At 63.2% G+C, this 449,926-nt stretch carries 429 protein-coding genes and 9 pseudogenes (2 of these 438 only partly in view); 164 read left to right on the forward strand and 274 right to left on the reverse strand.

What is annotated here, in order from left to right; translation table 11 throughout:
* Positions 1-353, reverse strand: partial view of a caspase family protein gene (locus ACVWY5_RS22620; protein WP_028337119.1) — the 5' portion only. The gene continues 1,090 nt to the left of window position 1, outside the view; 353 of the gene's 1,443 nt are visible here — the first part of the coding sequence; the start codon lies at positions 351-353; its stop codon lies beyond the left edge, outside the window.
* Between the two features lie 129 nt (positions 354-482).
* Positions 483-710, reverse strand: a complete 228-nt coding sequence (locus ACVWY5_RS22625; protein WP_028337120.1) for a hypothetical protein — start codon at positions 708-710, stop codon at positions 483-485.
* 160 nt (positions 711-870) lie between these two features.
* On the opposite strand from ACVWY5_RS22625, the gene ACVWY5_RS22630 reads away from it, so the two are divergent.
* Positions 871-1,323 (forward strand): hypothetical protein, encoded by a 453-nt coding sequence (locus tag ACVWY5_RS22630; RefSeq protein ID WP_028337121.1) that lies wholly within the window; start codon positions 871-873, stop codon positions 1,321-1,323.
* A gap of 163 nt (positions 1,324-1,486) precedes the next feature.
* Positions 1,487-2,671 carry a GNAT family N-acetyltransferase gene (locus ACVWY5_RS22635; protein WP_028337122.1) on the forward strand — a complete coding sequence of 395 codons (1,185 nt, stop codon included), beginning with the start codon at positions 1,487-1,489 and terminating at the stop codon, positions 2,669-2,671.
* Positions 2,672-2,948: 277 nt separating this feature from the next.
* Here the strand turns inward: ACVWY5_RS22635 and ACVWY5_RS22640 are convergent, their stop codons facing one another.
* The 3 genes from ACVWY5_RS22640 to ACVWY5_RS22650 all read right to left on the reverse strand — a co-directional run bounded on the left by ACVWY5_RS22640 (position 2,949) and on the right by ACVWY5_RS22650 (position 5,227).
* Positions 2,949-3,587 (reverse strand): NIPSNAP family protein, encoded by a 639-nt coding sequence (locus tag ACVWY5_RS22640; protein ID WP_028337123.1) that lies wholly within the window; start codon positions 3,585-3,587, stop codon positions 2,949-2,951.
* Positions 3,588-3,673: 86 nt separating this feature from the next.
* Positions 3,674-4,339: a DsbA family oxidoreductase gene (locus ACVWY5_RS22645; RefSeq protein WP_028337124.1), complete on the reverse strand. Its 666-nt coding sequence runs from the start codon at positions 4,337-4,339 to the stop codon at positions 3,674-3,676.
* A gap of 63 nt (positions 4,340-4,402) precedes the next feature.
* The gene (locus ACVWY5_RS22650) at positions 4,403-5,227 is read right to left on the reverse strand and encodes a helix-turn-helix domain-containing protein (RefSeq protein ID WP_028337125.1); all 825 of its coding nucleotides are present in this window, start codon (positions 5,225-5,227) and stop codon (positions 4,403-4,405) included.
* 94 nt (positions 5,228-5,321) lie between these two features.
* Between ACVWY5_RS22650 and ACVWY5_RS22655 the strand changes: the two genes are divergently transcribed.
* Both ACVWY5_RS22655 and ACVWY5_RS22660 read left to right on the forward strand, forming a co-directional pair.
* Entirely contained in the window at positions 5,322-5,546 is a 225-nt protein-coding gene (locus ACVWY5_RS22655; RefSeq protein ID WP_028337126.1) for a hypothetical protein, read from the forward strand.
* A 32-nt stretch (positions 5,547-5,578) separates the two neighbouring features.
* On the forward strand, positions 5,579-5,977 hold the full coding sequence (locus ACVWY5_RS22660) for a hypothetical protein (protein ID WP_028337127.1): 399 nt from the start codon (positions 5,579-5,581) through the stop codon (positions 5,975-5,977).
* A gap of 55 nt (positions 5,978-6,032) precedes the next feature.
* On the opposite strand, the gene ACVWY5_RS22665 is transcribed toward ACVWY5_RS22660, so the two are convergent.
* Together ACVWY5_RS22665 and ACVWY5_RS22670 are read right to left on the reverse strand one after the other, a co-directional pair.
* Positions 6,033-6,191 (reverse strand): hypothetical protein, encoded by a 159-nt coding sequence (locus ACVWY5_RS22665; protein ID WP_167350463.1) that lies wholly within the window; start codon positions 6,189-6,191, stop codon positions 6,033-6,035.
* Positions 6,188-6,649: a group III truncated hemoglobin gene (locus tag ACVWY5_RS22670; RefSeq protein ID WP_028337128.1), complete on the reverse strand. Its 462-nt coding sequence runs from the start codon at positions 6,647-6,649 to the stop codon at positions 6,188-6,190. Before ACVWY5_RS22670 ends, ACVWY5_RS22665 begins: the two co-directional genes overlap by 4 nt.
* 83 nt (positions 6,650-6,732) lie before the next feature.
* Here ACVWY5_RS22670 and ACVWY5_RS22675 point away from each other — a divergent pair, with 83 nt between their 5' ends.
* Both ACVWY5_RS22675 and ACVWY5_RS22680 read left to right on the forward strand, forming a co-directional pair.
* A complete protein-coding gene (locus tag ACVWY5_RS22675; protein ID WP_028337129.1) occupies positions 6,733-7,167 on the forward strand; it encodes an RrF2 family transcriptional regulator in 435 nt (144 codons plus the stop codon).
* Positions 7,164-7,454: a DUF6522 family protein gene (locus tag ACVWY5_RS22680; RefSeq protein WP_028337130.1), complete on the forward strand. Its 291-nt coding sequence runs from the start codon at positions 7,164-7,166 to the stop codon at positions 7,452-7,454. The genes ACVWY5_RS22675 and ACVWY5_RS22680 overlap by 4 nt, the downstream gene beginning before the upstream one ends.
* Before the next feature lie 23 nt (positions 7,455-7,477).
* On the opposite strand, the gene ACVWY5_RS22685 is transcribed toward ACVWY5_RS22680, so the two are convergent.
* Positions 7,478-8,149 (reverse strand): SET domain-containing protein, encoded by a 672-nt coding sequence (locus tag ACVWY5_RS22685; protein WP_028337131.1) that lies wholly within the window; start codon positions 8,147-8,149, stop codon positions 7,478-7,480.
* 165 nt (positions 8,150-8,314) lie between these two features.
* Here ACVWY5_RS22685 and ACVWY5_RS22690 point away from each other — a divergent pair, with 165 nt between their 5' ends.
* Complete coding sequence (locus ACVWY5_RS22690; RefSeq protein WP_028337132.1) at positions 8,315-8,917, forward strand: hypothetical protein; 603 nt, start codon at positions 8,315-8,317, stop codon at positions 8,915-8,917.
* A 196-nt stretch (positions 8,918-9,113) separates the two neighbouring features.
* Here ACVWY5_RS22690 and ACVWY5_RS22695 read toward each other — a convergent pair whose 3' ends face one another.
* The gene (locus tag ACVWY5_RS22695) at positions 9,114-9,608 is read right to left on the reverse strand and encodes a DUF6321 domain-containing protein (RefSeq protein ID WP_321177072.1); all 495 of its coding nucleotides are present in this window, start codon (positions 9,606-9,608) and stop codon (positions 9,114-9,116) included.
* 187 nt (positions 9,609-9,795) lie between these two features.
* On the reverse strand, positions 9,796-10,521 hold the full coding sequence (locus tag ACVWY5_RS22700; protein WP_028337134.1) for a TetR/AcrR family transcriptional regulator: 726 nt from the start codon (positions 10,519-10,521) through the stop codon (positions 9,796-9,798).
* Between the two features lie 113 nt (positions 10,522-10,634).
* Between ACVWY5_RS22700 and ACVWY5_RS22705 the strand changes: the two genes are divergently transcribed.
* From ACVWY5_RS22705 to ACVWY5_RS22725, 5 genes are all read left to right on the forward strand, one after another.
* Positions 10,635-12,038, forward strand: coding sequence for a carotenoid oxygenase family protein (locus ACVWY5_RS22705; RefSeq protein WP_028337135.1), 1,404 nt, complete (start codon positions 10,635-10,637; stop codon positions 12,036-12,038).
* 310 nt (positions 12,039-12,348) lie between these two features.
* Complete coding sequence (locus ACVWY5_RS22710; protein ID WP_431014803.1) at positions 12,349-12,936, forward strand: hypothetical protein; 588 nt, start codon at positions 12,349-12,351, stop codon at positions 12,934-12,936.
* A gap of 49 nt (positions 12,937-12,985) precedes the next feature.
* Positions 12,986-13,540: an inner membrane-spanning protein YciB gene (locus ACVWY5_RS22715; protein WP_028337137.1), complete on the forward strand. Its 555-nt coding sequence runs from the start codon at positions 12,986-12,988 to the stop codon at positions 13,538-13,540.
* A gap of 118 nt (positions 13,541-13,658) precedes the next feature.
* Positions 13,659-13,955, forward strand: coding sequence for a hypothetical protein (locus tag ACVWY5_RS22720; RefSeq protein WP_028337138.1), 297 nt, complete (start codon positions 13,659-13,661; stop codon positions 13,953-13,955).
* Positions 13,956-13,975: 20 nt separating this feature from the next.
* Complete coding sequence (locus tag ACVWY5_RS22725; RefSeq protein WP_028337139.1) at positions 13,976-14,920, forward strand: hypothetical protein; 945 nt, start codon at positions 13,976-13,978, stop codon at positions 14,918-14,920.
* Here ACVWY5_RS22725 and ACVWY5_RS22730 read toward each other — a convergent pair.
* Together ACVWY5_RS22730 and ACVWY5_RS22735 are read right to left on the reverse strand one after the other, a co-directional pair.
* Complete coding sequence (locus tag ACVWY5_RS22730; RefSeq protein WP_028337140.1) at positions 14,917-15,588, reverse strand: DUF429 domain-containing protein; 672 nt, start codon at positions 15,586-15,588, stop codon at positions 14,917-14,919. The two genes, ACVWY5_RS22725 and ACVWY5_RS22730, sit on opposite strands and share 4 nt — an antisense overlap.
* 9 nt (positions 15,589-15,597) lie before the next feature.
* Positions 15,598-17,253, reverse strand: a complete 1,656-nt coding sequence (locus ACVWY5_RS22735; protein ID WP_028337141.1) for a fumarate hydratase — start codon at positions 17,251-17,253, stop codon at positions 15,598-15,600.
* Between the two features lie 231 nt (positions 17,254-17,484).
* On the opposite strand from ACVWY5_RS22735, the gene ACVWY5_RS22740 reads away from it, so the two are divergent.
* Positions 17,485-17,802, forward strand: coding sequence for a Kazal-type serine protease inhibitor family protein (locus ACVWY5_RS22740; RefSeq protein ID WP_028337142.1), 318 nt, complete (start codon positions 17,485-17,487; stop codon positions 17,800-17,802).
* A gap of 103 nt (positions 17,803-17,905) precedes the next feature.
* Positions 17,906-18,367, forward strand: coding sequence for a hypothetical protein (locus tag ACVWY5_RS22745; RefSeq protein ID WP_050387631.1), 462 nt, complete (start codon positions 17,906-17,908; stop codon positions 18,365-18,367).
* Here ACVWY5_RS22745 and ACVWY5_RS22750 read toward each other — a convergent pair whose 3' ends face one another.
* Together ACVWY5_RS22750 and ACVWY5_RS22755 are read right to left on the reverse strand one after the other, a co-directional pair.
* Positions 18,368-18,808: an SRPBCC family protein gene (locus tag ACVWY5_RS22750; RefSeq protein ID WP_028337144.1), complete on the reverse strand. Its 441-nt coding sequence runs from the start codon at positions 18,806-18,808 to the stop codon at positions 18,368-18,370.
* Positions 18,805-19,134 (reverse strand): metalloregulator ArsR/SmtB family transcription factor, encoded by a 330-nt coding sequence (locus ACVWY5_RS22755; RefSeq protein WP_028337145.1) that lies wholly within the window; start codon positions 19,132-19,134, stop codon positions 18,805-18,807. Before ACVWY5_RS22755 ends, ACVWY5_RS22750 begins: the two co-directional genes overlap by 4 nt.
* Positions 19,135-19,280: 146 nt before the next feature.
* Between ACVWY5_RS22755 and ACVWY5_RS22760 the strand changes: the two genes are divergently transcribed.
* Both ACVWY5_RS22760 and ACVWY5_RS22765 read left to right on the forward strand, forming a co-directional pair.
* On the forward strand, positions 19,281-19,955 hold the full coding sequence (locus tag ACVWY5_RS22760) for a methyltransferase family protein (RefSeq protein ID WP_028337146.1): 675 nt from the start codon (positions 19,281-19,283) through the stop codon (positions 19,953-19,955).
* Between the two features lie 9 nt (positions 19,956-19,964).
* The gene (locus ACVWY5_RS22765) at positions 19,965-20,324 is read left to right on the forward strand and encodes a GFA family protein (protein WP_016844775.1); all 360 of its coding nucleotides are present in this window, start codon (positions 19,965-19,967) and stop codon (positions 20,322-20,324) included.
* A 111-nt stretch (positions 20,325-20,435) separates the two neighbouring features.
* Here the strand turns inward: ACVWY5_RS22765 and ACVWY5_RS22770 are convergent, their stop codons facing one another.
* Positions 20,436-21,143, reverse strand: coding sequence for a glutathione S-transferase (locus tag ACVWY5_RS22770; RefSeq protein ID WP_028337147.1), 708 nt, complete (start codon positions 21,141-21,143; stop codon positions 20,436-20,438).
* A gap of 152 nt (positions 21,144-21,295) precedes the next feature.
* Here ACVWY5_RS22770 and ACVWY5_RS22775 point away from each other — a divergent pair, with 152 nt between their 5' ends.
* The gene (locus tag ACVWY5_RS22775) at positions 21,296-21,724 is read left to right on the forward strand and encodes a DUF3606 domain-containing protein (protein ID WP_028337148.1); all 429 of its coding nucleotides are present in this window, start codon (positions 21,296-21,298) and stop codon (positions 21,722-21,724) included.
* A gap of 94 nt (positions 21,725-21,818) precedes the next feature.
* On the opposite strand, the gene ACVWY5_RS22780 is transcribed toward ACVWY5_RS22775, so the two are convergent.
* The 9 genes from ACVWY5_RS22780 to flgB form a co-directional block, all read right to left on the reverse strand.
* Positions 21,819-22,496: a hypothetical protein gene (locus ACVWY5_RS22780; RefSeq protein WP_028337149.1), complete on the reverse strand. Its 678-nt coding sequence runs from the start codon at positions 22,494-22,496 to the stop codon at positions 21,819-21,821.
* A gap of 150 nt (positions 22,497-22,646) precedes the next feature.
* Complete coding sequence (locus ACVWY5_RS22785; protein ID WP_028337150.1) at positions 22,647-23,609, reverse strand: Tim44 domain-containing protein; 963 nt, start codon at positions 23,607-23,609, stop codon at positions 22,647-22,649.
* 242 nt (positions 23,610-23,851) lie between these two features.
* The gene (gene cckA, locus ACVWY5_RS22790; protein WP_028337151.1) at positions 23,852-26,422 is read right to left on the reverse strand and encodes a cell cycle histidine kinase CckA; all 2,571 of its coding nucleotides are present in this window, start codon (positions 26,420-26,422) and stop codon (positions 23,852-23,854) included.
* Positions 26,423-26,564: 142 nt separating this feature from the next.
* The gene (gene flhB, locus ACVWY5_RS22795; protein ID WP_028337152.1) at positions 26,565-27,638 is read right to left on the reverse strand and encodes a flagellar biosynthesis protein FlhB; all 1,074 of its coding nucleotides are present in this window, start codon (positions 27,636-27,638) and stop codon (positions 26,565-26,567) included.
* 11 nt (positions 27,639-27,649) lie between these two features.
* Positions 27,650-28,420, reverse strand: coding sequence for a flagellar biosynthetic protein FliR (gene fliR, locus ACVWY5_RS22800; RefSeq protein ID WP_016844767.1), 771 nt, complete (start codon positions 28,418-28,420; stop codon positions 27,650-27,652).
* Positions 28,421-28,438: 18 nt separating this feature from the next.
* Positions 28,439-28,702, reverse strand: a complete 264-nt coding sequence (fliQ, locus tag ACVWY5_RS22805) for a flagellar biosynthesis protein FliQ (protein ID WP_016844766.1) — start codon at positions 28,700-28,702, stop codon at positions 28,439-28,441.
* Between the two features lie 124 nt (positions 28,703-28,826).
* Positions 28,827-29,138: a flagellar hook-basal body complex protein FliE gene (fliE, locus tag ACVWY5_RS22810; RefSeq protein WP_016844765.1), complete on the reverse strand. Its 312-nt coding sequence runs from the start codon at positions 29,136-29,138 to the stop codon at positions 28,827-28,829.
* Positions 29,139-29,164: 26 nt separating this feature from the next.
* Complete coding sequence (gene flgC, locus ACVWY5_RS22815; RefSeq protein ID WP_018272466.1) at positions 29,165-29,590, reverse strand: flagellar basal body rod protein FlgC; 426 nt, start codon at positions 29,588-29,590, stop codon at positions 29,165-29,167.
* A 39-nt stretch (positions 29,591-29,629) separates the two neighbouring features.
* Positions 29,630-30,040: a flagellar basal body rod protein FlgB gene (gene flgB / locus ACVWY5_RS22820; RefSeq protein WP_028337153.1), complete on the reverse strand. Its 411-nt coding sequence runs from the start codon at positions 30,038-30,040 to the stop codon at positions 29,630-29,632.
* A gap of 359 nt (positions 30,041-30,399) precedes the next feature.
* On the opposite strand from flgB, the gene ACVWY5_RS22825 reads away from it, so the two are divergent.
* From ACVWY5_RS22825 to ACVWY5_RS22840, 4 genes are all read left to right on the forward strand, one after another.
* Complete coding sequence (locus ACVWY5_RS22825) at positions 30,400-31,341, forward strand: flagellar biosynthetic protein FliO (protein ID WP_028337154.1); 942 nt, start codon at positions 30,400-30,402, stop codon at positions 31,339-31,341.
* The gene (gene fliP, locus ACVWY5_RS22830) at positions 31,338-32,090 is read left to right on the forward strand and encodes a flagellar type III secretion system pore protein FliP (RefSeq protein ID WP_028337155.1); all 753 of its coding nucleotides are present in this window, start codon (positions 31,338-31,340) and stop codon (positions 32,088-32,090) included. The genes ACVWY5_RS22825 and fliP overlap by 4 nt, the downstream gene beginning before the upstream one ends.
* An 87-nt stretch (positions 32,091-32,177) precedes the next feature.
* On the forward strand, positions 32,178-33,065 hold the full coding sequence (locus ACVWY5_RS22835) for a hypothetical protein (RefSeq protein ID WP_028337156.1): 888 nt from the start codon (positions 32,178-32,180) through the stop codon (positions 33,063-33,065).
* Positions 33,066-33,119: 54 nt separating this feature from the next.
* A complete protein-coding gene (locus tag ACVWY5_RS22840; protein ID WP_028337157.1) occupies positions 33,120-34,271 on the forward strand; it encodes an aminotransferase class V-fold PLP-dependent enzyme in 1,152 nt (383 codons plus the stop codon).
* On the opposite strand, the gene ACVWY5_RS22845 is transcribed toward ACVWY5_RS22840, so the two are convergent.
* From ACVWY5_RS22845 to ACVWY5_RS22865, 5 genes are all read right to left on the reverse strand, one after another.
* Complete coding sequence (locus ACVWY5_RS22845) at positions 34,268-35,509, reverse strand: YbfB/YjiJ family MFS transporter (protein ID WP_244978496.1); 1,242 nt, start codon at positions 35,507-35,509, stop codon at positions 34,268-34,270. The two genes, ACVWY5_RS22840 and ACVWY5_RS22845, sit on opposite strands and share 4 nt — an antisense overlap.
* Positions 35,510-35,631: 122 nt before the next feature.
* Positions 35,632-35,883, reverse strand: a complete 252-nt coding sequence (locus ACVWY5_RS22850) for a tautomerase family protein (protein ID WP_028337158.1) — start codon at positions 35,881-35,883, stop codon at positions 35,632-35,634.
* A gap of 22 nt (positions 35,884-35,905) precedes the next feature.
* On the reverse strand, positions 35,906-36,616 hold the full coding sequence (locus ACVWY5_RS22855) for an SDR family NAD(P)-dependent oxidoreductase (RefSeq protein WP_028337159.1): 711 nt from the start codon (positions 36,614-36,616) through the stop codon (positions 35,906-35,908).
* 87 nt (positions 36,617-36,703) lie between these two features.
* Complete coding sequence (locus ACVWY5_RS22860; protein WP_028337160.1) at positions 36,704-37,669, reverse strand: LysR family transcriptional regulator; 966 nt, start codon at positions 37,667-37,669, stop codon at positions 36,704-36,706.
* A 25-nt stretch (positions 37,670-37,694) separates the two neighbouring features.
* Positions 37,695-37,931: a hypothetical protein gene (locus tag ACVWY5_RS22865; protein WP_028337161.1), complete on the reverse strand. Its 237-nt coding sequence runs from the start codon at positions 37,929-37,931 to the stop codon at positions 37,695-37,697.
* A 301-nt stretch (positions 37,932-38,232) separates the two neighbouring features.
* Here ACVWY5_RS22865 and ACVWY5_RS22870 point away from each other — a divergent pair, with 301 nt between their 5' ends.
* Positions 38,233-39,042: a glyoxalase superfamily protein gene (locus tag ACVWY5_RS22870; protein ID WP_430648910.1), complete on the forward strand. Its 810-nt coding sequence runs from the start codon at positions 38,233-38,235 to the stop codon at positions 39,040-39,042.
* A gap of 11 nt (positions 39,043-39,053) precedes the next feature.
* Here the strand turns inward: ACVWY5_RS22870 and ACVWY5_RS22875 are convergent, their stop codons facing one another.
* A complete protein-coding gene (locus ACVWY5_RS22875) occupies positions 39,054-42,896 on the reverse strand; it encodes a hypothetical protein (protein WP_028337163.1) in 3,843 nt (1,280 codons plus the stop codon).
* A 280-nt stretch (positions 42,897-43,176) separates the two neighbouring features.
* Positions 43,177-44,019 carry a c-type cytochrome gene (locus ACVWY5_RS22880; RefSeq protein WP_028337164.1) on the reverse strand — a complete coding sequence of 281 codons (843 nt, stop codon included), beginning with the start codon at positions 44,017-44,019 and terminating at the stop codon, positions 43,177-43,179.
* Between the two features lie 522 nt (positions 44,020-44,541).
* Here ACVWY5_RS22880 and ACVWY5_RS22885 point away from each other — a divergent pair.
* Positions 44,542-44,988 (forward strand): SgcJ/EcaC family oxidoreductase, encoded by a 447-nt coding sequence (locus tag ACVWY5_RS22885; RefSeq protein ID WP_080667255.1) that lies wholly within the window; start codon positions 44,542-44,544, stop codon positions 44,986-44,988.
* A gap of 12 nt (positions 44,989-45,000) precedes the next feature.
* On the opposite strand, the gene ACVWY5_RS22890 is transcribed toward ACVWY5_RS22885, so the two are convergent.
* Positions 45,001-45,150: a hypothetical protein gene (locus ACVWY5_RS22890; RefSeq protein WP_157343156.1), complete on the reverse strand. Its 150-nt coding sequence runs from the start codon at positions 45,148-45,150 to the stop codon at positions 45,001-45,003.
* Positions 45,151-45,190: 40 nt separating this feature from the next.
* The gene (locus ACVWY5_RS22895) at positions 45,191-46,408 is read right to left on the reverse strand and encodes a glycosyltransferase family 87 protein (protein ID WP_028337166.1); all 1,218 of its coding nucleotides are present in this window, start codon (positions 46,406-46,408) and stop codon (positions 45,191-45,193) included.
* Positions 46,409-46,661: 253 nt separating this feature from the next.
* Here ACVWY5_RS22895 and ACVWY5_RS22900 point away from each other — a divergent pair, with 253 nt between their 5' ends.
* Positions 46,662-47,969, forward strand: a complete 1,308-nt coding sequence (locus ACVWY5_RS22900) for a glycosyltransferase family 87 protein (protein WP_321177070.1) — start codon at positions 46,662-46,664, stop codon at positions 47,967-47,969.
* Positions 47,970-48,009: 40 nt separating this feature from the next.
* Here the strand turns inward: ACVWY5_RS22900 and ACVWY5_RS22905 are convergent, their stop codons facing one another.
* Genes ACVWY5_RS22905 through fliL form a run of 4 tightly spaced genes read right to left on the reverse strand, consistent with a single transcriptional unit; the run spans position 48,010 to position 51,001 of the window.
* A complete protein-coding gene (locus ACVWY5_RS22905; protein ID WP_028337168.1) occupies positions 48,010-48,834 on the reverse strand; it encodes a MotE family protein in 825 nt (274 codons plus the stop codon).
* Positions 48,831-49,295, reverse strand: a complete 465-nt coding sequence (locus ACVWY5_RS22910; protein WP_028337169.1) for a DUF6468 domain-containing protein — start codon at positions 49,293-49,295, stop codon at positions 48,831-48,833. The genes ACVWY5_RS22905 and ACVWY5_RS22910 overlap by 4 nt, the downstream gene beginning before the upstream one ends.
* Complete coding sequence (gene fliM, locus ACVWY5_RS22915) at positions 49,292-50,494, reverse strand: flagellar motor switch protein FliM (RefSeq protein ID WP_028337170.1); 1,203 nt, start codon at positions 50,492-50,494, stop codon at positions 49,292-49,294. The genes ACVWY5_RS22910 and fliM overlap by 4 nt, the downstream gene beginning before the upstream one ends.
* An 18-nt stretch (positions 50,495-50,512) precedes the next feature.
* On the reverse strand, positions 50,513-51,001 hold the full coding sequence (gene fliL, locus ACVWY5_RS22920; RefSeq protein WP_028337171.1) for a flagellar basal body-associated protein FliL: 489 nt from the start codon (positions 50,999-51,001) through the stop codon (positions 50,513-50,515).
* 382 nt (positions 51,002-51,383) lie between these two features.
* Here fliL and flgF point away from each other — a divergent pair, with 382 nt between their 5' ends.
* The 7 genes from flgF to ACVWY5_RS22955 all read left to right on the forward strand — a co-directional run bounded on the left by flgF (position 51,384) and on the right by ACVWY5_RS22955 (position 56,393).
* On the forward strand, positions 51,384-52,148 hold the full coding sequence (gene flgF, locus ACVWY5_RS22925) for a flagellar basal-body rod protein FlgF (RefSeq protein WP_028337172.1): 765 nt from the start codon (positions 51,384-51,386) through the stop codon (positions 52,146-52,148).
* 16 nt (positions 52,149-52,164) lie between these two features.
* A complete protein-coding gene (gene flgG / locus ACVWY5_RS22930) occupies positions 52,165-52,953 on the forward strand; it encodes a flagellar basal-body rod protein FlgG (RefSeq protein ID WP_028337173.1) in 789 nt (262 codons plus the stop codon).
* Between the two features lie 2 nt (positions 52,954-52,955).
* Positions 52,956-54,011 (forward strand): flagellar basal body P-ring formation chaperone FlgA, encoded by a 1,056-nt coding sequence (gene flgA / locus ACVWY5_RS22935; protein WP_028337174.1) that lies wholly within the window; start codon positions 52,956-52,958, stop codon positions 54,009-54,011.
* Between the two features lie 5 nt (positions 54,012-54,016).
* On the forward strand, positions 54,017-54,769 hold the full coding sequence (gene flgH, locus ACVWY5_RS22940) for a flagellar basal body L-ring protein FlgH (RefSeq protein WP_028337175.1): 753 nt from the start codon (positions 54,017-54,019) through the stop codon (positions 54,767-54,769).
* A gap of 429 nt (positions 54,770-55,198) precedes the next feature.
* Positions 55,199-55,531: a hypothetical protein gene (locus ACVWY5_RS22945; protein ID WP_410712080.1), complete on the forward strand. Its 333-nt coding sequence runs from the start codon at positions 55,199-55,201 to the stop codon at positions 55,529-55,531.
* A gap of 96 nt (positions 55,532-55,627) precedes the next feature.
* A complete protein-coding gene (locus ACVWY5_RS22950) occupies positions 55,628-55,921 on the forward strand; it encodes a hypothetical protein (RefSeq protein WP_028337177.1) in 294 nt (97 codons plus the stop codon).
* A 151-nt stretch (positions 55,922-56,072) separates the two neighbouring features.
* Positions 56,073-56,393, forward strand: a complete 321-nt coding sequence (locus tag ACVWY5_RS22955) for a hypothetical protein (RefSeq protein ID WP_050387610.1) — start codon at positions 56,073-56,075, stop codon at positions 56,391-56,393.
* A gap of 227 nt (positions 56,394-56,620) precedes the next feature.
* Here the strand turns inward: ACVWY5_RS22955 and ACVWY5_RS22960 are convergent, their stop codons facing one another.
* From ACVWY5_RS22960 to ACVWY5_RS22985, 6 genes are all read right to left on the reverse strand, one after another.
* A complete protein-coding gene (locus tag ACVWY5_RS22960; RefSeq protein ID WP_028337178.1) occupies positions 56,621-57,535 on the reverse strand; it encodes a phosphatase PAP2 family protein in 915 nt (304 codons plus the stop codon).
* Between the two features lie 319 nt (positions 57,536-57,854).
* Positions 57,855-58,358, reverse strand: a complete 504-nt coding sequence (locus ACVWY5_RS22965) for a GNAT family N-acetyltransferase (RefSeq protein ID WP_028337179.1) — start codon at positions 58,356-58,358, stop codon at positions 57,855-57,857.
* A 34-nt stretch (positions 58,359-58,392) separates the two neighbouring features.
* Positions 58,393-58,836, reverse strand: coding sequence for a DUF1801 domain-containing protein (locus ACVWY5_RS22970; RefSeq protein ID WP_028337180.1), 444 nt, complete (start codon positions 58,834-58,836; stop codon positions 58,393-58,395).
* A 46-nt stretch (positions 58,837-58,882) separates the two neighbouring features.
* Entirely contained in the window at positions 58,883-59,116 is a 234-nt protein-coding gene (locus ACVWY5_RS22975) for a hypothetical protein (protein ID WP_028337181.1), read from the reverse strand.
* 44 nt (positions 59,117-59,160) lie between these two features.
* Positions 59,161-59,592 carry an SRPBCC family protein gene (locus ACVWY5_RS22980; protein WP_028337182.1) on the reverse strand — a complete coding sequence of 144 codons (432 nt, stop codon included), beginning with the start codon at positions 59,590-59,592 and terminating at the stop codon, positions 59,161-59,163.
* A complete protein-coding gene (locus ACVWY5_RS22985) occupies positions 59,589-59,912 on the reverse strand; it encodes an ArsR/SmtB family transcription factor (RefSeq protein ID WP_016846748.1) in 324 nt (107 codons plus the stop codon). The genes ACVWY5_RS22980 and ACVWY5_RS22985 overlap by 4 nt, the downstream gene beginning before the upstream one ends.
* Positions 59,913-60,437: 525 nt before the next feature.
* Between ACVWY5_RS22985 and ACVWY5_RS22990 the strand changes: the two genes are divergently transcribed.
* From ACVWY5_RS22990 to ACVWY5_RS23000, 3 genes and pseudogenes are all read left to right on the forward strand, one after another.
* Positions 60,438-61,379, forward strand: a complete 942-nt coding sequence (locus ACVWY5_RS22990) for an IS110 family RNA-guided transposase (protein WP_431014807.1) — start codon at positions 60,438-60,440, stop codon at positions 61,377-61,379.
* Positions 61,380-61,635: 256 nt separating this feature from the next.
* Positions 61,636-62,351 (forward strand): annotated as a pseudogene (locus ACVWY5_RS22995) (IS5 family transposase).
* A 239-nt stretch (positions 62,352-62,590) separates the two neighbouring features.
* Entirely contained in the window at positions 62,591-63,355 is a 765-nt protein-coding gene (locus tag ACVWY5_RS23000) for a carbonic anhydrase (RefSeq protein WP_028337687.1), read from the forward strand.
* 165 nt (positions 63,356-63,520) lie between these two features.
* Here the strand turns inward: ACVWY5_RS23000 and ACVWY5_RS23005 are convergent, their stop codons facing one another.
* The gene (locus ACVWY5_RS23005) at positions 63,521-64,306 is read right to left on the reverse strand and encodes a 2-keto-4-pentenoate hydratase (protein ID WP_028337688.1); all 786 of its coding nucleotides are present in this window, start codon (positions 64,304-64,306) and stop codon (positions 63,521-63,523) included.
* A gap of 108 nt (positions 64,307-64,414) precedes the next feature.
* Complete coding sequence (locus ACVWY5_RS23010) at positions 64,415-65,443, reverse strand: SDR family oxidoreductase (protein WP_028337689.1); 1,029 nt, start codon at positions 65,441-65,443, stop codon at positions 64,415-64,417.
* Between the two features lie 97 nt (positions 65,444-65,540).
* On the opposite strand from ACVWY5_RS23010, the gene ACVWY5_RS23015 reads away from it, so the two are divergent.
* Positions 65,541-65,969 carry a winged helix-turn-helix transcriptional regulator gene (locus ACVWY5_RS23015; RefSeq protein ID WP_028337690.1) on the forward strand — a complete coding sequence of 143 codons (429 nt, stop codon included), beginning with the start codon at positions 65,541-65,543 and terminating at the stop codon, positions 65,967-65,969.
* A gap of 107 nt (positions 65,970-66,076) precedes the next feature.
* Here the strand turns inward: ACVWY5_RS23015 and ACVWY5_RS23020 are convergent, their stop codons facing one another.
* The 3 genes from ACVWY5_RS23020 to ACVWY5_RS23030 form a co-directional block, all read right to left on the reverse strand.
* Positions 66,077-66,883: a phytanoyl-CoA dioxygenase family protein gene (locus ACVWY5_RS23020; RefSeq protein WP_028337691.1), complete on the reverse strand. Its 807-nt coding sequence runs from the start codon at positions 66,881-66,883 to the stop codon at positions 66,077-66,079.
* Between the two features lie 238 nt (positions 66,884-67,121).
* Positions 67,122-67,487: an RNA polymerase-binding protein DksA gene (dksA, locus tag ACVWY5_RS23025; protein ID WP_170991616.1), complete on the reverse strand. Its 366-nt coding sequence runs from the start codon at positions 67,485-67,487 to the stop codon at positions 67,122-67,124.
* A 210-nt stretch (positions 67,488-67,697) separates the two neighbouring features.
* Entirely contained in the window at positions 67,698-68,309 is a 612-nt protein-coding gene (locus ACVWY5_RS23030; RefSeq protein WP_028337692.1) for an NAD(P)-dependent oxidoreductase, read from the reverse strand.
* Positions 68,310-68,413: 104 nt separating this feature from the next.
* Between ACVWY5_RS23030 and ACVWY5_RS23035 the strand changes: the two genes are divergently transcribed.
* Positions 68,414-68,800, forward strand: a complete 387-nt coding sequence (locus tag ACVWY5_RS23035) for a winged helix-turn-helix transcriptional regulator (RefSeq protein WP_028337693.1) — start codon at positions 68,414-68,416, stop codon at positions 68,798-68,800.
* A 57-nt stretch (positions 68,801-68,857) separates the two neighbouring features.
* On the opposite strand, the gene ACVWY5_RS23040 is transcribed toward ACVWY5_RS23035, so the two are convergent.
* The gene (locus tag ACVWY5_RS23040) at positions 68,858-69,271 is read right to left on the reverse strand and encodes a flagellar assembly protein FliX (RefSeq protein ID WP_028337694.1); all 414 of its coding nucleotides are present in this window, start codon (positions 69,269-69,271) and stop codon (positions 68,858-68,860) included.
* 265 nt (positions 69,272-69,536) lie between these two features.
* On the opposite strand from ACVWY5_RS23040, the gene ACVWY5_RS23045 reads away from it, so the two are divergent.
* The 4 genes from ACVWY5_RS23045 to ACVWY5_RS23060 all read left to right on the forward strand — a co-directional run bounded on the left by ACVWY5_RS23045 (position 69,537) and on the right by ACVWY5_RS23060 (position 72,087).
* Positions 69,537-70,661, forward strand: coding sequence for a flagellar basal body P-ring protein FlgI (locus ACVWY5_RS23045; RefSeq protein ID WP_028337695.1), 1,125 nt, complete (start codon positions 69,537-69,539; stop codon positions 70,659-70,661).
* Positions 70,661-71,017 carry a flagellar assembly peptidoglycan hydrolase FlgJ gene (gene flgJ / locus ACVWY5_RS23050; RefSeq protein WP_028337696.1) on the forward strand — a complete coding sequence of 119 codons (357 nt, stop codon included), beginning with the start codon at positions 70,661-70,663 and terminating at the stop codon, positions 71,015-71,017. Before ACVWY5_RS23045 ends, flgJ begins: the two co-directional genes overlap by 1 nt.
* A gap of 19 nt (positions 71,018-71,036) precedes the next feature.
* The gene (locus ACVWY5_RS23055; protein WP_028337697.1) at positions 71,037-71,540 is read left to right on the forward strand and encodes a hypothetical protein; all 504 of its coding nucleotides are present in this window, start codon (positions 71,037-71,039) and stop codon (positions 71,538-71,540) included.
* A gap of 160 nt (positions 71,541-71,700) precedes the next feature.
* A complete protein-coding gene (locus tag ACVWY5_RS23060) occupies positions 71,701-72,087 on the forward strand; it encodes a hypothetical protein (protein ID WP_028337698.1) in 387 nt (128 codons plus the stop codon).
* A 118-nt stretch (positions 72,088-72,205) separates the two neighbouring features.
* On the opposite strand, the gene ACVWY5_RS23065 is transcribed toward ACVWY5_RS23060, so the two are convergent.
* The 3 genes from ACVWY5_RS23065 to ACVWY5_RS23075 form a co-directional block, all read right to left on the reverse strand.
* Positions 72,206-72,571, reverse strand: coding sequence for a hypothetical protein (locus ACVWY5_RS23065; RefSeq protein WP_016846761.1), 366 nt, complete (start codon positions 72,569-72,571; stop codon positions 72,206-72,208).
* 28 nt (positions 72,572-72,599) lie between these two features.
* Positions 72,600-72,965 (reverse strand): flagellar biosynthesis regulator FlaF, encoded by a 366-nt coding sequence (gene flaF, locus ACVWY5_RS23070; RefSeq protein WP_016846762.1) that lies wholly within the window; start codon positions 72,963-72,965, stop codon positions 72,600-72,602.
* A gap of 207 nt (positions 72,966-73,172) precedes the next feature.
* Positions 73,173-74,342 (reverse strand): flagellin N-terminal helical domain-containing protein, encoded by a 1,170-nt coding sequence (locus tag ACVWY5_RS23075; RefSeq protein WP_028337699.1) that lies wholly within the window; start codon positions 74,340-74,342, stop codon positions 73,173-73,175.
* A 366-nt stretch (positions 74,343-74,708) separates the two neighbouring features.
* Here ACVWY5_RS23075 and flbT point away from each other — a divergent pair, with 366 nt between their 5' ends.
* Positions 74,709-75,140 (forward strand): flagellar biosynthesis repressor FlbT, encoded by a 432-nt coding sequence (gene flbT, locus ACVWY5_RS23080; protein WP_028337700.1) that lies wholly within the window; start codon positions 74,709-74,711, stop codon positions 75,138-75,140.
* Between the two features lie 136 nt (positions 75,141-75,276).
* On the opposite strand, the gene ACVWY5_RS23085 is transcribed toward flbT, so the two are convergent.
* The 5 genes from ACVWY5_RS23085 to ACVWY5_RS23105 form a co-directional block, all read right to left on the reverse strand.
* Complete coding sequence (locus tag ACVWY5_RS23085; RefSeq protein WP_028337701.1) at positions 75,277-77,160, reverse strand: flagellar protein; 1,884 nt, start codon at positions 77,158-77,160, stop codon at positions 75,277-75,279.
* Positions 77,161-77,167: 7 nt separating this feature from the next.
* The gene (gene flgK / locus ACVWY5_RS23090; protein ID WP_028337702.1) at positions 77,168-79,045 is read right to left on the reverse strand and encodes a flagellar hook-associated protein FlgK; all 1,878 of its coding nucleotides are present in this window, start codon (positions 79,043-79,045) and stop codon (positions 77,168-77,170) included.
* Between the two features lie 46 nt (positions 79,046-79,091).
* Entirely contained in the window at positions 79,092-80,924 is a 1,833-nt protein-coding gene (locus ACVWY5_RS23095) for a flagellar hook protein FlgE (protein WP_028337703.1), read from the reverse strand.
* 183 nt (positions 80,925-81,107) lie between these two features.
* Entirely contained in the window at positions 81,108-81,608 is a 501-nt protein-coding gene (gene msrB, locus ACVWY5_RS23100; protein ID WP_028337704.1) for a peptide-methionine (R)-S-oxide reductase MsrB, read from the reverse strand.
* A 75-nt stretch (positions 81,609-81,683) separates the two neighbouring features.
* A complete protein-coding gene (locus ACVWY5_RS23105) occupies positions 81,684-83,180 on the reverse strand; it encodes an NAD(P)/FAD-dependent oxidoreductase (RefSeq protein WP_028337705.1) in 1,497 nt (498 codons plus the stop codon).
* 95 nt (positions 83,181-83,275) lie between these two features.
* Here ACVWY5_RS23105 and ACVWY5_RS23110 point away from each other — a divergent pair, with 95 nt between their 5' ends.
* Positions 83,276-83,818, forward strand: a complete 543-nt coding sequence (locus tag ACVWY5_RS23110; RefSeq protein ID WP_028337706.1) for a SixA phosphatase family protein — start codon at positions 83,276-83,278, stop codon at positions 83,816-83,818.
* A gap of 157 nt (positions 83,819-83,975) precedes the next feature.
* Entirely contained in the window at positions 83,976-84,401 is a 426-nt protein-coding gene (locus tag ACVWY5_RS23115; RefSeq protein ID WP_016840840.1) for a universal stress protein, read from the forward strand.
* A gap of 147 nt (positions 84,402-84,548) precedes the next feature.
* On the opposite strand, the pseudogene ACVWY5_RS23120 reads toward ACVWY5_RS23115, so the two are convergent.
* Positions 84,549-84,665, reverse strand: a pseudogene (locus tag ACVWY5_RS23120) (transposase); the annotation flags it as partial.
* Between the two features lie 365 nt (positions 84,666-85,030).
* On the opposite strand from ACVWY5_RS23120, the gene ACVWY5_RS23125 reads away from it, so the two are divergent.
* Complete coding sequence (locus ACVWY5_RS23125) at positions 85,031-88,285, forward strand: AMP-binding protein (protein WP_080667316.1); 3,255 nt, start codon at positions 85,031-85,033, stop codon at positions 88,283-88,285.
* A 212-nt stretch (positions 88,286-88,497) separates the two neighbouring features.
* Positions 88,498-88,668: a hypothetical protein gene (locus ACVWY5_RS23130; protein WP_193395257.1), complete on the forward strand. Its 171-nt coding sequence runs from the start codon at positions 88,498-88,500 to the stop codon at positions 88,666-88,668.
* A gap of 183 nt (positions 88,669-88,851) precedes the next feature.
* On the opposite strand, the gene ACVWY5_RS23135 is transcribed toward ACVWY5_RS23130, so the two are convergent.
* Complete coding sequence (locus tag ACVWY5_RS23135; RefSeq protein ID WP_080667317.1) at positions 88,852-89,706, reverse strand: Bug family tripartite tricarboxylate transporter substrate binding protein; 855 nt, start codon at positions 89,704-89,706, stop codon at positions 88,852-88,854.
* A gap of 314 nt (positions 89,707-90,020) precedes the next feature.
* Here ACVWY5_RS23135 and ACVWY5_RS23140 point away from each other — a divergent pair, with 314 nt between their 5' ends.
* Positions 90,021-91,781 (forward strand): adenylate/guanylate cyclase domain-containing protein, encoded by a 1,761-nt coding sequence (locus tag ACVWY5_RS23140; RefSeq protein WP_028337709.1) that lies wholly within the window; start codon positions 90,021-90,023, stop codon positions 91,779-91,781.
* Positions 91,782-92,125: 344 nt separating this feature from the next.
* Here ACVWY5_RS23140 and ACVWY5_RS23145 read toward each other — a convergent pair whose 3' ends face one another.
* Together ACVWY5_RS23145 and ACVWY5_RS23150 are read right to left on the reverse strand one after the other, a co-directional pair.
* Positions 92,126-94,453, reverse strand: a complete 2,328-nt coding sequence (locus ACVWY5_RS23145; RefSeq protein ID WP_321177143.1) for an EAL domain-containing protein — start codon at positions 94,451-94,453, stop codon at positions 92,126-92,128.
* A gap of 379 nt (positions 94,454-94,832) precedes the next feature.
* Positions 94,833-94,994 carry a DUF1127 domain-containing protein gene (locus tag ACVWY5_RS23150; protein ID WP_080583391.1) on the reverse strand — a complete coding sequence of 54 codons (162 nt, stop codon included), beginning with the start codon at positions 94,992-94,994 and terminating at the stop codon, positions 94,833-94,835.
* Between the two features lie 255 nt (positions 94,995-95,249).
* Here ACVWY5_RS23150 and ACVWY5_RS23155 point away from each other — a divergent pair, with 255 nt between their 5' ends.
* Positions 95,250-96,593 carry an aminotransferase-like domain-containing protein gene (locus tag ACVWY5_RS23155; protein ID WP_028337711.1) on the forward strand — a complete coding sequence of 448 codons (1,344 nt, stop codon included), beginning with the start codon at positions 95,250-95,252 and terminating at the stop codon, positions 96,591-96,593.
* 18 nt (positions 96,594-96,611) lie between these two features.
* On the opposite strand, the gene ACVWY5_RS23160 is transcribed toward ACVWY5_RS23155, so the two are convergent.
* A complete protein-coding gene (locus tag ACVWY5_RS23160; protein WP_028337712.1) occupies positions 96,612-97,226 on the reverse strand; it encodes a hypothetical protein in 615 nt (204 codons plus the stop codon).
* 83 nt (positions 97,227-97,309) lie between these two features.
* On the opposite strand from ACVWY5_RS23160, the gene ACVWY5_RS23165 reads away from it, so the two are divergent.
* Complete coding sequence (locus ACVWY5_RS23165; RefSeq protein ID WP_028337713.1) at positions 97,310-97,744, forward strand: hypothetical protein; 435 nt, start codon at positions 97,310-97,312, stop codon at positions 97,742-97,744.
* 77 nt (positions 97,745-97,821) lie between these two features.
* Here ACVWY5_RS23165 and ACVWY5_RS23170 read toward each other — a convergent pair whose 3' ends face one another.
* Positions 97,822-100,224: an EAL domain-containing protein gene (locus ACVWY5_RS23170; protein ID WP_028337714.1), complete on the reverse strand. Its 2,403-nt coding sequence runs from the start codon at positions 100,222-100,224 to the stop codon at positions 97,822-97,824.
* A 146-nt stretch (positions 100,225-100,370) separates the two neighbouring features.
* Positions 100,371-101,759, reverse strand: coding sequence for an MFS transporter (locus ACVWY5_RS23175; protein ID WP_051376377.1), 1,389 nt, complete (start codon positions 101,757-101,759; stop codon positions 100,371-100,373).
* Positions 101,760-102,377: 618 nt separating this feature from the next.
* Here ACVWY5_RS23175 and ACVWY5_RS23180 point away from each other — a divergent pair.
* Together ACVWY5_RS23180 and ACVWY5_RS23185 are read left to right on the forward strand one after the other, a co-directional pair.
* Positions 102,378-103,454 carry a lysylphosphatidylglycerol synthase transmembrane domain-containing protein gene (locus tag ACVWY5_RS23180; RefSeq protein ID WP_028337716.1) on the forward strand — a complete coding sequence of 359 codons (1,077 nt, stop codon included), beginning with the start codon at positions 102,378-102,380 and terminating at the stop codon, positions 103,452-103,454.
* Between the two features lie 103 nt (positions 103,455-103,557).
* Positions 103,558-105,525: an SGNH/GDSL hydrolase family protein gene (locus tag ACVWY5_RS23185; RefSeq protein WP_051376376.1), complete on the forward strand. Its 1,968-nt coding sequence runs from the start codon at positions 103,558-103,560 to the stop codon at positions 105,523-105,525.
* 69 nt (positions 105,526-105,594) lie between these two features.
* On the opposite strand, the gene ACVWY5_RS23190 is transcribed toward ACVWY5_RS23185, so the two are convergent.
* Together ACVWY5_RS23190 and ACVWY5_RS23195 are read right to left on the reverse strand one after the other, a co-directional pair.
* Positions 105,595-106,161, reverse strand: a complete 567-nt coding sequence (locus tag ACVWY5_RS23190; RefSeq protein ID WP_026193022.1) for a DUF2147 domain-containing protein — start codon at positions 106,159-106,161, stop codon at positions 105,595-105,597.
* 130 nt (positions 106,162-106,291) lie between these two features.
* A complete protein-coding gene (locus ACVWY5_RS23195; protein ID WP_028337717.1) occupies positions 106,292-107,320 on the reverse strand; it encodes an NAD(P)/FAD-dependent oxidoreductase in 1,029 nt (342 codons plus the stop codon).
* A 163-nt stretch (positions 107,321-107,483) separates the two neighbouring features.
* On the opposite strand from ACVWY5_RS23195, the gene ACVWY5_RS23200 reads away from it, so the two are divergent.
* Positions 107,484-107,945 carry an acyl-CoA thioesterase gene (locus tag ACVWY5_RS23200; RefSeq protein ID WP_028337718.1) on the forward strand — a complete coding sequence of 154 codons (462 nt, stop codon included), beginning with the start codon at positions 107,484-107,486 and terminating at the stop codon, positions 107,943-107,945.
* A 6-nt stretch (positions 107,946-107,951) separates the two neighbouring features.
* On the opposite strand, the gene ACVWY5_RS23205 is transcribed toward ACVWY5_RS23200, so the two are convergent.
* The 3 genes from ACVWY5_RS23205 to ACVWY5_RS23215 all read right to left on the reverse strand — a co-directional run bounded on the left by ACVWY5_RS23205 (position 107,952) and on the right by ACVWY5_RS23215 (position 109,834).
* On the reverse strand, positions 107,952-108,917 hold the full coding sequence (locus ACVWY5_RS23205) for an IS481 family transposase (RefSeq protein WP_431014454.1): 966 nt from the start codon (positions 108,915-108,917) through the stop codon (positions 107,952-107,954).
* A 57-nt stretch (positions 108,918-108,974) separates the two neighbouring features.
* A complete protein-coding gene (locus ACVWY5_RS23210) occupies positions 108,975-109,295 on the reverse strand; it encodes a 2Fe-2S iron-sulfur cluster-binding protein (protein ID WP_016841525.1) in 321 nt (106 codons plus the stop codon).
* A 161-nt stretch (positions 109,296-109,456) separates the two neighbouring features.
* Positions 109,457-109,834, reverse strand: coding sequence for an Hpt domain-containing protein (locus tag ACVWY5_RS23215; RefSeq protein WP_028338273.1), 378 nt, complete (start codon positions 109,832-109,834; stop codon positions 109,457-109,459).
* Between the two features lie 382 nt (positions 109,835-110,216).
* Here ACVWY5_RS23215 and ACVWY5_RS23220 point away from each other — a divergent pair, with 382 nt between their 5' ends.
* Both ACVWY5_RS23220 and ACVWY5_RS23225 read left to right on the forward strand, forming a co-directional pair.
* On the forward strand, positions 110,217-110,405 hold the full coding sequence (locus ACVWY5_RS23220) for a hypothetical protein (RefSeq protein ID WP_456671697.1): 189 nt from the start codon (positions 110,217-110,219) through the stop codon (positions 110,403-110,405).
* A gap of 85 nt (positions 110,406-110,490) precedes the next feature.
* Positions 110,491-116,238: an apolipoprotein A-IV repeat region-like domain-containing protein gene (locus ACVWY5_RS23225; protein ID WP_456671698.1), complete on the forward strand. Its 5,748-nt coding sequence runs from the start codon at positions 110,491-110,493 to the stop codon at positions 116,236-116,238.
* A 228-nt stretch (positions 116,239-116,466) separates the two neighbouring features.
* On the opposite strand, the gene ACVWY5_RS23230 is transcribed toward ACVWY5_RS23225, so the two are convergent.
* The 3 genes from ACVWY5_RS23230 to ACVWY5_RS23240 form a co-directional block, all read right to left on the reverse strand.
* Positions 116,467-117,333, reverse strand: coding sequence for an MlaD family protein (locus tag ACVWY5_RS23230; protein ID WP_028338274.1), 867 nt, complete (start codon positions 117,331-117,333; stop codon positions 116,467-116,469).
* Between the two features lie 118 nt (positions 117,334-117,451).
* Complete coding sequence (locus ACVWY5_RS23235; RefSeq protein ID WP_028338275.1) at positions 117,452-118,222, reverse strand: ABC transporter ATP-binding protein; 771 nt, start codon at positions 118,220-118,222, stop codon at positions 117,452-117,454.
* Positions 118,223-118,224: 2 nt separating this feature from the next.
* Positions 118,225-119,358, reverse strand: a complete 1,134-nt coding sequence (locus ACVWY5_RS23240) for an MlaE family ABC transporter permease (protein WP_028338276.1) — start codon at positions 119,356-119,358, stop codon at positions 118,225-118,227.
* Positions 119,359-119,499: 141 nt separating this feature from the next.
* Here ACVWY5_RS23240 and dgcA point away from each other — a divergent pair, with 141 nt between their 5' ends.
* Complete coding sequence (gene dgcA / locus ACVWY5_RS23245) at positions 119,500-120,501, forward strand: N-acetyl-D-Glu racemase DgcA (RefSeq protein ID WP_028338277.1); 1,002 nt, start codon at positions 119,500-119,502, stop codon at positions 120,499-120,501.
* Here dgcA and ACVWY5_RS23250 read toward each other — a convergent pair.
* Positions 120,498-121,670: an MFS transporter gene (locus ACVWY5_RS23250; RefSeq protein WP_028338278.1), complete on the reverse strand. Its 1,173-nt coding sequence runs from the start codon at positions 121,668-121,670 to the stop codon at positions 120,498-120,500. The two genes, dgcA and ACVWY5_RS23250, sit on opposite strands and share 4 nt — an antisense overlap.
* A gap of 75 nt (positions 121,671-121,745) precedes the next feature.
* Here ACVWY5_RS23250 and ACVWY5_RS23255 point away from each other — a divergent pair, with 75 nt between their 5' ends.
* Entirely contained in the window at positions 121,746-123,023 is a 1,278-nt protein-coding gene (locus ACVWY5_RS23255; RefSeq protein WP_028338279.1) for a hypothetical protein, read from the forward strand.
* Positions 123,024-123,312: 289 nt separating this feature from the next.
* Here the strand turns inward: ACVWY5_RS23255 and ACVWY5_RS23260 are convergent, their stop codons facing one another.
* From ACVWY5_RS23260 to thiD, 4 genes are all read right to left on the reverse strand, one after another.
* Positions 123,313-124,302 (reverse strand): threonine/serine dehydratase, encoded by a 990-nt coding sequence (locus ACVWY5_RS23260; protein WP_028338280.1) that lies wholly within the window; start codon positions 124,300-124,302, stop codon positions 123,313-123,315.
* Between the two features lie 56 nt (positions 124,303-124,358).
* Positions 124,359-125,450: a glycosyltransferase family 4 protein gene (locus tag ACVWY5_RS23265; RefSeq protein WP_028338281.1), complete on the reverse strand. Its 1,092-nt coding sequence runs from the start codon at positions 125,448-125,450 to the stop codon at positions 124,359-124,361.
* Positions 125,447-126,259 (reverse strand): UDP-2,3-diacylglucosamine diphosphatase, encoded by an 813-nt coding sequence (locus ACVWY5_RS23270; protein WP_028338282.1) that lies wholly within the window; start codon positions 126,257-126,259, stop codon positions 125,447-125,449. The genes ACVWY5_RS23265 and ACVWY5_RS23270 overlap by 4 nt, the downstream gene beginning before the upstream one ends.
* Positions 126,260-126,662: 403 nt before the next feature.
* Entirely contained in the window at positions 126,663-127,460 is a 798-nt protein-coding gene (gene thiD / locus ACVWY5_RS23275) for a bifunctional hydroxymethylpyrimidine kinase/phosphomethylpyrimidine kinase (protein WP_028338283.1), read from the reverse strand.
* A gap of 195 nt (positions 127,461-127,655) precedes the next feature.
* Here thiD and ACVWY5_RS23280 point away from each other — a divergent pair, with 195 nt between their 5' ends.
* The gene (locus tag ACVWY5_RS23280) at positions 127,656-127,901 is read left to right on the forward strand and encodes an Lrp/AsnC ligand binding domain-containing protein (RefSeq protein ID WP_016845986.1); all 246 of its coding nucleotides are present in this window, start codon (positions 127,656-127,658) and stop codon (positions 127,899-127,901) included.
* A gap of 122 nt (positions 127,902-128,023) precedes the next feature.
* On the opposite strand, the gene ACVWY5_RS23285 is transcribed toward ACVWY5_RS23280, so the two are convergent.
* Positions 128,024-128,953, reverse strand: coding sequence for a c-type cytochrome (locus ACVWY5_RS23285; protein ID WP_028338284.1), 930 nt, complete (start codon positions 128,951-128,953; stop codon positions 128,024-128,026).
* Between the two features lie 165 nt (positions 128,954-129,118).
* On the opposite strand from ACVWY5_RS23285, the gene ACVWY5_RS23290 reads away from it, so the two are divergent.
* Positions 129,119-129,541 carry a CHRD domain-containing protein gene (locus ACVWY5_RS23290; protein ID WP_028338285.1) on the forward strand — a complete coding sequence of 141 codons (423 nt, stop codon included), beginning with the start codon at positions 129,119-129,121 and terminating at the stop codon, positions 129,539-129,541.
* Positions 129,542-129,690: 149 nt separating this feature from the next.
* On the opposite strand, the gene ACVWY5_RS23295 is transcribed toward ACVWY5_RS23290, so the two are convergent.
* The 6 genes from ACVWY5_RS23295 to ACVWY5_RS23320 all read right to left on the reverse strand — a co-directional run bounded on the left by ACVWY5_RS23295 (position 129,691) and on the right by ACVWY5_RS23320 (position 138,116).
* On the reverse strand, positions 129,691-130,137 hold the full coding sequence (locus tag ACVWY5_RS23295) for a c-type cytochrome (RefSeq protein ID WP_028338286.1): 447 nt from the start codon (positions 130,135-130,137) through the stop codon (positions 129,691-129,693).
* Positions 130,138-130,241: 104 nt separating this feature from the next.
* Positions 130,242-132,551: a xanthine dehydrogenase family protein molybdopterin-binding subunit gene (locus ACVWY5_RS23300; protein ID WP_028338287.1), complete on the reverse strand. Its 2,310-nt coding sequence runs from the start codon at positions 132,549-132,551 to the stop codon at positions 130,242-130,244.
* 128 nt (positions 132,552-132,679) lie between these two features.
* Entirely contained in the window at positions 132,680-134,209 is a 1,530-nt protein-coding gene (gene murJ, locus ACVWY5_RS23305) for a murein biosynthesis integral membrane protein MurJ (RefSeq protein ID WP_028338288.1), read from the reverse strand.
* A 43-nt stretch (positions 134,210-134,252) separates the two neighbouring features.
* Positions 134,253-135,404, reverse strand: a complete 1,152-nt coding sequence (locus tag ACVWY5_RS23310) for a DegT/DnrJ/EryC1/StrS family aminotransferase (protein ID WP_028338289.1) — start codon at positions 135,402-135,404, stop codon at positions 134,253-134,255.
* A gap of 31 nt (positions 135,405-135,435) precedes the next feature.
* The gene (locus ACVWY5_RS23315) at positions 135,436-136,452 is read right to left on the reverse strand and encodes a Gfo/Idh/MocA family oxidoreductase (protein ID WP_028338290.1); all 1,017 of its coding nucleotides are present in this window, start codon (positions 136,450-136,452) and stop codon (positions 135,436-135,438) included.
* A gap of 251 nt (positions 136,453-136,703) precedes the next feature.
* Positions 136,704-138,116: a mannose-1-phosphate guanylyltransferase/mannose-6-phosphate isomerase gene (locus ACVWY5_RS23320; RefSeq protein ID WP_028338291.1), complete on the reverse strand. Its 1,413-nt coding sequence runs from the start codon at positions 138,114-138,116 to the stop codon at positions 136,704-136,706.
* Between the two features lie 352 nt (positions 138,117-138,468).
* Here ACVWY5_RS23320 and ACVWY5_RS23325 point away from each other — a divergent pair, with 352 nt between their 5' ends.
* Both ACVWY5_RS23325 and ACVWY5_RS23330 read left to right on the forward strand, forming a co-directional pair.
* A complete protein-coding gene (locus ACVWY5_RS23325; protein ID WP_028338292.1) occupies positions 138,469-139,455 on the forward strand; it encodes a lysylphosphatidylglycerol synthase transmembrane domain-containing protein in 987 nt (328 codons plus the stop codon).
* A 10-nt stretch (positions 139,456-139,465) separates the two neighbouring features.
* On the forward strand, positions 139,466-140,476 hold the full coding sequence (locus tag ACVWY5_RS23330) for an MraY family glycosyltransferase (protein ID WP_028338293.1): 1,011 nt from the start codon (positions 139,466-139,468) through the stop codon (positions 140,474-140,476).
* Positions 140,477-140,481: 5 nt separating this feature from the next.
* On the opposite strand, the pseudogene ACVWY5_RS23335 reads toward ACVWY5_RS23330, so the two are convergent.
* The 6 genes and pseudogenes from ACVWY5_RS23335 to rfaD all read right to left on the reverse strand — a co-directional run bounded on the left by ACVWY5_RS23335 (position 140,482) and on the right by rfaD (position 148,442).
* Positions 140,482-141,424: pseudogene (locus tag ACVWY5_RS23335) on the reverse strand (NAD-dependent epimerase/dehydratase family protein).
* The gene (locus ACVWY5_RS23340; protein ID WP_028338295.1) at positions 141,421-142,635 is read right to left on the reverse strand and encodes a glycosyltransferase family 4 protein; all 1,215 of its coding nucleotides are present in this window, start codon (positions 142,633-142,635) and stop codon (positions 141,421-141,423) included. Before ACVWY5_RS23340 ends, ACVWY5_RS23335 begins: the two are co-directional and overlap by 4 nt.
* Positions 142,636-142,683: 48 nt before the next feature.
* A complete protein-coding gene (locus ACVWY5_RS23345) occupies positions 142,684-144,597 on the reverse strand; it encodes a nucleoside-diphosphate sugar epimerase/dehydratase (RefSeq protein WP_028338296.1) in 1,914 nt (637 codons plus the stop codon).
* An 85-nt stretch (positions 144,598-144,682) separates the two neighbouring features.
* Positions 144,683-145,963 carry an O-antigen ligase family protein gene (locus ACVWY5_RS23350; RefSeq protein ID WP_028338297.1) on the reverse strand — a complete coding sequence of 427 codons (1,281 nt, stop codon included), beginning with the start codon at positions 145,961-145,963 and terminating at the stop codon, positions 144,683-144,685.
* Positions 145,964-145,971: 8 nt separating this feature from the next.
* A complete protein-coding gene (gene rfaE1, locus ACVWY5_RS23355; RefSeq protein WP_028338298.1) occupies positions 145,972-147,444 on the reverse strand; it encodes a D-glycero-beta-D-manno-heptose-7-phosphate kinase in 1,473 nt (490 codons plus the stop codon).
* Positions 147,445-147,461: 17 nt separating this feature from the next.
* On the reverse strand, positions 147,462-148,442 hold the full coding sequence (gene rfaD, locus ACVWY5_RS23360) for an ADP-glyceromanno-heptose 6-epimerase (protein ID WP_028338299.1): 981 nt from the start codon (positions 148,440-148,442) through the stop codon (positions 147,462-147,464).
* A 135-nt stretch (positions 148,443-148,577) separates the two neighbouring features.
* On the opposite strand from rfaD, the gene waaF reads away from it, so the two are divergent.
* Complete coding sequence (gene waaF / locus ACVWY5_RS23365; protein ID WP_028338300.1) at positions 148,578-149,642, forward strand: lipopolysaccharide heptosyltransferase II; 1,065 nt, start codon at positions 148,578-148,580, stop codon at positions 149,640-149,642.
* Here waaF and ACVWY5_RS23370 read toward each other — a convergent pair.
* Positions 149,624-150,664: a glycosyltransferase family 4 protein gene (locus ACVWY5_RS23370; protein WP_028338301.1), complete on the reverse strand. Its 1,041-nt coding sequence runs from the start codon at positions 150,662-150,664 to the stop codon at positions 149,624-149,626. The genes waaF and ACVWY5_RS23370 overlap by 19 nt on opposite strands.
* A gap of 138 nt (positions 150,665-150,802) precedes the next feature.
* Between ACVWY5_RS23370 and galE the strand changes: the two genes are divergently transcribed.
* Both galE and ACVWY5_RS23380 read left to right on the forward strand, forming a co-directional pair.
* The gene (galE, locus tag ACVWY5_RS23375) at positions 150,803-151,816 is read left to right on the forward strand and encodes a UDP-glucose 4-epimerase GalE (RefSeq protein WP_028338302.1); all 1,014 of its coding nucleotides are present in this window, start codon (positions 150,803-150,805) and stop codon (positions 151,814-151,816) included.
* Between the two features lie 109 nt (positions 151,817-151,925).
* Positions 151,926-153,737, forward strand: a complete 1,812-nt coding sequence (locus tag ACVWY5_RS23380; RefSeq protein WP_028338303.1) for an ABC transporter ATP-binding protein — start codon at positions 151,926-151,928, stop codon at positions 153,735-153,737.
* Positions 153,738-153,743: 6 nt separating this feature from the next.
* On the opposite strand, the gene ACVWY5_RS23385 is transcribed toward ACVWY5_RS23380, so the two are convergent.
* Complete coding sequence (locus ACVWY5_RS23385; RefSeq protein ID WP_028338304.1) at positions 153,744-154,922, reverse strand: dipeptidase; 1,179 nt, start codon at positions 154,920-154,922, stop codon at positions 153,744-153,746.
* A 153-nt stretch (positions 154,923-155,075) separates the two neighbouring features.
* On the opposite strand from ACVWY5_RS23385, the gene ACVWY5_RS23390 reads away from it, so the two are divergent.
* Entirely contained in the window at positions 155,076-155,777 is a 702-nt protein-coding gene (locus ACVWY5_RS23390) for a fumarylacetoacetate hydrolase family protein (RefSeq protein WP_028338305.1), read from the forward strand.
* A gap of 68 nt (positions 155,778-155,845) precedes the next feature.
* On the opposite strand, the gene ACVWY5_RS23395 is transcribed toward ACVWY5_RS23390, so the two are convergent.
* The gene (locus ACVWY5_RS23395; protein ID WP_028338306.1) at positions 155,846-156,070 is read right to left on the reverse strand and encodes a hypothetical protein; all 225 of its coding nucleotides are present in this window, start codon (positions 156,068-156,070) and stop codon (positions 155,846-155,848) included.
* Positions 156,071-156,278: 208 nt separating this feature from the next.
* Between ACVWY5_RS23395 and ACVWY5_RS23400 the strand changes: the two genes are divergently transcribed.
* Positions 156,279-156,551: a hypothetical protein gene (locus ACVWY5_RS23400; protein WP_321176984.1), complete on the forward strand. Its 273-nt coding sequence runs from the start codon at positions 156,279-156,281 to the stop codon at positions 156,549-156,551.
* Between the two features lie 89 nt (positions 156,552-156,640).
* On the opposite strand, the gene ACVWY5_RS23405 is transcribed toward ACVWY5_RS23400, so the two are convergent.
* The 4 genes from ACVWY5_RS23405 to ACVWY5_RS23420 all read right to left on the reverse strand — a co-directional run bounded on the left by ACVWY5_RS23405 (position 156,641) and on the right by ACVWY5_RS23420 (position 162,305).
* Entirely contained in the window at positions 156,641-157,018 is a 378-nt protein-coding gene (locus ACVWY5_RS23405; protein ID WP_321176985.1) for an SPW repeat protein, read from the reverse strand.
* Positions 157,019-157,037: 19 nt separating this feature from the next.
* Positions 157,038-158,402, reverse strand: a complete 1,365-nt coding sequence (locus ACVWY5_RS23410; protein WP_028338309.1) for an MFS transporter — start codon at positions 158,400-158,402, stop codon at positions 157,038-157,040.
* Between the two features lie 269 nt (positions 158,403-158,671).
* The gene (gene ggt, locus ACVWY5_RS23415) at positions 158,672-160,354 is read right to left on the reverse strand and encodes a gamma-glutamyltransferase (protein WP_028338310.1); all 1,683 of its coding nucleotides are present in this window, start codon (positions 160,352-160,354) and stop codon (positions 158,672-158,674) included.
* A gap of 253 nt (positions 160,355-160,607) precedes the next feature.
* Positions 160,608-162,305: an NAD-dependent malic enzyme gene (locus tag ACVWY5_RS23420; RefSeq protein ID WP_028338311.1), complete on the reverse strand. Its 1,698-nt coding sequence runs from the start codon at positions 162,303-162,305 to the stop codon at positions 160,608-160,610.
* A 325-nt stretch (positions 162,306-162,630) separates the two neighbouring features.
* Here ACVWY5_RS23420 and ACVWY5_RS23425 point away from each other — a divergent pair, with 325 nt between their 5' ends.
* Positions 162,631-162,786: a hypothetical protein gene (locus tag ACVWY5_RS23425; protein WP_016843659.1), complete on the forward strand. Its 156-nt coding sequence runs from the start codon at positions 162,631-162,633 to the stop codon at positions 162,784-162,786.
* Positions 162,787-162,876: 90 nt separating this feature from the next.
* Here ACVWY5_RS23425 and ACVWY5_RS23430 read toward each other — a convergent pair whose 3' ends face one another.
* Positions 162,877-163,806 (reverse strand): aspartyl/asparaginyl beta-hydroxylase domain-containing protein, encoded by a 930-nt coding sequence (locus ACVWY5_RS23430; RefSeq protein ID WP_028338312.1) that lies wholly within the window; start codon positions 163,804-163,806, stop codon positions 162,877-162,879.
* A gap of 355 nt (positions 163,807-164,161) precedes the next feature.
* Between ACVWY5_RS23430 and ACVWY5_RS23435 the strand changes: the two genes are divergently transcribed.
* The 4 genes from ACVWY5_RS23435 to ACVWY5_RS23450 are packed head-to-tail and all read left to right on the forward strand — an operon-like array spanning position 164,162 to position 168,682.
* The gene (locus ACVWY5_RS23435; protein ID WP_431014813.1) at positions 164,162-165,364 is read left to right on the forward strand and encodes an ABC transporter substrate-binding protein; all 1,203 of its coding nucleotides are present in this window, start codon (positions 164,162-164,164) and stop codon (positions 165,362-165,364) included.
* 10 nt (positions 165,365-165,374) lie between these two features.
* Entirely contained in the window at positions 165,375-167,093 is a 1,719-nt protein-coding gene (locus ACVWY5_RS23440; protein ID WP_028338314.1) for an FAD-dependent oxidoreductase, read from the forward strand.
* Positions 167,090-167,854 (forward strand): SDR family NAD(P)-dependent oxidoreductase, encoded by a 765-nt coding sequence (locus ACVWY5_RS23445; RefSeq protein WP_028338315.1) that lies wholly within the window; start codon positions 167,090-167,092, stop codon positions 167,852-167,854. The genes ACVWY5_RS23440 and ACVWY5_RS23445 overlap by 4 nt, the downstream gene beginning before the upstream one ends.
* 27 nt (positions 167,855-167,881) lie before the next feature.
* Positions 167,882-168,682 (forward strand): IclR family transcriptional regulator, encoded by an 801-nt coding sequence (locus ACVWY5_RS23450; protein ID WP_028338316.1) that lies wholly within the window; start codon positions 167,882-167,884, stop codon positions 168,680-168,682.
* A gap of 585 nt (positions 168,683-169,267) precedes the next feature.
* On the opposite strand, the gene ACVWY5_RS23455 is transcribed toward ACVWY5_RS23450, so the two are convergent.
* The 4 genes from ACVWY5_RS23455 to ACVWY5_RS23470 form a co-directional block, all read right to left on the reverse strand.
* Positions 169,268-170,329, reverse strand: a complete 1,062-nt coding sequence (locus tag ACVWY5_RS23455) for a methyltransferase domain-containing protein (RefSeq protein ID WP_051376449.1) — start codon at positions 170,327-170,329, stop codon at positions 169,268-169,270.
* A gap of 323 nt (positions 170,330-170,652) precedes the next feature.
* Positions 170,653-172,080 (reverse strand): adenosylhomocysteinase, encoded by a 1,428-nt coding sequence (gene ahcY, locus ACVWY5_RS23460; protein ID WP_028338317.1) that lies wholly within the window; start codon positions 172,078-172,080, stop codon positions 170,653-170,655.
* A gap of 126 nt (positions 172,081-172,206) precedes the next feature.
* A complete protein-coding gene (metK, locus tag ACVWY5_RS23465) occupies positions 172,207-173,403 on the reverse strand; it encodes a methionine adenosyltransferase (RefSeq protein ID WP_028338318.1) in 1,197 nt (398 codons plus the stop codon).
* Positions 173,404-173,463: 60 nt separating this feature from the next.
* Entirely contained in the window at positions 173,464-174,819 is a 1,356-nt protein-coding gene (locus ACVWY5_RS23470; protein WP_016843649.1) for a hypothetical protein, read from the reverse strand.
* A gap of 348 nt (positions 174,820-175,167) precedes the next feature.
* Between ACVWY5_RS23470 and ACVWY5_RS23475 the strand changes: the two genes are divergently transcribed.
* The 5 genes from ACVWY5_RS23475 to ACVWY5_RS23495 all read left to right on the forward strand — a co-directional run bounded on the left by ACVWY5_RS23475 (position 175,168) and on the right by ACVWY5_RS23495 (position 182,831).
* Positions 175,168-176,010: an FkbM family methyltransferase gene (locus tag ACVWY5_RS23475; protein ID WP_028338319.1), complete on the forward strand. Its 843-nt coding sequence runs from the start codon at positions 175,168-175,170 to the stop codon at positions 176,008-176,010.
* Between the two features lie 20 nt (positions 176,011-176,030).
* On the forward strand, positions 176,031-177,518 hold the full coding sequence (locus ACVWY5_RS23480; protein ID WP_051376450.1) for a glycosyltransferase: 1,488 nt from the start codon (positions 176,031-176,033) through the stop codon (positions 177,516-177,518).
* A gap of 10 nt (positions 177,519-177,528) precedes the next feature.
* Positions 177,529-178,278, forward strand: a complete 750-nt coding sequence (locus ACVWY5_RS23485; protein ID WP_028338321.1) for a class I SAM-dependent methyltransferase — start codon at positions 177,529-177,531, stop codon at positions 178,276-178,278.
* A 1-nt stretch (position 178,279) separates the two neighbouring features.
* The gene (locus tag ACVWY5_RS23490) at positions 178,280-180,880 is read left to right on the forward strand and encodes a hypothetical protein (RefSeq protein WP_028338322.1); all 2,601 of its coding nucleotides are present in this window, start codon (positions 178,280-178,282) and stop codon (positions 180,878-180,880) included.
* Between the two features lie 223 nt (positions 180,881-181,103).
* Positions 181,104-182,831 (forward strand): caspase family protein, encoded by a 1,728-nt coding sequence (locus tag ACVWY5_RS23495; protein ID WP_028338323.1) that lies wholly within the window; start codon positions 181,104-181,106, stop codon positions 182,829-182,831.
* 13 nt (positions 182,832-182,844) lie between these two features.
* Here the strand turns inward: ACVWY5_RS23495 and ACVWY5_RS23500 are convergent, their stop codons facing one another.
* The 6 genes from ACVWY5_RS23500 to ACVWY5_RS23525 form a co-directional block, all read right to left on the reverse strand.
* Positions 182,845-183,963: a cobalamin-independent methionine synthase II family protein gene (locus tag ACVWY5_RS23500; RefSeq protein ID WP_028338324.1), complete on the reverse strand. Its 1,119-nt coding sequence runs from the start codon at positions 183,961-183,963 to the stop codon at positions 182,845-182,847.
* Between the two features lie 31 nt (positions 183,964-183,994).
* Positions 183,995-184,711: an ABC transporter ATP-binding protein gene (locus tag ACVWY5_RS23505; RefSeq protein WP_028338325.1), complete on the reverse strand. Its 717-nt coding sequence runs from the start codon at positions 184,709-184,711 to the stop codon at positions 183,995-183,997.
* A complete protein-coding gene (locus ACVWY5_RS23510) occupies positions 184,704-185,456 on the reverse strand; it encodes an ABC transporter ATP-binding protein (RefSeq protein ID WP_028338326.1) in 753 nt (250 codons plus the stop codon). The genes ACVWY5_RS23505 and ACVWY5_RS23510 overlap by 8 nt, the downstream gene beginning before the upstream one ends.
* Positions 185,453-186,484 (reverse strand): branched-chain amino acid ABC transporter permease, encoded by a 1,032-nt coding sequence (locus tag ACVWY5_RS23515; protein ID WP_028338327.1) that lies wholly within the window; start codon positions 186,482-186,484, stop codon positions 185,453-185,455. Before ACVWY5_RS23515 ends, ACVWY5_RS23510 begins: the two co-directional genes overlap by 4 nt.
* 7 nt (positions 186,485-186,491) lie before the next feature.
* On the reverse strand, positions 186,492-187,361 hold the full coding sequence (locus ACVWY5_RS23520; protein WP_028338328.1) for a branched-chain amino acid ABC transporter permease: 870 nt from the start codon (positions 187,359-187,361) through the stop codon (positions 186,492-186,494).
* A 158-nt stretch (positions 187,362-187,519) separates the two neighbouring features.
* Positions 187,520-188,701: an ABC transporter substrate-binding protein gene (locus ACVWY5_RS23525; protein ID WP_028338329.1), complete on the reverse strand. Its 1,182-nt coding sequence runs from the start codon at positions 188,699-188,701 to the stop codon at positions 187,520-187,522.
* Between the two features lie 376 nt (positions 188,702-189,077).
* Here ACVWY5_RS23525 and ACVWY5_RS23530 point away from each other — a divergent pair, with 376 nt between their 5' ends.
* Positions 189,078-189,356: a hypothetical protein gene (locus ACVWY5_RS23530; RefSeq protein WP_028338330.1), complete on the forward strand. Its 279-nt coding sequence runs from the start codon at positions 189,078-189,080 to the stop codon at positions 189,354-189,356.
* A 386-nt stretch (positions 189,357-189,742) separates the two neighbouring features.
* Here ACVWY5_RS23530 and ACVWY5_RS23535 read toward each other — a convergent pair whose 3' ends face one another.
* Both ACVWY5_RS23535 and purU read right to left on the reverse strand, forming a co-directional pair.
* A complete protein-coding gene (locus ACVWY5_RS23535) occupies positions 189,743-189,937 on the reverse strand; it encodes a hypothetical protein (protein WP_028338331.1) in 195 nt (64 codons plus the stop codon).
* A 315-nt stretch (positions 189,938-190,252) separates the two neighbouring features.
* Positions 190,253-191,116, reverse strand: a complete 864-nt coding sequence (gene purU / locus ACVWY5_RS23540) for a formyltetrahydrofolate deformylase (protein ID WP_028338332.1) — start codon at positions 191,114-191,116, stop codon at positions 190,253-190,255.
* A 136-nt stretch (positions 191,117-191,252) separates the two neighbouring features.
* Here purU and ACVWY5_RS23545 point away from each other — a divergent pair, with 136 nt between their 5' ends.
* A complete protein-coding gene (locus tag ACVWY5_RS23545) occupies positions 191,253-192,098 on the forward strand; it encodes a uroporphyrinogen-III synthase (protein WP_028338333.1) in 846 nt (281 codons plus the stop codon).
* A gap of 98 nt (positions 192,099-192,196) precedes the next feature.
* On the opposite strand, the gene ACVWY5_RS23550 is transcribed toward ACVWY5_RS23545, so the two are convergent.
* From ACVWY5_RS23550 to ACVWY5_RS23565, 4 genes are all read right to left on the reverse strand, one after another.
* Positions 192,197-193,174 carry a tripartite tricarboxylate transporter substrate binding protein gene (locus ACVWY5_RS23550; protein ID WP_028338334.1) on the reverse strand — a complete coding sequence of 326 codons (978 nt, stop codon included), beginning with the start codon at positions 193,172-193,174 and terminating at the stop codon, positions 192,197-192,199.
* A 117-nt stretch (positions 193,175-193,291) separates the two neighbouring features.
* Positions 193,292-194,236: a GDP-L-fucose synthase gene (fcl, locus tag ACVWY5_RS23555; RefSeq protein WP_028338335.1), complete on the reverse strand. Its 945-nt coding sequence runs from the start codon at positions 194,234-194,236 to the stop codon at positions 193,292-193,294.
* Positions 194,217-195,317: a GDP-mannose 4,6-dehydratase gene (gene gmd / locus ACVWY5_RS23560; protein ID WP_431014815.1), complete on the reverse strand. Its 1,101-nt coding sequence runs from the start codon at positions 195,315-195,317 to the stop codon at positions 194,217-194,219. The genes fcl and gmd overlap by 20 nt, the downstream gene beginning before the upstream one ends.
* A 137-nt stretch (positions 195,318-195,454) precedes the next feature.
* Positions 195,455-196,129 carry a Crp/Fnr family transcriptional regulator gene (locus ACVWY5_RS23565; protein WP_028338337.1) on the reverse strand — a complete coding sequence of 225 codons (675 nt, stop codon included), beginning with the start codon at positions 196,127-196,129 and terminating at the stop codon, positions 195,455-195,457.
* Positions 196,130-196,516: 387 nt separating this feature from the next.
* On the opposite strand from ACVWY5_RS23565, the gene ACVWY5_RS23570 reads away from it, so the two are divergent.
* The 6 genes from ACVWY5_RS23570 to ACVWY5_RS23595 all read left to right on the forward strand — a co-directional run bounded on the left by ACVWY5_RS23570 (position 196,517) and on the right by ACVWY5_RS23595 (position 203,766).
* A complete protein-coding gene (locus tag ACVWY5_RS23570; protein WP_028338338.1) occupies positions 196,517-197,338 on the forward strand; it encodes an ABC transporter ATP-binding protein in 822 nt (273 codons plus the stop codon).
* Positions 197,335-199,263, forward strand: coding sequence for a long-chain fatty acid--CoA ligase (locus tag ACVWY5_RS23575; protein ID WP_028338339.1), 1,929 nt, complete (start codon positions 197,335-197,337; stop codon positions 199,261-199,263). The genes ACVWY5_RS23570 and ACVWY5_RS23575 overlap by 4 nt, the downstream gene beginning before the upstream one ends.
* A 217-nt stretch (positions 199,264-199,480) precedes the next feature.
* The gene (locus ACVWY5_RS23580; RefSeq protein ID WP_028338340.1) at positions 199,481-200,374 is read left to right on the forward strand and encodes a branched-chain amino acid ABC transporter permease; all 894 of its coding nucleotides are present in this window, start codon (positions 199,481-199,483) and stop codon (positions 200,372-200,374) included.
* Positions 200,375-200,377: 3 nt separating this feature from the next.
* Positions 200,378-201,451, forward strand: coding sequence for a branched-chain amino acid ABC transporter permease (locus ACVWY5_RS23585; RefSeq protein WP_028338341.1), 1,074 nt, complete (start codon positions 200,378-200,380; stop codon positions 201,449-201,451).
* 61 nt (positions 201,452-201,512) lie between these two features.
* A complete protein-coding gene (locus ACVWY5_RS23590; protein ID WP_028338342.1) occupies positions 201,513-202,796 on the forward strand; it encodes an ABC transporter substrate-binding protein in 1,284 nt (427 codons plus the stop codon).
* 130 nt (positions 202,797-202,926) lie between these two features.
* The gene (locus tag ACVWY5_RS23595; RefSeq protein WP_028338343.1) at positions 202,927-203,766 is read left to right on the forward strand and encodes an ABC transporter ATP-binding protein; all 840 of its coding nucleotides are present in this window, start codon (positions 202,927-202,929) and stop codon (positions 203,764-203,766) included.
* Positions 203,767-203,830: 64 nt separating this feature from the next.
* On the opposite strand, the gene ACVWY5_RS23600 is transcribed toward ACVWY5_RS23595, so the two are convergent.
* Positions 203,831-204,982 (reverse strand): AGE family epimerase/isomerase, encoded by a 1,152-nt coding sequence (locus ACVWY5_RS23600; RefSeq protein WP_028338344.1) that lies wholly within the window; start codon positions 204,980-204,982, stop codon positions 203,831-203,833.
* 95 nt (positions 204,983-205,077) lie between these two features.
* Between ACVWY5_RS23600 and ACVWY5_RS23605 the strand changes: the two genes are divergently transcribed.
* Positions 205,078-206,301 (forward strand): phenylacetate--CoA ligase family protein, encoded by a 1,224-nt coding sequence (locus ACVWY5_RS23605; protein WP_028338345.1) that lies wholly within the window; start codon positions 205,078-205,080, stop codon positions 206,299-206,301.
* Between the two features lie 104 nt (positions 206,302-206,405).
* A complete protein-coding gene (locus tag ACVWY5_RS23610; protein ID WP_028338346.1) occupies positions 206,406-206,936 on the forward strand; it encodes an HAD family hydrolase in 531 nt (176 codons plus the stop codon).
* A 37-nt stretch (positions 206,937-206,973) separates the two neighbouring features.
* Here ACVWY5_RS23610 and ACVWY5_RS23615 read toward each other — a convergent pair whose 3' ends face one another.
* From ACVWY5_RS23615 to ACVWY5_RS23635, 5 genes are all read right to left on the reverse strand, one after another.
* Positions 206,974-208,071, reverse strand: coding sequence for a DegT/DnrJ/EryC1/StrS family aminotransferase (locus ACVWY5_RS23615; RefSeq protein ID WP_028338347.1), 1,098 nt, complete (start codon positions 208,069-208,071; stop codon positions 206,974-206,976).
* An 18-nt stretch (positions 208,072-208,089) separates the two neighbouring features.
* Complete coding sequence (locus ACVWY5_RS23620) at positions 208,090-208,557, reverse strand: acyltransferase (RefSeq protein ID WP_028338348.1); 468 nt, start codon at positions 208,555-208,557, stop codon at positions 208,090-208,092.
* Positions 208,554-209,615: a Gfo/Idh/MocA family protein gene (locus ACVWY5_RS23625; RefSeq protein WP_028338349.1), complete on the reverse strand. Its 1,062-nt coding sequence runs from the start codon at positions 209,613-209,615 to the stop codon at positions 208,554-208,556. The genes ACVWY5_RS23620 and ACVWY5_RS23625 overlap by 4 nt, the downstream gene beginning before the upstream one ends.
* A 229-nt stretch (positions 209,616-209,844) precedes the next feature.
* Positions 209,845-210,861, reverse strand: a complete 1,017-nt coding sequence (locus ACVWY5_RS23630; protein ID WP_028338350.1) for an NAD-dependent epimerase — start codon at positions 210,859-210,861, stop codon at positions 209,845-209,847.
* 19 nt (positions 210,862-210,880) lie between these two features.
* On the reverse strand, positions 210,881-212,170 hold the full coding sequence (locus ACVWY5_RS23635) for a nucleotide sugar dehydrogenase (protein WP_028338351.1): 1,290 nt from the start codon (positions 212,168-212,170) through the stop codon (positions 210,881-210,883).
* A gap of 442 nt (positions 212,171-212,612) precedes the next feature.
* Between ACVWY5_RS23635 and asnB (ACVWY5_RS23640) the strand changes: the two genes are divergently transcribed.
* Positions 212,613-214,547 (forward strand): asparagine synthase (glutamine-hydrolyzing), encoded by a 1,935-nt coding sequence (gene asnB / locus ACVWY5_RS23640; protein WP_028338352.1) that lies wholly within the window; start codon positions 212,613-212,615, stop codon positions 214,545-214,547.
* A gap of 1 nt (position 214,548) precedes the next feature.
* On the opposite strand, the gene ACVWY5_RS23645 is transcribed toward asnB (ACVWY5_RS23640), so the two are convergent.
* From ACVWY5_RS23645 to ACVWY5_RS23685, 9 genes are all read right to left on the reverse strand, one after another.
* Entirely contained in the window at positions 214,549-215,724 is a 1,176-nt protein-coding gene (locus ACVWY5_RS23645; protein WP_321176986.1) for a glycosyltransferase, read from the reverse strand.
* Positions 215,725-215,831: 107 nt separating this feature from the next.
* Positions 215,832-216,641, reverse strand: a complete 810-nt coding sequence (locus ACVWY5_RS23650; protein WP_016847978.1) for a class I SAM-dependent methyltransferase — start codon at positions 216,639-216,641, stop codon at positions 215,832-215,834.
* Positions 216,642-216,663: 22 nt separating this feature from the next.
* Positions 216,664-218,334 (reverse strand): glycosyltransferase, encoded by a 1,671-nt coding sequence (locus ACVWY5_RS23655; RefSeq protein ID WP_321176987.1) that lies wholly within the window; start codon positions 218,332-218,334, stop codon positions 216,664-216,666.
* Between the two features lie 122 nt (positions 218,335-218,456).
* Entirely contained in the window at positions 218,457-220,622 is a 2,166-nt protein-coding gene (locus tag ACVWY5_RS23660; protein ID WP_028338355.1) for a methyltransferase domain-containing protein, read from the reverse strand.
* 43 nt (positions 220,623-220,665) lie between these two features.
* Positions 220,666-221,529 (reverse strand): TylF/MycF/NovP-related O-methyltransferase, encoded by an 864-nt coding sequence (locus ACVWY5_RS23665; RefSeq protein WP_321176988.1) that lies wholly within the window; start codon positions 221,527-221,529, stop codon positions 220,666-220,668.
* Between the two features lie 8 nt (positions 221,530-221,537).
* Positions 221,538-222,881 (reverse strand): ABC transporter ATP-binding protein, encoded by a 1,344-nt coding sequence (locus ACVWY5_RS23670; RefSeq protein WP_051376455.1) that lies wholly within the window; start codon positions 222,879-222,881, stop codon positions 221,538-221,540.
* Positions 222,878-223,678, reverse strand: coding sequence for an ABC transporter permease (locus ACVWY5_RS23675; RefSeq protein ID WP_028338356.1), 801 nt, complete (start codon positions 223,676-223,678; stop codon positions 222,878-222,880). Before ACVWY5_RS23675 ends, ACVWY5_RS23670 begins: the two co-directional genes overlap by 4 nt.
* Positions 223,675-225,618, reverse strand: a complete 1,944-nt coding sequence (gene asnB / locus ACVWY5_RS23680) for an asparagine synthase (glutamine-hydrolyzing) (protein WP_028338357.1) — start codon at positions 225,616-225,618, stop codon at positions 223,675-223,677. The genes ACVWY5_RS23675 and asnB (ACVWY5_RS23680) overlap by 4 nt, the downstream gene beginning before the upstream one ends.
* Positions 225,619-225,702: 84 nt before the next feature.
* A complete protein-coding gene (locus ACVWY5_RS23685) occupies positions 225,703-226,344 on the reverse strand; it encodes a winged helix-turn-helix transcriptional regulator (RefSeq protein WP_028338358.1) in 642 nt (213 codons plus the stop codon).
* A 718-nt stretch (positions 226,345-227,062) separates the two neighbouring features.
* Here ACVWY5_RS23685 and ACVWY5_RS23690 point away from each other — a divergent pair.
* A complete protein-coding gene (locus ACVWY5_RS23690) occupies positions 227,063-228,247 on the forward strand; it encodes a glycosyltransferase family 4 protein (protein WP_051376456.1) in 1,185 nt (394 codons plus the stop codon).
* 704 nt (positions 228,248-228,951) lie between these two features.
* Positions 228,952-230,283: a hypothetical protein gene (locus tag ACVWY5_RS23695; protein ID WP_063616630.1), complete on the forward strand. Its 1,332-nt coding sequence runs from the start codon at positions 228,952-228,954 to the stop codon at positions 230,281-230,283.
* A gap of 484 nt (positions 230,284-230,767) precedes the next feature.
* Here the strand turns inward: ACVWY5_RS23695 and ACVWY5_RS23700 are convergent, their stop codons facing one another.
* The 11 genes and pseudogenes from ACVWY5_RS23700 to ACVWY5_RS23750 form a co-directional block, all read right to left on the reverse strand.
* Positions 230,768-231,757, reverse strand: a complete 990-nt coding sequence (locus ACVWY5_RS23700; protein ID WP_028338360.1) for a hypothetical protein — start codon at positions 231,755-231,757, stop codon at positions 230,768-230,770.
* A 433-nt stretch (positions 231,758-232,190) separates the two neighbouring features.
* Complete coding sequence (locus ACVWY5_RS23705) at positions 232,191-233,411, reverse strand: glycosyltransferase family 4 protein (protein ID WP_321176990.1); 1,221 nt, start codon at positions 233,409-233,411, stop codon at positions 232,191-232,193.
* The gene (locus tag ACVWY5_RS23710) at positions 233,348-234,277 is read right to left on the reverse strand and encodes an NAD-dependent epimerase/dehydratase family protein (RefSeq protein ID WP_028338362.1); all 930 of its coding nucleotides are present in this window, start codon (positions 234,275-234,277) and stop codon (positions 233,348-233,350) included. Before ACVWY5_RS23710 ends, ACVWY5_RS23705 begins: the two co-directional genes overlap by 64 nt.
* A gap of 18 nt (positions 234,278-234,295) precedes the next feature.
* Positions 234,296-234,859 carry an acyltransferase gene (locus tag ACVWY5_RS23715; RefSeq protein ID WP_028338363.1) on the reverse strand — a complete coding sequence of 188 codons (564 nt, stop codon included), beginning with the start codon at positions 234,857-234,859 and terminating at the stop codon, positions 234,296-234,298.
* Positions 234,856-235,710, reverse strand: a complete 855-nt coding sequence (locus ACVWY5_RS23720; RefSeq protein WP_051376458.1) for a methyltransferase domain-containing protein — start codon at positions 235,708-235,710, stop codon at positions 234,856-234,858. Before ACVWY5_RS23720 ends, ACVWY5_RS23715 begins: the two co-directional genes overlap by 4 nt.
* Before the next feature lie 8 nt (positions 235,711-235,718).
* A complete protein-coding gene (locus ACVWY5_RS23725; RefSeq protein WP_028338364.1) occupies positions 235,719-236,807 on the reverse strand; it encodes a glycosyltransferase family protein in 1,089 nt (362 codons plus the stop codon).
* A gap of 3 nt (positions 236,808-236,810) precedes the next feature.
* A complete protein-coding gene (gene asnB / locus ACVWY5_RS23730) occupies positions 236,811-238,649 on the reverse strand; it encodes an asparagine synthase (glutamine-hydrolyzing) (protein ID WP_028338365.1) in 1,839 nt (612 codons plus the stop codon).
* 2 nt (positions 238,650-238,651) lie between these two features.
* A complete protein-coding gene (locus ACVWY5_RS23735) occupies positions 238,652-240,205 on the reverse strand; it encodes a lipopolysaccharide biosynthesis protein (RefSeq protein WP_028338366.1) in 1,554 nt (517 codons plus the stop codon).
* 935 nt (positions 240,206-241,140) lie between these two features.
* Entirely contained in the window at positions 241,141-242,106 is a 966-nt protein-coding gene (locus tag ACVWY5_RS23740; protein ID WP_431014816.1) for an IS481 family transposase, read from the reverse strand.
* 57 nt (positions 242,107-242,163) lie between these two features.
* The gene (locus ACVWY5_RS23745) at positions 242,164-242,877 is read right to left on the reverse strand and encodes a hypothetical protein (RefSeq protein ID WP_456671777.1); all 714 of its coding nucleotides are present in this window, start codon (positions 242,875-242,877) and stop codon (positions 242,164-242,166) included.
* Positions 242,854-245,577: pseudogene (locus tag ACVWY5_RS23750) on the reverse strand (M10 family metallopeptidase C-terminal domain-containing protein); the annotation flags it as partial. The gene ACVWY5_RS23745 and the pseudogene ACVWY5_RS23750, both read right to left, overlap by 24 nt.
* 201 nt (positions 245,578-245,778) lie before the next feature.
* On the opposite strand from ACVWY5_RS23750, the gene ACVWY5_RS23755 reads away from it, so the two are divergent.
* The 5 genes from ACVWY5_RS23755 (at position 245,779) to ACVWY5_RS23775 (ending at position 250,070) form a co-directional block, all read left to right on the forward strand.
* Positions 245,779-246,081 carry a hypothetical protein gene (locus ACVWY5_RS23755; RefSeq protein WP_028337720.1) on the forward strand — a complete coding sequence of 101 codons (303 nt, stop codon included), beginning with the start codon at positions 245,779-245,781 and terminating at the stop codon, positions 246,079-246,081.
* A 131-nt stretch (positions 246,082-246,212) separates the two neighbouring features.
* Positions 246,213-247,406 (forward strand): CaiB/BaiF CoA transferase family protein, encoded by a 1,194-nt coding sequence (locus tag ACVWY5_RS23760; protein ID WP_028337721.1) that lies wholly within the window; start codon positions 246,213-246,215, stop codon positions 247,404-247,406.
* Between the two features lie 904 nt (positions 247,407-248,310).
* A complete protein-coding gene (locus ACVWY5_RS23765) occupies positions 248,311-248,712 on the forward strand; it encodes a hypothetical protein (RefSeq protein WP_028337722.1) in 402 nt (133 codons plus the stop codon).
* A gap of 350 nt (positions 248,713-249,062) precedes the next feature.
* Positions 249,063-249,446, forward strand: a complete 384-nt coding sequence (locus ACVWY5_RS23770) for a hypothetical protein (RefSeq protein WP_028337724.1) — start codon at positions 249,063-249,065, stop codon at positions 249,444-249,446.
* Positions 249,447-249,563: 117 nt separating this feature from the next.
* Positions 249,564-250,070 carry a hypothetical protein gene (locus tag ACVWY5_RS23775; protein ID WP_321177150.1) on the forward strand — a complete coding sequence of 169 codons (507 nt, stop codon included), beginning with the start codon at positions 249,564-249,566 and terminating at the stop codon, positions 250,068-250,070.
* Between the two features lie 106 nt (positions 250,071-250,176).
* On the opposite strand, the gene ACVWY5_RS23780 is transcribed toward ACVWY5_RS23775, so the two are convergent.
* Genes ACVWY5_RS23780 through ACVWY5_RS23790 form a run of 3 tightly spaced genes read right to left on the reverse strand, consistent with a single transcriptional unit; the run spans position 250,177 to position 250,830 of the window.
* The gene (locus tag ACVWY5_RS23780) at positions 250,177-250,389 is read right to left on the reverse strand and encodes a hypothetical protein (RefSeq protein WP_028337725.1); all 213 of its coding nucleotides are present in this window, start codon (positions 250,387-250,389) and stop codon (positions 250,177-250,179) included.
* Positions 250,386-250,562, reverse strand: a complete 177-nt coding sequence (locus ACVWY5_RS23785; protein WP_321177151.1) for a hypothetical protein — start codon at positions 250,560-250,562, stop codon at positions 250,386-250,388. Before ACVWY5_RS23785 ends, ACVWY5_RS23780 begins: the two co-directional genes overlap by 4 nt.
* Positions 250,563-250,584: 22 nt before the next feature.
* Positions 250,585-250,830, reverse strand: a complete 246-nt coding sequence (locus ACVWY5_RS23790; RefSeq protein ID WP_028337726.1) for a DUF6471 domain-containing protein — start codon at positions 250,828-250,830, stop codon at positions 250,585-250,587.
* Between the two features lie 172 nt (positions 250,831-251,002).
* Here ACVWY5_RS23790 and ACVWY5_RS23795 point away from each other — a divergent pair, with 172 nt between their 5' ends.
* Positions 251,003-252,976, forward strand: coding sequence for an acyltransferase family protein (locus ACVWY5_RS23795; protein WP_051376378.1), 1,974 nt, complete (start codon positions 251,003-251,005; stop codon positions 252,974-252,976).
* Positions 252,977-253,772: 796 nt separating this feature from the next.
* Here the strand turns inward: ACVWY5_RS23795 and ACVWY5_RS23800 are convergent.
* The 9 genes from ACVWY5_RS23800 to ACVWY5_RS23840 all read right to left on the reverse strand — a co-directional run bounded on the left by ACVWY5_RS23800 (position 253,773) and on the right by ACVWY5_RS23840 (position 264,129).
* Positions 253,773-255,290 carry a tripartite tricarboxylate transporter permease gene (locus tag ACVWY5_RS23800; RefSeq protein ID WP_028337727.1) on the reverse strand — a complete coding sequence of 506 codons (1,518 nt, stop codon included), beginning with the start codon at positions 255,288-255,290 and terminating at the stop codon, positions 253,773-253,775.
* Between the two features lie 22 nt (positions 255,291-255,312).
* Complete coding sequence (locus ACVWY5_RS23805) at positions 255,313-255,855, reverse strand: tripartite tricarboxylate transporter TctB family protein (protein ID WP_028337728.1); 543 nt, start codon at positions 255,853-255,855, stop codon at positions 255,313-255,315.
* Between the two features lie 76 nt (positions 255,856-255,931).
* Complete coding sequence (mtnA, locus tag ACVWY5_RS23810; RefSeq protein ID WP_028337729.1) at positions 255,932-257,032, reverse strand: S-methyl-5-thioribose-1-phosphate isomerase; 1,101 nt, start codon at positions 257,030-257,032, stop codon at positions 255,932-255,934.
* 41 nt (positions 257,033-257,073) lie between these two features.
* The gene (locus ACVWY5_RS23815; RefSeq protein ID WP_028337730.1) at positions 257,074-257,949 is read right to left on the reverse strand and encodes an S-methyl-5'-thioadenosine phosphorylase; all 876 of its coding nucleotides are present in this window, start codon (positions 257,947-257,949) and stop codon (positions 257,074-257,076) included.
* Between the two features lie 249 nt (positions 257,950-258,198).
* Positions 258,199-259,176 carry a Bug family tripartite tricarboxylate transporter substrate binding protein gene (locus tag ACVWY5_RS23820; RefSeq protein ID WP_431017532.1) on the reverse strand — a complete coding sequence of 326 codons (978 nt, stop codon included), beginning with the start codon at positions 259,174-259,176 and terminating at the stop codon, positions 258,199-258,201.
* 253 nt (positions 259,177-259,429) lie between these two features.
* Entirely contained in the window at positions 259,430-260,227 is a 798-nt protein-coding gene (locus ACVWY5_RS23825; protein ID WP_028337732.1) for an enoyl-CoA hydratase/isomerase family protein, read from the reverse strand.
* A gap of 47 nt (positions 260,228-260,274) precedes the next feature.
* On the reverse strand, positions 260,275-261,468 hold the full coding sequence (locus ACVWY5_RS23830; protein ID WP_028337733.1) for a pyridoxal-phosphate-dependent aminotransferase family protein: 1,194 nt from the start codon (positions 261,466-261,468) through the stop codon (positions 260,275-260,277).
* 128 nt (positions 261,469-261,596) lie between these two features.
* Positions 261,597-262,880, reverse strand: coding sequence for an MFS transporter (locus ACVWY5_RS23835; protein WP_028337734.1), 1,284 nt, complete (start codon positions 262,878-262,880; stop codon positions 261,597-261,599).
* Positions 262,881-262,926: 46 nt separating this feature from the next.
* A complete protein-coding gene (locus ACVWY5_RS23840; protein ID WP_028337735.1) occupies positions 262,927-264,129 on the reverse strand; it encodes a pyridoxal-phosphate-dependent aminotransferase family protein in 1,203 nt (400 codons plus the stop codon).
* Between the two features lie 135 nt (positions 264,130-264,264).
* Here ACVWY5_RS23840 and ACVWY5_RS23845 point away from each other — a divergent pair, with 135 nt between their 5' ends.
* The 3 genes from ACVWY5_RS23845 (at position 264,265) to ACVWY5_RS23855 (ending at position 268,551) form a co-directional block, all read left to right on the forward strand.
* Positions 264,265-265,017 carry a GntR family transcriptional regulator gene (locus tag ACVWY5_RS23845; protein ID WP_028337736.1) on the forward strand — a complete coding sequence of 251 codons (753 nt, stop codon included), beginning with the start codon at positions 264,265-264,267 and terminating at the stop codon, positions 265,015-265,017.
* Between the two features lie 134 nt (positions 265,018-265,151).
* Positions 265,152-268,130 (forward strand): FAD-binding and (Fe-S)-binding domain-containing protein, encoded by a 2,979-nt coding sequence (locus tag ACVWY5_RS23850; protein WP_038378019.1) that lies wholly within the window; start codon positions 265,152-265,154, stop codon positions 268,128-268,130.
* The gene (locus ACVWY5_RS23855) at positions 268,123-268,551 is read left to right on the forward strand and encodes a GlcG/HbpS family heme-binding protein (RefSeq protein ID WP_028337737.1); all 429 of its coding nucleotides are present in this window, start codon (positions 268,123-268,125) and stop codon (positions 268,549-268,551) included. Before ACVWY5_RS23850 ends, ACVWY5_RS23855 begins: the two co-directional genes overlap by 8 nt.
* A 305-nt stretch (positions 268,552-268,856) precedes the next feature.
* On the opposite strand, the gene ACVWY5_RS23860 is transcribed toward ACVWY5_RS23855, so the two are convergent.
* Positions 268,857-269,120, reverse strand: coding sequence for a hypothetical protein (locus ACVWY5_RS23860; RefSeq protein ID WP_028337738.1), 264 nt, complete (start codon positions 269,118-269,120; stop codon positions 268,857-268,859).
* A 406-nt stretch (positions 269,121-269,526) separates the two neighbouring features.
* Between ACVWY5_RS23860 and ACVWY5_RS23865 the strand changes: the two genes are divergently transcribed.
* Positions 269,527-270,000, forward strand: coding sequence for a helix-turn-helix domain-containing protein (locus ACVWY5_RS23865; RefSeq protein WP_028337739.1), 474 nt, complete (start codon positions 269,527-269,529; stop codon positions 269,998-270,000).
* Between the two features lie 818 nt (positions 270,001-270,818).
* Here ACVWY5_RS23865 and ACVWY5_RS23870 read toward each other — a convergent pair.
* From ACVWY5_RS23870 to ACVWY5_RS23905, 8 genes are all read right to left on the reverse strand, one after another.
* A complete protein-coding gene (locus ACVWY5_RS23870; RefSeq protein WP_321177152.1) occupies positions 270,819-271,397 on the reverse strand; it encodes an NADPH-dependent FMN reductase in 579 nt (192 codons plus the stop codon).
* A gap of 695 nt (positions 271,398-272,092) precedes the next feature.
* A complete protein-coding gene (locus tag ACVWY5_RS23875) occupies positions 272,093-273,325 on the reverse strand; it encodes an ABC transporter substrate-binding protein (RefSeq protein ID WP_038378021.1) in 1,233 nt (410 codons plus the stop codon).
* A gap of 96 nt (positions 273,326-273,421) precedes the next feature.
* Complete coding sequence (locus tag ACVWY5_RS23880) at positions 273,422-273,910, reverse strand: flavin reductase family protein (protein WP_028337742.1); 489 nt, start codon at positions 273,908-273,910, stop codon at positions 273,422-273,424.
* On the reverse strand, positions 273,898-274,689 hold the full coding sequence (locus ACVWY5_RS23885; RefSeq protein WP_028337743.1) for a creatininase family protein: 792 nt from the start codon (positions 274,687-274,689) through the stop codon (positions 273,898-273,900). The genes ACVWY5_RS23880 and ACVWY5_RS23885 overlap by 13 nt, the downstream gene beginning before the upstream one ends.
* Positions 274,690-274,703: 14 nt before the next feature.
* Positions 274,704-276,599, reverse strand: a complete 1,896-nt coding sequence (locus ACVWY5_RS23890; protein WP_038378024.1) for an AMP-dependent synthetase/ligase — start codon at positions 276,597-276,599, stop codon at positions 274,704-274,706.
* Positions 276,600-276,601: 2 nt separating this feature from the next.
* The gene (locus tag ACVWY5_RS23895) at positions 276,602-277,471 is read right to left on the reverse strand and encodes an enoyl-CoA hydratase/isomerase family protein (RefSeq protein ID WP_028337745.1); all 870 of its coding nucleotides are present in this window, start codon (positions 277,469-277,471) and stop codon (positions 276,602-276,604) included.
* A 167-nt stretch (positions 277,472-277,638) separates the two neighbouring features.
* Positions 277,639-278,427, reverse strand: a complete 789-nt coding sequence (locus ACVWY5_RS23900) for an enoyl-CoA hydratase/isomerase family protein (protein ID WP_028337746.1) — start codon at positions 278,425-278,427, stop codon at positions 277,639-277,641.
* Between the two features lie 33 nt (positions 278,428-278,460).
* Complete coding sequence (locus tag ACVWY5_RS23905; RefSeq protein WP_028337747.1) at positions 278,461-279,657, reverse strand: LLM class flavin-dependent oxidoreductase; 1,197 nt, start codon at positions 279,655-279,657, stop codon at positions 278,461-278,463.
* 330 nt (positions 279,658-279,987) lie between these two features.
* Here ACVWY5_RS23905 and ACVWY5_RS23910 point away from each other — a divergent pair, with 330 nt between their 5' ends.
* The 4 genes from ACVWY5_RS23910 (at position 279,988) to ACVWY5_RS23925 (ending at position 283,349) form a co-directional block, all read left to right on the forward strand.
* Complete coding sequence (locus ACVWY5_RS23910; RefSeq protein WP_018272733.1) at positions 279,988-280,587, forward strand: TetR/AcrR family transcriptional regulator; 600 nt, start codon at positions 279,988-279,990, stop codon at positions 280,585-280,587.
* Between the two features lie 293 nt (positions 280,588-280,880).
* A complete protein-coding gene (locus ACVWY5_RS23915; RefSeq protein ID WP_080667322.1) occupies positions 280,881-281,609 on the forward strand; it encodes a LuxR family transcriptional regulator in 729 nt (242 codons plus the stop codon).
* A gap of 85 nt (positions 281,610-281,694) precedes the next feature.
* Positions 281,695-282,327: an acyl-homoserine-lactone synthase gene (locus ACVWY5_RS23920; protein ID WP_028337748.1), complete on the forward strand. Its 633-nt coding sequence runs from the start codon at positions 281,695-281,697 to the stop codon at positions 282,325-282,327.
* A gap of 62 nt (positions 282,328-282,389) precedes the next feature.
* The gene (locus tag ACVWY5_RS23925) at positions 282,390-283,349 is read left to right on the forward strand and encodes a LysR family transcriptional regulator (RefSeq protein ID WP_028337749.1); all 960 of its coding nucleotides are present in this window, start codon (positions 282,390-282,392) and stop codon (positions 283,347-283,349) included.
* On the opposite strand, the gene ACVWY5_RS23930 is transcribed toward ACVWY5_RS23925, so the two are convergent.
* The 18 genes and pseudogenes from ACVWY5_RS23930 to ACVWY5_RS24015 form a co-directional block, all read right to left on the reverse strand.
* Positions 283,316-283,561: a DUF2274 domain-containing protein gene (locus tag ACVWY5_RS23930; RefSeq protein WP_080667323.1), complete on the reverse strand. Its 246-nt coding sequence runs from the start codon at positions 283,559-283,561 to the stop codon at positions 283,316-283,318. The two genes, ACVWY5_RS23925 and ACVWY5_RS23930, sit on opposite strands and share 34 nt — an antisense overlap.
* Positions 283,562-283,565: 4 nt before the next feature.
* Positions 283,566-284,066 (reverse strand): annotated as a pseudogene (locus ACVWY5_RS23935) (TrbI/VirB10 family protein); the annotation flags it as partial.
* Positions 284,062-286,005 (reverse strand): annotated as a pseudogene (trbE, locus tag ACVWY5_RS23940) (conjugal transfer protein TrbE); the annotation flags it as partial. The pseudogenes trbE and ACVWY5_RS23935, both read right to left, overlap by 5 nt.
* Positions 286,006-286,015: 10 nt before the next feature.
* Positions 286,016-286,279: a VirB3 family type IV secretion system protein gene (locus ACVWY5_RS23945; RefSeq protein ID WP_431014824.1), complete on the reverse strand. Its 264-nt coding sequence runs from the start codon at positions 286,277-286,279 to the stop codon at positions 286,016-286,018.
* Positions 286,279-286,605, reverse strand: a complete 327-nt coding sequence (locus tag ACVWY5_RS23950) for a TrbC/VirB2 family protein (protein WP_411780833.1) — start codon at positions 286,603-286,605, stop codon at positions 286,279-286,281. Before ACVWY5_RS23950 ends, ACVWY5_RS23945 begins: the two co-directional genes overlap by 1 nt.
* 1 nt (position 286,606) lies before the next feature.
* Positions 286,607-287,521, reverse strand: coding sequence for a P-type conjugative transfer ATPase TrbB (gene trbB, locus ACVWY5_RS23955; RefSeq protein ID WP_411780851.1), 915 nt, complete (start codon positions 287,519-287,521; stop codon positions 286,607-286,609).
* 219 nt (positions 287,522-287,740) lie between these two features.
* Positions 287,741-289,060, reverse strand: a complete 1,320-nt coding sequence (locus tag ACVWY5_RS23960) for an MFS transporter (protein ID WP_431014825.1) — start codon at positions 289,058-289,060, stop codon at positions 287,741-287,743.
* Positions 289,061-289,195: 135 nt separating this feature from the next.
* Positions 289,196-289,621 (reverse strand): ribbon-helix-helix domain-containing protein, encoded by a 426-nt coding sequence (locus tag ACVWY5_RS23965; RefSeq protein WP_370986088.1) that lies wholly within the window; start codon positions 289,619-289,621, stop codon positions 289,196-289,198.
* 6 nt (positions 289,622-289,627) lie between these two features.
* Entirely contained in the window at positions 289,628-291,616 is a 1,989-nt protein-coding gene (locus ACVWY5_RS23970) for a conjugal transfer protein TraG (RefSeq protein ID WP_431014826.1), read from the reverse strand.
* Between the two features lie 36 nt (positions 291,617-291,652).
* Entirely contained in the window at positions 291,653-293,416 is a 1,764-nt protein-coding gene (locus tag ACVWY5_RS23975) for a relaxase/mobilization nuclease domain-containing protein (protein WP_038381699.1), read from the reverse strand.
* A 546-nt stretch (positions 293,417-293,962) separates the two neighbouring features.
* Complete coding sequence (locus tag ACVWY5_RS23980; protein ID WP_028352145.1) at positions 293,963-295,027, reverse strand: IS110 family RNA-guided transposase; 1,065 nt, start codon at positions 295,025-295,027, stop codon at positions 293,963-293,965.
* 199 nt (positions 295,028-295,226) lie between these two features.
* Positions 295,227-295,916 carry a lytic transglycosylase domain-containing protein gene (locus ACVWY5_RS23985; RefSeq protein ID WP_456671699.1) on the reverse strand — a complete coding sequence of 230 codons (690 nt, stop codon included), beginning with the start codon at positions 295,914-295,916 and terminating at the stop codon, positions 295,227-295,229.
* 203 nt (positions 295,917-296,119) lie between these two features.
* A complete protein-coding gene (locus tag ACVWY5_RS23990; RefSeq protein WP_028336832.1) occupies positions 296,120-296,632 on the reverse strand; it encodes a S26 family signal peptidase in 513 nt (170 codons plus the stop codon).
* Positions 296,629-297,093, reverse strand: a complete 465-nt coding sequence (locus tag ACVWY5_RS23995) for a DUF2840 domain-containing protein (protein ID WP_028336833.1) — start codon at positions 297,091-297,093, stop codon at positions 296,629-296,631. The genes ACVWY5_RS23990 and ACVWY5_RS23995 overlap by 4 nt, the downstream gene beginning before the upstream one ends.
* Positions 297,094-297,303: 210 nt before the next feature.
* Complete coding sequence (locus ACVWY5_RS24000) at positions 297,304-297,585, reverse strand: helix-turn-helix transcriptional regulator (protein WP_080667221.1); 282 nt, start codon at positions 297,583-297,585, stop codon at positions 297,304-297,306.
* 129 nt (positions 297,586-297,714) lie between these two features.
* Positions 297,715-298,290: a DUF2285 domain-containing protein gene (locus ACVWY5_RS24005; RefSeq protein ID WP_321176839.1), complete on the reverse strand. Its 576-nt coding sequence runs from the start codon at positions 298,288-298,290 to the stop codon at positions 297,715-297,717.
* A 4-nt stretch (positions 298,291-298,294) separates the two neighbouring features.
* Positions 298,295-298,489 carry a transcriptional regulator domain-containing protein gene (locus ACVWY5_RS24010; protein WP_028336835.1) on the reverse strand — a complete coding sequence of 65 codons (195 nt, stop codon included), beginning with the start codon at positions 298,487-298,489 and terminating at the stop codon, positions 298,295-298,297.
* Between the two features lie 164 nt (positions 298,490-298,653).
* On the reverse strand, positions 298,654-298,926 hold the full coding sequence (locus ACVWY5_RS24015) for a DUF2285 domain-containing protein (RefSeq protein ID WP_080667225.1): 273 nt from the start codon (positions 298,924-298,926) through the stop codon (positions 298,654-298,656).
* 189 nt (positions 298,927-299,115) lie between these two features.
* Between ACVWY5_RS24015 and ACVWY5_RS24020 the strand changes: the two genes are divergently transcribed.
* The gene (locus tag ACVWY5_RS24020) at positions 299,116-299,358 is read left to right on the forward strand and encodes a helix-turn-helix domain-containing protein (RefSeq protein ID WP_028336838.1); all 243 of its coding nucleotides are present in this window, start codon (positions 299,116-299,118) and stop codon (positions 299,356-299,358) included.
* A gap of 387 nt (positions 299,359-299,745) precedes the next feature.
* On the opposite strand, the gene ACVWY5_RS24025 is transcribed toward ACVWY5_RS24020, so the two are convergent.
* Positions 299,746-300,057, reverse strand: coding sequence for a DUF736 domain-containing protein (locus ACVWY5_RS24025; protein WP_028336839.1), 312 nt, complete (start codon positions 300,055-300,057; stop codon positions 299,746-299,748).
* A 265-nt stretch (positions 300,058-300,322) separates the two neighbouring features.
* On the opposite strand from ACVWY5_RS24025, the gene ACVWY5_RS24030 reads away from it, so the two are divergent.
* Positions 300,323-300,574, forward strand: a complete 252-nt coding sequence (locus ACVWY5_RS24030; RefSeq protein WP_321176840.1) for a hypothetical protein — start codon at positions 300,323-300,325, stop codon at positions 300,572-300,574.
* A gap of 393 nt (positions 300,575-300,967) precedes the next feature.
* On the forward strand, positions 300,968-302,539 hold the full coding sequence (locus ACVWY5_RS24035; RefSeq protein ID WP_321176875.1) for a Fic family protein: 1,572 nt from the start codon (positions 300,968-300,970) through the stop codon (positions 302,537-302,539).
* 392 nt (positions 302,540-302,931) lie between these two features.
* Here the strand turns inward: ACVWY5_RS24035 and ACVWY5_RS24040 are convergent, their stop codons facing one another.
* The 3 genes from ACVWY5_RS24040 to ACVWY5_RS24050 all read right to left on the reverse strand — a co-directional run bounded on the left by ACVWY5_RS24040 (position 302,932) and on the right by ACVWY5_RS24050 (position 306,355).
* Positions 302,932-303,870 carry a DUF2493 domain-containing protein gene (locus ACVWY5_RS24040; protein WP_028336842.1) on the reverse strand — a complete coding sequence of 313 codons (939 nt, stop codon included), beginning with the start codon at positions 303,868-303,870 and terminating at the stop codon, positions 302,932-302,934.
* Positions 303,871-304,186: 316 nt separating this feature from the next.
* The gene (locus ACVWY5_RS24045; protein ID WP_456671700.1) at positions 304,187-305,083 is read right to left on the reverse strand and encodes a DUF7146 domain-containing protein; all 897 of its coding nucleotides are present in this window, start codon (positions 305,081-305,083) and stop codon (positions 304,187-304,189) included.
* 309 nt (positions 305,084-305,392) lie between these two features.
* A complete protein-coding gene (locus ACVWY5_RS24050) occupies positions 305,393-306,355 on the reverse strand; it encodes an ArdC family protein (RefSeq protein WP_028336844.1) in 963 nt (320 codons plus the stop codon).
* 1,153 nt (positions 306,356-307,508) lie between these two features.
* On the opposite strand from ACVWY5_RS24050, the gene ACVWY5_RS24055 reads away from it, so the two are divergent.
* Positions 307,509-308,807: a hypothetical protein gene (locus ACVWY5_RS24055; RefSeq protein ID WP_321176841.1), complete on the forward strand. Its 1,299-nt coding sequence runs from the start codon at positions 307,509-307,511 to the stop codon at positions 308,805-308,807.
* 58 nt (positions 308,808-308,865) lie between these two features.
* Here the strand turns inward: ACVWY5_RS24055 and ACVWY5_RS24060 are convergent, their stop codons facing one another.
* From ACVWY5_RS24060 to ACVWY5_RS24070, 3 genes are all read right to left on the reverse strand, one after another.
* Positions 308,866-309,645 (reverse strand): enoyl-CoA hydratase/isomerase family protein, encoded by a 780-nt coding sequence (locus ACVWY5_RS24060; protein ID WP_028336845.1) that lies wholly within the window; start codon positions 309,643-309,645, stop codon positions 308,866-308,868.
* A gap of 80 nt (positions 309,646-309,725) precedes the next feature.
* Positions 309,726-311,825 (reverse strand): molybdopterin oxidoreductase family protein, encoded by a 2,100-nt coding sequence (locus tag ACVWY5_RS24065; RefSeq protein ID WP_028336846.1) that lies wholly within the window; start codon positions 311,823-311,825, stop codon positions 309,726-309,728.
* A gap of 128 nt (positions 311,826-311,953) precedes the next feature.
* Positions 311,954-313,024 carry an extracellular solute-binding protein gene (locus ACVWY5_RS24070; RefSeq protein WP_028336847.1) on the reverse strand — a complete coding sequence of 357 codons (1,071 nt, stop codon included), beginning with the start codon at positions 313,022-313,024 and terminating at the stop codon, positions 311,954-311,956.
* Positions 313,025-313,230: 206 nt separating this feature from the next.
* Between ACVWY5_RS24070 and ACVWY5_RS24075 the strand changes: the two genes are divergently transcribed.
* Entirely contained in the window at positions 313,231-314,151 is a 921-nt protein-coding gene (locus ACVWY5_RS24075) for a tripartite tricarboxylate transporter substrate binding protein (protein WP_431017533.1), read from the forward strand.
* A 38-nt stretch (positions 314,152-314,189) separates the two neighbouring features.
* Positions 314,190-314,900 carry a molybdate ABC transporter substrate-binding protein gene (locus ACVWY5_RS24080; RefSeq protein ID WP_028336849.1) on the forward strand — a complete coding sequence of 237 codons (711 nt, stop codon included), beginning with the start codon at positions 314,190-314,192 and terminating at the stop codon, positions 314,898-314,900.
* Positions 314,901-315,141: 241 nt separating this feature from the next.
* Here ACVWY5_RS24080 and ACVWY5_RS24085 read toward each other — a convergent pair whose 3' ends face one another.
* The gene (locus ACVWY5_RS24085) at positions 315,142-315,948 is read right to left on the reverse strand and encodes an SDR family NAD(P)-dependent oxidoreductase (protein ID WP_028336850.1); all 807 of its coding nucleotides are present in this window, start codon (positions 315,946-315,948) and stop codon (positions 315,142-315,144) included.
* Between the two features lie 90 nt (positions 315,949-316,038).
* Between ACVWY5_RS24085 and ACVWY5_RS24090 the strand changes: the two genes are divergently transcribed.
* Positions 316,039-316,305, forward strand: coding sequence for a cyclase family protein (locus ACVWY5_RS24090; protein WP_028336851.1), 267 nt, complete (start codon positions 316,039-316,041; stop codon positions 316,303-316,305).
* A gap of 159 nt (positions 316,306-316,464) precedes the next feature.
* Here ACVWY5_RS24090 and ACVWY5_RS24095 read toward each other — a convergent pair whose 3' ends face one another.
* Positions 316,465-316,668 carry a hypothetical protein gene (locus ACVWY5_RS24095; protein WP_028336852.1) on the reverse strand — a complete coding sequence of 68 codons (204 nt, stop codon included), beginning with the start codon at positions 316,666-316,668 and terminating at the stop codon, positions 316,465-316,467.
* A 253-nt stretch (positions 316,669-316,921) separates the two neighbouring features.
* Between ACVWY5_RS24095 and ACVWY5_RS24100 the strand changes: the two genes are divergently transcribed.
* The gene (locus tag ACVWY5_RS24100; protein WP_321176842.1) at positions 316,922-318,217 is read left to right on the forward strand and encodes an amidohydrolase family protein; all 1,296 of its coding nucleotides are present in this window, start codon (positions 316,922-316,924) and stop codon (positions 318,215-318,217) included.
* A 64-nt stretch (positions 318,218-318,281) separates the two neighbouring features.
* Here the strand turns inward: ACVWY5_RS24100 and ACVWY5_RS24105 are convergent, their stop codons facing one another.
* Positions 318,282-318,551 carry a hypothetical protein gene (locus tag ACVWY5_RS24105; protein ID WP_028352146.1) on the reverse strand — a complete coding sequence of 90 codons (270 nt, stop codon included), beginning with the start codon at positions 318,549-318,551 and terminating at the stop codon, positions 318,282-318,284.
* Positions 318,552-318,683: 132 nt separating this feature from the next.
* A complete protein-coding gene (locus tag ACVWY5_RS24110) occupies positions 318,684-319,355 on the reverse strand; it encodes a Crp/Fnr family transcriptional regulator (RefSeq protein ID WP_229188843.1) in 672 nt (223 codons plus the stop codon).
* Here ACVWY5_RS24110 and ACVWY5_RS24115 point away from each other — a divergent pair.
* Positions 319,345-319,497 carry a hypothetical protein gene (locus tag ACVWY5_RS24115; RefSeq protein WP_321176843.1) on the forward strand — a complete coding sequence of 51 codons (153 nt, stop codon included), beginning with the start codon at positions 319,345-319,347 and terminating at the stop codon, positions 319,495-319,497. The two genes, ACVWY5_RS24110 and ACVWY5_RS24115, sit on opposite strands and share 11 nt — an antisense overlap.
* Before the next feature lie 218 nt (positions 319,498-319,715).
* Here ACVWY5_RS24115 and ACVWY5_RS24120 read toward each other — a convergent pair whose 3' ends face one another.
* Genes ACVWY5_RS24120 through ACVWY5_RS24140 form a run of 5 tightly spaced genes read right to left on the reverse strand, consistent with a single transcriptional unit; the run spans position 319,716 to position 324,271 of the window.
* Positions 319,716-320,555, reverse strand: a complete 840-nt coding sequence (locus ACVWY5_RS24120; protein ID WP_028336856.1) for a phosphodiesterase — start codon at positions 320,553-320,555, stop codon at positions 319,716-319,718.
* A 3-nt stretch (positions 320,556-320,558) separates the two neighbouring features.
* Positions 320,559-321,623, reverse strand: a complete 1,065-nt coding sequence (locus ACVWY5_RS24125) for an ABC transporter ATP-binding protein (protein WP_028336857.1) — start codon at positions 321,621-321,623, stop codon at positions 320,559-320,561.
* Positions 321,620-322,405, reverse strand: a complete 786-nt coding sequence (locus tag ACVWY5_RS24130) for an ABC transporter permease (protein ID WP_028336858.1) — start codon at positions 322,403-322,405, stop codon at positions 321,620-321,622. The genes ACVWY5_RS24125 and ACVWY5_RS24130 overlap by 4 nt, the downstream gene beginning before the upstream one ends.
* Positions 322,406-322,409: 4 nt before the next feature.
* Positions 322,410-323,225 (reverse strand): ABC transporter permease, encoded by an 816-nt coding sequence (locus ACVWY5_RS24135; RefSeq protein ID WP_028336859.1) that lies wholly within the window; start codon positions 323,223-323,225, stop codon positions 322,410-322,412.
* Between the two features lie 38 nt (positions 323,226-323,263).
* Positions 323,264-324,271: an ABC transporter substrate-binding protein gene (locus tag ACVWY5_RS24140; RefSeq protein WP_028336860.1), complete on the reverse strand. Its 1,008-nt coding sequence runs from the start codon at positions 324,269-324,271 to the stop codon at positions 323,264-323,266.
* A 194-nt stretch (positions 324,272-324,465) separates the two neighbouring features.
* Here ACVWY5_RS24140 and ACVWY5_RS24145 point away from each other — a divergent pair, with 194 nt between their 5' ends.
* Positions 324,466-325,617, forward strand: coding sequence for a zinc-dependent alcohol dehydrogenase (locus ACVWY5_RS24145; RefSeq protein WP_028336861.1), 1,152 nt, complete (start codon positions 324,466-324,468; stop codon positions 325,615-325,617).
* A 36-nt stretch (positions 325,618-325,653) separates the two neighbouring features.
* On the opposite strand, the gene ACVWY5_RS24150 is transcribed toward ACVWY5_RS24145, so the two are convergent.
* The 8 genes from ACVWY5_RS24150 to ACVWY5_RS24185 form a co-directional block, all read right to left on the reverse strand.
* Positions 325,654-326,358, reverse strand: coding sequence for an ABC transporter ATP-binding protein (locus ACVWY5_RS24150; RefSeq protein WP_028336862.1), 705 nt, complete (start codon positions 326,356-326,358; stop codon positions 325,654-325,656).
* Between the two features lie 3 nt (positions 326,359-326,361).
* Complete coding sequence (locus ACVWY5_RS24155; protein WP_028336863.1) at positions 326,362-327,132, reverse strand: ABC transporter ATP-binding protein; 771 nt, start codon at positions 327,130-327,132, stop codon at positions 326,362-326,364.
* A complete protein-coding gene (locus tag ACVWY5_RS24160) occupies positions 327,129-328,115 on the reverse strand; it encodes a branched-chain amino acid ABC transporter permease (RefSeq protein ID WP_028336864.1) in 987 nt (328 codons plus the stop codon). Before ACVWY5_RS24160 ends, ACVWY5_RS24155 begins: the two co-directional genes overlap by 4 nt.
* 9 nt (positions 328,116-328,124) lie before the next feature.
* Positions 328,125-329,009 (reverse strand): branched-chain amino acid ABC transporter permease, encoded by an 885-nt coding sequence (locus ACVWY5_RS24165; protein WP_038377831.1) that lies wholly within the window; start codon positions 329,007-329,009, stop codon positions 328,125-328,127.
* Between the two features lie 53 nt (positions 329,010-329,062).
* Entirely contained in the window at positions 329,063-330,316 is a 1,254-nt protein-coding gene (locus tag ACVWY5_RS24170; RefSeq protein ID WP_028336866.1) for an ABC transporter substrate-binding protein, read from the reverse strand.
* A 67-nt stretch (positions 330,317-330,383) separates the two neighbouring features.
* Positions 330,384-332,774, reverse strand: a complete 2,391-nt coding sequence (locus ACVWY5_RS24175) for a xanthine dehydrogenase family protein molybdopterin-binding subunit (protein WP_028336867.1) — start codon at positions 332,772-332,774, stop codon at positions 330,384-330,386.
* Complete coding sequence (locus ACVWY5_RS24180) at positions 332,771-333,256, reverse strand: (2Fe-2S)-binding protein (RefSeq protein ID WP_028336868.1); 486 nt, start codon at positions 333,254-333,256, stop codon at positions 332,771-332,773. Before ACVWY5_RS24180 ends, ACVWY5_RS24175 begins: the two co-directional genes overlap by 4 nt.
* Entirely contained in the window at positions 333,253-334,134 is an 882-nt protein-coding gene (locus ACVWY5_RS24185) for an FAD binding domain-containing protein (protein WP_028336869.1), read from the reverse strand. The genes ACVWY5_RS24180 and ACVWY5_RS24185 overlap by 4 nt, the downstream gene beginning before the upstream one ends.
* Before the next feature lie 169 nt (positions 334,135-334,303).
* Between ACVWY5_RS24185 and ACVWY5_RS24190 the strand changes: the two genes are divergently transcribed.
* Complete coding sequence (locus ACVWY5_RS24190) at positions 334,304-335,401, forward strand: LLM class flavin-dependent oxidoreductase (RefSeq protein ID WP_028336870.1); 1,098 nt, start codon at positions 334,304-334,306, stop codon at positions 335,399-335,401.
* A gap of 12 nt (positions 335,402-335,413) precedes the next feature.
* Positions 335,414-336,289, forward strand: a complete 876-nt coding sequence (locus tag ACVWY5_RS24195; protein WP_028336871.1) for a polysaccharide deacetylase family protein — start codon at positions 335,414-335,416, stop codon at positions 336,287-336,289.
* Positions 336,290-336,294: 5 nt separating this feature from the next.
* Here ACVWY5_RS24195 and ACVWY5_RS24200 read toward each other — a convergent pair whose 3' ends face one another.
* The 5 genes and pseudogenes from ACVWY5_RS24200 to ACVWY5_RS24220 all read right to left on the reverse strand — a co-directional run bounded on the left by ACVWY5_RS24200 (position 336,295) and on the right by ACVWY5_RS24220 (position 339,474).
* Entirely contained in the window at positions 336,295-336,981 is a 687-nt protein-coding gene (locus tag ACVWY5_RS24200; protein WP_028336872.1) for a TetR/AcrR family transcriptional regulator, read from the reverse strand.
* The gene (locus tag ACVWY5_RS24205) at positions 336,978-337,532 is read right to left on the reverse strand and encodes a flavin reductase family protein (RefSeq protein WP_028336873.1); all 555 of its coding nucleotides are present in this window, start codon (positions 337,530-337,532) and stop codon (positions 336,978-336,980) included. The genes ACVWY5_RS24200 and ACVWY5_RS24205 overlap by 4 nt, the downstream gene beginning before the upstream one ends.
* A gap of 10 nt (positions 337,533-337,542) precedes the next feature.
* Positions 337,543-338,763, reverse strand: a complete 1,221-nt coding sequence (locus ACVWY5_RS24210) for an acyl-CoA dehydrogenase family protein (protein ID WP_028336874.1) — start codon at positions 338,761-338,763, stop codon at positions 337,543-337,545.
* A gap of 355 nt (positions 338,764-339,118) precedes the next feature.
* Positions 339,119-339,217 (reverse strand): annotated as a pseudogene (locus tag ACVWY5_RS24215) (GNAT family N-acetyltransferase); the annotation flags it as partial.
* A 134-nt stretch (positions 339,218-339,351) separates the two neighbouring features.
* A complete protein-coding gene (locus tag ACVWY5_RS24220) occupies positions 339,352-339,474 on the reverse strand; it encodes a hypothetical protein (RefSeq protein WP_321176844.1) in 123 nt (40 codons plus the stop codon).
* A gap of 366 nt (positions 339,475-339,840) precedes the next feature.
* Between ACVWY5_RS24220 and ACVWY5_RS24225 the strand changes: the two genes are divergently transcribed.
* Positions 339,841-340,233, forward strand: a complete 393-nt coding sequence (locus ACVWY5_RS24225) for a hypothetical protein (protein WP_456671701.1) — start codon at positions 339,841-339,843, stop codon at positions 340,231-340,233.
* A 103-nt stretch (positions 340,234-340,336) separates the two neighbouring features.
* Here ACVWY5_RS24225 and ACVWY5_RS24230 read toward each other — a convergent pair whose 3' ends face one another.
* Positions 340,337-340,639, reverse strand: coding sequence for a hypothetical protein (locus ACVWY5_RS24230; RefSeq protein ID WP_051376303.1), 303 nt, complete (start codon positions 340,637-340,639; stop codon positions 340,337-340,339).
* Between the two features lie 201 nt (positions 340,640-340,840).
* On the opposite strand from ACVWY5_RS24230, the gene ACVWY5_RS24235 reads away from it, so the two are divergent.
* Positions 340,841-341,101, forward strand: coding sequence for a hypothetical protein (locus tag ACVWY5_RS24235; protein WP_028336878.1), 261 nt, complete (start codon positions 340,841-340,843; stop codon positions 341,099-341,101).
* A gap of 27 nt (positions 341,102-341,128) precedes the next feature.
* Here the strand turns inward: ACVWY5_RS24235 and ACVWY5_RS24240 are convergent, their stop codons facing one another.
* Positions 341,129-341,482, reverse strand: a complete 354-nt coding sequence (locus tag ACVWY5_RS24240; protein WP_016847366.1) for a phasin — start codon at positions 341,480-341,482, stop codon at positions 341,129-341,131.
* Between the two features lie 219 nt (positions 341,483-341,701).
* Here ACVWY5_RS24240 and ACVWY5_RS24245 point away from each other — a divergent pair, with 219 nt between their 5' ends.
* Positions 341,702-341,887 (forward strand): hypothetical protein, encoded by a 186-nt coding sequence (locus ACVWY5_RS24245; protein WP_018272817.1) that lies wholly within the window; start codon positions 341,702-341,704, stop codon positions 341,885-341,887.
* A gap of 13 nt (positions 341,888-341,900) precedes the next feature.
* Here ACVWY5_RS24245 and ACVWY5_RS24250 read toward each other — a convergent pair whose 3' ends face one another.
* The 3 genes from ACVWY5_RS24250 to ACVWY5_RS24260 all read right to left on the reverse strand — a co-directional run bounded on the left by ACVWY5_RS24250 (position 341,901) and on the right by ACVWY5_RS24260 (position 344,555).
* Positions 341,901-342,104 (reverse strand): hypothetical protein, encoded by a 204-nt coding sequence (locus tag ACVWY5_RS24250; RefSeq protein ID WP_028336879.1) that lies wholly within the window; start codon positions 342,102-342,104, stop codon positions 341,901-341,903.
* Between the two features lie 143 nt (positions 342,105-342,247).
* Complete coding sequence (locus ACVWY5_RS24255) at positions 342,248-343,381, reverse strand: alpha-hydroxy acid oxidase (RefSeq protein WP_028336880.1); 1,134 nt, start codon at positions 343,379-343,381, stop codon at positions 342,248-342,250.
* 154 nt (positions 343,382-343,535) lie between these two features.
* Positions 343,536-344,555, reverse strand: coding sequence for a GlxA family transcriptional regulator (locus ACVWY5_RS24260; RefSeq protein ID WP_018272820.1), 1,020 nt, complete (start codon positions 344,553-344,555; stop codon positions 343,536-343,538).
* A gap of 63 nt (positions 344,556-344,618) precedes the next feature.
* On the opposite strand from ACVWY5_RS24260, the gene ACVWY5_RS24265 reads away from it, so the two are divergent.
* The 4 genes from ACVWY5_RS24265 to ACVWY5_RS24280 are packed head-to-tail and all read left to right on the forward strand — an operon-like array spanning position 344,619 to position 347,722.
* Entirely contained in the window at positions 344,619-345,332 is a 714-nt protein-coding gene (locus tag ACVWY5_RS24265; protein WP_028336881.1) for a hypothetical protein, read from the forward strand.
* Positions 345,332-346,624 (forward strand): MFS transporter, encoded by a 1,293-nt coding sequence (locus ACVWY5_RS24270; protein ID WP_028336882.1) that lies wholly within the window; start codon positions 345,332-345,334, stop codon positions 346,622-346,624. Before ACVWY5_RS24265 ends, ACVWY5_RS24270 begins: the two co-directional genes overlap by 1 nt.
* A gap of 40 nt (positions 346,625-346,664) precedes the next feature.
* Positions 346,665-347,405 (forward strand): YqcI/YcgG family protein, encoded by a 741-nt coding sequence (locus tag ACVWY5_RS24275; protein ID WP_321176845.1) that lies wholly within the window; start codon positions 346,665-346,667, stop codon positions 347,403-347,405.
* Entirely contained in the window at positions 347,402-347,722 is a 321-nt protein-coding gene (locus ACVWY5_RS24280; protein ID WP_028336884.1) for a cupin domain-containing protein, read from the forward strand. Before ACVWY5_RS24275 ends, ACVWY5_RS24280 begins: the two co-directional genes overlap by 4 nt.
* Before the next feature lie 24 nt (positions 347,723-347,746).
* Here ACVWY5_RS24280 and ACVWY5_RS24285 read toward each other — a convergent pair whose 3' ends face one another.
* Positions 347,747-347,929, reverse strand: a complete 183-nt coding sequence (locus ACVWY5_RS24285; RefSeq protein WP_016847357.1) for a hypothetical protein — start codon at positions 347,927-347,929, stop codon at positions 347,747-347,749.
* A 52-nt stretch (positions 347,930-347,981) separates the two neighbouring features.
* On the opposite strand from ACVWY5_RS24285, the gene ACVWY5_RS24290 reads away from it, so the two are divergent.
* On the forward strand, positions 347,982-348,140 hold the full coding sequence (locus ACVWY5_RS24290) for a hypothetical protein (RefSeq protein ID WP_225645895.1): 159 nt from the start codon (positions 347,982-347,984) through the stop codon (positions 348,138-348,140).
* Positions 348,141-348,389: 249 nt separating this feature from the next.
* On the opposite strand, the gene ACVWY5_RS24295 is transcribed toward ACVWY5_RS24290, so the two are convergent.
* Both ACVWY5_RS24295 and ACVWY5_RS24300 read right to left on the reverse strand, forming a co-directional pair.
* Positions 348,390-349,652: a CaiB/BaiF CoA transferase family protein gene (locus tag ACVWY5_RS24295; RefSeq protein ID WP_028336885.1), complete on the reverse strand. Its 1,263-nt coding sequence runs from the start codon at positions 349,650-349,652 to the stop codon at positions 348,390-348,392.
* Positions 349,653-349,946: 294 nt separating this feature from the next.
* Positions 349,947-350,369, reverse strand: a complete 423-nt coding sequence (locus ACVWY5_RS24300; protein ID WP_028336886.1) for a GFA family protein — start codon at positions 350,367-350,369, stop codon at positions 349,947-349,949.
* Positions 350,370-350,562: 193 nt separating this feature from the next.
* Here ACVWY5_RS24300 and ACVWY5_RS24305 point away from each other — a divergent pair, with 193 nt between their 5' ends.
* From ACVWY5_RS24305 to ACVWY5_RS24320, 4 genes are all read left to right on the forward strand, one after another.
* Entirely contained in the window at positions 350,563-351,078 is a 516-nt protein-coding gene (locus ACVWY5_RS24305) for a hypothetical protein (protein ID WP_028352147.1), read from the forward strand.
* A gap of 394 nt (positions 351,079-351,472) precedes the next feature.
* Positions 351,473-351,751 carry an excalibur calcium-binding domain-containing protein gene (locus tag ACVWY5_RS24310; protein WP_321176876.1) on the forward strand — a complete coding sequence of 93 codons (279 nt, stop codon included), beginning with the start codon at positions 351,473-351,475 and terminating at the stop codon, positions 351,749-351,751.
* A gap of 144 nt (positions 351,752-351,895) precedes the next feature.
* The gene (locus ACVWY5_RS24315) at positions 351,896-352,315 is read left to right on the forward strand and encodes a hypothetical protein (protein WP_028336888.1); all 420 of its coding nucleotides are present in this window, start codon (positions 351,896-351,898) and stop codon (positions 352,313-352,315) included.
* A gap of 441 nt (positions 352,316-352,756) precedes the next feature.
* Positions 352,757-353,044, forward strand: a complete 288-nt coding sequence (locus ACVWY5_RS24320) for a hypothetical protein (protein ID WP_321176846.1) — start codon at positions 352,757-352,759, stop codon at positions 353,042-353,044.
* 118 nt (positions 353,045-353,162) lie between these two features.
* Here ACVWY5_RS24320 and ACVWY5_RS24325 read toward each other — a convergent pair whose 3' ends face one another.
* The 3 genes from ACVWY5_RS24325 to ACVWY5_RS24335 all read right to left on the reverse strand — a co-directional run bounded on the left by ACVWY5_RS24325 (position 353,163) and on the right by ACVWY5_RS24335 (position 356,762).
* Complete coding sequence (locus tag ACVWY5_RS24325) at positions 353,163-353,642, reverse strand: pilus assembly protein N-terminal domain-containing protein (RefSeq protein ID WP_028336890.1); 480 nt, start codon at positions 353,640-353,642, stop codon at positions 353,163-353,165.
* Positions 353,643-354,494: 852 nt separating this feature from the next.
* The gene (locus ACVWY5_RS24330; protein WP_028336891.1) at positions 354,495-356,057 is read right to left on the reverse strand and encodes a recombinase family protein; all 1,563 of its coding nucleotides are present in this window, start codon (positions 356,055-356,057) and stop codon (positions 354,495-354,497) included.
* A gap of 396 nt (positions 356,058-356,453) precedes the next feature.
* A complete protein-coding gene (locus ACVWY5_RS24335) occupies positions 356,454-356,762 on the reverse strand; it encodes a GcrA family cell cycle regulator (RefSeq protein WP_051376302.1) in 309 nt (102 codons plus the stop codon).
* Positions 356,763-356,889: 127 nt separating this feature from the next.
* Here ACVWY5_RS24335 and ACVWY5_RS24340 point away from each other — a divergent pair, with 127 nt between their 5' ends.
* From ACVWY5_RS24340 to ACVWY5_RS24350, 3 genes are all read left to right on the forward strand, one after another.
* Positions 356,890-357,528 carry a LexA family transcriptional regulator gene (locus ACVWY5_RS24340; RefSeq protein ID WP_028336892.1) on the forward strand — a complete coding sequence of 213 codons (639 nt, stop codon included), beginning with the start codon at positions 356,890-356,892 and terminating at the stop codon, positions 357,526-357,528.
* 158 nt (positions 357,529-357,686) lie between these two features.
* Positions 357,687-357,962: a hypothetical protein gene (locus tag ACVWY5_RS24345; RefSeq protein WP_028336893.1), complete on the forward strand. Its 276-nt coding sequence runs from the start codon at positions 357,687-357,689 to the stop codon at positions 357,960-357,962.
* 164 nt (positions 357,963-358,126) lie between these two features.
* Positions 358,127-359,278: an OpgC domain-containing protein gene (locus ACVWY5_RS24350; RefSeq protein ID WP_028336894.1), complete on the forward strand. Its 1,152-nt coding sequence runs from the start codon at positions 358,127-358,129 to the stop codon at positions 359,276-359,278.
* An 85-nt stretch (positions 359,279-359,363) separates the two neighbouring features.
* Here the strand turns inward: ACVWY5_RS24350 and ACVWY5_RS24355 are convergent, their stop codons facing one another.
* From ACVWY5_RS24355 to ACVWY5_RS24400, 10 genes are all read right to left on the reverse strand, one after another.
* A complete protein-coding gene (locus ACVWY5_RS24355; RefSeq protein ID WP_028336895.1) occupies positions 359,364-360,218 on the reverse strand; it encodes an HpcH/HpaI aldolase/citrate lyase family protein in 855 nt (284 codons plus the stop codon).
* A gap of 3 nt (positions 360,219-360,221) precedes the next feature.
* Positions 360,222-360,677 (reverse strand): MaoC family dehydratase, encoded by a 456-nt coding sequence (locus ACVWY5_RS24360; RefSeq protein ID WP_028336896.1) that lies wholly within the window; start codon positions 360,675-360,677, stop codon positions 360,222-360,224.
* The gene (locus ACVWY5_RS24365) at positions 360,678-361,454 is read right to left on the reverse strand and encodes an enoyl-CoA hydratase/isomerase family protein (protein WP_028336897.1); all 777 of its coding nucleotides are present in this window, start codon (positions 361,452-361,454) and stop codon (positions 360,678-360,680) included.
* Positions 361,455-361,470: 16 nt separating this feature from the next.
* The gene (locus ACVWY5_RS24370) at positions 361,471-362,670 is read right to left on the reverse strand and encodes a CoA transferase (protein WP_038377832.1); all 1,200 of its coding nucleotides are present in this window, start codon (positions 362,668-362,670) and stop codon (positions 361,471-361,473) included.
* 110 nt (positions 362,671-362,780) lie between these two features.
* Positions 362,781-363,497, reverse strand: a complete 717-nt coding sequence (locus ACVWY5_RS24375) for an ABC transporter ATP-binding protein (protein ID WP_028336899.1) — start codon at positions 363,495-363,497, stop codon at positions 362,781-362,783.
* Positions 363,494-364,252, reverse strand: coding sequence for an ABC transporter ATP-binding protein (locus ACVWY5_RS24380; RefSeq protein WP_028336900.1), 759 nt, complete (start codon positions 364,250-364,252; stop codon positions 363,494-363,496). The genes ACVWY5_RS24375 and ACVWY5_RS24380 overlap by 4 nt, the downstream gene beginning before the upstream one ends.
* Positions 364,253-364,254: 2 nt before the next feature.
* Positions 364,255-365,034, reverse strand: a complete 780-nt coding sequence (locus tag ACVWY5_RS24385) for an SDR family NAD(P)-dependent oxidoreductase (RefSeq protein ID WP_028336901.1) — start codon at positions 365,032-365,034, stop codon at positions 364,255-364,257.
* The gene (locus ACVWY5_RS24390; RefSeq protein WP_028336902.1) at positions 365,031-366,059 is read right to left on the reverse strand and encodes a branched-chain amino acid ABC transporter permease; all 1,029 of its coding nucleotides are present in this window, start codon (positions 366,057-366,059) and stop codon (positions 365,031-365,033) included. The genes ACVWY5_RS24385 and ACVWY5_RS24390 overlap by 4 nt, the downstream gene beginning before the upstream one ends.
* Complete coding sequence (locus ACVWY5_RS24395) at positions 366,056-366,958, reverse strand: branched-chain amino acid ABC transporter permease (protein WP_028336903.1); 903 nt, start codon at positions 366,956-366,958, stop codon at positions 366,056-366,058. The genes ACVWY5_RS24390 and ACVWY5_RS24395 overlap by 4 nt, the downstream gene beginning before the upstream one ends.
* 98 nt (positions 366,959-367,056) lie before the next feature.
* Positions 367,057-368,316 (reverse strand): ABC transporter substrate-binding protein, encoded by a 1,260-nt coding sequence (locus tag ACVWY5_RS24400; protein ID WP_028336904.1) that lies wholly within the window; start codon positions 368,314-368,316, stop codon positions 367,057-367,059.
* A 171-nt stretch (positions 368,317-368,487) separates the two neighbouring features.
* On the opposite strand from ACVWY5_RS24400, the gene ACVWY5_RS24405 reads away from it, so the two are divergent.
* The 5 genes from ACVWY5_RS24405 to ACVWY5_RS24425 all read left to right on the forward strand — a co-directional run bounded on the left by ACVWY5_RS24405 (position 368,488) and on the right by ACVWY5_RS24425 (position 374,464).
* Positions 368,488-369,984 (forward strand): AMP-binding protein, encoded by a 1,497-nt coding sequence (locus ACVWY5_RS24405; RefSeq protein ID WP_028336905.1) that lies wholly within the window; start codon positions 368,488-368,490, stop codon positions 369,982-369,984.
* A complete protein-coding gene (locus ACVWY5_RS24410; protein WP_028336906.1) occupies positions 369,981-370,625 on the forward strand; it encodes a TetR/AcrR family transcriptional regulator in 645 nt (214 codons plus the stop codon). The genes ACVWY5_RS24405 and ACVWY5_RS24410 overlap by 4 nt, the downstream gene beginning before the upstream one ends.
* Complete coding sequence (locus tag ACVWY5_RS24415; protein WP_028336907.1) at positions 370,622-371,395, forward strand: SDR family NAD(P)-dependent oxidoreductase; 774 nt, start codon at positions 370,622-370,624, stop codon at positions 371,393-371,395. The genes ACVWY5_RS24410 and ACVWY5_RS24415 overlap by 4 nt, the downstream gene beginning before the upstream one ends.
* Positions 371,396-371,404: 9 nt before the next feature.
* Entirely contained in the window at positions 371,405-373,327 is a 1,923-nt protein-coding gene (locus ACVWY5_RS24420; protein ID WP_028336908.1) for a flavin-containing monooxygenase, read from the forward strand.
* Positions 373,328-373,834: 507 nt separating this feature from the next.
* Positions 373,835-374,464 carry a 2-hydroxychromene-2-carboxylate isomerase gene (locus ACVWY5_RS24425; RefSeq protein WP_028336909.1) on the forward strand — a complete coding sequence of 210 codons (630 nt, stop codon included), beginning with the start codon at positions 373,835-373,837 and terminating at the stop codon, positions 374,462-374,464.
* Positions 374,465-374,503: 39 nt separating this feature from the next.
* Here ACVWY5_RS24425 and ACVWY5_RS24430 read toward each other — a convergent pair whose 3' ends face one another.
* Both ACVWY5_RS24430 and ACVWY5_RS24435 read right to left on the reverse strand, forming a co-directional pair.
* On the reverse strand, positions 374,504-375,514 hold the full coding sequence (locus ACVWY5_RS24430; protein WP_028336910.1) for a glutathione S-transferase N-terminal domain-containing protein: 1,011 nt from the start codon (positions 375,512-375,514) through the stop codon (positions 374,504-374,506).
* On the reverse strand, positions 375,511-377,007 hold the full coding sequence (locus ACVWY5_RS24435) for a M81 family metallopeptidase (RefSeq protein WP_028336911.1): 1,497 nt from the start codon (positions 377,005-377,007) through the stop codon (positions 375,511-375,513). The genes ACVWY5_RS24430 and ACVWY5_RS24435 overlap by 4 nt, the downstream gene beginning before the upstream one ends.
* A 187-nt stretch (positions 377,008-377,194) precedes the next feature.
* Between ACVWY5_RS24435 and ACVWY5_RS24440 the strand changes: the two genes are divergently transcribed.
* Complete coding sequence (locus ACVWY5_RS24440; RefSeq protein WP_016847330.1) at positions 377,195-377,989, forward strand: class II aldolase/adducin family protein; 795 nt, start codon at positions 377,195-377,197, stop codon at positions 377,987-377,989.
* A 693-nt stretch (positions 377,990-378,682) separates the two neighbouring features.
* Here ACVWY5_RS24440 and ACVWY5_RS24445 read toward each other — a convergent pair.
* Complete coding sequence (locus ACVWY5_RS24445; protein WP_051376304.1) at positions 378,683-379,150, reverse strand: invasion associated locus B family protein; 468 nt, start codon at positions 379,148-379,150, stop codon at positions 378,683-378,685.
* An 85-nt stretch (positions 379,151-379,235) separates the two neighbouring features.
* On the opposite strand from ACVWY5_RS24445, the gene ACVWY5_RS24450 reads away from it, so the two are divergent.
* The 3 genes from ACVWY5_RS24450 (at position 379,236) to ACVWY5_RS24460 (ending at position 381,199) form a co-directional block, all read left to right on the forward strand.
* Positions 379,236-379,550 carry a hypothetical protein gene (locus ACVWY5_RS24450; protein ID WP_321176847.1) on the forward strand — a complete coding sequence of 105 codons (315 nt, stop codon included), beginning with the start codon at positions 379,236-379,238 and terminating at the stop codon, positions 379,548-379,550.
* Positions 379,551-379,614: 64 nt separating this feature from the next.
* On the forward strand, positions 379,615-380,079 hold the full coding sequence (locus ACVWY5_RS24455) for a GNAT family N-acetyltransferase (RefSeq protein WP_028336913.1): 465 nt from the start codon (positions 379,615-379,617) through the stop codon (positions 380,077-380,079).
* Positions 380,080-380,164: 85 nt separating this feature from the next.
* The gene (locus ACVWY5_RS24460; protein ID WP_028336914.1) at positions 380,165-381,199 is read left to right on the forward strand and encodes an AI-2E family transporter; all 1,035 of its coding nucleotides are present in this window, start codon (positions 380,165-380,167) and stop codon (positions 381,197-381,199) included.
* Here ACVWY5_RS24460 and ACVWY5_RS24465 read toward each other — a convergent pair.
* The 8 genes from ACVWY5_RS24465 to xoxF5 form a co-directional block, all read right to left on the reverse strand.
* Positions 381,196-382,914 carry a metallophosphoesterase family protein gene (locus ACVWY5_RS24465; RefSeq protein WP_321176848.1) on the reverse strand — a complete coding sequence of 573 codons (1,719 nt, stop codon included), beginning with the start codon at positions 382,912-382,914 and terminating at the stop codon, positions 381,196-381,198. The two genes, ACVWY5_RS24460 and ACVWY5_RS24465, sit on opposite strands and share 4 nt — an antisense overlap.
* Positions 382,915-382,980: 66 nt before the next feature.
* On the reverse strand, positions 382,981-384,120 hold the full coding sequence (locus ACVWY5_RS24470) for an epoxide hydrolase family protein (RefSeq protein ID WP_028336916.1): 1,140 nt from the start codon (positions 384,118-384,120) through the stop codon (positions 382,981-382,983).
* Positions 384,121-384,804: 684 nt separating this feature from the next.
* Complete coding sequence (locus ACVWY5_RS24475) at positions 384,805-385,464, reverse strand: hypothetical protein (RefSeq protein WP_321176849.1); 660 nt, start codon at positions 385,462-385,464, stop codon at positions 384,805-384,807.
* A 101-nt stretch (positions 385,465-385,565) separates the two neighbouring features.
* Positions 385,566-385,757, reverse strand: a complete 192-nt coding sequence (locus ACVWY5_RS24480) for a hypothetical protein (protein WP_028336919.1) — start codon at positions 385,755-385,757, stop codon at positions 385,566-385,568.
* 137 nt (positions 385,758-385,894) lie between these two features.
* Entirely contained in the window at positions 385,895-386,458 is a 564-nt protein-coding gene (gfa, locus tag ACVWY5_RS24485) for an S-(hydroxymethyl)glutathione synthase (RefSeq protein ID WP_016847312.1), read from the reverse strand.
* 33 nt (positions 386,459-386,491) lie between these two features.
* On the reverse strand, positions 386,492-387,601 hold the full coding sequence (locus tag ACVWY5_RS24490) for an S-(hydroxymethyl)glutathione dehydrogenase/class III alcohol dehydrogenase (protein WP_024580243.1): 1,110 nt from the start codon (positions 387,599-387,601) through the stop codon (positions 386,492-386,494).
* 50 nt (positions 387,602-387,651) lie between these two features.
* Positions 387,652-388,134: a c-type cytochrome, methanol metabolism-related gene (locus ACVWY5_RS24495; protein WP_038376554.1), complete on the reverse strand. Its 483-nt coding sequence runs from the start codon at positions 388,132-388,134 to the stop codon at positions 387,652-387,654.
* Between the two features lie 123 nt (positions 388,135-388,257).
* Entirely contained in the window at positions 388,258-390,063 is a 1,806-nt protein-coding gene (gene xoxF5, locus ACVWY5_RS24500) for a lanthanide-dependent methanol dehydrogenase XoxF5 (protein ID WP_028336921.1), read from the reverse strand.
* Between the two features lie 420 nt (positions 390,064-390,483).
* Here xoxF5 and ACVWY5_RS24505 point away from each other — a divergent pair, with 420 nt between their 5' ends.
* Positions 390,484-391,458 carry a helix-turn-helix domain-containing protein gene (locus ACVWY5_RS24505; protein ID WP_016847804.1) on the forward strand — a complete coding sequence of 325 codons (975 nt, stop codon included), beginning with the start codon at positions 390,484-390,486 and terminating at the stop codon, positions 391,456-391,458.
* A 30-nt stretch (positions 391,459-391,488) separates the two neighbouring features.
* Positions 391,489-391,923 carry a YkvA family protein gene (locus tag ACVWY5_RS24510; RefSeq protein WP_051376305.1) on the forward strand — a complete coding sequence of 145 codons (435 nt, stop codon included), beginning with the start codon at positions 391,489-391,491 and terminating at the stop codon, positions 391,921-391,923.
* On the opposite strand, the gene ACVWY5_RS24515 is transcribed toward ACVWY5_RS24510, so the two are convergent.
* A complete protein-coding gene (locus ACVWY5_RS24515; protein WP_028336923.1) occupies positions 391,920-393,284 on the reverse strand; it encodes a histidine kinase in 1,365 nt (454 codons plus the stop codon). The two genes, ACVWY5_RS24510 and ACVWY5_RS24515, sit on opposite strands and share 4 nt — an antisense overlap.
* A gap of 181 nt (positions 393,285-393,465) precedes the next feature.
* On the opposite strand from ACVWY5_RS24515, the gene ACVWY5_RS24520 reads away from it, so the two are divergent.
* Positions 393,466-394,086: a response regulator transcription factor gene (locus tag ACVWY5_RS24520; RefSeq protein ID WP_016847801.1), complete on the forward strand. Its 621-nt coding sequence runs from the start codon at positions 393,466-393,468 to the stop codon at positions 394,084-394,086.
* A 30-nt stretch (positions 394,087-394,116) separates the two neighbouring features.
* Positions 394,117-394,956: an S-formylglutathione hydrolase gene (fghA, locus tag ACVWY5_RS24525; RefSeq protein WP_028336924.1), complete on the forward strand. Its 840-nt coding sequence runs from the start codon at positions 394,117-394,119 to the stop codon at positions 394,954-394,956.
* Between the two features lie 188 nt (positions 394,957-395,144).
* On the opposite strand, the gene ACVWY5_RS24530 is transcribed toward fghA, so the two are convergent.
* Positions 395,145-395,663 (reverse strand): DUF3280 domain-containing protein, encoded by a 519-nt coding sequence (locus ACVWY5_RS24530; protein ID WP_321176850.1) that lies wholly within the window; start codon positions 395,661-395,663, stop codon positions 395,145-395,147.
* Positions 395,664-395,809: 146 nt separating this feature from the next.
* On the opposite strand from ACVWY5_RS24530, the gene ACVWY5_RS24535 reads away from it, so the two are divergent.
* The 6 genes from ACVWY5_RS24535 (at position 395,810) to ACVWY5_RS24560 (ending at position 400,690) form a co-directional block, all read left to right on the forward strand.
* Entirely contained in the window at positions 395,810-396,991 is a 1,182-nt protein-coding gene (locus ACVWY5_RS24535) for an ABC transporter substrate-binding protein (RefSeq protein ID WP_028336926.1), read from the forward strand.
* A gap of 5 nt (positions 396,992-396,996) precedes the next feature.
* Complete coding sequence (locus ACVWY5_RS24540) at positions 396,997-397,974, forward strand: YVTN family beta-propeller repeat protein (protein WP_028336927.1); 978 nt, start codon at positions 396,997-396,999, stop codon at positions 397,972-397,974.
* A complete protein-coding gene (locus ACVWY5_RS24545; protein ID WP_028336928.1) occupies positions 397,971-398,792 on the forward strand; it encodes an ABC transporter ATP-binding protein in 822 nt (273 codons plus the stop codon). The genes ACVWY5_RS24540 and ACVWY5_RS24545 overlap by 4 nt, the downstream gene beginning before the upstream one ends.
* Positions 398,789-399,637 carry an ABC transporter permease gene (locus ACVWY5_RS24550; protein WP_028336929.1) on the forward strand — a complete coding sequence of 283 codons (849 nt, stop codon included), beginning with the start codon at positions 398,789-398,791 and terminating at the stop codon, positions 399,635-399,637. Before ACVWY5_RS24545 ends, ACVWY5_RS24550 begins: the two co-directional genes overlap by 4 nt.
* Positions 399,634-400,251, forward strand: coding sequence for a hypothetical protein (locus ACVWY5_RS24555; protein WP_038377839.1), 618 nt, complete (start codon positions 399,634-399,636; stop codon positions 400,249-400,251). The genes ACVWY5_RS24550 and ACVWY5_RS24555 overlap by 4 nt, the downstream gene beginning before the upstream one ends.
* A 142-nt stretch (positions 400,252-400,393) precedes the next feature.
* Positions 400,394-400,690 carry a copper-binding protein gene (locus tag ACVWY5_RS24560; RefSeq protein ID WP_028336931.1) on the forward strand — a complete coding sequence of 99 codons (297 nt, stop codon included), beginning with the start codon at positions 400,394-400,396 and terminating at the stop codon, positions 400,688-400,690.
* A gap of 27 nt (positions 400,691-400,717) precedes the next feature.
* On the opposite strand, the gene ACVWY5_RS24565 is transcribed toward ACVWY5_RS24560, so the two are convergent.
* Both ACVWY5_RS24565 and ACVWY5_RS24570 read right to left on the reverse strand, forming a co-directional pair.
* On the reverse strand, positions 400,718-401,272 hold the full coding sequence (locus ACVWY5_RS24565) for a PQQ-dependent catabolism-associated CXXCW motif protein (protein ID WP_028336932.1): 555 nt from the start codon (positions 401,270-401,272) through the stop codon (positions 400,718-400,720).
* Positions 401,269-402,150, reverse strand: coding sequence for a substrate-binding domain-containing protein (locus ACVWY5_RS24570; protein WP_028336933.1), 882 nt, complete (start codon positions 402,148-402,150; stop codon positions 401,269-401,271). The genes ACVWY5_RS24565 and ACVWY5_RS24570 overlap by 4 nt, the downstream gene beginning before the upstream one ends.
* A gap of 203 nt (positions 402,151-402,353) precedes the next feature.
* Between ACVWY5_RS24570 and ACVWY5_RS24575 the strand changes: the two genes are divergently transcribed.
* Together ACVWY5_RS24575 and ACVWY5_RS24580 are read left to right on the forward strand one after the other, a co-directional pair.
* Positions 402,354-403,244 (forward strand): quinoprotein relay system zinc metallohydrolase 2, encoded by an 891-nt coding sequence (locus ACVWY5_RS24575; RefSeq protein ID WP_456671778.1) that lies wholly within the window; start codon positions 402,354-402,356, stop codon positions 403,242-403,244.
* 43 nt (positions 403,245-403,287) lie between these two features.
* A complete protein-coding gene (locus ACVWY5_RS24580) occupies positions 403,288-404,112 on the forward strand; it encodes a quinoprotein dehydrogenase-associated SoxYZ-like carrier (protein WP_028336935.1) in 825 nt (274 codons plus the stop codon).
* A 125-nt stretch (positions 404,113-404,237) separates the two neighbouring features.
* On the opposite strand, the gene ACVWY5_RS24585 is transcribed toward ACVWY5_RS24580, so the two are convergent.
* On the reverse strand, positions 404,238-404,579 hold the full coding sequence (locus ACVWY5_RS24585) for a hypothetical protein (protein ID WP_428841078.1): 342 nt from the start codon (positions 404,577-404,579) through the stop codon (positions 404,238-404,240).
* A 149-nt stretch (positions 404,580-404,728) separates the two neighbouring features.
* On the opposite strand from ACVWY5_RS24585, the gene ACVWY5_RS24590 reads away from it, so the two are divergent.
* From ACVWY5_RS24590 to ACVWY5_RS24605, 4 genes are read left to right on the forward strand one after another with little or no spacing between them, the layout of a single operon-like run.
* Positions 404,729-405,661, forward strand: a complete 933-nt coding sequence (locus tag ACVWY5_RS24590; protein WP_167350388.1) for an ABC transporter substrate-binding protein — start codon at positions 404,729-404,731, stop codon at positions 405,659-405,661.
* Between the two features lie 2 nt (positions 405,662-405,663).
* The gene (locus ACVWY5_RS24595; protein ID WP_028336938.1) at positions 405,664-406,401 is read left to right on the forward strand and encodes an ABC transporter permease; all 738 of its coding nucleotides are present in this window, start codon (positions 405,664-405,666) and stop codon (positions 406,399-406,401) included.
* Positions 406,391-407,101 (forward strand): ABC transporter ATP-binding protein, encoded by a 711-nt coding sequence (locus ACVWY5_RS24600; RefSeq protein WP_028336939.1) that lies wholly within the window; start codon positions 406,391-406,393, stop codon positions 407,099-407,101. Before ACVWY5_RS24595 ends, ACVWY5_RS24600 begins: the two co-directional genes overlap by 11 nt.
* 40 nt (positions 407,102-407,141) lie before the next feature.
* Positions 407,142-407,495 carry a hypothetical protein gene (locus tag ACVWY5_RS24605; RefSeq protein ID WP_028336940.1) on the forward strand — a complete coding sequence of 118 codons (354 nt, stop codon included), beginning with the start codon at positions 407,142-407,144 and terminating at the stop codon, positions 407,493-407,495.
* A gap of 5 nt (positions 407,496-407,500) precedes the next feature.
* Here the strand turns inward: ACVWY5_RS24605 and ACVWY5_RS24610 are convergent, their stop codons facing one another.
* The 4 genes from ACVWY5_RS24610 to ACVWY5_RS24625 form a co-directional block, all read right to left on the reverse strand.
* Positions 407,501-407,737 (reverse strand): hypothetical protein, encoded by a 237-nt coding sequence (locus ACVWY5_RS24610; RefSeq protein WP_028336941.1) that lies wholly within the window; start codon positions 407,735-407,737, stop codon positions 407,501-407,503.
* A gap of 117 nt (positions 407,738-407,854) precedes the next feature.
* Positions 407,855-408,739 (reverse strand): hypothetical protein, encoded by an 885-nt coding sequence (locus tag ACVWY5_RS24615; protein WP_050383931.1) that lies wholly within the window; start codon positions 408,737-408,739, stop codon positions 407,855-407,857.
* A 226-nt stretch (positions 408,740-408,965) separates the two neighbouring features.
* Positions 408,966-409,046 (reverse strand): pyrroloquinoline quinone precursor peptide PqqA, encoded by an 81-nt coding sequence (pqqA, locus tag ACVWY5_RS24620; RefSeq protein ID WP_009031067.1) that lies wholly within the window; start codon positions 409,044-409,046, stop codon positions 408,966-408,968.
* 332 nt (positions 409,047-409,378) lie between these two features.
* The gene (locus ACVWY5_RS24625) at positions 409,379-409,777 is read right to left on the reverse strand and encodes an EF-hand domain-containing protein (protein ID WP_028336943.1); all 399 of its coding nucleotides are present in this window, start codon (positions 409,775-409,777) and stop codon (positions 409,379-409,381) included.
* A gap of 661 nt (positions 409,778-410,438) precedes the next feature.
* Between ACVWY5_RS24625 and ACVWY5_RS24630 the strand changes: the two genes are divergently transcribed.
* The 3 genes from ACVWY5_RS24630 to ACVWY5_RS24640 all read left to right on the forward strand — a co-directional run bounded on the left by ACVWY5_RS24630 (position 410,439) and on the right by ACVWY5_RS24640 (position 413,402).
* Positions 410,439-412,103, forward strand: a complete 1,665-nt coding sequence (locus ACVWY5_RS24630) for a methanol/ethanol family PQQ-dependent dehydrogenase (protein ID WP_018272901.1) — start codon at positions 410,439-410,441, stop codon at positions 412,101-412,103.
* 76 nt (positions 412,104-412,179) lie between these two features.
* Positions 412,180-412,467 (forward strand): c-type cytochrome, encoded by a 288-nt coding sequence (locus tag ACVWY5_RS24635; protein WP_167350389.1) that lies wholly within the window; start codon positions 412,180-412,182, stop codon positions 412,465-412,467.
* Entirely contained in the window at positions 412,464-413,402 is a 939-nt protein-coding gene (locus ACVWY5_RS24640; RefSeq protein WP_028336945.1) for a transporter substrate-binding domain-containing protein, read from the forward strand. Before ACVWY5_RS24635 ends, ACVWY5_RS24640 begins: the two co-directional genes overlap by 4 nt.
* A gap of 12 nt (positions 413,403-413,414) precedes the next feature.
* Here the strand turns inward: ACVWY5_RS24640 and ACVWY5_RS24645 are convergent, their stop codons facing one another.
* The 11 genes from ACVWY5_RS24645 to ACVWY5_RS24695 form a co-directional block, all read right to left on the reverse strand.
* Complete coding sequence (locus ACVWY5_RS24645; protein WP_028336946.1) at positions 413,415-414,323, reverse strand: flagellin; 909 nt, start codon at positions 414,321-414,323, stop codon at positions 413,415-413,417.
* A 16-nt stretch (positions 414,324-414,339) separates the two neighbouring features.
* Entirely contained in the window at positions 414,340-416,115 is a 1,776-nt protein-coding gene (gene flgK / locus ACVWY5_RS24650) for a flagellar hook-associated protein FlgK (RefSeq protein ID WP_028336947.1), read from the reverse strand.
* Positions 416,116-416,142: 27 nt separating this feature from the next.
* On the reverse strand, positions 416,143-416,598 hold the full coding sequence (locus tag ACVWY5_RS24655; RefSeq protein ID WP_028336948.1) for a hypothetical protein: 456 nt from the start codon (positions 416,596-416,598) through the stop codon (positions 416,143-416,145).
* A gap of 19 nt (positions 416,599-416,617) precedes the next feature.
* Positions 416,618-416,869, reverse strand: a complete 252-nt coding sequence (locus ACVWY5_RS24660; RefSeq protein WP_038377841.1) for a hypothetical protein — start codon at positions 416,867-416,869, stop codon at positions 416,618-416,620.
* Positions 416,869-418,140, reverse strand: a complete 1,272-nt coding sequence (gene flgE, locus ACVWY5_RS24665; RefSeq protein WP_028336950.1) for a flagellar hook protein FlgE — start codon at positions 418,138-418,140, stop codon at positions 416,869-416,871. Before flgE ends, ACVWY5_RS24660 begins: the two co-directional genes overlap by 1 nt.
* A gap of 19 nt (positions 418,141-418,159) precedes the next feature.
* Positions 418,160-418,819, reverse strand: coding sequence for a flagellar hook assembly protein FlgD (locus ACVWY5_RS24670; protein ID WP_028336951.1), 660 nt, complete (start codon positions 418,817-418,819; stop codon positions 418,160-418,162).
* 237 nt (positions 418,820-419,056) lie between these two features.
* Complete coding sequence (locus ACVWY5_RS24675) at positions 419,057-419,557, reverse strand: hypothetical protein (protein ID WP_321176851.1); 501 nt, start codon at positions 419,555-419,557, stop codon at positions 419,057-419,059.
* Between the two features lie 103 nt (positions 419,558-419,660).
* A complete protein-coding gene (locus ACVWY5_RS24680) occupies positions 419,661-420,104 on the reverse strand; it encodes a flagellar export chaperone FliS (protein ID WP_028336952.1) in 444 nt (147 codons plus the stop codon).
* Positions 420,104-421,801 carry a flagellar filament capping protein FliD gene (gene fliD, locus ACVWY5_RS24685; protein WP_028336953.1) on the reverse strand — a complete coding sequence of 566 codons (1,698 nt, stop codon included), beginning with the start codon at positions 421,799-421,801 and terminating at the stop codon, positions 420,104-420,106. The genes ACVWY5_RS24680 and fliD overlap by 1 nt, the downstream gene beginning before the upstream one ends.
* A gap of 63 nt (positions 421,802-421,864) precedes the next feature.
* The gene (locus ACVWY5_RS24690) at positions 421,865-422,689 is read right to left on the reverse strand and encodes a flagellin (RefSeq protein WP_028336954.1); all 825 of its coding nucleotides are present in this window, start codon (positions 422,687-422,689) and stop codon (positions 421,865-421,867) included.
* A 140-nt stretch (positions 422,690-422,829) separates the two neighbouring features.
* Complete coding sequence (locus ACVWY5_RS24695; protein ID WP_028336955.1) at positions 422,830-423,531, reverse strand: RNA polymerase sigma factor; 702 nt, start codon at positions 423,529-423,531, stop codon at positions 422,830-422,832.
* Between the two features lie 667 nt (positions 423,532-424,198).
* Between ACVWY5_RS24695 and ACVWY5_RS24700 the strand changes: the two genes are divergently transcribed.
* The 3 genes from ACVWY5_RS24700 to ACVWY5_RS24710 are packed head-to-tail and all read left to right on the forward strand — an operon-like array spanning position 424,199 to position 428,727.
* Positions 424,199-426,547, forward strand: coding sequence for a hypothetical protein (locus ACVWY5_RS24700; protein ID WP_321176852.1), 2,349 nt, complete (start codon positions 424,199-424,201; stop codon positions 426,545-426,547).
* A 58-nt stretch (positions 426,548-426,605) separates the two neighbouring features.
* Positions 426,606-427,964 carry a hypothetical protein gene (locus tag ACVWY5_RS24705; RefSeq protein ID WP_028336957.1) on the forward strand — a complete coding sequence of 453 codons (1,359 nt, stop codon included), beginning with the start codon at positions 426,606-426,608 and terminating at the stop codon, positions 427,962-427,964.
* Positions 427,965-428,001: 37 nt separating this feature from the next.
* Entirely contained in the window at positions 428,002-428,727 is a 726-nt protein-coding gene (locus tag ACVWY5_RS24710) for a formyltransferase family protein (RefSeq protein ID WP_038377842.1), read from the forward strand.
* A 9-nt stretch (positions 428,728-428,736) separates the two neighbouring features.
* Here the strand turns inward: ACVWY5_RS24710 and ACVWY5_RS24715 are convergent, their stop codons facing one another.
* The 3 genes from ACVWY5_RS24715 to ACVWY5_RS24725 form a co-directional block, all read right to left on the reverse strand.
* Positions 428,737-428,958, reverse strand: coding sequence for a hypothetical protein (locus tag ACVWY5_RS24715; protein ID WP_028336959.1), 222 nt, complete (start codon positions 428,956-428,958; stop codon positions 428,737-428,739).
* Between the two features lie 358 nt (positions 428,959-429,316).
* A complete protein-coding gene (locus tag ACVWY5_RS24720; protein ID WP_051376306.1) occupies positions 429,317-430,771 on the reverse strand; it encodes a short-chain fatty acid transporter in 1,455 nt (484 codons plus the stop codon).
* Between the two features lie 53 nt (positions 430,772-430,824).
* A complete protein-coding gene (locus ACVWY5_RS24725; protein WP_321176853.1) occupies positions 430,825-434,226 on the reverse strand; it encodes a molybdopterin-dependent oxidoreductase in 3,402 nt (1,133 codons plus the stop codon).
* Between the two features lie 143 nt (positions 434,227-434,369).
* Here ACVWY5_RS24725 and ACVWY5_RS24730 point away from each other — a divergent pair, with 143 nt between their 5' ends.
* Entirely contained in the window at positions 434,370-435,047 is a 678-nt protein-coding gene (locus tag ACVWY5_RS24730) for a GntR family transcriptional regulator (RefSeq protein WP_018272919.1), read from the forward strand.
* Positions 435,048-435,084: 37 nt separating this feature from the next.
* Here the strand turns inward: ACVWY5_RS24730 and ACVWY5_RS24735 are convergent, their stop codons facing one another.
* The 6 genes and pseudogenes from ACVWY5_RS24735 to ACVWY5_RS24760 all read right to left on the reverse strand — a co-directional run bounded on the left by ACVWY5_RS24735 (position 435,085) and on the right by ACVWY5_RS24760 (position 440,114).
* Positions 435,085-436,245 (reverse strand): acyl-CoA dehydrogenase family protein, encoded by a 1,161-nt coding sequence (locus ACVWY5_RS24735; protein ID WP_028336962.1) that lies wholly within the window; start codon positions 436,243-436,245, stop codon positions 435,085-435,087.
* Positions 436,246-436,367: 122 nt separating this feature from the next.
* Entirely contained in the window at positions 436,368-437,135 is a 768-nt protein-coding gene (locus tag ACVWY5_RS24740; RefSeq protein ID WP_028336963.1) for a crotonase/enoyl-CoA hydratase family protein, read from the reverse strand.
* Positions 437,136-437,165: 30 nt separating this feature from the next.
* Positions 437,166-437,948 (reverse strand): SDR family NAD(P)-dependent oxidoreductase, encoded by a 783-nt coding sequence (locus tag ACVWY5_RS24745; protein ID WP_028336964.1) that lies wholly within the window; start codon positions 437,946-437,948, stop codon positions 437,166-437,168.
* Between the two features lie 18 nt (positions 437,949-437,966).
* A complete protein-coding gene (locus ACVWY5_RS24750; RefSeq protein WP_028336965.1) occupies positions 437,967-439,217 on the reverse strand; it encodes an acetyl-CoA C-acetyltransferase in 1,251 nt (416 codons plus the stop codon).
* 216 nt (positions 439,218-439,433) lie between these two features.
* A pseudogene (locus ACVWY5_RS24755) lies at positions 439,434-439,697 on the reverse strand (helix-turn-helix domain-containing protein); the annotation flags it as partial.
* 3 nt (positions 439,698-439,700) lie between these two features.
* Positions 439,701-440,114 (reverse strand): hypothetical protein, encoded by a 414-nt coding sequence (locus ACVWY5_RS24760; protein ID WP_321176854.1) that lies wholly within the window; start codon positions 440,112-440,114, stop codon positions 439,701-439,703.
* A gap of 791 nt (positions 440,115-440,905) precedes the next feature.
* On the opposite strand from ACVWY5_RS24760, the pseudogene ACVWY5_RS24765 reads away from it, so the two are divergent.
* Positions 440,906-441,330 (forward strand): annotated as a pseudogene (locus tag ACVWY5_RS24765) (transposase domain-containing protein); the annotation flags it as partial.
* Between the two features lie 1,221 nt (positions 441,331-442,551).
* Entirely contained in the window at positions 442,552-442,755 is a 204-nt protein-coding gene (locus ACVWY5_RS24770) for a hypothetical protein (RefSeq protein WP_321176855.1), read from the forward strand.
* A 491-nt stretch (positions 442,756-443,246) separates the two neighbouring features.
* Here the strand turns inward: ACVWY5_RS24770 and ACVWY5_RS24775 are convergent, their stop codons facing one another.
* Positions 443,247-443,507, reverse strand: coding sequence for a DUF1488 family protein (locus tag ACVWY5_RS24775; protein ID WP_080667227.1), 261 nt, complete (start codon positions 443,505-443,507; stop codon positions 443,247-443,249).
* 846 nt (positions 443,508-444,353) lie between these two features.
* Here ACVWY5_RS24775 and ACVWY5_RS24780 point away from each other — a divergent pair.
* Both ACVWY5_RS24780 and ACVWY5_RS24785 read left to right on the forward strand, forming a co-directional pair.
* Complete coding sequence (locus ACVWY5_RS24780; protein ID WP_028336970.1) at positions 444,354-444,737, forward strand: response regulator; 384 nt, start codon at positions 444,354-444,356, stop codon at positions 444,735-444,737.
* 103 nt (positions 444,738-444,840) lie between these two features.
* Positions 444,841-445,620 (forward strand): sensor histidine kinase, encoded by a 780-nt coding sequence (locus tag ACVWY5_RS24785; protein WP_028336971.1) that lies wholly within the window; start codon positions 444,841-444,843, stop codon positions 445,618-445,620.
* Between the two features lie 392 nt (positions 445,621-446,012).
* On the opposite strand, the gene ACVWY5_RS24790 is transcribed toward ACVWY5_RS24785, so the two are convergent.
* The 4 genes in view from ACVWY5_RS24790 to ACVWY5_RS24805 are tightly spaced (at most 57 nt apart) and all read right to left on the reverse strand, a layout consistent with a single transcriptional unit that may run on beyond the window.
* The gene (locus ACVWY5_RS24790) at positions 446,013-446,255 is read right to left on the reverse strand and encodes a hypothetical protein (RefSeq protein WP_028336972.1); all 243 of its coding nucleotides are present in this window, start codon (positions 446,253-446,255) and stop codon (positions 446,013-446,015) included.
* Positions 446,256-446,312: 57 nt separating this feature from the next.
* Positions 446,313-447,605, reverse strand: a complete 1,293-nt coding sequence (locus ACVWY5_RS24795; RefSeq protein WP_028336973.1) for a glycoside hydrolase family 130 protein — start codon at positions 447,603-447,605, stop codon at positions 446,313-446,315.
* A 33-nt stretch (positions 447,606-447,638) separates the two neighbouring features.
* Positions 447,639-449,924 carry a glycosyltransferase family 4 protein gene (locus tag ACVWY5_RS24800; RefSeq protein WP_028336974.1) on the reverse strand — a complete coding sequence of 762 codons (2,286 nt, stop codon included), beginning with the start codon at positions 449,922-449,924 and terminating at the stop codon, positions 447,639-447,641.
* On the reverse strand, positions 449,921-449,926 hold the 3' portion of the coding sequence (locus ACVWY5_RS24805) for a class I mannose-6-phosphate isomerase (protein ID WP_028336975.1). Its footprint extends 930 nt past the window's final position; only the last 6 of its 936 coding nucleotides appear in the window; its start codon lies off the right edge, out of view — the gene reads right to left on this strand; the stop codon is at positions 449,921-449,923. Before ACVWY5_RS24805 ends, ACVWY5_RS24800 begins: the two co-directional genes overlap by 4 nt.

The following is a 449,926-nucleotide window of genomic DNA, read 5'->3' on the forward strand; positions in this document are numbered from 1 at the left end:
TCGACATCCACCGGCACCAGATAGTTCTCGCCGTCGATCTGCAGACCGTGCCCGGCATAGAACACCAGCGCCACGGTGTCGGCGCCCTTCGCCGCCACCTGGCTGGCGAAATCGCTGAGCCGTGCGCGCATCTCGTCCTGCGACAGGTCCGATGCGGCCGTCACCGCAAATCCGGCATCGGTCAGCATCTGCGACACCGCCCTGGCGTCGTTGGCCGGATTCGGCAGCGCGGGCACCGACTTGTAGGCCGACTGCCCGATCACCAGCGCCAGCCGGTTTTCCGCCGACGCCGGCACGGCGCCGAGCAGGATCGCTGCCGGAACGATCAGGCTGAGGAGCGAACGGCGAAGCATGACGGCCTCCGACAATGACATCGAAGATGGGTCGGAGGCCGTCAGGCCAAGGTTCATGCCGTGCGGCAATGTGCTGCCGACCGACGCCGGTTCGGATGTCGAATGGCCGCAGAGATCTCGCGAGCCCGGCTATTTCGGTTTCTTGGCCGGATCCGCGGCCGGCTTGGTGACGCCCCAGGGATCGTATTTCTCCTTGGGCTCGGGGATCCGATCGAGCGCGGCCTTGTAGGCCTTCTCGTCGACCTTGGGCTTCTGCTCCGCCTTGGTATCGCCTCCACCGCCCCCTCGCCGGCCCTGGGCCAGGGTGGGTGTCGCGAGCAGCGCCAGAATGACGGCAGCAACCGTGAAGCGTTTCATGTCAATCTGTCTCCCCCGCCGCCGCAGCAACATCCGGTAATACCTCTACCCCAACGATAACTTGTCGCTCGACATTTGTTGATCGACAAAGCGCCGTCTGATGCGAATTCAGCGCCACCAGGGGGGCGCAATCCTGACGGCAGCACATTAAATGCGCTCAATGGGACAGGGACAAGTACATCTGGCGGCGCTGCTGGCCGGCGCCGCCTTCATATTGAGTGGCTGCGGGCTGGCGGACAGCCACGCGGTGTGGCCGGAGGCCTTGAAGGTCAAGGCTACAGAGCCGGCGCCGCTCGAGACGCCTCCGGACGTCAAACGGCTGGTCGCGGGCAAGCTGGATTCGGTGTTCACGGCCGGTTCACAGCCGACCCATGTGCGGGTCTCCGCCCCGCTGCACGACCCGCGCGGCACCGGCTGGACGGCCTGCGTGCGCGCCGAGCTGACATCGGTGATCGGCAAGCCGCTGGGGACGCAGACCTATCGCGTGTTCATCAATGAAGGCTCGATCTTCGATCGCCGGCAGGTCGGGGCCGACGATAATTGCGTGACGGAGATGTACGAACCGGTCGAGAGCACCGTTGCGGCGGAAGCGCAACGGAGCGTCAAACCCTAGCGCTTGAGCCGGTAGGCCGCCGCGCACCGGTATGCTGAACGGCCCGTTAACGCGACCGCTCAAATTGCGCGGTGGCCTCAACGGCATTTTCCATTTCTTTCCGCTAGCGTTGCCCTGACGAACGCAAGGCCCAATCAGCCTCGCGGAGTGGGGAAACAGGAACGTGGCCGATATTGCTGACCAGGCAATGATCCACCGTGCATCGCGCAAGGATGCCACGGACGATCGCACCTTGCCGCCGCTGTCGGCCGCGCCGCTCAATGCATGGCGTGCGCTTGCCGCGCGCGCGATCGAGGCCAATGGCTACTACCAGCCCGACTGGGAATTGGCGGTCGATGCCTCCGCGCGCGGCCGCACCGGCGCGGCGCTGCTCAGCGCCGCCGGCGATGCCGGGCAATTGATCGGCCTGTTGCCGGTCGTTCCGATGCGGCGGATCTACAGCATCGCCCTGCCCGCTTTGGTCGGTGCCGAACCCTATGGCACGCTGTGCACGCCGCTGCTCGACCGCGACGCCGCCGAGGAAGCGGCGGGCAAGATACTGCGGCAGGCACGCAATGCGGGCGCGCATGCGCTGATCCTGCGCACCATGTCGCTCGAGGGCCCGGCCATGGCGGCGATCCGCGCGGTGCTGGCGCGAGACGGATTGCAGCCTCGCATACTGAGCGCCTACCAGCGCGCTCAGCTGGATGCGACGCGCGATGCCGACGAATTGTTGCGCGATGCGCTCGGGCCTAAGAAGCTGAAGGAGCTGCGCCGCCAGCATCATCGCCTGTCCGACCACGGCGCGGTGCGCTTTGATGTCGCCCGCACGCCGCGCGAGGTTGCAACGGCGCTCGAGACTTTCCTTGTCCTCGAAGCCGGTGGCTGGAAGGGAAAGCGCGGCACGGCGCTGAGCCAGCATGCCGGCGATGCGGCCTTCATCCGCCGCGCGACGTCGGCAATGGCCGAAGCCGGCCGCTGCGAGATCGTCATGCTGTATGCGGGCGGCACGCCGGTCGCGGGCGGCATCGTGGTGCGCCACCAGGACCGCGCCTTCTTCTTCAAGATCGGCGTCGACGAGCGCTTTGCGAAACATTCGCCCGGCACGCAGTTGACGCTCGAGCTGACGCGCCATCTATGCGCCGATCCCGCGATCAATTCGGCCGATTCCACTGCGGCGCCGGGTCACCCCATGATCGACCCGATCTGGCGCGGCCGCTTCGCGATCGGCGACGTCGTGCTGCCGCTGCGGCGCCGCGATCCGCTGGTGCCGGCCATTCACGCCGCGCTGACCTTGAACAAATTCGCCTACGAAGCCGCGCGCGGCGCCGTCCGCTTCATCCGCAGCCGGCGCGGCAAGCCCGGATGATGCGGTTTACCCTTTCGTAGGCATGCAGACACATCGGGAAACAACGGGCTGCTGCCGTCAGGTTGGTGTCAGCTGGCCCGACTAGCGTTGCGGCGCGCTGGTTCTCAGACGGCGCGCGCCCTTGCTTCGAAAGCCTCATCTGATGGAAACATCGGATGGGGCTTTTTGCCGGCGCTCGCGACGTCCTGACGGCAAACGAAAGGCCGCCTCAACCGGCGGCCTCTCTGCCTTGCGCTCGGCGCATCATTGGGAAACGCGGCGGGGCCAGCGCCTCCCCTTACTGCAACGGCGAATGCGGTGCCGGCAGCATGATGGTCGAGTGCATCTCCTCGAGCACCTGCGTACCCTTGCTCAAAAATTCCAGCCAGGCCGGATCCTTCATCGCGTTGCCGCGTGCGGTGGCACGGGCGTTGAGATCGGGATAGGCCCAGATGTGGCAGACCTCATTGGGCTGCCCGGCTTCGGTGGTCCAGAGGCCGACGATCTTGGAGTATTTCTCGCGCTCCGGCATCACGCCGGTGATCAGATCGAGCCATTGCTTGGCGCCGCCGACCGGCTTGGCGCGATAGTTGCGGAATTCGTAGATGTTGCCTGATGTCGCCGGCGCCACCGGCGGGATGATTGCATTGAGCAGCCGCACCTCCTGGCGCACCAGCAGCGGACGGATCACCGGAATATACTCGCCGGTCCAGCGCGGATTCTTGGCGAGCTCGGCGCGCAACCGGGTCCGCTCGTTGAGATCGGCATAGCTCCACATGTGCATGACCTGATTGAGCGGACCAATCTCGGTGATCCAGTAGCCTTCCAGCTTGCCGAAATTGTCGGCGCGGATATCGCGCGAGATCGTGCTCGCCGCCTTCACCATCTCGCCGACGGCGCCTGGACGGACCGTATAGGTGCGCAGCTCATAGATCATGGTGGTCTCCCCTGATTGTTTCCGATGGATGATGTGGGCAAACGAAAAAGCCCGGCATCAGCCGGGCTTTCGATAGGGATTGCGGACTACTCCGCAGCCTCTGCGTTGATCTCGGCCGAGACCTGGCGGATGGCGCGGGCGAGCTGCTCGGCCGGCTGGGCGCCGGACACCGCGTATTTCTGCGCGAACACGAAGGTCGGCACGCCGGAAATACCCTTCTCGGCGGCCTCCTGGGCCTGCGCCGAGACCAGGGCGACATCCTCGTCGGTGGCAAGACGCTTGCGCACGTCGTCGGCATCGAGCCCGACATCGCCCGCTGCCTGCACCAGCACGTTGCTGTCGGTGAGGTCGCCGCCGTCGCGGAAATACAGCTCCATCAGCCGCTGCTTCATCTCGGCCGCCTTGCCCCTGGCCTCGGCCCAGTGGATCAGGCGATGGCAGTCGATCGTGTTGGGCTGCCGCTTGACGAGCTCGGGATGGTAGGTGAGCCCCTCCTCATTGGCAGCGGCGACCACGCGGCCGGCGATCCCCTTGTAGGCCTCGACCGAGCCGAACTTGGCGGTGAGATATTCCTCGCGGCTAATGCCCTCGCGCGGCACCCAGTTGTTGAGGAAGAACGGCCGCCAATGCACCTCGACCGGCACATCGGGCACCAGCTTGAGCGCATCCTCGATGCGATGCTTGCCGATATAGCACCAGGGGCAAACGACGTCGGAGACGATGTCGAGGCGAAGCGGCTTCAGATCGCTCATGGCGGGGTTCCCGGCGGAAAATGGAACCCCAAAGGTAGGCCGAACGTGCCCCAAGACAAGCCGCTATTTCATACTGGCTGCCATCTGCCGCATCCGCTCGGCGGTCAGCTCATCGGCCGGGAAGAAGGTCTCCAGCGCCAGTTCCTGCAGCGTGATGTCGACCGGCGTGCCGAACACCATGGTGGTCGAGATGAAGCTCAGGATCTCGCCGTTGAGGCGGAGCTTGAAGGGAAGCGCGACGTTGTTGTCGGTGGTGATCGGGGCCGACCGCGCCGGAATCGGATAGGACTTCAGGTCCTGATAGAGCTTGAGCAGCTCCGGATCGGCCGTTGCCTCGCATTGCCGATGCAGCCGCTCCAGAAGATGCGCGGCCCATTCCGCGAGGTTCACGGTGCGCGGGGCGAGGCCCTCGGGGTGGAAGGCAAGCCGCAGGATGTTGAAGGGCTGGCCGAGCAGTCGCTGCGGCACGCCCTCGAGCAGCGGCGCCACCATGCGGTTGGCCGAGACCAGATTCCAGTGCCGGTCATAGGCCAGCGCCGGATTGGGCTCATGCGCCTTCAGCACGAGGTTGATCGCCTCGCGCGCCGATCTCAGTGCGGGATCGTCCAGCGAGCGTTGCGGGAATGCGGGTGCGAAACCCGCGGCGACCAGCAGCACGTTGCGTTCGCGTAGGGGCACGTCGAGGCGCTCCGCGAGTTTGAGGACCATGTCGCGCGACGGCGCCGAGCGGCCGGTCTCGACGAAGCTCAGATGCCGCGCCGAGATCTCGGCATCGACCGCAAGGTCGAGCTGGCTGAGATGACGGCGCTGCCGCCATTCGCGCAGGTGCTCGCCGATCAGGACGGGTTTTGCGGGCTCGGCCCGCGCCAGGGATGCATGTGCGTTCATGGTGCAAAACCTACCATGCGGAATTCGCCCGTTCCATTACGCCTGAGGTAATCGAATTGGCGCGCCGGCCGGCTCATCTTCCACGGCACAGGAGATGACCATGCTGATGCTGTCCCTTGTCCGCGCCCTCGCCGTCCTGCTCCCGTGGCTGATCCATCTGGTCACCTGGCTGCTGGCGCGCTCGCTCAACATGCCGCAGCCGCTCGTGCACGCGACCGGCGTGTTCGTGTTCGCTCAGGTTTATGCGGTCGAAATGAGGGTCGGCAAGGCGCTGTGTCCGCTCCGGCTGTGGCGTCAGCTGCAGTCCCTATTCCGCTGACCATCCCCATCCCAACCAGAGGAGACACTGCCATGATCCATTCGTCCCAGCTGCTGCGCCGCGCTCTGCTTGCCGACGCCGTCTTCAGCGGCATATCGGCCATAGCTATGGTGCTCGACGCCGGCGCGCTGGCATCGCTGCTCGGCCTGCCGGAAGCGCTGCTGCGCGAGACCGGCCTGTTCCTGATCGCCTATACCGCGCTGGTCGGCTGGCTCGGCACGCGCATGTCGGTGCCGAAGCCGCTGGTGATGCTGGTGGTCGTCGGCAACGCGGCCTGGACGCTCGCCAGCATCGCGCTGCTGCTGTCGGGCGCGGTGTCGCCGAATCTTTTCGGGACCATCGTGATCCTCGCCCAGGCGATCGCCACCGGCGTGTTCGCCGAGCTGCAATATGTCGGGCTGCGCCGCAGCGGTGAGGCGGTCGCGGCGTAAACTGAATGCCGGACGTGACGAGCGGCCGTCGCGGCAAACGCGGCGGCCGTTTCCGTCAGCTCAGCACCACCGCGACGATCATGCCGGCGAAGGTCAGCGCCAGGCCGATGATCAACATCGGCACCAGGCTGCTGCCGGAAAACGGATCGGCCTGATTCTGATGAAACCACGCGCCGTCGATGGCGCGCGCAATTGCCTTCGCCCTGTTCCTCATTGCACTGCTCCTGCTTCGCTTCGCCTGTAACGCTCGCCGACCGCCAGCATCACGCCCTGTCCGCTGGCGACGCCCATCTCGAGGCTCGAGGCGATGCGCCGCGCACGATCGATGAAATGCGCCGCCGCGTCAGGCGGGCACAGCTCGGCCGCGGTCGCCTCGAACAGTTCGAGCCAGCGGTCGAAATGCGCGGCGTCGATCGGCAGCGGCATATGCTTGACCATCGGTGTGCCGTGATAGCGCCCGGTCATCAGCGCGACCGAGGACCAGAACGCGCACATCTGGGCCAGATGCGGCTCCCAATTGCTGATCCTGGTCTCGAACACCGGTCCGATCATCGGGTCCTTGCGGACCTTGGCGTAGAAGGCGTGCACCAGCTGCTCGATCATGGCCTCGGTGATCCCAGTCCGCGCGACAATCCCGGCGGTGATCTGCTCGCGGCGCTCTGCTGCTGTCATGACTCACATCCTAAATAGGTATTTCAAATGCCTATTTAGCCTGCTATAGCTGATCCGCCAAGTGCTGATTTCGAAGGGCTTCCATGCGCCTGACATCATTCACGGATTTTGCGCTCCGCGCCCTGATGCGGCTGGCCGGCGAGCCGGACCGGTCGTTTGCGACCAGCGAGATCGCGGCCGAGTTCGACATTTCCCGCAATCACCTTGCCAAGGTGGTGCGCGACCTGGCCGACGCCGGCTTCATTGCCACCCAGCGCGGCGCCGGCGGCGGGTTCTCGCTGGCGCGGCCGGCGGAGACCATCACCCTCGGCCAGGTGGTCCGTGCGCTGGAAGGCGGCAGCGCGCTGGTCGAATGTTTCAGGGATGATGGCGGAGATTGCCTGCTGCTGCCGCGCTGCCGGCTGAAGGCGAAGCTTGCCGCCGCACGCGAGGCCTTCATGCGCGAGCTCGACGGTACGACGCTCGCCGAATGCGCCTACCTGCCGCGTTCCGTCCGCCACCCCGCGAGGGCATCATGACGACGATCGCATTCGCGAACGGCGCGTTCGAGGTCGACGCTAGTATCGTCGCCGAAGGCCTCGGCATCGCGGTCCCGCTGCTGCAGGCCGGGATGCGCTCGGGCGCGATCACGACGCGCTCGGAGCGCGGGTTCGACGCCGATCAGGGGCGCCATCGCCTCACATTCTTCTCGGAGAGCAAGCGTTTCCGTCTCGTCATCGACGAGCACGGCACGATCATCCAGCGTTCGACGCTGGATTTCGGCAATTCCCCGTTGCCACGCGCGGCGCACCGGCCGGGCGGCTAGAGCGTTTTCGATCGACGTTGGTATCAGGCCTGCAGCGCCCGGGCGGTGCCACGCTTCGACGATGCGGCCTTCTTGCCCGCCGTATTGATCAGGCTGTGGCCATTGAGGTGCTTGCCGTTCAGCGCCGTGCCGTTGGCGAGCTTGCCGTTGGCTTTGGCAGCCTTCTTCGCCTTCCTCTGCCGGGCCCGCTCCTCGGCGAGTTTCTCGGCCTTGCGCTGTGCCTTCCGCTCGGCCCTTTCCTTCAGCCGCACCCGCTCCGCCCTCGCCTCCGCACGCTTCTTCTTGCGCTTCTTCTCGCAGGCATCGCACTTGCAGCCGATCGGCTTCAGATAGGCTTTGAAATAGTCGGTTCCGTAGTCGTAATTGATTTCGTCGCCCGGCTCGATGTCCTTGATGGCGCGGATGAACACCTTGCGCTTACGCGGCTTGACGTCGGATTCCGCGTTCGGCCTGCAGGCGTGGTTGATGTAGCGCGCGACGTTCTCGCGGATCGAGCCGTCGATGGTCCAGCGGTTGGTGAGCTCGAACAGATATTTGTTCTCGATCGCGTCCTCATCCTTCTTCTTCGAGTCGAGCAACGGCCCGAAATAGCGGATGATCTTGGTGCCTTTCTTGATCGGCTTGGTGGCGAAAAGGCCAAGACCGGTACGGGAACGGCCGACGCGATAGGGCTTGTTGGATGATATCGTGGGCATGACGATCGAGGTTACGGCACGCTGGGTGCACGCGACAGAAGTTGCGAAGCCGCCCTTCTAGGACGATTCCGCGCGCCTGTCAGGTGTTTCCCGCGTGTCTATTGAACCTTCCCCAGATTGCATATGTCAGACACAAAGTAACGTCCGGATCGCAGGTTTCCCCCGATGAAATACCTTGCTTTTGCAACAGTCGTTATGGCGGTTGCCGGCGCAAATCCCGGTCATGCCGGCTCTGAGACGATCAGCAGCAGCTACACATCGACAGCGCCGAAGGCCTGCCGCATGATCGGCAAGCCCAGCGAGGAGGACGGCGACACCACCAGGGTCTGTCCGGGAAAATCCGGACTTGTGGTGCTGATCAACGAGGGCGACCTGCGCGAAGTGGTCTCGGTCGGCCGAAACCGCGAGGCGGCAGCCAGGGAACCGGCGGCGCAGGCCTGGTTCGGCCCGTTCAGCTCGACCGGCGATAGGGTCGAATGGCGTGCAGCCGGCGGCAAGCCGTTTGCGATCATCCAGCGTTGGCAGATCGCCGACAACAGCGAGCAGGACAAGCGCGGCGGCCCGGTCTCGCGGGCAATGCTCGCCGTGACCCGGCTGCCGCCGGGCGATGTCTGTCATGTCGCCTATGTCGACGTCGCGGCCAATCCCAACGCCAACGAGCTGGCGCGGCAGGCTGCCGATGATTTCGCCCGCGATTTCAAATGCGGCACGGATACGGTGAAGACGATCGGACAGAGCGGCCGGACCACGTCGCTGACCAAACGCTAAAGCGCGATGAGATTAGGTTGAATCGTCATCGCGCCCTAGCTCTTTGTTTGAGCATGATCTTTTCGGAAAACCGCTTCGCACTTTTCCGGATCATGCTTTAGCGCGCACGGCGTTACGCTCCCTCTCCCCTCACGCGGAACGCATCTAGCGATGCATTCCGACCTCTCCCCGCAGGCGGGGCGAGGTGAAGAGAACCTCAGCCCTTCTGCCTCGCGCGCTTGTAGCGTTGCAGCAGCCGTTCGCCCTTGGCCGCGATGCGGCGCGCGGCGGCCACTGTCTTGGGAACGGGTTCACCCCATGCATGAGCCGACAGCGCATGCCGCGTCGGCCGTCCCCGGTCGTCGACCAGCGGCGGCAGCTTCTTGCGGCCATAGAAACGCACCGCCCAGCTGCCCTTGCGGCGCATGTCCTGCGACGTCATCTCGGACTCTTTCTTCATGACGCCGGGCTTCAGATGCGCCCCCTGCTTCTCGGCGAATGCCTTGCGTCCCGCCGCAGTGAGCCCGCCGCGCGGATCCTTTTCGCGTGCACGGCCGGCGCGCTTCCGCGTCGAGGTTGTTGTTGTTGTCGCCTTGGCTTTAGCCGCCTTGCGCTTTTTCGCTGTGCTCTTCTTCGCGGCCGGGCGCTTGTACGCCGCCCGCTTGCGTCCGGACGTCTTCGTCCTGCGCTTCGTCTTTGCTGCCATGCGCATGTTGTCCACGAGGTTGGGATAACGCCGTCCAGCACGCCGCGCGGCGGCCTTGGCGGCCGCCTTCTTCCGCGACGACAAATGCTCGGACGCCTTGCCCGCCCGCTTGCGCGGGTTCGGACGTTTCCAGGGAACGCGCGGTGATCGTGCCATGCCGCGTCAACGCGCCGGCACGACAAGGGTTGCTTCGTTACGGCCGCGCCGAGCGGCCCGCGGACAATCGCAGCATCGCGGTCAACAGCGTTTCCGCGGACGTGCCCTCGGGTGACCGATCCAGAATCGTCTTGAGGCGTCCGTCGAGCAGCAGCATGGTGAAACCATGCACCAGCGACCAGGCGGACGCGATCGCGGCGGCCTGATCCAGCGTAAGCTGCTCCTTGGAAATCTGCTCGTGCCGGCTGGCGCCGACGCCGCGGGTCAGCCCTGCGAACGAAGCCTCGGACGCCTCGTGCAGCGACGGCCGCGAATGATCGAGCCGCTCACTGCGGAACATCAGCCCGTACATGCCGGGATGTGCCTGCGCATAGGCAACATAAGCCTTGGCGCTGGCCACACCCTTCTCGGGCGTCGTGGCCGCCGAAGCGTCCGCAGCCGCCATCGCGAGGCCAAATTGCCGGAAACCGATCGCCGCAAGTTCGCTGAGCAAACCGGTGAGATCGCCGAAATGATGCGTCGGCGCGGCGTGCGACACGCCGGCCTCGCGCGCCACCGCACGCAATGTCAGCCCCGCCAATCCATCACGCTCGAGCACGCGCTCGGCGGCCTTCAATAGCGCCTCATGCAGATCGCCGTGATGATACGGCGTGTCGTTGGCGCGACGCCGTTGGACCGGACGAGCTGGCGCAGTCCGTGCAACCCGGCGGGTCGGAGCCCGTGCCGGGCGAGTCGCCTTGTTTTCTTTGGAGATTCTTGCCATGCGGCCCTTATAGGTCGCAATTTTTACACTGTAAAGATTTTGCTTGACGATCGGCGGCGTCATCCCTACTGATATCTTTACGATGTAAAGATCATAATGCAGGGAGATGCGGAATGCTCGACCAGGTCACATCCAATGCGGCGCGAACCAATCTGGCGCCGATCCCCTTCGAAGCCGACACCCCCTTCCTGAAGATCTCGGGAGAATTGCCGCGAGAGCTGAACGGCACGCTCTACCGGAACGGTCCCAACCCGCAATTCGAGGCGCCGGGTGCGCACTGGTTCGTCGGCGACGGCATGCTGCACGCCTTCCATCTCGAGAACGGCCGCGCCAGCTACCGCAACCGCTGGGTCCGTACGCCGAAATGGCAGGCCGAGCACGATGCCGGCCGCGCCCTGTTCGGCGGCTTCGGCCGCAAGATGCCGGATACGCCGGCCACCACGACGACGGACGGCGGCGTCGCCAACACCAACATCATCTTCCATGGCGGCCGCCTGCTCGCGCTGGAGGAAGGCCATCTGCCGACCGAGATCGAACCCGGCACGCTCAATCGCCTCGGCTATTGCGACTACAAGGGCGCAATCACGGGCCCCTTCACGGCGCATCCCAAGATCGATCCGGCGACCGGCGAGATGGTGTTCTTCGGTTACAACGCCGCGGGCCCGCTGACGCCGGCGCTGTCGTTCGGCGCGGTGAGTTCGTCAGGCGTGGTGACGCGGTTCGAACGCTTCGAGGCGCCCTATGCCAGCATGGTGCACGACTTCATCGTCACCGAGAATCATGTGCTGTTTCCGATCCTGCCGATCACCGGCAGCATGCAGCGCGCGATGCGCGGACAGGCGCCCTATGCCTGGGAGCCGGAGAAAGGCGCCTATGTCGGCGTCATGAAGCGCAGCGGCGCGTCAAAGGACATCGTCTGGTTCCGCGCCGAGACCTGCTACGTTTTCCACGTGATGAACGCGTGGGAAGACGGCAACCGCATCATCGCCGACGTGATGCAGTTCGAGGAAGCGCCGCTGTTCAATCATCCCGACGGCTCGCCGACGGACCCGCGGAAGAACCGCGCGCGCTATTGCCGCTGGACCTTCGACCTCTCCGGCAACACCGCCCGCTTCACGCAAACCTATCTCGACGACCTCACCGGCGAATTTCCCCGCGTCGACGATCGCCGTGCCGGATTTGCCAGCAATCACGGCTGGTACGCCTGCGCCAACCCCGATCTGCCGATGTTCGGTGCACTGTCTGGCATCGTGCATGTCGACGGCCGTGGCAAGCGGCTCGGCCACTATCTGCTGCCCGCCGGCGATACGATCTCCGAGCCTGTGTTCGTCGAGCGCAGCGCTGACGCCGCGGAAGGCGACGGCTGGCTGCTCGCGGTGGTCTGGCGCGCCCGCGAAAACCGCAGCGACCTCGCCGTGTTCAACGCGCAAGATGTCGAAGCGGGCCCGACCGCGCTGGTCCATCTCGGCCACCGCGTGCCCGATGGATTCCACGGCAATTGGGTAGGGGCGGAGTAATCGCCGATCTTCCCACGCGTCAGAGCAGCAATTCCTCCGCTCGTCATGCCCGGCCTCGTGCCGGGCATCCACGTCTTTATCGCCAGTTGCGGGAAAGACGTGGATGGCCCGGACATCGGCGAGCAGAAGCGACGCCGTCCTTCAGACCGGCCATGACAATGCGGGACGGCGGACGCCAAGCGCGAGACGCTTATGTCCTTGCCGAAACTTGATTTTTTTCCATCACTTAACGATTTTGACACTGTAAAGATTTCGCTTGACGCTTCCGTTGCTCACCGTTAGTGTATCTTTACACTGTAAAGATAAGCCGATGAGGCTCACCATGACGATCTTCCTGATCCTCGCTCCCTACGGCGCCTTCGCCATGCTGATGCTGGTGACCTCGGCCACGGTGAGCCTGCTCTGTGCCGCACTGATCTGCCTTGCCGTCATCGCATTCGACATCGCACGCGGCCGCAGCATCAAGATCCTCGGCGTCGGTTCGGTCGTCATATTCGCCGCGATCGGCTCCTACCTGACCTTCGTCGATGCGACGCTGAGCAACACCGCGGTGAAGATCGCGGTCGATGCCGGCATCCTGCTGGTGTCGCTCGGCTCGATCATGATCGGCCACCCCTTCACGCGGCAATATGCGCTGGAGCAGGTCGATGCCGAGACCGCGAAGCTGCCCGGCTTCCTCCATGCCAACTACCTGATCACCGGCGCCTGGATCGTCGCGATGCTGCTCATGCTGATCGGCAACATTGCGGTGCTTTACGTGCCGGCGCTGCCGCTGTGGACTGGCCTGTTGATCGCCTTCGCCGCACGCAATGCCGCGGTCGGCTTTACCCACTGGTATCCGCACTATCGCGCGGCCAAGGACGCGACGCCGCCGGCCGGCGCGCTGCCCTTACGCTAGACGCTGCCACCATCACAACCATTATCCCGAGGAAACGGAAACCACGACGATGAAGAGCGTATTTGCCAGGCTTGCGAGCGACTTCCTCTCCACCATCGTCTTCCTGGTGGTCTATTTCGCCACCGACAATGTCCTGATCGCCACTGGCGTTGCGATCGCGGGCGCGATTGCGCAAGTGGTCTATGCGCGCGTCAAGGGACAGTCGCTCGGCTACATGACCTGGGCGAGCCTTGGGCTGGTGATCGTGCTCGGCGGCGCGACGCTTTTCACCAACGATCCGCGCTTCGTGCTGGCGAAGCCCGCGATCGGCCACATCGCGATCGGCGCGATCATGCTCAAGCGCGGCTGGATGCTGCGCTATCTGCCGCCGATCGTGACCGAGACGATTCCGGAATACGCCACCCTCGCCGGCTACGCCTGGGCCGGGCTGATGTTCATCCTCGCCGCCGGCACCATTGCGATCGCGGCGACCGGCGACATGAAGCTGTGGGCGTTCTACGTGTCGGTGGTGCTGGTCGGCGCCAAGATCGCCGCCTTCGCGATCCAGTATGTCGCCTTCCGCGTCCTGGTCGGAAGCCGGCTGCGCGCCGCCGCCCGCGCCTGATCGCCGCAGCCGCGAACTAGGCGCGCGCAGCAAGATGGGCTATACCCGCGCACGCGTTTTCTTCGCGCGAACGGTAGCCATTTCGCTTGAAAGCGCCTTACCTGGAGGGGAGATATCAATGGCGGTGGACGGAAACTGGAATCTCACGATGACGACGCCGATGGGCGAGCGCAAGGCGACGCTGTCGCTGGCAAGCTCGGGCGGCACGCTCACCGGCACGCAGGGCGCCGAGGGCAACTCCACCGAAATCTTCGACGGCACCGTGAACGGCGACGACGTCGCCTGGAAGGTTTCCATCACCAATCCGATGCCGCTGACGCTCGAATTCACCGGCAAGGTCTCGGGCGACGGCATCTCCGGCGAGATGGGCATCGGCCCGATGGGCAGCTTCCCCTTCACCGGCACGCGAGCGTAACCGCAGCACGCGCACTACGCATGCGCATCCTGGCATCCGTTGCCGTCATGGCGTTATCAGCCACGACGGCTTCCGCACAGCAGGCAAGCGAAGCCGAACCGGCGTGGCGCGCGAGCGCGGTCGCGCTGGTGCCGGCCGGATATGTTGCGGGCACCTCTTCCAGCACGGATGCCGCCGGCACCACCGGCTACCTCGCGGTCTATGCCGCGAGCGCAGACGACCCGAAGACGCCGGCAAGCGTCTTCGCGCCGCGTCAGATGATGGTCGTGACGCTAAGCAAGGATGGCACGCGCGCGCTGTCGGCCGAACTGAAGCCGCGCGGTCCGAGCGACATCGCTGCCGGAAACGCGGACGGGGCGGACAATGACTTTGCCGCGCGCCAGGCTGAACTTGACGCGAACCGAAACGCATTGCCCGCTGGCACCGAGCCATGCGACCTCGGCGCCTGGTCGGAGGATAAGGACCTCGCGGGCCTCAACGTGCGCGCTGAGCCGTCGGTGAAGGCACGCGTGCTCGGCAAGCTGCCGCCACCCTACCATCTCAAGATGGGCGGGGCCGAGAACACGCCGGAGAGCGGCTGGCTCACCGAGTTTCGTATCATCGGCTTCAAGGACGGCTGGTTTCTGATCGAGGGCGCGATGCCGCCGGGCAAAGCCTACGAGGATGACAAGCGCTATCCGCGCAACGCGCCAAAGCCTTATGCCGGGCGCGGATGGGTTGCCGCCAACAAGGTCGGCGCGAGCTACGCCAACGGCTACACCCGCATGGGCGGGCTGTTCCAGGCGCCCTTCGTCGATGCCAAGTGGACGCCGGCGCTGCGCAAGCTTGGCGGTGAGTTCGATACCGACGATGGTCCGAAACGCATCCTCGCCTGCAGCGGGCACTGGGCGCTGGTGGAGAGCCATGACGGCGTGCGCGGCTGGTGGCGCAGCCTGTGCTCCAACCAGGTGACGAACTGCAGTTAGAACCAGATCTGCATCGGCAGATCGTGCGCGTCACGCGGCGGCGCTTCGGGAACGCTTCCGCTTGGTTCGCGCGCAGCCAGCGCCACTGCACACGCATCCAGCACATCGTCGCGCTTCGCGCCGGTGCCGATGCGCACCTCGGTGAGCCAGCGATCGATCTCGCGGAAGCCTGATCGCTTCAGCAGCCTGCAGCGCAGCGCATCGCCCTCCTCCGACTTCTTGCGCGGCAACGGCTCGCCGCCGTTCAGCTGCAAGAACACCAGTTCGGGATGCACCTCGCGGATATCGCGCGCGGCGTTCGCGCGCACGAACGCGTCGACCTCCATGATCTTCTTGCCGAGATGCCAGAGCTGGCGCGACACGCGGGTCTGGCCGCGGCGCAGTGCTTCCGCATTCGCGAGATCGGGATCGTCAAACTGCTGCCACAGCCAGCGCCGCGCGCCGGTGAAGACGCGCGAGGTGTGCGGGCGCAATCTCACGCGCGCGAGAAGGTCGCAATCGCGCTCGCCGTCATCGGTCAGACCGATCGGGATATCGATCCCGGCGCGATCGAACGGACGCGAAAGCGCGTCCGCAATGTCGGTGTGAAAGGAAATCGTACGCCGGTCGCCGTCGATGGTAACGGCGACCCAGCCTTTGGAAAATCCGTCGAGGCCGACCGCAATCAACCCCGATCCTCAACCGAGATTCAATTCCTTGAAGAAGTCGTTGCCCTTGTCGTCGATGATGATGAAGGCCGGGAAATCGACCACCTCGATGCGCCAGATCGCTTCCATGCCGAGCTCGGGATACTCGACCACCTCGACCTTCTTGATGCAGTGCTCGGCGAGGTTCGCCGCGGCGCCGCCGATCGAGCCGAGATAGAAGCCGCCATGCTTCTTGCAGGCCTCGCGCACCGCGACCGCGCGGTTGCCCTTGGCGACCATCACCATCGATCCGCCCGCGGCCTGGAACTGGTCGACGAAGGAATCCATGCGTCCCGCCGTGGTCGGGCCGAACGCACCGGAGGCGTAGCCATCGGGCGTCTTGGCCGGACCCGCGTAGTAGACCGGATGGTTCTTGAAATAGTCGGGGAGCGGCTCGCCCTTCTCCAGCCGCTCGCGCAGCTTGGCATGCGCGGAGTCGCGTGCGACGATCATGGTGCCGGTCATCGAGACGCGGGTCTTGATCGGATATTGCGACAGCGTCGCGAGGATCTCCTTCATCGGCTTGTTGAGGTCGATCTTGACGACCTCGCCGCCAAGCGACTGCTCCACCGCGGGCAGATACTGCGCCGGATTGTGCTCGAGCTCCTCGAGATAGACGCCATCCCTGGTGATCTTGCCGAGCACCTGGCGGTCCGCCGAGCATGACACGCCGAGCCCGATCGGCAGCGAGGCGCCGTGGCGCGGCATGCGGATCACGCGTACGTCGTGGCAGAAATATTTGCCGCCGAACTGCGCGCCCACCCCCAAGCTTTGCGTCATCTTGAGGATTTCCTGCTCCATCTCGAGATCGCGGAATGCATTGCCGTCGGCCGAGCCGTGGGTCGGCAGCGCGTCGAGATAGCGCGCGGAGGCAAGCTTCACGGTCTTCATGCAGAGCTCGGCCGAGGTGCCGCCGATCACGATCGCAAGGTGATACGGGGGACATGCCGCGGTGCCCAGCGTCAGCACCTTCTCCTTCAGGAAGGCGAGCAGGCGATCCCTGGTCAGCACCGAGGGCGTCGCCTGGAACAGGAAGCTCTTGTTGGCGGAACCGCCGCCCTTGGCCATGAACATGAACTTGTAGGCGTCGTCGCCCTCGGCGTAGATCTCGCACTGCGCCGGCATGTTGTTGGCGGTGTTCTTTTCCTCATACATCGACAAGGGAGCTACCTGCGAGTATCGCAGATTGCGGCGCAGATAGGCATCGCGCGCGCCTTCGGACAGTGCGGCCTCGTCGTCGCCGTCGGTGATGACGTTGCATCCCTTCTTGCCCATGATGATCGCGGTGCCGGTGTCCTGGCACATCGGCAGCACGCCGCCGGCCGCGATGTTGGCGTTCTTCAGGAAGTCGAAGGCGACGAACTTGTCGTTATCGCTGGCTTCCTTGTCCTCGAGAATCGAACGGAGCTGCTTCAGATGGCCCGGCCGCAGATAGTGGTTGATGTCGCCGAAGGCGGCCTCGGAGAGCGCGCGCAGCGCCTCCCGCGACACCACGAGCATGTCCTTGCCCAGCACCTTCTCGACCCGGACGCCCTCGCTCGTCACCTTCTTGTAGGGCGTGGTGTCGGCACCAAGCGGGAACAAGGGTGTGTGCTTGTAGGGCGGAACGGGCTTCTGCTGGTCGGGAAAGGCTGAGGGGGCGTTCATGAGCTGCTCGTCGGTTTCGAAAGGCCGGTGCCGGCCGCGGCGCCGCCGGCAATGTAGAGCCGTTCTAAGCCTTTTTCCGACAAAGGAAAGGGAAGCGGGCCGCCTTCCAGCCATGCGCGGGACTGGCAATCCACGTGCTATGTTTCATGCCATCGTAATCCCAGGTTGCCACAACGCCGGCAAGCCGCGGAACGGCCAGGGAAACCATCAGGAAGCCATCAGGAGACCTTCATGAAGACAGCGCTTTTCGTCTGGCTCGCGGCGCTGGCCATGTTGATCGCGATCCCGACCGGCGCCGATGCCGCCCGCCTCGGCAAGCCGTGCGGCGGCCTTGCTGGACTGCAATGCAGCGGTCGCGGCCAGTTCTGCCAGTTCAAGCCCGGGACCTGCGGCCGCTTCGACCAGACCGGCACCTGCGCGTTCCGCCCGACGATTTGCAACAAGATCTTCAAGCCGGTATGCGGCTGCGACGGCAAGACGTATGGCAACGATTGCGAACGCCGGGCCGCCGGGGCTTCCAAAGCGCCGGACGGCAGGTGCGCGTCCTGACGTCGCCGTATTGACGCGCTCCGCGGGAGCCTGCATGTAACTTCGCGTACTTTCATACCGCGGGGGGTATTTCGTGACAGCATCGTTGCGCCGACGCTTGCCTTTGAGCATCCGCTCCACTCTGCCGGCCGCGCTGTTCGCGCTGGCGGCGGTTTTCGTCGCAGCGCCTGCGCATGCCGATCCCTGCGTGGACATCGCCAAGCAGCTCGCCGGCCAGATCGACGGGCTGAAGGTCAATTTCAGCGCCGCCAACATCACCTACCTCACGCACCCGGCGGCGAAGGAATTGTCGCTCGGCTGCCGCGGCAAGGATTATTCGATCGAGCTCTACGCCAAGACCGATCGCAAGATGAAGCCGGAGTTCTTCAACCTGGTGGGCTCCGCCACGGCGCTGATCTTCACCGTGCCGAAGGACGACGCCGTCACCGGCACCTCGCGCTGCCTGAAGCGCATGGGCATCTTGCGCGGCAACACCATCACGATGCGCTATCGCCGCCTCAACCTCGAATGCACCCGCAACAAGACCGACGCCTCGATCACGGTTCGCCGCGGCAACAACGAGTGATCAGGCTTCGCCGGTGATGCGCGCGATGGCGTCGAGCACCCGGCCCCATCCCGGGCTCATCATGTCGAAGGCGAAGCGGTTGCCCGGCAGCACGAAGCCGTCATGCACCATCCGCAGATGGGTACCGCCTTCGACCGGCGTCAGCGTCCAGGTGACGATCGTGTCGAGCTTCGAGCCGTATTCCGGATTGGTATCAGCGCCGCCCTTCCAGGAGTAGCGCAACAGGCGCGGCGGATCGCAATCCAGCACCTCGCAATGCACGACACCATCCCAGTCGCCCATCGGCCTGGTGTGGAAGTTGAAGCGATGGCCAACGGCCGGCACGAAATCGTTCGGCATCAGCCACTTCGCGATCCGATCGCTCGTCGTCAGCGTCCGCCAGATCTTCTCGGCCGCGTAGGGCAGCACCTTCTCGACCGTGATCGCGTGCGTCTCACCTATCGCTCACTCTCCTTCAACAGCCGTTCCAGATTTGCGAAGCGCTCGGCCCAGAACGTCTCGTAGTGGCCAAGCCAGTCGATCAGCGGACCGAGCCCCTTCGGCGCGATGCGATAATGGATATGTCGGCCCTCGCGCCGCTCGGCGACCAGCCCGGCATCACGCAGCGCGCGCAGATGTTGCGACACCGCTGGCTGCGACACCTTTGAACCCTGCACCAGACCGGTCGCGGCGATCTCGCCTTCCCGCGCAATCCGCTCGAACACCGCCCGCCGCGTCGGGTCCGCGAGGGTCTTCAACACATCGGTCAGCTGCGTGGCGGCAGGCATGAAAATATATAAGCAATTGCTTATATGATTGTCAATACAGTCGCGACGCAGGAACGCCTCGCCTGCTCCGAAAGTTGATCGCTGCGGTCGCATGTTTGCCGGGAAAACGGTGCGATAATATCGACTGGAATCGCGCGGAGCCGCTCATGATCGCAAAGCTCCTTCTGCAGAATACCTTCTTCGTCATCGCCATGGCCGTGCTGCTGTTTGCCTGCGCCGGTACGCTGCACTGGACCGGCGCATGGGCCTATCTGATCGCCTCGGCCGTGATCGGGCCGGCCTGCGGGCTGTGGCTCGCCAAGGTCGATCCCGGGCTGCTGGCCGAGCGCATGCGCCTCACCGCGCGCGAGGGCCAGCCCACCGAGGACAAGCGGTTCATGCTGGTGTTCCTGGTCGTTGCCGTGCTGTGGTTCGTCGCGATGGGGCTCGACCGGCGCTTTGGCGGCGTCAATGACGGCGTGCCGCTGATCGTGCTCGGCCTTGTGCTGTACCTGTTATCGACCGTGCTGATCCTCTGGGTGTTCCGCACCAACTCGTTCGCCGCCCCGGTCGTGAAGGTACAGACCGAGCGCGACCATCACGTCATCTCGACCGGTCCCTACGCGCTGGTCCGCCATCCGATGTATACGAGCGTGATGCTGTTCTTCATCGGCGTGCCGCTGACGCTCGGCTCCTGGTGGGGCCTCGCCTTCGTGCCGGTGTTCTTCGTGATGTTTGCGATCCGCACAGGGATCGAGGAGCGCACGCTGGTGACGGGATTGTCAGGCTACGCCGATTATGCGGCACGGGTGCGCTACCGCCTCGTGCCCGGGCTGTGGTGAGGGATCATCATGGCGGAGAGCAAGACCTACACCGGCGGTTGCCATTGCGGACAGGTCCGCTTCGAATGCACCACCGATATGGCCATGGTGACGGCCTGCAACTGCTCGATCTGCACCAAGAAGGGCCTGCACTTCGTGTTCATGCCGCCGTCGAGCTTCCAGCTTCGCGCCGGCGCCGAGAACCTCAAGGAATATCTCTTCAACCGCCATGCGATCCGCCATCAACTCTGCGTCGATTGCGGCGTCGACGTGTTCGCGCGCGGCAAAAAGCCCGACGGCACCGACATCGTGGCGCTGAATGTCAGCTGCATCGATGGCATCGACCTGTCGAAGATCGCGATGACGCCGGTGGATGGGCGGAGCCGGTGACGACAGTCATTCCGGGGCGGTCCGCAGGACCGAACCCGGAATCTCGAGATTCCCCGATGCGCAATTGCGCATCATCTGAGGTTCACGCTTTGCGCCCCGGAATGACGGTGCCTACAAATCCAGCGCCTTGTAGCGCCGGAAAATGCCCTCTTCGTTGAAGGGAATCCGCCGCTCGCTGGCCAGATACGCCTTGATGTTCGGCCGCTCGGCGACGCGACCGCGCAGCGCGATCAGCCGCGGGATCTTTTTCTCGAACGCCGCCATCCGCTTCGGAAACGCGTAGCGCAGGCCGTCCACGATCTGGAACAGCGACAGGTCGGCGTAGGTCAGCCGGCGGCCGGTGACGAACGCACCGCGGTTGGCTTGCACGAGGTCCTCGAAATAGCCGAGATATTTCGGCACCCGCGAATCCCAGAACTCCCCGGTGCGCTTCTTCGCCGGAGCCCTCTGGTCCTCGTAATACAGCGATGGCCCGAGCGGATGATGGGTATCGTGGATCTCCACCACGAAGTCCGCGATCGTCAGCTGCAGCTGGTGCACCCAGAGCTTTCCGCCCTCAGCCTTCGGCGCCAGACCGTGGCGCGCGCCGAGATAGAGCAGGACGTTGGCGGTCTGTCCGATCACGAGACTGCCGGCCTTGAGGAACGGCGGCGCAAAGGGCGGCGTGCCCTTGTGTGCCTCCATCATCTTCGTCATGGCACCCATGCCGCCCTTGGCGCGCGCGACATCGGTGTAGCCGGCGCCCGCATCCTCGAGCGCGAGGCGGACATATTCGCCGCGGCCCTGGATCATCGGCCAGTAGTAGAGCTGATAGTGCATGCACTTACCTCCGAAAACTTCGCCGCATCGGTTCGCTTCACCTCGATCGTAGCCACGCCGCGATCAGATCGTCCATCGCGCACCGCTGCCTGTGCGAACCGCACAGAGGCTGCTAAGGTTCCAACGTCGAATCTTCGATGAAGGATCATCTTATGGCGGACAGCAAGAAGAAGCGGGGCGCGGCGGATCGCGCTCTGATCGCGTTGAGCGAGTCCTACGAAGTTGCGTACTGGTCCAAGAAGTTCAAGGTCACGCCGGCGAAGCTGAAAGCCGCCGTCAAGAAGGTCGGGCACTCCGCCAAGAAGGTGGAAGCCCATTTCAAGGAGCAGCGCCACAAGGCCGCCGACCGCGCGCGGATCGCGATCAGCGAGCCCTACGAGGTCCGCTACTGGTCGAAGAAGTTCAAGGTGACCCCTGCCCGGCTCAAGACCGCGGTCGCAGCCGTCGGACATTCCTCGAAGAAGGTCGAGGCCTATTTCACGGCCAAGAAGAAAACCGCGAAGAAAAGGAAGGCTGCCAAGAAGACCGCAAAGAAGACCGTCAAGCGCAGGAAGAGCGCGATCGCACTATCCCGTCATTGAGAGGAGCGAAGCGACGAAGCAATCCATCGCTCCGCACCTACGTGCAGGATGGATTGCTTTGCTGCGCTTGCAATGACGAAGCAGATGGGCTCCCTCAGTTCGCCGCGAAGCAGTACAGCAGGCCGTCGCCGCCGGTGCTCTTCAGGTCGGCCTGCGAGCAGCCGCCGTCGGAACCGCGCGAGGGATGCGACGTGTTCCAGGATTTTGACGGCTCGTCGTCGCGCAGGCCCTTGCGGTCGAAATGCCCGAGCATCGCGGCGCCTTGCGTGCTGCTTGTCCAGTTCTTGCAGGTGCGGTCCTCGCCGGCCGCAAACGCCGTACCGTCTGCTTGCGATCCCGTCAGCACGTCGTGGCGGTTCGGCGTGTCGCCGGCACCGTTGACGACCTCGCCCTTCTCGGACAGGGCGGTCTGCTTGGTGAGATTGTTGCCGGCGCTGTGCAGGTCGGCGACGTCCTTGGCGACCACGACGCCCTTTACATTCTTCCACGGTCCCTTGCCGATACGATCGCGCGCATTCTCTGCTGCCTTGCCGTCGGCCGCCTGGGTCGAGAGATAGGCGCGCCAGGTCTTCGGCGCCCCGAAGCCGGCGGCCTGCGCCAGCGTCTGGCAGTGATTGTCGGCGCCGGCGAGCCCGCCGAGATTGCCGCCGTTGCCGATGCCGTTGCTGGTCAGGAAGAAGCTGGTGTCGGCGGTCTGCGCCGCCGCCGGCGGCGCCGCCACGACGACGAACGCAAGACAGGCCGGAACCGCAATATGCGCAACGATCTTCATCTCAATCCTCCCGATGGTTGTTATGGTCCGCTGAGATCAACCCGCAGGCCCTCCGGATATTCCGGCGCCGCGACATGTGACTGAATGCACAAAACAAAGGCGCCGCGGACCAGGCCGCGGCGCCTTGTATCTGTCATCTCCGGCAACCGATCAGTTGGTCTGCTGGATCGCCGAAAGCTCCCAATTGCCGCCGCGCTGGCGCACGAAGGTCCAAACCTCCGTGACCTCCTCCGGCTGCGTGCCGCCGCCGACCTGACGGCCGGTGCCGCGCTCGAGCACGGTGTCGACCAGCGAGTAGCGCATCGCGACCGTCGCATACTCGCTGTCGCCTTCGCGCCAGGCTTCCGCCAGATCGCCCTGCAGCAGCTTCACATTGGTCACCTTGTTGGTGACGTTGCGCGCCTTGTTCTCCTCGAGATCCTTCGAGAAGTACGACACCATCTCCGGAGTCGCGAGCGTGTGCAGCTTCGCGATGTCCTCGTTCGACCACGCGGTCTGGATGTCGCCGAGCAGCCGTTCGAACGTCTCATAGTCGCCCGGCGCGATCTCGACCGGCGCATTCGATCCGCCGCCGAGGCCGAAGCCGAAGCCCGAGCGGGCGTTCGCCTGCGGACCGGGGCCGACGTCGGGGCCACCCGCATAGGCGGCGGCCGGCGTGTTGCGGCGCTGCCACCACGACATAGCAAGGCGAACCACGAGCACGATCAGACCGATCTGCAGCAAGAGGCCGAGCATCGACGACAGGCCGCCGAGACCCGAGAACAGCCCGCCGCCGAACAGCATGCCGAACAGGCCGGCGCCAAGGAAGCCCGCGGCCAGGCCGCCGAGCAGGCCGCGGCCCATTCCGCCGCGACCGAACAGGCCGCCGGAATTCGCCGCCGCCGGCGAGCCCATGTTCGGGCTACCAGGCTGGCTGAAGGTGCGGTTCATCGGCGCAACCGAGCCCGGCGCCGTGTTGGTCGAGGGCGGCGCGGAGAATGTCCGCGAGCCGCGCGAGCCGCCGCCGCCAACGCGGGCGTCGGCCGCCGAAACGGTCATCATCACGGGCAGCGCCAGCGCCATCGCGACGGCGATCGCCCGAACAATTCCACGCGTGCGTTGCGAGAAATTCATGTTGGTTTCCTCAAAGGATTCCCCGGCATGGGGAAACGCCCCTAAGATGGGCAGGGCCGGTTAAAAGTGAAGCGGGAAACGGGAACCACGGCTGCGGCCCTCGGTCGCGGAGATGTGACACTATGGTCCTTGTGGATGCGACGCCGCGTCCTACCTCGAGATGCCGTCGAGATTCAACCGGAACAGCACCCGCCCGCCACCTCCCTGGAACAGGTGAATCCGCAACCCGCTTCGCCGCGCGGCTAATTCGCCGTCATGGTTTCCTTCACCGCGGCGACCAGCTGCGTCAGCGTGAAGGGCTTGGGCAGGAACGCGAACTGCTGGTTCTCCGGCAGGCTCTTCTCGAACGCGTCCTCGGCATAGCCTGAGACGAAGATGATCTTCAGCTCCGCGTTGCGGCTGCGCATTTCCTTCAGCAGTGTTGGGCCGTCCATCTCCGGCATCACGACGTCGGAGACGACGAGATCGACGGCGCCGTTCTTCTCCTCGAACGCCTCCAGCGCCTCGACGCCGTTCGCCGCCTCGATCACACTGTAGCCGCGCGAACGCAGGCCGCGCGCATTGAGCGAGCGCAGGCCGTCCTCGTCCTCCACCAGCAGGATGGTGCCCTGCCCGGTCAGATCCGGCTTCGGCTTGGCGGCCTCCGTGGCGGCGGCGGTTTCCTTGGCCGCACCGTTGCCGACCTGGGCCTCCGGTGCGACCTCCTGCTCCTGGCGATGCCGCGGCAGGTAGATCCGGAACGTGGTGCCGCCGCCCGGCACGGAATCGACATAGACGAAGCCGCCGGTCTGCTTGACGATGCCGTAGACCGTGGACAGGCCGAGGCCGGTCCCCTTGCCGACTTCCTTGGTCGAGAAGAACGGCTCGAAGATCTTGTCGATGATCTCGGCCGGAATGCCGGTGCCGGTGTCGGCGATCTCGATCTTCACATAGTCCGCCGCCGGCATGCCCTTGTTGGCGAGCTGGGCGGCCTCCTCGGTCGGCACGTTGGCGGTGCGGATGATCAGCTTGCCGCCATCGGGCATCGCGTCGCGCGCGTTGACCGCGAGATTGACCACCACCTGCTCGAACTGCGAGACGTCGACCTTCACCGGCCACAGGTCGCGGCCATGCACGAGGTCGAGCTTGACCTTCTCGCCGATCAGCCGGCGCAGCAGCATGGTGAGGTCGCTCAATGCATCGCCGAGATCGAGCACCTGCGGCCGCAGCGTCTGGCGGCGCGAGAATGCAAGCAGCTGCCGCACCAGCGTCGCGGCGCGGGTGGCGTTCTGCTTGATCTGCATGATGTCCTGGAACGACGGGTCAGTCGGCTTGTGCGCGTTCAGCAGGAAGTCGTTGGCCATCATGATGGCCGACAGCACGTTGTTGAAGTCGTGCGCGATGCCGCCGGCGAGCTGGCCGACCATCTCCATCTTCTGCGACTGGTTGATCTGGTTTTCCAGCGCGCGCCGCTCGGTGGTCTCGAGCATGTAGACGATCGCGGTCTCGGCGTCGCGCTCGTCCTTCTCGACGGTGGTAACGAAGAACTGGGCAAAGCGCTCCTTGGGCCCGTCGAGCATGACCTCGACCGGCGCGATGTCGCCCTGGCCCTCGGCCGCCTGGTTGATCGCGGCGATCAGCAGGCCGCGGTCGCGCGGATTGACCGCGCGGAAGATCGACTTGGCGGCGCCGCCGTCGCCGTTCAGGCCCTGCGCCAGCTTGGCATAGCGCGCATTGGCGCCGACCACATTGCCGCCGCGATCGACGGTCGCGATCGCCATCGGCGTATGGTCGAAGAAGCGCATGAAGCGCACCTCGGCGGCGCGCTCCGGATCGGAATGCTCGTCGCGGGCGCGGCTGATCACCAGCGTGCGCGAGGCGCCCGCCGCGCCGTCGGCGCCGAAGGCAAGCTTGTGATAGAGCCGCACCGGCACGGTCTTGCCGCCCCGCATCCGCAGGTCGATGTCGAACACCTCGGTCTTGACCTCGCCCGGCACCGCCGCAATCGAGGTCAACAGCGCCGCACCGTCGCCCGAGACGATGTCGGTCAGTTTCAGGCCGCCCGAGCCGATCTCGGCCAGATCGTAGTCCAGCCAGTTGGCCAGCGTGGCGTTGACATAGGCGATCTCGCCGGCCGGATTGACCGAGAAGAAGCCGCACGGCGCGTGATCGAGATATTCGATCGCGTGCCGCAGCTCCTGGAACACGTCTTCCTGGCGCTCGCGGTCGCGGGTGACGTCGGCGATCGACCAAACCGCGTATTTCGCATCGCGCTTGCCCTCGCCGAGCGGGCGTACCCTCAGCCGCAGCCAGCGGCCCTGGCCGGCCTCGTGGCCGGCGACGCGGACCTCCTCCTGCTGCCGCTTGCCCTCGCGGGCAGCCTTCAAAAGGCGGAACACGGCCTCGGAGACATCGGGGTTGCCGATGAAGACGCGCTCGACCGGACGGACGTCCTGCGGCCCGGCCGCGCCGGTCAGCGTGAGATAGGCGGCGTTGGAATAGACCACGTGGCCGCGGGAGTCGGTGACGACGAGCCCTTCCTGGGCCTGGTCGGCGATCCGCGCCATCACCGGATCATCGGTGGCACGGTCGGAGAAGCGGATGATGCCGGCGGCAAGGGCGAACAGGTTGAACAGCCCGACGGTGGCGAGCAGCGCCAGCACGCCGAGGATATAGGGCTGCGCCTCGGTGCGGCCGATGGTCATCAGCCAGACCGCCACCGCGACGATGCCGGCGGCGATCAGGACCACCAGCAGGATGCTGCCATTCCGCCGCGCTGGCCCGTGGGCCACGAACGGCTCGGTCACGGAAGGATCGTTGCTATCGGCGGTCATCTGGAGAGACATGGCTCGTCTGCATCACGAAGGCGACCGGCCGGCCACCTCGCCCCTGAGTGCCTGAATCGGACCCGAAAACGCAAGTCCATCAGGCGTCAATTTCGCAAGTTACGCGCATTTCAAGCGGGTTTTCCGCCCCTTACTGCCGCAGGCCGGACAGGCCGCGCCTCAGCCGCATCACGTAGCCGATGATTTCGGCAACCGCGTGATAGTGCTCGACCGGGATCTCCCGGTCGAGCTCGACCGTCGCATAGAGCGCCCGGGCCAGCGGCACGTTCTCCACGATCGGAATGTCGTGCTCCTTGGCGATCTCCCGGATCTTGAAGGCAAGATTGTCGACGCCCTTGGCGACGCAGATCGGCGCCGACATGCTGCGGTCGTAGGCCAGCGCCACCGAGTAGTGGGTCGGGTTGGTGATGATCACCGAGGCCTTCGGAACCTGGGCCATCATGCGCTTCTTGGCGCGCTGGACCCGCAATTGCTTGATCCTGCCCTTGACGTGCGGGTCGCCTTCCGACTGCTTGAACTCCTCCTTCATCTCCTGCAGCGACATCTTGTGACGCTCGTACCAGGTCCGGTACTGGAAGAAGTAATCGGCGATCGCGACCGCAGCGAGGATGGCCACCACCGCCGCCAGCAGGTGCACCGTCATGCCGGTGATGGCGGGCAGCAGCTCGGCCGGATCGACCCGCAGGAAGGATTCCATCCGCATCCGGTCGGGCCACAGCACCGCGACCATCACGGCGCCGAGCGCGATCAGCTTGAACAGGCCCTTCAGGAAATTCGCCACCGCCTGCTTGCCGAACAACCGCTTGAAGCCGGCGGCCGGCGAGATCTTGGAGAATTTCGGCTTCAGCTGCTCGCCCGACCACACCAGCTGGTGCTGCACCATGTTGCCCGCGATCGCGGCCAGCGCCAGCATCAGGAACGGCACGCCGATCGCGGCAACCACCGCGTAACCGAGCGACTGGGTCAGCGCCAGCAGGCCGGCGCCGTCGGTGCGGATCATCCATGAATTGGCGATCAGGTTGCGCAGCGGCATCAAGATGCCGCTGCCGATCGAGCCCGAAAAGGTCGACAGCACCAAGGTGCCGCCGGCGATCACGAACCAGGTGTTGACCTCCTGGCTCTTGACGACGTCACCTTTCTCGAGGGCTTCATCGAGACGTTTTTGCGTAGGGTCTTCTGTTTTGTCTTCGGTATCGTCCGCCACTTCTTCTCCTCCTAATTCATCGGAGCGAGCTGGCGCATGACGCCGAGGAAATAGTCGAGATAGGTGTTCATCATCGCGGCGAGCACGACGCCGAAGATCAGGAACCCGACCATGATCGAGAGCGGCACGCCGACGAAATAGACCTGCATCTGCGGCATCAGCCGCGCCAGCACGCCAAGCCCGATGTTGAAGACGAGGCCGAACACCAGGAACGGCGCGGACAGCTGCAGGCCGATCTTGAAGGCAGCGGAGAAGGCCGACGTCGCAAGCGCGGCGACATCGCCGGTCGGCATGATCTCGCCCGGCGAGAAGATGCGGTAGCTCTCGCTCAGCGCCGCAATGACGAGATAGTGGCTGTCGGTCGCAAACAGCAGCGTGAGGCCGAGGATGGTGAGGAAGTTGCCGATGATCTGGCCCTGCTGCCCCTGGGTCGGATCGACAGCGGTGACGAAGCCGAGGCCGAGCTGCTGCGCGATCACGGAACCCGCGACGTTGAGCGCCGACAGCGTCACCCGCGCGGTCGCGCCGAGCACGATGCCGATGATGAGCTCATGCACCATCAGGACGCCGAGCGAGGAGATCGACGTCAGATCGACATGATAGGCGTTGCGATGCAGGGGAAGGATGATCAGCGTCAGCAATAGCGCGATCGACAGCTTGACCCGCGCCGGGATGTTGCTCTCGCCGAAACCGGGCAGCAGCATCACCATCGCGCCCACACGCGCGAAGACCAGCACGAAGATCGCGGCCAGCGCCGGCAGCAGGGAGACATCGATGCGCATGACCGCGGCATTAGTGCATCAACCGCCGATGATTCGCGATGAAATCCGCATCATGTGGCTGGAGAGCGAGTCCGCCATGAACGGCAGCGCCAGCAGCAATGTGACGAAGATCGCGAGGATCTTCGGCACGAAGATCAGGGTCTGTTCCTGGATCTGCGTCAGCGCCTGGAATAGCGACACCACGACGCCGACCACGAGGCCGACCACCATAAGGGGCGACGACACCACCACGATGGTCCAGATCGCATCGCGCGCCACGTCGAGGGTTTCGGGGCCGGTCATTGTTGAGTTCTCGCTGTCAGTTGTTTGCACCGTCGTTCCCGGGGCGATGCAAAGCATCGAACCCGGAACCTCGAGATCCCGACTCGATGCTGCGCATCGCCCCGGGATGGCGTCGCAAGTGACGTCAGATCGGCATCTTCATGATGTCTTCATAGGCCTGGATCACGCGGTCGCGCACCGAGACCAGAGTCGACACCGCAACGTCGGTGTCGGCGACCGCCGTCACCACGTCCATCACGTTCGCCTTGCCCGAGGCCATCGCCATGGTCTGCGCGTCGGACTTCTTGCCCGCCTCCAGGACGCTGCCGACGGAGTCCTTCAGCAGCGCGCTGAAGGATGGGCCGGCGACGGCCTGCCCGGCCTTCTCGGCGCCGCCGCGCTCCATCATCTTGGCGAGGTTGGCGTAGGCGTTGGCGGCGACTGTCGGTGAAGCCATGATTTACGTTCCCTGTTCTTGTTGCGTCAGGACTTGAGGATGTCGAGCGTGCGCTGGATCATCCGCCGCGTCGCGCTGATGATGTTGAGGTTGGCCTCGTAGGAGCGCTGGGCGTCGCGCATGTCGGTCATTTCGACCATCGCATTGACGTTCGGATATTTGACGTTGCCCGAGGCGTCCGCCGCCGGATTGCCCGGCTCGTGCTTGACACGGAACGAAGACTGGTCGGGGCGGATCCGGCCCAGCGCCACGACCTGGGCGTCGAGCGTGCGATCGAGCGTGGATGAGAAGGTCGGCACCTTCCGACGGTAAGGATCGCCGCCCGCGGTCTGCGCCGTCGAATCGGCATTGGCGATATTTTCCGAGATCACCCGCATGCGTCCCGCCTGCGCGCGCAGGCCTGAGGTTGCGATGCTCATCGAGCGGGCGAAATCGCTTGTTCCATCTGCCATGGGATCCTCCTGCCGCCGTCAGGCGGGCTAACCCTTGCTCTAGCCCTTGCCGATCGCAGTCTTCAGCAGATGCAGGCTACGGCTGTAGAGCGAGGTGACGGCCGCATAGTCCATCTGGTTGGCCGACACTTTCAGCATCTGCTCCTCGAGATTGACCGCGTTGCCGGCCGGGCGGGTCTGGAACCCGCTCTTGCCGCGATCGTTGTCGAAGCTGTCGGGCGCCCCGGACGCCGCCATGTGGGTGGCGCTGGTCTGCATCATCGGCAGCGTCCCCACGCCGCCGCCGACCGTGGCGCCGGCCCGGTCGAACTTCGGCTCGACCAGGTCGCGCGGCCGGAAGTTCGGGGTGTCGGAATTGGAAATGTTCTCGGCGAGCACCCGCTGGCGCTCCTGGTGCCACTGCATCTTGGTGCGCAACGCCGACAGGATCGGGAGATCGTTCATGGCCATCGCCGCGGCTCCGTTAACCTCTGGGCTCTTCCGAGGTAGGCAGAATTTGCCCGGTGTATGGTTAACGGGTGGTTAAAATGCCGGACGGATCCGTGGAGAACGCCGCAACTGCAGCCTGCGAGCGCATTTTCGCCACGAATGCTGCGTTAACCAGCACAAACCAAGACAGTGTGGGGCACTGAGAAGTCGTTTTGGGACAAGCGATTCTTGGTTTATTAATAGAACAGTGGGCTGCAAGCCGCTGGGAATTAAGAAATAAGGCGAATCTCGGGCGCGATTCGCTGGGCAAACCGCACCTATCAATCCGCGCTCGTTGATGGCGAAAGCTGAGGAAGGCCAAGATGGCCGGGGACTCCAATATGCAGGTCATTACATTCGTCTTGGCATTCGTTGTCGTGCTGGCGCTGATCGGCGTGACCGCATGGCTCGTCCGCCGCTTCGCCGGAAACCGCCTCGGGGCCAACGCCAACCGCGGGCGCATGCCGCGCCTGGCGGTGATTGACGCTGCCGCCGTCGACGGACGGCGCCGCCTGGTGCTGGTCCGCCGCGACAACATCGAGCATCTCCTGATGATCGGCGGTCCCACCGATATCGTCGTCGAGCCGAATATCGTCCGCGCGATGCCCGCGCGCGATCAAATGTCGACCCGGCCCGCGGTCGCAGCCGATGCCGCGCCGCCGCGCGTGGCGCCGCTTCCGGATGCAGCCTGGAACGAGAGCGAAGCCGCCCGCTCCGACAATTTCGACCTTCCCGAGCCGGAGCTGCCGCCGCGTCAGACGCGGCCCTCCTTCGCCGACGAGTTGCGCCGGCCCCCGCCGCCGATCGCCGAGCGTCGCAGCGATCCGCTCGCGGGCTTCACGCCCGAACGCGGCGAGCCGCGGCCCGATCCGATGCCGCCACGTCTGCCGCCGCGCTCCGAGCCGGTCGTCCCGCGTCCGCCGCGCGCCGCCGAGCCGCCGAAGGCGCCGCCGCCGCTGCGCACAACCGAGCGCGCCGTGACGCCGCCGCCACCGCCTCCCCAGGCACCGCCGCCGGCTGCAACGCAGGGGCCTCCAGCTCCGCCGCCTCCATCGAACGCCGACGCCAATCTCGCCGAGATGGCGCAACGGCTCGAAGCGGCGCTGCGCCGCCCGACCGGCGCCGGCGAGACCGTCGCGCCGCCGGTTGCGCCCGAGGCGCCGCCGGCGCGCCCGCAGCGCAGCGAGCCGCCCGCCCCGCCCGCCGGCGGACAGAAGAGCGGGTTCGAAAATCTCGAGGACGAGATGGCCTCGCTGCTCGGCCGACCGAAGAATCCTTCGTGAGGCCAGGGGCAGTCCCGCGTAGAGTTTTTTTCATCGCTGTCCTGATCGCCGCCGGATCCCTCGCTGATCCGGCGATCGCGCAGGATATCAGCATCAATCTCGGCGGCGGCAATGGCGGCGTGACCGAGCGCGCGATCCAGCTGATTGCGCTGCTCACGGTGCTGTCGATCGCGCCGTCGATCCTGATCATGATGACGTCGTTCACGCGCATCGTGGTCGTGCTCTCGCTGCTGCGCACCGCACTCGGCACCGCCACCGCGCCGCCGAACTCGGTGATGATCGCGCTTGCGATGTTCCTCACCGCCTTCGTGATGGGGCCGGTACTGCAGAAATCCTATGACGACGGCATCAAGCCGCTGGTCGCCAACCAGATCGGCGTCGAGGACGCGTTGCAGCGCGCCTCGGTCCCCTTGCGCGGCTTCATGCAGAAGAACGTCCGCGAGAAGGATTTGAAGCTGTTCATGGACCTCTCCGGCGAGCCGCCGCCGGCGACGCCGGAGGAGATGTCGCTGCGCATCCTGGTGCCGGCCTTCATGATCTCCGAGCTGAAACGCGCCTTCGAGATCGGCTTCCTGCTGTTCCTGCCGTTCTTGATCATCGACCTCGTGGTCGCCTCGGTCCTGATGTCGATGGGCATGATGATGCTGCCGCCGGTGGTGGTCTCGCTGCCGTTCAAGCTGATCTTCTTCGTGCTGGTCGACGGCTGGGCCCTGGTCGCCGGCAGCCTGGTGCAGAGTTACGGGGGGTAGCGCCCTGCGAAACATTCATGGCCGGTCAGCTGGATCGGCCACACCGTTGCACTATCATGCGCGGCACCGCATCCAGGGAGCCGCGCCGTGCAGCAGCCATTCGACCGCGCCGCAGAAGATCTCGGCAACGCCATCCATCTCGAACATGTCAACGTGCAGGTGCCGGACCAGCGCCTCGCCACGCTGTTCTACGTCGCCGGCATCGGGCTAACCCGCGATCCCTATCTGATGGTCTCCGACAGCAACATGTGGGTGAATGTCGGCCGCAGCCAGTTTCATCTGCCGAGCGGCCGCCAGCAGGTGCTGCGCGGCCACACCGGCATCGTGATCGCCGGGCGGCAGGCCCTGCTGCAGCGGCTCGCCGCCGTCGCGCCCAAGCTCGAGGGCACCGCGTTCAGCTATCGCGAGCGCAATGATCACGTCGAGGCCATCTGCCCCTGGGGCAACCGGCTACGCTGCTTTGAACCGGACGCCGAACGGTTCGGTCGCATCGCGCTCGGCATGCCCTATGTCGAGTTCGAGGTGCCGCGCGGCACGGCCGAGGCGATCAGCAGGTTCTATCCTGAGATCATGGGCATCCCTGCCAGCATTCTGAACGGCGACGACGTCGTCGCGCGCGCAAAAGTCGGCAAGGATCAGTATCTGCATTTCCGTGAGAGCGACGCGGCGCAGGGCGAATTCGACGGCCATCACATCCAGATCTACATCACGGACTTCTCGGGCCCCTACCAGCGACTGCGCGAACGCAATCTGGTCTCCCGCGAGGACAACCAGTACCAGTACCGCTTCTGCGACATCGTCGATCCGGCCGACGGCCGGCATCTGTTCACCGTCGAGCACGAGGTGCGCAGCGCTACCCACCCGATGTATCTGCGGCCGCTGGTCAATCGCAACCCGGCGCAGACCAACCGCACCTTCGCCAACGGCTACGACCAGGCGCCTTGGGCGATGGGGCCGGACCAGTACGACGGCTGAGCGCGCGCTCTTCCGCGTCACGTCATGATCCGCAAATTCCAGCCGCGAGACGACATGCTTCCCTCCCAGCGCCATCTGTTCGAGATTCCACACGAGGTCTGCTACCTGAATTCGGCGTCCTACAGCCCGCTGCCGCTGAAGACGCTCGAGGCCGGCCGCGCAGCGGTCGGACGCAAGGGCCAGCCCTGGACCATCGATCCCGGCTTCGCCGGCCGCCAGCATGAGCGCGCCCGTAGCGCGGCGGCCCGCCTGATCAACGCCGCACCTGACGATGTCGCGCTGATCCCCGCGATCAGCTACGGCGTCGCGACGGTAGCAAAGGCGCTGAGCATTCCGCGCGGCTCACGAGTCATCGTGCTTGAGAATGACCATTCCTCGCCGGTCCTCGAATGGCACGCCCGCGCCGAGGCGCAGGGCTTCGTCGTCGACACCGTGCGCCAGCCCGCCGATGGCGACTGGACATCGGCAATGCTTGCAACGATCGAGCGGCCAGGCGCGCCGCCGGTCGGCGTCGCCTCAATCTCCTCGGTGCACTGGTCGGACGGCGGCATGATCGACGTCGACAAGGTGCAGGCCGCGCTGCGGCGGCACGGCGCAATGTTCGTGATCGACGCGACGCAGAGCGCCGGTGTCGTGGCGATGGACGTGACAAGGCTCGACCCCGACGCCGTGATGTTTCCGACCTACAAATGGCTGATCGGCCCCTACGGCCGCGCCTTCCTCTACATTGCAAAACGCCACCAGAACGGCGTGCCGCTGGAGCAGACCTCCAGCGGCCGCCGCAACGTGAATTCCGAGAACCCGGTCTATTTCGGCGATCTCGCCTATGTCGACAACGCCACGCGTTACGACATGGGCGAGCGCGATCATTTCATCACGCTGGAGATGGCCTCGATCGGCATGGAGATGATGGCGGAATGGGGCGCCGCTGCCGTCAGCGCGCGGCTCGCGATGCTCAACGAGCGGATCGCGGGCGGCGTGCGTGACCTCGGGCTCAATGTGCCGGCGCGCAGCGTGCGTGCGCCGCACATCCTGAGCCTCGGCATGGCGGGCGGCATCCCGAAAGAACTGATCGCGCGCCTCGCCGCCGAGAACATCCATGTCGCGCTGCGGCTCGGCCGGATGCGGATCTCGCCGCACGTTTTCAACGACGAGGCCGATGTCGATCGCCTCGTGGCTGTCTTGACCAAAACGTTGCGCGGTTAGCTGGACTTGTGCCGCAGTCCGACGACGCCGAACAGTTCGATCGCTAACGCGACGGCCACTCCGGCCGCGCCGATCACGAACAGCAGCGCATAGTCGCCGCCGCCGCGCGCGAACAGCCAGGACAGGCCGTAGGCGCCCGCCGCCTGGAACAGCGCGAAGGTCGTGGTGGCCTGCGCCCAGGCTGAACGCTGGCTCGCCGCGGAATGCGGGATCAGTTCGTGGATGCGGCCGATCACCAGCGGCACGATGCCGGGCGTGAAGCCGCCGACGATCAGGCTCGACACAATCAGTGCGGCGGGCGAATTCGTCACGGCAGGCAGCGCAACCGCAACGGCCTCGATCAGGAACGCCGCGCGCAGTGCTGCGGCGAAGCCGGCGCGATCGGCGAGGTGTCCCGTGAGCAACGGTCCGACCACGGCGCCGATGCCGTACAGCACCCAGTAATGCGATCCCGCCGCGATCCCCTGCCCGAGCCCACGCGCGACGAAATCGACCAGGAACACCATGTGCGGCACCAGCGCCAGCGCGTTGAGGCCATATTCCAGGCACAGCGCGATCACCAGCGGCGAGCGCACGCCGTGCGACGCGACGGACTGTTCCGCAACGCCTCGCGCGGCGGGAGCTTCGGCGGGCCACGCCTTCCAGCTGATCAGTGTCAGCACCGCCGACAGCACGCCAAGGCCGTACCAGGCCTGCTTGACGCCCTGTTGCAGCAACAGCGGCACCAGCGTGCCGGACGCGGCGACGCCGAGGCCAACGCCGGCGAAGATCACGCCGCCGATCAGGCCGCGCTTGCTCGGCGCGGTATGCGGCAGGATCGCCGTTGCCGCCAGCACCATGATCACGCCGCCACTGACGCCGGCGAGAAAGCGGAAGCCGAAGAACCAGACGAAGGAGATCGGCACCGCGCAGGCAAAGCAGGTGATCGCGGCGAGCACCATCATGCCGCGCAGCGCCCACACCGAGCCGATCCGCGCGCCGAGATCGCGGGCGATCAGCGCGCCGGCGAGATAGCCGGCAAGGTTGGCGGCACCGAGATAGACTGCTTCCGCCGGCGTGAACCACTTTGCGGCGATCAATGCCGGGATCAACGGCGTGTAGGCGAAGCGCGCCAGTCCGAGCCCGACCAGCGAGGCGCACAGCCCCGCGGCCGCGGACAGCCACAGCGGCCCGCCGGCATCGCGGCGCGGCTCGGCGTGATGGCGCCGGTGGTGATCGACATTGGCTGACATGGACATCGCAGTAGGCCCTCCGGCCGTTCATGAAAAATGATTAGTTGCGATCGCAGCAATCGCTCGCAGCGATCACGGCTCACCTCTCCCGATCGGGGAGAGGTGCACATTCGGTTTGGGGAAAGCCTTCAGCGGGAAGATTTGGACGCCGCAGCTGCAGCGAGCTTCTTGCGATAGTCCAGCGCGGGCAACCCGCCCCAACCCCAATTGTCGGTGTCGACTTCCTCGATGACGACGAACGTCGACTCCATGGGCTTGCCGAGCACATCGCGCAGCAGCTCGCTGGCGCCCTTGATCAGTGCCGCTTTCTGCTCCGGCGTGGTGGACGAGGCACCCGGCGCCGTCCCCTCACGCGTGACCTGGATGGTGACGATAGGCATGGCACTCTCCGGACCGTGCTCGTTAATGACCGGCGCTCTGGCCGCCGTCGACATGCAGGATCTCGCCGGTGACGAAGCCCGCGCCTTCCAGGAACAGCACGGCGTCGACGATGTCCTTGGCTTCGCCCATGCGTCCGACCGGATGCTGCTTGGCGAGGAAGTCGTGCGTTGCCGGCGCGTGCATCGGTGTCCTGATCACACCGGGCGAGACCGCGTTCACGCGGATGCCCTTGGCGGCATATTCGATCGCGAGTGACTTGGTGGCGGCGTTCAGGCCGCCCTTGGTCAGCGAGGCCAGCACCGAGGGAACGTTGCTGTTGGCGTGATCGACGAGGCTGGTCGTGATCTGCACGATGTGTCCGGATCCCTGCTTCACCATCTCCCTGGCGGCGCGGCGGGTGATGTAGAAGAAGCCGTTGAGATTGGTCGCCAGCACCTGCGCGTAGTCCTGGTCGGTGTAGTCGGTGAACGGCTTGGCCAGGAAGATGCCGGCATTGTTGACCAGCGTGTCGATGCGGCCGAAGCGCCCGAGCGCCTGCTTGACGATGCGGTCGGCAATTTCGGGATCGCCGATGTCGCCTGCGACGGTCAGAACGTCGCTGTCGGTCGACGGCTTGATGCTGCGGGAATTGGCGACGACGCGCCAGTTGCGGTCGCGATAGCCCTTGACGATGGCCTCGCCGAGGCCCTGCGACGCACCGGTGATGATGGCAACCTTCTGCTCTGCACCCATGATCTCTCTCCATCTGTTGCTGAAGCGACCCAGTGCCGCTTCGATGGAGAGCAAGCTAGATACATCCGCTTTCCGCGCGAATGCCCGCTATTCGGCAGACACTCTTCCGCGGCGCGAACGAATGGCGCCAGCCTTGCTGGCCTCGCGCGACAGCCGCTCGAAATAGCGTTTCAGCCGCGGCGTCGCGAAATCGACGAAGGCGCGCACCTTGGGCACGTCGAAGCGGCCCTGCGGCGCCAAAAGATGCACCGGCAGCGGAGGATGCTCGTCGCCGGCGAGCAGGATCTGCAACCGCCCGTCACGGATTTCCTCGGCGATGTGATACGAGAACAGCCGGGTGACGCCGTGTCCTTCGCTGGCCGAGGCCACCGCCGCGCGCACCGTGTTGACGACCAGCCGCGGCGTGAACTGGACCGCGCGCGCGATCTTCGACTTCGCGGCCGGCGGGAAGCTCCAGGAGTCGAGCCCGAAATGCGTCATGGCGATGATCTGGTGCTTCGCCAGATCAGCCGGCTCGCTGATCAGCGGATGCTGCGCGAGATAGCCGGGCGATGCCGCGACCACGCGGCGCACCTCGCCGAGCTTGATCGCGATGAAACTGGAATCGGCGAGATGGGCGATGCGCAGCGCGACGTCGATCCCCTCGTCGATCAGATTGACGGTGCGATCGAGCATCACGAGCCGTACCGACACCGCCGGATAGTCCGTCATGAAGGCATCGAGCACCGGCCGCAGCACGTCCTCGCCGACCACGACGGGCGCGGTGACGGTCAGCGTGCCGCGCGGCACCGACCGCTCGCCGCCCGCCGAGATATCGGCTTCCTCGAGCTCGCTGAGGATACGACGGCATGCGGCTGCATAGCGCTGGCCGGCATCGCTCAGCTTCAGCGAGCGCGTCGTGCGATGTAACAGCTCGGCGCCGACATGATGCTCAAGGAAAGCGATCGCCCGGCTGACCGCTGCCGGCGAGCGCCGCAACTTCCGCCCGGCACCGGCGAGGCTGCCCTCGTCGACCGCCGCAACGAAGACCTTCATGGCGTCGATGCGGTCCATCGATCCCCCCGCTTCGCGGTCGCCGTTACTCCTTCACGTCATATTGCTTGCTGAGGTGGTCGCCGATCTGCACCAGCATCGCGACGCATTCGGGATAGCCGGGCCTCGCCGCCGTGGCGTCATTGGCGCTGGCGCGAAACTCCCAGCTGTCGCCGTCGCGCAGCACGGAGATATCGATTCCGTCGGGGCAGTCGGCATGGGCCCTCAGCTCGGCCCGCGCCATCGCGATGAGTTCGGCTTCGGTCTTGGTCGGCTTGCTCATGTAACGACGTCCTCCCGGCGCTGTGCAACGGACGCCATGGTTGCCGATTTGACGGCAGGATGTCGAGAGCACGCGTGCGATCACAACCAGTTGCAATTGACAAAAAGCTCGTCCCCGGCGAACATTTGGCAGGGTCGATACCACCCGCCGCTTGCACCCCGCCCCGGGGACGGTGAAGGTATCAAGCCATGTTTCAGGCTTCCTTTGCCCGCACGAACGGGTCAGCAACGCAAGCCCCTGACGCTTTCCGTTCGTCGATGCAAAGGTTGATCCCATGCGCGACTTTCGTGATGCCAAGACCATGGCGCAGACGCTACGCGATGCGCTCGGCGCCAAATCGATCCCCCTCACCCACAGCGACAGCCTGGAGCTGATCGCCAAACTGTTCGGCCAGCGCGACTGGAACACGCTGGCGGCGCGGATACAGGCCGCCGGCGGATCTGCCGATGTGCCGGCTTCCGCTCCGAGATCGCCGCCGGCCGCGGTGCGGCAAGAGATCGCAGTCGCTGCGGCGGTGCTCGACCGCTATGCGGGCTTCTACCAGCTCAGCGAGCAGGCCGTCCTCAGTGTGATGCGCGAGGATCACCACTTGGCTGTACAGCTCACCGGGCAGCGTGCCGTACCGTTCTTTGCGGAGAGCCAGACCGAGTTTTTAGCCAGGGAGGTCGACGCGCAGATCAGCTTCGTCATCGCGGCTGACGGTCAGGCGACGTCACTGATCCTGCATCAAAATGGCGACAAGCCGATGCCTCGCATTAGCGCTGCAATCGCGAAGCAGATTGCGAATCGCACCGCGGAGCGTGTGAAGAACCAGTCGCCGGCTCCCGGAACCGAGGCCGCGCTCCGCCGCCTGATCGAGGGGGTCGCCTCGGGACAGCCCGACTATGCGGACATGGCCCCCGCGCTCGCCGCGGCGACCCGCGAGCAATTGCCACACCTGCAGCCTTTCCTCGCCGACCTCGGCGCGATCGAATCGACCCGCTTTCTCGGCGTCGGCGCGCAGGGCGAGGATGTCTACAGTGTGCGGCACGCCGACGGTGCCTCGCATTGGCGGATCGCGCTCGACGCGAATGGGATCATCTCGACCGCGTGGGTGTCTGCCGGGCCGTGAGCCCTGCGTTGCTACGGCGCCGCGCTGGCGCGGCGCTCGCCCTTGATGACCGGCAGCGCGCTCACCGGCGCGACCTTTGGCTTGTCAGCCACCGATCCGGTGGCGACCGGATCGGGCAACGGCGCGCGGGCGGTGGCGTCGGGGAAGCGGGTCTTCATCTCGCGGATGAAGCCGTCGAGCGTGTCGACGCTGGCGGCCATTCGCGCGATCTGGGCGAATTCGGCGCTGGACGTCGCGACCGGCTTGCTGGCCGAGTCGAAGGCGAGCTTGTCGGCATCGCCGGACATCAGCGGCGCGTATTTCTCGCGGAACCGGGACAGCCCGATGGCGTCCTCGGCAAGCGCGTAGCCGACCACGGCGCGGATGATGTCGGCCTTCTCGCCCGGGTTGAGCGGGGTGAAATCGCGCCAGCGGTCACCATAATAGAGCTCGATCTGCTCGGACGCCTCGCGCCAATGCCGCGACGCCCAATAGATGTCGGCGCGCAGCCGGATTGCCTCGCGGCCGGTGATGTTCGAGATGATGTCGAGCGCGAGATCGTGCCGGCCGACGTCGCTCTGCGCGCGCGCCTCGAGCAGCAGCCGCTGCTGGCGCAGTTCGCCGGAGAGATCCGCGATCCGGGTCGAGCGCAGCGCGGCAATGGCGCGGTCGGGCTTGCGGTTCATCAGATAGACCATCGCGAGGCGCGCCGCGACCTGGGCGCGGGCCGCGCCTTCGAGCCGCTTGTCGACCTGGTATTGCAGGAGGTCGGCGGCCTGGTCGAGCAGATCGACACCGACCAGGCGGTCGGCGAGACGGCGGATCATCTCGTCACCGCGGCGGCCGATCGGCGTCAGTTCGCGATATTCGTAGAAGGTGCCGAGCGCATCGATCGGCGACATCTCGTCGCCCCTGGGGCCGAGGTAGAGATGCACGAACAAGGCCGAGGCGGCATCCTGCGCCTGGCGCGATTCCGGCGCATTCGGCTGCAGCCGGGTCGCGGCACGCGTCACCGCGAAGGCGTCGGCATAGCGCGTCGTCTCGGCGTAGATCTTCGACAGCACATACAGCGTCTTCAGCTCGATATTGTCGCCGCGCCACAGCATCGACAACAGCTCGAGTTCCTTCAGCACATCGTCGCGGCCGATCTCGCCGCGCTTCTGCTTGAGCAGCGTCTCCAGCAACCTGCCTTCGGCGGCGGCCTGGCGATCGGCCGAATTGGCGGCGAAGCGATAGGCGTCGAGCGCATCCTTCTCCTGGCCGAGGGCCTCAGCGAGCCGGCCGCGCAGCACCGCAACCGCGGGCTTGAGCTCACCGGGAACGCCGACCACGTCGAGATCGCTCTTGCGCCGCGCGGCACCGGCATAGTCCTTGACCTCGAGCGAGGCCTTCATCGAGTCCATGGTGACGATGCGCTGCAAATCGGGCGGCAGCGTCGCCACCGCGAATTCGGCGTTCTTGAACTTCTCGCGCGCCTCGGCCCATTTTCCCTCGCGGGCGAAGGCGAGCCCCTTCCACAATTGCGAATCGTAGCCGTTGCCGATGACGGGATTGGCGAGATCCTTCAGGCCCTGTGCCGGGTGCCCGATCAGGATACTGGCGACCGCGTGCACCATCACCACCGACGCCGTCTCGCTGCCGCGCTTGCTCTCGGACAGGATCAGATTGGCGACACCATGGGCTTCCTGGTACATGCCGCGCGCCATGTAGAAATCGGCGAGATCGAGCCGTGCCTGCGGCAGCTGCTCCGCATTGGCCGTCGAAGCCGCCGCAATCAGGCCGTCGAGCTGCTTGAGGAACGTGTCCGACTGGTTCTTGCGCCACTCGTCCGGGTCGAACAGCGGCTTCACCGCCGCGGTGGCGCGCTCGGCGGCGACGTCGGCCGACGACAGCGTCAGGCCGCCGGGCCGGCCCAGCATCACCTTGTCGGCGCCGACCTCCGCCTTGACGTCGTCGGCGTTGGGATGAACCACGACGCCGTGGATCGATTCCAGCAGCGAAAGCTCGACGAAATCCTGCCGCTTGATGATGCCGCGGGTCGGCGGCGGTGCGGTCACCACCCAGAGCGTATCGCCGGCGTCGGGATCGACCAGTCTGTGCAGCTGGCCTGGATTGGCGAGCGGTACGCTGACATTGGCGAGTGAGGGCTCCGAGATGTTGCGCACCACGGTGAGCGGCAGCGGCGGCTTCTGCACGCGGTCGGCAAAGGTCAGCGTCCAGCTCACTCCGCGCGAGCGGTCATCGCTTTCGAGCGACGGCATCTGCGGCCGGTTGAGGCGGAAGCGCACCGCCTGGCCCTTTTCCAGCGCGATCCGGCTGACATCCGATATCAACGAGCCGGCCTTGGCGCGGACCGGATCGACGTCGATTGCCTCAGCCGCGTCGAACACCATCCACACCGTGTCGGCGCGGCGGAACAGCGCCGCCGGCGTCGCGCCGGGGAATGAGAACGTCACGCGCAAGCCGTCGCTGTCGCGCTGGGCTTCGACCGCAGGTTTGCCGCCGGTACGGGCGTCCGCAGCAGGCGGCGATGGCGCCGCAGCCGCCTTCGGCGCTTCCATCGCCGGCGCGGCGGCGACAGCGGGCACCGGCTTCGGCGCGTCGGTCACCGGCGCCGTGCTCTGTTCCGCCGCAGAGCCGGCGCCACCCTCGTGCGGCGGGGTCGGCACAGCAGCGTTCTCGGCGTTGACCGCAGGTGCGGCCGCGATTTTCGGCAGCTCCGGATCGGACAGTTCCGATCGGGGCTGCTCCGTTTTGACGGGCGCGGCCGCCGGTTGCTCGCTCGTGGCTTGTTCGGGTTTGAGCGGTTCGGAGCGCTGCGGTTCGGACTTGGCAGGTTCGGACCTGGCAGGTTCCGACTTGGCAGGCTCGGACTTCGCCGGTTCGGATTTGGACTGTTCAGGCTTGATCTCGATCTTGGCCTGCTGGGCGATGCTTTCCGATGTCACCGGCGCGATCGCCGCGGCGCCTTTCGGTTTGGCGCGCGGCGTCGGCAACAATGAGCTCAGCGAGGGCTTTGCCGCCTGCTGCTCGTTCTGCTGGAAGGCGACGTCGACGATGTAATTCTTCTCGTCGCGGAACGAATGCACGTCGACATCGCCAATCAGCGATACATCGACTGCCGAGGTATCCGTGTCGGCGCGCGCGCTGATCGACGCGACATTCGGCGGGGCGGCGACTTTGGCATCGGCAAGGTCGAAGGTCAGGACCGAATTGAAGGACAACGTCAACTTCTGCTCGTTCAGCACCGAGGAGACGCTGACCCCGTCGGGCACCTCGAACACGAAGCGGACGAAGGTGGGTTGCACCAGCGCCCGAACGCGCACCGGCGGCTTCTTCTTGGCGGCGTCGGCCGCACGCTGCATGCGCAGCAGGCGCTCGGCGGCGCGGGCGCGCTCGGCAAGCTCGCGGATCACCTCCTGCGGCAGCGATGGCGGTGGGCCGGTCCAGCTGTCGGGCAGGAAGTCGATGAAGATGCGCTCGCCGGCGGTCATGGTGTTGATGGAGACGCGGCGCGCCAGCGACAGACGGATCGCCGAGCCGTCGGGATCGCGCCGCGCGGCGCCGACATAATCGGGCACGGCATCCTGCAGTTTCTCGACGGGGATATCGACCGGACGTTTGAAGCGGATCACGATGATCGAGCCGGCGGTCGTGACCTCGGACTCGACATCCTCCTTCAGCCTCAGCACCAGCCGGGCATAGCCGTTCGCGGCAGAGAATGTCGCTTCACCGGGTACCGGGTCTTCGGCATGCGCCGCGGTCGAAAATGTAAGGGTTGTGAGCGCGAGGCCGCTGGCAAGCAGGCACAGACGCGCGGTCCGCGCCCAGGCGCGGCCTAGCGACCATGTTCCAGCGGCAGCCGTTCGCGCCATCTCGAAACGTTTTCTCGGGACCCCAGCCATACCAAGCGCGAAGCGCCCTCGCCCACGCCTCCCGATCTTGGATCGGGCGGCGTTAAGGACCTGTTAACGTCAACGGATTGTTTCGGACTGGCCACTGCCACGGAATGGCGACCAAAACGCTCGGTTTGGAGCTGAAGCTTGTTCCGAGCGCCGCCGAGCGCCACAGCTGGCGGGGCGCGCTATCCTTTGGAGTCAGCCGGGAGCCCGCTGCGCGGCTGTGACCGGACAGGATTTGTCCTTGCAACGAGGCTTACTCCGCGCTGCCGGGTACCGTGCGCAAATACGCCACGATGGCATCAAGGTCATCGGGACTGATCCGGGCGTAGTAGTGGTATCCCATCGGTCGACCGAGACGGCTGCCGTCGCGGCTGACACCGTCGGTGATCGCACGCTTGATCTCGTCGTCGCTCCATTCGCCGATCCCATTGGTCTTGTTCTGCGTGATGTTGCGTGAAACCGAGATTCCCCACGGCCCGGAAAATTTGACGCCACCCGCACCAAGACTGCTCTTGTATTCTCGTCCCCTCGGTCCAATCGGCGTATGGCACGCCATGCAATGCGCGATCGTGACGAGATAGAATCCCTTCTGCACCTTGTCGCTCATCATCGGTTCGGCGAATGGGTTCTCGCCGCCCGGCGGAACGTTCTCGACCTGAGGCACCTTGTAGATCGGATCGGGCACCTTGTTGTGGACCGGCGTGATCGTACGCAAATATGCGACGACCGCATCGAGATCATTTTCCGTCAGGATGTGATAGAAGCTGGTCGGCATGACCATCGCGGTATGCACTCCCTTTGGGGTCTGCCCGGTCCGCAGCAGTTTCTTGATATCGGCATCGCTCCAGCTTCCGATGCCTGTTTCCTTGTCTTGTGTAATGTTGGCGGCATGCACTGTGAACGGCGGCTCGTCCCAGTAACCTCCGCCCGAGAATGCCTTCTCCAAAACATCGCCGTTCGGTCCCTTGGGCGTGTGGCAATTGCCGCAAGCCAGAATGCCGTTGACAAGGTAATCGCCCCGTTTGACCAGTTCGGATTGGGCCCATGCCAGATTGGTGGTGGCGATGACGACAAGCATCATGAACAGGTTACGCATATCGGTTTCCTTGAAATTTCTTGGTGATCAAAAATTCAATTTCTGATCGGGCGCAGCTTCGCGTCCGGCACAAGAGCAATTCAATCAATCAACTCAAGCGGCGGTCCATGCGACCGCAATCACGGAAGGCCAAAAGTAGCGAAATCGCGCTCGCCTTCCTCGCGCCGATGCTAGACTCGCATCAAGCACTTTGGCAATGTCTGCGATGGCTCTGTTGCAACGGTCTTGGCGCCGTTCGGCGCGGATCTGCGCCGAGGCGCCACAAGAGGGGGTCACAAGCCGCCCTGCTCCGCTTATGCCGGCGAAGGATCGTGACCATCAGGCCGGCGATTTGCGGAAGGCTTGTGGCCTGCTTGTCCATTGCACCGGATCGGGGCGACTTGGCGAACTCGGCCGGACGGACATCGAAGCGGTCAAGCCGCCCTGTTGATTGGTAATGATGATTTATCGCAACGCGGAAGCAGCACTGCTGCCTCACTCGATTTCCGATTGTTCGGCAATAATTTCTTTTGAGGATCACCCATGCGAAAGCCACTATCAATTCTTGCTCTTTTAATGAGTGTCCCGATTGCCCAAGCCGGTCCGAAGGAGGACGCAGCGCAGCTCGTTGAGCGCTGGAGCAAAGCCTTCGCTGACGCCGACCTTGACGGTATCGTCAGTTTCTATGCCCCGGAAGCGACCATGATCGGGACGTTCGGCAAGGTCGTCATGACGAAGCCGGAGCAAATCCGCAAATACTTCGAAGCGACAATCCTCAATTCGCCCCCCAACACCGTGGCGCTGCAGAGCGCAGAGACTCTCCTGATCGACGAGAGGACGGTGGTGCTTTCCGGGTTCGACACCATCTCCGGCGTCATGAAGGATGGCCAGCCTTATAGCAGCCTCGGCAGCGTCACATTCGTGATCGCGAAGCAAGGCTCGGATTGGAAGATTGTCCATCTGCACCGGTCTCCACTCCCGAAAACCTGACGACAGCCCCCGTCAGTTCGTCTTCGGCGTGAGCATCTTGCCTTCGATCTTGGGAAGATCGTCGATCGAGGCCGATTTGTCGCCGCCGGCACGGCAATTGGCGACCGAGCGGTTCTGCTCCTTTGCTCCCGCGCCGATGGCAAAACCCGAGAAACTGGACACTCCCGCGATATTACGGAGGTTCGAGTGAGGTGCTCCGAACTCAGACCGTCGCGACCTCTCGCTCGCTATGCGCCGCTTGCCGCGTCTGCGTGCTCTCCCGGACCAGCAACCAGCAGAACAGGATGATAACCGGAGAACCAAAAGGCAGCGGCTTCACGACCGACAGTTGATAGAGGACAGGTAGGTAGAAGACCATCGGCGCGAGAAACGTCACGCCAAGCACCATTTTCGACCAGGCCGGAAAGCCGACCCTCAACCATTCGCGGAGCATCCAGGCCAGCGGCAGCGCCATGATGAGCATGTCGTAGAACAGGCAGAACGGCGTAACCAGAAGGCAGGTGAGCACGATGATCGAGCGTTCAGTCGCAGCAGTGATCTTCTGACGCAACATCCAGATCAGCACACACGTCATGCCCAGCGCCACGAGGCCGTGAATGATAAAGGCCGTGTTGACGCCGGCGCCGAGCAGGCGCGCTGTCGCGTACACGCTCTGCAGCAACGAAAACTCGACGTCGCCGTTCTCGAGAGCCTGACGGGCCGAGTGAGAGACGTCGAGGAAGTTGAGCCATGTATCCAGGCCGAACAGCAGCGCGGACAGCACGACGAGCGAGATCGACGACATGCCTGCCCAGATCAGCGTGCGCCAGCGACCTGTGACGATCAGGGCGATCGGCACGGCCAGCGCCAGGTGCGGCTTGATCACCATCAGCCCGAGGATCGCGCCCGCGAGCTTCGGCCTCCGGTCCATGATGTTGAGACCGCACCCAAGGATCGATGCCGTCAGAAAGGCGTTCTGCCCTGCCACGGCATTAAGATAGACCGGCGCATAGGCGAGGATCGCGACCAGGCACCAAGGCGTTCGCAAGATACGCCAGATCACCGCGGCGAACGACGCCGCCGTCATACCAATGAACACGAACAGCGAGACGAAATACGGCGCGAGCGCGAGCGGCAGGCACACGAGCAGCATCGTCGGCGGATAGAAGAACGCCTCGTAGCCCTCTCGCAGGTATGGAGCTTCCGCGAGCAGATGCAATTCGGGCACATAAACCTCGGCGGGATGGCCGGCCAGAACCTGAAGCGAGGCCGCCCAGAACGTCAGAAAGTCCGAGCCGAGCAGAAAATTATTCGCGCCATAGCCGCCATCGCGGTAAAATAGCAAAAGCGACCTCGCGAGAGTCAGCACCAGCACAATTGCGACGCCACTCACGTACAATCGGGCGCGCGGCGCGGTGAGCCATGGCATGTCTTTCAGCATTGGCAATTCCTAAAGCACCACCTTGAGACATAGCGACTTCAATTCCAGAATGACAAATCGGTTGCAGCTTAACGCTACCGTTTAAGGCTACCATAACCGGCGTACACTTCTCGGCGTCGATAGGCGTTTGGCTTCGCGGAGACCCCGTCGAGCCCACACCATCGGAGGCGGCGAACATCCGCGTCTGCATCGAGAGGATTACCCCCGGTCCACCGGACATGCGCGGAACTCTCAGCGATTAACCGAACGCCCAATGGAGATCGGCCACTCGCTTGCGCCACCGCCAGTTGCGGTATACAACCGCTTACATTTCAAGCAATTCTTAGTTTCTGGCAGTTTCATGAACGGATTTGGAATGGTGCGCGCCCGTGCGGAGCGCAGCGGATACGACCGTGCATTGGCCATTGCCTGCCTCATCGTGTTGGGCTTTACCCTTTACTGCGTGGTACCGAAAGTCGTTGACGGTACCGGCGCGACCGGGCTCGACTTTTCATGCTTTTGGAGCGCGGGGAAGATGGCGCTCGATGGCCATGCCGCCACCGCCTACGATTGGCCGCAGTTGCGGCAAGCGATCATTCAAATACATCCCAGCTTGAACGATGCTCCGTTCCCCGTTTACGAGGTGCCGATACCGTTTTTCTACCCGCCGTTTTTTTTCTTTGCGGCGGCACTGCTGGCACTGCTGCCGTTTCCGAGCGCGTTCTGGGTCTGGAGCACCGCAAAGCTGCTGTGCTGGGCGCTCGTTGTTTCCGCCATCCGGCCACGCTTCGCCGTACTGCTGCTGGCGTTCGCCGTGCCGGCCGTCCTGTACGATTTCATCGTCGGCCAAAGCTCCCTGCTCGCGGCATCGCTGCTCGGCGCCATTCTGCTGACGCTGGACCGGCGCCCGATCGTCAGCGGCTTCCTGATCGCGCTGCTGATCTTCAAGCCGCAATATGGCGTCCTGCTTCCGCTCATTCTGATCGCTACTGGACGCTGGACCGTCTTCATCACGGCCAGTTTGGTGACACCTGTGCTCTTGCTGCTCACCGGGCTTACCTTCGGCTGGGATACTTTTGAGGGGTTCCGTGAGGCAGCCGTCTTCGCGACGACGCAGTTCCATCTCACCGGCACGCTGGCCTGGTACAAACTGCAGAGCGTCTACGGAGCGCTTCGGTTTGCCGGTTTTGGCTATGGATCGGCCATGGCACTGCACGTCGCGGTCGCTGCGGCCGCCGCGACGTGGACGCTGATCATATGGCGCCGCAACGTCAACTTCGCCGTCAAGGCCGCGAGCCTGCTCGTCGCGACATTGCTCGTATCTCCCTACTTCGCGATCTACGATACGGCGCTACTGGCTCTCGCACTCGTCTTTCTCATGAACGCGCCCATGGCCGAACATGGCTCGCTTCTTTCGAATCGCTCCGAACTCCGGATCGGGTTCGGCGTGCTTGTCCTGGCGGGGTTCACCTACCCGGTCGCACTCGTGCCGGTCGGTCCGTTCATGTGCGCGACCCTCATCGCGATGATCTGGATGCGATGCAGGCAACCCGGCGTTAAGTCGGATCTAGCTTACGGCTGAGGAGTCCACCGCCAGTTGGCGGACTTCCCGATAGCCCCCGTCAGTTCGTCTTCGGCGTGAGCATCTTGCCTTCGATCTTGGGAAGATCGTCGGTCGAGGCCGACTTGTCGCCGCCGGCGCGGCGGGCGAGTTCGACCGTGAGCCGTTCGGCGGCTTCCGGCTGCATCAGGCCGAGGATGTCGGACATCTTGCGCGGCTGGATCTGCGAGGCGATCTGGTAGAGCACGTTCATTTCCAGACGATCGAACACTTTTGCGGCGTCCTTCGGCTTCATGTTCTCGTACATGGTGACGATGCCCTTGAAGCGCGCTGCATCGGCTTCCGCCTTTGCCGCGGCATCGGCATTCGCCTTGGCGTCATTGGCCTTGGCCTCCTCGACCTTGGCCTCGATGCGCTTCTCGGCAGCCTTCAACAGGCTTTCGCGGATCTCGACCTCGCGCGCGCGCGTCTCGAGCTCCTGGCGGCGCGACTGCAACCGTTCCAGGATCGCGCGCTCCGACGCCGATACCGGCGCGGGTGCATCCAGATTGACGACAACGCCATCGGGCTTGGACGGCTCCGCGGCCGGTGCGGCCGGCTTCGGCGCCTCGTCCTTCTTCTCGTCCTTCTTGGCGTCCTTGTGCTCGACCGATCCCGTGATGTCGCCGGGATCGGCCTTGATCTTGCTGTCAACCACCGCCTTGCCGGCGCCGGGGAAGTTGAAGTTCTGCTGCGCCCAAGACGGACCGGCCGGGCCGGCCGGCGGCGTATCGTCGGCAAACACGTAACCGCCATCGAGCACGAGGCCCGCGACCTTCAGCACCATCAGGCCGAAGATCGCGACCAGCACCACGGGCATCACTCTGATGTCACGAAGCAACTTCATGCAGCGAGGCCGCCGGCCCTCCTGCGCTCGGTGAAGGCTTCAGCCGCCGCGGCGACCGCGTGCGCGGCCGAGACCCTGGGCGCCGGCGCCACTGGCGCGGCTGCTTGTGCCGGTGCCTGCACGGGCTCGGACGGCCGCGCGGCCAGCGCGATCTTGGACAGGCGGCGCACCACGTGGTCGCCTTCCGCCAGCTGGTCCTTGAGCAGCGCCGACATCTGCGTCGCCGCATCGAGCTGGTTGCCGAGATTCTCGTTGACGTCGCGCACCGCGTGCTTCAACCCGCCGATCGCCCGCTCCGCGATCTCGGTCGCGGTGATCAATTCGGCGATCGTCGCCTTCAGCGAATGCTCGTCGGCCTTCAGTCGCTGCAGGCGCTTGTTGAGCAGCCAGCAATAGCCGATCGTCAGCATCAGCAGCACGGCTACCAGACTCTCGATCGCTAATCCAAGCACATGACTCATGGTGCCTCCATCATCTTGGTCCGCTCGTCCGCCTTCTCGAACATCGCGAAGGTGGTTTGGGGTTTACGCAAATTCTTGGTGACGCGGATCGCGACACGGTCGCCGACCCGGCCCATGCGCCCTTCCGTCAGGGTGACGTTGCCGCAGCGCACCGATACCAGCGCGTCGGAGCGGATATCCAGCGGCAGCGTGTCTCCGACCTTGAGCTTCATCAGCTCCTTCAGCGGGATATCGGCTTCATAGAGCACCGCGTCGACCGAGATCTCGGCCTGCGCCACTTCGGTGGCGAAATGGCCTTCCCAGATCGGGTCGCGGCCGAATTTCTCGCCCATGAACATCTGCAACAGCACGTTGCGGATCGGTTCGATGGTGGCGTAGGGCAGCAGCAATTCGACATTGCCGCCGCGGTCTTCCATGTCGATGCGCAGGCGCACCAGGATCGCGGCGTTGGCCGGGCGGCTGATCGCGGCAAAGCGCGGGTTGGTCTCGAGCCGGTCGATCGTGAAGGTTACCGGCGACAGCGGCCGGAACGCCTGCTCGGCATCCGACAGCACCACCTCGACCAGGCGCTTGACGAGATTGGTCTCGATCGTGGTGTAGGGCCGGCCCTCGATGCGCAGCTGGGTCTGGCCGCGGCGGCCGCCGAGCAGCACGTCGATCATCGAATAGATCAGGCTGGAATCGACCGTGGCGAGACCGAAGTTCTCCCACTCCTCCGCCTTGAACACCGAGAGCACCGCCGGCAGCGGGATCGAGTTCATGTAGTCGCCGAAGCGCACCGAGGTGATGCGGTCGAGCGAGACCTCGACGTTGTCGGAGGTGAAATTGCGCAAGCTGGTCGTCATCAACCGCACCAGGCGGTCGAACACGATTTCGAGCATCGGCAGACGCTCGTAGGACACCATCGCGGAATCGATGATGGCGCGAATGCCGGAATGGTCGTCGAGGCTGACGTCGCCGACCGTGAAGCCGAGGAGATTGTCGATCTCCTCCTGCGACAGCACGCGCTCGCCATTGGTGTTCTTGCTACCGAAGTCGCGGCTGCCGTCCTCGACCATGGCGGCCCATTGCAGCGCCATGTTCTCGGTGAGCTCGTTCTTGGCGGCTTCCGCCGCGGCCGCCGCGGGATCCTCGGAATCGAGTGAGGCTTCCCACTGCGCCGCAATGGCGTCCTGGTCCATCTGGTCGTTGCCGGCCATGGCTTTACATCCACCCCGTCACTGGATCACGACTTCCTTGAACAGCACCGCGTTGACCTGGTTGGGTGCCAGCGCGAGGTTGACGCGCTTGGTCAGTTCTTCCTTGAGGCGGAACAGGCCGGCCGAGCCGTTGAGGTCGCTCGGGCGCAGCTCGCGCATGTAGGTCTGGAACAGGTCGGTGACGCGCGGCAGCGCCGGCTTGATCGCCTCGACCTGCTTCTCTTCCTTGACCTCGAGCACGAGCTTCAGCTTGAGATATTGCACGCGCTCGCCCGGCGCGCCGACCAGATTGACCAGCATGTCCGGCACGTCGACGAAGCTCGGCGGCTTCGGCGGCGGCGCTTCGGCGTGCTGCTCCTCACCGTGGCCGCGCATGAAGAAGGACCAGCCGCCGGCGCCCGCGCCGAGCACGACGAGGAAGCCGACGACGGCAATGATCAGCTTGAGCTTGCCCTTCTTCGGAGCGGCCGCGCCCTCGCCGGTCTCCGTCTTTTCCTCGTCCGCCATCGTCCGCTCGCTTCAACCCGAAGGATGCGAACGCGATTTGCCCCAGCTTTGGCCTGAAGACGCGATACAAATGCCGCCGGCGCACACGCGCCCCAATGCCGGCAACACTGGGGTCATAATGGTTAACGGAAGCTTAGGATTTACCTTCCACTAGGAAAAAACTGCCGGGCAAACATGGTCAACAAGACCTTTCTGCCGCCCCGGGCCGCACCCGGTAAAACAACTAAGCCATTCAAATAACACACCATTTTAAGTTGGCACGGCTTTCGCTGAGAGGACGGCGTAACCCGCGGGTTTGGGAGAACCCAATGGTTACCGACGGATCCGGCGTGAAGGTTTGGGAGAACCTGCATTCGGATCGCCTCACAGGGGAGAACCACCGATGCAGAATACGCTTCTGGTCGGCCTATCGAAGCAGATGGTGCTGGAACGGCAGATGGATGTCGTCTCCAACAACATCGCGAACATGAACACCAACGGCTACAAGGCCGACCGGTCGCTGTTCCAGGAATATCTGTCCTCGAACGCGCATGAGGACAATTTCGCCTCCTCCGACCGCCGCGTCTCCTTCGTGCAGGACCGCGCGACCTTCCACGATTTCTCGCAGGGCCCGACCGAAGAGACCAAGAACCCGCTCGACGTCGCGATCGACGGCAACGCCTTCCTGGTGGTGCAGACGCCGGGCGGCGAGCGCTACACCCGCGAAGGCAGCCTGCAGATCAACAATCGCGGCCAGCTGGTCACCGCCTCCGGCTACCAGGTGCTCGGCACCGCCGGCCCGATCACCTTCCAGCAGACCGATCACGACGTCTCGATCGCCGCCGACGGCAACATCACCGTGCTCGAGGGCACCTCCCGCCTCGACTCGATCCGCGGCAAGCTGCGCCTCGTCTCGTTCGCGCAGGCCCAGCGCCTGCTGAAGGAAGGCTCCAACCTCTACGCGCCGGGCGAAGGCACGCAGGCGCTGCCGGACACCAAGGCCCAGATCCGCCAGGGCTTCATCGAGAAGTCGAACGTCAATTCCGTCGTCGAGATGAGCCGCATGATCGAGATCACGCGGACCTACACCCAAATCGCCTCGCTGCTGCAGCAGGAGAGCGACCTGCACAAATCGGCGATCGAAAAGCTCGCCGACGTGCCGAACTGATCCGGGGGATTGACCGATGCGCGCACTTTATACAGCTGCGACCGGAATGGCGGCACAGGAACTCAGCGTTCAGGTGATCTCCAACAACATCGCGAACCTGCGCACCACCGGCTACAAGAAGCAGCGCGCCGCGTTCCAGGACCTGATCTACGACCATGTGCGCCGGGTCGGCGCGCAGGCCTCCGACCAGAACACCATCATGCCGATGGGCATCGACCTCGGCGGCGGCGTGAAGACCGTCGGCACGCCGCGCATGATGACCCAGGGCACGCTGTCGCCGACCGGCAACGATCTCGACATCGCGATCCGCGGCGAAGGCTTCTTCAAGATCCTGATGCCGGATGGCACCTTCACCTACACCCGCGACGGCTCGTTCCAGATGGACAATCAGGGCCGCATCGTCAATGCGCAAGGCAATTTGCTGCAGCCGACGATCACGATCCCGCAGAACGCATCCGGCCTCACCATCAATGCGCAGGGCCAGGTCTCGGTGACGCTGCCGGGACAGACCGCATCGACCAACATCGGCCAGATCGGCCTGACCCGCTTCATCAACAAGGCCGGCCTGATGCCGATCGGCGACAATCTGTTCCAGGAAACGCCGGCCTCCGGCCAGCCGCAGGACGGCACCGCCAACACCGACGGCTATGGCGACATGCAGCAGAGCAACCTCGAACAGGCCAATGTCGAGGTGGTCTCGGAAATCTCCGACCTGATCGCCGCGCAGCGCGCCTATGAGATGAACTCGAAGGTGGTTTCCGCCGCCGACCAGATGATGCAGTCGACCTCCAACCTGTTCCGCTGAGGATGATGTCGATGATCGCCCGCTCACTCCTGATCGCAGCCGCGCTCCTCGCCGTCGCCGTGGCGCCGTCCGCCGCGCAAAGCCGCCGCGAGGCCATCGCGGTGCCGACGCTGCGCGCCAGCATCACGGTCGCCGACGACATCGTGCGGGTCGGCGACCTCATCGACAATGCCGGCAGCGCCGGCAGCGTCGCGGTCTACCGCGCGCCGGACCTCGGCACGACAGGCACGCTGCCGGTCGCGCAAGTGCTCAACGTGTTGCGCTCGCACCAGGTGATCGGCGTCGATACCCGCGAGCTGAAGGAGATCACCGTCACCCGGCTGGCGCGCACCATCGACAGCAAGGAGATCGAGCAGCAGGTGTCGCGCGCGCTGGAGGGCCGCCACGGGCTCGGCAGGGCCGGCAACATCGCGCTGACCTTCGACCGCGATCCCGGCGACATCCGCCTCGAGGCGACGAATACCGGCGTGATGCAGCCGGTCGCCGTGCGCTACGACCCGCGCTCGACGCGTTTCGACCTGACCTTCGAGATCGGCAACGATGCCGGCGCCGCGCCATCGAAGCTGCGCTTCACCGGAACCGCGATCGAAACCATCGAGGCCGCCGTGCTGACGCGCAATGTCGAGCGCGGCGACGTGCTGAAGGCCTCCGACGTGATCGTCGAACGCCGTCCGAAAGCCGAAATCGGCAACGACGCGGCGGTGCGCGACAGCGCCGTCGGCATGCAGGTCCGCCGCCAGCTCCGCCCCGGCCAGGCGCTTCGCGTCGCCGACCTCGCGAAGCCCGATCTCGTCACCCGCGACCAGAACGTCACGCTGATCTACCGCACCGCCGGCCTCTACCTGACGATCCGCGGCAAGGCGATGGATGGCGGTGCCGAGGGCGACACCGTCAGCGTGATGAATCTGCAGTCCAAGCGCGCCGTTTCCGGCGTCGTCACCGGCCGCGGCGAGGTCTCGATCTCAGTCGCGACCCCGCGCCCGGCGCCGACCGCCGACGCCACCGAATCCAATTCCGCTTCCGTCAAGCTGAGTTCAGTCGCACCAAACGCCGAGTAAAGTTCATGTCCCAGTACCGCATCAACCGCCTCGTCCTGACCGGTGCGCTGCTCGCGCTCGGAACGATCGCCAGCGGTTGCTCGTCGATCGACCGTCTCTCCCAGATCGGCGAGCAACCGAAGCTGTCGTCGATCGACAATCCGACCACCCAGCCCGGCTACAAGCCGGTGCAGATGCCGATGCCGAAGCCCGAGGTCGCCTCCTACAGCCCGAACTCGCTGTGGCGGAGCGGCTCCCGCGCTTTCTTCAAGGACCAGCGCGCCGCGCGCGTCGGCGACATCCTGACCATCACGGTGAACTTCACCGACAAGGCCGCGATCGCCAACGAAACCCAGCGCAGCCGCACCAATTCGGAAGACTCGGGCGTCACCAACTTCCTCGGCTCGCAGACCATCACGCAGCCGAACAAGATCCTGCCCGGCCGCATCCTGACCGCCGACTCCACGGCGTCGAGCGACGGCAAGGGCTCGGTGAACCGCCAGGAAGCGTTGCAGACCAACGTCGCCGCGGTCGTCACCCAGGTGCTGCCGAACGGCAATCTCGTGGTCGAAGGTAAGCAGGAGATCCGCGTCAACTTCGAAATCCGCGAGCTGATCGTGGCCGGCATCGTGCGCCCGGAGGACATCCAGAGCGACAACACCATCGATTCCTCGAAGATCGCCCAGGCCCGCATCGCCTATGGCGGCCGCGGCCAGATCACCGACGTGCAACAGCCGCGCTACGGCCAGCAGGTTCTCGACGTGCTGCTGCCCTTCTAACGGCATGATCCCGCAAAGCGGAAACCGGTTTACGGAAACGGATCATGCCTGAGTAGGACTTTTACGAGCTCCCACATCTCGTCGCGAACCTAGGCGCGGCGCGGTGTACCAACACGGCCCTCGCTAGCTCCCCTGGCGAGGGTCGTGGCTTTTTGTGACCGGTGGCGTGCGCCGGCACGATCGCCGCGCATCAGTCCGATACCGCTTCACGAAAGTCGCGCCATCGCCTTGTCGGTTCGTTAACCCTCGCAGCAGCGCACAGTAGAAGTCCCGGCGCTTGCAACGTAGGGAGACGACAACGCAGGGTTTTCTGTTTGTATGACGGTCATGCAAAGAGACGGACGATATGCGGCGTGGTTCCGGACGCCGCGGGGCGAAGGCACCGGAATAGTCCAGCTCGCAAATGGCAGGATCTCGGGCGGCGACGCCATGTTCATTTATGGCGGCACCTATCAGCTCGATGAGGACCGCTTCACGGCGACGCTGACGACGCACCGCTATGCCGACGGTCCGTTCACCACCGTGTTCGGATGCGACGAGGTCGAGGCGCAGCTGACGGGCTCGTTCAACGGCAACCGGGCGGTGTGCTCGGGCACGGCCAAGCAGGCCCCCGGCGTGCTGTTCGAAGCCACGCTGTTTCTGCAGCAGCAGGAGCCGGAGCCCGCCCCCGGCCCAAGGACCACGACAACGCGCGCGGGTGTGGCGAGGCTGCCGAAGCTCCCCGGCCGGCGCACGACGGTCGTGAGCAGGCGTTTCAGCTAAACCGTCCGCAATCCCGATGGCGTCGCCACCCGGTCCGGCGTACGATCGCGCATGCGCGAAGCGCAGCCCGATCGATGCAGCCGGAAGGAGGAACGAATGTATGCCGCCATCCGTCACGCCAAGGCGAAGACTGGTAGCGCCGAGGAACTCGCGCGCCGGATCAAGGAAGGCGCGATCCCGATCATCAGCGACGTCGAAGGCTTCATGGCCTATTACGTGGTCTATGCCGGCGACGATACGGTCACCGCGATCAGCGTCTTCAACAACCATGCCGGCGCCGAAGAGGCCAATCGCCGCGCGCTGGCCTGGATCGACGACAATCTCGGCCCATTGCTGGTCGGCCAGGCCACCGCAGTCGCAGGTCCCGTGATCGTCCATACGAAGGCCTGACGGCCGCGCCCGGCAAACTTCGCCCGGCAGAAGCTGCCCGCTGCCCGTCGTGCGCGCGCGGCGGCATCGCGATCCCCTTGAAATCACGGCTGCAACGGATGGCACGCCATTTGCTCCACGATTGCAACATTGCAATGGGGACTGCGCGCAGATGACGTCGATCTCGGCCCTTGGATCGGTCACCGCCAGCATGACGACTGGCACATTGAAGAAACCGCTGACCGCCGACGCCACCGGCGGCAGCTCGCTCGGCGATACCGTCGAGCAGAAGTTTCTCAAATACGCGCAGATGAGCCCGATGGACCGGATGCGCGCGAACATCCTCAAAAGCATGGGCATGTCGGAAGAAGACCTCAAGAACATGACGCCGGATCAGCGCGCCGCGGTCGAGCAGAAGATCAAGGAGCTGATCGAGCAGGCGTTCCAGAAGAACGCCGGCAAGGCCGGCCAGGCGGTCGACATCTCGGCCTAGCACGCCGACCATCGACGATGGCATCGCCGAGCTGATCGCCAGATCGGACACCGCGAGCGCGAGCCCCTAGTGTCCCGAATCCGAAGTTCGCATCATTTGCCGCACCTTCGGAGCGAACTTCGGATTCGATAAGGACACTAGCAAACTTATGATTCTAGTGTGCTTTATGAATGCGAAGTTCGTGAAAGTGGCTGCCGCGAAATCGCACGAACTTCGCATTCAGCACACTAGGCGGACGCTGCCTCCGGCACCGGCATTCCGCGCATGGTGGCGTACGATCTGCCGAGGATCGCCTCGATCGCCATCGCAGCCAGCCATAGCAGTCCACCGCAGGACAGATCGATGACGTAATGCCCGCCGATCGGAACGGTCGCGATCAGCACAAGCGCATTCCAGATCAACGTAACGGCGAGCAGCCATCTCGTCCCTGTCGTCGCACAAATCGTCATCAGGACGAGGCAGGTGTGAAACGACGGGAATGTCACCACGCCTTGCAGATTTTCGAATGACACGTTCGGAGACAGAGCATTGCGAAAATACTCGAACTTGGCGAGATGATAGATTCCTGCGCCGTCGGGAAGCTGCTCAAGCACCTCTATCGGATGGTGGAAATAGGCAAAAGCTCCCCTGGCGGGCCAGAACACTGAAAACGTTGCAGCGACAACCACGGTCAGGCTGAACACGAATACCAGCTGCCAGAGCTTGTCGAAGCGTCCCATCATGGCCAGGAACGGCAGCAGTGCGGCAAGCTGGAGCAACCAGCTGTCGTAAGCCACGGATAGCAGATGGGACAGCAAGGGATGATCCGCAAACCACCGGATCATGGACGGCAAATCGACCCCGACCGCACGATCGGCGTTGCCGAGAACGTCATCGATCAAGGGGAACTTGTACCGCAAACCGACCAGGCTGATGACCGCGGCCGCCACGATCGACCAGCAAGTCGCAGCGACGGCGCCACCCAAATGAGAGAGTGTCGGCGCGGTGCGCCATCTGCCGTAGACGACATGGACGATGATGAGGAACGCCATCATGCCGGAAAACAGCGCCAGATCCCTGGCGTCGATCGCGATCCGAAATCTCCAAAGCAGGAAGCCGGTGAAACCGCTCGCCGCGAGGGCAACAAGCCATGAGCCGAGCATGCTCCATTTGTAGGGGTGGGTTCCCTGAAGTGTCTCTGCCGCAGCTTTCGCCTCTGGAGAGACCCTTCGCGGGGCAGGGAGATCCGCCGACGACGCGATCCGTGACGGACCAAGCAACTGACTGAGCATTCCGACTGCCATTCCAGCGGGCGGCTCGACACGAGACCCGCTCATTCCACAGCCACAGGTTTAGCAGTCACTCGTTAAGTTGCGTCGGTACACAGCTACAACCGGACAACCTTCATGTCCAATGGTGAACGGTTTATTTCGCTATATCTCTGAAAGGGGGAGTTGGGTTCCCAAATGCCCGAAGAGCCGGCTACTGACGGAGATCCGGCCTGTCGCTCAGGACAATGAAGACCTTGCCGCCGAAGTCGTATCGCGCGACCTCGCGCATGCCGAGCCGCAGATGCGCCTTCAGCGAGCGCGGATTGTCTTCCCTGATGAACAGGATTGCCTCGCGGCCGCGGAACGTCGCTTGAAGCTTCGCGTACAACGCCTCCAGCACGCCAAGGCCGCGCGCGTTTCGGGAGACGCACACCGGGCCGTAGACATATGCATCGGGACTGCCTGGCCAGGCCGTCAGCATGGCCTGCACCGGCGGCGCCTCGCCATATCCCTTCTCCGACGTCAGGAGCGCGCCGAGCAGCCTGCCCTCATCATCGGTCGCGATAACGATCGGCTGCCCGTTTGCAATGCGCGTCTCGATCACCTCGCGCGGCCATCGCCCGAGCAACATGCCGCCGTGCTCCCCGCTCTCGGCCGTCAACAGCGCGGAGATGGCGTCCGCATCGGACCATGTGGCGAGCCTGGTCTTGATCATCGCGGATGGATCGCGAGCACCATGCCGGCGCAGCTCACGCCTTCTTCTTTGCGGTCGCGCGGGTACCCGCGGCCTTCGTCACTGGCTTGTTCGCCGGCTTCCTTGACGGCTTCTTTGACTTGGCCTGGTTGAGTTCGATCGCGGCACGAATAAGCGCTTTGAGGGCGCGATCGTTGATCTTGTCGCCCTCGAACAGATCGATCGCACGCCGCACATTGCCCTCGAAGCCGGTGTTGAACAGTCTGTCGGGGTCCGGCAGCTGCGCGCCATACATGAAGGTCAGCTTGACCTTGCCCTTGTGGGCATTGCCGACCGCAATGATGCCGTCGCGCGACCACACCGGGCTGCCCATCCACTTCCACTCCTCGATGATCTCAGGATCGGCGGCGAGGATGCTCTTGCGCAGATCGGCGAGCGTCTTGCCGCGCCAGTCGGTGAGGTCCTCGATCATCCGGTCGATACGTTCCGATGCCGTCATTGCTGTCTCTCGCGCCTCATCCGCCCCAAGCCGTCACGTCATGCAATCACACTTGGGACGCGGACGTCGATCCCCCATGCTGACGCCGCGGCGACAGATAAGGCAACGCGAACAGATAGAGGCCGCTGAGCAGCATGAAGATCAGCGGGAACAGCGCCAGCAGGCCGATCCAGACCGCCTGTTGCTGCAGGATCATGGCGACGATGTTGATGATGACGGCAACCGTGAAGGCGATCGAGAGCCAGCGGTGCGATTGCCGGATCCAGTTGTTCCAGTTCAATGTGACCTCCTGTTGGATGAATGTTGCGGGTTCGCGAACGCGCCTCACCCCGGCCGCGCCATCAGCTGATCGAGATTCTCGAGGAACTGCTTCCATCCGGCATGGGCGCCGCCATAGGCCTGCTTCTGATGCGGCTGGAAGCCGGACTGCTCGACGCGCAGATGGGTGCCGGTCGCCGTCGGCGTCAGCGTGAAGACCACGACGCTCTCGAGATTGTAGGCGGCATCCGCATGCGCAAAATTCCAGGTGTAGGACAGCGTCCTGTGCGGCTCCACAGTGAGCACCTTGCAGTCCAGCACGCCGCCCCACTCGCCGCGCAGGTTGAAGCTGTGCCCGACCTCGGGCTTGAAGTCGTTCTTCATCAGCCACTCCTCCATCAGATGCGGTTGGGTCAGCGCGCGCCAGAGCTTTTCCGGCGGATGCGGAAATTCACGCTCGACGATCGCGGAGCGCGTTTCAGCGGTGGTCTTGTTCATTGGTCCATCCTTTTGAGGAGATCTTCGAGGTGGTCGAACCGGTTCTGCCAGAAGCCCGCCATCTGGCTGGTCCAATCGATCAGTGGCGCCAGCGCGCCGAGTTGCGCGCTGTAATGGGTCTGCCTGCCTTCATGGCGATCGCGCACAAGCCCGGCCTGCTTCAGCACGCCGAGATGCTTCGACACCGCCGGCTGCGAGATCCTGGCACGGGCCGTCAGCGCGCCGACGGTCTGCTCGCCCTCGCGGCACAGGCGCTCGAAGATGGCCCGGCGGGTCGGGTCTGCGAGGGTTCGAAACAGGATGTCGTGAGCGTCAGGCATTTGCGATAAATAACCCATTGGTTATGGATTAACGTATAACCAGCCAGCTATGGATAAGTCAACCGCAAACTTCGGCGGCTCGACAGCGGCCGCGCCACCTGAGGTTTCCGGCGCGATGGCGCAACAAGACCGCCCGCGCCTTTCATAACCCACAGGTTATCCGGTGGCGCCGATCGGCCCGTCGGGCAAATCAGCAAAACCTGTCAATCCTGGCGCGTGAAGATATTTCGCTTTATCCGAATATGACAGCACAAACACTCAGTGTCGTCCCGGCGCAGGCCGGGACCCATAACCACCGAAGCAAGTTGTTAAGCGCTATTGCAACGACGAGTCCCGCCTACGATATCCGCCGCGGCGTATGGGTCCCTGTGTCTTGGAAGTCTGTCAGGATGGGTTGGGCGGGAAGCCGTTGGGTCCTTGGCGCTTGACGCCGTGAGCCGGCTCGGCCTCCCGCCCGTTCCATTACCAACCTGAACAGTTGCACGAGGCTGCGCCAACAGACCTCGCATCACAGGGACAGGCACCGTGATCATACCCCCTCGTTATGTCGGAATCGACGTCTCCAAGAAGCATCTCGATATCTTTGATGAAGCTGACGGCGTGTCCAGGCGCATCGCCAACGCGGCACAGGCCATCACACAGCAGGTGGCGCGTTGGCGATGCGATGCGCTGGTCGTCTTCGAGGCCACGGGCGCCTATGACCTCGCGCTTCGCGAGGCCCTAAGCCAGGCCGGTGTCCGCTTCGCTCGGATCAATCCGGCTCGAGCTCGCGATTTTGCGCGGGCCAGCGGCCAACTTGCCAAAACCGATCCGATCGATGCACGGATGCTGGCGGCCTTTGGCCGGGTCATGCAGCCGGCAACCGAGCGGGCCGCCAATCCCGCCCGCAACGCTTTGGCAGGGCTTGCAAAACGGCGGGACCAACTGGTTCTCATGCGCGCGCAGGAGAAGAACCGGCGCAGCGAGGCCGACGACCGCGCCATGGCCGAACGGATCAGTCGGCTCATTGAGGTTCTCGATGGCGAGATCGCCGAGATCGAGGCCGATATCAACGCATTGACCAAGGCCGAGCCGGAGATCGCGGACGATGCGCGGTTGATGCGCTCACTGCCGGGCGTGGGTCCCGTGGCTTGCATGCAGCTGATCGCGAAGATGCCGGAACTTGGACATGTTGGAGCGAAGCAGATCGCCGCGCTCGCGGGCCTTGCCCCCTTCAACGTCGACAGCGGCGCCTTCCGTGGAAAACGCAAGATCGCCGGCGGCCGAAAGCGCGTTCGTGACGCCCTCTATATGGCGGCTCTGAACGCGGTTCGTCGGGCCGATCCATTCAAGGCCTTCTACGCGCGGCTGCGACAGGTCGGCAAACCAGCCAAGCTCGCTCTCATTGCCGCCGCCAGGAAGCTCCTAACGGTCCTCAACGCCATGATGCGCGACAGAAAGCCCTACCTGCAGACCAAGCCGACATAACAGTTGCCGGCTTTCGCCGGGACGACGCATGCAGAGAGCCGCAACGCACAACTCGAATACCGTCATGCCGGCGCAAAGGCTTCGCCTTTGCCGCTGGAGATGCGAGCGCAGCGAGCCTCGAAGGATGCACGGCCCGCTAGGCGGTGTGGACTCTAGGGATTCCCTTTTGAGGCCAAATCAGATTCAAGGCTTCTTTTGGGAGGCGGCCTTGGGTGTGATGGATCGTTTGGTGTTGAGCGACGCGGCTTGGGAGCGCATGGCGCCGCTCATCATTGGCCGGCCCGACCAGAAAGGTTCGACCGGACGCGACAACCGGATGTTCGTGGAAGGGGTGCTCTGGATCGTTCGCACGGGCTCTCCCTGGCGTGATCTTCCGGAGGCGTTTGGGGATTGGAACAGCGTGTTCCGGCGCTTCAGTCGATGGAGCACCAAGGGTGTCTGGTTGCGGATCTTCGAGGCGATGTCCGATGATCCGGACTTCGAATATTTGATCGTCGATTCCACCATCGTCCGGGCGCATCAGCACGCCGCCGGGGCAAAAAAAGGGGGTCTGAAGATCAAGCGATCGGGCGCTCGCGCGGCGGCTTGAGCACCAAGATACATATGGCCGTTCGAGGTTTGGGATGTCCCGTGCGGTTCACCCTCACCGCAGGCCAGAAGGGCGATGCCCCGCAAGCCGCCACGTTGATCGAGGGATTGCCCGCCGAGGTCGTCATGGCCGATGCAGCCTATGACGCCGATCATTTGCGCCAGGCCATCGCAGCCAAAGGCGCGATCGCCGTCATCCCCAACAACCCCTCGCGAGCCCTCAAACATCCGCTCGACAAGCATCTCTATGCCCAGCGCCACCTCGTGGAATGCTGCTTCAGCAAGCTCAAGCAGTTCCGTCGCGTCGCAACCCGCTTCGAAAAGACCGCCCGAAATTACCGAGCCATCGTCACGCTCGCTGCAATCGTCCTATGGATGCGATAAGTGTCAACACCACCTAGTGGCCGTCGATCCCTCGAGACGCGCGGAGCCTGTCATCGGGCCGCGCTTCGCGCGGACCCGTTGCCGCGCCTCAAGATGACGGTTCTGCTGGTTTCGCAGAGACGACAGCGAACGCGGCGGCTCGGAGCGCGAAACCGCGTCGTTGCGGTGGCACTGCGCATGATCTACAACCTTTGCACGGACGCGATTGCTATTCTCGGATAATTTTACGGAGATTTTTGATGTGCCAGCTTTGCGAAATCACAGCTCCGACCCGGACCTCCCGGCGCCGCTTCCTCGCTGCCGCGGCTTGCACCGCAGCCGGCCTCGCCCTTGCACCACCGGTTTCCGCCAAGGAAACCAAATCGCCGCCGAAGCCGCAGAATGTGCTGGCGCCGGACGCGGCGCTGGAGCGGCTGGTGAAGGGCAATCTCCGCTATGTCGAAGGCGTCTCGCGGCGACATGACTTCAAGCACGAGCGCGAGGCGCTGGCCGGCGGACAGAATCCGTTCGCCGGCATCCTGAGTTGCGCGGACTCCCGGATCGCACCGGAATACGCCTTCGACACCGGCCGCGGCGATCTGTTCGTCTGCCGCGTCGCCGGCAATTTCGCCAGCGACGAGACCATTGCGAGCCTGGAATATGCATCGGCCGTGCTGAACGTGCCGCTGTTCATGGTGCTCGGCCACGACAGCTGCGGGGCGGTCGACGCCGCCATCAAGTCGCTGAAGGACAACACCACCCTGCCCGGCCATCTGCCCTCGCTGGTCAATGCGATCGCACCGGCGGTGAAGGCGACCGAGGGCAAGGGAGGCGACCGCCTCGCCAACGCCATCAGGCAGAATGTCATCGACAACGTCGCGAAGCTGAAATCGGCGACGCCGATCCTCAGCGCCGCGGTCGATCAGGGCAAGCTCAGGGTGGTCGGCGCGGTCTACCGGCTGACCGATGGCAAGGTCGAACTGGTCACCGACGCCAAGACGGCCGGCGACTTGAAAGTCAGGTGAACGTCGCAACTCGGTGTCGTCCCTGCGAAAGCAGGGACCACGAATGCTAATTGTTGCACGGCGCCGGAACGACGAGCACGGTTCACGACGGCCGCCGCGGGGTATGGGTCCCTGCTTTCGCAGGGACGACATCTTTATGTGGAGGCAGGCTCGCACAACGTCACCTCACGTAAAGGTCGCTTCCACCTTGCCGAGGCCGTCGAGCTCCATCACGACCACGTCGCCCGCCTTGAGCCACACCGTCTTGACCAGGCTCCCGGTCAGCACGATCTGGCCGGCATGCAGGCCACGGCCCTCAGTGGCGAGATGATTGGCGAGCCAGGCGAGCGCGTTGTGGGGATGCCCGAGCACGTCGGCGCCGGTGCCGCGGCCCTCTTCCTTGCCGTTGACGATCGCGCGTCCCGCCACCGCGCGCAGATCGGGCACGGTGATGCGCGGCACCGCCTCGCCGAGGACGCAGCCGGCGGCGAAGAAGTCGTCGGCAATCAGCGTCGGCGCGCCCAGCGTCTCCCATTTGACATAGCGGTCGTCGACGATCTCGATCGCGGGGAAGTAATCATCGATCGCTTCCGCGACCCATTCGGCGGTGAACGGCGCCTCGCTGGGAGCGAGATTGCGGGCGAGCCGCACCGCGATCTCGCACTCGACGCCGACATGGACGAACTCGGCCGCCGGCAGCCGCACGCCGCTGTCATGCACGACCTTCTCGAATACGCCACCGCCGCAGGGGTGCGGGATGTTGATATATTCCTGCATCACCGCGCTGGTGCAGCCGATCTTGTAGCCGACGAGGCTGCCCACGTGTGGCTGCATCAGATCGTGCAGCGCGTACTGCACCTGATAGCCTTCGGCCTCGTCGCGCGGCGCGACGTCCTTCGGAAGCGCCTTGAGCGGCGCGCGGCTGCGACGCGCGCTGGCGATCGCCTTTGCGGCCGCGAGGACCCGATCCATCTGCGCAGCCTCCCTGATGTTCTCGGCGGCGCGGTGGCGCCTCCGTCTGCTCACTGCAATTCAGCACTCGCCGACGCGTCTGGCAAGCACGCTGGACGGGAGCTGCCGTCAGCCCTTGACGAGACCGAGCCGGATCAGGCTCTCCGCGGTCGCGACGATCATCTCCTCATTGCCGCGGGGGCGCCAGCCGAGCAGGTGCTGCGCCTTGGCGCTGGTCGAGCGGCGCACCTTGCCGAGCAGCGGCAGCGCCGCACGGGCCATCGGGTTGCGCCGTGCGGCGAGCCGCATCATCCAGTCCGGCGCCTGGAACCGCGGCACGCGCCGCGCCTTGCTGCCGAGTTTTGCGCGCAGCACCCGGGCGACCGCGAGGATCGACATGGTCTCGCCGGCGACCGCCAGGAAGCGCTCGCCGCTGGCCTCGGGCGACATCATGACGCGCAGATGCAGGTCGGCGACATCGCGGACGTCGACGAGGCCGAAATGGATTCGCGGCACCGCCGGCATCGCGCCGTCGAGCAGCGCCTTGATGATGCCGATCGACTCGGAGAAATCGGCACCGAGCGCCGGGCCGAACACCGCGGTGGGATTGACCACGGCAAGCTCGAGGCCATTGCCTTCGCGCGCGACGAAATCCCAGGCGGCGCGCTCGGCCAGCGTCTTGGATTTCGTATAGGCCTGCACGCCCTCGCCATCGAGATTGGACCACACCGTCTCGTTGAACGGCGCCGCCTGCGGCGGATGGCCGTAACCGATTGCCGCGAACGACGACGTCATGACCACGCGCCTGACGCCGGCGTCACGCGCCGCGCGCAACACCCGCAGCGTGCCTTCCCTCGCCGGGACGATCAGCTCGTTCTCGTCCTCGGGCACATAGGCGCCGAGCGGCGATGCGACATGCAGCACGTAGTCGCACCCGGCGGCCGCCTCGCGCCAACCGTCGTCGCGCAGCAGGTCGGCGATTACGAAGCCGACCTGGTCGGGCGCCGACGCACCGCCCTCGCGCAGCATCGCGATCACGTCGTTGGTGCGACCCGGATTGCGCACCGTCGTTCGCACCGCATGCCCGTCGGCGAGCAGCTGCAGGATGGTATGCACGCCGATGAATCCCGATCCGCCCGTGACCAAAACCTTGCTCATGCGCTGCCCTCTTCATGGTTCGGCGGATGGGCCCAACATTGCACTGCCCGCCATGCACAGGCCGCATCTGGTCACTATCTGACCTTGGACAAGTAGGATGAAATTCGAGACCGGTATGGAAAACAATACCAGCGATATGTGTGACGGCGGTGAATGCGAGAGCTGCCCCACCGACCCCAATGTGCTGATCGAATTCAAGCACGCGATCCACGCGCTCGGGGGAAAATGGAAGCTCGAGATCCTGTTCACGCTGATGAATGGCGGCGTGCGGTTCGGCGCGCTGCGCCGCGCGCTCGCGCCGATCACCCAGCACATGCTGACCGCGCAGCTGCGCGAGCTCGAGCGCGACGGCCTGGTGGCGCGCAAGGTGCTCGCCGAGAAGCCGCTGCAGGTCGAATACGAGCTGACGGATTCAGCCTGGAGTCTGACGCCGGCTTTCCGCGAATTGCTGGCATGGTCGAAGACGTTCGGCCCGCGCCGTCACGCGGCAGCAAGCGAGATGCCAATCGGAGCCGGACTCGCCTGAATGACGTCCCGCCATAAACCGTTTCGGCATAGGAATTACATTCCCTCTCCCGCAAGCGGGAGAGGTGCAACGAATGCGTGGCAAGGCCTGAGCACGCATCATCGACTTCACTCCATGCCAAGTGCGCGCCGGATCGCGATCTCGACCGGCGAATACGCACCGTCCGCGCGTTCCAGCCGGTACGGTTCGCCGGCAGCGAGCGACGGCTGGGCCATGAAGCGCGGCGTCGTGCCCCGATGCTTCTGCGCGGCATGCACTAGCAACGGATGGCACAGATAGACCGTGCCGGCCCCGCCCGTCGCGAGCGCGACCTCGCAGTCGGCGCCGACATCGTCGAGCACCATCCGTGCGCGCCCGGCCTCGCCCGCCGGCGCGAGGTAGCGGGCCATCGGCCAATGCGAGCCGACCCTGATCCGGGTCGGCGCGTCGTCCTCGCCGACGTCGGAGAACAGGAACAGCAGCAACAGCGCCCGGCCATGCGAGACGACATTGGCCCGCCAGGCGGAGAAGTCGCTGCGCTCGTTCGGGTCGCAATCCTCGCCGGGGAAGCTGACGTCGATATGCCAGCCGGCATCGCCGGGATCGTCCGGATGCGGGAAGCGCACCGGAAAGGTTCCGATATCGTCGCGCGGGCGCCAGCGGCCGGGACCGGCGATCTGGTCGAACGCCCGGTGCAGCAGCGGCGTGTTGATCGCCTGCCGGAACGGCGCACCGCCATAGCCGGGCAGCCGGATCACCGGGCGCGTCCAGGTCGCAGGATCGTGCTCGCTGCATGGCAGGTCGCGCCACATGATGGCGCGTCCCTGGTCGGCGAGTTCCCGGGGAAAGGCCCTGTCGATCCGGACAAAGCCCTGTTGGATGAATTGCTCGATCTGCGCGCCGTCAAGCGCAGGCGCGTCGTTTCGATGGGTCATGATTGTCTCTCAAACTGTCGCCAGCCATCGATGCTCCGCTATGCGCGGAACCTGACCGGCTCATTCGGTTTCACTGGAATCCCAGGAGCGAAAGCTCGTGGGGCCGCTCAGCGCTTCCAGGAGGAAGCGGGGTCAGCCCAGGAAAAACACCGAAGCGATGTGGAGAGTGCGTGTCATCATGGCGGCGCGAACGTACAACCGGTACGCGCCGGTAGCAATCCGTGGCGATCCGTCGCCACTATTCGTCGCGATAGACCTTCTCGCGCTTCTCGTGGCGTTCCTGCGCCTCCACCGACAGCGTTGCGATCGGGCGGGCTTCGAGCCGCTTCAGCGAGATCGGTTCACCGGTCTCTTCGCAATAGCCGTAGGTGTTGTCTTCGATGCGCTGGAGCGCCGCGTCGATCTTGGAGATCAGCTTGCGCTGACGGTCGCGGGCACGAAGTTCGATCGCGCGGTCGGTTTCCGAGGACGCTCGGTCCGCGAGGTCGGGATGATTGACGTTCTCTTCCTGCAACGTCTGCAACGTGACCTTCGATTCGCGGAGGATCTCATCCTTCCAGGCCAGCAGCTTGGCGCGGAAATAATCGCGCTGCCGCTCATTCATGAAAGGCTCTTTTTCAGTCGGCCGGTAGTTCTTCAGCTTTTCCAAAGGCAGCCATGTCCCTGTCAGGCGGAGGGAACACAACCCCTCCGCGCGGCGCCTTATATAGCCACGTCATGTGACAGACAATATCTGCCACCGCGAAAGGCGGGCCGCCCCCAAGGCCTTGCACAGGCAAACTTATCCGCCTTGCCCGGGGACGGCCCTGCCCCCTCAATAGCCGACCGTGAAACGCTGGCGGATATGGGCCGGGCGCTCGATTTCGTCGGCGAGTGCAACTGCGAAATCCTCGAACGAGATCGAGCTTTTGCCGTCGGCGGCGGTCAGCAGCTGGTCGGTTCCGAGGCGGAACTTGCCGGTCCGCTCGCCCGCCACGAACAGTGCCGAGGGCGACAAAAAGGTCCAGTTCAGGTCCTTTTCCTGGCGCAGCAGGTCGAGGAATTCAGCCCCCTTGGAGGCCTCGGCCTTGTATTGGGGCGGAAAGTTGGGGGTGGTCACCAGGCGGACGCCCGGCGCCACCTCAAGGCTGCCGGCGCCGCCGACCACGAGATAGCGACCGATCCCGGATGCCTTGGCAGCCCCGATCAGCTTGGCGGGGTCGCTGACCAGGAAATGGATCGAACTGATCGCGGCATCGTGGCCGGCCCAAAGCGCGGCCAGCGCGGCCTGGTCGTTCGCGTCACCCTTGCGGGCGGTGACATTGGGCAGGCTGGCGATCTTCTCCGGGTTGCGGGCGATGGCGGTGACGGCGTGGCCGCGGCGGGCGAGTTCCGCGGCGATGCGCGAGCCGGCCTGGCCGGACGCGCCGGCGATGGCGATCTTCATCTCAAGTCTCCGATTGGTAGTTTCCAATGGTGACTAGATAGCGAAAAGGATGTAGGTGTGAAGAAGGCACTCTCGCCTCACCTGATCACGCCGGAGTAACCGCGATGAAAGCCACGAGCCTCAAGCCGGACGCCTATGCCGCCAATTGCCCGACGCGCCAGATCCTCGACCGGGTCGGCGACAAATGGGCGGTGCTGATCCTGCTGCTGCTGCGCAGCGAGCCGATGCGCTTCAACCAGCTTCGACGCGCGATCGAAGGCATCTCGCAGAAGATGCTGTCGCAGGTGCTGAAAAGCCTGGAGCGCGACGGGCTGCTGCGCCGCCGGGCGATCGCAACGGTGCCGGTGACGGTGGAGTATTCAATCACGCCGCTCGGATCGACGCTCGCCGAAGCCGTCGATCCGCTGCGCGACTGGGCCGAACGGAATCTGAAGGACGTGCTGGCCGCGCAGCGCCGCTACGACGCGCAGCGCAAAGCACTGGCGGCCTGAGGCACTGCGGCCCGAAAGCACTGGCGGCGTGGGACAGGTGAGTTGATCGAGAGGAGCCTAGTATTGCCCGGCCTTGGCGAGCTCGACCTCGACGCGCAGTTCGATCTCGCCGAGCACGGCATCGAGGCCGGGGTCGCCGGAGGATTCCTTCAGGCTCGCCGCGGCGTCACGCAGCCGGTTCACTGTCGAGGAATCGAAATTGCCGGACAGCAGGCCGAGCTTGAGCGCATCGAGCACGTCGAGCGCGCCCTTGCCGCGGGCCACCGAGCGCTTGCGGCGTTCGGTCGGGTCCTCGACGCCCTGCAGCGCGAGCAGCGCATCGAGGCTGGCGGCGGCCTTCGGCGCCGCGGTGGAGCGCACCTCCTCCTGCGCGGTCGTCGCATCCGGCAGCGAGAAGCCGCTCGACGAGGTGCGCCGCGTGGAGCTGGTGGACGTGCCAAGCGTGGTGCCGTTCGGTCCGTAGATGCGCATGGTCGTGATCCCGCAGGCCTGAATGGGCCGAGCATCGCTGTTTTATGGTTAACGGCGCGTAAACGACCCGGCAATTTCTGCCGCCGCGCGGCAGTTTCGCGCTCCCCGGCGAACCGGAGCAAAATGACGACCCAACAATTTCGATAAATATATCAAAGCATTGCCCAAACGAGGCGGAGTGGCACGCAGCTCGCATGGTTAATGGCGGATCGCCGTCATGGGAGTGTCGTGTGATCCGCGAGTTCAGTTCGAGGGGAGCATCGGGATGCCCGGCATCCGCATCGCAAATCTGTTCGGAGTGGCCTGCGCCGCGCTGCTGGCGCTGGCGGCCTCCGCCATGCCCGCGGCCGCGACGTCGCGGATCAAGGATCTCGCCAATATCGAGGGCGTGCGCCAGAACCAGCTGATCGGCTACGGCCTCGTGGTTGGCCTCAACGGCACCGGCGATACGCTCAACAACATCCCCTTCACCAAGCAATCGCTGCAAGCGATGCTCGAACGCATGGGTGTCAACATCCGCGGCGCCACCATCCGCACCGGCAACGTCGCCGCCGTGATGGTGACCGGCAATCTGCCGGCGTTCGGCACCCAGGGCACGCGCATGGACGTCACCGTCTCGGCGCTCGGCGATGCCAAGAACCTGCAGGGCGGCACCCTGCTCGTCACCCCCCTGCTCGGCGCCGACGGCAATGTCTATGCGGTGGCGCAGGGATCGGTGGCGGTCGCCGGCTTCGCGGCCGAGGGTGCCGCCGCCAGCGTCGTGCGCGGCGTGCCGACCGTCGGCCGGATCGCCAACGGCGCCATCATCGAGCGCGAGATCGAGTTCGCGCTCAACCGCCTGCCCAATGTGCGCCTCGCGCTGCGCAACGCCGACTTCACCACCGCCAAGCGGATCGCCGCCGCGGTCAACGACTATCTCGGCGTCAAGACCGCCGAGCCGATCGATCCCTCCACGGTGCAGCTTGCGATCCCGACGGAGTTCAAGGGCAACGTCGTCGCCTTCCTGACCGAGATCGAGCAGCTGCAGGTCGATCCCGATCTCGTCGCGAAGATCGTGATCGACGAGCGTTCCGGCATCATCGTGATGGGCCGCGACGTTCGCGTCGCCACCGTCGCCGTCGCGCAGGGAAATCTCACGGTATCGATCTCCGAGAGTCCGCAGGTCAGCCAGCCCAATCCGCTGTCGCGCGGCCGGACTGTCGTGACGCCGCGCACCAGCGTCGGCGTCAGCGAGGACGGCAAGAAGTTCGCCGTGGTCAAGGACGGCGTCTCGCTGCAACAGCTGGTCGACGGCCTCAACGGCCTCGGCATCGGACCGCGCGACCTCATCAGCATCCTGCAGGCGATCAAGGCCGCTGGCGCGATCGAAGCCGACATCGAGGTGATGTGATGGCGAGCCTGATCAACAGCACCACCGGCAGCATGCCGAACAAGGCGTTGATGCCGATGTTCAACGGCCGCCCCGATCCCGTGCTGCAGGACGCGCTGAAGAAGGTGACGCCGCAGCAGGCCGCCAAGGCGAAGGCGACCGCGACTGATTTCGAATCGATGTTCCTGAATTCGATGTTCTCGCAGATGACGACCGGCCTGAAGGGCGACGGCCCGTACGGCGACACCGTCGGCACCGGCGCATGGCGGTCGATGCTGACCGACGAATACTCGAAGAATTTCGCCAAGGCCGGCGGCGTCGGCATTTCCAACGAAGTGTTCCGCTCGCTGATCCTGCAGCAGGCGAACAAGAGCTAGGGTTTCAAGGAGCAGCGCGATGAACCAGCGTCCACAGCAGCCGCGGCCAGTAGCATCCGCCTCCGCCGCGCGGTCCGCGACGTCGACGCCGCCGGACGTCGCGCGTCTCGCCAACGAGCTGACCGAAGTGATGAGCGGCCTGCTTGCCGTCATCGAGCAGGAGACCGAGTTCGTCCGCGCCGGCAATATCCGCGAAGGCATGCGGCTCGAGCCGCAGAAGTCCGAGCTGTCGCGGCGCTACATGCTCGCGGTGGAGCATCTGAAATCGATGCAGAAGATGCTGTCGCAGACTGATCCCGAGCTGCTCGCGACACTGCGCCGTCATCACGAGACGTTCCGCGCTATGCTGCAGGTGAATTTGACCGTGCTTGCAACGGCGCATGCCGTCTCCGAAGGCATCGTGCGCGGCGTCAATGCCGAGGTGCAGCGCCGCAACATTCCGAACACCTATACCGCAAGCGGACAGCGCGCCACGCCGGGCCCGCGCAACATGACGCCGATCGCGATCAGCCGCACGCTCTGACGCCTACGCTTACAATTTAGCTCAATTCGACGCCGCCCCGGCAGCGCGGCATTCAGCGTGTTTTCTAACAGCCTATTGAGAGGTTCCCCGTAGAGTTGCGGATCGTGAGGGGTTGGGATTTGACTCAAGCGAACTAGTGCCTGTGCACTACGAGGCTGCCATGAGTACAGATTTCAACATCAAGCCGGTGGGGGCACCGGTCGCGGCGCCGATGGTCTCTCCCACGAGCGATACGGCGCAGAAGGCGGTGAAGACTGAACTGCCGGCGAGCCAGAGCGTCACCGCTCCGGAGCCGAGCGTGCGCGTCACCATCGATCCCAACGCCGTCAACGCATCGATTTCAAATCAGGCTCCGTCGGTCAGCGACCAGGTCATCATCGACCGCGACGCGCGCGCCGTGGTCTATCAGGTGGTCGATAATCGCACGAATTTGGTGGTGAGGCAGTTTCCCGAAGAAGCCGTATTGCGCCGCCGCGCCTATTTCCACGCGCTCGATCTCAGCAAGGACGCGCCGACGCGGGTGCGCGCCACCGATCGCCGCGCCTAAAGCATGATCCGGAAAAGTGCGAAGCGGTTTTCCGAAAAGATCATGCTCAAACAAAGAGCTAAGGCGCGATGACGATTCAACCTAATCTCATCGCGCTCTAGCGCGGAGCAACGACCGCTCAGGTCTTCTGCGTGGCATAGGCCTTGTCGAGATAGGTCGCCCCGGTGGCCGGATCGGTGACGACATTGGCGATCAACGCCGTCCCCTGCTGCACCAGCGCGAACTTGGTATCGCCGATCCGGAACCCGCCGTCCTTGATCAGCACGTCCTGATACTTGCTGGTGCCGTCGCTTTGATAGTGGACCTTGGCGCGGAAGCCATCGACGTTGGACACCGAGATGTTGAACGACTTGTTGTTGGCGTACTTGCCGCTCCAGCTTCCCTCATAGAGGTTCGGATCGACGGCCACATAGGGCGTCTTCGACGGGACCGTCAGGCCGGCGGCCTTGTAGTTGGCCGACAGGATGCTCAACACGTCGGCCATGCCGAGGGCTCCGTCAGGAATCGATCGATCAGCCGCGACCCGAAAGGCCGGCGGCGATATTGCAGTTGATATCGATCAGCGACTTCAGTTTCGCCGGATCCGGATTCATCTGGATGTCGACGGTCTGCTTCATCACGAACACGCCGATATTGGCGATGTTCTGGCGAATCTCGAGCGGCTGCGGATTGTCGTCGCCCTGCGCGGCGCTGAGAAAGATCGACCACAGCCGGCGGTTGAACAGCAACGCGTGATCGAGCGCCTTGTCGGGACCGTTCCAGTTCGTCTGGACTTCCTGCAGCTGCCGCGCGGCCTTCAACAGCGCCTGCGCTTCGATTTCACGTGGGGACGCCGTCGTCGTGGAGGTACGAGCGTAGGCCTGGGCTGCATTCGACATTCAATGACCTCGATGGGATGCGGATTTCTCGAGCCGCGAAGACGCAATTCTAGCGCCCGATATTTATGCATCCGGCGCCTTTAAATATGGTTAGCAGCCGTTACGAAATGCGTCGTTCTGACGGCATGGACAGACACCGTAATATCCCGGAGACAAAAGAGAACGGCGGGGTTTCCCCCGCCGTTCTCGAAGCACTTGCCGGCGCGCTTAGCGGAGCAGCTGCAGCACGCTCTGCTGGCTCTGGTTGGCGAGCGCCAGCGCGGAGACCGCGATCGACTGGCGGGTCGACAGCGCCTGGCTGTTGGCCGCTTCCTCGTTGGTGTCGGCCAGCGTCAGGTTGGACGAACCGGTCTGCAGCACGTTGATCAGGTTCTTCGAGAAGTCCTGACGGATCTGCACGATCGACAGGTTCGAACCGAGCGTCGAGGCTTCGCTGCGCAACGCGGAGCTCGCTGAGCTCAGCGACGAGATGACGCTGTTCGCCGAGTTGTTGTCGAGGAAGTCGGTGCCGGCGGTCAGCGCCTTCAGACCGAGGCCGCTGGCATTGAAGGTGACGCCGGTGATGCTGAGCGTCGACTTGCCGGTCTCGTTGAAAGTCAGCTTCAGGCTGTCGCCGTTCAACAGGTTGATGCCGTTGAACGAGGCGTCCTGCGCCGTGGTCGTGATCTGCGCGATGGTGTTGTTGTATTGCGTCACCAGAGCGGCGCGCGCCGACTGCGAGGCCTGGTCGGCAACCGGGGCCGTGCCGGCCGCGCTGAAAGTCGCGGTGCCGCCGCCGGTGTTGGTGAAGGTCACCGCACCGATCGTCGAGGACGCCGCGTCATTGGTCGTGGTGATGACGAGCTTGTTGGAGCTGTCGAGGCTCGCCGTCAGGTTGCTGGCCGCCAGCGACGTGTTCAGCTGCGCCAGCGACGTGCTGGCCCCGAAGGTGAAGCTGAAGGCGGGTTGGCCGGCCGAAGCCGCGATCGCCAGCACGTCGCCGCTCTTGATCGTGGTGCCGTCGACGAGGTTGGCAGACGTACCGCCGAGCGCCGCGGTCGAGGTGACCTGCGACCTGGTGGTGTAGCCGGTCGGGCTCTGCAGCACCTGGTTGGCGATCGACTTCGCGGTATCGACCAGCTTCTGCAGCGAGGTGATGCCGGTGTTGGCGGCCTGCAGCACCTGCACACCGTTACCGATGCCGTCGAGCAGGTTGTTGATGTCGCTGGCGCGGTTGTCGAGCGACTGCGCGGTGAAGAAGTTGGTCGGGTTGTCGAGCGCCGTGTTGACCTTCTTGCCGGTGGCAAGGCGGTTCTGCGTCGTGGAGAGCAGATCGGCGGTGGACTGGAGGGAGAGGAGGTTCTGACGAACGGAGGACGAGAGAATGATATCGGACATTTCATACCTTTCTGGTGTGAAACTGAGGAAAAAGCCGCTCCAATCCTTTCTGATCGGGCGGATGGCCGATCCTGCGGTCAAGCCGCGAAGGAAAAAGAAATCTCCAGCACGGCATTTGAGACAAAGGCCGAAGAATAAAATTGTCGCCATTGGGCGAGGTCCGCCCCGAAAACTACTGAGGCGACTGACAATTCCGGCCAGATAACGACGCTCGCGCCCGCCCCCTCGTTCACCAAGCATTAACCATCATGGGAAAGGATCACTGTCGCATCGGCCCCGGGCCGCAACGGCGGCTGCTAAGCAGTGCCGAACCACTTCGTTCCGCGAGCGAAGACGTCGCGCGACTGCCGGCAAAGGAGAACGGTCATGGCCCTGAAGGTCGAACTCAAACCGAACGAGCGCATCATCGTCGGCAATTGCGTGATCACCAACACCGACCAGCGCGCCCGCCTGCTGATCGACGGCGACCGGATCCCGATCCTGCGCGAGAAGGATATCCTGACGCCCGAGACCGCGGACACGCCGGCAAAGCTGATCTATCTCGCTGTACAGCTGATGTATCTGTCGCCGGACCCGATGGCGCACCACCCGACCTATTTCAGTCTGGTGCGCGACATCATCACCGCGATGCCGAGCGCCTGGCCCTTCATCGAAAGCGTCAACAACTTCATCCTCAACGGCGACCTCTATCACGCGCTGAAGGAATCCAAGAAGCTGATCGCACACGAGGAGAAGCTGCTGGAAACCGCGCGCGACCAGCAGAACGCCGAGCGGGACGACACACGCAAGAGCGCGTAGAGATTCTTGTTTTGACGCGTTTTCTTCGCGCGGCCCGGCGTCCACTTCGCTTGAAAACGCTCCAGCCCCACTCGCCTCAACGAAAAAGGCCTCCGCGCGGAGGCCTTTTTGCTGGCTGGAGACGAGGGGCGCGCGATCAGCCGATCGGCAGATATTTCAGCAGCGTCGTCTGATACAGCATCGACGTGGTCTGGTACGACGCCTGCAAGCTGGTTTGCAGCGCCAGGATCTTGGTCGCGACCTCGTCCTGATTGACGCCCTCGACCGAGTCGAGCATCGTTTCCGCCATCCCCTTGAGCTGGGTCTGCCGATCGGTGGCCGCCTTGGTCGCGGTCTGGGCACCGGCGAATTCGGCCTGCACGTCCTGGATCTGCTGCTGACCGTTTTGCGGGGCGAGGTTGGCGCTCACGCGCTGCGCGAGCGCCGTCACCTGCGCGCTCGCATTCGGGTTGCTGGCATTGGTTGTGACGGCTGCGTACACCGCGACGTTCTGCAGCAAATAGCGGAAGGCCTGTTCGTTGGCGCGCGCGCCATACTGCACGGTGATCGACTGATCGACCTGCGCGACCGCGGTGCCGCGCGCCGACCCCGGGCCATTCTCGCCGGTGTACCAGTAGACGGTGTTGTCGGGCGTGCCCGCGACCAGGTTGGTGGCGGTGTCGAACGGCGGTCCCCCTACCCTCAGCGGCGCCGGCGCTGCGGTGGTGTTGTTGGCGATGCCGAGCGCGCCGAGTGCGGCCGTGTTGGAGCTCGAGATCGACAGGCTCTCGCCATCGGCGCCGTGCAGGGTGATCGCGCCGTTGCTGATGGTCGACGGGTTCTTGGTGCCGCTGATCTGGTCGATCTTGGCCATCAGCGTCTGCACGCTGTCGGTGACGTTGACCTGGTTGCCGGTGGCGCCCGAGGCCACGAAAGTGATCGGCGTGCCGTTCACCGTGATGGTATCGCCGGCGGCAAAGCTCGTCGACAGCGAGTCGGTGCCCGCCGCCCCCGACAGCGCCGTGGCGCCGTTGATCGGCCCCGGCGGCGTGTTCCGGTTGTTGACCGCGGCGCCCGACACGGTCGCGACCGGATTGAAGAAATTGTTCGACGCCGCAACCGCGGACGCCGCGACCAGCGACGCGTCGCTCAACGTCTTGATCGACGAGGTCAGGGTCGATTGCAGGTTGGCCGTCGTCGCCGCGGTGTCGGCGCCGATCAGGAACGAGCCGGCGGGCGGCGGGTTCGTCGTGGTTGCCGTGAGTTCGATCGCTTCGGTGGTGCCGTCGGGCAGCGTGAAGTTGAACTTGATCTTGTCGCCGTCCTTCGGATTGACGGCGCCGAGATCGACCGAAGCGGTCTTCGGCGTACCGGCCGGCTGCGTCACCGTGGCGCCACCCGTCAACGACGACTGCACCGACAAAAGCTTCAGGCCGAACGGCGAGCCGTCCTCGGCGATACTCGTGACCGTCGTGGTCGCCGGCGGCGACGAGACGCTCAGGCGCCCCATCATGCCGGCACCCTGATCGGCCTGCTTGCGCTCATTGATGAGCTGCGTGAGGCCGGCCTGGGTTGCCGTGCCCTTGAGCATGGTATCGGCGGACACCGTGGCCGGCGTATCCATCGCGCGGCCGGAAAACAGGTAGCGGTCGCCCGACTGGCTGTTCAGCATCGCGACCGCGTTGGCGAAGGCCGCCTGCGCCGTGATCTGGCCCGAGGTCTGGCCGCTGTCGTTGAGCGTCAGCGTCGCTGTCGTTGCGGCGTTCTTCACCTGGGTCCCGACGTCGGATAGGCCCTGCAAGGTGAGGTTCGCGACACTCAGGCGCGTGTTGAGGTTGGTGGCGGTATCGGAGAACGCGTTGATGCCGCTGATCTGCGCGCGCAGGCTGAGCGCGAAACCGCGATCGAGTCCCTGCCCCGCATAGGTGGTCGATACCTTGCCGGTCGCAAGCTGCGTGGTCAGGTCATTGAGCTGATTCCGCAGGTTGAGGATCGTGGTGCCGATATAGGAAGTTCTGCCGCTTACGCCGTCGATCGACATGTTACCCTCACGTGAGCTGCAGCAGCGCGTCGTACATCTGCTTGATCGACGACATCACGCGCGCATTGGCGGAATAGGCGTTCTGCAGCGAAAGCAGATGCGCCATCTCCTCGTCCATGTTGACGCCGGAGGTCGAGTCCATCTTGGTCTGCAGCGTGTTCAGCACGACGTCCTGGCCGTCAGCCAGTTGCTTGGCGGCGGTCGCCGACTCGCCCTGCTGGCTGATGAACTGCTTGGCAAAGTTCAGCAGCGTGCCGGTGAACGGCGCGCCGGTGGTGCCAAGGCCGGTCTGCGGCGAATAGCTGTACGAGGCGTTCGACAGCTGGTTCAGAACGAGGTTGGCGCGCGTGGTGTCGCCGGCCGGCGTCTGCGGATTGGTCGAGTACACCACCATGCGCGAGGGATCGCCGATCAAGGCGGTGTTGACGCTGATGCGTGCGGCAAGGCCGGTGGTCTGCGAGCCGTTCGCGGTGATCGCGCCGGTGTAGAGCCCGCCATTGTCGGTGAACAGCGGAAGGTGCGGATCGCCCGAGGTCAGCGACGAAACCGTCGTGGTGACCGACGCCGCGGTCACATCGGCCTTGTTGGCGGCGCCGTCGTCGAGCACGCGCAGCGTCGACCCGGACGGATTGGAGAATTGCAGGCCGGTTCCACCGAGCGCGCCGTTGAGCTGCGACAGCACCGAGCTCATGCCACCGGAGAAATCGATGCCCAGCACCTCGTCGTTGGGATCGACGGTCGCGGTATTGCTCAGCGGCAGCACGCTCGGATCGTCGACGCGGATGATCGACAGATTATGCGTGAGGCCGGTGGTGTTGTCCTTGTAGGAGACGTGGATGGTGTTGCCGTTCTGCAGCCCCGAGAGATCGAGGTCGAAGCCGGACTGCGCTCCCGCCGTCGCCGCGGTGCCCGCGGTGGTCTTGTCCGACAGCGCGCTCGACATCGCGGCGGCGAACTGATCGATCTGGGTCTGGGCCTGCGCCAGCGTGTTGTCGCGCAACTCGAGATAGGCGGCGATCTTGCCGGAGCGAATCGAATTGGTCGACACCATGTCATAGGTGCCGCCATGCGGGAACGTGATGGTGATGGTCCCGACCGTGCTCTTGGTCGGGTCGGTATTGTACAACGTGTTGGGCGTCATCGTGCCCTGGGCGTTGAAGCTGAGCGTCGCGGCCTCGGTGCCGACCAGCTGCACGCCGGAATTGGTGAACACGCTCACCTGGTTCTGGCTGTTGGTGACGGTGCGGATGTCCATCAGCTGCGAGAGCTGCGTGACGTAGCGGTCGCGCTGATCGAGCAATGCCGCGGTCGAGGCATCGGTCGTGCCGCCATTGGCCGCCAGCTGGACATTGAGGCGCGCAATCTGCTGCAACGCATTGTTGGCGCTGTTGATGGAGTCGCTGATGCCGGCCTCGGCGTTGGCGCGCAGCGTCTGGATTCCCTGCGACGTCGCGTTGAGCTGCTGCGCCATCGATTGCGCGGCATTGATCACGCCGATGCGGGCCGACTGCGATTCCGGGCTGGTCGACAGCCCCTGCAGCGCGGTCAGGAACTTGTTGTAGGCGTCCTCGATCGTGCCGGTGGAGTCGGGATTGCCGTACACGCCCTGCAGATTGGCCATGAAATCCGAGCGGACATCGGCGTAGGCCGCGCCCGAGGTCTCGGTGCGGAGCTGGGTCTGCAGGAATTCGTCGAGCTGGCGGTTGACGCCGGTGATGAGGACGCTCGAACCGTACTGGCCGGTGGTGCCGGTGACCTGGTTGAGCGTCTTCCTGACGTAGCCGGGCGTCTCTGCGTTGGCGACGTTCGACGACACGAGCGAGAGCGAGGCCTGCGTGGCGCGCAGGCCCGACATCGCGGTGGAAAGGGCTTGGCTCAAACCCATGATGTGTACTCGCCTTTACTTCTTCACACGTGCAGCAACGATGCGATCAGCGCACCACGTTCAGGAGATCCTGCACCATCGAATTGGTCGTGGTGATCACCTTGGTGTTCGCCGAATAGGCCTGCTGGGTCACGATCAGCTTGGTGAATTCGTCGGCAATATCGGTGTTCGAGCTCTCGAGCGAGGAACCGACGATGGTGCCGGCCTTGCCGAACAGCGCCGCGCCGGACTCGTCGGTCGCCTCGAACGCACCGCCGTCGATGCGCTTGAGGAAGTTGGTGCCGTTGAAGGTCGCCACCGAGATTTCGGCGAGGTCGATGTTGCGGCCGTTGGTGTAGTTGCCGACGATGCGGCCGTTGGTGGAGACGCTGACCGACTGCAGCTGGCCGGCGGGGAAACCGTCCTGCTGGATCTGGTTGACCTGAACGTTGCCGTTGGCGTCGGCGAACTGGGTCACGCCACCGGAGCCGAAATTGATCACGGGGCTGCCGAGCGACACGCCGTTGACGACGGCATTGGTGAGCGCCACCGAGGAGATCGCCGGCGACATCTGGCCGTTCGAGGCGAAGGTGAAGTTGACGTTGACGTTCTGCCAGGAGACCTGCGTGCCGGTCGCATTGGGATTGACCTGATAGAACAGGTTCCAGGTGTCGGTATGTGGGCTGCCCAGCGAGGAGCTGTCGGTCTTGGCCCAGCGGAATTGCAGGTTCACCGGCGCGCCCGAGACGTCGTAGGCCGTGACGGCGCCGCCCGAGACGGATTCGTTCAGGAAGGTCGAGTTGTCGTTGCCGATAACCTGGCCGGTGCCGACCGTGCCGCCGCCGCCGCGAACCGCAACCGCCGAGCCGGTGAAGCCGAGCGCCGCGAAGGCGGTCGAGTTCGAGCTCGTCACGTTGAGATCGGCCAATTTGCCGGAGTGCAAGGTGATCTTGCCGCCGCTGATCGTCGATGGCGTCGTGGTGCCGGTAATCGCGTCGATCTTCGCGAGCAGCGTTCCGATGCTGTCGGTGACGTTGAGCTGGTTGCCGGTCGCCCCCGACGCCACGAAGGTGATGACGGTGCCGTTGACCGTGATCGTGTCAGCGGGCACGACGGGCGGGCCGGCCGAGCCGGCGCTGAAGCTGGCGTTGATCGAGTCGGTGCCTGTACCGCCCGAAAGCAAGGTCGCGATGGTATTGTCCACCGATGGCGTCGCCTTGTTCTTCTGCTCGGTGCCGGTGATAGCGGAATCGGTATACGGCGCAGCCGGCGTGCCCAGCACCAACGGATTGTTTCCACTGCTGAACGCGCCCGGCCTGATCAGCTCGGAACCGGGAACCGAAGTGTCGTGCGCGGTGGTCAAGGGATAGGACGCGAGGTTGGCGCGATAGTCTATCTTGGTGGTCTGCTGCGCCGGCAGGAAGTCGTTCTTGAATTGCAGCACCTGCGGCGATGAGCCTGCCGGGTTGCCGGTGGTCGGGTCGATCGGCACGCCCTCGAGATAGTAGCCGGCGCCGTTGACGAGATAGCCGTCCTTGTTGAGCTGGAAATCGCCGCGGCGGGTGTAGCGGTCGACGCCATCAAACACCGGCGCACCGTCGGTGAAGCTGCCGGGCTTCTGCACCGCGAAGAAACCGTTGCCGTTGATCGCCATGAAGGTCGCGACCGATGCCGACTGGACGTCGCCCTGCACCGAGTTGGTCGAACGGGACTGCGCGGTGACGCCGCCGGCAAGCTGCGCGGTCAGCGCGGTCTGCGGGACGAGGTCAAGGAACGAGGTATCGATGCGCTTGAAGGCGGTGGTCTGCGAGTTGGCGATGTTGCCGGAGATGTTTTCGAGCGCGTACGACCCCGCGCGCAAGCCACCGACAGCCGTCGTGAGAGCGCCGAAGATACCCATGACATGTTCTCCAATTCGATTCCCGGCGGCTGGCAATCACAGGAATGGCCGCATCGGCGGAGCATGTCGCAAAGGTCGTGCCACGAAACAAAACGTAACAAAATCATCCGCTTGAAAAAAATGCCCCGGTCGTTCGACCGGGGCACATTTGCCGGGAGCGGCAACAATTGCCGGGAAGGAATGTCAGGTCGCCGATGGCGCCGCCGGGTGAAACACCAGCGCGAAACCGTCCATGCAGTAGCGCAGCCCGGTCGGTTTCGGGCCGTCGTCGAAGACGTGGCCGAGATGGCCGCCGCAGCGGCGGCAATGCACCTCGGTACGGACCATGCCGAAGGTGCGGTCCGACGTGGTGCCGACCGCGTTGTCCAGCGGCTTGTAGAAGCTCGGCCAGCCGGTGCCGCTCTCATACTTGGTCTCGGACGAGAACAGCGGCAGGTCGCAGCCCGCGCAGGCGAAGATGCCCTTGCGGTGCTCCTTGAGCAGCGGGCTCGATCCCGGCCGCTCGGTGCCCTGGTTGCGCAGGATCTCGTATTGTTGCGGCGTCAGCTGCGCGCGCCATTCGGCGTCGGTCTTCTCGATCTCGAATTTCTCGGCGGCCTGCGCCGGCGAGGCGCGCAGCCAGCGGAAGGCGGCGAAGCCGAACAGGCCGGCGACGGAAGCAAGCAGGATGCGGCGATCGATCATCAATCATCTCCGGTGCGGGCGGCTCGGGGGGCGTGCCCGAGGTTCGTCAACAAATACGAACCCCGCCGGCGGACGTTACATCCGCCCGTCGGAGATCCGCTCACTTTCTTGCGAGGCATCCGGATACGGCGCCTCGCCGTCCTCGATCTGCCTGGGCGCGGGCGGACGCGCCGGCCGCACTGCCGACGGGGGCGGACGGCGGGGTGCCGGTCCTCTGGTTCCCGCCCTGAGATTGGCCTCGGCGAGCCGCGCCTCGCGCAGGCGCTCCTTCGCACGTGCACCCTCGCGGTAGCGCGCCAGAACACCCGCCACGGACGAGGCCCCCCTCGCCCACAGGCTGACGAAATGACCGGCGACGCGGCCGGTGGCGCCGCCGGCCCAGACCAGCTCGAACGGCGAAAACAGCCGCCAGCGATCGTCGCCCCACAGGATGCTGCGCGCGATCAGCTGCCCGGCGAGCGCCGAGGTGTTGAGTCCCTGCCGGCCGAAGCCGCTCGCCACCCACAGGCCCCGGCGCAACTGACCGATCTGCGGCATGCCGTGCACGGTGACGCCGACCGCGCCGCCGAACATCTCGGCAATCGGAACCTTGCCGAGTTGCGGAAACACCGTGGCGATGCGGCGCTGCACCGCCCCGCCAAGCCGCTTCGGCCGTGCGTCCCAGGTGGTTTCGGGGCTCGCCCACAACAGCCGATCGCCATCGACGACACGGAAATGGTCGATGCCGTCGCTGTCGACGACCGAGCCGGGAAAGGCGATGGTCTCCGCCAGCCGCTCCCCGAGCGGTTCGGTCAATGCCGCGTAGCGCCACACCGGCAGCAGCGTATCGGACAGCCGCTTCAACGGCGCACCGAGATGGATATTGCCGGCGAGGACAATATGGTTGGCCCGCAGCCGCGCCGTCGGCGTCACGATGCGCTTGCGGATGCCGGAGAAATCGATGCTGACGACCGGCGTCTCCTCGAATATCCGCACGCCTGCCCGCATCGCCAGCGCGGCGAGGCCGTGCACATATTTGCGGCCATCGATCTGGAACGCCTTCGGATAATAGATGCCGTGGAAATAGCGGCCGGTCCTGAGCACGCTGCGCACGCGATCGACCTGCCAGCCCTCGACCTCGGTCGCCAAATCCTCGCCCAGCGTCCGCAGGCGGCCGATCAGCGCCTCGCCGACATCGACATTGGAGACTTCCAGCGCGCCGTCGCTCGGCTTGATGCCCGGGATCAAATCTTCGGTAGCGGTGGCGCGGACATAATCGGCGCCCTCCTTCGACAGCGCCCATAATGCGCGGGCATCGTCGAGGCCGACGCGCTCGATCACATCTGTTATCGGCAGGCCGAATCCCGGCATCACGGTGCCGAGATGGTGACCGGAGGCGTTCCAGCCGATCTGGCGGCCCTCGAGCACCGCAACGCTCGCACCGAGCCGCGCCGCCTCACGCGCCACGGTCAGGCCGGCCAGCCCGGCCCCGACCACGCAAATATCGACGTCGAGGTCGAACGCCAGACGGTCGCGGAACGGCGAGGCCGCCTGCTCGGGGCCGTCTGCCGCACTTGTGGAACTCTCGCTCATGGCGTTTCTTACGAACCGCTGCGGCGCTTGTCACCTTGTCCAGGGCATGAGCCTGTAGAATTAATTCGACCTGGCCGAATCGAGAATGGAAGTCCATGCGCCGTTTGCTGCTGCTGCGTCACGCCAAAACCGAACACGACGCGCCTTCGGGGCACGACCAGGACCGCCGTCTCGACGAGCGCGGCCACCGCGACGCAGCGGAGATCGGCGGCTGGATCGCCCGTCATCCGCCCCTGCCCAATCTGGCGCTGGTCTCGCCGGCGGTCCGCACCAGGCAGACCTGGGAGATCGTGCGCGAGGCGCTGAAGGGCGCCGGGCCTGCGCCGAAGGTCGAATTCGTGCCGGACCTCTACGGCGCCGATCCGGTGCAATTGCTGACCGCGATCCGGATGGCTTCGGTCAGCGATCCGAAGCGGCTGATGCTGGTCGGCCATAATCCCGGCATGCACGAGCTCGCGCTGACGCTGACCGGCAGCGGCGACGAGGCCGCAAAGCGCGCGCTCGGCGACAATCTGCCGACCTCGGGGCTCGCCGTCTTCGACTTTGCGACCGACGACTGGAACGACGTCTCGTTCCGGCGCGGCAAGCTCGTCCTGTTCGTCAGCCCTAAGCTGTTGAAGCAGGCCTCGCGCAGCTGACGCAAGCGGACAGCGCCGCGCCGCCATGCTATATTGGCCTCTGCGCGACAGGGGGACCGGTTCGCGTCGAGACCAGAACGACTTCAAGAAAAAGAAGGCGCGCGTCCCGGGCACAGGGACCAAACGGCTCCAGACCAATCGCGGACAGGAGGCGCAGATGTACAAATCCATTCTCGTTCCGATCGACCTCGCCGATACCGATCTGGCGAAGCCGGCGATCGCAACCGCTGCAACATTGTCGCAAACATGGAACGGGACGGTTCGTCTGCTCAACGTGCTGCCGATGACGCCGGTGATGCTCGCCGAATACGTGCCGGCGGATTTCGACAGCCAGCAGCGTGAAACGTCGGAAGAAGCGCTTGCGATCGTCGCGCGCGAATCCGGCATCGCGCCCTCCCGCATCTCGGGCGTGGTGCGTCAGGGCGGCATCTATCACGAGATCCTCGAGGAGGCCGCGACCATGAAGGCCGACCTCATCGTGATGACCTCGCACCGGCCGGCGATGCGCACCTACTTCCTCGGCTCAAATGCCGGCCACGTGGTGCGCTACGCCAAATGCTCGGTGTTGGTGGTGCGGCACTAAGGCGGGATGAGTTATGGGGCCGCCGCAGGCGGCGCTGCCAAAATATCGAAAACAACCCCATGCAAAGTAGCCGGCGGCGGCCGGCGTTCGACCAGGCAACTTGACACGTCGGGCAACTCAGGGATATTCTTCTAATATTCCGAAATTGCGCACGAAGATGCCGTTGAGGACGCGGCGGTCGTTCGCTCGTGGCACGCCGCGCGGCTTGTTGGGCAGCATCGGCTCGATGGCAGTCCATTCGTTGTCGGAGAGTTCGTCGCGCATGATTCGGCCCCTTCGGTCAGGCGCTCGAAAGACGGCTCGGCAGTCAGCTCAATGAGGCACTGACCGACGGCGATTGGTCGCTATGCACCCGAAAGCGCACGCATTGTGCTCACGTTGAGCTCTTCACCTCTTGACCCGAAGCGGTCGTCGGCCATGCCGGACAGTGGCTCAACATACTGCTATAAGCGTTGAGCTTCCCAAGATGCTGTCAGAACGGGCAACTTGCCTGAGCGCAGCCGAGGCGCCCGCGGTCGATTGCCCGACGATGCTATCCGCGTATTCCCGTCCTTCGATGTGTTTGAGGGTTCTGGGAATTGACTTCACCAGCTCAGGATACGGAGCGACATTGACGAAGAGGGGCGGCGTTGTCGAATATTGTCAAGGAATTGCGGAAAGGTAACGCACGCAAGGGCGCCGGAAGACGCCCCTTTCCGTGCGTTCGAGACCTCCTCGCCGACCACGCGGAAACTGCGCCGGAGCGCTATGCCATTCTGGCCCCGGCGCGCCGCCCGATGACGTATGGCGCGCTATGGACGCAGGCAAATGAAGTGGTTTTCGGGTTGCGGAACGTCGGCGTGCGCCGAACTGACAGGGTCGCGGTCGTGTTGTCGGACGGACCAGAGGCTGCAGTAGCGGCGATCACGGTTGCGGCCGGCGCGGTTTGTGTACCTCTCAATCCGGGTTTCACCTGTGATGAATACCTGCGTTATTTCGGCGAATTGCAGCTGGCGGCGCTATTGACGCACGCTGACTTGAATTCGGCCAGCCGACGCGCCGCCCAGATCCAGGGCGTGCCCGTGATCGATGTGTCGATGCGGCCGAACGAGGGAGCCGGCGCGTTCAGTGTTGCCGGTCGGGCACCGCAGCTCCTGGTTGACGACGAGTTTGCGTCCGGCGCTGACGACGCGTTCATCCTGATGACATCTGGCAGCACGTCGCGGCCCAAAACGGTCCCTCTGACCCATGCGAGCGTCTGTCTGTCGGCCGACAACGTTGGCGCCGCCTTGGAGCTGGAGGCTCGCGACCGATTGCTAAGCGTACTGCCTCTCTTTCATGGGCATGGCTTGATCTCGGGACTTCTGGCCGCGCTTGCGGCAGGCTCCAGTACGGTCTGTCCGCCTGGCTTCGATGCAACAGCGTTCTTCGGCTGGCTGATGGAGTTCCGACCAACCTGGTACACGGCGGTACCGGCAATCCATCGCGCACTATTGGCGGCGGCGGATCCCTACAGGCAGGCTGCGCAGCGGTCCTCCTTGCGGCTCGTTCGTTCGGCTTCGACGTCTCTGTCGTCGGAAGTGCTCGACGGACTAGAAGCGCTGTTTGGTGTTCCCGTTATAGACACCTACGGCATGACGGAGGCCGCGACCCAGATCGCTGCTAATCCCTTGCGGCGGCGAAAGCGTGGTTCCGTCGGCCGGCCGGCCGGCCCCGAGATCGGGATACTGGACAGGAGAGGCCGTCGCTTGCCATCCGGCAAACGTGGAGAGATCGCGCTGCGAGGTCCCACCATAACCAGAAGGTACGACAATGATGCCGCCGCTACAGCGTCCGCATTTCAGGACGGCTGGTTCCGGACCGGCGACCTCGGATACCTGGACGCCGACCGGTATCTCTTTATCGTCGGTCGCATCAAGGAGATCATCCATAAGGGCGGGCAGAAGATTGCCCCCGCCGAGGTAGAGAGCGCATTGCTGAGCCACCCGGCTGTGATCGAAGCCGCTGTTTTCCCTGTCCCCCATGAGCGACTGGGCGCGGACGTCGCCGCCGCTATTGTGCTGCGTCAGGACGCAAAGGTGAGCGTACAAAGTCTCCGAGACTTTGCCCGAGGACGCCTGGCCGGGTTTAAGGTCCCTGGCCTCATCGTGATTGTACCAGAGATTCCGAAAGGCCCCGGCGGGAAGATCAAGCGCAATGAACTTGCGGCCGGCCTTTCAAAGACTCGACCAATCCAGGACGACGGCAAAGGAGTTGCGCCCAGCTCGGAATTGGAGCGTCAACTGGCCGGTATCTGGAAGGACATCCTGGACATCGATCGGATCAGCGTTGATCAGGATGTCTTCGCGCTCGGCGTGGATTCACTTGCCATGACCCAGTTGATCTTGCGTGTGGAAGAGTACTTCGGCGTCATGCTGTCGTTCGAGGATATCTTCAATTCGTCGACCGTTGCAGCGCTTGCGCTTCGCCTTGAATCATCAAAAGAGAGCGCCGGCTCGTTGGCGCGCCCGCACGATCCGCCATCGCAGATCTCGCGCGCTGATGCAGATGGCGCACAGTCAATCTCCATCGTGCAGGAGCGCATGCTACGCATCGAGCGAAAATTACCCGGGCTACCCCAGTTCAACCTGCCGTTCGCTTATCGATTGCAGGGCCGACTAAGCATTCCCGTGCTCGAGCGGAGCCTTGCCGAGGTCGTGCGTCGGCATGACATGCTGCGCACGGCGTTTATCTGGCAGGATGAGGTCCCCCTCGCTCGCGTCGTGCCGGACGTCGATGTCAGATCAATCCTGGCTGTGAAGGATTATGCAGTCCCGGTGCATACCGGAGATACCCGTGCCAAGGAACTTCTGCTGGTAAAGGCGAAGCTGGAAGCCGAACGGAGCTCCCTGGCGCCGATCGACATGAACAATGCGCCACTGTTCCGGGCCTATCTCTTCAGGCTCGATGCCAGGGATCATGTTTTGCTCCTGGTCATGCATGATATCATCATCGATGGCTGGTCGATGGCAATCTTCATGGAAGAACTTCTGGAGATCTATGCCGCTGCGATTTCCGGTGCGAAGGCGCAGCTGCCCAAACCATCGCTTCAGTTTTCCGATTTCGCTCGCTGGCAGCGTTTGTGGTCCAGCACCGAGGAAGCAAACAGGCAGTTCGCTTACTGGAAGCGGTGCCTCGACAAAGCCTCACCTCCATTTGCAGCCCCGAAAAGCAGCGTTGGAGGCGAATTGACTTCGCGCGCTCTCCAGGAATCATTTCAAATATCGAACAATCTGGTGACGCAGCTGAACGCCATGAGCCGCGACCGGGGCGTAACTCTGTTCATGAGTTTACTCGCCGGTTTCAAGACCCTGCTGTTGCTCCGGAGCGAACGCAACGACATTTGTGTCGCGACTTTGATGGCCAATCGGCCTCAACTCAGGACAGAACGCGTGATCGGTCCGTTCGCGAACACAACGATCATCCGCACCCAACTTGATGCTGATCTGACCTTTAGCGAAGCGCTTGAACGCGTGCGCAGGGCCGTCTTGGAGGCTTACGCCAGACAAGAACTTCCCTTCGATATAATTGCCAGCCGACTGGCGGAAGAGACCGGCTTGTGCCCGGCATCACTCGTCCAAGTTTATTTCGTTCTCCAAGTTGCGTTCCGCCGAGCGCTCCAGCTGCCCGATCTGACGGTTCGCCCGTTCGGCTACCAGGAAGAACGGTCTGCCATGCCGATTGATCGCGCTTGGCTCTCGATTACCCTTAAGGACACCCCGTCGGGAATGACCGGCATATGCGGGCGCAAGGACGACTTGTTCGAGCCAAACACCGTCCAGAATTGGATTGCCGATTACACGGCAATCTTGGTCAATGCGGCCGCAAACCCCAACGAGCAGCTTGGCCGATTGATTGATCCCTGAAACGATCAGGTCAGTCGCACCAAGCCGGTGAAATAAAGTGCAACGCCTGTGCCGGTGTCCTGCCACGCGCAAGGTCGTCCAAAATTCGTCCGATCCGAGGTTCATCCAGCTTGATTATCCACTAGAAATTGTCGACAATTCAGGGGTGCATTGGACGAGGGATTGATCAAATCTAATTTTGCCACTTGGAGGCGGCGATGTGTAGATTTGCAGTGGATCTCATCGATTTTGAGGAATTGACCGCGGCGCAAAGGAAAGCACTGCTGAAGGACCTACAGAAGCGCAGGGATGCTCTGCAAGCGCAGCTGGAGGGGGTCAATGAATCGCTGAAGGGCGTCAATCAAGCGCTCAAGACGGTCCAGAAAGTATCAAAGCGCCGTTAGCGCCCGGGCCGTCAGCGCCCGAACAGGCTGTAGTCTGGTCTCCGCGCTTCATCCGTGCAGGGGCTTCCGCCGAATGCGGAAAAGACAGCGGAGGGCCTGACCAAAGGGCACGTAAAATCGACGCGGCTCCGGACGGCGGGGTGTGAAGCCCCCGGTCACGTCATGGCCACCGTTGCGGCCGTGTCAGGGTTGAATTCCGAGCACCTTAAGTATCGGCGTCCACCGGGCGTAATCTTTCTCGTGCATCGCTCGCGCCTCTGCACCGGATCGCCATACTTGCTTAAATCCGACATTCTGCAGTTTCTCCTGAGAACGTTGCGATGCTTGCCGAAAAATCTCGGAGAGTCGGGAGACTTCCTCCGCTGATGTTCCCGGCGGAGCGAAGATGCCGACCCATCCTTCCGTCTCAATCCCGCTGCCGGTTTGTGCAAGAACGTGAAGTGAATCTTGAAACGGGAGAAAGTCCGGAAAAGGAACAATCGCAACCGCGACATGCCCCCCAAGGACACTGAGGATCGCTGGCGCCGACCCTTGATAAGGTACGTGCACCATCGGCACTCCGTAGTCGTTGAAAAGCGTTGTACCTATGAGATGGGGAATGCTCCCGGCGCCTGCCGTGGCCACGGTGCGATATTTCTCCTCGCGCGAGGCCTCCCGCATGTATTCGGCAAGCTGCGCGGCAGCGTCTTTTCTCGCGACGGCAACGTATGAGAAGGTCGCCAAAATTCCGATGGGCACGAGCTCGCTTTGAGGAGACGTTCTGAGCGACGACGTGGAGGACATGAACAAGAGTGTCTGAGTCCCCTTTTGCCGAAGTACCCAATCTGCCGCTATTGCTCCTCCCGCGCCAGGTCGATTTTCCACGATCGTCGACGTTCGCGCGATCTGCTCTGCTGCTTCAGCAACGATTCTGGCTGCGGTTGAAGAGGTTCCCCCTGCCGCAAATCCTACAACCAATGTAATCTGTCCATCATTCGGAAGTGCGGGACTGGAGAGCATCACAAGCGCAGCAAGAAAAAGTGGCGTGAATCTCGTCATTCGCTGATCCCCTCTTCAACGAGTATCGCGATTTTCAAGGACAGCTGGACCACGTTCCCTTCGAGGGCGCAACCTCCGAAAGAACGTCATTTGGCCGGCTCGGCTCTCCGGCGCGCTGCGGGCGCGCCTCCGTCCGTACCTCGCACGCGGTTCGCCATCGAAGCGAGCAGAATCCGATACTGAGGTCGATCTCCCCGAGCTCGTACGCGGGCTGGCACTATCTGAATGACACCGGTGTTCGGAGCCCGATAGACACCTCCTTCTTCTGACAATAGACTTTGACTAAAGATCGGATCGGATCAGGGCGAGCTTTTATGGCCGCAGACCGTGTGGAACGGCGACTGAGTGCTATTTTCGTGGCCGATGTGGCTGGCTATAGCCGCCTAATGGGTGCTGATGAGGAGGGTACGCACGCCCGGCTGAACGAACATCTGTCTGCGCTCCTCCATCCCGAGATCGAAAAGCACGGCGGGCGGCTTATCAGGAGCGCCGGCGACGGAGTGTTGGTGGAGTTTGCCAGCGTGGTCAGCGCTATGCGATGCGCCGTTGCGATACAGCGCGGCATGATCACTCGAAACACCGATGTGCGAATTGAAAAGCGGATCGAGTTCCGCATCGGCATCAACGCCGGCGACATCATCACAGAAGGCGGCGATATCTTTGGGGACGGGGTAAATGTTGCGGCTCGGCTCGAGGCGCTTTGTGAGCCGGGCGGCATCTGTGTATCGCAACGCGTACGAGAAGATACGCAGGATAAGCTTGACATCGAATTCGAAGATAGTGGCGAGCATCAACTGAAGAACATTGCACGGCCGGTGCGGGTCTATCGCGTGTCGTTCGGCAACGCTCCGGCGCGACCGGCGCTTGCGCTTCCCGACAAGCCATCGGTCGCCGTCCTGGCTTTTGAGAATATGAGTCGCGACTCGGAACAGGAGTACTTTGCGGATGGAATTTCGGAAGACATCATCACCGAGTTGTCCCGCTTCTCGGACTTGTTCGTGATCGCACGCAATTCGAGTTTTCGATACAAGGGCAGAGCGGTTGATTTGCGTCAGGTGGGTCGAGAACTCGGCGTGCGCTATGTTCTGGAGGGTAGCGTTCGTCGGGGCAATGACCGGGTTCGGATCACGGCACAGCTGATTGATGCTGCAAGTGGCGTCCACCGCTGGGCCGAGCGCTATGACCAGAAGTTGAAGGATGTATTTGCGATCCAGGACGACGTGGCGCGGACGATCGCCGCAATTCTGGTCGCGCATGTGAACATGGCGGAAGCTGAACGCACCTTGCTCAAGCCGCCCGCGACCTGGCAGGCCTACGATCACTACATGCGCGCAGCTGCGGCGTGGATATCGTTCCAGTCCTCGTGGCAAATGGCGGAATTATTGAGGACACGAGGGCACCTCGCAGATTCGCTGGCCATCGATCCGAAATATGCCCGTTGCTATACAATGCTGGCCAGCACGCACCGGGTGGCTTGGCTCAATCCCCTGAATGATGAATATTTGAGCCCGACTATCCTTGACCTGGCCATCAAATTGGCGCGCACGGCAATTGCCCACAATCCGGGCCTGCCCGAAGCCTACGCCGAGTTGGGTTATAACATCATCCGGAAGCGTGACTTCGACGCAGCGACTGGCGCCGCCGAAAGAGCGCTGGCGCTAAACCCCAATTTCGCGGATTACCGCCTCGCGCAAATATTCTACTCGGTGGGAGACCCGACCAGAGCTATTGCCATCGCCAAGTTGCAAATGCGCCTAGATCCATTCCATCCGCATTTTGCGCCGTTGATGGTCGGCGTAGCTCACTACCACCTCAAAGAATACCACGATGCCCAACATTGGTTGACTGAAGCCATTGGCCGCGCGCCCAATCACCAGTATGGCCACGCCTTCTTGGCTGCGACGTACGCTCAGCTGGGACGAATGGAAGATGCTCGCGCAGAGGCAAACGAAGTTCTACGCTTGAATCCAAGATACAGCATCAGCGGCACCCAGCAGCAGGTATCCATTCTCAAACGCGCCGAAGATTTGGAGCACCTGGTTGACGGGCTGCGAAAGGCTGGCCTTCCAGCATAGTCTCGGCGAATGCGCGGGCAAGACAGCAGCTCGCCGTCCTGCGCGGTGGTGCTCGTCCGAAGTCCGGTTGTGGCCCTTCTCGAACCTCCGGCAAGGTCCGCTTTCTCGCGGCTGTCAGGGTGAGAGCGAACATCAGCGCCCCTCATCCAACTCCGCGTTATGACTACACGGCCCAGCTGATTGGTCAGCTGCCACCATCGAGGCAAAGCCGCGGGCAATGAATGCCGCCAAAGCGGAGTTCGGCTAGCGCGCGATGAGATTAGGTTGAATCGTCATCGCGCCCTAGCTCTTTGTTTGAGCATGATCTTTTCGGAAAACCGCTTCGCACTTTTCCGGATCATGCTTTAGAGGCGATTCCGTTGCGGCTGCATCCGGCGTGCCTCGCGCTCGATGCTGGCGGCCACCAGCGGCGCCTTGTCGGCGGCGATGGGCGGGGAAAACACGAAGCCCTGCACCAAATCGCAATCGAGCCCGCCGAGCACGTCGAGTTCGGCGGACAATTCGGCGCCCTCCGCCACGACCGTCATGCCCAACCCATGCGACAGGGCGATGATGCCGCCGAGCAGCTTGCGCTTCTCCGGCGCGGTGGAAATGCCATCCACGAAGGCCCGGTCCACTTTCAGGCAGTCGAAAGGCAGGCGCGTCAGGTAGCCGAGCGAGGAATAGCCCGAGCCGAAATCGTCCAGCGCCAGCCGGGCGCCCAAGCCGGACAGCGCCGTCAGCGTGCGACTGATCCGCTGCTCGGTATGATCCACGAACAGGCTTTCGGTCAGCTCCAGGCAGAGCAGCTCCGCCGGAAAGCCGGTCTCTGCCAGGATGGCCGAGACCGCGGTCTCGAAATCCACGCTCCAGATCTGCGCCGGCGAGACATTGACCGAGATGGAGCGCGGCGGCAGCCCGGCATCCAGCCAGGCGCGGCCCTGCCGGCAGGCCTCGCGCAGCACCCACAGCCCGAGATCGACGATGAGGCCGGAGCTTTCGGCGATCGGGATGAACTCCGCCGGCGAGATCGGCCCGCGCTCGGGATGGGTCCAGCGCAGCAGCGCCTCGAAGCCGGTGACGCGGCCGGTCTTCAGGTCCACCTGCGGCTGGTAATGGGCCTCGAGGGCGCCGGCCTCCACGGCGTGGCGCAGATGGCGGCCGAGATCGAGCCTTTCATCGACCGCCTGCGCATAGACCGGCTCGAACAGTTGCGCCCGGCCGCGCCCGGCCTCCTTGGCCATGTAGAGCGCGAGGTCCGCGTTGCGCACGGCGGTCTCCGCCGTCGCGCCGTGCTCCGGCAGGCGGGCGATGCCGATGGTGGCGCCGACCGAGGCCTCGCCCTCGGCGAGATCGACGGGGCCGGACAGTTTGCCGACGAGCCGATCGGCAAGCCCGGTCAGCGCGGCGTCGGACGTGTCGCATCCATCCGCCAGCACGGCGAATTCGTCGCCGCCGAGCCGGGCGATGAAGGCGCGCGGCCCCAAGTCCTGCCGCAACGCAGTCGCCACCTTGATCAGCAATTCGTCACCGGCGGCATGGCCGAGGGAATCATTGACCTCCTTGAAGCGATCGAGGTCGATGAGCAGCAGCGCACCGGTCCGGCCTCCCTGGGAGCAGCCTTCGGTCAGGGCGGCGAGCTGGCGCGTGAACAGCGCGCGATTGGCAAGGCCGGTCAGCGGATCGCTGTAGGCGAGCTGCTCGAGCTGGCGCTCGGCCTCCTTGCGCTCGGTGACATCCTGCACGGTACCGATGATGCCGATGACCTTGTCGTGGGCAACCTCCGCCTTGCAGATCACGGCCAGATCGCGGGGCATGCCGTCCGCGTGCAGGATGCGTAGATCCGTGGCCTCGGTCCTGCGGGTGCGCAGCACCCGTTTCTGCACGTCCCGGAAGCGGTCGGCGTCGCCGTGCAGGAAATAGGGTCCCATGTTCTCATCGGTCGGCTCGAACGTGTCGGGCAAGCCGAGAAGCTGGTAGAGCTCGGGCGCCCAGATCGTGCGGCCGCTGTCCAGCCGAAAGCTCCAGGTGCCGATCTTGCCGAGGCGGTGGGCCTCCTCCAGCGCCCGCGTGCGCTGGTCGAGCAGCGCCTTGGCCGCCCTGAGCTGGGTGATGTCGCTGGAGGTGCCGCGATAGCCGAGAAAGCTGCCGTCATCGGCGAAGATCGGCTTGCCGCTGGTGCAGATACTGACGCGCGAGCCGTCCTTGCCGATCAGCGTGTAGGTGAAGTCACGAAAAGGGCGATGGGCCTCCATATCGGCCCGGTGTCGCGCCATCGCCTCCCCGTCCTCGGGCGCATAAGTCAGTTCCCAGCGCGCCTTCCTGCCAGCGGCGACCGTCTGGAACGCCGCATTGCCGGCAAGCGATTTGGGATAGGGCAGCAGCCGATGCTCGGCGTCGCTCTCCCAGCACCAGTCCGAGGCCGTGCTGACGAAATCGGCCAGCCGTTGCTCGCTCTCCGCCAGGCGTCGCAGCGCGGAGGTCTCCTCCGTGACGTCGCGGACGATGCCGGACACGCGTCGGACCTGGCCGTCCGCGTCGAATTCCGGCTCGCCATGCACCACGCAGTCGAGCAGGCTGCCATCGGAACCGCGGAGTCTCGTCCGCACCGCATAGGGCTGCCCCTCCGCCCAGCAGGCCGCGTAATGCGCCTCCAGGAGCTTCCGGCTTTCGGGCAAATAGCGCTCGCGCACCGTGGCGATGGGGATGTAGCCGTCGGCGGTGTCGAATTCGTAGAATGCGGCGAGCTCAGGCGATATCCAGAGATCGGTCGCGGCGGCACTCTGCGACTCCCAGTAGCCCATGCGGGCCAACCGGATCGCACAGCGCAGCGATCGCTCCTCATGCCAGCGGCGACGCGCTTCCCGGGTCGGGGCCTGCCCTTGCGACAATTTGCGAGCGGCCATCGGTCCCCAACTCAACGCTAGCGTACGCAGCTAACAGGCTAGCATAGAGCGTCACAACCTTGGAGCGACGGCGGTGACGCGATCGGGCTCTTCCGCTTCTTTGGTGTAGTTTCGGTGAATTCTGCAATCGGCAGTCGGCGCCCGGCTCGAGCGCCGCACCGGCATCTTAACGGATCCGCACCAGCTCCAGGTCGAAGTCGCCGGTGACGGCGGTCTCGATCTGGCAGCGCGAGAGTCCGATATCGCGCAACGCCCGGTCATCAAGCTGGCGCAGCGTCTTGATCGCCTCGCGGCGCACCCAATAGGTCGCGAGCGCATCGCCCCACACTCGGAGCAATCGGAGCAATCCGCCTAATGTACCAGACCGCGCGGGCACTGCAGCGGCTGAGGATATCGCTGACATTGTCATCTCCTTCGCTGCCCATAGGCAAAGCTACGCCATTGACGCAAATACTGTTTCAGCGGCTGCGCCGTCGGGACCTCGGATTGCTTGTGCGCTCCTCGGTGCAATGATGGGCTTGTTCCCTCTTAAATGATCCGGTACATTCCTCGGAGCAAGTAAAACATTGCTCTCGGTGCAATAATGTCGAGGTTCGAATATCTGAAGCTGGCGGATGCGGTGGCCGCCGAGATCGCCAGCGGCGCGCTGAAGGCAGGCGACCGGCTGCCGCCGCAGCGTCATTTCGCCTATGACCGCAACATCGCCGTCTCGACGGCGAGCCGGGTCTATACCGAGCTGTTGCGGCGCGGGCTGGTGGTCGGTGAAGTCGGCCGCGGCACTTTCGTGTCCGGCGAGGCACGCCGCGGCATCGCGGCCCCGACCGAGCCGCGCGGCGCCCGCATCGACCTCGAGTTCAACTATCCGCTGCTGCCGCACCAGGCGACGATGATCGCCAAGAGCCTCGAAGGACTGGAGCGGCCCGAGGTGCTCGAGGGCGCGCTGCGGCCGGCGACCAGTTTTGGCACGCGGGCGGCACGAACCATCTCCTCCGAATTCCTGGCGCGCAAGGGCTGGACGCCAAATCCCGACCAGATCGTGTTCACCGCCAACGGCCGGCAATGCATCGCCGCCGCGCTCGCCGCTGTGGTGCCGGCCGGCGGACGCTGCGGCGTCGAGGCGCTGACCTACCCGTTCGTCAAGGGCATCGCCGCACGGCTCGGCATCTCGCTGGTGCCGCTCGCGATGGACGAACACGGCGTGCGACCGGATGCGGTGCAGAAGGCGCATCGCGAGGCGCATCTGTCCGCGATCTACGTCCAGCCGACGATCCAGAACCCGCTCAGCATCACCATGCCGCCCGAGCGCCGCGCCGAGCTGTTGCGCGTGGTGGAGAAGCTCGGCCTCGTCGTCATCGAGGACGGCGTCTACGGATTCCTCGACGATGAGGCGCCGCTCGCCGCGCTTGCGCCCGACAGATGCATCGTGCTCGACAGCCTGTCGAAGAAGGTCGCGCCCGGCCTCGCGCTCGGCTTCCTCGTGTCGCCGCCGCGGCTGCGCGAGAGCATCATGGCCGCGGTGCGCTCGGGCGGCTGGACCGCGTCGGGCTACGCCTTCGCCGCGGGGCAGCGGCTGATGGCCGACGGCACCGCTGCCGAATTGTCACGGCTGAAGCGGATCGATGCCGGCCGCCGCCAGCTTCTGGCGGCCAAGCATCTGGCCGATTTCGAAATCCAGACCAATCCGAAGTCGTATCATCTCTGGCTGACCTTGCCGCCGCATTGGCGCTCGCAGACCCTGGTCGCCGCTGCGGCGCGCCGCGACATCGCGCTGACGCCGTCGACCACCTTTGCCGCCACGCCGGGGCACGCGCCCAATGCGGTGCGACTCGCACTGGCCGCACCGCCGATGGAGCAACTCGACCTCGGCCTGCGGACGCTGGCGGGAATGCTGAGCGCGACCGAAGAGGATTTTGACTCGACCGAGTGAGTGCGACGCCGTCGCACATCATCGGGCATGATTGCGAACCGCCTTCGGCAGCAGCGCATCGGGCAATTGATCGAAGCTGTAGCGCCGCGGCCGGTTGCGCGTGACGAAACCGCCGACCTGCCATGTGAACAGCGCCGCAAAGCCGACCAGGAACAGCGCGCCCATCCAGTTCGACGTCAGCAGCGCCGTTAGCAGCAATCCGATCATTGCCACCGCAAGGCAGGCCAGCAGCGCCAGCGCGGCGGTGTACGTCTTCGGTCCGAGGCCTCCGACCAGCCTGGCGTTGCTGCCCGCCGCCTGCATCCGCCGATGCAGCTCGACGATGAAGTCGCGGTAGAGATGGCCCTGCGGCGCCACCAGCGTCGCGGTCTGCCAGGTGGTCGAGAGGATCGCGATCCGCCCGCCCTTGGCGTTGTCGATGTCGGCGCGAAATCGCTGCTGCTGCATCGAGACCGGGCGATAGGACAGCTTCACCGCGGAGATGTCGGCATAATCCCACACGCCGGACCGGCCGGCGATCCGCCACGACAGCCCGTCCTCGGTCAGCTCGAACTGGTGCGCCGAGCCGATCAAGGAGGCCTTGTAGGCGTAGCGCACCGCCGTGCCCTCGCCTGCCTCCGACCGGTCCTGCAACGTTGTTGGCAATTCGCCGTTCCACCTGTTCAAACGTACGCGCAAGCTTGCGCAGCCTGTCGCGCCTATCCTACAAGCGAGCCATGCCCGAGACGACCTATTTTCCGCGTTACCTCATCCTCGGCGGCGCGATGATATCCGGCGTGCTGCTGGCGCTTGCCGTGCACATGCTCGGCGCGCGTTACGGGCTCGACCTCGGCGGCCTGTGGCGCTCCGATAGCCACGAGTTCATGCCGGCAGGCGCGGCGATCGCCTGGTGGCTGATCGCGACCGTCGGATTTTCGGGCGGCTACTTCACCGCCAATCTGATGCACAGCGCTGTGGCCGGCCAGATCCCGCACCGGATGCGTAACTTCCTGATCGTCGTCGGCGTGCTGATGCTGGCCGGCGCCGGCCAGGCCGCGTCGGCGCCGAGCACGGTCTCGACCATTTCCGCCGTGCTCGCGGGCCTTGCCGCCCTGTGCCTCGGCGCAGTGATGGCGTTCTGCGGTGCCTATTTTGCCCTGCGCAAGAGCTAGTGCGTTTTCGAGCGAAGTGGACGCGGTTCGCGTGAAGAAAACGCGTCCAAACCAGAATCCAGCTCGCCGGCCTTCCCTCAGGCGACCGACCGTTCCGGCACCCTGCGCAACATCTTGGCGACGTCGGCTGCCGGCCGCGGCGGACTGAACAGATAGCCCTGCGCCTGCGTGCAGCCCTCCCGACGCAGCAGGTCGAACTGGGTATCGGTCTCGACCCCTTCGGCTGTCGTGACGATGCCGAGGCTCTTGCCGAGGCCGGTGACCGCGCGCACGATCGCCATCGAGTCCTCGCGTGTCGCAAGGTCAGTGACGAAGGAACGGTCGATCTTGATCTTGTCGAACGGGAAGCTGCGCAGATAGCTCAGCGAGGAGTAGCCAGTGCCGAAATCGTCCAGCGAGATGCGGACGCCGAAGCCGCGCAGCTCATGCAGCACCGCGAGCGTCGCCTCGCTGTTCTGCAGCAGCACCGATTCGGTGATCTCGAGCTCGAGCCGGTCCGCCGACAGGCCGGATGCTTCCAGCGCCGCCTTCACCGACGACACCAGGTTGGGGTTCTTGAACTGCACCGGCGAGAGATTGACGGCAACCGCGACGGCCACGGGCCAGCCCGCGGCATCCGCGCAGGCCTTGCGCAACACGATGTCGCCAAGCGGAACGATCAGCCCGGTTTCCTCGGCGACAGGAATGAAATTGTTCGGCGCGATCAGGCCACGCAGCGAATGGTTCCAGCGCGCCAGCGCCTCGAAGGCGACGATCTGATCGCCCGCGACATCACGGATCGGCTGGTAGTAGACCTCGAACTCGTCATGCTCGAGCGCGAGCCGCAGGTCGCGCTCCAGCAGGCGGCGTGCCTGCGCACGCGCATCCATCCCGGTCTCGAAGAAGCGATAGGTGCCGCGGCCGTCGGCCTTGGCGCGGTACAGCGCGAGATCGGCCTTCTGCAGCAATTCGTCGGGATCCTTGCCATCCTCAGGCGCGAGCGAGATGCCGATGCTGACGCCGATCACGAGCTGATGGCCGCCGATCTCGTAGGGCGCGGCGATCCGCTCGACCACGAGACTTGCCAGCGACGACACCACCGACGGATCGCAGTTGCTGCAGAACTGCACGATGGCGAATTCGTCGCCGCCAAGCCGCGCCACGGTGTCGTGCTCGGTCACGCATTCGCCGAGCCGGCGCGCGACTTCGCGGAGCAGCGCGTCGCCGATCGGATGTCCGAGCGTGTCGTTGATTTCCTTGAAATGATCGAGATCGAGACAGAGCACGGCCAGCTGGTCGGAACGCTTGGCCAGTCTCGAGGCCTTCTCGAGCTGCTCGCGGAACAGCGTCCGGTTCGGCAAATTGGTCAGCGCGTCATGCCGCGCCATGTGCGAAATCTGTTCCTGGGCCTGCTGCCATTCGGTGATGTCTTCGAAGGTCGCAACCCAGCCGCCGCCCTTCATTGGCTGGTCGACGACGCGGATCGCGCGCGCGTTGCGGCTGACGATCCGTGTCGCGCTGTGGCCGGCCTTTGCCTCGGCGACGAGAGCATTGCAGAACTCCTCGGGATCGCCGTCCCACTCGCCGATGGAATGGAGGTCCTGCAGGACGTCGATCAGCAGACGTCCCTGCAGCGGCACGCGACTGCGCCCCATCATCTCGCTGTAGCGCTCGTTGAACAGCATGATGCGGCCGTCGGCATCGAACATGCAAAGCCCCTGCGACATGTTCTCGAGCGCGGTATCGAGCACCACCTTCTGCTTGTGAAGCTCGGTCTTGGCGCGACGGTCGAGGATCGAGGCGATCAGCGAGAGGCCGAGGATCGCGAAGGCCGCAACGGCGGTCATGAATGAGAGCACGCGCGGCGAGACCGTGAGTCCGCCGGAAACGATCGTCGGATCCGGAACGAGCGTCACCGCGCCCATCGCGGTGAAATGATGCGAGACGATCGCGACGGTCAGAAGGCCGGTCGCGGCGGCCGTGGTGCCGAAACGTTCGCCACGGGTGGCAACGACGAGCGCGAGCGCGCCGAACAGACTTCCGAACGCGATCGATGAGGCGACGATGCCGGGCGACCAGACGATGCGCGCGGGCAGCTCCAGCCCGAGCATGCCGGTGTAATGCATCGCCGCGACGCCGGCGCCGACGATCGCGCCACCGGCCGCAACCGTCCGCCAGCGTCCATCGAGCGTGGCGACGGCCAATCCGACGGCCAGGATCGCAACCGCGAGCACCAGCGACAGCAGCGTGATGGGAATGTTGTATCCGGCCTCGATGCCGGGATCGTACGCCAACATGGCGACGAAATGGGTGGCCCAGATACCGCAACCGCCGACCGCCGCATCGAGGCCGATCCAGATCTCGCGGGCACGCCCCTGTGCGGCGCGGGCGCGGTGAAACAGGCTGATCGCGACGGCGCTGGCGAGCAGGCAGATCACCCCGCCAAGGACAACCAAACGCCAGTCATGTTCCAAAGTGAGACAGGTCAGAACGCGATACATATAGGCCCCCTTTATGGACCCATAAGAACAGACGCATTCGTGTACGAACGGTAACCGCACTGCAGCAAGGTTCCACCCATGGTGAAGAAGCCTTGAATGCAAGCGATCGGGTCAGGGCGAGCGGAGATCCCTCGCTGCGGTTCGTCTCAACGCCGAGTCCGTGACCAAGCGCCGATCCAGATCAGCGCAGCGGCCGCAAGCAACGCGCCGGCGGAGATGACGAGGGCCGCATGCAGGCCGGCGATGAAGGCCGCGGACCGGCTGACCATCGAGCCGAACAGCGCGACACCAAGCACGCTGCCGGTCTGCCGGGTCGCGTTCAACACTCCGGCCGCGATGCCGGCATGCTGCGGCTCGGCACTGCCGAGCAACGCCGATGTCAGGGGCGGCACCAGCAGGCCGAGGCCGCCGCTCATGGCCAGCAATTGCAGGCAGATCGCGAGATAGCTCGTGCCGGGGCCGATGAACAGCAGCGCCAGACATCCGGCGGCCGAGAGCGCGGCGCCGAGCGCGATTGTCGCCGGCGCGCCGATCCGCTCCGCGACACGCGGCGCGATCAGGTTGGCGGGCAGCACGGCGCCGAGCATCGGCACGAACGCCAGGCCGGTGGCGAACGCCGACAGCCCGTTGACCTGCTGGAAGTAGAGGCTGAGCACGAAGATCAGGCCGTAGAACGCGACATTGACCAGGAGGCCGACCAGCGAGGTCAGGGCAAACATCCGGTGGCGGAACAGCGAGAGCGGCAGCATCGGCTGCGGCGCGCGCGCCTCACGCCAGACGAACAGCACGGAGAAGACGGCGGCGAGAACGAAGCCTGCGACCACGAACGGGCTGCTCCAGCCGAGCGCGCCGCCTTCGATCAGCGCGCCGGCCAGCGTGCCGAGCGCGGCGATCGCAGCGAGCTGCCCCGGCAGATCGAGCCGGTGTTGCTGATGACGCGTGGTTTCGCTGGCAAAGCGCCAGGCGAGCCACAGGCCGGCCAGGCCGATCGGCAGGTTGACCATAAAGATCGCGCGCCAGCCGACCAGCGCGATCAGTCCGCCGCCGACGAACGGACCGGCGGTGAGCGCAAGGCTCGCGCCCGCGGCCCAGACCCCGACCGCGCGTCCCCGCGCCTTCTCGTCTTCATAGGCATGGCGGAGCAGCGCCAGCGAGTTCGGCACCAGGATGGCCGCGGCCAGCCCCTGCACGCAGCGGGCGGCGATCAGCGTCGCCGCATCAGGCGCGACCGCGCAGCCAACCGATGCCGCGGTGAAGATCGCAAACCCGGCCATGAAGATGCGCTTGGCGCCGATCCGGTCGCCGAGCGCGCCCGCGGTCAGGATGAAGGCCGCAAATGCGATCGTGTAGGCGCTGACCACCCATTGCAGTTCGGCAACGCCGCCGCCGAGCGAGGCGCCGATCGCGTTGAGCGCCGTGTTGACGATGGTGACGTCGAGCTGCACGACGCCATAGCCGAGACTCATCGCGGCGAGCGTCAACGTCGCCGCGAGCCCGCTCGTTTGCTGATGCGACGTTGCGCGGCGGTCCGGCATGTGCCGGACGTTCAGGGATGTCTGTTGCATGGTCTCGTCCTTGCTCTCGGCAACCAATGCGAGACATAGGCCTTCGTTTCGCCGCAACACTTCGGCACGGATCGAAGTGTGAAATCGCGTGCCTGGCCGATCTGTCCGACGGCGGCGCGCTTGCGCGGCGTTTTGCCTCAATAGACCTACGGACCGCCCTCGCGCGCCTCACCCGGCCCGAGCGCAGGGCGGATCATGTGCACCCGCGCGTCGACTTCACACTTTGGTAAACGTCACAGCGGGCTCAGGCGTCCCCATGCTGATGCATATCGTCTATTCGCCCCGCGCCAACTAACCCGCATCGAGGCCGGGACCGCCGCAAAATCGGCAAAAAAGCCGACGAAACCGCTTGGAACGGCGGAACATGCAGCGGCCCCGTCGCTGTCCCGCGACTCACATTCCGCAGAGCGAGAACATATGTAGCCAATATGACAATGACGCTGGACGAGGGCCGAAGCTTGGCTTGTCAAGGGCTGCACAACGCATCGGTTTTGCCTTATGGGTCATCGCGTACGGTGCGTTTGCCCGTCACCCGTCGCCGTCCGTGACCGGGTCCCACTGAAATTTGCCGCCCCGCCGGGAGGATGAATGCTTCGGCTGCTGACCACGCTCGGGCGTGGTTTCAAGGAAAAGATCGGCTGGAAACGGCTCGGGATCGCCGCGAGTGTGTTGATCATCGCGTTCGCGATCACGTCGCTCGTTCACACCCTGAAGGGCGTCGATACCGGCATCATTCTCACCGCGCTCACCAACATCGCGCCGCACCGGATCGCGCTGGCGGCGCTCTGCGTGGTCGGGGCGTTCTGCACGCTGACCTTCTACGACTTCTTCGCGCTGCGCACGATCGGCAAGATCCATGTCCCCTACCGCATCGCGGCGCTGTCGAGCTTCACCAGCTACACGATCGGCCACAATATCGGCGCCACGGTTTTCACCGGCGGCGCGATCCGCTTCCGGATCTATTCCGATTATGGCCTCTCCGCGATCGACGTCGCCAAGATCTGCTTTCTGTCGGGCCTGACCTTCTGGCTCGGCAATTTGTTCGTGCTCGGCTTCGGCATGGCCTGGCACCCGGCGGCGGCGTCGGCGATGGACCTGCTGCCGCCGGCGATGAACCGGCTGATCGCGCTCGGCTGCCTTGCCGGCATCGGCGCCTATTTCGTCTGGCTCCTGACCGGCGAGAAGCGCCGCGAGCTCGGCCAGAACGGCTGGAAGGTGGTGCTGCCCTCGGCCAAGCTGACGCTGTTGCAGATCCTGATCGGCGTGGTCGATCTCGGTTTCTGCGCGCTCGCAATGTACCTGCTGATGCCGACCGAGCCGCATATCGACTTCGTATCGCTGGCGGTCGTGTTCATCCTGGCGACGCTGCTCGGCTTCGCCAGCCACGCCCCCGGCTCGATCGGCGTGTTCGACGCCGCGATGCTGGTGGCGCTGCCGGAGTTCAGCAAGGAGCAATTGCTGGCGACGCTGGTCGTGTTCCGCATCCTCTACTTCCTGATCCCGTTCGGGATTTCGATCTCGATCATGGGCATGCGCGAGCTCTGGCTCAACGTGGTGCAGCCCTGGCAAGAGCGGAAACGACTAAGCCAAGCCTGCACGGCTTCGGCGACCGTGCGGCAACCGATCGAAAGCCGGCAGCAGCGGGTCAGGCAGCTGAAACGGTAACGGACAACGTTATCGGCCCCTGTGCGGGCCCATCGATCCCGGATTTTCGATCCTCGCGGCCGCTTCTCTTATTTTCGCCGTACCGCTCGCGTCAAACCGCGCCATGATTGGCTTTTTGGTTCGATTTTCGTTTCGCGTGACGGTCTGCAGCGTGCTGCTCGGCAGCGCGCTGGCCGCGGTATTCGCATCGGCCGCGGACGCGCAGGACAACCAGCTGCAGATCTCCTGGGAGGTCCGCAACCGCTTTCGCCTGTTCCGCGAGGAACGCGACTTCCGCCTGCATGTCGAAAGCGGGCTTGGCCGCAGCGTGCTGGCCTCGGAACAGACGCTGGAACTGCAAAGCGACGGCCGCGGCTGGGCGCGCAACACCGTGAACCGGCTCTGCATCGACCTGCAGGGCCGCGTCAGCGAGCCCTGCACGCGCGACAACGTCAAGGAAAGCTATCTGACGCCGATCGATCATCCGATCGTCGTACGGCTCACCGGGCCGGTTCCGGTCGGCGCGACCTGCGCCTGGTCGTTCGACGACGGCGACGGGCCGCAATCCTCGACATTCGATTGCGCCGAGCCGATCAACCTGCGCGTCCGCTACGGCCGCACCACGGTCGCGACCGTCGACGTCGCAAGCGGCTCGGAGGCCAACCAGCGCGTGACGACTCAGATCGAGGTGCGCGACTTGCTGATCGCGGGCCTCGGTGACAGCATCGCATCCGGCGAGGGCAATCCCGACCGCGCGATTGCGCTCTCCGACGAGGGGTTCTGCTTCCGCTCCTATCTCGGCGGGGCGCAATATTACCGGCCGAGCCGCGCCGGCTACAAAGGCGGCCGCGCCTGCGAAGCACCGGACACCCTGATCAACTGGCAGCGCCAGAGCGCGCTCTGGCTCAACTCGGCCTGTCACCGGTCGCTGTACAGCTATCAGACCCGCACCGCGCTCGCGCTCGCCGTGCAATATCCGCACATCGCGGTGACCTATCTGCCGCTGGCCTGCACCGGCGCCACCATCGCCGACGGCCTGCTCGGCTCGCAGCAGGCGCGGGAATGCCTGCCGACGAAGACAGCCAACACCTGCTCGGGCACCGTCAACGGCCAGATCGCGGAGCTGCGCACGGCACTCGCCGCCGCCAAGCGCCGTCAGCCCGACCGCACCCTCGACCTCGTGCTGCTCTCGATCGGCGCCAACGACATCTACTTCTCCGGCCTCGTCGCCAACGTGATCGTCGACACGCCGACCGAGCGCACACTGTTCAGCCGCGGCGGCTCGATGGCCAGCGTCGACGATGCCCGTTCGGCGCTGGCGCGCGACCTGCCGGCCGATTTTGCCAAGCTGCGCGATGCGCTGAAGCCGCTGGTCGGCGGCGATCTCTCGCACGTGATCTACACGGCCTATGCCAATCCGGCGCTGGCCAATGGCGGCGCGCCCTGCCCCGGCGGCCGCGCCGGCTTCGAGATCCATCCCTCGTTCAACGCGGATCCCAACCGCCTCGCGTCGGTCTCGAGCTTCGTGCAGAACGAGTTCCTGCCGCAGCTCAAGGCGATCGCGCAGTGCCAGTCCGGCATCATCTGCCGCAATCCGCAGGCCGACCGCATGACCTTCGTCGATGCGCATCAGGACGCGTTTGCGAGCCATGGCTTCTGCGCACGCGCCTCGACCGATCCGGAATTCGACCGCGACTGCTTTGCCGCCAATGGCGACAGCTTCGTGTCGGACATCGTCGCCGCCGCCAACCAGCCGCTCAAATGCGGCCGCAGCGCCGGCGAATACCGCGCCTATCTGCCGCGTGCGCGCTGGATCCGCGACGCCAATGACAGCTACTTCACCGCGATGACCTACCCGCAGGGCCTGCCGTCCTCGATGCAGCCAAGCGACATCCACGACGCGACATGGGGCATCCTGTCGGCGGTGTATGGCGGCGCGGTGCATCCGAGCGCCGAAGGCCATGCCGCGATGGCCGATGCCGCGGCCCCCGCGGCCGCCACCGTGCTGCAGCTGAACACCGCTGTGCCCGAGGTGATTACCGAGCCGGTCGCGCCACTGCCGATGCCGATTGCACCGACGGGACAGCGCTGAACGCTTACGCTGCCACGCAAGAGCGGAGCATGAGCGTGCGCAGATCGGAGCGTTAGCCGGAGAGAAGTGTTAGTGCCGCTTCGTCGCGGGCACTGGCGCCGCCGGCTTCGCCACCGCGGCTTGCGCCGGCAGATATTTGGCGACGATCGCGGGATCGAGCTGGGCCACCGCGGTGTCAGGCAGCCGGGTCCAGACCTCATCCTTGCCGAACAGCGAGATGCCGAGAAAGCCGCGCATCGTCAGCGTCTGACCATCGGCGCTCAACGTCATCTTGGCCTTGTAGACCTTGCCGTTGCGCGGATCGAGCACGTTGCCGCCTTCATAGGCGAGCCCGTTGCGCTTCATGTCGCGGATGAGGGGAATGCCGAGCCACGGCATGTCCTTGCGATCGTCGGTGCATTTCGAGCAGACCGGATTGGGCGGATCTCCGGGCGATGAGAACATCTTTGCGATCATGCCTTCGAACAGACCATTGCGCTCGATCACCAGGAACCAGCCCTCGGGCTTGCCGTCTTCGACCTTTTGCCACAGGCCGGCAGCCGACGGGTCGGCCGCCGAGGCCGCAAGCGGAGCAGCTAGCGCAAAGGCCGTGGCGATCGCGAGGATCAGCCGAAGTCTGGATAGCGTGTTCCGCATCATCATCACCTGATCAATCGACCAACTCGAGTACAAGCAGAAGACTACGGCCATTTGACGGAGTGTTCCAGTACCCGCGCCGCGCAGGCAATGGCCCATGCCCCCGGCATTGGTCGCTGCTCGAGTGGAATCAGTTCACCCCGAGCTTCTTCTGCAGACTCGATGACGAGGTTGTGTACTGGAACACCAGCCGCTTGTCCGGATACACGTAGCGGTGCGCCTTCTGCGCCATCAGCGCACCCTCGTGGAAGCCGGAGAGAATGAGCTTGAGCTTGCCCGGATAGGTGTTGATGTCGCCGATCGCGAAGATGCCTGAAACGTTGGTCTCAAACGCCGCGGTGTCGACCGGCACCAGATTGTTCTCCAGTGCCACGCCCCAGTTCGCGACCGGGCCGAGCTTCATGGTGAGTCCGAAGAACGGCAGCATCGTATCGCAGGCGATCGTCGAGACCGCATTGTCGTTGCCCTTGAGCGCGGCACCCGAGAGCTGGCCGTTGGCGCCTTCGAGCCCCGTGACCTGGCCGATCTTCAGATCCATCCTGCCGTCGGCAACGAGCGCACGCATCTGCTCGACGCTGTGCGGCGCCGCGCGGAAATCGTCTCGCCGGTGCAGCAGCGTGATGCGCTTGGCGATCGGATGCAGATTGAGCGTCCAGTCGAGCGCGGAGTCGCCGCCGCCGACGATCAGAATGTTCTTGTCGCGGAATTGCTCCATCTTGCGCACGGCATAAAACACCGACGTGCCTTCATAGGCCTCGATGCCCGGCACCGGCGGCCGCTTCGGCTGGAACGAGCCGCCGCCGGCCGAGATCACGACGACCTTGGCCTCGAACTCCCTGCCGGCATCGGTCTTCACCCGGAACAGGGGATCGCCGATCTTCTCGATGCTCTCGACCATCTCGTTGAGATGGAAGGTCGCGCCGAACGGCTTGATCTGCTCCAGCAGCTGGTCGGTGAGGCCCTGACCGGTGACCAGCGGAATGCCCGGAATGTCGTAGATCGGCTTCTCCGGATAAAGCTCGGCGCATTGCCCGCCGATCTTGTCGAGGATGTCGACCAGATGCACCTTCATGTCGAGCAGGCCCAGTTCGAACACGGCGAACAGTCCGCAGGGACCCGCGCCAATAATCAGCACATCGGTTTTGATCGCTTCGCTCATATCCGTTTCTTTTCAGTTGAAATCGACTGGACGGCTCTCGCCTGCCCAGCCAAGTATGGCCGGATCGGGACATGCATAATAGGGACAGCGGCTGGCGCGGCAACCCCTTGCCGAGCCTGCGCAACTCGGCTGTATGGGCGGGAAACCGACGGAGATCCCCCTCGTGAATGCCCCTGTTCGTGCTGACGATGCGCCGCGCCTGGAAGACTTTCCCTATCGCCTGTCCGACAATGTGCGCTTTGCCGATCTCGACCCCAACGGGCACGTCAACAACGCCGTCTATGCGAGCTATTTTGAAACCGGCCGCGTCACGCTGGTGAAGGACCTCAGCATGGGGCTGATGCCGGCAGGGCTCGGCTGGATCATGGTGCGCCTCGACATCCATTTCCGCGCCGAGCTGCACTGGCCGGGTCAGATCGAGCTCGGGCTCGGTCTCGTCAAGTTTGGACGCACATCGACCACCTTCGACCAGGTGGTGTTTTCGGAAGGCAGATGCGTGGCGTCGGCGAAGGCGGTCACGGTGATGATCGATGAGGCCACCCGCAGGCCGACGCCGCTGCCGGCGGAGGTCAAGCAGAACTTCCGCCGCTGGGTCCGTCGCGGAGTGAATCCGGACGGCGAATAAGAGATCCTAGGTGTTTAGTCCCGGCATTTTCTGGAGCGGGTTGAGTTTGAATCGTTCTGGCTGGGAAGTCCAGGATTTGCAGATGTATTCGTAAGGAGTGAGACCCTTCAGGGTCTTGAGCCGCCGAGCGTAGTTGTAGGCGTTGATGAAGTCGGCAAGGTGAGCTTCGAGCTGATCGTGTCGATCGTAGTGATAGCGTTGGACGGTCGCTTCCTTGATCGTGCGGTTCATGCGTTCGACCTGGCCATTGGTCCAGGGATGCTTGATCTTAGTCAGCCGATGTTCGATGCCATTCTCTTGGCAGCGCATATCGAACATATGTGTCACATATCTTGCCGTCGGGCCGTCTGCGTAGCGCGGCGGGAAGGTGAACTGGATCCCATTGTCGGTGAGAACCGTGTGGATCTTGTAGGGGACAGCCGCGATTAGAGCTTTGAGGAAGGCCGCGGCGGAGGTCCTTCCCGTCTTGCTGACCAATTGCACGAAGGCGAACTTACTGGTGCGATCGATCGCGACGTAGAGGTAGAGCTTGCCTTCAGCGGTCTGGAGCTCAGCAATGTCAATGTGGAAATAACCGATCGGGTAAGCCTTGAACTTTTTCTTCGGAGGCTTGCTGCCTTCGACCTCCGGCAATCGGCTGATGCCGTGGCGCTGGAGGCAGCGATGCAGGGATGATCGCGTCAGATGCGGGATGGTCGGCTGCAGCGCATAGAGGCAATCGTCGAGCGGCAATAGCGTATGCCGCCGGAAAGCGACGATGATCGCCTCCTCCTCGATGGAAAGGGTAGTCGACTTGGCTTCCTTTGGGCCAGTCGGAAGATCAGCGACGGTGTCGCGCTGCTTCCACTTCGCGACAGTCTTCTGGTTGATCCCGTAGCGCTTGGCGAGTGTTCTCAGGCTCTCTTGACTATTCTGTATTGCTCGACGGACTGCCTCCGTCGTCCTGGCGCAGCCGTGTAAAACTTGTCCCATAGCGCTTCCTTCGAATCGTGCGATAAGGATGCACCATCAAAGCTTGGGACAAAACACCTAGGCCTGCCGTTCCGGCGTCGACACGACCAGTCCGTCGAGATCGTCGGTCACCTTGATCTGGCAGGACAGCCGCGAATTCGGACGCACGTCGAAGCCGAAATCCAGCATGTCCTCTTCCATCGGCGACGGCGCGCCGACCTTCTCGCGCCAGGCTTCATCGACATAGACATGGCAAGTCGCACAGGCGCAGGCGCCGCCGCATTCGGCTTCAATGCCGGGAATGGCGTTGCGGATCGCGCCTTCCATCACCGTCGCGCCGTTCTCGATGTCAACTGTGCGTTTCTCGCCGGAATGGTCGATAAAGTGGATTTTGGCCATGATTGCTCGTGCTGCCGGAATGCGCCGGACGATGGATGGAAAGGTCCCGGGCAGTCGTATAACGGGTCGATCCGCACAGCGCTAGCGCGGAGACCGAAAACCTGCCCGCCGGTTGGGAAGCCGCCCAAGCCTTCGCGGCGGGCCGCCGAGACGCCGGATGCCTAGGAGCGGCCCAGGATCAGCTCGATCGCGGTGCGCGCCTCGGCGATCGCGGCGCCGAGCGCGGCAAGCGGCTGGGCCGCATCGGAACCGCCGGTCAGCGCGGTCTCCAACTGGGCAGCAGCCTCGGCGACGCCGAACGCGCCGATCGCCCGCGCCGATCCTTTCAGGGTGTGGGCATGGGTCGCCGCCTCGGGCGGCAAGGCGGCCAGTTCACCCAGGATCCGGGCCGACTGGGTCGAGAACATGGCCAGCACTTCCCGCTCGAGGCCCGGATCGCCCAGCGTCATGCGCTGAAGATGATCGACGTCGATCGGCCCGGCGCCGGGCGCCAGCGGCGGCGATTGCGTCCATTCGACCCGTTCGAGGTGAAGCGGCATGGCCTGTCCCTGTCGTCTCCGCCGGGCCCTCGCCGGCGGATCGTTGCCCCAGCCAATCACGAAACTGGTTAACGGATTGTTGTTGGGATGATCGGCAAAACCGCCCGATTCTGGACAATTTCCGGACACAATCGACGCTCTACAGCGGGAATTTCGAGTGCCCATAAGGCCTTATGGCGCAAAGCTGTTAACGATGATTAAGAAAGTATTAATCGCAAGCATTTCATTCGCATCGCTCTCCCAATAGGATGTTTGCGGATGTAGCGGACAAGCCGCCGAGGGGGCCGGCTTGCGCTCCGCTTGTGGGCACCGGCTTCGAGCTTGCGTGGGGACGATCGCAGGCTCGCCGACGCGTAAAATAGTGAGAGGGCTCAGACTGAACATGGCGAACACTCCCAAGAAGGTCAAAGATCCCACCGAAGTCGCGCTTTCTGCCATCCAGGAAGCCCTCAACATCAGCGAACAGGGCGCGGAGAATCGCAAGCCCCCTCAACGAAGGCGCCGCGCCGCCGAACCTGCCGCCCGCCGCGGCCGATTTTTCAGCCACATCGTTCGAGTCCCGTCCGAGTAATTCCGATCGTTCGGCGTTCGAGCCGATCGAAGAACCGCGCGCGCCGCGCCGCGCCGCCAATGATGATCGCGAAACCATCGGCCAGATGCTGCAGACGCTGCAGGGAGGACGCGCGCGCAACGCCTTCACGCTGTTCTTTGTCTGCTCCGGCGCATGGCTGCTGGGCGGCGTCATCCTCACCATCGCGTTCTGGCCGGCCCTGCAGGCCTCGATGGCCCAGGGCACCGGCGTCCTGGTGCTCGCCGGCCTTGCCGCGCTGTTCGCCGTGCCGATCCTGCTGTTCTACTATCTCGCCAGCCTCGCCTCGCATGGTCAGCGCATGCAGATGATCGCGCAATCGATGGCGCAGGTCGCGATGCGATTCTCCGAGCCGGAAAACGCCGCCGCCGATTCCATGGTGACGGTCGGCCAGGCGATCCGCCGCGAGGTCGCGGCGATGGGCGACGGCGTCGAGCGCGCGATCGCGCGCGCCGGCGAACTCGAGACCCTCGTCGCCAACGAGGTCGCGGCGCTGGAACGCGCCTATTCCGACAACGAGGTGCGCATCCGCGCGCTGCTGCAGGACATCGCCCACCAGCGCGACAACCTGGTCGGCCAGGCCGAGCAGGTGCGCAGCGCGATCTCCGGCGTGCAGATCGACCTGCGCCACGACATCGCGCTGATCTCCGACGCGATCGCATCGCGCGTCGACGAGGTCGCCAAGAGCATCACCGGCGCGCTGGAAGAGCGCGGCCAGCACATCACGACCGCGCTGAGCCATGCCGGCGACAACATGATCCTCGCGCTCGGCGAGCGCGGCGGCGACCTGCTCGACCGTCTCGAGGAAGCCAGCGCCGAGACCACGCGCGCGGTGATGGACGCCTCAGAACGGCTGACCACCAGCCTCAACTTCAAGACCGGCCACGTCCATGACGAGTTCGTCGATCTGGCCGATCGCGTCCACGAGTTGCTGAACGAGCGCATCGACCGCATCACCGGCGAGTTCGAGCAGCGTTCGTCTGTCATCGTCGACGGCATCTCCGACCGCACCGAAGAGGTCCACGACTCCCTGAAGAACTCCGCGGACTCGCTGCTGCTCGAGCTCGAGCTGCGCAGCAACGACCTCGTCAGCAAGATCGACGACGCCGGCAACCGCCTCGCCGGCCAGATCATGACGTCCGGCGACAAGGCAAGCGAGGCGCTCGACGTCACCGTCAATTCGCTGGTCGCCAAGGTGGTGGGCCAGACCGAGACCGCGCACGATTCGCTGTCGCTGCAAATGAGCGCATTCGACGACCTGGTGAAGAACCATGGCAGCGAGCTCGCCGAGAAATTCGCCCGCGACTCCGGCACGCTCGGCGCGCTGATCACCCGCCACATCTCGGAATTCGACCGTACGGTGAAGACCTTCGGCGGCGACATCGTCGAACGCATGGGCCAGCGGACCCAGGACATCGCCGACAGCCTGAAGACCTATGTCGACACCTTCGACCATCGCGTCACCACCAACAGCGGCGAGATCACCGCCTCGCTCGACCAGCGCCTGCTGCAGTTCGAGACCACGCTCGGCAGCCGCGTCACCAATCTCGACGCCTCGCTGACCGACAAGCTGTCGTCGTTCGATAGTTCGCTCGCCAGCAAGATCGGCTCGTTCGACGGCCGTCTGCAATCGCTCGATGACGCGATCGACGGCCGCATGAAGTCCCTCGAAGTCACGTTCGAGAGCCGCGCCAAGTCGGTCACCGAGACCATCGACGGCCATCTCGGCACGCTCGCGACCCAGCTGACCGACGGCGCCTCCCAGGCGATCCAGTCGATCGACTCGCGGCTTGGCCTGCTCACCACCACCCTGACCGAAGGCACCGTGCAGGCGATCGCCGCGGTCGACCATCGCATCAACGGCGTCACCGAGACCATCGACGGTCACAACATCCGCCTGGTCGACACCCTCAACGGCCACAGCACCCGCCTCGCCGACACCATCAATGGTCACAGCGCGAACCTGACCGACACCATCTCGGCACGCTTCGCCGACATCCAGCAGGGCATCGAGAGCCGCGTCGGCGTCATCGCCGGCGACATCGACACCCGCGTCGCGCAGTTCGAGGACCTTCTGGGCTCGCGCGTCGAGGCCGTCGCCGGCCGCATCGAGAGCAGCGGCCGCCAGGCAAGCGACGACCTGATGTCCCGCGCCGAGCTGCTGTCGTCGAGCATCAAGTCCCATGTCGAGGACGCCGAGCGTTCGCTGACCAACCTCGTGGTCAACACCAGCGAAACCATCCAGACCGGCGCGCGCACTGCGCAGCAGGCGCTGCTCACCGTGTCCGCGGACGTCGGCAACCAGCTCAAGCTGAGCTCGGCCGAAGTCGAGAGCGTGCTGACCGCCGTCGGCACCAGCGCCGCCAACTCGATCCTCACCAGTGCCCGCGACGCCCAGGTGTCGCTGGTCTCGGCCTCCGGCGACGTCGCCTCGCAGATCAAGGCGCTGTCCGAGGATGTCGAGCGCACGCTGCAGGCGGCCGGCAGCGCCACCGCAGCCTCCGTGCTGTCCGGCGCCCGCGACGCGCAGACCACGCTGGTCAGCGCCTCGGTCGAGGCCGCAAGCCAGGTCAAGTCGCTGGCCACCGATGTCGAGCAGTCGCTGTCGATGGCCGGCTCAGCCGCCGCCGAGGCGATCATGACCGGTGCCCGCGAGGCCCAGACCACGCTGATCTCGACGTCGACCGACGTCACCGGCCAAGTCAAGTCGCTCGCCAGCGACGTCGAGCGCTCGCTCACGATGGCCGGCACCGCGACCGCGGAAGCCGTCGTCGCCTCCGCTCGCGAGGCCCAGAGCACGCTTGCCGGTGCATCCACCGAAGCCGCCACCCTGGTCCGCACGCTCGCGGCCGACGTGCAGCACTCGCTCTCGACCGCCGGCACCGCCACCGCGGAATCCATCGTCGCCTCCGCTCGCGAGGCCCAGAGCACGCTGGCCGGCGCGTCGACCGACGCCACCAATCTGGTCCGGACACTGTCGGCCGACATCGAGCGCTCGCTGTCGATGGCGGGCTCCGCCACCGCGGAAGCCGTCGTCGCTTCGGCCCGCGAGGCCCAGAGCACGCTGGCCGGCGCGTCGACCGACGCCACCAATCTGGTCCGGACACTGTCGGCCGACATCGAGCGCTCGCTGTCGATGGCGGGCTCCGCCACCGCGGAAGCCGTCGTCGCCTCCGCCCGCGAGGCCCAGAGCACGCTGGCCGGCGCATCCACCGAGGCCACCGACCTGGTCCGCTCGCTGGCGGCCGATATGGAGCGTTCGCTGTCGATGGCCGGCTCGGCCACCGCGGAATCGATCACATCAGGTGCGCGTGAGGCCCAGAGCACCCTGGTCAACGCGTCGACCGAGGCTGCAACCAAGGTGTCGGCGCTTGCCGCCGACATCCAGCGTGCGCTGTCGATGGCCGGCTCCGGTACCGTCGAGGTGCTGACGGCCGGCGCCCGCGAGGCGCAGAACACCCTCGTCACCGCGTCGACGGAAGCAGCCGACCACGTCAAGTCGCTGGCCGTCGATGTCGAGCGCACCCTGACCTCGGTCGGCACCAACACCGCGCAGGCGATCCTCGGCAGCGCCCGCGACGCCCAGAGCTCGTTCGTGGCGACCTCCAGCGAAGCCGCAAGCCAGATCCGCGAGATCTCCGCCGAGATCGAGCGCTCGCTGACCACGGCCAGCGCGGAGACTGCGCAGACCATCCTCGGCAGCGCCCGCGAGGCCCAGAGCTCGTTTGCGGCGACCTCCGCCGATGCCGCCGCCCAGATCCGCACGCTCTCGACCGATATCGAGCGCGCGCTGGGAGCGGTCACGGTCAAGACCACCGACAACATCCAGACCTCGGCGCAGAATGCGCAGGCTGCGCTGATCACCATGTCCAACGAGGTCTCGACCAAGGTCAAGACGACCTCCGCCGACATCGAACGTTCAGTGCTGTCGGCCTCCAGCGCCTTCGGCTCGGCAATGACCGGCAAGACCGACGAGATCGTCACCTATGTGCAGCAGCAGACCGAGCGTCTGTCGCAGATGGTCGACGGCCGCCGCGGCTCGCTGGTCGAGGCGCTGACCGCCAAGACCACGCAGCTGTCGAGCGACATGGATCGCGCCACCGCGGATGCGCTGAAGGCGATCGAAACCCGCGGCCTCGCCTTCTCACAGTCGATGGCGGCCCACGGCAGCGATGTCGCGCGCAACATCACCTCGGCCGGCGATCAGGCGACCGGCGCGGTGGCGAAGTCGCTCAAGGAGCTCGAGCAGGCCTCGCGCACGGCGATCGACCAGTCGCGCCAGGTCTCGATCTCGGCCGTCACGGAGATGCAGGAGACCAGCAAGATCCTGCGCACCGATACGGTCGCGCTGTTCGAGCGGCTGCGCGAAGGCAACATCCTCTTGCAGGAAGTGTTGACCGGCGCCCACGACAACCTCAACTCGCTGGAGCGCGCGCTGGTGACCCGCGTGGCCGACTTCGTGTCCGCCATGAACGACGTCACCTCGCGCAACGGCGTGGCAACCCAGACGCTGGAAGACCAGCTCACGGTGTTCAACAGCAAGACCGGCAAGGCGCTGGAAGATCTCGGCGCGCTGTCGAGCCAGTTCGAGACCCACGGCAAGGCGCTGATCGATGCGGCTGCCGTGGTCGAGCAGGCCAACCGCTCGACGACGGCCTCCGTCAGCGAGCGCAAGTCGGCGCTGGAAGCGCTGGTCACGACCATCGACCTGCGCACCACCGATCTCGACCAGCGGCTGTCGCGCTTCACCGGGCTGCTCGATGAATCGCTCGGAGCGGCCGAGGAACGCGCCCGCGACATCGCCCGGGTGGTGGCGGAGACCGCAGGCGCCGGTTCGGCTGCGATCAGCAAGCAGTTCGAGGCGGTGCGCCTGGCAGCCGAGAACGAGCGTCAGCAGACCGTCGACGCCATGAACGACCTCTACCAGCAGAGCAACGCCGAGACCGATGCGATGTTCAGGGAATCGACGGAGAAGTTCTCCGCGATGGTCACGGCGATGAAGCAGATGGCGAGCGAGATGCACAACGAGCTCGAGGCCACCCGCAACGAGCTGCGCCGCGGCGTGCTCGAGATGCCGCAGGAGGCCGCCGAGAACACCGCGCAGATGCGCAAGGTGATCGTCGACCAGATCGAGGCGCTGGCCGAGCTGAACCGCATCGTCGCTCATCACGGCCGCGGACTCGACGTGGTCTCGACCAGCCGCGCCAGCGTTCGCCACGAGGAGCCGGTGGTGGCTGCCGCCGGCGGCCGCGGCGATGTGCGCATGCGGGACAACGGCAACAGCGCCTCGACGCTGCCGCCGCCGGATCTCGGCATGACGAGCTCGCGCCGCACCGAGGCCCCGTCGGTCAGCCCGGCAGGCTCCGACAACAACGGCGACGGCTGGCTGTCCGACCTGCTCAACCGCAGCGACGCACCGCCGCCTGCCCCGCAGAGCCGCGACGCCCAGCAGCGCCCGCGTCCGCAGCAGCAGCCCGCCAATCCGCTGGAATCGCTGTCGCTCGACATCGGCCGGCTGATGGACCGCACACTTGCGGCCGAGATGTGGGATCGCTACCAGCGCGGCGAGAACAAGGCGTTCTCCAAGCGCCTCTACACGCCGGCCGGCCAGAAGGCCTTCGACGAGGTCGCCCGCAAGTATCGCGCCGACCGCGGCTTCAAGCAGACGGTCGACCGCTACATCGCGGAGTTCGAGCGCCTCCTCGACGAAGTCGCCCGCGACGGCCGCGGCCAGCAGGAGCTGAGCAGCCACCTCACCTCGGAGACCGGGCTGGTCTACACCCTGCTCGCGCATGCCGCGGGACGGCTGGGATAAGCCGGCGAAGTAAGCGAGTAGCGAATAGCAAATGGAAACGGAGGCCGAAGGCCTCCGTTTTATTTTGGGCGGGATTGGCAAATTCGCGTCGACGAAGACTCGACAGCGTCATTCCGGGGCGATGCGAAGCATCGAACCCGGAATCTCGAGATTCCGGGTTCGGTCCTACGGACCGCCCCGGAATGACAGTGCGACCAGCGGGCAGCGAAACTGTTCGCCATTCGCCCTTTATTGCCGCCGCCGCGGCCCGGGTGCCGCTGGTGCCGGCGCGGGCTCGGGTGCGGCGTTGTTGCTGCCGCCGAAGATCACCCGGCTCGGGTTGCGGTCGAAATTATTCACCGCGCGGCTGATGTCGGACAGCGTCCTGCGGCCGTCGTTGATCAGGAGATTGGAGCGCTTGTCGAGATCCTCGGCGAGCTCGCGGATCGACTTCACCATCAGGTTCAGCTCGCTGCCATTGTTGCCGCCCGCGATCGCATTGAGGCCCAGCATCAGGCTGTCGGCCTTGCCCATCACGCCGTCGACCTTGAGCATGACGTTGTCGATCTTCTCGGAATTGCGCGCCAGCGCCTGGGTGAAGACCTCGAGATTCTTCAGCGAATTCTTCACCGACTGCTGATTGTCGGCGACGATGCGGTTGACGTTTTGCAGGGTGGCGCGGATCGCCTCGGTGACGTCCTGCAGCGCATTCGGGTCGGCGGTCAGAACCGGGATGCCGTCCTCGTCCAGCGGCACCGGCGGGGCGGCCTCCTCGCCGCCCTTGAGCGAAATCGCGGCGACGCCGGTGAGGCCCTGGAACTCGAGACCGACCAGGGTGTCCTTGCGGAGTGGTGCGTTGTTCTCGATCATCGCCAGCGCAACCACGCGTCGCGGGTTGTCGAGCTTCACCGAGACCACTTCCCCTATCCGAATACCGTTAAAATTGACATTGCCGCCGTTGCGCAGGCCTGACGCCGGCCCTTCGAAGATCACCCGCAGGGGGCTGCGCTGCTTGGTGGTGTGCAGGCTCTGGAACCACAGCATGAAGCCGAATGCGGCGGCGATCACCGCCAGCGTGAAAGCCCCGATCAAGACGTAGTTCGCCCGCGTTTCCATCAATTACTCGCGTTGATCACTCTTGGGCCCTCGCGCAGCCAGCTGCGTTCGAGCCCGTCGAATTCCTGTTGGCGCATGATCTCGCCCGAAAATCGGCTCCAGGTTTCGGGATCATGGGCTAGGCCACAACGGCACGGGCGCGCTTGCCGTTGAAATATTGCTGCAGCCATGGATGCTGCGACGCCTTCATGTCGGCGATTGATCCTGCAGCAATGATCTTACCGTTCCCTAAAACGGCGATACGGTCGCACGCGGTGTAAAGACTGTCGAGATCGTGGGTTACCATGAAAACGGTCAGCCCCAAAGTGCGCTGCAGGGTGCGCACCAGCTCGTCAAACTCGCCGGCGCCGATCGGATCGAGACCCGAGGTCGGCTCGTCGAGAAACACGAGCTCGGGATCGAGCGCGAGTGCGCGCGCCAGCGCGACGCGCTTGATCATTCCGCCCGACAATTCCGACGGATAACGATCGGCGACTTCCGGCTTCAGCCCGACCATCACCAGTTTCGCCACCATGATCTCGTCGAGCAGCCGCTGCGAGACGCGCAGATACTCGCGCGCCGGAAACTGGATGTTCTGGCGCACCGTCAGCGAGGAGAACAGCGCGCCCTGCTGGAACAGGATGCCCCAGCGGCGCTCGACGGCACGGCGCTGCGAGGTGCTCGCGGCGTCGAGATCGACACCGAACACCTCGATGCGGCCGGCAACTTTCGGCACGAGCCCGATGATGGTGCGCGTCAGCACCGACTTGCCGGCGCCCGAGGGCCCGACGAAGCCGAGGATCTCGCCGCGCCTGACGTCGAGGTTGAGGCCGTCGAGCACCCGCGTGTTGCCGAATTGAACCGTGATGTCGCGGACCCGGATGATGGCGTCGTTGTCCTCTTCCGCCATGATCACATCCCGATCGAGGCGAAGAAGATCGCGAACACGCCGTCCATCACGATCACGAAGAAGATCCCTTTCACCACCGACGCGGTGGTGTGCTGTCCGAGCGACTCCGCCGAACCCTGCACCGCCAGGCCTTCGACGCAGGCGACGATACCGATCACTGCCGCCATGACGGGCGCCTTGACCATGCCGACGATGAAATGGTCGATCGATATGGCATCACGAAGGCGGAGCAGGAAGGCTTCCGGATCGACGCCGCCATAGAGCCAGGCCACCAGCCCGCCGCCATACAGCGCGGCCATCGCACCGAGGAAGGCCAGGATCGGCAGCGCCAGCACCAGCGCCAGCATGCGCGGCAGGATCAAGACCTCGATCGGATCGAAGCCCATGGTGCGCAGCGCGTCGATCTCCTCGCGCATCTTCATCGAGCCGAGCTCGGCGGTATAGGCCGAGCCGGAACGGCCCGCGACCATGATCGCGACCAGCAGCACGCCGATCTCGCGCAGCACCAAGACGCCCAGCATGTCGACGACGAAGATGTCGGCGCCGAACCTGCGGAAATGGAAGATGCCCTGCTGCGAGATGATGCAGCCGATCAGGAAGGTGATCAGCACCACGATCGGCACCGCGCGCCAGCACACCTGCTCGAGGTGATGCACGGTCGAGGTCAGGCGGAAGCTGCGCGGATGGATCAGCACCTTGCCGGCGGCCACCAGCACCGCGCCGAGCATGTCGACGAGGCCGATGATGGTGCCGCCGATCCCCGCCACGGTGCGCCCGATCTGCTCGAGCATGCCCGATATCGACAACGGGTCGCTGACGACCCTGGGCGCGGGGCCGACGCGGCGGACCTCGTCGACCAGGCTGGAATAATTGGCGGAGAGGCCCGCGATCTCGGCTTCGGCGGAGGCGTCGCTGAGGCTGCGGCGCAGGCGCTCGATCAGCCAGGCGCCAAAGGTGTCGAGGCTCGCGACCTGCGAGACATCGATGAAGATGTGCGGCCGGCTGCCGCGCAGCTTCTCCGCGTCGGAGACGATCCGCTCGAGCGCAGGAGCAAAGCGGGCCGTCCAGTTGCCCGCCGCGCACAACGCCAGTCCTTCGCCTTGGGCTATCCGCTCCAGTGTCGGGTCGCCGCTCACCTCTAACCCACCCCTCAAGCCGGCTGGCTGCCGCTAACGCTGATCTCCGGCGCTGCCGGATCGGCTTGTCGAATCTGTCGCTAAACAGCCATAGTTGGTTGCGCGTCGCAAGCTACGGTTCAGGAAATAGTAGACTTTAAAATGACTTCCACCCCTCCCGGAGCGATTTCCCTGAGCAGCCGGATCGAGCGCTGGCCGATCGCGGGGACCTTCACGATCAGCCGCGGCACCAAGACCGAGGCCATCGTCGTGGTCGCCGAGGTAAGCCAGGGCGGCCTCACCGGCCGCGGCGAATGCGTACCCTACCCGCGCTATGCCGAAACGCCCGAGGCGACGCTCCAGGCGATCCAGGCGATGCAGGCGCCGCTCGCCGGCGGCATGGACCGCATCGCCTTGCAGGCCCGGATGCCCGCCGGCGCCGCCCGCAATGCGCTGGATTGCGCGCTGGCGGACCTTGAGGCCAAACGCGCCGGCAGGCGGATCTGGAACCTGCTCGGCCGGCCGGCACCGGAGCCGCGCACCACCGCCTATACGATCTCGCTCGGGACGCCCGAGGCGATGGCGGAGGCCACCGCGAAGGCTGCGCATCGTCAGTTGCTCAAGATCAAGCTCGGCGGCGATGGCGACGGCGCACGGATCGCCGCCGTGCGCAAGGCGGCGCCTCGATCCGAGCTGATCGTCGACGCCAACGAAGCCTGGACCGAGGACAACCTCGCCGCCAATCTCGCGGCCTGCGCCGATGCCGGCGTCACCCTGATCGAGCAGCCGCTGCCGGCGGGCAAGGACGAGGCGCTGGGGCGGATCAGGCGGCCGGTTGCGGTCTGCGCCGACGAGAGCGTGCACGACCGCGGCTCGCTTGCCGGCCTGCGCGGCCGCTATGACGCCGTTAACATCAAGCTCGACAAGACCGGCGGATTGACCGAAGCGCTGGCGATGGCGGATGCTGCTCGCGCGCACGGCTTCGAGATCATGATCGGCTGCATGGTCGCGACCTCGCTCGCGATGGCGCCGGCGATGCTGATCGCGCAAGCCGCGCGCTTCGTCGATCTCGACGGCGCGCTGCTGCTGGCGAAGGACCGCGACCACGGCCTGCGCTACAAGGGCAGCCTGGTCTATCCGCCGGACGCCGCGCTCTGGGGCTAATCGGTGAGGCGCCTACGCGCCAGCCACATCACGAGCCCGCCCGTGGCCGCCATTGCGGCCATCATGTCGTAGACGCCGAGCCCGAAGCGCGCATAGACCATGCCGCTGACGATCGCCGTGGTGCTCGCGACAATGCCGCCGCAGGCGGTGAGATAGCCCTGCGCGCGCGCCATCACGTGAACCGGCACGTGGTGCACCATCAGGCCCATGATGCCGACCTGCGTCAGGCCGAAGCTCAGCCCGTGTCCGAGCTGCACAACTGCAAGCACCGCAAGCGGCGGGTCCTGCGCGGTGATCGCCCAGCGCGCCGCGGCACTGGACGCCGCGATCATCACCAGCACAGCCGACGGCAGCGTGAAGCGCGGCGAGGCCGCAAACAGCACGATCTCGGCGATCACGCCGAGCACCCAGAGACAAGCGATCGTCAGGCCGCTGAAGCCGGCCTGCTGCCAGGCGATCGATGCGAAGATGTAATAGGCGCCGTGGCTGCCCTGGATCAGCGCCGAGGAGACGATGATGGCGAGGAAGGAGGGATTGCGCAGCAGTTTTGGCGCGCCGGCGGTCGGCGCGGCGGCTGCCACTGGACGGCCCAGCGGCCGCAGCGTCAGCCCGACCAGCGCGCCGAGCACCGTCACGGCCGTGATGATCCGGATCAGGTCGACCTCCGCGACATAGCGGAGCAGGAAGCCGCTCAGCAGCGCGCAGACCGCGAAGGCGGCCGAGCCCCAGAGCCGCAGCGGTCCGTAGCTGAGGCCGAATTGCCTGACGCCGCGCAGCGCATAGGCATCGGTCAGCGGCACCATTGGGGTCCAGACGCAGCAGGTCAGCGCATAGATCGCGAGCAGCACGAACGGCTGGTGTTGGGTGCCGATCACGGCAAAGCCGAACGCCGTGGCGAATCCGGTGGCGATGATCGCTCCGCGCAGCATCTGACGCCGCTCCGCCGCTGCGGTGACCAGCGGCAGCACGGTGAAGCGCGTCACCGGTGGCACCGCGGTAATGATGCCGATCCAAGTGGCGTCGATGCCGACCGCCTTCAGCCACACCGTGAAAAACGGCAGGTGAACCCCGGTCATGCCGAACAGCGTGGCATAGAATGCCGCTAGGCTGCGCGCGAATCGCCGCGATGCAACCTTTGCTGCAATGGGGATTTGTGATTCGGAAGACATCAATTCAATTGCGATTCGCGCGATATCGTGGTGATCGTTAGCGTAACGCGCAGTGATTTGCGCGGAGAGATTGTGATGGCCGAAGAAGCATTCGCCCTGTCGCCGATATCCGCCCGCGCGGCCCTGCCGAGCGAGGAGGACTATGCCGCGATCAGCGCGGCCTTCATGGAGACCTCGAGGGGCCGCTGGTTCCTCGGCGAATACGCCAAGCGCAACCGCAATGCCGATACCCGCATGGTGCTCGATGCCGTGGCCCGGATCGAGGAAAGCCTCAGCGCGCAGCGGCAAGCCGCCGCAGCGGCGATCAGGGACGAGCAACTGGCGCAGGCGCTGACCGCCCTGCGCGGCGCAATCGAAGCCACCCAGGCCTCCGCCATCGCCGCGCTCGACGGCGTCAGCTTCGAGCAGAGCCTCGCGCCGGTGCGCAAGGGCGTGCGGGTGATCAGGGAAATCTCCTGGCGGCTGCGCGAGATCGGCAATGACGGCCGGATCTGCGACATCATCGATTCGCAGGTCAGCGCGATCGAGGCCGGTGCTGCCGAGGTCTCGATGGACGATGCCAAGGCCGTGCTGGATGCCGCCTTCGCTGCGCTGGCCCGCCGCCTCAGCGAGTTTGATCCGGACAATGCGGCGACGCCTGCGGCTGAGCCAGATGTGGCCGAGGCGCCGGTTGCGGAGCCGCCGGCAGCGGCTCCCGCGCCGCCACCGATGGGCGAAGGTGCAGCCCTCGATATGGCTGCTACGTCGCCAGCGCCGCCTCAGGAGGCCGCTGCGGCGCCGAACGTCGAAGCCGCGATTCCCACCGCGGTGCCCGGCACTACGGCCGTCACGCCGCAGCCGAGCGAAGCATGGCTCAAGGCTGAAGCCGCGCTGGCCGAAGCCGAAGCCGCGGAACTCGCCCGCGTCACCGACGAAGCGGCGGCCGACGCCCATGATGAAGCGGTACTCGACCTGATCGCGATGGAGATGGGCGCGCCCGATCCGATCGACGAAGAGGCGATCGCCGAGGAAATGCGCGCCGCCGAGGAGATGCGCGTCGCCGAGGCGATGGCGGCCGAGCCCGAAATGGTTGCGCCGGCCATTCAGCCCGAGCCTGCACCGGCGCCCACGCCGAAACTCGCGGTCAAGATCGCGCCGCCGCCGGTGGCTGCGGCGCCGATTGCCGAAACTCTGGTGATGCCGCCGCCTCTCCCGCCCGGCGTTGAGCCTGCCCATGCTCCTGCAGCAGAAATCTCACTCGGTTCGACCATCATCGCCAGCGGCCTTCTGAAAAAGCCGAGTGCGGCGGCCAACGACCCGCTCGCGCCAATCCGCCGCATGAGCCAGGCCGAGAAGATGGCGTTCTTCTCGTAGGCGCCGGCGTTCGTACTTCGTCATTGCCGGGCATACCATCCGAAGGAAGGCGTCGCTTGAGCTCGCCTATGCCCCGGCAATCCATCGATCAAAGAGCTTTTGAGATGGATGCACAGTCCCGGCCAAGCCAAGGGCTTCGCCGAGGCATTGTTGCGATGGCGTGCCGAAGCGTGAGTGGAGGCGGCAAGCCCGCGCGTGACGAGTGGCGCGAAGCATTCATGTCCCATGAACCGCACGCGCAACGCGAGCCAGCTCATGTACCGCGGCAGCATCTGCGCCTAACCCGATGTCAGGCGACGAGTTTCGCGAACAGGTCGGCGTCGACATTGCCGCCCGACAGCACGATGACGACGTTCTTGCCCTTGGCATCGATCCGCCCGGCCAGCAGCGCCGCGAGCCCGACCGCGCCGCCAGGCTCGACCACGAGCTTCAGCTCGCGATAGGCGAAGGCGACGGCGGCGCCGACCTCGTCGTCGGAGGCGCTGACGCCATTGGCGAGCAGCTTGCTGTTGATGGCGAAGGTCAGTTCGCCCGGCATCATCGCCATCAGCGCATCGCAGATGGTGCGCGCCGCGACCGGATGCGCCTCGCGATGCCCGACCTTGAGCGACAGGGCGTGATCGTCATAGCCCGCGGGCTCGGCGACGATCACCTGGGCCTGCGGGTATTTCGCCTTCACCGCGGTCGCAACACCCGCGATCAATCCGCCGCCCGAAGCGGGCGCGACCACGATGTCGGGCGTCAGTCCGAGCGCGGCCATGTCCTCGGCGATCTCGCGGCCGGCGGTGCCCTGGCCCGCGATCACGAAGGGATCGTCGTAGGGGCGCACCAAGGTCGCGCCGCGCTTGCCGGCAATGCCGTTGGCGATCGCCTCGCGGTCGTCGCGATCGCGGTCGTAGAGCACGACTTCGGCGCCATAGGATTTGGTGCGCTCGCGCTTGGTGATCGGCGAGTCCGCAGGCATCACGATGGTCGCCTGCATGTTGAGGATCTTGGCCGCAGCGGCGACGCCCTGGGCGTGATTGCCCGAGGAGAACGCGACGACGCCGCCGCTCCGCTTGTCCTGCGGGATCGAGGCGAGCTTGTTGAAGGCGCCGCGAAACTTGAACGATCCGGTCCGCTGCAGCATTTCGGGCTTGAGGAAAATCTGGCTGCCGACGCGTTCGTTGAGAACGGGGAAGGTCAGGAGCGGCGTGCGCACCGCGAACGGCGCGACCACCCTTGCGGCGGCATCGATGTCCGCGGCAGCGACGGGTGGATTGAGAACGGTGTCCGTCATTCGCGATTTGTATCGCGGCGCCGGGCTGGCGGGCAAGACGCTTTAGCGTGACCTGACTAGCGTGAGGTCGGCTGGGTCGCCGGCAGCGCCACAAAATGGTGCTCTTCGGCACCGAATTCGAGCGCCTCCCCCTCGCCGTCTGGCGGCGCGGGGCGGACGTTCATGCAGCGGTCGATGAACACCCGGGCTGAGGCTTGCCAGGTGTGAAGCGCGGCAAAATCGACGCAGGCCTGCCGCGGGATGCTGAGCGCCTCCAGGCAGGCATGGCGCAGATCCGCGTCGAGCACGCCGACCGGCGCCGCGCCGATCACGTCGCGGGGACCGGTGACCGGAAAAGCGGCAACCGGCAGGCCGCTGGCCAACGCTTCCAGCAGCACCAGACCAAACGTATCCGTACGGCTCGGGAAAACGAACACATCGGCCGCGGCGTAGATCTCAGCCAATTCTTCCCCATGGCGGGCGCCGAGGAACACGGCGTCCGGATATTTCCGCTCCAGCGCCGCCCGCGCCGGGCCGTCGCCGACCACGACCTTGGTTCCCGGCAAATCGAGATCGAGGAACGCCTCGAGATTCTTCTCCACCGCCACCCGGCCGACGCTGAGATAGACCGGCTGCGGCAGGCAGAGATCGACGTCGCGCGGATGGAACAGCGCGGTATCGACGCCGCGCGACCAGAGCACCACGTTGCGGAAGCCGCGCTGACGCAGCTCGGCCGCCAGCGCCGGGGTCGCCGCCATCACCGCCCGGCTCGGCCGGTGGAACCAGCGCAGCGCCCGCCACACCCAGGCTTCCGGGACCGGCGTCCGCGCCGAGACGTATTCGGGGAAGCGGGTGTGGAAGCTCGTCGTGAACGGCAGGCCGCGCTTGCGGCAGTAGCGGCGCACCGCAAGCCCGATCGGGCCCTCGGTCGCGATATGGATGCTGTCGGGCCTCGCCGCCTCGATCAGACTTGCGACCTTGGCCCGGTACGGCAGCGCCAGCCTCAGATCGCGGTAGCTCGGCATCGCGAAGGTGCGGAATTCGTCCGGCGTCAGGAAGCTCACCTCGACGCCGAGCGATTTCGCCGCCTGTGCCATCATGGTCAGCGTGCGGACAACCCCGTTGACCTGGGGATGCCACGCATCGGTCGCGACCAGGATATGCGTCATGCAGCGCGTGCCGTCACTCGCGGAACCGGCGCGATCCGGCGCACCGGGTCGGTCCAGGTGATGATCTCGAAATGGCCGTCCTCGTGCTCGGCGAGCGCGGTGCAGCTCTCCACCCAGTCGCCGCAATTCATGTAGCGGATGCCCTGCTCGTCATGAATCGTCGCGTAGTGGATGTGGCCGCAGATCACGCCGTCGCAGCCGTGGCGCCGCGCCTCGCCGGCAAGCGTCGCCTCGAACGCGCCGATATAGTTCACCGCCTTCTTGACCTTCAGCTTGGCCCATTGCGACAGCGACCAGTACGGCACGCCGAACATCTTGCGGAAGAAGTTGACGAAGCGATTCATCTGGATCGCGAAATCGTAGGCCTTGTCGCCGAGGTGGGCGAGCCAGCGCGCGTTCTGCACCACGAGATCGAAAATGTCGCCGTGGATCACAAGATAGCGCTTGCCGTCGGCGCCGGTATGAACGGTGTTCTCCACCACGTCGATGCCGCCGAAATGCGTGCCGTAATATTTGCGCAGGAACTCGTCGTGGTTGCCCGGGACGTAGATCACCTTGGCGCCCTTGCGCGCCTTGCGCAGCATCTTCTGCACGAAATCGTTATGGGTCTGCGGCCAGTACCAGTTCGACTTCAGCGCCCAGCCGTCGACGATATCACCAACGAGGTAGATCGTGTCGGCATCGTGAGAGCGGAGGAAGTCCAGCAGGCGGTCTGCTTGCGAACCGCGGGCTCCGAGATGGACATCGGAGATAAACAAAGTGCGAAAGTGCCGCTCGGGACTTTCTTCACTCAAGGAGTCGCTTCCCATGCCTGTGCACCTAACAGATTCCTGTGACAAGGCGATGACGATCCCCGCGACCCAAGGCCCCACAAACAGTTAACGAGAATCAGCAGTACGCCGCTTCCCTGCGGATAACAGCAGCGTGCGACAATCTGGCGACATCGGCGGTCGCGACTGTGTGGAAGAGGCACTGAAATGCACAGGAACGCTGATCTACCGTCATTGCGAGCGACGCGAACCAATCCATTGCGCCGCAAGCGGGGAAATGGATTGCTTCGTCGCTATCGCTCCTCGCAATGACGGGCTCCATCTTCAGTGAACGAAGACGACGTAGCCCGGATGAAGCGAAGCGTAATCCGGGGTTCTGCGTCCGCGGATGATCTGTTCCCGGATTTCGCTGCGCTCCATCCGGGCTACGCAGCTCCGGGCTTCAATAATATTTGTGAAAGTGATGCACCGGCCCATGGCCGTGGCCGACGGCAAAACGATCTGCGGCGGCGATTGCTTCGGTGATCCAGGCCTTGGCGTTGCGCACGGAGGTCTCCATGCTCTCGCCCTTCGCGAGCCCTGCTGCGATTGCCGAGGACAGCGAGCAGCCGGTACCATGCGTATTGGCGGTCGCAATCCGCGGCGCAGCCAGCGCGATGCTGCGCTCGGCGTCGATCAGATAGTCGATGCTGTCGGCGCCATGGCCGTGGCCGCCCTTGACCAGTACCGCACGACATCCCATCGTCAGCAATCGCTTGCCTTGTCGCTCGACGTCGGCCTCGCTTGAGGCGACCGGCTCGTTCAAGAGCGCCGCCGCTTCGGGCAGGTTCGGCGTGATCAGCGAGGCCAGCGGAAACAGCAGGGTCTTCAGCGCATCGACCGCCTCGGCGGCAAGCAGCCGATCGCCGGAGGTAGCGACCATCACCGGATCGAGCACGATGTGGCGCGGCGCCCAGCGCCTCAGCCCATCGGCGATCGCCGCAATTGTCTCGGCCTGCGCCACCATGCCGATCTTGACCGCGCCGACCTCGAGGTCAGAGAACACCGCATCGATCTGGGCGGCGACGAATGACGCGGGCACCGGATGGATGCCGCTGACCCCCGTGGTGTTCTGCGCGGTCAGCGCCGTGATCGCGGAGGCGCCATAGACCCCGAGCGCCGCAAAGCTCTTGAGGTCGGCCTGGATGCCCGCCCCGCCCGAGGAGTCCGAGCCGGCAATGGTGAGCGCGACCGGCGTCATCTTGCAGCACCAGCGGTTGATACGAATGAGAGCATCACGAACAAGACCATGGCCTGTCCTAGCCCGGCCGCCGATCGGCAGCAAGTTCGCCTGACTTTACCGCAAGTTGGCCTCGCCTTGACCCCTCGCCTCGCCCCCTTGCCTTGGCCGCCCGTTTTGGGCCTATAGTCGCGGAAATCCCCGGAGACGACTTTGATGGTTCCTTTCTTCGTCCAGATCAAATGCAAGCTCGGCCAGTCCTACACCGTCGCCAATGCACTGGCGGAGGCCGAGATTGCGTCCGAGATCTATTCCACCGCGGGCAATTACGACCTCCTGGTCAAGTTCTACGTCGACCACGACACCGACATCGGCCACTTCATCAACGAGAAGGTTCAGGTGATCCCGGGCATCCAGGACACCCTCACGATCATCACCTTCAAGGCGTTCGGCGCGAAGTAGGACGCGCCCGCGAGAGCATGATGAGATCAGGTCGAGCTTGAACGGCGTCGAAAGTTCACCTCTCCCTTGGGAGAGGTGAACCGAAACCGCGGCGAGCCGATTCAACCAAGACCCATCCCGCTTTACGACCCCTTCTCCTTCTTCACCGGCTTCGGCGGCCCCTCGACCGGCGGCAGCGACTTGATGTACTCGGCGATCGCGTCGCGGTCGGACGACGACAGTTGCGAGGTGTTGCGGATCACGCGCACCATCGGCCCACCGGCGGAGTCGCCGTCCGGCGTCTGGCCGCTCTCGAGGAAATAGGCGATATCCTTCACACTCCAGTCCGAGATCCCCCTCGGCGTGATGTTGGGCACCCAGCCTTCGCCCTCCGGATTCGGACCACCGGCGAAGCGCTGCGCGGTGACGATACCGCCGAGGACATTGCGCGGGCTGTGGCACTCGGCGCAATGGCCGAAGCTGTTGACGAGATAGGCGCCGCGATACCAATGCGCCGAGCGGCTTGCATCCGCGATGAACGGCTTGCCGTTCATGAACAGGAATTTCCAGACGCCGACATTGCGCCTGACGTTGAACGGAAACGGCAAATCGTGGTCGCGCACCTTGCCGGCGACCGGCGGCAAGGTCTTCAGATAGGCGAACAGGTCGCGCACATCGCTGACCTTGGCGTGCTGATAGGACGGATACGGAAACGCCGGGAAATAGTGCGCGCCCGATGGCGAAGTACCTTTCATGACCGCGGTGACGAAATCGGCCTCGCTCCAGCGGCCGATGCCGTCGTTCGGGTCGGGCGAGATGTTCGGCGCATAGAAGGTGCCAAATGGCGAGGGGATCGCGAGCCCGCCGCCGAGCCGCGTGCGGTCGTCCTGCTTCGGCACGGCATGGCAGGAGGAACATCCCCCGGCATTGAACGTTGTGAGGCCGTTGGCCAGGTCAGGCTGATAGGCAGGCAGCGCGCCGGCGGCAACGGTCGCGGGGATCGTCAGCCACCAGAACACGCCAAAGCCGATTACGCCGGCCAGAATCGCCAGGAGGAAAATTCGTCGCAGCATTCACCGATCCGTCATTGGTCGCGTCAGTCCATGGACCAGTATGATGGCAACCTGTCGGACAAGCTCGCATCAAATTTGCCGCACCCACGATCATTTGGGGAATAAACCCGAAAAGCTGCTGTTTGAAGATTGCAACCATCCTGTGACGTCAAAGGGGAGAGAACCATGTCGAACAAGACCTTGCTTGCCACGCTGACGCTCGGCGCCGCGATCGCCCTCGCCGGTCCGGCCTTTGCCGAGAAGTTCACGGCGAAGCTGGACAGCAAGAGCGAAGTGCCGCCGAATACCAGCACCGCCACCGGCACCGCCGACATCGACTACGATGCCGCCAGCAAGAAGCTGAGCTGGAAGCTGACCTATTCCGGCCTGTCGGGTCCGGCCACCGCCGCGCATTTCCACGGCCCCGCCGAGGCCGGCAAGAATTCCGGTGTCGCGGTCGCCATCCCGAACGCGACGTCGAGCCCGGTCGAAGGCAGCGCAACATTGACCGACGCGCAGGCCGCCGATCTGCTCGCAGGCAAGTACTATGTCAACGTCCACACTGCGGCCAATCCGGGCGGTGAGATCCGCGGCCAAGTGACCAAATAGCAAGTGACGAAGTAATCCGTCACCAAGCAATCCTGACCAAGCAATCGTCGCGAACGCGCTCCAACAAGAAACGGCCGACACAAAAAAGGGCGGACGCCTCGAAGCGTCCGCCCTTTTCATTGATCGAACGACGATGAGCCGAACGGCGATCAGCCCTTCTTGAGGCGATAGGTCTCGTGGCAGCCGCCGCACTGCTTGAACAGCGGCGGCATTTCCGCCTTCAGCGTGTCGAGGTCCTTGACCTTGCCTTTGGTATCGGCGACGGCCTTGGCGAAGCTCGCGATGTGCTGCTCGAAGCCGGCCTTGTCTTCCCAGATCTTCGGCGCGGCGGAATAGTCGCCATCCGGCTTGAGGCCCTTGCTGCTTGCCGGGAACAGCGTCGGCAGCTTCTTGGCGGTGTCTTCGAACTTCACCAGCGCAGCATCGACCGCCGCCTGGTCGTAGGGCTTCTCGCCCTTGATCATTGCCGCGATCGCGCCCGCGTTCTTGCCGGTCTCCTTCATCTGGGCCTGGGTCTGCTTGACCTGATTCTGGTCGGCCACGACAGCACCAGCACTCAACGCAAGCATTGCAGCAACGACGACAATCCGCTTCATCGGCAAAACCCCTCAATTCCGCTCTGTCCCGGTCCGCGATCTGCAGCCGGCCTAGTTTGCAAAACACCGCAGGCGGAATCTTCATTCCGCCTGCGACAAATTTATCAGAGATTATGGCGGCGCTGCGCCTCGCGGATCGCGATCCAGACCCGTTCCGGCGTGGCGGGCATGTCGATGTGGTCGATCTTGTACTCGCGATGCAGACCCTCGACGATCGCGTTGACGACCGCCGGGCACGAGCCGATCGCGCCGGCCTCGCCCGCGCCCTTCACGCCCATTGGGTTGGTCGTGCACGGCACGTTATGGGTCTCGAACACGAAGGACGGCCCGTCGGAGGCGCGCGGCAGCGCATAGTCCATGAAGGTGCCGGTGACGAGCTGACCGTCGGTCGGGCTGTACACGGCCTGCTCCATCAGCGCCTGCCCGATGCCCTGCATCGCGCCGCCATGAACCTGGCCCGCCAGCATCAGCGGATTGAGCGTGACGCCGAAATCGTCGACGATGACGTAGTTGATGATCTTGATGATACCGGTGGCGGGATCGATCTCGACCTCGGCAAGATGGGTGCCGTTCGGATAGGTGCCGTCGGCGCTGGCGAAGGTCGCGCTCGCATTCATCTTCGACGTGTCGCCGCCGGGACGTTTGGCGAGATCGGCAAAGCTGATCGAGCGGTCGGTGCCGGCGATGCGGATGCGGCCGTCGGCGATCTCGAGGTCGCCGGCGCCGGCCTCCAGCGCCTGCGCCGCGAGCTCCTTCAGCTTGTTGCCGAGATCATGCGTCGCCCGCTGCACGCTGACGCCACCGGACGGAATCGATGCCGAGCCGCCGGTGCCGAGGCCGGTCGCGATCTTGTCGGTATCGCCCTGCAGCACATGGACGCGCTCGGGCGGCACGCCGAACTGCTCGGCGACGATCTGCGCATAGGCAGTCTGGTGACCCTGCCCGCTCGACTGCGTGCCGATCAAGACCGCAATATCGCCATTGGGATCGAGCGCCACATTCGCGGTCTCCTCGCCCATCGTGCCGCAGACCTCGACATAGCTTGCCATGCCGATGCCCCGCACCAGGCCCTCCTTCCTTGCGGCCTTGGCGCGCTTCGGAAACTCCTTCCAGTTGGCAATCTCCATCGCGCGCTTCATATGCGCGACGAAGTCGCCGGAGTCGTAGACCTTGCCGGTCGCTGTCGTGTAGGGCAGCGACTTCGGCGGAATGAAGTTCTTCCGCCGGATGGCGTCCGGCGTCATGCCGAGCTTGCGCGCGGCGGCATCGACCAGGCGCTCGATGACATAGGCGGCCTCCGGGCGGCCGGCGCCGCGATAGGCGTCGACCGGCACCGTGTTGGTGAACACGGTGCGGACCCGGCAGTGGAAGGCCTGGATGTCATAGAGGCCCGGCAGCATGCCGGCGCCGCCATGCGGGATGTAGGGCGCGAAGGTCGAGAGATAGGCGCCCATGTCGCCCATCAGGTCGACATCCATGCCGAGGAATTTGCCGTCCTCGGCGAGCGCCATCTTCGCGGTCGTGAGATTGTCGCGGCCCTGCGCGTCGCCCATGAAATGGTCGGAGCGCTCGGCGGTCCATTTGATGCTCTTCTTGAGCTTGCGCGCGGCGACCGAGATCAGCGCATATTCGCGATAGGGAAACAGCTTGGTGCCGAAGCCGCCGCCGACATCCGGGCAGATCACCCGCATGTTCTCCTTCGGCATCTTCAGGATCATGTCGCAGAGGATCTCGCGCAGGCGGTGGCTGCCCTGGCTGCCGATCGTCAGCGTCAGATGATCCTTCTTGGCGTCGTATTCGGCGACTGCGGCGCGCGTCTCCATGAAATTGGTGATGACGCGCGGGTTGACGATGGTGATCTCGGCCACCGCATGCGCCTTGGCGAACGCGGCCTCGGCGGCGCCCTTGTCGCCGATCGAGACGTCAAACAGCACATTGCCGGGCTTGTCCGGCCAGACCTGCGGCGCGTCCTTCTTCACCGCATTGACGAGGCCGACCGCCGCCGGCAGCGGCGTCCATTTGACGTCGATCGCCTCAATCGCGTCACGAGCATGATCGACGGTGTCGGCGACCACGAAGGCCACCGCGTCGCCGACATGGCGCACCTCGTCCTTGGCGAGGATCGGATAAGGCGGTGCGGTGAACGGATCGGTCTCGAGATTGAACAGGCACGGCAGGCCGCCGAGCTCGGCGACGTCGGCGGCGGTCAGGATCAGCGCCACGCCGGGCATGCCGCGGGCCTTGCCGGCATCGATCGTGTAGGTCGCGTGCGCATGCGGCGAGCGCAGCATCAGCGCGTGCAATGCGGGAGACGGTGCGACGTCGTCGGTGTAGCGGCCCTTGCCGCGAATCAGGGCGTCGTCCTCCTTGCGCCGCACACTTTGTCCGACGCCGAATTTGATGGGAGCTGCCATCGTCTCTCCAATTGCCTTGGTGTGTTTTGCGCATATTGGCGTGGTTGTCGGCGAAGCGCAAACCGCTTTCCGCCGCGCGCGGCGCTATCACACAGCGGCCTCCTATGCTTTTGATTTGACAGGTAAAACTATACGCGCCGGAGCGCAAACAGCCAGCCGCGGCCGAACAGAGTGAGGATCGAGAGGGCATAGACGAAGACGCCGACCGCAATCAGCAGCAGCAGGATCAGCTCGTCGCGAAAGATCTGCATCGGCGCGAACCACACATAAGCGAAATGCGAGGTCAGCCACAGCGCGACCGCGAGCAGCACGCCGCATAGCGCGAAGGTGCCGAAGGAGCGGATCAGCGCCCGATCGAGCGCGAGGTAGCCGCGGCGCACGGCAAACATCAGCACCAGCAGCAGATTGACCCAGGCCCCGATTGCGGTCGCGAGCGCGAGCCCGACCTGCGCCAGCGAGCCGACCAGCGCGATCTTCAGCGCGACGTTGACCGCGACCCCGGTCAGCGCCGCCTTCACCGGGGTTGCGGTGTCCTTGCGGGCGTAGAAGGTCGCAACGGCGCTGCGGATCATCACGAAGGGAATGAGCCCCACCGCGTAGGCCGCGAGCGTGGCCCCGGCGCTTGCCGCATCGGCCTTGGAGAACGCGCCGCGGGCGAACATCGCGCGCATGACCGGATCGGCCACGGTCAGGAACGCCGCCACGAACGGCACCGAGAACAGCAGCGTGAAATCGAAGGCGCGGCGCTGCGCGGCCATCGCGCCGGCGTGGTCGTCGGCGCTCAGTCGCCGCGACATCTCCGGCAGCAGTACGGTGCCGATCGCGATCCCGATCACGCCGATCGGCAACTGATTGAGGCGGTCGGCATAATACAGCGCCGACAGCGCGCCTGCGGGCAGGAAGGTCGCGATGATGGTATCGGCGAACAGCGCCACCTGCGTGCCCATCGAGCCCAACGTCGCTGGCCCCAGCGCGCGAAAGAAGCCGCGGACGTCCTCGTCGAGCTTCAGGGGCGCGAACCGCGGCAGGCCGCCATGGCGCGCGAGGTCGCCGGCGAGCAGGAAGAATTGCAGGAAGCCCGAGATCAGCACGCCCCAGGCCGCGGCATGGCCCGCGCTCGGGAAGAACGCCGCGAGCGCCAGCGTCATCATCATGGCGAGGTTGAGGAAGATCGGCGCCGCGGCCGCGCTGGCGAAGCGATGCATCACATTGAGCATGCCGCCATAGAGCGTCACCAGCGTGATCAGCAGCAGATAGGGAAAGGTGATCCGCGTCAGCTCGATCGCGAGCTTGCGCTGCGCCGCGTCCTCGGTGAAGCCCGGCGCGAGGATGCTCATCGCCTGCGGCATGAACGCCATCGCCACCGCCAGCAGGATCACCTGCGAGGCGAACAGCAGCGTGAAGATGCGGTCGGCGAACAGCCGTGCCGACGCTTCGCCGCGCTCGCCATGGACATGGGCATAGGCCGGCACGAAGGCGGCGTTGAAGGCGCCTTCGGCGAAGATCGCGCGGAAATGATTGGGCAGCCGCAGCGCCACGAAGAAGGCGTCGGCGATCGGCCCGGCACCGAGGATCGCCGCGAGCATGATGTCGCGCGCGAACCCGGTGACCCGCGATAGCAGGGTATAGCCGCCGACCGTGAAGATGCGCCCAAGCATGCGCTGCTTCTAGCGCATGATTGCGGTCTGAAAAAGTTTCCTATCAGGCCGAAAGCGCGCTGCGCACAGCCTGGATGACGCGGTCCTGGGCCGCCTCGTCGAGATAGGCGTGCATCGGCAGGCTGATGACGTCGTCCGAGAGGCTTTCGCTGACCGGCAGGCCGCCGTCGGTGACCGGGAAGTCGCGGTAGGCCGTCTGCTGGTGCATCGACTTCGTGTAGTAGATTGCCGTCGGGACGCCCTGCGCCTTCAGCACCGCGGCGAAGGCATCGCGGTCGGTCCCCTTCGGCAGGCGGATGGTGTATTGCGCCCACACCGAGGTGCAGCCGGAGGCGAGCCGCGGCACGGTCACGATGTTGCCGAGCCCGCGCGCATAGCGCTCCGCCACCCGATTGCGCGCCACGATCTCGTCGTCGAAAATCTTCAGCTTTTCGAGCAGGATCGCCGCCTGCATGGTATCGAGCCGTCCGGTCAGGCCGAGGCGGACATTGTCGTATTTATCCGAGCCTTGGCCGTGCACGCGGATGCTGCGCAGTGTATTCGCAAGCTCGTCGTCATTGGTGAAGATAGCGCCGCCATCGCCGAAACAGCCGAGCGGCTTTGCCGGGAAGAAGCTGGTCGCGGTCGCGAGCCCGAAGGTGCCGAGCTTGCGGCCCTTGTAGCTGGCGCCAAAACCCTGCGCGGCGTCATCGAGCACGAACAGGCCTTCGGCCTCCGCAACCGCGGCCACCGCATCGTGATCCGCGCACTGGCCGAACAAATCCACCGGAATGACGCCAACCGGCTTCAGGCCGCGCGCCCGCGCGGTGGCGATGCCGCGCTTGATTGAGTTGACGTCAATATTGAAGGTCGCCTCGTCGACGTCGACGAAGACAGGTGCCGCACCGGTGAGCGCCACCGCTTCGCCGGTCGCGCAGAAAGTGAACGATGGGCACAGCACGGCGTCGCCCGGCCCGACATTCTTCGCCATCAGCACCATCAACAGCGCATCGGTGCCGCTCGCGCAGCTCACCACGTGCTTGGCGCCGCTGTAATCCGCCAGCGCCTTCTCCAGCGCGGTCACTTCCGGGCCGTTGACGAATTGGCAGTGGTTGAGCACGCGGGCGACCGCATCATCGACCGATTTGCCGAGCCGCTGGCGCTGCGCGGCAATGTCGATGAAGGGAACGGGCTCTGGACGCATGTGCTGGTTCATGAAGCTTTTCGCGCGTGGTTTCAGGTTACGGTCAGCCGGCGACGCGGCGCGGCCCCTTGCGGATCGTCGAGGCGGCAGGCCGGGCCGGCGATTCCAGGCAGCGGATCGCGATCTCGAGGCTCGCCACGCCCTCGTCGCCGGACACGGCCGGCAGCTTGCCGCCGCGTACGGCATCGAGGAAGGCAATCAGCTCGGCGCGCAGCGGCTCGTCGTGACCGACCGGCAGATGACGCATCGAATAGCTGCCGTCCGGCTTGAAGCCGAAACATTCGGTGACCTGACGCGTGAGCAGATCGCCCATCACATACTTGCCGCGGGTTGCGACCGTCACGTTGCGCGCCTTGAACGGCGTCAGCCAATTGGTGTTGATGTGGGCGAGCACGCCAGAAGCGGTACGGAATTGCAGCAGCGCGATATCCTCGCGCTCGGCGACGGCGCTCGAAAGCTGCGGCTGCACCTCGACGATGTCGGACTCAGTGAACCAGCGGATCAGGTCGATGTCGTGCACGGCAAGATCGATCACAACGCCGACATTGGACATTCGCGGCGGGAACGGGCCGACCCGGGTGATACCGATCGACAGGATGTCCTCGCCTGAGATCGCCTGCTTGATCGCGGCGACCGCAGGATTGAAGCGCTCGACATGGCCGACCATCAGCGTGACGCCGGCCCGCTCGGCGGCCGCAACGATCTCGCGGCCCTCTTCGACCGTGGACGCGACCGGCTTCTCGACCAGGATGTGAATGTTGCGCGCGATGCAGGCGAGCGCGATCTCGTGATGCAGATGGGTGGGAGCTGCGATCGTCACCGCATCGATGCCCTCGGCGAACAGCTGATCGAGGCTTTCGAAGGCGCGGCAGCCGACCAGGTCGATGGCGCGCGTGCGATGTTCCGGCAGCGGATCGACGATGCCGATCAACAGCACCCCGGGCAGTCCGGCCAGCACGCGGGCATGGTTGCTGCCCATCACGCCGGCGCCGATCACGCCAACGCGCAATGCGCGGCCGATATCGGCCTTCGCGCCGGCTGCGGACACTTTTGCATTCATATCGTAGACCCCAAGTAACGTTCTGGCGGTTGTCCCGGCTTCTCAGGGAGCCATCCCGGCTCCGAGGGAATCAGCACCAAGGCCCCTCTGCCCGATCCGCGCCTTTGGCGCAAATCACGACCCGCTTCGTTGGCAGCCGCTATAGCACGGCGTCACAAATGTGGCGAATGCCAACGGCGAAATCCGGACACGTTTTGATTCAAAGAGTTACATCGCCCGCGACCCGATCTTGAGCGCGGGCCCCGTTCGCCTCAGGTGCGCCGATAGTCATCCTCGATGCGGATGATGTCGTCCTCGCCGAGATAGCTGCCGGTCTGCACCTCGATCAGCTCGAGCTGGATCTTGCCCGGGTTCTCCAGCCGGTGCACCGCGCCGATCGGGATGTAGATCGATTCGTTCTCGTGCACCGTCTTGATCAGCTCGTTGACGGTGACCTGCGCGGTGCCGCGCACCACGATCCAGTGCTCGGAGCGGTGATGGTGCTTCTGCAGGGACAGCCGTCCGCCCGGCTTGACGACGATGCGCTTGACCTGGTGGCGGTCGCCATTGTCGACCGACTGATAGGAGCCCCAGGGGCGATGCACCTTGATGTGGTTCTCGGTCACCTCCGGCGCCGCCACTTTCAATTTCGCGACCAGCCGCTTCAGCCCGTTGGCGTCCTTCTGGCGAGACACCAGCACGGCGTCCTGGGTCGCGACCACGACGAGATCGTCGACGCCTTCGAGCGCAACCAGCGCCCGGTCGGTCGAGACGTTGCAATTGCGAGAGTCCTCGAACACCGCCTTGCCGCGCGCCGCGTTGCCGAGGCTGTCCTTGTCGGCGAGCTCCCAGACCTGGCGCCACGAGCCGATGTCTGACCAGCCGCACGCCACCGGCACCACCGCAGCATGCGATGTCTTCTCCATCACTGCGTAATCGATCGAGATCGCCTTCGCCGCGCCGAAGGCCTGCGCATCGAGCTTGACGAAGCCGAGATCGCGTGCCGCCGACGCAACCGACAGCTCCACCGAGGCCACGCTGTCCGAATCGACATTGCGGTACTCGTCGAGCAGCACGCTTGCGCGGAACATGAAGTTGCCGCTGTTCCAGAGATAACCTGCATCGATATAGCCTGCCGCCGTCGCGGCATCCGGCTTCTCGACGAACTTCGCCACCGCGCGCACCTCGCCGGCGACCACCTCACCCGGATTGATGTAGCCGTATTCGGTGGCCGGCCGCTCCGGCTTGACGCCGAACGTCACGATGCGGCCGGCGTCCGCAGCCACCAACCCGCCGCGGCACGCGGCGACGAAGGCCGCGGTGTCCCGCACCAGATGGTCGGCGGCCAGCGCCAGCACGATCGCTTCGCTGTCGCGGCTCTGCGCGAACGCCGCACCGGCCGCAATCGCCGGCCCCGAGTCGCGGCGCATCGGCTCCAGCAGCACGTCGGCCTCGCGGCCGATCTCGGCCAGCTGCTCCAGCACCATGAAGCGATAGGCCTCGTTGGTGATCACGATCGGACGCTCGAACAGGCCCGCGTCGGAGACCCGCAGCAGCGTCTCCTGGAAGGTCGAGCGGGCCCCGAACAGCGACAGGAACTGTTTCGGATGCACCTCGCGTGACGCCGGCCACAATCGCGTGCCTGCGCCGCCGCACATGATCAGGGGAATAATTCGTCGATCCATCGATGCCTCAAATCCTGTCGTGCAAGTCATGTCGTATCCCGCCTGCGGACGACACACCAAATCGGACCGGGCCGTCGCGGCCGGAGGCCCTGTCGCCTCGGAAGCACTATCCAAGCAGTAGCACGCGCTCCCGCGCGTCTGGTCGGATTTTACCGGTAACGTAAACCCCCGGTGAGTGGCCGGCCGTCCCCCGTTCCGGCTTCTTTAGCCACCCCTTCGCGCCTGCCGCAATAGGGACCAGTACGGGTATTGCCAGATCGGCGCGGAAACCATACCAAGGCGACGAATTTGGGCGCGCGAAAGCGTTTTGCGCTGTTTTTGACACATTCTGAAACCTGGCAGCCGAACGGAAATGCGCCGAATCCTGCTTTCGACCGTCAAGATCCTGATCTCGGCAGCGCTGCTCTATTTCTCGCTGCGCAAGGTCAATCTGTACGACCTTGCCTCCCGTATCCAGGTCGAGAGCCTGGGCTGGCTCGGCCTCGCGATCGCGGTCACGTTCCTGCAGATCTTCCTCGGGGTGTTGCGCTGGCGGGAGATCAGCGTGGAGTGCGGAGCCCCGCTGGAGACAGGCCAGGCCATGCGCTTCAACGTGATCGGCACCTTCTTCAACCAGACACTGCCATCCTCGATCGGCGGCGACGCGGTCCGGCTTTGGCTCGTCGCGCGCGCCGGTGCGGGCTGGCGCGCAGCCACCTATTCGATTTTCGTCGACCGCGCGATCGGGCTGATCGCCCTCGCCGTCGTCATCGCCGCCACCCTGCCCTGGAGCTATCGGCTGATTTCTGATTCCCACGGCTGGATGGCGTTGCTGCTTCTCGACCTCGCCGCACTCGCGGCCGGATTTGGCTTCCTGCTGATCGGCGTGTTGCCTTGGGTCTGGCTGAAGCAATGGTGGGCGACGCATCACATCCACGCCTGCGCGGTCATCGCGAACCGGGTGTTGTTCAGCCGCAAGCGCGGATTGAGGGTCGCAATTCTCTCCATCGCCATTCACGTCGTGACCGTCGTGATCGCCTGGTGCGTGGTGAAATCGATCACCGCGCCCGTCACCTTCGGCCAGATATTCCAATTGTTGCCGCCGGTGATGCTGATCACGATGATGCCGATCTCGATCGCCGGCTGGGGCGTACGCGAGGCCACGATGGCGCTGGCCTTCGGCTACGCCGGATTGATCGCCAATGAAGGCGTCAACATCTCGCTGTTATTCGGCGCGGTATCGTTCGTGGTTGGCGTGTTTGGCGGCCTGGTCTGGATCCTGAGCCCGGAAAAGGCCGCCAAGGGCACAGAACCGATCGAAGTCCCGGGATCGCAATCGCGAGTCCCGGGATCGCAATAGCCGGACCAGAATGAGCGCTTTCGAAATCCTCCTGTCAATGATCGCGGCGGTTCTGGCTGCGTCGATCTCGGCTGTCCTGATCCAGGCGACGCGGCCGCTGCTGCTGCGTGTGGCGCTGGCGAAGCCAAATGCGCGCTCGTCGCACCGTATTCCAACGCCGCAGGGTGCCGGCATCGCGGTCACGGCGGCGACGCTGCTGGCGGGCGGAATCGTCATCGTCCTAGCCGGATCGCAGAACCTGACTATTCCCTTCGTCGTCTTCGCGGCCTGCCTGTTCATCGCGGTGGTGGGTTTTGCCGACGACATCCGCTCGCTGCCCGTCGTCCCGCGGCTGCTGCTGCAGGCCGCCGCCGTTGCGGCCGTGGTGTTTTCCGCGCCTGATGGTCTCAGGCTGGTTCCGGCCGGCCCGCTCTGGCTCGAACGCGGCCTGCTGCTGATCGCCGGCCTCTGGTTCGTGAACCTCGTCAATTTCATGGACGGGCTCGACCTGATGACCGCGGCCGAGGCCGTGCCGATCACCGTGGCGATCGCCCTGCTCGGCAGCTTCGGCTATGTCCCCGCAGCTCCCGCGCTGGTCGCGGCGGCGCTGTGCGGCGCGCTGCTCGGCTTCGCGCCGTTCAACCGACCGGTCGCAAGGATATTCCTCGGCGATGTCGGCAGCCTGCCGATCGGCCTGCTGCTCGGCTGGTGCCTGCTCGAGCTCGCCCTGCACCGGCAGTTCGCCGCCGCGCTGCTGCTGCCGCTGTATTATTTGACGGATGCGACGGTCACGCTGTTTCGCCGCATGGCGCGGCGCGAGCCATTCTGGGCCGCGCATCGCTCGCACTTCTACCAGCGCGCGACCGACAACGGGTTCACGGTGTGGCGCGTCGTCGGCGAGGTGTTTGCGCTTAACGCGGCGCTGGCGCTGCTCGCATTCACCTCGGTCGCCCTCAATTCGCTCACTGCGGACATCGCGCTGCTGCTGGCCGGCGCGCTCACCGTCGCCTGGCAGCTGCGGCGGTTCTCCCGACCGCTCTGATCGCCTCAGCGGTCCGTTTGACGCAGCGCGCGCCGCAGCCCCTCGTCGAGGCTGATCGGCTGCTGCCATCCGGTGCCCGCGATCTTGGAAAGATCAAGCTCGAGCGAGGCGAACAGGCTGTCATAGGCTTCCTTGCGGCCGCTGATCCCGAGCGCCATCTTCAACAGCAGCGGCGGCAGCCAGAACAGACGCGGCGAGGTGTCCGCCGCCCGGGCCAGACGCTCGACGAATTCCCGCGTCGAGACCTGCTCGCGGTCAGCCACCAGGAACACGTCGAAATCATCTCCCGGGTGCGACAACCGGTGCAAGATGAACGACGCGAGGTTTTCCGCCGACAGGAACGCGCGGCGATTCTTCACATACGCGAGCGGTAGCGGCAAGCCATTGAGCACCGCGCGCTTGAGTAGGGCGAAATTTCCCTTCGCACCGGCCCCGTAGATTAGCGGCGGCCTGATGACGGTCACCCTCATGCCGCTGCCCGGCACAATTTCCTTCAAGCCGACCTCGGCGGCCGCCTTCGAATTTCCGTAGAGGCCGCGCGGCGTCAGAACATCGTCCTCGCGAAACGGAGGACGCCCGTAATTGCTGCGCCCATGCACCAGGATCGTGCTGACGAAAATGAAATCGCGAATGCCCGCAGCGACCGCGGACCGCGCCAAATGCAGCGTGCCCTCGATATTGACGTTGCGATAGAGCTCTATCGCGCGTTCGTCGGACTGCTGATGAACGCGGGCCGCAAGATGCACCACCGCCTCCACCCCGTCGAGCGCGGCGCGCCAATCGGTGGCGGGACTGAGCGAGCCGATCATCACGTCGTTTGCATCGCGCGGTGGAGTTCGCACCCGCGCGTCGCACCACCCAGCCGCTGCGCGCCAGCGCGGGCACCACATGGCGGCCGACAAAGCCGCTGGCGCCCGTGACCAGAACCGTCCGGTGACCATTATTCATACCGTCCGCTCCACATCGCGATTGGATAGCAGCTCCCGGACCAGCGCAGCGTAGCTCGCGAGCGCCCGCTCGGGACTGAAGTTCCGCGCGGTCGCGACGGCGCGCTCGGCCATCGCGGCGTCCTGCGATCGCGACGCCAGGCGGATGGCTTCGGCGAGTTGATCGGGCCTTCCCGGTGTGACGACCCAGCCGAGCCGGTTTTCGCTGACGGTGAGCGCAGCCTCGGCCTCTGGCTCGGAGACGAGAATGACGGGCCGGCCGGCAGCGAGCAGATTGTAGAACCGGCTCGGCACCGACACGCCGGCGACATCCTTGCGATAGGGAATGAGCCAGACGTCTGCGCTGGAGAGTAGCGCATCAAGCTCGCTGTCCGCGACGCGGTCGACCAGCGTGACGTTGGCAAGCCGCGCGGTGGCCCGCAGCTCCTTGAGCCGCGCGAAGCCGATGCCCCACCCCGAGAGCAGAAAATGGATCTCGCCTTCGTCACGCAACAGCCGCGCGGCCTCGAACACGATGTCCGGATCGTGGGTGAAGCCGAGATTGCCGGACAGCCCGACGACGAAGCGCGCAGCGATGGCCTTGCGAAACGCATTGTCGGGGCTCACGGGACGGTTGCCGGGCGCGAGCGTGGCCCAGTTCGGGATGAACCTGATCTTGTCCTGTGTCATTCCGCCATAGCGTAGCAGCAGCTTCTCGGCGTCGCGGCCGATCACGATGACAGCGTTCAGGGCCCGGAACATCAGCGCGTTGATCGCGCGTATCGCCCGCGCGACCAGCGAGGACGGCCGCAGCAGCCCGGCCATCACGAGCACATCTGGAAACAGGTCGTGCAGGATCAGCGCCGACTTGGCCCCCTTCAACCTTGCCGCGGCGGCAACCGCATAGGGCAGCGCGAAGGGAGCGGTCACCGTCAGCGCCACGTCGCCCCGCTTCAGGCGCGACAACAGCGCAAAAAAGATCCGGCCGGTGAACAGCGCCTCGGCCAGCGCGCGCTTGATCAGCGCCGCCTTTCCAGGCAGCCAGTTCCTGATCTCGACGACGGCGGGACGCCCGGTCGCCGGCGCCCGCGCCGAGCCCGGCATCCCGGAGACCACCATCACCTCCGACTCCTGCGCGATCCGTTCGGCGATCGCAGACATGATCGCGGCGGTCGTGCTGTGGTCCGGCGGATAGTGCTGGCTGACGACCACGACTTTTCGAGAACTACGCATCAATGGCTTTCGAAACGGTCCTGTCTCGGCGTCCGCAGAACGGCGCGGTCAGGCGGCATTCGATCCGAACTCGGGCACGGCGTCCTGAAGGACGGCGCGGATGGTCACACGGTCATCTCTCTCGATCGCATCCTCCAGCGCCGCGAGCCACTTGCGCAGCGTCGACATCGGAGGCTGGTTGGGCTTGGCGGCCATGACGCCGGCGACGCCGATTTCGAGCGTCGGCTCCTGGCTCGCGAACAGGATCTCGTTCAGCCGCTCGCCGGGGCGGATGCCGCTAAATACGATCTCGACGTCGACGCCGGGTTGCAGGCCCGACAGACGGATCATCCGCTCGGCGAGATCGACGATCTTCACCGGTTGCCCCATGTTCAGCACATAGACCGAGACGTCAGGCCGCGCCGGCGTCACGGCGTGCGTCGCTGCGGTGATCACGAGATCGCAGGCCTCGCGGATCGTCATGAAGTAGCGAACCATGTCCGGATGGGTCACCGTGATCGGTCCGCCGGCCTCGATCTGCGCCTTGAATTTCGGCACCACCGATCCGTTGGACGCCAGCACATTGCCGAACCGCACCGAGATCAGCCGCATGTGCGGCTTGCCCTTTGCCTCGGTCATCAGGTCATGGTCCAGCGCCTGGCAATACATCTCGGCGAACCGCTTGGTCAGGCCCAGCATCGACACCGGCTCGATCGCCTTGTCGGTCGAGATCATCACCATCGCGCTCGCGCCCGCGGCATGCGCGGCGTCGGCCACGTTCACCGACCCGAAGATGTTGGTCTTGACCCCTTCGCTCCAGTCGCGCTCCAGGATCGGCACATGCTTGAGCGCCGCGGCATGGAACACGATGTCGGGCTTGAACTCGCTCATCAGCCGCGTGATGCGCTCGCGATCCCGGATATCGGCGATCCGGCCCTCGATCTCGGGGCCGGAGTCGCGCGCGGACAGCGCCTCGGTGACCGCATAGAGCGCCGGCTCGGAATTCTCCACGACCAGGAGGCGCGCGGCGCCGAAGGTCGCGACCCGTTCGCAGATTTCGGCACCGATCGAGCCGCCGCCGCCGGTCACGATGACCGACTTGCCCCTCACCAGCGTCTCGAGCCGCGCGTAGTCGATCTTCTGGCTTGGGCGCAGCAGCAGGTCCTCGACGGCGACGTTGGTCAGTCGCGGCGCGTCGCCGCCCTCCAGCGACGGCAGGCGACTGACCATCACGCCGAGCCGCCTGGCGCGCATCAGCACGCTTTCCGGATGCGCTTCGGGTTCGAAGGCCGACGGTGTCATGACCACGCGCTTGATCGGCCGCTGGCGGGTCTCGAAATCCCGAATCACGGCCTCGATGTCGTCGACGCCGCCGACCACGGGAATGTTGCGGATCATCTGGCCGCGGTCGGCGTCCGACGGCGAGAGCACACCGACCGGCCAGAGCCGCTTGATGGCACCATTCTCGATGCCGCGCAGCACTACTTCGGCATCGGCCGTACGTCCGACCAGCAGCGCCGGCGCGGCGTTGTCAGATCGGGCATGCAGCCGCGTGCGCGAATAACGGAAATAACGGTAGCCGAGGCGCAACGCGCTCAGCGCGAACACCTCGAGGAAGAAGAACAGGATGATCGTGACCCGGCCGAGGAACACCGGGCTTTGCGAATTCGTTCCGGTGAAGAAGTAGACGTAGTCCAGCACGACCAGTGCCAGCGTCAGCACGGATGCGACCCGCAGGATATTCACCGCGTCCGGCAGCGAGGTGAAGCGCCATTTCGCCGTGGTCAGATTGGAGAAATAGCTGACGAAAATGCTGAACAGCACGAACCAGGGCAGAATCAGCAGCAGATGCGGCAGTCGATCAGTAAGGAGGCTGCCCTCAAAACGCAGATAGAAGCTCGCCAGCAACGCAAACGTCGTCGCGAGCGCGTCATGCAGCAAAATCAGGAAGTTGCGCAGGGTAAATTGTGAAAGACGCGTCATCTAACGGACGGGTTGCCGGCAACTGGGAGTTTGCGGTGAGACATTTGGCAGGCTGATAGCGTATCTGCAGCGCCCTTGCCAGCGATCATGGACGAGCAGGAGGTTCGGGTTCCATATCGGCCCCCAATTGCCCCTTCAACGCCATGCCGCCCGCGACCCCGACGCCCAGCACATACATCCAGCCTTCGTGAAAGTCGAAGATGTGTGAATTAAACAACGAACTCGTAATATTCTGTACCACGACGAGAAGCCCGATCCAGTTGACGAGACCGTCGCCGCGGAACAGCAAGAGGTGCAGCAGCCACATCGCATACAGGATCGCCACACCCACAATGCCCCACTGCACGGCGACGTTCAACGTTTGATTGTGAGGGTTGCCGATCACTTCGCCGGAGGCCTGGGTCACACCACCCGTTGCCACGCGCTCGAATAGGCCCCGGGTCGCTCCGGTGCCGTGGCCGATGACCGGGGCCTCGGCGAAGAAGCCGAGCGACTTTCGCCAGAATTCGAGCCGCAGACCGACCGAGGTCGGCTCGTTGCGCTCCATGTAGAGCTTGTAGTCGCGCTGGAATGACTCGGCCGTCCAGCGCAATTGCGGTGAGCCATACCACGCCACCACGGCTAACGCGGCGGCCGCGCAAAGGATCAGGACGATGCTGCGCCAGCGCAGATGGAGCAGCGCAAACACCGCGAACATAATCGGAACCGTCACCAACGCAGTCCGCGACACCACCACCATCGCCATGTTGGCGAACAGGGTGAGCGCGATCGCGATCAGCAACATGGCCGGCAGGATGCGTTTGGCCCGCAGCAGCATCACGACCGGATAGGCCAGCGCGACCGCGCATAAGGTGAATTCCTGGCTCTGGTCGATGTAGTTCTTGACGAAGACTCCCTGCTCGCCAGGCGCAGGCGCCCTCAGCGCGAGGTGCGGATAGGCAAGCACCAGCCAGGACATCAGCATCAACAGCGTGCAGGAGACGAGGAAAGCGACGAACACCCAGGTCCCGCGGGCCGAGCGCTGAAAATGATAGAGCAGGACCGGCAGCACGAGGAGCTTTGCGGTCGGCCCGACCGCGTAGAATCGCGCGCCCCAGGCCGCGTCCGACCAGAGCGTGCCGACAAGCGCGAGGCAAAACAACGCGACCGGCGCCAGGCAGATCGGCCGCTTCAGCAGCGCCCAGAACGCCTTCAGATCGACCGTCGGCGCAATCGCGATCAGCAGCACCACGCCGAAGATGCCGACCAGCGAGGTCGACCACGGCAGCGACAGCGCGATCAGGACCGCGACCACATCGGTCGCGGTCTGCCAGCGCGCCGGATCGCGCCAGGCCGGACACGCCGCGGCGCCTGCCGGGGATGCCATGCTTGCGCTCACGCCTTGCCCTCACGGGCCCGCGCAACCAGCGACGTCGTGCTGTGGCCGGGCAGGATCTCGACCAGCACCACCTCGCCGCCGGCAGCTTCGACGATCTCGTGGCCGACCACCTGCTCGCGGGTATAGTCGCCCCCCTTGACCAGCACGCTCGGCCGCACCTGCGTGATCAGATTGATCGGCGTGTCCTCCTCGAAGATCGCGACGAGGTCGACGGCTTCCAGCGCCGCCAGCACCTCGGCGCGGGCGCGCTCGTTCTGCACCGGACGCCCCTCGCCCTTCAGCCGCTTCACCGAGGCGTCGCTGTTCAGCCCGACGACGAGGCGATCACAGGCGCCGCGCGCGGCGGTCAGCACCTTGACGTGGCCGGGGTGCAGGATGTCGAAGCAGCCATTGGTGAAGCCGATGCGCAGATCCTGCCTGCGCCACTCCTCGAGGCATGCACCGATGTCGCCGCCGGCCGCGACGATCTTCTCCTCGGCCGCCAGCGAAGCGTGCGGCAGAATCCTTCGGCGCAATTCGGCGGACTTGACGATCGCGGTACCGGTCTTGCCGACCGCAACCGCCGCCGCCGCGCTCGCGATCCGCAGCGCGCCTTCCCAGTCGGCGCCGCCAGCCAGCGCCAGCGCCAGCGCCGCGGCAACGGTATCGCCGGCGCCGGAGACGTCGCGCACCTTGACCGGCAGCGCCGGCACATGGATCGACTCGCCGCCCCTCGTCACCAGCGTCATGCCGCGCTCGCCCTGCGTCACCAGCATCGCCTCGCAATCCGCGAGGTACATCGCATCGGGCGCGGCCTGCGCAATGCTGTCCTGGCTGTCGGCGCGGCTGCGGGTCGCCTCGGCGAATTCCTTGCGGTTCGGCGTCAGCACGGTCGCGCCGCGATAGATCGCGAGGTTGGCGCTCTTCGGGTCGACGATGACGCGCTTTTGCGCCTGGCGTGCCGCGTCGATCACGTTGCGGATCACGCGCGCGGTGAGCACGCCCTTGGCGTAGTCCGACAGCAGCACGATGTCGGCCCGCGCAAGACGCGGCAGGATCGCATCGATCAGCTGCTGCTCGATGGCCGGTGCGGCCGGCGCGGCGAGCTCCCAGTCGGAGCGCAGCATGTGGGTCGAGAATTGCTCGGAGACGAAGCGCACCTTGCGCGTGGTCGGACGCGCGGCATCGCGCAGCAGCACGGTCTCGATAGCGGGCTCCTTCGCCAACGCCTCGGCCAGCACCGCGCCGGCAGCGTCCTCGCCGATCAGGCCGACGAAGATGCAGCGCCCGCCAAGCGCGGCGATGTTGCGCGCGACGTTGCCGGCGCCGCCGATATTGGTCTCGTTGCGCCTGACCGCGATCACCGGCGCCGGCGCCTCCGGCGAGATTCGCGACACCTCGCCATAGACGAACTCGTCGAGCATGAGGTCGCCGACGCAGAGCACGGTCTGGCCGGACATCGCACGCGAGATCGCTTCAAAATCGAACATCAGTCACCGTATCCGCTCTAGCGATAGCGATCCGCGCGATCGAGGAAGCCCGTCACATAGGCCCCGACAGCGTCTTCCAGGCGGGTGAAACCGCCATTGTATCCGGCGCGTCCGAGACGATCGACAACGCTCTGGGTGAAGTACTGGTAACTGCCGCGAATCTGCTCGGGCATGTCGACATACTGGATGTTCGGCTCCAGCCCGAGCGTGCCATAGGCCGAGACGATCAGGTCCTTGAAGCTGCGCGCCTTGCCGGTACCGACATTGAACAGCCCGGAGACCCGCGGCGTCGCGATCAACCACATCATCACCCGCACGACGTCGTCGACATAGATGAAATCGCGGCGCTGATCCCCGTCGGCGATGCCCTCGCGATGCGACTTGAAGAGCTGCACTACGCGGCCCGCCTTGATGTCGTCGAAGCGCCGCGCGAGCACGCTCATCATCGGGCCCTTATGATATTCATTGGGGCCGAACACGTTGAAGAATTTCAGCCCGGCCCATTGCGGCGGCAGAGGCGCGCCCTTCACCGCACGCTCGGCGACCGCAAGATCGAACAAGTTCTTGCTCCAGCCGTACAGGTTCATCGGCCGAAGCCGCTTCAGCGCCTCGACCGATGCGTCGTCGTCGAACCCCTGTTCGCCGTCGCCGTAGGTCGCGGCCGACGAGGCATAGATGAACGGCGTGGCATTTACCGTGCACCAGTCGAGCAGCCGCATCGAGAGACGGAAATTGGTCTCGATCACCAGGTCGCCGTCGGCTGCCGTGGTCTCGGAAATGGCGCCGAGATGGATCACGGCGGTAAGCCGCCGCCCCTTCAGCCAGTCGCCAAGCTCGGCCGGCGGAACGACATCGGCAAGCTGGCGCTTGGCCAGGTTCCGCCACTTGCCGTCCTGCCCAAGCAGATCGCAGACCGCGACGTCGCTGCGCCCGGCGTCGTTCAACGCGGCCACGACGTTCGATCCGATAAAACCGGCGCCCCCGGTTACCAGAAACATGATGAAATCCCGCCAGATTCCTTTGCAGCCGTCAGCTTTGCCCCACTCCCGCGTCGCAGGCAACGACGGCTTTACCTCTCATCGCGAACCGGTTACCGACTTGGCCGCGCCCGATCGGCCTTGGCCTAGTTAGAAATGAATATTGATTCAATATCTGACATCGAAACACAGGATGCCGAGGATACCAGACCTATCCTCGTGGTGCCCTATGTTTGGATCGGCGATTTCGTGCGCGGCCACACCGTGGTCAGGGTGCTCCGCAAGCGCTGGCCGAACCGGCCGATCGACCTTCTGACATCCAGGCTTTGCGCCCCTTTGGTCGATTATATGCCCGATGTTCGCGCCGGGATCGTGTCCGACCTGCCGCGCAGCCGGCTGGCGCTGGCCCAACAGCAGGCCCTCGCGGCCGAGCTTCGCCGACGGAACTACGCCACCGCGCTGGTGCTGCCACGGACCTGGAAGGCCGCTCTCGCGCCGGCGCTGGCGGGCATCCCGGAACGGGTCGGCTTCTTTGGCGAGGTGCGGTTCGGCCTCATCAACGCGATGCGATGGGGAGAAAAGCGGCAGCCGCGCTTCATCGACAAGAACGCGATCCTGGCGCTGTCCGACGGCGCCGCCCGCCCGCCGGAATGGCCGGTGCCGCAGCTTCGGGTTCCCGCGGACGAAATCGAACGCTGGCGGCAAGCCAACGGCCTCGGCCGCGGTCCCGCCATCGCGCTCGGCCCCGGCTCGGTCGGCGCCTCGAAACGCTGGACCTATTATCCGGAGGCCGCGCGGCTGTTCGCCGAACGCGGCTTCGACGTCTGGGTGGTCGGCGGCCCCGGCGAGAAGGCGCTGGCGCAGGAGATCACGGCAGCCGGCGGCGCGCGGGTCCGCGACCTCACCGGCACCGATCTGCGCAACGGCATCGTTGCGATGGCCGCGGCCAGCGTCGCTGTGACCAACGACTCCGGCTTGATGCACATCGCCGCCGCAATCGGCACACCGACCATGGGCATCTTCGGCCCGACCGACCCTTATCTCTGGGCACCCCTCAACGGCCTCGCCGCGACCGTGCTGCAGACCAGGAGCAAGTTGTCGTGCCAGCCGTGCCAGCGCACGGTCTGCACCATGAACGACCATCGCTGCATGCGCGATATCGCCGCCGAAGAGGTCGTGGAGATTGCGCAGCGCGTGCTGGCTCAGGTCAGCGCGCGGTAGACCGCCGCGATCGCTTTTGCCTCGGCATCGAGGCTGAACTTATCCACAACTCGTTGCCGCGCCCGCGCGCCCATCGCCGCGGCCGATGCCGGATCGCGCATCAAGGGCTCCAGCGCGGCCGCCAGCGCGTCGGCGTCGCCGGGCGGCGTCAGCACGCCGGTGACGCCGTCCTCGACCACGAACTCGGCCGCGCCCGCGCGCGCCGCAACCAGCGCGGCGCCCGCCGACATCGCCTCGATCAGGGTCAGGCCGAAACCTTCATTGCGCGAGGTGAAGGCGTAGATCGTCAGCCGCTGGTACCAGCGCACGACGTCCTCGATCGGCAGTTCGCCCGTGATGATGATGCGCGATTGCAGGCCGGCGGCCTCGATCTTTCGCTTCAGCTCGTTGGCAAAGGCCAGCTGCTCCGGCACCACGGCGCCGACGATGACCGCGGTGAAATCGGGATAGCGCGGCAGCAGCCTGCACATCGCCTCGACGAAAACGTCGCTGCCCTTCTGCGCGCGCACCCGTCCGAAGCAGCCGATCGCATCACGTCCAGGCAATCCGCTCTCGGCGAAGGCTGCCGCGCGATCGGCGGGCGGCGCATAACGATCGGTGTCGACGCCGTGCATCACCACGGTCGCGTCGCGCTTCAGATAGGAAGCCGACAGCGGACTGGTGGCAATGATCGCATCCATGTTGCGGATCAGCCAGCGCGTCAGCCAAGTGTGATGGCGCTGCGCGGCCGAGGTGAAGATCAGTTTCAGCGGCCAACCAAGCGCGCGCAGCATGAGCCCGACGATCATCTCGTCGTTGCGCCGCGCGTGCCAGATCAGCGGCGATGCGCGCCGCCACAGCCGCAGGAGATCGGCAAATCCCATCGCGTCGATGCCGTCGGGCCGATGCGAGCCGAGCCAGCCTGCGCGGAACATCTTTGCAAGTTTCGGCGCGACCATGCGGTTGGTCGCGGTGACACCCGAATAGCGTCGGTGCAGATTGGGCACGATGAGCTCGAGCTCGCCGGCAGGTGTGTTCTCGATCGGCACTCAAGTCTCCGTTTCGTGCCAGTTCCTATACGCAACATTAAGCATAGTGGCCAGTTCGGCCACGGCGAAACCCCCTCTTCACCGCACTCCCGCTAGCATCACCTGTTAAAGAACATCGGGAGAGCTCCATCCATGACCGTGCTCGTGACCGGCGGCGCCGGCTATATCGGAAGTCACATGGTTCATGCGCTGGTCGATGCCGGCGAGAGCGTCGTCGTGATCGACAACCTTTCCACCGGCTTCTCCGCGTTCCTGCCCGAAGGCGTGCCGCTGTTCATCGGCGATGCCGGCGACGAGAATCTCGTCGAGGGCGTGATCGCGCAGCACGGCATCGACAGCATCATCCATTTCGCGGGCTCCGTCGTGGTGCCGGACTCGATGCGCGATCCGCTCGGCTACTACCGCAACAACACCATGACGACGCGCAGCCTGCTCAACGCGGCGGTGAAGGGCGGCGTCAGCCGCTTTATCTTCTCCTCGACAGCGGCCGTCTACGGCAACCCGGACCAGGTGCCGGTGCCGGAGATCGCACCGACCCGTCCGCTGTCGCCCTACGGCTCGTCGAAGCTGATGACCGAGATCATGCTGCACGACGTCGCGTCCGCTCATGGCATGAGCTACGTCGTGCTGCGCTACTTCAACGTCGCCGGCGCCGACCCGAAGGGCCGCGTCGGCCTTGCCACCATCGGCGCCACCCATCTGCTCAAGATCGCGGTCGAGGCCGCGACCGGCCAGCGCGCCAAGATCGACGTGTTCGGCACCGACTATCCGACCCAGGACGGCAGCTGCATCAGGGACTTCATCCATGTCAGCGACCTCGTCGAGGCGCATCGCTCGGCGCTGTCCTATCTGCGCGCCGGCGGGCAATCGGTGACGATGAATTGCGGTTATGGCCGCGGCTATTCCGTGCTCGAAACCATCGAGGCGGTGCGCCGGGTCTCGATGCGCAATTTCGCGGTCGCCTACGCCGCCCGCCGGCCCGGCGACATCATGACCATGGTGGCCGACACGACCCGGATCCGCTCGCTGCTCGACTGGACGCCGCGCTACGATGATCTCGAGACCATCGCGAGCCACGCACTGGCCTGGGAGGAGAAGCTGTTCCGGGAGCGCGCCGGCTCCGCGCGACAGGCGGAATCGGCCTAAAAAACAAACCGTTATCAAGCAGTTATTGTGCTTGAAAAAGCCCCGCCAAGCGGGCAAGGAGGTCCCGCAACCCTGACGGTCGGCGCTGCCCGCCGTCAATGGAACGCGGATGGCCCAGTTTCCAAAGAAAATTACCGACGATCCCTATGGCGCGGCGATCCTGATTCGCCGCCTGGTCATGGAACAAGGGGTTACCTATTGGCGGCGCTATCTGACCGCGTTCGCCCTGATGGCCGTGGCGGCCGGCTCGACGGCCGGCGCCACGTACGTGCTCGGCCAGGTGATCAACCAGGCCTATGTCGACAAGAACATCCCCGGCATCGCCATGTTCGCCGGGATCACGGTGGTGCTGCTGTTCATCAAGGGCGTGGCGACCTACGGCCACATGGTGATCCTGAACAAGATCTCCAACGCCATCCTCGCCAGCAACCAGCGGCAACTGTTCGCCAAGCTGATGAGCGAGAGCATCGGCTTCTTCTCGCAGCGGCACTCGTCGGAATTCCTGGCGCGGCTGACCGCCGGCGCCAAGTCGATCACCGACGTACTCAACATGCTGGTCAATGCGATCGGCCGCGACTTCCTGATGCTGATCAGCATGGTCGCCGTCATGGTCTGGCAGGACCCGCTGATGTCGTTCATCGGGCTCGTGGCGGTACCGCCGGCAATGCTGATGCTGCGCAGGCTGGTGAAGCGGATCAAGGGGCTCGCCTACAACCAGTTCACCGGCACCGCCGACATCATGGAGACGATGCAGGAATCGCTGCAGGGCATCCGCACCGTGAAGGCGTTCACGCTGGAAGGCACCATGCAGCAGCGGATCGACGAGCACATCGCAACCGTCGAGAGCAATGCCAACAAGATGGCGCGCGTCGCCAACCGCTCCAATCCGCTGATGGAAATGCTCGGCGGCTTCGCGGTCGCCGGCTGCCTGATGTATGGCGGCTACAGCGTGGTTGCGCTCGGTTCCACGCCGGGCCAGTTCTTCACGTTCCTGACCGCCTTCCTGATGGCGACCGAACCGGCCAAGCGGCTGGCGCGGCTCAACATCGACCTCAACAGCCAGCTGGTCGGCGCGCGGATGCTGCTCGAGGTCGTCGATAGCCCGGCGAGCGAGCAGACCGACGACGACAAGCCGGCCCTGAAACTCTCCGACGCGCGGATCGAACTGCGCGACGTCAGCTTCGCCTATCGGCCGGGCGAGCCGGTGCTGAACCGCATGAGCTTCGTGGCCGAGCCCGGCAAGGTGACCGCGCTGGTCGGCCCCTCCGGCGGCGGCAAATCGACCGTGCTGGCCTTGCTGCTTCGCTTCTACGAGACGCGCGAGGGCGACATCCTGATCGACGGACAGCCGGTCTCGTCAGTGTCACGCAAATCGCTACGACAGCAGACCGCCTATGTCGGACAGGACGTCTATCTGTTCCGCGATACCATCCGCGCCAACATCGCCTTCGGCAAGCAGGGCGCCACCGAGCAAGAGATCGTCGACGCCGCCAAGGCCGCCTGCGCACACGACTTCATCATGAGCTTCCCGCTCGGCTACGACACGCCGGTCGGCGAGCACGGCACCCAGCTGTCCGGCGGGCAACGCCAGCGCATCGCGGTCGCCCGCGCGCTGATCAAGAACGCGCCGATCATCCTGCTCGACGAGGCCACCGCCGCGCTCGACTCGGAGTCCGAGAAGCAGGTGCAGGAAGCGATCGAGCATCTCTGCCAGGGCCGCACCACGATCGTGATCGCGCACCGTCTGCACACCATCATGCATGCCGATGCGATCCTGGTGGTCGAGGGCGGCGAGATCGTCGAGCGCGGACGGCACGAGGAACTGCTGCGCCGCGGCGGCCGCTACGCCTCGTTCTTTCGCCTGCAGCACCACCACGACCCGTCGCCGCTGGCGCTGGCGCCGATCAGCGCCACCGGCTAGGGCCTGTCATCCCCTCGGGGCAATGCCTGCGCGCAGCACGCGCAGGACATTGCCGCCCATGACCTTGCGGATTTCGTCCTCCGAGAACCCGCGCGACATCAGCGCCTGGGTCACGGCGACGATCTCGCTGGCATCGAAGCCCGTCGTGGTCGAGCCGTCGAAATCCGAGCCGAGGCCGACATGGTCGATCCCGACCAGGTCGCGCACATGGGCGATCGCCCGCGCGACGTCCTTCGGATCGAGCGAGCAGACCGCGCCTTGCCAGAAACCGATGCCGACCACGCCGCCGGTCCGCGCGACACCCCGGACTTCGTCGTCGGTGAGGTTGCGGTTGACCTTGCACGTCGCCTGAACGCCGCCGTGGCTCGACACCACCGGGCGCGTCGCCATCGCCAGCACCTCGGCGACCGCCGCGTGGCTCGAATGCGCGAGGTCGACGATCATGCCCATCGCCTCCATCCGCTGCACCACCTGCCGGCCGAGCGGCGTCAGGCCGCCCTTTGCGACGCCGTGCATCGAGCCGGCGACATCATTGTCGAAGAAGTGCGCGAGACCGGCCATTCTGAATCCGGCGGCGTAGAGCACGTCGAGATTGGCGACATTACCCTCCATGTCCTGCAAACCCTCGATCGACAGCATGCCGCCAACCACCGTCGCACCGCTCTTGCGGTCGGCGAGCAGGCGGTCGAGGTCGGCCGGCGTCGCGATCAGGCGCAGCCGCCCGGCGGAGTGCTCGGCGAAGCTCCGCAATTTCTCGGCATGCCACAGCGAGCGCTGCAGCAGCGAGAACCACGTCCGCGGCGGCTGCAGATCGATGATGGCGAGGTTCGTGATGGTATCGGTGTCGGCACCGTTGGCATCATAGTTCTGGCCCTTGGGCGACTTGGTGACCGACGAGAACACCTGTAGCACGTAGTGTCCCTCAATCAGGCGCGGCAGATCGATATGGCCGCGATCGGATCGCGCGATCAGGTCGCGCTTCCACAACAGGCTGTCCGCATGCATGTCCGCCACGTCGAGCGTCGCCTGCAAGTCCCTTGCGGCGGGCGTGATATCCAGCGCCACGTGCTGGACCCTGTTCTGCGCCCGGTCGATCCGCTCCGGGACGACCGTGAAAAACCGAACGGCGGCGGCGATCAGGGCCACAACGATCAGCCCCAGGCTGACCGAAAGCCATTTCCTCATGGGCAGCACCGCCTTTGTCGACCAAAGGCGGTCGCGCTCGGCGGAAAGCTGGCCTCACCTCTGCGCCGGATGCAGCCGCGGCCACTAGCCCTGAGCGGCGTAAGCGCGTAAATACCGCCCGCGCTCCCTCCTTCAACCCTCCGGGACCCGTTCATGAACGCCGCATCCACCGTCATTCCGCTTCCCCCCCAGCCCTCGCTTCCCGTCGTCGGCGAATCCGGCAGCTATCCGGTCCGCCGCATCTGGTGCGTTGGCCGCAACTACCTCGAGCATATCAGGGAGATGGGCAATGACGAGCGCGCGCCGCCGTTCTTCTTCGGCAAGCATGCCGACATGCTGGTGCCCGACGGCGCGACCATCCCCTATCCGCCGCTGACCAAGGACCTGCATCACGAGGTCGAGCTGGTGGTGGCGATGAAGAGCGGCGGGCTGAACATTCCCGCCGACAAGGCGCTCGAGCATGTCTACGGCTATGCCGTCGGCATCGACCTGACCCGCCGCGACCTGCAGATCGCCTCGCGCAAGAAGGAGCGGCCCTGGGAGATCGGCAAGTCGTTCGACTATTCCGCGCCCTGCTCGGCGATCCAGCCGGCCGCGAAGATCGGCCACCCGACCGCGGGCAAGATCTGGCTCACCGTCAACGGCAAGGAAGCCCAGAAAGGCGACCTCACCGAGCTGATCTGGAACGTGCCTGAGATCATCTGGCAGCTCTCGCAGCAGGTGAAGCTCGCCGCCGGCGACATCATCATGACCGGCACGCCCGCCGGCGTCTCGCAGCTGCAGGTGGGCGACAAGCTCGAATGCGGTGTCGACGGCGTCGGCAAGCTCGCGGTGACGATCGGCAAGCCGGAATAGACGACCTCGGGAACGAGGCAAGGCCCAAAGCCCCGGACCTCAGGTCCGGGGCTTTTTGCTGTGCGCGCTCAGCGCATCGTGCCGGGCATGCAGGGCGGCTCGGTGAAGGGAGCGGTCGCGAACGATCCAACCTTCGGCGCGCGCACGCAATCGGTGGTCTTGCTGCTGACCGTCGTTGTCGTCATCGAAGCATTGGCGCGCCGCACCGCAGCGTTGTTGCCGGCGGCGGACACCTGGGCCGAATAGGCGGCCGCCGCAATCAGCGCAAGCGCTGCGAGGGTCAATCTGGTCATGGGATTTCTCCGTACGGTGGGTGAAGCCGACCTAGCTCGGCTCCTGTGATCAAGGACCGCGAGTGCCCGGAAATTATTTCATCACGCGCGATCACCGCGCCGCGAGCGCCCGATCACATCGGATGGAGCGGGGAATACCGGAGCGACCGGAGCACTCCATGTCATCAAGGCCGCGCACAAACGCGGCGACGAATGTATGGAGATTTTCATGATCGATCTTCGACGACCCGGCGTACGACTGGGCTTGGCTGCGATTATGTCCGCGGCAATGGCGACCGCTTGCTTTGCACAGGCGGCGGTCCAGCAGCCCCGCGCCTACGCGTCAAACGAAACCGCGAGCAGGCCGTGGTCGGCGCCGGTCGGCCATCGTCAACCGCGCGCCGCCGATATTCCGGCGACGACATCGACATCGCAGCAGGTCATCGATCAGGAGGACGCTATCGTCGACCGCAAGATCAAGGGGATTTGCCGCGGCTGCTAGAGCATGATCCGGAAAAGCGCGAAGCGGTTTTCCGAGAAGACCATGCTCAAAGACGAAGAGCAGCACCTCGGTCTCTCCGGCGGCGGAGCTTACTGCCTTTCGGCAGCCTGCGGCGTGTCCGGGCCGAAATGCGTCTTCTCGTATTCGAGCCATAGCTCGAGCAGCGCCATGAACGCCACCACCGCGCCTGCGGCGATGGCAAAATGCATCGCGCGGGTATGCGTGAAGCCGAGCAGCCAGGGCGAGACGATCAGCCAGCACCCGACGACCAGGTTGATCCATTCTTCCCAGATCGAGAACGCGACGATCGCCGCCAGCGACATGATCGCGATCGCCGCGCCGCTGATCCTGAGATCGATCGCCGCGGTCGGATTGGCCTGCACGAACAGCCACGGCGCAGCAAGCAGGAAGATCGCGGCGACGAGGTTATAGAGATCGAGCGCCGATTCTTTTCGCCATTTCATCATCTGCTGCTCCATTGCTGTCTCAAGCCCGACGTTCATGCGCGCCGGCCGCATTGATGTCCTTTCCGGTGAAGTCGGTCATCAGCGCAGTCGCGACCAGCGTGATGACGGCGCAGAGCGCGATGTAGATCGCAATCGCGACCCACGAATGATAGGTGCCGAACAGCCACGCCGCGATGAGCGGCGCGGGACCGCCGGCGATGACGGATGCGAGCTGATAGCCGAGCGAGGCGCCGCTGTAGCGCAGCCGTCCGGTAAAGCTTTCGGCGATCAGCGCTGCCTGCGGCCCGTACTGCATGTCGTGCGGAATGAGCGAGAGAATGATCGCGAGGAAGATGATCGACTCCGATCCGGTATTGAGCATCGCGAAGTAGATGAAACCGAAGATGCCGGTCACCAACGCGCCGATCATGTACATGTTCTTGCGGCCGATCTGGTCGGACAGGTGCCCGAACACCGGGATCGAGACGAACGACAGCACCGAGGCCGCGAGCACCGCGGTGAGCAGGAAGTCGCGCGAGACGTGCAGCGTGCCGGTGCCGTAGGAGAACACGAAGGCGGTGAAGATGTAGAACGGCGCCTGCTCGGACATCCGCGCGAAGGCGGACAGCAGGATCTCCTTCGGATGGTCGCGGATCACCGTCAGCATCGGCGTGCGGTCGAGCTGTCGCTCGGCCAGCAGCTTGCTGAAGACAGGCGTTTCCAGAATGCCGAGCCGGATATAGAGGCCGACGCCGACCAGGACGATGCTGAGCGCGAACGGAACGCGCCAGCCCCACGCCAGGAACTGGTCGCCCGACATCTGGCTGAAGGCCAGCACGGCGAGATTGGCGAGGAACAGCCCGCATGGCACGCCGAATTGCGGCCACGACGCGATCAGGCCGCGGGAGCGATCGTTGCGCGCCCATTCCATCGACATCAGCACCGAGCCGCCCCATTCGCCGCCGACGCCGACGCCCTGGATGAAGCGCAGCACGGTCAATATCACCGCGCCCCAGATACCGATGCTGGAATAGGTCGGCACCAACGCGACCGCAGCGGTGGCAAGGCCCATCAACAGCAGCGTCGCGATCAGCGTCGACTTGCGGCCGATGCGGTCGCCATAGTGCCCGAAGATCGCGGCCCCGATCGGCCGCGCGACGAAGCCGACCGCATAGATGGCGAAGGCCTCCAGCGTGCCGACCCAGGGATCGGAATGCGGAAAGAACAATTTTGCGAAAACCAGGCCGGTGACGGTGCTGTAGAGAAAGAAGTCATACCACTCGATCGCGGTCCCGACCGTGGAGGCGATCACCGCACGGCGCATCTGCAGCTGATGCTCGGATGGCGTGAGCTGGTTGGCGTCGAGGCCGGGGGTTGGACGAAGCGTTGAGCCAAATGTTGCCATGGGGGTGTCTCCCTCGCAGGCCCCCGGACGGATATTGACTGTGGTTCGTTTGAGTACGAACGATAACGCGCCCCGGAAAGTTCCACCGGAACGGACCGTCGAGGCTTGAACTTTAGTCGGCCTTCAGTCGGCCATGGCGAGCGACAGATCTGAGCGCGTCGAGGGCGTCGTCCGCCACCGCTCGCCCACCGGGGGACCATGCTTCGCAGATGGCTGCCGGATATGCCCGGCAGTCGCCGGGCGGCTCCGTCAATCTGCCGCGCTTCGTCTTATGACAACCCGAGCGCCCGTCCGTCGCTGCGCGGATCATGCGCCCCGGTGATGCTTCCGTCAGCGTCGATCCGGATCGCACCCGGATGTCCCGCGAGCGGGCTCTGGGCTGGTATCGGACTTATCTCGTGGCCGCGCTCGGCGAGCGCCTTGAAGACCGCTTCACCGGCATCCTTCTCCAGCTTCAGGCTGTCGCGCGCATCGGAGAACGTCTTGCCGAGCAGGAAGCGCGGCCGCGCCAGCGCGGTGAGCGGATCCATGTTGTAGTCGATCAGCCTGGTCAGCACCGCCGCGAGCGTCTGCGGCTGGCCGTCGGCTCCCTGCGTGCCGCACAGCAGATGCGGCCGTCCGCCCTTGAGATAGATCCCCGGATTGAGCGTGTGGAACGGCCGCTTGCCCGGCTTGAGGCAATTGGGGCTGGCCGGGTCGAGGTTGAACGACGCACCGCGGTTGTGCCAGATGATGCCGGTGTCGCCGGCCACCATGCCGCTTCCCCAATCGTAGTAGACGGTTTGCAGCATGCTGACGCAATTGCCGTCCCGGTCGGTCGCGGCGAGATAAACCGTGTCGCCCTTCTGGAACACGTGCGGCCACGGCATCGCCTTCGCCACGTTAATCGCCTTCGCGCGCGCGTCGAGGTAGCTCGCGGAGAGCAGCTGATTGACCGGGACGTCGACGAATTCCGGATCGCCGATGTAGCGGCTGCGGTCGATGAAGGCCTGCTTCACTGCTTCGACCAGCAGGTGATAGTAGTCCGCGCTTCCTTCCGGATATTTTGCGAGCTCGAAGCGGTCGAGGATGCCCATGATCTCCAGCGTCGTGAGACCTTGCGTTGGCGGCCGCAGCCCGAGCAGCTCGCCGCCGCGATAGCTGACGCGCAACGGCGTCTCGTCGCGAGCGCGGCAGCGCGCCAGATCGTCGGCGGTCAGCGGCGAGCCGATCTGCTTCAGTCCGGCCGCAATGCGCGCGGCGAGCTTTCCTTCATAGAAATCACGCCCGCCATTCGCCGCCAGCATCTCCAGCGATTTCGCGAGCTCGGCCTGGACCAGCGGCTCGCCGATTTCAGGCATCCGGCCGGCGGGCATGAAGATGCGCTGGATGTCGGGCCAGTCCTTCAGGTTCTTCGCTTCCATGTCCTGCCAGAAGCGCTGCGACGGCGTGACCGGGAAGCCCTTGCTGGCGCATTCGATCGGGCGCGCGAACAGCGACGCCCAGCTCTGCTTTCCGCCCCAGGACTTGCGGCTGAAATCGAACGCCTGGTCCCAGACGTCGACGGTCGTGGCCGCGGTCAGCGCCGACCCCGGCCCCCGGATCGGGACCGAGCCGCTGTAGTTCGGCAGGTTGAGCGCGGCCTGACCTGCGCCGGACAGCGTCCGGACATTTCCCTTGCGGTCACTGATCACCATGAAGCTGTCGCCGCCGAGGCCGCTGAAATGCGGATAGGTCACGCACAGCGTGGCACCGATGGCGATGACCGCCTCGATCGCATTGCCGCCCTTGCGCAGCACCTCGAGCCCTGCCTGCGTGGCGAGCTCGTGCGGGCTCGTCACCATGCCGGTCTTCGATCGCGCCAGCGCACCCGTGTTGTCGAGGGCCCAGAGCGGTCGCGGCGCCGCCGCGGCGACCGCCGTGAGCATGGACCCGACCAGCAACTCCCTGCGCGACATGCCAAGATTGGCCATTCGACTTCCCTCCCCGTTTCCTCGTTGTGTCGATGTTGTGCGATCGCGGGCTGCGGACACCGCGACGTCCAAATCCCCGAGGATCGCCACTGGCATTTGGCATACCAAGATTGAAGAAAATTCTTACTTCGGTCAAGCCCGTTGAGAAGGCGCAAGCGAGGTCGAGCCCACCCTGACCCGATCATGATGGTCATAAAATCGGTGCGGGGCCGCGCGCGGCCCGGAGGATCGCGCCGCGCCGACGCGCCGAGCTCTAAGCCCGATCGCTGCGGCGGTACGGCACGTAGCGCGGCGTCCAGACCTTGGCGTGAATCCGCGCCTCGACCTGGTCGATCGGAACGTCCCTCGCCAATCCCTCCTTGTGCGCCTGCAGCGCGACCGCAAGCGCCACGGTCTGCGAGACGTCGCGCAACGCGCTGACCGGCGGCAGCAGATTGTGCTTCGGGTTGTCGCGCGCCGGCGAGACGCTGGCGAGCGCCTTGGCGGCGGCCATGAACATGCCGTCGTTGACCCGGCTGGCACCGACCGCGAGCGCGCCGACGCCGACCCCCGGGAAGATGTAAGAGTTGTTAGTCTGGTCGACCTTGAAGCGCGCGCCGTCGCGCATAATCGGCGGGAACGGGCTGCCGACACCGATCAGCGCCCGCCCCTCGGTCCACGCCTCGATATCGACCGGCGTCGCCTCCTCGCGCGAGGTCGGATTGGACAGCGGGAAGATCACCGGCCGCTTGTTGCATTCGGCCATCGCGCGGACGATCGGCTCAGAGAACGCGCCGGCCTGGCCGGAGACGCCGATCAGCACGGTCGGCCTGGCATTGCGCACGACGTCGAGCAGCGCGATCTTGTCGGGGTGGCTGAGCTGCCAGCCCGCGATCGCCTGCCTGTCCTGCACGAACGGAAGCTGGAACGCGGCGAGCCCGCCCATGCCCTCGAGCAGCAGCCCGTCGCGGTCGACCATGAAGAAGCGCTTCGCCGCCTCGCTCTCCGGCAGGCCGGCATCGACCATCGCGGCGCGGATCAGGCTGGCGATGCCGCAGCCGGCCGAGCCCGCGCCCAGCACGGCGACGCGCTGCTCGGTGAGCGGCACGCCGGTGACGTTGATGGCGGAGAGCAAGGCGCCGGTCGCCACCGCCGCGGTGCCCTGAATGTCGTCATTGAAGGTCAGGAGCCGGTCGCGATAGCGCTCGAGCATACGCGTCGCGTTGTTCTTGGCGAAATCCTCCCATTGCAGCAGGGCGCGCGGCCAGCGCTTCACCACCGCCGCGACGAAAGCCTCGATGAAGTCGTCATAGGCCTGGCCGCGGACGCGCTCGTTGCGCCAGCCGACATAGAGCGGATCGGCGAGGCAATCGGGATTGTCGGTGCCGACGTCGAGCATGATCGGCAGCGTCGTCGCCGGATGCAGGCCGCCGCAGCCGGTATAGAGCGCGAGCTTGCCGATCGGGATGCCCATGCCGCCGGCGCCCTGGTCGCCGAGGCCGAGGATGCGCTCGCCGTCGGTCACCACGATCGCCTCGACGTGATCGAAGCGCGGATGGGCGAAAATGCGGTCGATTCGGTGCTGATGTGGGATGCTGAGGAACAGCCCGCGCGGCTTGCGGAACAGCCGACTGAATTTTTGGCAGCCCTCGCCGACGGTCGGCGTATAGACGATCGGCAACAGCTCTTCCAGGTTGCCGACCAGGAGCGCGTAGAACAGCGTCTCGTTGGTGTCCTGCAGCTCGCGCAGAAAGGCATAGCGCTCGATGTCGGTCTCAAAGCCGCGCAGCGCCTCGAGGCGGCGCGAGACCTGCTCGTCCAGCGTCAGGATATTGGGCGGCAACAGGCCGTGCAGGTCGAACGCCTCGCGCTCGGCCTCGGAGAACGCCGTGCCCTTGTTCAGCTGCGGATCGGCCAGCAGCTCGTAGCCGCTCAGCGCAGTGGTCGCAAAAGCTCCTGATGACTCCGACATGACAAGGTCCCCTCAATGCGAAACGCCAGAAGGGACGTTATCACGCCCATGTAACGCATCGGAGCGCGAAGGCGCGCCGCCGCGCAAAGTTGAACGGCCCCGACGCTGCGGCTGCACCTGCGGACCGACACCAACATACCTTGGTATAGCCCGCCTGATTCCTTGTGATGGCCCGTGCTTACGCCCGTACAGTTGAGCGATGGCGAGAGATTTTTACACTCGCGTCTACTCCAACGTGATCAGGATCACTGCTCCGAGCCGTCAATCACAAGACTGTCACGCGTAGCAGGTGTCGACTGGAACGCGGGTTTCGAGGACCACTCAGATGATCGTCAACATTCAGAAATTGAACGGCCTGTGGCACCTTATCGTCGGGTCGTGCAAGATCCGAACTCCGTTCCTGGAGACCCAGGACCGGGAGTGGGTCGTCGCCTACGCCAGGCGAATCTACCCCGGCGCCAAGGTTTTCGAGCGCGACTGACGCTGTTGCGCCTCACAGCTCTCGTCGCAGACAGAAAGCCCTGGAGCATACTCCGGGGTTTTTGCTTTCAACGCAGCAACCCCGCCGCGATCAGTGCAGCGCCGACATCACGATCAGGCCGAGGATCAGCGCGGTCGCGGAATACTTGAGCGTGTAATATACGTTCCGATTCCACTCCTTGACCTTGCGGCTGGCGAGATGGACCTCGTAGAGCTTGCCGAACACCTTGTTCAGCGCGCCGACATGCTCGCCGTCGACGTTCTGGGTCGCCGACGCCTTGACGATGTTGTGGCTGACCCAGCGGTTCATCGCCGTCATGAAGCCGTACTTCATCGGGCGCTCGACGTCGCAGAACAGGATGATGCGGTTGACGTCGGTCTTGTTCTCGGCGCTGTGGATGAAGGTCTCGTCGAACATGAAGGCCTCGCCGTCGCGCCAGACGCATTCGACGCCGTCGACGAGGATGCGGCACTGGTTCGAGTTCGGCGTCACGAGGCCGAGGTGATAGCGCAGCGAGCCGGCGAAGGGATCGCGGTGCGCCCCGAGCTTGCCGCCCGGCGGCAGCATCGCGAACATCGCGCCGTGCACGCTCGGGATCGAGTTGAGCAGCTCCACCGTCTTCGGGCAATGCGTCCGCGCCGAGGGCAGAAAGTCGTCGTACCATTTCAGATAGAAGCGCTTCCAGCCGCTTTTGAAGAAGGAGTAGAAGCCCCAGTCGTTGTTCTTGGCCGCGGCACGGATGAAGCCTTCGTCGAACAGGCGCGTGGCCTCGTCGCGGATCGTCTCCCAATTGTCGGAGAGCTTCTTGAGCTCGGGAAACTGCTCGACCGGAATCACCGGCATGTTGGGCACGGCAGAGCCGGCATACATCAGCACATTGTAGGGCGCGAGGTAGGTCGAGTGATCGCCGAGCTGGCGAGCGAAACGCAACCGATGCTTGCCGCGGAAGTGGACGTAGAGCGTAGAGGCCACCAGCACGTAAAGAATGACGAGCTGCGGCGCGAAGAGCTGTCTCAACATGATCCGTCTATGAATATCGCTGCCCGCCGACGCTCTTCATGCCCCGCCCCGTAGGAGCCTTGCCCTTCACGGGTGGCCCAGTCCGGGCGGCGAAACGCGTCGCCGTCCGCGAAAATTCCCCTGTTTCATAGTGACTTGGCACTGCGGCGCGGTCTGGCAAATGAGCCGGAATCGTTGCCGCGGTGCCGTCCCGGACGAGCCATGTAAGCGTTCGCTCACCAAATGTGAAGCATCGCGCCGCACGGGCGCCAACTTTGTGACACTATTCACACATCTAATTCGCCATTGACAAACTGATTATACAATTCCTAATCCTGAGTCACCCGCCGAAGAGCGCGGACGCCCAAAGGGAGGAATGATGAGACAGTTTCTGGCGGCAGCCATTGTCGCGGCGATGACCACGGCCGCTCACGCCCAGGTTTCCGATGATGTCGTGCGCATCGGCGTGCTGACCGACCTGTCGAGCTGGGGCCGCGACAATTCGGGTCCGGGCTCGGTCGAGGCGGCCAAGATGGCGGTCGAGGAATTCGGCCCCACCGTGCTCGGCAAGCCGATCGAGATCATCTCGGCCGACCACCAGATGAAGACCGACGTCGGCGTGCAGATCGTGCGCGGCTGGTTCGACAACGGCAAGGTCGACGCCGTCGTCGACATTCCGAATTCCGGCATCGCGATCGCCGTGCACAACATGGTGCGCGAGCGCAACAAGATCGCGCTCTTGTCCGGTCCTGGCGCGAGCTCGCTGACCGACGAACTGTGCAGCCCCAACACGGTGCATTTCGCCTACGACACCTACGCGCTGTCCAAGGTGACGGCCTCGGCCGTGATCAAGGAAGGCGGCAAGTCCTGGTTCTTCGTCACCGCGGATTACGCCTTCGGCCAGCAGCTCGAGAAGGACGCGACGCGCTTCATCAACGAGATGGGCGGCAAGGTGCTCGGCAGCGTCAAGCATCCGACCAACACCGCCGACTTCTCCTCCTTTGCGCTGCAGGCGCAGAGCTCGAAGGCCGACGTGGTGGCGTTCGCCAATGCCGGCCAGGACACCGACAATTCGATCAAGCAGTCCGGCGAGTTCGGCCTCGTGCAGGGCGGCCAGAAGCTGGTCGGCCTCTTGATGTTCGATACCGACGTGCATGCGATCGGCCTCAACGCCGCGCAGGGCACCTACATGACGACGGCATCGTACTGGAACATGGACGAGAAGACGCGCGCCTGGTCGAAGAAGTTCTACGCCCGCGCCAATGTGATGCCGACCATGATCCAGACCGGCGTCTACGGCTCGGTGCTGCATTATCTCAAGGCGATCCAGGCCGCCGGCACCGACGATCCGAAAGCGGTGATGGCCAAGATGCGCGAGCTGCCGATCGAGGACACCTTCGTGCATGACGGCAAGCTGCGCGAGGACGGCCGCGTGATCCGCGACATGTATCTGGCGAAGGTGAAGAAGCCTTCGGAGTCCAAGGAGCCGTGGGACTATCTCGACATCGTCAAGACGGTGAAGGGCGAGGACGCCTATCGTCCGGTCTCCGAGTCGAAGTGCCCGCTGCTCAAGAAATAGGATCGATCGCGTGGCCAACGAAGAAACTCATGATTGCGACGCCCTGGTCGTCGGCTCCGGCTGCGCCGGGCTGTCGGCGGCGGTCACCGCCGGCCATCACGGACTGAAGGTCCTGGTGGTCGAGAAGGAGCCGCGGTTCGGCGGCACCACCGCGCGCTCCGGCGGCTGGCTGTGGATCCCCGGCACCTCGCTGGCCAGGGCCTGGGGCATCGAGGAGAGCCCCGATCAGGCCAAAACCTATCTGCGCCACGAGGCCGGCAACAGCTTTGATGCCGCGCGCGTCGATGCGTTCCTGACCGAAGGGCCGAAGGCGGTCGACTTCTTCACCACCAGCACCGCGGTGCGCTTCGACATGCCGCTGACCTTCCCGGACTATCATGCGGAAGCGCCGGGCGGCGCGCAGGGCGGCCGCTCGATGGTGACGCGGCCGTTCGACGCCCACGAGCTCGGCGACGCCCTCAAGAATCTCGGCAGCCCCCTGCCCGAGCTCACCGTGTTCGGCATGATGCTCGGCTCCGGCAAGGAGATCGTGCATTTCATGCGCGCGACGAGATCGCTGACCTCGGCGGCCTATGTCGCCAAACGGCTGTCGAAGCACGCCATCGACGTGATGCGCAACGGCCGCGGCATGACGTTGACCAACGGCAACGCGCTCGCCGGACGGCTGGCGAAATCCGCCTTCGACCTCAAGATCCCGCTTTGGCTCAACTCGCCGGTGCGCGAATTGATCGTCGAGAACGGCGCGGTGCGCGGCGCGGTCGTCGTGCGTGAAGGGCGCACGATCCGCGTCAACGCCAAGCGTGGCGTGGTGCTCGCCTGCGGCGGCTTCCCGCATGACGTCGCGCGACGGCAGAAGATGTTTCCGCACGCCCCCACTGGAAAAGAGCATTATTCGCCGGGCCCGACCGGCAACACCGGCGACGGCTTGCGCCTTGCGGAATCCGCCGGCGGCCGCGTCGACGACTCGCTGCCGAACGCCGCGGCCTGGGTGCCGGTCTCAGTCACGACGCGCAAGGACGGCTCGAAGGGCGTGATGCCGCATTTCATCGATCGCGCCAAGCCGGGCGTGATCGCGGTGATGGCCGATGGCAGGCGCTTTGCCAATGAAGGCAATTCCTACCACGACTTCGTGCAGGCGATGATCAAGGCGGCGAAGCCCGACGAGGAGATCGCGGCGCATCTCATCTGCGATCACGAGACGCTGCGCAAATACGGCCTCGGCTGCGTGCCGCCGCGCCCGATGCCGCTCGGCCATCATCTGAAGACCGGCTATCTCAAGCGCGGCGCGACACTGGCGGAGCTCGCCGCGCAGGCCGGCATCGACGCCAAGACGCTCGAGGCGACCATCGCGGAGTTCAACACCACCGCGGCGGAGGGACGCGATCCCGCCTACGGCAAGGGCTCGCGTGCCTATAACCGCTACCAGGGCGATGCGCTGCACGGACCCAATCCTTGCATCGCGCCGATCCGGCACGGGCCGTTCTACGCCATCAAGATGGTGATCGGCGATCTCGGCACCTATGCCGGCATAAGGACCGATGCCCATGCCCGCGCGCTCGACGCCGACGGCCAGCCGATTGCCGGCCTCTATGCCGCCGGCAACGACATGGCGAGCATCATGGGCGGCAACTATCCCGGCGCCGGCATCACACTCGGGCCCGCGCTGACCTTCGGCTACATCGCGGGCAAGCACATCGCCGGCGTGGCGGCGGAAGGAAGCGCGCCATGAGCGCAATGGCGACCCTGCTCGCAGGCAAGCGCGCGCTGGTGACCGGCGCTGCGCACGGCAACGGTCGCGCCATCGCGCTTGGCCTCGCGGCGCATGGCGCGGACGTTGTTGTGACCGACATCGATCGCGCCAGCGCCGAGCAAACCGCGGCCGACATTCGCCAGCACGGCCGCGCGGCATGGCCGTTCGAGCTCGATGTCACCGATGCGGAGGCGTGCTCCGCGCTGGTGCAGCGTGCGGCGCGCGAGGTTGGGCCGATCGCGATCCTGGTCAACAATGCCGGCATCATCATCCGTGAGGGCATCGACTCGCCCCGTGCACGCGAGAATTGGCGGCGGGTGCTCGACGTCAACCTGACCGGCACGTTCAACGTCACCCACGCCTTCCTGTCGGCATTGCGCGAGACGCGCGGCACGATCATCAATCTCGGCTCGATCGCGTCCTTCCTCGGCGTTGCCGATACGCTGGGCTATGCGCCGTCCAAGGGGGGCGTCAAGCTCCTCACCCAGGCGCTCGCCCGCGAGCTTGCCGCCGACGGCATTCGTGTCAATGCGATCGCGCCCGGCGTGATCGAAACGGCGATGACCGAAGCGACCCCCAACGACCCGAGCCGGCTCGCCGGATTTCTGGGCCGCACACCGCTCGGCCGCGTCGGGCAGCCGGAGGAGCTGGTCGGCCCGGTGGTGTTCCTCGCATCGGAGCTGGCATCTTATGTGAACGGCGTGACCATGCCGGTCGACGGAGGGTTTCTCGCCGTATAAGCACATTGTGGGAGCTGGCAGGGCCACATGACGAGAGAGAGCCGCGGCATACAGTCGATCGAGGTCGGCGGAGAATTGCTCCGCGCGCTGGCCCGCAGCGGCGAACCGATGATGCTGCGCGATCTCGCCCGCGAAGCCGGCATGCCGCCGGCCAAGGCGCATCCCTATCTCGTCAGCTTTTCCCGCATCGGCCTGATCGAGCAGGACGAGACCACTGGCCGTTACGAAATCGGGGCGCTGGCGCTCGAGCTCGGCCTGATCAGCCTGCGCCGGCAGTCGGCGGTACGGATCGCAACGCCGCGGATCGCAGCGCTCGCCGACAGCATCAATCACGCGGTGTCGCTGTCGGTCTGGGGCACCCACGGTGCGACCGTGGTGCGGCTCGAGGAGCCGAGCCATCCGGTGCATATCGCGATGCGCGTCGGATCGGTGGTGGCGCTGCTCGAGACCGCGACCGGCCGCGCCTTCGCCGCCTTCATGCCGCCGAACGCGATCAGGACCGCGCTCGACAGTGGCCTCGATCGCCTCGGCGTCGGCTACAATCCGAAGCGTCCGCCGGCGGACGCGAAGACGGCCGATATCCTCGCCGAGGTCCGCAGCCGCGGGCTGGCGCGGGCGATCGGCGATCCCTTGCCCGGCGTCAACGCCTTGGCCACGCCGGTGTTCGATCACGCCCGCCACGTCGCGCTGGTCATCACAGCGATGGGCCCGGAGGGCACCTTCGACGCCAGCTGGGACAGCGCAATTGCAACTGCGCTGCGCGATTGTGCGGCCGAGATCTCACGGCAACTGGGGCGCGGCACAGCGCCGGCGACCGAAAGACCGTGACGTAAGCACGCTCGTCCGGCTCCCTCCTCGCGCGCAAGTGCCACTGAGTTGCCCTACATGGCAAGTCCTCCGGTGCTTATCCGGAGCACAACTCAGTGTATGATGTGTGTCCGTCTCACCCGATCGAGGGGGGCTGCGCATCGTCACGGATGTTACGGTGAGATGCGGTTGACGCCCGAGCGCACGTAATGGCTGGTGTCTTCAAAGCGCGCAGCGCCTTTGGGAAAGAAGGTACGTCCGATCGGCGCATCAAGCTAACATCGAACCAGATTTAAGACTTGTCGGCAACACTCTCCGAATCGGCGCGCGGCACTCCAGCCTCCACGACCTCCCGGGATACTGCGCGGCTGCATCCAACAGCGAAACACGACACCGACCGGTGACGAAATGACACGATTGATGAAATCAGCGACCATCACTGAGCGAGCTGTGGTGCCGTTCACTCACGCTCTGTTCAAGCTATTTAGATTAGGACTGCGAACGGATCGGGAAGCAATATCGATACGTCCGCAGCCAGCTCGAGACGGTGCTTCATCAGGTTCTTCCAGTAAACTCGTCCGCGTGACCAATATATAGCCGACTCGCTCACAGCTTGCAGAGGTATTGACGTCCATTCGTATTTGGATCAGATCCGTCGCTAGACGACAAGAAGAGCGCTCCACCCCAATGCGAATATGCGCCTCGCCCAATTTTCTGGATCGTGTCATGAGCTGAGTGGGGTGGTCCAAGGAGCTTACCATCCTCGAACAATGCGAGGCTAGAACTTATGGGGCTCGTACTGTCGTCACCCCGCGGAAGATAATCCGGCAGTGTCGCACCCCACATTAAGCCGCCGTTGCTCGCAAACGACTCGATACGAAACTCGGTCGGTTTACCGGACTCGATCCGGCGACCGTTCTCAATCTCGAAGGGACTGAACCACTCGATCGCGTCGGATAGATGGCGTTGACCTGTAAATTTCCGGCCGTACAGGCTTTGGATTGGGATTGCCCAATCGAGGGAATCGGGACGCTTGCGGGCGACGAGCATGTGGAAGGCGATTCTTTGGTCGAAGGTGCCGATAAGGCCTTCGCCGTACGAGCCGAGCAGGGCTGGTTTAACGAGCCAGCGCGGCGACTGCGGAGAGAAGTGAAGCGAAATCGAGTTGAGGAGGTCGAATTTCGCCGCCGCATAATAGTCAAGCATGAGCGTAGGGCTGAATTGATAGAAGCCATGATCAACGCAATTGCTCATCGGCAAGATATGGACGGCAAGGCCGCCGGGACGCAGCATGCGCGAGATGTTGGTGAGCGCGTTCGGAACGTGAAAGACGTGCTCCAGCGTCCCGCCGTTAAGCACCACGCCGAAGCGGCCGATCAATTCAGGTGGAAGACTTTCATTGTTTAGATCAAACTCGAAATCGGCGCCCTCGTATTTGCTGATGTCGATGCTTGACAGATCATTTAGCCCTCCGCACATTTGAAAATAACGAGCCGCGCTCATAGGGCGATCGGCGGATGCCCATAGCGAAACCTTCTCTATGGCTTTAGTAAAGGCTTTCTCTGAGAAGCCGCAGTCCATCACACCAAGCGTTGCGACCGGCCCATTGGCATGGTGTGCCAAAAGCCACCCGCGCAATAGGACTGCAACGTTGAGCGCCAAACCCATGATGATGCCTCACTTTGGAGGGGCAGCGCATTTGCCTCCCCTACTGACTAGCCGATTGCGGGGTAAGAGCCGCAGGGCAAGTAGCTCTGTAACCCGAGAGAGCCGACCCTAGCAACCCGAGCCTTGGCAGGCCATCTCTGATTTCCCGAATCCGAAAAGGACCTTATTGCACGGCCCATCTTGGTATGACCGGTTCTCGACCGGTGCACGGGGGCGACCAGTCAAATTGCGTGCGGCATCCCAGCTTGATGCACGAGCCTGCCTAGCAAAAAGCCCCGGGCGAGGCCGGGGCTCTTCACGTGATCGATTGCTGCGGGCGCGGATCAGTAGCGGTAGTGATCCGATTTGTACGGACCTTCCTGCTTCACGCCGATATAGTCGGCCTGATCCTTGCGCAGCTCGGTCAGCTTGACGCCGATCTTGGCGAGGTGCAAGCGGGCGACCTTCTCGTCGAGCGTCTTCGGCAGCACGTAGACCTTCTTGGCGTACTTGCCGTCCTTGTTGTTGGCGAACAGCTCCATCTGCGCCAGCGTCTGGTTGGTGAAGGACGCCGACATCACGAAGGACGGATGGCCCATCGCATTGCCGAGGTTCACGAGGCGGCCTTCCGATAGCATGATGATGCGGTGCTTGTCGGGGAATTCGATCTCGTCGACCTGCGGCTTGATGTTGGTCCACTTCAGATTGCGAAGGCTCGCGATCTGAATCTCGTTGTCGAAGTGACCGATGTTGCAGACGATGGCGCGATCCTTCATCGCGCGCATGTGCTCGATGGTGATGATGTCCTTGTTGCCGGTGGCGGTGACGAAGATGTCGGCGCGCGGCGCCGCGTCTTCCATGGTCACGACCTCATAGCCTTCCATCGCCGCCTGCAGCGCGCAGATCGGATCGACCTCGGAGACCATGACACGGCAGCCGGCCTGGCGCAGCGAGGCGGCCGAGCCCTTGCCGACGTCGCCGAAGCCGGCAACCATCGCGACCTTGCCCGACAGCATCACGTCGGTGCCGCGGCGGATGCCGTCGACCAGCGACTCGCGGCAGCCATAGAGGTTGTCGAACTTCGATTTGGTGACGCTGTCGTTGACGTTGATCGCCGGGAACAGGAGCGTGCCCTTGTTCGCCATCTCGTAGAGGCGATGCACGCCCGTGGTGGTCTCCTCCGAGACGCCCTTGATGTTCTTGGCGATCTCGGCGAACCAGCCCTTCGGCTTCTCCTTCAAGAGGCGCTTGACCAGCGCGTAGAAGATTTCCTCTTCCTCGGAGCCCGGCTTGTCGAGGAAGGCGGTGTCGCCCTGCTCGGCGCGGTATCCGGCATGCACCAGCATGGTGGCGTCGCCGCCGTCATCGAGGATCATGTTCGGCGTGCCGCCGCCGTGCCAGTCGAACAGCTTTGCGGTGTAGTCCCAGTACTCGGTCAGCGTCTCGCCCTTGACGGCGAACACCGGAATGCCGGCGGCGGCGATCGCGGCCGCGGCGTGATCCTGGGTCGAGTAGATGTTGCAGGAGACCCAGCGGATATCGGCGCCGAGCGCGGCCAGCGTCTCGATCAGCACCGCGGTCTGGATCGTCATGTGCAGCGAGCCCGCGATGCGCGCGCCCTTCAGCGGCTGCTTGGGGCCGAACTCCTCGCGGGTGGCCATCAGGCCGGGCATCTCGGTCTCGGCCAGCGAGATCTCCTTGCGGCCGAAATCGGCGAGCGCAATGTCCTTGACGATGTAGTCGGTGAAGCCGGGCTTCGTGGGGGCGTTCATTTGAGCGTCCTGTTGTTAAACTGGTCGTTCCGGGGCCCCTCGAAGAGGCGAATCCGGAATCTCGAGGTGATGATTAGGGATTCCGGGTTCGCTCACTCCCGCGAGCGCCCCGGAATGACGCAAGTATCAGAGCGCGCGCTTCAGCTGCTCGACGAGATCGGTCTTCTCCCAGGAGAAGCCGCCCTCATTGTCGGGCGTGCGGCCGAAATGACCGTAGGCCGAGGTGCGCGCGTAGATCGGGCGGTTGAGATCGAGATGGCTGCGGATGCCACGCGGCGTCAGATCCATCGCCTTGGCCGCCGCCTTCTCGAGCTGATCCTCCGACACCTTACCGGTGCCGTGGGTGTCGATGTAGATCGACAGCGGACGCGCCACGCCGATCGCATAGGCGAGCTGCAGCGTGCAGCGGTCGGCGAGACCGGCCGCGACGATGTTCTTGGCGACATAGCGCGCAGCATAGGCGGCCGAGCGGTCGACCTTGGTCGGATCCTTGCCGGAGAATGCACCGCCGCCGTGCGGAGCCGCGCCGCCATAGGTGTCGACGATGATCTTGCGGCCGGTCAGGCCGGAGTCGCCGTCGGGACCGCCGATGAAGAACTTGCCGGTCGGATTGATGTGCCAGATCGTCTTGTCGCTAATCCACTCCTTCGGCAGCGCCTCGCGGACATAGGGCTCGACGATGTCACGGATCTGCTTGGACGAGAGGTCCTCGACCAGATGCTGGTGCGAGACGACGATCTCGCGGACGCCGACCGGCTTGCCGTTCTCGTACTGCACCGTGACTTGGCTTTTGGAGTCCGGACCCAGCACCTTCTCGCGGCCGGAGTGGCGCGCTTCGGAGATCAGCCGCAGGATCTTGTGGGCGTAGAAGATCGGCGCCGGCATCAGGTCCGGCGTCTCGTTGGTGGCGTAACCGAACATGATGCCCTGGTCGCCGGCACCCTCTTCCTTGACCTCGCCCGGCTGCAGCGCGTCGACGCCCTGCGCGATGTCGGCCGACTGCGGATGCAGCAGGATCTCGATGTCGCAGTTCTTCCAGTGGAAACCGTCCTGCTCGTAACCGATGTCCTTGATTGCAGAGCGAACCACGCTCTCGATGTGGTCGTTGGTGACCGAGCTCGGGCCGCGCGTTTCGCCGGCGATCACCACCTTGTTGGTGGTCGCGAGCGTCTCGCATGCCGCGCGGATCTGCCACGGGTCGATGCCCGCTTTCGGTCCCTCGCGATAGAACAGATCGACGATCTCATCCGAAATACGATCACAGACTTTGTCCGGATGGCCTTCCGAGACCGACTCGCTGGTGAACAGGTAAGACGCGCGCATCAAGCAAACCCCTTGTTAAGTCGAAGTCCGACGTTGGTTGGTGAATATGTCCCCGGCATGTCAGTCTCGTCGCCGCGAGATGACGTAGGATTCGTCGTAGAACCACAGCCCGTTGTGTTTGCGGAGAACTTCGCGCGTGGCCTCGAGAGCTCGTCCATTTTCGGTCGTTTCGGTCAACCGCTCATCTTCGATCTGCGCGACATACACCGCCGCATTCCACGCAGCAAAGGCCGTCGAAGTTCCGATCGAACCGGTCACCTCATTGGGCAGCGCTTCCATATCATATCGGAAAATCGAGCGGTTATCGGCGTAGGCGTTGAAGTTGAGCTCGCGCCCGGCCGACCCCAGTTCGTATTTCACCGCGCGCAGTATCTCATGACGGCTGACCGCGAAAGGATTTTCTCCGGGCCAGACGGCTTGAATCATTTCAAGCCCGGGATCGCCGCCGTGGGAGTGGATTCCTATCAGCCGTCCGCCGCCGCGCAGCGCTCGGGCCAGCGGCGCGATGATCCGCTTAGCGCGGAAGTTCACCGAGGATTTGGCACGGTAAGGCTGCGAGGCGATCACAAGATCGAAATTGGCTTCGGTGCGGCCGGCCCGCGGAATGATGGAATCGAGCAGGAACCGGTGATCGTCCCGGTACAGGACCAGCGCCACCGGCCGCTCATAGATCGGCATCGCATTGCCGGGGCTGAGATTGGCGCGCCAGTTCTGCTCCAGGAACGGACCGAGTTCGGCGATCTGGGCCTCGAACTCACCCGAGGACGCTCCGCGCAGGGCCACCTCGTGCCAGATCATGCTGGCGGCCGCCGCGGAGTTCTTGGGCGTCAGCCAGGGAGCCTCGGCGTAATACATGTTGGTGAACACGAAGACGCTGGCCGGATGCTCGAACAGGCGGTCGGGAACCTTGTCGAGGGTCAGGCGGACGTCCTCCAGGCTCAGTTCCTTGCCGGCGACATAGAACGGCATATGTGGGAAGCGGCCATGCATGGCGCGCAAGACCCGCGCCAGCACCGTGCCGTCGCCCATTCCGGCATCGAACACCCGCAGCGCCGGCGGCCGCGGGTGGATGGCCGCCAGCTCCAGCGCAACCCGGTCGGCGATCACCCGCTTCTCGCTGCAGGTGTGGACGAACAGCAAATAGCGCTGGCGGTTCTCGAAGAACCGGAAATTGCCCCGCGGATCGCGCTTTTCCGGCGGCACCACGAGGCCGCGCGGCGGCGCCACGCCGCCCGGCGTCGAGGTCGCGATGAAGGCGTTGATGCGGTCGAGCGTATCGATGGTGATGCGCTTGCCCTCCCGCAACCGGTACACCAGCTTGCCGTCATTGACGGCGCGGCGGCCGAACGTCGTCTCCGCCATGTCGGAGCGACGGCAGAAATCCGTGATCTGACTGAGGATTTCGTCGTTCTTCATGGCGCCTTGAGTGGGCAGCGGCAAGTGGGATAAGAGTGGGCAGAAGATATACGTGGTGAATTGATATCATCATCTTCCCACCAAGGGAAGGCCTACGCGCTATCGGAGGACCATACCGCGAGGCACGACCGCCCCCCTGTTTGACCGCTATCGCCCGGTCCACACGATCGGATGCGCTCTCTCGCCGCTCTTTTGCGGCGCGAATTGTCACAACCACCGATTTTCAAACAAAAGTTCCACAGCCCTTCGCATCGAGGAGCCGAGCTCGACGAGCGACCCAATCCGCACGTTTTACAACCGCGCCGACGTTCGTTAAGAGTGCCGGCTTTAGGGACACCAAATTCGCCAATGAAAACCACTCACAAGATCGGTGCCGCTCGCTTGATGTACCGCGCCGTTCGCGCTGGACGGTCACTGCTGGGAAGATCCGATCGTCAGATCGCCGTCAGAAACGGCATCAACTACGATCTGGACCTGGCGCAAGGCATCGATTTCGCGATCTATCTCGGCAATATCTACGAGCGCCAAACGAGGGCCACGCTGCGCGAGCTTGTGAAGCCCGGATCACTGGTCCTCGATATTGGGGCCAATGTAGGAGCCCACACGCTCCATCTGGCTCACCTCGTTGGTCCGGAAGGACGCGTTCTCGCCTTCGAACCGACCGACTTCGCCTTCCGCAAGCTCAATCGCAATCTCGAACTGAATCCCGAGCTGCAGAAGCGCGTGATCCCTCTGCACTGCTTCCTGACCAGCAAGGACGCCGAACCCGTTCCGTCAGCCATCTATTCGAGCTGGCCGCTCACCAATGAAAGCGGCTTGCACGCAAAACACCTTGGGCGTGAGATGCGCACGGAAGCCGCGCAAGCTCGCAGACTCGACGATGTTCTGGCCCAGTTCCCGGATCTGCGGGTGCAGCTCGTCAAGCTGGATGTGGATGGCTACGAGTGCGACGTTCTCCGCGGAGCCTCAAAGCTCATGAAGGACGTGAAGCCGATTTTCGTCATGGAACTGGCGCCCTACGTGCTCGAGGAACGAGGGACCTCCCTAGAAGAACTCTTTTCGTATTTCATTCCAAACGGGTACCGTTTTTTCGATGAAAAGCACGGCAACGCGCTGCCTTCCTCGGCCGCCGAACTAGGCCGAATGGTTTCGGACGGCGCCTGCATCAATGCAATTGCCCGTGTGCAATAGCGTGACTGTCGGAGATTGCATTGGCTTCTTATTCATCCCAGGCGAACACAGTGGCGACTTTGTCCAGCGAGCCGCGGCCGCTCAGCAACCGTAAGCGCGAATTCCTGGAGCGCATCGAGGCCACGCTTGGGGAACAGGAGCGCTGGCGGAAGATCAATTCGGCCTACTATGCCGAAGACCTTCAGTACATGCGCTTTCTGATTCCTCTTGGGAAGCGTGTGCTTGAACTGGGTTGCGGCCGCGGCGAGCTGCTCGCCGCGCTTGAGCCTTCTTATGGAGTGGGCGTCGACTTCAGCCAGGCGGCGATCACGCGGGCGCGCGAGCGATTCCCCAATCTGCAATTTCATGAAGGCGACGTGGAAGATCCGCAAACGTTCGACGCGATCGAAGGTCCGTTCGACTACATTGTCATCGCGGACACGATCGGGATGTTCGACGACATCGATGGAACGCTTGGGCTGATCCAGAGGATCTGCTCACCATCGACGCGACTGGTGATTTCCTATTATTCCCCCCTCTGGGAACCGATCCTCAAGATCGGAGAAATGCTCAGACTGAAGAGCCGGCAGCCGAAGATCAATTATATCGCCACCTCGGACTTCCTTAATCTGATGGATCTTGCCGACCTTGAGGTCATCAGGCACGAGCAAAGGCAATTGCTGCCGCGGCGGTGGCTCGGGCTGGGGCCTTTCATCAACCGGTTCATCGCGCCGCTGCCGGGCATCCGCAATCTTTGCTTGCGGACATATTTTGTTGGGCGCCCCATACGGCAGTTTGCCGACCGGAAGCTCTCGGCGAGCATCCTCATTCCTTGCCGCAACGAACGTGGCAACATCGAGAGCGCCATCAAGCGCATGCCCAGGTTCGGCAGCGCGCAAGAGATCATCTTCGTCGAGGGCAACTCAAGTGACGGCACCTTCGAGGAGTGCGAGCGGGTTCGCGACGCCTATCGGGGCGTTTGGGATATCACGGTGCTGAAGCAGGACGGCAAGGGCAAAGGTGACGCCGTACGAAAAGGCTTTGCGGCAGCCAAGCAGGACGTCCTGATGATTCTCGATGCGGACCTGACCATGCCGCCCGAGGCGTTACCAAAGTACCATGCTGTGATCGAAAGCGGCAAAGCTGAATTCGTCAATGGCAGCCGCCTCATCTATCCGATGGAAAACGAAGCGATGCGGCCGCTCAACCTGATTGCCAATCGATGCTTCGCCTACATCTTCAGCTATCTGACCAACACGCGATTGACCGACACCTTGTGCGGTACCAAGGTCCTGCTGCGAAAGGACTACGAGGTGCTGGCGCGCGAGCGATCCTATTTCGGCAATTTCGATCCGTTCGGTGACTTCGACCTGATCTTCGGTGCGGTGAAGCAAAATCTGAAGCTGATCGAAACGCCCATTCACTACAAGGCCCGCACGTTCGGCCAGACTCAGATTTCGCGCTTTCGCGACGGCTGGCTGCTACTGAAGATGGTCGTATTCGCCTATCGCAAGCTCAAAGCTGTATGATCGGTGAGCCGTGACAGACAATCCAGCCGGCTTGAACCAGCGCCAGATCGTCCACCGCGAAGTGTGGGAAACAAAGGAGGCGATACGCCTTCTGTACCAGGACTACCATCGGCAGCTCTTTGAGAACTGTCCGGAGGGTGCAATTCTCGATATCGGCGGAGGCACCGCTCATATCAAGCAAACTCGCCCGGACGTCGTCTCCGTCGACATCCTGCGCTTTCCCGGCATCGATGTCGTGGCCGACGCTCACCGACTGCCATTCCAGAACAGCGTATTTGGCGGCGTGGTGATGCTCGACGTCTTGCATCATCTGGAGCGCCCGATCGAATTCCTCAACGAAGCGTCACGCGTGCTGAAACCAGGCGGACGGCTGGTGATGATCGAGCCCGCGATGACGACGCTGGCGCGCCGGTTCTACGACCACTTTCACGAAGAGCCGGTGGATATGAAGGCCGATCCATTCGCTCCGGTGCCGATCGATCCCAATCGCGACCCGTTCGACGCAAATCAGGCCATTCCCACGCTGCTGTTTGCCACGGAGCCGGCGCGTCGGCGCGTGGAACAGACCGTTCCCTCGCTGCGTGTGCGCAGCGTGGACTGGCACAGCCTGTTTGCCTATCCCATGAGCGGCGGATTTCAGAGGTGGTCATTGATTCCAGCGGCTCTGGTCAGCCCGACGCTACGGTTCGAAAGGATGGTGCCAGCGCCTGTTCGAAGGCACCTCGCGTTCCGAATGATCGTCGTGGTGGAGCGCGTATAGGATGCAGCACCTTCTGGGGAGGACCGGAGCTGCGGTGGAGCCAGGTTCTACCCGCCATGTCAGCGGCTGGAAGTCGATCGCTGCGAGATCGGTATTCTGGCTACTCGCCCTCTTGACGCTGGCAGCGCTCGCGCTCCAGCTCGGCATTAGGCAGAAGGAGTTCGAATTTTCCGGCCCATTCGGACCGGAGACGAATCCGCCGCAGGCCTCCCTCATCCTGGGCGTTCCGCAGGAACCGCCCGCTCCATGGTGGCGCCAACCACTGCTCGGCGACAGCGGCGAGAAACCCCTTCAGTCCTTCCTCGAGCTGCGCATCGACGGCCGCAGGATGGGTCCCCCGCACACCCTTCACGAAATCATTCGATCGGGCACGACGACCGGCTTCAGCCATTGGGGGGATCGCGTGATCTTCGCGCTTCCCCCTGACGTCAACAACGATGCGACCGCGACAGTGACACTCCGGTACAGTGTTCGACCGAGAAGCTGGTTGACCGCCGCCCTTGCGATTTTGACAGCCCTGCTAGGCTCTTACGCGTACTCTGGTCCGCTCGGATCGTTCGCGAAACGGTTTGGAAAACAGTCGAGGGCCTTTGCCTTAAGAGCCCCTTACTGGATCTTGGCTGGACTTTGCGGCACCGCATTGGCTGCCTCGGCGGTGTTCGCGCTTACCAGTCTCTATGCCTTGATGATGGGCTACGCGCTGCCAACGACCGCGCTCATTCGTTGGTCGCCAATCGCCAGGTGGGCGGCCAACAACGAGCCATATCTCGCGTACCCGCTCTTGATGCTGGCTGGGCTCGGAGCCGCCACGACATGGTCGATGGGCTCGAACGCATTGCAACAGACGCTCATCAGGTCATACGAACAATTCTCGCGACGGCTGCTCACCTGGTGCGGGCTTCCGATCGTCGCATGTGCCTACATTTTTTGTATTAGCTCCATGTGGGCGGGAATCGTCAGGCCAAACGATCCCAACACCACGAGCCTTGGCGGCCTGCTTCCGTTTTCAGACGCAAACGGTTACTTGGCGTCCGCCTTCGGTCAGGTGACCAATGGGACGTGGAGTTGGTTCGCCCTTCGGCGGCCCTTGGCTGCGGCTTTCAGATCGGTTCTGCTGATTTTTGGCAACCTTTCATTGCAGCAAATGCTGATCCTGCAAGCTTGCCTGCTGGCAGGTGCGATTTGTTTCGCGACCCATGCGATCATGAAGTGGCGCGGCGTCTGGGCTGGAATAGCCTTCTTGGCGCTGGCCTATATCTACAGCCGGTACTTCGTGCCGACGACGCTCACCGAGCCGCTCGGATTGTTCTGGGCGCTGCTGTCGATCCCGTTCTTCCTCAAGGCCTTCCACGATCGCTCTGTCAGCGCCGCGCTGGTCGCATTTGCGATGACAGCCGTGGCATTGATGACGCGAATGGGGAGCATGTTCACGCTTCCTGCTCTGGTGGTCTGGCTGGTCTGGCAATTCGGACGGGACGCCAAAGCAAAGCTCAGGATTGGCCTGGCAGCATTCTGCATTCTACTCGGCGTTCTCGGATTGAATTCGGTGCTGCCACGGGTCTATGCGGCCGGCCCCGGTTCAATGACGACTGGCAATTTTGCCTACGTGCTCTGTGGCCTTTCGATGGGGACGACCTGGGACGGTTGCCTCAAGGAGCTCGCCGCGGAAGGTAAGCCTATTGTGGGCACCGAAGAAGCCATGGTCCGGCAACTTTACTCCGCCGCCTGGACGCATTTCCGCGCGAACCCTGGTGTTCTCTTCCGACGACTGGGCGAGAGCGTCGCGGAATTCGCCACGACGTTTCCTGGCCTGCTCTGGAGAGGCTACGGATGGGTCGTCCAGCCTGATTGGCTCGCTCAGAACGTGCTGACGGCGATATGTATCGCCGGCCTTTTGTACGGCGCCATACGACGAACGAAAGCTGTTGAACTCACATTCTGGGCCCTTCTCTGGGCGAGCATCGTGGCATCATCCGCATTCATTTACTTCGATGACGGTGCACGAGCTCTCGCTGCCAGTCAGCCGATGATAGCGCTGTTCTTTGCGCTGGGAATGAGTAGCCGGGTCGGGTCATTGACCGAGCCTGCGGCGCATTCTCGATTGCCCCGGAACGGATTGGTCGGGTTAGCTGCGGCGGCAATGCTTTTCGTTTGCGTCCCTTGGGCAGCCTATCGCCTCGCGCCTGGCAAACAGGAAGGCGCAAACCTATCGCAACTGCCGAACGAGACCTTTGTCTTCGGCGGCCGTCGGATGTCTGGCTTCCTCGTCGTCGATGACGGCCAACCTCTTCGCAGCGAGATTCCGTCCATTCATCTTTCGGACTTCGCGGCCATCATCGCCCAAAGCGGGGTCGAGCACTTTCAGGATCTAATCCACCCCATCATGCCCCCCTTACCCTTTGGCTTCGTGTTTGCTCCGCGCCTGGAGAAGGACGTAATTGGCGAGCCCTTGTATATCGTGCCAGCGGAGGTCGTTGAACGTCGCGACATTGAGGTATGGCATCTCGACGTGAAACAATGGGGCCAGCTACATGCCGGCTTTGGGATGCCGTATTGGCTCTACGTCACGAAGGCGGAGCCGTGGCCGGCAGCCAGGCGGTAATATTTTGCCGGTTCGCAGCGTAAGGTAGCTCCAGCGCTTACCCGCCGCAAACGTCCCATCATTGGGAACGGAAGGCTTCCGCGCGGCGCGGATATCGATTGCCACGTCCGTGTTCCCACCCATTGAACCCGCTTCGCTGCCCGATCACCAAACAGTCATGACCGCTGCCTGGACCGCCGCGCCGTCGCCGATCGCCGTGACGGCTCTATCCCCTGGATGACCGATGCGCCGCCTGCTCCTGATCCCCTGCGTGCTTGCCGCCATGCTGTGGTCGGCGCCCTGCTTCGCCCAGGCGCGCTCCCAGCTCGGCCCGCTCTGCACGACCGAGACCACGCCGGCCGACCAGTTGATCGACGCCTGCACCAAGATCATCGCGCTGAAGGTATTTTCCGGCGAGAAGCTCGCGACCATCTATTTCTGGCGCGCGGTCGGCTGGAACAAGAAGGGCAATTACGCACAGGTCATATCGGACGCCACCGAGGCGCTGCGGCTCAAACCCAGCACCGCCGTCTACAATCTGCGCGGCTCGGCCTATTTCGACAAGGGCGAGTACGACCTCGCGATCGCCGACTTCAACGATGCGCTGCGCATGGGGCCGCCGAGCGGCATCATCTTCCACAATCGCGGCAACGCCTATCGCAGCAAGGGCGACTATGCGAAGGCGATCGCCAACTACGACGCCGCGATCAAGGCCCTTCCGAAATCGGCCTTCTCCTACCAAAACCGCGGCTCCTCGAAGCAGGCGCTCGGCGATCTCGACGGCGCGCTTGCCGACATCAACGAGGCCGTCAGGATCGATCCGTCGCTGCCGCAGCCGCTGATCAGCCGGGCCGTAGTCTGGCGCGCCCAGGGCGCTATCGCGCGTGCGATTGCGGACACGTCGGAGGCGATCCGGCTCGCCAAGGCGAAAGCGCCCGTCAACATCATGACGCCGCCGGGCAGCGTACTGATCTCGGCCTATACTCAGCGCGGCCTCGCCTATGAAGCCAAGGGCGACGCCGCCCACGCCAAGGACGACTACGCCTCGGTGCTCGAGGGCGTGGCCTCCGACGCCGGCAGCAAGGCTAACCAGGCCACCGCCAAGGTGCGGCTCGCGCTGCTGAGGGAGGCCGACGCAGCGCCGCGTAAGGCTGCGGCTGCGCCTGTCGCCGAGAGCAGCCCAGCCGCGCCGCCTGCGGCTTCCGTCACGGCACCGGCCCCGCCAGCCACACGGGCGCAGGCGGCGGCGACCGGCCGGCGCGTCGCGCTGGTGATCGGGAACGGCGCCTATGCGCATGTGAAGGCGCTGCCCAATCCGCCCAACGATGCGCGCGCCATCGCCAAGAGCCTGCGCGACATCGGCTTCACCGTCTCGGAGGGTCTCGATCTCGATCGCAACACCATGCAGAAGACGATCAACGATTTCCTGCGCGATGCGGCGCGGTCGCAGATCGCCGTGGTCTACTATGCCGGCCACGGCCTGCAGGTCGATGGCCGCAACTATCTCGTGCCGGTCGATATCGCGTTCAGGGCCGGCGGACGCATGACCGACGCGATGGTCGATATGGATGTGATCATGGCCGGTCTCGACGATCAGATCCGCACCAACATCCTGATCCTCGATGCCTGCCGCAACAATCCGATGGCGCCGCAGGTGGCATCCGCGGGCCCAAGCCGCGGCATCGAGGCCGGATCCGGCCTTGCCGCGCCCGCCTCGCTCGGATCAGGCTCGACGCTCGGCGCCGGCACGCTGATCGCGTTCGCGACCGCGCCGGGCCAGGTGGCGCTCGATGGCGAAGGCGCCAATAGCCCGTTCTCGGCGGCGCTGTCCCGCCATATCGGCACGCCCGGCCTCGAGGTGCAACAGATGCTGACGCGGGTCCGCGCCGAGGTCGTCGCTGCGACCAAGGGCAAGCAGGTGCCGTGGTCGAACTCCTCGCTGCTCGGCGAGGTCTATCTCGCCGAGCACTGACAGCGCTTACGCGTCACTTGCCCCAGACCTCGCTCGCGACCTCGACGGCGAGCCGCAGCTTGGCCCACTGCTCTTCCTCGGAGAGGATGTTGCCTTCCTCGGTCGAGGCAAAGCCGCACTGCGGCGACACCGCGAGCTGCTCGATCGGGGCGAATCTGGATGCTTCCTCCAGCCGCCGCTTGATAGCGTCCTTCTTCTCGAGCTCGCCGAACTTCGAGGTGATGACGCCGACCACCACGACCTTGTTGCCCTTGGGCAGGAAGCGCAGCGGCTCGAAGCCGCCGGCGCGGTCGGAATCATATTCGAGGAAATAGCCGTCGTAATTGGTGCCGGCGAGCAGCGTCTCGGCGACCGGCTCGTAGCCGCCGGAGGAGATCCAGGTCGAACGGAAATTGCCGCGGCAGACATGGGTCGTGATCACCATGTCGGACGGACGGTCGGCGATCGCGTAGTTGATGACCCGGGCGTAGATCTCCTGCAGGCCCTCGGGATTGTCGCCGCGGTCGCGCGACTTCTGCAATTCCTCCTGCGAGCACAGATAGGCCCACACCGTGTCGTCGAATTGCAAATAGCGGCAACCGGCATCGTAGAACGCCCTGACCGCCTTGCGATAGGTCTTGCCGAGGTCCTGATAGAATTCCTCGAGGTCCGGATAGACCTCCTTCGAGATCAGCTTGCGGCCGCCGCGGAAATGCAGCACCGCCGGCGAGGGGATCGTCATCTTCGGCGTGACGTGCGCCTGGTCGGCGTACTTCTTCAGGAAGCGGAAGTGATCGAGCATCGGGTGGTGATCGGAGAAATCCAGCTTGCCGGTCACCCTGATGGCGTCGTGCCGGGTCTGCACGCCCGCGAACTGGATGCCGATGTCGGGATGGAACAGCTCGCAGCCGGTCAGATGGCTGAGGAAATCGAAGTGCCACCAGGAGCGGCGGAACTCGCCGTCAGTCGCAAGCTTCAGGCCGACCGAGGCCTGCTTGTGCACGACCTTCTCGATCTCCATGTCCTCCACCTTGCGCAGCTCGTCGGCGGAAATCTCGCCCTTTTCCAATCTGGCGCGAGCCTCCTTGATCTTCGGCGGCCGCAACAGACTGCCGACCTCGTCGGCGCGGAACGGAGGCTTGGTTCGCTGCATGGTCAACTCCCGGACGTTTCTAATGTGCCGTCTAATGTGCCTTGGCCCCAGAGACGCCGAGGTGGCGCTCCAGGACGGAGGGATCGGCTTTTAGCGCGCTGCTTGCGGCATCGTGCACGATCGTGCCGCGTTCCAATATCACAACGCGGTCGGCCAGCCCCAGAATCTTTTGCGCGTTCTGCTCGACGATGATCGAGCAGATGCCACCCGAGCGCGTGATGGGTCCGATCGCCTTTAATAATTCCTCAACGATGATCGGCGCGAGGCCTTCGGTCGGCTCGTCGAGCAGCAGCACTTTCGGATTCAGGGTCAGCGCGCGGCCGATCGCCAGCATCTGCTGCTCGCCGCCGGACAGCTGGTTGCCGAAATTGCGCCGCCGCTCCTGCAGCCGCGGGAACATCTCGTATACCCGCTCGACCGTCCACGGCCCGGGCTGCGCCACCGCGGTCATGTTCTCTTCCACCGTCAGCGAGCGGAAGATGTTGCGCTCCTGCGGCACCCAGCCGATCCCGGCGCGGGCGCGCTGGTCGGGCCGCATTGCCGTGATGTCGTAGCCTGCGAGCGCGACGCTGCCGCCGAAGCGCCTGACGATGCCGACGATCGAATTGATCAACGTGGTCTTGCCGGTGCCGTTGCGGCCGAGCAGCGCGAGCACCTGGCCCTCCGCAAGCGCCAGCGACATATCGGGCAGCACCACCGCCTCGCCGTATCCGGCACGCAGGCCCTGGATGGAAAGAAGGTCAGGCATCGGCGGCCTCGCCGAGATAGACCGCCCTCACCTGCGGATCGCGCGCGACCTCGTCGGGCGCGCCCTCGGTGAGCAGGCCGCCATTGACCAGCACCGAGATGCGGTCGGCGAAGGAGAACACGAGGTCCATGTCGTGCTCGATCAGGAGCACGGTGACGTCGCGCGGCAATGCCGCCACCGCCGCCAGGATGTCGTGGCGTTCGCTTTCGGGCACGCCGGCGGCGGGCTCGTCGAGCAGCAGCACCCGTGGCCTGGCGGCGATTGCGACCGCGATCTCGAGCAGCCGCTGCTTGCCATAGGGCAATGTCGAGGTGAGTTCGGTCATCACGTCGAGCAGATGAAAGCGCGTCAAAATCTCGGCGATCTCGGCGTTGACGTCGCTGCGCGTCCCCATCCGCCGCCACCAGTCGCTGCCGCGGCCCATCCGTTCGGAGACCGCAAGCCCGATGGTTTCGAGCGGGGTCAGATCGGGATACAGCTGGTTGATCTGGAAGGTGCGCGACAACCCGCGCAACACCCGCTTGTGCTCGGAGAGCTCGGTGATGTCGCTGCCTTCGAGCAGGATGCGCCCGCTGTTCGGCGTCAGCACGCCGGTCAGCTGATTGATGACGGTGGTCTTGCCGGCGCCGTTCGGCCCGATCAGCGCGTGGCGGGCGCCCTGCATCACCTTCAGCGACAGATCGCGGGTGACGCGAAGGGCGCCGAAGGATTTTTCGAGGCCGCGTGTTTCAAGCGCGATCGTCATGACGCGTCGCTCTCCGGCACGGCAACGGCAGCCTTGCGGCCGGCGAACTGGCGGATGATCAGGTTGGGCACGAACAGCACCCAGCGATGGATGCGCACGCGGCCGACCAGCACGATCACGACCAGCACGAGGCCGATCCAGAACAGCCAGTATTGCGGGGTGATGCTCTGAAACAGCTCCTGCAGCATCTTGAACACAACGGCGCCGATCAGGCCGCCATAGAGATAGCCGGTGCCGCCGATCACCAGCACCAGCATCAGGTCGGCGGAGCGCTCGAAGGAGAAGACGTCGAGCGAGGCGAGCGCCGTGGTCTGGGTGAACAGCGCGCCGGCGATCCCGGCATAGAAGGCGGCGAGCGTATAGACCGCGATCAGGCGGCGGTTGACCGGCACGCCGATCGCGGCCGCGCGCAGCGGATTGTTCCTGATCGCGCGCAGCGACAGGCCGAACGGCGAATGCACCACGCGCCGCGCGAGCAGGAACAGGATGAACATCATGATCAGCGAGTAGAAGAACCCGGTCTTGCCGAACATGTCGAAGGTGAACAGACCGAGGATCGGCTGCATTTCGATGCCCTGCAGCCCGTCGGTGCCGCCGGTGATGTTGGAGAAGCGCTCGGCGAGCGCTTCCAGCAGCAGCGCGATGCCGAGCGTCACCATCAGCCGCGTCAGATCGACACCGCGGATGACGAGAAAGCTGGTCAGGAAGCCGAGCAGCGCCGCAACCAGACCGGCGGCGACCAGCGCGATGACGGGCTCGTTGATGATGCCGTGCAGCGCCAGCAAGCCGGCCGAATAGGCGCCGATGCCGAAAAAGGCCGCGTGGCCGAGCGAGACGATGCCGGCGTAGCCGAGGATCAGGTCGAGCGACAGCGCGAACAGGCCGAGCCGCACGATGTCGGTCATGATCAAATAACGCGACGGGAACAGGAAGGCGCAGGCGAGCGCCAGCGCCCAGAACGCGACCTCGCTGACCCGCCAGCGCGCGCTGGCCATCGCGTGAGTGGATACGTCAGACAGCGCCGTCATGACCGCCTCACCGTGCCGCGGTACGGCCGAATAGGCCGTTCGGACGCCAGAGCAGGATCACGATCATGACCGTGTAGATCACGAAGGAGCCGAGCTTGGGCACGTAATACTTGCCGGCGACATCGGCGATGCCAAGCAGCAGCGACGCCAGGAACGGTCCGGTGATCGAGGAAGAGCCGCCGACGGTGACGACGATCAGGAAGTAGATCATGAACTTCAGCGGGAAGTACGGATCGAGCCCGAGGATCTCCGCACTCAGCGCGCCGCCGAGACCGGCCAGGCCGCAGCCGAACGCGAAGGTGAAGGCGAACACCTGCGGCACGTTGATGCCGAGCCCGATCGCAGCGCGCGGATCGTCGACCGCGGCGCGCAGCCGGCTGCCGAACCGGGTCTTCGCCAGGACCAGTTGCAGCGCCAGCGTGAGCAGGCCGCAGATCACGACGATCATCAGCCGGTAACGCCCGATGCCGACGCCGATCAGGTCGATCTGGCCCTCCAGCGCCGCCGGCAGCTTGATGAAGACCCGCGACGATCCCATGATGTAGTCGACCGCCGCGACCGACATGAACACCAGACCGACCGAGAACAGCACCTGATCGAGATGGCTGCGGCTATAGAGATGGCGGTACAGCGTGCGCTCCAGCGCGACGCCGATCACGGCGCTACCGACAAAGGCGAGCGGCAGCCCTGCGAAGAACGGCCAGCCGGAATTGTTCACCAGCACGGCGCAGATATAGCCGCCCGCCATCGCGAAGGCGCCATGCGCGAGATTGACGAAATTCATCAACCCGAGTGTCACCGCAAGCCCGCAGGCGAGCACGAACAGCAGCATGCCGTAGGCGACGCCGTCGAACAGGTTGGTGAGGATAGAGGCCATGGAAAGACGATGAAATCCCGATATTAGCGCGTCATTCCGGGGCAGCGCGCACGCGCGCTGAACCCGAAACCTTTTTCATAACTTCGAGATCCCGGGTTCGCGCTCATGCGCGCCCCTCGATGTGCAATTGCACATCGGGGATGACGCGCTTTCGCGCGTCACTTCTTGGTCTTGCCGGAATCCTTGACGGCCTCGAAGGTCGCGAACTCGACATTGTAGAGCTCGCCGTCGACCTTCTCGACCTTGCGGATATAGATGTTCTGCACGATGTCGCGGGTTTCCGGATCGATCGAGATCGGGCCGCGCGGGCTCTCCCACTTCATGCCCTTCATCGCCTCGATCAGCTTGTCGCCGTCGGTCGCACCATTGGTCTTCTTCAGCGCCTCGTAGATCAGATGGATGCCGTCATAGCCGCTGACCGCCATGAAGCCGGGGCGGTTGCCGAACGCCTTCTTGTATGCGGCGACGAAGTCCTTGTTCATCGCGGACGGATGCGCGGCCGAATAGAGATGCGCCGTCACCGCGCCGAGCGCGGCATCGCCCATATTGTTGAGCAGATCGTCGTCCATGACGTCGCCGGGTCCGATCACCCTGATGCCGCTCTTGTCGAGCCCGCGCTCGGCATATTGCTTCATGAAGTTGCCGCCCTGCCCGGCCGGCACGAATACGAACATCGCGTCGGGCTTGGAATCCTTCATGCGCTGCAGGAACGGCGCGAAGTCCGGATTGGCGAGCGGGACCTTGACCTCTTCGACGATCTCGCCGCCGCCGGCGGTGAAGTGCTGCTTGAAGAAGGTCAGCGCATCGTTGCCGGGCGCGTAGTCGGAGGTCAGCGTCGCGACCTTCTTGATGCCGTTCTTGACCGCCCAGTCGCCGATGATGGTGGAGGACTGCGCCAGCGTGAAGCTGGTACGCACGATATAGGGCGAACGCTCGGTGATGATGGAGGTGCCGGCCGCCATCACGACTTCCGGGATCTTGGCCTGCGTCGCCAGCGGCGCCGCGGCGAGCGCCGCGGGCGTCACGCCGAAGCCGGCGATGAAATTGACCTTGTCGTTGACGATCAGTTCCTGCGCGAGCCGCTTGGTGTTGTCCGGCACCGCGGCGTCGTCCTTCAGGATGATCTCGATCTTCTTGCCGGCGACGGTGTCGCCCTTCTGCTGCATGTAGAGCTTGATGGCGTTATCGATCTGCTTGCCGGTCGACGCCTGACCGCCGGTCATCGGCAGGATCAGCCCGATCTTGACGGCGTCGTCCGCCCACGCCGGCACGCTGGCGCACAACCCGGGAAGCACGGCGGAAGCGGCGCCCCACAGCAACATTTTGCGACGATTGAACATCGACATCCCCCTCCCCCTTCTGATCTTCGGCGCTGAGCTTTAGTTCCGGTTGTTGGCTTATCTTAACCCAACCATGTCACCGCCAAGCCGCAACGCGACAAGGCGTCTCCCCGTGCCCTCTGTCAATCGGACGATGGATGTGTGTCGCGCGGGACGCGATCGGACCCAACTCAGAAAATGGTATTAAAATACCAAGAACGCCACGAAACTCAATGCCTAAGAACCGATCACGCGCCACCAGAGCACCTTGGCGGTCCCGATTCATTTGTACGATCGTGCAAACAGCGCCGCGATGTCAACAAACAAGCACAATTGCAGCCGAACGGTCGCGCCCAAGATCATCATCCATAAAGACCAGGGCTGTATCCTGCCTCACATGCCGATCTTCTCGCGCCCTATCTCTGTCCTGACTGCCCTCGCGTTCGCGGCCTGTACGCTCGGAGGATGCGGCACCGTGAACCGGAAGCTCTCGTCCGGCATGGCCGACTACATTCCGGCCTGGGCCGGCGGCCTGCCCGCCGACGCGCCGCCGCGGGCAGGTACCCCCGAATACGACAAGTTCATGCAGGAGCGGGAGCGCAAGCGCCTGATGCCTGCGGCCGAGCGCGGCGATGACGCCAAGCCGGCAACGCCACCGCAGGACGCTGCCCACTGAGCGTACGGCCGGACCAGGACAGGCACCGGGTTGTGCCGTGCACGGGATAAGCGACAGCCCGACAGACTAGCTGGAGTGATCCTCGCGGATGATTTCGCCGCGGTAGCCGAACTCCACCATGTGGACAGTGACGTAGTCGTCGCCGACGAACGCACCCAGTAGGAATCCGGCAGATCGGCGACGGTCAGCACCTCAGCGAATACTGAATAGCTGCCGTGGTTCGGCGCAGCGAAGGTCATGGGAACGCCCGCACCGAACCGCCCGGCACGATGTGGCAGTGACCGAAGAAGGTGTGCCTGATCTTGCTCCGGTGCTTCGTGACGATCGATCGGAACCTGCATCATCGAGCAGGCCGATCCGGTCCAGCGGCGCGATGCGGGTCGGGATTAGATTGTGATGCATGAGCAGGAAGAACGGGCCGTCATGCGCTGGCGTTCCAGCCAGGCCTGCCGCGCCGGGCAAAAGCTGCCGGCGGCCGTCTGCAGGTCGTAGGTGTCAAGCAGCAGGCAGCGGCCGAACGAGGTGTCGTGAACGCCTTGCGCGAACTCGTCCGCGTCGGCGCGGGAAACACGCTGAGACACCTCTCGCGATGATCATGATTGCCGATGCAGAGCCGCACCGGGATTGAGAACCCGTTCAGGCGTTCGCGCGGCAAGTGATAGTCAGCGAGCTCGCCGATACCCGAAAGATCGCCGAGATCACCATCAGCTCGGCGTCGCGGTGATCGGCAAGCACCTGATCCAGCGCGCTCGAAGTTCTTGCATGGGATCACGGCCAAAGATCGTTCTCCCCGGCGTCGTCAGATGGATGTCGCTCATGTGGATGAGTTTCATGCAGCACCTCGATGCAGGGCGACACCCTAGCCGTCAAAGCGCGACAACCGAAGTGAACGCGGATCAGTCCACGAACACCACGGTCTTGCGTCCGTTGAGGATGACGCGATCGGCGAGATGGTAGCGGATCGCGCGCGCCAGCACCCGGCGCTCGATGTCGCGCCCCTTGCGCACGAGATCCTCAGGCGTGTCGCGATGGCTGATGCGCTCGACGTCCTGATCGATGATCGGGCCTTCGTCGAGGTCGCACGTGACGTAATGCGCGGTGGCGCCGATCAGCTTGACGCCGCGCTCATGGGCCTGGTGGTAGGGCCTGGCGCCCTTGAAGCCCGGCAGGAAGGAATGATGGATGTTGATGCAGCGGCCTGACAGCCGCGCCGACATCTCGTCCGACAGGATCTGCATGTAGCGGGCCAGTACCACGAGATCGGTCTTGGTGTCCTGGGCCAGCTTCCACACCGCGTCTTCCTGCTGCCGCTTGGTCTCCTTCGTCACCGGCAGATGATGGAACGGGATATCGCCGAAATCGAGCGAGCCATAGGTCTCGCGCGGATGGTTGGAGACGATCGCGGTCGGGATCATTTCGAGTTCGCCGGTACGCCAGCGGTAGAGGATGTCGACCAGGCAGTGATCGGACTTCGACACCAATAGCATCACCCGGCGGCGGCTGGCGCGATCGCGCATCTGCCATTCCATCCCGAAACGTTCGGCGATCGCGGCAAATCCGGTCTGCAGCGCCGCGAGCTCGACCGCGAGGTCGGCCGCGGTAAACACCACGCGCATGAAGAACTTGCCGGTCTCCACGTCATCGAACTGCTGGGCGTCCAGGATGTTCTGGCCGTTATGGGCGAGAAACGTCGAGACCGCCGAGACGATCCCTGGACGGTCCGGACAGGACAGGGTCAAAACGAACTGATGGTCGGGCATGCCAATTGACCAAAGCTTGAGCAGATGCGTGGAACAGTCATTTTTCGGCCTTCGTCTACACCGCAGCCGGCCTTGCGCCAATCCCGCCGCGGGGGTCAAATCGAACAAATGACGACAATGTTTGTTAGGGACCATCATGGCTGACCGGCTGAACGGCTACCGCATCCTGATCCTCGAGACGCGCGAGGAGGCGCAGTTTTCCCGCCTGCTCGCCGAGCAGGGCGCCGACGTGCTGCAATGCCCAGCGTTCACCATCCACGATGCGCGCGATCCGGCGCCGATCGAGGCCTGGATTCGCCGCGCCATCGAGCGACCGCTCGACGACCTCGTGCTGATGACCGGTGAAGGCCTGCGCCGGCTGATGAAAGTCGTGCGCCGGATCGGCGTCGAGCGGGAGTTCGGCGATAGCCTCGCCAAGGCGCGCAAATTCGCTCGCGGCCCCAAACCCGGCCGGGCACTGCGCGAGATCGGCCTGGAACCGCAAATGACGACCGAGAAGCCAACCTCGGAAGGCGTCGCCGAGATGCTGTCGAAGCTCGACCTGACCGGCCATCGGCTCGGCCTGCAGCTCTATCCGGACAAGGATCACGCCAGCCTGATCGGCGCGATCAAGGCACAGGGCGCCGAGGTCGATACGGTGCTGCCCTATGTCTATGACGCTCAGGCCGCCGACGCCAACATCGTCACCGCGATTGAGGAGATGGCGCAGGGCCGCATCGACGCGATCGCTCTGACCAATCTCGGCCAGGTCCGCCGCCTGATCGAGGTGGCACGGGCGCGCGGTTGCGAGGACAGGTTACGCGAGGGGTTCGAGCGTACGCCGATCGCGTCGGTCGGACCGGCGGTATCGGACGAACTCAAGTCCCAAGGCCTGCGCACCGACATCTACCCGGCCGAAGACGCCTTCTTCATGCGGCCGCTGATATCGGCGATGGCGGCGGCGCTTTCAAAGAATCCGCCGCGCGCGACGGCGCGAAGCTAGAACCTTTTCCGTTCCGATCGAATCGGAACGGAGCTCTAGATTCTAGTTTTGACGCGTTTTCTTCACGCGAACCGGCGTCCATTTCGCTCGAAAACGCTCTAATCAACCTTGGCGCCGGCGAACTTGACCACCTTGCCCCATTTCTCGGTCTCGTCGGCCACCAGTCTGCCGAAGTCGGCAGCCGAGCCCGGCAGCATGATCGCGCCGATCTCGGTAAAGCGCGCCTTGGCCTTGGGATCGGCGAGGATTTCATTGACGGCCTTGTTGAGCCTGTCGACGATTTCAGGCGGCGTGTTCTTCGGCGCCGCGAGGCCGTACCAGGCGCTCGCCTCGTAACCCGGCAGGAAGTCGGCGACCGGCGGCAGGTCCGGAAGCACGTCCGAACGGGTCGTGCTGGTGACCGCAAGTCCGCGCAGCTTGCCGGATTTGACGTGCTCGGCGCAGGTCGGAAGATTGTCGAACATCACTTGCATCACGCCGGACAGCATATCGGTGAGCGCCGGCGCGCCGCCCCGGTAGGGCACGTGCTGCATGTTGATGCCGGTCAGCATCTTGAACAGTTCGCCCGACATGTGGATCGTCGAACCGTTGCCTGAGGACGCCATGTTGAGCTTGCCGGGATTGGCCTTTGCATAGGCGATCAATTCGGGAATCGACTTGATCGGCAGCGAGGGGTGCACCACCACGACGTTGGGAAAGCGAATGATGCCCGCGATTGGCTCCATCTCGCGCATGAAATCGAACGGCAGCTTCTGGTAGAGCGTCGCATTGATCGCATTGGCCGGCGCGACCAGCAGCAGCGTGTAGCCATCGGGCGCCGCGCGCAGCGCCTGCTCGGTGGCGATGTTGGTCCCGCCGCCCGGCCGGTTCTCGACAATGAAGGATTGCCCGAGCTTTTCCGACAGCCACTGCCCCATCAGGCGCGCCGTCAGGTCCGCCGAACCGCCGGGCGTATAGCCGATCACGAGGCGAACCGGCCGCGCCGGATAGGCCTCGGCAATCGCTTTCCCAAATGTGAGCGGCAGCGCAGCCGTAGCGGCTGCAAGTTGCAGGAACTGGCGGCGTAGAACCTTCATGATGTCTCCTCCGACGCACTGGCGGCTCTTGCGGCACGCTTGGGCACGCGCATCCTAGCCGCGCGGCGTCGCCAAGCCGACAGATATTCTCAGTCGGAGGGCGCGAGGTTCACCGCGTCACTTCGTCTCGCGCAGATAGGCCTGGTACGCGAGGGCGATGCCATCCTCGAGCGAGGTGGTGGCGCGCCAGCCAAGCCTGGCCAGCCGGCCGACGTCGAGCAGCTTGCGCGGCGTGCCGTCCGGGCGCGACGTGTCGAAGCTGATCTCGCCGCGATAGCCGACGGCGGCCGCGACGACGCGCGCGAACTCGGCGATGGTGATGTCCTCGCCGGTGCCGATATTGACCAGTTCGGGCGATGAATAGGTCTTCATCAGATGGATGCAGGCGTCGGCGAGATCGTCGACATAGAGGAATTCGCGGCGCGGCGTGCCGGTGCCCCACACCGCGACGTTGCCGGCGCCCGAAACCTTGGCCTCGTGGAAGCGGCGGATCAGCGCGGCGACGACGTGGCTGTATTCGGGGTGATAATTGTCGCCGGGGCCGTAGAGATTGGTCGGCATCACGCTGATGAAATCGGCGCCGTACTGGCTGCGATAGGCCTCGGCCATCTTGATGCCGGCGATCTTGGCGATAGCGTAGGGCTCGTTGGTCGGCTCCAGCGGGCCGGTCAGCATCGAATCCTCGCGCAGCGGTTGCGGCGCTAGGCGCGGATAGATGCAGGACGAGCCGAAGAACATCAGCTTCTGGCAGCCATTGGCGTGCGCCGCCTGGATCACGTTGCTCGAGATCGCCAGATTGTCGTAGAGGAATTCCGCCCGCAGCGTGTTGTTGGCGACGATGCCGCCGACCTTGGCGGCGGCGAGGAATACGGCCTGCGGCCGCTTCGCGGCAAACCATGCGTTGACCGCGGTTTGGTCGCGCAGATCGACCTCGCTGCGCGACACCGTCAGAAGGTCGGCCTCCTCGCGCGCCAGCCGGCGCATCAGCGCCGAGCCGACCATGCCGCGATGGCCGGCAACGAAGACCGTCTTGTCCTTCAGCTCAAACGCCGTGCTTGCCATTGGCCGCGTCCTGCCTGGCCTCGACGAGATCGCTGGCGACCATTTCCTTCACCAGCTGCGCGAACGGCGTCTTCGGCGCCCAGCCGAGCTTGGCGCGCGCCTTGCTGGCGTCGCCGATCAGAAGATCGACCTCGGTCGGGCGGAAATAGGTCGGATCAATCTGTACCAGGGTGTTGCCGGACGCCTTGTCGATACCGACCTCCTCGACGCCCTTGCCGCGCCATTCGATGCTGCGGCCGACCTCGGCAAACGCCAGCTCGACGAACTCGCGGACCGACCGCGTCTCGCCGGTCGCGAGCACGAAGTCGCCGGGCTCGTCGACTTGCAGGATCCTGTGCATGCCCTCGACATAGTCGCGGGCGTGGCCCCAGTCGCGCTTGGCGTCGAGATTGCCGAGATAGAGCTTGTTCTCGAGGCCGACCTCGATGCGGGCAACGGCGCGGGTGATCTTGCGCGTCACGAAAGTCTCGCCGCGGATCGGGCTCTCATGGTTGAACAGGATGCCGTTGCTGGCGAACATGCCATAGGCCTCACGGTAGTTCACCGTGATCCAGTAGCCGTAGAGCTTGGCGACGCCATAGGGCGAGCGCGGATAGAATGGCGTGGTCTCCTTCTGCGGCACCTCTTGCACGAGCCCGTAAAGCTCCGAGGTCGAGGCCTGGTAGAACCGCGCCTCCTTTTCCATGCCGAGGATGCGAATCGCCTCCAGCAGCCGCAGCACGCCGATCGCGTCGGCGTTGGCGGTGTATTCCGGGCTCTCGAAACTGACCTGGACGTGGCTTTGCGCCGCGAGGTTGTAGATCTCGGTCGGCCGGATCTGCTGCACCAGGCGGATCAGATTGGTCGAATCGGTCATGTCGCCATAGTGCATCAGGAACGGGACGTTGCCGACATGCGGATCCTGGTAGAGATGGTCGACACGCGCGGTGTTGAGTGAGGACGAGCGACGCTTGAGCCCGTGCACGGTATAACCGAGGCCGAGCAGATATTCGGCGAGATACGCGCCGTCCTGCCCGGTGACGCCGGTGATCAACGCAACGCGCCGCTTCGAGTCCTGAGCCGCCGAATCCTTAACTGCCATGTCATCTCCAGAGATCGCGCAAACAGCGCGCCGACGAGGCCGGTCTGTAGCATCCGGCCTGCTCCAAGTCTAACATCACAATTGCTGAATCGGGGCTTCAGCGCCCCCGAAAATGGTTAAATGCGGCCTGGATCCCATCATTCCCCGTAGTGGCGCAACCGGTCGAGGTTGAGGATGGTCACCCCGCCATAGTCGAGCCGCAACAGCCCCTCGCGCTCCAGCCGCTTCAGGCACTGGTTCGCGTTCTGCCGAGAGATCCCCGACAGCGCCCCGATCTCCTCCTGGGTGATCTCCAGGTGCAGGGTGAGGTCGGGGTAGAGAATCGGATTGAACAGCGAGGCGATCGAGCGCGCCAGCCGCGCGGTGGCATCCAGCGTGCGGCCATATTCGAGCAGCGCAATGAACTGGCCGAGCCGCTCATTGAGCGAGCCGACCAGGAACCGGTTGAAGCCGACACTGTTCTCGAACAGCCAGACGAAGGTCCGGCGATCCATCATCGCCAGTCGCGTGTCGCGCAGTGCGACCACATCGTAGCGCCTGGGCTCATTTTTGAGCACGGTCCCCTCGCCGAACCACGCGCCTGCGGTGAGACCCGCGAAACTCGCCGCCTTGCCGCCGCGCGAGACGATGCCCATGCGCGCCAGCCCGGTGACGATGCCGGTCCAGTACTGAAAATTGTCGCCGCGCATGAAGATGAATTCGTTGGCGCGATAGGATTTTTCGGAAATGCCGGCGCGCGCGATTTCGATTTCTTGCTCGCTCAGTTCGCGCGACCAGGCCGCGATGTGCCTCAGGTAATCAGCAGCTATCATGCTAGCGACGGCGTCCTCCCCCAAGATACTGCAACGATATTGCACCGCAGCAACGCCGTGCGCGAAGCCAGGGACCCGAGGCCTGGAATGCCAGCGAAAATTCCTGACTAAATGTCGGGCACATGACAATTCAACCTATCGCTTTCTCGTATTCAGAGCCACCTCGCGTAACGTCGCGCAGCTCCTTGATGGATCGCTGAAGGCGGACGACGCGAGAGACGGGCTTGCAGGCGGGTGCGGCGTTACCGCGCATGACGCAGGCGATCGGGTCAAGCGATGCTCCCGAACGCAGGCATCATTAGTCGGATGGTCTCCCTTCGGCGGCCCATGTAAGATCGAAGCGAAGATAAAGAGCGCGCCAAAGCGCCCGTATCTGGAGGGAACAGGGTGGCTAATAGTCTCGAGGTGCGCGGAGTCTCATTGCGCTTTGGCGGCGTCCGCGCGCTGACCGAAGTGAGCTTCGGCGTCAACGAGGGCGAGCTGTTCTCCATCATCGGCCCGAACGGCGCCGGCAAGACCTCGATCGTCAACTGTATCTCCGGCCGCTACCGGCCGACCGAAGGCCAGCTGTTCTATCGCGGCCAGGACATTACCGGCCTCAACCCGAACGCGCGGCCCCGGCTCGGCATCGGCCGGACCTTCCAGAATCTCGCGCTGTTCCACCACATGAGCGTGCTCGACAACATTATGGTCGGCCGCCATCACCTCCTGAAGAACAACTTCATCACGGGATCGCTGTACTGGCTGACCGGCGCGCGCCGCGAGGAGCTGGAGCACCGCCGCAAGGTGGAGGAGATCATCGACTTCCTCGATCTGCAATCGGTGCGCAAGGCGACCGCCGGCACTTTGCCCTACGGCCTGCGCAAGCGCGTCGAGCTAGCCCGGGCGATGGCGCTCGAGCCGCAACTGATCCTGCTCGACGAGCCGATGGCCGGCATGAACTTCGAAGAGAAGGAAGACATGGCGCGCTACATCGTCGATCTCAACGAAGAGTTCGGCATGACGGTGATGATGATCGAGCACGACATGGGCGTCGTGATGGACATCTCCCACCGCGTCATGGTGCTCGACTTCGGCCGCAAGATCGCCGAGGGCGATCCGGCCACCGTGCTCGCCGATCCCCATGTCAAGCGCGCCTATCTCGGCGAAGAGGACGAGGCGCTGGTCGATCCCGACGACAAGCCGGCGGTGCGGGAGAGCGCCGCATGATGGACTATGCCGGTCGCGCCGCGCAGGCCGACACCTTTCCCAAGATGCTGCGCCTGAACGCGAAGGAACACGGCCAGGAGATCGCGCTGCGCGAGAAGGATTTCGGGCTGTGGCGCGAATTCACCTGGAACGACTACCAGACCCGCACCCATGATTTCGCGCTCGGCATGGTCGAGCTCGGGCTTGGCCGCGGCGACGTGATCGGCATTATCGGCGACAACCGGCCGGACTGGGTCGCCGCCGAGATCGCGGCCCACGCGATTGGCGCGATGAGCCTCGGTCTTTATCGCGACGTGCTCGACGAGGAAGCCGCCTATCTCCTGACCTATGGCGAGGCCAAGCTGGTCTTCGCCGAAGACGAGGAACAGGTCGACAAGCTGCTCGGCCTGGCCGATCGCGTGCCCCACCTCAAGCACATCGTCTATTCCGACCCGCGCGGCATGCGCAAATACGACGATCCGCGATTGATGGAGGCGAGCAAGCTCGTTGCGCTGGGCCGCGACCGCGCCGCGCGCGAGCCTGGACTGTACGAGCGACTGGTCGACGCTACGAAGGGCGAGGACGTCGCGATCCTCTGCACCACCTCGGGCACGACGGCCAACCCGAAGCTTGCGATGCTCTCTGCCGGGCGCGTGCTGCGGCACTGCGCGACCTATCTCGCCTTCGATCCGAAGGGGCCCGACGACGAATATGTATCGGTGCTGCCGCTGCCCTGGATCATGGAACAGATCTACGCGCTGGGCAAAGGGCTGCTCTCCCGGATGAAGGTCAACTTCGTCGAAGAGCCCGACACCATGATGCACGACTTCCGCGAGATCGCGCCGACCTTCGTGCTGTTCGCGCCGCGAGTCTGGGAATCGATCGCGGCCGACGTCCGTGCCGGGGTGATGGACGCCTCGCCGTTCAAGCAGCGGCTCTATGACCTCGGCATGAGGACCGGCCTTGCGGCGCTCGCCGAGGGCAAGCGTTCTGTGTTCGCCGACCAGCTCTTGTTCCGTGCGCTGCGCGACCGGCTCGGCTTCACGCGGCTGCGCTCGGCGGCGACCGGCGGCGCGGCGCTCGGGCCGGATACCTTCAAGTTCTTCCAGGCGATGGGCGTGCCGCTGCGCACGCTATACGGCCAGACCGAGCTGCTCGGCGCCTACACGCTGCATCCCGAAGGCAAGGTCGATCCCGACACCACCGGCGTGCCGATGGCCGACAGCATCGAGATCCGCATCGACAATGCCGACGTCAACGGCGTCGGCGAGATCGTGGTGCGGCATCCGAACATGTTCCACGGCTATTACAAGAACCCCGAAGCATCGGTCGCCGATATCAAGGACGGCTGGATGCATTCGGGCGATGCCGGCTACTACAACGACAACCGGCAGCTTGTCGTGATCGACCGCATCAAGGATCTCGCCGAGACCTCGCGCGGCGAACGCTTCTCGCCGCAATATATCGAGAACAAGCTGAAGTTTTCGCCCTATGTCGCCGAGGCGGTGGTGCTCGGCGCCGGCCGCGACGCGCTCGCGGCGATGATTTGCATCCGCTACTCGATCATCTCGAAATGGGCGGAGAAGAACCGGATCTCGTTCACGACCTACACCGACCTGTCCTCGCGGCCCGAAGTCTATGCGCTGCTCAAGAATGAGGTCGAGACCGTCAATGCCACCCTGCCGCCGGCGCAACGCATCTCGCGCTTTTTGCTGCTCTACAAGGAGCTCGATGCCGATGACGGCGAGCTGACCCGGACCCGAAAAGTCCGCCGCGGCGTGATCAACGAGAAATACGCCGACATCATCGATGCGATCTACCGCGGCAAGGCCACCATCCCCGTCGACACCGTGATCCGCTTCCAGGACGGCTCGACCCAGCGCGTCCGCACCACGCTCGAGGTCGTCGACCTCGGCCGCGCCGTGATCGCGGAGGCCGCGGAATGACTGTGTTGCGCGACCAGAACGCGGTGCTCATGAATGTGCCCTCTCCCCTTGTGGGAGAGGGCTACACCGTTAGTCGACACGAACTCGCTTGGGTGAGGGGTACCCTCTCCACGATCCCGATGCGGAGACAACCCCTCACCCGGCTTCGCTTTGCGAAGCCACCCTCTCCCGCAAGGGGAGAGGGTGCTGGCGCCGCAGTCCGGAGCGACCGTACCCCATGAACACCCAGTTCCTGATCCAGTTGATCGTCAACGGCCTCGTGGTCGGCCCGCTTTACGGCGTGGTCGCGATGTCGTTCGTGCTGATCTACAAGGCGACGCAGGTCGTGAACTTCGCGCAGGGCGAATTGCTGCTGGTCGGCGCCTGGGTGTGCTGGGCGCTGCTGACGAAGTATCAGGTGCCGTTCTGGGTCGGCATGCCAATCACGCTGGTCTTCATGTTCATCTTCGGGATCGCGATCCAGGTCGTGATCCTGCGTCCGATGATCGGCGAGCCCATCATCTCCGTGATCATGGTGACGATCGGCCTGTCGACGGTGTTCCAGGCCGCGCTGAAGTGGATCTTCGGCGTCAACCCGCAGCCGTTCCCGCGCGTGTTCCAGAGCCAGTCGGTCAGCCTGTTCGGGCTGCAGATCCAGACCGTCTATGTCATGAGCCTCGTGGTCTCGCTCGCCATGATGGTCGGCATGGCCTGGTTCTTCCGCGCCTCCAAATATGGCCTTGCGATGCGCGCCACCGCTTTCAACCAGCAGGTCGCGCAGTCGCTCGGCATTTCGGTCAAGAACGTGTTCGCGATGGCGTGGGCGATCTCGGCCACCGTCTCGGCGGTCGCCGGTGTCGTGGTCGCGGTGGTCAATGGCGTGTCGTCCGGCCTCTCCGCCTACGGCATCAAGGTGTTTCCGGCCGCGATCCTGGGCGGGCTCGACTCGGTCGGCGGCGCCGTGCTCGGCGGCATCATCATCGGGCTGTTGGAAAACGTCGCCCAGTATGTCGACAGCCAGTACCTGCACTGGGGCAATCTCTACGAGATCGCGCCGTTCTACGTCCTGATCATCATTCTGATGATCAAGCCGTACGGCCTGTTCGGCACGAAGGATATTGAGCGGGTCTGATCAATGGCGACAAGCACACTCATCCCCTCGGGCGATTTCCGCACGAGTTACGCGGCCGACACCACGATCTTCCCGACCGCGACCAGCCGCAATTTCGCGATCCTCGGCATCGTGCTCGCCTGCTTCGCGCCGATGCTGCTGTCCAACTACCTGCTCTCGATCGCGATCCAGATCGGCATCTTCGCGATCGCGGCCCTCGGCCTCAACGTGCTGGTCGGCTTCACCGGCCAGATCTCGATCGGCCACGCCGCGTTCTTCCTGTTCGGCGCGTTTACCTCGGCCTACATCTCCAACAACGCGCCGATCCCGGTGTTCTTCGCCATTCCCCTCGCCGGCGTCGTCACGGCACTGGTCGGGCTGATCTTCGGCGTGCCGGCGGCGCGGCTGAAGGGACTCTATCTCGTGATCGCAACGCTCGCCGCGCAATACATCCTGCTCGACTTCTTCTCGCGCGCCGAATGGTTCTCGGGCGGCTCGGTGCCCGCCAGCGCCAACCCGTTCTCGATCTTCGGCTACACCCTGCGCGGCGACCGGCAGTATTTCTACGTCGTGCTCGCCTACGTGGTGATCAGCTACCTGCTCGTCACCAATCTGATGCGCACCCGCGACGGCCGCGCGCTGGTCGCGATCCGCGATCACTATCTCTCCGCCGAGATCATGGGCATCAACCTCACCAAGTACCGGACGCTGTCGTTCGGGCTTGCCGCCTTCTTTGCCGGCATCGCCGGCGCGCTCTACGCGCACTATCAGCTCGTGGTCTCGCAGGAAGGTTTTGGCATCGAGCGCTCGGTGCTGTTCCTCGCCATGGTCATCATCGGCGGCACCGGCTCGGTGATGGGCACGCTGATGGGCACGGCCTTCGTGGTGCTGCTGCCGGAGTCGATGGAATGGCTGAGCGCCTGGCTGAAGGGCGGCGCCATCGACAAGGCGCTGCAGCTCAACAACAACATCACCTTCCTGCGCGAGATCGCGATCGGCCTGATCATCATCGGCTTCTTGATGTTCGAGCCCGACGGCCTCGCGCATCGCTGGCGGCAGATCAAGGCCTACTGGAAGCTCTACCCGTTCTCGCATTGACGCAAGGCACGGAACGCAACTCAAAATTCGGTTCAACGAATAGGCAGGAGGAAAGAAAAAAATGACGATTAGATCCCTTTTGAGCTCGGTCTCCGTTGCGCTGCTGATCAGCAGCGCGGCCACCACCGCGCAGGCGCAGATCGCCATCGGCCATCTGCAGGACCTCTCGGGCGGCACGTCCGACGTCGGCACCCCCTATGGCCAGGGCGTCGCGGACACCTTCGCTTGGGTGAACAAGAACGGCGGCATCGGCGGCAAGCAGCTCAATGTCGACAGCAACGACTATGGCTACCAGGTGCCGCGCGCCATCGCGCTGTACAAGAAATGGTCAGCGCCCGACGGCAAGGTCGCGGCGATCATGGGCTGGGGCACGGCGGATACCGAAGCCCTCACCGGCTTCCTGGCGCAGGACAAGATCCCGGACATCTCCGGCTCCTACGCCGCCGCGCTGACCGATCCGGAAGGCACCAGCGGCAAGGCCAAGCCCGCACCCTACAATTTCTTCTACGGCCCGAGCTATTCGGACTCGATGCGCGCGATGCTGACCTGGGCCGCGGAGGACTGGAAGGCCAAGGGCAAGCCCGGCAAGCCGAAATTCGTCCACATGGGCGCCAACCATCCGTATCCGAACGCGCCGAAGGCGGCCGGTGAAGCGCTGGCGACCGAGCTCGGATTCGAGGTGCTGCCGCCGCTGGTCTTCGCGCTGTCCCCCGGCGACTACTCGGCGCAGTGTCTCAGCCTGAAAAGCTCGGGCGCAAATTATGCCTATCTCGGCAACACGGCGGCCTCGAACATCTCGGTGCTGAAGGCCTGCAAGACCGCCGGCGTCGATGTCCAATTCCTCGGCAATGTCTGGGGCATGGACGAGAACGCGGCGAAGACCGCCGGCGATGCAGCCGACGGCGTGATCTTCCCGCTCCGCACGGCGGTGAGCTGGGGCGGCAACGCGCCCGGCATGAAGACCGTGATGGAAATCTCCAAGATGTCCGACCCGTCCGGCAAGGTCTATCGGCCGGTGCACTACATCGCCGCGGTCTGCAGCGCGCTCTATCTGAAGGAGGCGCTCGACTGGGCCGCCAAGAACGGCGGCGCCACCGGCGAGAACGTCGCCAAGGGCTTCTACCAGAAGAAGGATTGGGTGCCGGCCGGCATGGACGGCGTCTGCAATCCGTCGACCTGGACCGAAAAGGATCACCGCCCGACCACGAAGGTCGACCTGTATCGCTCGAAGATCTCGGGCGCGACCGATGGCGACATCAACGACCTGATGGGCAAGGGCACGATCAAGCTCGAGAAGGTGAAGACCGTCGACCTACCGCGCAAGCCGGAATGGTTTGGGTGGTAAGGCAACGGCTGATCACGTCCACAAATCGTCATGCGCGGGCTCGACCCGCGCATCCATCAAGCGAAGACGTATTCCGATCGATGGATTGCCGGGTCAAGCCCGGCAATGACGTCGAAGGGTAACACAGACCATGAACGAAACCCTCGAAGCCACCCGCCCGATGCCGACGGCCGTCCCGCCGCCGCCGCTGCTCAGCGTCAACAACATCGAGGTCGTCTATGACGACGTCATCCTGGTGCTGCGCGGCCTCAGCCTCGAAGTGCCGAAGGGCGCGATCGTGGCGCTGCTCGGCGCCAACGGCGCCGGCAAGTCGACCACGCTGAAGGCGATCTCCGGCCTGCTCAAGACCGAGGACGGCGAGGTCACCCGCGGCGAGATCCTGTTCGAGGGCCAGCGCATCAACGGCATCGATCCGGACAAGATCGTCCGCCGCGGCATCTTCCAGGTGATGGAAGGCCGCCGCATCGTCGCCGATATGACGTCGCTGGAGAACCTGCGGCTCGGCGCCTTCACCCGGCGCGACGGCGAGGTCTCCGATGACATCGACATGGTGTTCAAGTATTTCCCGCGCCTGAAGGAGCGCACCGGCCTCGCCGGCTATCTCTCCGGCGGCGAGCAGCAGATGCTCGCGATCGGCCGCGCGCTGATGGCGCGCCCGAAGATGATCCTGATGGACGAGCCGTCGATGGGGCTATCGCCTCTGCTCGTCAAGGAAGTGTTCGCGATCATCAAGGAGATCAACCGCGACCTCGGCGTCACGATCCTCCTGGTCGAGCAGAATGCGCGCGCCGCGCTCTCGGTCGCGAGCCATGGCTACATCATGGAACAGGGCAAGGTCGTGCTCGACGGCTCCGCCGACGAGCTGCGCGACAATGAGGACGTCAAGGAATTCTACCTCGGCGGCGCCGGCGACCAGCGCAAGAGCTTCAAGAACCTGAAGAGCTTCAAGCGGCGCAAGCGCTGGCTGTGAGGATAGCGAGCGTTTTCGGGCGGAGTTGCGTGTGCAGAAAACGCGTCAGACCAGGAAGGCGGTTCTATCCGAGCACCTGCTCCGCTTCAGTGACCGCGCAAAGCACATGATAGAACGACGACGCCGGGATCGTGGCGACCAGCGAATTGCCGTCGCGGTCGAACTGATCGTACCAGCCGCCGGCCACGGCATGGCCGAGATAGTGCCGCTCGAGCAGCACCAGCGCCGCACGCGCCTCGTCCGCCGCGCCGGCTTCGCCCGACTCGGCTTGCGCGATCCACGCCTTCGCCAGCTCGCTCTGCGGCCAAAGCCGCCGTGTGTGGCGGCGGATATTGCCCTCTGCGTCGCCCTCGTCGACCAGGCAGCCGGTGGCCGCATCGCAATAGCGCAGCGCCGACGCCAGCAGCTCGCCGCGCGGGCGCCCGGTCGGGCAGCCGGTGATGCGCTCGAATCCCTTCAGCAGCCAGACCCATTCCGCGAGGTGTCCAGGCTCGACGCTGACCGGCGGGATCTTCGACCAGTCCTCCTCGAAATATTCGCCGAGGGTGCGCGTCTGCTTGTCGTAGAGGTTGGCGAGGAACAGCGCGAAGAAATCGCCGGCGCGGTTCTGGAACGACAAATCGTGGGTCGCGTCGAAGCAGGCGATCATCGCCTCGAACAGATGCATCTGCGGGTTCTGCCGGCGCGGCATCGAGGGCGGCAGGCCCTCGTGAAAGCCGCCATGGGGCGAGCGCAGCTGGGTATCGAGGAACGACAGCAGCGCGTCGATCTCGGCGCGGATCTGGGCGTCCTGGTCGAGGCCGTAGACGGTCGCGAGCGCGAGCAGCACGAAGGCGTGGCCGTAGGTGTCGCGCAGCGGATCGTGCACGCCGCCCTCCGCGGTCAGGCTGTAGACGAAGCCGGGCCGGCCGTCCGGCGCCTTGGCCTTGGCCAGCAGGTAGTCCAGCCCCTTCAGCGCGATCGCGCGTCCTTCCGGATACCAGCCGAGCTGGGCCGCCTTGGCGTAGCAATAGATCTGGCGGGCCTGCACCATGATCCGGCGCGGGGCGGCGCGGTCCGCTGTCCCGTCCTGGTGCAGCCGGTCGACAAAGCCGCCGGCGCTGCTGTCCCAGCCTGCGGTCGACCACAGCGGCAGGGCCTGGTCGACGATGCGGCGCTTCAGCCTCGCGACGACGTCGGCGGCCCCGTCCGCCGCAACGCTCTCTGCCTCAGCCATTGTGCTCCCTGGAACCGTCCCAATGTCAGCGGTCACCGTCTGATAGCACGGGCGGACCGGCACGCAACCCGCGCATATCCTCTCAAGGACCTGCCATGACCGACCATTACGACGCCCTTGAAACGCGCGATCCGGCCGATCGCGAGGCCGCGTTGTTCGCCCGGCTGCCCGAGGTGCTGCGCAAGGCGATGGCGGCGCCGGCCTATGCCAACCTGTTGAGGGGCACCGACCCCGCCTCCATCACCAGCCGGGAGGCGCTGGCCGGGCTGCCGGTGCTGCGCAAGTCGGAACTGCCGGCCCTGCACAAGGCCGCCCCGCCGTTCGGCGGCTTCGTGGCCGACACGCCTGGCTCGTTCGCTCGGCTGTTCACCTCGCCCGGACCGATCTTCGAGCCCGAGGGCCGTCAGGCGGACCCCTGGCGCGGCGCCCGGGCGCTCTTTGCGGCGGGCTTTCGCGAGGGGGATGTGGTGCTGAACACCTTCAGCTATCACCTCACCCCCGGCGGCTTCATCTTCGACGCCTCGGCGCGGGCGCTCGGCTGCGCGGTGATCCCGGCAGGCCCCGGCAATACCGAGCAGCAATTCGAGCTGATCGAGGCCTATCGCCCGATCGGCTATAGCGGCACCCCGGACTTCCTGAAGATCCTGCTCGACGCCGCCGCTACCGCCGGCCGCGATGTGTCCTCGATCAAGCGCGCGCTGGTCTCAGGCGCGGCATTTCCGAAATCATTGCAGGAGGAGATGAAGTCGCGCGGCGTCGAGGCTTACCAGGCCTTCGGTACTGCCGATCTCGGCTTGATCGCGTTCGAGACGGCGGCGCGCGAGGGAATGACGGTCAACGAGGACCTGATCCTGGAGATCGTCAAGCCCGGCACCGGCGATCCGGTTGCGCCGGGGGACGTCGGCGAGATCGTGGTGACCTCGCTCGATCCGCACCATCCCTGGATTCGCCTCGCGCTCGGCGATCTGACCGCCGCCCTGACCGGCCCAAGCCGCTGCGGACGCACCAACATGCGAATCAAGGGCTGGATGGGCCGCGCCGACCAGACCACCAAGGTGAAGGGGATGTTCGTGCGACCCGACCAGATCGCGGAGATCGGCAAGCGCCATCCCGAGCTCGGACGGCTGCGCCTTGTCGTCACGCGCGCCGGCGAGGCCGACGCCATGACGCTGAGGGCCGAATGCGCCTCGGCGGCGGATGCCCTGCAGAGCGACGTCGCGGCAACGCTGCGTGCCGTGACAAAGCTCGGCGGCACCGTCGAGCTGGTCGGCACCGGCTCGCTGCCAAACGACGGCAAGGTGATTGCAGACGAGCGCTAGGCCTTGAGATCACCCGGCGTTTGATCAGTCCGCATTTGTCGCGCGCGGCGTTGTGAACTATTGAGCTAGCTCGTGCCCCGTGGAGATGGACGGATCATCACCTCATGAGCAGCGCTTCCGGAGATCAGCCGCGAAAGCCGGCCGTCTTCTTCGATCGGGACGGCGTCCTGAACCAAGACATCGGTTACCTGTTTGAAAGCCACAGGCTGGTCTGGATCGACGGCGCGCGCGAGGCGGTCAAGGCGGTCAACGACATGGGGTATTTTGCGTTCGTCGTAACCAACCAGTCAGGCGTCGCAAGGGGTCTCTACGAGGAGACACATGTCCAGGAGCTTCACGACTGGATGGCCGATGAGCTTCGCAGGATCGGCGCGCATATCGACGCCTTTGAATACTGCCCGTTCCATCCTGAAGGGACGGTTGAACGATATCGGCAGGTCAGCCACCGGCGCAAACCGTCGCCGGGCATGATCAATGATCTGCTGGAACGCTTTCCGGTCGACGTCGAACGCAGCTTCCTGGTCGGCGATCAGCCGACGGATCTCGAGGCGGCACGAGCGGCCGGGCTGAAGAGCTACCTGTTCTCAGGCTCCAATCTGGAAAAGTTCCTGAGGCCTCTGCTGCTCGGGAGCTGAAGACCACAGCGTCAAGCGCGAGGCCGCGCGATCGCGGTCAGAACTTCCGGATCAGCTCGATCACCTCGTCCTGCTGCCGGCGCGTGATCTCGGCGAACATCGGCAGCGAGAGAATCCGGCCCTGATCGCGATGCGCGTTGGGGAACTGCTCCGGCCGATGATCGAACCGCGCATAGGCCGGCAGGAACGGCAGCGCAGTGGGATAGTTGATGGCGGTCTGCACGCCATTGGCGTTGAGATGAGCGGCGAGCGCGTCGCGGCGCGGATGCCTGATCGTGTAGAGGTGATAGACGTGGCGGCGCGCCGGCGCGACTTCGGGCACCACGACATCCTCGATCTGATTGAGGCCGGCATCATAGATCTCGGCGGCGGCCTGCCGGGCCTCGGTCCAGGCGGCAAGATGCGGCAGCTTGGCCGAGAGGATCGCGGCCTGCATGCCGTCGAGCCGGCTGTTGATGCCTTCGATGTGGTGCTGGTGCTTCACCAGTCCACCATGGCGCGCCAGCATGGCCATCTGCTCGGCGAGCGCCGCGTCGTTGGTGACGACCGCGCCGGCATCGCCCATCGCGCCGAGATTCTTGCCGGGATAGAAGGAATAGGTCGCGGCCTCGCCGAAGGTGCCGACCATGCGGCCCTTGTAGCGCGCGAGATGGGCCTGGGCGCAATCCTCGATCACCCACAGCTTGTGCTTCTGCGCGATCGCCATGATCGCGTCCATATCCGCGGGCTGGCCATAGAGATGCACCGGGATGATGCCGACCGTGCGCGGCGTGATGGCGGCCTCAATGGCCGCCGGATCGATCGTGAACGTCGCCTCGTCGGTGTCGCAGAAGACGACGGTGGCACCGGAGTGGGTGATCATCGCAGCGGTCGAGATCCAGGAATGCGCCGTCGTGATCACCTCGTCGCCCGGCTTCACCTTCAGCGCGCGCATGGCGAGGTAAAGCGCGTCGGTGCCGTTGGCGCAGGACACGCAATGAGCGACCTCGGCCGCCGCCGCAAATTCGCGCTCGAAGGCGTCGACATAGCTGCCGCGAATGAAGGCGTTGTCACGGATCACGCCGGCGATCGCAGCGTCGATCTCGCCCTTGATGGACTGGTATTGCAGTTGCAGGTCGGCATACGGCACCGCCATCGATATTCCCCTATTGCCCTATTGGCTTGTCAGCAGCCGGCGCGCCGGATTGCCGGCATAGGTGCCAGGCGTCGTGATGTGCTTGGTCACCACCGATCCGGCGCCGATGACGACGTCGTCGACGATCCTGACCGGCATGATCGTCGCATTGGAGCCGATCGACACCCGGTTGCCGATCACCGTCTCGCGCCACAGCTCCTTGCGTCCACGCGCCGGGCCGCCGGTGGAGAACGTGTCGTTGACGAACATCACACCGTGCCCGATGAAACAATCCTCGCCGATGGTGACGAGCTCGCAGACGAAGGCATGCGACTGCACGCGGGTGCGCGCCCCGACGATCACGCCCTTCTGGATTTCGGTGAAGGGGCCGACGAAGCAGTCGTCGCCGAGCTTGCAGCCATAGAGGTTGCACGGCTCGACGATCTTGACGCGTTCGCCGAACGCGACATCGCGCACGCTGGCCTGATGCACCTCCGGCCGATTCACGAAACGACGCCCAGCCGGCTCAGCCGTGGCGTGAAGCGCAGCGCGACTTCCTCGCCGGTCTCGATCGACTCGTAGAGGGCCGAGATCAGCTCCAGGCTCTTGCGGCCCTCGAGCCCGTCGACCAGCGCGGCGCGCTGGTTCTCGAGGCAATCGACCACATGGTGATAATAGGCCTGATGGCCGAAACCGTAGACGTTGGGCGGGTTGACCGAGAACTTCTCCACGACGTCCTTGTCCGACGGCAGCTCGTCGACAAAGCGCCAGTGCCGGATCTGGTTGACCGCGAAGCCCGAAATCTCGACCGTGCCCTTTTCGCCCAGGATCGAGAGCGAGCCCTCGAGATCGGTCGGGCGCGCCGCGGTGGTCGCCTCGATGATCCCGAGCGCGCCATTGCGGAACTTCAGCGTTGCAACCGCCGTATCTTCGGTTTCGATGTTGGCCAGCGCCGTTGCCGCGCGCGCATGCACGCTCACGACGTCGCCGAAGAACCACTCTAGCATGTCGACATGGTGGCTCGCCTGATTGGTCAGCACGCCGCCGTCATAGGCCCAGGTGCCGCGCCAATCGTCCTGGTCGTAATAGGCCTGGTCGCGGCACCAGCGCACCCTGACCGTCCCCAGGATGAGCTTGCCGAAGCGGCCGGCGTCGAGCGCCTCGCGCGCCTTGACTACCGGCACGTTGAAGCGGTTCTGCTTGACGATGAACATCTTGACGCCGGCCTCGTCGCAGGCCCGGATCATGTCGTCGGCGTCCTGCAGACGCAGCGCCATCGGCTTCTCGACCACGACGTGCTTGCCGGCCCTCGCGCAGGCGATCACATGCGCGGGGTGCTGACCGCTCGGCGTCAGCACGGCGATGGCATCGATGTCCTTCCGCGCCAGGAATTCGTCCATGTCGTAATGGGCCGCAACGCCGAACTTCCCGGCAACCGCATCGGCGCGCGCGCGGATCGGATCGCAGACCGCGACCAGGCTCGCTCCTTCGATGTGATTGCCACCCAGGAGATCCGAGTGACGCTTGGCGATGCGCCCGCACCCGAGCAGGCCAAATCTGATCATGCAACAGGCCCTGTCTTGTCTCGTGGCTGGCCAGTGCAACCAGCCGAAGAGCCGAGGGAACAAGCGGCCTTGCGAGCCGCACGGTAGCGTTCCATTACCCAGAAAACCCGGGATAAAGCAAGGCCATGCGCCGATCAGGTGGCGGACGGCACGCCGATTCCGCCATGTTCGTCGCCGGGCAGTGGGGAGCAAGCCCGATCCGCGCCGACGCCCGAATGTCGGCTCCCTGTCAAACCTTGTGGTACTCGCGGTACCACTTGATAAATCGCGCGATCCCATCCTCGATGCTGGTCGCAGGCCGAAATCCGATGTCCCGCGCCAGATCTTCAATGTCTGCATAGGTCGCCGGCACATCGCCGGGCTGCATCGGAAGCAGTTCCCTGATTGCTTTCCGGCCGAGCTCCTTCTCCAGCAGAGAGACGACGTGCAAGAGCTCCTCGGGGTTATTGTTGCCGATATTGTAGATCTTCCAGGGCGCCCTGCTGCTCGAAGGATCGGGCGCGGCTGTGGGGGGGATTGATTGCCCCTGAGGTGGCCGCGCCATGAGGCGGATGATCGCTTCGGCGATATCGTCAACAAAAGTGAAGTCACGGCGCATATCACCGTTGTTGAACAATTTGATCGGCGTTTCACTCAAAATCGCTTTCGCGAAAATGAACATGGCCATGTCCGGGCGGCCCCACGGACCATAGACCGTGAAGAACCGCAGGCCGGTAGCAGGGATGCCGTACAGATGGCTGTACGAGTGCGCCATCAACTCATTGGCCTTCTTTGACGCGGCGTACAGGCTGATCGGATGGTCGACATTGTCATGCACCGAGAAGGGCAGTTTTGTATTGCTGCCGTAGACCGATGACGATGATGCAAACAGCAAGTGTCCGCACCCGTTGTGGCGACATCCTTCAAGAATATTGATGAAGCCTTCCAGGTTTGCATCCACATAGGCATGTGGATGCTCCAGCGAGTAGCGCACGCCGGCTTGGGCGGCGAGATGGACAACGACAGGAAAACGATACGCGGCAAAGAGCGACTTGATACCCGCGCGATCAGTCAAATCGAGCTTCACAAAAGTGAAGTTCGGGTCGCGCTTCAGGATCTCGAGACGTGCTTCCTTCAGTTGAGGATCGTAATAGTCGTTCACGATGTCCAGGCCGACGACCTTGCGGCCCGCCGCCAAGAGGCGCTGGGCAACATGAAAGCCAATGAACCCGGCAGCTCCAGTGACCAGTGGTGTATCGTGCGACATCGCTTTCTCAGCCATTGTTCTATAGCCGCCAGAGCTCGATGCCGGCGGGAGCTACGCTACGGTCGAGCTTCGCTTTGACATCCAGAATGAGGCCCGTGCCGCCATCCAATAGGCGCTGAAAGAGCGGCCAGCCACCGGCGAGATAGCTATCATGCGCGACGGCCAGGATAACCGCATCCGCCGGGCGCAGGTCATCGAGATCAGTCAGCGTCAGCCCATATTCATGGCTTGCATCCTCCGCATTCGCGAGAGGATCGTGCACCTGAACGTGAATACCAAATGTCTCAAGCTCACGAATGATGTCGACCACACGGGAGTTGCGCGTATCCGGGACATTTTCCTTGAAGGTCAGGCCAAGTACCGTGACGGTGCTTTTGCCCCCCTTGCCCTTCCCGCGAAGCAGCATTCGAACACATTCACGCGCAATGCGCTGACCCATGCCGTCATTGATCCGGCGACCGGCCAGAATCACCTCCGGATGGTAGCCCGCTCGCTCGGCACGAAAAGTCAAATAGTAGGGGTCGACGCCGATGCAGTGGCCGCCAACGAGGCCGGGCTGAAACGGCAGAAAATTCCATTTTGTGCCCGCGGCCGCCAAAACGTCGCCAGTGTCGATATTCAGCACCTGAAAGATCAGCGATAGCTCGTTCATGAACGCGATGTTCAGATCGCGCTGCGTGTTCTCGATGACCTTGGCAGCCTCGGCCACCTTGATGGAAGGTGCGCGATGGATGCCGGCCGTTACGACGGACCCATAGACATTAGCAACGATGTCGAGCGTTTTCGGATCCTGAGCAGAGACGACCTTCATGATGGTCTCGAAACGGTGCAGTTTGTCACCGGGATTGATCCGCTCGGGAGAGTACCCGACCGTGAAGTCCACGCCCGGCTTCAAATGGGAGACCTCGGCCAGGATGGGGATACATTCCTCCTCGATCGCGCCCGGATAAACCGTCGATTCGTAGACGACGATGTCACCCTTCTTGAGCGCACCGCCGACCGTGCGCGATGCGGCAATCATTGCCCCCAAATCCGGCCGGTGCGCATCGTCGATTGGCGTCGGCACAGTGACGATGAAGAAATCCGAGTCCCGGATCGCCACCGAATCCACGGAGAACGTCAGCGACGGATGGCGAAGATCTTCGGCGTCGACTTCACGCGTACGGTCATATCCCTTGCTGAGCTCGGCAACACGGCTGCGGTCCACGTCAAAACCAACGACGGGTATTCTTTTGCGGGCGAAGGCAACCGCAACGGGAAGGCCGACATAGCCCAACCCAATAACTGCAATCTTTCGGAAATGTGACATAAAGGAAGTTCCGGCTCAGGCGTACCATCGAGGCCGGTTGTTTAGCCGCCATACAGCCGACGTCGCAAGAGCGAAAGTCCTTAAGTTACCAAGGATTCTGCCGCAAAAAATGCGCGCTATTGCCAGGGCGACCTAAAGAGAATACGAAGGCGTATTAACCTCCTCGGCCCCTCTTGCGTCCTTTGAGACACCTGCGACACGGCCAAAATGCGTCGGCTCTGAGCTTCGTCGACCCAATACCGGCGTCGCCAACTTTGCCTTATCCAGTTCCCTCGGGATAACCTTCGCGGCTATTGGTTCGCGCCTGAGCCAGGTCATCAACCGTGGATGCCGTCTTATTGTCGTGGTTTAGATGCGATATGAGCTAATTCTGCTGGACGGGCAATCTCCCTGGCTCGGCCCCTGCCCGCTGACCGATTTGCAAGCCTTCCAGTAGGGCACGATGTGCGGAATCGCCGGATTTCTCGCGGACCCCAGCAGTCGGACATCGGTCGACCAGCTTAAATCCATCGCCGACGCCATGGACGTCAGCCTGGAACATCGCGGTCCCGACGACCACGGCATATGGGTCGATGCCGAAGCTGGTGTTGCCCTCGTTCACCGCCGCCTGTCGATCGTGGATCTTTCGCCCGCCGGACACCAGCCCATGCACTCGGCCGATGGCCGCTTCGTGATGGTCTACAATGGCGAGGTCTACAGCCACCTTCCAATCCGAGCCGAGATCGAAGCGACCGGCCACCGTTTTCGCGGACATTCGGACACCGAGGTCCTGCTCGAATCGTTCGCGCGATACGGAATCCGCGCCACGGCTGACCGACTGATCGGCATGTTTGCGATCGCGATCTGGGACAGGCAACAGCGAACCCTGAAGCTCATTCGCGATCGACTCGGCATCAAACCGATCTATTGGGCCAAGATCGGCGGGCTGTTCATGTTCGGCTCGGAGCTCAAGGCGCTGCGCCGGCATCCGGGATGGACGCCGCGGATCGAACCGGCGGCGGTCGCCTCGTTCATGCGACACAATTATATTCCGGCTCCGCACACCATCTATCGGGATGTCTACAAACTCGAGCCGGGGACTATTCTGACCCTGGAATTCGGCCGCGAACTACAAATTGACAAGTTCTGGGATGCCCGGCAGGTGGCTCTCGACGGCCTGAGCAACCCGCTCTCCGGAGACGAGGCGTCGCTGGTCGAACAACTCGAGACGCTTCTTGTCGATGCCGTCCGCAAGCGAACGATGGCGGACGTGCCGCTCGGCGCATTCCTTTCCGGCGGAATCGATTCATCGACCGTCGTCGCGTTGATGAAGGCCGCAAACGTCGGACCGGTAAAGACGTTCTCGATCGGCTTTGAGCAAAAGGCCTTTAACGAGGCACCTCACGCCGCTGCGATCGCCAAGCATCTCGGAACCGAGCACACCGAACTCATCGCAACCTCGCAGCAAGCGCTCGAGGTCGTACCGAAGCTTTCCGAAATCTTCGACGAGCCGTTCGCTGACTCGTCACAGATTCCGACCTACCTGGTTTCGGCGATGACACGCAAGCACGTCACCGTCGCACTTTCGGGCGATGGCGGCGACGAACTCTTCTCGGGCTACAATCGATATCAGCTGACCCGGCGTTCCTGGAGGATGCTTTCGCTGGTGCCGACCCCCGCGCGAAAGGCACTCGCAGCGGGCCTGACTTCGGTAAGCTCGGAGCGATGGAACGCGATTTTCGACTACCTTCCGGAGCACAGCTATCCACGACTGCCGGGCGACAAGATTCATAAATTCGCGAACGTGCTCGGGTTGAACGATGCCGATGAGCTGTACAGAAAGCTGATCAGCCATTGGGACCCGGATAGCATCGCGCCCGGCGTGGCGGAAGCCCGTGGGGTCTTGTGGGACAATTCCGTACGGACTGACTTTCCGAACTTGCTCGATCGAATGCAATTCCTCGACTCGGTGACCTATCTTCCCGACGATATCCTGACGAAGGTCGATCGTGCGAGCATGGCGGTCGCTCTTGAAGCGAGAGTGCCGCTGCTCGATCACCGCGTTGTCGAAATGGCCTGGCGGCTCCCGCACTCCGTCAAGATCCGGCGCGGCGTCAGCAAATGGCTGTTACGTCAGGTTCTGTACCGTCACGTCCCGAGAAATCTCGTCGAGCGTCCAAAGATGGGCTTTTCTGTTCCACTCGACGAATGGCTGCGCGGCCCGTTGCGGCAGTGGGCGGAAAATCTGCTTTCCGAGAAGCGGTTGCGGGAGACGGATCTCTTCGACGTCGCGCTCATTCGCCGGCACTGGACCGAGCATCTGTCGCGCAAGCGCAACTGGCAATACGCGCTCTGGGACGTCTTGATGTTCGAAGCCTGGCGTGAACGGTGGGGATAGATTACTTCGAAAGCCGGATGCTCGGGATATCATTCGGAATCTTGCCCTCCAGCAAACCGCGATAAAGATCCTCATAGCGCGACACACAAGCATCCAGGCTGAAGGTCTTTTCAGCCCGGTCTGCCGCCTTCATGCCCATTCTGGCGCGCAATGCCCCGTCCGCGGAGAGAAGAAGTATCGCCTCGCTCATCGCCTTGGGGTCACGCGGCGGCACAATGACCCCGGTTTCTCCGTTGATGTTCGCCTCCGGGTTCCCTCCCACGTCAGTTGCGATCACTGGAAGTCCGGCCGCCATGCTCTCGAGCACCGCGTTCGAGAACCCCTCCTCGTGCGAGGACAGAACACCGATGTCCGCGCCACACAGGAGGTCAGGCACGTCGCTTCTTGAATCGAGAAAGAGCACGTTGTCAGCTATTTTGAGATTCGTCGCTTGTTCACGCAGCGCCCCGCCGATTCCGTCGTCGCGCCCCACCACTAAGAGCCTCCAGCCGGCGGGCAAATGGGGGCAAGCCATCGAGAAGGCCACGAGCAAATCCTGATGTCCTTTGTAAGGGATGAGGTTTGCCACCATAATGAAAACAAGCGCGTCTTGATCGATTTCGAGGGAGGCACGCACGCCCTGCCGCACCATCGAAGACTTTTGATACTTTGCGAAATCGATGCCGTTGTAGATCAGGCCGAGCCGATCTGCCCGGACGTTTTCGTCATCATGCAGTTGGCGCACCACGCTGTTTGAATTGCCGAGAATGGCCGTCATATGTGGATGCAGCCAGCCTTCGATCGCAGGACTAAAGCGAATGTTGCGCTGATAGTAATTGAGGCTTCGTCGGCTCATGATCCGAACGGGAACGCGAGCCAGAATCGACGCCGGAGCCCCCAGGATGTATGCCCCAGGCAAAAAGAAATGAGCGATTGCCGGACGAAATCGGCGCATGACCCGGCAAAGCCAGAGTACCGTCTCAGCGAGACGCACGAAGCTTCGTATCCGAGACGCGCCGCCGGAACGCCGCGCGACCGGACGGGCTATCACCTCGAAGCCGGCCGCCTCCAGACCGTCTGCGAGCTTGCCTCTTTCGGTCAAGCAACAAACGACTGGCTTCCATCGGCCGCGATCAAGTCTCGGGATGATCTGTGCCAGATGCCGCTCGGCTCCCCCGACATCGAGGGAGCCGATCACGTATATGATCGGGAGTGGGCTCATTGTCTGAAAATCAATGACATCCTCGCCGCGACCGCGAACGCCTTGTCGCGATCCCATGCGGCAGAGCACATAGCATCGTTCCTCTACGCATTCCGAACAAACAGGAATTCGGAATTTGCTTCGCCGGTTGCGATCTTCTCGAGCTTGAAGCCCATCTTCTCGACAAAATCGATGGCGTCCTTGTCGTAGACGAACTCCATGGGCCAGCCGCCGAGCCAATCGCGGATGTCGGTAAACTTGTTCATGCCGCGCATTTTCTTGTATTCCCGCACCCGCCGCAGGAACGCGGGCAAATTGCGCGGATCTCGGTACATCTCGAAACGCCAGACGTACCAACCGTCCATGAGCCTGCGCCGCAGCCAACCGGAAGCAACGTATCGGCGCTTCACATCAAGCCAGAACTCCGGAGTCGGGTCTTTCTGCACGTCGGCCGAGTAGAGTGCGATGTAGAACAGTCCTCCCGGCTTCACTCGGCTGGCTGCATTTTGAATCGCATGCCAGACCTCGCCCGTGTGATGCAGCACACCCCACGAATAGACCAGATCGTAGAGCGGCAATTTGGCGACGTAGGCATCGTCGAGAACCGACCCCTGCTCCGCGGTCCAATTGGCAGGGTTGCCCGCTTGCGACTGGACAAATTTGCTGGCCCGGACCGAATCCGGATCATAGTCGAAGCCGTCCACCCGGGCGGCGCCTGCATCCAGCATGGCAATCGAATGCAGCCCGCTGCCACAGCCAATATCGATAACCGTCAGGCCATTGAGATCGGAACGCCCCATGAACTGAAGGATATGACGCTTCGAAGTCTGAACCTTCTCCGCGTCAAAATTCTTCTGAATGAAGTCATGCCAATTCTTTCCGAACTCGAAGCGCTTCTCTTCTACCTGGTCCATCAAATTGTCCTCTGGAATCCGTTTAACCATACATCGCGAGCGTTTCATCGATCGCACGCTGAACCCCGAAGCGCTTGAACGCGAACTCAGGACCATCTTTCGCCGCGGCTTCTCGCCAGTGGCCGTCTCGCAAAAGGCGCACGATTTGGCAAGCACTCGATGCCGCGTCCCAGCCTTGGAGAACCCACCCTGACTTGCCGTGATTGACAGCCTCTGGCGCGCCGCCGGCGGGCGTCGTCACGGCGGGCACCCCAAGGAACTGCGCTTCGACCAAAACGTTCGGAAGCCCCTCCGCACGGGAGGTCAGAAGCATCAGGTCCATGCTGGCAATAGCGGCCATCGACTCCTTCAGATGGCCCGCGAAAAACACGGCTCCTGCCAAATCGTCAGCAGCCGCGCGAGCCTCCATGACCGCGCGCAAAGGTCCATCTCCAACGATCAGAAAACGCACATCAAGCAGTTCCCGGCGGATGAGCGCTGCGATCTCCAGCCACAGCATGGGGCACTTTTCCTCGGTGAAGCGCATCACGGTCCCCACAACCTGCGCGCCGGGTTCAATCCCGACGCGCTGTCGGAGCTTGGCGCAATCCGCCTTGTACCCCGCCAGCTCGGACTCATCAAAGGCATAACCATTGCGGACAACGCCAATCGAGTCCTTGGCCAATCCAAGCCACGCCTCGTAAGCCCTCGCGCCGGCCGCACTGTTGTTGATCATCTTGACACCCGGCTGACGCGCGAGCCAGCGGTAGCTTTCACGCATGTATGGCTGATGAAAAACGAAATTGATCGGCGGCAAACTACGTTGCGAGATGATGATCTTTGGCACGCCGGTCAGCACCGCCGCGATACCCCCTTTGATGTTGACTTCGTCGAGCCACAGATGGGCAATCTCGGGGTTCTGCGCCGCCAATGTCTTGGCATAGAGGGCCACGTCGTCCCGCAGTTCCGGCGGCAAGGCATCGACGACGGCCCGCCGCGCCGGTTCGAGGTTGCTGTCCACCTCAGTGCCGATGACGCTGGCTGCAATATCCCTGGACTCCAGCTCCGGCAGAAAAAACCTGCTGACTGGGGAGGATAGATTGACGCATGCCACGCGGATGCTTGGCTTCCGGCCTTCGCGAAGCCCCCGCGCCGTGACCACCAATTGGCGCTCTGCACCGCCTGGGCCAAGCGTGCCGATCATCATCGTCACACCGTGCTGCTGCGCAATCGATCTCCTTGCGGCCGAGACACCTTGCCTCTCCAGCTGGATACCGAACTGCCTGAGCGCGCGGCGATGTCGTCCATCAGGCATCGCCAGGACGAGCTTGAGAATTCCACGCTCGACCCGCTCCACCATGCTGAGTTCTGCCGGATCGCGCGCCAACAAGGGACGACAGCGAGCCATCTTCGACCAGGCGAACAAATACGCATCTTTGAACGTGACGGTTGGAGGTCGACGCGGCCGGTACTGCCGAATACGAGCCATCTTCGACCAGGCGAACAAATACGCATCTTTGATGACGGTTGGAGGTCGACGCGGCCGGTACCGCCGAATAAATGCAATCGTGCGGTGCGGCAGATTGCGACGGACCGCCACGGCGAATGCCCTCGCCACGAATTTTGGACCTATTGCAAACATGGAAGAAACGGTCCGCGCCGGCGGCCGCCATGCAGCATTGCCCTTCGATGTCGCTTGTTCCTCCTTGCCCACGTTCTTCGCCCCCTAGACAAATGGCCTGGCCGGCCCCCGTTCAAATCTTGCGGTCATGGGTTTGCTCGATCCTGCTAAATACGCACGATGGGTTCGGCACTACCTTCGGCCCGGTCGCCCGCTCACGATCGATAGATCCAGGACGGGAGCTTGGCTGCAAACCACCGCAGCGCCCAAGGTCGTTGCGGTCGATCTGCCTTCTCCACAACAGGATCAGCCGACGGACCCGCCTCAGCAACCTCGCTATCAACTGCCGAACCGACCGCAATTTCATCGCGGGCGGCCAGCATCCCGTCGGCCATGAGCTCAATATTAAAAGAAGTCTTGACCTGTCGCGGGGCCAGTTGCGCAGCTTTTTCTCTCCAGCGCAAGTTGCCTAGCAAGTCAACGATAGTATCAGCCATAACCCGCGCTGTCGCATCGGGCTTGAATATCTGCCCCGTCTTGCCATCCAGCACAGCCTCGGGAGCGCCTCCAGCGGAGGTCGTAGCGACGGGAACCCCAAGGGCCTGAGCTTCGAGAATGACGTTTGGAAGCCCCTCGATACGAGACGCCAGAAAGAACAGGTCCATTGCTGCGATTGCCGCGGCCGGGCGCAGTTCCAGATCGGCAAATATCAATGCGCCGGTCAACCCAAGCTGCTCGGCGCGAGCGCGAACATCATCGAACCGCGCGCCATTGCCCACCAGCAGGAAGCGCACATTCGGCATCTTCTCACGTATCATCGCGGCGACATCGAGCCAGAGGAACGGACGTTTCTCCGTCATCATCCTGAAGACACCGCCAACAATCAGCATCTTCTCATCGATGCCCAACGCGGCTCGGTATTGTTTTCTCAGGACCTTGGGTGCAGCATCATTGTCGAGGTCAATTCCGTTGTGCACGACCTTGATCGCTCCCTCTGGGAGCTCCAGCCACGCGGCATACGCGCGCGCACCAGCATGGCTGTTATTTAGCATCTGCAGGTTCGGTTGCTCTGCCAAGAACCGATAACAATCACGATGGTACCCGTGATAGTAAGGGAAATTGTAGGATGGCATATTGCGAAAGCAGAGCAATGTTCGGGGAATCTGCAGTACGGTCGCCGCAATGCCTCCTTTGATGCACACTTCGTCCATCCAGAGATACACCGTCTCGGGATTTACATCCGAGAGAACGTCGTAGTAGGCCCTTACGTCAGCGAGCTCCGGCGACAACACTTCAAATGGATCGGGATCCGCCGTCTTCCCGGATCCGGTCGGAGATTTGGCGGCAGAGAAGCCGTCGATGATTTTGACGCCCGCCTTCTGCAGCCTGGCTCTGAAGAAATTCTCCCGTTCCGTCGCCGGCGGATGGACGAGCGCCACAGTAACTGAATCAATCCCTCTCGATACGATCTGTTCGACCAAGGCGACCATTTGCCGTTCGGCGCCACCCGGGCCCAACGAACCAATGATCATCAGGATTCCACTGCGATGCGGCGACGCCTTTGCCGACGCGCTCGACATCGCCTGCGCAGCAAGGGCCTGAAAGGCCGTTAATTGCTCCTGATAGTCGGTCGCTCGTCCCTTCTGCCCAATGTACAGAAGTCGATTCCCCGCCCCAGCCTGAGTTGGCTTGTTCTGGCGCATGTTCTCAAGCCAATCCGGCAGAGGATCAACGAGCGGCTTTCCGCTCCAGAAGGCATCGTTCGGGACAAAGATGTTATCGTCGAACCCCACCTGATGCGTCACCACCTCATCGAAGCCGAACCGGGAGAGAAGCGTTTTCAGTGACGATTGATCGAGTGAGCGAACGTGCTGCCAGCGATGGAACAGCAAATTGCTGACCGGGCAGTACGCCATGTCCAAATCGAGGTCTTCGTTGTTGGGCGTCGTGATGACCAACACGCCCCCGGGCCGCACAAAGCGCGCCAGACGATCGAGCGTGACGTCCATGACCTCGTCCAGAACATGCTCGATGACCTCGGACATGATTACGACATCAAAGGTCTCCGTCGAGTCGTCGCCCACGACGCCCAGAAATCCATCGAAATTCTCCAGCGCACGCTGCAGATTTGCCGCGCGTCCTTTCGACGGCTCGTATCCCGCCACGGTCAGGCCCCGCTGGGCCATGAAGCGAAGAAGGTGGCCATCGCCGGCACCGAAATCGAGAATGCGTCCGTGCTTTGGAAGTATGTGATCGATAGCCGTAATGACACTACGGCCGCCAAGCTTCGCGAAACTGAGTTCGGTCAGCCGGGTTTGCCCCACATTGTCCCAGAACCGGTTGACCAGTTCGGGGGTCCACTTCAAGCGTTCCGCAGCCATGTCAGAGCTTTCTCACCATTGTACGAAGCAGCTAAGCCCCATCCTACTGCTTGATCGTGAAGGCCTGCCCCGTTGGCAAAAGCGCGAGATTCTCGGCCTTCGATTCGAAGAATTCGTCAGCTGCTTGTTTCGCACCTGGGCATGATTTGAACCCGTGGTCATCAAGCAGGATAATGCCACCTGCAACCATGCGAGGATAGAAGAACTGAAGCGAGTCGAGCGTGGGCTGGTAGAGATCGACATCGACGTGCACAAAGCGAAACCTGCAGTCGGCCGCTTCGGCAAATCGCGTGGGAATCCAGCCCTTGTAAATCCGATAGTTGTCGAACTCTCGCAAGCTCTGCGTCAACTCATCTTCGGCCGCGGTCAGAGAGCCCTTTCGCCAGTACGTGCCATCGACGGAAGCCGGCTCGGACAACCCCTCGAAACTGTCGAAGAGATGAATCGACATCGGTATCTTCCTGAAGGCCTGGCACAGCAAATAGGCCGTAGCGCCCCTGTACGCGCCGCATTCGGCGGCATCGCCTTCGAGATGAAGCACGAGCTTCAGCAACTCGTTCATCGCATATTTGCGATCAAGCGAATGCCAGTTCCCTACATCCATGAACCTCATGTAGTAGGCAAGGAATGCTTCATCCTCGAGGAATATCCGAGCAAATTCGGAGAATTTGAACTTCGGATAGATGGCCGTCGTCAGCGCCTCCGCCGAAAGATAGCGTTCGAATTCGGAGGATTGAGACTCCAGCCCACGCTTCAAGAGCGTAAGAAGCTGAACAGCCTTGTCCGGCGCAAGGCTCTCGATCTCCGCCGCCAGCCGCGCAGCATCAGAACTGTAGACCGGGGCCGGAGCGGGTTGCACTGGGGCCTCGCTCTCGGTCTTCGCGCGCGGTCCCAGCAACGGCGCCATTATTCGCTTCAACATCCTCCGACAGCTCCGCTTACCCGGGCGACATCCTCTTGTTCAGAGGAGATCACGATTTCACTCTCCAGATTGACCAAGGCTGTCGTGAAAGCCCCTTTTGTGCCGACAACCCGGAATTGAATGGCATCCTCGACGAAATCGATTTTTGCACCATCGTGGAGATGCGCGGCGCCGAGCGTCAGAAAGAAGTCGCCCGCCGCCAACCACATCGTGCAATCGCACGCTATCGTCAGAACATCACCGGCACGGGCTTGCCACGCCACGCCATGGCTGGTCAGGTTGGTTGCCCCCCATACGACAGTTCCCCTGCGGTCCTTGATTGCAAAACCACAGGACAGTGCCGGAATGTCCGCATCGCACCGAAACCGCATCGAAAAGCGATAGTTACTTCCACTCTGAAGGAGCGTTGCGCGCCGTCCGTGCTCATCGAATACCCCCCAATCGAGCAAACGCCCCTCACCCGATCCATATCGAACCTTCGGCGCGATCTCCTCCGCCGGCAGCTCGGAATCGTCGGCATTCTCGACGGTTCTTTGACTGATCGCGCTCTCCAGCCCCGGCGACGACGCCTCTTCGGCCGAGGTCGCCGTGCTCGCTTCCGATTTGCCAAACAGCAGATTGTGATAGACCACCGATATCGGCCCGGCCTCGCCTTCCGCGAAGACTCGTCCGCCTTCCAGAATCAGGGCGCGATCGCAGAAAGTCGTAATCGTGTTGGTATCATGGGACACGAGCAAGATCGTCGCGTTCTTCTGCTTCAGCCGCTGGATCCAGCCGAAGCACTTCATTTGAAACCGCGCGTCGCCAACCGATAGAGCTTCGTCAACGATCAGGATATCAGGCTCGACGCTGATCGCCGTGGCGAACGTGAGACGCGCCTGCATCCCGGTCGAATAGGTCTTGAATGGCTGGTCGATCACGTCCCGCAACTCGCTAAATTCGATGATCGAATCGAGCTTGCGTTCGATTTCCGCCTTGGGCATGCCGAGGCACAGCCCACCCATGAAAATGTTCTCTCGGCCGGTGTAGTCCGGGTGAAAGCCGGTTCCCAGTTCGAGGATGGCAGTGATCCGGCCGTTGACGTCCAAATCACCCGACGAGCGCTCGAGTGTTCCGGCGATGATCTTGAGCAGCGTCGATTTTCCGGCCCCATTGCGCCCAAGAATTCCGACAATCTCTCCACGCTTGAGATCGAGATCGACGGCCTGAAGGGCCACGCGCTCGGTGTGGCGCGGAACGCGGCGAATAACTTCCACCAGCGGATCGATTGCATGCTCATAGACGCGGTACGCCTTTCGCAGCCCGCGCGCACGGATGGCGATTTCGGATCCGGTCATAGCGCGTCACCAAAGCCGTGCTGCAGGCGAGAGAATACCGCGTAGCCGATTGCCAGGCAGGAGACCGCCCCAAGGGGAAAAACAATCCAAGCCGCCGGATGTTGAAAGGCTCCGAAATAGAGCGCGTCCTGCCAGCACCAAACCTGGTAGCTGAACGGATTGAAATGAAAAACCCAATTCATCCAGCTCGGCGTCACATACGGGTTGAACAAGATGGGTTGTGCGAACAGGTTGACCGCACAGAAGATCGTCACGATGTCGCGCAAATCGCGAAAGAAGATGCCGAGGGCCGATAGCATGAGAGCAACGCCGGTCATCGCAATGAGTTGGATCGCAATCAGGAACGGGACGGTCAGAACCATGAAGGTCAGGGTTCCGCTGACCGCAGCGTAGCCGATCGTGAACAGAAGCGCGATTGAGTATGGAAGCGCCGAAGCGATCGCAGTCTTGATCGGCAATACCACGACCGGAAAAATGATCTGCTTCACGAGGCTTGCATGAGCGGTCAATATCGTGGTGGAGCGCGCCAGCAAATCCTGAAACGCCAGCCACGAGACTATTCCGATCAAGACATTGACGGCAAAATCGGGATGCCCGCCGCTGCTACCGACGCGGGTCGGGAATACGTAGGCGAACAGGAGCGAGTACATCAGCATGAGCAGCAGCGGATGGCCGTAAGCCCACAGCGCGCCCAGCAGCTGTCCGGTGTGACGATCACGCAACTCACGCTTCACGAGTTCAGCAACGAGCTCGCGGTGTCCGTACACCGAACCAAGAAGTGACTGCGCCGCGATCACAGCGAGACCTCCGGATTGGCCGACAGCCACGCTTGCGCCATCAAGACATTCCACAGCGGATAGGCCCAGTTCGCGCCAGCCAGATGCGCTTGCCATCGCTCTCGGATCGGTGCGGGAGTGAACAATTCCTGGTCCTTCAATCTTTTCTCAGCCAACAATTCTTCCGCCCAGTCCCTCAGCGGTCCCCTCAGCCACTCCGCCAGCGGCACGCCAAATCCCATCTTTGGACGGTCAAGCAGTGCACGCGGGACACGGCGATAGAGCACCTCGCGCAACGCCCATTTGGCAACGCCATCGCGATACTTCATATGCCTTGGAAGGGTCCAGGAGAATTCCACGACCCGGTGATCCAGTAGCGGAACCCGCGCTTCGAGGCCGACGATCATGCTGGCGCGATCGACCTTCGTCAGAATGTCGTCAGGCAGATAGGTGAGAGTGTCGATAAGCATCATCCGGTCGAGAAAATTCGGAACGCCGGTCGGGAGATGCGTATCCCAAAGCACCCCCTTGGTCTCGGAAGCTCCGATCACCAGATCGTCCGGTGTGTGCCAATGGCTCAGCATCCCGCGATAGAGCGTGTCGGGATCACCCTCGAGAATGGCCGGGGCGTACCGTTCAACCTTCGAACCAAGACCGTTTATCCGCCAGCGGCCCGGCAGCACCTCGCCGATCTGATCCAAGGCACGCCTCGGAACCGCACGGAGACCTCGAGCCAGCACATTGCGCAAAGCCCCTGGGGCGGGGCTGGCGACCTTTCGCATATCCAGCGCGTAGGCATAGCGGGAGTAGCCCGCGAACAATTCATCGCCACCATCTCCCGAAAGCACGACCTTGACATGCTGACGGGTCAGCTCGCACACCAAGGCGGTCGGCAGTTGAGAGGAGTCGGCGAACGGTTCGTCGTACCATTGCGGGAGATGCTCAACCATATCCAAGGCATGCGAGGCATCAGCATACAATTCGGTGTGGTCAGTTCCGAGATGGCGCGCGACCTCGCGCGCAAAGGGCGCCTCGTCAAATCCCTTCTCCGCAAAACCGATCGAGAATGTATTGATCTTTCGATCTGCGGTCTCTGCCATCAGCGCAGTCACGAGCGAGGAGTCTATCCCTCCCGACAACAGCGAACCAATCGGCACGTCGGCAACCAGCCGGCGCCTCACCGCATCGGACAGCAGAGCATCAAGGCGATTGATCGCCTCGCCCTCGTCGATTTTCGATTTGCCGCCTACCGACGTCTCAACGAGGCCTCTGAGATTCCAGAAACACTCAGTCGAAACTTCGCCGCCAAGCTTGGTCTTGAGCATGGTGCCCGGTTCAAGCTTGTAGGTATCCTTATAGATCGTAAAAGGCGCCGGGATATAGTTGTGGCGCATGAACGAAGCCATTGCGTTGCGATCCAGGGCTGGCGCCCAGCCCGGAACAGCGCGCAGCGCTTTCAATTCCGAGCCGAACGTCAGCACCCCGTCAATTACGCTCCAGTAAAGCGGCTTGATTCCAAGGCGGTCGCGCACAAGAGTCAGGTCGCCAGTCTGCTTGTCATAGAGCGCGATGGCGAACATGCCGATCAGGCGCGGCACCACGTTTTCGATGCCCCATTCCGCGCAGGCCTCGAGGATAACTTCAGTATCCGAGTGACCTTTGAGCCGACGATTGGTCCGCTCAAGATCGGCCGCAATCTCGTTATGGGAGTAAACTTCACCATTGTAAACAATGACGAACCGCCCACATCCCGACGTCATCGGTTGAGCGCCCGTGGGGGTCAAATCACGGATCGCCAGACGTCGGTGACCGAAGCCCACAGCTCGTTCGCTGTCGAGCCAAGTGCCGCGCGAATCCGGCCCACGATATGCGAGGCTATCAGTCATTTCGTCGAGGACCCGCTGCGATAGAGGCCCGCGGCCGCCTGGCCGAAGTCGCATGAAACCCGCAATGCCGCACATTACTGCGCCCCTCTCCCCCTGGCCGTAGACACTGTTCAGATCACTGAAAAAAGCAGAGCAGCAAGGAACGTGTATTTGACGCAATCATTGCGCTGCATCCTGATGCTCCTGGTGATTCAAGCCCAGCAAGCTTGGAGCCAGTACACGGCCTGGTCCGTAGAGGCGTACCGCTTCATCGAAAGCCCGACTGGGATTGGCTACATCGGTGATCATCACAGCATCAAATGGAATGGCAACACGATCGTAGCCAGCAACGACCTGGACCCCGACGAAACGCGTGTCGCCTGCATTTTCATCAACAATTGCGACGATCGAGACACCGCAATCGACAGCCGACAGCATGGCAATCTCGGCCAAGTCCGACCTTCCACAAAGCACCAGATTCTGGAAATGCTGCGCCTTCGCCAATTGAAGGACCTGCGCACAATCGGCCTTGGCCTGACGAAAAAACGAGAAAGAGGACGACAGATATTCCACGGTCAGGCGTGATTTCTCAGCGAAGCCCTTTGGCGTCAGGTAATAGGCGTAGCGACGCGCCGGCGCCTGGCTGACTTTGACAAGGCCCTTCTTGATGCATCGCTTGAGGTAGGCGTTAACGAGGCCAAGCGCGATACCAAGCTCCTCCGCGATGCGGCGCTGCGATTGCGCGCCGTCATCGACGGAATTCAGCAAATTAAGGACGATCCGTTCATCCTCCCCGCTAGAATCCGGCAACGTGCGGTCCATTGAGACTCCCCCTCCGTCGGCGACAGATAGTCCGTTCATGCCGTGAACGTCAAGTCGAACGTTCACGACATGAACAATTCAATCCGTTGAATTTGTTGTAGAATTTTAGGACCAGCTAATTGAGCCAGCAAATTGGTATGTTTGGACGGGCGCCTTTTCTTAGCCCGGATGCAAATGCCCGCTCACTACGGCGTACCGATAGTATTCGCTCTCGGCGCTGCCACACCGGCCGCGTTCGAACGCCGCCAAATGGACTGACCATACCCCTGCCCCCAGTAGTTGCGTTCGATGAATAACATTCCAGAGTGCGCTGACCGCAATGTCGACGAACAACGACGCCTCGGAATGAGCGGTCACCACATCCGATAGGCGCCTGTAATGGGCGGTTGGAGCTGGCGCAAATCAAGAGCAACCGCGTCGAATCGTCCGCGCAGCAGCAGCCGGCTGCTGTGATAGACCCAGGCGGCACAAGCAACGCATCGCTCGAACTTCGTACCCACCAAATCTTGATGATGTCGCACCCGAACCATGCGGCAGGCCGCCGCACTGCTGGTGGACGCGCGTCATCCCGTGGTATGACTGCGGCCCTTCGTGACGTTGGCGACGATGCTGATGGCCTACTTGCGGTCCTGCCGCTCCCTTCGAGACGACACAGATTTTTCATGCGCCCGATTACCCATGACATCCGGGCTTCCGACAATCCTGCTTCGACTGATCAATGAATCCCCTAGAAATCAAGCTGAAGGGTCGCATCCTCTACATCGCTAACGAGGACTGGGCGTTCTTGCTCAATCGCCTGCCAATGGCGCGGGCAGCGCGTGACGCCGGCCTTGAGGTTCATGTGGCGACCAATGTGAGCAGCGGCGCCGCCTCCATCAAGGCGGAGAACTTTGTACTTCACCAGATCCCCTTCCAACGTGGTCAACGGGCGATGCTCACGGCTGCTGCGGCGCTGAAAGCTATCCGGGAGGTGGAGCGCGCGATCAAGCCAAGCATCGTGCACCATTCCGGGGTGCAATGCTGCGTCTTTGGTTCGCTGGCTGCGCTCGACCGGAGATTCCCCGTCGTCAATGCGATCACCGGGCTCGGCTATATCTTCACGTCATCGAGTTCGCAGTCACGTCTGCTGAAGCGCGTCCTGACCCGACTGCTGCCTTGGCTGCTCAATCGTAATCGCAGCTACACAATCGTGCAAAATCCCGACGACCGCGAGGCGCTGATGGCGCTCGGTGCCAAGCCCGACCGCATGACGTTGATTCCGGGATCTGGCGTTGATGATGAATCATTGCAGCCGCTACCTGAGCCGGCAGGCCCGATCACGATCGGATTCGCGGGGCGGCTGCTGGTCGACAAAGGCATCCGCACTCTGGTTCGCGCCCACGGTCTGCTGCGCGATCAAGGACACGATATCAACCTTATCATCGCAGGAAATCCGGACCCGGCGAACCCATCGTCCGTGTCACACGAAGAGATCGAAGCCTGGATCGCACGACCGGGCATCACGTGGCTCGGGCACATCGACAACATCGCCTCGCTGTGGCGCGCTTCACACATCGCGGCATTGCCTTCGTATCGTGAGGGGCTTCCGGGAGCGTTGATGGAAGCAGCCGCCTGCGGCAGGCCCCTGATTGCGACGGACACGCCTGGCTGCCGCGAGATTGTGCTTGCTGATCAAACCGGCCTCTTGGTACCACTCGAGGACCCAATAGCCTTGGCAAGCGCAATTCTGCGGCTTGCTGAAGCGCCTGAGTTGCGGGCGAGGTTCGGTGCTGCGGCGAGACGACGCGTGTCGGAGCGATTCTCTGCAAGGATCATCGGCTACACGATCACTCAGCTCTACGGTGACATATTGGCGCGCAGTGAGACACCACTGACTGCTTCGAACGCCCGAACCGATCGATAACCGCGACCTCGCCGATCGCGGCCCACTGAACAAGCGAACTGACGCAGCCGGCGTCAAAGCGATGTCCCTCACAGGCTGCGGCCAACGTGTCGTGCCGTGCTTGATATCACCACTATTCTCCGGGCTCCTGCGCCGGCGGCCGGCCTGTGAATGCGGCAGTTGCCAAGGAAATCTCATGAACTCCTCCATGGGACTCGCCCACAGAAACGCCCGCGCAAGCGGAGGCTGGCTGAATTGCTTTGCTGCTCGTTCGACAATTGGCGACTTGTCAACCTGCTTCCTGGTGTTTACAGGACAAGGCAATCGTCAAGCACGACCAGAGATTTCCGCCCATGGAAGCAACTCGGCTCACTCGAAATCTTGGATGCCTTCGGTCCCGGGACCAGCCATACCTGTGATGACCGGGAGAGCCCAAGCGAACGAAGCAAGCACGGCGTCGCCGCGGAATTGCGGCGCGGTTCGTTGATCCGGCCCAGCCGCGCAGCGGCGCCGGCCGAACTCAAGATACGCTGCGCCACGTTCGCAACGCTCCGCATCCGCGAAAGATGACGAACGTCATCACGGCAATTGTTGGCAATTGTTGCTTCGTTGAGATAACAGAGGCTTACTCTTGGCACCAAGCAGGTTAAGTTCTCGACTCTTTGAATCCGCAGGCCGCCAGCCACACTCACCGGCCGCGTATGACCTGCAACGGGACTGGCAGCATGAATACGAACGAGATCGCGGTAGCGGGCAAGATTTCAACGCGCGTGAGCTTGGGCGTATTGATCAGCTTCCATATCGTCGCCTGCTGCATCTCGCTCGGCTATCTCAGCCGCAGCTACGGCAACTTCCATATTTTTTATGATGCCGAACTGCTCAACGGGGCGATCGCAACGATCGCCGCGTTTGCTGCTCTCTCCTACCTTTTCCTCCTCGTTCCATTCAGCTTTGGTTATTTTCTCAGCTTTTATTTTTACACCATGATCCTTGGATACCTCTGGCTAAATTGTTTCTCCCGCTTCGAGTACAATCACTGGCTCAGCGGAGCCTCTGCCGTCGCGTCCATGATAGCATTCATGGCGCCATCACTCCTCGTGACATCTCCGATCCGACGAGTGTTCACGATTAGCGAAACAACCTTCTACCGCGCATTGACAATTATCTTGGCAGTCGGCGTGGCCACGATCCTGATAGCCGCAAGCTATAGCTTCAAAATGGTCTCGCTCGGGCAGATGTACGACTTCCGCGACAAGATCAACATGCCCTCCCCGCTCGTCTACTGCATTGGCGTCGTTTCGAACGCCCTGTTGCCCTTCACCTTTGCTTGCTTTGTGGAGCGGCGGAATTACTGGCGAGCTGGACTGACGCTTGTCCTATTGCTGCTTGTCTACCCAATCACGCTCAACAAGATCGCGTTCTTCACACCAATGTGGCTTCTGGCCATGGCTGTACTGACGCGCCTGCTCGATTGCCGAATTGCAGTTGTGCTCTCGCTATTCGTACCGCTGATTATCGGCGTCGTCTTGTACGCCATCCTCGGCATCAGCGACACGCGCTATCTCGATATCGTCAATCTTCGAATGATTGCTACGCCTTCAAATGCGATGGATATCTACAACGACTTCTTCTTCAACCACCCTCTCACATCCTTCTGCCAGATTACATTTGTCAAAACCCTCGTCTCTTGTCCCTATACGGTTCAGTTGGGAGAAGTGATGCAGCAGGCCTACCGGCTCGGTAATTTCAATGCCTCCCTTTTCGCGACCGAAGGGATCGCTTCGGTCGGCGTTCTCCTGGCGCCGATCCCGGTTTTGGCATGCGGACTTGTAATCGCTCTCGTCAATCGATTTTCCTCGGGCCTTCCTCCTCGCTTCATCCTTGTATCTGGTGCGATCCTTCCTCAGATCCTCTTGAACGTGCCATTCACGACAACCCTCCTCTCTCACGGCGCCGCCGTACTTTTTCTGCTATGGTATCTGACGCCGCGCTCAGTCTTTGCATCGCAGAGTGGGTCTGTCGCCGTCGAGAGGAAGCTTGAAGAGCACCTCGCATGACCATCAAGCGGTCGATGTTGGTTAGCGATCGCATTTGGTGCGAGCCAACACTGCATTTTGCCCTGATCTACGCCGCATCCTGATCTGCAAACTGGACACGACATGTCGAAGCGATTTCAGCGGAGGCTCGTTCTCGCGACCATTTTTGGAGCGATCTTATACATTCCGCTCGGGCTCTACCTCGATACGCTTCCGCCTTGGCGTGAGCCGGACCCGGGCCTCATCCGCCCGCCATTCAAACATTTTGGCGGCAACGCTTGGCAATATCTGACACTTATCCCAGGCGCCGTCTCGGACAGCAATGAGGCACCCAGTCGGTCTCGGCTTGAAGTGACAGAAGACCGTCACGCTCTCGGACCAGCTCATACGACGCACGTCGATATCGCCGAGAAAGGAAACGGACGATACTCTCATTGGCAATCGTCCTTGATTTTCTCGACGAGCGACAACAGCGACCCGAATACAAACGGGCGAGCCTACCGAGTCATTGATCCAGACGCGAAGGACCCCTTCGTTTCGCTCCGAATTCCTCATCGTCCAAGTTTGTTGAGCCGGCTATTCCCATCGAGGTTCGATCACTGAACCTCTCGCCCCTCCAACTTGCGCGTTTTGCATCTGGAAGCAGATATTCACGAGCGGTCAGAACACGAGGTGACCAAGAAGCGGATCGAGCGATCTTTGACCGGACACCAAAAGCAGCGCACGGAGCCAGCAAGATCAATCCAATTGCGATTGCATTGGCATAGTGGAAAACGACGTCCTGCATGTTCTCAATGTGCAAAACGTACTCGGGATTCAAATAGTCCTCATTGTCGGACCGACTCGATACGTAGCGGTAGATCTCGTTGGCGTTCGCCCAACCTGCTTTTGTGTACCTCGCGGCAATCTCCGCTCGCAAGACGCCGCGCCGCACGTCGTACCTGTAAGCCGAAATCCCATAGTCTGGATCAACCAGGTAGTCGTGCCCACCAACGGCAAACTTTACGAGCACATGGCCACCGACACCGAACGCCCACGCTTGAATTCCATTTTTGCGAAGAATCTCGGAAGTGATCACTGCGCGCTGGCCACAGAACCCGCATATCAGCGTACGTTTCTGAAGAAGGCCCTCGCTCCAAATTAGGCTCGCGTCGATTAGTGCTAACTGAGCAAGAGTTGCAGAAAGAACACGCTCAATTGGTGTCAACGAGAAGTCGCCCGGTTCGCAGTTGTAGCTGGTGTAGTGCACCGCGAGCGCGATCCGGTTCGCGTAGGCGACATCGTCGGTCTCAGAAGGACGTCGGATGAGTTCGGCGTCCGGAATCTCGCTAAGTGTGCGCCCGCTCACATAGTCGTATCCGGGTACACCAACTTGCCTGCCTCGCGATTGCCTAGGCAGAAGCTGCGAAGCAGAGACGGCCACCAGCAAGATTGCGACGACGGTCCGCAGCAGGGTCGGCCTTCTGAGCCTCGGCAGGGTCCTCAGCCAGTTCATCGGCGGCGACGCTCTTTGTTGAGGGCGCTCTTAAGCTCCGTACTGCACCCGCATGAGACGCAAGACGCTTCTTGTGCTTGAACACATTATTTTCAAACGGTGAGAGCGTGAATAGCTCAATTGAGCTATTCACCATGCAGATTTGGCCCGCCAGAAACCTACAGAAACACTGATGCAATCTGAAACCCAAGAACCACATTGGCTAACCAGGTGACGGAGCGCTTGGTGACTCTGCCGGCGCGCCTGGAAAATCGTGGAGGGCTAGCAGGGAGCAAGGATTGCTGCCGAGCGCAACTCAACTATCAATCGATGAAGGGCAAGCTATCTTCCTGAATTGCGAAGCTCAGCAGCGTCGATGGCCGGCTCGGCGATCATGATGGTCGCTTATGAGGTAGCGAGGGGTCACGTCTTGCCGCCCCCAGGAAGCTGGCCTTCAACTCACGGCGGTTTGCCGGATAGCGTCCGAAAAGCTTCGCGCGAACGCACGGACATTGTCGTCCTGATGCGGGACAATGTTTCGTACCGTCGGAGGGCTATTCATCTCCGAAATCTGCATCAGATGATCCGCCAGCGCGACCGGGTCATCGACGCCGAAATAGCGGGCGGCGCCTGCAGTCTGCTCCCGGTGCACGTCGATATCCGACAGGATCATCGGAACGCCGAACGATTTCGCCTCCTCGACGGTCGTGCTCCATCCCTCAAAGCGCGACGGGTTGAGCAATGCAGTTGAAGCCCGCAACAGCGCGTAGACATGCGGCAACGGGATAACGCCGAGGTGACGGAAGTTCGCTTCGAGGCCACGCCTTTTGATCTCGGAATTGACCAGATCATAGTAGCCCAGCTCGCGCCGATCTTCCGTGCTGCCGGACGCACAGACCACCACGTCGGCTCCACGACGCTTCAGGATCGTCAAGGCGTCGACGACGAGCTGGTGGTTCTTGTGGCGATAGAACTGGTTGGGCAAATAGAAATAGTTCGCCGGCAGATTATGCATCGCGATCACTTCCGACGGATCTGTATTCAGGAACGCTTCCGGCGGCTGGGTCGCAAAGCGCACGACGCTGACCCGATTTCCTGCACGCGGATAGCAAGCCCTGAAATCGCGCAACGCGCTTTCGCTGCTCAGCATGATGGTCCGCCCGGACGCGATCTGAACGCGAAAGCCGATCTCGCGGCGCCAGCGCGCCGTCGTTGGAAACAGCTGAGGTAGCGAACGGTGTTGCAGATCCGGAATCCACGCTACCGTCGGGACAGGCAGCCGCCAGCCGAAGAAGCGTGCTGCTTCAACAACCACATCGACGCGCGCTGAGTGAAATGCTGCCGCCGCTGCGCGATCCAGACCAAGCGCGAGCGCGGCAGCCAAACCGGGCTGCCCATCGAATGCTTCCGATCGGACGACTTCGACCGCCGGTACTGCGGCAAGCTCCGAGAGTTCATTCTCGTCGGCGCCCGTCCCGGCAAAAACGACCGGAACGAATTCGCCCGGCAGAAACTGAGCGAGCGCCGCGAACAGATTGCGCTGATAATTGTAGCCGCCGGCCCAAAGCCGTCGCGAAATGTGACTGAACGCGAACCGCAATGGGCGCGGCGTCACGAAGCCTGCCCCTTGAACCAAGCCACGTAATCGGCAAGGCCCTGATCGAGCGGAATGCACCAATCGAACCCGATCTGGCGCAGCATTGCATCGTCGGCCAACAGGCTCACGGGATCACCGGGCCGGCTTACGCCGGAGTGTCGCACGACGGTGCTGCTGCCCCACTGGCGGACGAGGCCGGCTGCGATGTCGGCAACGCTTGTCCCGCGGCCCGAACCGCCATTGATGACCCGGAAGGTCTCCTGCGGCGGCGGTTCCGCCACACCGACAAGCAGCCTCGCGACATCGCGAACGTCGGTCCAGTCACGAATCTCGTTGCCGGTCCCGCCAAGCGTGAGCGCCTGCTCCTTGGCCTGCAGCCGCGAGCAGATGTCCCAGAGCAGCTGTTTACGCAAATTGGGTCCATAGACAGAGAACAGCCGCACGATCGTGCAGTGGATACCGAATGACTGCGCGTAGCTCCGGCACAATTGCTCCATCATGAACTTGTGCTGCCCATAGGGCGACACCGGAGTAGCGATGGCGCTTTCAGCGATCGGGCCGAAATGATCGGCCCCGTAGACGGCCGCACTCGACGCCGCGATCACGGCGCAGTCCCGCGCGGATCCGCGCAGCCATTCCAGCAGCCGCGCGGTGCTCGCGACGGTGCGCGAGAAATCCTCGAACGGCCGCTCGATCGAGATGCCTACCGACGATCCGCCGGCGAGATGAACGAGATGCGTCGGCAGCCCGTGCGCCGCCGCCAGCGCATCGAGATTGGCCGCATCGATTTCACCGTTGATCCAGCTTCGCAAACCGAGCCGCCGGGCTTCCGTTGCGTCAAGCGCTCCGTGTCCGATGCCATGCACCGCATGGCCCGCCCCCGCCAACTCGTGCACGAGATGGCGGCCGATGAACCCGTTTGCGCCTGTAATCCAGACGATCATGCGTTTGACCCAGCCAAACTAAGTTTCAAGGACTGATCTTACAACACGCGCCGGGTTGCCGGCGACGACCGTGTCCTCGGCAACGTCTGCGGTGACGACCGAACCGGCCGCCACAATCGCGCGGGCACCGATCCGAACACCCCGCATCAGGAATACGCCTGCCCCGATCCAGGCATCATCGTCGATCACGACAGGGCGCTCATCGAGATCCAGTTGACGCGGATGGCCCCTAGTAAACATCTCCTGAATCTGCCGGTGCCGCGCCACATGGTCCACGGGATGGGTCAGATTGTCGAAGACGTTGACGTCGTGCGCGATCAGCACCCGGTCTCCAATACGGATCGATCTAGCGGACCATATCCGCGAATTCTCCCCGACATAGCACCATGATCCGATTTCAATCAGCCCGCCATGGGCGAACGTCAAGAGCTCGCCCCGGATAATGCTGTTCGAACCGATGACGATGCAGTCGCTGTCACCGCGGATATTGCGGATGCGTGCAGTCGGCATCAGCCTGGCATGCGACCCAAGGCGACAGGTCGCGCGCCCCAGTATCCGCTGCAGCCAGTAATCGAGATTCATCTGATCAACTCGATGCAGGCAATGGCACGCGCACAGCCCGCCCTGTCGTCGAGCCGACCGCGTCCGCTATGCGGGTCAAATGCAGTCGCATTCGCAACATCGGCCTCCGTTGCCCGACGCCAGCCCCTCTTGTCATAGCCGAAGAATTCGAGCTCGTGGGACGAAGGCGCAAAGGCGTCGATCAAGGCCTGGATCATCGCCCGGTCGAAGACCTGAAACCACTCGAAATTCTCATATCGCCCGTATGGCACCGTGATCAGGCAGCGTCCGCCGGGAGCCATGATCCGTCGAAACTCACGCATCGCATCGGCAAAGCCATGCTTGTTGGTTTCGGATTTGGCCGGATCATCAGTGTAGAGCATGGTGTTGTCCAGCCCGACATGCTCCAGCGTGGATATGCTGATAATGGTGTCGAAGGCACTATCCTCGAACCTCGTCTTGCGAAAATCTCCGAAGACGTAGGAGTAGCCCTGATACCAGAAGCACCGCTTTTCCGGCGCCAGCGTCATGATCGTGAGATCCGCCTTGCGCAACGGATCGCGGCCGAGAATGTATTCGTGATTCAGCGTCGATCCCGCATCAAGCATTCGTCCCAGTGGGACACCATCGCGGCGCAACCGGTCGAACAGCCATGGATATTCGACGACTCGTTCATCGATGCCGATGCCAAATGTCTCGGGCAGCGGGCGCCCCGATCGGACGGCGGCCGTGTCGATTGCAGTCTGAATGGCGTTCTTCTTGCGCGTAAAATAGCCGACCGACCAGGGCCGACCGCCTCTCGCAAAGTAGACAGGCAATGCAAGCGCGTCAGCCATCTCCTTGATTTTGAAAACGAGACCGTCAACGTGCATGCCTGCTCCTAGATGCGCTCCAAGAGGTTTTCAAATAGAACCCACTGGCGCTCTTTGCTATACAAATCTCCCACCGCTCGCCGCCCCCGCTCGGCTTTGGCCTTCATGTCATCCCAGTTCCGCAGGCTATTCTCGATCTGGGCGAGGCAGTCATTGCCCGCCTCGTAGGTCACAATCGTCTGCCCTGGATCCATTCCCTCCGGATAGTTGCCCGCATCCGACACGAGCAGCGCCCCGCACCCCATCGCCTCGAAGCAGCGCATATTGCCGCGATCCTTGCCGGCCATGTCGATTGCGCCGTTGAGCACGATCTTCGCTGATCCGAACAGCTCGTAGAGGTCCCGGCCGAACAGCGGCAGCCTTGCGATGCGCGCGATGGCGTCGGGCCGCCGGTGCTTGTGCAACGGCAGCAAGCGGCCGACCGCGCTTTCGGCAAGCCGCGTCAGCCGCGACGCATCGAGGCAGAACACGACGTTGCGGTCACCAGCGAGGGCCGCAACCTGTTCGAGGGTTCTGCCCCGCGCGCTATGATGCCGCGAATATCCACCGACAAACGCCACGTCGATGGGCCGTTCGCCGTGGCCGTACTGCTCCATGACGGGGTCGATCGCGGGAAAGAAAAGCTCCGCCCGGCACCCCTTGCTGCTCCACGCCTCGAGGATCGAGGCGAAGTTTCCAAGCACCGCGCCATAGGCGGTGAGATCAGCATTTCCGGAAGGCGCGGCGCGCCAGCACAGCGTCTTCTTCACGCAGCCGGGAAGCTTGGCGACAAACGCACTCGGATAGCGCACCGGATCGAGATTGTAGAACACCTCGGTTCTATGATGCTCGATCTGCGCGAGCAGAATGGCCTCGAGCGTCGGCGATTCCTTCATGCCCCGTTCACGCGCCCAGTGGCGCTGCAGCACTTCATCGTCGCCATTCGTGAAGAAGGCTTCAGCTGCGCCGTCGAGCACGGGCTTGAGAAAATGCGCGGCGCCAAACCGATCGTGCAGAAACACTTCGCGGCGCGCGTCGAAACTTGACGCCTTTGCCGCGAGCTGGTTCAGCCTCGGCAAATAGGACGGATAGAGACCGCTATTCTGGAACAGACGCATTGGTTACGCGGACCTTGCCAACATCCATTTCATGTTCAGATAAGGCCAGATCCGGCCGACACTCTTCCAATCCCAGCTCTGCGACGCCGTCAAGCGGCCGACCGCCTTTCGAAGGGGCGTTTCGTCGACGAACTCGGCAAATGCCGGAACATTCCGCTCGAGCAGCTCTGCCGTCCAGCCCGCCAATGGCCCGTTCAGCCATTCCGGCATCGGCGAGTTGAAGCCTACCTTGCGGCGCGCGGTGCGGATGCTTTCGGGCATCAGGTTCGCCATCGCCTGCCGCGCCACCACCTTGGTCAGGCCGTCTGCCGACTTGCTCGTTTCCGGCAGCGCCATCGTGTAGGTGACCAGCCGCCAGTCCATGAACGGCATGCGGACCTCGATCCCGTGCGCCATCGAGAGCCGGTCGAAATTGCGCAGGATGGTGGGCAGCGTGGTCGAATGGAACATGCGGTAGAGGCGCCGGTTCAACGCACCCCATGTATCAGGCAATTCGTCATCCTCGGCGACCAGCGGCAGCGGCGCGGGCGCGGCCGTAGCGCCTCCGCGCAGGAAGTAGTGCCCCTCGCGCCTGATCATCTGCGCGCGCAGGAAGTCGATGCCGCGTTGCGCCAGCTGCGATCGTGAGGTGAGCGCGGCTGCTGCGTTCCGGATCCGGAATGCGACCGACTGTCCCTCCTGCAGGTAGGCGCCCATCAATTCGTCCGCGCCGTGGCCGTCGAGTGAAACGGTGACGTTCTGGCGCCGGAGTTCGCGATAGATCAACCACGGCGCGCTCGGCAGCCCGATATAGACGTCGTCATTGTCGTCGAGGATGCGGTCAAGGTCGGTGAGCGCGTCGGAGCGCCCGATCTCGAGGAAGCTCGGTGCCACCTCGGCCCACGCGGCCGCTTCCTCCGCCATCGGCCGCTCGTCATTGCTGGCGCCGGGAAAGGTCGCGACAAAGGCGTGCCGCCAGGAGGTCGAGTCACGCGGCCCCATGCCGGCTTTCTCATGGGTCGCCATGGCGCAGATCACCGCGGACGAATCGAAGCCGCCGGACAGGCAGGTCCCGATCGGAACGTCGCTGCGCATCCGCAGCGCGACGGAATCCTGAAACAGGTCGCGAAAGCGCTCGACGCGCGCGGTCTCGGTGTCCGGGATTGCCGGCAGATGGTCCACGGTTCGCCACCAGCGGCGCACCTGCACACGCCCCTGGCGCAACCACATGCAGTGGCCGCCCTGCAGGCGGCGCAGTTGCGCGAACAGCGTCCGCTCGCTGCCTTCGATCCCGAACGGGTCAAGCAACAGCCGCCGCGCCACGTCGACATCGAGCGACGTCTCAACCAGCCCACTCCGCGCCAGCGCGCGCTGCTCGGACGCGAACACGAACCGCTCGGATGAAAACGCATACAGCATCGGCTTGATGCCGAAGCGATCGCGCGCCAGGAACAAATCATCCGTGGCCGTGTCGTAGATCGCCAGCGCCCACATGCCGTTGAAGCGCAGCAGCATGTCCTCGCCCCACGCCTGCCAGGCGGCGAGGATCACTTCGGTATCGGACCGGCTGCGAAAGGCTGCGCCCTTCGCCTCGAGTTCGCGGCGCAATTCGAGGAAGTTGTAGATCTCGCCATTGTAGACGATCACATGGCGGCCGTCGCCTGATGCCATCGGCTGATAGCCACCCTCGCCTGGATCGATGATGGCGAGCCGGCGATGGCCGAAGGCGACGTTTCGCTTGGCATTGAACCAGGTGCCCTCGCCGAACGGACCGCGATGCGCGATCAAATTGGTGAGCCGCGAGATGTCAGCCGGCTCCACGGGAGCGCCGCGCAGATTGACGATGCCTGCGATACCGCACATGTCTAGACGGCCTTGAGGGGCAAGAAGCGAGTGATGATGACGTGGAGATCGCGCCAGCAGACGGCGCGGTAGGGACCCAGTTGCGACACGGCAACGGCGGCAACAAAGATCGCCGCCGCCGACATACCGTACAGCGACACCACATACCACCATGACGGCGCGTGGTCGAATGACGCGTGGCCGAGCTGCGAACGCAGCGCCAGCGCGATGGCTACTCCCGTGCCGAGCGGCATCAGGACGAAATGCAGCATCCGTGACCACATCCCCGAAAGCCTGAAGGTACGCCGCAACAGCAGCACGGTGATCACCATCTGGGCGACCATCCCGACGCAGGAGCTCCAACCGGCCGCCTGCCAGCCGAAATACGGCAACGCGACGGCGCTGGTCGCCAGCGTGAAGATACCCGTGACGAGCGAGATCAGCGCGTTGGAACTGGAGCGCCCCTGCGACAGCAGATAGAACGCAAACACATTGGCGCTGGACCCCAATATTCCGCTGATCGCAAGCACCACCAGCACCAGCTGAGCCTCGGCGGCGACCTCGGCGCCGGTCCATCGATGCAGCAATGCGCCTGCGACCGGGATCAGGCCGCCCAAAGCGCTCGCCGCAAGCACATTGAGAATCCAGGACGAGCGAAGCAGCAGGTCGACCTTGCGATCGTCATCCTCCTTCTGCAGGGTGCTGAAGAACGGGAACAAGATCTCGCCGATCTTCAGCACACCGATATAGACCGCCTCCTCCAGCCGCTGCGCTACGCTGTAAAAGCCGACGAATTGCGGCTGCAGCAGCGCGCCGAGCAGATAGCGGTCCGCCTGCCCGGCGAACAGCGCGCCGCTTTGCGCCGCGAACTGCCAACCGCCAAGCTTCACCAGTGCACGCAGCGCGCCGCGATCGAGCGCCGGCCGTGCCACCCAGTCACTGATGGCGTGGCGCGACCAGGCAAAGGCCATCAGGAGATTTGTTGCAAAACCCAAGGCCTGGCAGCCGAGGAAGGTCGAGGCCCGCGGCGCGTAGGGGATCAGCAGCAGCATCGACATCGTCGTCACCACCGTGCCCGTGATGCTGATCGACGCGATCCGCCGATAGTCCTGACGCGCCGTGAACAGCGAGAGGAAGACGGCGAACAGGCACTGGAACAGCCAACCGGCGCCGGCCAATGCGAAGGCGAGCCTGAGGTCGTCGGCGGCCGGGCCGCCGAGGTGAAATCCCAGTCGTGCGAGGGGCGCGCCGGCAAAGGCAAGCAACGCCGCGATCACGCCGCCGAGGACGATGGCAAGCGCGAGAGCGGTCGCGAAAAATCGCCGCGCCAGGTCGCGATCGGACGGTTCCAACCTTTGCGCGAGCTCGCGCGCCGTCGAAAGGCCGAGCGCATTGCTGAACATCAGCGCCGGCGCGACACAGGCCGTCACCAGACCCGCAACGCCGAACGCGGCGAGACCGAGCCGGAAAATCACGAACGGCAGGATCGCGAGGTTCAGCAGCACCGCAACCGCGAAGGCGGTCGCGTTCCATGCCGAGTTACCGAGCAGATGGGATGGACCCTTTTTCACCGCCATGCCCGCTTTCGGTCCATCGCTCCGATACGCCTCAAGTGCCTCTTCCGTAAGGGCAAAACCCATTCGGCATGACGACGGGCTAGCAGCCGGCGCGGTGATTGTCGAGGGTTGGCAGACGGCGGGGAGCCGTGAGACCAGGCTAGGGCCGCAGCAAAGGCACGAGCCGATCTCCACGGAACCATCGCTGGTTGCTTGCGGCCTGGCTTGTCGTTCAAGCAACAATTGGAAAGGCCTGTCTAAATTCTAGCAGATGAGCACAGACCCAAAGCCGCCCGTTCAAACAAGAGGTATCTAAATGCCCTTTCCGCCACATCCCGAGCCCTGTCGGGCTTCGGCATGCTCGATCTGACCCAGGCACGTTCCGGGCTCACTGCGCGCGCCAGCTCGAGCACCGTCATCACGCGGCGGGCCTGCGCGCGTGACGAAGGTCTCTCGGCCGCCGCGCAAGGACCGCCGTGAGGCCGTAGAGGCTGCCAGATGATGCAGAGATAGAACGAGAAGTGACCGGGTTCGAGCCCGGTCGCATCCCGGGACGCGCCTGTACGCCAATTGTCGCAGCCGCGCGCTGACGGCGAGCGCGCGCAGCAGAACAGCCATCGACCTAACGGCAGGTCAAGCTGGCGAAGCGCCTCAAGCCCAACCGCTCATCGAGGGGCTCTCAGCCAATGTGCTGACGGCGATGCGACCTACGATTCGGATGCGTTGCGATCCGCCATCGGCGCAAAAGGCACACAAGCCATCTCGCCCCCTCATGGGCAATCAAACATCCGTTCAACAAGCCTCTCCATGCCGAGCGTCACGTGATCGAACGCTGCTTCTCAAAACTGCAGCAGTTCAGGCGCGTCGCAACGCGCTACGAAAAACCGCCCGAAATTACTTCGCCATCTTAACGATCGCTACCGCTCCGCTCTGGCTAAGGCAACTGTCCACACGGCCTAATTGTTTAGTCCCGGCATTTTCTGGAGCGGGTTGAGTTTGAATCGTTCTGGCTGGGAAGTCCAGGATTTGCAGATGTATTCGTAAGGAGTGAGACCCTTCAGGGTCTTGAGCCGCCGAGCGTAGTTGTAGGCGTTGATGAAGTCGGCAAGGTGAGCTTCGAGCTGATCGTGTCGATCGTAGTGATAGCGTTGGACGGTCGCTTCCTTGATCGTGCGGTTCATGCGTTCGACCTGGCCATTGGTCCAGGGATGCTTGATCTTAGTCAGCCGATGTTCGATGCCATTCTCTTGGCAGCGCATATCGAACATATGTGTCACATATCTTGCCGTCGGGCCGTCTGCGTAGCGCGGCGGGAAGGTGAACTGGATCCCATTGTCGGTGAGAACCGTGTGGATCTTGTAGGGGACAGCCGCGATTAGAGCTTTGAGGAAGGCCGCGGCGGAGGTCCTTCCCGTCTTGCTGACCAATTGCACGAAGGCGAACTTACTGGTGCGATCGATCGCGACGTAGAGGTAGAGCTTGCCTTCAGCGGTCTGGAGCTCAGCAATGTCAATGTGGAAATAACCGATCGGGTAAGCCTTGAACTTTTTCTTCGGAGGCTTGCTGCCTTCGACCTCCGGCAATCGGCTGATGCCGTGGCGCTGGAGGCAGCGATGCAGGGATGATCGCGTCAGATGCGGGATGGTCGGCTGCAGCGCATAGAGGCAATCGTCGAGCGGCAATAGCGTATGCCGCCGGAAAGCGACGATGATCGCCTCCTCCTCGATGGAAAGGGTAGTCGACTTGGCTTCCTTTGGGCCAGTCGGAAGATCAGCGACGGTGTCGCGCTGCTTCCACTTCGCGACAGTCTTCTGGTTGATCCCGTAGCGCTTGGCGAGTGTTCTCAGGCTCTCTTGACTATTCTGTATTGCTCGACGGACTGCCTCCGTCGTCCTGGCGCAGCCGTGTAAAACTTGTCCCATAGCGCTTCCTTCGAATCGTGCGATAAGGATGCACCATCAAAGCTCGGGACAAAACACCTAATGGACAATGAAGTAGCCCGTGTTCAGGTCGGCCATACGTACGTTGGTTGTATCCCGCCCCATGACGGCATCATGAAAATCGCTCCCTAACTCAGACATGGCGTGGGATTGATCGCTCGGCGTTTCGTGCAAGAGCTCCATCAGCTGTTTACAGGCAGTAACCAAAGAAAATCCATCAGGTGCGACAATTTCCGCGCTTCCGGCATTCACTACACCGCCCCCATCGATGTCCCGGTGAAATACGAAACTATCATTGCCAGCTGCGATCCAGGCCCCTTGCGATGCAGGACATGGAGTCACCGATGTCTGGCCGGTTACAGCAATCATAAGCGTGGAAATGCCAATCACTCCGTTGCCATCCAAGTGCTGTTGGACACTTGGCTCCAAGTGTTCCAGCGCGGCGCTACTTCCGGACACCACACCAATAGTATCCGAGATGGCGTTGCCGCTGCTGTCCGTGTTCCAAACGGTATGCCGATCGGCGCCCGAAACTTTCCAAGCAATTTCATATCCGTTTGCCGTCTGCTCCGCCCCGGTCGGCGTCCAGGCTCCGACCTGAGTGGATGCAGCAAAAGGCGTCCCGGCATGTTTGACTGATGGGCCCGTACCGCCGCTGACGGCATCGAGAGAATAGTAGCTGCCGATCTGGTCCAGTTTGGTCGAGCCAGCGGCTTCGACCACGGTTACGCTCGCCGCAGGTATGCCGCTCACGCCGTCGGCGTTGAGGTCCTGATGGAAGCTGCTCTCAAATGTTTCAAGGATTGTACTGCTTCCTGAGACAACCGCGGTCGCAGAGGAGACGTAGTTGCCGTTGCTGTCGGCGTTCCAGACCAAGTACTGATCCGAACCGATCACCTTCCACGCAATCTGATATCCGTTTGCCGTCTGCTCCGCCCCGATCGGCGTCCAGGCTCCGACCTGAGTGGATGCATCAAAAGGCGTCCCGGCATATTTGACTGATGGGCCCGTACCGCCGCTGACCGCATCGAGAAAATAGTAGCTGCCGATCTGGTCCAGTTTGGTCGAGCCAGCGGCTTCGACCACGGTTACGCTCGCCGCAGGTATGCCGCTCACGCCGTCGGCGTTGAGGTCCTGATGGAAGCTGCTCTCAAATGCTTCAAGGATTGTACTGCTTCCTGAGACAACCGCGGTCGCAGAGGAGACGTAGTTGCCGTTGCTGTCGGCGTTCCAGACCAAGTACTGATCCGAACCGATCACCTTCCACGCAATCTGATATCCGTTTGCCGTCTGCTCCGCCCCGATCGGCGTCCAGGCTCCGACCTGAGTGGATGCATCAAAAGGCGTCCCGGCATATTTGACTGATGGGCCCGTATCGCCGCTGACCGCATCGAGAAAATAGTAGCTGCCGATCTGGTCCAGTTTGGTCGAGCCGGCGGCTTCGACCACGGTTACGCTCGCCGCAGGTATGCCGCTCACGCCGTCGGCGTTGAGGTCCTGATGGAAGCTGCTCTCAAATGCTTCAAGGATTGTACTGCTTCCTGAGACAACCGCGGTCGCAGAGGAGACGTAGTTGCCGTTGCTGTCGGCGTTCCAGACCAAGTACTGATCCGAACCGATCACCTTCCACGCAATCTGATATCCGTTTGCCGTCTGCTCCGCCCCGATCGGCGTCCAGGCTCCGACCTGAGTGGATGCATCAAAAGGCGTCCCGGCATATTTGACTGATGGGCCCGTACCGCCGCTGACCGCATCGAGAAAATAGTAGCTGCCGATCTGGTCCAGTTTGGTCGAGCCAGCGGCTTCGACCACGGTTACGCTCGCCGCAGGTATGCCGCTCACGCCGTCGGCGTTGAGGTCCTGATGGAAGCTGCTCTCAAATGCTTCAAGGATTGTACTGCTTCCTGAGACAACCGCGGTCGCAGAGGAGACATAGTTGCCGTTGCTGTCGGCGTTCCAGACCAAGTACTGATCCGAACCGATCACCTTCCACGCAATCTGATATCCGTTTGCCGTCTGCTCCGCCCCGATCGGCGTCCAGGCTCCAACCTGAGTGGATGCATCAAAAGGCGTCCCGGCATATTTGACTGATGGGCCTGTACCGCCGCTGACCGGATCGAGAAAATAGTTGTTGCCGATCTGGTCCAATTTGGTCGAGCCGGCGGCTTCGATGACGATCGGCGGGATCACCGAGGAGCCCGCGATCGTGCGATCGGCAAACTGGAAATACTCAACGCCAGTGACGTTATCAATGCCCTCCGGTGAACCGGCGCGCTGGTCGCTTATCGTGAAGGTCTGCGAACTTGCGTTGTAGCTAACTGTGTAGTTCGCCCTGTTGCCCAAATACACAGCGGTGTCGGTGCCGGAGCCGCCGAAGATGGTGTCGTTGCCGCCGCCGCCGGTGATCGTATCGTTGCCCGAGCCGCCGTTCAGGACGTTGCCAATTGCGTTGCCCAAGATCGTGTCGTTGCCGGACCCGCCGTTGGCATTGTCGATGTAGGAACGCGCGTCGCCGTTATAGAGATAGGCGTTGTAGACGTTGCCCGATGCGTAATGGCCATCGCCAAGATAGGCCAGTTGAACGGAGGAGAATACCGACGACGCACCGGGGTTGAGGTTGATGCTCAGGTTCGTCGTGTAGTTCGACAGATCGTAGGTGTCGACGCCGCCGCCGTCCCACACAGTCTCGTAGATCCGGTCGGCCGAGCCGCCGACGCCCCCGCCGGGCGCGAGCTGCCCGACACCGTTGATGAACTCCTGCCCCGTGGTCGGATTCCAGGTGTAGACAGTGTTGCTGCTCTGGGTCGTGAAGTTCGCGCCGTACATCGTCTGGAGCGCGAGGATATCGTTGGCCATAAAGGTCTGCGGATATCCATAGGCCTCATTGGTGTAGCCGCTCGTCGCGGACGCCCCGACATAGCTGCGATAGCTCATGACGGTGTATTCGCTGTCGTCATGTGCGCTCGGCACGGCCACGTTGGCAACTCCGCCGGTCTCCTGGCTGTGCTTGAGACCAACGGCGTGGCCGAGTTCGTGGAGCGCGGTCGTGAAATAGTAGTTGCCAAGCTTGGCGAGCGAGTAATTGTATTGGGTCCCGAACCAGATGTCGCCGCCGGACGCATAATTGCCGGGGTAGTAGGCGTAGGAAGTCGGGTTAGCCGACGGCGATTGCGCGATCATGATGTCGGCGCCGTTCGTGCCCGCGTATTGGATGTTGGCGTTGGCGTAGCCGTTGATCAATCCAATGGCGTAGTTGATCGCAGCCTGCATTTGGGTCGGCGCCGAGGCAAAGCCCGACGTGGTCGGCTCGCTGCTGCCGCCAGCGTACGGATTGGCGTAGTCGCTGGGCGAATCCGGGAAACTATAGGTTATCGGGCCCGACCATTTGTAGCCCGACAGCAGGCCGTCTATGTCGGCGTCGTTGGTCTTGGTGACCGTGACAGCGGTAGCCAAAGGGAAACTCCGAAGCAGCAAGCCCATCCGATGCGAGGCGCTAACAGATGATTCTAGCTAGAGAGTTGAACGTTTGGTTTAAATGCGGCGAGAGCGCCCGGACCTCTGCCATAATTGCGCTGTTAGCTATCAAACCCCGTACTCATACGAGGCGCAAGCAAGAACCTCGGTTCCCGCGGCGTCGGTAATTTCAAGAGTTTCATGAAACGATCTTCACTCGCGGCCGGCCTGTTTGGCGCCCTTGCGGCGCTCGCCGGATTCAATCACGCGCAGTTCGGAGGACAGCCCGTCATGGTGGAGAAGGCCAATGCGGATGACAGCGGCAAGCCGGGACGCTCGCCCATCATGCCAATGGCCCGCGATCCTGCTGCCGCGGTGGCCGAGGAATACGAAGCCGCCCGCCGGAAAGGAACGCGGGAGGCCTTTGAGCTTTTCATCGCGCGCCACGGCGATGACCCGCTGGCCGAGAGGGTGCGTGCGGAACTGAAGCGCCTGTCGCGCTGATCCCTTCACGCACCGCAGCAAACCGCGCCAGCCATTGCATTTCGACAGGCGGCATCCGCGCTGGCCCCGGCTTGCCGCGGGGTCTTTCGGCGCTATGGTAGGCTCGCAATCTGTCCCGGAGCCCTTTCACGATGCCCTTTCCGCATGCCTCGGTAGCCCTGTCACGCTTCACCGTGCTCGATCTGACCCGGGTCCGCTCCGGGCCGACCTGCGTGCGGCAGCTCGCGGATTGGGGCGCCAATGTCATCAAGATCGACGCGCTGACCGAGGATGCCGGTGGCGAGCAGCCGGGCGGCCCCCGGCGGGGTTCCGACTTTCAGAATCTGCACCGCAACAAGCGGGCCATGACGCTGAACCTGAAAGACGATCGCGGGCTCGCCGTTTTCAAGCGCCTCGCCGCCAAGGCCGACGTCGTGGTCGAGAATTTCCGCCCCGACGTGAAGAGGAAGCTCGGCATCGACTATGAGAGCCTCGCCGCGATCAACCCGCGCATCGTCTATGGCAGTATCTCCGGCTTCGGCCAGGACGGCCCCTATCACAAGCGGCCGGGCTTCGATCAGATCGCGCAGGGCATAGGCGGGCTGATGTCGATCACCGGCGCGCCGGGCGGAGGACCGATGCGAGTTGGCATTCCCGTCGCCGACCTCACGGCGGGCCTGTTCTGCGCCATGGGCATTCTCACCGCGCTCCTCGAGCGCGAGGTCTCCGGCAAGGGCCAGTGGGTGCAGACCTCGCTGCTCCAGGCACAGATCTTCATGCTCGACTTCCAGGCCGCGCGCTGGCTGATGGAGAGAGAGGTGGCCAAGCAGGCCGGCAACAACCACCCGACCTCGATCCCGACCGGCGTGTTCAAGACCTCGGACGGCTACATCAACATCGCCACCACGGGCGGGCGGATCTGGGAGCGTTGCGCGCAGGCGATCGGTGCGCCGGAGCTCTTTGGCCATCCCGACTACGCGACGGCCTCTGCCCGTTCAAAAAACCGCGACGCGCTCAACGCCGAGATCGAGAGGTGCACCGTGACGAAGTCGACCGAGACCTGGGTCCGCGAGCTCAACGAGGCCGGCGTGCCCTGCGGGCCGATCTATGCCATCGACCAGATGTTCGAGGACGCGCAGGTCAAGCATCTCGGCATCGCGCAAGACGTGCCGAACGATGAGGACCGCCACATCCGCCTGGTCGGCCAGCCCGTGACGCTGTCGCGCACGCCGAGCAAGATGGTGGTGCGGCCGCCGGAATTCGGCGAACAGACCGACGAGGTGCTGAAAGAGTTCGGCTTCGGCTCCGACGAGATTGCAAAGCTCAGGGACGCCAAGGTGGTGTGAGCCAGGTCAGAAACAACAATGCCCGGCAAGATTGTCGGACATCGAAGGGAGTTCGCGCTGCGCAGGTCAGTATTTGCAACGACCGGTGTTGGAGTGAACGCATAGTTGAAGCCGACACACAGAATATGATTGTGGAAAGCTGACGTCCGCCTGGTTAGCGGTTCCGACGAAGTAAGTCTTACTTCCGAAATGCGTATTCGAGCTTCGCCGACCAATTCCGGGTGAACTTACGCTCGACGCCCGATCGAACCGACTCGGGTATCGGTGCTACTCACCGCCGCACCGATTGAAAAGCTGAACGCGCCGAACGGAGTCGTGCCGCCGAGATCCGACCCGAAGACTTGGATCCCAAGGTTGACCGCGGACGAATACTTGAGCTCCCCAACAGCGAGACCACCGGTCGCATACCAGCGGGTCTGCGGACTAGATAGAAATCACCATTTGAAAAAGATAAGAAGTCCCACAAGAATCCAGAGGGGAGAGAAACTGAACAACAACGATGCCCAATAATAGAACTCTTTTCGAGTAGTCGCACGCCCACTCATACGCTTACTCCCGCTCACCGATTCACCGTAAAAATACGGTAGTGACCGCCTCCGCCAAGGGATAGGAGTCCTTATATTCAAAAAACTCTTTCACCGCTATTATGTTCGAGCTGCCGTCGACGTTGGTCGACGCCTTACCATTGGCTGGCCTGCATGATGACTTGGCTCATTCTCGCGGCAATTTCGATTTTGATCCTCGCACTGTGCGTCCGGGCGACATATCGATTTGCCTTTCGCGAGGGCCGCGAGCAGGGTTTGTCGGAGTCGTTTCAACTCTACGGAGGTACCCGGCGGGCACTCGATAAGGCTCCCCCACAGCGAGATCCTGATTGAGGTGTCATTCTCTAAAATTACACGGTATGTCATACAGCGCTGGTGGCGACCGGCTCACACCGTTCGCTTTTGCTGCTGTGGTCTATCTGATCGCCTTGCTGCCTTCGATTGCCGTCATTGCGCATCTTCTGCCTCGGGCAAGGAAACTGTTCATGACAATTTCTACGCGAGCTATCGTTACTGCTGCCGTCGTTATTAATATCATCTCGATTGGCTTGTCTGAGGTGCAGCGAAGGCAATTGGGCTCGACAGCGATAGATGCCACACTCGAGTTGCGTCGAATTGAGCAACAGCGGCTAGCCCAGCAGAGCATTGAGTTGGACCGAACCTACAAACTGATTGCAGAGGTCAACAATCGCATTAGCATGATCCAAGCTCAATTGCTCGGCCTTCAGGCGAGGGCGCAAGCCGTAAATGATGCCAAATAGCTATCAAGTGAGTGCCCTGCTTTTTGATTGGGAGAAGATGGTTCCGGCTCTCATGATCGCCGCGGGCCTCGCGCTGGTGCTGATAGGGTCTATTGCCGCGGCCCGGCACAAGCGATCGGAGAAGACTTGGGAAGACGGGGAAGCTGCAGCGCCGCGCCCCCGGATGGCGCCGCTGCCGCGCCTGCTATCCACTCAACGGGACCGGGGCGAGTAAATTGCCATTTTTTCCCGTTCTCGTAATTTCGCGGAGATGCTTCTCTAAGTTGCATCGTGTTACGAGCAATCCGGGCCGGATACGGGACCACCGGCGCAGGTGTTGATAGACCAAAGTTATTGTTGGGTGGAAAACAATGCCTTCATTCAAGCTGCTCGCGCCATTTTTCCTTATCTACGCGCTGGGCATACTGGCCACGGCGGGGCACTTCTACCGCAAGCACGAAGGACGCTTAGGTGCACGCCAGACCTTGTGCGTACTCTTTTGGCCGGCTTGGTGGTTCCTGGAGCATAGCGTCCGAGAGACTATTGACGTCATTTCAGACGCGACCATAGGAACGGACGAGCGAGCGACACTTTCCTTCGGAGTTGGATTATTTGCGGCAGGACAATTTATATTTTCTAATTGGGAAATGTGCAGTGGGGTAACATGCACCGGCGTTCTATTGAAAAGCTCTGCCATGCTCTTCCCGCCGGTCGGCGCAATGTATCTGACTTGGCTCATCGCGCAGCTTGCATAGCACTCAGATGACGACACGGATCATGAACACGCCTGAAGAACTTCGGGGCAGACCATTTTCAGGGCACTTGATCCGACGCTTCAAAGCCTTTCGTCTACGGACCACCCTGGAAATCCCGTGGCCCCCCCTCTTCAGGACGTGACGACGCGGATACTGAAAATCAACAAATGGCACGCGCTCGCCGCGGTGCTGGTCATATACATCCCGATCGGGCTCTATCTAGACACTCTACCGCCCACCGATCCAACAATCATGTACGGGCCGTTCGAGTACTATGGCGGCTACGCTTGGCGCTACCAGCCATCCGTTTCGCGAGCAATAGCCGATACCGCTGAAGCACCCCATCAATCGCGACTTGAACTGACCGAGGATGGCCATCCCCTCGGGCCGGCCCACTGCGCGGACATCGAAATTGGAGACATAGGACACGGTCGGTTTTCCTACCGGAAGGATGATTGGGTTTTTCTCTATTTCTCGACAAGCGACAACAGTAATCCAAACACAAATGGTCGCATATATCGCGCCGTAGAACCGGCAGCTGTTGACCCGTTCCAGTCGATTAGAATACCTCCGCGTAGGCCCTGGATCTTCTGGCTGCTAGAAAAGATCCATTTTCATTCTTGAAGATCAATATCGAAGCGAAGCACTAACGGCACCGCTAGAAGCGCGGTATTATGGCGCAAACGCCACAAGCCAAAAGAAGCGTGTCACCCCGGCGGGAGCACTTGGCCTAGTTCAAATTTGAAGTCGGCTTGTTTTGAGAAGAGCGATTTGACCGGATCAACAACACTATTGGCAGAGCAACCATCAGAGCCAGTACCGGCAGACCAATCGTCAGCACGGCGAAAACCGCCGGGTTGACAGTACCGAACAGCCACATAGCGCCTATTACAAACTCAACCGCGGCTAAGCCGATCAAACGGCCCTTGATTGCTGTGCTCATTTTGCTCCCCAAGGGCCCCCACTGAGGCGGGCAATGGCAAATAACAACAACAAGCCGACAATCTCGCCGATGGCGGCATATAATCCCTCGGCCAAAATCGCGACGAGAAAGATCAATACCCCGACAATGGCGATAGAGACGTATCCAGCGATTTCCATCCAGCGCGGGTACATGTCCGCAACTCTAGGACCCCGCCTAGATTTCTTCCAGCGTCACCTGTTCAAGTTCTAGTGCTGCAACGCAAGCAAGGAAGAAGATCGCCGAAAACGATGCACGTTTCACCTTCATAGTGATCCCGGCTTCGGTCTCATCCTTGAGGCCGTGCTTCTTCAGCCGCTTGACCAACTCGGCGTAGGTCACGTCGGCTTTCTTCATCTCGGCTTTCAGGAAGGCGCTCGCGCGCTCCCGGTAAAGTTCCGGGTCAGCTTGGCTTTGGCCCAGCGAGCCTCATTCGCCACCTTCAAGCTGCGAGGTCGGTCATTGAGGCACCTTTCAAAGAAAAAGCCGCCCGAAAGGCGGCTTGGTGTGTCTTAGTGGTCACGCTCAGCGCTTGCTCGGGCGGGTTGTGCCGAGTAAGTTGCCGCACCCAGTTAAGAACGGGCGGGCACTAATCTTGAAATACCGCGCTGACATCGATGGCTTGCGGGCCATCGCCGTACTGTCTGTGTTGGCCTTCCATTACAATGCAGCTCTGCCGGGCGGCTTTACCGGCGTCGATGTTTTCTTCGTAATCAGCGGGTTCCTGATAACGCAGCAACTCGCTGGCGAGATCGCAAGCGGCACCTTCTCTATCCTCAACTTCTACGACCGTCGCATTCGACGCATTGTGCCCGCGTTGGCTGTAGTTTTGTTGACCGTCTTATTGCTCGGCAAGTTCCTCTTGCTGCCCGGCGACTACAAGGCGATGGCCGCCAGCGCCGCCTACGCGGCATTCGGCGCTTCGAACTTCTTCTTCCTGTCGAACACCGGCTATTTCGACCAAAGTTCCGATTTAATGCCGCTCCTTCACACCTGGTCGCTTGGTGTCGAGGAGCAATTCTATCTGGCGTGGCCGCTGCTCTTGGCCCTCGTCGCTACCGGTCGAAAGCGGATCGACCTCGCCGCCATCATCGGCACCGCAGTTGTGATCGGTTTCGGCGCGAGCCTGCTCTGGCTCGACGCGGATCCCAAGGGCGCATTCTATCTGGTGCTGCCGCGCGCGTGGGAGCTCGCACTCGGCGCGTTGCTCGTGTTCCTGCCCCCTCTTTCGCAACGCCTCGGCGCCGTGGCAATCGCGACCGGTCTCGCGTTGATTGGCGCCGGCTTCATCTTTGTCAGCGCCAGTGCTTTCCCAGGCGCGGCCGCGGTCTACCCATGCGTCGGCGCTGCGCTCGTAATCTGGCCGCGTCGGGACGAACCAAGGTTCAGCTATTGGCTCGGCAAGTTGCGTCCGATCGGGCTGATTTCCTACAGCCTGTATCTCTGGCATTGGCCCGTGTGGGTGCTGTTCCGCCATTACATCAATAACGCCGAGCCAAGCCGCCTAGAGGCAGTCGTGCTCGCAGCCGTCTCGATCGGCTTAGCAGTGGTGTCGTTTCGCTTCGTCGAGAAACCTTTCCGGCAACGCCGCTGGTTGCCGACGCGGACAGTACAGACAGGACTCGCGACGGGAATGGCCGTCTTTTGCCTCGGGATGTATGTAAACAGCGCCGACGGACTTCCGGAACGCATCGCACCTGCCGTCTATTCGATGCGCAGCCTTGATGCGATGTGGGAATGGCCATGCAAGTACGAACCAGAGAAGACCTTAGGCGCTTCGTTCTGCACCTTCGGCCAGTCATGGAAGAAGGCTGGCTCGAAAGCATTCTTGTGGGGCGATAGCCACGCTGGGCACTTCGCCCCGATCATGGAAGCCGCGCAGCCAGATATGGGGTGGCTCCTTTACGAGACATGCCCGGCGTTCTTCAACGAGCATATTTACCGAACGTATACCGGTATTCCGAACTACCGGACGCAGTGCGCTGAACAACGCCGCAAAGCGATTGAGCTCATCAACAGCGATCCTTCAATTGACCTCATAGTTCTCGCTTCTGCGTGGGCTTACTATCCAGCGATTGCGCTCCAAGACGGGACGCTTGGAGAATTGAGCGGATCTGGCCTGATAGAGGCCGGAATAGAGGACCTCATGGCGAAGACGGCGAGACGCGGCCGTCGATTCGTCTTGGTAGGAACGGTTCCGCAACACTTAGTTGATCCTATTCCGTGCGCGATGGCGCACCTTAACGGCTTGTGGCGCCGCGAGTGCACGCCCGATCCAAAAGAAATCCAGCAAATGAAGACCCACACAGTGACTTCGGACACGCTGCTCAAGAAGATCGCCGCGTCTCGATCTGACGTGGCCGCTGTCATACCGCGCGACGCGCTTTGCGATAAGGCCGGCTGTAAGGGCTATCTGAATGGCGAATTTCTGTACCGCGATGGTGGCCACATTCGCCGAAACCTATCGATGGAGACGAGACACCAGTTTGCAGACCTGATCGGCCTGACGAACGCACTGATGGAGAAGCCTGCTCGCGCTGAAGCTTCGGCCGCTCCTTCAAGTAACTAAATGTGGCCCGTTGCGGACCAGGCAACAACGACCGTCGTTCCCGTGTTATTAATCGAGAAGCCTGAAGTGGCAGCGGAAACTGCGTTCACGGGACTCGTTGTACCGCCAGCGGTGCTGCTGCATACGATAGTCGGAACTGCCGTGAAGGCGGCCGGAGAGGTTACCGCTGTATTGGTGGCGCCCGCGGCTGTGGTTAGTCCCCAAATATGCAAACCGCCGTTGGGTAAGCGCCGATAGGCGGCGTAGCCTGACGCGCCTGGCGTTCCGACTTCATTGAATGATTTGATCGAGCCTAGCGTCACGTTGTCGGACACGTCGAGCAACTTCTGTGGAAGCGTACCGAGCCCCGGGGGACCTTCCGCGTACACATTTTCGAATTTGAAATTGCGGTCAATACAGGCGCTGTTGACGTTAAACGGAGCTGTCCGAGATTTTCATCGCGTTCGGTCCGGCTTTGCAGTGACGTTCGCCGCGCTGGTTTCGGTTTACGGCGTGATTGAGTTCGTCGTTTGGCTCGTGATGCGCCGACGCTCTCGCATCCGCACACGTGGGGTAACGCACGCCAGCTTGGCCAATAATTCATACAGGAGATGAACTATGTTTCGTAAGGGGCAGAAGGTGGTTCGGTTTAGTGGTGGCCCAGCGTCATCACCAACCATCTGAGCAGGAAGGACTACACGCATCCAGAGCTTGTCTGGCCGGCATCGCGCAGCGGCAACATTTGGAACCAATGACGACGCGCCTGGATAAGACCATCGCGACATAAGAGAACTGGGACACTGATCTAATTCAGTTCTCATGGTGTCTCCGTTTTGCTCCGCTGCCTCCAACTGACACGGCCGACCAAACCATCGATCAAGGGCCAAAACAGCAGCACGATTGCCAACGTCGTGATCGAGCCGACCAGTCCGTTCGACCAGAACACCTTCATGTCGCCGCCGGAGCCGATCATCGAGAGGCGGAACGCATCCTCGGCGCGGTTGCCGAGCACCAATGCGAGGGTGAACGGCGCGAGCGGGATCCCGATCTTCTTGAAGACATAGCCGACGACGCCGAAGCCCAGCATCAGCCAGATATCGAACATCGCGTTCTGGATCGCATAGGCGCCGATCGCGCAGGACACCGCGATCATCGGGGCTACGGCCGCGAACGGCACGCGCAGGATCGAGGCGAAGATCGGCACCGTGGTCAGCACCAGCACCAGGCCGACGACATTGCCGAGATACATCGAGGCGATCAGGCCCCAGACGAAATCCTTGTGCTCGACGAACAGCAGCGGCCCCGGGTTGAGGCCCCACACCATCAAGCCGCCGAGCAGGATCGCAGCGGTCCCCGAGCCGGGAATGCCGAGCGCCAGCATCGGCAACAGCGCCGAGGTGCCCGAGGCATGAGCGGCGGTCTCGGGCGCGAACACGCCCTCGATACGGCCCTTGCCAAAGCTCTCCTGATCCTTGGCGAAGCGCTTGGCGAGGTTATAGCCCATGAAGGAGGCCGCGATCGCGCCGCCCGGCGTGATGCCGAGCCAGCAGCCGATCACCGACGAGCGCAGCAGCGTCACCCAGTATTTCGGCAGGTCCTTCCACACCGAGAGCACAACGCGCGGGCTGATGCTGGCGGCGTGTCCGCGCAGCGCGAGGCGTTCCTCCATTGTGAGCAGGATCTCGCTGATGCCGAACAGGCCGATGACCGCGACAAGGAAGTTGATGCCGCGCAAGAGTTCCGCGGAGCCAAACGTCATGCGCAGCTGCCCGGACACCGTATCCATGCCGACGCCGGCGAGCAGCAGCCCGAGCGACATCGAGATGACAGTCTTGTGCTTGGCCTCGCGGCCGAGGCCGACGAAGGAACAGAAGGTCAGGAGATAGACGGCGAAGAATTCCGGTGGGCCGAACCTCAGCGCAAACGACGAGATCATCGGCGCCAGGAAGGTGATCAGCAGCACCGCGACCAGCGAACCGACGAAGGAGGAGGTGAACGCCGCGGTGAGCGCTTCGGCCGCCCTGCCCTGCTGCGCCATCGGATAGCCGTCGAACGTGGTCGCGACCGACCAGGCTTCGCCCGGAATATTGAACAGGATCGAGGTGATGGCGCCGCCGAACAACGCGCCCCAGTAGATGCACGACAGCATCACGATGGCGGAGGTCGGATCCATCGTGAAGGTCAGCGGCAGCAGGATCGCCACCCCGTTGGGGCCGCCAAGCCCGGGCAGCACGCCGACAAAGATGCCGAGCACCAGCCCGACCATCATCAAGAGCAGCGTCTTCCACGTTAGAAGGACGACAAAGCCGTGCAGCAGGAGACCGAAAGCTTCCATGTTTCGAAATCCTGTCGGTTCGCTAGCGGCCGAGAGCCGCTTCGAGCGGTCCCTTCGGCATGATGACGTCGAAGACGATGTCGAAGGTCACGAACATCACGGCGGTGAAGACGAAGGCGGTGAGCAGCGACTTCCACAGCGCGATCTTGCCGACGAGGCGCATGAAGCCTGCGATCAGGAGAAAGCTCGCGACATAGAGGCCGAGATATTGGGTGGCGAGGCAGAACAGCAATGTCGGCACGAACACCGCCATCACCCGGCGAAGCTGGGACCGGGTGACAAAGGTCTCGGCGGCTTCCCGGCGCGAGAGGAAGGCCGCGCCGAGACCATAGAGGCTGGCACCGCCGAGGATGACCGAGAGGTAGAACGGAAAATAGCCCGGTTGCGGCCCGGTCGAGTCCCACGACGCACCGGTGCGCCAATTGTCCCAGCCGAGCACCACGGCGAGCGCAAGCAGAAGCAGCGACACGACGACGTCGACGACGCCGGTGCTGACGACCGCCGGCGAGTTGTCTTCAGGTGCGGTCGGATCGTCGACGACGATCTCAAGTTCGGTATTTGACATGGATGAGACGGTCAGGGTTGCGAGGGCAACGATTGGGATAGCGTGCAGATGCAACCACCGTCAATGCAGCCTTCAGCTAAACGGTGGAACGCTCGGGAAAGGCGCTCGCAAGTGCAGCACGCTCCGGCTTGAGAACGCCGCGCTCGGTGATCAATCCGGTCACAAGCCGCGCCGGCGTCACGTCGAAGCCGAAATTGGCGACCGACGAGCCGTCCGGAACCACGCGCACGGTCTCGATCCGGCCATCCGCCGTGCGTCCCGTGAGGTGCGTCACCTCGTCGGCCGCGCGCTGCTCGATCGGAATCTGCCTGACACCGTCATCGATACTAAAGTCGATGGTCGGTGACGGCAGCGCAACATAGAACGGCACGCTGTTGTCGTGGGCCGCGAGCGCTTTCAGATAGGTCCCGATCTTGTTGCAGACATCGCCATTGGCGGCGACGCGATCGGTCCCGACGATCGCGAGATCGACCATGCGATGCTGCATCAAATGGCCGCCGGTGTTGTCGGGGATCACGGTGTGCGGCACGCCGTGGTGCCCGAGTTCCCAGGCGGTGAGCGAAGCGCCCTGATTGCGCGGACGCGTCTCGTCGACCCAGACATGGACCGGAATGCCGCGATCGTGCGCCTGGTAGATCGGCGATGTCGCCGTTCCCCAATCCACGGTTGCAAGCCAACCGGCGTTGCAATGCGTCAGGACGTTCACCACCTCGCCCGCCTTCTTGGTCGCGGCGATCGTCTCGATCAGGCCGAACCCGTGGCGGCCGATCTCGCGGTTGATCTCGACATCCTCATCGGCGATCTCGCGCGCGCGGGCATAGGCCGCCTCGGCGCGGGCCGAAGCCGCGAGCGGCGCCAGCGCGCGCTGCATCTCGTCAACGGCCCATTTCAGATTGATCGCGGTCGGCCGGGTCGCAAGCAGCATCTTGCCGGCGCGCTCGAGCGCCGCATCGGAGGCATCGGCGCGCATCGCGAGCGCCATGCCATAGGCTGCGGTCGCGCCGATCAGCGGCGCGCCGCGAACCAGCATCGAGCGGATCGCCTCGCCGGCCTCGTCCGCAGTGGTGAGTTTGGCGACGATGAATTCATGCGGCAACCGGCGCTGATCGATCGCGCCGACCGACCAGCCGTCGGGCTCGAGCCAGATGCTGCGAAAATGTCGTCCATCGACTTTCATGTCCTACGCCCTTCGCGTCGCGCGCTCGCTAGAGGACTTGCTCACGACCGTAACACCCGTCCGGCGACGGCATCGAGCTTGGCCAGCAGCTGCGGATCACGGGCCGCGGGCGCCGTGATCAGCGCGGTATCAAGTGCCCGATCCGAACCGACCGGGCACGGCTCGTGCTCGCGAGGGAAATCCCGCGCCAGCCGCGCGACAAGCGCCTTTGCTTTCTCGGCGTTCGAATTCAGCACACGGATGATATCCTGCACCGTCACGGCATCATGCGCCGGATGCCAGCAATCGAAATCGGTGACCATCGCCACGCTGGCGTAGCAGATCTCGGCCTCGCGGGCGAGCTTGGCTTCCGGCATGTTGGTCATGCCGATCACCGAATAGCCCTGCGCCTTGTAGGTCAGGCTTTCGGCGAGCGAGGAGAACTGCGGCCCCTCCATGCAGAGGTAGGTGCCGCCGCGGGCGAACGCGATGTCTTCGGCCTCGGCAGCGGCGGCGAGATGCCTCGCCAGCAACGGCGACACCGGATGCGCCATCGAGACATGCGCGACGCAGCCCTTGCCGAAGAACGAGCTCTCGCGGTTGTGGGTGCGATCGACGAACTGGTCGACCAATACAAACGTGCCCGGCGGCAGCTCTTCCTTGAACGAGCCGCACGCGGACAGCGCGACGAGGTCGGTGACCCCTGCCCGCTTCAGCACATCGACATTGGCGCGATAGTTGATGTCGGACGGCGACAGGGCGTGTCCATGGCCGTGGCGCGGCAGGAACACGATCGGCAGCCCCGCCATCTCGCCGCGTCGGAGCGGCGCCGACGGCTCGCCCCAGGGGCTTGTGATCGCCTCCTCGCGGACATTTTCCAGGCCCGGCAGATCGTAGATCCCGGATCCACCGATGATCCCCAACACGGCTTTGGTCATGATCGCTCCACACGGTCCCGCAACGGCGCCGGAGGGGTGACCCAGCCCGATCGGGCTCGCCGGACGTTCGGCCATACTGCGGCGCAGTAATCACTGCGCGGCTGCCACTTGCAAGGCAATTCCAAGCTAACAGGAAAGCAGCCGGCCCAGGCACCCGAAGGGTGAACCCGGAATCTCGAGATTCCCCGATGCGCAATTGCGCATCTGAGGTTCGCTGCTTCGCATCGCCCCGGAATGACGGCGAATCCGCTATTTTGCGACGAACCCTGCCGCATTCATCAGCGAGGCATTCTGCTTGTCGTCATCCTCGAGGAACTCGACCATGTCCTTGCCGGTGAGGAAGATCGGCTTCAGCGCCTGCTTCTCCATGTAGTCCTTGTATTCAGCCGTCTGCGTCACCTTCTGAAACAGGTCGACATAGAACGCCTGCTGCTCCTGCGTGACCTTGCCCGGCAGGAACATCGCGCGCAGCATCAGATACTGCACGTCGAGCCCCTCTTCCTTGCAGGTCGGGATGTCGTTCCAGGATTGCGTGTCGGTGACCTTGGTCTTGTAGGAGATGCGCTCCTTGTCGAACACGCAGAGCGCGCGAACCTGTCCGGCGCGCCAGACTTCGAGGTTCTCGCTGGGATTGTTGACGTTGGACTCGGTGTGGCCGCCGACCAGCTGGGTCGCGGCCTCGCCGCCGGACTTGTATGGCAGGTAGGAGAACTTTGCGCCGGTCTTCTGCTCCATGGAGACGGTCAGCACGTGATCCTCGCGCTTGGAGCCCGTACCGCCCATCTTGAACGGCGCGCTCGCCGCCTTCGCGGCAGCGATGAACTCCTTCACGGTCTTCGGACCGGAGGCGTTGTCCCACAACACGAACTGGTCGAGCGCGATCACCGACACCGGGGTGAGGTCGCGCCAGTTGAACGGAATCTTGGCCGACAGCGGCAGCATGTAGATCAGCGAATAGGCGATCAGCACCTTGTTGGGATCACCCTCGCTGGACTTCATGTACATCAGCGCTTCCGCACCCGACGCGCCGCCCTTCAGCGACACCACCATCGGCTGCTTCATCAGATTGTTCTTCTGGATCGCCGCCTGCATCATGCGCGCCATCTGGTCTGAGGCGCCGCCGGCACCGGCCGCGACCACGATTTCGACCGGCTTGCTCGGCTCCCAGCCGGCAAAGGCCGGCGTGCTCAGCAAGAGGGCCGCGATTGCAGCCGTGGTTTTTACAATCTGTCCCACGTGTTTCTTCCCTATCTATTTGTTCGGCTTGGTAAAACCTGCGAGGTGGCGGGCTCGCGTCATTGTGCCGAGAATGAAGGTGAGTTCAAGCCGCGAACTGCCGCATGGCCTATGACTTTGGAATGAGGTGGGGACGCTCAGGACCAACAATCAAAACAGCGCGGAGTCCGTCTCGGGCCCACGCTTTCTGACAACGGGGATCAATGCGAAAAGCGCGCTTTCCGCCAGGATTCCAGGACGACCGTTACTTGCCCTTGAAGTTGGGCGCGCGCTTGTTGAGGAAGGCGTCCATGCCCTCGCGGAAATCCTCGCTCATATAGGCGCGCAGGATCAGGTCCTCGCCCTCCTCACGCAACAGCGTGCGGCGGATGCGGCGCACCGCTTCCTTGGTCACTTCGAGCGTGATCGGCGCGTGGCCCGCGACGAGCTTCGCCGTCTCGGTGGCGCGGCGCTGCAACGTCTCCACATCGGGGACGACTTCGTTCAACAGCCCGAGCGCCAGCGCCTCGGGCGCCTCGACGAGGCGCGCCTTGAAGATCAGATCCTTGGTCCGCGCTGGACCGATCAGTGACACCAGCCGCGAGATGTTGGACATCGAGAGGCAGTTGCCGAGCGTGCGCGCGATCGGGAAGCCGATCCGCGTCGCCTCCGTGCCGATCCGGATATCGCAGCAGGCGGCAATGCCGGCGCCACCGCCGGTGCAGGCGCCGGCGATCGCCGCGATCACGGGCACGCGGCACTGTTCGAGCGTGCCCAGCACGCGGTCGATCCGCGCCTCATAGTCCAGCGCATCCTGGGCAGTCTTGAAGGCCCGGAACTGCGAGATGTCGGTGCCCGAGGCGAACGCCTTGTCGCCGGCACCGGTCATGATCAGCGCCTTGATGGAGTGATCCTGATTGATGTTCTCGCAGATCGCCGCCATCTGCTCGTACATCGCAAAGGTCAGCGCATTGCGCGCCTGCGGCCGGTTGAACGTGATGCGCGCGATCCCGTCCTCGACGGAATAGATCAGGTCTTCGGTCGAAGTGACGGGCGCGTTCATGTCTCGCTCTTTCTGTTGTTTGCGATTCGATTTCAGGCGACAGCCTTTTAAGCGACAGCCTTCGACTGCGAAGCGTCGCGTCCCTTCAGGACCTCCATCGCCGCCAGCACGCCGCCGCTGCGATGCGGCACCTTGGCCAGATCAAGCCCCATCTCGACGCCGGACAGCGTGCCCATCAGCATCAGGTCGTTGAAGTGCCCGATATGCCCGATCCGGAACACCTTGCCCTTGACCTTGTTGAGGCCGGTGCCGAGCGACATGTCGAAATTCTCCAGCACGATCTTGCGGAAATGATCGGCGTCGTGGCCGTCAGGCACCCGCACCGCGGTCAGCGCCGGCGAGTGTGCGCCCTGCTCCTGGCATTGTGTCTCGAGGCCCCAGACCTTGATCGCCGCGCGGGTCGCCTCACTGTGGCGCTTGTGGCGGGCGAAGACGTTCTCGAGGCCCTCCTCCTCCAGCATCTTCACGGCCTCGCGCAGGCCGAACAGGAGGTTGGTGGCGGGCGTATACGGCCAGGTGCCGGCCTTGTTGATGTTGATGACTTCCTGCCAATCCCAATAGGAGCGCATGCCCGGATTGGCCTTGGCCACGGCGAGCGCCTTCTCCGACACGGCGTTGAAGCCGAGGCCGGGCGGCAGCATCAGCCCCTTCTGGGAGCCGGCGATGGAGACATCGATGCCCCAGGCATCATGCTCATATTCCAGCGAGCCGAGGCCGGATATGGTGTCGACCATCAAGAGCGCCGGATGCTTCAGTGTGTCGAGGATCTTGCGGACGTCGCGCGGATAGGTGACGCAGGCGGTCGAGGTCTCGTTATGGACCACGCAGACCGCCTTGATCTTGTGCGCCTTGTCGGCGGACAGTCTGGCCTCGATCTGCTCGAGGTCGGCGCCGTGGCGCCAGTCGCCCGATATGAAGTCGACGTCGAGCTTGAACTTGTCGGCAATGCCATGCCACAGCACGGCGAACTGCCCGGTCTCGCACATCAGGACCTTGTCGCCGGGCTGCAGCGTGTTGACGATCGCGGCCTCCCAGGCGCCGGTCCCCGACGACGGGTAGATGATCACGGGCTGCTTGGTCCGGAACACACGCTGCATCGCAGAAAGCACGGCAAAACCGATCTCGGCGAACTCGGGACCGCGATGGTCCATGGTCGGCATATCCATGGCCCGCAGCACCCGGTCCGGCACGTTGGTCGGTCCCGGAATCTGCAGAAAATGCCTTCCAGTATGCACGGTCATGAGCGTCTTTCCCGGTCTCGTCTTGGTCGTGGTGAGCCGCTCGCATATCACTATTCGCCGGGTTTGTCCTAGGCCCGGCGGGGGTCGGTCATGCATATCTGACGGCGCTCCGCCGGGCCGGCAGCGCCTCATTCGGCGGCCACCACCTTGCCCGGCACCACCGATTCGTTCGTCTCCTCGAACGGCCGCTCGGGATGCATCAGGAACGCCGAGAAGCCGCCGACCAGCAGCAGGCCCATCGACATCAGGAACGGCAGGTACCAGTTTCCGGTGGCGTCGATGACGAAGCCGGCGACCAGCGGCGACACGATGGCCGCGAAAGCCGAGCCGGTGTTCATGATCCCCGCGGCGGTGCCGGAATATTTCGCCGCGATGTCCATCGGGATCGACCACATCGGCCCGATCACGAGCTCGGCACAGAAGAATCCGGCCGACAGGCAGAGCGCCACCACCGTGATGTCGTGAACGAACAGGATCGGCATCAGCGACAGCAGCGCGCCGGCGAAGCCCACGACCGTCACGCTGAGTCGCGCCAGCCGTACATTCCCGGTGCGCTCGAGAATGCGGTCGGAGATGACGCCGCCGATGCTGTCGCCGACGACGCCGGCAAAGAACACGCCGGATGCGAACAGCGCCGAGTTCTTGAGATCGAGGCTGTAGTTGTTCTTGAAGAACAGCGGCAGCCAGTTGAGATAGAGCCACAGGCACCAGCCGTAGCAGAAATAGGTCAGCGTCACCGGCCACATCCGCTGCAGCAGCGGTCCCCACGGCACCTTCGGCCGCTCGCCCTGCGGACGCGTCGGCAATGTCGCAAGCTCGGCCGCGGTGATCGAGCCATGGTCCCGCGGCTCGTTGCGGAAGTACCAGACCCACGCGATGCCCCAGATCAGGCTGACGACGCCGAGCACGACGAACGCGCCGCGCCAGGTCAGCCAGAGGATCAGCAGCGCGACCACCGGCGGAGTGATGGCATTGCCGAGCCGCGCGAATGAATGCGTCAGGCCTTGCGCGAAGCCGCGGCGGTTCGCCGGCGTCCAGTACTGCATCGCGCGCGTCGCGGTCGGAAACGTCGCGCCTTCGCCGAACCCCAGCGCCAAACGCGCGACAAACAGCGCGGCAAGGCCATGGACAAAGCCGGTCATGATGGTCGCCGCGGCCCAGATCATGCCGCACCAGAACAAGGTCTGGCGCGGCCCGAAGCGATCGCCGACCCAGCCGCCGATCACCTGAAACAGCAGGTACGGATAGGCGAATGCCGAGAACACCAGACCGAGCTCGGTATTGGACAGGCCGAGCTCCTTCTGGATCTCGCCGGCCGCGGTGCCGATGTTCACCCGGTCCACATAGGTGATGAAGTACATCACGCAGAGCATGGCCAACACGACATGGGTGGCCTTGAACCGAAGCCTCATATCCCCTCCCCCGCGATTTTTTTGAAGTTTGTTGACGCGCTGGCTGCTAGGTGCCGACGACTTTCAGATGCGGCGGTGTATTGCGCTGGTCGCGCTGTTCGAGAAGCTTCATCGCTGCCTCGACGCCGCCAGAGCGGTGCGGCACACCGGCGACCGACAATCCCATCTCGACGCCGGTCAGCGCGCCAAGCAACGTCAGCTCGTTGCACTCGCCGAGATGACCGATGCGGAACACCTTGCCCGCGACCTTCGACAGGCCGGCACCGAGCGACATGTTGAAATTGTCGAGCACGACCTTGCGGAACTGATCGGCGTCATGGCCAGGCGGCATCATCACCGCGGTCAGCACCGGCGAGAATTCCGAGGGCTCCTGGCACAGAACCTCGAGCCCCCACTGATTGACGGCGGCGCGCGTGGCGGCGGCCAGCCGCTGATGGCGGGCGAACACGTTGTCGAGCCCCTCCTCCAGCAGCATCGCGATCGCCTCGCGCAGCCCGTAGAGCAGGTTCGTCGCCGGCGTATAGGGGAAGAAGCCCTTGGCGTTCAGCTTCAGCATTTCCTCCCAGTCGAAATAGGAGCGCGGCATCCGGTTGATGCGCGACGCGGCGCGCGCCTTCTCCGAGATGGCGTTGAAGCCGAGGCCAGGCGGCAGCATGAAGCCCTTTTGCGAGCAGCTGACGCTGACGTCGACCTTCCACTCGTCGTGCCGGTAATCGACCGAGCCCAGCGAGGAAATGGTGTCGACCATCAGGAACGCCGGATGCGAGGTGCGGTCGATCGCGGCACGGATGTCCGAGATCCGGCTGGTCGCGCCGGTCGAGGTCTCGTTGTGGACGACCATCACCGCCTTGATGCTGTGCGCGGTGTCGGCGGCAAGCCTGGCTTCAATCTGGATCGGGTCGGCGCCACGGCGCCAGTCGCCGGGCATGAAATCCACCTCGATGCCGAACCGGCCGGCCATCTGCCGCCACAGGGTGGCGAAGTGGCCGGTCTCGACCATCAGAACCTTGTCGCCCGGCGACAGGGTATTGACGATCGCGGCCTCCCAGGCGCCGGTCCCGGATGACGGGAAGATCACCACCGGACCCCTGGTCTGAAATACCTTCTGGCTGCCCTCGAGCACGGCGCGGCCGAGCGCGGCGAATTCGGCGCTGCGGTGGTCGATGACCGGCATGTCCATAGCCCGAAGAATGCGATCCGGGACCGGGCTCGGCCCTGGAATCTGCAGAAAATGGCGCCCTTGATGCATGAGAACCTCCCAATCGCCGGATTTCGGCTTCTCTGTGAGCTATTTTGCATTCATTTTTTGTCCTCTTTTCAATCCAAATCTGGTATTCAATCGAGAGCATCGACGCGACCTCGCCGGCAAATTATTGTTCAGAATATGAAATCCGCGATTCCCGAAGCCGGGGTTCCGATCAGCCCGCCCACCGCCGGCAACGGCGGCGACCGCCAGGAGGCCTCGCTTCACGGCGAGATCCTGCTGCGGCTCCGCGACTATGTGGTGGAAGGCAACATTCCCGAGGGCGCCCGCGTTCCAGAGCGGCAGCTCTGCGAGATGCTGGGTATCTCAAGGACGCCGCTCCGCGAGGCGCTCAAGGTGCTGGCCGCCGAGGGCCTGATCGAGCTCTTGCCCAACCGAGGCGCGCGGGTGCGCCGGCTCAGCCCGCGCGACCTCGAGGAATTGTTCGACGTCATGGCCGGGCTCGAGAGCCTCGCCGGACGGCTGGCGTGCGAGATCATCACCGACGAGGAAATCGTCGCGATCGAGCGGCTGCACTACGAGATGTACGGCCATTATCTGCACCGCGACATGCACGGCTATTTCCAGACCAACCAACAAATCCACGAGAGCATCGTTGCGGCCGCGCGCAACGATGCGCTGAAGGCCACCTACGCCAACTTCGCCGGCCGGATCCGTCGCGTGCGCTATTCCGCCAATTTCGCCCGCAAGCGGCAGCGCTGGGCCGAGGCGATGCGCGAGCACGAGGCGATCCTCGATGCGCTGCGCCGGCGCGCGGCAAGCGAGCTTAGCGACATCCTGTTCCAGCACCTGCGCAACAAGCGGGCCGCCGCCATCGATCACCTCGCGGAGGGGCCGGACAGCGGCCTGGAGACGACGCCCCAGAACGACTAAAGGGGCGGGCACAAGGATGGCTGGAGGGCAGCCCATCCTTGCCCATTATGAATTCATAATGTAATTCTCACGTCGAGAGAATGCATAATCCATGAGCAACCCTTTGTTGCGTCATGGATCACATCGGATCTGGGATGAAGAACGCCACCTCGCTCGAACAGCGCCTGCGGTCCGAACTGGCCGGCGACGTGTTTTTCGACGCCTTCAACCGCGGCCGCTACGCGACCGACGCCTCATTCTACCAGATCATGCCGGCCGGCGTGGTGGTGCCGCGAACCGTCGACGAGGCGCTGCGGACGCTCGCGATCGTCCGCGACGCCGGGCGGATCGTCACCCCGCGCGGCGGCGGCACCTCGCAATGCGGCCAGACCGTCAATAACGGCATCGTCGTCGACCTGTCCAAGCATCTGAACCGGATCATCTCGCTCGACGTCGATAATCGAACCTGCGTGGTCGAGCCCGGCATCGTGCTCGACGATCTCAACCGCCAGCTCAGGAAACACGGGCTGTGGTTTCCGGTCGACGTCTCGACCGCATCGCGCGCCACGATCGGCGGTATGGCCGGCAACAACTCCTGCGGCGGCCGCTCGCTGCGCTACGGCACGATGCGCGACAACACGCTGTCGATGGATGCTGCGCTCGCCGACGGCACGCTGCTGCATTTCGGCGAGGTGCCGCGCGACCTGACGCGGGTCAATTCGTCCGACAGCGGACTGAAGCTGTTTCGCGACATGCTCGATCTCGGCGAGCGCGAGGCGCTCGAGATCGCCGACAAATTCCCCAAGGTGCAGCGCCGCGTCGGCGGCTATAACCTCGATGCGCTGGTGCCGCGCAACGCGCCAAACAATCTGGCGCATCTTCTGGTCGGCTCGGAGGGCACCCTCGCCTTCACGACGCAGGTCGAACTCAAGCTGTGGCCTGTAATCCGCAACAAGGCGCTCGGCGTCTGCCATTTCGGCAGCTTCTACGAGGCGATGGACGCGGCCCAGCATCTGGTCAAGCTGCGACCCATTGCTGTGGAGCTGGTCGACCGCACCATGATCGCACTCGGCCGCGAGATCGCGATGTTCCAGCCGATCATCTCGGCTGCGGTGCGCGGCGATCCGGACGCCATCCTGGTGGTCGAGTTCGCCGAAGAGGATCACGCCGACAACCTCGCCCGCCTCAAGCAACTCGGCGAGCTGATGGCCGACCTCGGCTTCGGCTGGGACAAGCCGCAGCGCAAATGGGGCGGCGTGGTCGAGATCGTCGAGCCCGCGTTGCAGACCGGCATCGCCGATTTCCGCGCCGCCGGCCTCAACGTCATGATGTCGATGAAGCAGGAGGGCAAGCCGGTCTCGTTCGTCGAGGATTGCGCGGTGCCGCTGCCGTATCTCGCCGACTACACCGAGCGGCTCAATGCCGTGTTCGCAAGGCACGGCACCCGCGGCACGATGTATGCGCATGCCTCCGAAGGCTGCCTGCATGTGCGCCCGGTGCTCAATCTCAAGCTCGAGAAGGACGTCAAGGCCATGCGCGCCATTGCCGAGGAAGCCTTCGCGATGGTGCGCGAATACAAGGGCTCGCATTCCGGCGAGCACGGCGACGGCCTGGTGCGCTCGGAATTCCACGAAGCGATGTTCGGGCAGCGCATCGTGGCCGATTTCCGCGAGGTCAAGCAGCGCTTCGATCCGACCAATACGCTCAACCCGGGCAAGATCGTCGATCCGCCCAAGATGGACGACCGTTCGCTGTTTCGTTTTTCGCCGGATTATCGCGTCGGCGACTTGAAGACGGTGCTCGACTGGTCGGCCTATCCCGGCGCCGGCGGCGGCTTCCAGGGCGCCGTCGAGATGTGCAACAACAACGGCGCCTGCCGGAAGCTCGAAGGCGGCGTGATGTGCCCGTCCTATCGTGCCACGCGCAACGAGAAGGACGTCACCCGCGGCCGCGCCAATACGCTGCGGCTCGCGATCTCTGGCCAGTTGGGTGCGGACGCGCTCGCCTCCGACGAGATGATGGAGACGCTGAAGCTCTGCGTCTCCTGCAAGGCGTGCCGCCATGAATGCCCGACCGGCGTCGACATGGCCAAGATGAAGATCGAGGTGCTGGCCGCACGCGCGGCGACGCACGGCCTGTCGCTGCGCGACCGGCTGGTCGGCTATCTGCCGCGCTATGTCGATCTCGCCTCGCGCTTTGCCCCGATCGCGAACTGGCGTAACCGCAGCCCGATGCTGCGCGTGCTGTTCGAGAAACTCGCAGGGATCAGCGCCAAGCGCGCATTGCCGGAATTTCGCAGCGACACATTCCGGCCCGACGCCACAGCGCTCGGTCCGGTGGATGGCCGCGAAGTCGTGCTGTTCGCCGATACGTTCAACCGCGGCTACGAGCGGGAGAATCTCGACGCCGCGATCGAGGTGCTTGTCGCCGGCGGCTATCGCGTGCATCTGCCGAGGCCATCGGACGGCGGGCGGCCGCCGTGCTGCGGGCGAACGTTCCTGTCGGCCGGACTGGTGGAGCAAGCCCGAGCCGAGCTTGACCGGCTGGTTGCGACCTACGTCCCGTTCGCGGCCCGCGGCGTGCCGATCATCGGTCTCGAGCCAAGCTGCCTTCTCACGTTGCGCGACGAGCTGCTGTCGCTGCGCTCGGATGAGGCCGCCAAGACTGTCAGCGCGCACGCGCTGCTGTTCGAGGAATTTCTGGCGCGCGAAGCGGAAGCCGGACGACTGGCGTTGCCGCTCGGCGCCGTCGCCGGCAAGGCCGTGGTGCATGGTCATTGCCACCAAAAATCCTTCGGCGCGTTCAAGCCGGTGGAGAAGGTGCTGCGCCTGGTGCCCGGCCTCGACGTCAAGACCATCGAGTCGAGCTGCTGCGGTATGGCCGGTGCGTTCGGCTATGGTGCCGACACCTATCAGGCCTCGATCGAGATGGCCGAGCTGTCGCTGCTGCCGGCTGTCAGAGGCGCCGATCAGGACACGCTAATCGTGGCCGACGGGACCTCATGCCGCCACCAGATCAAGGACGGCAGCGGACGAACGCCGCTACATGTCGCCAGAGTATTGGCGATGAGCCTGAAACGTGCGAAATCGAATTTCGACAGATTGTTACCGACAAAGGAAGAGGCCCATGGCTGAGCTCACTCTCGAAACTGCCCGCAAGATTCTGGATGCCGCGCTGACCAAGGGGGTCGAGAAGAAGTTCAAGCCGCTGGTCGTCACCGTCCTCGACGCCCGTGGCGCCGTGAAGGTGACGGCGGCACAGGACGGCACCAGCCTGATGCGGGCCGAAATCGCCCATGGCAAGGCCTATGGCGCGCTGGCGCTCGGGATGGGATCGCGGGCGCTGTTTCAGCGCGCGCAGGAGCAGGCCTATTTCGTCGACGCCGTGAACACGCTCGCGCAGGGGCGGATGGTGCCGGTGCCCGGCGGCGTGCTGATCCTGGATGGTGCTACCCTGCTCGGCGCCGTCGGCGTCAGCGGCGACACCTCGGACAATGACGAGATCTGCGCCGTGGCGGGCATCGAAGCCGCCGGCCTGAAGGCCAACGCAGGCTAGAACAGCCCTGCTCGCGCGCTTCCGAGATTGGTTTTTGAACGGTGATGCACTTAGGTTGAAAGTCGCTGATTGGAGACATTGGCACCCCGTCGGGGGTTCAAGTCGCTGGACCGCTACAGCCCGAAACCCACTATTTCCGAAGCCCTGTTTTTCTATCGGAGGGCAGCCTAAGTCGCGACGTGGGCCCTTGGTAGCCCATCAACGGCCGCCGTTCGCACGCAATGCCTCTCTTTCCGGCTGCGGTTCGGGAGGCCGAGCTTCCATGAGCTCGAGCACCGCGCGCCCAAACAGCTCGCTTCTAGCCCTTAGCGCGGCCCGGAGTGCGCTTCGACAAAGGCGCGAAGGTGTGCGTCGCGTATATCGAGAACATCGAACAGCCCCAAGGACTGCAAAGCCGGAAGCGCCTCGATCACATCGCGCTCTGCCGTTTGCCTATCCTCAACGCTAGTTTCGGGCGCAGCCAGCATCCGGGCGTTGGCGAGAAACGCACCCACAGAACCTTTGCGAACGTTAACTCCATTGATCACAGCCTGGTCGACGTCGTCCGGCATCACTTCTTTTGCACGCATCGTATTTCTCCTTCGATCACAACCCGAGAATAGCATGTGACGCTGGCGTTGCTGCGCGATCTAGGCCATACAATACGCAGTTGAGGCCATGTCAAAGCCACTGATCGAACCTAGTCGCGCCGATACGGACGCGGGCCCTCCGCTGGTCGCCGTCTTGGCAAACGGTGGCGAACCGCGGGTTACTCCCGTGCATCAACATGCGCGCGGACAACTTCTCGGGGCAACGCATGGGCTCGTGACCGTCGGCATGGACTCGGGCCATTGGGTTGTACCGGCGATTCATTGCGTATGGATACCGCCGCATCATTCTCATGCGCTGTGCTCTCATGGACCTTTCGTCGGGTGGAGCGTCTATGTCACTGAGGACTGCTGCGTGGACTTACCGGCGGCACCCAGAACGATGCAAATGTCGAGCTTGCTGCGCGAATGCGTGGCGCGCGCGGCAACCTGGTCAGATAGCGACCAAGGCTTGGCCAGAACTCATCTCACCGAGGTAATCCGTGACGAAATCGGCTCGCTTCCGCGCGAGCAATTCGGTTTGCCCATGCCAACCGATCCGCGACTGCTTCGGGTTGCCCGCGCGCTTGCGGACGATCCTGCCGATAAGCGACGCCTAGACGACTGGGCCATCCTCGCCGGAAGCCCAGTGCGGACGCTGACGCGACGATTTCCAATCGAAACCGGGTTCAGCTTCACCGAGTGGCGGCAGCGCGTACGTCTGATGCGAGCGCTGGAAATGCTCGCCGACGAAATTCCGGTGACCACCATCGTCCTCGATCTCGGCTATGAAACGGTGAGTGCATTCATCGCGCTGTTCCGGCGCACATTCGGGACAACGCCGGCGCGCTATTTTCCCCGCGCCCCAGACCGGCAGCGGTGACGCCTCCGCACGCCCGTCGTCGCTTGCCAAACCATTTTCCAGCGGGCGGAAGCGTCCAAGCCATTGTCTTGCCGTGCCGCAAGTCGAGAGACGATTTATACTGTTTCGGAAGGCGCATCATTCCATCGCTGGCCGCGGTCGACGATCGGGCGGGAACGACGCATTTGACGGTCGCCTGCAACTCCGCAGCCCTTTTGGCGCCCCGCTTTTCAAGATTGCGGATCGCGTCGCGCTTAACGCCGCTAGTCTGGATCTTGCGGACCGAGGCGTAGATCCGGGCTCATAATAATCGCGCGCCCTTGGCCCTAGGAAATAGGCCATGAAGACGATCGCAGCGTTTTCGTGGATGTTGTCGAAGCTGGTGGACACGGGATCGCTGATCTCGAAATCGACCGCTCCATCGCCGAATAAACGCGGCCTGCCCATTAGCGCTACGCTTGGCTCGCCCTACCGGTTGGCGGTGCAGAGGAGCTTATCATGCCGATCATTGAAGAAGGATCGCAGAGCGTCGGAAAGCGCGCGGTGCAATGACGCTTCTGTTGGGGAACCAAAGGGCATTTGCGAGCAACTCTTCTCTCGAGAATTCATCTATTATGGATAATCGAGTTGGCCTTGCTCTGGGTCGAAGCCATTTGATACGCCTTTTAAAGCCAGTAGGGGCGCTGCGTCTAATCCTATCCAAGATGATCTGCGGAGTTGTCAGTCACCGGCCATTTGGGTGCATACTTCGCAGAGGCGACGATCAACATCCATCGCTTGGCCCCAGCGGCTGCTGTGTGCGTCTAGTTCATGGACCGCGCGATCTTCACGTGTGCGCCCTATGCCTCAGTAGCGCCCTGATCGTCCGCCAAGGCGTCTTTCAATTGCGTGAACGCTTGTTCGACCTCGGCGAGTTGGCTGGCGAATGTGGCGGCCGGATCGATCTGGCCCGCATTGGCTACGATGAGTTCGTGGGGCAGCATGAGCGCCGGCCGAATGGCGACCGGCTTCATTTTGACGTATTGGCAGACCTGCACGAGTTGTTCGGCGCATTTGCCACCGCCGTGGCCACCGTAGCAGACGATCATCGCCGGCTTTCCGGCCCACTCCTTATAGAGGTGGTCGATCGCATTCTTGAGCGGCGCTGGATAGCCGCCATTATATTGGGGCGTCACGAACACAAACGCTGGCGCGGCGGCGACCTTGTTGCTCCATGCACGTGTACGCTCGTGCTCATACTGACCCGTGTTCGGCATTGCGGATTCGTCATCCATCGGCAGCGGCCAGTCCGACAGGTCGACGACTTCGAATGATAAGGACGTCGCGTCCCGCCCGAGCGCGGCGATCCAAGCCGCAACCTGCGGCGCAATGCGTCGAGGCCTTACGCTTCCAACGATGACGAGAACGGGTGATTGCAAGATACATCTCCTTTTGTTTCTAAGCTCGGTTTATCGGGCCGAATGCGCGCTACGCCTTTACGAGCATCGTCAGCATCCCAGTTTGCAACAGCCGGCTGGACCGATTCCCGGATACCGGGCGCGAGCTAAGGTCGGTCGGCCGATCGACTTGGCTTCTGGAACGGTGCTTCATGGCATGGCCGAATCCGCCACGACGTGAGTCCGCTGGGCCCGACGCAAACCGGGCTGACAGTTCCGCAGTTTCTCGACCCTTGCGAAGTTGCGCGAGGTCGGACCTTGCTCGTATCACCTTGACGCTTGATCTACTATGATTCCGCCACGATTAACGGTGTCATCCCACGTCTAACGGCCCGCGGCCTGATCACGAGTTACCAAGAGCCACTGGATCAGCGACGACGGGAAATCGACCTGACCGAGAAAGGTCGGCGAATAGCCAATGCCGCGATCGAGACCGTCGGAGAGATTTCCAGTAAGACATATTCCCCGCTAAGCCAGCAAGAGTTTTGAATGCTTGCGGAGATACTGAACAAGGTCATCCTTCGGTGAGAGACAAGAGAGGCTTGACGGTACGATAAGCTATCGTATGCGCACATCCGCTTAAGAAAAAGGGCCCGGCGATAGTCGGCCGGGCCAGGGGAGGAGCGGAAGACAACGTCTGCGGCCGACAGGCCGTCGATCGGATAAGAGTTCAGCAACTAACCCGCCGGACCGGCATCCTCAAGGATCGGGCCGAACAGATCCCAGCGCTCGCCGTTGAAGCGCATCATCTGCAACCGTTTGTGGAGGCGGTAGTCGGTCGGCGAGGTGTTGATCTTGATCCCAGGCAGCGCGAGGTCGCCTACGACATCCTTGAGCGAGGCCGCCTGCTTCATGACGTTGTCGCGCGTCAGGTCGTCGCCGCACTGCCGTAGTACGTGGACCAGAAGCTGGGCCGCGCCGTAACCATAGGTGTTGAAGTTCGAGCTCTTATCCCCGTCCGGATAATACTTCTCCATGAAGGTGAGATAGCGCTTGACGCCCGGATCGTCCTTCCATTGAGGATCGAGCGGCTCCTTGCCGTAGTTGGTGCTGATGAGATCCTTGGCGTTTTCAAGCCCAGCCGGTTTCAGGACGCTGCCGACCGAGCTAGCCTTCATATCGACGATCTGCACCGGATGCCACCCGATCTCGGCGGTCTTCTTGATCGCCTGCGCCGCCTGCTTCGGGGTTGCGGCGATGAAGAACAGGTCGGCGCCGGCATCCCTGATCCTGAGGACTTGCGAATCGACGATCGGATCGGTCACTTCGTAGGCAGCTTCCGCGACCACCATCTTGGCGGCCATGTCTCCGAGCCCCGCCTTGATGCCGCTCAGATAGTCTCTGCCGAAATCGTCATTCTGATAGAGCACGCCGATCTTCGCGTTCGGATGCTCATTCAGGATATACTGGCCGTAGATGCGCCCCTCGACAAAGTTGTTTGGATCATAGCCCATAGTCCATGGATAGTTCTTCGGATCGGAGAACCTCAAGGCGCTTGCGGCCGCGAACAGCTGCGGCACTTTCTTGGAATTGAGATATTTCTGCACTGCTGCGTTTGAAGGCGTACCGACGATCTGGAACGTCAACAGCACCTCGTCGCTCTCGATGAGCTTGCGCACCTGCTCCACCGCCTTCGGCGGCGAATAGGCGTCGTCATACTGGATCAAGCTGATCTTGCGGCCGTTGATGCCGCCCTGATCGTTGATCATCTTGAAATAGGCAGCCTCTGTCTTGCCTATCGACGAGTAAGCCGATGCCGGTCCCGAGAACGGCACGGTCTGGCCGACCTTGATCTCCCTATCGCTGGCGCCAGGGTCGTATTTTTTCTGGGCATTGGCCGATGAAACCGAAAGCGCAACGGTCAGCACCGTTCCGGTAGCCAGACGCAAAAGCCTATTCCTCGTTCCCATTTATTTCCCCTTGCGCTTCTTCATGTGATGTCTCCTCCAGTGCATTCAAAAGACGAGATGATCGTCAGAAAGCGCTGACTGCCCTGGCTCGGTACGCTACGCGAGCCTTCCGAACTCGCTACGGTGGAAGATGAGGGGCTGCCTGCGGCTATGGACGACGACGGCATGGAGTCGGAGCAGCACGATGACGTGATCGCCCGCTTCCAACTCTTCGCGGACAGTGCAGTCATACTGGGCAATCCCCTCGGCGAGCATCACCGCACCGCTGTCGGTGATCTCGAAGGCGACGCCGCTGAATCGCTCCTGCGCCGGCCCCGCGAGTTGGCGGCACAATGCGCCGTGGTCCTCGGCGAGCACGGTGACTCCGAGGTGCTCGGCCCGGCGCAGCTCGGGCCACGTGGCCGAGCCTTTCGCGACGGCGAACGACACCAGCGGGGGTTCGAGAGAGATCGAGGTGAACGAGGAGGCCGCGAGACCCACCAGCCGCTCGTCGACCTGCGCCGCCACGGCCACCACGCCCGTCGGGAACGCGCCGAAGGCGTCGCGCAGCATCCTGTTGTCCATCTGCTCGCTCATGGATGACATGCGGCTCGCGCTCCCTGTGCAGTGGCATACGCGACGACGAGGTCGGTCACGGCGTCCAAGGCGGCGTCGCCGATCGCCTTCGAACTCCCGGCAGGGTCGCCGAGGACACCATTGGGCGAGACCGCATCGATGCCCTCGACGAACGCCCGACGCAGGAATTCCTCGTCGACCGTGCCCAAGTACCCCGCAGCCGCCCGGTCGGTCCGAACCCTCTCGGGGTGCAGGACGAGCATCACGGAGGTCTCCGCCACGTCTGCATGACCACCAACATGACTACCCAGGCCAGCGGCCGACTGCGCGGACGTCCGCCACGCGTCGAGGATCGCGGCACCGTCTCGATAGACGATGACCTGAAGCGCCGGAGCGAGCGCCGCGGCCAGCCGCGGTTCGAAGTCGCGCATGATCGGGTAATTGCCGATGTGCCCGGAGAAGAGGACGACGCGGGCGAACCCGTGCGCAGCCAGGCTGCTGCAGTAGTCCAGGCAGATCGCCTCCAGCGTCGAGGGACGCACCGAAAGCGAGCCGCAGAAGCCGAGATGGTGGGGCGAGTATCCAACCCTGACGGTTGGCAGGACCAGTGCAGCACCAAGCTTGCGGGCGATGCGGAGCGCCAGCGCATCGGCGTGATCGCTGTCCATTGATAACGGAAGATGGGGTCCATGCTGCTCTATCGCGCCCAGCGGAAGGATCGCTGTGCGGGCACCGGCCGCGACCGCCTCGGCGATCTCGGCGCTGGTCAGGTATTCGATCCGCAGCTCACGCGGTTGCTCGGAACGCATCACGTCTCGCTCCTTTAACCCTGGAGCCGCGCCTGGTCAGCGAACTCGTTGTGCTCCGCTGAGTCGTACATCTCGTCCACAAGTGCACTGAACGAGGTGAGCACCGCAGCCCGACGGATCGTGCCCTTGGCAGTAAGCTCTCCCGCTCCAGGCGAGAGCGCACGTGGCGCGATACGGAAGTCCTTGAGCTGAAGGGGACGCGCAAGCTCGGCGTTGAGATCCTCAATCTGCTTTCGCAAGCCCTCGTGCAGCGCGCCCCGGTCGAGCTTGCTGCCATTCTCAGTCGGCCAGATGAGGACGGTGAGGTATTTCCGGCCGTCGCCGACGACCACGGCTTCCTCGATAAGAGAGCTGGCCTTGAGGCGCACTTCGGTAGGCTGCGGATTGATGGTCTTGCCGCCACTGGTGACGATGATGTCCTTGGCCCGTCCGATAAGCTTGACCTCGCCGGAGGCGTCGATCTCGACGAGGTCGCCGGTGCGGTACCACTCCCCGTCCATCACGTCCGCGGTCGCCTCCGGGTTGTTCCAGTAGCCGCGGAACAGCAGGGGCCCCTTCACCAGCAATTCGCCCTCGCTACTGACCTTGATCCCAAATCGCGGGTTGGGCATGGCCTTGCCTACGGTCCCAGGGGGTGGGAAGGCGCGGTCCCACTGCGCGAGGACCCAGCCGCACGTCTCGGTCGTGCCATACATCTCGCGCAAGTCCACGCCCCAGAGCTGCCACAAGGCATGCACTTCAGGCGTCATCGCTCCCGACGCAGTCCAAGCGACGTTGACCCGGTCCACACCCAACTTTGCGCGTAGCGGCAGAAACACCTTTTCCTGGGCTTGGTCGTGGCGTGCTTGCAGCTCGGCAGGCACGTCTTCGCCGCGGCGACGCGCGGCCGCAACCTCGCGCGCCACGACCATCGCGTCCTCATAGGACTTCTGGAAAGATGCCGGCGCTCCTTTGATCGCGGCCAGCGCCACGCTGAGCAGCTTCTCGTGCAGCCGCGGCGGCCAGACGATTCCCGTAGGACGTACGCCGCGGAGGACATCCGAGAGTTGGTCGAGGCGGCAGAAGGTCACCACCGCGCGGGTCATGATCGGCACGTAGACGCCGGACATGGCCGGAGAAACATGGGACAGGCCCAGGAAGCTGAGCGAGTCCCGGCGCGTGGCAACTAACTCCGGGTTGAGCACGGCCGAGCCGAGGACGGAGTACTGCAGGGTGCGGTGGGTGTGGATGACCCCTTTGGGTGCTCCGGTGGAGCCGGAGGTGTAGAATAAGGCTGCCGGCTGATCGATGTCCCCGCCGAGGAGGCGTTCGTCGAACAGCGTCGGGTTGGCCGCGTCATGGGCTCGACCGGTCTCGCGCAATTCGGCCCACGTCCTGCTGACGATTGTTTCGGGCAGCTCCGACTGGGAGCCATCGAAGCTGATCACGGCTCGCAGCGTGGAAAGCTCTGGCGCCACTGCGGCGACCTTCGCGACCTCGTTGTCATCAGCGACAACGATGGCGACGGCTTCGCTGTGCCCGACCAGTTGCCTCACTTCAGCAGCGGAACTCATGGGGTAGACGCCGACCGGGATCGCTCCGGCCGAGAGGATGCCAAGCGCCGCAATCACCCACTCGCCCCGGCCCGGCGCCATGATGGCGACTCTGTCCCCGGGCGCGACGCCGAGGGCAGCCAGTCCGAGCGCAACCTCGCGTACGGCCCAGGCGTACTGCGCCCACGTGGTCGGGATCGCGCGTGTGCCGTCCCACTGGCAAAATGCGACCTCATCGGGTTCAACCTCAGCTCGGTCCTGCACCATCTGGGCGAAAGTTCGCTCGACGGCCTGGAAGTTGGCGACGCCGATGTCGGTGACGCCGCTCAGGACTGGCACCTGCCGTGCGCCGGCAGTGTGGACGGAATTGGTGGCCATGGTCATCGCTCCGAACCGTGCAGACCTAGCGGCCTGGATGTGGTGAGGTTTGGGGCTGGCGCCCCTTCGTCTGAAGGCTGCGACGACGCCCGCGCCTGTCTCCATCCTTCGCGGAGGCCTCGGGCCACGGGGTCGTTGAACCACGAGGTGGCCTTGGCCAGCGTCAGCTCGGCCTGACGTTGATCAACGACGTCGTCGTAGTCGTTTACGGCCTGCTTAAGCGCCGCATAGAGAACAGGTGCTCGGCGGCCGGCCTCTCGGGCCCGGTCAAGCGCCTCCGCCACCAGTCGCGCAGGCTCGACAATCGCGTCGACGAGGCCCCACCGTGCCGCCTGCTCGGCGTCAACGAGCTCACCGTTCAGCAGCAGGTCACGTGCGCGCCGCATCCCGATCAACCGGATGAGGCGCTGGATTCCCTTATCCGCGGGCAGAAGGCCGTGTCTGATCTCGGGGAATCCGAACCGGGCGTGAGGCGTCGCGAGTACCACATCCGCGAAGAGCGCGTACTCCACGCCGCCGCCGACACAGTCGCCATTAATGGCGGCGATCACCGGCGCCGGGTATCGCTCCATCGAGACAAGAAGGTTATGGAAACCCTGCATTCGGTCTTCGACCGGGTCCGCGGTGGCTCCGTCAGCTTCCTTGATGTCACCGCCGGCGCAGAAGAACCGCGTCCCGGCACCGGTGATCACTATCGGCGCCGGGTCGCTCTGGCCACGATCCCGGAACAGCGCCGTCATAGCGAGCAACAGCGTGCGGCTCAGGGCGTTCGCCGGAGGCCTGTCGAGCGTCGCGACCACGACGCCGTCGTAGTCCGCCGTCCATAGCCCGGCAGCCAGATCGTTTTCGTGCCGTGCGGATAGAGCCGTCATCGGATTTCTCTCGTGTCTGATTGCCTCGGCGGGTGGCGGAGCCACCCTCGCCGTGAGTCGAGGGAAGGCGCGGCGACCGCTTCTCGCTGAACGCCTGCCAAACTTCGATTTAGCGGGGTATCGTGATGCACCGGAGCCGGGCACCGCTGCATCGCAGCCGGCTCACGTCAGCTTTTGCCTTCCGCGAAGCGCTTGCGTTTCTCCCGAAACGCCGCGACGGCTTCTTTGCGATCGGGACTCTTGAAGGTCAGCGCCTCGAGCGCCATCGCGGTGTCGAGATTGAGATGCACCTGCTCCTTGAGCAGCTTGTTGACGCTGTATTTTGTCCAGACGATCGCGTTTCGGGGACCGCTCGCGAGCAGTTCGGCGTATCCGATCGCATGATTGAGAACAGTACCTTCCGGCACGACCTTGTTGATCATCCCTGCAGCCGCCGCGTCTTCCGCCGAAATGAAGTCACCTGTCATCAAGAAATGCTTGGCCCGCGCCGGACCCAGAAGAAGCGGCCAGATGACAGCGCCCCCATCTCCGGCGACAACGCCGGCCGTAACATGCGTATCGGCGAAACGGGCGCTCGGCTGGGCGAAGATGACGTCGCAAAACAGGGCGAGCGTGGCGCCCAACCCGACCGCCACGCCGTTCACGGCAGCGATCACGGGGGACTCGACTTCGAGGATGTTCCTGATGAGATGCCGGCCCGAGCGCGTGGGCGATATCGGATGCCCGCCGGTATCAAGCGCGTTCTGATCGCCCCCTGAACAGAACCCGCGACCAGCGCCGGTGAGCACAATGGCCTTCACCGCGGGGTCGTTATCAACGTCTACGAACACCTCCTCCAGCGCGGTATGCATGGGCCAATTGATGGCATTGAGGATTTCAGGCCGGTTCATGGTTATTACGGCCACACCGCTCGGACGCATCTCTACGAGCAAGCCTTCATATTTTTTGTCTTTCATTTCAGTCTCCAGTTTTTCAGATAGGCGGCAGGCCTAAGCCGCAGGATTGCGGACGGCGCCATCGACTGTCCCGGCGGCCGCCCTGGCGTTCTCGAAAGCCTCACGCTCGGCATAGTGAGCGGGGCGGGCGGCGCGGATGTCTGCAAGGATCGCATCGGACTTGCGCACGACGGACCGAGGGTTTTTGAATCTCGGGATGACGTACTTGCCGAACAGCTCGATCGACTTCATCAGCTCCTTGTGCGGCATGCCGTCGATGCGCAGCGCGAGCGCGTCGATGCCCATGTCGACGTACCGCTGGACCTGCTTGGCGCAGGTCTCGACGTCACCGACGATGAAGCTCCCCGACTCGTCGAACAAATAGCGCTCGTTCTTGAAGTCGATATCCTTGATCTTGCCGAGCGATCCGTAGTCGGCGGACAGCTTCGACAGCCGCTCATAGGCGTCGATGGACAAGGCGACGCTATGGGCTAGCGTTGTCGCCCACTGCTCGGCCTCCTCGTTTGTATCCGCGCAATGCATTCCGCCGGATATCACTGCCACCTTCTGCGCCTGCACGGGGTATGCGTGCTCGGCGCTCGCAAGCTCCTTGTCATAGAGCTCGGCCGACCTCTGCACCGACGCGAATCCGCTATACCCGCCACCCATCATGGCGCCGATGCCCATGCGCGCCGCGGCGGTGACCGATTGCGGGCTCGAGGTCGCCATCATGATCGGCGGATAGGGCAGCGTCACGTGCTTGGGCGTCAGGCTGCGCGGCGGAATCTTGTAGTGCTCGCCGACAAAAGAGAAGATGTCGTTCGATAGGGCCCGGCGAATAACCTCAATGCCCTCCATCTGCTGCGCCTTGGTCTCCTCGGGGTCGACCTCGAAGGCGCGCAGCGCGAGGGTGGTGTTGCCGCGGCCAACGGCAAGCCCGACGCGGCCGTTCGACAGGATATCCTCGGTCGCCAGTCGCTCCGCGACGCGCAGCGCGTGATTGATCTTCTTGGGAAGCGGCGTGATCAGGTGGATGAACTGGATCCGACTGGTTAGCGCCATCATGTACGGGTAGATCACCTCGGGAGCGGAGGTCGAGGCCGTGCCGATCGCGAAATGCTGTTCGGAGCACCCGAACGCGTCGAATCCGACTCTCTCCGCCAGAATTACTTCGTCGATGAGCTCGCGATAGCGGTGCGCGTGGGTGTGTCCCGGCTGGGTCTCCCCCTCACTGAAGAAGATGAACCGCATGCGTTGTGCCTCCTTCGGGACCACAATGTTAATTCGCACTAACTTTATGGCCGGCAATCACGTCCTGTCAACAACCTTTCGGCGCCGACCATCTAGAACCGTTCTTTGCGATATTTGCTCTGTTACCGATATAATGGCCGATAAGCGCGCAATGGAAATATTCACGCCCCTCGCCTTAGTGATCTGGCGGCGGCCTAGAAAGTGAATATAGATTTACATGAGGATAAAATGAGATGTTCACATGATCCGTTCATTGAGCTCGGGACAGACGATGCTGGCGCGCAGGATGACGCGGTGCTTCGCGCCCGCCACGTGGTACGGTGCGCCTCAATGAATATTCAGCCATTACCGATCAAGCGGGCATACAGCAGCGGGCGGCGCGAGCAGTTGATCGCGGTCGCTGCTGAGCTCTTCCTGCAGCACTCATATGACGCGGTCACAGTTGAAATGATCGCTGCGCGCGCCGGCATCACTGGTCCTGGATTGTATCGTCACTTCCAGAACAAGCAGGCAGTCCTGATCGCGGTTCTGGAGGAACCGACGCAGATCGTGCACGAGGTTGCGAAACGGATCGCGGAGACGACGAAGGACCCAAAGGCCGCCATGATAGCGATGGTCGAGTCGCACATCCGGCTGATCCTTAAAGGACCACCAAGCACGCTGATCTTCACCAAGAACGAGCACGCTCTTCCCGAACACGACCACAGACGGATCCGGCGCGAGATGGCGTTGTACGCCGAAGAGTGGATTTCCGTGATAATCCCGCTGCGGCCCGACCTGTCCGAACCCGAGGCACGACTGCTGACCCAGGCCGTGTTCTCCATGCTCAACACGGCTGCGACGCTTAGGAAGGGCCTCGACGAGGAGTCGATCTTCTCCACTATGCGGCAGGCCGCGCTGCACGCGCTGCTCGGCCGCGGCGACCTCTGATCTACACCTGTTCTGCCGGCGCAAACCCTATCGATCAGGCGGTCCTCGCGGCCGCAGAAACCCACGCACTAGCCATGGCTTCACATGGGAGATCGCACTGTGATTGGCGCGTCCCGCGCGGGCCAGGTTTTGCCTAATTTCCTTCGTCGCTAGCTACGGAGGCGTGTGCTGCTTGGCGTTAGCAGGCTTTTCTTTAGGTCCGGCGGGCCAGGCGTGCTCAAGCGTAACACCGCGACGACGCTACGGTGAGCCGCCTACAAGGCTTCTGCGCATACCGGTCTAAGGGAAAGCATATGCATAGTGTCTTCCAAGAATTCATTGATGCAATAGTAGGCGCCGAAGATGCCGAAGGCTTCTCCAACGCGCTGGCGAAAACAGCATCAGCTTTGGACCTATCGTGTTTCGCTTATCTCTCTCTCCAGAGCGAAGAAAACAGGAAGCCCCGACTCATCTCAACATATCCAACGCGATGGACGACCCATTATCTAGACAAGAAGTATCAAGTCATCGATCCGGTCATTAGAGAAGCCCTTCAGAGCCCGGAGCCCTTTCGATGGGGAATCGATTTTCGATCACGAACAAATTCAAAAGAGCAACTGCGACTATTCGACGAAGCCGCGCAATTCGGAATTCGGTTTGGCTTCACGGTCCCCATTCACGATGGGCATGGGCCAATCTCCGCATTGACTTTCGCTACTGACGAGAGCCGGCCGCAGTTCGATAAATGCATTGATTCGTACACGCATGTCCTTCAACTCATGGCGATGTATTTTCATGCTCACGTTCGTCGCAAGCTCGGAAGCGAACGCGGTCTCGACGGAATTCGACTGTCGCGCCGCGAAGTAGAATGTTTGGAGTGGGCGGCTCGAGGAAAGAGCTCTTGGGAGATCGGCTGCATTCTCGGTATCTCGCGCAACACAGTTGCGTATTACTTAGAGAATGCGAAGGAAAAGCTCGGCGTTCGCACAATCACGCAGGCGGTGACGCACTTGGCGGCTGCAAATAGAAAAAAGCAAAATTAGGGTGCCCTCCCCCTACAACTACAGGTGATGATTTGAGGCGATAATCGCGCTTCAAAGAAGGCTATTCATCACTTCTGGAGGGATTATGATCCAGTTGATCACACCACCTTCGTACGGAGAGCTTTCCGACACCCTCGTTGAGATGCATCGGTTGCGGCATCGTATCTTCAAACTGCGCATGGCATGGGAAGTTGAGACCAGCGGCGACATGGAGATCGACGAATTCGACGCGCTGCATCCTGACTATCTAATCCAGGTGGATGAAAACGGCCAAGTGCAAGGTTCCGTACGCCTGCTCCCCACGCTTGGCCCGACCATGCTTCGCGACACCTTTCCCGCGCTTCTCGAAGGTCAACCCGCGCCGTCAACTTCGCTAATATGGGAAAGCAGCAGGTTCGCTATCGACATTGCAGCCGACGCCCCCAAAGGAAATCACGGCATAACTCGCGCCGCATACGAGCTGTTTGCCGGAATGGTCGAGTTCGGGCTCTCACGACAACTCACTGATATCGTTACTGTCACAGATATCCGGATGGAGCGAATCCTTCGACGGGTCGGTTGGCCGCTGCGACGCATTGGCAATCCGGCCACAATCGGCAACACCGTGGCCTTGGCGGGTTACCTCGCGATTTCGAGCGAAGTTCTCCGGAATCTCCGTAAGGCCGGAGGTCTTTCGACACCGACTCTCTGGACGCCAGTAATCTTCGCTGCCGCCTAAGATAGAAGTCCTCGCCTGGATTGGGGACTTCCTGTCTTGTGGTTTGTTACCGAGCTTCGAAAATGACAGAAACCGGGATCCGACACGATCGGCGGAACACAGCGAGCGCGATTGACCTGCAACAGCTTCGATACGCTGTGGTTGCCAGCGACCACGGGAGCTTTCGACGAGCCGCTGATGTCCTTTCGATCAAGCACACTGTCCTGAGCCGATCCATCGGTCAGCTTGAATATCTGGTTGGGACTTCACTATTCGAGCGCTCCAGCGGAGGAATCAAGCCCACTATCGCTGGCCAAGCGGTTTTGCGAATTGCGCGGCTGATCCTGGAACAGGTCGACATACTCGTTGAAACCGGTAGGTCTGGTGGTCGCGGCGATACCGGCCATCTTGTTATTGGCTTCTACACGTCCGTGTCTACCGGCAATTTGCGAGCGACGATAGGTGAATTTAAGAAGCGGCTCCCGCAGATCGAATTGGCAACGATGGAACGTTCTCGCTTTCATCTGATGACCGCGCTGCGTAACGGGACCGTCGACGTCGTCGTTAGCCCTGGACTTCTGGCTTCAACGGACGTCAAATCACTACTGCTGTGGAGCGAGCGTATCTTGATCTCGTTGCCTCAGGATCACTGCCTAGCGGCGTGCGAGACCATCTATTGGGCAGATTTGCGTAACGAAAAGATACTTCTAAGCAAGATTGATCCTGGACGAGAGCTCGAGGATCTCCTGATTTCGAAGCTCGCCTCACCTGACGACCGGCCCGCAGTAGAGCGCCACGACGTAAGCCGCGGCATTATCAAAAATCTGACGAGTATGGGCATGGGGGTCAGTCTGGTGATGGAATCGGATATCGGCGCAAATTTCGCTGGGCTTGTGTACCGGGAATTGCACGACGGGACGGGACCTAGCCGGGTGGACTTCTTTGCGCATTGGCGCGATGACAATGAAAATCCGGCTCTAAACCGTTTCCTCAATCTGTTGGCAGAGCGCTATGCCTCGCTTCCCTCGGCTCTCGAGAGGTGACCGGCTCGTCTCGCCTTTGCAAATCCGCGGTCCGTAGCCATAAAGCGCGCCAGCATCGGTGCGATCAGTTTCGCCGGATCGATGCGCTGCCCGCTTTCGCTTGCCAAGGCCTCTGCATAGGCAACGAGATCCCGATGTACTGATGCCGGTAGTTCAGTGGCGACTTTGACCGGCTTGTCGTCGAGCAGTGCTGCTATTTTAAGCTTGGGCATGCCGTTACCCTCCGTACGGCACAAGTATGAGGTCACGATTGACGAGAACGCGAACTGGAAAGCCAGATCGCACGGTTAGAGTGGGTTGGATGTTGAGACTGCGCCGAACCACCTGTTGTCCGGTTTGATTCAGCGAATCGGAGGCGCCGTGCCGCAGTGCCTGGATGATGGCGCTGTCGTTGCTATTGGTGTCCGAGCCGGCCCCTAGCTCGGTACCGACCGCCAGAAACGTCGATAGTACCGCTGCCTTGAAGAGTTCGCCCCAGTGATTGTCGACCTGGTCTTCGAGGCCTGCATATCCTGCGGAGTCAGCGCCGGGTGGTCGCTCGAGAACGATTGAACGTCCATTCGGCATGATCAGCCGGGTCCAGACCAACAGAACGCGGGACTGGCCGAACGTGACCTGACTATCATACATGCCGATTAGACGCGCTCCCTGAGGCACAAGCAGAAAACGGCCAGTCGGCGTATCAAAAACATTCTCGGTGACCTGCGCGGTTACCTTCATCGACAATCAGGAGCGTCGGCCGGCCGTCGAGACGATCCCCAATGCGATGGAACAGATAGGCCAACACGGCCGGGGCCGCGCTCGTTCCGATCAGCCCTTCGGTCTCAAACGCCTGGACCGAGGCCTCGCCAAGGCGTTCGAATTCGGCATCAAGCAGGCGCCCGGAGGGACCGCCCAGGCAATAGGGTTGCAGGGCACGTTTCAGGGAATTGGATTGCAGCAGGACCGACAGGCCCGTCAGGGTGCGTTCCTGCATCGGCGCCGAGGCGAGAGACGTTAGAGCCGACCAAAGATGATCCTTGACCTCCGGAGTGATCTCGATTTTTTCCCGCGCCAGGATCGCGCAGATCCATTCCGTCGCCCATCCTCGCTCGGAGGGATCGTCGATCCAGGCCAGGGGTTGCAGGGCGACGGGTTGGTCGCCTCCGTCAGACAACGCACCGCCGAGATCGTGCCAGTCGCCACCCATGGCGAGCGCGGCCGCCCGGATCGAGCCACCAAAATCGAACGCAAAGACCTGAGAGCTCGGGTAACGGCGGAACTGGAGTGCCATCAAGGCCAGCAGCACCGATTTTCCGGCGCCCGTCGGCCCCACCACCAGGGTATGACCGACGTCCCCGACATGGAGCGAGAACCGGAACGGTGTCGATCCCTCGGTCTTCCCAAACAGGAGCGGCGGACCCCTGAAGTGCAGATCCCTCGCCTCGCCGGCCCACACGGCCGACATCGGGATCATGTGGGCGAGGTTGAGCGTCGACACCGGTGGCTGCCGCACGTTGGCGTAGACATGCCCGGGCAAACTGCCGAGCCAGGCTTCGACAGCGTTCACCGTCTCGCTCATGCAGGTGAAATCGCGACCCTGAATGACCTTCTCGACCAGCCGCAGCTTTTCATCGGCTGCACCCGGATCGCCGTCCCACACGGTGACGGTCGCCGTAACAAAGGCTTGTCCGATCTGATCCGAACCGAGTTCCTGTAGGGCGGCATCGGCGTCGATCGCCTTGTTCTGGGCGTCAGTATCGAGCAGCGTCGATGCCTCGTTGGTCATGACCTCCTTGAGAATGGCGCCGATGGATTTTCTCTTGGCGAACCATTGCCGGCGAATCTTGGTCAGCAGCTTGGTGGCATCGGTCTTGTCGAGCATGATCGCCCGGGTCGACCAGCGATACGAGAATGGCAGGCGATTCAGGTCGTCCAGAATTCCCGGCGTTGTCGCGCCGGGAAAGCCGACAATCGTCAGAACCCGGACATTGGCTGAGCCCAGCATCGGCTCGAGCCCGCCCGTGAGCGGCTGGTCGGCCAATAGCGCATCGATGTACATGGGAATTTCGGGCACCCGAACGCGATGACGCTTGGTCGAAATCGTCGAGTGCAGGTAGGTCAGCGTGTCCTGATCATCGAGCCAGGCGCATTCGGGCATGAACCCTTCAACGAGCTGAAGGACGCGATTGGTTTGATCGATGAACCCGCGAAGTACCTCGCGAGCATCTGCACCAGCCGTACGATCGCGACCCTCATAAAGCAGCCGCTCGGCCTTGGCCGCCCCCTCCTCTGGAGGCAAATAGAGGAAGGTCAGGAAAAAGCTGGACTCATAGTGGGCGCCGGCCTCCTCAAATTGAGCTTTGCGTTCGGCATCGACCAGCGCTGACGCGACGTCAGGAAAGGTGTTCGGCGGGTAAGCGCCCGCAAAATGACGCTGCGCCTCAACGAATACGGCCCAGCCTGATCCCAACCGGCGCAAGGCGTTGTTCAGGCGACCCGCGACGGCAACAAGCTCGGCCGGCACTGCGCTGTCGAGGTCGGGCCCCCGGAATTTGGCCGTCCGTTGAAACGAACCGTCCTTATTCAGGATAACCCCCTCGTCGACCAGGGCTGCCCATGGCAAGAAGTCGGCGAGACGCGCGTTCGAATGGCGGTATTCGGCGAGATTCATCATGACTGAGTGCTCAGGCGTTGAGATGGCCGGGAATGCGCAGATGTCGGCGCACCACATCGACGAAGGCGGGATCGCGCTTGGCGGCCCAGACGGCGGCCATGTGGCCGATGAACCAGAGGACAAGACCCGCGATCCAAAGCCGCAATCCAAGTCCAAGGGCCGCGGCAAGCGTGCCGTTGACAATCGCGACCGACCGCGGCGCGCCGCCCACCAGGAGCGGCTCAGTGAGCGCGCGGTGAACGGGCACGACAAAACCTACGACGGGTTCATCCATCAGATCACCACGCCGCCGCCGAAGGAGAAGAACGAAAGGAAGAAGCTCGAGGCCGCGAACGCGATCGACAGACCGAACACGATCTGGATCAGCCTGCGGAAGCCACCCGACGAATCCCCAAACGCGAGCGTGAGCCCAGTCACGACGATAATGATGACGGCAATGATCTTGGCGACTGGCCCCTCCACAGATTGCAGGATCTGATTGAGGGGCTGCTCCCACGGCATGTTCGAGCCGGCCGCCCAGGCCGGCGCCGTCGCCAAAAGCACCACGCCGGACGCGGCCAGCGATGCGGTCTGCCGAAGAACGCGAAATTCCAAACGCATGTCAGTCTCCTGCTGATGAAAGGCTGTAGTCGCCAGCGGCCCCGAGCCCCATGACGAGGGCGAGCTCAGCGAGGCGGCGGTCAGCGCCGCGTCCCGCAAGCACAGCAATGAGGTTGATGGTCTCGGCTATCAGGGCACGCGGAACCGTGATGACAGCTTCCTGGATCAGTTGCTCGAGCCGCCGCAGCGCGCCGAGCCCGCTGCCCGCATGGATGGTCCCGATACCGCCGGGGTGACCGGTCCCCCAAGCCTTAAGCAAGTCGAGCGCTTCGGCACCGCGAACCTCTCCAATCGGGATGCGATCCGGTCGCAGTCGCAGCGAGGAGCGGACAAGATCCGAAAGCGTCGCAACGCCATCTTTGGTCCGCAAGGCTACAAGATTGGGCGCCTTGCACTGAAGTTCGCGTGTATCTTCGATCAGCACGACCCGATCGGTGGTCTTCGCCACCTCCGCCAGCAGCGCATTCGTCAACGTTGTCTTTCCGGTCGATGTTCCACCGGCGACGAGGATGTTCTTACGAGCGGCCACCGCACCCCTAAGGATCTTGGCCTGCTCTAAATTCATGATGCCCTTGGCGACGTAGTCGTCGAGCGTAAACACGGCGACCGCCGGCTTGCGGATGGCAAAGGCAGGCGCAGCGACGACCGGAGGCAGGAGACCTTCGAAGCGCTCGCCGGTCCCGGGCAATTCGGCCGAAACCCGTGGCGCGCCGGCATGCACCTCGGCGCCCACGTGATGCGCTACCAGGCGAACAATGCGCTCGCCATCCGCTGCCGATAGAGTTTCGCCGGTGTCAATCAGGCCACTGGACAACCGGTCGATCCATAGCCGCCCGTCGGGATTGAGCATGACCTCGATGATTGTTTCATCTTCGAGGTAGCCCGCAATCGCCGCGCCAAGTGCGCTACGCAACATTCGCGCACCGCGCGAATTCGCTTCCGATTGAAAGGAATGGATTGCCACCGTCGTCCCCACCGAATGAGGACGTCCAAAGGCGCCCTCAGATGGGATGATTAGAAAAGGCACCAAACGATCTAGAGCAACGAGTGTTTTCGCTGATCGTGGGCTGGCGTAGAAAAAGAAAGACTTAGAACAGGAATTTGAGGCCTGTTGATCGTGCCAGTTCGCTATTGCTCACCACTCGGCACCCTCATCTGTGAACACGGCCGACACCTCATAAAAGACAGTATCGACGGCTTCGGAAACGTTGGCCGGCATGAAGAAAGCAGTTGAACTCATCCACGAAGCGATGGATCGAAGCCAAGGGAGCGTGAACCACGCCAGCGCTGCGATCTGGATTCCCACGTTGACGCCGAACGCGACTTGATAGGCCACAACGGACCTATGGCCGTCCTCCGAGGGCCACTGCTCCAAGACCAGGCCCGTCGCGTACTGGGCCAGAAATGCCCAACCGAAGTGCAGAACGTTCAAGGCGCCATTGGCGCGACCGGCGAGTTCCGGCGGAAAGTAATCCGCTATCACCGCGAAACTGATCACAGTTGCCGTTCCGACAATTGCGACAACGGACCACGACAAGGTGGACGGCAGGGGCGCTCGTAGGATCAAGGCAAGTTGGGCTGCGATAAACAGCACCGTAACCGTCCCTAATATGATCTCTGCTCCGATTCCTCTTCGTCTGATGTAATGGACCACCACACCGAACAACCAGGCGCCGCCGCTAAGGACGATCGACATGATGAAAAGCTGTCTGACGAGACTTGCGCGATCAAACCCCTCCACGTCGGTCAGCCACGGCGATGCCCACAATCCCTGCAGAGACCAGGCCGATCCAACGCAAGTCGCCGACAATGGGGCAATACGCCAAAAGCGCCGATCGCCGAAAACGGCGCTAAGAGTGCCGCCCGCTGTTGATGGGACAATGCCGCGTTCGGGTACCACAACGTAGATAAGAATGGCCGTCGCAGTTGTAGCGACCGCTAGGATCTCGAAGAGTTGCCTCCAGTCCATCCAGGTGAGCAGGTGTTCGGCGGGAGTGGTGGCGGTCACCGCTCCCAGCGACCCCAGCATGATCATGTAGCCGCTTAGCAAAGCTACTCGGTCCCTGGGAAACCAAAGGATGATGGACTTCAGTCCAGCCGTCAGCGCCGCCGCCATGCCGAGTCCGATCATTGCACGCGCGATCAAAAGTGACAGGAAACTGGTCGAGACTGCGAATAGTCCGGCGCCGGTCGCGGCAACCAAAAGCAGTGAACTCTGGACACGACGCGGACCAAAGCGATCCAACAATATGCCCACGGGGATTTGAGCCGCTGCGAAAACGAGGAAGTAGACTGACGTAAGCAAGCCGAGGTCGGCAGTCCCAAGCCCGGCATCCGAACTGAGATGACCGGCGATCAAGGCGTTGATCGTGCGGAACAGATACGAAAGGTAGTATCCAGCGGCAAAGGGAAGAAATACGCGCGCGATTCGACGCCATGTTATTGAGGTCTGCATGCTAGCCCTTACTGCTCTCAGCTCCTTCGAGCCGATAGCGCGACCAGCTTTTTGTCAGTTCGGCTAAATTGCTGCGGTCGCAGGTTCGCGCAGGAAAAAGAAGGAACGGCGCGATGGAATACCTGTAGCCCTCAGTCAGGTTTCGTCGGCCGGTTCCTGACGGCGGATATCTTCCGGAATTTCGCGTAGAAAGCTCTGCCCCTTTTGCAAGCGGCGCCCGAGCGCCTCGACAAATCCCTCAAAGCGCTCCCTGCCCTTTGCCTGCGCCGCCGCCTGCGCATCGTTGGGCAACGGTGGCGTGATCGTCAGCCAAAATCGGATGAAGAGGGCCAAGGTCTCGGCTGTCAAACCGACGTCGCGCTCCAGCCTCTGCATCTGACGCGACAGCCGATCGAGGCGCCGCGTAAACGCCGCCTCCCGCCTGTCCGCCCCGTCCGGCGACAGAAAGGAAGCGACGGCCGCTTCCACGATGGCAGACCGAGAAAGCTTCTTGCGATCGGCGAGTTCCGAGATCTGTTTCAGCAGTTCTGGCGGGAAGTAGACGTTCATCCGGTCGCGCATATCGCCTCAGAGCTCCATACCGTCATTCGGGTCTAAGGCGACTTGACGGGCAACACCGCGCATCTGTTGGCGTATGAGCCGGGACTGACGGACCGCATCCTCGTCATCATCTAGAACGGCAGCAAATTCTTCTGCCGGTGTCGGTTCGGTCGTCTCCTTGGCGATCGCGACGTGATCGGGGAGTTCGGGCTCACGACGGAGTCCGCTGTTCGCCGTGTCCTCCTCGGCCTCCGCAGCTTTGTCAGTTGGACCTGCCGTCGACTTCAGCGGTCCGAGCGCTGACCATCCGTCCGTTCGCTGTGATCGGCTGGCGCTCGCCGGATCGGGCGGCGGCAGAACCCGCTCGGTGAACCGCCGATCCTCGTAGTAGCGGACCTTCTTCGCCCGGATCGGCGGCGTACCCGCCACCATGACAATCTCGTCCATCGGCGGAAGCTGCATGACCTCGCCGGGGGTCAGCAGTGGCCTCGCCGTCTCTTGCCGTGAGACCATCAGGTGCCCCAGCCACGGGTTCAACCTGTGACCGGCGTAGTTCTTCATCGCCCGCATCTCGGTCGCCGTGCCCAACGCGTCGGAAACCCGCTTGGCGGTCCGCTCGTCGTTGGTCGCGAAGCTGACGCGGACGTGACAGTTGTCGAGGATGGCGTTGTTGGGCCCGTAGGCCTTCTCGATCTGATTGAGCGACTGCGCGATCAAGAAACTTTTGATGCCATAGCCCGCCATGAAGGCGAGCGCTGACTCGAAAAAATCAAGCCGCCCGAGTGCCGGGAACTCGTCGAGCATCATCAGGACTCGATGCCGACGGTCTCGGGCGTGCAAGTCTTCGGTCAGCCGTCGACCGATCTGGTTCAGCACCAGGCGGATCAATGGCTTGGTCCGCGAGATATCGGAGGGCGGCACGACGAGGTAGAGCGTCGTCGGGTAGCTATCTGCGATCAGATCAGCGATCCGCCAGTCGCAGCGGCAGGTCACCTGAGCCACGACGGGATCGCGGTAGAGTCCGAGGAACGACATCGCAGTGGACAGGACGCCGGAACGTTCATTCTCCGACTTGTTGAGAAGTTCGCGCGCGGTCGAGGCGACCACGGGATGGGCGCCCTGCCCGCCAAGATGCGCGGTGGTCATCATCGCCTTCAACGTTGCCTCGATCGGCCGCTTCGGGTCGGAAAGGAAAGCAGCGACGCCGGCCAGAGTCTTGTCTGCCTCGGCATAGAGGACGTGGAGGATGGCGCCGACCAGGAGCGAATGACTGGTCTTCTCCCAATGGTTCCGCTTGTCGAGGGAGCCTTCGGGGTCGACCAGGACGTCGGCCACGTTCTGGACGTCGCGAACCTCCCATTCCCCGCGCCGGACTTCGAGGAGTGGATTGTAAGCGGAGGACTTCGGGTTGGTGGGATCGAACAACAGGACACGGCCATGCCGCGAGCGAAAGCCGGCGGTCAGTTGCCAGTTCTCACCTTTGATGTCGTGGACGATGGCCGAGCCAGGCCAAGCCAGCAACGAAGGAACGACGAGGCCGACACCCTTGCCGGACCGGGTGGGTGCAAAACACAATACGTGCTCCGGTCCGTCATGGCGGAGGTAGTGACTATCGAGTTTGCCGAGCACCACACCATCCGGACCGAGAAGTCCGGCCGCTCGAACCTCTTCCGCATCAGCCCAGCGCGCCGAACCATAGGTCTCGATATTCTTGGCTTCACGCGCCCGCCAGACCGACATCCCGATTGCCACCGCGATCGAAACGAAGGTCCCCGACGCCGCGATAAAGGCCCCCTCGACAAAGACGTGAGGCGCATAGGCGTCGTAGACGAACCACCACCAGAAGAAGACTGGCGGGTAATAGATCTTGAAGCCTGACTGTTCGAACCAGGGCCGCCCAAGCTCCGATTGCCAGGCGAGCCGCCAGGCCGTCCACTCGGTTGCGCCCCAGATGGCCAGCAAAACGATCAGGCCGACAACGATCACCTGCCCCCAAAGGATTTTGGTTCCTGACATCCCGAACGCCCTTCCGTAACTGGATTGGTGAGATCGCTAGAGGCCGAGGTCGCGCTTCCGGCCAAAGCCCCATTCGATGCCGCCGCCGTCCTTCACGACGCCGGCAACGTGCTGGCCGAGCCTCTGTTCGAGTTCGCGCGACCAGGGCACGAGCTGGAAGCCGAGCCCATTGTCGATCATGGCGAAGCGTCCCGACGTGAGCGTCAGCCGCTGGCGATACGTGCCCGCCACATGCTCCCCGGACGCGGCGTTCACGTGAGACAGGCCGGTGCCGGCCGAGACCTTTGCTGCCACCTCGTCCAATTCACGTCGGCGCAACGTGTTCAAGAGGTCGCGCTGTAGGATGATGCGCTGGCCCTGCCGCCGCGCCAGGCCCTCCTGGATCAGACGCTCGGTCCGGGCTTCCATGGCTGCGCGGGTCTCGCGACCGAACCCGCCCATTGCGAGCGGCATGGGGTCGCGTTCGACCAGCCTATGGTCGAGCCAGGTCGCTCCCTTCGCGGTGACCTGCGCGGCAAGATCGAGATCGGAGCGGGTCGCCAGCACCATGGTCGGCCGCGGATCGTCGGCTTGACCGAAGCGTCGGACTTCGACGATTCCGCCGACCGGAGGCGCATGTTCGAAGGCCTCGATCCCGCGGAAATGCACGTGGTGCGCGCGTCCGTCTGTTCCGTCGATTACGGCGTAGGCCTCGCCCGTCAGTTCATCATGCAATCCCCGATCGACCAATCGTCCGACGATCTCGGACGCTGGCGGCCCGCCTTCGATGACGTAGTCGGCAACGCCACGCGCCTCTCCACGGTCGGTGAAGGCGCGGTGCATGGTCTTGATGATGTCGCCGCGCATGCCGAGGTCGCGCAAGCGACGCTCGGCCTCGAGCCCGACCAACCATTCTCCTGGTGCGGCGGATGCGGCAAGGCCCATCTTCTCCAGGTGTTGAAGGCGACCGACCATCAGGCGCCGGATCTCGGGATCGGACTTGCCGGGATTCTCTGGGCGAAGATCGATAGTGCCGGTCTCATCGGCCGCCCGCCGAATCTCCCGATCGAGCCGCGTCCATCGTTCCGCGGTAGCTTCCATCTCCAGCGAATTGCGGATTTCGCGCTCTGGTTTTGGACCCAGTTCGATGACGACAAGTTCCTCAGCGCGTGAGCGCAGGCCTTGGCTGATGTAGTCACGGGAGATCACGAGATCCGCCCCTTCCTCGTCTACTCCCCGGACGAGAAGGTGGACGTGAGGGTTGTCGGTATTCCAATGATCGACAGCGACCCAATCGAGCCGCGTGCCGAGATCGGTCTCCATCTGCTTGGCGAGATCCCGGGTGAAGGCCTTCAGGTCGGTCATCTCGCCGGCGTCCTCGGGAGAGACGATGAACCTGAAATGATGGCGGTCATCCTGGCAGCGTTCTGCGAAGGCCGTGCCGTCAGCACTGTCGCTGCCGGCATCGAACATCTCGGCCCGCTCACCACTCCGGGTCACGCCGTCGCGCTTTAAGTATGAGAGGTGCGCGGTCAGTGGTGCTGAACGGAAGGCTCGGCCTTTATGACGAACCATGCGCGCCTTCACCACAACGCGCCGCGTCGAGCTGAACAATCTGGCGCGACTAAAGGACAGCCGGCCACGGCCAAACGTCGAGCGCCCATAGGCCGCCGAACGCCTGCCGGTGCCGGTCTGACCCGTGGTGTGTCCGGCTTTCTTCGCCGCGCGCAGCACCTGGTTGATGAAGCTCTTGGGCTTCGGCGCGCGGGTACTACGGATGCGTCCAGGCCGAATACGCAGATCACTGTCGCCCGCGCTCACGCCAGAGCCTCCAAACGATCAAAAGCGCACACGGTGCCGAAAACGCCTTTGATTGCATTCGTCAAAATGCGAGGCGCGGCACGCGCCCCGACCGACCGGCACGGTAGAACCCAAGCCATGCCAATGGCTTGCGGTTCGACCGGCGAGCCCCTTTTATCTCGCCTTCCTAATCGGGCGTTCAAAGTCAACTCATTCCTACGCTTTTCTTCGACTCCTCGCAGAATAAGCATCGCTGCTTCCCTCCATCTACGACGCGCAAACGTCACCACACCGCGTTGCAGTGGCATTCACCAGGCGGGGTCGATGCGTTCCTTCGCGTTCAGCACTTCGGCCGTCGCATGCTCTTCATCAGGTTCGTAAACAGGGCTGTCCAAGCAGTTTTGCGCTCTCGTCCCCGAAGGGCGGCAGCAGGCAAGAGATAGCGGACATTCCCCGTTTCGCGGCCCCGCCAGGGGACGCTCACCGCGCGCGCGGATCTCTAATTTCGTTCCTCCTCAACATGCTGGGGCATGTCCCCAGCGCCTTCGCATCCTCGCCTGCCGGCCGCTATTGCGCCGGCTTTAAGCGCAGCCGCTGCGTGATCTTGGCACCGAATCCGACGTGGAAATCGGTCTCGCTGACCCACATCCGGTGCAGAATGCATGCGAGCTTCCGAGCGACCGCGGCAATCGCACACAGCATGCTCGACCGCCTGGCGATCCGCAGGCCCCACGCCCGCAACGCCGACCATTTTCTGACCCGAAGCAGCAGGCTAGCCGCCGCCTCACAGAGCGCCTCTCGCACGGAGATATCGCCCTGTTTGCTGATATGGCCTTCAAAATCGATCGATGTCCCAGACTGGTGGCGCTTCGGCGTCAAGCCAAAATGGGCGCCCACCGTGCGTGATCGGGCAAAGCGATGAGGGTCATCAACACCAACTTTGAAGGACAAGGCGACGACCGGACCGACGCCCGGAACCGTCATCAGACGTCGGCAAACGGGATCATGCTGGACCACCTGCAGCAGCACGCGATGCAGCCGATCGTAGCCCTCAAGGAGAGCGCGGCGCACGTCCAACATGACCTCGATAGACATCGCAAAAACCGGGTCGCTGTGTTCGATCAGCTCACGGATCCGAGCTTCGTAAGCCCCCCGGGCGACCGCTCCGACGAGCAATCCATAGGCCCGCAGTGCCCCCCGAACATGGTTCTCGAGGTCGACCAATTTGCGCTTGAGCAGCTTCCGGTTGGTCAACAACGTGCGCATTTTTTGCATGTCGATATTCTTGACATGGACGGCGCGGTACCAGCCCAACCGCATCATCTGCGCGATGCCACGCGCATCGTTGCGGTCGGTTTTATTGCGCATCGTCGACAGCGAAACGCGCATATGGCGCGCTTCCACGACAATGATTGGAAGGCCAGCTGCCTGTAGTTCGCGATACAGCCAGATACCTAGCGATGACGCCTCGACCCCTACCCTATCGAGGCGATCCGCGTAGCCCTCCACAGCGGAGCGGATCGCCTCTGGCTCGGTGTTGACCTTGACTTCGCGGACCGTGAGACCCTCGCTATCAACGATGCAAACGCTGGTTTCATCAAGGCCGACGTCCAATCCAACGTACAGTTTCATCAGAGCTCTCCCTTGTTGCAACGACCTTCCAAGTCGCTGCACCAGGCCCCGGATTTGGCCACGGCCGCCCTATCCCCGTGCACCGGTATCTCGAAGCCCGATTTGAAGAGCCGTCCTGCTGTCGTGCCTCCCCACTGCGCTCGCCTTTCCGCCCATTCTTCTCCAGGCCGCGCCAATGTATGCGAGCTTGCGCATTCGCTCATCGCGAGCCTCCCGCATCGGATCTCACGACGAACAACCCTGTTGGCTGTGGCGCAATGGCCGAAATGTCGTGGACGGAGACAGCCGTTGGAGCTCGGTTCGTTGGGTGCCCAGGCTGCCGCCGGGCCGCGGTCGTTGAACTTTCAGACCGCATAACGAAGAGCGTTCCCCCCGATGGCCGCAAACTCGCGACTACACGTGAACCTCTAATGTCGCCTCCGATGATCGACACAAGCTTCTGCAGATAAATCTGGGTTTCAGCGGGCAATGGACGGCCGGCGAGATGCTCTTCGTAGCGAGCAGGTCCTGCGTTGTAGGCCGCCAGGAAGCCCGGCGAACCGTACCGGTCGTGCAGCTCGCGAAGATACGCTGTCCCAGCAAAGATGTTGTCATGGGGATCATAGGCATCGTCGCCGAGGTCGTACCGCAGACGTAGCTCTGCCCATGTCTCTGGCATTATCTGCATCAGCCCCATGGCACCTTTCGGTGACTTGGCACGCACGTCTTGGGCGCTTTCGACGTCTAGGACTGCGCGTATCCAGCGCACCGGCACGCCGAAGCGGCGCGAGGCCTGCTCGACAAACTCCGCAAACGGATCGCCAGCTCGATGACTCGCTGAAGGCTTCGCGGGTCGCGTCTCGGCGACAACAGCGGCGTTACTCACGGTCAGCGCAATGAACAACGGCACGACAGCGCGCAGGCTCCCTTCGAACAAGCGCAAGCGTGCCGCCGAGTTCGCGCCCGTCCAGGGTAAAGCCGTTTCGCGCCGGCCGTTCGGCCGCCCTGACCGCCGCTGCGCGCAACGGCCGCGCAATCGTTGGTCGGGACGGAGGAATGGTGCAGCACTTGGCCGAAGAGGAATAGCTGTTCGGAAACTCAATACGAGCACCATCAGTCCTCCCAGGTCCACACCGGCCGCGCGCGGCCAATGACAGCCGATGCTGACAAGAGCCCGAAATAGCGGCCATCCAGCGAGCTGGTGGACTGCCAGTTCATGACAAAGAGTTCGCCGTCACCGACGACGCGGCAGCCCTGCCATTTCGGGAGGGGACGGCCACGGCCGTCGCGATCTCGGGCTTGGCCCATTTCGATGGCGTCAACCGAAATGGTGAGCCCACTTCGGCAAACGGTCTGCCCGGGAAGCGCCAGCACGCGTTTGAGCATCGGCAATCCGGCTGGCAGATAGCCGTTCAGGTTGAGGAAGGTCGCGAGCGGCTCCGGTGGCTGTACGGCTAGGAGTTCCGTAATGAATAGTTTGTCCGCCGGCTGCACACGGTAGAGCCCGATCGGCACGCTCTCGGATGCATTCCAGATGTAGGCCGGCGTAATCTCCAGAACGATTGGTGCGATAAACGCGACGGCACCGCAGAGCATCGTGGTCAACGTCTTGAGCCGCGGTGTCATCGCATGACCCTCCGCCGGTGAAGCCACGCCTGGTGGCGGGCTTTCGTGTAGGGGCGCGGGTTTTCGTTGACGGACAGACGATTGTGAATGTGATGCCAATGATCAGGAGAGACGTCGGCGGGATCAACGCCGAGCGCTTCGATGGCGTCGACCATCTGCAGCACCCGTTCGACCTTCGACCAACCGGAAAGCCGCAGCAAAATCTCCCCGCCGGGCTTCACATACGGAATGGTCGAGCAGCGCTGTCCTGGTGCGACCGCGCGCAAGATGTCGATCCGTGAAATGACGGCTCCGAAATCGTTGGATGTCCAGCGGACGAAGGCAAAGATGCTGCCCGGTGCAAATGACAGAACGCGCCGGTAACGATCAATCTTCTTGTCCTCAACGATACGACCGAACCGAATGCGGTTTTCGATACGCTTCTCCAGCCACAAAATTTCGACTTGGGTGAGGCCGCTCATGCAGCGTCTCCTCTGTTCTGTAGGCATGCGTCGCGCGTGGAGCCTTCGCTTGAGGCGAGGTACGGTGCAGGAGCCGGATTGTGAGCGTCAGAACGATCAGGCGCCCGCGGTTGTCGGCAACGCCCAGCGAAGAGAAGCACCTGAAGTAGCTCGAGTTGGTCGCGTTGGGAATGATATCTGCGCCGCATGATCTCAGTCCTCGCGCGGCACTCAGCGACGTTCCTGCCCCGCATACGGGCGCAGCACTGGATGCTTCTTGGCCGGCAATACAGTTCCTTTTCCGGGATCGGACGTCGACGTTTTGGCGCCGAGATCAGCCCAAGCTTTCAGATCATCCAACGCATAAACGACACGCCCGCCGATCTTTCGATAGATCGGACCGGTGCCAAATGTGCGGTGCTTTTCCAGCGTGCGACCGGAGAGGCCAAGATAACGCGCAGCCTCCGGGGTACGCAGGAAGCGCGGAGGTAGACCGGCCATCGGATCGGGCATTCGAGATCTCCAAGGTGAAGGCGCATCACGAAGGGTGGCGCCGGCGTCTGTGCGGTCATCATGGAGAAGCGCAATGTCGGAGGGGGATGCCGAAGATTGAGTGGGTGATTTTCGATACCCCGGCGGGCGCTAGTCGTCTTTGCGACCAGGTCGCAGAAGTCGGCGATAACCACCGCGCACCAATGCGAGACCGGTTTGTACCAAACGGACGGTGCGATTGCGCAGATCGTGCGTCTTCCAGGCGCGGTCGGGGATGCGTTTCTTGCCGAACAGCGCTTCCGCGACGACGCGATATGTGCTGCCGGCAGTTTGCGCATCGAGTGCACGAAGAGCTTCACTCAAGCGCACGCGCTTTTGTTTTGACAGATCACGAAAAGCCGGGCCCGCCGTGCGGCCATTCATTGCGCGCCAAAGGCGTCGCGCTGCATACGCGCGTTGTTCGAAATCGGCATCAAACGGCAGCTTAGCAGTATAGCGAGCGCAGACGGCTGGTGGTTCTTTCGACCAAACACGGTGGTCGACCGCGCCGATGCGCAGTACGGCATGCCAACCGTCAGCGGCGTGCCGGATCTGGCCAGCCGCGAGATCAAGCAGCGGCCGAAACGCGTCGCCATTGCTGAGAGGTGACGCGGTCACAACGATCGGCACAACGGTCGACAGAGCTTCCGGCGCCCAAAAGATCGTCTGTTCCTTAAAGGATCTCACCGGGTCATGGGCGAAAGCAGATGCCCCACCTCCTCCTGAATTCGGCGGTCACTTCGCCATCCGGACTGTCGACGATCATCGCTTCGTAGTCACGCTTATAATCCGCGTTACGACGAAGACATTCCCAGGCAATGCCGGTGATATCTGCATCCTGAAGGCTTTTGTAGGAATCCGGTGACCGCCAGTCGAACTCAGGCATTGCTTCCACCCTATTGCACGCATCCAAAAAGATTGCGGCGCAATAATTATGATCGAATGGGTTGCAGGAAGCCCCTAGTTTGGCACCACGTGGTGCTCCCGGATGACCATGTGTCGGCCAGAGAAGACGATTTCTCGAGAGATGTTTCGGACGGCGAATTTCGTCTAATTCGGCCCCACGCCGCGCAACAGACGCCCCTGTTCGGTCATCCACTTAGCGCGAGAGAGATGACTCTGGTATGCGTTGCGCGCGCGGTCTGGCTCCCGCTCCGGATCTAAATGCAGGACTATTCGAGTCACTTCCTGCCAGTCCACCCCTTCGCCTTCGGCTTGCAGAAGGCGAACGTACGTAACGACGTGCTGTACATCGTAAGATGTCGGCGCTGGCTCGGTTGGAGCCAGGTCAGCCACATCAGGATCGAGCGGCGGTCTATGCATAACCGTTCTAAAAGCCTGCATGGTGGGGCCACTATCTGCTCGGGCCAAGTCTCATTGAAAGCCGCACTGTAGCCGCATTCAGCAAGCCGAGAACAGGGCGCTCGGCGTGAATTGCTCAACGGTGCAACTTCTTCTTTTGTCGAGAATACTCCGTGGTGAAATACTCTGCAAGGCGATGCCCTCTCGGGCATGAACATCCGCGAGGTTTTGGCGCTGAACTTGCGAAAACTCCGACAGGCAAAGGGTCTGTCGCAAGAGGAGCTTGCGCATCGCGCGGATGTTGACAGAACCTATATCAGCGCTCTCGAACGAAGTGTTTATGCGGCTAGTATCGATGTTGTCGACAATTTGGCCCAAGTATTAGGTGTGGAGGCAGCGGATCTCCTTAAGCACCCCTTGCCGTCAACGGACAAGAAGAGGGGCCGTAGTTGATAGGCATCTAAAGTCTGACAGTGCGACACCGTGACATACCGCTCGTCGGGCCGGAGGCCCAGCGAGCGCCGGACGCGGATACGCGCCACTGCCACCGGCCCGGCTTGACGGATCGGCGGCGGTGCAGCAGGCTCAAGTGGAGAGGCCGCGGCCGCTGGCAGCGTGTCTGCACGCGGCCCGACGACGACCTCGTAGTGAATAATCCTTTTCGCGGAAGACCGGGGATTCCGCTCCGGACGGCACGGCGAGCCGTGCTTCACCCTTGCCCGCGCAAGGGCAGAGCCCATAACAATCTCCTCAAGGAATACTGCTCTTCCTCCTGCAAAGCGGCGAACAACGGAAAAATGCCCCGCCTCCGAGGAGGCGAGGCTAACGATCCTTCAGAGATCAGTCGCCGTTGCGACGGGACCAGATCAGGGTGAAGCCCTCGTCGCCGTCGACCTTCACCAGCGAGGCGTAGATCGGGGCCGGGAAGCTCGGATCGTCGAGCTTGACCGAGAGGTATTCGCGATCGCTGTCACGGGCGGTCTTCTTCCAGGCGGCGCCGAACTCGGTCACACCGGCGAAGATGCGGTAATCAGGCGCCTTGTCGTTGTCCTTCTCGGATGCGGCGAACCGTGCCTTGATGTTCAGCGTCAGCGTCTTGATGAAGCCGATGTAGCCGTTGTCCGAAGCGGTGAAGGTGCCGATGGTAGCCATGGTAGTCTCCGTTGGTTGCTCGGGCCGCGCCCATCGCGGCCTCGATGGCGATCCTTGGCCCGGGGAGCGATCGGCCCGCAGCCTTTTGGGCCCGCAGCGCCAGCGGAGGACTGCGACAAGCCTGCTTTTTTGTCTTCCCGCGAGGAATGCCGCCACTTCGCGGCAGGGGAAAAAAGCAGGCTTAAGCCGTTGCGGGAAGGCGATCGAGGCCTTGGCCGTCCCTCGGGCCTGATCAGCCCATTCGAGGTTGCGTTGGACGCGCGCCATGAACGAACTGACGAAGACAACCATGGCGGCCGACACCGACACAGCACGAGGACTCAGGCTAGAGATCGGACATATGCTGACGGTGGCGCATTTACGGCAAGGAAGGCTCACCTGGGAAAACGCCAGCGAACCCAATCGCATTCGTAGCGTACGGGATCGAAGGCTAGGCCGGAGTTGGTCGCCAGAAAGCGATCTCGATATTCGCAGTCATCACACGAACGAGGCATCCGACCTCAATGCTGCTGATTGACCAGCGCGACACAGCATTCCCTTGGCCTGCCGCGTACCTATGCGGAGCTTCGCCGGGTCGTCGCCAGGTCGCAGTGACGGTGCCGCAAGGGCCGCGGCAACAGCGCCGTCGTGGGAATGTGTCGTTCGCATGTTCTTTCGATCTGGCCGTCTTCAAACTCCAGGGGAGTGGCTGCTCTGGAGATGACGCCTTCGGAGAAGCAGCGCACCTGCGGCACGCTCGGCATCGCCGGCCAATCGCCTGCAGGGACTGAATCGCCAGATTGGCGAGCGGAGCAGCCGGTGAATAATTTTCACAAAAATAACAATTTTTGAGTATTTTTCATGGAATGCTCAGACGCCGATGATTTTGAAGCTTTCAGCGAAGAAAATTCAGGAATCGGGAGTATTTTTCATGAATTTTAGCGCAGATGCACGATTTTCAGAGCGAGTGAGCGTTTTTCATGACCGGCGGCTCCCCGAGACAGCGGTTCCGGTCGGCTACGCCGCCCTGATCGACGCCTATGATCTGCCCGTCCCGGTTCCCCGGACGCTTTCGGCGATCGGCACCAAGCACCGCATTGTTGAAAAGGACCACTGGCACATCTATACGCCGCGCCACGCGCCCGAGGCCTCGCTTGAGGGGCATCTGACCTTTGCGCTCAAATACGAAGGCTTGGATCTCGCCCTCCTGAAGCGGCTTTTCCTCGCCGTCAAGGACGAAGACGTCGCCGAAATTGTGCGGCAGAAGCCTACAGGGGTCTACACGCGCCGCATCTGGTTCTTGTACGAATGGCTGCTCGGCCATGAGCTGAGGTTGCCTGCCGCAGACAGGGTCTCGTATGTGGATGCTGTCGACACCGACATCCAGTTCGCAGGTGCGGGGCAGAATTCGGCCCGGCATCGCGTCCGCAACAACCTTCCAGGCACGCCGGAATTTTGTCCACTCGTCTTCAAGACATCTGCGCTGAACGAATTCATCGCGCAGGACTGGAAAGATCGCGCGCGCGCCGTCGTGAGCCAAGTGCCGAAGGATCTGCTCGCCCGCACGGCCGCCTTCCTTCTGCTGAAGGACTCGAAGTCCAGCTACGTGATAGAAGGCGAAAGGCCGCCACAGGATCGAATCCAGCGATGGGGCCGCGCTATAGGCGAAGCTGGTCGCGCACCGCTCGACGAGCAGGAGTTTCATCGCCTGCAGCGCCTCCTGATCGGGGACGAGCGTTTCGTCAAGCTCGGCTTCCGCAAGGATGGCGGCTTCGTCGGCGAGCACGACCGCGACACGCAACGCCCCATTCCGGACCATATCAGCGCGCGGCATGAAGACATCGCGTCGCTCATGGCCGGATTGATCGCTTTCGACCACAGCGCCGAGAATGACCTCGATGCCGTTATCGCGGCGGCCGTGCTCGCATTCGGGTTCATCTATATCCACCCATTTGAGGACGGCAACGGGCGCATTCATCGCTATCTGATGCATCATGTTCTCGCACGTCGGGGGTTCAACCCGGCGGGCGTGCATTTTCCTGTGTCCTCGGCCATCCTCGATCGGATCGCCGAGTACAAGAGCGTGCTTGGGAGCTATTCGGGCAGGCTGCTTTCCTGCATCCAGTGGGAGGCAACGCCAAGGGGCAACGTCAGGGTTCTCAACGATACGGCAGATTTCTACCGATTCTTCGATGCGACACCGCACGCGGAGTTTCTGTACGCCTGCGTGCGTCAGACGATTGAGCGGGATCTACCGAACGAAACCAACTTCCTTGTCAGCTTCGATATGTTCCGCGCCGGCATCGAGAACATGATCGACATGCCGGAGCGGACGCTGAACAATCTATTCGGCTTCCTCAGACAAAATCAGGGCAAGCTGTCGAAGCGCGCAAGAGAGGATGAATTCGCGTTGCTTACGGAGGACGAGGTCTCAAAGATAGAACAACTATATGCAGATTCGTTCGGCCAAAACCGGAGAGTAGCTGATGGCACATCAGATTAGATTCGGAGGCGCGGCTTGCGAAGAATATCTCGATCCGAGCGGCTCTCGATCTGGCGCTGGCAAAGGAAGACACTCGTCCACCGAGTCGAGGCGGGTATCTCATGGAGCCAATCATAACTGCAGCGAAGAATGAGAGGGTCACGAGAGTAAAGGTCAGCCAGAAAAACACTGAGCCCAATAACCTTAAGGATAAATCCAAGGGCCAGCATGGTGGTGGTCTCGCACTCGAAGATGACCGATTATGCCTTCCACCATCACGGCGCATTTCGACACATAGATCCAAACGCGAGACAAGAACCATTTCGCATGAAGTTCGCTTCGATGAGCGGGCTACCGACCTCTCGCGTTGCTTGCGCGAACCGATTTTCGGCTAGAGTCGAGTAAGACGGCGCTCACGCGCCGTCCTTACCGAATTTCCAGACCGGAATCCCGAGTTTCTTCGCCTTGTCGGCGAGGTTATCCTGTATGCCGGTCCCCGGAAAGCACATGATTCCCATCGGCATGACTCCCAGCATGGCGTCGTTGCGTTTGAATGGTGCAGCCTTGGCATGCTTCGTCCAGTCCGGTTTGAAGGTGATCTGCGACACCCTGCGATTGCTGGCCCATTTTGCAGCGATCAATTCAGCCCCCTTCGGCGAGCCGCCGTGAAGCAGCACCATGTCGGGATACTTCGCGTGGACCTTGTCGAGCCGGCCCCAGACGAGCGAAACGTCGTTGAAATCGAGTCCGCCGGTAAGGGCGATCTTGGGCCCCGATGGCAGCATCGCCTGGGTTTCTGCGCGATGCTTGGCGGCTAGGAAGTCGCGGCTGTCGATCATCGCGGCAGTGGGCGTGCGATGGCTGACCAGTGATCCGGCGCGAGGACGCCAGGGCGAGCCAGTGTGAAGCTCAAATTGCTCAGTAGCCAGGTCGCGGAACAGCTCCATGGCGTTGCGGCGTTCGACCAGTGAAATGCCGTCGGCGGTCAGCCTTTCGAGCTCAACGGATCGCACTTCCGAGCCGTTCTGCTCGCGTTGGCTCCTCTGCTGCGCCTGCTCATTGGCGTCGAGCCCGTGCTCGATACGGCCCATCGCGCGATGTAAGAGATTGACGGTCGACCAGAGCAGGCCTTCCAGATCGGGCTCAAGTCGGGTGTCGCTTAAAGTTGCCACGAAGGCGTCGAAGATATCGGCGACGGCGCCTGCGATCGCTTTACCTTCGGGCAACGGCCTTGGGTCGGGCTCGCCGTGGAACGGACGGTACCCGTAAAGCTGAAGTTCACTAAGAATGCGGTCAGTCGGTGATGAGTTGTGTCGGGGTTCGAACTCGATGTCGTCATGGTCGGTCGTCATGGTGAGAGGTCCTTTGCCGGATCGGCCGCACCCATCGCGGCCTTCGTGGCGATCACCAGACGGCACGCGGACCGAGCCAGAACCCCGGAGGCCTAAGCCGAGGGCGCCGAAGCGGAGCGGAGGATGGCCAAAACCCGGTTATTTTGCTTCGCGATGCAAAGGCCCGCAGGGCCGGCGGAAAATAGCCGGGCGCGGCCATTGCCGGGTCGGTGCGCTTGCTGTCCGATCGCCCTCTAGAAGGCCGGGGGCGACCGCTTCCAGCGACACCGAACTTGAGCCGATCGGCATGAAGGTATCGGGACCGAACTCGCCGCCGCTATCCCCGCTTGCTCGCAGCTAAAGACAAGAAGCGGACGGCGTCCTCTGGAACGAGTTGCTCGCACAACGTTGCTCGAAATTCCACGGCGGCCATGGCGCGTAGATCATCGTTGAAATCGTCGAGCCTCGGCGACAAAGTGAGCGCTTCAATGCCTGCGGCCTCGGCGCGGGTGGTCAGGCTCGTCGCCGCGCCCCTTCCGGCCGCATCCGCATCGCGAGCGATATAGAGCCGCCGCAACGACGGCGGGAGGAGGATGCCGGCAAGGTGATTGGCCGAAAGGGCTGCCACCATCGGCATGGTTGGCAATACGCAGCGAAGCGACAGCATGGTCTCGATCCCCTCGCCCGCCACCAGGACGTCATCAAGCGCTCCAAAGCGCACTGCGTTGCCCAAGAGATTACCCAATGCGCGTCGCGGCGTATCGACGAGTGCCAAGCTGCGCCCCGAGGGATGAAGCCAGGTGCGGTGTACGCCTGTGATTTGCCCCTTGAGATCGGTCACTCGGGCAATCATCGCCGGGCCGACCTCGATCTGCGTGTCTTCGTTGGGCCGATAATAGCATCGCGCATGGAAACGGAGCGCGCCTTCGTCATGGACGGGTTCGATACCGCGTTCTCGCAAGTAAAGTTGGGCGATGGTCCGATCAATCGGCTGCGACTTGGCAAACAGGCGACGAGCGGCCTCAGCGGATCTGGCTCGGATCGCCCAGCGACCAGGAATCGATGTCGGTTGGGGATTGGGCCTCGGCATACCGAGAAATCGTCGCGCCTCTTTCGCCACATCACGAAAATGAACCAATCCGCAGCTTTGCCGAATGATGTCTAGAAGGTCACCATGCTCTCCGGTGGCGGCATCCGTCCACTTGCCTGCAAGTCCCTGGAGCGTTTCGTTCAACCGTACGAACAGGGATCGACCGGGAGTGTTTCTGCAGTCTCCCACCACCCAATAACGTCCTTGGCGTCGGCCATTGGAGAGATAGTGTCGACAAACCGCCTCGGCATCACGCGACAGACGATGCGCCAGCTCGGAAGCATCAGGCAACCTTCTATCTTCGGAAACAACACGGGAGCGAAACGGCTTTGCCCTATCGGAAGTCTCTGTCATCTGAGTTCACCACGACGAGCGACCGAGAGCCTCTCTCTCTGCCTCCAACCCGTCATGGCGTTTCTCGCGCGCCTCTTCCTCTCGTCCGTCAGCAGGGCCTCATGATGCCACCTCCTCATTCGCGCCGGCCTGCCTGGTCGATGGGACCGCCGTGATTTCAGGAAGGAAGCCGAGCAGATAGTCAGCGGCCTTGCTCGCCTGCGACGCTGCTCGCAGAATCGCGCGGTTATCCTCACGCAGAACGTCGAGCCACGAACCGATATAATCAGCGTGCCGCACGGTGGGCGCGATGCCAAGTGATGTGCAGCAGAATGCGGCACAGAGTTCGGCGATCAATTCCTCGAAGGCGTATCTCTTGGTGTCAAAGGACCCACCAAGGTCGCGATCGAGGCGGGAAGCGTGGCCGCTAGCGTGGCCAAGCTCGTGGAGCGCAGTGCGGTGCCAGTTGATCGGCTCGAAAAAGGCCGCTGGTGGCGGCACCTGGACGTAGTCCTCCACCGGTGCATAGAACGCTCGAGTGCCTCCGACGCGAAAATCGATACCACTCGCTCTGATCAACGCCTCGACCGTCGGCTCGATCATGCCAAGTCGCCACGGCGGTGCAGTGGTCGCAATTTCTGCTGGGAGTACGCATTGATCGGTATTGAAGATGGTAAAGCGCTTCAGGAATGGAACAGCGTGCGCCTCCTCGCCGGTCTCGGACACACGGCGCTTTTCATCAGATGGTACGAAGCGATCGGCATAAACCACAATAGTACCCTGCTCGCCTTTGCGGACGTGGCCACCGATTGCAAGCGCCTGACGATAGGTCAGCCAGCGTTGGCTTGAAAATCGGCGCTCCCGGGCTGCACTCCAGAGTATTAGTATATTAACTCCGCTATACGGACGACGTGACGCGGCATTCTCGGGCATGGCTAGCGGCGCCGTCCCAGCCGCAGCGTCCCAAGGCTGAACCCAGGGTACATGGCCGGCCTCCAGTTCGGCGATGATTCTGTTGGTAATTTCGTCATACAAGCTCACCCGGTTCTGGCTGGCGCGCACCGAGGGATGATATTTGGACATCGCGGTTCTCCGCGACGGGCGCCGCGAGCCTCTCTCGCAACATTCAACCCGTCACGACCTCCAGCGACCGCACTCTTCCTCTCTATGTTCGTTTTCGCGCTTGCGCGGCGCAGGTTGGTGTCTCCGGTGCCTCCATCGCGTCAGGGATGGAAGCCCGAAGGGTGAAAACCGGGCGAAGCCCGGCGTTTCAGCGCAGCCGACAGCCCGGCCCGAAAGGGCGACGCCCAGCCGGACCGACACAAGAGGCTTCATCGTCAGTCAGTCTGCAGTACGTAGCGCTCGGTACTCATGCCCTGTCTCTCATTCCAATCTGTCCCCCGAGAAGGATCTCGTCGATTGGAGCAGCTACCGTCCCCCGCCATTCCGACAAAGGAGCGCTTGTTTAGACCCCCAAACGTCGGATCATCGATAGGACTTGTCGGAATTCGAACTGACAGCCCGCAAGGATCATATGCCTCTCAACGAGCGGATTATCCGCGCGCGTCGCCGAATTTTCTCTCGACGAAATGCCATCGAATATTTCAAACCTTAAGCAGGGCCTCAACGACTTGAGGCAACGTTGAATACTCGCGTCAATCGATGCCCGGCACTTTTTCGCACTCAAGGCCCGCCGATTACCGCACCAATTGTTGATGGCTCTTTTTCTCGCAGCCTTCTCGTGCTCCGGGAGAGCATCCATGTGACTGGAGGGCAGCATGAAGGCCACAAGGTAGCGGCGAATTTGACTTTGGATATCCGGTTTCGTGCCTTCCGAGGCGTTGCACGAATAAGGCCCCTCATCCAGGGATGATGACGCCATTCTACTGAATTCGGCACCGAGATCGTTGCAGCATTGACGCGCGAGCTAACGCCTATGACATCCCGCTCCGCTCTTCCTGCTCGTTATCCACCCATCGGCGCCTGGCCTGCACTCATGCTTGCCGACATGGCCGCCGCCTATTTGGATTTCGCAAATACCCATGAACTCGCGCGAGCCGTAGGCCGCGGCGAGGCGCCGCCTCCAATCGGCTATCGTGGAATTGGGCGGGCGCGGCAACCGGTCTGGTCAAGAGCCGCGATTGATGATTTTGCCGCGCCCCGTAGAACTACCAATTTGGATAGATCAGAAGGCGAGGATTTGGCCTCCCTGGCAAGACGTTAAGGTTGCGCTACAATGAAGCTTCCGCGCTATTGCAGGCAAAAGTCATTGAAGAATGGTCGACGCGGATATTTCTTCGAGCCACCAACGTGGGCTCGCAATGAAGGCTGCCCTGTCAGAGCTGAAGCACTGGGAGAAGACTATGCAACCGCTCTCAACAGAACCAAGAATATTCTGCTGCCTGCCTTCGACAGCTGGCGTTCGGGCGGATTGACCGACATGGTCCCGGCGTCTCCTGTGCCTGGCACTTTTGATTGGCTTGTTGGCGTTTTCAAAGCCAACCACCGATGGCGTGAAATCGATTTCAAGACCCAACGCTTATACGACCAAGGCCTGGCGCTATTCGCCAACCACGAATTGAACGACGGTAGCCGCGCGGGCTCGAAACAGATTGCTGATTTTTCCAAAGCATTTGTTGATGCGGTTTATGCAAATCTGCTCGTCGTTCAATACAAGGACGCGGATGGAAACATCGTCAAGCGCGAGCGTCGGCGTTTCGCAAACGCTGCCATGACCGCATGCAGGCGCGCCTGGTTCGTTGGTCAGCGCGCCCAGGAAACGAAAGTGCCAGCCATCAACCCATTCTCGCGGATGGGCTTAAAATCGCGCGCCCCTGGTCAGGCCCTGCGAGAGACGCCTACCGCAACCTGGGAAGAGCTTGTCGCCTTCAGGCAAGCCGCAGAGAGACTGGGGTACCACTCGATCGCAACCGCTGCATTGCTGACCTGGGAATGGCTGCAGCGCGAGGAACATATATTCGGAGTCTTCGAAATCGAGCACTATCGACCGAAAGAACGCCCCAACAGCGTGAGGATTATGCACCCAAAGAATGGCGAAGAAGCCTGGTGGCCTTTGGTCGATGAGAACAGTGTGCTGCTCTTCCCTGAGTTGATGGCGGAGCTTGATGCTCTCAAAGACTCAGTCGCTTCAGGACTGGCGTTTCGCCGCGATCATGCTCATCGCAGGTCGCCTACTCCTCTCCCGTGGATCACCGAGCGCAAGGATCTGCGCTACCTTCGGCATGTCGTTAAAAAGATAATCATAGCAGCGGGACTTCGGAACGAGCTCTCATTTACGTCCTTTCGCCACGGCGGCTTCACCGAAGGCGCAGACAGCGATCTTACGGACGCTGAACTGCGTGCCGCCGGCCGCCATCGCTCGAGACTACAACTACCCACCTACGCCAAACGCACGCGGAAGCAATTGATCGTGGCCGCCAAGAAGCGCCGCGAGGAGCGAGCCAGGACGACCCTCTTGTCAGAAGGCGTGCTCGCTCCTCATTCTTCAATCGTTTCGAGCAATCGACACGCTTGATTTTCATGATTCACGCCGGCGCGAGATACCGGGCGGAAGACCAGGATTGGGTTTCCACCTAGCGCCCGGTCCAAGTCGGTTTGCGCTTCTCGCCGAAGGCCTTGAGGCCTTCCTTGGCGTCCTCGGTCATCGCGAGCAGCGCGATCTGGCTTTCGGTGTAGGCGATGCTTTCATCGAATGACATCGAGGCGATCGCCCGCATCGCGTATTTGCCGCGACGGATCGCCGTCGGCGACTTGTCGACGATGCGCCCGATCAGCCAATCGACCTTGGCGTCGAGCTCGGCTGCCGGCACAACGTAGTTGAGAAGACCCGCAGCCTTGGCCGTCGCGGCGTCGAACGGCTCGCCGGTCAGCGCCCATTCGTTGACGAGGCGCGGCGGGGCGATCGATTGCAGCAGGCTCAGCACCTGCATCGGGAACACGCCGACCTTCACCTCGGGCAGGCCGAAGATCACCTGATCGCCGGCGACCGCCATGTCGGTCATGCACAACAGTCCCATGCCGCCGGCCATGCAGACGCCACCGACCCGCGCGATCGCGGGCTTGGTCGCATTCTGCGACAGCCGCAACAAATCGGCGTAATCGACATTGGGACGCGAGAAATCCATCGAGAAGGCCGCGCCGCTGTTCTGCAGATCGGCACCGGCGCAGAATGCCTTGTCGCCCGCCCCCGTCAGCACGATGACGCGGACGTCCTTGTCGTCATGCGCCTCGCGATAGCCCTTCGCGATGCCGGCGATCACACCGGCATTGAGCGCGTTGCGCTTGTCCGGGCGGTTGATGGTGATCCAGAACGCCTGCCCGCGCTTTTCGAAAAGAACGCTGTTGTCGGTCATGTTTCCTGCCTGTTTTCTTGGCCAATGTGCCGGTGTCAGCCGACATTTGCGGCAGGATCGGCGCCGACTGCAAGCAGGTTTTATGCGGCGGCCGATGCCTTCCGGATCCAGACCTTGTTGTCGTGGAACGCGGCGCCGCCGAGCGGTGCGACGGCCTCCGCCCCGGTCAGCATGTTGATGCCGCGCCCGCCGATATGGGACTTGTTCGGATGGATCGACTCGGCGATCAGCACGCCGCGGCGAACGCCGTCGAACAGTTTTGCGGTCAGCGTGGTCTCGCCACGCATGTTGCCGAGCGTCACCGCGTCGCCGTCGGCTATCGACAGGCTGGCTGCGTCGTCGGGATGGATCATCACCGTCGGCGCGCCCTCGCGGGCCTGCGACGACGGCGTCTCGTTGAAGCTGGTGTTGAGGAAGCTGCGGGACGGCGAGGTCGCAAGACGGAACGGATGCTGCGCGTCCGCCTCCTCGATGATGGTCCAGTGGTCGGGTAGCGAAGGCATCTTGTCCCATGCGCCCATCAGCCCGCCGGTGCCGACCGGCACCTTGCCCCAATCGACCTTGAAGTGGAACTTCTTGTCGGCATGGGCGAAACCGTCGAGATAGTGCGAGGTGCGGAAATCCGGCTGCAGGTCGCGCCACAGCTCTGCTTCGAGCGTGTCGATGTCGCCGTGCCCGCTCTTCTTCAGCGTCGCATCGATCAACTGGCGCGGTGTCATGTCGAAGCCGGGATGCACGGCGTTGAGCCTACGGCCGAGGCCCTGCATCACCTCATGATTGGAACGGCACTCGCCGGGCGGATCGATCAGCTTCGGGCCGACCGAGATGTGCTGATGACCGCCGCCGTAATAGAGGTCGTCGTGCTCCATGAACATCGTCGCCGGCAGCACGATATCGGCCATCTGGGCCGTCTCGGTCATGAACTGCTCATGCACCGCGACGAACAGGTCCTCGCGGGCAAATCCCTGGCGCACCAGCGCCTGCTCGGGCGCCACCGTCATCGGATTGGTGTTCTGGATAAGCATCGCCTTGACCGGCCCGCCGCCGTTGAGCGCCTCGGCATCGCCGGTCAGGATGCGGCCGATCTTGGACTGATCGAGCACCCGCGTCGAGGGATCGATCGCGTCATGGCCTTCGATGATCGACTCATCGAAACGCCAGATTGCGGCGTTGTTGAAGAACGCGCCGCCGCCCTCATACTGCCAGGCGCCGGTCACCGCGGGGATGCAGGTCGCAGCGTGCATCTGGGCGGCGCCGTTGCGGCTGCGAGTAAAGCCGTAGCCGAGACGGAAGAATGAGCGCTTGGTCTGTCCGACCAGCCGCGCGAACGCCTCGATCTCCTCGACCGGCACGGCCGAGATCGCCGAAGCCCATTCCGGCGTGCGGGTCTTCAGATGCGCTTCGAGCTCGTCGGGACAGTCGGTATAGCGCGCAAGATAGTCGCGATCGGCAAATCCCTCGCGGAACAGCACATGCATCACGGCGCAGGCGAACGCGCCGTCGGTGCCCGGCCGGAGCAGGATCTTGATGTCGGCCTGCTTCATGGTCTCGTTGTTGTAGACGTCGACCGCCGCGATCTTCGCGCCGCGCTCCTTCCGCGCGCGGGATGCATGCGTCATCACATTGACCTGGGTATTCACCGGATTGGTGCCCCAGATCACGACGAGGTCGGAGACGCCCATCTCGCGGGGATCGACGCCGGCGATCTTGCCGGTCCCGGCGGCAAAGCCGATGCGCGCGATGGTTGCGCAGATCGTGCCGTAGAAGCGCGAATACTTCTTCACATGCGACAGCCGGTTGAGGCCGTCGCGCATCACCAGCCCCATGGTGCCGGCGTAGTAATAGGGCCAGACCGACTCGGCGCCAAACTCCCGCTCGGCCGCGTCGAAGCGCGCCGCGATCTCGTCCAGCGCCTCGTCCCAAGAGATCCGCGCGAACTGGCCGGAGCCCTTCGGGCCGGTCCGGCGCAGCGGATACATCAGCCGTTCGGCATGGTGAATCCGCTCGGCATAACGGGCGACCTTGGCGCAGACCACGCCGGCCGTATAGGTCTGCTGTTTGGAGCCCCTGACTCGACCAATCGAGCGTCCCTCGATCACCTCGACGTCGAGCGCACATGCCGAGGGGCAGTCGTGCGGACAGGTGGAATGGCGGATGTCGACCTTGGCATGCTGGTTCATGGCCAAATTGGTAACATCAAATATCCCCCCCGCCGAGGGGCATTATTGACCCTGCCCGCGCGAAATCCGGGCACGTGCCATGCGGCAGGCGCCCGGACGGGCAGCAGCTATTGGCCTGAGCCGTCCCATCAGACGCGGAAGATGCGGGTGTAGTGCGATTTGATCGATTCCCCTTCCCGCTCGACCGCCACCGGATCATCCTTCATCGTCTTGATGTCCTTTAGCGGCCTGCGTCCAGCCTTCTCCTTGGCCTGTGCATGGACGGATCTGAGGCCGCCGATCTCGACATTGAGCTGCTGGCCCTCACGCCCGAGCGCGAAGGACTGGAACAGCCTGGCGGCATTCGGATGCGGACAGTCCTTGAAGATCCCGTTGGGGCCAACAATGATCGGCGACCCCTCGGTGGCGTAGACCGGCTCGACCGGGCGGCCGGCCTCCTTCATCTGGAAGATGTTGTATTCGTTGCCGTCGGCCATCACAGCACGCTCGCCGAGATCGAGCTTCTTGGGTGGATCCGTCGAGGACTGCACCTGCATGATGTTTTGCTTGGCGAGCTTCTCGAAGAAGCTCCAGCCGAGATCGCGCTGCATCTGATAGGTCGCGGTCATGATGGTGCCGCTATAGCCGGGATGCGCCTTGACGATCTTGCCCTTCCATTTCGGATCGAGCAGATCGGCAAAGCTCTTCGGCGCCTCCTCGGCCTTCACGAGATTGGTGTTGTAAGCAATGATCGACAACCAGACCCGGAAGCTTGCGAATTGCCCGTCCGCGTCGCGATGCTCCTCGGGGTAGTATTTTGCGACCTCCTCCGGAACATAGGGCGCGAGAATGCCGTCGCGCTTCCACACGATGAAATGTGCCGCGTCTGAGGAATTGACGACGTCCACGGCATGAATGTTGCTGGAATATTCCTGGCCGATCCGCTGGAACACACGCTCCGCACCGGTGCGTTCGACGCGCACGGTGATATCGGGATATTTCGCTTCAAATGCCCTTGCCAGCTTCTCGGCAACCGGCAGATCGGTCGAGGTGTAGTAGACGACCTGCCCCTCTTTCTTCGCCGCCTCGATCAGCGTCGGCGTTACCGGTTCGGCTGGCGGCGCAGCAGCCATCACGCGCGTTGAAAGGGCGGCCCCAGCGAGCACGGCGCCCGAGCCCTTCAGCATGTCGCGGCGCGATAGCCCAGGATGTTTCCTCATATGATTCCCCGCACGCGATGGCGAAGTTTGAGTACACCGTTCTCCCGCTCTTATTCCGATGCGCGAAAAACGGAGTCTGTCGTCGACAGAGGCTTCAGGTTGCAGCTAGACTTCTGATCAAGAAACAAGACTAAAGTTGGGGGATTCAGTCAATGGCGAGCCTGCGATACGCCTTGGTGTTTGTCGCGGCGTTGCTGACCGTATCCATGTCAGGCTCATATGCTGACGCCGAAGACTATCCTGCACGGCCGGTCAGGATCATCGTTCCCTTCGGTCCCGGCGGTCCGGCCGACGTCGTCGCGCGACAGATCGGCGGCATCCTGCAGGAAAGCCTCGGCCAGCCCTTCGTGGTGGAGAACCGCACCGGCGCCGGTGGCGTGATCGGCACGCTCGAGGCCGCAAAGGCACCGGCCGACGGCTACACCCTCCTGATGATGTCGAACACCCAGACCGCGAACGAATCGCTGGTGCCGCAGCGCAAATATGAGCTGATGCGCGACCTGACGCCGATCGCGTCGTTGAACGCTTCGGATCTCGTGATCGTGGTCCACCCCGCCGTACAGGCAAAGACCTTGCAGGAATTCATCGCCCTGGCAAAGGCCCAGCCCGGAAAGCTGAACTATGCGTCGTCAGGTCAGGGCACGCCGTACCACATGGCGGCCGAGCTGTTCAAAGCCATGGCCGGCATCGACGTCGTGCACGTGCCCTACCGCAATAGCGGCGAGGCCCGCGGCGGCGTCATCGGCGGCCAGGTCCAGATGATGATCGATGCCGTTCCCGCGATGGCGCCGAATGTCGCCGAAAAACAGGTGCGAGCGCTCGCAACGACCGGCAAGACTCGTTCGACGGTGCTGCCCTACGTTCCGACGGTGATCGAGGCGGGCGTGTCCGGCTATGAGGCGACGATCTGGCTCGGCTTGATGGTTCCGGCGGGCACGCCGAAGCCGATCGTCGACAAGCTCAACGCGGCGGTGAACGCGGCGATCAGGCGGCCGGAGGTCGAGAAGCTCTGGGCCGCGCAGGGCGCGGCGCCGATGACCATGACGCCGGGGGCGTTCGACGCATTCCTGCGCGCCGATATCGTGAAGTGGGCAGGCGTCGTCAAAAGGCTGGACAAGGCCCAGTAAGCACGCAGCGGCAGACCGCGAGCGAAGGAACAGTGCGCATGAAGACGTTGAACATCCTGAGCGGCGGGGCGGCGCAGGGCCTGGTGCGCAGCCTTGCGCCCGCGTTTGAAGCCGAAACCAGCCTCGGCATTGCTGGCGATTTTGGCGCGGTCGGCGCCATGGCCGACAGATTGCGCGCCGGCGTACCGACCGACATCGTCATCCTGACCGCCGCTCTGATCGCGAAGCTTGCCGGCGAAGGGCTGGTTTTGCGCAGCTCGATCACGGACCTCGGCCGCGTTGAAACCGCCCTTGCCGTTCGGGCCGGCGATCCGTCGGTCAGCGCCGACGACGCGGCTAGCCTGCGCGCGGCATTGCTCGCCGCGGACGCGATCTTCGTGCCGGATACCAAGGCATCGACCGCAGGAATTCATGTCGCCAAGGTGCTCGCGCAGCTCGACATCGCTGATGTCGTGACGGATCGACTGAGAATCTTTCCGAACGGTGCGACCGCCATGCGACATCTGGCCGAGTCCAATGACCGGCAGCCGATCGGCTGCACGCAATCGACCGAGATCATCAGCACCAAGGGCGTCGTGCTGTCGGGCACCTTGCCGCCGGAATGCGGGCTCGCCACCATGTATACGGCGGCCATTGCGACGCAGGCATCGTCTGCGTCACAGGTGCAACGCCTGATCGCGCTGCTGACGTCGTCGGAAACGTCTGTGCTACGCAGCCAGGCTGGCTTTGTCCTCGACGTGACGCCGTAGATGGCTCGACCTGGAACGAGATGACTTACCTCGAATCAAGCGGGCGGACTCCAGTTTACCTCGCCCCGCGTGCGGGGAGGGGTCGGAACGCATCGTAGATGCGTTCCGGGTGAGGGGGAGCCTCCGCAAGCGCAACTATCGCCTGATACGCGGAGACGGCCCCTCACCCCACCCCGTAGGAACGGGGCGCGGGGAGCACAGCGCCGTCGTGGTCGCTGTTCGACCCAACCTCGGCGCGCCTTTAGCCTGCCAGCTGCGTGAGACCGGTCGGCGGCCCATCGACCGCGGTCCAGCCGCCATCGACGAACAACGTGCTGCCGCTGACATAGCTCGCCGCGTCCGATGCAAGATAGGCGACGGCGGTCGCGACCTCGTCGGCGCTGCTCCAGCGATTGAACACGGTATGGCCGGCATAGAGGTTGTAGATATCGGGCCGCTGCTTGAACGGACCGGTCAACGCGGTCTCCGCGATGCTCGGCGCGATCGCATTGACACGAACGCCGGATCGCCCGACCTCGGACGCGAAGCCCTTGACCAGAAGGCCGATCGCCGCTTTGGTCGATCCATAGACTGCAAGTCCCGGCTCGATGGTCACGGCACGCACCGAGGAACATGCAATCAGGCTACCGCCCTGTTGCTTGACCATGATGCGGCCGAATGCTTGGAAGAACCAGACCGTGCCCTTGACGTTGAGGTTGATGACGCGGTCGAGATCCTCCTCGGTGTAATCGAGGACGGTCTTGCGGATATTCAGTCCCGGCGTCGTCACCGCGATGTCGATGCGCTGGAATTCCGCCAGCGCTTTCCCTGCCAAAGTGTCGACGTCGGCACGATCGGCAGCATCGCAACTGGTTGATGTTGCAGACCCGCCCTGCTGTCGGATTGCAGCGGCCGTTGCCTCCGCGCCCGCTTGCGCTCGATCAGCGCAGAGCACGCGCGCGCCGAGTGAGGCCAGCGCTTCGGCCGAGGATTTGCCGATTCCCGAGGCCGCTCCCAGCACGACGGCGGTCTTGCCGGTAAGATCGAATAGCTTGCGATAGTCGGTCACGTGAATCCTCCCTGCGGCGACGCATCCCGGAATGCAACACTTCCCCGATTTGCTTCAGGTTCTGTACCGAGAGCAAGCGGCATCTTGCGCATGCGCTACACGCGTCTGCATTGCGGGCAGAACCGCGCCTGCGTCAGATCCGTCAAGAAAAAGGCGCCCGTCGTGAGGATCATTGACCTGAGCCGAGGGCTCTATCACCGCACGCCGAGCTACCCCGGCCATCCACCAATCATGCACGGTATGTGGAAGAACCATGAAGAAGTCCTCGCGGAATCGAGAAACACCTATCGCCTGGCATCGATATTCATCTCGATGCCCGACTACGGAGGAACCCACATCGATGTAGCCCGGCAGTAAATGCGGCCACCGGGTGGCTGGCGGAACAAGGACATCGTCAATTTTGGCATCGATTCGATGCGGCCGGGTCCCGACAGCGATGAGAGAGCTCGCACAGTCCGCTGGCCCCCACCGGAACCCATCGATGCTTCACTGTGTCGTGCAGGTGCCTCGAAGTGGTCAGTTCTTGGTTTGACTCTGGCTCTGAAGAATGTGCATTTCTGCTCGCGCCAAGTGCCGACGAAGCGCGGCAATTGCTTGAAGGTTCACCTCGAAAGCGATGGGGCCCATCTCCTTGGTCTCTAGTTGAATGGCGGCATGTCCGTCGGAACGCAACATCGTTTCCGAACGGGTGACATTCAAGATCACAAGGTTTCGGTCCATTTTCCCTCCCATCGAACCCGTCTCCTCACGAGGACGTTTCCTTGTTGCCTAGACGAGGCAGTGCTAGCGTCGACTTGGCTTCGGCGTAAGCAGACCCATTTCCGCCTCGCTTCTTTCATTTTAGCATGAAATCGCCGTTCCGTTCCGCCAACGGTGCGGTGCGGTCGTGATATTGGCGGTTGTCGTGTTCGGGGCCTGATCAAAGTCGAGCGAGGGTGACGCATTGCCGATCTGACTGAATACTATCCATTGCATGGCGACTTGCCCGCAAACAGCCCGATGGCATGCACAAACGAATTGCAGACGTAGTGCCGCGACATCATCGCAAAGGCGGGGATCAAGCCGGTCTGAGCAGATCAACATTGCGCGACACGCACAGCGTGTGATCTTGCGAGCACTAGCCGGCATCCCTAGGCTCCCCCTCCATAACAAAACAACCAGGGAGGCGATTGTCATGACCACAAGGCGGGATTTCCTGAAAGCGGGAGCAACGGCGGCGGCAGGCATCGTGTTCTGCGGCTGCGGGCTCGTCCACAACGCAAATGCGCAGCAATCGCGCCAGCAGTTGCCGGTCACGGTCAACGGCAAACGTGTCAAGACGATCGACATCCACTCGCATTGCCATTTCCGCGAGGCGGGCGCGCTGCTCGGCGCGGACGCCGGAAAATATCAACTGCCGCCGGTCAACGGCGCCGCGGAAGCCTTCGTCGAGATCGACAAACGGCTGGCTGCGATGGACGCGCAGGCCGTCGACATGGAGGTGCTTTCGATCAATCCGTTCTGGTACGACCGCGATCGCGACCTTGCTGCGCAGATCGTGAAAATCCAGAATGAAAAGCTCGCCGAACTCTGTGCCTCGAAGCCTGACCGGTTCGCAGCTTTCGCCTCGCTGACGCTGCAGGCACCGGACCTTGCGGTGCAGGAGCTGGAGACGGCGGTGAAGAAGCAGGGGCTGAAGGGCGCGGCGATCGGCGGTGTCGTCGACGGCGCCGAATTCTCGAATCCGAAGTTTCATCCGGTATGGGCCAAGGCCGAGGAACTCAGCGTTCCCCTGTTCATCCATCCGCAGGGCGTGCCCGAGCTCAACAAGCGGCTCTCCGGCAATGGGTGGCTTGGCAACACGATCGGCAATCCGCTCGAGACGACGATCGCACTCTCCCATTTGATCTTCGAGGGCACGCTCGACCGCTTCCCGGGACTGAAAATCATCGCTGCACATGGCGGCGGTTATCTCGGCTCGTACGCCGACCGCTCGGACCATGCCTGTCTGGTTGGACCCAAGGGATGCAATCCAGAGATCAAGCTCCAGAGAACGCCGGCGGAGTACCTCAAACAGATTTACTTCGACTCTCTGATCTTCACGCCTGAGGCGATCAGGCACCTCGCCGCCCAGGTTGGCGCCGGCCAGATCGTGCTGGGAAGCGACTATCCCTATCCATGGCAACTGGCACCGGTCGACCACATCTTCGACTCGTCGTCGCTAAGCGACGATGACAAGGCCAATATTCTCGGGCGGACCGCAGCAAAGCTGCTTGGAGTAGCCGCGTGAGGACGGCTTGCTGCTGGACAAGCGGCTGTCGTCGCGCCTTGCCGCGCGACGACGGCATCAACGATCAGTAGGCCTTCACCGTCCGGATCTCGCTGCCCGGCCGGACCGTTGGTGCCACTTGCGCGATATTGGGTATCGGATCGGTGTAGACGGTGTCGGTTCCGACGAACTCCGCTTGCGCCGCGTCCGATATCCATCTGACTGCCGCCGGATGACTGACCAGCATCCCGATCAAGGCAACGACGACGAGCAGCGGCAACGCGACAAGCTTGATGCTGAAGCTCTGGTAATTGTGCTGTGGGTCCTGCCGCCGCTTGTCGAAAGAGCTCTGCATGGATTCCTCCATATTGTGCTCCCCTGACGCGTCACTTACCGCAGCGCACGCAAGGCCGATGTGAATGGCTTCACAGGCCTTGTTCAGCTCACCGCTTCGTGAAATGCGCGACCGACCGGGCGGCCGACGCGACTACTCGCCGTCGTTCGCCCCGGCGTCGACCAGCTCCTGGAGGGTCTCGGGCTTCAACACGACGATCGCGCCATGCTCGAGCCTGACCCAACCGCGTATCGCCCACGCGCGAAGCTGCTTGTTGATGCTCTCGCGCGTCATCCCGACCATCTCGCTGATCTCCTGCTGGGTGATCGAGATGGTGCGCCCCTGCGGCTTGTGCTTGTCGCTCAGGCGCAGCAGCGCGCTGGCCAGACGGCCGGGCAGGTTCTGCAGGATGACCTGCTCGACCTGATCGCTGGTCCGGCGCAGTCTTTCGCAAAGCAGCTCGATGAACTTCATCGCAAGCGTCGGCTGGCTGCGCACGAACGGAATGAACTCGCGCCGGTCAATGACGAACAGCTCGCAATTGGTGTTGGCGGTGGCATCGGCCGTCCGCGACAAGCCGTCGAGCAGCGCGATCTCACCGAAGATCTCGCCGGCCTCGATCAGGTTCAAAATCGCGTTGCGACCATCCGGCGACGAGATGCTGATCTTGACCGTGCCCGAGATCACCGCAATCAGGCTGGTGCCCGGATCGCCCTTGGAAAAGATCGTCGTGCCCCGCTTCAGCGTGGTGTGCTTGGCGTAGCGGCAGAGCTGATCGAATGCCTCGGGCTCGAGATCGGCGAAATAGGGGTGCTTGCGCAACACCGACAGCTTGTTGTTCGAAAACAACGGCGCGCCGGAAGTTCGTTCTATGGGCGGCGCTCCGGTCATCGTGATCCAGACTGATTATGTTGCGTTCAATCGGCCCGCCAGCACAGCGGACGCCGACAAAGCCATCGATCAATGAAAACAGATAGAAGTATAGCCCCCCCGGGGCCCTACAGCAACAAAGGTCCGAGCCGGCGCAATGGGATAAAAGGCACCCAAGGTACAATTTGGAATAAATCTGCGTCGATGCAACGCTCAATTGCAGCTGCGCGCTGCCCTTGATCTGACATGCCCGGCCCATCCGCGACGATCTCGCCTAGCAGGATCCCGTCTATACGAGGGGTCAACGCGGCCAGCTCACAGCAGCTTGCCGTCTGGCCCAAAGAACGGGTGCGGCCCGTCAAACTGACCGATCGGGACTTGGTGCGTGACCAAGTGTCCAAAATCCGGTCCCGGAAACCACGTGTGCAAGTGAAATGCCGGCGGTTCCACCTTGAACGATGGTTCGCGGAGCTGTCCGAGGTCCAGGTCGACCGCATGGTTCGGCGCGGGGCACAATGTCACGGGAATCCCGGCGAAGGAGGTCAGCATGGCACGATGGACATGCCCGCAGCCGATCAAACGCACCCGCGGGTGATGCCTGACGATTGCTGCCAGTTCTGCGGCATTGAAAAGGTCCTGGCGGTCCATGTGCCAGATGCCGCCCTTGAACGGGGGGTGATGCAGGAAAAGCAGCGCGGGCCGGCCGACTGCTGCCGCCAGTGCCGCTTCCAGCCATTGCAGCGTCGAAGGTTCGAGCATGCCATGAGGCTTCCCGGCAACGCTTGAATCAAGCAGCAGCAGATCGAGGCCATTCACCTCGATTTTCTGGTCGAGCGGGCCTGTGGCGTCAACATAGGGTGCGGCAGGAAACGCGGCACGCATCCACGCACGCGAGTCGTGATTGCCGGGAATTCCGGCAAACGGAACGCGCAGCGGCGCGAGCAGTCGCTTGAGATGGTCGTATTCCTCGACCGACGGCGTATCGACAAGGTCGCCCGAGATAACGACGAAATCGGGCGCCGGCTCGAATCCATTGATCGCCGCCACGCAGCGTTCAAGCGCCTTTGCGGTATCGACCCGACCATAGGCCAACGCTCCCGGCGGCTTGATGTGGAGGTCGGAAATCTGGGCGATGAGAACCGGTTTCGACGGCATCGATCAATCTCGTGGTTCGGAGGGAAGCAGACGGACAGCGTCGGGCGCAATCGAAAGCCCGATGCGATCGCCGATCCTGGCTTGAATCGTGTTGGGAGCGTCGACATTGAGCGGCTTGCTCGATGCATCACTCACGACGAGCCGCTGCCGGTCGCCGATGAAGCTGACGGAATCGACGATTCCCGAGAGTATCCCCTCGCCCGCCTCCGTCACGCGAATGGTTTCGGGGCGGATCATAACGGTCGCGTTCGCGGTCGTCGCGCCACACTCGATCGGCAGCCGCCCGCCGGGCAGGATCAACACGCCGTTCTCGACCGGAGCCTCCACAATGTTCGCCGCTCCGATGAACTCCGCCACAAACCGGTCCTTCGGCGCGAAGTAGACCTCGCGCGGCGTGCCGATCTGGGCGATTGCGCCTTTCCGCATCACGACAATCCGGTCGCCCAATTCCATGGCTTCGGCCTGATCATGGGTAACATAGATCGTCGTGATCCCAAGCGCGCGCAACAGCCGGTTGAGCTCGCTGCGCAGCCGGTCCCGCAGCGCGGCGTCGAGCGCGGTCAAGGGCTCGTCGAGCAGCAAGATGCCGGGCCGGATCGCGACGGCGCGCGCCAGTGCGACGCGCTGACGCTGGCCGCCCGAAAGCTGGTCGATGCGGCGATTCTCCAATCCCGTGATGTTCGTCAGAGCAACCAGCTCGGCGACGCGCGCGGCACGCTCGCCTCTGGCAACACCGCGGATCTTCAGCCCGTAGGCGATATTGTCCGCCACCGTCATGTTGGGGAACAGGGCGTAGGACTGGAACACCATCCCGACATTGCGCCGCTCGATCGGGACCGAGGTCATGTCCTTGCCGTCGAACAGGACCTTGCCGCCGACATCCGGCAGCTCGAGGCCTGCGATGATGCGCAGCATCGTGGTCTTGCCGCAGCCTGACGGCCCAAGCAGCACCAGCGTCTCGCCACGCGCAATGTCGAGGGTTGCGGGATCGAGCGCGCGCGTGCCGTCGGCAAAGGTCTTGCCGCACGCCTCGATCCGCACCGCTGCGCCATGCCCGGCCGTGCTCATCGCTTGTGATCCCTGTCGGCCAGCAGCTGCATCGCGACCAGCAGCGGAATGATCATCACGAAGAAGATCAACGTATAGGCCGACGCCACCTCGAGCCGCATCGAGGCGTAGCTGTCGGCGAGCCCGATCGGTAGTGTCTTCGTCAACGGCGTATGCAGCATCCAGGTCAGGTTGAATTCACCGAGCGACAGCGTGACCACCATCAATGCGCCGGCAAGAATTCCCGGCAGTGCGTTCGGCACGATGACGTCGCGGAAGCGTCGCCATGGCGACGCCCCCAGCGAAGCCGCCCCCTCATCCAGCGTCTTGATGTCCACGGTCGCGAACACCGCCATCACCGACCGCACCATGAACGGCATGGTGAAGATCACGTGCCCGACCAGGATGAACAGCCAGGAGCGGCGAAAGTCGCCGAAGCTGCCGTAGGCGAGCAGCAGTGCGAGCGCAATCGCAAGCCCGGGGATCGCCAAAGGCAACGTGATGATCTCCTCGACGATGCGCGCAAGCCGGCCTCCCCGCGCATGCAACGCATAGGCTGCGGGAACGCCGGCAAGCAGCGTGACGGCAAGGGTCGCGAATGCGATCACGAAGGAGAGCAGGATGGTACCGGCATAGAGCTCCCAGACCTGCGCGACCCATTGCAGGGTCACGCCGGACTGGATGCCCCGGAAGTAGTTCACGGTGACGCCGGCGGAGATCGACAGCCCTGCGGGGACCACCAGGAAGGCGGCAACGAGCAGCGTGAAGATGAACTGGCCGGTGAAGATCAAGCGATCGCGCATGCGTTCACCCGGCCGCCGCGACCGCGCTGCCGCTGAACGAGCGGGCGAGCGCGAGGATGAGCCAGGTGATCAGGCCAAGTCCCACCGACAGCGCGGCCGAGGTCGCGAAATTGGCGGCCAGCGTGAACTCGGTATAGATCAGCATCGGCAGCACGTCGATATTCGTCGCCAGCGTAAACGCAGTCCCGAAGGCCCCCATCGCGGTCGCAAATGCGATCGCGCCGGACGCAACGAAGGCCGGCGCCAGCGCCGGCAGCACGACGTCACGCTGGACCGCCCAGGGGCTGGCGCCGAGCGAACGCGCGGCTTCTTCCAGACCGACATCGAGCTTTTGCACGGCCGCCAAGATGGTCAGGATCACGCGCGGGATCGAGAAGTAGAGATATCCGAGGAACAGCCCGTAGATCGAATAGGCGAAGACGAACTTCTCGCCGAAGATCCGGTTCGACAGATCGCCGATCAGCCCCTGCCGCCCCGCCAGCAGAATGATCATGAAGCCGACCACCACGCCGGGAAACGCCAGCGGAAAGGTCAGCATCGCGATCAGCACGGCCCGCCCTGGAAAGCGGTGCCGCTGCAGAAACATTCCGGCAATCGTCGCCACGATCAGCGTCACGATCGTCGTTGCCGCCGCGAGCAGCACGGTGTTGATCAGCGTCGCGCGATAACGAGCTTCGGTCAGGATGGCGAGATATCCGGCGAGCCCATGCTGTCCTTCGGCACCCGCAACCACCAGCCGTGCCATCGGCAGCAGGAAGAATGCCGTGGTCACGACCGCGAGCGGCAGCAGGCAGAACCAAACGAAGGATTTTTGCGACATCGGAAGAATGGTGCCCCGGCGAAGGGCACCATATTGCCTCAGCGAACCTCGACGAGATAGCGGTCGACGAAGGCTTTTTGCACGTTTTCCATCTCGCCCCAGTCGACGCTCTTGGCGCGGGCATAGTCGCTGTCGGGGAGGAATTTCCCCTTCACGGAAGCCGGCAGCTCGATCGGGCGGGCCGGACGCAGATAGGCATTGGTCCAGATCGCCTGCCCTTTGTCGGACAAGAGATAGTCCATCACCTTCTTGGCCTTCTCCTTGTCGGGCGCGTTCTTCACGAGACCAACGACATAGGGAAACACCACCGATCCCTCGCAGGGAATCACAAACTCGAAGTTGCCCTTCTCCGAGTACTTCGCGCGATAGGCATTGAAGTCGTAGTCGAACAGGATCGGCATCTCACCGGAGACGACGCGGGCATACGATGTCTGCTTGGGTACGATCGGATCGTTCTTGCGCAGTTCCTTGAAGAAGCTGATCGCCGGATCGAAGTTGCCTGGCGAGCCGCCGAGCGCCAGATTGACGGCGACCGCGCCGACATAGCCGACCGCCGCCGAGGACGGATCGAGATAGCCGACCATCCCCTTGTAGTCAGGCTTCAGGAGATCCTTCCAGCAGGCCGGCACCGGCTTGCCGCCAAGCGCATCCTTGTTCACGAACAGGCCGAGCGTGCCGGAGTGGATCGTGGTCCAGTAGCCTTCGGGGTCCTTGAGGCCGGCCGGGACCTGATCCCAATGCGCCGGCTTGTAGGGCTCGAGCGCAGCCTGGGCCTTGGCCTTCATGCCGAAGGTCACGCCGAAATAGCCGATATCACCGACCGGATTGCTCTTCTCGGCCAGGATCTGGGCCAGCGCCTGGCCGGAATTCTTGTTGTCGTGCGGGATATCGTAGTTGAGATCCGCCTTGATCGCCTTCAGCATCGACGCCCAATCTGCCCATTCCGGCGGACAATTGTAGCAGATCACGTCGGCCGCCCTGGCGGATTGCCACGGCGCGATCAGCGTCAGCGCCAGCAACGCAAGGACGAGGCGGACGGTCTTCATGGGAGGCTCCGGTCTGGGAGAGGATGCAATGAGGATTTCAACATCAACCGGGGGACCAAGTATAGGCCGCGTATGAATGTTTTGCGACGCGCTTGCTGCCGTGCAGCAAATGCAACGGCTCCGATGCCGACCATCGGGTGCTCGCGGCAGCCAGTCGTTTCGCGCTAGGCTGTCAACCAAAAGAGGAAACGCCCATGTACCAGCCGCCCGGCGTAAGCACATCGCCCGATCTACCCGTTCCCGGCCTGATGCAGGCCTGGGTCCTTGGTGAGCCCGGCCAGCTCCTGCTTTGCGAAAAGCCGACGCCGGTCCCCTCGCGCGCCGAGGTGCTGGTGCGCATCGACGCGGTTGCGATCTGCGCCACCGATCTCGAAATTATCCATGCCGGGTCGCCGGCAAGCATTCAGGGCGGTCTGCCCTTCAACAAGAACTTCACACCAGGCCACGAATACATGGGCACGGTCGCCGCACTCGGACCGGACGTTGACGAATTCAGGATCGGTGAGCGGGTCAGCGTCGAAATCCATGCCGGCTGCGGTCAATGCAAACGCTGCCGCCAGGGCATGTACACCTCCTGTCTCAACTATGGAAAGCCGGAGAAGGGCCACCGCGCCAACGGCTTCACGACCGACGGTGGATTCGCGGAGTACGCAGTCAACCACATTAATACGCTGGCGCGCGTACCGGATAGCATGAGCGACGCGGAGGCGACGCTCGTGGTGACCGCGGGCACGTCGATGTACGGCTTGACGGAATTGGGAGGATTGGTGGCCGGCGAGAGCGTCGTGGTGATCGGCCCGGGGCCGATCGGACTTCTCGCAGTTGCTGTGGCCAAGGCGCTTGGCGCAAGTCCGGTGATTCTGACCGGCACGCGCAACAAGCGACTGGCGATCGGCCAGGAACTGGGGGCCGACCACGTCATCAACATCAACGACGAAGACGCCGTTGCGGTCGTGAAGCAACTAACAGGGGGGATCGGCGCGGACTATGTCGTCGAATGCGCCGGCACCGAAGCGACTCTCAACCAGGCCATTCACATGGCCAACCGCGGCGGCAAGATTTGTCTGGCCGCCTTCCCGCACGAGGCCGCGACGCTGGATATCGCGTATCTCGTGCGAAACAACATCTACGCTTACGGGATCCGTGGCGAGGGCCGCAGCGCCACGCGCCGCGCCATGGAATTGATGGCGGCAAAGCGGTTCGACGCGACAAGGATCCACACGCATACGTTTCCGCTGGAAGACCTGCCGACGGCGCTCAGATATGCACGGGATCGCGTGGATGACGCGATCAAGGTCGTCGTCACCACAAGCAGGGCCGACGCGATCGCGCGCGCTGCGGAGTAAGGTCCGTTCGCGCCGGCGGGAGACCGGAAAGCGCGCTCACACCGAACAATATCGTTCCTTGATCTCGTCGTCGGCCAGCAGGGCCTGCGCTGACGCCTGGTGCACCACTGCCCCCTGATCAAGGACGTAGGCACGATCGGCGATGCCAAGCGCGAGCTCGACGTTCTGCTCAACCAGCAGCACCGTCGTTCCCTGCGCCTTCATGTTGCGAAATAGCTCGAACATCTCGTCGACCAGGACCGGCATGATCCCCTCCGACGGCTCATCCAGCATGATCAGGTCGGGCTTTGCGATCATCGCCCGCGCGATCGCCAGCATCTGCTGCTCGCCGCCGGACATCGTGACCGCCTCCTGGTCCATCCGCTCGGCCAGCCGTGGGAATATCACCGCGATCTCGTCGATCAGCTCGGCTTCCCGCTTTTTCGCCGGCGACGCCACCAGCCCGAGCCGCAAATTTTCCCGGACCGACAATCCCTGCACAATCCGCCGCTCTTCGGGAACATAGGCAAGTCCCAGCGCGAAGCGCACATGCGCCGGCCGGCTCAGCAGCTCCTTGCCCTTGAAGGTGACCGATCCGCGCGTTCGTCCCATCAACCCCATGATCGATTTCAGCGTCGTCGTCTTGCCGGCTCCATTGCGACCGATGAGGCAGACTATCTCGCCTTTGGTCACTTCGAGCGTTATGTCCTGCAGCGCGTGACTTGCGCCGTACCAGGCATTGAGCTTGCCGATCTGCAGCATTAGTCAATGCTCCCGCTGGCCGAGATAGACCCGCTTCACCGCCTCGTTCTGCCGGACCTCCTGCGGCGTTCCTTCGGCGAGAAGTTCTCCGTGATGCAGCACGAGGATGCGATCGCTGATCCCGAGCACCAGCTTCATCTTGTGCTCGACGAGGATGACCGTACGCTCTTTTGCGAGCTTCACGATCAGATCCATCATGGTCCGGGTTTCCTCCGGGCTCATGCCGGCCGTCGGTTCGTCCAGCAACAGCAACCGGGGTTGGCTGGCAAGCGCCATGCCGATTTCCAGCGCGCGCTGCTCGCCATGGGCCAGCGTCTTGGCGGCACGTTCGCGAGATTCCCACAATCCGACCAGGGCAAGCAGCTCGTCCGCCCGCTCGACCAGCTCGGTCAGGCGCGCGCGGGGACGCCAGATGTCGTATCTCGACACCAGCGCCTGCAGACCGACGCGGATGTTTTCACGGGTCGTGAGCTGCGGAAACACGCTGGTGATCTGAAAGGACTTTGCGATGCCCATATGCGCAAAGCGGTGCTGCGGCAGGCCGGTGACATCTTTGCCCTCGAATTCAACGCTGCCTTTGGTGGGCGCAAACGCGCCGCACAGCAAATTGAAATAGGTGCTCTTGCCGGCCCCGTTCGGACCAATAATGGAAGTGATCGCTCCTCTGGAAAACTCCGCCGAGATATTGTTCAGCGCGACAAACTTCCCGAACGTCTTGCCGACGCCCCTGGTGCGCAGAATGATTTCCTTGGTTTGGCCTTCCGCGGCACTCATCGCCTGCCTCGCGCGATCAGCGTGCCCCAGATGCCGGCGGGGAAGAACAGCACGCAGGCAATGAAGATGGCGCCAACGATCAGTTGCCAATGAACCGTCCACACCGAGACCACGTTCTCCAGGACCAGGAAGACCGCGGCACCGATCATCGGCCCGAAGAACGTTCCCATACCGCCCAGCAATGCGATCATCACGACCAGGCCCGATGTCTCGTAGTGCAGGATCTCGATCGGAACGATCGACAGATGCAACGCCTGCAAGGCTCCCGCGAGGCCGCAGAAGCCGCCTGACAAAACGAAGGTCAGCAATCGGGTCTTGGTGACGTCATAGCCTGACGCGCGGGCACGCATCTCATTCTCCCGCACGGCCTCAATGACGGCGCCGAATGGCGAGGCAAGAATGCGCGACATCACGAAAAAAGCGCCAACCACAAACGCCGCGATGACATAGTAACGGGTCATCGGATTGATGAAGTCGAGCCGCAAGCCGAACAGATCGATGGTGCGGACGTTGATGCCGCGGAGGCCGTTTTCGCCACCGGTCAGGTCAACCGCCTGATAGAACAGGTAGTAGACACATTGCGACAGCGCCATCGTCACCATCGCGAAGTAGATGCCGCGGGTCCTGATCGCGAGCACGCCAATCAACGATGCCATCAACAGGCCGCCGGCGATCCCGGCCGCGATGGCCGCATACCATGGCCAGCCAAAATGCACGATGGCGATGCCACAGAGGTAGGCACCGGTTCCAAACAGCGCCGCGTGACCAAACGACAGCAGACCGAGATAACCAAACACGAGGTTGAAGCCGACGGCGTACAATCCATAGATCAGGATGTTCACCGCGAGGGCCGTGAACGGCATCACCAACGGGAAAATCAGGATCACCGCGGCCACAATGCTGGCGCGATGCCGCGTTGCGAATTCGTACCAACTGCCCGTCGTGGCACGAGGTTGTCTGACGGATTCGGTGGCTCCGGTCATCCTTGGCTCTCAGCTCATCAATCCGGCGCGGCCGAAGAAGCCTTGGGGACGAACGATCAGGACGATCGCCATCAGGGCAAAGATCGAAACCTTGGCCATCTCGGGCGCAAACAGCGACGTCATGCTGACCACCACACCAACGAGGAGGCCCGCCAGTACGGCGCCACCGATCGAGCCCATGCCTCCTACGACCGTAACCACGAAAGCCTCGGCGAGAATCGTGCCGCCCATCTCGGGAATGACGCCTTGAAGCGGGGCAGCTAGCAGCCCGGCAAAGCCAGCAATCGCGGTGCCTATCCCGAACACGATCAACCAGACCCTGGAAACGTCGACCCCGAGGACGCGGACGATTTGCGGATCGCGCGCGCCGGCGCGGATAATGAGTCCGAAGCTGGTCTTCTCCAGAAACAGCCAGAGCGCCAACAAGACGACGGCCGTCGCGCCGATCACGAACAGGCGGTAGAGTGGAAAATATCCGACACCGATGTTGACGGCCCCCTGCAGAAGCTCGGGCGTGTCGAAGGGATAGCCGGTCTTGCCGAAGGCAATGCGCACGCACTCGACCATGACATAACTCAACCCGAAGGTCAGCAGCAGCGGATAATCGATGCCGCGGCCGTAAAGCGGCCGGATCAGCACGCGCTCGACGGCAAGGCCGAACAGCCCGATCAGAAGCGGCACCGCCAGCAAGCAGAGCCAGAAATTGCCGCCGATCGAAATCAGGTACAGCCCGACATAGGCGCCGACCATGTAAAACGCGCCATGGGCGAAGTTGACGACGGTCAACATCCCGAAGATCAGCGAGAGGCCGATCGCAAACAGCACGTAGATGGCGCCGAGCGCCAGCCCGGCGAATAGTTGCAGTGCAATCAGGTCAAAGCTCAGGCCCGCCATTTGTCCCCCTCAGCACGACGCGCACCGCCCCGCGGTGCGCGTCGGCGCATGGCTCAGCTCTTGTGACCAAGCGCGTCGCAGGTACGCAGGTTCTTCTCGTTAGGCTCTTCGGTCGATAGAACCTCGAACACATCTGACTCGTTCTTCACGCCCTTGGACTTCGACTTGATCACGAGCACCGATTGCACCGACTGGTGATCGCATTTGCGATAGTATTGCGGCCCCTTGTAGTAGTCGTACTTCAGAGCCTCCAATGCCGCGACGACCTTGTCGGTCTCCACGCTGCCCGCGCCCTTGACCGCCTCGAGCACCGTCCGAACTCCGCCATAGCCGAGCGCACCGTAGTCGGTAGGCAACTTGCCGTCATACATCTTGCGGAACGCGTCGTTGAACGCCTTGGTCGAGGCGAACTTGTCCTCGATGCCCCAGAAGAACGAGCAGCCGCCGACAACGCCTTCGAATGCCTGGGGGCCCGCCGCAACGCGACTGGCATGCGACAGCAGCGGCGCGATGATCTGGATCGATTTCTTGATGCCGAAGTCGGTTGCCTGTTTCAGTGCGATTTGCTGGTCCCGGCCGAAATTGCTGATGCATAGAATATCGGGCTTCAGCGCCTGGAGACGCGGCAGCAAGGTCGAGAAATCAGTCGTTCCAAGCGGATGACGGATGTCACCGAGGTTCTCGATGTTGAACTCCTTGCCGACCTCGAGAAAGCCGCGAACCATCTCGTGACCGTAAGCATAGTCCGCCGTGAGAAACGCCACCTTCTTGCCGAATTTGGTGAAGGCGTAGCGACCGACCGCCCCTGACGTCATGTGCGGGTTCAGCGCTTCGTGGAACGTGTATTTGCTGAAATCTGCCGCCTCGTTGATGGCGTCGGACTGGCTGATCGAATTGAAGATGACCCCGCGTTCCTTGGTGACGTTGTTGATCGCGAGCTGAACCGCCGCGGACAGACTGCCGACAACGAAATTCACCTTCTCCTTCTCGACCAATTCCAGGGTCCGCGTCGCCGCCTCACCGGGATTCAGCTTGTCGTCGCGCACGACGAGCTCGGCCTTGCGGCCGTTGAGACCGCCGGCATCATTGAACTGGGCGACAGCAAGCTGACCCGCCCGCACCTGGTCCTGGGCCTCGGCGCCGTATGGACCGGTCAAAGGAACCGGGAAGCCGATCTTGATCGGCGCTTCCTGGGCCTGAAGCAGATTGATGCGAAAAGGCGAGACGGCGAGAACGGCGCCGGCGCTTGCCGTCGTCAGCAGACGACGCCGTGATATCGATCCAGCTTTGGTGACCTTCTTCGTCATGACTATTCCTCCCCAAGAACTGTCTGCGTTTTGCTTATCGTATTATCGTTGCCCGGAACGTCTCCACTCAGATCCGTCCCAGGGCGGTCAGGATAACCTGAGGTGTGAGCGGAATCTCGGTAATTATTGCGCCAAACGGCCGGAGCGCGTCATTGACCGCGTTGGCAACCGCAGCTGCCGCGCCGGCCGTGCCCGCCTCCCCTGCCCCTTTGGCTCCCAGCTCCGATTCCTGCGTCGGAGACACGACGTGGCCGACCTCGATATCGGGCATCTCGCCGGACATCGGGACCAGATAGTCCGCCATATTGGCATTGGTCAGCTGACCGCGTTCGTCGTAGATGCACTTCTCGAACAGCGCCGCGCCGAGCCCCTGCACGACCCCGCCCCGGATCTGCTCGTCGACCAGTTGCGGGTTGATGATGGTGCCGCAGTCTTCGACAACCCAATGCTTCAGCAGCTTAACGAACCCGGTCTCGGTATCGACCTCGAGCCATGAGGCCTGAACGCCGTTGGTGAACGCAAAGGGATATTGGCGCGGAACGAAATGCCGGGTCGCCATCAATTCGGGCTGGATACCGGGCGGCAGGGTGTCCGGTCGAAAATAGACGATCCGCGCAAGCTCGTTCAGTTCGATGCGCGGCGCGCCGTCGGCGGCGTTGACGATACCGTTGTCGACGATATCGAGCTCGGCCGGCGTCGATTGCAGGATGGCCGCGGCAACGTTCAGGATATTCTGTCGCAGGGCCTTGGCTGCCCGCAATGCAGCTTCGCCGCCGATGCCGGCACCGCGCGAGGCCCAGGTGCCACCGCCATAGGGCGTGTGCTCGGTGTCGCCCAGGATGACGCGAACGCGTTCCATCGAAACGCCAAGCACGCTGCCGACGATCTGGGCCGTCAGCGATTCCGACCCTTGCCCCTGTTCCGTGATGCTGGTCTGGCAGATCACCGACCCTTGCGCGTCGAGCCGCACCGCAACGCCATCCTGCGATGAAATTTTCGCGCCGCCCACGCCATAAAAGGCAGCGCTGGGATTGGTCACCTCGATGAAGCTCGCGATTCCGATGCCTCGATGGACGTTTCTGGCGCGCAAGGCCGCTTGCTCAGCGCGCAACGCGTCGTAATCCATCATCTGAAGCAGCTTGGTCAACGAGGCGTGATGCGACAGCTGCTCGAACTTCATGCCCGAGGGTGATGCACACGGATAGGCATCGTCGGCGATCAGATTGCGCCGCCGGATTTCGACGGGGTCCATGCCGATCTTCGCTGCCGCCAGATCGACCAGGCCTTCGGTGACCGAACAGGCGATCGGGTGTCCAACCGCCCGGTACTGGCACATCACGTTCTTGTTCTGGAAAACGACGCGCGCCCGCGCCCGATAGTTCGCCGTGGCATAGGGCCCACCCACCAGATTGACCACCTGATTTGCCTCGATGGCGCTAGTGCGCGGATACATCGAATACGGGCCGATCCCCGTCAGGTCGTCGATCTCGAAGGCTGTGATGGTGCCGTCCGGCCTGACGCCGATCCGCCCCCTGCATCGATGATCGCGGGCGTGGATGTCCGTGTTGAAACTCTCGACGCGGTCCGCCACGAACTTGACTGGCCGACGCAACAGCTTGGACAGCGCGTAGGTCGCCATTTCGTCGGCGTAGATATGGACCTTGATGCCGAACGAGCCGCCGACATCCTTGCAGACCACTCGGACCTGCGCTTCCCTTAACCCAAGATGCAGCGCCGCGATGTTCTGCACCATATGGGGCGCCTGCGTGCCCTGATAGATCGTGAGCCGTGTCTCGGCCGCATTCCAATCGGCAACGACGGCCCGCGACTCAAGTGTCACGCCGGTGTGGCGCCCGAATACGAAGTCGGCCTCGACGAGTTCGGACCCCGACAATGCATGATCGACGTCGCCGGCGTCGAGCGTCCGCTCAAAGGCAAGATTGTCGCCGAGCGCAGCATGAATGACGGGAGCTGCCGGATCGAGCGCAGCACGCATGTCCGTCACCGCCTCAAGCTCCTCGTAATCGACCGAAATACGCTCCATGGCATCTTCGGCTGCAGCACGGCTGGTCGCCACAATCGCTGCAACGGCCTCGCCCTGCCAGCACACGCGGTCGACCGCGATCGCGTGTTGTGGCGCAGACTTCAGTCCCTTCAGGTGCGAGAGCACCCCGACCCACGGCGTGATGACCGCTTCAAGTTCACGACCCGTGACGATGGAAACGACACCGGGCATGCGCCTTGCCGCGTCGGCGTCGATCGCTGCGATTTTGGCGTGGGCATGTGGCGACCGTAGAAAAACCACATGCGCCATCCGCGGCAATTCGAGATCACTGACATATTGGCCCCGCCCCTGCAGCAACCTGTCGAGGTTCGGCCGCGGTACGGTCTTGCCGATGTAGGAATTCGGGCGATCAAGCACCGAAAGCGCGTCTGCTGGCGCCCGCGTCACCATCATGCGCCCCGCTCCGCGCGCGTCATGGCTGTCGCCTCAACCGCATCCACGATGGCCTGATAGCCTGTGCAGCGGCAATAGTTGCCGGAAAGATGCTCACGGATTGCTCGACGATCAGGCACGGACACGTGCTTCAGCAGGTCCTGCGCCGTGATCAGCATCCCAGGCGTGCAATAGCCACACTGCAATGCATTGCGCTCGCGAAATGCCGCCTGAAGATCGGCTATTTCACCGCTGTCAGACAGCCCCTCGATTGTCTCAACTGACGCGCCCTGCGCCTGGACCGTCAGCACCAGACAGGAGCGAACGATCTCACCATCGATCCGGACCGTGCAGGCGCCGCAGACGCCGTGCTCGCACCCAATATGGGTTCCGGTCAGCTTGAGATTTTCCCGGAGGAAATCAGCAAGATTGAGCCGCGGCAAGACGAAGGCGTCGATGGGTTCGCCGTTGACCAGAAGCGAGACCGGTACCGGAGCGTTCACTTACCGACTCCCGTTTCCAGTTCTGGCCGTGCGAGCAATGCCGCCACGCAGCGCCGGAGCAAGACCGTCGCGAGGTGTCGACGCATGGCCGCGGTCGCCTGCTGGTCCTCCTGTGGATCGAGTTCATCGGCCAATGCGGCCGCCGCCTCTGCGAGCAAGGCGGGCGTTACCGTGGCATCGATCAGTTTGCCGGCGGCCGCCGCGAGCAATGGCCGGTCGCCAACAGCAAAGAAGCCGAGCCGAAGAGCTGAGAACCTGCCGGCTGCAACAACGGCACGGGCGGCGAGACCAACGACAGCGTAGTCGCCATGCCGCCGGGCATATTCCTGAAAGAAAAATGTCGAGGCTTGGCCTGCGACCGGCACCTCGACCGCGACAAGCAACTCGTCCGGCAACAGCGCCGTTTCGTAAATTCCCCTGAAAAACTCCGTCGCAGTAATCCGGCGCTCGCCGGCCGAGCCCCGAACAACGATCGTGGCGTCAAGCGCCACAACACAGGCCGGCAGCTCCGACGCAGGATCGGCGTGAGCGAGGCTACCGCCGATCGTTCCGCGATTGCGAATTGCGGGATGGGCAACGTGGGCAACGGCATCGCGCAACAGCCGCGCGTGCAGTGCAACCTCCGGCGATCTGAGCAGATCGACGTGCCGGGTCAGCGCGCCGATGACCAGCAGGTCTCCCCTCACGGTGATGCCGCGCAACTCGGCGAGGCCGCCGATATCGACCAGAATGTCCGGAGACAGGAGCCGCAGGTTCATCGCCGGCATCAGGCTCTGACCACCCGACAGAACCTTCGCCTTGTCGCCGTGCATGGCGAGCAACTCCAGCGCGTTCACGACGCTGGTCGCGCGGGCGTAGGCGAAAGCCGCAGCTTTCATGTGGGCGTGGCCTCCCGGGCCCAATTTTGGTTTGCCCGATTAGAGGGCCGCCCTCTTCAAAGGTCAAGCTTGTTTATCGAGTGATTATTTGTGCGGCGGGGCTTGTCTTCGCCTCGGGAAGGCCGCAGGTTCCTTGCCAACTAAAGTTCAAATCGCGGGGAGGCGGATCATGAAGCTCGGTTTTTTTACGATGCCGGTCCATCCTCTCGACAAGGATTGGCGGCAATCGCTCCGGGAGGATCGCGAGGCCTTTCTGCTCGCGGACGAGCTCGGCTTCACCGAGGCGTATGTCGGCGAGCACGTCACCGACAAGGCCGAGAACATCACCTCCAGCATCGCCTTCATTGCCTGGCTCGCAGCCGCAACCAAGCACATCAAGCTTGGAACCGGCACCATCAACATGCCAAACACGCATCCGGCAGCCATCGCTGCGTCTGTCGCCATGCTTGATCACATGCTTGATGGCCGTTTCATCCTTGGAATCAGCCCGGGTGGATTGCTGTCCGACGCGGAGGTTTTTGGCAATCTCGATGCGGACCGCAATGCCATGTTCCTCGAAGCCGTCAATCAGGTTCTTGATATCTGGGCTGGCAAACCGCCCTATGATTTGCAGGGCAAATATTGGAATGTCTCGGTCAAACGGACCCTGATCGAGGACATTGGCCAGGGAATCGTCGCTCGCCCTTTGCAGGCTCCTCACCCGCCAATCGTGGTAACCGCGGTGGCGCCATTCTCAAAAGGCGTCACGGAGGCGGCGGCGCGCGGCTGGGATCCGATCTCGGCAAACTTCCTGATGCCGGCCTGGGTGAAGAGCCACTGGCCGAAATATGTTGAGGGTTGTGCGCGCGTGAACCGGGCACCCGAGCCCGCCAATTGGCGCGTCGCCAAGAGCGTGTTCGTGGCAAAGGATGCAGCAACCGCGAAGGCCTATACCACGTCGCCCGACAGTCCGTACGTGTACTATTATCACCAGTTGTTCACGAAGCTGAAGCGCAGTGGCCGGCTCGAGTTGTTCAAGGCACGACGGGATCAACCTGACGCTGAGGTCACACTGGAATCGATCTGCGACAAATTGATCATCTACGGCACGCCCGAAAGTGTGGCTGACCAGTTGCTGGCGTTCCAGGAAGAGATTGGCACCTTCGGAACCCTGCTTTATGCCGGCAAGGACTGGAAAGATCGGGAGCTTGGCCGTCAATCGATGATCCTGATGGCCGAGAAGGTCCTGCCGCGGATCAATGCCACCGCTGCCGGATCATCGACGTGAAGGAGGTTCGACATGGCCTTTACTGATCGCATTCCGTACCAAGCGCAGGTCGACCGACCCAAACTGACACTACCTGACGGCAAGAAGCTTGCCGTGTGGGTTATCCTCAATGTCGAGGAATGGCGCATCGAGAATGCAATGCCACGCACCGTGCTGAGCCCACCGATGGGCCAACCCCTGCTGCCCGACGTGCCGAACTGGTCGTGGCATGAGTACGGCATGCGCGCCGGCTTCTGGCGGCAGTTCAAAGCCCTCACCGATCGAAAGATACCGGTGACGCTGGCTGCGAACGCCAACGTCTGCAACAGCTATCCGCGTGTGGCGTCGGCGGCGCGCGAGGCGGGCTTCGAATTCATGGGACACGGGTTTGTTCAGGGCCCGATGCACAAGGTCGAGAACCAGGCGGATGCAATCAAGCGCGCGGTCGACACGATTGCTGGATTTAGTGGCAAGCCGCCGCGATCATGGGAAAGCCCGGGCCTGACCGAAACCGAAGACACGCTCGATCTCCTGCGCCTCAACGGGATCGAATACGTGGCCGATTGGGTGATCGACGATCTCCCCCAGGACATCGCCACGCCGCACGGCACCGTGACGACGATTCCCTATTCGGTCGAGACCAACGACATCGTCATTCACGCGCTGCAACACCTTCCGTCGGAACAGTTCCTGACGCGCTGCACTGACCAATTCGATCGGCTGTACCTTGAGGGCGCAGAGAATGCGCGGATCATGGCCATCTCGGTGCATCCCTACATCACGGGCGTGCCGCACCGTATCAAGTACCTGGAGGCCCTGCTCGATTACGTCATCGGCCATGACGGCGTCGCCCTCATGACGGCAAGCGAGATCGGGGATTGGTATCGGGGTCAGATGGCGACAATGTAGCGCGCTCAGCCGGCGACCTTGATCGGCGCCCGTCGACGATCGGTCGCGCTCTCCGCCATTCTCTCAAATCCTGCGAGGAAGATATCCAGCGCGTCACTGATCATCTGCGCCTTGTCCTCGAGGACAGGCGCTTCGTAGATGTACTTGCGTACGCCATAATAGAAAATGCCGCCGTGAAACACCCAGGCCAGCTCGAGTTCTTCTGCGCTGGGCCTGCCCTGTGTCGCGAGGCCGGCGTCGTGGCGGCATTCCCGGAGAATGCGCGTCAGGATCTTGTCCTTGACCATGCCAACATACCAGCGATTGATATCGAGGCCCTTCAGGCCGGAGTAGAGATAGATTCGGAGCCATCTTCGGTTGAAGATCGCGTCGGTATAGATTTCGTAAAACTCCTGGAGCCGCACGCGGAGCGGACGTGACCGATCCGAGAGCACCTTCTCCCAGCCTATTTCAAGTGGTTCGAGATATACCTTGCGGTAGACCTCCTTGATGAGATCGTCCTTGCTCGGAAAATAGCGGTAAAGCAGCGGCTGCGTCACGCCGAGCTTGTGAGCAAGGGCGCGCGTGCCGCCGCCAAATCCCTCCTCCGCAAATAGCTCGGTTGCCTTGGTAACGAATTCACTGCGACGATCGACAGCTGATAGTCGCCTCTGCTTGGCACGAACACGCTTGACGGGCGTCTTTCGATTCATGATGTCTTGCCACCACCGTCAGCCAAAAACCGGCCAAAACCTCCGCGCGCGAACAACAGCGGACTGTTCCGGTTATAGGCGTAGGCTTCCACCGCGCCTAGGAAAATGACGTGATCCCCGCCATAGTAGCGGTTGGCGGCACGGCATTGGAAATTCGCGACCACATCAGCAAGCACGGGAGCATTCCCGAGACCCGGCGTCCAGCTCACACCCGCGAACTTGTCCCCCGACGATCTGGCAAACTGCATCGCCAGCGCCTGTTGCGACGCGTCTAGAACGTTGACTGCAAAATGGCTGGCATTCTGGAAGATCGGCAGTCCCTGCGAAAACATGCCCAGGCTCCACAACACCAGTGGCGGGTTGAGCGACACCGATGCAAAGGAATTACAAGTAATTCCATACGGCCGTCCTTCAGCCGACATCGCAGTGACTATCGTCACACCTGTTGCGAACGTACCGAGCGCATCGCGGAAATCACGGGGATCGATCGCCGAACTATCGCTTGCGAGCTCACTGGCGGGATCCAGCGGATGTTTGGGTGAGTCGGACATCCGGCTGACCTCAAAGCGTCAGGTTTTCAGACGGCAGCCCCAGAGCCACCCGCCCGTAATTGGTGCCCGCCGCGTCGAAATTGAACGCGAGATGCGCATTCACCGCATGCGCGTCGCGAAATTGGCGCTGCAACGCTCCCGAGGTGAACAGGCTGCGTGCGCCGCCCGCCGCAAATAGAAGAGACACCGCCTCGGTGCACAAATTGACCGCGAACGCACCGTCGCGCCGAAGCTTCGTCTTCGCTGCAATGCCCGGGATATCGCCACGCCGGACCTCCGCAAGTGCCTCAACGCAGTTCGTGCGCATGATCAGCCGTGCGGCATCTATCTTCGCCGACGCCTCGGCAATCTTGATCTGTGTGCTTTGCAGGTCCCCGATCTTGGCCCGGTTATATGTCGAAGCGCGGTGTCGCGCGATCTCGACATAGTCATCAAGGCAAGCCTGCGCATTTCCCAATCCAACCCCGGACAACACATAGGGAAACAACGAAAAGACTGGAAGCATGTAGAGCGCATTCGGATTGACGATACTGCCCGGCGTCGCACCTCCCGCAAGATCGCTGACAGCAACGGTCATATGCTCGGGAACGAATGCGTCGGTGACCCGCACGTCGTTCGATCCCGTTCCGCGCAAGCCAGCCGCATTCCAGGTGTCGTCGATGCTGTAGTCCCGCCTGTTCAACAGGAATAGCCGATACTCGACACCATCGGCCTCATCATCCGAGGCGACCACGCTCGCGAGCATGTTCCATCCGCAGGATTCCACCCCGGACGAAAACGGCCAATGACCACTCAGAACGTATCCGCCACCTGCCTTCCTCGCACGACCTGCCGGGAAGACGAAGGAAGACGCGATCAGCACATCCGGATCCTCTCCCCATACCGCGTTCTGCGCTTCGGGCGCGAACATACCCAGCATCCAGTGGTGACTTGCAAGGTTGGCAAAATTCCAGGAGACCGAGGCGTCTCCCTGCCCGAGGGCATCGGCGCAGTCGACCAGGGCAACATAGTCGAGCTCGCTGCCTCCGACCCGCTTGGGCTGCAGGATCCGGAAAAGGCCGCTGTCAAGCAAATCCCGCTCGGTCTCCGGCGGCAATCTGCGCAGATCTTCGGTCCGCGATGCCCGTTCGCGCAATGCCGGAACAAGCGCCCTGGCTCGCGCGACCATGACCGAATAACGATCCATATCCGGGCCTGGCTGTACCTTTGTGTCGAGCCCGCGGCCAACCATGGTCTCTTCCTTCGTTCGATCTCCAAGACATTTGCGCGTGCGATCGAACCGTCAACTCAGTTTATCGATCGATCACCAGAGATCAAGATGCGCAAGCCTGCATTTCGCGAATTCAGCGCTCCGGATCCACGACTGCCGCCGGGTGCCCATTTGAGGAAACGCTTCCGGCGATGCTTCGTTCGCACTGCGCAGGCCATTCTAGCATCCCCACGCCCAAGATTCGATCCCGGCTACGACCGCGGCTTGCCAAAGGGGATTACCCATGGCCAGAAACGCAAAAAAACCCCGGTGGCCGAAGCCACCGAGCGCTCCACGTCATCGATTGTTCGCAACAAGTCGAACCACGTCGCAGGATCTAGACGAGCTCCCTCCGCCAATACAGCGTGTGCTGCCATGCCCAGGGCGAGACAGGCTCGAAGAGCCGATATCCTTGCCGGATAGAATTATTGGCCGAGAAGATGTACTCGCTCGGAGCCGTGTCGCAATCTGGATCAGGATCAGGCAACACGGCACGAAATGCGATCGTGGGAAAGTCCGTCTGCTCGCGTTTGGGATGCGGGCGCGGAATGAACTGGATGATCTCGGCGCTCATGCAAGCTCCCACAATGCGATGGCAACCAGACCCGCGAGCGCGAGCGATATCAGATAGGCGGTCATGCAAACCTCAGCGCGCGATGCGGCCATGGAATGAATGTGCGGCAGATCGCGCACGGGCGGCGATCTTTGGGGCGCGAACCTCATCCCTGACAAGTGGGGCCGCGGGCGGCGCCTGCTTGCGCCGCGCCGCAGGACCGGCGCGTTCGCGCGCGCCGGTCAATTCGTGATCGCTTCAACGGGTTCGGACGGCGGCGCGCTTGCGACGCTCAGGCGACGGGCTGGGAGGATGTGGCGTCGTGACGGGCGGTCGCCGCCCGAAAAACGGCAAAGAAAAAGCCCACCGCGGATTGCTCCGCGCGGGCTCAACAATTTCTGATTTTCGGATAAAGCCCCTGAGTTGCCCGACGTGTCAAACCCTTTTTTCGGGCTGAATGCGATCGCTAAAATGCGATGCGTCGGCTTCGACGGTGAGAAACCGCCTTGAGCGAAAGTTTGGGCATTGATCCGGAATCGCAACGCAGGCCGGCGCCAAGCGCCTATGCTTGCTGCGATGATGTCAGTGTGCCGTTGAGTTGCCCGACGCGTCAAGCGGACAGCTCACAATATTTGGATCGACATCAATACAGTTTCTGGCTTGCGTCGGTCGAACTGACCCGCGCCGCATTTGATTGCAAGGAGGAAGCGTCGATGTATTTCGTTGCTGCCGTGCTCGCGGTCCTGTCCGGCCTGTTCTACGCCGCGGGCCACCATCAGATCGGCTCTCTCGGTGCCACCATGTGCCAGTATGGCGGCATCTTCTGCGACAGCCCGGTGCTGGTTCTCGTCGGTGCGGGATTTGCAGCAGCGTGGGGCATGCTGGTCAGCGTTCGCTGATCATCCCGCGATATTTCCGACGATGATTTTGTGCCGCTGATTTGCCCGACGAGTCAAATTCCTCCGCCCTGCGTGGGGGATGTGATCCCACGAACGCCCGCATCTATCGCGGCGTGCCCGGATTTGCCGGATGAGCGGGCTTTGGGCCGGGTGGATCAGGCTCGATCGGTGCCTTGGGCTCGGTCGGTATGACCTTTGCGCCGGCAGCGCGCGCCGCCTCGCCGGTCGTTGAGTAGTTGGCCGAAGCGGCCGGCTGCACGTTCGGCTTGTTCCACGGACCGTGATCCACGATCAGCATGCCGAGCACGCCGAGGATCGCAACCATGGCCGCGACCAACAGCGGCGTGCCACCATGCCGATTTCGATGCTTGACCGAACCGCCATCCGCAATGCCATGCGCCTGCATTGTCATCATCGCCTCCTCCACGGAAACAAGCCGCGACGCGCGCGTAAGTTTCCGGTTCCCCGATGTGAAAGCGAGGCATGTCGGTGGAACCAATCCGCCGCTGCGGAATTTCTCGGATATGTGGCCGCCACCGCCGTTCAGGACGTGCGGAGAGCAAAGGCGTCTGTCACCTGGCCTTCAAGTAAAATCGCGGCACGACACATGAGCTCCGAAACCCCTGAGTTCCCGCTTCAACCCACACTCGGTGAACGAGCGATCGACACCGCGACGGACGTCTCGCGTACGATCACGGAGGCGTCGGATGGACTTCGAGCCGCCGCCGATCGCCTCAGCTATGCCATCGCGACCTCGCGCCGACCGGGCGGAGCCCTGGCCACCGTGAGTGCGGTCACGCGCGAAGCGCCGCTCGCAAGCCTGTTCGTCGCGTTTCTGCTCGGCGTCGCCGTCGCGCGCCGGCGCTAAAGCGTTGATGGGGCCGCGAACGCCGTCCTAGAACTTGCCCTTGGTCGCGTCCTTGGTCGCCGACATCACGCTACCGCTGATCTGCCGCATGTGTTCGCCGGCATTGGTGAACTGGCTGCGCAGGAATTCCGACTGGATCCGCATCGCCTCCTGCAGATCCGTTGCGTGCACGAGCTTGCGCGCATGCTCGAACGCCGCCTTCATGTTCTGCTCGGTGAACGACAGCGCTTGTTTGGAGATCTCGGTACCGGCGCCCGGCATCGACGTCATCGACTTGCTCGCGGCATCAAAGAACAGGCTGAAGGCCTGTTCGGCCTGGTCGATGGTCTTTTCCGCGAGATCGCGCAACTCGGCGGGAACTTCAAGCTTCGGCTCAATCATGATCGCGCCCCCTGAAATAAGCGTCCGGCGACGTTAGCATAGATTGTGACGGCGTCAGCGCCGGATCGCGAGCTAAGTAGGACCTCACCGGTTCCGGCCAATCGAGGAAAAATTACCTAGCTGCGACCGACAGCCGATTCCAATCGTGTCAGCACTGTGGCATAGTGATTCGGCTTCTTCGTCGGTCGCGTTCGCGTCTCTGGAGAATAAGGGGATCCGATGCTGCGCGCCGTTCGTCCGACACCGACCTGCACCCGGTTCAAGACCAGCATAGAGATGCCGTGCATGAAGTGCGGCACGCAAATGCGGCTTGCCTTGATCGAGCCGCGCGACCAAGTCTACGACGTGCTGACCTATCAGTGCACGCCTTGCAATTCCGGTGAAAGCTTCCTGAACGCGCGGTAGGCTGCGCGCCTGTTCAATCGCTCAGCACGGCGGCCCCCGCCTCCGTCAGCCTGGGCTCGTCGTCATGCAGTTCGACCAGACCGACCTCAGCGAGGATGCGCAGATCCTCGTCGCTGACCGGTGACAATTTGAGCCTGCCGGCCTGGATATCCCGCAAGATCCAGCGCAAGCCGATCGCGCGCTCGAGTGAAAATTCCGCGAATGGATTATCTGCCATCCGCCTCCACTAGTGCGGCATTTGGATCAGACTTTGTCGTTGCCGCGGCGGCTTCATGGACGCCACAGATAGATGGCCGCTGGCGCGATCGAGGCGCACAATGCCTCGACCGCACCGACGCTTCATGCATCGCTCGCAGCGGCTCAGTACCGGTAGGGATCGATATCGAGAAGCGGGAATGCGCTGAACACGCTCGGCAGATTGGTCGGCATAGCGGGATGCAGGTAGGATTTGTCCAGTTCGGCAAAGCTGGTGACGCCGAGCAGACCGAGGCAGCGGATCACCTCGTCCTCCAGCAGTTCAAGCATCCGGACAACGCCGGCCTCGCCGGCTGCGGCGAGCGCCCAGCACTGCAGCCGGCCGATGCCGACAAGATCAGCGCCCGAAATGATAGCCTTCACAATGTCGGTGCCGCGGCAGAACGAGCCGTCGACCATGATCTTGGCACGGCCGGCGACCGCCTGAACGATCTCGGGCAGGACATGCATGGACCCACGGCCATGGTCGAGCTGTCGGCCGCCATGATTTGAGACGTAAATCCAGTCTACCCCGTGGTCGAGGGCGATCTTGGCGTCTTCGGCGGTGGCGATCCCCTTGAGGATAAGTGGAATCTTGAACTTGTCCTTGATCAACTTCACCGTCCGCCATTCCAGACCCTTCTGGAAATCGCCGCCGGTGGCGCGGATGCGGCTCTCGCGAACATAGCGCTTGGCTATGTCGCGTTCGCGCCGGCTGTAATGGGCGGTGTCGACGGTGAAGCAGAACGCGGCGTAACCGTTGTCGATGCTGCGGCTGACCACATCCTCTACAAAGGCATCGTCGCCACGCACATAGAGCTGGAAGATGCGAAGCGCATCCGGTGCCGCCTTGGCGGTGTTCTCCAGACCAGGCTCGGACACCGAACTCAGCATGTGCGCCGCGCCGAACGTCCCCGCTCCGCGCGCGACGGCCGCGCCCGCATCCGGATCGAAGATCTCGAGCGCGCCGACCGGGGCGATCATCACGGGAAGCCGGAGCTTGCGTCCGAATACCTCGGTGGAAGGATCGACGTTGATGACGTTGCGCAGGACGCGCGGCCGGAACGCGATCTCGTCGAGCGCCATTCTGTTGCGGCGCATCGTGGTCTCGGTCTCCGAAGCGCCGACGATGTAGTCCCAGGCGTTCTGATTCAGCTTGGCGCGGGCCTTTCGCGCGAATTCGTGCAGGTTCTGGAATTCCTCGCCGCTGGCGCCGAGTTCGACATTGCGCGCCTGTCGAGTGGGGGTCCCGTCATTCATGGTGTTTCTTCTCCCGATTTGGCCGGCACATTAGCCGCAGACAAACCGGAAAAGCTACCACCTTGAGCCACGAATCCTGCCAGCGAAGGCCAGCTATTCGCTCGTGAGATAGATCGGCTTTCGACGCGAAGCGGTCCGCCTCGCCCGAGGCGAGCTAGCTGCCCGAAAACCGGTTTCGGTACTCGGTCGGCGATACGCCGAGGTGGCGCAGGAACGCCCGCCGCATTCGCTCGTCATCGCCAAATCCCGCGCGCTTGGCGACCTCGACCACGCCGCCGATCTGGCGGCTTTCGAGCAGCAAGCGCGCCGTCTCCACGCGCAGCGCCTCGACGCCGCTTGCGGGTGTCATGCCGGTGCGGCTGACATAGGTCCGCGCAAAGGTGCGTGGCGTCATCCCCGCCTTTTCCGCGAGGGTCTCGACCTTGAGGTCGCTCGTGATGTTCTCGATGATCCAGGCGTGCAGCGCGCTGAAGCGTCCCTCGACGTCCGATGCCTGGGCGGCAAGGACGGTCGAGAACTGGCTCTGACCGCCCGGTCGCTTCAGAAACACCACAAGTCTCCGCGCAACATCGAGCGCGATGGTGTGGCCGAAATCCTCCTCGATCATGGCGAGCGCCAGATCGATGCCGGCGCTGACCCCGGCCGATGACCAGACCCGTCCGTCCTTGACGAAGATCGCGTTGGGCTCAACCCGGATATTGGGAAAGCTATCCTGCAGACGGGGACAATAACGCCAGTGCGTTGCTGCCCGCTTGCCGTCCAGAATCCCGGTCCAGGCCAACGCAAATGCGCCAAGGCAAACCGACGCGATACGGCGCGCCTTCGGCAGCGCCTCCGCGATCCAGTTCATCAACTTCGCGTCGTTGCGGATCTTCCAGATGCCGGGTCCGCCAGGGATCACCAGCGTGTCGACCTCGGCGGGCGCAATACTGTCGATCGGCGCCGTGTCGATCATCATGCCGACATCGGTCGGCACCAACCCGCCGGAGGTCGACAGGTAGGACAGCGAGTAGTCCGGTCCCGGCAGTTCGATCGCTTCCAGTTCTGCAAACACCTGCGCCGGTCCCGAGATGTCGAGCAAGGTCACACCGGGAAAGGCAACGATCGCGATCCGCCGCGTTGCTTTCTTGTCGCGCGGCTCAGGCCGGGGCGCTTTGGCAGTTTTCGAGGGCATATTGTCCTTTAAGCCATTCGACGCTGCCCTGTATAGCTCGCATTGGAATTCTGGAGTTCTGCCATGTCGCGAAATCTGGGCAGCGGATACGAGGCGATCAAATCGCCTTGGACGGATTACGCGATCTACAGTCTACCCGATGCCTCCCGGGTCGAAGCCTGCGACCGTCAGCCGCTGATGGACGCCATGAATGGCATTATTGCCGTCAACTGGCAGGCCACCGAGCCGCACTGGACAGCAACCTCCTCGCCCTTCGACAAGAAGTATAGCCTGATCCTCGTCTATGATCGGTCCGGCCTCATTGCCTTCTCCGTCTACCGCATCCTGGAGATGTCGGCCGGACTTGGAATCTATCGCAGCGGCACTGAAGTGCTCCCGGCACACCAGGGCCGCGGCTTCTACGGCTTCTTCACATCGGAAGTCCTGAAATGCTCCGGCGCCGCCGCGAGAGCTGAGGGCAACGTGCTCTACGGCTGGCGAACCCGCAACCCGATCGTCTGGGCAGCGAACGCTAAGATTTGCGAAAAAGTGACTCCATCTCTGCTCGACGATACGCAGGATCTCGCCCTGCAGGCGGCCTGTATCGAGATGTGCACCTCGCTCTATCCGGGCAAGCCGCTCGAACTGCCCGACATGATCATGCGTGGCGCTTACGGCCACATTAAGCACCATCGGCAGGCCTATCATGGCGCCGCGTCGCTGGTCGATGCCGCGATGTCGCGGAAGATTCCGAATTCTGCGGATGCCCTTTTCTCGGTGGGTTACGCGAGGGTGTGATGTCGATGCTCGGACAACAAGCTGTTTATGCCCCGACGTCGCGCTTCACCGATCGCGCCTATCTCGCGTGGACGGCGGTGGCCATCGCCTACGCCATCGCCTTCCTGCAGCGCGTATCGCCGCAGTCGGTCAGCCTCAGTTTCATGCACGACTTCAACACCGACGCGGCCGGCGTTGCGATGCTCGCTTCAAGCTACTTCTGGGGCTACACCTTGATGCAGATTCCGGCAGGCCTTCTGGTCGACCGTTACGGCGTCAAGCGCGTCGTCCTCGTCAGCATGATCGCCTCCTCGCTCGGCAGCGCCGCGTTCGCGCTGGCACCGAACCTGCTCGACGTTTTTGTTGCACGCCTGATCGTCGCCTGCGGCGATGCGCTGGTCTTCACCGCACTCCTGAAGCTCGTGGCACAGAGCTTCGCGGATGAGCGGTTCGGCATGATGTCGGGCATCTCGCAGGTCTCCGGCTATGTCGGGGGCGTGATCGCGACCACGCCGCTTGCAGCTGCAGTCTCAGGCTTCGGCTGGCGGGCCTGCTTCCTGTTCATCGCCTGCATTGGCCTCGCCAACCTCGCTTTCGCCAAGCTTGCGCTCAAGCCCGATCCGGCCTCGCACAGCAACAAGACGCTGAAGGGCGTGGTGATCGCCGCGCGGCGATCGCTGGCCCATGTCGCGAACTGGGGCTGCGCAATGACGTTTGCGTCGCACTTCGCGGTCGTGACGACGCTGTCGGGCGTCTGGGGCATTCCGATGGTCGCGCACTTCTTCCATATCTCCCCGACGGCGGCCGGCACGCCCCTGCTCGCCTTCATGATCGGCAATGCGCTCGGCTCGATCTTCCTGGGTCACGCCGCCGATCGCGCCGCGGCGGCGCTCGATCGCGCGCTGATCGGCATTTGCGTGCTGCGCATGCTGCTGATCGCGATGCTGCTGCCACCGATTGCCCAGACGTTTGGTCTCGCCTACGTCACCGTCGTGTTCACTGCCTTGGGGCTCGTCGCCGGCGGCACCGTCCCGCTGGTGCTGAAATGCGTCAAGAAGCTCTACACCGCCGATCTGATCGGTGTGGGCGCATCCGTGAACACCACGGCCGCCGGAATTTTCGCCGGCATCTCGCAGCCCATCATCGGCTTCGCGATGCTCGCCGCCAGCAACGCCGCGGGGACCGACGCCGTACACAACACGGCCGCGATCGGCGACGGCGGCTACAGCGCCTTGATTGTCATTCTGCTTCTCATGTCGCTGCCGGGCATTGCCGGGCCGCTGTTGATGAGAAGGAAGTTGATAGCTCGTTAGTGTCGTTATGAGTGTAGGGGGTGTTATGGAGCGCTTGTTCTTGAGAAAAGGCGAAGTCGCGTCAAACTTTCCGGTCAGCAGCTGGCAGAGCGTGATGTTCTCCGAGTTTGAAGCGCAGATGAGCAGCGAGGCAAGGCCGTTCCCTTGCGTGTTCGGCGTGACCGGACATCGCCAGGATCAGCTCCGCTACCTTTTCCTCGATCCGTATGATGTAGCAGTGCTGGGCGAGCAACTCGGGCAATATGTCTCGCAGGCGCGCTCATTCGGTCCCAATACGTCGTTGATCGTGTTCACGCGGCCTCGCCCGGTGCAGACGCTCGATGCCTATTATCGCAAGATGTGGCTGACGCTCGATCAGCTCGCGCGGTTGGACAAGAACCCGTGGCCAACAGAGATTCCGGAACAGATTGACCACCCGATGTGGGAGTTCTCATTTGCGGGCGAGCCGATCTTCGTGGTCTGCACGACGCCCGCGCATGTGATGCGGCAGAGCCGCCGGTCCAGCGCCTTCATGCTCACGTTCCAGCCGCGCTGGGTGTTCGAGAAGATCCTCGGGACTGAGAAGGCTGCGAACGCCGCGTTCGCGGAGGTGCGCAAGCGCCTGATCCCGTACGACAGCGCGAGCCCCTCTCCGCTTCTTGGCCGCTACGGCGCAACCGACGGCCGCGAGTATCTGCAGTACTTCCTGCACGACGACAACAACGCGAGCTCGGGCTGCCCCTTCGCCAAGCTCGCGCAGAACAAGACACCACCGATCGCGAACAAGGAACAGGCAGCATGACCCAGATCATCGCAGGCGCGAAGACTGAATTTGCCATCGACCCGGAGATCCTGAACCTGCTCCCGGCCCAGGGCTCGGTCGAGCTGCAGCATGATGCGGCCGGCAAGGTGCATCAGTTTCATACCCATCCAGTCGACGAGATCCTGATGATCATCAGCGGCCGGCTGAACTTCATCTGGGATGGCGGCGAGCGGGTGGTCGGCGCCGGCGATACCATCCTGCTGCCAGCCGGCACCCTGCATCAGTCCGAAGCGCTCGAGGGCGGCGCGATCTACGTGATCGCGACGCAACAGCCCGCCAAGCTAATGAACAACTGACGCACAGGAAGATTTGCGAGCACCTCAGGACAGTGAGGGATCGCGCGGCGGCTCAACCGCCAAACGTTCGACCAGCTCGATGACCTCGGAACGCTGGTCGGGCGCAAGTCGAAGGAAAGCCTTCAACAGTCGCAGGCTTTCCAGTGTTTCGCTCGATGGAGCTCCGAGCTTCTTCTGCAGCTCCGCAACGTATGTGGGATTTTTCATCTCGCACCTTAAGTGAGGATTACGAATGGCATACCCAGGTAAACGTGAAGGCTTGGCCCAGAAGGTCGACACCGCAGCACAAGAGGCCGAACGCCTCGGCCTGACCACGGCAACCCTCATCCTCCGGATGGCACGCCTCGAGATTGATCGGGCGGAGCCCGAGGAAGTTGAAAGTATGCCAAGGAACAACTTGCGCAGCAAGCCGAACTGAGTTCCCGAAACGGACCAGCTCCAAGGCCGCCGGCGACGCGCCGGGGCCCGTGACGCCTGAAAGACATCTCGCCAGGCGAGCGGCTTTCCTCTCGCCTGCGGTCAGGTTGTTTTGCGGATAGTTGATCTTTTATGCAGGTTGAGCACGCTGGAGCGTTTTCGAGCGAAGCGGATACCGGTTCGCGTCAAGGAAACGCGTCAAACTGGAAGCCAGAGCCCCCGTTCCGATTCCATTGGAACGTAAAAGGCCCTAACCGGCGTTGCCTGCCTTGCCGAACGCGCCGGCCTCGGACAGCGCGGCGATGCGCCGGTCGTCGTAGCCAAGCGTCCTGCTCAACACGTCCTTGGTATGCTGACCGAGCAGCGGAGCCGCAACAGGATCAACGGACGGCGTCAGGCTCATATTGACCGGCGACTCGATGTTCGGAACCGAGCCGGCGGTTGGATGCGCAATCCTGCTCAGGCGATGCCGGTCGCGCACCTCGGGCGCGTTGAACCCCTCCTCGACCGTCCGCAGATAGCCGACCGGAATGTTCGCCTTCTTCATCTTCGCCATCCAGTTTTCGAGCGTGTCGCCCGCAAACACGCTGGCAATGATCGCGCGCAGCTTCTCCTTGTTGGCCGTGCGCGCCTTGCGGTGAGCAAACTCGGGATCGGTGACGAGATCCGGGCGTTCCAGCACGTCGGTGACGAGCCGGCGATACAGCCGGTCATTGGCGCAGGCCATGTAGAGCGGACCATCTGAGGCCCGGTAGACGCCGACGGTCGGCGAACCGTTCGGAGAGTTGCCGAAACGGCCTGGATTGTTGCCATTGATGAGATAGGCCATGCCGTAGAAGCCGGTCATTGACACCGCGGTGTCGATCAATGCGACCTCGACCTGCTGACCGCGACCGAGCCGATCGCGCGCAATCAGCGCCAGCAGAATGGCGTTGCAGGCCGACATGCCCGTCGCCATGTCGACGATTGGCGGCCCGGTGCGCACCGGCTCGCCATCCGGAAAGCCGTTGAGCGACATGAAGCCACTTTCAGCCTGCGTGATGGGGTCGAAGCCCGGGCGCAGCGCGAAATCGCCTTTGCGGCCGTAGGCGGAGATCGAGCAATAAATCAGCCGCGGGTTGGTCGGCGCCACCGACGCATAATCGAGACCGAATTTCTTCATCACGCCGCCGGAGAAATTCTCCACCACGACGTCGGCCTTGGCAATCAACGCGCGCGCGACCTCGAGCGCCGCCGGATTGTTGAAATCGAGCGCAATGCCACGCTTGTTGCGGTTGAGGCTCAGATACGCCGCGCTCTCCCCGCCGATTTCAGCGTGCTCATAGGCGCGCGTGTCATCACCGCCGTCCGGATTCTCGATCTTGATGACTTCGGCCCCGAAGTCGGCCAGCGTTTGCGTGCAGGCCGGGCCGGCCACGACGCGGGTGAAGTCGACAACCAGCAGGCCGTCGAGCGCCGTCGGAACTCCCTCCCCGCGCGGCGCGCGCCCCGGCAATTCTGGTCTGGTCATGATCTGGCGCTTCCTCTGTTATCTTGTCAGGCGAAATACGACGGTCCCTGCCAAGACCGGCACTGCTCGCCTTTTAGCGGAAGCTCGTCAGCAAAACCAAACCCGGATTTTGCAGGGCGGGACCTTCGTCCGACATGGCTGTCAATGGCCAAAGACGACCCGGCGGCCGCTGACATGGTCGGACGCCTCGCATACGAAGCAAGCCTGCCGGATACCGAACTGTGGGGCGCGAAGCCCATACGCAGGCGGGTGGAGGCACGCCGCCGCCACCCGCTTTCGTGATGGGGAACCTTCGAGCTATTCGGCGATCATTTGGCCGGAGCCGCCGAACTCAGCCGGAAAATCCTTCAACTTCGGCAGGCCGTCGCGTATCTGCAGCACTGCCTCGGAATAGTTGACGTGAACCCCTGGGCTGAATTTCAGCGTCGGGATCGTTGCGGTGAACACGTCGACGAGCCCGAGCGTCGGGTGGTTGGTCATCAGGTGACCGCCGCACTTTGTGCAATATTTGCGCTGGCTCATCGCGGTCTTCTCGAATGTCGCGATGTGGTCGGCGCCCTTGGTGACCTCGACCGCCTCGGGCTTCCAGAGGCTGAACGCATTCACCGGACCACCGGACCAAGAACGGCATGAACGGCAGTGGCAATAGCCCATTGCCTCAGGCTCCCCGCTGACCTTGAGTTCGACGGCGCCACAAAAGCAGTTTCCAGTGTGATTCATCGGTCGGTTCTCCCGTGGGTTATTTTGATTGGGCTCCGCGTCGGCATCGATCCACGTTGCTCGTGGTGTTCGTGATGCAGAGAAGATGTAGACAGGTGCGTAGCCGCGGCGAACTCCCTTGCGTGGACGTACCAGACCCTTCCCGCGCGAGAGGCCTCGAATGCGGTCGGGTCGTCGACGCGACGGAAGTTACATGAGAGTCTGCGCCGCTGTCGACCATCTTCGACACAGCCTGGCCGGGCCCAAGCCCGACCGCACCAAAAAAGGATTCAGTGTGAGGCAAGGCACCGTCATGCGTGAATTGCTGCCGTGCCGGCTTCCTGCGCGGCAACCTGAAAAGACTACAGACCATGCAGACCGACACCATCACTCGACCATTCTTGAACGCTATTTCGCCGGCTTCGCAGAGCGCCCCACCGATGTGTCTGGCTCGGCTCACCTGATCGAACTGGCCGTCACGGCAAAGGCCGCTCCTGAGCCCCTGCTGCGCGATCTGGCGGCCATGCTGGCGGCGCTCGATTCGGAGGCCGTAGCTTCGACCTTGGCCGTGCGCGCCCGCGAAGTCGCCTCGGACGGCCTGCGATGCGACGATGCGACGGATTTCGTCCGGTCTCTGGTCGGCGAGTTGCAGGGCTTTCTTGATGAGCCCGAGGTCATGGCGGCTGTGTTGGCCGAACTCAAACGCCGCGAGCGTGGTACGGTGGACTAAGGCGTGTCGAACTGGCCTTTGGGACGCGAACTAATGATGGTAACCTCCTTGAGGACTTCGTTTCCGGGGGGTGACGATGACAGTGAAGCAGCGAGTGTTCGATCTAATCGTTGCGCGGCCCGACCTCACCGAGGCGGAAATTGCCGAACGCCCGTTTGGAGGAAGTGGGTATCAGCAGCGGGTCAACCCAGTTTGTCGAGAATTAGTCCGCGAACTATGGGTTGAGCGTCGGGGTAGTGGCGGACCGGGCGATCCGTTCCGCTACCGCCGCCGTCGATTTTTGCGAGCCGGATGAGCGTGCTCGGGAATGCCGCACTTTTCTAGTCCCAATCCGATCCGGCCCGGCTCAGGTCCCGAACAACGACTGCGTGACTTGCAGCATCGTTTCCGGGCGATGTCGGCGCGCCATGAGCGCGCTACTAAGCTGCGGTGTGTTATCAGAGCATTGATCGCAATCGTTACCATTTTAATTGCCTATCCGGCTGTTTGGCTCCTTGCTTCAAGTTCTTGGCCGATCACGGCAACGCTCAGACATATTGCGTCCGCTCCCAACTGTGACTTTGCCCGCTTGGTCGGCTTGGCACCCGCAAGACGTGGGGAGCCCGGCTCCTGGAAGCGCAACGATCGCGACGGAGATGGGCTCTCTTGCGAGCCGTGGCCGCCAATGCGGTAACTACCCCTATGTATGAGGATCACTTTGAAACGCGTCTCACGGAAAGATTGGCCCGAATGGCAGGTAGCGGTTGAGACGCCGAAAGCTATTTTACCTCGCTGCTGCTTTCAATTTTTTGAACATCGTGTGTACTGGGGAAATCACATGAAGATAAACCACGACATGACTGCCATGTCGCCAGAGACACTGATGGGACAGGCCGAACTCTTCCGTGAGGAAGGTTCAAGCTTCAGCATCGAGGCCATCCCTGCTTTGGAATTCAAGTCGGAAAACAAAAGCCTACTAGTCGCTGACGTGCATAGCGTTGCCGGGGCGCTCATGAATGCTAAACGAGAGAACGCAAGGGGCTTATCAAATTATCTCAGCTCGAACATGATGTTCTCCGTCCATCCTGATGAGAAATGGCCGCCCGACTATTTCAATTCGAGGGAATGGCGTTCGCGTCACCATGATGCGCACCGACTCCATTGGAGGCCGATTGATGCCAGTCCAAAAGTGGCAGAGTTGTTCATCATCGATCAACTCGCGCAATTGCGGGCCTTTTTTAATATCGGAAGCGCGTGAAAGCGGGGTCCTGTACTCTTACACCAAATGGGGTGTCGCCGTCCGACCAGCGCTGACTTTTTTCCTAGGGGTTGATATTTAAGGGCGTGCAATCTGGGAGGCCGAGGGCGACTGCAGGCTCAGTAAACAACCCTCGGTTCGCTTCCCGCCCCCAACCTCGGGCGATTGAGGTATAAAGCAGAGCGGCAACTGCAATCTCATGTCATGCCACGCGCCCCTGTGGTGCTTCAATGCTTCGTATCGTCAACGACCAGTATTCGCTGCGCGCAAGAAAGCTGATCGAACACGACTCTGTGTCCTGAAACAGGAAAGCCCGCCACTTGCTCGCGGCAATGCGCCTGCATCCTGTGGTCGATGACCGACTAATTGCCTCCGTTTGCCCGTGGACGCCCTACGGTTGCAGTGGTAGCCTTTCGCGCATTTCAGAGGAGGTGTTTTCCTATGAAGCGATTACTCTACGCCGTTTTGCTCGCCGTTGCATCGATCTCACCACAAGCCGCCCGTGCTGAGGGGGCCTACATGCTCGACGAGCGACCTTGTCCCGATCAAAAGCCGGGCCTGGCACCGCCGGGTCCCGACGAATATTGCGACTATGTAAAAAAAGTTCGGACCTGCGACGGCGATCTCGCCGAACGCGTCTTTCAGCAGAAACGGCACCCGGCATATCTGCAGTCGGAAAACGGCTCCGCGCAGCCACGTCGCCTCATCTGCCATCACGACGACGACTAGAAGCAGCCAATAAAAAGCCTCGACGCACCAAAACCCCGCTCGAACCTGCCCAGCCGCTTTTGAGCAAGCAGAAGCGCCGCCTTGCCGAACCGCGCCCGGCCATGAGCCGCGTGATGGGTTAATAGGTCTTTTCGACGAAGCCCCCACCCCGCATCGGCGTTCGCACCGTTACGGATTTCGGTATCGGGTCTTTCGAAGGAAGCGGATCACAGCGGAATTCGTCACAGATCAGTGGGACAAAGGCGCTATCCTGATCGGCACCATAGATCCTGACGAGATGTCCGCCGACCACAATCCGCACGCGCCGGATCACGCGACCGTCAGAGGCCAAGGCCGTCACAACTGTCTGCCCCGGTTCTCCGCCACGGATGCTGAATGTTCGATCAGTTTGCGGCGACATGACCACCGTGTTCTCGCCGCCTGGAGTAAGTATCTGTTTCACGGGCTGCTCAAACTCAAAAACCCGCGTTTCTCCGGGCTGCAACTTGATAGTATCCTCAGGGCTGATATTGATCTCCCTCAGGCGATCATCTTGAGCGGAAACCGAGTGGGCCATCAAAACCAAACCAGCGGACAGGCATAAAAATCGAAAAAGCATGGGTCACCCCCTCTGAAATGGCTGCAGGCTACCATCGCGTGCAGAGATCGGCAACGCCGGTCCGTAGGTTGAAAAAGCACAAAAGTCGTCGCCGCACAGGGCCCCTCCAGCTTGATACAATCAGCGCATGAGGTAAGATTTTAACGAGGTTGGGTGAAGATGCACCCAATGCCACCGCTTGGCAGGACTGCGCCCCAGCAAACGGGCTGCCACGCTCGTCGCCCGGACCTGAAGGCTCTCGACGATCTGGACGGTTGGCTTCATCGCAGTCGGAGTGCTGAAGCTATTGCCAAATCCTGCTCTTTGATCTGATCAATCGTTTTGAGCGGGAATGCTATGCGAACGCTCGACCCACAGTCCGGGACTTTTTGCGGGACTTCTTGCCGCCATCCCTAAAAATTTGCGTTCTAATTGATCGGCTCTTGTTCGCAAAAAGGCTACCGAGCGGCGAGTTAGCCGTTGAGATTAATGGCATTTCTCCGCCGACCCTAAGCCGCTGCTCCACCTACAGCAAAGGTCTGGAAGCTCGTTTCCGAGTTCAGATATCAGCCTTTCATATTCAGATACTTAGCTGGCTCTCGGTCCTCCGACGCTGAATGGTTTTTCTTGGCAGCAGGGCTGGGGCGACCAAGACAATCCGCGCATTGTTACTGACGTCGATCACAATGGACCTTCGGACTATCTTGGCAAAAGAGTCGGGGGCTTGCGAGCGTACATCCCAGAGCAGTGGTCTCGTAAGCGCGGCCGCTGCTCTTGGTCATCATCGTGGTGAGTGTAGTGCGCACAACGTTGCTCAGTCGAGCGGTACCTAGCCGCTCCAGCTCTTTTTTTGTCTGCTTTTGTTTAGCTCGCTCAGACGCGCTCTACTAGCGATCGAGACAGCGCCTCGAAAGTCTGAAAGCGCTCGATTTTGTAGGCCGCGCGTGTGTCCTCGGAAAACGAGAATACATGGCTCTTGAATGAAAGCGACGCCGACGGCAATAATAGATAATCCAGGACCGCCTCGTTGTTCTCACCCATCCTTAGCGCGACGACCCATCCCCTCTGCAATGCCACGTGACGAACCATCGCCCAGCGCAGCGGCTGGCCCCCATACTTGCGCCATTTGGCCAATCGGAAGCAGATATTCACGGCGTTATCTACCCGCAAACATTCGGTCGACAGATCAAGTGTGGCGCGCCTACCCGCACCCTCAAAGGCTTCGCGAAGACGGCTGGCATTGTCGAGGTGGAAATTGACCCACTTTCTGTGCGCGTCAAGCTTCTCGAAGCGGTCTTGGTTGCCCGTGTAGCCGATCAGTCGATAGAGATTTCGAAGCGTGCCAAAGTGAACTAGATACGTGGTGAGCGAAGGTAAACCGGGGCTTGCATCAATAATCGAGGCGTTGAGCTTGCCGTTCTTCATCAGGACCTTACGAAGGCGCACGAGCATCTCCTTCTCGGAAATACGGACGCAACGCTCCTCCATTGTCTTCTTTGCGCGCAGAAATGCATCACGCTTGATGATTGGCTCGATCGCGCCCTTACGTGTGATCCAGAGCTCTCTCGGATTGTGCGTTCGCTTCGCTCCTAGTTTCGCAGTGTCACGATTGTAGATGGAGTTGCCGATATACGCTTCGTTATGAAGAAGTGTACTTATCGCACTTTGCTGCCATCGGTATCCTCGGTTCGTAAGGACGCCTCGTCGGTTAAGCTCACGCGCGATTTCCGCCTGCGACTTGCATCGTAGATATTCTTCGAAGACCCACTTCACGACGTCGACTTGATCTCGCGAGCCTGGCCCGAGTGTTACGCGGTCTGTGGTAAGAGACTTCCGCTCGCCGCTCTTCAGAACTCCTTTCGGCCTACATTTATCGTCGACGAGCCGTCTCTCTAGACCATAAGGTGCCGGGGCACCCATCTTGAATCCGCGACTTGCCAGACGCAAAGCTCCTGCAAGTACCTTGGCTGAGAGCTCCCGGCTGAACTCCGCCGCCATGACCCTCTTGATATTCTTAACAATGCTCGAAAGGAGACTGCCGTCATTGTCGAATTGCTCGGCGCAATAGGCAACCTTGAGGCCGGCCTTTCGACATATGAACTCGTAATGCGCGCTCTCATCAACGTCCTGAAAGCGCCCCCATCGACTGACGTCAAATACCAGCAAATGACCAAACTCAATTCGACCGGACTGAACATCGTCAATCAGTTCGGTTAAGCCAGTTCGATTCTCGATCTTCAGGCCGCTTTCGCCCTCATCGCGATAGGTGCGCACGATCGTGAGTTTATGAAGCTCGGCGTAGGCCGCGATAACCACCGCCTGATTTTCGATAGAGTATTTCTGGTAGTCGGTGGACATGCGGACATATTGTGCCGCTTGATGCATCTTTTGCGGCTGAGGCAGCCGGTCCTTGTGTACAATGAGAGCGTGCACCATAAGGCTGCTCCCGCGCTTCTCTCTGCGCAAAAACAATAGCAAAGCGCAGCAGCCTCGTCAGCGTGGTTGAGGATGCTAATCACGTGAGAGGCAGTTTACCTGACATATCGACCCTAAGCCGTAGCCCCGCTCGCTTTCCGCCTCTATTAGTGCAGTCACAGCTATTAGTGCAGTCACAGCTTTTTTACGAACCACCCAACCATGCGCGTCACGCATTGACCGCTTCGCGCGCTCCGGCGGGATCGTACGGCTTCCGGCGCTTGGCTCGCGGCAATAGTAACCTCTAAGATTTCTGATGATGGGCGCGCGGAGGCTTCCGCGCGATCGCGGTTGATGTCCGTCGGTCAGGTGATGAACTGCCTCAATCGGCGCCGATGGCTTGAAGCCAGGCGACGCTCAATACCGGCCTCGCCGTGGCTTCAGGATCGCTTCAGTGAAGATCTTTGGCTCGCGAAGCAGATCCCGCGTCAGTTCGGCGCGCCCTTCACGCAGCCGCCCGATCCTTGGGAGCTCCGGCAGGGACGGCTCGAGCCTTTCGAGGCCCGCCAACCCCATGCGCTGCGCTCGGCTGAGCGCCGCGTTGCGCGTATAGGCCGTATTGAAGGTAGCGTTGATCGTGTCAGCGATTTCCGAATAGGACAAGCCGCGGGCGCGGAGATCCTGCAGGGCTGCCGAATGCTCCGGCAGCCAGTTCATCATTTCCATTCCAAATTCCCATTTCTGTCATTCCGCCGGCGCCTCGCATACCTTCCGATATTCCGAAGAAAAAGTCAAGCTTGTTTCTGATAATCGTAACGGATATAATGTGTCCGGGTTTGGGAAAGGATGAAACATGCTGGACGCGGCGCTGATCGAACGAGCACTGGAAAAGACTGGGAAGAGCAAAGGCGGGCTTGCCCGCGCGATGGGGGTTCGGGCCGGGGCGGTCTCCGAAATCCTGTCCGGAATAAGGTTGATCAAGGCATCCGAGATTGCCCCGATCATGGAGTATTTGGAGCTGAATTCGGTGCCGATCGTGGGCCGGGTCGGCGCCGGCGCCTCGATCCAGCCGGAGCTCGAGCAGGTCCCGCCGGAGGGTCTCGGCGAAATCGAGCTTCCGTTCCCGATGACGGAGGAGACCGTCGCTTTCGAGGTCTCGGGCGATTCGATGCTGCCGAAATACGAGAACGGCGACGTCATCGTGGTGTATCGCGAGCAGCGCTATCCGCTGTCGAGCTTCTACGGAGAGGAAGCTGCGGTCCGGCTGAAGAGCGGCGAGCGGTATCTGAAGACGATCGAACGCGGCAGTTCGTCCGGCACCGTCAACCTCAAGAGCTTTAACGCCAAGCCGATCAACGGCGTAAAGCTCGAATGGATCGGCGAAATCTGCGTCACCCTGCCCCGCGGCCAGATCGACAGGCTGCGCGGCAAATCGGCGGCGAAGGGTCGCAAATCCGCCCGGACGCAGGGCGGGCGATCGTCCGAGAAGTAACCGCGCCGCTCCAGGGACCGGCCGGACCGATTCGGACGCCTTCGGGATGAATCGGTCCGGCCATGCATGCCTGAATTTCGGTTTTCGACAATTCACCTTGACATACTTCCGATTATCGGAAATAATGGGTGACAGTCAGAACATCGAACGATCAGGCAATGCAGTATTTCGTCGTGATGATCGACTATGGTCGCCGTGGCCGCGAGGCGATCGTCGATCCCGAAATGACACGACGCGACGTCGTCTCACGAATCGCCTCGGGCGAATATACGAACATCAGCTTCATTCACGAGATTGCCGAGCGTTCGGTCGAGGATGTCACGGACGACCTGCTGGCCGAGGCCGCCTTGCCTGAGTTCCCCGTGACCGGCGCGAACCTGCAAGCCAATACGCTGGATCACGCCCGCGACCTGCGCAAACACGAGCCGGTCTGACACCGCTCACGAGTTGATTGCGAAAACGTGATCTTTCTTGAGCCGGCCACTTGGCCGGAACCCGAAACAGACTAGATAGGGTTCACGCAAAGTCTATTCGGACCAGGCGCGGGTTCCCTCTAGATTGGCGATTCGTTTCTCGGGCCGGCAAATTTAAGCTTCAGATGACTTCGACAACAAACGCCGAGATCGCGAAAGCCGATGGCGATCTCAGGATCGCGCTGCTGCTCGGCATCGCAAACTGGTTTCTGTTTCTGGACCATATTCCGCACAACGTCGTCGGCGCGCTGACCATGCGCAACTTCGGCTTCAGCGGCGCAACCGACCTTTTTGTATTCGTCGGCGGCTACGCAGTGACGCTCATCTACGCCAGGATGACGCTGGAACGTGGATTCCTGGTCGCCGCAACTCGCATCTTCAAGCGCGTATGGCAGCTCTATGCCGCCTATATCGTTCTGTTCGTGATCTATGTCGAGTTGATCAGCTATGTCGCTACCCGGACCGCGGCGCCCGAGATCATCAGCGAGTTCAACATCACCGGCTTCATCGATCACCCGATCCGGACGTTGATCTACGGCCTGTTCCTGCAAGCCAAGCCGCTCAACCTCGACGTACTGCAACTCACTATTGCCCTGATGGCGTTCCAGCCCATCATCGTGTTCGGGCTGTTGTACGTGCCGAACGCGACGGTCGTCGCATCCGTGACCCTCTATGCGGCCGGTCGGCTGCTCGACTGGAACCTGTCGTCATATCCGTATGGCGACTGGTACCTCAATCCGTTCTGCTGGCAATTGCTGTTCATGATGGGCGGCTGGCTCGCGCTGATCGGCGCGCGATATGCGCCCGCGATCCGCGCGATGCAGGCTGCTCCCGCGCTGCGCGCCATGGCGTTGCTGTATCTGCTGTTCGCCCTGACGATTGTCTCGAGCAGCGATATCCCGGCACTCGCGCAAATGATGCCGAGCGGGCTGAGCGATGTGCTGCTGCCAAACGACCGGGAGGATGTCGCGCCTCATCGCATCCTGCATTTCCTGGTCCTGACATTCCTGTTCAGCTGGCTAGTGCCTCGCGACTGGGATTACTTGCGATCTCACGCCTTGCAGCCGATCATCAAGTGTGGCGAGGAATGGCTGGCCGTGTTCTGTGCAGGCGTCTTCCTCTCCTTCGCTGCGCACCTGATCCTGATTACGGGTCCATACTCACTGGCAAGGCAGGTCGCGGTCAGCATCGCCGGCATCGCGGCGATGACGGCCGTCGCCTACTACGTCTCGTGGTCGAAGCAGCAGGACGGCAAGTCGGCCGTCGCTCATTCCTGATTCCTGCGGTTCAGTCGATCGCCAGCGACCGCCGCAGCCGCGCCTCGCTATCGCGCAACATCGCGGTATGGAGCCGGCCTCCCGACTATTTCTTGCGCGACGCCAGGATCTTCTCGGCAGCGCGCAGATGCGGCTTGTCCAGCATCTTGCCGTCCATCTTGGCGACCCCCGATGGATTATTGGCGAACGCGGCGATCACCCGCTCCGACCATGCGATTTCCTCATCCGTCGGCATGAAGGCCGCGTTGACGACGTCGACATGCTTGGGATGGATCACGGCCTTGGCGAGGAAGCCATCCTGGCGCGCGGCGACCGCCTCGGCCTTCAAAGCATCGAGATCGTTGATGTCGGTCGCGATGGTATCGATCGCGACGACGCCGGCGGCGGCCGCGCCGATCAGGCAGAGATCGCGCGCCAGGATGAAGGGCGAGTGATAGCGGCCGTCACTGCGGTTGCGCGTTGCCCCGAGCGAGGCCGCGAGATCCTCCGCGCCCCACATCATGCCCCACAGCCGCGGGCTCATGTTCTCGAAATCGAGGATTTTCAGCACCGCCCGCGCCGTCTCGGTCGCGACCGTCACGATCCGCGTGGTGCCCTGCGCGATATCAGAGGCGGCCTCGAATGCGTCGAGATAGAGTGCGAGCCGGTTGACGTCGGCGGCACCGGCGCATTTCGGCAGCACGATTCCATCGGGTTTACCGGGCATCACGGCGGCGAGATCGCCGAGCGTCAGATCGGTGTCGAGCGCGTTGACGCGGATATAAAGCTTCTGCTCCGGATTGCGCGCATCGAGCATCTGGCGCGTGATGCCCCGCGCAACCACCTTCTGGTCCGGCGCGATGGAATCCTCGAGGTCGAGGATCAGTGCATCGGCTGCGGTCTTCTTCGCGCTTTCATACTTCCGGGTGCTGTCGCCGGGAACGAACAGGAACGATCGCATCGCTTACGCCTTCGGCTTGCAGTGCATCAGGCCGGTGCGGCGGCAGCTCGCCACCACCTCGCCGCGCTGGTTGGTCATGGTGTGCTCGAACTCGACGATGCCCTGGGTGGGCCGCGACTTGCTGGCGCGCTTGCCGATGATTCTGGTGTGCGCCTTCAGCGTGTCGCCGTGAAACACCGGCTTCGGGAACTTGACGTCGGTCATGCCGAGATTGCCGACGGTCGTTCCCAACGTCGTATCGTACACGCTCATGCCGATCATGATGCCGAGCGTATAGAGGCTGTTGAACAGCCGCTGGCCGAACTCGGTCTTCTCGGAGAAATGCGCGTCGATATGCAATGGCTGCGGGTTCATGGTCAGGAGGCTGAACATGGTGTTGTCCATCTCGGTCACGGTGCGGCTGAACTCGTGATGGAATTCCCGTCCGATCTCGAACTCCTCGAAATACAATCCAGCCATTTACCGTCCCTTGTAGTTGGGCGTCCGCTTCTCGACGAACGCATTCAGCCCTTCCTGGCAATCTTCCGTCGATGCGACCACAACGAAGCTTTCCGCCGTGTTTTCCACCGAGCGGCGGAAATCGGCATCGACCGCACGCATGAAGGCGTCGCGGCCGATCTTCATCACGATCGGCGATTTCGCCGCGAGCTTGCGTGCGATCTCGCGGGCGCGCGCGAGCGCGGTGCCCTTCGGCACCACCTCGCTGAGCAGGCCCATGCGAAAGGCGGTCGCGGCATCGAAGGGCTCGCCAAGGAACAGCGGGCCGAATGCCTGGTGCTTTCCGACCAGCCGCGGCAACTGCACGAAATGGATCGCCGGGATCAGGCCGACATCGATCTCGGGATAGCCGAAGGTCGAGCCGTCGCCCGCGACGATCATGTCGCAGGAGATCGCGATCGTCATGCCGCCGGCGCGCACCGCGCCATCGATCGCCGCAATCGTCGGCTTGCCCATGCGGTACTGCGTATCGTTCAGCGCGAAATACAGCCGCTCGAGGAATGTCTTGGTCTCGATCGCGGGCTTGCCCCTGACGATGTCGAGATCGAGGCCGGCGCAAAACACCTTGTGGGCGCTGCTGATGATGACGGCACGCACCGCGTCGTCCTCGCGCGCCTTCGCGAGCGCCGCCAGCAGCGCGTCGATCAGAGGAATGCTGAGCGCATTCACCGGCGCCCGATCCAGCACGATCTCCGCAATCTGGTCGGTGACCGAGTAACGAACGAGGTCGGTGCTCATGATGTACTGCCTCCCGTTAGCTCTTGGCCTGTCGCACGGCGCCCGAGAGCAGCAGGCCATCGATCTCGGCGGAACCGAAGCCAGCCTCCGTCAGCACGGCGCGGCTATCCTGCCCGACGTCAGGCGCGGGGCAAAGTTGATCCTCGGACAGGCTCGCGATCCCCGGCGTGCGTGGCGTGTAGACCGCGCCGACGCCGGGTGTGTCCTGGCGCACCGACGCGCTGGTCGCCTCGACATGGGCGTTGCGCAGCCATTCGCCGGGATCGAGGATCCGCTCTGCGATGATATCGGCCGCATGCAGCCGGGTCAGCCAGGCGTCCGTCGCCTGGGTCAGGAACACCTCGCGCAATTGCGGGATCAGCGCATCGGCAGCATCGGCGCGCCGGGCGAAGTCGGCAAAACGCGGGTCGCCGGCGAGGTCCTCACGGCCGATCGCACCGCATAGCCGCTTGTATTGCGGCTCGTTCACCAGGGTGACCATCATCCAGCCGTCCCGGGTCTGGTAGGTGCCGGCCGGAACGTTCAGCGCGCGCGGCGCGCCGCCCTCGAGGATGAACTCCGCCACCTTGTGGCCGAGCAGCGCCGACGTCGACTGGCAGAGATTGACGTCGATCCAGCGGCCGGTGCCGACGGTCGCACGCGCGAATAGCGTCGTGGCGATGGCCTGGAACGCATAGACGCCGGTGACGACGTCGGAAATCGTGGTACCGACCCGATGCGGCACGCCATCGGCGCCGAGATTGACCGAGACCAGCCCCGAGAACGCCTGCGCCACCGAATCCGAGCCGGGCCGCTTGGCATACGGCCCGCTCTGCCCGAAGCCGCTGACCGACAGGTAGACCAGGCCGGGATTGTCGCGCGACAGGCCTTGATAGCCGAGCCCGAGCCGCTCCGCGACGCCGGGACGAAATCCTTCGATGAGCACGTCGGCCTCGCGCGCCAACCGCTGCGCGATCGCGATCCCGTCCTTGTGCTTCATGTCGAGGCACAGGCTGCGCTTGCCGCGGTTGTAGACTGCCGACAGCGTTGTATGATTGCCGTAGGTCGTGCCGAGATAGCGCGACCAGTCGCCCTCCGGCGGTTCGACCTTGATGACGTCGGCGCCGTAGACACCGAGCAGCATCGCGCAATAGGGCGAGGCAATCCCCTGCCCGAAATCGAGTACCTTCAGCCCGCGATACGGCGCTTCATGCGTCGGCGTCAGCTTGCCCGCCATTTGTCCTCCCATCGCTGCCGAAGAGCCCTGTCCCTTGGGCATGATCCCCGCGCAAACGCTGCGCGCTTGTCGCGAGGGAAAACCGCTGCGCGCTTTTCCCGGATCATGCCCTACAGCGCCAGATAGCGCTGCCGGACATTGTCGTTGGCCTTCAGCTCTTCGATGGAGGATGTGTAGACGATCTGTCCCTTGTCGATAACCGTCGCGTGGCTCGCAAGGCCAAGGCAAAAATGCATGTTCTGCTCGGCGATCAATACTGTGGCACCGGTGCCGCGGAGCTGCCGCAGCAACTCGCCGATGCGCTGCACGATGATCGGCGCCAGCCCCTCGCTCGGCTCATCCAGCAGCAGCAGCACCGGATTGCCCATCAGCGTGCGGGCGATCGCCAGCATTTGCTGCTCGCCGCCGGACAGCCTTCCGGCGATCCGGTGCCGCAGCGGCTCGAGCAGCGGGAACACGTCATAGACGCGGCGGATCGACCACTCGTCCTCGCCATCCGGCCCCTTCTTCTGACCGATGACGAGATTGTCCTCCACCGTATGCTCGGGAAAGATCTGGCGGTCTTCCGGCACGAAGCCGAGCCCGGCCCGCGCGATGTGATACGGCCTCATTCCCGAGACCACCTGGCCGCGCAGGGTCACCTTGCCGCGGCGCGCCGGCGCCAGCCCCATGATGGCCTTCATGGTGGTCGACTTGCCGGCGCCGTTGCGGCCGAGCAACGCCATGGTCTCGCCCTGCCGCACCGACAGGCCGACGCCGAACAGGATCTGGCTGGTGCCATAATAGACGTCGAGGTCGTCGACCTGCACCACCGGCTGCGCGCTCATGCCACCGCTCCCGAATGGTCGTCGCTGCCGAGATAGGCCTCGATTACGGCATCATTCCTGCGGATCGCGTCCGGCGTCCCGGTCGCCAGGATCCGGCCGTAGCACAGCACGACGATCCGAGGCGCGATCTTGAACACGATGTCCATGTCGTGCTCGATGAACACGACGGTGATCTTCTGCTTCTCCCAGAGCTCACGCACCTTGTCGATCATGCGCCAGCGCTCCTCGGTGCCCATGCCCGCGGTCGGCTCGTCGAGCAGCAGCACCTTGGGCTCGAGCACCAGCGCGAGCGCGATGTCGAGCAGCTTCTGGTCGCCGTGCGACAGCGTCGCCGCGGTCCGGTTGCGCTTACCGGCAAGGCCGAGCAGTTCCATCGCATGTTCGGCGCGGTCGCGGGTCTCGGCCAGCGGAAACCGGCGATGCATCACGCCGGCGCGGCGCTGATCGGCACAGACTGCAGCGAGCATCGTCTCCTCCACCGTCAGCGACGGGAAGATGCTCGCGACCTGGAAGGCCCGGCCGATGCCATGGCGCACGATCTCCGGCGGGGCCTTGCCCGCCATGTCGACGCCGTTCAGCAAGATCTGCCCGGCATCAGGTTGCAGCGCGCCCGTGATCAGGTTGAAGAATGTGCTCTTGCCGGCGCCGTTGGGACCGATCACGGCGGTGAGCGAACCGTCGACGAAGTCGAGCGAGACGTTGTCGGTCGCCTTGACGCCGCCAAAGGATTTCGAGAGTCCGCGAATCTCCAGCATGGCTAGCCACTCGCCTCCCGTAGACCGCCATAGGTGCTCCATGATGTGCCGGCAAGCCAGCCGCAATCGACCGGCACGTTGGCGCCGGTCATCGCGGAGGCCGCGTCGGAAGCCAGAAATGCGACGACGCGGCCGATCTCCGAGGGGTCGACGAGGCGGCGAAGTGCGGCGTTCGCCGCCAGCGCGGAAACGTCCCGCTCGCCGCGATCGATGGCATTCTTCAGCGCCGGCGTCAGCGTATAGCCCGGGGACACGGCATTGACGCGGATGCCGGAGGTCCCCCATTCGGCAGCGAGGCACTCGGTAATGGCGATCACCGCCGCCTTGGCGGGCGCATAGGCATGCAACGGCATCGAGCGCATGCCGGCGATCGAGGCGATGTTGACGATGCTGCCGCGCTTGCGCGCGATCATCTGCCGCGCAAAGGCAACACAGGCGACATAGGTGCCGCGCTGGTCGACGCGCACGACGTCGTCCCAGGAGGTCATCGGCAGCTCGTGCGGACGGGCCGGCACCTGGATGATGCCGGCGCTGTTGACCAGCACCGCGACCGGGCCGCAGTCGCGCTCGATCGCGGCCGCACAGGCCTCGACGCTGCGCTCGTCCGCCACGTCGGCCGCAAACGCCTTGCCACCGACTTCCGCCGCAACCGTCTGCGCCTTGGCGATGTCGCGGTCGACGACGGCGACGAGATCACCGGCCGCTGCGAGCTCACGCACGCACGCCGCGCCGATGCCGCTGGCGCCGCCGGTAACGACGCTGATCCGCATCTGTGCAGTCATGGCGCCCGCTCCCCGACTTCTCCGCGACGCTGCGCGAACCATTCGACGACAAAGTCCATCAGGCCTTTTCGCAGGCCAATGGCAAAGAACAGGATCACGATGCCGAGCACGATGCCGTGATACTCGGTCAAGCGGGTAACGGTATCGTTGAGGATCAGCAGCAGCACCGTGCCGACCATCGGTCCGAGGAAGGTTGTCACGCCGCCGAGCATGTTGATGAAGATGCCCTCGCCCGAGATCGTCCAATAGGCGAACTCGGGATAGGCGCCGGAGACGAACAGCGCCATGATGATGCCGCCGGTCGACGCGAACAGCGCAGCGAGCACAAAGATCGTCAGCTTGGCGCGCCAGACATCGATGCCGATGAAGCTCGCCCGCGTGGCGTTGTCGCGGATCATGCGCAGCGTATAGCCGAACGGCGATTGCGCGATCTGGCGCATGAGCAGCAGGCCGATCACCAGCAGGGCGCAGCTCGTGATGTAGAGATGCAGATGATTCGACAGATCGATGCCGAGAAACGGCGGCCGCGGAATCCCGCCGCGCAGGCCCTGGTCGCCGCCGGTCAGCGACTGCCACGACAGGATGGTCGAGTGAATCAGCATCTGGAATGCCAGCGTGACGAAGGCGAAGTAGATCTCCTTCAGCCGCACGCAGATCGCTCCGATGACGACGGCGACGACCAGGGTCATCGCCAGCGTGGCGACGAAAGCCACCGGGATCGGCACGCCGGTCTTCTGCATCATCAGCCCGAAACCATAGGCACCGAGGCCGAAGAACATACCGTGGCCGAACGAGATCAAACCGGTATAGCCGACCAGAAGGTTGAGCGACGTCGCGAACAATCCATAGGCCGCGCAGCGGATCACGAAGTCGAGCAGCTGCTTGCTGCCGAAGATGAACGGCAGCAGCGCGAGCACGACAAAGGCCACCAGCGCGATCAGGACATCGCGGTAACGCTGCGGCCTGGCGTCGATCCGGGCAACATCGAGGGGCTGCGTGCCCTGCCCGGCCTGCAACTCGGTCATGCGACCTCCTTGCCGAACAGCCCGGTCGGACGCGAGACCAGCACGATCACCATGAAGAGATACATCAGCCCCTCGGTGAACAGCGGGAAGCCGAGCGATCCGAAGGAGCGGATCAGGCCGATCAAAAGCGCGCCGATCAACGCGCCGATAATCGAGCCCATGCCGCCGATCACGGTGACGATGAAGGACTCGATCAGCACCGAGAAGCCCATGCCCGGTGTCAGCGAGCGCACCGGCGCGGCAAGCGCTCCCGCCAGTCCCGCCAGCATGCCGCCGAGCGCGAATACGCCGCCATAGATCAGCCCGGTATTGATACCGAGCGCCGAGACCATGCCGGGATTATGCGCGGCCGCACGGATTACCTTGCCGATCCTGGAGCGCGCCAGCCCCAGGCCGAGAACCACCGCCGCGGCGAGCGCCACCCCGATCAAGAGCAGATAGTATGGCGGCACTACGCCGCCGGCGATGAACAGCGGCGGCACCTGGAACGCGGCCGGCATGCCCATCGACCTGAATTCCGGCCCCCAGATCATGCGGACGACATCGTCGAAGATCAGCACGAAGGCGTAGCAGACCAGGAGCTGCATCAGCACATCGCGGCCGTAGACCCGGCTCATGAACACGCGCTCGAAGACCAGGCCAAGGATCGCGGTGCCGGCGGCACCGCTCAGCATTGCCAGCGCGAAGCTGCCGGTGAGCTGATAGGCCGTCATCGCGAAATAGGCGCCGAACATATAGAAGGCGCCGTGGCTGAAATTGACCACCTTGAGCACGCCGAAGATCAGCGTCAGCCCAACGGCGACAAGGAACAGCAGCATGCCGATGATCAGGCCGCTGGTGGTTTGCGTCACCAGGCAGGCAGGGCTGGCGAGGCAACTGGCAAGCGCGTCGAGGTCCACGGAGAATCATCCATTACGGCGGGCCGCAACGTCGGCGCGCGACAAACATCAGATGCGAGGCGGAGGCAGCAGATTGCCGCCTGCGCCCGACATGCGGATCAGGTGTAGCCCTTGCTCTTCTTCCACTCGGCTTCAAGCTCGAAGATGGTCTTCCAGTCTCCGGCCTTCACGTCGGGCACGTAGGGCTCCTGTGGGATCGTGGTGCCCCAGCCGATGGCGTAGCCGACCAGCGTGTGATCGTCGGCGCGCATGGTCACGGTGCCATCGGCGCCGAACGGGCATTTGATGGTCAGCCCGGTGAGCGCCTCCGCGACCTTCTTGCCGTCGGTCGAGTTCGCCTTCTTGACGGCCTCGTTGAGGAACATGACCGCCGTGGCGTTCTGCCACGACCAGTTGGTCGGATACTCGTTGTACTTGGCCTTGTAGGCATCGCCCCAGGCCGCATTTTCCGGCGTCGGCGGGAATGTCTTGATATAGCGGTCGCCGGAGTGGATGCCCTTGGGCAGGTTCTTCACCACCGTGAGTGCGGTGTAGTCGGCCATGTTGACCGCGAACACCTCCATTTGGGTGAACATCGCGTAGATGTTGGCCTGGTCGATGTAGGAGGTGAGATCGCCGCCCCACAGGCAGGAGTAAAGCGCCTGCGGCTTGGCCTGCAGGATCTTCGTCACCACCTCGGTGTAATCGGGCTGGAACAGCTTCGGCCAGGACTCGCTGATGATCTCGACGTCGGGCGCGAACTTCTTCAGGTACAGCACGAACTCGCCGGTGGTGTCGCGGCCATAGGCATAGTCGGGCGAACAGGTCGCCCATTTCTTCAGGCCTTTGGCCTTGGCGATCCCTGCCGCGTAGCTGGCGCCGACGATCGAGTCATGAATGCCCTGCCGCACGCAACGGAAGGCGTTCGGGATGTGCTGCTTGGGATCGGCGGTCAGCGATGACGCTTCCGAGCAGGTGTGGATGCAGAGCACGCCGAGATCGCGCGCCACTTCGTGAACCGCGAACGATCCCGACGACGCTTCGCCGTCGAGCAGCATCTCGCAGCCGTCGGTGTTGACGAGCTCGCGCGCGATACGCGCGGCTTCCTGCGGCTGTCCCTTGGAGTCGCGGATCACCATTTCGATCGGCCGTCCGGCAAGGCCGCCGGCGGCATTGACCTTCTCGACCTCCAGCAGCACGGCGTTGCGCGAGGACGTTCCGAGTTGCGCGACGCGGCCCGACAGAATGGTCGGCATGCCGATCTTGATCGTCTTGGCCTGTGCGCGCGCCACCCATGGCGCGGCAAAGCTCACCGCACTGGCGCCCATCAGCGCAAGCGTCGAGCGCCGGGTGATGCCCGGTTTCCGGGTCCTCTTCATCATTCCCCTCCCTGTCGGGTTCGCGTTCCCAAAATCCCTGCCGGAGATCGTTCCGTCTCCATGACCACGATGTTTTCAGAGCAAGGGGGGTGACGTCAAGCCAAAGATGAATTACGACTCATAATTCATCTAGGGAGAAAACGGCGCCGGAATCGGCCCCGCGGGCGGCAAATGATCAACCTTTCCAGCTTCATCGCATTTCATGCCCGGCGGACTCCGGACCGCTGTGCGCTGAAATATCGCGGCGAGGACGTCGCCTACGCCGACTTTGATCTGCGGATCCGGCAGGTCGGCGGCTGGCTCGCGGCGCGCGGGATCGCGCCCGGCGACGTCGTCGCCGTGCTGATGAAGAACAGCACGGCCTTTCTCGAGCTGGTGTTCGCGACCAGCCATATCGGCGCGGTGTTCCTGCCGATCAACTATCGGCTGTCGGCCGATGAGGTCGGCTACATCGTCGGCAATTCGGGCGCGCGCCTCTTGGTCGCCGACGAGGAGTTTGCCGCGATTGCAACCGGCGGCGCACCGGTCGTGCTGCTCGATGAGGTCGCTCAGTCCAGCGTCGCCAACCTTGCGCCCGACATCGCGCCGGCGCCGATCCACGTGCGCCGGCCGCGCGACCTGATGCGGCTGATGTACACCTCGGGCACGACGGATCGTCCCAAGGGGGTGATGCTCACTTACGAGAACGTCTACTGGAAATCCGCCGACCAGACCTTGGTGCTCGGGCTCAACGCCGACACGCGACTGCTCGTCGTCGGCCCGCTCTATCATGTCGGCGCGCTCGACCTGCCCGGCATCGCTGTGCTCTGGCATGGCGGCATGCTGTGCGTTCACCGCACCTTCGAGCCTGAACCCGCACTCGCTGCGATCGAGCGCGAGAAGCTCAACGCGGCGTGGTTCGCGCCGGTCATGACCACGGCCCTCCTCACCTGCCCGAACCGCGAGCGCTACGACGTATCCAGCCTGCAATGGGCGATCGGCGGCGGCGAGAAGACGCCGGAAGTCCGCATCCGCGCCTTCTCTGACTATTTCAAGAACGCGCGCTACATCGATGCCTACGGCCTCACCGAAAGCTGCGGCGGCGATACCTTCATGGACGCAGGCCGCGAGATCGAGAAGATCGGCTCGACCGGCCGCGCCATCGCCCATGTCGAGATCGAGATCCGTGACGATGCCGGCAAGCGCCTGCCGGTCGGCCAGAACGGCGAGATCTGCCTGCGCGGCCCGAAGGTCACGCAGGGCTACTGGAAGGATCCGGAGAAGACCGCATCCGCCTTCTTCGGCGACTGGTTCCGCACCGGCGATGTCGGCTATCTCGACGACGACGGCTTCCTGTATCTGACCGATCGCAAGAAGGACATGATCATTTCCGGCGGCGAGAACATCGCCTCCTCCGAGATCGAGCGCGTCATCTACGAAATGCCTGAAGTGCGCGAGGTCGCGGTGATCGGCCTGCCGGACGCACGCTGGGGCGAGAAGCCGGTCGCGATCGTGGTGCTGGCCGACGACGCCAAACTCGACCTGCCCAGTCTCACCGACCACTGCCGGACACGGCTCGCCGGCTTCAAGGTGCCGCGGCAGCTCGTCATCCGCGACAGCCTGCCGCGCAATCCATCCGGCAAAGTGCTCAAACGCGTGCTCCGCGCCGAACTCGAGGCCACCGCATGACGCAAGCGACAACCGCCAAGGTGACAAAGCTCAACCGGGTCGAGCGCAACGCCTGGACCAAGCAGAAGATCTTCGACGCCGCAACCAAGGTCGTCGGCAAATACGGCTATGCCGAAGCCTCGGTCGCGCGCATCACCGAGGCCGCCGGCGTCGCGCAGGGCACCTTCTACAATCATTTCGAGAACCGCCAGGAGCTGCTCGACCAGCTGCTGCCGAAGATCGGCCTCGACATGGTCCGCTTCATCCATGCGCGCACCGGCACCGCGAGCGAGGCCCGGCAGGAGGTTGAGCGCTTCAGCGCCTTCTTCGATTTCATCCGCGAGGTGCCGGAATTCCTGCGCATCCTCAACGAGGCCGAATTCTTCGCGCCGATCGGCTACCAGAAGCATTTTGACAACATCTCCAGTGCCTATGTGCGGATCCTGCAACGCGCACGGGCAGCGGGTGCGACCAACGCATTCAGCGACGAGGAATTCGATGCCATCGTCCAGGTGCTGATGGGCGCGCGCGGCTATCTCAGCCGCCGCTATTCCTATTCCGAGCGCGGCGTCACCGCGGTGCCCGACTATGTGATCACGGCTTACCAAAAGCTGGTCACCCGCGGCCTGTTCACCACCAGCGACAAGGGAAGAAAATCATGAGCGCTGAGGGCACCATCCTCGTCACCGGCGGCAGCCGCGGCATCGGCGCGGCGACCGCGACGCTGCTCGCCGATCAGGGGCATCGCGTCGTCATCGTCGACATCGCGCCCGAGCCGTTGGTTGGAACAGCCACCGTCCTGTGGCCGGCGCCGTTCGACGTCGCGAGCGAGAGCGCCGTCGTCGCAGGGATTGCCGATATCGAGACTGCGCATGGCCCGATCAGCGGCCTCGTCAACGCCGCCGGCGTGTTCGGCAAGATGCACACGATCGAACGAGTGCGGATGGAGCAATGGGACCGCGAGGTCAATATCGACCTGCGCGGCACTTTCCTGGTCGCGCGCAGCGTCGGCATCGCCATGGCGAAGCGTCGGCATGGCGCGATCGTCAACGTCGCCTCGGTGGCCGGCATGACGTCGGGCCCGATCCACGCCTATACCGCGGCCAAGGCCGGCGTCATCCAGATCACGCAGACGCTCGCCGCCGAATGGGGCCGTTCCGGCGTCCGCGTCAATGCGGTGTCGCCCGGCTTCACCCGCACGGCAGCGCTCGAGGCCGGCATCGCATCGGGCGCCCTGCACAAGGATCTGCTGGCGCGGCCGACCGCGATGAACCGCCTGGTCGAGCCGATGGAAGTGGCGCAGGCGATCGCCTGGCTGCTCTCCCCGCAGAGCAGCGGCGTCACCGGCATCAACCTGCCGGTCGATGCCGGCTACATCGCAGGCACCACCTGGGCCGCCTATGGCGGCCTGCCGGAAGCCCCACGCAGCTGAGGACAACGCATGAATATCGAGCTTCCGCGCAAACACCTCGATCTGTCCTCCGCCATCGCCGAGGGCGACATCCGCGTGCTGCTGATGGTGCTGGTGCACATGACCGGCGACGAGAAGTGGCTCGAGCCGCCCTACAAGCCGAAGCGCGACGTCCGCCTGATCCCGGACCCCGACGCCGGCGTGCCGAAGGAGATCCAGGACGAGATCCGCGCGGCGGTCCTGAGCCTGTTCGCGAACGGTACGCCCAAGCCCGTCATCACCGATCCCGGCAATGAGCTGATGCTGCGGATGATGCGCGCGACGCTCGGCGAGAATGTCGCGCCGGAATATGCCCCGCTGATGCGGGAGGAAATGGGCTTCGTCCCGCGCGACGCGCGCTGGCGCGAGCGCCCTTCTGGCGAGAAGCTCGCGCAGCAGCATGTGCTGATTGTCGGCGCCGGGGTCTGCGCGATCGCGCTTGGTGTTGCGCTCGGCCGGCTCGGCATCCCCTACACCATTGTCGAGAGGCAGGACGAGATCGGCGGCACCTGGTACGTCAACCGCTACCCCGGCTGCGGCGTCGATACGCCGAACCACTCCTATTCCTTTTCGTTCGGCGCGCGCAATCCGTGGACCCGCTATTTCGCGCAGCGCCAGGAGCTGCTCGACTATCTGCTCAAGGTCGTGCGCGAATACGACATCCGCCAGCACGTCCGCCTCAATACCGAGCTCGTCGCCTCGCGCTGGGACGAAGGCAGGCGGCGCTGGATCTCGACGCTGAAGACCGCGCGCGGCGAAGAGACTTTCGAATCCACCGCGTTGGTCAGCGCGATCGGCCAGCTCAATGATCCCCTGCCTGCCCGCTTTGAGGGAGACGAGGCCTTCACGGGTCTGAAGGTGCATTCGGCGCTGTGGTCCGACGACGTCAAGCTCGACGGCAGGCATGTCGCCGTGATCGGCACCGGCGCAACCGCGATGCAGCTGGTGCCGTCGATCGCGGGCCGCGTCGCCTCGGTCACCGTCTATCAGCGCACCGCGCAATGGGCGCGGCCGGTGAAGGGCTATTCCGATCCGATCACCGAAGGCGCGCAGTGGCTGCTCGCCCATCTGCCGTTCTATGTGCAGTGGTATCGCTTCAACATGTTCTGGCGTTACGGCGACGGATTGCTGCCGTTCCTGCGCAAGGATCCGGCCTGGCCGCATCCGGACCGCGCCGTCAACAAGGGCAACGACCGGCATCGCCAGGAGCTCGCCGACTTCATCCTGTCCGAGCTGAAGGATCGCCCCGATCTGATCGAGAAATGCATGCCGACCTATCCACCCTACGGCAAGCGTATCCTGCTCGACAACAACTGGTTCAAGACGCTGACCAGGCCGAATGTCGAGCTGGTCACCGACAAGATCGACCATTTCGCCGCAGACGGCATCGTCACCGCCGATGGCACATCGCGGCAGCACGACGTCATCGTGATCTCGACTGGCTTCAAGGTCTCCGAGATGGCAGCGCGTCTCAACATCACCGGGCGTGACGGCAAGAACCTCAAGCAGGCGTGGCGCGACGACAATCCGACCGCCTATCTCGGCCTCACCGTTCCTGATTTCCCCAATCTCTTTCTGATGCTCGGCCCCAATTCGGGCCCTGCGCATGGCGGCAGCGTCATCTTCCAGTCGGAGTGCCAGAGCCGCTACATCTCCGCCTGCCTTGTCGAAATGATCGAGAACGACATCGCCGCGATCGACGTGCATCCCGACGCGCATGACGCGTATATCCGCGACGTCGACGCCGAGCATGAGCAACTGATCTGGACGCATCCGGGCATGACGACCTACTACCGCAACAGAAGCGGCCGGGTGTTCTCGGCGATGCCGTGGCGGTTCGTCGACTACTGGAAGATGACGCACGATCCGGATTTCACCCAATATCGAAAGACCAAGTCGCGACAGGACTCCTGACCTGAATTCCCTCGCTCGTTAACTTGACAGATGGCCATAACTGCCGCAGCATTTCGGTGACTGCACCTGTTGGGGTGCTGGAGCGCTTGCTCCTCGCGTCGCAGGAATTGACGGACGATTATGGGATCGGCTGTCAGGCAGCAGAAGCGGACAGATGTCCGTCGGCCCACCCTTGGAGAGGAGCATGACGCCACCGGCGCAAGCCAGCGACCTTGCTCAGCGGCAAGGTCTCGGTGCACGTTGAGGCAAACAGCAGCTGCTAGCCGCGTGCGCCACCGACAATCTGAACATATCCGCAGGACAGGAGCGCAAAGGCCACGCGCTTTTAGGTCCCGAAACACGACTGGTCGATACCAGACATCCTTCGCTAAAACGAAGTAGCAGGGCCCCGCGATGCTTGACTGCACCGGGGCCCGTTCGTTTGCCCGCGATCTCCCCTTCGTCACGCCGCATTGCGCCACCGCACGGGATCGGGAACAATTGTCGCGACAGGGATGAGGAAAGATGATGGAAAAGCCGCGGGTCCGAATCTACACCGACTACAAGTCTCCCTATGCCTATGTCGCCAACAAGCGGCTGTTCGAACTCGAGGAGACATACGGCGTCGAGCTGGAATGGCTGCCCTACACGCTGCGCATTCCGGAATTCATGGGCACGGTCGAGGAGCGCACGCCGCACTTCTGGCGCAAGGTGCGCTACGCCTACATGGATGCGCGCCGGTTCGCCAACGCGCAGGGACTGACCATGAAGGGCCCGCGCCGGATATACGACGCCTTCTACGCCAGCGCCGGGATGCTGTTCGCGCAGCGTCACGGGCTGTTCGGGCCTTATCACGATACGGTGTTCCGGAAGTTCTGGAATCACGAGCTGGAAATCGACGACCTGACTGAGATTGCCGGCGTGATCGCCGCGGTCGGTGGTTCTGCCGACACCTTCGAGGCCTATGTTCGCGGCCCTGCCCGCGCCGAACATGATCGCATCATCGACGAGGCCGAAGCGCTCGGCGTGTTCGGCGTGCCCAGCATGGTGTTCAACGGCGAGCTGTTCTGGGGCGGCGACCGCATCGACATGCTGATCGAGCGGATCAAGCAGCCGGAGACGATCGCGATCGCGCTTGGCAGCCGGCACCAGACGTAGGCGCCGACCGTTTCGAATCTGCCTATCGTCGCTGATCGATCAGCCTCCAACCAGAATGGCCCAGCACCCGGTGCGTTCCAGCACCGGCTGCAACGCCGCGCGATCGCCGGCATCGAGCGCGGCAAACTTCTCGCGCAACTGCTGCAGGCACTTGACCTGATATTTGAACGGCGCCAGTGCATAGGGCAGTCCCCAGACATTGATCTCGAGCCGCTCGAGGCCCTTCGCAAACGCATCCGCATTGGCGGCCAGGAACGGCAGATAAAGTTCGCCGGCGATCCGCAGCAGCGCCTCGGCGAACCCGCCAAGCGCCTGCTCACGCCGATACCAGTCGCCCTCGACACCTGACGCATCGTCGAGCCGCCGCACCCAGTGATCGGTGAACGGCGCACGCTCGCGCATGATCCGCATCGGGGTCGGGTCGGTCGCCATCTCGCTGAGTTGGCCGAACCAGGCGAAATCCGCCAGCGACGGCCGGCTGCCGAACAGATAGCTCTTCATGCCGACATGCGGCTCGAACGCCGCAAGCGTGCGCCGGTAGCTCTCCTCCAGCAGCGGCCTGTTCTCATCCGTCGCGCCGAGAATGACCATGCGCGAAATCTGCCGCTGCCGGAACTCTTCGATCTCCTCGCGGCTGCCGGCCTCGGCCTCCGATGTCGACCACTCCTCGCCGGCCCAGCGCGAGACATAGGCCTGATCTTCCGGATCCCACCAGCGATAAAGAAACAGCGGCTTCACCGCCCATTCGTCGGCGAGGTCCTCAAGCAGGTCGCAGACGAATGCGACCGCCTTGTCCTCCGGGATCACCGAGCGTCCCTGGTGGCGCACTTCCAGATCATAGGCCAGCGTCGTGGTCTCGCCGCGGTAGCTGCCGTCGGGATATTGCAGCACCGGGATCAGCATCGGCTTCAGATGCGCGGTCGCCTCGCGCAGCGCCTTGGTCATGATCACCCAATCGTGCGGAATCCGCCGGTAGCGCATCAGCGCGCGCAACTTGATCGCATAGGGCGAGGCGGTCGAGCCGATCAGGCGATAGCGTTCCCCTGTCATGACGATGGCTCCAAAAACGCCGGTTTGCCGTACGGATAGAACTGCGCGAGATCGACGTTCTTGTACGGCAGCTTGTCCAGCCGCGTCGTGCCGAGGAACGGCTCGTCGGGTTCGACCAGGAGGATCGTCTTGGCAAATCCATTGTCGTCGAAGCCGCGCCGGAAATGGACCCGAGACTTGATCGCCATCACGTCGAAGGCGCCGATGTCGGGCACCAGCGCCTTCAGCGAGAACGGCTCCATAACCTGCACCAGATAGGTGGACAGGATCAGCACATTGTTGCGGCCGAAGCGCACGCAGACCCAGAACTGGCCATAGCCCTCGCCCGCCGCCGAAACCGTGCCCTGAATCCGAACCGGATCGCCCGCCGACTCGTCAGCGCGGCCGCCGATCTCCATGTCGAAGGCATCGCCGGCCTTGGCGCCGGCGGCCTTCAGGCTTGCGGTCGCCCTGGCGTCGGTAATGGTCGCGATCACGGTGTTGGCGAGGTCCTGCGCGATGATCTCACGCAGCAGCCAGGTCGCCGACCCCGACCGGTCGCTGTGATCGGCCAGCACCACCGGTGTGTTGCCAGCGGCGACGGCCTGCTTGGCCAGCGCAACACCCTCGGTGATGCCGTACAGCCTGGTCGATTGCAGCAAGGCTTCGCGCTGCCGCCAGATTGTGCCGGCGAGATCGCGCGCGACCTGCTCGGCGAGCTTTGGATTGTCGTTGGTCAGAACCTGCACGGTCATGCCGACATCGGGAACGTCGGCGAACGGGAAGCCGAAGAAGATGTTGACATAGACGTCGACCTCGCGCGCCTCCCAGACCAGCGCGCGCTGCACGAGGTCCATCCACGGACGCGCCCCGGTCCATTGCAGCACAGTGGGCGAGATCACGGGAACCTTGATCGTCCTGTGCGCCGGTTTGTAGTCGCCGCGGATCGCCCGCACCAGCATGCGCGCAGCGCGTTCACCCTGCAGATGCGCGTCATAGTGCGGGAAATATTTGACAGCGAACGCCATGTCCGCCTGCTCGAGGAACGCCTCATCCTCGTTGCCGTGAGGATCGAACGTCGCCGCAATGAAGGCGGAGCGGCCGACCACGTCGCGGACCTGCCGCGCCAGATCGGCTTCGGGACGCGGCACGCCGCGCACGGCCATCGCGCCATGCAGGCACAGATAGACGCCGTTGAACGGTCCCTCCTCTTTCAATCCGGCGATCATCTTGCCGGTGAAGGTGCGATAGGCTTCCTCGGTGATCCAGCCGGATCCGGTGTAGGTCTTCGGCCAGAGCGGGGATTCGATGCCGACCAGCTCGACCTCGGAGAACTCGCGCGCCACCTGCACGAAGCCGCCCATATAGTTCTTGGGATCGAACTGCAGCAGCGCCTCGCCTTTGGCCGGCGAGCCCGGATAGATGAAGTCGTCGAGCGTGGTCTCGTTCGGCAGGAACGAGACGGTTTCGTGGGAGAAATGCAGGACGGCGATACGTATCTTGCGATCGCTCATTTGGTGCGCCTCGGCTGTTTTCCGCATTGTGGCATTGAAGGCGCGGCGCGCCAATCCGCATTCGGTTTTTGCCCGCCAGACCTGCAAATAAACAGGCGCAGCGCAGCTTGCCGCCGCGCGGATTCTGCTATGGTCCGCGGCAAACGATCGGGCCGCGGCCCCGCAGATATCTCAAGGAGAGAACGCCATGAATCCCCCCGTCAGCTCGCCCGCGATCAAGGTCGTCAAATCGGTTCGCGAGCAGGTGAGCGCCGAGGAGTGGCAGGCCCGCGTCGATCTTGCCGCCTGTTATCGGCTGACGGCGATGTACGGCATGACCGAGATGATCGCGAACCACATCTCCTGCCGCGTGCCCGGCACCACCGACCAGTTCCTGATCAACGCCTACGGCATGCTGTATGAGGAGATCGACGCCTCCAGCCTGATCAAGGTCGACGTCGAGGGCAACACGCTGCTCAACGCGACCGACTACGACGTCAATGTCGCCGGCTTCGTCATTCACAGCGCCATCCACATGGCCAAGCACGACATGGATTGCGTCGCGCACACCCATACCCCGGCCGGCATGGCGGTCTCGGCGATGGAATGCGGCCTGCTGCCGCTGGCGCAGACCTCGATGCGCTTCCTGCACATCGCCTATCACGACTTCGAGGGCATCGCCGACAATGTCGACGAGCGCGAACGCCTGGTCCGCGACCTCGGAGACAACGAGGCGATGATCCTGCGCAACCATGGCCTCTTGGTCGTCGGCCGCACCGTGCCAGCCGCCTTCAACGTGCTGTTCCGCCTTGAGCGCGCCTGCCAGACCCAGGTGATGGCGCTGTCCTGCAACACCAAGCTGATCTATCCGCCGCAAAATATCCTCGAAGACACCTATGAGCGGATGCTGCCGAAGCCCGGCCGCGCCGCCCGCAACGGCGGGCTCGCCTGGCCTGCGCTGCTGCGCAAGCTTGACCGCGCGGATCCGTCGTATCGGGATTGAGAGCGAAAACCGGCGCAGGCTTTCTCCATTCGTCGTCCCGGCGAAGGCCGGGACCCATAACCACAGGGTAGCTTTGTTGAAAAACAGGCCGTGGTTCCAGCGTCGCGCAACAGATTCGCATTCGTGGTAATGGGTCCCGGCCTTCGCCGGGACGACGCTGAGTGTGTTGCGCTGTCAGTGCTCATAGCTTTGCATTCTCGCGACATGAATCGTCCGAGCTTTGCTTCTCGTTTCGCCGCTCTGAAAGCAGAGGGCGCAGGGAAAGCCGGGTGCCGATCGCACCCATGGGCCCCGAGCAATGGGTAGAAAGCTCGGGGGTAGGACCACAGGTGTAACCGGAAACAACCCGGCTTTCCCTGCGCGATGGGTTACGGCTTACTTCGTGCTCTCCCCGGCGAGACTGGGCTTGTTTGTCACCGCCTTCGCAAAACGCATTCGCATTTCGCGACGAGACACCTGCCGCTAGGGCGTCAGGACCACACGACTTCACCGTCCGCTTCATGCGCACTCGTCAGTTGCGCAATCGGCGTCCACCGCATCTCGACCCACGTTCGTGACGACCGCGAAGCGCCCCTCAATCGGGTGAGACGGGCGGAATTGGATCACTGATTTGCCCGACGACGGAAGCGGGATTTTGCCCGTCGGGGTGATTTGTCGCAGCCATCGTGCGGTGGGCACGGAGCGTCGCGCCGCTCAGCTTCCGAGCTGAATGGTGCGCTCTAGCGCCGCGGCGAAGCCGTTGAGGGGGACGTTAAAGACGACGGCCTGCCCGTTGCTGATGTTCTGCGCGGCAACGGTGAGCATTTTGGCCTTGCTGATAGTGTCGGTCACGACCGCGGGAAACGATACCGGCAGCAAGCAACCTTGCACCGTGCAGGTGGAAAAGCGCGTCTGCTCCAGATCCCTGCCGTCCAGCCTGAGGACGGCGCCGGCGTCGAACTTCAGCCCGAACGGCATCAAGATGTTGCCTTCGGTCTTTCCGTCCCTGGGAATCAGTTCGATGGCGAAGATTTGCTGATTGGTCTCCTTGGCGAGTTGTGTCTGTCCGAAGGTACACAGCTTGGCCCCGCCGTCGAGCTGGCATTTGACGATCCAGTCTCCGTAGGTTTCGCTGATCGCGGAAGCGCCCTCGGGAAGGCTGGACGGCGCGGACCACGCCATCCATCGCGGACGTCTGGCTCCGCACGTCGGTCGGCATAGAGACGGTGCTCCCACTGGCATCCGACACATCGGGAGTTCGGGCGGCTTGCGCCGAGCCGACGCCGGCCATGACGACGAGAGCGACGATCGCCCGAAGACGCCTGTCTGCTGCGCTGACCGTCACCATTGCATCTCCACCTCGTTACGTCCCGAAACCGATTTGCCTTTTCGGCGTCGTATTCGTGGGCGTAATTCCCACATGAACGATACGTCTACGTGGAGAACCGCTGATATACAAGAGCTGATCGCCGCCGGCGTGATTGTCGCGATCGTTGCATTCTGCGGCGGGTATTTCTGGGCGATTGCACGTGAAGCCATGTCCTCGAACAAGGCCGCGAACAAGCAACAACGCAAATGGTAGTCCGGCGCCTCCACCTTGCTCCCGTGATTTGCCCGCGGGGCGCGTTTTCAACTAAGCTCGCCGGATGGACATGCTCGTCAAGCTCTACGCCCTGCCCGATTCCCGGCCCGCCTACGATCGATTGCTCAAGGCCGGAATTGTCATGCGCCGCGCGCTCGCCCCGGAAAGGCACAAGGTTGTGGCCTGGGTGCGGGAGACATTCAGCGAGGCGTGGGCCAGCGAAACCGAGGTCGCGTTCGGCCGCCAACCGGTCTCCTGCTTCATCGCGATCCAGCAGAAGAAAATCCTCGGATTCGCCTGCCACGACGCGGCCTGTCGCAACTTCTTTGGTCCGACCGGCGTCGCGCCCAAGGCGCAGCAGGGCGGAATCGGCAAGGCGCTGCTGTTTGCCTGCCTCGAGGACATGAAGCACCAGGGCTTCGGCTACGCCATCATCGGCGGCGTCGGGCCGGCGGAATTCTATACGAAAGCTGTCGGCGCGGTGGCCATCGAAGGCTCCGCGCCGGGGATCTATCGAGGATTGCTGTAGCTGTGCCGCAGGTCCAATTCCGGTCTTGTCGCGCGACGAGACAGACTGACAATGTCTGCGTTCACGGAGATCGGGTAACCCAAGGATGGCTGGCGGGTTGAAGATCACGACCGGCATCATCGCCGCGGTGCTGGTCATTGCGGCGGTGGCTCAGGCGCGCAGCGTGCTCGCCCCGCTTGCGGCCGCCCTGTTCATCATCGCGATCGTCTGGCCCGTTCAGCAACGGCTGCAGTCGTGGCTGCCGAAACTGCTCGCGCTCGCCGTTACTGTCGTTGTTACGGTTGCCACCTGCATCGCGTTTGCCTCGCTGGCAGCATGGGGGTTCGGCCGCGTCGGGCGCTCCTTGATTGCGGATGCGGCGCGGTATCAGGCCTTCTACGATGCCGCGGTGATCTGGCTCGACGGCCATGGCGTCTCGTTCGCCGGCGTCTGGGCGGAGCATTTCAATGTCGGCTGGCTGCTGCGCACCACGCAATACGTCACGGGCCGCGTCAACACCACATTGAGTTTCTGGCTCATCGCACTGGTCTATGTCGTGCTGGGACTTCTCGAGGTCGAAGACGCTGGTCGACGAATCCAGCGGTTGGAGAATCGCACAGCTGCGCGCGTCCTGCTCAAGGGCAGCAAAGCGACGGCCGCCAAGTTTCGCAAATATATGCTGGTGCGGACGCAGATGAGCGCGGTCACGGGTCTCCTGGTCGGCCTGTTCGCCGCTGTAACCGGGTTGCCATTCGCATTCGAATGGGGCGTGATCGCCTTTGTCCTCAACTACGTTCCTTTCATCGGCCCTTTCATCGCGACGCTGTTCCCCACGCTGCTGGCCATGACGCAGTTCGAGAGCTGGCCCGCGGTGTTTGGCGTGTTCGCCTGTCTCAACGTCATCCAGTTCGTGGTAGGCAGCTATGTCGAACCGAGGGTGGCCGGCTCGACATTGTCGATCTCGCCGTTTCTGGTGCTGTTTGCAATCTTCTTCTGGAGCTCGCTTTGGGGCCTGTTCGGGACCTTCATCGGTGTGCCGATCACGCTCGCTATTCTGACCTTCTGTGCCGAGAGTCCGTCGGCCGCATGGATAGCCGATCTGTGTGGCGGATCGCACCAAGATAAGCTGGAAGCGTCCTAGCCTGCGGCAATCTCAACCCGCTCGGGCTCGGCGAGGCAGAGCTTCCGGTGCGGGCCGACCATCATTTTGTGGATATAGAAATAGCTGACTGCACCGTCGGCCCCCATCACCGGCGACGGGGCCGAGACGATCCTCGACGCACCACATGTACCGATCCAATCGATATGCCTGTGACCGTGCATCACAACCGAGCGATCGGAGAACCTTTGCAACCTGCGTACAAACCAGCTGCCGTTGATCAAGGCTGTCCCGATGCGCTCGGCAAATGTCTTCACCGGCATGGGATACTCCATCACGTGATGATGTAACGCGATGGTCCAGCATGCCGTCGGAAAATGACGGATCGCAGCCTCCAACCGCCGCGCTTGCGCTTCCGAAACCAAACCGAGCGCGTTGGTGAAGGAGAAGTGGGTTTCGGCATTGGAGTTGAGAATGGCGATCCCGAGGCCGCCGTCCTGGTCCGGCGGCAGGATCATTGGGAATTGATCATCGAACAGGCCACGGAGCGCCGCTGCGCGGCGCACGCCCCCGCGCTGCGCAAACTGTGTTATCCGATCACGATAAGGGGCCAGCGCCTGGTTCAGCGTGGCCGACGGTTTGCCGGAACCGTCGATGACGCGCACGCGATCGCCCTGGACGGCCGCGATCGCCGATAGGGTACGCATCTGCCGTAGCCGCTTGCCTGGGCTGAACGGCAGGTCGAGGCGCGCGGGATTGGCACGATCCACGACGTTAACGTCATGATTGCCCGGAAGCATGATGATGCGTGCTGCAAGCTCGGGATGAGCTGCCAATGCATCGAGAAATTCCGCCCATTCGCCGGGCCGGCCAGCGTCCGTCATATCGCCGCTGATCAACACGTGGTCGAGCGGATTAACGGCGTGAATTTCGGCAAGACGGGCCAGCACGCGATTGAAGTGCTCGTTTCCCTGCGGACCGGCGGTCCCGCTTTCGATGCGGAAGCCGTACCGCTCGCCGACCACGTGAAGATCGGATAGATGCGCAAGGCGCCAGCAGCGGCCTCCGGACGGCGTCGCGTCGAATCCGGCCAGGTCGGCCGGTTGTTCCATACTGGCATCGGCCACGCTCCAGGCCAGTGCCGCGACCGCAAGATAGCAGGACACCAGCACCACGGCGTTCGCGAACGTCGGCAACACCAGACGATGGATCAGAACAAGGTCATTGATGGTCGCAGTCCATTGCGAGGCAGGCCAGGCCAGGGCCGCGATCAATGCCGCACCCGCGGAGAGCAGTATGCCGGCGCCGACCGAGCAACCGCGGCGCAGCCTCGTGCGAGAGGCAGGAGTTGCGCCGGTGCGCCAAAGCAGCTCCGCCAGATGGCCCAGTGCCTCGCGCGTGAAGGCATAACTCGGTTGGACCGCGAGCGCGTTCAGTGACCAGAAGCTTGTTTCCGCGATTTGAAATAGCGGTCGCCCGCCGAGCCATCCCAACCCCGCGATCACAATCAGCGCCAGCACGGCGCCCACTTCGGACAGGGCAAGAGCGTGTTGCGAAAGGCTCGAAATCCAGGCGGATGCGACCAGTGGCGCAAGGCCGAGCAGCACGCCGGGGAGCAGAAGCGAAGCCGTCCAGGCGAACAACAGTTTCGCCGGGCTTATCTCAACCAGAAGGCTACCCAAGATCGCGAACAACGAACGCTGTTCCGGGCTGGCGGCATTGTCCTCAAAGTCGCCGAGGCGGGGATCAAGCAGCACGCCGACGTCCTCCGTTACACGGCGCATTCTGTCACAAACCGCTTCAGACCAACATACGCGTCAGGCTTAGCGCAGCTTCCCGAAGAACTCGCGCATCTCGCCGATGAACAGCTCGGGTTGCTCGAATGCCGAGAAATGTCCCCCTTTCGGCATCTCGCTCCAGTGCTGGATGTTGGTGAAGTTTGTCTCCATCCATTTGCGGACCGGCGTGACGATCTCCTTGGGGAACACGGCAACGCCGGTCGGCACGCTCACCTTGTGCGGGGTTCGCTTGCCCGGCCCAAAACTTTCCCAATAGAGCCGCGCCGACGACGCAGCGGTCGCGGTGACCCAGTACAGCATGACGTTGTCGAGCAGTTCGTCGCGGCTGAGGATGTTTTCCGGATGGCCGTCGCAATCGGTCCAGGCCCAGAATTTTTCCAGGATCCAGGCCGCCTGCCCGCTCGGCGAATCCGTCAGGCCATAGCCTAGCGTCTGCGGCCGGGTGGATTGCTGCTTCGAATAGCCGGAATCCCAGTCGGCATAATACTTGATGCCGTCGAGCGCCCTCGTCTCTTCCGGCGTCGGCTGCCCCTCGACATTGGGCCGGGTCGACATCGCAAGCGTGATGTGGATGCCGGCGCAGTGTGCAGCATCCTGTCCGCCGATCGCGGTGGTGACCGCGGAGCCCCAATCGCCGCCTTGCGCGAAATAGCTGGCGTAGCCGAGCCGCTGCATCAGGACGGCCCAGGATTTGGCGATCCGGTCGACGCCCCAGCCCGTCGCTATGGGCTTGGCCGAGAAGCCGAAGCCCGGCAGTGACGGACACACCACGTGGAAGGCATCGGCCGCGCGGCCGCCATGCGCCACGGGATCGGTCAGCGGTTCGATCACCTTGTGGAATTCAACCACCGATCCCGGCCAGCCATGGGTGATGATCAAGGGCCGCGCCTCCGGATGCTTCGAGCGGACATGAATGAAGTGGATGTCGAGCCCGTCGATTTCGGTGGTGAACTGGCTGAAGCGGTTGAGCCGCGCCTCGCGCTGCCGCCAGTCATAGGTCTCGGCCCAATAATGGCAGACGTCCTTGATCCATTGCAGCGGCGCGCCCTGGCTCCAGTCGTCGACCAGTTCGGCTTCCGGCCAGCGGGTCCGGCGCAGCCGGCTGCGCAGATCCTCGAGGACATCGTCGCTGACGGCGATGCGGAACGGAGTAATGGCGGTCATGGCGTCTCCCCGGGGATGCTGAACTTTCGGGGAAGATAGGCTCGCGATGCCTACCGATCAAATCCGGGCCGCGTCATTTGCGGCGCCTCTCTCCGTCGTCTCCACGAACCCTGCACGACAAAGCGCGAATTCTGCATGACAAAGTCCGTCACGGCCGCCGCCATCTTGTTAAGAGAGGCGGCGATGGCTCGGCGTGAATCGCGAACGATCGAGGCACGCATATCGCAACTCACGGAGATTTCCTGTGGCACTCTATCTGACGAGCATCCTGAACGCGCAACACGTTCTGTTGAAGCTGGGATTGCCGCTGATCATCATGTTCTCAGCGGGGTGGATCATCATCCGGCGATGGATGCTGATGCCTGGCATCGCTGCATCAGAATTTTCGCCGGCCGCATCGGCGGCCCTGTTCGCCCCCGTTCTCCTCGTCATCTACTTCTGCTTGCTGCAATCCAGCATGCAGGACGGCATTGCCGCGCATGCGGAGCTCGTCATTTTATACGGCGCGATTTTCGCACCGACATTTCTTCTGCTCGTTCCATTCGGGGTCGCTTCCCTGATCCGGGTGCGCCGACAAGGCAAGCCGCTCGGCAATGGGCTGCTGTGTATCGCATTTGCCGCCTGGCCGATCCTGCAGGTGGCGTGGATGTGTCTGCTGTTTGGCGAGTGGGATAGCTTGCCGGGCTATTTGCCGATCGCCGCCTCGAGCAGTGCCTGGGCCTGCCTGGTGGCCGCGGCGAAGGCCGGCTGTTGCGGCGCGCGCTCGGTGAAGCAGCGCTTGAACGCATCCTCGCCCTGCTGGTGCAGGTCGCCGAGCTTGTCATAGGCCTGCCTGCTGACCTGCTTGCGCTCGAGCTTCTCGGCCGCCGCATCGGCCTTCTTGTTGTAGTCGGTGCGGATCGCGGTGCAGGCCGGCACTTGCACCGCCGGCTCGATCTCGCCATAGGCGACATACATCTTGCCGCCGGCGAGCGCCGACACGAACACCTCGTCGGCCTTGTCGGGGAACGAATCCTGGGTGCGGCCGGCCAGGAAGCCGTAAGCCAGGGTGGCCGACGCCGGCTTGGCGATCGGCAGGTCGTCGAAATTGACCACCGCGGCATTGGTCGAGATCGCCTGGGTGTAGAGGCCCTCGAACTTCAGAGCGGCATCGACCTGCTGCGGCACGTTCTTGCTGCCCTTGTCCCACCAGGTCTTGTGTTCGTGCAGCCAGCGCGTGAACAGAGACTCGGTGGTGACGATGATATGGGCTTTCGGCTCGACGAAGCTGCCGTCGGCACGCTTTTCTCCGATCTTTTCCCCGTCCCTGCCGGTGTCGGCATCGAAGCGCAGGCCGTCCAGCATGCCGAACCCCATATCGCCCTTGTATAGAGTGTCGAGGTTGAGCTGGGCGTGAGCAAAGCCCGGCGGGGCCGGCTGGGACAGGATGGCCGTCAGCTGCCCCTTCAGCTCGTCGCGCGCGGCCGCCTCGGCCTTGTCGACGGCCTCATTGATCTGTTGTCGTTCGACAGCTTGGCGAATTTGGCGATCGCGGCGTCACGCGCGGCGATATAGCGGTCTTCCGGCGACGCGGCGCCGGCCGGCGAAAGCAGCAGGATCGGGGAAAGGACGAGGGCAAAGCGGAAAATAAAATGCATGCCCTGTGGTCGTCCGCAAGGCATGCAAGGTTCAAGGTCACGGGTACTACCAGCATATCCCCCGCCGGCAGACCCTCTGCCGGCGCAGGATCTCGTAAAGGCGAGTCGGTCAGGCCGCCTTTGTCACGGTGCCGTCGTCAGGCCGCCTTGGACTTCGCCACGTGGGTGGCGATCGCGTCCATCAACGGCGGCGACAGGCAATCATAGGGCTCGAGCCCAAGCTCCTTGAGCCGCGACCTGATCCCGGCCATATCGGCCGGCTTGACGCCGGACTCGATCACCGACGACACGAAGGCGGCAAATCCGGGCGCTGCCGAGCCGGACTCCTGGAACAGCTCGGGATGGATGAAATCGAGGCCATAGAACGGATGGCCCTTGTTCTCGATCCGGCCGTACATGTGGGTGCCGCATCCGGTGCAGGCATGGCGCTGGATCACCGCCGCCGCATCGACGATCTTCAGCTTGTCGCCGTTCTCCAGCACGGTGACGTTCTCGCGCGGCACCACCGCGACCACCGAGAAGGTGGCGCCCGAAGGCTTCCAGCATTTGGTACAGCCGCAGGCATGGTTGTGGGCGACGTCGCCCTTGATGCCGACCTTGACCGGCTTGTCCGCGCATTTGCAGACCAGCGTGCCGCCGGCAAAACTGCCGGAGCCTTGCTTGACGCCATTGTCGACCGACGGGTGGATATGAACAGTCATTGACCTATCCTCCTAGTGCTTGGTATTTTGATTTCAGAATACGACGACCGAACGGATCGATTTTCCCTCGTGCATCAGGTCGAAGCCCTTGTTGATCTCGTCGAGTTTCAGCACGTGGGTGATCATCGGATCGATCTGGATCTTTCCGCCCATGTACCAGTCGACGATCTTCGGCACGTCGGTGCGGCCGCGCGCGCCGCCGAAGGCCGTGCCCTTCCAGACGCGTCCGGTGACGAGCTGGAACGGCCGGGTCGCGATCTCCTTGCCGGACTCCGCGACACCGATCACCACCGAGACGCCCCAGCCGCGATGGCAAGCTTCCAGCGCCTGCCGCATCACGTTGGTGTTGCCGGTGCAGTCGAAGGTGTAGTCGGCACCGCCATCGGTCAGGCCCACCAGGTGCTGCACGATGTCGCCGCCCACCTTGGTCGGGTTGACGAAATGCGTCATGCCGAACTGCTTGCCCCAGGCTTCCTTGGAGTCATTGATATCGACGCCGATGATCTTGTCGGCGCCGACCATCTTGGCGCCCTGGATCACGTTGAGGCCGATGCCGCCGAGGCCGAACACGACCACGTTGGAGCCCGGCGTCACCTTGGCGGTATTGACGACCGCGCCGACACCGGTGGTGACGCCGCAGCCGATGTAGCAGCTCTTGTCGAACGGCGCGTCCTCGCGAATCTTGGCCACCGCGATCTCGGGCAGCACGGTGAAGTTCGAGAAGGTCGAGCAGCCCATATAGTGGAAGACCGTCTTGCCCTTGTAGCTGAAGCGCGAGGTGCCGTCGGGCATCACGCCCTTGCCCTGGGTGGCGCGGATCGCGGTGCAGAGATTGGTCTTCTGGCTCAGGCAGCTTTTGCACTGCCGGCATTCCGGTGTGTAGAGCGGGATCACATGATCGCCCGGCTTGACCGACGTCACGCCGGCGCCGACCTCGCGAACGATGCCCGCACCTTCGTGCCCGAGGATCGAGGGAAAGATGCCCTCGCTGTCGAAGCCGTCGAGCGTGTAGGCATCGGTGTGACAGATGCCCGTCGCCTTGATCTCGACCAGGACCTCGCCGGCCTTGGGACCCTCCAGATCGAGCTCGACGATCTCAAGCGGCTTCTTTGCTTCAAATGCGACTGCGGCGCGGGTCTTCATCTTGGTCTCCACAAAACGTCAAACAGGTTTCTCGTTCGCACCGGACGGGCTCACTTCTTGTCGTTGTGGCCCATGCAGGCGTCTTCCGCCTTTCCATAGGCTTCCGACTTGTCTTCGTGCTTGGCCGGCCGAACACGCCCAACCGCGTCATTGGCGCGGGCGCGCAGGTAGACATAGAGGTCGTCCATGTAGCAGGCAACGTTCGGGTTATCGCCGAACGCCGGCATCACGTTCTCCTGCGCCGTGGAAACGTTCTTGCGTCCGCTCGCGACCACGCCCATGAAATCCGCGTAGCTCATGGTCTTCAGCGAATTCGCCAGCGCCGGAGCATAGGTCGATCCCATGCCGTCGGGGCCGTGGCAGACATGGCACTCCGAATGATAGCGGCGATAGCCGGAGTAGGTGTACCAGTCCGTCGTGCCGTCGGCCGTAACCTTGAACGTCGGGTTTCCATCCTTGTCGAGATACTTGCCGTCCTCGGACTTGACGGCGGTCGGGTCGCCAGCGTCCTCGGCGGAGGCAACTCCACCCATTGCCACGACAAAGATCGCAGCACTCACAAACCAGATCTTACGCAAAAGCATATCCTCGCGTGCAGATTGAAGACGGACCGGCGCATGGAGATCGCTCCATGCGCCGGAACGAGGTTGCTCAGCTCACTGCTGCGGCAGCGAGAACACGGTGAGCGTTCCGCCGAGCGCAGTGTAGTTGCTCAGCGCGGCATAGCCGCCGACTGCGCCGAGACCGGCCGTCGGATCAGTCAGGCCGGCCGCGAGGCCGATGCCTGCCCAACCGCCAACACCCGACAGAATGGCGACGTACTGCTTGCCGCCATGCTCATAGGTGGTGACATTGCCGATGATGCCGGACGGGGTCTTGAACTTGTAGAGTTCCTTGCCCGTCTTGGCGTCGACAGCCTTCAGGTAGCCTTCCAGCGTGCCGTAGAACACCACGCCGCCGGCGGTCGCGAGCGCACCCGACCAGACCGAGAACTGCTCCTTGTTCGACCACACGATCTTGCCGGTCTTGCCGTCCCAGGCGATGAAGTTGCCCATGTTGGTCTCACCGGGAGGCGGATACATCGACAGCGTCGCGCCGACATAGGGCTGACCTGCGGTGTAGCTCACCTTGAACGGCTCGTAGTCCATGCAGACGTGGTTGGTCGGCACGTAGAACAGCTGCGTGTCCGGCGAGTAGGCTGCCGGCTGCTCGTCCTTCGAGCCGAGCGCTGCCGGGCAGATGCCCTTCACGTTGACGTCCTCGCCGGCCTTGTCGGTCGACGCGGCATCAAGAACCTTCGGACGACCATAGGTCGGCGAGTCCTTCTTCATGTCGACGCCGGAGGTCCAGTTCACCTTCGGATCGTACTTCTCGGCGACCAGCAGTTCGCCGGTGGCACGATCGAGCGTGTAACCGAGGCCGTTACGGTCGAAGTGGGTCAGCAGCTTGCGCGCCTTGCCGTCGATCGTCTGATCCGAGAGGATCATCTCGTTGACGCCGTCATAGTCCCATTCGTCATGGGGCGTCATCTGGTAGACCCACTTGGCGACGCCGGTATCCGGGTTGCGCGCCCAGATCGTCATCGACCACTTGTTGTCGCCGGGACGCTGCTTCGGATTCCAAGTCGAGGGATTGCCCGACCCGTAATAGACCAGGTTCAGCTCGGGATCGTAGGAGATCCAGCCCCAGGTCGCGCCGCCGCCGATCTTCCACTGATCGCCCTGCCAGGTCTTCAAGCTCGAATCCTTGCCGATCGGCTTGCCAAGCTCGGTGGTCTTGTCGTCGACCAGGAGCTGGTCATCCGGGCCTTCCGAGAAGCCGCGCCAGACCTGCTTGCCGGTCTTGATGTCGTAAGCGGTCACATGAGCCTGGACGCCGAACTCGCCGCCGGAGATGCCGAGCAGCACCTTGTCCTTGACCACCAGCGGCGCGGAGGTGCCGGTCGAGCCCTTGCTGGGATCGCCGTTCTTCACCGTCCATTCGACCTTGCCGGTCTTGGCATCGAGCGCCACCAGCGTGGTGTCGGCCTGGTGCAGGAAGATCTTGCCGTCGCCATAGGCAACGCCGCGGTTGACCGTGTCGCAGCACATCACCGGAATGACGTTCGGATCCTGCTTCGGTTCGTACTTCCAGACGATCTTGTTGTCCTGCGAAAGGTCAAGAGCATAGACCTTGTTTGGGAACGGGGTGTGGACGTACATGATGTTGCCGATAATCAGCGGGCCACCCTCGTGGCCGCGCAGCACGCCGGTCGAAAACGTCCAGGCGACCTGCAACTTTCCGACGTTCGAGGCGTTGATCTGATTCAGCTTGGAGTAACGCTGATTGGCGTAGTCTCCGGCCGGCATCACCCAGTCTTTCGGGTTCTGCGACATCTTGTGGAGTTCGTCATTGGCGTTGGCCGCTCCGGCGGCAAATACCGCCATTGCCCCAAGACCGGTCGCGTAAAGCATCTTGCGCATCGTGGATTTCCTCCCAGGTTCAAGAGCTCAAGGGTTTCCGCCGAAACGGCCCCACTTCTTCCATTTTGGTGCCCCAGTCGTAGTCCTCTTGAAGCGCGCTGACTTGCCCAAAAGAGAAGAGCCGTTTGCTCAAAAGCGAAGCTTCGTCAGATTTTTGTCGCCCGGCCCTGAATTGGCTGGAAAGCTTGCTTCATGTTGCAGGGCATCAATCGCGGCCGGCGCGATCCGGATGCCAGATTGACGCGTGCTAAGGTTGCGCTTGACGAGCCCAGAACTAAGTCGGAGGATCACCCGACATTAACCGGGAAGAAATCCCGCCGCCTCCCTAAGCTATTCAGAATCAGGGAGAAGGCGCATCATCCCGGGCCAGACTTAAGCTCGGTGAGCAGTCACGTGGGGATCGAATCGGTGGCTGGAAAGATGTCCGATACAGTCCATTCTCTCAGCACGAACGGATTGACGCCCAAGCGGCAGATTCAGCGCTGGTCGGATGCGCTCACTGACCTTTGCGGCCAGTTCGACGTCGATGCGCTGGAAGGATCCTCGCTCGAAGCCCGGGTCAATTTCACGACGGTATCGCGCCTGAAGCTGTGTCAGATCGAGGCAAGCCAGCACCGGATCGCGCACACCATCTCGCGCATCAAGCTGAGCGAACACCCCTACATCAAGATCGTGTTCCAGACCCACGGCGTCTCGCATTTCGAGCAGGACGGCCTGCACTTCGACATCATGCCGGGCGACTGCTTCGCCTACGATGTGTCGTGTCCGCACACCATCATCAGCCCGTCGCTGACGCGGCACGAGGTTGTCATCGTTCCAAAGGACCTGCTCAAGGAGCGCGGCTTCCAGCTCTCCAAGATGGCGCCGTGCAAGCTGTCGGCGCGCAACGGCACCGGCCGCATCGCCTATGATTTCGTCCATGCCGCCTTCGGCGAGGCACCGACGCTGACGCCGGTCAACGCCGTCGGCGTGGCTGATGCGCTGATCGACTTGCTGCTGTTGCCGCTGCGCGAGACCGGCGCGATGTTCGACCGCGGCAGCGCCGAGGCCACCTATGTGCGGGCCCAGGGCTTCATCCGCGAGCACCTCCGCGATCCGGATCTCTGCATCGACCGCATTTCGGCGGCGCTCGGCTGCTCGAAGCGCTATCTGCACATGCTGTTCAGCGATCGCGGCATGACGGTCAGCGACTACATCTGGAAGGCCCGGCTGCAGAACTGCCGGCAGGAGCTGGAGTCCCAGAACGGCAAGACCATCACCGACGTCGCGTTCTCCTGGGGCTTCTCGAGCTCGTCGCATTTCAGCCGCGTCTTCCGGAAGTATTTCGGCATCGCGCCCTCCTCCGTCCACAAGGGCCTGCACGGCGGCATGCCGGCCGATGTGGTGCTGGAATAGCGGTTCCATCCGACGTGCAGGCGTTGAGCCATGCCGTCCGCCAACAGACTTTCTCCGATCAAGTTGTCCTCAACCAAGCTGTCCTCGATCAAGGTTTGGGCACGCAACCTCAAACGGGACAGCGTTGCGCTGTATCTCGCATCGCATGATCCGCGCGTGCCCTGGTATGCCAAGGCCCTTGCCGTCGCCGTCGCGGCCTATGCGCTGTCGCCCATCGATCTGATCCCGGATTTCATTCCGGTGATCGGCTATCTCGATGATCTGATCCTGCTGCCGCTGGGCATCTGGCTTGCGATCTCGCTCGTGCCGGACGAGGTGATGGCGGAATGCCGTGCCAAGGCCGGCGCCGTCTTGCAGCGTCCGACCAGCCGGGCGGGAATGATCGCGATCGTCGTGCTCTGGATCGCCGGCGCAGTGGCGCTGGCGTGGGCGGCTTTCAGATATTGGCGACAGCCAATCGTCTAGGACCGTACGGCCTTTGGCACGAGCGCCTCGACCGTCACGCCATCATCGCTGGAATTGATGTTAAGCGTGCCGCCAAGCGCGAGGATCCGCTCCTGCATCCCGGTCAAACCGCGGCCAAGCCTGTGATCCCTCAGCAGGCCGCGGCCATTGTCGCGAACCCGCACGAGCGCGCAGTCGCGGCTGCCGCGTAGGCCGGCCTGCCGGTCCGCCGGTTCGATCGTGATATCGACCGCCGTCGCGCCGGCATGGCGGAACACGTTGGTGAGCGCCTCCTGGACGATGCGATAGATCGTGAGGTCGGCCATCTCGCCGGTTTCGCCGAGCGCCGGCGAGATGCGGCTCTCGATCTCCACCTCCGGGTGCGTTTCGCTCCACAGCCGCACCAGCGCGCCGAGCGCTTCCGCAAGCCCGAGCTCGGCCAGTCCGACCGGCCGCAATCGCTCCAGAATCCGGCGCGTGAACTGCTGGAGCGCGTTGACCTGCTCGAGGATGGCATTGCCGTGCTTGCGCAATGCCGCAGGCTCCGGCTTTTCGACTTCCGACAGCCGGGTCAGCGCACCGGCATGCGCGCGCAAGGCAAACAGATAGGGCCCGAACTCATCGTGCAATTCGCGCGCGATCTCCTTGCGCTCGGAATCCTGCAGCGAGACCGCGCGCTCCGCGAGCTGCCGCTTACCCTCCACGGCATCGCCAAGGGTCGCCGCCAGATGGTTCAGTTTGGCACAGATCGCGGCCAATTCCGGCGATCCGCCGGGCTCGACGCGTGCGTCGTAGTCCCCGGCCTCGATGCCGGTCATGGCCTGCGACAGTGCCTCCAGCGGCGCCAGCGCGCGGCCGACCACCAGCATGGTGACCAGAAGCAGCGCCACCGCGATCGCGGAGCCGACCTCGAGCTGGGTGACGATGCCGTCCCAGATCTCGGCGATTTCGTCGTCGGGATGCGAGGTAATGACCAGCGATTGCGGCTTGCCGTGCACCGAGATCGGTACCCGCACCGAGGTCTGCTCGGGATGAACCAGCGCGACGAACCACTGCGGCGGAGCGCGCGGATCGCCGGCGCCCTCGGGGCGGTCAGGGGATTTTGCGGTTGCGCCATCCTGCCGCGTGATGCTGACATGACGCAGCCGGCTCAGGTCCTGGACGATCTGATCGAGCCGCGCATCGGGATCCGGCGCCTCGTCGAGACCGGCCACGATCGTCGCAACGAATTCACGCGCCAGACGGATCACGCTCTGGTCCTCGGCCTGGACACGCGGCCCCGCTTCCAGCACGAGCCGCGCAATATTAATGCCGAGGCCAAGCGCCAGGATCAGCGCCAGCAGCAGGTTGATCCGCGCGCGCAAAGATAGCTTTTGCCACATGACGTTGCCCCCGACCGCGATCCCTCCTCCGAGAGGATCGTTGACAGCCAAATTTGCCCGGCTATCTAATCGCACCCTATCGCAATCCCGCACGAGGTGCACAACCGGTCGGAACCGACCTGTCCTTCGCGCAAACCGACGTGATGATGAGTGAATCGAAGCAGGTCGCCGGAACAACGCCATGCGCATTTTGATCGTTGATGATCATCCCATCGTTGCCTCCGGTTGCCGCACCGTGTTCGCCGACGATCCCGAGATCACGCTGCTGGAAGCGGCGGATGCCGAAAGCGGCGAACGGGCGTTCGTCGCGGAGAAGCCCGATCTCTGCGTGATTGACATCAACCTGCCGACGGTCTCAGGCTTCGAGCTGGCGCGCCGCATCCTGACGCATGATGCATCTGCGCGCCTCATCATGTTCAGCATGAACGACGACCCGGTGTTCGCCGCCCGCGCCATCGACATCGGCGCCAAGGGTTACGTTTCGAAGACCGGCGATCCCAACGATCTGGTGGAAGCGGTGCGCGAGGTCGGCAATGGCGGCGTCTATCTGCCGCCGGCGATCGCGCGCAACGTGGCGTTTGCGCGGCCGGGCTTTGCGCAAAATCCGCTCTCCAAGCTCACCTCGCGCGAGATGGAGATCCTGCGCCTGCTCAGTTCCGGCAAGAGCCTGTCGGAGATCGCCTGGCTGGTGCATTCATCATACAAGACGGTCGCAAACACGTCATCGATCATGCGCCAGAAGCTTGGCGTGCGCACTTCGGCAGAGCTGGTGCGGCTGGCGATCGAGAGCGGCGTCGCCTGACGCAGCGCTCCAACCAAGAGGAACACGACAATGCAGACGGTTTCCCAAAACAAGTCGCATGGCGGCACGCAAGGCGTCTATCGGCACCCAAGCCGCGAGGCCAAGACCGACATGACCTTCTCGGTGTTCGTCCCTGAACATGCGGCCGACACCAAGCTGCCCGTCGTCACCTATCTGTCGGGCCTGACCTGCACCCACGCCAACGTCACCGAGAAGGGCGAATTCCGCCAGGCATGCGCCGAGCTCGGCCTGATCTTCGTCGCGCCCGACACCAGCCCGCGCGGCGAAGGCGTCCCCGGCGATCCCGCCAACTCATACGATTTCGGACTCGGCGCCGGCTTCTACGTCGATGCGACGGAGCAGCCGTTCGCGACCAATTACCGGATGTGGAGCTACGTCACCGAGGAATTGCCCAAGCTGATCGCCGCGCAGTTCCCGGTCGACACGACGCGGCAGTCGATCCTCGGTCATTCCATGGGCGGCCATGGTGCGCTGACGATCGCGCTGCGCCATCCCGATCGTTATCGCGCGGCGAGCGCGTTCGCGCCGATCGTGGCGCCGTCGCAGGTGCCATGGGGCAACAAGGCGCTCGGCGGTTATCTCGGCAGCAACAAGCAGGCGTGGCGCAAGCACGACGCCGTTGCCCTGATCGAGGACGGTGCCCGCTTCTCCGATCTGCTGGTCGACTACGGCGATGCCGACGGCTTTCTCACCGAGCAGTTGCGGCCCGAATTACTGAAGGCCGCCTGCGAGAAGGCCAACATCCCCCTCACCCTGCGCCGTCAGCCGGGCTACGACCACAGCTACTACTTCATCTCGACCTTCATGGCCGATCATCTGCGCTGGCACGCCGCACGGCTGAAGGCTTGAGCGTCACGCAGTCCGTTCATCCCGTCATCCCGAGGAGGCCGCGAAGCGGCCGTCTCGAAGGATGCACGGCCCGAATTTCTACGTGTGGCTGAAACCGGGCCGATGCATCCTTCGAGGCTCGCCCAACGGCGCAAATGCGCCGCAAGGCTCGCACCTCAGGATGACGGAGGTCCATTCGTGCGCGCAGGCTACCGCGCCTGCGGCGCGCCGTAGTTCGGCGCGAGCAGGCGGTTGCGCACGAGATAGTCGGTGGCACGCGACCAGGATTCGTCGGTGTTGCCGCGCATGTCGGCGCTCGCCGCTGCCAGCAATTGCCCGCTATGCACGTCCCGCAGATAGAGATTGATGTTGAGGATGAGGTTGGAGACCTTCTGCACCACGCCCGTCATCACGAGATCAGCGCCCAGTTCGCCGGCCAGCTTCACATCGCAGCCGCCGCAGGCCTGAAGATTGCTGCCATGCGCCGCAGCATTGACGGGCGCGATGTCGAGCACGAGGAACTTGCCGGAGTCCGCGAGCTCCTTGCGCACCTGATCGCCGGCCCGGAGCAGCCGCGCCTGCTCATCACTGCGTGGCCCGCTCACTTCCCCCTGCAGGCTGGTGTCGATCATCTCGAGGTCGAACACCGCGAGCTTGGGCGGCTCGGCGCGCGCCACCGTCGCAGACACCACCAGCAAAGAAACGGCGAAGGCAAACGCTGATCTCATGATTGTGAACCAATCGTAATTTGTAACGTCGCAACGACAAAAAGCGGGGTTGCAAGCTAGGCCAATTCCGGCATCTTGCAAGTCAACGGCATGGAGGCCGGATTTCCGAGCGCCATGCCGAGTGAAAAAAGACTGCGGGAGGAGTTATGTTGCGATGGCTGATCGGCACGATCGCGCTCAGCATGGTGGCGACCGGCGCGCTGGCGGCTGATCCCGTCGAGGTTCATATCGGCTATCTCGGCCATGCCGGCGTCAGATCGACGCTCTCGCTGGTCGAGCAGCCCGCCGACAATGACGGCATCGCCGGCGCACGTCTTGCGATCGAGGATAACAACACAACCGGAAAATTCCTCAACCAGCGCTTCGTGCTCGACGAGGTCAAGGTCAAGGACAGCGATGATGTCGCCAAGGTCGCGACCGACCTCGCCGGCCGCAACGACTATATCATCACCGACCTGCCCGCCGATGCCCTGCTCGAGGTCGCCGACGCGCTGCGCGACCGCGGCACCGTGCTGCTCAACGCCGGCGCGATCGACGATCGGCTGCGCGAGCAGGACTGCCGCGCCAATGTGATCCACATCGCACCGACCCGCTCCATGCTGGCGGATGCGCTTGGCCAATATCTGGTGTGGAAGCAGTGGAAGCGCTGGCTGCTGGTCGTCGGCTCGCATGACCAGGACAAGCTTTACGCCGACGCGCTGCGCCGTGCCGCCACCCGTTTCGGCGCCAAGATCGTTCAGGAGCGGACCTTCGAGGACACCGGCGGCGCGCGTCGCACCGACAGCGGCGTGACCTTGATCCAGCGGCAGATGCCGGTGTTCACCCAGCAGGCACCGGCTTACGACGTGCTGGTCGCCGCCGACGAGAGCGAGGTGTTCGCGAACTATCTGCCGTACCGCACCTGGGACCCGCGTCCGGTGGCGGGCTCGGCGGGCCTGGTGCCGACCAGCTGGGATGCGGCGCATGACCAGTGGGGCGCGGTCCAGATTCAAAACCGCTTCGTCAAGCTGAACATGCGCCGCATGACGGCACTCGACATGCAGGCCTGGACCGCTGCCCGCATGATCGGGGAAGCCGCATCCCGCACCAATTCGGGGGACCCCAAGAAGGTCATCGCTTTCCTCAAGGGCAAGGATTTCTCGATTGCCGCCTTCAAGGGCACGCGATTGACCCTGCGAGACTGGAATCTGCAGCTCCGCCAGCCGATCCTGCTGGCCGATGGTCGTATGGTCGTTTCGGTCTCGCCGCAGGAAGGTTTCCTGCATCAGGTCTCCGAACTCGACACGCTCGGAGTTGACCGGCCTGAAACGAAGTGCAAGCTGCAGTGAGGGAGATGAAACGCATGTGGCGCCGCTGTCTGTTGACCGGGATGCTCGTTTGGCTTGCCGCGACACCGGCGTCCGCCTTCGTCGCCTACGTCTCCAACGAGAAGGGCAACACCGTCACGGTGATCGACACCAGCAGCTGGACGGTGACCAAAACCATCAAGGTCGGCCAGCGGCCGCGCGGCATCGAGTTCTCGCGCGACGGCAAGTTCGTGATGGTCGCGGTCGGCGACGACGACACGATCCAGGTGATCGATACCAAGACCCAGGAGATCGTCGACACCCTGCCCTCCGGTCCCGACCCTGAATTGTTCACCCAGGATGCCGCCGGCAAGACCATGTATGTCGCCAACGAGAACGACAACACGGTCACCGTGATCGATCTCGAAAAGCGCGCCCGGATCGGCGACATCCAGGTCGGCGTCGAGCCCGAGGGCATGACGATCAGCCCGGACGGCAAGATCCTGATCAACACCTCCGAAACCACCAACATGGCGCATTTCATCGACACGTCGACGCGCCAGATCGTCGCCAACGTGCTGGTCGATTCGCGGCCGCGCTTCGCCCAGTTCAAGCGCGACGGCTCCGAATTGTGGGTGTCCTCCGAGATCGGCGGCACGGTGTCGATCATCGATCCGGTCAAGCGCGAGGTGACCGGCAAGATTACCTTCGAGATTCCGGGCCTGCGCAACGAGGCGATCCAGCCGGTCGGCATCGGCATGACCAAGGACGGCAAGACCGCATTCGTTGCGCTCGGCCCCGCCAACCGCGTTGCCGTGGTCGACGGCACGAGCCACAAGGTCCTCAAATATCTCCTGGTCGGCCAGCGGGTCTGGCACATGGATTTCACTCCGGACGAAAAATATCTGCTGGTCACCAACGGTGTCTCCAACGACGTCTCGGTGATCGACGTTGCATCCCAGAAGGTGATCAAGACCATTCAGGTCGGCGAACTGCCCTGGGGGATCACGATCGCGCAGCCATGACCGCAACCGACGCCCATATCGCGAGCCAGCTCTCGCCGGATGCAGGCCCTGGAACAGCCGCGGCCGTGCAGCCGGCGCTGTCGATCGGCAATGTCAGCCACAGCTACGGTCCGCGCCGCGCCTTGATCGATGTCAGTTTCACGGTTCAGTCTGCGAGCTTTACCGCGCTGCTGGGCCTCAATGGCGCCGGCAAAAGCACGCTGTTCTCGCTGGTGACGCGGTTGTTCGGCATCCAGAACGGCCAGATCAAGATCTTCGGCCACGACATCAGCCGGACGCCGGGTGAAGCGTTGCGGCTGATGGGCGTGGTGTTCCAACCGCGCACGCTCGATCTCGACCTCTCGCTGACGCAGAACTTGCTGTATCACGCCGCGCTGCACGGCATCTCGCGGCGCGAGGCGCGGCTGCGCAGCGCCGAGGTGCTCGGCCGCATCGGGCTTGCCGACCGCGCCGCCAGCAAGGTACGCGATCTCTCGGGCGGCCAGATGCGAAGGCTGGAGATCGCCCGCGCGCTGTTGCACCGGCCCCGGCTGCTGCTGCTCGACGAGGCCACCGTCGGGCTCGACGTCAAGGCCCGCGCCGACATTCTCGACCATGTCCGGCAGCTCGTCACCGAGCAGGGCATCGGCGTGCTCTGGGCGACGCATCTGTTCGACGAAATCATGCCAAACGACGACCTCGTCGTGCTGCATCAGGGCCGAATGCTGGCGCACGGCCCGGTGTCACGCGTGATCGCGGACGCAGGCGCCCAGGACGTCAACACCGCGTTCATGCGCCTGACCGGAACGGCAACACTCGCGGGGAGACCGCCGTCATGACCAGCACGACGGTTACGCCTGAGCGAAGCGGCTTCTCGCTGTCGGAATACATCGTCTGCCTGAACGGCATTGTTTGGCGCGAGGCGCTGCGCTTCCTGCACCAGCGCGAGCGCTTCGTGTCGGCGCTGGTCAGGCCGCTGGTCTGGCTGTTCATCTTCGCGGCCGGCTTCCGGCAGGTGCTCGGCATCTCAATCATCCCGCCCTACGAGACTTACATCCTCTACGAGGTCTATATCGCGCCCGGCCTGATGGCGATGATCCAGCTGTTCAACGGCATGCAGTCCTCGCTGTCGATGGTCTACGACCGCGAGATGGGCAACATGCGCACGCTGCTGGTCAGCCCCCTGCCGCGCGGCTATCTCTTGTTCTGCAAGCTGCTCGCCGGCACGGCGGTGTCGCTGCTCCAGGTCTATGCTTTCCTGGTCATCGCGTGGTTCTGGGACATCGCGCCGCCGACGATCGGCTACCTCACCGTGCTTCCGGCGCTGGTGCTGTCGGGCCTGATGCTCGGCGCACTGGGCATGCTGATCTCGGCCAGCATCAAGCAGCTGGAAAATTTCGCCGGCGTGATGAACTTTGTGATCTTCCCGATGTTCTTCGCATCGTCGGCCCTCTACCCGCTGTGGCGCGTGCAGGAAGGCAGTCCGATGCTGTATTATATCTGCCAGTGCAATCCGTTCACGCATGCGGTGGAGCTGATCCGGTTTGCGCTGTACGGCAAGATGAACTGGGTTTCGCTCGCGGTGGTCGGCGGCTGCACCGTCGTCTTCATGATCGGCGCGATCCTGGCTTACGATCCATCGCGCGGCCTGGTGCGCCGCGGACCCGGCGGAGGCGAGGCATGACGGGCTGGCGAACAGGACTGGGCGCGCTGCTCGCGATGGTTCTGTCGAACCATGTCGCATCGGCTGCCGACCCGCGCTATCCGGACTGGCCCTGCCAACAGGCCAAGGTGCCCGAGATCTCGCTGGCCGCAGTCTGGGCCGGGCCGCCACTCGGCGATGCCGAGACCAAGTGGAAGGACGACCCGAAAGTCAGCGCGCTCGCGATCAAGCTCGCGGCGCGCCGCGTTCCGCTCGAGGAGGCGCAGAAGGAGATCACCGAATTCCTGTCAGCTGCCGCGGCCGACAAGGCCAATGCGGGAAAACTGCTGTTTGCCGGTCTGTTCGATACGCTGAACGGACAGCGCGCCTCGGTGATGAACGGGCTCGAGCGCGTGATGCGCAAGCAGCGCGAGGCCGCGGAGAAGATCCGCGACGACACGCTCAAGCTGCAGGCGCTGCAGGACGCGACACCGCCGGACCAGGCCAAGGTCGACGAGCTCGGCAACCAGCTGGTCTGGGAGACACGCATCTTCGAGGACCGCGGGCGCGTGGTGAAATTCGTCTGCGAGGTGCCGACCGCCATCGATCAGCGCCTGTTCGCGCTCGGCCGCACCATCCAGCAGGAGCTCGATTGAGGCCTGCGACCGAACGCCCCGGGATCGTTAACGCGCCGCTTTGACGGTCTTTTGGGTAACAATCTCTTGGGCCACACCGATCCGGAACAAACTGCGCTGCCCGCTCGTTGTCCCCAACTATATCTGAAGTTGGGAGACCTCCATGAAAGCAGCCAAGATCGTCATGACCAGCCTTGCCGCCGCGAGCCTGGTCACCACAGCGGCTTTGGCCCAGCAATCCATGTCGGGAATGGTCACCAAGATTGACCGACTGAGTGGAACCATCTCGATCCAGCAGACGCAAAGCGGCACGGTGGGCGCGTCCGGCGGCGCGATCCAGGAATACAAGGTGCCCAAGGGACAGTCGCTGGAGGCATTCCACGCCGGTGACAAGGTCTCGTTCACCACGACGGACAGCGACGGCGGCAAGACCATCAACAAGCTCGACAAGCAGAAGTAACGGTCCGCATGCCGCGAGAGGACGGGCTTACTGCTCTCCCTCGCGCGGCTCGGGCTCGGCGTCCGCCAGCGGCAATTTGGCACGCTCCCATCCGTCGGTTCCCTCCGGATACCACGCCACGTTGCGGTAGCCGTAGGACAGCACGCGCTTGGCGGCGTTCCACGACATCCAGCAATTCTCCTGGCAGTAGATCACGAGCAGTCTGGTCGCGTCGCCGCCTGAGGCGCGGACGAGCCCGCGCCGCAGATAATCCTCCGTGGACGCGGCGAGCTTGCCGTAGCCGGTGTCGGGCAGCCAGATGCTGCCGGGAATGTTGAGGTGCGGCCGTTCGCGCCACACCGTGCCGGCGGGCAGATTTGGCTTCGGCGCGCGCGGCAGCACGTCGACGAAGGCGGCGGACTTGTCGCGCCATATCGCTTCCGCTTCCGCGGTCGTGAGCACCCGTGCGCCGGCAAGCGTCACCGGCACCGGCGCGCGGTAGTCCTCGGTGCGATAGCTCTCCGGCTCTGCGGGTGGGTCCTGCGCGCGGACAGGCGAAGCGGCGACGAACATCACCGCAAGCATGGCCGCGAGCCTGATCATGGTGATTTGGTCGCGGTCTCCGGCCCGATTGGACGGTCGTTTTCGTCGAGCAGCGGGACGCCGTAGTCGAGCAGGATCTTGTTGATCTCGGGCTGGTTCTCCTGGATCAGGCGATTGAGCTGGCGCTTCCAGTTCTGGTCGGACGCCCGCACGCCCATGCCGATGCGATAGACCAGCTTCGGTCCCGTGGTCTCCTTGACCAGCGGCGTGATGTGTAGCGGCGGGTTGGCCTTCTTGGCGTAAAAGCCCGCCATCGGTCCCCACAGGATGCCGGCGTCGATCTCACCCTTGGCGAGATCGTTCATCATCGCCTCGGCCGACGAATCGTAGCGCGTATCGATCATCAGCGGATAAGGCTTCGCATTGGTCATCAGGCCGTTGATGGCCATGTTGGTCGCGGGCGGCGTTCCCGCCACGATGCCGATATGCTTGCCCTTCAGCCGCTGGTCCTCGAGCGTCGTGACCTCGTCGAGCCCACTGCCCGGCTTGGCAACGATCGCATAGGCTGTGCGGTAATACGGATTGGTGCCCTGCGCGAGGTCATCGCCTTGCGGAAACCCCATGATGACGTCGCAGCGATGCGCGCCGAGCGTCATCCGCACGAAGCCGGTGGCCTGCGGAAAGAACATGTAGTCGAGCTTCTTTTGCAGCTTCCCGGCCAGCAGTTCGCCGATCTTGTTCTCAAACCCCTCGCCCTTGTCGTTCGAGAACGGCAGGTTGCGGGGATCGGCACAGATGCGCAGCACGCGGGCATCGATGAGCTCGATGGAAAGTTCGCCCTGATCATTGACCTGCGCGCGCGCAATGTCGCGGCCGGCCAGACAGGCGATGAAGCCGACAAGCGCGAGCAGAACAGGACGGCATCCGACAATTCTCATTACGCGGCCTCCTCTTGATCGGATCGATCGCCGCCATCCAGCAATTGCCCGGCGCACCATGACGTGCAACAGGAATAATGATCGCGACCACGCCGCGTTGCTTGCTGCAGCGCAAACTGGAACGCGACGACATCGATCGCGCGTCCCGGAGTAACTGAGGCGGAAACATGGCTCATGGCGGTTCGGTGCTTGCGCTGCTCCTGATGCTTTGGGCGCCGACCATAGCGCGGGCGCAGGAGGCGGAATTGCCTGTAAGCGAAGTCGCTCCCGGAATATTCGTTCACACCGGGGTCACCGCATTGATGACGCGCGAGAACGAAGGCGCCATCGCCAATGTGGGATTCGTGATCGGCGACAGTGCCGTCGCCGTCATCGACACCGGCGGCAGCGTCCGCGAAGGACGACAGCTGCTCGCCGCGGTCCGCAGTCGTACCGACAAGCCGATACGCTACGTGATCAACACCCACGCGCATCCGGACCACAGCTTCGGCAATGCGGCTTTCGTCGGCGACGGGACCAGCTTCGTCGGCCATAAGTCTCTGCCACGCGCGCTGGCCGCGCGCGGACAATTCTACCTCGACGGGTTTCGCCGGAGCATGGGCGACGCGCTGATCGATGAGGTGAAGATCATCCCCCCGACCGTGCTGGTCGCGGACACGCTGAAGCTCGACCTCGGCGGCCGCGCCCTCACCCTGAGAGCGTGGCCGCCCGCCCATAGCGACAACGACCTCACGGTCCTCGACGAGCAAACCAGGACCCTGTTCGCCGGCGATATGGTGTTTCTCATCCATATTCCCGTGGTCGACGGCAGCCTCAAGGGCTGGCTGCGTGCGCTCGACGCACTCGCGGCGATCTCCACAGAGCGCGTGGTTCCCGGTCACGGACCCGTGAGCGCGTGGCCGGCAGCGCTTGCCGATGAGCGACGTTACCTCGGGGTGCTGGCCGCGGACGTGCGCGCACTGGTCGCAAGCGGCAGGCCGATCACCGCCGCGGCCGAGCACGCCGCAGCCGCCGAGCGGCCGCGCTGGCAATTGTTCGACGATTACAACGCCCGCAACGCAACTGCAGCATTCTCGGAAATTGAATGGGAATAGCTGATCGTCCTATAATGACGCGGCTGCATAGGATTTCGCGAACATGACCGGACATCGCGCCCGCCTGCTTTGCATCGCAAGCCTGCTCACGATCGCGCTGGGCACACCGGCTGCGCCGGCGGCAGAGGCCTATGATCCCTGGCCGGGTCTCGTCCAGGACATCTTCAGCAACCGTCCGATGAATGACGGCAATGACGTCATCGGCATCGAAATGCCGATACGTGCGGAAGACGCTGCGATCGTGCCGGTGACGCTGCGCACCAAGCTGCAACCGAGCGACAGCCGCCGCGTCGTCGCGATCACGCTTGTGATCGACGAGAACCCGGCTCCGATGGCCGCGAAGTTCACGCTGGGGCCGGACGCCAACGTCACCGAGATCTCGACCCGCGTCCGCGTCAACAACTACACCAATGTGCACGCCGTCGCGGAGCTCAGCGACGGCAAGCTCTATGTGAGCAAGGTCTATGTCAAAGCATCCGGCGGCTGCTCGGCGCCGGCCGGCAAGAACGTCGAGGAAGCCAAGAACCGCCTCGGTCAGATGCGCTACCGGCAATTCACCAAGTCCGAACAGGGACCTGCCACCAGCACGCGGGAAGCCCAGATCATGATCGGGCATCCGAATAATTCAGGCCTGCAGATGGACCAGGTCACGCAGCTCTATATCCCGGCCTTCTTCGTCAACGAGCTGCACATTTGGCAGGACGACAGTCCCGTGCTGGCGATGGAGGGCGGGATCTCGATTTCCGAGGATCCCAATATCCGCTTCACCTACGTCTCGAACGGCGCCAAGCGTTTCCGTGCCGAAGCCAAGGACACCGAAGGGCATATTTTCGAGCACGAATGGAAGGTCGAGAATCCCGGCACCTGACGCCTCGCGATCTCACGACGGACGCAAAAACGCGATGAGATCAGGTTGGATCGCTATCGCACTTTAGCACGGTATTTAAGCATGATCTTTCCGGAAAACCGCTTCACACTTTTCCGGTTCAGGCTCTAGAAGCACCTGACTTCGGCTTCAGCCTGGGCGCGCCTGAGGTCGTTGAGCGCGTTCGCGGCCTGCTCGGACGAGCGGAACTGGCCGCCCAGATTGCCGCGCACCTGCGCCATGCTCAGCACGGTCTCGGCGGTGACGTACCGATCGTAGGGGATGATCGAGGCGACGACGTCGATCGAGCAGGAACATTGCTCGATCGACTGCCGGGATTCGCCATTGGCCTTCATGCAGCCGAACACATATTCGGCCCGCGCCGAGGTCGGATAGTCGTTGATCTCCTGGGCCCGCACGCTGACGGCCGTCCCGGTGAGCACCAGGATGGCGACAATCGGTCGTAGCATGCCAGCTCCTGCCATGGTCCTGCTTCCTCTTCTCTTTCCGCAAGCTATGCTATGGATGTTGATCAGAAAAGAAAACATTCGGGGAAGTGGCTCAAGAAACGATGATCATCTCTGTACGCACGGTGTTGGCTGCGGCAGTTCTGGCGGTCATGCAGTTCGGCACCTCGTGCTACGCGCAGACCATCCGCGTTGCAGCGCAGAAGACCGGAACGCTGGCCTGGGAACTGGCCGTCATTCGCTCCCATGGTCTCGACAAGAAGGCCAATCTGTCGATCGACGTCGTCGAGCTGGCCAGCCCCGAGGCCGGCAAGATCGCGCTGCGCGCTGGCACGGCCGACGTGATGGTCTCGGACTGGCCTTGGGTGTCGCGCGAGCGGTCGCTCGGCGCGAAGCTGCAATTCTATCCCTATTCGAGCGCGCTGGGCGCCGTGATGGTCCCGGCCTCCTCGCCGGTCAAGGCGCTGGCGGACCTCAAGGGGCGCAAGCTTGCCGTGGCCGGCGGCGCGATCGACAAGAACTGGCTGCTGCTTCAGGCCGCTTCGAAGCAGGACGGCGTCGACCTGAAGTCGCAAGCGACCATCGTCTATGGCGCACCGCCGCTGCTCGCCGCCAAGACGCTCGGCGGCGAGATGGACGCGACGCTCAATTACTGGAATTTCTGCGCCGCGCTCGAAGCCAAGGGCTTTCGCCGGCTCGCCGGCATGGAAGAGATCCTGCAAAAGCTCGGCAGCAAGGGCCGCATCGCCATGATTGGCTACGTGTTCGACGAAGCCTGGGCGAACGCCAACAAGGATCTGGTGGCCCGCTTCATCGCCGTGACGCGCGCCGCGAAAGAGATTCTGGCGACCTCGGATGCCGAATGGGACGCGATCGCGCCGCTGACCGGTGCGCAGGATGCCGCAACCCTGCATGCCTATCGTGAGCGCTACCGCGAAGGCATCCCGCGCCGTCCTATCGCGGACGAAGAGGCGGATGCGCGCGTGCTCTACCGCGTGCTGGCGCAGCTCGGCGGCCGCGATCTGGTCGGCTCCGCAACCGAGCTCGATCCCGGCACCTTCTATCAAGCGATTCCGGGAGACTAGCGGTGCTGCGTCTCCTGTCATTCACGCTGTTCATCGCGACCTGGTGGATCGCCTCGCTGCTGATCGGCGATGCGAAACTGCCGGCGCCGCCGGCGGTGCTGTCGGTGCTCGTCGCCGAAGCCCGATCGGGCGCGTTGTTCGTCAATCTCGGCGCAACCCTGGCCCGGGTCGCGCTGGCCTTCACCCTTGCCATGGCGCTCGGCTCGGCGATCGGCTATCTGATGGGCCGCGTCTCGCTTGCCAATCGCCTTGGCGATCCCTGGCTGATCCTGCTGCTCAATTTGCCGGCGCTCGTCGTCATCGTGCTCGCCTACATCTGGGCCGGGCTGACCGAGGTCGCGGCAATCGCAGCCATCGCCATCAACAAACTGCCGACCGCCGTCGTCACCCTGCGCGAAGGCGCCCGCGCGCTCGACCCTGCGCTCGACGAAATGGCGACGGCGTTCGCCTTTCCGCGCGGCCGCGCCTTCCGCCATGTGATCCTGCCGCAGCTTGCGCCCTACATTGCGGCCGCTGCACGCTCCGGGCTCTCGCTGGTCTGGAAGATCGTCCTGGTCGCCGAATATCTCGGCCGGCCGAACGGCGTCGGCTTCGAGATCGGCGTCGCCTTCCAGCTGTTCGACATCCCCTTGCTGCTCGCCTATTCGCTGAGCTTTGCCGCAGTCGTGCTCGTCATCGAGACCCTGCTGGTGCAGCCGTTTGAAACCAGGCTAACGCGGTGGCGGCTCCGTGCAGCTTGAGGTCAATATCACCGGCAAGAGCTTTGCGAGCGCGGCCGGGAAGCGGCACGACGTGCTCGACAACGTCACCTTCACGCTGAACGCCGGCGAGGTCGGCGTGCTGTTCGGCCCGTCAGGCTGCGGCAAGAGCACCCTGCTCCGGATCCTCGCCGGGCTCGACGCCAACTACCAGGGCCATGTCACGCGATCGCCGGGCATGCGCCTTGGCATGGTCTTCCAGGAGCCGCGGCTGCTGCCCTGGCGCACGGTCGAGGAGAATGTGCGGCTGGCCGCGCCGCATGTCGGCGACAGCACGCTCTCTGCGCTGTTCGAGGTGCTCGAACTGGGCGCGCACCGCAACCATTTTCCCGCGGAGCTGTCGCTCGGCCTCGCCCGCCGCGTCGCGCTGGCCCGCGCCTTCGCCATCGAGCCCGATTTCCTGATCCTCGATGAGCCGCTGGCCTCGCTCGACAATGCGCTCGCGGGGCGGCTGCGCGACCAGGTCGCAACGCTGGTGGCCAGCCGGAAAATGATGACCTTGCTCGTCACCCACGATCTCGACGACGCGGTTCGCCTCGGCGATCGCCTGTTCTTCCTGTCGTCGCGGCCGGCCCGAATCCTTCACGTCGAGACCATCGCCGCACCACGCGCGACGCGCGGCGAGCCCGAGATCGACGAAATCAAGCGGCAACTCTCACAGTTGGACCTTGCAAATATGTGAGACGCCGTCATCCTTGGACGAAGCATAAAGGAGAGGCTGGATGTCGCGCGCGTTGATCGCTGTTGGTGTTGCGTTGCTTGTGCTGCCGGTGACAGTGTTCGCTCAAAGCAAGGGCAAAGGCATTCGGCTGTGGAATCTGACCAGCGCCACGATTTCGAGCTTTGAGTTGTCGCCGGCAGGCAAGAACGAGTGGGGTCCCAACCAGACGCTCAACGACAAGGACAAGGAAGTCGACCATGACGAGCGCCTGCGGGTCACCGGCGTCGAGCCCGGCCGCTACGACGCGAAGGTCGGCTACAGCGGCGCCAGGCAGTGCTTCGTTCGCGACATCGAGATCAAGGCCGACGCCGTGTTCTCGGTATCCGACAAGGATCTGAAGGACTGCAACAAATAGAAAGGCTAACCCGCCGGCAGCTCGCCGCCCGCGCCGGCCCGATCGTTGCTGTGCGGATATTCGCAACGCCAGCGCACCGCTGTCCATTTCGGATGTTCGCCGACCCACCGCGCGATGTAAGGCGGCGCGGCCATGGCGCATTGCTGCAGAGAGCCGTTCCAGTTGAACACCAGATGCTGCTCCTCGCAGGTGGCGGGCGACAGCACGGCACATACCGTGACGATCAGATCAATCGGGTTCATGCGCGATCCCTAAGCGTGCTCATGCAATAGATAACACGGCGAAATACGTAATCGGCCACGTCCTGGTTTCACAGCCCCGTGACAGGTTGGGGAACCCGGTCCCAGAGGCTTCACGCTCTAGAAGTTCAAACCGTACACCAGCCGCGCCTGATGGCGCTCGAAATTGACGAGGTCGAGAGCGGCATTGCTCCCCGCCCGCTGCCCCCACGCCTGGACGCTCCAGGTCGCGGTCAGGCGTGAACGTTCGGAGAGCTGGAAATAGGCGGTCGGCCCGATGAACAGCGCCTGCCCGGACAATTCATCCAGGCCGATTCCCTCGTACTTCCTGAAATAGCGCGCTTCGCCGCCGATCAGGATATCCGGCTTCACCCTGGCCATCAGGCCGAATGCGGCACCGATGGTGGCATCCTGATCCGCAGCGCCGGTGCGCGGCGTGCGCGTCCATTCCGGCTCATAGCTTAGGTTGAGGGCCGCGATGACAAAATTCGGGATCACCTCGCGGTCGAACGCGACCGTGAGTTCGGTGCCATAACTACGGACGGCTGCGGCCGTCGTCTCGTCGACGCGATCGGCACGCGTCTCCAGCGCGACCGTCATGCCAAAGGGCGCCGCCTCGCGATTCAGAAAGCGATAGCGGAAATCGACCGAGACGCTCTGCCACGACAGCTGGCGCCGATCGTCGAGACCCGGAACGCGGTTGATGTCGTATGCGCTGAATGACGTTCCGAGCTCGACACGAAAATTCGGCGCGGGCACGAGCTCGAGCTCCATTTCCTGATTGAGCGTGCGATACCGGCCGCCGTCCTTGGCGAAGCGCCCGGTGGTCTGGCTCTGGAATTCACGCTCGCCGACATTGCCCACGTCGGAGCCGATCATAAAGCCGAAGATGTGCTCGGTATCAAAGTCCTCGGCATAGGCGCCAGGCGGCAACACCGCCGTGATGCCGGCAATCGCCGCGCACAACGTCCCCGCCCAACGCCCGGTCCTGAGTTTTGGATTCATCGTCCCCGCACCACCGCCTCAGGCCACACTGTAGGACAAAGCAGCAAGGCCCGCCAATCGCGCAGGTGGTGTCGGTCTCAAGGTCTTGTGGGAAGGGTATGAGGGAAGCTGGCCGAGCGGCCGCATCAGCGCCCGCAAAAGACACTTTCCACAAAAGACGCCTGCCCGGCTCGATGCAGCGGGCTGCACGAGCCGGGCAGGCTGTCTCGCGTTACTTGTCTTAAGATTACTTGCGCGCTGCGCAGGCGTACATGTTGATTTCCATGCCCACCGGCACTTCGACGATCTTCGGTGTTTTCCAGGCCATTTCCTTCTCCCAAGTCATAAGTTGGCGCAAGCCTCGCGCCGCGCGGCAAGCTAGGACTGCCTTTTCCAGCGCGCAAGCCGGCCGGGTAAGGACCCGACTTCGCTGCTGGACATGCCGAAGCGGACGACGGCTCGCTAACATCTGCCCGGCATCGGGAACTCCGACACTGATCTGTCGGGCATTTTCCGGCTGCCGGGCGGCGACGCAACGGCAAGGAGACCCGATTCATCCAGCCGCGTCTTGCCCAAGAGCGAAATCGCAACTTTTTTTGTTATGCGCGGATTCCTGCGTCAATATCCGGCAATCCGCCCGGAATGCGCCCGCTAGGCAAGCTATTTGAGCAGGCGCAGCAGGGCCCGGCCGGCGCGCGAGTTCAACTCCTTCGCATCCAGCGTTCCGTCATTGTCGGGATCTGCGGCCTTGAAGCGCTGCTCGACGACCGCGAGATATTCGTCGAGCGTCAGAGTGCCGTCGTGATCCGGATCGGCAGCGGCCAGTTCTTTCGCGGTCAGCCGTCCGCGCAATTCGCGCGCGTCGAGCGTGCCGTCATGGTCGGGATCGAGCTTCGCGAACAGGTCGGCAGCAGCCTTCTTGGCTTCGGCGAGATCGACCGTACCGTCATTATCAGGATCGAGCATCTTCAGCGCGCCCTTGCGGCCGGATGCCGCCAGGGCGGGCGCCGACAGAACGGCCATGGCCAAAGTCAGAGCAAGCGATCGGCGCGAAATCATCATTCATCTCCCTTGCGTGCCGCTCCGGCGACGGGGCGAAGCGCGCCACGAAAAGCGCATCATAACAGCCTTGGCGAACGTTCGACAGCTGGCGCAACGGGCGAGCCCTCGTCGGTTTTCGGGTGGAAAGAGACCTCCCGACCGGTCACCTGTGGAGCTCCGACGTATAGCACCAGGATGATCGAGGTGAACCATGAGCGACATTTGCAGAAGCGTATTGGGCTGTCTGGTTGTGCTCGGTCTGCTTACGCCCGTGTCAGCGCAGACCCGGCACCCTGCCCCATCGGCGGAGGCGGTGCAGCAGCGCGTGCTCACCGGTAAGGAGCGGCTCGGCCGCAAATGGACCGACGAGCAGCGTATCGATAATTGCAATGTGCCGCCGGACAAGCGGGGCGCGAAACCGCGGCCGAGTGTCTGTCCCCCTACGCCGTCCAGCTGACCGTTCGCGCCGCGGCATACCGACGGAGCGCTGGTGTAGCGTATTCCACGCGACGGCAAGCCACGAACGCATCTGCGAAAGACCTGACGCTTCCGATCGGTCTTTTGCGGTTAGCGGGCGCTCGTTCACGTTTTCGTATTGACCCGTTTTGGTTTCAGGCGGATGGTTCCGTCCGCAACGTCAGGAATAGGCGTGCGGAAAAAAGTTCATTGGGAGGATAGGATGAGACGCATTGCGCTGGCCGCAAGCCTCGTGATTCTTGCATCGTATGGTGCAAGCGCCCAGACCAACGAGCAGTTGGTCAAGGGGGCGACTGATACTTCGAACGTTCTCAATTACGGAATGGGTTACAATCTTCAGCGCTTCTCGACGCTGAACCAGATCAACAAGGACACCGTCAAAAATCTGGTGCCGGTCTGGAATTACAGTTTGAACGACGACCGCAGCGAGGAATCGCAGCCGCTCGTCTACCAGGGCGTCATTTACGTCACCACGCACAACGCCACGATCGCGATCGACGCCAAATCCGGCAAGCAGATCTGGAAGACCAAGGTCGAGTATCCCGCCGAGACGCCGCGTATCGTCTGCTGCGGCATCATCAATCGCGGTGCCGCGCTGTATGACGGCAAGGTGTTTCGCACCACGCTCGACGCCAATGTGATCGCGCTCGATGCCAAGACCGGCAAGGAGCTGTGGCGCCAGAAGGCCGCGGATATCAAGGAAGGCTACTCGATGACGGTGGCCCCGCTGGTCGCCGACGGCGTCGTGATCACCGGCATCTCGGGCGCCGAGTTCGGCACCCGCGGCTTCATCGACGGCTGGGATCCCGCCACCGGCAAGAAGCTCTGGCGTACCTACTCGATCCCGACCCCGGACGAACCCGGTGGCGACACCTGGAAGGGCGACACCTGGAAGCTGGGTGGCGGCTCGACCTGGATCACCGGCTCCTACGATCCCGAACTGAACACGGTGTATTGGGGCATCGGCAATCCCGGACCGTTCAACTCGGCGGTGCGTCCCGGCGACAACCTCTACACCTGCTCGGTGCTGGCGCTCGATCCGAAGACCGGCAAGATCAAGTGGCACTACCAGTTCTCGCCGAACAATCCGTTCGACTATGACTCGGTGGCCGAGATGGTGCTCGCCGACATGAACGTCGAGGGCAAGCCGACCAAGGTGCTGATGGACGCCAACCGCAACGGCTTCTTCTACGTGCTCGATCGCACCAACGGGAAGCTGCTCGCGGCCAATCCCTATGTGAACGTCAACTGGGCCACCGGCATCGATATGAAGACCGGACGGCCGATCGAGACCGACATCACCAAGGATGCGCGTGAAGGCAAGAAGGTCACGGTCTACCCGTCGATCCTCGGCGGCAAGAACTGGGAGCCGATGTCGTTCAATCCGCAGACCGGCCTCGCCTACGCCAACACACTCGCGTTCGGCGGCAAGTACAAGGCCGAACCGGTGACGTTCAAGCAGGGCGAATGGTATCTCGGCATGGATCTCACCGATCCCTGGGAATGGGGCACCGGACCGCGCGGCCATCTGAAGGCGATCGATCCGATGACCGGCAAGGCGAAGTGGGAAGCGCCGAGCGATATTCCGCGCTTCTCCGGCGTGCTCTCCACCGGTGGCGGCGTGGTGTTCTCCGGTCAGCTGACCGGCGAATTCGAGGCTTTCGACGCCGATACCGGCAAGAAGCTCTGGCAGTTCCAGACGGGCTCGGGCATCGAGGGACAACCCGTCACCTGGCAACAGGACGGCGTGCAGTACGTCGCCGTCACCTCCGGCTATGGCGGCGTCTATTCGCTGTTCTCGGGCGACGAGCGGCTTGCCAAGGTCCCACCCGGCGGATCGCTGTGGGTTTTCGCGGTCAAGAACTGAGCGCGGAGCACACGTGACTGAACGAGTAACCCTGTTGACGGCGGCGATCTTCGCCGCCGTCGCTGCGGCGGTGATAATGCTGATCCCCGCCGCCGCACAACAATCAACCGCAATCGACCTTCAGGGTCAGGCCGACCAGGGCAAGGTCACCTACGCCAAGAACTGCTCGCATTGCCACGGGCCCAACATGGTCAATTCCGGCACCATCACGCCGGACTTGCGCGCGTTTCCCGACGACAAGACGCGCTTCGTGACCACCGTGAAGCAAGGCAAGAACGGCAAGATGCCGCCCTGGATCGACATCCTGAACGAGCAGGAGATCGCCGACGTCTGGGCCTTCGTGTCCAGCCGGAGGACCCCATGAGGGCCCTGCTCGCGGCCGCGGCGTCAGCCCTGCTTCTTGCCATGTCGGCGGCAGCGCATGCCGCCGACGAACCGCTCAAGGTATGCCTCGACGAGGATTTGCCGCCGCTGTCGGCGCATCATCGCGGCAAGCCCGATGCCGGCTTCGACGTCGCGCTCGCGCAGGCCATTGCCGAGCGGCTCGGACGGCCGCTCAAGATTCAGTGGTTCGAGAGCAAGCTCGATGAAGATTCGAGCCCCGCGCTCGAAGCCAATGCTCTGCTGTCGGACGGGCGCTGCTCGCTGGTCGGCGGCTACGCGCTTACCACGGACTCGCTGAAGGCACCCGGCGTCACGACGGCCAAGCTGCCGGACTTCGACGGCGCTACCCGCGAGGATCGCCGCCGGCGGATTCCGATCGGCGTGCTGGCGCCAAGCCAACCCTATATCTATTCGCCGATGACCGTTGTCCTCGGTCCCAAGGCCAAGGACAAGATCAAGGAGCGCAAGATCACCGATATCGGCGATCTCGCCGGCCTTCGCCTGACGATCGAAAGCGGCACGCTGGGCGACGCCATCCTGATGACCTTCGACAAGGGAAAGCTGATCGACGACATCACGCACCTCGTTCCAGGGCGCAGCGACCTGCTCGGAGAACTGGAACGCGGCGAATTCGACGCCACGCTGCTCGACCTGCGTCGCTTCGATGCCTACCGCGCTGAACATCCCGACACCAGGATCACGGCCTCGGGCTACTATTATCCGATCGGCGCCAACCGCGGCTACGTTGCGCTCGAAACCGACAAAGGACTGCTGGAATCCGTCAACAAGGTCCTCGCCGACCTGCAGGCCAAGGGCACCATCGCGGAGCTCGGCAAGGCCGCCGCCCTTACCTGGCTTCCGCCGCGCGAGCCGATCATCCTCGGCGATGTCTGGCTGAAGATCCTGAACCGGTGATGCCGGCGATAGCTATCGCAAATAGCTTGCCAGATTCATGCTCTGGATCTTGGAGATCGCCGAATAGGACGCCGTCAGCTGCGCCTGATAGGTCGAAAGCTGCGCCGTCACGGCCGCAACGTCGACACTGGTGAGGTCCGTCGACAGCGTCTTCGCAAAATTCTGATAGTCGCTCTGGTTGGTGCTGGCGGTCTCAATCTGCGACGCCACGGTCGACAGCTTTGCCTGCACGGTGGATGTGGCATCCAGCGCACTGCTCGCAAGGTCGAGCGCCTGCGAGACGTCGCTCGACGACAGCGTCGTGCTGTTGCCGACGTATTTCAGCAGCCGCATCACCTGCTCGAACGCCGGATTGTCGGCGGTGACGCCGTAGGAGATCGATTGGCTGTCCGACACGCGCACGGACGCGATCTCGCTGTCGCCCTTGTAATAGCTGGTGTCTGATGTCGTCAGCGATCCGGTGCCGGTGTCAAAGCTCGACAAATCCGCCGGCGCGGTGTCAGTGCGGGCGCCGCTGAAGACATATTCACCGTCATACTGAGTGTTGAGCAGCCCCTGCATCTGCGCCATGGCCTGCCGGGCATAGTTGATCACCGATGCCGTCGCCGTGCTGCTGCCGGTGGTGGCCGCGCTGAGCTGGGTCCGCAGCTGCGTGATGATGTCGGTCACCGAGCCGACCGCCGAATACATCACCTGCACCTTGTTATCCGCGAGTTGGCTGGCATCGATATAGGACTGCGCACGCGTCACCGAGACCTGCAAATTGATGACGCGCCCGGCGCCGGAACCATAGCCGCCGAAATCCTCGGATTGCAGCCCGGAGGACTCCTGCACCTGCTCGTTGGCCATCACCGCTTGCACCCGCAGCGCGCTTGATATCATCTGGTCCGACTGAGCAAAGGTGGCAACACGCATCATCATGACGACGGCCTCGGGCTCAGCTGGCACTCATCGCGGTCATCAGCGCCGAGAACATGGCGTTGATCGCGGTAATGATCTGGGACGCGGCGGCGTATTTGTTCTGCAACGCACTCAGATTTGCGGATTCCTCGTCAATGTTGACGCCGGACTGCGACGACAGCGAATTCGCATAAGTCGACTGCGCGGTTTGCTTGGCGGTGTAGGCCGCCGACGCCTGGGTCGCCTTGCCGGCGACGTTGGCGACGATGGCGGCCGCGTAGTCCGTGAAAGAGCCGGTGGTCGCGCCAAGACCGCCCGCCATACCGAAATTGGTCGCCCCCGTCAGCGCGCTCGAGAGCGCGTTCACCACCGTCGCCGAGCCCGGCGACAGCACCGAAGTTCCGACGGTCAGAGTGGATGACGCATCGAGCGTCGCCGTTGGCAGCGCTGCCGTGCCGTTCAGAATGTCACTGCGCACGGCGATATCGGACGCGCCGGTCCCCGTGATCAGGTCGTTGAACCCGAAGTAATCCGAAAAGCCTTCGCCCGAACTGCCGACCGCGCTCGTCATCTCGTTGATGGCGACGCCGTTGCCCGATCCGCTCGCCGCGATCGTCAAATGTCCATTGGCATCGATCGAGGCTGACAGCCCCGAGATACCGTTGATCGCGGTGGCGAGATCACCGACCGTAGCGTAGGACGACAGATCGAGGTCCTGGTAGGACACGAGGTTCCCGCTCTTGTCCGCTACCGCGATGCGCACCGTGCCGGTCGCCGACAGCGGCGTCGTGCTGCTCACGGTGCCGGTCCCGGTCAGGCTCGCCGGCGGCGGCACCGACGTGCCCTGGTTCGACACCGCATTGACGCTTGCGGAAAGCTGCCTGGCAAGCTCATCGAGCTGCGACTGCGCCGCCGGCAGCGTCTGGTCGCGCAGCGTGATCAGCGCGCTGACCTTGCCCGAGGAGATCTGCGAGGTGATGTCGACGCCGTTGACGGTGATGCCGCTGAAACCGCTTGACGATCCAGCGCTATACGTCGTCGACGCCGTGACGCTGGGCAGCGCCGTATAGCTCAGCGGATGCGCCGTGCTATCGACCAGCGTCTGCCCCGATCGGGTATAAACCTGCAGATCGCCGGTCGACGTGGTAAAATAGCTCACATTCATCATCGACGCGAGATCCTGCAGCGCGCTGTTGCGCTGGTCCTCCAGATCAGCCGTCGATTGTCCGGCCGCCGCCTGCTGCTTGATCTGCTTGTTGAGGTCGGCGATCTGCTGCAGGTCGGAATTGATGTCGGTCACCGACGACGCGATGTCCTGGTCGGCATTGGAGCGCAGCGTCTGGATGCCGCTCGAGGTCTGCTGCAGCTGCGTCGTCACCGCCGCAAGCGCGCTGACGGCGTTCGATTGCAGCGACGCACTGCTCGGCGTGCTCGCCAACGACGACAACGCCGACTCGAACGCCGCGATCGTGTTGGCCAGCGAGGTTCCCGTCGTGGAGCTGTCCGAGCTCGATGTGCTGCCATAGAGCTGCTGGAGCTCGGTCAGAAAGCTGTTGGTGGTGTCGGCGGCGCCGAGATCGGAATCGGCCCCGACCAGCGACTTCAGGAGCAGCTTGTCGACCGCGCTGCTGATCCCCGTGATCGTGACGCCGGTACCGACACCGGAAGTGACGCTGCTGCTCTGGTTGGCGGTCTTCGCGGTATAGCCCTTGGTGTCGGCATTGGAAATATTGGCCGAGGCTACGCTGATCTGCACCTGCGTGGCCGACAGCCCGCTGAATGCGATGCTTCGTGCAATATCGAGCGAGGACACGGCCTACTCCCTCCGGCGCCGGCCCGATCAGGCCCGCACATTGGTGCCATAGGACATCGCCGGCGTGACGCGACGGCCGCCGGCGCCATAAGGCGACACGTTGGCGATCTGCTCGCGGATCGCCTGCATGATCGCCTCGATCCTGCGATTGCTGGCATCGATCGCCGCACGCAGCCGCATCACGTTCTCATCCATCGCCATGCGCAGCTTCAGGATCCGATCCATCAGCTGCTCGCGCAGCACGCGATCCTGGACGTTGAGATTTGCCGTCTTGCCGACCGCCTCCGCCACACATTGCTCGAACAGGGTGGCAAGTCGGTGCTTCTCGTCGACCTGCTTCAGCCGCGAGGCCGGCAAGCCCTTGGCGAGCTCGACATTCTCCTCGTTCACGATCGCGATCAGATTGTCGATCAGCGCGATCAACGACCTTGCGCGCTCGTCATTGCCCGCGGGAATGATCTTGATGTTGCGTTCCGGTGTCATGTCATCGCTCCCGTTCAAGCTAGTGTCCGCGACGCAGGGCGCGAACCGATTGTGCGCTGCGTCCATACGCGGTGATTGCCGTAACCCGGACCGCGGCCCGGTTGAGTTCCTGGTCGAGCCGCGCGCATTCGCGCATCAGCTGGTCCCGCAACGTTCCGACATCGTCGAGCAACGCACGGAGCTGCGCCCGGTCGTCCGGCCGGACCGAGGCGGCCTTCGCCTGCAGCCGCTGAAGCTTGACCAGCAAGCGGTCATTCCACTTCTCGGTCATCAACGCGACACCGCCGAGATCAGCGTATCGAACATCTTATCGACGGTGGTGATCACCTGCGATGCCGCCGAATAGGCCTGCTGCGCCGAGATCATGTTGGAGAACTGACCGCTGGTGTCAGTGGTGCTCGATTCCAGTTCGCTGCCGTAGATCGTACCAGCGCCGTTGCTGCCCGACGTCTGCAGCGTGGCGTTGCCGGACGCTGCCGTCGCGGAGTACATGCCGTCGCTGGCCGCGCTCAATCCGTTGGGGTCGCTGAAGGTCGCGACCGCGGTCTTGTAGATTGCGATCGTCTGCCCGTTGGAGTAGGTCGCGTCGACCACGCCGCCCTTGCCGATCGAAATGCTGCTCAGCTTGCCATAGGGCAGACCGTCCGACGTGATGCTCGTAAGGTCGACGGCCGGCGTGGTCTCGCCTGACGAATACTGCGTGAGGCCATCGGTCTTGCCAGCCGTACCGAGATTGAGCGTAATGGAGCTGTCGGCCGCGCCATCTGTCCAACCGGTCACCGAGATGGTCGGCGGGCTCGGCACCGTCGATTTGAGTGAACCATCGCTATTGAAGGTGATCGCTACCGTATCGGTGATCGCGCCGGCACTGGCCGTCGTGGAGTCCGATGCGAGCTTGGGCTGCTCGAAGCTGGCCTTCCAGGTGTTGTCACCAGTCTTTTCCCAATCGATCTGGATCGTGCTCGCCGTGCCAAGCGAATCGTAGACTGTCATCGAGCTATTGAAGGTCGCACCGACGGCGGCATCGGCCGGCAGGTTCGCAGCGATCGTGGTCTTGGTGGTGGCGCTGCCGCTGGTGGAAGCCACCTGCGTATTGATCGGACCAAGGCTCGCGGCGGAGGTATTGCCGATGATGTTGCCGTCGGCGTCGGTGCGCCAGCCCTCGAGGTAATTGCCGTTGTTGACGAGGTAGCCCAGATTGTCGGTGGTGAACGCGCCGTTGCGCGTATAGGAGGTGGTGCCGCCGGACGTCGCGTTGGTGGTGACGAAGAAGCCGCTGCCCTGGATCGCGACGTCGGTGGCGTTGGTGGTCGCGGACAGCAAGCCCTGCTGGGTGATGTTGGCGCGGCCGGACACCGTGACGCCGCCGGACGTGTATGAGGTGGCGCTGTTCGACGCGGTCACCAGATCCTGGAACATCGCCGACGTGGTCTTGTAGCCCGTGGTGTCGGCGTTGGAAATGTTGTCAGAAATCATCGCCAGCGACTGGCTCTGCGCATTGAGCGCCGAGATCGCCGAGGAAAGAGCACCAGTGAGACTCATGATATTACTCCGGAAGCAATCAGGACGTGACGCCGATAATGTTGGCGGCGCTGACGGGGACGCCGTTCACGAGCAGCGAGGGCGTCGAGCCGGAGGCATCGATGCCGGTCACCGTTCCCGTCATCGTGGTGTAGCTAAGCAGCGAGTTTCCAGCGGAGTCGGTCGCAGTCACCTGAATCGAGTACTGGCCGCCGTCCTTGAGCTGGGTGCCGTCGGAGGTCTGACCGTTCCAGGTGAAGGTGTTGGAGCCGGCGGTTCCGGTCCCCTTGCCGCTCCACACCGTGTTGCCCGAGGAGTCCTGGATCGTGATCGCGACGTTGGACGCGGCCGAGGTTAGCGAGTAGCCGAACGTCGCCGAGCCGTTGGTCAGCTCCGCCGTGTTCGTCTTCGCCTCGACGGTGTGGCCGATATAGTTGACCGAGTTGAGCGTCACGAGGCTCGAGAACGAGCTCGCCAGCGACGTCATGCTGGCGTTGGTCGATTGCTGCTCGGTGAAGTTGGCGTAGGAGGTGAGCTGGTTGATGAAGTCGGTCGTGCTGGTGGCGTTCAGCGGATCCTGGTTTTGCAGCTCGCTGACGAGCAGGTTGAGGAAATCGGTCGAGCTCATCCCCATCGACGCACTCGACGACGCGCTCGACGTGGTAGAGGTTGCAGCAGAGGTTGCCGAGGAAACGGTCATGACAAGGCTCTCTTCGCCGCGGAATGCGCGACGGAACGCGGTGGAACATTGGGGTCGTGATGTCGTTCGCAGATAAAACGGATGGCGCGCCGATTTCAGGCGCGGATTCATCCACCCGGAATCACTTGATGAATCGGCAGAAATTGCCGTGTCCGTGGCGGGTTCGTAGCTCGCAGGCGTGCGCAAGCATCTCGCCGCGAAAGCACGCGGGGAGCTGCAACGGCAATGCGGAGCGTCTTAGAGCGAAAGGCTGATCGGCAGACCCGCCTCGCCAAGCATCAATGCCGGCGGCGTCAATGCGGGCAACAGGCAGAGGGCCAGCAGCAGCGCAGGCAGCACCTTGCCTTGCTGTGCGGATTGGTCCGGTGCTTGGGCATCGTTCGGCTGATCGTCAGCCGAGGCAGGCCCCGAAGCGGGCTTCTGGGGCAATTTCGCCGCCGCGGTCACGATGCGGTCGGCAAGACCCTTGGGTGCGCGAACCGGCGGCGCCGCGAGCGCGCGGCGTACCGCGTTCGCCTCCTCAAAGAGCGTCCGCGCTTCGGCCGAGGATGCCAGGAGCCGGGCGGCGCCAAGACGTTGATCGTCGGGCCAGCGGGACAGATCCTCCCCCAGCTGGTCGATCAGGTCTTCGAATGTCGCAACATCCATCGCGCGCGCAGATCCAGCCTCGTCGCCAAGGCTGTCATAAAGCATTCGCGGGACGGCGGAAATCAATTTCCGCCGCTGTCGCATCAGCATGGTGCTCGCCGGGCGGCTATTTTCCCCAGCCAGGGAGCCCGCCCAGGCCCCTTGCTGCGCCGGCTAAGCGCCCTCGCCGGGTGATTCGCTGGCCTCTCCGGGCTCAGCGGCCGGCGGCTGATTCGAGCGTCTTGTCGAGTGCCCTGGCCTTGGCGGCCTTGCCGGCGGTCGCTTCGACGAACTTCCAGGCGTCGCGCAGTTCCGCAAGGCTCGCGATGATGCGCCGAAAATTCTCCCTGGCCTGCGGCCGGCCATAGGAGCGCAGGCACGCCATGATCAGGGCGTTATAGGTGCGGTAGAGACGATCGGCCATCGCGCCGCCGCGGGTGAAGTCGAGATTGTGGCTCAGCCCGCGCAGGATCGCGGTCGCCCGCGTCAGATAGATGTGCCCTTCCTCGAAGCGCTTCGCCTCGTGCGCTTCCAGCGCCTTTTGCAACAGCGTGATCGCGCCGTCGCACAGCATCACGACCGCCTTCAACGGCGGAACCGCCACCGCTGCGGATCGATAGGCATTGTTGGCTTGGTAGGCGGTCGCGTTCTGGGTCATTAGTTACTCGATGATGCATCTAGGAGTGCTTTCAGGTAGCCCAGCGTGTTGTTCGCGCTCTCGATGGCCGCCTGGTAATTGGCGTACTGAACCTGCAGCTGAGCCTTGAACGTCGCCGCATTGCTCTGAATGTCGCTGACCTGGGACTGCAGGTCGGTATCGCGCGACTGCAAGTTGGTGATCAGCGTCTGCAGCTGACCGCTGGTGCCGGAACTGGTATGCGCGAGCTGGTAGAGCTGCGTCGCCAAACCCGACGACGATGTCACCGTGATCGACTGCGAGGTCGAGCCCGTATAGGTGAAGGCCATGCCGGCGTAGATCGTACCCGAATTGCCGATGATGGTGTTGCCGACCACCGAAAAGCCGGAGCTGTCGCCGCCGACCGAGGCTCCGGTCAGCGTACCGGTGGAGTCCACCGTGAGGTCGAGCGTGAAGGATTGCGGCGATGTGCCGGTGTTGACCACGCTGAGCTGGCTGGACGAAGTGGTGGTCTGCGCCGACAGCAGCTGGGTGACGCCGGCGAGATTTTGCGTCAGCACCGTCGACAGCGTGCCGGTATCGAGCTGGAGCTCGTTGTTCTCATTGAAGGACAGGCCGAGATCGGCCATCGTCATGCCGCCGACCGTGCCGCTGAGCACCTGCTGCAGCTGGGTCATGATATCGCGCATCGTGCTGTCGCCGAACAGAACCGCGCTTGACGCGGCCGTGCCGTCGGAATTCTGCGCCGACTGCGCGATCACCTGGTCGCGAAATGCGTTGTAGTTGGTGACGAAGGTCTGCAGCGCTGACGTGATCTGGCTGGTGTCGGTCTCGATACTGATGTTGAGGCTCGTGCCGCTCGGCGTCGGCTGCAGCAGGTCGAACGTGACGCCGGACAGGACGTCGGAAATGTCGTTGGTGTTGCGCATGAGCGCGATGCCGTCGAGGGTGAATTCCGCGGACTGCGACTTCTGCAGCACGTCGGTGAACGCTCCGGACGTGTCGGTGACGCCGAGCTTGTTCAGGATGTCGTCGCCCGACGTCGACGAATAGGTGATGTCAGCGGCGTCTTGCGTCCCCGTCAGCACCATCTCATAGGACCCGCTCGACACCTGGACGATGGAGGCCTGGACGTTGGTGGTCGAGGTCTGGGCATTGATGGTGTCGACGATATCCTGCATGGACATGCCGCTGGTGATCGAGATCGCCGTGCTGGTGCCGCCGGACAGGCCGAGCGAGAAAGTGCCGGAGAGGCCCAGCGCGGTCGAGCTGCCCGACTGCGAGGAGCCGATCACCTTCTGCGCGGTCGCGAGCTGGGTGATCTGGAGCGTGTGATCGCCGGTCGCCGAGCCGCTGTTGACGCTCATGTTGAGCGCCGACGAGGCGCTGACGTCACCGGTGGACGAGATCGTCGCCGCGCGCGTGGCGAACGCGTTGGTGGCAATCGAATTGATGATTGAGGTGCTGAGCGACGACAACCCGGTCGCCAGCGTCGAAAGCTCGGTCTGCAGCGATTGATAGGCCGTGATCTTGGCCCGGTTCGCGGTGATCGTCGTGGTGATCGAGGTCGCCGCTGCGAGCTTGGCGTTGACTTCGGCCTCGATCAGGGCATCCCAGTCGATGCTGGTCGAATTGGTCGTGCCGGTCGTTGTCACCGTGCTGGCAGAACTGGTCGACGTCGTGCCTGATGTGCTCGAGGTGGCGCTGCTAACCGTCATGTCGACACTTCCGCCGCGATAGGAATCGGGCCGGCATCATGCCGGCCCGATCGATCTTTCGAATTAGCCGAGCAGCTTCAGCAGGTACTGCGGCATCTGGTTCGCCGCGGTTTCAGCCGAGACCGCGGCCTGGGTCTTCACTTCGGCCGAAGACAGCGTCGCCTGCTCGGAGGCGATATCGACGTCCTTGATCGCCGAGTTGGCCGATTGCAGGTTCTGGGTCTGGGTCGAGATCGAGTCAGCGCTGAAGTTGAAGCGAGATTCCTGAGCACCGATCTCGGCGCGTGCGGACGAAACCTTGTCGATCGCGGTGTCGAGAGCCGTCATCGCGCTGGTGGCACTCGACAGGCTGGACACGTCGAGCGACGTCACAGACAGCGACGAGGCCGTGAGGCTCGTCAACGTGATCGTGATGGTGTCGGCCGAGGTCGAACCGACCAGCACCGAGACGCCCGAGGAAAACACGCTCGAACCATCGAGCAAGCTCTGGCTGCTGTAGCGGGTGCCGCTGGCGATCGAGTCGATTTCGCCCTTGAGCTGCGTGAATTCCGAGTTGATGTAGGCGCGGCTGGAATCGGCCACGGTGCCCGAGGCGGACTCGGAAGCCAGCGACTTCATGCGGGCCAGGATGTCCGAGATGTTGGAGGCGCCGCCGTCGGCGGTCTGCAGGATCGATGTCGCCTGCGCCGCGTTGGTGGCGGCCTGCTGCAGCGTCGTGATGTCGGAGGAGATGCGGGTCGAGATCGCAAGACCCGCCGCGTCGTCGGAGGCCGAGGTGATGCGCGAGCCGCTCGACAGCTTCGACAGCGCGCTGGTTTCCTGCTGCGAGTTGATGTTGAGGTAGCGGACCGCGGAGTTCGCGGCGGTGTTGGTGGAGATTGCCGGCATGAGTAGCTCCTGTGCTGATGGGGCATGGCATGCCGCATCGTGAAGAAGAGAGGTGACGCGGATCCAGCCCCCGTCCGCCCGATCAAACGGGTCGGCCGCCGGTGGTCAGGCGCAAAATCTTCAGAAGCCGGAATTTATGGTTAGCAGTCAGTAAACGCGCCGCGCAGGTCGCGCTCGTGCCGCTTCAGCATCTCGCGCAACTGCTGCCGTCCTCGCTTCAACAGCGACTCCACCGCGGCCACGGTCGTGTCCATGACCTCGGCGATCTCGCCGTTGCTCATGTTCTCATGATACGAGAGGATCACCGCGACGCGCTGCTGCTCGGGCAGCCGCTGCATCGCGACCTCCAGCAAATTGCCGATCTCGTTGCGCTCGATCACGGCGGAGGCATCGAGCTGGGTGTCGGCGACCTCGGGCACGACATCGACATTCTCGGTGCGCGGCTTGCGGCGCAGATCGATGCAGCGGTTGCTGACGACGCGATAGAGCCAGGTCGAGAACTTGGCGCGGCCATGCTGCCAGCGGCCGCGATGCGTCCACACCTTCAGCATCGTGTCCTGCACGACGTCTTCGGCATCGGCGGCGTTGCCGACGATGCGCAGCGCGATCGCGTAGGCGCGATCGACGTGACGTTCGACCAGAGCACGAAACGCCGTCTCGTCGCCGGCGGCGAGGCGGTCGAGCAACTCCTTGTCTTCGTCGTGGATCTCGACGGTGTCGAGCGGGCCCGCATCGGCAACGGTGGGGACGTTGCTCCAGGGAGCAGCCGCTTCGGCCGGCGCAACCGCGGCCGGCGTGGCCTCCACTTCGGCCGGTGCCCTCATATCAAGCGCGTAACTCATCCGCCGCTCTCCAACCAACGCCGCTGGCACACATTCCATGCGGCTTCTGAGCGTTGAACGGAGGGGGCCCGCAAACCAGGCGAACTTTTTTCGTTATTTTTCAAATGCTTAGCTGGATGTTTTTGCCGACCGCCCGGCAAAAGCTGCCGCTGCGCGGAGGCGCAGGGAAAAGTTCGACGGAGTTTGGAGCAGTCGTTCAGCATCGCCTCGCATTTCCGCGGAAGAGATCGTCGCGTCGGAAAACGCAGTTGTCACACCAACTAACGCCACGCGAACACATGCATGCGCGGAGCATGCGAGTGATTCACCGCCGTTGGTCGCCATCTTGCATTCGACGATTGCGACTGGGCAATTTTTTCCGAATCACTGTTTCGACGTTATCGGATTTTTTGAGTCTGTCAGTCGCGAAGCGCGCGTTTTCGAATCCCGCATCAACTTTTTTGAACTGTCGCGCCTGATTTGTCTCACGCGCGCGTTCAACGCTTGAGGACTGGCGGGAATTTTGCGCATGACGATCATGACGGTCGACGCGACGCGTCGAGCGCAGAATGTTTCTGCATGTTCATTCGATGTTTTCGATACATTTCTGTTGCGCGCCTGCACGACGCCGGATGGCGTATTTGAAAGGGTTTTTCAGCGCTCCTGCATTGCTGGAAAATTTCCGAACATGTCCGCCAGTTTCGTTCAGCATCGAACCCAGGCGGAAGCGCGGGCGCGCAAAGTATCGCAGGAGCGGTGCGGCTCAACTGAAGTGCGCATCGCCGACATCTACAAATACTTTCCGTTCAGGCTGTTCGGCCTGAGCCGCGATACGTTGCAGGATCTTGCACAGCTCGAGTTCGAGACCGAACTCGAACTGTGCCGCGCCAATCCCGAAATGCTCGAGCAATATCTGGACATGAAGCGCGGCGGCTTTCGCGTCGGCTTCATTTCCGACACCTACTGGAGCACCGACCAGCTCGCGCAGCTGCTACGTTGCTGCAGTCCCGGGCTGAGCTGGGATTTCCTCTATGCGTCCTGCGATCACGGCAGCAGCAAGAGCGAGGCGTTGTTTAAGGCCTATCTCGCCGAGCAAGGCATCGATGCGGCAAGCTCGTTCCATGTCGGCGACAACCACGCCGCCGATATCAAGGGCGCGCGCCGTCACGGCATCCGTCCGCGCGACTACCCGCAGGCCGGTGCGGCATTGGCCTCCAAGTTTCAACGCGAGACATCGATCTTCGAATTGATGTGCCCCAATCAGCCGTCGCGGCTCGATTGCGGCGCCCGCACGCTGCGGCGTGCGGTGACGGCGAAGAGCGAGGAGCATTCTCCCGTTTTCGATCTCGGCGTGACCGTGCTCGGCCCCGTGATGGCGGCGTTCGATGCATTCATTGCCGCGCGGCGCACCGCGCTTGCTCGCGAGGGCGCGCGCGTTGCGGTCGGATTCCTCGGCCGCGACGGCCTGCTGCCGTATCGGGTCTGGCAGGCAAACCACGGCGAGACCGGCGCCTATATTGAGATCAATCGTCGCGTCAGTCTGGTCGGGTCCGCCGATACGCTCGAACCACTGTGTGAACTGCTACGCCGGGTCGTCAGGATCGACGCGGCGACCTTTGTCGACATCGTCAAGGTGCGGCCGCCCGCCGTGATGAAGTTCTTCGCGCAGTCTCCCGACGGCATTGCGAGCGGCCGCGAACTCGCCGACGCCCTGCCCGATTTGATGGAGTCGCGCGAAATCACCGATATCGCTGCCGGCGTCCGTGGCCGTTTGCTGACCTATCTTCGCGCGCATATCCGGGATTTCGACGGCTGCACCGATCTGATCCTGGCCGACCTCGGCTATTCCGCAAGCGTGCAGAAATCGCTGCGGCGAATTTTCGATCGCGAGGGCATCCGCATCCGCCTGCACGGCGCCTATCTGCTGACGCTTGACGATGCCTTCGACGACATCGCCGATGACGACACCGCGGAGGGCCTGATCTCGGATCGCGTCGTCACGCCGCACGTCAAGCGCATGCTGATCCGCAACGTCGCTTTGCTGGAGCAGCTGTGCTGTTCTACGGAAGGATCGGCGCGGGATTATCGCGACGGCGACGTGTTGCGCGAGGGCGATCAGCGCCCGGCCGCCCAGCTGGCGCTGGCGACCGAGGTGCAATCCGGAACGCTCGCCTATGTTTCGCGCGCCCGCGAGCTGGCACCACGCTACGGATTGCAGCCCGATGCCGACCCCGCGGTCGCGGCACGCTGGACGGCCGCCGTGCTCGGACGGCTCCTGTTGCTGCCGGACGATGATGAGCTCGCGCTGCTCGGCGGCATCAAGCATGACGTCAATCTCGGCACCCAGGCGTTGGCGCCATTGCTCGATGCCGACTTCGTCAATGATTACATCATCGCCCGAGGCCTCATGACCGCCTGCACGGCTCCGGCGCCCCCGATGTGGCTGGCGGGCAGCTTTGCCGCCCTGTCGCCGTCGCATGCCTATCTCTACACGCTGTTCGGCGCCAATTGCTTGCCCGCGAATGTGTTCGGCGAAGCGCTGTGCGGGACGCTGCAGGTCGGTCTGTTCGATCGGAACGGCCAGGCGTCGCTGGAGGCGATCAGCGTCTATCATACCGGGCTCGGCGACCTTCGCCTGCGGATCCCGCTGTCGCGCCGGATGGCGATCGCGACCATCGCACTGCCGCTCGCCAAGCTCACCCGCGACGGGATGCTCCACGGCATCACGGTCCAATACGGCGAGAGCGCCGCGAAAGCCGCCGAGAGTTCGAACGTGACAGCGATCGCCGAGGGACGGCTCATCGATGCCGGCCTCGAACGGCGCGGCCGTCACTTCCGCGCAACCAGTGACGACGGCATGCTGCTGGTGCCGGTCGACGGCTTCGAAGACGATGTTGCCATCTACACGGTCGCGCTGACCGCCTTCGACCATGACCGCATCCTTGCGGTCGCGGACCGCGACGGCAACGGCGCCCCCTCGGCCACGCTGACCTGGCGCAACGCCAAAGGGATGTCGGCAACGAGCAACGACAGCTGATTTGTCCGCCTGATCTGGACGCCCCGCACGTAGAAGGTTAACGAGGGGAAGTGCGGGCATGATTTCGGCTGACACGGCGCAAGCGACCGGCTTGCAGACGAACTTCGACCAATTGCTGGCGGCGAACGGCATCCGGATGAGCGCGGCGCAGCGCCGGCGGCTCGCATGGCTGTCGGAGCGGCTCGGACCCGCGGTCGTCCATCAGGCCGGCTCGGTGCCCGCGAGGGGCCATGGCGTCATCATTCTCGTCGAGCCGCCGAGCGGCCCCGCCGCCGAGATGCTTTACCGGTCGCTTCGCGCCGACTGCGCGGTCGTCGTCCCCTTCGGCGAGAATCCCGCCTTCGACTTCCTGAAATCCAAGCTGACCGACTTCGGAACGATCGGGCCGAGCTTCGATGGCCCGCATGAGATGTGGTGGGGCGGCCTCAATTGGCGCCCGATCGCGCCCGAGCAAGGCTCGAGGTCCGAGGCATCGCTGCGCGTGGTCTCCTGCTACCCTCGCGCTGGCGGCGACGATCATGCCCGCGCCCTCCGCGACAAGCTGGCCGAATTCCGGATCGTCTGCGATATCGCTCCGATCGACACCGCAGACGGCGCGCAGATGCGCGCAGCCGAGAAATCCGGCTTCATGTTGCGGATGTGGGAACAGCACCACGAGCCGCTGCTCTTCATCGAGGCCGACGCAGTCCTCAGCGAGCCGCCACTGCTGCCGTCATACCTTGATTGCGACATCGCGCTCCACAAATGGAACCGGTGGGAAATGTCGGCGCGCACCCTCTATCTCGGCCGTTCGCCCGCCGCCGAAGCGGTGCTGCGCAACTGGCATCACATCGCGAGCGCCTATCCCGCGGTCTGGGAAGGCTATTCGCTCGACCAGGCCTGGAGCCTGACATCGTCGCAGATGGCGCTCGACACCGTCTGGCTGCCGCGCTCATACCACGCTCCGGCCGAAGACGCCGGCACGCCGCGCCACACCACGGTCGTTCACAACCTGCCCACCGACAGCAGCGATCTTGGACCGGACGCCGAATTCGGCGTCGCGATGCGGGCCGCGCGGCGCGCCAGCCGCAGCAACGGCCGTGACGCCATGATCGTGATCCGGTCGCAGGCGGCCTCGCATGATGCGATCACCGTGATCATGCGCGATATCGCGACCAGCGACGCACGCGAAATGGCTGCCAGCATCGAGGCGGTCACCGGCGCGTTCGCAGCCGATTGCGGCGGGTTCGGCCGGCTCGAGCTCGCACTCTGCCCCTGGCAGGACGATATCCGCGCGGCGAAATCGGCCGCGAAAAGCGCGAACAACCGCATCATCGAGATCGCGCCGTGGCAGACGCTGCCGGCCGACCTGTTCCGCACCGTGGGCCAATCCCGCGATGCCGGCAGCGTCGTCGTGATGGCCGGGCAGCGCGGCTGATGACGCCGGGAAGACAGAGCCAGGGAAGGACATCGACATCATGAAGGCAATCATCCTTCTTACCGGCGTCGCCAATCAGCAGTTCGCGCTCACCGAACTGTTGAAGGCGCACAATCCGGCGCTGTCATTCCGCTGCGCGGTGACCGCCGAGGAGCTCGCGGCGATCGAGCCGGAGGTCTTGCGCGAGGCCCGGCTGCTGGCCTTCACCACCAGCGTCATCGTGCCGGAGCACATTCTGGCGACGCTCGGCCATGGCGCCTACAATTTCCACCCCGGCCCGCCGCAATATCCCGGCTGGGCCCCGGCGCATTTCGCGCTCTATGACGGTGCCCGCACCTTCGGCGCGACGGCCCATGTGATGGCCGCGCGCGTCGATTCCGGCCCGATCGTCGGGGTCGAGTCCTTCATCATTCCCGACAAGATCAGCGTGCGCGGGCTCGAACAGATCGCCTATGTGCGGCTTGCCCATCTGTTCTGGCGGATGTCGCGCGATCTCGCCTGCGATCCCACGCCGCTGGCGGAATTGGAGATCGCCTGGTGCGGAATCAAGAGCACCCGACAGATGTACCGCGAGATGTGCGAGCTTCCCGCCGGCATCAGCGCCGGCGAACTGGCGCGCCGGATCCGCGCCTTCCATGACGATTTCCGCGGCATCCCGCTGACCTGCTCGTTGCACGGCATCCGCTTCCAGCTCTCGACGACTGCCACGCAGCCGCCCGAGGCGCCACAGGTGGTCTCGCCGCCGCTCGCCGCGGCCTCCTGAGCAACGGCCTCAACCGCGCGTCGCACGGCCCCGGACCTCGCGGTGCCGCTGCAAGTGCGCCCTCACCGCGCGCTCCGCGGCGCGCGCGGAGCCGAAATAGCCACCGTCGAGGCCGTCAAAGGCGCGGTCAGAGGAGAAGAAGCAGAAGCCGCGGTTGTCGCTGACGACGATACCGGCAGTGCGATCCGATACTTCGATGACATAGGCTTGAGAGGTTTGGGCTTGGGACATGCGTGTTCGATCGCCGGACTACGGCGCTCCTATCTGATTGTCGGGTGCTTTGATTTACTGAAGCGATCAACAACAGACGCCGGTCGCCGCCGAGACGCAGCGATGCTGCATGCGGCTTCGCATGTCGCACATCAAGCTGCAGTGGTCGTGTCTCATTGCGGTGACCTTGGACAACACGGATATCGCGCATCAATATCCGGCCGAACCGCGCGGCGGTCAATGAAATGGCTGACCAAAGATAAGAGCCCGGCGCGACGCCTCATTCGCGGCCAGCGAGAAAACAGCACAGTTTTGGTGGTGACGGTTGGAGCGCTGAATTGGCCGGGTACCGTGCATCCCGATGCCCGGCCATGGTCGCTCAGGGCAGGATCGGCGGGTGATAGGCGAAGGTCGCCATCAGGATCGCGGCCAGCAGCATCACGATCGGGAAATGGATGAAGAACTGCACCGAGGTGTAGCCGATCAGATCCTTCGACTTCAGGCCGAGGATGCCGAGCAGCGGCAACATCCAGAACGGGTTGATGAAGTTCGGTAGCGTCTCGGCGATGTTGTAGACCATCACCGTCCAACCGAGATGCGCGCCGATGTCGTTGGCCGCCTTCATGATGTAGGGCGCCTCGATGATCCACTTTCCGCCGGCCGACGGCACGAAGAAGCCGAGCAGCGCCGAATAGATTCCGACCAGGAACGAGAACACGGTGGAATTGCTGGAGGCGCCGACGAACCAGTGTGCGATCGTGTCCGACAGCGTGGTGCCGCTGCTGTTCGGGACCTTGGTCAAAATCTGCGCAATGCCGGCGTAGAACGGAAACTGCAACAGCACGCCGGAGACACTCGGCATCGCCTTTGAGAACGACTCGATGAGGCTGCGCGGACGCCAGTGCAGCACGATGCCGAGGATGAGGAAGACGAAATTATAGGTGTTGAGGCCCGACAGCGTGATCAACGGATTGCCCGACTGGAACGTCTGCCACAACCAGCCGGCGGCAAGGAGCGCGATCAGGATCGTCAGCAGCGGGCTGAACTCCAGCCAGTCGCCCGGACGCGCCGGCTTCCTGGCCTCGATGCGATCATCGCCGAGCGCAACGCCGAGGTCTTCCGCCGTCTTCGCCTGCTCGGGCGCCGGCGTCGTGAAATAGCAGATCGCAGCAGAGACCACGGTCACCATCACGACGGTGACCATATTCTGCCAGGTCAGAATGGTTTCCGAGAAACCAATCACGCCGGTGATCGGCAGAAGCGATGCCGGAATGCTGCCGGCATTCGCCTGCAGCTGCGCCGCGGAAGAGGTGATGCCGAGCGTGAAGCCGCAGCCAAGCCCGAGGTAGCCGGCGGCGCCGGCCGCCCGGTAGTCGAGCCTGATGTCGGTGCGCCGTGCGATCTCCCGCACCAGAAGGCCGGAGAAGATCAGGCTCAGGCCCCAGTTCAGCAGCGACAGAAAGATGCTGAGCACGCCGACAAAGACCACGGCGCCGCGCCCGGTCTTCGGCACGCTGGCGAGCCGCGCCAGCACGGACGCCACCGGCGGCGACATCGCCACGACATAGCCGCCGATCGCGACCAGCGCCATCTGCATCGTGAAGGGAATCAGGTTCCAGAACCCGTCGCCAAAGGCGCGGCTGACGGCGAGCGGCGAACCGCCATGCAGGATCGCGCCGATTGCGACCGCAATCACCGCGATCAGGACGAAGACGTAGGCATCCGGAAACCAGCGCTCCGCAAACGCCACCAAGGCTTGCGAAAAGCGCGCGATGATGTTGTCCGCGACAGGTTTTCGTAAGCTCACGGTTTGATCGTGTGTTGCATTCGTCATCAATCTGATCCCCTTCCGGTAACGCGGTTACAGCCTTCAATTGTGGTTGGTCATCAAAGCGCGAGCGTGAGATCGGTCAGCGGCACGGCCTGGCAGGCGAAGCACTGTCCCTCGCTGCCATCGACAGGGCCGAGATGGGTGAACTCGCCGTCGACGACCTGAACCGCGCAGCTTTCGCATTGCCCGACACGGCAGCCGCTCGGCAGCGCGACGCCCGCCGCACCGGCCGCATCAAGCAGCGTCCCCTGCTCCGGCCGCCAGGAAAAACTCTGCCTGCTGCCCGCAAGCCGGACGGTCCGCGGCGCAAGATCGCTCGGCACCGACGGCGGCGACACGAAGCTCTCGGCAAAAATGTCGAAGCGCGGCATACCGAGCACCACCGCAGCCTCGATCTGCGCCGCGACGAAGTCCGGCGAGCCGCAGATGTAGACCAGCGGCCGGCGCGCCAACAGCGGTTTGACCTGTCCGAGATCAACCCTTCCCTTGCGCAACGAATGCGAGTCAATCGGGTCCTGCGCGAACGGCGCGGAATAGAACGTCACACGCTTCAGCCCCGGAATACCGGCTTCCAACTCCCCAAGCCGCTCGGCAAACGGATGCTCCGCGCTGCTGCGGCAGCCGTGGAGCAGCAGGATTTCGCCAACGCGATCTTGTGGGGCGATCCGTTGCAGTGTTTCAAGATGGCTGATGAACGGCGTGATGCCGATGCTGGCGGCGAGGAAGATCAGCGGCCGCGGCCCCTTCAATGGCGGCGTAAAGATGCCGCCCGGCGGCTCCAGCACGACCTCGTCGCCGAGGGCCAGGCGATGCAGACGATCCGGCATGAAGAACGGCGCGTCGCCGCTCGGTGCCTCATTGAAGAAGCGTCCCTTCACCGCAATCGACAGTGCATGCGGCAGATCACCCGATCCGGTCAGCGAATAGGCCCGCGCCTCCGTTGCGCCGGGCAGCGAGACCATCACGTGCTGGCCTGGCAGGAAGTCGGGCAGCGGACCGCCGTCAAGCGGCAGCAGGTTGAGCGCGATGACATTAGCTGCCTCGGCGCGACGCGCGCCGACCGTGAACCGCCGCTGACCGCTCCACAGGCCGCGACTGGCAACGCCGTCGCGCCTGATGTCGCAGACGATCGCGCGCAGCGGGACGGAGCCGCTGACCGGATCGCGCGCATCGTCATGCAGCACGGCATTGATGTTGCGAGTGTGGATGCCTTCCGTCGCGGAACGCTCGCGGCCGAGCGGCGGACAGTCTTCCCACCAGCCGAATTCGGCGACGACGACGCGATCGTCGAGCGCCGCATTGAGGCGCACCTTCAGGCGCACGGTGCCGCCATGCGTCTCCACCACGGCCCAGTCGTCTTCGGCAAGGCCGCGCCGCGCGGCGAGCTGAGGACTGATCTCGACGGCCGGATCGGGCGACTTGCGCCGCAGCGAGGCGACGTGCCGATAAGAGGAGTGAACGAACCAGCCGCTCTTGGCGGTGGAAAGCGCGAGCGGAAAGCGTGCGTCCGGCGCTGCCGCGAGCGGGCTGCCGACCGGCTCGACGTGGTCGGGCAAGGGATCATACCCGTGTCCTAGCATCAGCTCGGAATAAAGCTCGACGCGGCGTGTCGGCGTTGCGAATCCGGCAACCGTTCGGTCCTCGCGCGCCACGGCGTATTTTTCGTCGCGGAATATCTGCGGGAAGCGGCGGCCTTCCGGATGGTCGCGCAGATCCTCAACACCGATGCCGAGTGGCGCCAGCTGGTAGTTCCAGCCGGCCATGATGTCGCCGCCGAAGAACAAGTCGCCCATCCCGAGCTTGAGCGCGAGCGCGGCGGCGATCTCGTAATCGGCCTTCACCTCACCGACCGGCTCGACCATGCGCGGGCGAAACTGCACCGTCTCGACAGCTTCCTGCGTGATCTCGAATCCGATCTTGAGCGCATCGCGCTCCCACGGCGTGCTGGCCGGCAGCACGAAATCGGCGCTCTCCGCGGTCGGGTTCATGAACATGTCGATATGAACCTGGAATTCCAGCGCGTTCAGCGCGGCGCGGTTGCGCTCGGAGTGGCCCTGCGAGACGACGAAGTTGGTGCCGAAGGCGACCAGCGCGCGCACCCGGTAGGGCTCGCCGTCGAGCACGGCGCGGCTGAAGTCGCGCGCCGTGATCCAGCCCTTGGCCGGCGGGCCGAGCGGCAGCTCAGCAATGCCCAGCGCCTTTGCCTGCTGCTCCGGTGACAGGATGTTGTAGTCGTTGAGGGCACGGGTCGGCGGCGGCACCGGCCAGCGATTGCCACCGAGCCGATCGCAAGCGCCGGTCAGCGCATACAAGGTTGCGATCGTGCGCTCGATCGCGGTCGCGTTGGTGTGCTGGCCGACGCCGGTCCAGGAATGATAGGCGAACCGCGGCCGGCGAGCGAGCAGCGTGTTGAATGCATCGACGTCCTCGACAGGAAGCCAGGTCAGCTCCGCGACGCGCCCCGGCGTGTAAGGCGCGGCTCGCTCGACGAGCAGTTCGAACGCGGTTGCCGTCGCTATCATCTGGCCGTCGCGTGTGCGGACCTGCAGCGTGCCACGCAGCTGGCCAGGGCTTTCCGGCGCGTAACGCGTGTCGCAAGGCACGGGCGCGCCCGACGCATCGAGACGAACGAAGGCCTCCTGCGCGCCATCCGGCCACAACGCGTCGGCGCGCAGGAAGCGTCCCGTCGCACGATCGACCAGCAGCGATCCATTGGTCCATGCGCTGACGAAATCCGCATCGAAGCTGCCGGTTGCGATGAGGTGACGGATCGCCCCCATCGCGAGCGCACCGTCGGCGCCCGGACGAATGCGCAGCCACAGATCGGCCTGCTGCCCCGAGCCGTTCGGCTTGGGATCGACCACCACGACCTTGGCGCCGCGACGCCGCGCATCGGCGATCCGCGTTGCCTGCGCGAGCCAGGTGCGCGCCGGATTGTGGCCCCACAGGATAATCGCATCCGCATTGTCGTAATCGGGAAAGCCGATGCCGCGGCCGAAGGTCAGCGCGTGCGCATAGTCCTTGTGCCAGCCGCAGATCTCGACCGCATAGATCAGGTTCGGGCTGCCGAAGCCGCGGATGAAGCGCTCGACCCACTCGAAACTGTCGACCATCGGCGTGCCGCTCGGCGTGGTGACGCCGAACGCCACCGCTTCGGCGCCGCTCTCGGCGCGGATCGTACCGAGCCGAGCGGCGATCTCGGTCAACGCCTCGTCCCACGACACCTCGATCCAACCCGGATCGGCGGCACCGCGCGGCCGGGTCCGCTTGAGCGGAACGGTCAGCCGGCGCGGGCTGGCGACGATTTCCGGCGCCGCTCTGCCCTTAGCGCAAAGCGCGCCGCCGGTCGGGTGGTTATTCAATACCTCTACACCGACAAGACGCCCGTCCTCGACCACGGTGACGGCACCGCAGCGCGAGCGACAAAGCGTGCAATAGCCGGGTAGCCGCTGTTTCACCGCCGTCTCACTTTCCGATCGCCCCATGTGACGCATTTTTGTAATGCGTTACACATTTACGTCATACGCTACCAGCCGCGTCAAGGCTAAGTAATAATCAGGGACGAATCGGAGTTCCCAACGAGAGGCGGCCACGACCACCCATGGACCAGAATTTGCGAGAACAGGTGCTGCAGCGGGTGCGGGCCGAGATCATTTCCGGGCAAAGCCTTCCGGGCACGATGTATTCGGTGCCGAGTCTCGCGGCGAGCCTCGGCGTCTCCTCGACGCCAGTGCGCGAGGCGCTGCTCGAGCTCAGCCGCGGCGGCCTGGTCGAGCCGATGCGCAACCGCGGCTTCAAGGTGGTCGAGCCGACGCTGACCGAGTTGCGCAACCTGTTCGACATGCGCGAAGTGCTCGAGCTGCACGCCGCCGTGCTGGTCGCCGCCAATCCGCCAAAGGATCTGGCAGTCGTGCGCGGCTGGGCCGACCAGATCGCCAAGGCCGTCGAGACCGACGACGTCCAGCTCTATCTGGAAGCCGACCGCAACTATCATCGCGAGTTCATCGCGGCCGCCGGCAATGACCTGCTGACCGACACGGTGATGGGCCTGCGCGACAAGATGCGGCTCTACGGCATCAGCTCCCGCGCGGGCCACGAGCGGCAGCAAGCGTCAGTGCCCGAACATTACCGGTTGATCGAGCTCGCGCTCGCCGGCGAGACCGAGGCGCTGACCGCCCTGCTCCGCACGCACATCCGCTCCTGGGAGCCGATCTTCGTCGATGCATTGCTGCGCTCGAAAGAGCATGCGCGCGAGCCCCTGCGGCAGGCCCGCGGCTGATGCGGAGCGGAGGCAGATAGCCGGTCGTGATGACCGGCTAGTCCAGAATGCTCTTGTAGTGCTCCGAGAAGACATCGCGGCCGATGATCAGCCGCATCACCTCGGAGCTTCCTGCCAGTATTCGATTGACGCGCGCGTCGGTAAACATGCGGCTGATCGGATATTCATCCATGTAACCTGCGCCGCCGTGCAACTGGACGCCAAGATCGAGCATCTTCCACTCGACCTCCGACGACATCATCTTGGCCTTGGCGCCCATGTTGCTGGTCAGGCGTCCGGCATTGTGCTCGGCCACGCAGTGATCGACATAGACCTGCACGAGATCAATTTCGGCATCCATCTCCGCCATGCGGAACTGGGTGTTCTGCTGTTCGGCGAGCGGCCGGCCGAACAATTTGCGGTCCATCACGTAAGTGCGCGTGATGTCGAACGCCTTGCGGCCATTGGCGATTGATCCGACCGCGGAGATCAGCCGCTCCTCGGCAAGGCCTTCCATGAGATAGTAAAAGCCCCTGCCGGGTTCTCCCAGCACATTGGCCTTGGGCACCTTCACATTGTTGAAGAAGAGTTCGGCAGTGTCCTGCGCCGGCATGCCCATCTTCTTGAGATTGCGGCCGCGCTCAAAACCTTCCATGCCGCGCTCGACGATCAGGAGCACCATGGCATGCTTCTTCTCGGCGCCCGCGAGCTTGGCCGCGACGATCACCACGTCGGAATTGATGCCGTTGGAAATATAGGTCTTCGAGCCATTGAGCAGGAAATGATCGCCCTTGTCTTCCGCCGTCGTCCGCATGCCGGCGAGGTCCGAGCCCGCGCCGGGCTCGGTCATCGCGATGGCCAGGATGGTCTCGCCGCTGACGCATTTGGGCAGGAACCGGTCGCGCTGCTCCTCGGTGCCGAAGCGTTTGAAGTAAGAACCGACCAAGCGGCTGTGCAGCGTGTTGAACCAGCCCTTGCAGCCCGAGCGCGCGGTCTCCTCGATGATGATCTGCTCATAGCGGAAATCCTCGTCGCCCATTCCGCCGTATTTTTCCTCGGGCCAGATCATCAGGAAGCCGAGGTCACCGGCCTTCTTGAACGCGCTGCGGTCGACGATGCCGGCTTCCCGCCACTCCTCCATGTGAGGCGTGATCTCGCTGGCGAGGAACTTGCGGTAGGAGTCGCGGAAAATGACCTGGTCTTCGGTAAAGCTGCGCATCAATCACCCAATAGCGCTCTCATGGAACCCCGCCGGCGCGCGGCGAAGCATCGGTAAAAAGTTTAGAGCGCCGGTTCTGCTGCAATCAAAACCGACGCTCCGTCATCGAAACAGGCGATGCCCTACTTGCCCTTCCAATTCGGCGCGCGTTTTTCCGCAAAGGCAGCCGCGCCCTCGCGGGCATCCTCGGATACGAAGACAGGACCGACGATCTCCTGCTGCCTCTTCCACATCTCATCTTCCGGCCAGAGCCGTGATTCGACGATCACCTGCTTGGATGCCTTGACGGCGAGCGGGCCGTTGGCACCGATCGCTGCCGCGAGCTCAAGCGCGGCGTCGAGCGCCGGGCCGTCGGTCACGCGATTGATGATGCCGAGTTGATAGGCGCGTTCGGCGCCGAAGAACTCGCCCGTCAATGCGAACTCCATCGCCACACGGAACGGCATCTGGCGCGGCATGCGGATCAGCCCGCCGGCCGCGGCGGCCAGCCCGCGCTTCACCTCGGGGATGCCGAACTTGGCGTTGCGGTTGGCGACGATCATGTCGCACGACAGCGCGATCTCCATCCCGCCGGCGAGCGCATAGCCGTCGACAGCCGCGATCAGCGGCTTCTTCGGTGGCGCCTCGGTGAGGCCGGCGAAGCCGCGGCCGGGGATCGACGGCCGCTCGCCCTTCAGGAACCCCTTGAGGTCCATGCCCGAGCAGAATGTGCCGCCGGCGCCGGTGATGATGCCGACGCTCAGGGAATCGTCGGCGTCGAGCCGGTCGATCGCCGCGGCCACACCCTTGGAGAGGGCGAGGTTGGCCGCGTTCTTCGCTTCCGGCCGGTTCAGGGTGATGATCAGGATAGGTCCACGGACTTCAGTGAGGACCGGGGTTTCTTCGGACATCGTTGGTCTCCTGTTGCCGTGCGCAATTGCCTAGCGCGGGGCCATGCGGATGGCGCCGTCGAGACGGACGTCTTCACCGTTGAAGTAGCCATTGGTGATCATGGTCAGCGCCAAATGCGCATATTCCTCGGGCATGCCGAGACGCTTCGGGAACGGCACCGACGCGCTGAGCGCGGCCTTGACGTTCTCCGGGGCGCCCTGCAGCAGCGGGGTGTTGAAGATGCCCGGCAGGATGGTGTTAACGCGGATGCCTTCGGCCATCAGGTCGCGCGCGATCGGCAGGGTCATGCCGACCACGCCGGCCTTCGAGGCAGAATAAGCCGCCTGCCCCATCTGGCCATCCTCGGCCGCGACCGACGCTGTGTTGACGACCGCACCGCGCTCGCCGTGCTCCAGCGGAGCCAGCGACAGCATGCCCTGCGCCGACTTGGCGATGCAACGGAAGGTGCCGACGAGGTTGATCTGGATGATGCGGTTGAAGGCGTCGATCGGGAAGTGGGTGGGCTCGCCGGTCTTCTTGTCGCGGCCGGCGGTCTTCACCGCGTTGCCGGTGCCGGCGCAGTTCACCAGGATGCGCTCCTGGCCATGCGCAGCGCGGGCCTTGGCGAAGCCCGCATCGACCTGCTCGTCCGAGGTGACATCGACCTTGCAGAACACACCGCCGATTTCCTTGGCGATGGCCTCACCTTTCTCTTCGTTGAAGTCGAAGATCGCGACTTTCACGCCTTGCGCAGCCAGCGCGCGCGAGGTGGCAGCACCCAGGCCGGAAGCGCCGCCGGTGACGACGGCAGCGACCGATGAATCGAGTTTCATGGCAATATCCTTTCGCGATCAGATGCGTTCGATGATGATGGCCGGCGCCATGCCGCCGGCGGCACACATGGTGACCAGGCCATAGCGTCCGCCGCTGCGCTCGAGCTCGTCGAGCGCCGTGCCGATCAGGATCGATCCGGTGGCGCCGATCGGATGGCCGAGCGCGATCGAGCCGCCATTGATGTTGACCTTCTCGCGGTCCAGCTCGAGGTCGCGGATGAATTTCTCGGCGACGACCGCGAAGGCCTCGTTGATTTCCCAGACGTCGATGTCGTCCTTGGCCAGGCCGGCCTTGGCCAGAACCTTCTTGGCCGCCGGAACCGGCGCGTTGAGCATCAAGGTCGGATCGTCACCCTGATTGGCATAAGCCACGATGCGGCCGCGCGGCTTGAGGCCGTGCTTCTCGGCATATGCCTTCGACGTGATCAGCACCGCGGCGGCGCCGTCCACCACGCCCGAGCTGTTGCCGGCATGATGCACGCCCTTCCACTCGAGGTCCGGATAGCGGCGCTGGATCTGTTTCTTGAAGGTCACGCCGTTGCCGAGATCGAAATCGGCAAGCTGCTCGAAGCTCGGCTTCAGCGAAGCCAGTCCTTCGGCAGTGGTTTCCGGGCGGGGGAATTCTTCGCGATTAAGGGCAATGCTGCCGTCGTCGTTGAGGACGGGGATCACAGACTTGGCAAAGCGGCCTTCATCGATGGCCCGCTTGGCGCGCTGCTGGCTCGTCAGCGCCAGGGCATCGCAGGCCTCGCGGCTGATTCCCTCGCGCGTGGCGATGGCGTCGCCGCACACGCCCTGGTGCGACTGCGGATGAATCTCGTCGAGCGCCGGATTGCCCGACCCCATCATCCGCGCCGGCTGCCCGGCCTTGGAGCGCTCGGCTGCGAGGGTCTGTTGATAGCTCATCATCTCGGTGCCGCCGGCGATGACGCAATCTTCCATCCCCGACATCACGGACGCTGCCGCGAGATTCACCGACGTGATGCCGCCGCCGCAGAAACGATCCAGCGTCGTGCCGCTGGCGTTGATATCGTAGCCCGCCGCTAGCGCCGACATGCGTCCGAGATCGCCGCCCTGCTTGCCTTCCTGAGTCGATGTCGACCAGATGATGTCGTCGACGGTCGACGTGTCGAGCTTGTTGCGCTCCTTGAGCGCGCCGAGCACCGTCGCGGCCAGATGCTGCGGATGCAGGTGCGACAGCGCCCCCTTGCCCGGCTTGCCGATGCCGCGCGGCGTGCGAACAGCGTCAATGATGTATGCTTCAGACATGCGTTTCCCTTTGCTTCGGATGTTTCGTTAGCTTGCGCTCGTACCGATAGTCCCAACCGTTTCCGCGAGGCGTCAACGGTGTGGCGTCACTGCAAGCGGCTCGGCAATTGAGTTGCGCTGATCTTCGAAGTACCCGAAGCGCGGTACCTGCCGGAGTTGCTGCTCGTCGGCGCAGACAGGCTTGTCGCAACCCTGCGCAAACAACGGCGCGCCGGGCGCGGCGGCGTGGGGACCGAGAGCATATTTCTGCTCTTGCGGCAGATAGATCAGCTGGCCGATCTGGGTGAGGGTCAGCGTGAGACGCGAGACCGTCGATCGCGGAAGACCACAGCGATCGGCGATTTCGCGATTTCCCAGGCGTATGCTTCGACCTTCGAAGCAACGCACGATGTCGAATGCGCGCGACACCACCTGGATCACGCGCCGGTTGTCCGTGCCGGCAGTCTCTTGCGCCATCAGTACCTCAGATCGACGTCCCATCGTTTACGCCTCACTCCTCATTTTCCATACGGGTGAACGAAGCCCACTCTGCTTCGAGCGGCAGACGCTGATCCGCGACATCACGGCTGGGCGCGCATCGCTCGCGCGCCCGAACTGATGTGCGGGATTTGGCGGCAGGGGTCCGCGGCGTGCACCGCGTGGGCGATTGCAGCGGTGCTGCACAGCTTGTTCCGGGATCGACGGTCTGACGCGATGGCCGGTCGCTCCGGCGTTCGGTCTGCCCGCGGTGATCACACCGACGTTGCGCTCGGCAAGGCGCGCGTCCTGCTCGACAAGGTCATTCTCAGCCTGTTCGAGGCCGCTGCGCACGGAATGCACGAGCATCTGGTTTTCCAGCCAAGCGAAGCCGCGACCGCGCGGGGCAAGCAGCTTCGGATGTCTCTGGCCGGCCAGCATCAGGCGGATTCTTTCCCTAGGGTTTTGGGCTTTAATTAATTGATTAATTAGTCAGGTGATTAAAGTGGGCGCTCTCCCCTGTCAACCGCCCTCACCGCAGGGCGCCCCGCGCTCAGCCCGCACCTGCACCCAACGCCCTGTCAGTGCAGTGATCGCGGACTTGTCGTGATGAACTTCGTCAAATTCAGACCGCTGCCGAACGGCGATCGAAATTCCGCGCGATAGCGGACATGCCCCGACGATTTGCCAGCCGGTGCGAAGCGCACGCGCTAGCATGAGAGCAGGGATCAGGGAGCGGCGTGAGGAAGCAGGCAATAGCGGTTGTCGGAACAGACGCGACCGCTGGCCGGGATGACCGTTACGAGGGCGAACCTAAGCTATGAAAGCTTGGTGGGCGCACCAGGGCTCGAACCTGGGACCCGCTGATTAAGAGTCAGCGACGGCTTGAGAACAATCAATGACTTACTGGTCGCACCACTGGGCTCATCCGGCCGAAAACGGGCTTTCGTCGCACGGTCATAATGCTTCGGTGGATTGTCCGTTACTCTGAACCACCCGTCGGATCGAAAGGCCTATTCCGCGATCGGCGGCATCGCACCCTGCCCTCCGGGCAAAGGTCACACGTTCGAATCGTGTCGAGTGCGCCAGTTTTTCTCTATTTTACAGCGCGATATGCGCGCCCGAACCGAAATTGCAGTTCTGTCCCATTCGAGCGAGTAAGCAATCAGGAGGATTCGTCGCCGAGTTTAGCCAGTTGTTCGTGAGTTTAAGCAAAGGCCTCCGGCCAATCTCAACGCCTGCGGGTTGCCGCCCAGCGTCAGGTCCGCCTTTCTGAGCTAGAAACCTGGATGCGCCAGCAGCGAGCATCACTCTCCACCAAGAACGGTACCGCCAAGGCGATCAACCACCTTCTCAACCGCTGGACAGCGTTCACCCGCTTCCTCGACGACGGTCGTGGCTGCTTGTCAAACAGCGCAGCCGAACGTGCCTTCCGTGGCAGGGATCGGAGACTTTTGCCGGCTCGGACGCTGGCGGTGATCGCACAGCCGCCATCTATACGTTGATCGAGACCTGCAAAATGAATGATGTTGATCCGCAACCTTGGCTAGCCGACGTGCTGGCGCGGCTTCCTGATCATCGCGCCAGCCAAGTCGCCGATCTGCTTCCGTGGATTTGGAAAGCCGCTCAACAATCCAAAACTGCCGCCACAGCCTAAACGCGGGTCTTCGCCGGACGCGTACGAAATGGACGACCACACTGCGATAGGATTGGCTGAAAGGGCACAGATGGAAGCGGCCGTCGCACAAGACCATTTCTACTGCGCGATCTAGGATAAGAACGATAAGTCGGGCAACGAAGGCGACGTGATGCTGTGGACTGGCCAAAACTACGCGGTCCACCGGCAAGGTCTTCTCGCCGCGGCAACGACTGGACCCGCCGCTTCAAAAAGATCGCCAACGACCCCTATTTGCTCAACGCCGGATCCGCGATCGACATGAAGAAACGCGATTGGAGTCTTTGTGACGTTGTGCCTCGCTGGAGCGATTTAGCGGCCGTCGGGAGTATCAAGGTCGCAATGGGCCATAAGGTCCATCGTGCCGCGTCGGATTTCAGCAGTTCGCATCGGCCCCGCTACCCCCTGGACATGGCGCGGCTTACCCGCCCTTGGGGGCGTTTTGGGGTTTGGTTCCCTTCCACGCCTTGGTTTATTTTGTAGCATGTACCGGATTTAGGGCGCACAATCACCATGTCACCGCCCCGTACTGTGGCAAACATCGGTGATGAGAACGCCAGTCGCGCTCCCGCCAATCCCGAAGGGATGGAGCAGCGCATGCATAGTCATCGTCGTATTCAACAATCTGAAACGCGTCAATTTAGACTGGCCCAAGTGGCTGTTCGCTTGCGCCAACAAGCGACGGGCACTCTGCCGCGCATCAAACGCGAGCGCCTTATCCGCAGAGCCCAACAAGCCGACACGGCCTCCCAGATGAACGAGTGGCTTCCTCGCCCCGGGCTGAGCACACTGGGTTCGAGCGGGCCGCCGCACCGCCGCGATGCCTCCTAGAACGAAAAGCCCGGCCACGAGGGCCGGGCTGATCGGAAATATATTCGAAGATGGACAATCCATAGAACTACCGCGTATCGACCCGGCAGTCGTTGCACAAAGCGACGGTAAACGTCCGCAACACGACGGTGTCCTGAACAGGGCGTGAACAAAGTGCTCCCGCCGCCGCTACGACGTCGCCGGTGCCGAGAATGTTGGTGATGGTTACAGCCAGCGAGCGCTTCGGTCCTAATCCTTGACTAAGCGACGCAGGTGGAAAGGAACTGCCATGCATCGTAACCTCGATGTTTTCAAGGACGCCTTGTTTTGGGGTGCAATGGCCTTCGGCGTGTCGCCAATCGTCTTGAGTGGCGCGCTTCTGGTGTGGCTACATTGACAGTCTCCGAATTGGAGCAGCGCAAGGCCGGCTCGGCTGCTGGCGATCTTCCTCTGCTGCTGGCGATCTTCCGGTCCGTCCAGTTCTTCCCGCCGCGTGAACACCATCGCCGCGAGATCGGCGATGTGGTTCTGAACGCGGTAACCGTCGAACTTGTTTTTCGTGAATCCATTGTTTGCCGGACGGCACGCGGTCGATAAAGGGCGCCAGAGAAACGACCTCAGAGCGGGTGGCATCTGAGGCCGCTTGAAACCTTCCGCCGGGCAATGAGCAAAATGTCGACCGGCCAGTAGGCTAGGCTCTCGGAGATAAGATCACCGATTGCTGAGGATCAAGAACTCCAAAGATCGTTCGTTCCGTCGTAATCTGAAATATTTGAGTGTCCTAACTAAATGTGGCCTCACCTCCCCAACTGGGGGTGCGCTCGCGCCTCGCAGCCGCTCGACAAACCAGAACGCCCAGATCATGAAAAAGGAGAGGAGGAAAATTCCTCCACGCGCAAGGAACGTCGACGCAAAATCTGTAACCGCGACATCCTCTCAGGAGGTTGATCGCGTGCAGTCTCGATTCGAATCTAACTGGAGCGCCGCTGCCACAATGTCTTTCGGCGATCGGATCATCGAGACCAGCGTTGCTCCGCCGTTTCGAACCTTTCACCAATCAGGACCGAGGCTTCGCCACAGATACTCGCTCAAAAATTAGCGGCGACCAGATCGTAAGAACCCCTGCTTCCGCGAACGTAGACCTTGGCAGCGGCGGCGCATATCCGATCACGGTTGGAATCGAATGCGTTCAGAAGACCCGACTCGTCAGGACGGGCATCTGGTTGGATGCGCCTCAACGCGCCCTCGTCTATGAAAAACGATGCCTCTATCGCGCTATCGTATCCCCAAAATCGCACGGCATGCCGCGTTCGATCATATGAACGACTGTGATTTGGAAACTCAATCATGTGGCTGTGACCGATCAACTTCTCGGTGCACGAGGCGCCGTGCCCGTCTGCAGACCCGCACCGAGGCGTATTCGACGGCCATCATATCGCTGCAAGATCTGGCGTGGCGAAAGCTCGCGCAGCGCAAGTGTGATTGAAGCGATCCGGTTGCGGTCAAGTATAAATGGCTACACCGGAACCGGATTACAACCCTGCTCGATCCAGCCCCGACAAATAAGTTTCAACGAACCTCGCTATTCGGCGACGTGTCACTATATCTTCCATATCACCGCGCGCTTCCCCGGCTGTCATCGGTGACTGAGAGCATTGCCGCCGCGACCAAAAGGCGGCCGATATGTCCAATCTCTACAAGTTCAGTGTTCGCGAGTGGTTGGTGCCTCCGGTATTGCTGCCGATCTTTTTTGTGCTGCTAATCGCCGCCGCGATGCTCATTCAATGGTAGTCCACCTCGGCTGGCCGACACAATCGGCTCAGGCAAACAGCTCGTTCGCCTCGACGAAACAAACCCGGCCATCGTTGGCTAAGGAGCTGGACGCCAGAGCGGTGGCCGCCCTGGATAACGCTCGCCGGGATACCGCCGGGAGATCAGCGCACGAAGGCGATGAACAAGGCAATGATCCTGCGAAATGCCGCTGAAATGCACGAGCATTTCTTCAGCAAGAGCGGCGCGCCCGCGCAATGACGGCCGTTTAGCGCGACTTCCTTCCCATCCACCGTTCACGCATCGTGATTGGCTCGCGTGTTCAGGAAAAGAGCGCTCTGGCATGGATCATATGGGCGCCGAGATGCTTGTCCCTGATCGACCGCCTGTCCGAGTCGATAGCCGTTCTCGTGGACGCCCATCCGATGGTGCTCGATCTTTCATGCGTTCCAGCCGTCTTACTCATCGTCGAGGACGAGATGTTGCTCCGCATGCGCGCAGTCGACATGGTGGAAGACGCCGGCTACACGCCGGTTGAAGCCCTGGATGCCGACGAAGCCATCGCGATCATGGAATCCAGGTCCGACATCGCGCTGATGTGCACCGACATCCAGATGCCCGGCAGCCTCGACGGCCTGGGACTTGCACGTGCCGTGCATGAACGTTGGCCGTCGATCAAGATCATTGTGGTGTCGGGAAAATTGAACCCGTCGAGCACCGAGCTGCCTGCCTGCAGCAAGTTTTTCGGCAAGCCACTCGACGCCAGGCAAATGATAGCCCAGATGCAGAGCATGATCGGCCAGACCTGACGACGGCAGCCTTCACGTCGAATGCCGGCAACATCGTCTGATGGCGTCGTCAGAGCCCGCCGAAGATCGGTGCGGCAACCAACTCAGAGTGATAGAATTGGGGATGACTGAAGACGATCTCCATACAGACCAGCGCGCCGGGAGCGGCGCAGAACCGCACCAGGACTTTCTGGCGGCGGAGAATGTCGGCCTGCGGCTTCTGCTTGCGCAGGCCGAGATCAATACCCGCAGTCTGCTTGCCAATGCCGGCATTAAGGCGCGGGAGCGCGAGGCATCCGACAAGCTGCAGAGGCTGATCCTTGAAGAGCTGCACCACCGCATCAAGAACACGCTCGCGACCGTGGGGGCCATCGTCTCCCAGAGCCTGCGCACTTTGCAGGGAGCTGAACACGCGCAGCACGCGATCGGAGGCCGGCTGCTGGCGCTCGGACGAGCGCACGATCTCCTTCTACAGACAAGATGGACCAGCGCAGATCTTGGCACCGTCGTCCGCGGAGCCACCGAAGCCTTTGACAGTCCGGATGTACCGAAATTCTCGATTTCGGGACCAGATATCCGGATGACACCGGGTGCCGTCATCGCCGTCGCGATGACGCTTAACGAGCTTTGCACGAACACCACGAAGTTTGGCGCCCTGTCGGTCCCGGAGGGACACGTCGACATCGCCTGGGCGCTGGATCCACAGACACAGCGCTTGCACCTTGCATGGACCGAGACAAACGGTCCGACAACTTACCCTCCGGAAAAGCACAGCTTCGGGACACGGTTGATCGAGACGCTGGGAAAGCAGCTCAAGGGCGACGTGCGGTTAACCTATGAGCCGACCGGCTTCGTGTACGCATTCGACGTGCCGATCGCTTCCCTGACCTCGCCGTCGGCGTAAGTCCGTATTCAGATCGATTGACGGAGCCAGGGATATTGCTGGTCCGGTAAACAACGGCCCCAGGCAGGGGGGAAGAACTGGGGCCGTCATTCATCGGATACCGAGGGGGACGGCATCCGGTCACCTCTTACCAGGTTTGTCTCGTGAAATTGGTTCCAGCCTCCATTCGAGAGCAAGGGGGCGAGCGTGAAACTTGGCACACTCAGTGCAGACAGACAGCTACCGGAGGATTGCAATGTTCGGACTAATACAACGCCGCCAGTCATTATTCGGGCCTGGCGGCGTTGTGCGTCGTAATTCCGGACTCTTGAGCCACCACAGCCATCGGTAGCTGTGCCTCGAGCACGCGCCGCCGTCCAAGTCACCAGCTTTTTCGGCGCGCGCAATCGACCTCAGTCGAATGCGGATGGAAGCTCACCCTTGCGAAAGATGACGGTTGGCTCGTCGTCATAGTCACTCATCTCGGGATCGCCGGTGGATGAGAAGGCAATGACGCCGAGCTTGCTTAACGCCAGTCTCTCTGCCGTCTGCAGTGCGCCCCTTGCCGTCTTGCAGGCGATCGGAGCATCGGCTTTCAAGAATCCTCTCCGGCCGGCGTTGAACGCCTGGACGAAGTAGCTTGTTTCGCGAGCCATGCGCGTCTCTTTGGGGCGCTTCTTTGAGCGCGAAGGTCACACCGTGCGATTTCGGATTCAGGACATCGACTGCAGCAGCGCAGAAATCTTGATGGTCGCGAAATTGGAGAAGGTGTCCGATACAGCGTACGGCAGAATGAGTTGATCGTTGTGGGTCATCGCCCCGCAGGTATAGACCACGTTGGGAACGTATCCTTCGCGTTCGCCTGGTTCGGACCGCAACAACGGCTCGCTCGAACGCGCCAGCACCCTGGACGGGGCGCGCTTGTCGAGCAGCACGGCACCAATCGAATATTTCCGGACCGGGCCGACACCGTGCGTCAACAGCAGCCAGCCTTCCTGCAGTTCGATTGGTGATCCGCAGTTGCCGATCTGCACAAACTCCCAGGGAAACTGCGGCTTCAGGATCGCCTGACCGCCTTCCCACCTGTACAGGTCGTCCGAATAGACCAGATAGAGATTCTCGTTATCCTGTCGCGCGATCATGGCATACTTGCCGTCGATCCTGCGCGGGAACAGCGCCATGCCCTTGTTGCGAGCGGCGGCACCATGCAGGGGCGACATGTGAAATGATAGGAAGTCACTTGTCTCGATCAATTCCGATCGAATCGCCGTGCCCTTGTAGGCGGTATAGGTTGCATAATACGTCGTCCGTCCGCCATCGCTGAATTCCACGAAGCGGGCGTCTTCGATGCCGTTGGACTGGGATTCCGTAACCGGAAAGATAACGCGTTCGCTGATATCCTGCTCTGGCCTGAAGATGACCTCAACTTCGTCGCCGATCGGTCCGGGTGCCCGATATCCGATCCTGGGACTCGAGGCGAGCCGGGCTGTCGGATCGACCGTAATGCTACCGTCGGCCGCGATGGTGCCAGCGCGAAACGTCAGAGACGACACATGTCCTTCGCCGATGGCACGGAGGCTGAGAACGAAGCGCAGGCTGCCTGGGGGGGCCCCCGACTGGTCGGGGTGCGGAACGATGCTGGGATTGAACAGTGCCGATGCTTCGAACGAATACTCATGCAAGAAATAGGCGCCGATGAGCTGGCGCTGGACTTCGGAAAAAATGCCGTGCGTCGTAAGTGCCTCTTCCATTTCGTCGGCCCGGAGCTCAAACGTCTTCAGGAGGTTGAGGTGTCGGCCCTGGAAGTTCTCCAGCACGTCCGCCAGTTGGCTCGCCGCTGTCTTCGCGTCGAGCGCAAGAACGCGCTCGACGATATGGTTGGCGCGCGTCTTGTCGGTCGGATTGAGATCGCGCGGTTCGGTCGCCGGCTTGAACGGGCGCACGATCACGCGGGCGGGGTCGGGACGCAGATGGAGTGCCTGCCGATTCAAAAAAGTGGCTTGCAATGGAGTTCCTCTGTTCGCCCGAGTCATGCCTGATCAGGCGCCAACGGCCCGAAGCGATACCGGGTTTTTTGGGTTGACATCAGCGCGCCCAAGCTGACGGATATCGGCAACCGCCAGGAGATAGGATACGACTGACTCGCCCCCGCAATTTTCATTGGCACGATCGGGGTGCAGACCGTCGCGGCAACTGCCAGTCTCGGGATCGACAAGCGCAACCGACAGATCGTTGCTGCCGAGAAACCAGCAGAACACCTTCGTCGCGAGCGTCTTCCATTCTGCATCGCCGTCCGCGCGCCACGCAGTCAGGCAGGCCGCAATCGTCGCTGTTGCCTCCAACGGCTGTTGATCGAACGCGCGAGGGGGTTTTCGTCGATCGCCGAACCCGGCGGTACCGACCGGCCTGAAATGGCCCGCTGCCCCCTGTTGGGTCGTCAGCCAGCGCAGGGATCTTAGCCCGGCCTCGACATAGCTGGGTGTTTGCGTCGCCATACCTGTGGCGACCAAAGCCTGAGGCAAGCGCGCATTGTCGTAAGCGAGACCCTCCTCGAACCACACCCAGTCCGGCGTCTCGACCGACGACAGACTGGACATCAGCTTGCCGGCAAGAAGATGACGGATTTCCCGGGCGTGAAGATCATCGGGAGCGGTCGCACAATAGGCGTCCAGACCAAGCAACGTGAAGGCCCATGCGCGAGGTGAACGAAACGTTGCCGCGGCAGGTAGTGCTTCGGCAAACAGGGTAGCGGCCCAGCGACGCCGTGACACGCTGGCGTCCTTGCGCGCGCAACCGCCCAGGGCCCACAACGTTCGCCCGTGACTGTCCTCGGACCCCCTGTCTTCGAGCCAGGTTCGGTTGAAGCCCATGAAGTTACGAAATCGTCTGGTGTCGGGATTCCAGGCATGCTGCACGAAAGCTGCAAAGCAGCCCGTCAGAATTTCCGAAAGGGGCTGCTCGCCCGGTTCATTGAGTGCGCAAGCCAATAGCAACGCGCGGGCGTTGTCGTCCACGCAATAACCGTGCGCGCGATCGGGTACCGAATGCACGGCGTGCTGGAACAGGCCGGTATCGTCGCACATCGATAGAAAGTGCTCCAATCGCATGTCAGGCGCTCCCGCGGGGCTGAGCGGCGCGATCGCCTCAGGCGCGGCGCGCGCGATCACCTTCAGCCGGTGGCCCTGCCGCGCATGCTCGAAGGTGGTTATGTAACGCTCGGCGGTGCGCTCCCATGTCATCGACCGGCTGGTGGCATAGGCCCGCTCGCGCATCGCCTGCTGGCGGGGGTCGTCGGTGAGCAATTCAGCGATTTCGTGGCCGATCCCCGCTGCATCCCCAAAGGAGACGAGGATGCCGCGCCCATCGGCCAGTAGCTCGCGCGCATGCCAATAGGGTGTCGAGACGACAGGTTTGCCGAGGCCAAAGCTGTAGGCCAGCGTACCCGACGTCATCTGCGCTTCGTTGAGGTAGGGCGTGACGTAAACATCGCACATTGAGATGAACTCGAGCAGCGTGGCCTGATCAACGAACTGGTTGAGAAATACGACGTGATCTTCAACGCCGAGTTCGCGCACGCGTGCCGTCAGGCTTCCGCGATAGGCTTCACCTTGATCGCGAACCAGGTTTGGATGCGTCGCGCCGAGCACGACATAGACCGCATCCGGTCGTCGTTTCAGGATCGAAGGCATGGCGTCGATCATGACCTCGATGCCCTTGCTGGGCGACAACAGCCCGAATGTCAGAATGACGGAGCGGCCGCTGAATCCTAATCTTGCTTTTGCCGTGTCCGGCGCGACAAATGGAAAGTCGGGGATGCCATGGGCAATGACTTCGATCTTCTCGTGCGGAACCCGATAGACGCTATGCAGTAGCTCACGGCCCTTGTCGGCCATCACGACGACCTTCGCGGACGCCTCGACAATTCGCTCCGTTACCGTGCGCTGGAGTGCGCTGGGGCTCGCCAGAACGGTGTGCAGTGTGGTGACGACCGGTATGGTTAAGTGCGTCAGCAATTCGAGGACGTGGGCACCGGCATCGCCGCCGAAAATCCCGAATTCGTGCTGCAGGCAGACGACGTCAAATCGACCGGCGTTCAGGGAAGCTGCGGCGCTCGCATACTCCCGAGGGCTATTGTCCCTGATCTGCAGAACGACCGACGCAGGATAATCATAGGTCTGATCGCGGTCGGTCATCGCCACGACGCTGGTCTGCAGGTTTGGTCCTGAATTCGAGATCGCGCGTTGCAGGTCGGTCGTGAATGTTGCGATGCCGCAGCGACGAGGCAACGAATTGCCGATCAGCGCAATCCTGCGAAGCGGCGTCACGT

This window comes from Bradyrhizobium sp. USDA 3256 (assembly GCF_054058275.1).

Coding starts and splice junctions, on each gene's coding strand:
- ACVWY5_RS22625 (WP_028337120.1), bottom strand. CDS start 710: ATGAAACGCTTCACGGTTGCTGCCGTCATTCTGGCGCTGCTCGCGACA.
- ACVWY5_RS22630 (WP_028337121.1), top strand. CDS start 871: ATGGGACAGGGACAAGTACATCTGGCGGCGCTGCTGGCCGGCGCCGCC.
- ACVWY5_RS22640 (WP_028337123.1), bottom strand. CDS start 3,587: ATGATCTATGAGCTGCGCACCTATACGGTCCGTCCAGGCGCCGTCGGC.
- ACVWY5_RS22645 (WP_028337124.1), bottom strand. CDS start 4,339: ATGAGCGATCTGAAGCCGCTTCGCCTCGACATCGTCTCCGACGTCGTT.
- ACVWY5_RS22650 (WP_028337125.1), bottom strand. CDS start 5,227: ATGAACGCACATGCATCCCTGGCGCGGGCCGAGCCCGCAAAACCCGTC.
- ACVWY5_RS22655 (WP_028337126.1), top strand. CDS start 5,322: ATGACCATGCTGATGCTGTCCCTTGTCCGCGCCCTCGCCGTCCTGCTC.
- ACVWY5_RS22660 (WP_028337127.1), top strand. CDS start 5,579: ATGATCCATTCGTCCCAGCTGCTGCGCCGCGCTCTGCTTGCCGACGCC.
- ACVWY5_RS22665 (WP_167350463.1), bottom strand. CDS start 6,191: ATGAGGAACAGGGCGAAGGCAATTGCGCGCGCCATCGACGGCGCGTGG.
- ACVWY5_RS22670 (WP_028337128.1), bottom strand. CDS start 6,649: ATGACAGCAGCAGAGCGCCGCGAGCAGATCACCGCCGGGATTGTCGCG.
- ACVWY5_RS22675 (WP_028337129.1), top strand. CDS start 6,733: ATGCGCCTGACATCATTCACGGATTTTGCGCTCCGCGCCCTGATGCGG.
- ACVWY5_RS22680 (WP_028337130.1), top strand. CDS start 7,164: ATGACGACGATCGCATTCGCGAACGGCGCGTTCGAGGTCGACGCTAGT.
- ACVWY5_RS22685 (WP_028337131.1), bottom strand. CDS start 8,149: ATGCCCACGATATCATCCAACAAGCCCTATCGCGTCGGCCGTTCCCGT.
- ACVWY5_RS22690 (WP_028337132.1), top strand. CDS start 8,315: ATGAAATACCTTGCTTTTGCAACAGTCGTTATGGCGGTTGCCGGCGCA.
- ACVWY5_RS22695 (WP_321177072.1), bottom strand. CDS start 9,608: ATGCGCATGGCAGCAAAGACGAAGCGCAGGACGAAGACGTCCGGACGC.
- ACVWY5_RS22700 (WP_028337134.1), bottom strand. CDS start 10,521: ATGGCAAGAATCTCCAAAGAAAACAAGGCGACTCGCCCGGCACGGGCT.
- ACVWY5_RS22705 (WP_028337135.1), top strand. CDS start 10,635: ATGCTCGACCAGGTCACATCCAATGCGGCGCGAACCAATCTGGCGCCG.
- ACVWY5_RS22710 (WP_431014803.1), top strand. CDS start 12,349: ATGAGGCTCACCATGACGATCTTCCTGATCCTCGCTCCCTACGGCGCC.
- ACVWY5_RS22715 (WP_028337137.1), top strand. CDS start 12,986: ATGAAGAGCGTATTTGCCAGGCTTGCGAGCGACTTCCTCTCCACCATC.
- ACVWY5_RS22720 (WP_028337138.1), top strand. CDS start 13,659: ATGGCGGTGGACGGAAACTGGAATCTCACGATGACGACGCCGATGGGC.
- ACVWY5_RS22725 (WP_028337139.1), top strand. CDS start 13,976: ATGCGCATCCTGGCATCCGTTGCCGTCATGGCGTTATCAGCCACGACG.
- ACVWY5_RS22735 (WP_028337141.1), bottom strand. CDS start 17,253: ATGAACGCCCCCTCAGCCTTTCCCGACCAGCAGAAGCCCGTTCCGCCC.
- ACVWY5_RS22740 (WP_028337142.1), top strand. CDS start 17,485: ATGAAGACAGCGCTTTTCGTCTGGCTCGCGGCGCTGGCCATGTTGATC.
- ACVWY5_RS22755 (WP_028337145.1), bottom strand. CDS start 19,134: ATGCCTGCCGCCACGCAGCTGACCGATGTGTTGAAGACCCTCGCGGAC.
- ACVWY5_RS22760 (WP_028337146.1), top strand. CDS start 19,281: ATGATCGCAAAGCTCCTTCTGCAGAATACCTTCTTCGTCATCGCCATG.
- ACVWY5_RS22765 (WP_016844775.1), top strand. CDS start 19,965: ATGGCGGAGAGCAAGACCTACACCGGCGGTTGCCATTGCGGACAGGTC.
- ACVWY5_RS22770 (WP_028337147.1), bottom strand. CDS start 21,143: ATGCACTATCAGCTCTACTACTGGCCGATGATCCAGGGCCGCGGCGAA.
- ACVWY5_RS22775 (WP_028337148.1), top strand. CDS start 21,296: ATGGCGGACAGCAAGAAGAAGCGGGGCGCGGCGGATCGCGCTCTGATC.
- ACVWY5_RS22780 (WP_028337149.1), bottom strand. CDS start 22,496: ATGAAGATCGTTGCGCATATTGCGGTTCCGGCCTGTCTTGCGTTCGTC.
- ACVWY5_RS22785 (WP_028337150.1), bottom strand. CDS start 23,609: ATGAATTTCTCGCAACGCACGCGTGGAATTGTTCGGGCGATCGCCGTC.
- cckA (WP_028337151.1), bottom strand. CDS start 26,422: ATGACCGCCGATAGCAACGATCCTTCCGTGACCGAGCCGTTCGTGGCC.
- fliR (WP_016844767.1), bottom strand. CDS start 28,420: ATGCGCATCGATGTCTCCCTGCTGCCGGCGCTGGCCGCGATCTTCGTG.
- fliQ (WP_016844766.1), bottom strand. CDS start 28,702: ATGACCGGCCCCGAAACCCTCGACGTGGCGCGCGATGCGATCTGGACC.
- fliE (WP_016844765.1), bottom strand. CDS start 29,138: ATGGCTTCACCGACAGTCGCCGCCAACGCCTACGCCAACCTCGCCAAG.
- flgC (WP_018272466.1), bottom strand. CDS start 29,590: ATGGCAGATGGAACAAGCGATTTCGCCCGCTCGATGAGCATCGCAACC.
- flgB (WP_028337153.1), bottom strand. CDS start 30,040: ATGGCCATGAACGATCTCCCGATCCTGTCGGCGTTGCGCACCAAGATG.
- ACVWY5_RS22825 (WP_028337154.1), top strand. CDS start 30,400: ATGCAGGTCATTACATTCGTCTTGGCATTCGTTGTCGTGCTGGCGCTG.
- ACVWY5_RS22840 (WP_028337157.1), top strand. CDS start 33,120: ATGCTTCCCTCCCAGCGCCATCTGTTCGAGATTCCACACGAGGTCTGC.
- ACVWY5_RS22845 (WP_244978496.1), bottom strand. CDS start 35,509: ATGTCCATGTCAGCCAATGTCGATCACCACCGGCGCCATCACGCCGAG.
- ACVWY5_RS22850 (WP_028337158.1), bottom strand. CDS start 35,883: ATGCCTATCGTCACCATCCAGGTCACGCGTGAGGGGACGGCGCCGGGT.
- ACVWY5_RS22855 (WP_028337159.1), bottom strand. CDS start 36,616: ATGGGTGCAGAGCAGAAGGTTGCCATCATCACCGGTGCGTCGCAGGGC.
- ACVWY5_RS22860 (WP_028337160.1), bottom strand. CDS start 37,669: ATGGACCGCATCGACGCCATGAAGGTCTTCGTTGCGGCGGTCGACGAG.
- ACVWY5_RS22865 (WP_028337161.1), bottom strand. CDS start 37,931: ATGAGCAAGCCGACCAAGACCGAAGCCGAACTCATCGCGATGGCGCGG.
- ACVWY5_RS22870 (WP_430648910.1), top strand. CDS start 38,233: ATGGCGCAGACGCTACGCGATGCGCTCGGCGCCAAATCGATCCCCCTC.
- ACVWY5_RS22875 (WP_028337163.1), bottom strand. CDS start 42,896: ATGGCGCGAACGGCTGCCGCTGGAACATGGTCGCTAGGCCGCGCCTGG.
- ACVWY5_RS22880 (WP_028337164.1), bottom strand. CDS start 44,019: ATGCGTAACCTGTTCATGATGCTTGTCGTCATCGCCACCACCAATCTG.
- ACVWY5_RS22885 (WP_080667255.1), top strand. CDS start 44,542: ATGCGAAAGCCACTATCAATTCTTGCTCTTTTAATGAGTGTCCCGATT.
- ACVWY5_RS22895 (WP_028337166.1), bottom strand. CDS start 46,408: ATGCTGAAAGACATGCCATGGCTCACCGCGCCGCGCGCCCGATTGTAC.
- ACVWY5_RS22900 (WP_321177070.1), top strand. CDS start 46,662: ATGGAGATCGGCCACTCGCTTGCGCCACCGCCAGTTGCGGTATACAAC.
- ACVWY5_RS22905 (WP_028337168.1), bottom strand. CDS start 48,834: ATGAAGTTGCTTCGTGACATCAGAGTGATGCCCGTGGTGCTGGTCGCG.
- ACVWY5_RS22910 (WP_028337169.1), bottom strand. CDS start 49,295: ATGAGTCATGTGCTTGGATTAGCGATCGAGAGTCTGGTAGCCGTGCTG.
- fliM (WP_028337170.1), bottom strand. CDS start 50,494: ATGGCCGGCAACGACCAGATGGACCAGGACGCCATTGCGGCGCAGTGG.
- fliL (WP_028337171.1), bottom strand. CDS start 51,001: ATGGCGGACGAGGAAAAGACGGAGACCGGCGAGGGCGCGGCCGCTCCG.
- flgF (WP_028337172.1), top strand. CDS start 51,384: ATGCAGAATACGCTTCTGGTCGGCCTATCGAAGCAGATGGTGCTGGAA.
- flgG (WP_028337173.1), top strand. CDS start 52,165: ATGCGCGCACTTTATACAGCTGCGACCGGAATGGCGGCACAGGAACTC.
- flgA (WP_028337174.1), top strand. CDS start 52,956: ATGATGTCGATGATCGCCCGCTCACTCCTGATCGCAGCCGCGCTCCTC.
- flgH (WP_028337175.1), top strand. CDS start 54,017: ATGTCCCAGTACCGCATCAACCGCCTCGTCCTGACCGGTGCGCTGCTC.
- ACVWY5_RS22945 (WP_410712080.1), top strand. CDS start 55,199: ATGTTCATTTATGGCGGCACCTATCAGCTCGATGAGGACCGCTTCACG.
- ACVWY5_RS22950 (WP_028337177.1), top strand. CDS start 55,628: ATGTATGCCGCCATCCGTCACGCCAAGGCGAAGACTGGTAGCGCCGAG.
- ACVWY5_RS22955 (WP_050387610.1), top strand. CDS start 56,073: ATGACGTCGATCTCGGCCCTTGGATCGGTCACCGCCAGCATGACGACT.
- ACVWY5_RS22960 (WP_028337178.1), bottom strand. CDS start 57,535: ATGCTCGGCTCATGGCTTGTTGCCCTCGCGGCGAGCGGTTTCACCGGC.
- ACVWY5_RS22965 (WP_028337179.1), bottom strand. CDS start 58,358: ATGATCAAGACCAGGCTCGCCACATGGTCCGATGCGGACGCCATCTCC.
- ACVWY5_RS22970 (WP_028337180.1), bottom strand. CDS start 58,836: ATGACGGCATCGGAACGTATCGACCGGATGATCGAGGACCTCACCGAC.
- ACVWY5_RS22980 (WP_028337182.1), bottom strand. CDS start 59,592: ATGAACAAGACCACCGCTGAAACGCGCTCCGCGATCGTCGAGCGTGAA.
- ACVWY5_RS22985 (WP_016846748.1), bottom strand. CDS start 59,912: ATGCCTGACGCTCACGACATCCTGTTTCGAACCCTCGCAGACCCGACC.
- ACVWY5_RS23000 (WP_028337687.1), top strand. CDS start 62,591: ATGTGCCAGCTTTGCGAAATCACAGCTCCGACCCGGACCTCCCGGCGC.
- ACVWY5_RS23005 (WP_028337688.1), bottom strand. CDS start 64,306: ATGGATCGGGTCCTCGCGGCCGCAAAGGCGATCGCCAGCGCGCGTCGC.
- ACVWY5_RS23010 (WP_028337689.1), bottom strand. CDS start 65,443: ATGAGCAAGGTTTTGGTCACGGGCGGATCGGGATTCATCGGCGTGCAT.
- ACVWY5_RS23015 (WP_028337690.1), top strand. CDS start 65,541: ATGAAATTCGAGACCGGTATGGAAAACAATACCAGCGATATGTGTGAC.
- ACVWY5_RS23020 (WP_028337691.1), bottom strand. CDS start 66,883: ATGACCCATCGAAACGACGCGCCTGCGCTTGACGGCGCGCAGATCGAG.
- dksA (WP_170991616.1), bottom strand. CDS start 67,487: ATGAATGAGCGGCAGCGCGATTATTTCCGCGCCAAGCTGCTGGCCTGG.
- ACVWY5_RS23030 (WP_028337692.1), bottom strand. CDS start 68,309: ATGAAGATCGCCATCGCCGGCGCGTCCGGCCAGGCCGGCTCGCGCATC.
- ACVWY5_RS23035 (WP_028337693.1), top strand. CDS start 68,414: ATGAAAGCCACGAGCCTCAAGCCGGACGCCTATGCCGCCAATTGCCCG.
- ACVWY5_RS23040 (WP_028337694.1), bottom strand. CDS start 69,271: ATGCGCATCTACGGACCGAACGGCACCACGCTTGGCACGTCCACCAGC.
- ACVWY5_RS23045 (WP_028337695.1), top strand. CDS start 69,537: ATGCCCGGCATCCGCATCGCAAATCTGTTCGGAGTGGCCTGCGCCGCG.
- flgJ (WP_028337696.1), top strand. CDS start 70,661: ATGGCGAGCCTGATCAACAGCACCACCGGCAGCATGCCGAACAAGGCG.
- ACVWY5_RS23055 (WP_028337697.1), top strand. CDS start 71,037: ATGAACCAGCGTCCACAGCAGCCGCGGCCAGTAGCATCCGCCTCCGCC.
- ACVWY5_RS23060 (WP_028337698.1), top strand. CDS start 71,701: ATGAGTACAGATTTCAACATCAAGCCGGTGGGGGCACCGGTCGCGGCG.
- ACVWY5_RS23065 (WP_016846761.1), bottom strand. CDS start 72,571: ATGGCCGACGTGTTGAGCATCCTGTCGGCCAACTACAAGGCCGCCGGC.
- flaF (WP_016846762.1), bottom strand. CDS start 72,965: ATGTCGAATGCAGCCCAGGCCTACGCTCGTACCTCCACGACGACGGCG.
- ACVWY5_RS23075 (WP_028337699.1), bottom strand. CDS start 74,342: ATGTCCGATATCATTCTCTCGTCCTCCGTTCGTCAGAACCTCCTCTCC.
- flbT (WP_028337700.1), top strand. CDS start 74,709: ATGGCCCTGAAGGTCGAACTCAAACCGAACGAGCGCATCATCGTCGGC.
- ACVWY5_RS23085 (WP_028337701.1), bottom strand. CDS start 77,160: ATGTCGATCGACGGCGTAAGCGGCAGAACTTCCTATATCGGCACCACG.
- flgK (WP_028337702.1), bottom strand. CDS start 79,045: ATGGGTTTGAGCCAAGCCCTTTCCACCGCGATGTCGGGCCTGCGCGCC.
- ACVWY5_RS23095 (WP_028337703.1), bottom strand. CDS start 80,924: ATGGGTATCTTCGGCGCTCTCACGACGGCTGTCGGTGGCTTGCGCGCG.
- msrB (WP_028337704.1), bottom strand. CDS start 81,608: ATGATCGATCGCCGCATCCTGCTTGCTTCCGTCGCCGGCCTGTTCGGC.
- ACVWY5_RS23105 (WP_028337705.1), bottom strand. CDS start 83,180: ATGAGCGAGAGTTCCACAAGTGCGGCAGACGGCCCCGAGCAGGCGGCC.
- ACVWY5_RS23110 (WP_028337706.1), top strand. CDS start 83,276: ATGCGCCGTTTGCTGCTGCTGCGTCACGCCAAAACCGAACACGACGCG.
- ACVWY5_RS23115 (WP_016840840.1), top strand. CDS start 83,976: ATGTACAAATCCATTCTCGTTCCGATCGACCTCGCCGATACCGATCTG.
- ACVWY5_RS23135 (WP_080667317.1), bottom strand. CDS start 89,706: ATGACGAGATTCACGCCACTTTTTCTTGCTGCGCTTGTGATGCTCTCC.
- ACVWY5_RS23140 (WP_028337709.1), top strand. CDS start 90,021: ATGGCCGCAGACCGTGTGGAACGGCGACTGAGTGCTATTTTCGTGGCC.
- ACVWY5_RS23155 (WP_028337711.1), top strand. CDS start 95,250: ATGTCGAGGTTCGAATATCTGAAGCTGGCGGATGCGGTGGCCGCCGAG.
- ACVWY5_RS23165 (WP_028337713.1), top strand. CDS start 97,310: ATGCCCGAGACGACCTATTTTCCGCGTTACCTCATCCTCGGCGGCGCG.
- ACVWY5_RS23170 (WP_028337714.1), bottom strand. CDS start 100,224: ATGTATCGCGTTCTGACCTGTCTCACTTTGGAACATGACTGGCGTTTG.
- ACVWY5_RS23175 (WP_051376377.1), bottom strand. CDS start 101,759: ATGCCGGACCGCCGCGCAACGTCGCATCAGCAAACGAGCGGGCTCGCG.
- ACVWY5_RS23180 (WP_028337716.1), top strand. CDS start 102,378: ATGCTTCGGCTGCTGACCACGCTCGGGCGTGGTTTCAAGGAAAAGATC.
- ACVWY5_RS23185 (WP_051376376.1), top strand. CDS start 103,558: ATGATTGGCTTTTTGGTTCGATTTTCGTTTCGCGTGACGGTCTGCAGC.
- ACVWY5_RS23190 (WP_026193022.1), bottom strand. CDS start 106,161: ATGCGGAACACGCTATCCAGACTTCGGCTGATCCTCGCGATCGCCACG.
- ACVWY5_RS23195 (WP_028337717.1), bottom strand. CDS start 107,320: ATGAGCGAAGCGATCAAAACCGATGTGCTGATTATTGGCGCGGGTCCC.
- ACVWY5_RS23205 (WP_431014454.1), bottom strand. CDS start 108,917: ATGGGACAAGTTTTACACGGCTGCGCCAGGACGACGGAGGCAGTCCGT.
- ACVWY5_RS23210 (WP_016841525.1), bottom strand. CDS start 109,295: ATGGCCAAAATCCACTTTATCGACCATTCCGGCGAGAAACGCACAGTT.
- ACVWY5_RS23215 (WP_028338273.1), bottom strand. CDS start 109,834: ATGCCGCTTCACCTCGAACGGGTCGAATGGACGCAATCGCCGCCGCTG.
- ACVWY5_RS23220 (WP_456671697.1), top strand. CDS start 110,217: ATGGCGAACACTCCCAAGAAGGTCAAAGATCCCACCGAAGTCGCGCTT.
- ACVWY5_RS23225 (WP_456671698.1), top strand. CDS start 110,491: ATGCTGCAGACGCTGCAGGGAGGACGCGCGCGCAACGCCTTCACGCTG.
- ACVWY5_RS23230 (WP_028338274.1), bottom strand. CDS start 117,333: ATGGAAACGCGGGCGAACTACGTCTTGATCGGGGCTTTCACGCTGGCG.
- ACVWY5_RS23235 (WP_028338275.1), bottom strand. CDS start 118,222: ATGGCGGAAGAGGACAACGACGCCATCATCCGGGTCCGCGACATCACG.
- dgcA (WP_028338277.1), top strand. CDS start 119,500: ATGACTTCCACCCCTCCCGGAGCGATTTCCCTGAGCAGCCGGATCGAG.
- ACVWY5_RS23250 (WP_028338278.1), bottom strand. CDS start 121,670: ATGTCTTCCGAATCACAAATCCCCATTGCAGCAAAGGTTGCATCGCGG.
- ACVWY5_RS23255 (WP_028338279.1), top strand. CDS start 121,746: ATGGCCGAAGAAGCATTCGCCCTGTCGCCGATATCCGCCCGCGCGGCC.
- ACVWY5_RS23260 (WP_028338280.1), bottom strand. CDS start 124,302: ATGACGGACACCGTTCTCAATCCACCCGTCGCTGCCGCGGACATCGAT.
- ACVWY5_RS23265 (WP_028338281.1), bottom strand. CDS start 125,450: ATGACGCATATCCTGGTCGCGACCGATGCGTGGCATCCCCAGGTCAAC.
- ACVWY5_RS23270 (WP_028338282.1), bottom strand. CDS start 126,259: ATGGGAAGCGACTCCTTGAGTGAAGAAAGTCCCGAGCGGCACTTTCGC.
- thiD (WP_028338283.1), bottom strand. CDS start 127,460: ATGACGCCGGTCGCGCTCACCATTGCCGGCTCGGACTCCTCGGGCGGG.
- ACVWY5_RS23280 (WP_016845986.1), top strand. CDS start 127,656: ATGGTTCCTTTCTTCGTCCAGATCAAATGCAAGCTCGGCCAGTCCTAC.
- ACVWY5_RS23285 (WP_028338284.1), bottom strand. CDS start 128,953: ATGCTGCGACGAATTTTCCTCCTGGCGATTCTGGCCGGCGTAATCGGC.
- ACVWY5_RS23290 (WP_028338285.1), top strand. CDS start 129,119: ATGTCGAACAAGACCTTGCTTGCCACGCTGACGCTCGGCGCCGCGATC.
- ACVWY5_RS23295 (WP_028338286.1), bottom strand. CDS start 130,137: ATGAAGCGGATTGTCGTCGTTGCTGCAATGCTTGCGTTGAGTGCTGGT.
- ACVWY5_RS23300 (WP_028338287.1), bottom strand. CDS start 132,551: ATGGCAGCTCCCATCAAATTCGGCGTCGGACAAAGTGTGCGGCGCAAG.
- murJ (WP_028338288.1), bottom strand. CDS start 134,209: ATGCTTGGGCGCATCTTCACGGTCGGCGGCTATACCCTGCTATCGCGG.
- ACVWY5_RS23310 (WP_028338289.1), bottom strand. CDS start 135,404: ATGAACCAGCACATGCGTCCAGAGCCCGTTCCCTTCATCGACATTGCC.
- ACVWY5_RS23315 (WP_028338290.1), bottom strand. CDS start 136,452: ATGAATGCAAAAGTGTCCGCAGCCGGCGCGAAGGCCGATATCGGCCGC.
- ACVWY5_RS23320 (WP_028338291.1), bottom strand. CDS start 138,116: ATGGATCGACGAATTATTCCCCTGATCATGTGCGGCGGCGCAGGCACG.
- ACVWY5_RS23325 (WP_028338292.1), top strand. CDS start 138,469: ATGCGCCGAATCCTGCTTTCGACCGTCAAGATCCTGATCTCGGCAGCG.
- ACVWY5_RS23330 (WP_028338293.1), top strand. CDS start 139,466: ATGAGCGCTTTCGAAATCCTCCTGTCAATGATCGCGGCGGTTCTGGCT.
- ACVWY5_RS23340 (WP_028338295.1), bottom strand. CDS start 142,635: ATGCGTAGTTCTCGAAAAGTCGTGGTCGTCAGCCAGCACTATCCGCCG.
- ACVWY5_RS23345 (WP_028338296.1), bottom strand. CDS start 144,597: ATGACGCGTCTTTCACAATTTACCCTGCGCAACTTCCTGATTTTGCTG.
- ACVWY5_RS23350 (WP_028338297.1), bottom strand. CDS start 145,963: ATGGCATCCCCGGCAGGCGCCGCGGCGTGTCCGGCCTGGCGCGATCCG.
- rfaE1 (WP_028338298.1), bottom strand. CDS start 147,444: ATGTTCGATTTTGAAGCGATCTCGCGTGCGATGTCCGGCCAGACCGTG.
- rfaD (WP_028338299.1), bottom strand. CDS start 148,442: ATGTTTCTGGTAACCGGGGGCGCCGGTTTTATCGGATCGAACGTCGTG.
- waaF (WP_028338300.1), top strand. CDS start 148,578: ATGAATATTGATTCAATATCTGACATCGAAACACAGGATGCCGAGGAT.
- galE (WP_028338302.1), top strand. CDS start 150,803: ATGACCGTGCTCGTGACCGGCGGCGCCGGCTATATCGGAAGTCACATG.
- ACVWY5_RS23380 (WP_028338303.1), top strand. CDS start 151,926: ATGGCCCAGTTTCCAAAGAAAATTACCGACGATCCCTATGGCGCGGCG.
- ACVWY5_RS23385 (WP_028338304.1), bottom strand. CDS start 154,922: ATGAGGAAATGGCTTTCGGTCAGCCTGGGGCTGATCGTTGTGGCCCTG.
- ACVWY5_RS23390 (WP_028338305.1), top strand. CDS start 155,076: ATGAACGCCGCATCCACCGTCATTCCGCTTCCCCCCCAGCCCTCGCTT.
- ACVWY5_RS23395 (WP_028338306.1), bottom strand. CDS start 156,070: ATGACCAGATTGACCCTCGCAGCGCTTGCGCTGATTGCGGCGGCCGCC.
- ACVWY5_RS23400 (WP_321176984.1), top strand. CDS start 156,279: ATGATCGATCTTCGACGACCCGGCGTACGACTGGGCTTGGCTGCGATT.
- ACVWY5_RS23405 (WP_321176985.1), bottom strand. CDS start 157,018: ATGATGAAATGGCGAAAAGAATCGGCGCTCGATCTCTATAACCTCGTC.
- ACVWY5_RS23410 (WP_028338309.1), bottom strand. CDS start 158,402: ATGGCAACATTTGGCTCAACGCTTCGTCCAACCCCCGGCCTCGACGCC.
- ggt (WP_028338310.1), bottom strand. CDS start 160,354: ATGGCCAATCTTGGCATGTCGCGCAGGGAGTTGCTGGTCGGGTCCATG.
- ACVWY5_RS23420 (WP_028338311.1), bottom strand. CDS start 162,305: ATGTCGGAGTCATCAGGAGCTTTTGCGACCACTGCGCTGAGCGGCTAC.
- ACVWY5_RS23425 (WP_016843659.1), top strand. CDS start 162,631: ATGATCGTCAACATTCAGAAATTGAACGGCCTGTGGCACCTTATCGTC.
- ACVWY5_RS23430 (WP_028338312.1), bottom strand. CDS start 163,806: ATGTTGAGACAGCTCTTCGCGCCGCAGCTCGTCATTCTTTACGTGCTG.
- ACVWY5_RS23435 (WP_431014813.1), top strand. CDS start 164,162: ATGATGAGACAGTTTCTGGCGGCAGCCATTGTCGCGGCGATGACCACG.
- ACVWY5_RS23445 (WP_028338315.1), top strand. CDS start 167,090: ATGAGCGCAATGGCGACCCTGCTCGCAGGCAAGCGCGCGCTGGTGACC.
- ACVWY5_RS23450 (WP_028338316.1), top strand. CDS start 167,882: ATGACGAGAGAGAGCCGCGGCATACAGTCGATCGAGGTCGGCGGAGAA.
- ACVWY5_RS23455 (WP_051376449.1), bottom strand. CDS start 170,329: ATGGGTTTGGCGCTCAACGTTGCAGTCCTATTGCGCGGGTGGCTTTTG.
- ahcY (WP_028338317.1), bottom strand. CDS start 172,080: ATGAACGCCCCCACGAAGCCCGGCTTCACCGACTACATCGTCAAGGAC.
- metK (WP_028338318.1), bottom strand. CDS start 173,403: ATGCGCGCGTCTTACCTGTTCACCAGCGAGTCGGTCTCGGAAGGCCAT.
- ACVWY5_RS23470 (WP_016843649.1), bottom strand. CDS start 174,819: ATGAAGAACGACGAAATCCTCAGTCAGATCACGGATTTCTGCCGTCGC.
- ACVWY5_RS23475 (WP_028338319.1), top strand. CDS start 175,168: ATGAAAACCACTCACAAGATCGGTGCCGCTCGCTTGATGTACCGCGCC.
- ACVWY5_RS23490 (WP_028338322.1), top strand. CDS start 178,280: ATGCAGCACCTTCTGGGGAGGACCGGAGCTGCGGTGGAGCCAGGTTCT.
- ACVWY5_RS23495 (WP_028338323.1), top strand. CDS start 181,104: ATGCGCCGCCTGCTCCTGATCCCCTGCGTGCTTGCCGCCATGCTGTGG.
- ACVWY5_RS23500 (WP_028338324.1), bottom strand. CDS start 183,963: ATGCAGCGAACCAAGCCTCCGTTCCGCGCCGACGAGGTCGGCAGTCTG.
- ACVWY5_RS23505 (WP_028338325.1), bottom strand. CDS start 184,711: ATGCCTGACCTTCTTTCCATCCAGGGCCTGCGTGCCGGATACGGCGAG.
- ACVWY5_RS23510 (WP_028338326.1), bottom strand. CDS start 185,456: ATGACGATCGCGCTTGAAACACGCGGCCTCGAAAAATCCTTCGGCGCC.
- ACVWY5_RS23515 (WP_028338327.1), bottom strand. CDS start 186,484: ATGACGGCGCTGTCTGACGTATCCACTCACGCGATGGCCAGCGCGCGC.
- ACVWY5_RS23520 (WP_028338328.1), bottom strand. CDS start 187,361: ATGGCCTCTATCCTCACCAACCTGTTCGACGGCGTCGCCTACGGCATG.
- ACVWY5_RS23525 (WP_028338329.1), bottom strand. CDS start 188,701: ATGTTCAATCGTCGCAAAATGTTGCTGTGGGGCGCCGCTTCCGCCGTG.
- ACVWY5_RS23530 (WP_028338330.1), top strand. CDS start 189,078: ATGCCGATCTTCTCGCGCCCTATCTCTGTCCTGACTGCCCTCGCGTTC.
- purU (WP_028338332.1), bottom strand. CDS start 191,116: ATGCCCGACCATCAGTTCGTTTTGACCCTGTCCTGTCCGGACCGTCCA.
- ACVWY5_RS23545 (WP_028338333.1), top strand. CDS start 191,253: ATGGCTGACCGGCTGAACGGCTACCGCATCCTGATCCTCGAGACGCGC.
- ACVWY5_RS23550 (WP_028338334.1), bottom strand. CDS start 193,174: ATGAAGGTTCTACGCCGCCAGTTCCTGCAACTTGCAGCCGCTACGGCT.
- fcl (WP_028338335.1), bottom strand. CDS start 194,236: ATGGCAAGCACGGCGTTTGAGCTGAAGGACAAGACGGTCTTCGTTGCC.
- gmd (WP_431014815.1), bottom strand. CDS start 195,317: ATGGCAGTTAAGGATTCGGCGGCTCAGGACTCGAAGCGGCGCGTTGCG.
- ACVWY5_RS23565 (WP_028338337.1), bottom strand. CDS start 196,129: ATGATAGCTGCTGATTACCTGAGGCACATCGCGGCCTGGTCGCGCGAA.
- ACVWY5_RS23575 (WP_028338339.1), top strand. CDS start 197,335: ATGATGGACTATGCCGGTCGCGCCGCGCAGGCCGACACCTTTCCCAAG.
- ACVWY5_RS23580 (WP_028338340.1), top strand. CDS start 199,481: ATGAACACCCAGTTCCTGATCCAGTTGATCGTCAACGGCCTCGTGGTC.
- ACVWY5_RS23585 (WP_028338341.1), top strand. CDS start 200,378: ATGGCGACAAGCACACTCATCCCCTCGGGCGATTTCCGCACGAGTTAC.
- ACVWY5_RS23590 (WP_028338342.1), top strand. CDS start 201,513: ATGACGATTAGATCCCTTTTGAGCTCGGTCTCCGTTGCGCTGCTGATC.
- ACVWY5_RS23595 (WP_028338343.1), top strand. CDS start 202,927: ATGAACGAAACCCTCGAAGCCACCCGCCCGATGCCGACGGCCGTCCCG.
- ACVWY5_RS23600 (WP_028338344.1), bottom strand. CDS start 204,982: ATGGCTGAGGCAGAGAGCGTTGCGGCGGACGGGGCCGCCGACGTCGTC.
- ACVWY5_RS23605 (WP_028338345.1), top strand. CDS start 205,078: ATGACCGACCATTACGACGCCCTTGAAACGCGCGATCCGGCCGATCGC.
- ACVWY5_RS23610 (WP_028338346.1), top strand. CDS start 206,406: ATGAGCAGCGCTTCCGGAGATCAGCCGCGAAAGCCGGCCGTCTTCTTC.
- ACVWY5_RS23615 (WP_028338347.1), bottom strand. CDS start 208,071: ATGGCGGTGCCGTATGCCGACCTGCAACTGCAATACCAGTCCATCAAG.
- ACVWY5_RS23625 (WP_028338349.1), bottom strand. CDS start 209,615: ATGATCAGATTTGGCCTGCTCGGGTGCGGGCGCATCGCCAAGCGTCAC.
- ACVWY5_RS23630 (WP_028338350.1), bottom strand. CDS start 210,861: ATGTCGCACGATACACCACTGGTCACTGGAGCTGCCGGGTTCATTGGC.
- ACVWY5_RS23635 (WP_028338351.1), bottom strand. CDS start 212,170: ATGTCACATTTCCGAAAGATTGCAGTTATTGGGTTGGGCTATGTCGGC.
- asnB (WP_028338352.1), top strand. CDS start 212,613: ATGTGCGGAATCGCCGGATTTCTCGCGGACCCCAGCAGTCGGACATCG.
- ACVWY5_RS23650 (WP_016847978.1), bottom strand. CDS start 216,641: ATGGACCAGGTAGAAGAGAAGCGCTTCGAGTTCGGAAAGAATTGGCAT.
- ACVWY5_RS23660 (WP_028338355.1), bottom strand. CDS start 220,622: ATGGCTGCGGAACGCTTGAAGTGGACCCCCGAACTGGTCAACCGGTTC.
- ACVWY5_RS23665 (WP_321176988.1), bottom strand. CDS start 221,529: ATGGCGCCGTTGCTGGGACCGCGCGCGAAGACCGAGAGCGAGGCCCCA.
- ACVWY5_RS23670 (WP_051376455.1), bottom strand. CDS start 222,881: ATGACCGGATCCGAAATCGCCATCCGTGCGCGCGGGCTGCGAAAGGCG.
- asnB (WP_028338357.1), bottom strand. CDS start 225,618: ATGTGCGGCATTGCGGGTTTCATGCGACTTCGGCCAGGCGGCCGCGGG.
- ACVWY5_RS23685 (WP_028338358.1), bottom strand. CDS start 226,344: ATGGACCGCACGTTGCCGGATTCTAGCGGGGAGGATGAACGGATCGTC.
- ACVWY5_RS23690 (WP_051376456.1), top strand. CDS start 227,063: ATGAATCCCCTAGAAATCAAGCTGAAGGGTCGCATCCTCTACATCGCT.
- ACVWY5_RS23695 (WP_063616630.1), top strand. CDS start 228,952: ATGAATACGAACGAGATCGCGGTAGCGGGCAAGATTTCAACGCGCGTG.
- ACVWY5_RS23700 (WP_028338360.1), bottom strand. CDS start 231,757: ATGAACTGGCTGAGGACCCTGCCGAGGCTCAGAAGGCCGACCCTGCTG.
- ACVWY5_RS23710 (WP_028338362.1), bottom strand. CDS start 234,277: ATGATCGTCTGGATTACAGGCGCAAACGGGTTCATCGGCCGCCATCTC.
- ACVWY5_RS23715 (WP_028338363.1), bottom strand. CDS start 234,859: ATGAATCTCGATTACTGGCTGCAGCGGATACTGGGGCGCGCGACCTGT.
- ACVWY5_RS23720 (WP_051376458.1), bottom strand. CDS start 235,710: ATGCACGTTGACGGTCTCGTTTTCAAAATCAAGGAGATGGCTGACGCG.
- ACVWY5_RS23725 (WP_028338364.1), bottom strand. CDS start 236,807: ATGCGTCTGTTCCAGAATAGCGGTCTCTATCCGTCCTATTTGCCGAGG.
- asnB (WP_028338365.1), bottom strand. CDS start 238,649: ATGTGCGGTATCGCAGGCATCGTCAATCTGCGCGGCGCTCCCGTGGAG.
- ACVWY5_RS23735 (WP_028338366.1), bottom strand. CDS start 240,205: ATGGCGGTGAAAAAGGGTCCATCCCATCTGCTCGGTAACTCGGCATGG.
- ACVWY5_RS23740 (WP_431014816.1), bottom strand. CDS start 242,106: ATGGGACAAGTTTTACACGGCTGCGCCAGGACGACGGAGGCAGTCCGT.
- ACVWY5_RS23755 (WP_028337720.1), top strand. CDS start 245,779: ATGAAACGATCTTCACTCGCGGCCGGCCTGTTTGGCGCCCTTGCGGCG.
- ACVWY5_RS23760 (WP_028337721.1), top strand. CDS start 246,213: ATGCCCTTTCCGCATGCCTCGGTAGCCCTGTCACGCTTCACCGTGCTC.
- ACVWY5_RS23765 (WP_028337722.1), top strand. CDS start 248,311: ATGTCATACAGCGCTGGTGGCGACCGGCTCACACCGTTCGCTTTTGCT.
- ACVWY5_RS23770 (WP_028337724.1), top strand. CDS start 249,063: ATGCCTTCATTCAAGCTGCTCGCGCCATTTTTCCTTATCTACGCGCTG.
- ACVWY5_RS23780 (WP_028337725.1), bottom strand. CDS start 250,389: ATGAGCACAGCAATCAAGGGCCGTTTGATCGGCTTAGCCGCGGTTGAG.
- ACVWY5_RS23785 (WP_321177151.1), bottom strand. CDS start 250,562: ATGTACCCGCGCTGGATGGAAATCGCTGGATACGTCTCTATCGCCATT.
- ACVWY5_RS23800 (WP_028337727.1), bottom strand. CDS start 255,290: ATGGAAGCTTTCGGTCTCCTGCTGCACGGCTTTGTCGTCCTTCTAACG.
- ACVWY5_RS23805 (WP_028337728.1), bottom strand. CDS start 255,855: ATGTCAAATACCGAACTTGAGATCGTCGTCGACGATCCGACCGCACCT.
- mtnA (WP_028337729.1), bottom strand. CDS start 257,032: ATGAAAGTCGATGGACGACATTTTCGCAGCATCTGGCTCGAGCCCGAC.
- ACVWY5_RS23815 (WP_028337730.1), bottom strand. CDS start 257,949: ATGACCAAAGCCGTGTTGGGGATCATCGGTGGATCCGGGATCTACGAT.
- ACVWY5_RS23825 (WP_028337732.1), bottom strand. CDS start 260,227: ATGAACGCGCCCGTCACTTCGACCGAAGACCTGATCTATTCCGTCGAG.
- ACVWY5_RS23830 (WP_028337733.1), bottom strand. CDS start 261,468: ATGACCGTGCATACTGGAAGGCATTTTCTGCAGATTCCGGGACCGACC.
- ACVWY5_RS23835 (WP_028337734.1), bottom strand. CDS start 262,880: ATGAGGCTTCGGTTCAAGGCCACCCATGTCGTGTTGGCCATGCTCTGC.
- ACVWY5_RS23840 (WP_028337735.1), bottom strand. CDS start 264,129: ATGCATCAAGGGCGCCATTTTCTGCAGATTCCAGGGCCGAGCCCGGTC.
- ACVWY5_RS23845 (WP_028337736.1), top strand. CDS start 264,265: ATGAAATCCGCGATTCCCGAAGCCGGGGTTCCGATCAGCCCGCCCACC.
- ACVWY5_RS23850 (WP_038378019.1), top strand. CDS start 265,152: ATGAAGAACGCCACCTCGCTCGAACAGCGCCTGCGGTCCGAACTGGCC.
- ACVWY5_RS23855 (WP_028337737.1), top strand. CDS start 268,123: ATGGCTGAGCTCACTCTCGAAACTGCCCGCAAGATTCTGGATGCCGCG.
- ACVWY5_RS23860 (WP_028337738.1), bottom strand. CDS start 269,120: ATGCGTGCAAAAGAAGTGATGCCGGACGACGTCGACCAGGCTGTGATC.
- ACVWY5_RS23865 (WP_028337739.1), top strand. CDS start 269,527: ATGTCGAGCTTGCTGCGCGAATGCGTGGCGCGCGCGGCAACCTGGTCA.
- ACVWY5_RS23875 (WP_038378021.1), bottom strand. CDS start 273,325: ATGGGAACGAGGAATAGGCTTTTGCGTCTGGCTACCGGAACGGTGCTG.
- ACVWY5_RS23880 (WP_028337742.1), bottom strand. CDS start 273,910: ATGTCATCCATGAGCGAGCAGATGGACAACAGGATGCTGCGCGACGCC.
- ACVWY5_RS23885 (WP_028337743.1), bottom strand. CDS start 274,689: ATGCGTTCCGAGCAACCGCGTGAGCTGCGGATCGAATACCTGACCAGC.
- ACVWY5_RS23890 (WP_038378024.1), bottom strand. CDS start 276,599: ATGGCCACCAATTCCGTCCACACTGCCGGCGCACGGCAGGTGCCAGTC.
- ACVWY5_RS23895 (WP_028337745.1), bottom strand. CDS start 277,471: ATGACGGCTCTATCCGCACGGCACGAAAACGATCTGGCTGCCGGGCTA.
- ACVWY5_RS23900 (WP_028337746.1), bottom strand. CDS start 278,427: ATGAAAGACAAAAAATATGAAGGCTTGCTCGTAGAGATGCGTCCGAGC.
- ACVWY5_RS23905 (WP_028337747.1), bottom strand. CDS start 279,657: ATGCGGTTCATCTTCTTCAGTGAGGGGGAGACCCAGCCGGGACACACC.
- ACVWY5_RS23910 (WP_018272733.1), top strand. CDS start 279,988: ATGAATATTCAGCCATTACCGATCAAGCGGGCATACAGCAGCGGGCGG.
- ACVWY5_RS23915 (WP_080667322.1), top strand. CDS start 280,881: ATGCATAGTGTCTTCCAAGAATTCATTGATGCAATAGTAGGCGCCGAA.
- ACVWY5_RS23920 (WP_028337748.1), top strand. CDS start 281,695: ATGATCCAGTTGATCACACCACCTTCGTACGGAGAGCTTTCCGACACC.
- ACVWY5_RS23925 (WP_028337749.1), top strand. CDS start 282,390: ATGACAGAAACCGGGATCCGACACGATCGGCGGAACACAGCGAGCGCG.
- ACVWY5_RS23930 (WP_080667323.1), bottom strand. CDS start 283,561: ATGCCCAAGCTTAAAATAGCAGCACTGCTCGACGACAAGCCGGTCAAA.
- ACVWY5_RS23945 (WP_431014824.1), bottom strand. CDS start 286,279: ATGGATGAACCCGTCGTAGGTTTTGTCGTGCCCGTTCACCGCGCGCTC.
- ACVWY5_RS23950 (WP_411780833.1), bottom strand. CDS start 286,605: ATGCGTTTGGAATTTCGCGTTCTTCGGCAGACCGCATCGCTGGCCGCG.
- trbB (WP_411780851.1), bottom strand. CDS start 287,521: ATGTTGCGTAGCGCACTTGGCGCGGCGATTGCGGGCTACCTCGAAGAT.
- ACVWY5_RS23960 (WP_431014825.1), bottom strand. CDS start 289,060: ATGCAGACCTCAATAACATGGCGTCGAATCGCGCGCGTATTTCTTCCC.
- ACVWY5_RS23965 (WP_370986088.1), bottom strand. CDS start 289,621: ATGCGCGACCGGATGAACGTCTACTTCCCGCCAGAACTGCTGAAACAG.
- ACVWY5_RS23970 (WP_431014826.1), bottom strand. CDS start 291,616: ATGTCAGGAACCAAAATCCTTTGGGGGCAGGTGATCGTTGTCGGCCTG.
- ACVWY5_RS23980 (WP_028352145.1), bottom strand. CDS start 295,027: ATGAAACTGTACGTTGGATTGGACGTCGGCCTTGATGAAACCAGCGTT.
- ACVWY5_RS23990 (WP_028336832.1), bottom strand. CDS start 296,632: ATGACACCGCGGCTCAAGACGTTGACCACGATGCTCTGCGGTGCCGTC.
- ACVWY5_RS23995 (WP_028336833.1), bottom strand. CDS start 297,093: ATGAGCGGCCTCACCCAAGTCGAAATTTTGTGGCTGGAGAAGCGTATC.
- ACVWY5_RS24000 (WP_080667221.1), bottom strand. CDS start 297,585: ATGCCCGATCCGATGGCCGGTCTACCTCCGCGCTTCCTGCGTACCCCG.
- ACVWY5_RS24010 (WP_028336835.1), bottom strand. CDS start 298,489: ATGCCTGAGTTCGACTGGCGGTCACCGGATTCCTACAAAAGCCTTCAG.
- ACVWY5_RS24015 (WP_080667225.1), bottom strand. CDS start 298,926: ATGCATAGACCGCCGCTCGATCCTGATGTGGCTGACCTGGCTCCAACC.
- ACVWY5_RS24020 (WP_028336838.1), top strand. CDS start 299,116: ATGAACATCCGCGAGGTTTTGGCGCTGAACTTGCGAAAACTCCGACAG.
- ACVWY5_RS24025 (WP_028336839.1), bottom strand. CDS start 300,057: ATGGCTACCATCGGCACCTTCACCGCTTCGGACAACGGCTACATCGGC.
- ACVWY5_RS24030 (WP_321176840.1), top strand. CDS start 300,323: ATGAACGAACTGACGAAGACAACCATGGCGGCCGACACCGACACAGCA.
- ACVWY5_RS24035 (WP_321176875.1), top strand. CDS start 300,968: ATGAATTTTAGCGCAGATGCACGATTTTCAGAGCGAGTGAGCGTTTTT.
- ACVWY5_RS24040 (WP_028336842.1), bottom strand. CDS start 303,870: ATGACGACCGACCATGACGACATCGAGTTCGAACCCCGACACAACTCA.
- ACVWY5_RS24050 (WP_028336844.1), bottom strand. CDS start 306,355: ATGTCCAAATATCATCCCTCGGTGCGCGCCAGCCAGAACCGGGTGAGC.
- ACVWY5_RS24055 (WP_321176841.1), top strand. CDS start 307,509: ATGAAGCTTCCGCGCTATTGCAGGCAAAAGTCATTGAAGAATGGTCGA.
- ACVWY5_RS24060 (WP_028336845.1), bottom strand. CDS start 309,645: ATGACCGACAACAGCGTTCTTTTCGAAAAGCGCGGGCAGGCGTTCTGG.
- ACVWY5_RS24065 (WP_028336846.1), bottom strand. CDS start 311,825: ATGAACCAGCATGCCAAGGTCGACATCCGCCATTCCACCTGTCCGCAC.
- ACVWY5_RS24070 (WP_028336847.1), bottom strand. CDS start 313,024: ATGAGGAAACATCCTGGGCTATCGCGCCGCGACATGCTGAAGGGCTCG.
- ACVWY5_RS24075 (WP_431017533.1), top strand. CDS start 313,231: ATGTCAGGCTCATATGCTGACGCCGAAGACTATCCTGCACGGCCGGTC.
- ACVWY5_RS24080 (WP_028336849.1), top strand. CDS start 314,190: ATGAAGACGTTGAACATCCTGAGCGGCGGGGCGGCGCAGGGCCTGGTG.
- ACVWY5_RS24090 (WP_028336851.1), top strand. CDS start 316,039: ATGCGCTACACGCGTCTGCATTGCGGGCAGAACCGCGCCTGCGTCAGA.
- ACVWY5_RS24095 (WP_028336852.1), bottom strand. CDS start 316,668: ATGGACCGAAACCTTGTGATCTTGAATGTCACCCGTTCGGAAACGATG.
- ACVWY5_RS24100 (WP_321176842.1), top strand. CDS start 316,922: ATGGCGACTTGCCCGCAAACAGCCCGATGGCATGCACAAACGAATTGC.
- ACVWY5_RS24105 (WP_028352146.1), bottom strand. CDS start 318,551: ATGCAGAGCTCTTTCGACAAGCGGCGGCAGGACCCACAGCACAATTAC.
- ACVWY5_RS24120 (WP_028336856.1), bottom strand. CDS start 320,555: ATGCCGTCGAAACCGGTTCTCATCGCCCAGATTTCCGACCTCCACATC.
- ACVWY5_RS24125 (WP_028336857.1), bottom strand. CDS start 321,623: ATGAGCACGGCCGGGCATGGCGCAGCGGTGCGGATCGAGGCGTGCGGC.
- ACVWY5_RS24130 (WP_028336858.1), bottom strand. CDS start 322,405: ATGCGCGATCGCTTGATCTTCACCGGCCAGTTCATCTTCACGCTGCTC.
- ACVWY5_RS24135 (WP_028336859.1), bottom strand. CDS start 323,225: ATGTCGCAAAAATCCTTCGTTTGGTTCTGCCTGCTGCCGCTCGCGGTC.
- ACVWY5_RS24140 (WP_028336860.1), bottom strand. CDS start 324,271: ATGAAGACCGTCCGCCTCGTCCTTGCGTTGCTGGCGCTGACGCTGATC.
- ACVWY5_RS24145 (WP_028336861.1), top strand. CDS start 324,466: ATGTACCAGCCGCCCGGCGTAAGCACATCGCCCGATCTACCCGTTCCC.
- ACVWY5_RS24150 (WP_028336862.1), bottom strand. CDS start 326,358: ATGCTGCAGATCGGCAAGCTCAATGCCTGGTACGGCGCAAGTCACGCG.
- ACVWY5_RS24155 (WP_028336863.1), bottom strand. CDS start 327,132: ATGAGTGCCGCGGAAGGCCAAACCAAGGAAATCATTCTGCGCACCAGG.
- ACVWY5_RS24160 (WP_028336864.1), bottom strand. CDS start 328,115: ATGACCGGAGCCACCGAATCCGTCAGACAACCTCGTGCCACGACGGGC.
- ACVWY5_RS24165 (WP_038377831.1), bottom strand. CDS start 329,009: ATGGCGGGCCTGAGCTTTGACCTGATTGCACTGCAACTATTCGCCGGG.
- ACVWY5_RS24170 (WP_028336866.1), bottom strand. CDS start 330,316: ATGACGAAGAAGGTCACCAAAGCTGGATCGATATCACGGCGTCGTCTG.
- ACVWY5_RS24175 (WP_028336867.1), bottom strand. CDS start 332,774: ATGATGGTGACGCGGGCGCCAGCAGACGCGCTTTCGGTGCTTGATCGC.
- ACVWY5_RS24185 (WP_028336869.1), bottom strand. CDS start 334,134: ATGAAAGCTGCGGCTTTCGCCTACGCCCGCGCGACCAGCGTCGTGAAC.
- ACVWY5_RS24190 (WP_028336870.1), top strand. CDS start 334,304: ATGAAGCTCGGTTTTTTTACGATGCCGGTCCATCCTCTCGACAAGGAT.
- ACVWY5_RS24195 (WP_028336871.1), top strand. CDS start 335,414: ATGGCCTTTACTGATCGCATTCCGTACCAAGCGCAGGTCGACCGACCC.
- ACVWY5_RS24200 (WP_028336872.1), bottom strand. CDS start 336,981: ATGAATCGAAAGACGCCCGTCAAGCGTGTTCGTGCCAAGCAGAGGCGA.
- ACVWY5_RS24205 (WP_028336873.1), bottom strand. CDS start 337,532: ATGTCCGACTCACCCAAACATCCGCTGGATCCCGCCAGTGAGCTCGCA.
- ACVWY5_RS24210 (WP_028336874.1), bottom strand. CDS start 338,763: ATGGTTGGCCGCGGGCTCGACACAAAGGTACAGCCAGGCCCGGATATG.
- ACVWY5_RS24230 (WP_051376303.1), bottom strand. CDS start 340,639: ATGCAGGCGCATGGCATTGCGGATGGCGGTTCGGTCAAGCATCGAAAT.
- ACVWY5_RS24235 (WP_028336878.1), top strand. CDS start 340,841: ATGAGCTCCGAAACCCCTGAGTTCCCGCTTCAACCCACACTCGGTGAA.
- ACVWY5_RS24240 (WP_016847366.1), bottom strand. CDS start 341,482: ATGATTGAGCCGAAGCTTGAAGTTCCCGCCGAGTTGCGCGATCTCGCG.
- ACVWY5_RS24245 (WP_018272817.1), top strand. CDS start 341,702: ATGCTGCGCGCCGTTCGTCCGACACCGACCTGCACCCGGTTCAAGACC.
- ACVWY5_RS24250 (WP_028336879.1), bottom strand. CDS start 342,104: ATGGCAGATAATCCATTCGCGGAATTTTCACTCGAGCGCGCGATCGGC.
- ACVWY5_RS24255 (WP_028336880.1), bottom strand. CDS start 343,381: ATGAATGACGGGACCCCCACTCGACAGGCGCGCAATGTCGAACTCGGC.
- ACVWY5_RS24260 (WP_018272820.1), bottom strand. CDS start 344,555: ATGCCCTCGAAAACTGCCAAAGCGCCCCGGCCTGAGCCGCGCGACAAG.
- ACVWY5_RS24265 (WP_028336881.1), top strand. CDS start 344,619: ATGTCGCGAAATCTGGGCAGCGGATACGAGGCGATCAAATCGCCTTGG.
- ACVWY5_RS24270 (WP_028336882.1), top strand. CDS start 345,332: ATGTCGATGCTCGGACAACAAGCTGTTTATGCCCCGACGTCGCGCTTC.
- ACVWY5_RS24280 (WP_028336884.1), top strand. CDS start 347,402: ATGACCCAGATCATCGCAGGCGCGAAGACTGAATTTGCCATCGACCCG.
- ACVWY5_RS24285 (WP_016847357.1), bottom strand. CDS start 347,929: ATGAAAAATCCCACATACGTTGCGGAGCTGCAGAAGAAGCTCGGAGCT.
- ACVWY5_RS24300 (WP_028336886.1), bottom strand. CDS start 350,369: ATGAATCACACTGGAAACTGCTTTTGTGGCGCCGTCGAACTCAAGGTC.
- ACVWY5_RS24305 (WP_028352147.1), top strand. CDS start 350,563: ATGAGAGTCTGCGCCGCTGTCGACCATCTTCGACACAGCCTGGCCGGG.
- ACVWY5_RS24310 (WP_321176876.1), top strand. CDS start 351,473: ATGTCGGCGCGCCATGAGCGCGCTACTAAGCTGCGGTGTGTTATCAGA.
- ACVWY5_RS24315 (WP_028336888.1), top strand. CDS start 351,896: ATGAAGATAAACCACGACATGACTGCCATGTCGCCAGAGACACTGATG.
- ACVWY5_RS24320 (WP_321176846.1), top strand. CDS start 352,757: ATGAAGCGATTACTCTACGCCGTTTTGCTCGCCGTTGCATCGATCTCA.
- ACVWY5_RS24325 (WP_028336890.1), bottom strand. CDS start 353,642: ATGCTTTTTCGATTTTTATGCCTGTCCGCTGGTTTGGTTTTGATGGCC.
- ACVWY5_RS24330 (WP_028336891.1), bottom strand. CDS start 356,057: ATGGTGCACGCTCTCATTGTACACAAGGACCGGCTGCCTCAGCCGCAA.
- ACVWY5_RS24335 (WP_051376302.1), bottom strand. CDS start 356,762: ATGGAAATGATGAACTGGCTGCCGGAGCATTCGGCAGCCCTGCAGGAT.
- ACVWY5_RS24340 (WP_028336892.1), top strand. CDS start 356,890: ATGCTGGACGCGGCGCTGATCGAACGAGCACTGGAAAAGACTGGGAAG.
- ACVWY5_RS24345 (WP_028336893.1), top strand. CDS start 357,687: ATGCAGTATTTCGTCGTGATGATCGACTATGGTCGCCGTGGCCGCGAG.
- ACVWY5_RS24350 (WP_028336894.1), top strand. CDS start 358,127: ATGACTTCGACAACAAACGCCGAGATCGCGAAAGCCGATGGCGATCTC.
- ACVWY5_RS24355 (WP_028336895.1), bottom strand. CDS start 360,218: ATGCGATCGTTCCTGTTCGTTCCCGGCGACAGCACCCGGAAGTATGAA.
- ACVWY5_RS24360 (WP_028336896.1), bottom strand. CDS start 360,677: ATGGCTGGATTGTATTTCGAGGAGTTCGAGATCGGACGGGAATTCCAT.
- ACVWY5_RS24365 (WP_028336897.1), bottom strand. CDS start 361,454: ATGAGCACCGACCTCGTTCGTTACTCGGTCACCGACCAGATTGCGGAG.
- ACVWY5_RS24370 (WP_038377832.1), bottom strand. CDS start 362,670: ATGGCGGGCAAGCTGACGCCGACGCATGAAGCGCCGTATCGCGGGCTG.
- ACVWY5_RS24375 (WP_028336899.1), bottom strand. CDS start 363,497: ATGAGCGCGCAGCCGGTGGTGCAGGTCGACGACCTCGACGTCTATTAT.
- ACVWY5_RS24380 (WP_028336900.1), bottom strand. CDS start 364,252: ATGCTGGAGATTCGCGGACTCTCGAAATCCTTTGGCGGCGTCAAGGCG.
- ACVWY5_RS24385 (WP_028336901.1), bottom strand. CDS start 365,034: ATGACTGCACAGATGCGGATCAGCGTCGTTACCGGCGGCGCCAGCGGC.
- ACVWY5_RS24390 (WP_028336902.1), bottom strand. CDS start 366,059: ATGACCGAGTTGCAGGCCGGGCAGGGCACGCAGCCCCTCGATGTTGCC.
- ACVWY5_RS24400 (WP_028336904.1), bottom strand. CDS start 368,316: ATGAAGAGGACCCGGAAACCGGGCATCACCCGGCGCTCGACGCTTGCG.
- ACVWY5_RS24405 (WP_028336905.1), top strand. CDS start 368,488: ATGATCAACCTTTCCAGCTTCATCGCATTTCATGCCCGGCGGACTCCG.
- ACVWY5_RS24410 (WP_028336906.1), top strand. CDS start 369,981: ATGACGCAAGCGACAACCGCCAAGGTGACAAAGCTCAACCGGGTCGAG.
- ACVWY5_RS24415 (WP_028336907.1), top strand. CDS start 370,622: ATGAGCGCTGAGGGCACCATCCTCGTCACCGGCGGCAGCCGCGGCATC.
- ACVWY5_RS24420 (WP_028336908.1), top strand. CDS start 371,405: ATGAATATCGAGCTTCCGCGCAAACACCTCGATCTGTCCTCCGCCATC.
- ACVWY5_RS24425 (WP_028336909.1), top strand. CDS start 373,835: ATGGAAAAGCCGCGGGTCCGAATCTACACCGACTACAAGTCTCCCTAT.
- ACVWY5_RS24430 (WP_028336910.1), bottom strand. CDS start 375,514: ATGACAGGGGAACGCTATCGCCTGATCGGCTCGACCGCCTCGCCCTAT.
- ACVWY5_RS24435 (WP_028336911.1), bottom strand. CDS start 377,007: ATGAGCGATCGCAAGATACGTATCGCCGTCCTGCATTTCTCCCACGAA.
- ACVWY5_RS24440 (WP_016847330.1), top strand. CDS start 377,195: ATGAATCCCCCCGTCAGCTCGCCCGCGATCAAGGTCGTCAAATCGGTT.
- ACVWY5_RS24445 (WP_051376304.1), bottom strand. CDS start 379,150: ATGGCGTGGTCCGCGCCGTCCAGCCTTCCCGAGGGCGCTTCCGCGATC.
- ACVWY5_RS24455 (WP_028336913.1), top strand. CDS start 379,615: ATGGACATGCTCGTCAAGCTCTACGCCCTGCCCGATTCCCGGCCCGCC.
- ACVWY5_RS24460 (WP_028336914.1), top strand. CDS start 380,165: ATGGCTGGCGGGTTGAAGATCACGACCGGCATCATCGCCGCGGTGCTG.
- ACVWY5_RS24470 (WP_028336916.1), bottom strand. CDS start 384,120: ATGACCGCCATTACTCCGTTCCGCATCGCCGTCAGCGACGATGTCCTC.
- ACVWY5_RS24475 (WP_321176849.1), bottom strand. CDS start 385,464: ATGCTGGACGGCCTGCGCTTCGATGCCGACACCGGCAGGGACGGGGAA.
- ACVWY5_RS24480 (WP_028336919.1), bottom strand. CDS start 385,757: ATGCATTTTATTTTCCGCTTTGCCCTCGTCCTTTCCCCGATCCTGCTG.
- gfa (WP_016847312.1), bottom strand. CDS start 386,458: ATGACTGTTCATATCCACCCGTCGGTCGACAATGGCGTCAAGCAAGGC.
- ACVWY5_RS24490 (WP_024580243.1), bottom strand. CDS start 387,601: ATGAAGACCCGCGCCGCAGTCGCATTTGAAGCAAAGAAGCCGCTTGAG.
- ACVWY5_RS24495 (WP_038376554.1), bottom strand. CDS start 388,134: ATGGGTGGAGTTGCCTCCGCCGAGGACGCTGGCGACCCGACCGCCGTC.
- xoxF5 (WP_028336921.1), bottom strand. CDS start 390,063: ATGCGCAAGATGCTTTACGCGACCGGTCTTGGGGCAATGGCGGTATTT.
- ACVWY5_RS24505 (WP_016847804.1), top strand. CDS start 390,484: ATGTCCGATACAGTCCATTCTCTCAGCACGAACGGATTGACGCCCAAG.
- ACVWY5_RS24510 (WP_051376305.1), top strand. CDS start 391,489: ATGCCGTCCGCCAACAGACTTTCTCCGATCAAGTTGTCCTCAACCAAG.
- ACVWY5_RS24515 (WP_028336923.1), bottom strand. CDS start 393,284: ATGTGGCAAAAGCTATCTTTGCGCGCGCGGATCAACCTGCTGCTGGCG.
- ACVWY5_RS24520 (WP_016847801.1), top strand. CDS start 393,466: ATGCGCATTTTGATCGTTGATGATCATCCCATCGTTGCCTCCGGTTGC.
- fghA (WP_028336924.1), top strand. CDS start 394,117: ATGCAGACGGTTTCCCAAAACAAGTCGCATGGCGGCACGCAAGGCGTC.
- ACVWY5_RS24530 (WP_321176850.1), bottom strand. CDS start 395,663: ATGAGATCAGCGTTTGCCTTCGCCGTTTCTTTGCTGGTGGTGTCTGCG.
- ACVWY5_RS24535 (WP_028336926.1), top strand. CDS start 395,810: ATGTTGCGATGGCTGATCGGCACGATCGCGCTCAGCATGGTGGCGACC.
- ACVWY5_RS24540 (WP_028336927.1), top strand. CDS start 396,997: ATGAAACGCATGTGGCGCCGCTGTCTGTTGACCGGGATGCTCGTTTGG.
- ACVWY5_RS24545 (WP_028336928.1), top strand. CDS start 397,971: ATGACCGCAACCGACGCCCATATCGCGAGCCAGCTCTCGCCGGATGCA.
- ACVWY5_RS24550 (WP_028336929.1), top strand. CDS start 398,789: ATGACCAGCACGACGGTTACGCCTGAGCGAAGCGGCTTCTCGCTGTCG.
- ACVWY5_RS24555 (WP_038377839.1), top strand. CDS start 399,634: ATGACGGGCTGGCGAACAGGACTGGGCGCGCTGCTCGCGATGGTTCTG.
- ACVWY5_RS24560 (WP_028336931.1), top strand. CDS start 400,394: ATGAAAGCAGCCAAGATCGTCATGACCAGCCTTGCCGCCGCGAGCCTG.
- ACVWY5_RS24565 (WP_028336932.1), bottom strand. CDS start 401,272: ATGATCAGGCTCGCGGCCATGCTTGCGGTGATGTTCGTCGCCGCTTCG.
- ACVWY5_RS24570 (WP_028336933.1), bottom strand. CDS start 402,150: ATGAGAATTGTCGGATGCCGTCCTGTTCTGCTCGCGCTTGTCGGCTTC.
- ACVWY5_RS24575 (WP_456671778.1), top strand. CDS start 402,354: ATGCTTTGGGCGCCGACCATAGCGCGGGCGCAGGAGGCGGAATTGCCT.
- ACVWY5_RS24580 (WP_028336935.1), top strand. CDS start 403,288: ATGACCGGACATCGCGCCCGCCTGCTTTGCATCGCAAGCCTGCTCACG.
- ACVWY5_RS24585 (WP_428841078.1), bottom strand. CDS start 404,579: ATGCTACGACCGATTGTCGCCATCCTGGTGCTCACCGGGACGGCCGTC.
- ACVWY5_RS24590 (WP_167350388.1), top strand. CDS start 404,729: ATGCAGTTCGGCACCTCGTGCTACGCGCAGACCATCCGCGTTGCAGCG.
- ACVWY5_RS24605 (WP_028336940.1), top strand. CDS start 407,142: ATGTCGCGCGCGTTGATCGCTGTTGGTGTTGCGTTGCTTGTGCTGCCG.
- ACVWY5_RS24610 (WP_028336941.1), bottom strand. CDS start 407,737: ATGAACCCGATTGATCTGATCGTCACGGTATGTGCCGTGCTGTCGCCC.
- ACVWY5_RS24615 (WP_050383931.1), bottom strand. CDS start 408,739: ATGAATCCAAAACTCAGGACCGGGCGTTGGGCGGGGACGTTGTGCGCG.
- pqqA (WP_009031067.1), bottom strand. CDS start 409,046: ATGGCCTGGAAAACACCGAAGATCGTCGAAGTGCCGGTGGGCATGGAA.
- ACVWY5_RS24625 (WP_028336943.1), bottom strand. CDS start 409,777: ATGATTTCGCGCCGATCGCTTGCTCTGACTTTGGCCATGGCCGTTCTG.
- ACVWY5_RS24630 (WP_018272901.1), top strand. CDS start 410,439: ATGAGACGCATTGCGCTGGCCGCAAGCCTCGTGATTCTTGCATCGTAT.
- ACVWY5_RS24635 (WP_167350389.1), top strand. CDS start 412,180: ATGCTGATCCCCGCCGCCGCACAACAATCAACCGCAATCGACCTTCAG.
- ACVWY5_RS24640 (WP_028336945.1), top strand. CDS start 412,464: ATGAGGGCCCTGCTCGCGGCCGCGGCGTCAGCCCTGCTTCTTGCCATG.
- ACVWY5_RS24645 (WP_028336946.1), bottom strand. CDS start 414,323: ATGATGATGCGTGTTGCCACCTTTGCTCAGTCGGACCAGATGATATCA.
- ACVWY5_RS24655 (WP_028336948.1), bottom strand. CDS start 416,598: ATGACACCGGAACGCAACATCAAGATCATTCCCGCGGGCAATGACGAG.
- ACVWY5_RS24660 (WP_038377841.1), bottom strand. CDS start 416,869: ATGACCGAGAAGTGGAATGACCGCTTGCTGGTCAAGCTTCAGCGGCTG.
- flgE (WP_028336950.1), bottom strand. CDS start 418,140: ATGAGTCTCACTGGTGCTCTTTCCTCGGCGATCTCGGCGCTCAATGCG.
- ACVWY5_RS24670 (WP_028336951.1), bottom strand. CDS start 418,819: ATGACCGTTTCCTCGGCAACCTCTGCTGCAACCTCTACCACGTCGAGC.
- ACVWY5_RS24675 (WP_321176851.1), bottom strand. CDS start 419,557: ATGCTGATGCGACAGCGGCGGAAATTGATTTCCGCCGTCCCGCGAATG.
- ACVWY5_RS24680 (WP_028336952.1), bottom strand. CDS start 420,104: ATGACCCAGAACGCGACCGCCTACCAAGCCAACAATGCCTATCGATCC.
- fliD (WP_028336953.1), bottom strand. CDS start 421,801: ATGACGGTTAGCAGCGCCACCTCGAGCACATCAGGCACGACGTCGACC.
- ACVWY5_RS24690 (WP_028336954.1), bottom strand. CDS start 422,689: ATGCCGGCAATCTCCACCAACACCGCCGCGAACTCCGCGGTCCGCTAC.
- ACVWY5_RS24695 (WP_028336955.1), bottom strand. CDS start 423,531: ATGAGTTACGCGCTTGATATGAGGGCACCGGCCGAAGTGGAGGCCACG.
- ACVWY5_RS24700 (WP_321176852.1), top strand. CDS start 424,199: ATGTCCGCCAGTTTCGTTCAGCATCGAACCCAGGCGGAAGCGCGGGCG.
- ACVWY5_RS24705 (WP_028336957.1), top strand. CDS start 426,606: ATGATTTCGGCTGACACGGCGCAAGCGACCGGCTTGCAGACGAACTTC.
- ACVWY5_RS24715 (WP_028336959.1), bottom strand. CDS start 428,958: ATGTCCCAAGCCCAAACCTCTCAAGCCTATGTCATCGAAGTATCGGAT.
- ACVWY5_RS24720 (WP_051376306.1), bottom strand. CDS start 430,771: ATGACGAATGCAACACACGATCAAACCGTGAGCTTACGAAAACCTGTC.
- ACVWY5_RS24730 (WP_018272919.1), top strand. CDS start 434,370: ATGGACCAGAATTTGCGAGAACAGGTGCTGCAGCGGGTGCGGGCCGAG.
- ACVWY5_RS24735 (WP_028336962.1), bottom strand. CDS start 436,245: ATGCGCAGCTTTACCGAAGACCAGGTCATTTTCCGCGACTCCTACCGC.
- ACVWY5_RS24740 (WP_028336963.1), bottom strand. CDS start 437,135: ATGTCCGAAGAAACCCCGGTCCTCACTGAAGTCCGTGGACCTATCCTG.
- ACVWY5_RS24745 (WP_028336964.1), bottom strand. CDS start 437,948: ATGAAACTCGATTCATCGGTCGCTGCCGTCGTCACCGGCGGCGCTTCC.
- ACVWY5_RS24750 (WP_028336965.1), bottom strand. CDS start 439,217: ATGTCTGAAGCATACATCATTGACGCTGTTCGCACGCCGCGCGGCATC.
- ACVWY5_RS24760 (WP_321176854.1), bottom strand. CDS start 440,114: ATGCTGGCCGGCCAGAGACATCCGAAGCTGCTTGCCCCGCGCGGTCGC.
- ACVWY5_RS24775 (WP_080667227.1), bottom strand. CDS start 443,507: ATGATTGAGTTTCCAAATCACAGTCGTTCATATGATCGAACGCGGCAT.
- ACVWY5_RS24780 (WP_028336970.1), top strand. CDS start 444,354: ATGGTGCTCGATCTTTCATGCGTTCCAGCCGTCTTACTCATCGTCGAG.
- ACVWY5_RS24785 (WP_028336971.1), top strand. CDS start 444,841: ATGACTGAAGACGATCTCCATACAGACCAGCGCGCCGGGAGCGGCGCA.
- ACVWY5_RS24790 (WP_028336972.1), bottom strand. CDS start 446,255: ATGGCTCGCGAAACAAGCTACTTCGTCCAGGCGTTCAACGCCGGCCGG.